This is a genomic window from Acinetobacter sp. ABJ_C4_1 (genome assembly GCF_044538495.1).
Taxonomy (GTDB): domain Bacteria; phylum Pseudomonadota; class Gammaproteobacteria; order Pseudomonadales; family Moraxellaceae; genus Acinetobacter; species Acinetobacter nosocomialis_A.
Window position 1 is genome coordinate 1 of record NZ_JBIUCQ010000002.1, and the last position, 461,373, is coordinate 461,373.

The following is a 461,373-nucleotide window of genomic DNA, read 5'->3' on the forward strand; positions in this document are numbered from 1 at the left end:
CTCCTCCTTCCCAACCTCTCAGAACATCGAGATCGCATAATGCAGATTGATGTTAAAAAGCCCCGTGAGACTCTGTAATTTTCTCACTGGGGCTTAGTAACATAATCTGGACATCACATTATACGAAGTATCGTATAAGTAAGCTTTTGATAACATTAAGCTTTTAGCTCTGGCGCTTTCTTTTCTTCTAGCTGTAACACCTTGCCATCACCAGCCGTACGGTAATAAACGTTGCCATCAACTGCTATCAATGACACAGGCAAATAAATATCTTTGTTCGTATAACACTTATAAAACTCTAATAAGTGTTGATGCTCTGGATCAACTTTGACTGGTTGCGAACAATCAACCATTTCTTCTAAACCACGGTCAAACTTCTGTGATTTAAAAATAAGACGCATATTAGGCTGACCAGTCTTAGGATCTGGCTTAACATCAATCTTGAGTAACTTGGCATTAAAAATAATTTGTGCTGACATGATAAAAATCCTTATGCGATGCGTAATTCACGCTGATTAAATGTAGAAATTGGTTCTTTAAAGTTCTCAGGTACTTGATTTTCGAAATTAATTTCGACAAGTTTAAGAAATGGAATAATGTTTGATTTAGATTCAACATGCAGATTCTGCAAGAATGCTTTCGAGTAACCAGCTGCAACTAAATCAGCAACATTTGCATAAAAACGCGTATCTGAATAACGCTTCTTTAAAACCTCAAAGCCATGTACTTCAAGATTCGTATAGAAAGTAAATAAATTACGGGCTTTAGTAAGCGAAACACGACCTAAAGCCGTTCGCTTAGCGTATACAGAACATAAATGATTAAAGACAGTATCGTGGTCAGTAGCTTTCATTGCAGTACCCTCAAGGGCTTTAAAAATTTCAGAATTAGCCTTGATCCATAGATCACGTAAAAAATTAGGATTAGCGCGTTGATAACGAATAAGTTGAAATAAATTAGTCGGAATACCGAGTTCTTTCATAACATAGGCTTTAATGCCTGTTTCAAACCGCAAAAGCCCTTTAGTAAAGGCCAATAAATCAGGATCAGACATAACTTTAACGACACGCTGAGCAGATTTATCATTCGCTTTTGCAAGCTTAATTTGTTCATCAAGTTGAGCCTGAAACTCACATGACTTACCGTAAACTTTACGAGCAAAACGCTTACCGCGTTCGGAACCAAAATAAACAGTGTTCTTATATACAACTTGCTTTTCTGATTTACGAATATGTCTTGAAGACATATTTCTCATAAAGTCAATAACTTGAGAAACTTGATTGTCATCACGTAAACGTGCTGAATAAGTTGCATCAAGTTGCTTAATTTCAGTTTCCCCAATGGCTAACATGCCGTAAAGCGTCGGATGTGATTCAGCAAGATACCCAAGCATTTCAAGCGCTCCCTGCTCTATCCAATCAGAACCGAAAACATTGTGACCTTGAAGAATCTTCGCAGGACTAGCTTTCAGTTCTACATATGGATAGTTCTTCCCTTCATGAAAAAACTTAAAAGCCATCTTCGTATAAGAAGTAGGCAATCTTGAATATGGATGATTTAAAACCTGACACTTAGTATTACCGTCTTCATCTTTAAAGACATCGTAAGAACCAAATTTCAAACCGATATCAAGCAAATCAAAACCGAAAACGCAATACCGACCTTCACTGTCAATATCGACAAGTGAAGCATCAACAGGTATGTGCATAACGATTTTATCTAACATTTGTTATTTGTCACAAATCACATTTAATGCGATTTATACAATATCACATGTGACAAATCAACATATTTTATTATTATTTGTCACTTATTACATTTAGCGGTGTTACAAATGGCTATATCACAGAGATTGAGAGAAGAAGAATCAGAAATGGTCGAAAAGAAGACCCTAGATATCATGATTGAAAAAAAAATGAAGATTAAAGAAAGTGATGTAATTCACGCTTTAATTCGAAAGCACATCAAGGAATTAACAGCCGCAGATGTGCTTGAATACAGAAGAAAATACTTGGGGAAAGATGATTAAAATTCCCAAATTCGGGAGTTAAGTCCACACTAGAGATGGTGGACTTTTTTACATCCGGATGCCCCTTCTCCGTGTTCTGCTCGGTTGGTCAGTCGTCGTCCCTCCTCCTTCCCAACCTCTCAGAACATCGAGATCGCATAATGCAGATTGATGTTAAAAAGCCCCGTGAGACTCTGTAATTTTCTCACTGGGGCTTAGTAACATAATCTGGACATCACATTATACGAATAGTTTTATAATTCACTATTAAGTCCTTGATTCTGTTGTTGTACGTTTAGCTATACTTGTTGCCTCTACAAAGAATTATTAATTATTTTAGATGCGTATATGAGGTTTATAAAAAAGACCTTTGTTAAGGTCTTTTTGCACAGCTAAATTAATTTAATAATTTTATTTTGAAGAATTCCAATAATTGACGTAATTCAACTGTTGAATCCCTCGTTCTACAAACTCAGCATTTTGCCATTGTTTTACATCAACATCGCGTTTTATCAGCTTGGCCTTTAATGCAGTCTTTACACCTTCTTGTAGATGCCCAAGATAATATTCATCCAAAAGTGGTGAAAAAACTGTTTTTAAGGCTTTGTCTTGTAGACTCAATGCATAGAGTTCTGTTGGTAATCCTGCATTTTTAGTGACAAGTTGAATGGCATTGTCGCGATTTTCAGGCTGTGAAACCCAATGTGCTGATTGTAAAACCGTATTTACTAAGGTTTGGACAATTTCAGGATGTTGTTTAATAAACTCACTACGACCCACCAAACCTGATTGAATTGTGCCAGCTCCATCTTGTCTCTGCCCAGTACTCAGCGGAACCTCTACAATTTTCTGCTGTTTGAGCGCTAGAATTGGCATTAAACCCCAGCTGGCATCAATTTGCTTAGCAGCAAGTGCTGCATTGGCCGCAGCAGGATCCAAATTAATAATGCGGAAATCTTTTTCAGTAAAGCCATATCGCTCGATATATTGATCAAACGATAATTGCATAGCAGTTCCTTGAAAAATTGCTATTCGTTTACCTTTTAACTGTTCGAGGCTGGTATATCCTTTATTTGGCAAAACACCCAAATAAGCATCTATGTGCCGTCCAGTTGCTACCAGTAACGTGGTATCGATTTGATTCGATTTACCAATAATGGCTGCTAAGTCACCTAAAAAAGCAAAATCTAATTGTTTATTAGCCAAGGCTTCATTGATTACTGGCCCTGCACCTTTAAAAAATTGCCATTCAACCTGAATATTTTTCTTTGCAAATTCTTTTTCAAGTAACTGATTTAAATATATATAATCAACTAATGGTGTGCCGCTACTATGTCTTTCACTACTGCTTAGATCAGGTACTGCAATTCTAATTTTTACAATGTTTTCAGTCTGATTCGTTGTTTTTGATGGTGCTGATGAAGATGGTTTGAAAATAAACAGAAGCAAAGCGACAAAAATAAATGCAGGAATAATCCAGATAAATCGATTACGTTTTGATAGTGTGGCCATATCGTTTTTCTCAACAACATATACAACGTCACTGCTTAACGACAGTGACGTTTTGCATGTTTAAAATAGTCTTTAGTTGGCATTTAAAACGGCGTGAAGCTTGGCTTTTTCGAGTTGTTCTGCTGATAAATCTTTGGGTAATATGGTTTTACCTTTTAAGCCATGTACACCAGTCGTTACTTCACCGGCAAGTGTAATTCGGCGTACAACGCGATGTTGATCACCATAATCGTTAACTGCATAGTGCTGTGTAGAGCGATTATCCCAAATCACCACATCTCCTTCCTGCCATTGCCAACGCACTGTATTTTCTGGTCGCGTTACTTTTTCTTGTAAAATATTAAATAAAAGCTGCGAATCACTTTGACTAAACCCCACAAGTCGTTTGAAAAAATGCCCAAGTAAGAGGCTTTTCTTGCCCGTTTCTGGATGTAATACGACTACTGGATGCTCTGTCTCATACTTGGTAGATACAAAAATTTTCTTCAGTCTTTCTAGTTGTTCAGGCTCGACATTTTGTTTTGGTCCACCATAGTCATATTCATTTGAATGTACAGCTACCAACTGCTCAGCAAATTGCTTTAAAAGCTCAGGAAGATCTTCATAAGCAGTTTCCGTATTTGCCCAAGTTGTATCACCACCTGTTTCAGGGATGATTAGGCTTCTCAAGATACTAATTTTAGGATAAGCATCCACAAAAGTGACATCAGTATGCCAAGAATTGGCGCGTGCACCTTTTTGTGAGTCAAGTTCAAAAATAAAATCTGTGCCATCCACCGCTGGTACTGTTGGATGTTTAACGGGTGAACCAAACAATTCTGCAAATTTCTCTTGTTCGGTGTCCCCCAAATGTTGCTGGCCACGAAAGAAGAGTACTTTATGCTCTAATAGCGCATCGTGTATAAACTGAACTGTGGATGAATCAAGCTTAGAGCTTAAATGAATGCCTGATATTTCAGCCCCAATTCGACCAGTTAATTTTTTAACGTGTAGTTGTTGTGCTGGTTTCTGAATAAATGTGGTCATGTTAATTTCCTGTCATAATATATGACTGAATTTTTATCAGAAACGGCGGCTTATTCTGTTATTTCAGAGACAATCCATCACGTAAAAAAATATTTTGATATTTAAATAATTAATAACACGCACATATGAAAATTAAATATGAAATTATATTTTTTTGAAATTTGAATAAATTTTAACTCTGATAAGCTGTTTAAAATCTTAGTTTATATCTCTGATTTATCATGAAAGCATCATCAATTATCGAGTTTAGGAATCCTATCTCAAAATATCAGAATGATTTTGACGGCGGACAATCTTCGGATCATCAAATTATAACCAATGAATTTATTCATAAAAGTATTCGTATTTTAGAAAACTATCAGGTTATCCAATCTTTATCTAATACAGAGAAATCTACGCTTATTCAGCATTTAAAAATAAGAAAGTATTATCATAATCAAACGATATACAATCAAAATGATCCGTGCACTGATATCAATATTTTGCTTGAAGGCGCACTTAAACTTGGCTGGAGCACATCTCAAGGTAAATATCACACCGATATTTTTGTGCCCTCAGGTACATTAATCAATATTGTTCCGATCGTAACGGGTCAACCCCTACTTCACGACCATATTGCACAAGGTAGAACGGTAATTGCCAATCTTCCTGGCCAATTGTTTATGGATGTCATCAGAAATAACGCAGATGCTTTATTCATGGTGTTGAAATTAATCTGTGTAAGAACACAACTAAATCGTGAACAAAATTTCATTTATTCAACTGAAACATTGCAAACACGTCTCGCTAAAAAACTAGTTTTTCTAGTGGATTATCATTCCTATCAGGATAAAGATAAAATTTTATTGAATCTCAAATTGAGTCAGGAAAATCTGGCAGAACTTTTGCAGACCTCAAGACAAAGCATTAATAAAGAACTAGCAGCGCTTTCGAACCAAAACATCATTGAGGTTAAATATAACCAAATCTTTATTTTGGACTTTGAAAAGCTAAGCGATATTGCACAGACTCATCAGTTCAACAGTACCACTAAGTTCCTTTGATATATCTGCTTTTGTCATAATGATATGATTTTATTAGGAGATAAATGTCAGAATAGAAACAGAATAAAAATTTGTCATATTTACACTAAGCATTTTAGTCGCTTTGTTGGATGAAACATGACAGATGTAAATATCAAAAATCAACCTAATATTTTATTAATTGTGGCAGATGATTTAGGTTTTTCAGATTTAGGTGCTTTTGGCGGAGAAATCAATACACCTCATTTGAATGAATTAGCATTAAACGGCTTAAGACTGACTAATTTTCATACGGCGTCAACCTGCTCCCCCACTCGTGCGATGCTACTTTCAGGCACTGACCATCATTTAGCTGGTTTAGGGACCATGGCAGAGGCCCTCACCCCAGAGCTCGAAGGTAAAGAAGGCTACGAAGGTGTATTAAATAACAAAGTTGCCGCATTACCAGAATTATTAAAAGATGCGGGTTACTACACCATTATGTCTGGAAAATGGCATTTGGGACTAAAACCAGAATATTTTCCAATTAAAAAAGGGTTTGAACGTTCTTTTGCATTATTACCAGGTGCAGCTAATCATTATCTATTTGAAGCGGATATTCCAGAAGACCAAATTCCACGCTTACTTAAGTCAACAAAAGGGCTCTATGCAGAAGATGATGAGTTTTCGGAAGAACTGCCTCAAGGGTTTTATTCATCAGATTATTTTACCACTCGCCTTCTAGACTTTTTACAAGATGATGAAGCACGCCAAGGACGTCCTTTTTTTGCATACTTGCCTTTCTCTGCACCACACTGGCCCTTACAGGCACCTCAGGAAGATATCGATCGCTATAAAGGACGTTATGCAGATGGCCCCGTTAAATTGCGTGAACAGCGCCTTGAGAAACTCAAGCAACTTCAATTGGTAGATGCGGAAACAACGATTCACCCTGTCCTCGCTAGAACTCCATTCTGGGAAAATCTTACTCAAGAGCAACGTGATAAGTCTTCAAGAATTATGGAAGTCTATGCGGCCATGGTAGATCGTATGGATCAAAACGTTGGACGTGTGGTGGAATACCTCAAAGATCGAGGGGAATTAGACAATACTATTGTTATTTTTCTATCAGACAATGGTGCAGAAGGTGCTCAACTTGAAGCTCTGCCCGTCTTTGGCGGCCAACTTAATGAAATTATCGAGCAATATTACGACAACAGTATTGATAATATTGGACGAGCAAACTCATATGTTTGGTACGGAGAACATTGGGCACAAGCAGCCACTGCCCCTGCTCGCCTATATAAAGCTCATACTAGCGAAGGTGGAATTAGAACAGTTTCGTTCATTCACTACGCAGGTTTTAAACGCCAAAATCAGATCAGTCACGAGTTTCTGACAGTCATGGATTTACTACCAACCCTGTTAGATTATTTAAATATTCAGCATCCTGGTCAGGTGTATAAAGGTCGTCAATTGGTACCACTGCGTGGTCGTTCTATCTTGCCATACTTGCAAGTACAACAAGATCACATTCACAGTGAAGATCATGTCACAGGCTGGGAGTTATTTGGTCAAAAGGCTCTGCGCAAAGGAGAATGGAAAGCGCTCTTTATCCCTGCGCCAAATGGCCCAAATCGCTGGCAGCTATATAACCTTAAAGATGATAAAGGCGAAACTCAGGATTTGGCAAAACAATATCCAGAAAAGCTCGATGAATTACTCAAAGAATGGGCAACTTATGTGAAAGAAAATGGTGTGATTGAAAATGTGCAACAACGAAGATTATTACAGAATGATCAGCTAGAACCATTTGAAGCATAAAGATAACGAAGAGATTAGTATTTAGATTGAACTAAGCCAGCACCTCATGCTGGCTTTTACATTTGCCACCTGAACAATATTTTAAAAGGCCTATATTTAAAAAATTACTATTAAATATAAAGATAAGATCATCAAAATATAAACTTAAGTTTGTACTGATAATGACAGTGTTCAATTACATAAAAATTAAAATCATCACAAAGAAAACACAAATGGAGTCATTAATGTCAGTTCAAAAGCACACCTTTCATTTCAAGAGAAAAAGATTAGTTTTAAATAAAATCACGCAAAGTCTGTTTATTTCACTTATAGGGTGTGCAGGATATTCATCTATTGTCTATGCCGAAGACATTCCCACTACTTCAGGTACAGCGGTAACGGAAGCCAGTACGTCAAATTCACAGTCAAACAGTAAAGCAGATGATGTCATTCAGCTTGCAGATGTTATTGTGACGACACGAAGACGTGAAGAAAAAGCACAAAATGTTCCAACACCCATTAGTATTTTAAGTGCCAAAACACTGGAAACACAAAAACTCAGTAAACTTGAAGATCTACAACAAGCCCTACCCAGCCTTAATGTTGCTTTCTTAAACCCACGTCAATCGAGTGTAGCAGTTCGAGGTTTGGGTAATAACCCAGCCAGTGATGGTTTGGAAGCGAGTGTTGGGGTCTATCTGGACAATGTTTACTTAGGTCGCCCGGGCATGGCTGTATTTGATTTATTAGATATTGCTCAACTCGAATTATTACGCGGGCCACAAGGGACCTTGTTTGGTAAAAATACTACGGCGGGCTTATTAAACATTAGCTCAAAACAGCCTACCTTCGACCCAGACCATTCTGCTGAAATTTCTTTTGGCTCACGCAATTATTTGCAAGCTAAAGGAACGTTTTCAGATGCACTATCCGAAAATGTGGCAGGCCGACTCTCTTTTTATAAAACGACTCAAGATGGTTTTATTCATAATACCTATAATGGTAAAGATTATAACAATACAGATCGCGAAGGTGTCCGCGGTCAAATTCTCTGGAAGCCGCAAGAGAATTTTAATTTACGTCTAATTGCAGATTACAATAAACAAGATGATGATCAAGGCGCGATGGTCGTGTACTACGCTGGGCCAACGTTTAACAGTACTGTATATGGAAATAACTACAATCGTTACTTAGAAAATGCCACACAGTCAGGTGCTAAAAATCTTTACACTAACTGGAAAGACAAACAGATTCATTCAGATGCCCCACAACACATGTCTGTTGAGCAAGGTGGTGGATCGGCAGAGGCCAATTGGTCGCTAGATAGCGGTAAAAAAATTACGTCGATTAGTGCATACCGCTTTTGGAACTTCACTCCAACCAACAGTGATTTTATTAGCTCAAATGCATTGACTAATGCTGGTGTTTCGGTTCGAGATAAACAGTACTCTCAAGAGCTACGCCTAACCTCTGCTGGAAATCAAAAAGTGGATTGGGTAACAGGTCTATATTACTTTCAGCAACAGTTAGACAATACGACTTTCTCTTTATATGGAGATACGGCTGACGCATTCTATCTTTATAACGTTCCGAGCGTAAGAACCTTAATTGCAAATGGTCAATCGAATATTTTGAATAATCGAGATTCGTATTCATATGGAACAACTGAGACAAAAAGCTCAGCAGTATTTGGTCAAAGTACATGGCATGCGACACCGAAGTTAGACATCACCACAGGTGCACGAGTCACCTATGAAGATAAATCTGCTAGTATCTATAGAACCGACCCTATTGGGGGTACACCAGTTTCGGGTTTAAGTGCGGCAGAGCGTAATTTACTAAATGCCCAGCTCGGAGCATACGACTCGGGTGAACTGAAGCAACATGGTTTAAGTTACTCTGGCTTACTGACTGGCAGCTATCGTTTAAATCCGAGTACACTGGCCTATGCAACGTATTCACACGGTGAGAAATCAGGTGGCTTTAACCTAAGCATTGGTTCTGCACCAACAGCTGGTGCTAACTCGTTAAAGGTTGATCCTGAAAAAGCAGATAACTATGAAATTGGATTAAAAAAAAATTTTCTTAATAATACCTTACAGCTCAATAGCAATATATTCTGGATTGATGTTTCTGACTATCAAACTACAAGCTATGAACAAGTCGGTAACTCTGTTGTGAGTGTATTGGCAAATGCAGGTAAAGTACGCAGCCGAGGGATCGAACTCGATGCAACCTATCAACCTATTCGTCGCCTTACACTTAACTTTAATGGTTCTCTTAACGATACTACCTATACAGAATATAAAAATGCCCCTGCTCCATCCAATATCAGCATTCCAACAGGCGTAAACACACAAGATCTGTCTGGAGAGCGTGTATATGGCGTACCGAAATGGATTGCAAATTTCAATTTCCGTTATGACTTAGCTGAGCATAATAACTGGCAGCCCTATGTTTCGGGTAGTTATGCTTGGCGAGATTGGTCATATGGCTCTTTAGATAATAACCCGTACAGTGTCATTAAAGCCTATGGATTAACAAATGCGAGTCTAGGTGCCCGACATCGTATTGGTGAAAATGAACTGGATGTTGCATTATGGGTAAAAAACCTCACCAATGAAACCTATGTAACTAATACATGGAACTCTTCTAATGGTATTGTTCTCGCTAGTTTAGGTCAGCCTCGTACCATTGGTGCAACCGTGAAACTTAGCTTTTAACAAATAAAATGCTCAATCATTGCAGCATTGGCTCCTTGAAAGCCATGCTGCAAATTTTGTATAGAGTTTTATGGCGTATTTAGAATAGCGTCAATCTGAGTCAACTCATCTGCACTAAACACAGTGTTTTGTAATGCTTTTAAGTTTTCGATGATCTGCTCTGGTCGACTAGCACCAATGATTGTTGATGTAATCCGTTCATCACGTAAAACCCATGATAATGACAATTGAGCCAATGTCTGGTCTCGACACTTTGCTATTTCATTTAACTGCTGTATTTGCTGTAGCTTCAATGAAACGAGATGCTCTGACTGTAAATAACGACTACCACGCCCAATACGTGAGTCTTCAGGTACACCATTCAGATATCGTCCAGCCAATAGGCCTTGGGCCAGTGGTGAGAACGTAATTACACCAAAACCCTCTTGTTTAGCGGTCTCTGTTAAACCTTGCTCAATCTGACGTTCAAAAAAATTGTAAATCGGTTGATGCAAAGTAAGTGGAACGTGATAGGTCTGAAGCAATTCTATCAACTGCAAAGTTAATTCTGGTGTATATCCAGAAGAAATCCCCACATAGAGAGCTTTACCTTGTTGCACAATATCGGCAAGTGTCTTGGCTGTTTCTTCAAGCGGTGTTTCTGGGTCATAACGATGTGAATAAAAAATATCGACATAATCAAGCCCCAGTCGCTGTAAGCTCTGATCAAGACTAGCCATCAGATATTTTCGGCTGCTACCACCTTGTCCATAAGGTCCAGGCCACATGTCCCAGCCTGCCTTTGTGGAAATAATAAGTTCATCTCGATATGGCTTGAAATCAGTTTTTAAAAAGTGCCCAATATTTTCCTCTGCACTTCCAAAGGGTGTTCCATAATTATTGGCTAGATCGAAATGATTAATTCCATGATCAAACGCCGTGTAAAGTACCGATTTTTGTTGCTGAATTGGAGTGTCATCTCCAAAGTTATGCCAGCAACCAAGTGATAATGGTGGTAATACCAAACCGCTATTTTTAATTTTTCGATATTTAAATGTTTGATATCGTTCTGAATTTGCGAGATACATACTTTGTCCTTCTATTCGGCATCAGCCAAGAGGCCGAGGTTTTGTCTTAATGTTTGACCTTCGTATTCTTTGCGGAATAAATTGCGCTGTTGAAGGATGGGAATAACTAGATCGACAAAGTCCCTAATTCCGTTTGATATGACGGCAGGCATAATGTTAAACCCATCTGCTGCATCACTAACGAACCACTCTTCAAGCTGGTCGGCGATATATTCTGGCGTTCCAACCAAACAAAAATGCCCCCGTCCCGATGCAATACGTTGATAGAGCTGTTTAATGGTTAGACCCTGCTCTTGCCCGAGTGCCTGAATTAATTGCTGGCGACTTTGCTGCCCCGTTTGGGTTTCAGATAAATCTAAGGAAGCTAAAGGCTGATTTATATCAACACCGCTTAAGTCAAAATTGCCCAACATTCTTCCTAAAAGCCCAAGGCCAATGTCATCATCAACGAGCTCATCTAAAAGCTGTTGCTGTTTCTTAGCCTCTTCATTCGTATGAGCAACAAGCACATAGACGCCAGGCATGACCACTAACTCATGTTCTTGGCGATCAAAGTCTTCAAGACGTTGCTTTACATCGCTATAAAATTGCTGTGCAGCGGCTAAGTTGGATTGCGCAGTAAAAATGACATCTGCCGTACGAGCTGCCAGATTTTTGCCTCGTTCTGAACTGCCTGCCTGAACTACCACAGGGTGAGACTGTGGGCTTGGGCTAATATTGAGTGGACCTTTTACCTGAAAAATATCACCGCAATGATTGAGCGTGTGTACCTTATCTGGATTAAAGAAAATACCTGTGGCTTTATCATGAATAGCTGCATCTTCATCCCAACTATTCCAAAGTCCTTTTACGACATCGTGAAATTCTTCAGCACGTGCATAGCGGTCTTGATGTTTGACATGTTCCTTTGTGCTGAAATTTTTCGCTTCAAGTGCAAAATCTGTAGTGACGAGGTTCCAGCCTGCACGTCCAGCAGAAATCTGGTCTAAAGAGGCAAACTTTCTTGCGAGATGATATGGCTCATTGTAGGTTGTTGTGGCTGTCCCAATGAGTCCAATATGACGGGTTTGTGTCGCGATTGCTGAAAGTAATGTAAGAGGCTCAATCTCGTTACCGCGAATTTTGCCTGATGTCGCAGTTGCTGGATCAACAGCTAGACTATCGGCAAAAAAAATGGCATCAAATTTCCCCTCTTCAGCTATTTTTGCTGCATTTAAGTAGCGCTCATAGGGGCTTAGGTTTAATTGACTCGCTGGATGTCTCCAACTGGCCAAATGATGGCCATAACCGTCTAAAAATAAATTAAGGTGAAGCTTTCTTGTAGACGAAGAATTACTCATTTTAATCAGTCCAATGGATGGGCGTACACCTCGAAAAAAACGAGGCGTACTAGACATACTTTTTAGAAATTTTTACGGAATGAAATGCCAAAATAGCGTTCATCATCTCTAGGGACTTGACGAGTAATACGGCTACCATTGGTGCTCAGTAAGGTTGCATATGATTTATCCGTTATATTTCGTACATTCAATGCCAATCGCCAGTCAGAAGCAGTATCAGCTAAAGCAATGCTCGCATTCAAAAGTCCATATGCACCCTGAATGGTGTTTTGGTTTTGGTCGAGACTGAACTGCACTTTGCTTTGCCACGCATATTGGGTTGAAAGTTCAATTTGTTTGTTATTTGCTAGAGTAAAATAGCGATCGAGCTGAGTATTAAATTTCCAATCTGGAGAAAATGGTAGCGGCTTACCATTTACATTTGGGCACGAAGTATCGGTAGCTGGACATTTGAAGTCATCAATTCGTGCATGTGTATAGGCACCTGAAAAGTTTAATGCCCAATTGGGATTAATCTTATATACCGAATCAATTTCAGCCCCATAGGTAGAGACACTTCCTGCATTAACCAAGCGGGTTATCGGGAAACCATTTGGATCGAGGGTTCTAAAATTTGCCTGATAGTTATCATAATCAGTGTTAAATAACGCCACATTGACACGCAGACGATTATTTAGCCATTGAGATTTGAGACCAAGTTCGTAAGAGTTAGCCGTTTCCGGATCAATGACAGGCGTATCATTTTGCTGCATATTAAAATAAACGTTATATGCAGGACCTTTATAACCTCTCGAATAGGTAAAATAGCCCAATATATTCGGTGTAAAGTCATATTGAGGTCCAATGCGGCCTGAAACTCCAGTTTCACTGGTCGATCCATCACTGCTAAATGAAGAACGAATGGCATTTCGGACACCTACACTGCTTGGAACAGTTGAAACTCGGCTGTGATCATAAGACAACTCATCTCGAGTAACACGTAAACCAGCAATCCATCTCAACCGATTTGTGAAATGAAAGGTACCTTCGCCAAATGCAGCATAGTTGGTGCTGTCTGTGTTATAGATTGCCTTACCAAAATCTACGACATAAGCATTAGAAGCATTGTTGTACCAAGTTGACTCGCGTTGATAAGTCTCATCGTTTTTGTTCTTTGAAAAATATAGACCCGCGACATAATCAAAAAAACCATGATCGAGCGGTTTAATTCTAATTTCTTGAGAAAATTGCTTACTGTTAACATGGCCTAAATCGGCAATTCCGGCAAAATTTGGTGTCGGAGCAGCAAGCTGATCACTGTCACCAATCTGTGTGTTTTTCCATTGGCGAAAGGCTGTAATGGATGATAATTGATGATTGGTTAATGTCCAGTCTGCGGTAAGCGCTACACCCTGATTGGTATCATCAGTCGACGCTTGAGTATTTTCAACTGTACTTCGATTGGTTGGAGATGCCACAACAGGCGATAATGCTGCTGCATAATTGGCATCGGTATTTTTAACCACAATACCTGTTGGGGCACTTCCTTTTTTATGCAGATAATCGGCAGTAAAGCCTAAAACTAAACTATCGGTAGGCGTATATTCAAATTTGGTTCTAAACCCATAATTTTTATAGCCATTAACATCTTGATTTGTTGTAAGGTTGTCTACATTGCCATCAAAATTACCTAATAGCGCCGAGACATTGGCAGTTAATTTTTCAGGAATTAATGTACCAGATGCTCCTAGTTTAATTCGTTGTTCACCATCGTTAGTGGCATAGGCATCAATATAACCAGAGGTTTCACTGGTCGGATTTTTGGTCACAATATTGACTACACCTGCCGATGCATTTTTACCAAAAAGTGTTCCTTGCGGACCACGAAGAACTTCAATACGATCCACATCTAACAAATCGAGTGTTGCTTGCCCCGGTCGGCTGTACACAACGCCATCTATCACTGTAGAGACGGAAGGTTCAACACCCGGTGAAGTGGTAACAGTTCCAATACCGCGAACAAATAAAGAAGTATCTTTATTGGAAGCTCCAGCCCGAAAGTTAACACTCGGTACTTGTGTTACTAATGTTTCAAGTGAGTTTCGCTGTTGCTTATCGAGTTCCTTTCCACTAATAACTGAAACGGCAACAGGTACTTTTTGAAGTGATTCTTCACGGCGTGTTGCTGTTACAACAACTGTTTCTAATTGAGCCACATCCTCAGAAGAACGTGTGGTATTTGAGACTGTTTCTGCATGAGCTTGCCCCCAAACTGACAAGATACTCAGCGAAAGCAGACTTAAATTTAAAATTTTTTGTTTAGTAGCTGACGTGAACGGATCACGCGCTACACTTTTCGAATATATCGACATTATTTACCCCATAATTAAGTTTTAAAAGACGGCGCTTATTTCACTGATTTCAAATATTCGTACTGCTGAGTTGGTTTCCAGTAGGTCTTTAAATTTGATTGTTCAAGTGCTTGATTTACAAATGACGGATTAATCCAGCTTTTGACGTCAATATTTTTGCGTATCAACCCTTGTTGCGTAGCCAAAGTAATTTTTTGCTGCAATTGTTGGGTGTAATAGCCATCAAATAACGGTGAATATAAAAACTTCAGATTTACACCATTGAGTTCTTGAGCATAGATGGATGCTGGATAGCCAGATTGGGTAAAAAAGAGTGCGACTTGTGGTACTCGATTTTGCTCATTTGAGAGCCAATTCAGCCCTTTTACAACCTGAGTCACAACCTGTTGTGTTTCATTTGGATGTTGTCGAATAAACGATTGACGACCTAAGAACACACCTTGAGTAGATCCTGCACCATTTAACTGACGACTACTTATAGGCAAGTTAACGATGTGTTTGTCACGTAACGCAAAAAATCGAGAAGGTCCCCATGACGCATCAATTTTTTTTGCGGCCAAAGCAGCGTTGACGGCGTTAAAGTCTAAATTGACCACTCGCACATCGCTGAGCTTTAAACCTTGGCTGTTCAATGCACTCACAAATGACAATTCATCTGCTGTCCCTCTTAACAAACCAACGCGTTTTCCTTTTAATTCAGCAAAATTTTTGATTGGAAGATCAGATCTTACCGCCAGATAATTGGTGATGCCGCGCGCCGTTGGAACAAGTAATTGGGTATCTAATCCATTGGCTTTACCAATGATTGGAGGTAAATCACCTAAAAAGGCGAAATCCAGTTGATTGTTGGCCAATGCTTCATTAATGGCTGGCCCAGCACCTTTAAAGAAATGCCATTCCACTTTGACATTGTTTTTTGCAAGTTCTTGCTCAAGCCATTTTTTGTTGTAAAGCACATCAACAACTCCACCACCCGCGTGTTTCTGACCAGCAGTCAAATCGGGAGAACCAATTCGGATTGTTTTAAGGCTTTCAGCATAACTGGCATGTCCACAAGCCAATAAGCTCAGCAAGATCAATTTTTTAAAAATTGATGGTTTCATTATATTTTCCACATTTTTATTGATAAATCAGCGTTGTATTGCTTAGACACTTAAGACGTAGAAGGCTTAATTTGCCTACTCGCTTTGCCATCGATATCAACAGGAACATCGCCTGCCAACGTAACGCGTCGCATAATACGCAAAGCATTACCATAATCATTGACGGCTAAATGCTGAGTGGCACGGTTGTCCCAAATAGCGACATCTCCGTCCTTCCACGTCCAGCGAATCGTGTTTTCTGGTTTGGTAATACGATCTTGAAAAATTTCAAATAGCTTGTTGGACTCTTTAGCAGTCAGACCTACAAAACGTTTAAAAAATTGGCCTAAAATTAAAGTTCGCTTGCCTGTTTCTGGGTGTATTCTGACCAATGGGTGTTCTGCCTCATAGACCGTTGAAGCAAAGATTTTTTGATGGCGTTTTACGACTTCATCACTTGCGGAAGGGCGAAAGCCACCATAATCAAAATCATTGGTGTGAATCGCACGGAGCTGATTGGCAAGGAGCTTTAATGGCTCAGGCAATTCATCATAGGCTGCTTCTGTATTTGCCCATGTGGTATCGCCTCCTCGATTGGGAGTAGTTACCGCTCTTAAAATGCTGATTTTTGGATAATTTGAAACAAAGGTGACATCGGTATGCCAAACGTCTGCACGACCGTCATGACGGGAATCAAGCTCAAATATATAAGTCGAACCCTCTGCCACTGGAACGGTAGGATGTGAAATAGGTTGCCCAAGTAATTCGGCAAATTTTTCCTGTTCTTGATCGGTTAAATGTTCCTGATTACGGAAAAAAATAACTTTATGTTCAAGCAATGATTGCCTGATTTGATTCAAGATCTCAGGGTTAAGGTTTGAAGATAATTCAACACCATTAATTTGTGCACCGATACGACCTGATAAAGGAATTACATCGATTAACTCACTCACTGGTTTTCTTATTAATAAATCTGCCATATCATCGTTCTCATCATTGATGATATGAGTTTAGAAATTACCCCCTTTAAATTCTGCAACAAAAATTACATAGCATTTCTGCATTTATGAAAAATTATTCATAATTCGTCATAATCTCTTTAGTGCAGTAAGGCTTTTAATTTATCGATGTCTTTTACGGAGATATGATTGTATTTTGTTTCTATAATGCCTTCTTCAACAAACCACTGAATTTCCTTTCTGATACTTTGTCTCGATATTTTTAAAAGCTCAGCTAAATTTTCTTGTGAGAGTTTTAATAAAACCTCGATGCCTTTTTGAGTTTGAGTCGAAAAAAATTCAATTAAATAGATGAGCTGTCGCGCAATTTGTACCTTTAAAGGTTGTGTAGATGTGTGATAGATATCATTGTCTAAAAGCCGTGTTCTTTGGCATACCAATTTTAAAACCTGATATAGCATGCGTGAATTGTGCTGTATGGTGTGCTTAAAGATATGCTCTGGAATGGTCGCAATCACAGTTGCTTCATGTGCAACATATTCATGTTCTAAGGCAGATTCAGAAATAAGATAGACAATATTTAATAGTGCGCCTGTAGGAATAAAACGATGAATAAGATATTTCCCGTCGTATGAATTCCAACCTAATTTGAGTACACCACTTAAAACAATAATGAGTTCACGACAGTTTTGATTTCTCGAATATAGTACTTGCCCCTGATAAAGATGTTTTATCTTAATTTCATTAAATAACTTCTGCTTTTCTTCAAGAGAACATGCGTCCATAAATTCACATTCTGAGAGCATTTGTTCAGCCAGTTTTTTATATTCAAAGGTAATGTTGAAATCTTGATAACGATTGATATGAGTTTGATCTAATAAATCTAAAAAATGATCATAGTTATTTCTTCTTTTATCGTTATAAACAAGTGTTGTCATTCGCCATCTCACCATCAAATTGAAGCTCTAAAATAGACCATACAACCTAATCGTGAAATTCAAGTTTAATATAAATTTAGATTAAACAATTATATAAAAATCAAGATCTCAAATTTGGATCTTGATTTTCTTTCGTCTTGTTTATTTTGATAGAACTTAAGACTTAGGTGATGTAATAACTGATAGTTTATCAACGCCTACTCGTTCTATGCTGGCCAGTAACTTGGCAACCGTACCATAAGGAACCGTCTCATCTGCATTGAGGTTCAGAGCCAGTTTAGGATTGGCCGCTTTACGCGTTTGAATGGCCTGTTCGAAGTGTTCAAGAGTGACTTTGTCTTTATCCAGATAAATTTCCCCTTTTGGATTAACACTAATGACTACTGCCTTGGTTTGATCTGTCACATGCGTTGGTGCAGCCTTGGGTAAGTTTACCTTAACAGTATTGGTCAGTAAGGGCGCCGTGACGATAAATACAATCAACAGAACTAACATTACGTCCACTAGAGGGGTAATGTTGATCTCGCTGACGACATCATCTTGTTCTGATGTTGAAATGGCCATTATGCATATACCTTTTCTTTATTGTGGGTATGGCTTAACTCGCTGGCGGGAGTGCTCGTATTTGTTATTTTTGCCTTGACTGTCTTAAGCTGAAAACCTGATTTTTGGTTTAGGCTGACAAAATCGGTCGCAAAGTCATCTAGTTCTGCACCGATAGTTTTTACTTTACGCACGAAATAGTTATATGCCAGTACCGCTGGAACAGCCACTGCAATCCCGATGCCTGTTGCAACTAGTGCTTCACCAATCGGCCCTGCAACGACATCCATACTGGCATTACCCGAATGTGCAATGGCCTGTAAAGCATGGATAATCCCAAAGACTGTGCCAAATAGCCCAATGAAAGGTGCATTATTACCAATTGATGCGAGCAAGGCAGAACCTTTTTCTAGCTGGCGGCGTTCAGACAAAATTTGTTTGCGTAAATGACGCTCGAGTAAATCTTGACGACTCCAGCTATGTTGTAAATCTTGATGAGTATCGTCATCTGCATCGGCAAGTGTTTTAAAACCAGTATTTGCAATGCGTGCCACTGGTCCTTGCCCTACTTCCGATTTTTGAATCGCATCTTGCAGATTTTTGGCACTCCAGAATTCTTCTGCAAAGGCTTTACTTTGGCGGTTGGCTTTTTGGGTTTGAACCAGTTTAATGACAATCAAACCCCATGTCACAATTGAAAAAGCAACCAATAACCAGATAGTCCCATCGTGGATCAGGGAGTTTATATCACTCATGTTAAAATTCCTTATAGATCAATATTAAGTTAAAAATTATTTTGGGAGCTGATAGTGGATAGGAACATCGACCCACCCTTCGACTGGTGTCTTCCCTTTTAACGCGGGTGAGAATTTCCATTGTTTTACGGTTCTCACTGCTGCACTATCGAGTATTTTTTTGCCGCTGCTCTGTTTGACTGTCACGCTATCAGGACTGCCATTTGGCAAGACTTTTACCCTTAAGATGACTGAACCTTCCCAACCTCGATCGAGAGCCTGTTCAGGATATTCAGGCGCTGGATTACTCAAATAACCTGCATAGCCTTTTGCTTCTGTAACAGGCAAGTTGTCATCAGCAGCTTTCGCAGGTGCTTCAGCGGGTTTTGAAACGGGTTGCTGAACAGGAGCCGCCACCACGTTTTTACTTAAGGGTTCCGCTACAGGCCGTGGTTGCTCTACTGCCTTATGCTGTTCAACAGGTTTAGGCTGCTCAACGTGTTTCTGTATTGGTTTTGGTGTCTCTATTTGCTTTTGTACAGGCTCAGGCTTTGGGCTAACAGGCGGTATCTTTGGCTTTTGCACCACTGGAGGGATTTTAGGTTCAATCACCTTAGGTGGTTCAGGCGGTTTGACAATCTCTATCACCACAGGATCAGGTGTTTTAACATCAAGCTGAGGTGTAGGAAGTTGTTTGGCGATATACCAGATTCCCAAATGTGCTGCAGCAACGGCGACAATCGCAATTGCCAAAGCATTCTTTTTTGGCCCAGCAGGATCATTTCCAACATCTACGTTATGGCTAAAAGGATCATTAACCGTCGTTGTATGGGTGACCTGATTGGATAATTGCTCAAATAAAAATGCTTTTCTAATCGAGCCTTGACTAAATTCATTCATCAATAACTCCTATTAATCAATTTTGTCTTCGGTCAAAATCCGAAAAATCTGTTCTTTTAATTGATGCAATTCAAAACTTGAACGATTTCGAGGACGCGGCAAGTTGACGGGAATAATCTGTTCAACACGACCAGGTTTAGGTTTTAAAATCACTACACGATCTGCCAGAGTTACGGCCTCTTCCACATCATGCGTAATAAAAACAGTGGTCATTTTTTGTTGGGATTGAATGCGTAACAATTCATTTTGCATTTGATGCCGTGTTAATGCATCTAATGCACCAAACGGTTCGTCTAACAGAAAAATACGTGGTTGCACCACAAGACTACGAGCAATAGCTACACGTTGAGACATCCCGCCAGATAGTTGGTGTGGGTAGGCCTTTTCAAAGCCATTTAAGCCAATCAACTCAATTGCTTTCTGGACCAGAATATCTTTATCACGTGAAGTTAACGCCTCATTTAATAAACCCAGCTCAATGTTTTGCTCAACGGTAAGCCAAGGAAATAAGCGATGTTCTTGAAAGACTACCGCTCGATCGCCACCAATCCCGCTTACATCGGCACCATCAATTAAAATCCGACCATCAAAATCTTGATCTAGTCCTGCCAAAAGACGTAAGAGCGTAGATTTACCGCAGCCACTGCTACCTACAATCGCAATAAACTCCCCTTCTTTAATTTCTAGATTAAAATCGTGAATAACTTTGACAGGTTGTTGATTAACGACAAAAGACTTGTGGACATGGTGAAATGCCACACGTGTTTGAGTATTAGCTTGAAAAGATTGGTGATGTTTTTCAGTATTTGTATTAAGGGTAATTGTCATGGTATGACCTCAATTTTTTCGCCAAGATGTTGCGTAGTTTTCAGTTATTTTGCCCAGCCATGCCAGAATCGCCCCTAAACCAGCGACCAAAACGGTTGCTGCTATCACACGCTCCATTTCAAAGTTTTGCTGTGCTGCCATCATGTAGCTACCTATGCCAATTCCAGAGCCCATCAAGTATTCAGCTCCAAAAGATGCCATCCACGAATAGAGCAATGCCAATCGAAACCCAGCAAACATTGAAGGTGCAATGCTCGGTAAAATCAAAAGCGTTAAGCGTTGAAGCAATGTCATTCTTAAAGTGCTTGAGACTTCAACAAGCTGCATTGGAATACTCGACATGCCTTTCCATGTCGCAATAAACATCGGAAAAAATGTCGCTATTGAAATGAAAACAATTTTTGATAAATCTTCGAGCCCAAACCAAGCTGTCAGTAGCGGAATCCAAGCAAAAATGGCAATTAGACGTAATGTATTGAGTGTAGGTGCCAACAGATTTTCAATAGGTTTAAATAGCCCTACCACAATTCCTACAGACGCCCCAATTAACCCGCCAATAGTCAAACCCAAAATTGCACGATAAAGGCTGTAATACATGGCGGTAGTGAGTGAGAAATCTTGAATGCCTGACCACAGTGCCTCTAATACTTTCCACGGCGCAGGCAAAATTTGACTCGAGATTAAGTTAAACCAACTGCTCACTGCCCAAAGCACCACTAAACTCAAAGGTAAAACCCACGATTTCAAAATATCTGTTCTGCTTTTTTTGTAAAAAGTATGAGCACTTAAAGCAGCATGTGGCCAGAACACAAACTTACGTTCAATTCGATGCAGGATAAAATCGAAAATAATTCCTACAGACGCAATAACAAAAATCGTGACAAAAACAATATCAAGCTGAAATAGCTGACGACCTGTCACCATTAAATATCCAATACCTTCCGATGAAGCCAACAACTCAACAGCAATTAAGCTCGTCCAGCCTGCTGCAACAGCTAGTCTTAAACCCGTAAAGAAATATGGAAGTGTGGCTGGCAGTACAAGTTTTGTGAGCAAGGTTAGCCGATTAAACTGTAAGATTGCTGCCATTTCTTTGAGTTTGGGTTGAATGTCACGTACCCCTGCCTGAGTATGTAAGGCAATCGGCACCATCGTAGCTTTAAAAATTATGAAAATTTTTAAACTATTTTCGATGCCGAGCCAGATCATGAGCAAAGGCAACCAAGCGAGTGTTGGGATAATGACCAGCGCATAAAACGTTGCAGAAAGGTATTGTTCCGCAATGCGGCTATAGCCAAGTAAAACACCTAGAAATACGCCACCTAACACACCTGATAATAGGCCAAGACCAAAGCGCTCAAGACTGATCGCAAGCTGTGACCATAGATCTTGAGATGCGATTTCAACGAAAGAATGCCATGTGTCTTTTGGGGTAGGTAAAATTTGGGCAGGCATCCACTGCTCGTTTGACGCTACCCACCACAGTAAGAATAAACAAAGAGGTACAATCCAATAGATCGCAAGCGAGTTAAAATACCCAACAGAAATGAACCATGGTTTCTTGGTACTTTTCCAGACAATCCCGGATGAGTTTTTTTGCGAAATTATTTCTTTCATATCTCGATATATATCCATACATTCTGCTGTTATAGATTTCTCAGAATGTTTAACTAAACGTATACCTGATGATCATTTATCCGTGTCATGTAGATCTAATATGAGACGTGTTGTGATCATCTTTGGTGTTATGCTCTGGATGAGTGTAAAGAGAGATGTTTTGTTTAACTGTCTACACAGGTACAAAGATCAGAAAATATTTATATTTATAAATAAGAGATAAAGATAAGAATTCTTGTATAGACCTTTCATAAAAGATCAAACGCGTATAAGGAACAAAATTTTAAAAAGCCCAACTAGCTTACTAATCAGGCTTATTTAGAACACTTAAACTTTAAAGCGCAATATCAAACTCTGGGCTAGCTACTGTAGGCTGTAATCGAGCACGTTGCTTTTTAAAGTGCGGAAGAACGTGTTCACCAAGACGATATGACTCTTCAAGATGTGGATAGCCTGCAAGGAAGAATAACTCTATGCCAATGCTATTGTATTCTTCAATACGCTCAATAATCTGTTGGTAGCTCCCTACCAAAGCAACACCAGGTGGCACTCCAATATATCCAAACCCTGACCAAACATTTGGATGAATAAAAAAGTCACTGACATTTTTACTGCCATCTTTTTCGGCATACTCTTTTTCGAAGCTTAATACGCGCGCTGAGCGTAAACCCGCATGGGCTGCTGCCGCGTGTAAACGTTGCTTTTCAGCAGCTTCATCGAGAAAGCGCTGAGCTTCTGCCAATGCTTCTTGTTCAGTACGGCGAGCAATGGTATCGATTGATAGACCAAATTTTATATTTTCACGACCATACTTTTTTGCACGAGCACGTACGTCTGCAATCAATGCGGCAATTTCTTCTGGTTTTTCAGCTCGCATTAAATAATAGTCGGCATGTTTGGCTCCAAACTCACGAGCAGCTTCCGAAGAACCTGCTGTGCAAATAATTGGAAGACTTGCTTTATTCAGTGGATATTTTAGACCACCGCCTTCTGCCGAATAGTACTTCCCTTTATAGTGAAATGAAGGATTATTCCAATATCCTTTTACAACATCTAGGAACTCAGTAGCACGTGCATAACGTTCATCGTGAGGTAAGTCATCGCCTACTTGACGTTGGATGACTTCAGAGCCGCCATTAATAATATTCCAAACCAGTCGATTACCCGTTGCACGCTGATAGGTTGCCGCAGTTTGTACAGCATTATATGGACTAAAATGATAAGCCTGAAATGCAGTCACAAAGTTAAGTTTTTTGGTTTCTCTTGCCAGCAATGAACATACTGTCCAAGGCTCTTCACCCGTTGGTGCATTCACCATGAGTGCACCAGCAAAACCATTAATTTCTGCTGCCCGTGCTACCTGACTTAAGTAATCAATATAGGTAAAGTCATCACCTACTTCATAGTTCGAAACCGCTCCGGTATTTTCGACATTTTCAATATTGGCCCAATCACCGCGATTACGTGGGTCACCGGGTAAAAATTCTGTTTCGCCATGAAGCGGTAAACGTGTAAAAAATTCAATTCCCATTATTTTCTCCGTAAAGCAAAGCTTAGAATTTTGCAGTGAGAGAAACACCAACTTGACGTGGGTTTCCATAGGTTAAGACATATTGTCCAGCAGGACCATTTGGTCGCCCATGAACTTGATATTCTTCGTCTAGCAAGTTTTTAACGTAAGCATTAACTTGGTATTTATTATTTGCGCTGATATACCCAACGTTCGCGTTCCATAAGGTGTACCCTTTTTGACTCAAGATTGGGTCAACAGAATAATCTTGACGATTGACTAAGAAAAACTCACGGTCACGATATTTTGCATCTGTGCCCACAATAACGCGTGCTCCACTATCAAGATTAAAGGTATATTCACCCCCTAAACCGATGGTGTATTTTGGAGAACGAACCAAGCTGTTACCTGTATTGTCAGCATTTACGACATTGGTTACTGGGTTTTTATCAACAAAGTCGGTGTATTCGCTGTCTAAATAAGCGCCTGCGAAACGTAGGCGTAAGTTATCGGTCGCTAAATAATCTAATTCTAATTCGGCACCTTTTACTTCTGCCTTAGGTCCATTTGCCAGAACTGAGGTAACTCCTCCACCTTGCCCTTCTGTTGCAACCAATAAATTTGTTTGAATATCTTTGTAGTCGTAATAGAAAATATTGGCATTAGCCGTTAAATTGCCTTGTAACAAGCTAGACTTCAAACCTAGCTCATAGCTATTTAAATATTCAGGGTTAACATCTGCAAGTTGCGTCAGGCTACTTGAAAGTCCGGTGTTAAAGCCGCCTGAACGGAAACCTCGAGCAAAACGGAAGTATGTGTTGATATCAGGAGTGATTTCATATTCTGGCGTAATATCGTAAGTCAGCTCATTCCATCTCTTTTTACGACTTGTTGAACCATTTGCATTCGGCGCTGGGTTATAAACCGCATTACTGTACCCGTCCTTTTGCCACCAACTGCCTTTGGTGTAATCGCCCGAGGTAATTTGAACAAGATCTAGATCAATATCTTTTTCTTCACTTGTCCAGCGTAGACCACCTGTTACTTTAAATTTATCGGTAAATTTATAGGTACTGTTACCAAACAAGGCAAAACTTTGTGTGGTCTGGTTATAGGTAATATCTCTGAAAGCTGGAGTGCCCGCCGTTTGAGCTGGAGCACCATTCGGTAATGTTTTATTTACTCGCGCACTTACGCCTGTTGAGTCTAAGTCTTCATTAAAGAAGTGAAAACCTGCGATCCAACTAAGTCTTTTTTCAGCATCAGAAGAAACACGAAACTCTTGGCTATATTGGCGCCACTCATTATCGCTATAGCTTCTTGCTACATCGTAAGGCGTATAGTCACCATCAGAAATAGATTTTTGAGTGGTTTTATCAAAAGCTGTAATGGATGTAAAAGTATGACCGCCGCCTAAATCTCCTGTTAATGTGAGTGAAGCGCCATCATGTTGGATTTTATTACTTTCAGGTAAATCTAAATTTGTATCACGGCCTTGTGGTCTTTCATAAACACCCCAGTATTTTCCAATACTTAAAGAGCCATTATTGCCAAGACCATTATAAGTTTGGCTATGTAGATTGACTAAAGCATTCCAATCATCATTAATTTTTCCTAATATTTGGAAGCGGAATGATTTTTTATCTACATCCCCGTAATTTTCACCATTGGCTAAATTTTTTGCATAGCCATCGCGATCTTCTGAATAGAATGCTCCTCGTACGGCAACGTTATCTGATATAGCCCCGTTCACGGCGCCTTCAAAAGTACGAAGATTATGGTCGCCTATTCCTATTGTTCCATAACCAGTCGGTTTATCTGTAAAAACAGGTTTTCGTGAAATGTAATTCACCGCACCAGCCGTGGTGTTTTTACCGTAAAGCGTGCCTTGTGGACCACGTAGAACCTCAATACGTTCTAAATCGAATAAATCTCCAGCACCAGCAACAGGCGCATTTAAATAAACCCCATCTGCATAAATACCGACTGGAAAAACTGTAGAGGCTGCAACATCGCCAGTTCCTAAACCACGAATATACCAACGTGGTCGGCTATCGCCATCTGGGTTTTCAGCTGCTGCATTGGGCGTATAAGTTAAAACATCGCCAATAAATGTTGAGCCTTTCGCAGCCAAATCTTTGCCTGAAACCGCTTTAATTGCAGTCGGAACTTTTTGAATGTTTTGTGCACGATATTGTGCAGTAACGATGACATCGCCTAATTTTTTTACATCTTTAGCATTTACCACTTGAGCTTGTTGCTCAGCAGGAATTGCATCAGCATCATCGTTCGCTAAAGCTAATGTCGAAACACTCGCCGTTACTCCCCACATAGCAGTTAAAATACTCTGCCTAATTTTTGTAACCTTAAACATGGTGACTCCATTTAAATAAATCTATTCTTATATTGGCAACTTCTATGCCATTTAATTTATTTAAATAATTTCAAATGCTTAGTAAAAAATTAAAAATAAAAATGACTTAATGCTGCTGATAGATAGACAGTCTGAAAGGTATTATTGTTGTTATTTCAACATTCACGATTTAACGTGTTTTATATCCCGTATTAATAATAAAGCCATACAGACGTATGGCTTTCTAAGATTCTTGGAAATGATTGATTGGTTTTAAAATTTATAACTAAATTGGCCTTGTACAGTCAGAGGTCGCATTGGTTGTAAAAACTCACTATTCGACCCTGCCAAACCATTCACAAAATTTCGTTCATTGGTTAAGTTAAGAATGTTAAGACCCACCGTCCACTGTGGCTGGCGATAATAAAGACCTAAGTCCAGATTATAGTTATTCGGTACTTTCACGGTTTGACTTAAGTTTGTGTACCAGTAGCTTGTCCACCATCCTGAAAGGTTGACGCCAAAACCAGACTGATGTTGGTAATCTACATAAGCACTTGCAGAGTATTTGGGAATTCCTGCTGCATCATAACGTCCAGCTTTACGTTGGTTTAAAGTATTATTGTCTCCCCAAACCGTAGCATTGTCCGCATGAAAGCCAAATGGTGAAAAACCAGCAGGTACAATAGAGCTGTATTCAGCATCTAAATAAGTGAAATTGCCCCCAATCGCTATATTTTTTTGAAGTTGCCATCTTAATGATGACTCAATACCTTTTATTTCAAAGCGAGCCATATTGCCGTTGGTATCAGGCGATAAATCTCGTTTTTGTTCAAATCCACTTAGGGTTAAAAATAACTGGTCAGTAATAGGTTCATATTTAAATCCTACTTCTTTTAGCTCACTTTGACTGTCAAAAGCTAAAGGATTAAGTTGATTTCCAGCGCCCCAAATCAAGAAAGGCCCAAATACTCCCGTATTTAATGCAGTGCTTTTATCATAGGTAAAATAAAGTGTGCTTTTCGCAGTAGGCTTAATAAACGTACTCAGTTGATAGCTCAATAGACTATATTTATCACTCGACGAACGGACATCTGTTGGGGTTAAAACAAGTGGGTTTTCAAGTTTTGCTCTTACAGAACTATGGTTAATTCCTAAATTGATACCGAATACATCGTTAAAGGTAAAGTTTTGTTGAGTGAACACACTCAACGTATCCCAGAAACCAGAGCCCGTATAGACAGCGCCTCCACCATTCGGTGGAAAGCCACCTTTTTCAGCATATAAACCATTTCCAATTGGGTACATGCGCGGCAAATTTAAATAGCCAAAATATTGAGAATATTGAGGCACTCCGGCTTGTCCAATCCAACCTCCTGTTGAACCGCTATTATTAATCAACCCTAGTAAATCACCAGGGTTCTTCTGCGATGGATCATTGGTTAAATCATAAGGATTAATATTAAAACTATTATTTGCAGCTAAAGACGTAAACTTCTCATGACGATATGTTCCCCCGGTACTGCTTTTATTATTAATTTTTACGCCACCTATTTCAAAATCATAGTCACCTAAAAATTCTAGTCGGTTATCAATTAACTCATGATCTAAATCTGTAAAGAAGCTTCCAACAGAGTCGCCTAAATCTTTGTTATTTTGATAGAGCGTACTGTTTGCAATAGACCAATGGTCATTTAAATCTTTAATTACTTTTAATTGAGTGCTAAATCGCTTGGCACTATTTTTATCTTCACTACGTCCTGAAACATTATCATCTAGCTTGACCAATTCATTACCAGGAATTGATGGATCATAGACCCAACCTTTAATGGTTCCTGCTTGATCCGCAGTTGAGTCCGGTAAAGGCGTGGTCTGAACTCCACCAACAGCAACATATTGGTTTTTATCGTTCTTCTGACGAGTTTGCCAACCAATGACTTTAGAATTTGCCGCACCTGATTCAAATACTGGAGACCAAAAAGTCGATCCGTTTTGAATAATAGGCGTAGCCCTACCTTTGTAATAAAGGCCATTATCAACCGATTGCTGCGATGCTCTATTCCAGCCATGCGTCACGTTAAAATCATAATAGTCATCGTAACTGATATTCCAATCTACCCTTAAACGATCATTTGGACGCCAAGCAAGTGCCCCATAAAATGCATTAAAGTTATTTTTCACATTGTCATAATAGTCATCTGTCTTTTGTGCTGTTGCACTCACGCGAAATGCTAATTCTTTTGAAATGGGTGCTGTATGATCAATACTGACAGAGAAATTAGGCTCTGCGCCTTTACCTGAGTAAATGGAACCTACAGTCCCAGAGATATTGGTTTCGGCTTTATTAAAATTAGGCTTTTTTGTCAGGTAGTTAATATATCCGCCAGAACCTGAAGTCGGCGCAAAAATTACACCTGTAGGTCCTGCCACAATATCGGCTCCTTCATAAGCATTGAGATTGGTCGGATGGCGAGTACTGTAAATGCGTTGACTATCTTGAAAAACTTCCGAGTTCTGTCCGCGAATTTGTGGAGCAAAGTTAGCATTTTGTCCCCCGCCTCGCGTAATACTCGGTGCATATTTGACGAGATCATCCGCACTGCGAATAACATCTTCTCTAAATTGTTGTTCTGATACTTGGGATACTACACGCGGGGTATCCAATACAGAGCTATCCGTTCCATAAATTGAGGTAACTTTGCGATTAGGAACAACGGTAGTTTTCTTGGTTGCTCCAGTAACGACTACATCGGGCAAAGTAATTACATCACTTTCAGAATCACCTGCTTGTTGTGGTGTTTCCTCGGCAAAAACATATAACGGTAAAGTCGCCCCTAATACGCTAAGCGCAATAACTAAAGGTTTTAATTGAAAAGGCTGTCTCATATCACACTCAGTAAAGTAAATTTACAATGCGTTACGCAAAGCCTATGCCAACCATTGAATCGCCAAATAATTCAATCTAACCATTTGATTAAATTGCTTTTAACTTCTGATTGTTTACTTATTAATTCTATTCATGTTTATTTTTTCAACAAAGCTGTTGAAATAGAGACAGTCACCAAAAACAATAATTATATAAATGATTGATAAATATATTAAAATTATATAAAAATATTGGCATTTATTCTGCAATACCTTAGAAGATGAAGATCTAATCAGGTATTTATAATGACAAATCAAACATTTCAGTTATCACGTCGAAAATTTTTAACACAAAGTCTCACGGCGCTAGGTGGCGTCTCTTTGTTGGGCAGTTTATCAGGTTGTGGCCCCTCTCCAGATAATAGTACCGAATCAAAAAGTGTCTCTTCAGCAACGCCAAAGCATGGAGGAGTTATACGCTTGGGGCTGATTGGAGGACAACAATCAGGCAGTCTAGATCCTCATCTTTCAGCATCAGGAAGTGGTATTACACGAGGTTTCGCTATTTATAATAAATTATGGGAATGGGATGAAAATATGCTGCCCCGACTTGCTTTAGCGGAGTTTGCCGAACCTAATCATAATGCAAGTGAATGGACCATCCGTTTACGCAAAGGCTTAGAATTTCATCACGGTAAAACCATTACGGCAGATGATGTGATCTTTTCAGTGAAACGTCTAACAGATCCTAAACTCGCTTCACCATTTCGCAATCTGGTGCAGTGGATTGACCGAGATCGTATTCAAAAACTAGATGAATATACCGTTCGTATTCCTTTTATTAGTACGATTCCCGGCTTTGTTGCATTGCCCGAAACTTGGGTAAACTTTGGAGGAATTGTACCAACTGACTTCGACCCTATTCATAATCCAGTCGGAGCTGGTCCATATAAAGTCAAAGAGTTTATTCCGGGGCAGCGTTCTGTTTTTACTCGTTTTAATAATTACTTTAAAGCAGACAAACCTTATGCAGATAGTTTTGAAGTGATTGATTTTAAAGATCAGGTTTCTCGATTAAATGCTTTATTGGCTGGACAAATTGATGTCGCAAATGCGATTTCACCCGAATATATTAAAATTTTGGAGCAAGCAAAACACATTCAAACTATACGCTCTGCGACCAATACGCATAATAGTTTTGACTTTAATACTCAACAAGCGCCGTTTAATGACCCTAGAGTGCGTCAGGCATTTCGTTTGATTGCAAACCGAGAGGAGTTGGTACAGCGAGGCTTAAATGGGCAAGGTCGGATCGCCAATGATCTTTATTCACCGCAAGACCCTGCCTTTCTCAATTTGCCGCAGCGCCAACAAAATATTACCGAGGCAAAAAATCTATTAGCCCAAGCAGGTTTTAAAGATGGTTTAAGTGTAGAGCTTGTTACCCCAGTGAGTAGTGCTCAACCTGCATTAATTTTTGCCGAGCAAGCAAAACAAGCCAATGTGAATATTCGAGTTAAACAAGTCGATTTTGCAACATTTAATGGCCCTGACCGCAGTAAGTGGCAGTTATCGAGTAATGCGACCAATGTCGGCACGCCATATTTATCGACGGCCGTTGTTAACGATGCTCCAATTTCCACCACCAACCGTGTGAACTTTAAAGACCCTGAATATAGTGAGTTATTTTTTAAAGCACTGGCAGAGCCTGATTTAGCCAAACGCAAAATCCATTTAGCGCAAGCACAAAAAATTCAACATGAACGTGGTGGAATGCTCATTTGGGGATTTAGCCATACGATTGACGCAGCAGCTAAAAATATTGGTGGTTTAGCTCCTGAACATACAATTTTTCCGACATGGCGCTTTGAAAAACTCTGGAAAGCTTAATACTCACCATATAAAAAAAGCTGCCGAAGCAGCTTTTTTTACGGGGGGAATTATTTAGGCACTGTAATCACAGAGAGCTTATCTACACCTACACGTTCAATACTTGCCAATAATTTTGCAACTGTTCCATACGGTACGGTCTCATCAGCATTTAAATTTAATGCTAATTTAGGGTTACTGCTTTTGCGTGACTTTATTTCTTGTTCAAAGTTCGCAAGTGTAACCTTATCTTTATCAAGGAATATTTCACCTTGTGGATTTACACTAATCACCACAGCTTTGTTTTGATCTGTCGATTGAGTTGGAGCCGCTTTTGGTAAGTTTACTTTCACCGTATTTGTTAACAAAGGAGCTGTCACAATGAATACAATAAGTAAGACCAACATGACATCGACTAGCGGCGTAATATTAATTTCACTGACGACATCGTCTTCTTGAGAGGTAGAAATTGCCATTATGCAAACACTCCTTTCTCTTTCACTTCTTTAGCAGAATTATCTTTAAGCGCCGTATTACCAGTCGTACCTTTTTTAGCAGTTGATAGTTGGAATCCTGCTTTTTGATTTAGACTCACGAAGTCCGTTGCAAAATCATCAAGATCTGCGCCAATAGTTTTTACTTTACGCACAAAGTAGTTATAGGCAAGCACCGCAGGTACAGCAACTGCAATACCAATACCTGTTGCCACCAGCGCCTCTCCAATTGGTCCAGCCACGACATCCATGCTTGCATTACCTGAATGAGCAATCGCTTGTAATGCATGGATAATCCCAAATACTGTACCGAACAGACCAATGAATGGGGCGTTATTTCCAATAGAAGCCAGTAAAGCGGAGCCTTTTTCTAATTGGCGGCGCTCAGTTAGAACTTGTTTACTTAAATGGCGCTCTAATAAGTCCTGACGGCTCCAACTGTTTTGTAAGTCTTGGTGCGTCTTTTCATCTGCTTCAATTAAAGTCTGAAAACCTGTGTTAGCCACTCGTGCTGCTGGGCCTTCACCCAGTTCAGACTTAGTTACTGCATCTGATAAGTTTTTTGCTTTCCAAAACTCTTCTACAAAAAGCTTACTTTGTTTTGTCGCTCGTTGTGTCTGGACCACTTTAACCACAATCAACACCCAAGTCACAATTGAGAAAGCAACTAATAACCAGATCGTGCCGTCATGGATCAATGAATTAATATCTGACATGAAAATATCCTCTTAATTTAAATTTTATTTCGGTAATTGATAATGAATTGGAACATCGACCCAGCCTTCTACAGGGGTTTTCCCTTTTAGCGCAGGTGAAAATTTCCATTGCTTTACTGTTCTTACGGCAGCACTGTCTAGAAGCTTTTTGCCACTACTTTGCTTGACACTGACTGTATCCGGGCTGCCATTTGCTAATACTTTGACCCGTAAAATGACTGAGCCTTCCCAACCACGTTCTAAAGCTTGTTCAGGATATTCAGGTGCAGGGTTACTGAGATATCCGGCATAACCTTTGGCTTCAGTCACAGGTAAATTGTCATCTGACGCTTTTACAGGCTCAGCCACTTTTTTAACCGGTTCTGTGACTACTTCTTTTGTGACCACAGGTTCTGCAACTTTTTGTGGAGTGGGTGCAGCTACCACTTTTGCAACTGGCTTAGGTTGCTCCACACTTTTTTGGACAGGTTTGGGCTGTTCAACCTGTTTAGGAATTGGCTTGGGTTTTTCCACCACAGGTGGAACTTTTGGTTTTTCAGTAATGGGTGGAATTTTGGGTTCAATCACTTTAGGTGGTTCAACCGGTTTTACGATTTCAATCACCACAGGTTCTGGTTTATGAATATCTAAAGCTGGTGTCGGCAATTGTTTTGCGACATACCAAATTCCAAGATGTGCTGAAGCAACCGCAATAATTGCGATTAAGACTTTATTCAACTTCACTGGAGCAGGTTGAATAAAGTCTTGATCATGCTTTGCAAATGGATCTGCAATTTCAGTTGTGGCTGCAACTGTCGCAAATTGCTCAAAGAGCAAAGCCCGCTTATGGGGATTAAAGATTTGATCACGCATAAAAATTTAAACTAAAAATAAAAGATTAAGTCGTAAATTGCACAAGCCATGCCAAAACTATAAGTTATTATTTTTTATTAATTTAATTTGTATTTTTCAAATGATTAATACAAAAGATGTTGGTTTTCAGACAGTGTTATGCTGTTCAAACAACAAGATCCCTTTGATATCGCAAAGGGATCTAAGTTTATTATTTTAATTTATATCCTACTAAGGGTAAGACTTCTTCAGCTACTCGATATGCTTCTTCTAAATGTGGGTTACTGGCTAAAATAAAATGTCCCACCCCAATATCAATATATTCTTGCAAACGTTCTGCGACTTGCTCATAACTCCCGACTAAAATACAGTTTGGGCCACCTCGTACATTTGACATTCCCGCCCAAACATTTGGACTCACAAATAGGTCTTCAAAACGGTTGCCCTGTGCTAAGGCTTGCTGGCGCTTCGCTCCAACAGATTCAGTGTCTTTGCGTTCAAAAGCATTACTATCGACAGTAATGGTTTCATACATTTGTTTAAGCTCTTGGAAGGCTTGTTCTTGGGTTGGTCGCGCTAAAATATCAATACGCATGCCAAATTTAACTTTTCGTTCCGGCGAATTCTGCTCAAAGAAATTTTGAGCCTGTTCGATTACTTTCTTCTGTTGGTCTACAGGTTCGCCCCAAGTTAAATGAATATCTGCATGACGGCCTGCGACTTGTAAAGCCGCATCGCTTGCACCTGCTAACCATAAGCGTGGAACTTCATATTGATTCATCGGGTATTTCAGGCCGCCCTGTTCAACATGGAAAAACTTTCCATCGTAATTGAAAGGTGCGTGGTGTGAATAACCTTTCACAAATTCTAAAAACTCATTGGTTCGTGCATAACGTTGATCATGTTCAATAAAATCCCCATACGCACGTTGTTGTGCACCACCTCCCCCTGAAATCACATTCCACTCTACTCGTCCCTGACTCAAGCGCTGCAAACTTGCAGCCATTTGGCTTGCATAAGCAGGATGAATAAACCAAGGTTGAATTGCGATGAGCAAACGAAGTCTTTTAGTTTCTCTGGCCAATGCAGACGCTAACACCCATGGTTCTTCAGTATGTGGAAAAGCAGGAATGAGTGCGCCATGGAAACCAACAATATCGGCTGCTTTCGCCACTTGCTCAACATAGTCATAGTAAGCAAATAACTGATCTTCATGTTGCGGTGCAACACGTTGTGGAGATTGAACTGCTGGAGTTAATTGATTCCATTCTCCGCGTGTGTGTAATTGATGTGCTCGACGACCATCCCCATGAACAGGGATTCTCCATAAAAACTCAACTGACATAATGAATCTCGATAATTTAAAGATTTGACGATATTTAATTCGTTAAAAGTCTTATGAGCAGGAATCATGCCGTTATTTTTTTAAATTAACTTTTAGCTATGCTGCTGTTTTATATGGATATTAAAAAATCGAGTTTAAAGGCTGTGTTGATATTTCAACACTTAAACGCTAAAGAGTGTCCCAATCACAACACAACGGCGGCATTTAACCTCAACAATAATTATAAAAAATTATAATTTATTGATTTATTTAAGATAATTTTATTGGCGTGGTTCTTGCTCAATACCCTTATATTTTTTAATTCTTATGATGATATGCGTATTTTTCCACGTTTAGTTTTAGGTTTTAGTTTTTTGGGTCTTGTTGCTTGTGGCGCACAAAAAACAGAAGATACCACCCCAAAACAGTCTGAACAGCAACAACTCCGAATTGCTGTCGTTGCCAATGGCACTTCGGGTAGTTTGGACTTTATTGGTGTGCCACAACTCATTTCACAAGATCAAATTTTTCTAAAAGCATTAAAGCAAAATCACATTGAATTGAAATGGGAACCGGTGACCACTGCTGCTGTAGCGACTTTGGTTAATGAAAGTTTTCTAAATAATAAAATCGATTTTGCTTTTTATGGGAACCTTCCGGCTGTAGTCCTGAATGCAACAGGCGTTAAAACACAAATTGTTGTACCTGGAGGTATCGGTAATAACGTTTACCTTATTGTTCCAGAAAATTCACCTATTAAATCTATTGAAGAATTAAAAGGTAAAAAAATTGCATTACATCGTGGCCGTCCGTGGGAAATTAACTTTGGGCAACTCATACAAAGTAAAGGATTAAGCCTAAAAGACTTTCAAATTGTGAATTTAAACCCGCAAGCTGGGGCTGCCGCTTTATCTGCCAAAAGTGTAGATGCCTTTTTTACCTTAAGTGATGCACTTACTTTACAAGATCGCCATTTGGGTAAAATTATTTGGTCGTCACAATCTTTGCCCGCAGATTGGAAAATGCGTGCCGAACTCTGGGGTAGCAAAAGTTATATTGAGCAACATCCAGATACCACACAATTACTTGCTGATGCGACAGTACGTGCAATGGATTGGATTGCGCACCATCAAGATGAGTTTCAGGAAAGTCAAACTAAGTTTGGCCAACCTCTTAGTGTGATTCAACGTGAAAGCCAGAACACGGCAAGCACATGGCAACAAGACTGGTCTCCAGACTATCAAGTCGACTTTCTGCAACAGCATTATTCAAAAGTCATTGATCATGCAGTGAAAAATCAGCTTATTCAAACTCCAATCAAAGCAGATGAACTGTTGAATCCGAAGTTTACCCGTCAAGCGATTCAAAATTTACAGACGAATCATGCTTCAAATAAGCAAGGAAACTAGACAATGAAAATACTAGTAAAGCCACTTATTGAGCAAAATAACGTTTTATTTAAAACCCCACTCCGTAAGACATTTTCTTCTAAAAAGGTGTATGGGCTGCTCTCTGTGATTTCACCCTTATTAGTATTACTCATTTGGCATTTGATTAGTTCTTTACAGATTTTCCCAACCCAAATTTTGGTGCCGCCTAAAACTGTCTGGAATACTTTCATTGCGTTGTTACAAAGTGGTGAACTTCAAATGCATCTCAAAGATAGTCTTTCTCGTCTGTTTTTGGGATTTTCTATTGCAGCAATCAGTGCAATTGCTTTTGGTGTTGCCTATGGGGCGAATACTTTATTTCGCAATTACACCTATATTTTATTTAACGTTTTTTATCAAATTCCGATCTTTGTCCTTATTCCTATTTTTATTTTAGTTTTTGGGATTGGTGAATTATTTAAAATTTTACTGATTATTAAAGCCTGCTTTTTTCCAATTGCATTAGCAACGGCCGATGCAGTCAAAAATATTCCCAAAAAATATATTGAACTAGGACAAATCTATCAGCTTAAAACACGAGCTTGGCTCAGGCTTATTATTCTTCCATCCATACTCCCGCCGTTAATTGGTGGACTACGAATTGCACTTGGTCGTGCATGGCTGATTTTAGTTGCCGTTGAACTACTGGCAGCTGGAACGGGTATTGGGCAAATGATGGAACTAGGACGTCAAATGTTGCGCTTAGATGTTGTGATGGTTGGTGTGTTTATCACAGGCGTGGTCGGGTTTGGTTTAGATAAAGTTTTACGTTTAGTGGAACAACGCTTTATCTCGCCTGCGCTCAGTTCGGGGGAGAAATAAATAATGTCTCAGCGTTCATTTACTTTAAAACAGACATGGCAACGGCCAATTATTTTAGTACAAGGCTTAGTACTGCCATTATTGTTATTAGGCTTATGGCAATACAACTCAAGCTTAGGTGCCAGTCATGCCTATGCATTTGTTCCTTTGCAAAACATTTATTTCGCATTTATTAAATTGCTTGAAACCGGTGAATTGTGGCTAAACACATGGGGAAGTCTTAAAAAAGCTGGAATAGGGTTTATCTTAGGTTCAATAAGCGGATTACTTTTAGGCACTTTGCTTGCTTATTCAAAGGTTTTAAATGCTTTAGTTTCTCCACTATTTAACAGTATTCGACAAGTTCCGTTACTGGGTTTAACACCTTTAATTGCCTTATGGTTTGGTAATGGAGAAGAAGCAAAAATCTTTATTATCGCGCTTGCTTCGTTTTTTCCATTAGTGATTAATACATTTCAGGGCCTTAGCCACAATGATGCAAAATACGATGAAATCGCACGTATTTATCAATTTTCATTCTGGCGAAAATTTAAAAAAATACACCTTCCTCAAGCCCTACCCCATATTTTAACTGGTCTAAATTTAGCCGTGCCCTTTACTTGGATCACCACTACAGCAAGTGAATTGCTATTCAATGCGGGTGCGGGACTCGGCAACTTAATGATGAAAGCCGAGATTAATGCCGAAATGGATATTCTGTTGGTTTGTGCCATTACGGTTACCCTTTGTGGGGCCTTTATGACGGCAGGTATTCATCTTATTTCAAAACGCCTGCTGCAATGGCGTACCTAATTTGTCTTTTTAAAAATATTGTTAGGAATTTATATGTCGTTCTCACTACTTTCTATTAAAAAACTCAATAAATCTTTTCAACGTGATCAAAATACTTTGACCGTTTTAGATGGTATTAACCTCAACATTGAGCAAGGCGAATTTATCTCGATTGTTGGCAGCAGTGGCTGTGGAAAATCAACACTATTACGTCTTATTGCTGGATTAGATCAAGATTATGACGGTGAAATTTTATTGAATCAAACCCAAATAAAAGGTACCGATTTAAAACGTGGTCTTATCTTTCAAGAACACCGATTACTTCCATGGCTTACTGTTTTTGAAAATATCCATTTAGCACTTGAAGAGACTCCACTCACCCGTGAAGAGCGAAATTTACGGGTAAATGAGCATATAGAAATTGTCGGGCTGAAGGGTTTTGAAAAGGCTTATCCACATGAGCTTTCGGGTGGCATGGCGCAACGTGTTGCAATTGCTCGTGGACTCGTCAATAAACCCGATATTTTACTTTTGGATGAGCCGTTTGGCGCTTTAGATGCCATCACACGGAGTCACTTACAAGCTGAGCTTCAGCGTATCTGGCAACACGAAAAAATCACCATGATTTTAGTCACCCACGATATTGAAGAAGCTGTCTATCTTGGAGACCGTGTAATTGTCATGTCAGCCCGACCAGGAAAAATTAAAGAAATTATTCAAGTTCCGTTGACACATCCTCGACATAAAGAAAGTGAACTTTTATTTGGTTTCCGCAATCAGGCACTTAATATGCTAGATCATACAGCATAATTAATTTGAATATTGATCGATATTAATATGATTTAGAAAGTAGATAATATCGTGATATTAATATTCTTTACATTTAATTAATATAGGATAGAGAAAATGGGTTTATCTATTTGGCATATTTTACTATTTGCAGTGATTGTTGTTTTATTATTTGGAACTTCAAAGTTAAAAAATCTAGGTAAAGACTTAGGTGGTGCAATTAAAGATTTTAAAGATTCAGTTAATTCTGATGATCAGAAGTTATTGCAAAACCAGCAATACAAAGATATTAGTCCAGTTGAATCGCATAATGAAAAACAAAATAAAATATGAGTGATTTATTATTATGTTTAATATCAGCTTTGGAGAGTTATTAGCTTTTGCAATTATTGCGCTTATTATTTTAGGACCTGAAAAACTTCCTCACACGTTAAGATCAGTCCTCCTCAAATACAGAGCAGTTAAAAACCAAATTAGTAAAATTCAAAATGATATTGAAAACGAACTTGACCTGATCGAACTTAAGAGAGTCATGCAAGAAGAGCTGCAAAAAATAAAACAAAATGAAGAGCAGCTCAAACAACAACTCGCTCTCATGCAACAAGAAATTGAAAACGTACAAACAACTGTTTCTATTGAACAAAAAAACAAAGTACAGCGCATCAATGACTATATCTATACCCGTTCACAAGATGAGTTAAAGACACCATTTTTAGCTCATTTTAAAACAGCCAATAAATTCAGTGAGGATCAAGCCGCATGACGGAACATATTGTCAGTGAAAGCCTCACTGAAATGAAATATAGCGAACATTTAAAAGAATTAAGAAAACGGCTGATCTATAGCATTGGTATTGTTTTAGCGATTTTTTTATTACTACTTCCGCTTGCTCAGAAGAACTACCATTTTCTTGCTCATCCTTTAATTTCATTACTTCCTAGCAATTCCACCATGATTGCAACAGATGTGATGAGTACATTTTTAGCACCATTTAAACTCAATATTTATTTTGCGATTTTATTAAGCATTCCCTTTATTCTTTATCAATTTTGGCAATTTGTTGCTCCAGCTCTTTATCAAAAAGAAAAAAGGTTCGGTATAGCACTAGTGCTTTCGAGTAACCTTCTATTTTATTTAGGAATTGTGTTTGCCTATACTTTAATTTTGCCTCTCGCTTTAAAGTTTTTCGTCTTGGCATCGCCTGATAATGTGTTACCTATGACGGATATCAATAGCTATCTAGATTTTTGTTTGAAGCTTTTTCTTGCTTTTGGTCTGGCATTTCAAATTCCAGTTTTAACTTATATTCTTATTTTTATTGGCCTTATTTCTATTCAACAGCTAGAAGCACATCGTAAGCACATCATTGTATTTTTCTTTTTTATTGCGATGTTTATTACCCCTCCTGATGTTTTTAGCATGCTTGCTCTTGCAGTCCCAATGTGGTTGTTATTTGAATTGGGTTTATGGGTCACAAAATTCACAACGCAAAAAAACATCCATTAAAAAATGGATGTTTTTTCTATGTAAAACCCTTAAGCAATTTCATTTTCATTCTTATTAGGTAGTAAGTTATATCTTGATAGAAGATTACGTAAAACATTACGCGATAGGCCTAGCATTTTTGCTGTCTTAACCTGATTATTCCAGCAACTTGAAAATGCAGTATTTACTATTTTATCTTCAATAATATGCCATGCTTCCCCATCATATTCTTGAAAAAGACGCTTCAATATACTTTCAAACTCTTGAATAAGATCATTATCTGGTAAAACCGCTGAACCCGTTTCCTCAGAAAATCTTAAATGCTCAAGATCAATTGTTTTACCGCCACTCACTAGCAAAGCATAGTGAATATTGTTTTCTAGCTCACGAATGTTGCCTGGCCAGCTATAGTTCAGCAGCGCATTTCTTGCTCTATCACTGATATTTGGCTTAGTCGTAATGAGCTTCTGAGAGTATGAACTTAAGAAGAAATCAACCAGAGGTAAAATATCTCCTTTACGTTCACGCAGTGGCAAAATATTAAGCACAACCACGTTCAAGCGATAATATAAATCGAGACGAAACTTATTTTCTGCTACCGCTTTACGTAGGTCAACGTGTGTCCCCGATAGAATACGGACATTAATTGGAATTGGTTTTCGACCACCCACGCGTACGACTTCTTTTTCTTGCAACACCCTTAACAGCTTAACTTGTAAGGATAGAGGCAACTCACCTACTTCATCTAAAAATAAAGTACCCCCATCGGCTGTTTCAAAAATACCAGCTCGAGTTTTGTTTGCACCCGTAAAAGCACCAGCTTCATAGCCAAACAGTTCAGACTCGGCAAGAGTCTCGACCAAAGCACCACAATTGACCGCAAGAAAAGGCTTATTTTTACGATCACTTTTCAAATGAATTTCGCGTGCAATTAACTCTTTACCTGTCCCAGACTCTCCTTGAATGATGACACTAGCAGAGCTTGGAGCAATCGTTTCAACTTGATTTAATAATTTACGGGAGTTCTGATCTGAAAAGATAATTGCTTTTGCTCTTATTGGTTTTACAGGAACACCATTATCAGGCAAAGTAATTACTTTATAATCATTATCTAAAAAGGTCTTCATAATTACCCCATAAAACTTATGATATAAGCATTCTAAAAGGCTATATTACATTTCAGTGTGTTTTTTAATAAATAACAAATAAATATATTTAATCCAAAATTCATCTAATTTATTCTGAAAATATTTTCTCTTATAAATTAAAAATAAACACAATTCTTTTTTTATGATATGTTGCTTCTCAAACACAATGTTGTGTTTTTGATTAAATCCAAATACTCTAAAAAATTATAATCCATTCCTATATTTGATTTATATAGGTATAAAGTTTGGCATTTATTTTGCTCATTCATTTAAAATCCACAAAATAGGTTTAATAATGAGCATCGAATTTGTAGGTATGGTTTTCCCTAACCAATGGTCTGAAACCAAAGGAACACGAATTGGCCATAAAATTGACCTTGAATATCTACGTTACCACGCACGGGCACATGAATATGCGGGTTTTGATAAAGTCTTAATTGCTAGCGGGCCAACCAGCCCAGACAGTGCACAAATCGCGGCATACCTTGCCCAACATACAGAACGTCTTGGATTTATGATTGCCCATCGTCCTGCACTCCTCACTCCAAATCTTGCTGCACGTTCTTTTGCTACGCTTGACCATACTACAGGTGGTGGAAGAATCCGATTACATGCAATTACGGGAATTACAGCGGAGCCTCAAGAAGGTGATTATATTGTTGATAAAGTTCAGCGCTATGAACGGACGGGTGAATATCTAGATATCATCCAGAAACTTTGGAAAAGCGATCAACCGATTAGTTATGAAGGTAAATACTTTAAGTTAGATAATGCTTTTTGCCCGTTAAAGCCTGTCAACGGTACAATCCCGATTTCATTCGGTGGTTCATCAGACATTGCTTATGATATTGCAGTCCGCCATGCAGATCTCTATTCACTATGGGGTGAACCACTGGCTGGAGTAAAAGAGCAAATTACTAAATTGAAGCTCGCAGCAGAAAAAGCCAATAAACCACAGCCTCCTGTTAGTTTATCTGTACGTCTTATTATTGGTGCAACCGAAGAACTTGCTTGGCAACGAGCAGAACAGATTCTTGCAGATATTCAAAATAATCCAACTTTTCAAAATAACGGCACATTGTCGGGACATAAAATCAAAGGCATCGGTTCACAGCGCTTATTAGCAGCAGCCCAGCAAGGCGATCGACATGACCGCGCATTATGGATGCCAACCGCAACTGCTGTAGGGGCTTATGGCGATACGACTGCCCTTGTTGGTACGCCAGACACCATTATTGCCTCATTACTCGATTATGTAGATTTAGGGGTAACGACTTTTTTAAATCGGGGCTACGATCCGATCTATGATACGGTCGATTATGGTCGTTATATTATCCCCGCTGTACGTGAAGAGGCAGCCAAAAAATTAAAACAAATCGCTTAAACATTTAAAGCAAAAAGCCGCTCATTCAATATCTTTGAAGAGCGGCTTTTTTTAATAAAGATTTTCTTCAGTGAGAAAATCTTTATTCCATTTTTTATTGCAAGTCAGGTTTACAAATAGCCTGAATTTTCTCTCCCGCAATCACCTTTTTAGCAAACGGAACTGAATCTTTTAATGAGGCATTCACAGTTTCGCTATGTCCTAAGCCATGATACAAATGACCTTCGACCACAGTACCTGCTTTACAAGCATCTGCCACCAGCTTCATTTGAGAACGAGCATCTGGAGTTCGGTCATTTGCCCCTGTCCCAATAAATAATGGATGACTGATTTTTAATGTAGGGTAATAACCATAATCATTTGACTGTTTCTCTTGCAGCTTTTTATAGCTTGCCGGCGGATTAGGTTTATATGCTTGTGCTGGCGAAAGCCCTGCGGTTTGAATATCTCCCATAAAACTTGTTAAGCAGGCATTTCTTGCTTGTTCAACTAAAGGCGCAGCTTCAGGCGTGAAAATATCGTCGGTTTTAATTTCTGGATATAAACTTTGTGTCACTAAAAAACTATAGATGCCATAAGCCAGTGATGGGCTGACTTCGTAAGGATTTAACTTTAACTGATTTTTTTCAGGCGTCGCTTCAGGATCTTGATAAATCACGCCTGTACCAATTGAACCCTTAATATTTAAGTCAGGTGCGTACGTTGCCGAATAGGAAGAAGCCGCAACAGCCCCAGCGCCTCCTTGTGATTGGCCAACAATCACAAACTTATTGGCAAGTGGCAACTTGGTTTTTAAAGCAGCTCTACCACTATCTAAAATACTATAAGCCAGCATTGGGTTATTAATTAACAAGTGTGGTCCTGCAACACCTAACCCTTCGTAATCTGTAGCAACGACCGCAAATCCTTCTTTAAGCCAACGGTTTAAATATTGTACATCTCGGTATGATCGTCCACTCCAAGACGGCGCACAAGCATCGGCTAAGCCTACAGTACCATGTGCCCATAACACCACTGGCCAACCTTCTTTAGGCGGCGTTCCTTTTGGTAAGTGAATACTTCCTGAAACCACAATAGGTGTTTTGCTATCTTTACCACTGGTAGAACTGTAGAGAATCCGAATAGCCTGACTGTCATTTGCCAAACGAATATAAGGATTATGAATCGCTTCTGTTTTTAATAATTTTCCTGCCTGTTCAGGAATAGCTGATTTCCATGTATAAAACTCGGAAACTCGGCCATCTCCATATTTATCTTCTGGCGCTGGAGCTTTTTGAGCGGTCGCCAAACAACTTGAAGTTAACATCGTTGTGATTAAAGAAAACTTGCATAAAGTTGATAAAAAAGTATGTTGCATTGTTATTTACCTTAAAAACTGTCTCATCATTTTTGATTTAAAATTCGTAACTTACGCGGCCATATAAATACGTTCCAAATGCTCCTTCAGGTGCATTAAAACTATATTTGACAATGGTGCCGACTGAAGAATCTTTGGCTTGATCAGGATGGCTATTAAATAAATTGATCGCCCCTAAATTGAATTTCAGGCCTTTCACAAATGCATCCGCTTTGTAGCCAATATCCAAATCTGCAATCCATTGAGGGTCAAAGGTTTGGTCTAGTGCAGTATTGGTATTATTTAAAGTGGTCCATTTATCGTAGCGACGGACAGCCGTATTCACGCTCCATGCCTGATTTGACCAAAATGCGCCAAGCGTTAGCTTTGTTTTCGGTGCAGCAGACTCAATGAGACTTTGTGTATTTCGTCCTGCAATACTTGAAACAGGAATTCGTTCACCTTTTGCGGTAATAGAATCTCTAGTTTCGGTAATTTCATTTTTGTTATATGCCAGACCTAGGTTCAGATTTAACTTGCCATATTGTTCAAGGTTTAAATCATGTTTAAGTGCGAGCTCTAAGCCTTGAGTACGTGTATCTAATAAATTATTAAAGAACGCCACATTGGCAATATTTGAATACGGTGTATTGGCAAAAGCATTGGTAATTACACTTCCAGTAATATTGTCTGAAAGCAAAATACGATTTTTAATATCGATTTGATAAAGGTCCAAAGTTGCCGATGTATTAACAAGTGGCTTCCAAACAAAACCTAAAGAATAATTCGTCGATTTCTCAGGTTTAAGAGAAGTTCCGCCAATGAGTAAAGCCGCCTCACTTCCTGCAACTAAAGTTCTTTGTTGAACATCTTGCCAACCTGAAGGGGTTTGCACTGTTTGTACGCTATAAGCCGAATAGCCCTGCTGTGCCAATGACGGCGCTCTATAGCCTGTATTGATTGAACCACGTACCGTAAATTTAGGCGATACATCATATTTAGCAAATAATTTTCCGTTTGTGGTCGAACCAAAGTCTGAATATTTTTCACTCCGGACTGCTGCTCCGACATTCAAGTCTTTAATAATATCTGCTTCTAAATCTAGATAGATACCATAAACATCACGACTAATTTTTCGTTCATCTTGGTTTGTAATTCCGGCATATATTCCCGGAACTCCAACGCCCAAAGTTGTGCTTGGATTAAAATATGGGCCGCGGGTATAGGCAATCGGATCACCTGCATTTTGTTTATATTGCTCCCAACGATATAAAACCCCTGTAGACAACGTGAGTGGGCTTGCTAACCAGTCAATTGCAATATCACGGCTATAATCTAGGCCTGTATTTAATTGCGAAAAAATATTTTCACCCAAGTCATAGTTTGAAGGAGAATTTGGCCCGTAGCTTGGGTTAATGCCATTGCCTTGTTCTGTGCTGACTTTATTTTGTCCATAGGTCGCATAAAGATCATATTTACCTGACTTCTGCTCTCCTTTTTTTACTCCAACTGTCGTTGCAAAATCATCTACAGTGACTAAGCTCAATGGCGAGCGTCCATCTGGATAACGTTCTTTAAAGTAGCTGGATTGATTCAGTACTGTTTTGGTTGTTGGTGGCTCATAAAAATTTTCCCCTATTGTTTTACGGTGTCCATAGCTACTAAAACCATAAAGTGCAACGTCATCTGTCAAAGGCAAATCTAGATTGGCAGTTACATTGATTTGATCTTTTTGTTCGGGGGAGCCAAATTTCCATTTTCTATAGGGCGTATTTTGTTCTGTATATTGAGCCTTGGTTGAACCATCATAAAAAGTTCGCGTATCAGGTGCCGTGTTACTTGCAGCTTCACGTTTGCCTAAATCTAATGCAACCGTCAAAGCACCATCATTAGGCAGTGCAAAACCTTTCCAAAGATTAACTTTATGTTGTTCACCATCTCCTTGAGTATAGCCACCCGTTTGATAGCTTACGCCACCTCCATGATCTCGTGATTTCAAAATAATATTAACGACACCGGCAATTGCATCTGACCCATATTGTGCCGCAGCACCATCTCGCAAGATTTCTATGCGTTCAATTGCGCTCACTGGAATTAAACTTAAGTCAGTTACCGCCGCGCCTCTTCCACCTGCATAGGCTTGGCGGGTGAAATAAGCGGATGTATGACGACGTTTTCCATTAATTAAAATTAGAGTTTGATCAGCAGATAATCCTCTAAGTGCAATACTTGGCGGAACCGATGCCCCAAACCCACCTGCAGGAGAACTCGGTAAAGTCACTGAAGGAGACAGCCGTGTTAATGCTGCTGCAAGATCAGTTGCACCAGTCTCTTGTAACTCTTTGGCAGTTAAAATATCAACGGGTGCAGGTGCATCCAGAGAATTACTAATTGCTCGTCTAGAGCCTGTAACAACTACAGATTGTAATGTGATGGCATCCTCTTTCTCTGGCAAATTCTTTTGATCATTTGCCAAAGTAATTGAGGCAGTGAGTGTACTCAGTGCAAAAATTGAGGAGTGAAGAATGAATTGAGAAAAATATGTACGCATATTGGCTTCCTTAACGATCTAGACCGATATAGCAAAGCCGATGCCAAATATTTTATTATTTATTATCAATATATTAAGGAGTTAAATAAAAGAATCATTGTTTAAATTTAAACAATGATTCAAAAAAATGTTTATAAAACTACAGTTGTTAAATTTGCAAATCGTTCAAACAAGTTGGTTTTGCAAATATGACTGATATAACTGAAAGTAAGCTGACTGCTGCTGTATTAACTGCTCATGTGAACCTTCTTCTACGACATGACCATTTTCAATCACGACAATTTTGTCGGCCTCACGAATGGTACTCAGCCGATGTGCAATGACAATACAGGTTCTATTTTGGCATAAGCGTCTGAGCGCATATTGTATTTTTTGCTCGGTATAAATATCGATTGCAGAGGTGGCTTCATCTAGAATTAATATTTTGGGGTTTGCCAAATAAGCTCGAACTAAACAAACAAGTTGCCTTTGTCCATGACTAAGATTTTTACCAAGCGCTCCCACTTCGGTGAAATAGCCTTGCGGCAGTTGTTGCAATATCTCATCCGCTCCCAAGTCTTCAATAACTTGGATAAGTTTCTGGTCTGTAGCATCAGGTAGAACTAGACGTAAGTTATCTAAAATAGATCCACTAAATAAAACATTATCTTGTAAAACGATACTCACATGCTGTCTTAAACTTGCAAGATGAATACTTTGTATTGGATAACGGTCTAGAAAAATTCCACCTTGCTGGGGTTCATAAAATCGCGTTAGTAACTGAACCATGGTACTTTTGCCATGTCCAGTTGGCCCTACAATCGCAATTATTTTTCCAGCTTCAATGTCCAAATTAAAGTTTTGTAAAACAGGTTTGTGGGTATAGGCAAAATCTACCGACTGAAAACGAATATGACCATTTAACTGTTCAAGCTTCACAGCATTCGGTTGTTCTTGAATCGTAGATTGAGTGTCTAAAAGTAGAAATATTCGCTGCGCACATGCTGCTCCATTGGCATAACGTTCAAATAAATCGGTCAGTTCCTGTAACGGCGCTAAGAATAAAAACACATAGAAAATACTTTCTGCAAACTGCCCTATACTAATCATGCCATCACTATAAGCATAACTACCAATCACAATAAATCCAGCAGTGGCTAGAGTGGAAAGTAAACCTGTAAAAGGAGCAAACCAACTGGTCCGCTTGCTGCCATAAATAATAGAGTTATTAAAGTCTTTTAATAATTCTTGATAACGAGATTGATTGGTTTCAGTGTAATTTAACTGCTGAATGATTTTTGCTCCATTTACTGTTTCAACCAAATGAGCAGTAAATCGACTGCGTTCCTCCGCAACTCGTCCCCAATGTTTTTGTGATGACTTTTTAAAAATAGCAGTCATTCCAAATAAAATGGGTAGTGTCGCAAATAAGCACCAAAAGAAAGGTGGATAGATATGCCAAAGCAGTACTGAAGCTAATCCACAACGCAAAATTGCCGAAAGTAACTCTGGTGGCCCTTGTATTAAAACAGGCTCTAGCGTTTCGACATCACGATCGGCCCGTGAAATAATCCTGCCAGCCTTGGTACGATCAAAATAGCCGATATTTAAACTTTGGATATGCTGAAATAACGAACGTCTTAAACCATTAATCACTTTCAAAGCTGCTCGGCCTGAAAGATATTTTGATACGCCAGCTAAAGCAAAACGAAAAATCCAACTTAAGGTTAAAATGCTAATCGCAATCAACAAAACAGGCTGATTCAATACCATTTTTCCAGCAATTTGTTGAAAGCCCGAATCTAAAATATATTTCACCACCCAAGGCCGGACAAAAACGCTCATCACTTGTAAAATTTCTACTGCAATTAAAGCAAGCAGCAAGTAACGAATGGGATAAACTAAAGGAATAAGTTTTTTTAGCATTCCTCTATGAATTGAGGTATTTGCCAAATTTTCTTCAATTTGTAGATCAGCTGATTTTGTAAATGGGCGGAAATTTTTAACACTGGTATTCATGCATCAATCTCCTGCTGCTCTAACTGAAACCCCATCAACTCTCGATAAAACAAACAGTCTTGAACCAATTCAGCATGCGAGCCTTGGGCAATAATATGACCCTGATCAAGCACAATAACGCGATCAGATAAAGCAATCGTGGTTTGTTTATTAGAGTTAATAATGATTGTTTTCTTAAAATGATTTCCATCATCAGAAAGTGCTGATAGACGCTGCAAAACTTGTTTTTCTGTAGTGGCATCTAAGGCACTGGTAGAATCATCTAGTGCTAAAATTGGCGAATTTTTTAAAATAGAACGGGCCAAAGCAAGTCGTTGTTTTTGTCCTCCAGACAAGGTAACGCCTTTGTCTCCAATCAACGTGTCTAAGCCATGATCAAGTCTTTGTAATAGTTCAGATGCAGAAGCTAAATGTAAAGCCTCTTTCATCTCTTGCTCCGTTGCATCTTGCTTAGCAACTCTTAAGTTATCTGCCAGTGTGCCACTAAAAAAGAAATTTTCTTGAGGAATGATCTGAACCAAATGTCGTAATTCAAATAGGCTCAAATCTTTAATATTAGTCCATCCCATTTGCTCAGAATCAATCAAAACTTGCCCTTCTGTTGGGTCAATAAACCGATTGAGTAAATTCATTAAAGTCGTTTTACCCGACCCCGTTTTACCGACAACAGTAACGATTTCACCTGCTCGAAATTCAACACTGCATTGCTTTAAAATATAATTTTTTGTTATTTTATCCTGAAAGCTGACATTTTCTAATTTAATGCTTAACTCATCACGCCATTGCAACCTTAGAGGATATTGTTGATCTTCAATTGCGGACTTCTCATCTAGCATTTGCCAGATTCTTGTTGCAGACGAGCGAGCATCAGCGAAAATATGTAAGACCTGACCAATACTTTCAATACGAAACACCAATAAATTTGCCATGAGAATGGCAGCTACAAATTGCCCTACTTGCAACTGATTTTGACCAATTAAATAAGCACCAAAAGCAATGACCCATAAGTAAGAACCCGCAATAATTACTTGGGGAATAGGTAACCGTTTTGCACTTGTCTTGATGGTCTGAATAGAATGATGAATAAATAGATTTACAGCATGGTTAAAACGTTGTAAAAGTTTCTCTTCGAGTTGAAAAGCTTTGACTACCCGAATTCCATTGACGCTTTCTGCCAAGGTATCGCTGACTTTTTCATATGCAGATGCAACTTGATGGTCCAGAACCACCAATTGATTGGTCAGTTTAAATAAAACCCAAAGCCCTAAAAAAATAAATAATAAGGGAACTAGGCCGAGCCAAGGATGATACCAACACAAGAGCCCAACGGTTACGGTAACAACCAAGCTTGACTCAAATACTTGACGCCAAAAATTGATAAGCGCTTCTTTTAATTTATCTGAATCACGTGTTGTACGAGATAATACTTCTCCTAAGCCATGTTTCCAGTGCCATGAAACATCTAAATGCTGTACTTGGCTAAAGATTCTTTCTCTTAAAATACTCAGTAGTTGCTGACCAATGGTTAAAGCACTTAACCCTGCCAGATACTGAATAACAGCTCTAATACTGGCAATACTCGCAAGTAGAATGAACCAAAACCAAGGATTTAAAGGATCAGTGATAGCATGCTGAAATAGTATTTCTCGTTCACTATGTTTTAAGGTATCAATCGCATGTCCGATTGAATATTGTTGAAGTGCTAACCCTATATTCGCAATAACAAATAAGGTCGCCGTTAATAAGAAACGAAATGGCATAAAACGATATAAAGCCAGACTTCGTAATAATGGATAATTTTTAAACATAAAAGATAGTAAAAATTTAAGATTCCGTTTTATTGCGAGATTCATGCCAAATTAATGGCCTTAAAAAATATTTTAAATTATTGTTTTATATTGTTTTTATATGGCGCTATTTATGGGGGTGTTGTTTTTAAAACACCAGCGTAATTCTTGTGTTGTAATCGCAACAAAATTTGATATATCAACATCACAAAAAAAGATATTAAAAATAATTTATAAATATCAATAAATTAATGAATGGCATCAATTTTGCTTTAAAGCATGAAAACCACAAAAGGATGTCACGATGACAACACTTCAAACTCAACCATTAAACACACTTTGGTATACACGCTGCCCCGTACCAACTGGTCTAGGCATTTCAATTCAAAAAGGTTGGCTCAAAGAAAAATTTAATGAGCAGCAGATTGAAATAAAATCAATTCGAGAATCAAACTCCAAAGATATTCGTAACTCCCATTTTAACCATACCCTTGCCAACTCTGTTCGACACGGAGGTAGTATTCCAGCTATCTGGGCATATTCATCGGGTCAAAAAACTAAAGTAATTGGCTTATCTTGGGCGGATGAAGTTCAATTGTTATTAACGCGCTACGATTCAAACATCAAAACTGTTGCAGACTTAAAAGGCAAACGTTTTGGTATTCCACTGAATCAAGATGCAATTATTGATTTCTCACGTGCACAGGCGATTCGTGGTTTAGAGAATGCTTTAAAAACGGTAAATTTAAAGGTGAGCGATCTTGAGTTGGTCGATTGTTTACGAGCAGATATTTTAGCAGCCCAACAACAACAGCCTGAAGAAAATGATTCTAGTTTTTATGGTAATCGCAACAAAATTAATGCAAGTGCAGAGATCGTGGCATTAATTAAAGGTGATGTTGATGCTATTTTTCTAAAAGGTGCACATGCTGCGCAAATTGCTCATGATTTCGCCCTGCATACCATTATTGATATTGGCTCACATCCAGACCCTATTCTACGCTCCAATAATGGAACACCAAGAACGCTCACTGTTGATGAGGATTTTCTAACACAATATCCAGAGCAAGCCCAATCGATTGTCGATGCTGTTTTACAAGCAGAACAATGGGCACATGCCCATGCCGATGAAACCCATCGTTATTTGGCAAAAGAATGTAATAGTAGTGAGCAATGGGTTCATGCGGCATACGGTGCAGATGCACATCTGAAACTGAACACTAACTTTGATGAAATCTCTATTATTGCTTTACAAGACTTGAGTGATTTTCTCTATCGGTGGAACTTTATTCCTGCACAAATTAATGTTCGTGAATGGCTGGCGCAGGATATTTCTATTCAAGCTCAAGTAGCTTAATACTTCAAAACAAAAAGGTTGTCTTGATGACAACCTTTTTGTTTTTAGCATCCAAATTCAAGTAACCGTAAACTATCGTAGTAGTTAGCATCGGTAATGTTAATCTCTTTAATAACAATTATTTTAACGGAGTCTTATCGAGTTTTATCCAATTTTAGGATTAGCTTTCAGGTGGAGTTACTTTGGTTTCGCCCAAAGTAACCAAAGGCATTGTCATCTGCAAAACCTGTTCTTTTCTTGGATTTATTAAAACCTCTCGTAGAAACAGTCTCTTGTTTAAACCATGCAGGTTGCAGATGACGTTTCCGAGTATCATATTTACTTTTGAACTCGGGTTATTTACTAAATTTAGTCACATTTTCCGCCTGTTTCTTCAGAAGCACTGAGTTGTATTCTCCTGGTGGAATATTATTTAAATAATAATTTCCAACATGATAGAGTCTCCAGCGAATTGGATCATGCGTGGTATGAGTTCGTGCATTACGCCAGAAGCGGTCTAGATTCCATTTCGATAAGGTTGAACTTGCCCCGAGTAATCCAAAAATTTCACTCGAAATTTTTAAAGATGCATGATCAGACTGACTACGGGTAGCAGCAACCGATAAAATCAGTTCAGTTTGTAAGTCTTCATCTTCTACATTTGCCAAATGCTGTTCAAAAATCTGTGCTGAACGATCTAACAATGCCTCAGCCGAACGGACCAAAACAGCAAACTCACCAATTTGTTTAATAATATGAGATTCATGTGTAGGTGAATCGACGCCACTTTCTACCCAAGGTCGGGCATGATGTTGTAAATAATCAATCCCGCCTTGTAATGCCCCTTTGGCAATTCCTGTGTCCATTGCAGCGTGTAAAATTTGAGGCCAAGTGAGTCCCGTACGTAGAACCGTACCTAGACCACCAGTATTCCGCTTAGCAACATAACGTTCATCAACAATCACATCTTTAAAATTAACAGTGCCACTGACACTATTATTTTGTCCCATTGCATCCCAGTCATCGAGCAACTCTACTCCCTGTGTATCTCGATGAATTAAAATTGAGACTGGTCCATCATCACTACCCGCAAATAAAGAAATCCATTCTGCGAGCAAAGAGCCCGTAGAATAAAACTTACTGCCATTTAAAATTAATTGTCCTTCTGCATTTCGTTCTACACGTGTTTTATGCTGAAATTTATCTTTGCCACCCACTTCTGCAAGTGCATTGCCCAAACGTTTTCCACTTAATACATCGGCAAGTAATTGATCACGAATTTCATCGTCATAGCCAGTTAAAATTCCTCGAAACATAGTGAAGTGAATTTGTAATAACTGCCCTACACCACCATCGGCAGATGAAATAATTTTCACCACATTGACCAAGGTTGAAATACTGGCACCTAAGCCTCCAAATTGCTTAGGCACAATAATCGCGGTTAAACCAGCTTCTGAAATTAAACGCGCCTGATCATAAGGGACAGTCTTGTTATAACTTGGATCTCGAGCAAATTGATTCAGTTGATCTGCCACCTCTTTTGCAATCTCAAGTGCTTCTTGCTCGCTTTGAATATGTCTTACGCTACCTAGTTCTAAAAAACTGCGTTGGTTAATATCGTTCATTTTTAACTCCAGAAAATCTGTTCTTTTTTATGCGCTAACCTCAAGCACGTTGTTTTTAAACAAGCTTGGCGCATGGGTAAGCAAAGTTTTGGTATATATATGTTGAGGATGACTAAGCACTTGGTCTGTTTCACCGTATTCAACAATATGTCCATTTTTTAATACGGCGACTCGATCTGCGATTGCACGAACAACCCCTAGGTTATGGGTCACAAATAGTAAGGTCACACCTTGCTGCTGAAGGTCTTGTAACAGTTTTAAAATAGATGCCTGAACTGAAACATCCAAAGCAGAGGTAATCTCATCACAAATCAAAACATCAGGTTGGCACAGCAAAGCTCGCGCGATCGCCACGCGTTGTCGCTCCCCACCCGATAAATCTCTAGGATAGAGTTCCTGAACTTGTATAGGTAGAGAGACTTGTTTAAGTACCTGTGTGACTTTTTCTATGGCTTCTTGTCGAGATGCTCCAAAGAAATGCTGCACAACTTTAATTAAGGTCTGACCAATCGTATGCGCTGGATTCAAGGCTTTATAAGGATTTTGAAAGATATATTGCAGTTTATGTCGTTGTCGTAAATGACGCTGTTGTCCACGCAATGACAAGACTTCATCTGCTAATGTAATTTGTCCATCTGCATTTTCATTCAGGCCAGCAATCACACGTGATAAAGTGGTTTTTCCTGAACCAGATTCACCAACTAATGCTAAACATTCGCCCTTTTTGAGTTGAAATGAGATATCAAAAAGAGCCTGTTGCTGCCCATACCATGCATTAATATGCTCAACTTTTAGCAGTGCTTCTCGATCAGTTCCTCGTTCAATAACCTGATGATCAATCTCTTTAAAATTAATCACACCAACATGATCCGAATGGTGACAAGCAACAAAATGCGGGTCAAACTCATCTTTTAATTGAGTTAATTCAGGTTGTTTTTGACGGCATATGTCTGTGGCGAAAGTACAACGTACTGCAAAAGCACATCCCACTGGACGCTCATTTGGTGAAGGTGCATGTCCTTCAATTGGAGATAAATATTTACGAATGGCCACATCGGGAATGGCGTTAAGTAAACCTTGCGTATAAGGGTGTTTAGGGGTTTCAAATAGTTGGGTCAATACCGCATCTTCAGCAATTCGCCCTGAATATAAAACAATCACCCGATCTGCAATGTCTTTTACAACCGTTAAATCATGCGATACATAAATAGCAGCAACATTATATTCACGGCATAATTTACGAATGATGTTCAATACCAAGGTCTGCGTCGTCACATCTAAGGCGGTGGTTGGCTCATCTAAAACAATCAAACGTGGCTGTAGCAAAAATGCTAAGGCCAATAAAATTCGTTGTTGCTGTCCACCTGAAAGTTGATGGGGATAACGCTTGAGAAATAGCTCATCATGAGGTAACCCCACTTCATCTAAAATTTTGGCTACTTTTTGGTATTTTTCAGCGTTCGATAGCTGTGCCTGATGGACTTCTAATAATTCAAATAAATGTTGACCAATACTTAATGCTGGGTTGAGTGCCGTTCCAGGATCTTGAGCGACATGACTAATTTTATAGCCACGAACCTGACGTAAAGCATGATCATCTAAACTGAGAATATCTTCATCATCCAGTTCAATTGTGCCTTGAATAATCTTGGCACCATGTCGTGCATAGCCTAATAAGGCACTCGATAATGTTGTTTTACCAGAACCACTCTCTCCGACCAGCCCTAAAACTTCACCTTCTCTCAAGCTAAATGAAATATTAGAAACGATATGATTGCCGGTGTTTACCAATGCCACGGTTAAGTCTGTTACGGTCAATACTGTATTTTTAAATGTATTTGCCATGTTTATTTTTCCTCAATCCGAGCTGCTGCACGTCCAACGCCCTCTGCCAATACATTCGTTCCGAGTGCAAACAAAGCAATTAAAATGACAGGAGCAAACACGGCCCATGGTTGAACTAATAAACCAGCGCGATTTTCATTAATCATGAGTCCCCAATCTGCTGCTGGAGGTGCCACGCCATAACCCAGAAAAGCCAAACCAGATAACATTCCCACTGCCCATGTCAGCATCACCCCAAGATGAATAAGTAAAGGCGTCAACATATTGGGTAAAATTTCGCGGAATAAAATATAAGTTTTTGAATAACCAAGAATTCGGGCAGCTTCGATATATTCCTGTTCCACTAAATTAAGTGCAACGCTTCGCGCAAGACGCACGACTCCTGGAATAAAAGCAATTGAAACCGTTAAAACAATGAGCCAAGGCTGTCGACCTAACATCGAAACAATAAGTAAGACCAAAATAAGATCAGGAAAGGCCATAAAAACATCAGTCAGCCAAGTTACGAACTGATCAATCTTATTTCGGGCAAAAGCAGCTAATATGCCTAAACTAGAACCAATAACTAATGCGACCAAACTGGCAGCTAGCGTCATCCAGATAATTGAAGCACCGCCAGCAAGAACACGTGACCAAACATCATGACCAATATAGTCATAACCTAAAAATGATTTTCCTTCGGGTGGTCCATAAGTCATGCCGACCAATGCCGTAGGTTCAAATGCAACAAATAACGGTCCAACCAATGCGAAAATCAAAACTAGGGCTGTGACTACAAATCCAAAACGTACTTGTCTTTCACGGATTAATGTTTGAAAAAAGTTTCTTTGGTACCAATGAAGTGAGCTCATTTCCCACCTCCTTGCTGAATATTCTTTAACGCATTGCGACGATCGACAGGTTTTACCGTAATTGGTCGGCCAGACTTCCATAAACGTAATGCCTGACGTCGCCCTGGTGAACGTGCTTTATGTCTTTTTGCAGTTCGTATTTTTGGTGTGAGTAAAGTCGTGATTAAATCTGCAATTAAATTAACAACGACCACACAAATGGTGAGCAATAAAACGATTGCTTGAATGGTCGGGATATCCCTCATTTCGATTGCTGCATTAAGTGCATTACCAATACCGGGGTAACTGAAAACCACCTCAATAATGAGAGCACCACTCAGCAAAACTCGTATGGTCAATGCTGTACCCTGCACCACAGGAATCAATGCATTTGGTAAAACATGTTTCCAAATAATCCGGCGCTCAGGAATACCACGCAGTCGTGCAGAGGTCACATATTCCGACTCTAGCGCATCAATCATTGAACCACGTACTAAACGCATCAGATATGGAATGAGTGATAAAGCTAAAGTTAAAATTGGTAAAATTAAAAACTCTAGTTGGCTATAAGGAGACTCATTAGGAATCAGTAACGAGGCCGCTGGTAATATATGTAAAACCGATGTTGAAAAAAACATCATTAACCAAATCGCAATAACAAACCCCGGCACCGCTTTAAACACAATAGAGCTAGAGACAATAATACGATCGAGTTTGCTATCGCGATGAAGCGAGAGCCACACACCTAACACGACTGAAATCGGTACAGTAACGACAATCACGAGGCTCGTGAGTGCAACTGTATTACCAAAATAATTCTGAATAATTTCTAAAACAGGCACATTGGAATCAATCGAGCGTCCAAAATTACCTTGTAACAATTGACTCAACCAATGCCAGTATTGAAGCAATATCGGATCATTTAATCCCAATTGTTCACGAAGTATTTGTACCGTTGCTTCAGGTGCTTCTGGTCCTAAAATGACACGAGCTGGGTCAGATGGAAGTGCTTGTGTCGCAATAAAAACAATGAGACTAATAACAAATACAACCAATACCCCTGACACCAAACGTGTCAAAAACCAAGGTAACCATGCAGGAAATTCAAATGACTTGGCAATTGTTGGTTGTTGAATAGATGCTTCTATTTTGCTGGATTGAATTGTCATATCGGTTACCCTCTACGCCAGAATTCATCTGTACGCCACGCAGCAAAGCCTGTGCGATCAGGCGTTACACCACCAATTTGGTTCGAATGTGCATCAAGGACATTATTAAAGCCCCAAATGAGTAAACCACCTTGCTCATGCTGAATATGCTGCGCCTCATGAACAAGAACTTTTCTTTTTTCCAAATCGGGTTGTTGCAATGCTGCATGTACTAGTTCCGTAAAGCGCTCATTCTTAAAACGAGTTTTATTATTTGCCGCACCCGGCCCATCAATTTGCAAAACTGTTAATAAGAAAGGACGTGAAACGTTCGAGCCTGTACTAAATGCCCAATCTTGTTTTACTGCATCCGCAAAAGTAGCAGCTTCAACCTGTTTAACATTAACAATGACACCTGCTTGAGCAGCATGTTGAGCAAAAACTAATGCAGCATTGCTATCTGGGCCTGTATATAAATCGACCGTTAGACTGTTATTAAAACCAGCTTCTTTGAGTAGCGCTTTTGCTTTATTTAAATCTTGCTTGCGCTGCGCAATACTGTGGTCATATACAGGATCACTAAACGAATAAAGGTCATTTGCAACTCGTCCTTGCCCAGCTAAAGCACGTTTGACCAAATCGTCTCTATTAGCAATCAATCTAAAAGCTTGTCGTACCCGAAGATCATTGAACGGCGCTTTAGCCGTATTCATATCAAATGATTGCCAAGCATCGGTTTCTGATGAAACAAGATTTAGCCGTTTATTAGATTGAATTAAAGAAATATGCTCAGCACTTACTCCAGATGCAATATCAATTTGACCAGATTGCAAAGCAGCAAGACGCCCTGTTTGATCTTTAAAATCAATAATTTCTATTGCATCGGCATAAGGTTGATTTTCTTTCCAGTAATTTTCAAAACGTACAAAACGTGAACGCTGGCCGGGTGTAAAACTTTCAAGCTTAAAGGGACCAGCACCAACTACATTTTTAACTGGGTCATAATCTGTAGGAACAATACCACCCCAGCTCATCCATGCTTCTGGTAAAGCAACCAATCCCTTTCCTTGAGAAAAAGGAATTTCAACGGTGTATTCATCGCGCTTTTTAATTGCATCTCTTTGCAAAGAATAAAGATAAGCTGCGAATGGCGAGGCAAGTTTTGGGTCGGTCAAACGGCGTAAAGAGAAAATAACATCATCAGCTGTAATGGTTTTACCGTGGTGAAATTCGAGTCCTTTTTTAAGGCGAATGGTCCATTTCGTTCCGTCATTATTAGGTTCAGCAAATTCAGCAAGGGCAAGTTTTGGCTGAATATCTCTGCCCCATTCCCATAACTTTGCATATAAAGGCCAGCCTCTAAACGCACTAGACATACCAATAGGTTTATGTGCATCTAAATTGCCTGCTTGGTTACCATTGATCACTCCAATTTTGATAACACCACCCTTTTTCGGCGTATCATTTTGGAGTGAAGCGGCAGTGGCGCTTTCAGAAGATGAAGAATCGGGCTTAGAACATCCTATAAGGCTTATTGCAGCCAAAGCACCAACACCTAATCCAGTCTGTTTAATGAGTTCTCTACGTGTAATTTTATTCATGCCTTCTCCCTTAAACCACGACTTCTTGATTCAAGAGGGAATCAATGGATGAATTTTTATTTAGCTTAGGTAACTCAAAACCATGATCTAGCTCTAATAATGGAAACAATAAGTCTGCTACCCGATAGGCTTCTCCAATTAAAGGAAAACCTGACAAGATAAAGGCTGATACACCATAGCTTTCGTATTCTTTAATCCGTTTGGCAATATTTTCAGCACTACCCACTAAGGCAGTTCCTGCGGCTGGGTTTAAAATATCGAAACCAAATAAAGATGGGCCAGTCCAAACATTAGGATAAATTTCAAAATCTTTAGCTTGAGGCAAAACACCTTGACGTAATTGTTCTAAGTTTTTTTGAATAGATGTGTTGTTACTTTGATAACTCTCAAAACTTTCAGTTGGAGGAAGCTGTCGTTTAACAGCTTCGATTGCATAATTTACATCAATCTTGTCAAGTAACGACTGAGCATATTGCCAAGCCTCTTCTTCTGTTTCCCGAACAATAATTTGTAATCGAGTCCCAAATTCTAAAGTTCGGCCAATTTTTGCTGCCTCAGCCGCAACCTTGCTAAACTTTTCTCCAAGTAACGGCGGTGTATTCGCAAAACTTAAATACACATCTAACAATTCAACAGAATGCTGAACGCCTTTGGCAGAAGTTCCTGCTCCCCACAAAGGAACACCTTGTTTTTGAGTTGGACCGCGCCATTTGGACATTGGAGATCCACCCTCTAAGCGTGGAGCAATTTTAATAAACTCACCCTCAAATCCAGAGGTATCACCTAAGTAGTTTTGTTGAAATGCATTCCAGTATTCTTTACTAAAGTCATAACGCTCATCATGAGTATAGTGAATGCCTAAAGCTGCCAAACCCTTATCATTTCCATTAACGACATTAAATAACAAACGCCCTTTAGAAAATGCATCAAACGTTTGCGCATATTTTGCCAAAACTGCTGGTTGGACTTCTCCGGGATGTTGAGCAACCAGAAACTTTAAACGTTCAGTAAATGGAATTAAACTTGCAGCAACAGCAAGTGTTTCATACTCACTTGTACCCATGAGTGAACCGTAAAAACCAAGTCGATCTGCGGTAATCGCAATCTGTTGCAAGTGTTCATAATCGGTATCCCACCGCCCAGATTCCAACCAAGGATATGGTCCATCTGGAGAAGTGAGATACCATAAAAGTTTTACAGCCATAGTATTCTCGATCTTTATTTTTAAATCTTTATCTAATTCAGAGGAAGTAAGCCCAGCGATTTTGCTTTTTCAGTCAATCCACTCATTTTCCATTGCTGATGTAAAACCCCTTGCCCGTATTCTCTGCTGCCACCGACTAATTCAGCGAGCAGCTGAATTTGAGCACCTTCTTCAAGCAATAAAATAAATTCAGCAGTTTCCTGTAGTCCTTGGCGTCCCCATACAGTTGCTCCGCCATTGGCTTCCAAAATGGCCCGATGTTCAATATCAACTTTGAGTTGATCTAAAATAAAATCCACTTCAGCTTGACGGCGATCAATATAAATCGGCAACTCTTTAAACAAATGAAAGCGTTGAACAGGCACATAACGAATCGGTAAAGTGCGATGGGTTTGAGCCCAAGCGCCTAAATTCGGCGCATGTACATGAGATATTGTGGTGACATCTGCATGCTCTTTAAAAAGCTTGTTATAGCGGCCACCTGCACTTTTTCTTCCCAATAAAACTTCACCATCAATTGTCTCCACCAATACTTTGCTTTTTTTATCTTTAGACCACGGTCCTGCATAGTTAAAAGTGACTAAGGTATTTTCAGGTCCACGTTCAACAAAATTAACTGTTCCATTTGCAGTAATTGTTCTTGTTTCACGGAAGACTTCAAAAGCAAATTCAGCTTTTTCACGGTTCAATTCGATAAAGTCATTGAGTTCACGAGATAATGGTGTTTGAATAAGTGTTGTCATGGTCAAATCCTCTTTAAAAATTTTTATTTTGACGGCGTTTTAAAACTTCGAGTAAAGGACGATGATCAACCCATGTTTCAATATCGACATCGCGCTCTAAGAAACCATGCAACCAAAGAAAATCTTTTTGTTGTTTTAATAGCTTTAAACGGTCTTCACTTAATGACGGATGTAAAGACTTATGAAAATTATTTCGATAGGCTGTTGCAACACTCTCTGCCCCTGCAATCGTTTCATCTTCTAGAATGACCAAAACTTCATCTAAGTGATCTTGTGCCCAATCTGCGGTATCAAACAATTCTTCAAGAAAATCGACTACCACATCAAAGTGATCTTCTAATAGATCTTCATGGACGGTAATTGGACGAGGTGTGCCGTTATTAACACGAGAAGTCACATCTTCAAATTTATCTAAATCAATTCCAACTTTAAGGCCGCGTTTAGTTGCAGCTTCAACAGCAGATGCTCCTTTTACATACACAGCATCAACTTCACCTGTAATTAATGCGTCTAGACCTGACCAATATGTGCTCGCATCACGATTCTCTTTAGATCCTGCACGCTCAGGTACTTCAATAAAATTCACATCTCTGAAAGTCAGACTGGCAAGTTGTAAAGCACCACGAATACCTTGCAATGACATGGCTCTAAAAATACTACCAGCACGTTTGTCAGCATATTCCGGTAAAGCAACTTTCGCATTTTTTAAATGCTCTGGCTGGCTAATATCAGAATCAGGTCGCACAATAATAACTTGCCACTCATCAATCCAAGTCAATCCAATGAGTCGGCTGGGTGCTCCTTCAGAGCGTGCAGCTAATGCAGGTACATTTCCACCTTCTCGGAACAGAGCTGGCAATTGGTGATCAAAATGATGGACTGATAAACCTTTACGCGCATCTTGCAAGACAGCAACATCAATGCCGTGCTTTTCAAACTTTTTAACCAAAGTACCGCGTTTTAATGAAATACCTGTTGCTGTAGGCACTGGACATCGAGTGACCCAAATTTCAGACAGGATGTTTTTTACAAATTCTTTAGAATTTTCTTTTTTATCTACTACAAGTGACATACGGATTCCTTAGGATAATTCCACTTTCATCAGTCACATTGAGCAGCTTTTATGCCAATTTAATTTGTTTTTTATTTTCAATTATTTATGCAAAAGCAGCAGAATTAGATATGTTTATATTTCATCATTTTTCAATACTAGTGTTGTTTTATCAACAATTATTTCAGACAAATATAACTTTCAATATATTTGTTATAACTAATTTTTTAATTCAATAATTTTTCAGGAGGCCAGAGCTCTATCTTCTAGATATAAGTAATAAAAGCAACTGCTACGGTATGTCTCAAAAATTATTATTGCGTAGATCAAATACGATGAAAATTTATTTAATAATACTAACTAGCTTTAGTTATTGTTTAAAATGTATTTAATATTATTTTTATTAATTAAAGCCTTTTATTTTAATTTATATAATTATCAAAAAACTTGGAGCTGAAATTATAATTATATAATTAACTTATGACAACAATATATTGTTATATTAAATAATATTAATTGTTAAATTGTTAAATTGTTAAATTGTTTCGGTTCACCCCTTTATTTTTATAAAAATTAAGAATATTTTAATTAAAGCATTTATTATCAGTAATTTAATTTTATAGCAACCAAGATTCATTATTGCTGTAAAAATGTGATTTGATTATCATTTTTAATAAAAGACCTGTAAAGTAATAACTATTTATATAAATAAAATAATTAATGAGATGTAGATCACATGTTATTTATTTATTTTTTATTAAAATGAATTTGCATATTGTTTTTAAATAAAAAGTATTGTATCTCTTATATTAACTATTTAATAAATAGGTATATATAAAATGAAAAATAATATATTTAAAATTGTAGTTTTAGCGGTACTTTCCACTTCCCCACTATTTTGTTATGCGAATAACACAATAATGATTAAAGGAAATATTGTTGAAGATACTTGTTCTACAATAAATGTTGAAAAAGAGTGTGCTCAAATCAATACTCTGAATACGACTATTGATACTCAATATTTAAGCAAAGATAATGTTTTTAACTTAGCAAGACATACTGAAAAAATGGATACGAGTATCGAAACCATAAGTGCTAATAAAAAGGTTGTTCTCGTTAACTATCATTGATAGCTCACATCAACTAAGTCTTATTTATCTTTAATAGATAGGTATAGTTCAAGAGCGAATTTCCGATTTTCATACGGCAATCTAGCCAAAATTAAAAATTCGCTCTTTTCTCCAAAAAAATGTTAAATTATTCACGTTTTTTAAACACAAAGATAAATAGTTCTATATAATCACTTCATTAAATTTTCCTTAAAATAATTTCCCTTAATTGTATTGCTTCTTTTACAGTTGTTTTTATAGCCAGCTATTATTTAATTTTTATATTAAAAACAGTAATTTATATTAAAAATAGTATTCATTATTGTAAATTAAATGATCAAAAATTTTTCTTATTACGGAAAAATAGTGTGATGAAGTTTGCATTTTGTTTAAAAAGTGTTAGTATCGCCGCATTACTTTTCAAGATGCCAACTTCTGGAAAAGTAACAGATTAAACTTTTATCCAGACTTTTGAGAAAACACTATGAAAAAACTTGCTTTGATCGCTGCTCTTTCAGTTGTAGGGATTGCGAACGCTCAAGCTGCTGATGGTACAATTACAATTAATGGTTTAGTAACAGACAAAACTTGTGACATCGTTACACCTGCAGGTAAAGACTTCACAGTTACTCTTCCAACTGTTTCTAAACAAACTTTAGCTGCTGCTGGTAACGTTGCTGGCCGTACTCCTTTCCAAATCAAATTAGCTAACTGTTCAGAAGGTAAAGTTGCGACTTACTTCGAACCAGGTGCAACGGTTGACTTCAATACTGGTCGTTTACTTAACCAAGACGCTACTGGTGCTAAAAACGTTAACGTTCAACTTTTAGGTAGCAACAACCAAGTAATCCCAGTTCTTGCTGCTGGTGCAAATGGCGCTCAAGCAAACTCTCAGTGGGTTGACGTTGCAGCAGCTGGTAGTGCAGACCTTAACTACTATGCTGAATACTATGCAACTGGCGCTTCTACTGCTGGTAAAGTGAACACTTCTGTTCAATACACAATTATCTATCAATAATTGATGGATGGTAGGGTTTCTATATTCCTATAGAGACCCTATTTTTGTGTAACGCTTTCCCGAACTTCCTTGGTTGAGACTCCTGAAATGAAATTGAACAGTTATAATTTTTTGTTAGGTTTGGCATTTGCTTCAGCGGTAGCCGCACCTGCCTCTCATGCAGAAATTGTAATTCATGGCACTCGTGTGATTTATCCTTCGGATGCTCGCGAAGTTACGCTACAAGTTAGCAATAACGGTTCAAAACCAGCTCTTGTCCAAGCTTGGATTGATGAAGGCGACCCAAAAAGTACTCCGGATCAATCAAAAGTTCCTTTTATGATTGCTCCTCCAATTTCTCGTGTTGAAGCAACAAAAAGTCAGACCTTTCGTATCACTGCTTTACCCACTGCTTCTCAGTTAAATCAGAAGCAAGAAACTGTTTTGTGGTTAAACGTTTTGGATATTCCTCCAAGACCAACTTCAAAAAGTTCAGATACGACACCTGATAATTTTCTGCAATTAGCCATTCGCTCACGTATTAAATTCTTCTATCGCCCAGCTTCGATTAAAGATGACGCGAACTTAGCAGCAGATAAGCTTCAATGGGTTAAATCTGGTCAAAACTTAACGGTAAAAAATCCAACACCTTTTCATATCACGATGACTTCTGTTTTTCAGAAAGTGGGTGATAAAAAAGTTGATTTATTACCTGAAGGGCTCATGGTTAAGCCTTTTTCTGATGCATCTGTTCAGCTTAAGAACGGCAATCTTCAGGATATGAGTTTTATTAATGTGAATGACTACGGTGGTCGAGTCGAACACTCAATAAAACTTCAATAATCAGATTTATATTTTTAATAAATTTTAAGCACCTATTATGTGAGTAGGCGGACTTAGCTATGCCAAAAAAACGGCAAGAATCTTATAAATTATTAAAACGCCATATTTGTTATTACTTGGCTTCTGGTGTTGTTACAATGACAATGCCTGTATTCGTGCACGCTGAAGAAACAGCTGCGAGTGCTCCTGTGGAAGCTGAGTTTGATTCTGCTTTTTTAATTGGCGATGCAAAAAAAGTTGATATTTCTCGCTTTAAATATGGCAACCCTGTTTTACCTGGCGAATACAACGTTGACGTATATGTAAATGGTCAATGGTTTGGTAAACGCCGTATGGTCTTTAAAGCTGTAGATCCAACGCAAAATGCGGTGACTTGCTTTACGGGAATGAATCTTCTTGAATACGGCGTAAAACAAGAGATTTTGACTAAGCATGCTCCCCTTCAAAAAGAAAATAATACTTGCTACAAAATTGAAGAATGGGTAGAAAACGCATTTTATGAGTTTGATAACTCTCGCTTACGTGTAGATATCTCAATTCCTCAAGTCGCATTACAAAAAAATGCGCAAGGTTATGTCGATCCAAGTGTATGGGATCGTGGTATTAATGCAGGCTTTTTATCTTATAGTGGTAGTGCTTATAAGACGTTTACTCATTCTAATGACAGAAGTGAAACTTCAAATGCATTTATGGGAATCACTGCCGGACTAAATTTAGGTGGCTGGCAATTACGTCATAACGGTCAGTGGCAGTGGCAAGATACCCCTGCGGAAAATCAGTCTAAATCAAGTTACGAAGAAACAAGTACTTACTTACAGAGAGCATTCCCGAAATATCGTGGTGTGTTAACACTTGGGGATAGCTTTACAAATGGCGAAGTATTTGACTCTTATGGCTATCGCGGTATCGATTTCTCAAGTGATGATCGAATGTTACCGAATAGTATGCTTGGCTATGCTCCACGTATTCGTGGTAATGCTAAAACCAATGCAAAAATTGAAGTTCGCCAGCAAGGTCAACTTATTTATCAAACAACAGTAGCACCAGGTAACTTTGAAATTAACGACCTATACCCTACTGGTTTTGGTGGTGAGATTGAAGTTACTGTTATTGAAGCAAATGGTGAGATTCAAAAATTTGCCGTGCCTTATGCATCTGTTGTACAGATGTTACGTCCTGGTATGAACCGTTATTCTTTAACTGTGGGTCAATTCCGTGACCGTGATATTGATCTTAATCCTTGGGTGGTTCAGGGTAAATATCAACAAGGTATTAACAACTATTTAACAGGTTATACCGGAATTCAGGCTTCTGAAAATTATACAGCTTTATTGCTAGGTGCCGCTTTTGCAACACCTATTGGTGCAATTGCATTTGACGTTACCCACTCTGAAGCTGACTTTGAAAAGCAAGCTTCCCAGTCAGGGCAAAGTTTCCGTTTAAGTTATAGTAAGTTAATTACTCCAACCAATACTAACTTAACACTTGCTGCTTATCGTTACTCAACTGAAAATTTCTATAGATTGCGTGATGCTCTTCTTATTCGTGATTTAGAAGATAAAGGCATAAATACCTATTCTGCTGGTCGTCAACGTAGTGAATTCCAAATTACCTTAAACCAAGGTCTTCCTGAGGGTTGGGGTAACTTCTACATGGTAGGTTCATGGGTTGATTATTGGAACCGTAGCGAAACGACTAAACAGTATCAAATTGGTTATAGCAACAATTACCATGGCTTAACTTATGGCTTGTCTGCGATTAACCGTCAAGTTGAATATGGTTCAAACACTCAATCACGTGATACTCAGTACTTAATGACATTGTCTTTCCCAATGAACTTCAAGAAGAACTCAGTCAATGTCAACATTACTGCATCTGAAGATAGTCGTACAGTAGGTGCAAGTGGTATGGTGGGTGATCGCTTTAGTTATGGTGCGTCAATGTCGCATCAAGACTATACAAACCCAACATTTAACGTAAATGGTCGTTATCGTACTAACTATACAACTGTTGGCGGTTCTTATAGCGTAGCTGACTCTTATCAGCAAGCAATGGTGAGCTTAAGCGGTAGTATTGTTGCTCACTCAGAAGGTGTGTTATTTGGCCCTGAACAAGGTCAAACAATGGTACTTGTACACGCACCTGATGCAGCTGGAGCAAAAGTAAATAATACGGTTGGTCTAAGTGTAAATAAAGCAGGTTATGCGGTAGTTCCTTATGTTACTCCATACCGTCTTAATGACATTACGCTTGACCCTCAAGAAATGTCTAGCAAAGTAGAACTTGAAGAAACGAGTCAACGTATTGCTCCATTTGCTGGCGCAATTGCTAAAGTAGACTTTGCAACCAAAACTGGTTATGCGGTTTATATTAAAAGTAAAACTGTAGATGGCAACAGTCTACCGTTTGCTGCACAAGTCTTTAACCAAAAAGACGAAGCTGTAGGTATTGTTGCACAAGGTAGTATGATTTACTTACGTACCCCGCAAGCTCAAGATCGCCTCTATGTAAAATGGGGTGATGAAAGCAATGAGCGTTGTTCGGTTGAGTACAATGTAAGTAACCAGCTGCAAAACAAGCAACAAAGCGTGGTAATGACGGAGGCTGTCTGCAAGTGAAAAGAATATTATTAACGGGTGCTCTATTTACTGCTGGCCTTGGTATATATGGCGAAGCTAATGCCGCGTGCTATATAGTTAATTATGAAGCAAATGATGTACTTATGGCGGTGGGACGTGTTGTTGTACGTCCTAGTGATCAAGTCGGTGCTATTTTAAGAAAAGCGACTTTTCCTATTACGCGCACTAGAACACAAGCGAATAATTGTGATAGTCGAGATGTTGCAGTCGCGGAATTAACGCAAGCTTATCCATTAAGTTCTTTAGGCAATAGTATCTATACCACCAATATTCCTGGTATTGGTATTCGTCTATATCGTGAAGCAGATAATAATACCAATTTTTCTGGTTATTACCCTTATCAGCGTGGTGGAATCTCAGGTAATCGTTACTTAGCAGATGGCTATTTTGTTGTGGAAATCATTAAGATTGCCTCACAAACAGGTTCAGGGACTTTAGTTCCTGGTAGATATAGTAGTTATTATATTCGCGGCTTTCCAGATAAACCTTTCTTAACAAGTACTGTTAATGCCAATGCGATTACCATTGCATCCTCTTCATGTGAAATACAAGGTAACATTAACAAGGTTGTACAGCTTCCTACAGTTACCAAAGCTGGTTTTAAAGGTGTGGGTTCAACTCAAGGTGAACAAACCTTTGATATGAATATTCTCTGTAATGGTGGTATTAACCCTACCGGCTATGAAGAGAAAAACCTTATTAGTTTGACCTATGACTTTACTCAAGATGGTACAAACAATCAGGTTTTAGCGAATACAGCTGCAGCTTCTGAAAAAGCAAATGGTGTTCGCGTACAGTTACTTTGGAATTATCAAAATAAAAATCAGGTTATCAAAAAAGGAGACAAGCTCGCTTTAGGTACATTGTCTTCTAACCAGACACTTCAATATAACGTACCAATGACTGCCCGCTACTATCAAACAGCAACGAATGTTACACCTGGTAAAGTTCGTGCTATGGCAACTGTAACTATTGAATATGATTAATCATATTCAATAGTTTATAAACTCAAAAATATCAGATATTTAAAAACTAATAATAACTTTTTATCAATACTTTCTAAGAACTTAATACTTAACTTTATAGGAACATCTATGAAAAAAATAGGTATCGTTGCAGTTAGTGCAATTACATTATGCTGGGCCATGTATGAAGTATCTTCTGATAAGACCAATACAACACTGCGTAATGAACCCGGCCAAAAAGTAACACCTAAAAAAGTTACAGCCAATACAAATAATGAAAAGCTGGCAACTCAAATGCTATTGGCTCAAACTAACTCCCTTAATTCTGCCCCAGTCTGCCAATATAATTTTGATGCAACTCAAGAAGATTATGATTTATGGAATAGTGAACATTCTGATGAATTACCAATGAAGAAGTTTCCACTTATTGAGGGACAAAAGTTCGGTTTTAAAATAAATCCGATTGCAGAAGATAATTACGATTACTTAGCGTATATAGCAAAAAGTAAAGCAAAATTGACTTCAAAAAGTGAGATGGGAGATTTCTTATTGCCTCAAACAGGCATAATTGCTTTAGAGATGGAGCTTAAGGTGCCAACAATAGCACCGGGTAGCTCATCATTTGGGAACTCGTCGTATATATCCCATATCACTTTTACAGGTACAACAAATAATAATTATACGATTAGTTCATTTTATAATTTTAATATTGGAACTTATGATCCTGATTTTGGTGAGAATCCCGCTAGTTTAAATTATTACTTAACATCTCGAGTTAGTGATAATAATGGTCCAACAAATATGTATTACAAAAATAAGAATATGGTAAATAATTCTAATGAGTATCAACGCTTAGGAATATATATTAACCAAGATACTAAAAAAGTTGGTTTTATCTTTAATGGGGTCGATGAAGGATATCAATTTACATTACCTTCTACACTTCAGAATGCGGGTTTTACACTTTATGAAAGTGTAGGAATCTTTTCTACGAACTTCTTTGGACAAGAGTTAACTGCTGAACTCATTACTGACCGTAATGCGCTACAGTTTAACTACCCTCAGGGTACAACTGACATATGTGGTAATGCCATTTAAAATGTAAAACTATTAAGCGTAAAAAGGGCTGAATCACAGCCCTTTTTTATTTCATTTAGAAATGAATGACTGTGCGAATTGATTTACCTTCGTGCATTAAATCAAAAGCGGTATTAATGTCTTGTAAAGGCATGGTATGAGTCACAAAAGGTTCGAGTTGAATTTCACCTTTCATAGCATCTTCGACCATTTTAGGAAGTTGTGAGCGGCCTTTTACCCCACCAAACGCAGTACCTAACCATTTACGGCCTGTAACTAGCTGGAACGGACGAGTTGAAATTTCTTGGCCTGCACCCGCTACACCAATAATGACAGATTGTCCCCAACCACGATGTGCACACTCTAGAGCCGAGCGCATAACATTGACGTTACCAATACATTCAAATGAGTGATCTACCCCCCAGCCTGTCATTTCTACAATGACTTGTTGAATAGGTTGATCATAATCTTTTGGATTTAAGAAATCTGTAGCACCAAACTGTTTAGCAAGTTCAAATTTATCTGGGTTAGTGTCTACTACAATAATACGTCCTGCTTTTGCCTGACGCGCACCTTGTACAACAGCTAAACCAATACCACCTAAGCCAAATACCGCAACTGAATCACCTTCTTGTACTTTAGCTGTGTTATGCACGGCGCCAATACCAGTCGTCACACCACAGCCCAGCAAGCATACTTGCTCGTGATTTGCCTCAGGATTGATCTTAGCTAAAGATACTTCGGCTACTACCGTATATTCACTAAAGGTTGAACAACCCATATAGTGGTAAATCGGCTCACCATTATATGAAAAACGTGTGGTGCCATCCGGCATAACGCCTTTACCTTGAGTGGCACGTACAGCAACACACAGGTTAGTTTTTCCAGATTTACAGAATAAGCATTCTTTACATTCTGCTGTATAAAGCGGAATAACATGATCACCCGGTTGAACACTCGTTACACCTTCACCGACTTCAACAACCACACCTGCACCTTCATGACCTAAAATTGCTGGGAAAACACCTTCAGGATCATCACCAGACAGTGTAAAAGCATCGGTATGACATACACCAGTATGGGTAATCTTGATTAAAACCTCTCCCGCTTTGGGTGGTGCAACATCAATTTCAACAATTTCTAAAGGTTTTCCTGGAGCAAAGGCGACAGCTGCACGAGATTTCATCTTTGGGTTTCCTTTATATCATTCGGTATTTATAGTCGAGCAAATTAGATAATGTAACGCTAATGCAAAAGCTTAATTTTGCTTGAATTAAAATTGGCTTTCATCGCAATCCATCACAGCATAGCCAGTCAGATACGTCTAAGCAAGCCCGTGTTTCAAAAAGAAGAAGCCTCTTATGTTAAGAAGCTTCTCTGATCAAATCATTTATATTAAACACTTTATATTTACTTATAGGTAAATATCCGGTGGATATGGTGTGTTATCGCTAATAGGTGTATAGAGCGTATTTTCAACAAAGAAGCCGTCTGGAGCTTGAGTAGTATCGATTGTAATCGAATCAAACATCACTTGCGGGTATGCCCAGATAAATTGCTTCATTAGCCCTAGAGACACATTGTTTTTCATATCCCCAAAAATCCGTTGCCAGATTGGTGTGCGATACGGTTTGTTTTTATCGAACCCGTAGATATAAGCAATAGATGCATCTGGTACGAAGCCTGATAAATAAGCCACTTTATTTACAGGATAGCCTAAATCTTGAGTTGGTATTTGTGAAACAGCCTGATGAGCTAAATCTAATTTAGCCTCTAAAAGCCAATCATAGGCTTCAGTCATGATGTAATCAAAATTTGGATAAGAATAGTGTTCACTTGGATAGTTGATATAAGTTGCAAGAGTTTGTATTGGAGAACGAATAGATGGGAAAAAGATTAATGGACACACTTGGGCATTTGCATATTTTGCTTTAATCGCTGTTCGGATATCTTGGCAGGTCTGCCCTAACTTATTTCTTAACCATGTTTTAAATTCATCATACGGTGTTCCTGTTTTATTCATCGCCTCATAGATTGTTCCTAAGTCTGGCGCATATAAGCCTGTATCTGCATTAAAAGCTAACTTAGTTGGATAGTCATAGACACATGGTAAGTTTGTATCAGTGTTATACCACCACCAAGGCTCACCAATTTGCATGTTGACATCACATCCACCCGTCACCATGGTATCTGCAAACTCAATAAAAACTTTATGTAAGTATGCCAAAGCATTTTGATCGCTTAAACTGAAGAAATAACTTGGAGGCTGGTAGCCTGTTTTACCCAAATTACTATTCCAGTCGCGCTGTGCCCAGAACTCATTTGCTCCTAGCGAATACATTTCAAAACTTACCCCAAAAACGGGTTGCATATTTGCATTATGCAGAGCTTGGGCATATTTCTCATGCCATTTACGGGTACATGGGTTAACAACATCTTGTCCGGTCACTAAGGTATCTGGAATCTGAAATCTATTAATATCACTTCTCCAGATCATTTCAGGATAGTGCGACATACCACAATAATGGTTAATAAAACCGTGATATCCCAAAGCAGCCATGTTATCGACGATTCGTTGTGGATTCAGATCGTAATGGTCGTCATAGCTGGTACACAAACCATAATTATGCTGAGGTACAACCACTCGGCTTAGATTTAATTTTGCATTTGCACCTGTCACGACTGAATTAGTAATGCGAATATAACCATCTTCCGCCTGACTTAAAGGCAATGACGAATGTGCGTTATAGCTACTTGTAAACGCTGAAAATGAAATTCGCTGAATATTGGTCACAGGAAAGCTATCTGTGGCCGAAAAACCTGCTTTGACTGTATCCCAATTAATATGAATATGGGCAGATCTTGAAGATGGACTATTCGCATAGTTGAACAAAACAATATACGCAATTTTATCTACCCCATTATCGTTATAGTAAACCGTTAAAGTTGGGGTTAATGACTCATTATTTAAAACAGGCATAGACGATGACAGCTCAATGTCAAAGTCCCAAATCACACCCGAATAGCTATACTTGGTTTCATAAGCTAGCAATTTATGATTTTTAGAGTCGTAAGAGTCCCAACTAATACCAGCTAAGTCTGTGGTCATGCGTGAGCGGAAAGATGCTTCAAAACCATTGCCATAATTGGTAATGGCAAAAGACATGCTTTGTGGGCCATCTATTCTCCAATAGCTTGGGCTGAACCGATCAATAAGTATATTTTGAGTAATGGGATAAGGTGAAACAGTAGAATTATTTTGTACATTTTCTGAATTATTTATCATGTCATATTGCTCTTAATGGTTTTAAGAAGCTTTATATTAAATAATAATTTTAATTATATTGTTCAGATAAGTAACAATTGAGTTTAATCTATTAACAGTAGATAATTCTTATTGTCTTTAAAATAATATGAAAATAACACATTATTTTAATTCTAAAGTGGACTTTGCAATAAGGAGCAATGAATGCCAAATTTTTCTCAGTTAAGGCACTTTAGAGTATTACTTATTTTTACTCCAGCGCTATCATTATTAAGTGGTTGCAGTGATAACGCATTTTATAAGAATACTAAACCTACTGTTATTTCTTCTAGTATTGCAAAATCTTACTCAGAGCCAGACACATATTTGGGTGAAAAACTTCAGCCAAATGAAAAGCTGACAGCACAACAAATATCGACAGTTATTGAAGAATCTATCCGAAAAGAATACTCATCAGGCCAAGCCTTAAGAGATGCACATCCTAAAGCACATGGCTGTGTTCGTGCCGAGTTTCATGTACTTAAAAATATTCCAACTCAACTCGCAAAAGGTGTATTTGTTCCCGATAAAAGCTATGAGGCATGGATTCGCTTTTCGAATGCTTCCAAGGATGCTTCTCAAGCGGATATTGAAAAAGATGCCCGTGGCATGGCTATAAAAGTTTTAGGTGTACCCGGCGAGAAAATTTTAGAAAGTGAAAAAGAAGCCACAACTCAAGATTTTATCATGATCAATCACCCAGTCTTTTTTGTGAATGATGGGCAAAGATATCTGTCTTTTATACATGATATTAATAGTGAAAGTACTTTTAGAAAGCTTCATATTCCGTTTGCTTTAGGACTTAAAGGAACAATGAATGCCTTAGGAGCGCGTAATTCTAAAATTTCTAATCCTTTATATGCACGTTACTGGTCTATGGTGCCCTATCAACTCGGTTTGGATAGTGACCGTCAAGCTGTTAAGTACTCTGTAAGAAATTGCTCAGCGGTGTCTACAGCTCTACCTGATCATCCAAACCATAATTTTTTAAGGGAAGCTTTAAAAGATAGCTTGCAGAAGCAAGAGGTTTGTATGGAATTTTTAATACAACCAAGAACTTCAACTCAAATGCAAGTTGAAGATGCAATGACAGAATGGAAAGAAAAAGAAGCTCCTTTTTATCAAGTGGCGACTATTCGTATTCCAAAGCAAGACTTTGATACGCCTGAACAAAATCAATTTTGTGAAAATCTTTCCTTTACGCCTTGGCATGCTTTACCTGAGCATAAACCTTTAGGTGCAATAAATAGAATGCGTAAAGTTATTTATGAAAATATAAGTAAAGTCAGACATGACATGAACTCTGCACCTCGACAAGAACCTTAGAAATCAAGTAGTCATCACTTAAATATAAAAAGAACTGCCGATAAGTAAGGCAGTTCTTTTTATATTTTTATTTATTAGAAATAGCTATATGGTTAAGGTCTACATATCAGTTTTTCAACAATAGAGCTGGGAATGGCTAACCTCTTTTTTATTGTGTAATCTCCTTTACTTGTATCGATAGTGATTCGATCAATGAAATCTGCTAACCATAAAATAAAATCTTCCTCACTTTTATAGTTGGGAAGCAAACTAATATCGAACCTAAAAGGTAGTTCCTCTTGAAAGTTAAGAAGAGAACCTCCGAAATCAAAAAAATTATATAAAAACTTCAACTCAGTACCCTTAATGGCTTTTTTTATTTCTATGATTAAATTATTTAAGTTTTTCAGATGATTGTTCGTGTGATCTTGTTTAATATTTTTAGAAATTTTTTCTGCTAATAGTAAGTATTTTGGCATTTCTATCTCCTTATTAATTTCTTATAAAATATGAGTATAAAATCAAAGTTATAAAAATAAGTTTTTAGTTTTTATTAAAATGTTATTTATTTTTAAATTTAATACAAAACTATGTAAGTTGAAACTATTTATTATTTTAAATTGTGATCTACTTTAATTTATATTCCAAGTAAATTAATAGGTTTTATATGAATCATAAATAAGCTCAATATTTTTTAATTATTGAGCTTATCTTTAATTTACTTAATATGATTAAAAGTATAATAATTTAATCTTAAGTCATTTTATGGGAATTCTTCATTTTATGAATTTTCCCACATTTCCTGCACTCTCTTACTTCATCATGTGAAATATCAAAGTTGTATTCCCAGATGTGCATACAGAAAAACTGTCTAAAATTATGGAGCATAGACACCTCCTTTTAAAAAACCAACACATATGAAAGTTCTTTAGGTTCGGAATACATCTAGACTAAACTGTCTACAAGAGAGCCTTTTACCCTATCTTTTTTGAAAAATACGAGAAAAGCTCGGGTTCAATGGAAAAAGAATGTATTTTAAAATTTTTATATCTCCTTCATGAGTGAAGATAATTAAAAACTAACATTGATTTCTGTATCTGTTTTTATAGCGAACAAGTAAGTTATGTTCACAGTGAAAACTTATGTGAATAGATCCATATCGACATAGATTGTTAAGATCAAAAAAACCGCCCCAGAAGGCGGTCGCTGAATTTTGACAGCGATACATAGAAGTGTGGTGGAAACACTTCTATATTCTTTAAGTTATTTTTCTTCGTTTATAATTTTCATGAACGCTTCTGATTTAAAGTAATTAATGATGAGCTCACCTTCATCATCTGTCTGGACGGCTAATGGCTGAGTCTTAGCGCTATCAAATTCACAGTTAAATTTAAAATCTGGAGGAATAAACTTTGAAATAGGAGGAAGTTGAGCCTCTCCACCTGTAGTCATTCTTTCTATAAATCCTGCTAACCATAAAATATATTCATCCTTATTTTTATGGCTAGGCATTAGGCTAATATCAATTTTAACAGTGCATTCATCTAGGGGCTTTGTCAGACATTCTTCGAAGTCAATAAAGTTATATTTCAGTTTAAATTTTGTACCTTTAATCTCTTTGCGGATTACGCCTATTAAGTTATTCAGGTGTTCCGTGGGACTATCCGAGAAAAGATCTTGTTCTTCAATTTTCTTATATACCTTTTCAGCAATCATTAAATATTGTGGCATTTCCTATCTCCTTTTCCTTCCTATTCTTGGGAGGTTGCTTACTCAGCTTTTTAAGGAAGTATGATAGAAATCATGTGTTTTAATGTAGTTGTTATTGAACTAATTGTAAGTAATGTGAATTTGTGCAGCTCGATTATTTATTAAAGCACAACTTATAAAAATAATGAGAATTACAACACTATTTTATCGATAAAACTCATAAATTATCGAAATAATTTCTTGCAGTAAAATGCAGCTCACATTGTCAAAATGATCATTGAATAGACCTGTTATTATGGTTTGAAAATATCATTTAAAACAATGTTTTATATAAATTTTAATTTTATGGTTTTTTTGAATACAACAAAATCATACAGTTATTGTGATTTTTGACATATAAATTGAATATAAGAATGCTCTGATAGGTCTAACTTGGATGCAAATTAAATGCTTACATGATCAATCAGCTATATCAGCAATATAGTAATATGGCCTTAAGTGCTTGGGGTTTTACTGATTTACCTTCTTATACAGATAGATATGATCCTAATGAGAAAGATATAGTGATAAAGACAAATAACTGGTTGAATGATGATGCAGCAGAAGAAAAAACGCGTCAGGGTCTTACCGCCTTTGTAGCCCTTGATGATGCATTTATGAGTATCGCCTCACGTATCTATTTAATTAGAAATGCCAAGGAAACGATAGATTTACAATATTACATTTGGACCAATGATTTTGTGGGTAACCTCATATTGCATGAATTGCTTAAGGCGGCAGATCGAGGTATTAAAGTTCGACTGTTAATTGATGATCAAAACGGCATAAAACTTGATGGCATATTAAGAAGTCTCTCACAGCATACCAATTTTGAAATTAGATTATTTAATCCTTATAAGTTTCGATATCTACGCATTTTTGACTATATTTTTCGCTTCAAAAAAGTAAATCACCGTATGCATAACAAGCTCATTATTGCAGATGCTTCGATTGCAGTAACAGGTGGTAGAAATATTAGTAGTGAATACTTTGAAGCAAGCAGTAAGTTTCAATTTACAGATATGGATATTTTGTTCTATGGAGACGCCGTAAGACATGGCCAAGCTGTATTTGCCGATTTTTGGGAAAGTACCTTAAGTGTAAATGCAACTACCATTATTGGAACTTGTGCTGAGCATCATTTAAAAGCTTTAAGAGAGCATTATGAACAATTACACCATGAAGACCATAGTCTCACTGAAGATAAGCTTTATGATGCGCAGAGCTATTTAAAAGAGCTTTTAGAGCATAACCCTATTCAGTGGTCTAAAGCACACTTTGTAGCAGACTCGCCCAAGAAGATTTTGGGTACTGCAACTGAACATGAAATGCTTTATGGGCAAGTCATGTCTATTATGGGTAAACCTAAGCAGCACTTAGAACTCGCTTCGGCTTATTTTGTACCGACACAACAAGGTACTTATTATTTAAAGCAACTGCGAGTTCAAGGAATCAAAGTTCGTGCTTTAACCAACTCTTTTGCTGCGAATGATGTTGCGATCGTACATGCTTTTTATAGCCAATACCGCGTAGAAATGCTTAAAAATGGCATTGAGCTTTACGAGTTTAAACCTGTGTTAGAACGGCGACGTAGAACTTGGTACGAAATTGTAACGGGTAGTGTTATACCAGCAAAAGGTAAAAACAAATCAAGTTTGCATGCTAAATTTTTTGATGTAGATGGCAAAGTATTTATTGGTTCTTTTAACTTTGACCCCCGCTCTACTTACTTAAATACCGAAGTTGGCTTAGTGATTGAGTCTAACCAATTACAAACCCAAATTTCCGTTATGTTAGATCGGCATTTGCCGCAAGTAGCCTATCAACTAAAACTAAATAGCCAAGGACAAATTATCTGGCTAGATTATCAGTCAAATGGGCAAGTTATTGAATATGATAAAGACCCAGGAACTAGTCGCTTTCAGAGAACAATGATTAAAGCTGTTTCTTACCTGCCCATTGAATGGATGATGTAATTTTGAATATTACAAGAATCCAATTTCACTAAAGAATTTTTGATACGCTTCTGCTTTCTTCTCAAGAGCTAATGGATATGCTCTAGAAGAGGATGGTAACCGATATAAATGAATATTACGGTCTGCAAAGTAAGTTGATGTCGATGTCCCAATTAAAGGTTTTTCAGTGTTTTCAGGTAAAACCGAAATTAAGGTATCAGTGGCTTTGTCACCTGTCGTCATAATCGTCTGACATAAAGGAATTTGCTGAAGTAAAGCAGCCAAATCTGTTGGAGTCACAATTTCCAGAAATTTATCGGAAGCATTACCTTTGAGGCGTTTAATTTGATAAGCCGTATCGAAAATGGCTATACCTGTTTCAGTTAAGAAATTTCGGATCCGTTCTTCATTAAATATTTTCTGATTTTCACTTAAAAAATAGGTTTTATCTTGGAAGAAGATTAAGCCAAAAATTCTCCACATGTCATTTTGAAAGTTTGGATAGTAAAAGTCCATCTTCCATTTATTACGGGGCGGCGGAAAACTCCCTAACATTAATAAGCGGGCATTTTCAGGTAAAAATGGTTGTAGTGGATGGGTTTCTATCTCAATTATCATAAAAAATCAGTATTTACTTTAAAAATCTATAAGTAACTTAACGCATTTTTAGGTTAATCACGAGTCAAGAAATGCAAATTCTGTTAACGAAAGCGTTAAGTTATTTCATTTCCCTCTTGTTGAGGAATGCTAATTTTAAAAATACTGTGTGAATTTTGGTTGATGTAATCAACCTGCCCTTTATGTGCAATCACCAGCGCTTGTACAACTGAAAGTCCTAAGCCAGTTCCGCCTAGCTCTTTATTTCTTGACTGCTCAAGCCGAAAAAAAGGATTAAATAATTCTTTATGGTGCTCAGCTGAAATACCTGGTCCTTCATCTTCTATTTCTAGCACCCAATCATGTTGATGATATTGGGTTGAAATTTTTAACTTGCCCGGATTTGCATATCGCGTGGCATTATCAAGTAAAGCAATTAAAACTTGTTCTATTCGTCTATGATCACATTTCACTTCTGGTACCTGAATATTGAAAGTTACTTTAAGTTGAGCAGTCTGTAGTTTTTCTTGAAACATGTGCACGACTTTATAGGCAGTCTCATTAAAATTAATCCTTTCAATATTAAGTCTGAGTTGCTGGTTTTCAAAAAGACTTAGAGTACGTAAGTCTTCCACAAGGTTCGATAATCCTTCAACTTGACTCAGTAAATTTTTAAATAAAGCCGGCTCGGGTTTAAAGACACCATCAATAATACCTTGTAGCCGTCCTTGTAAAATTGTGACAGGTGTTCTTAGCTCATGGGCAATGGCAGCATTCCAGACATGAGCGTTCTGTACAGAAGTTTCAAGCTTTTGAGCCATATCATTAAAATTATGCATCAGTTCAGCAATTTCGGAAGTATGATGCACAGGGCTGTCCACACGTGCAGATAAATCACCCTGACTAATTTTTTTTGCTGCATCTGCTAATAGATTAATCGGCACAATAAAACGTTGAGCAAGTTTGATACCCAAAATAATTGAAAATGCCGTACCAAACAAAAGCACGGCGAATAACCATACGCCGTCTAAATAGTGGAAAAATTCATCGCTTTCTTTTAATTTTTCCAGAGAAATAAGACCAACTTCGATCGCAACATAATAAGTACCATAACCTAATATGAGCGAACTCAACGTAACAATTAGACTGGTAAAGCTAAGTGCAATAATCAGTTGTTTGCTAATGCCGGTTTTATTTTTCATGCGGATTATCCAAACGGTAGCCTACCCCACGAACATTAATTAGCATGTTCTCTAAACCTAGCTCTTCCATTTTCTTTCTTAGTTTACTGACATGGCTATCAACAGTACGCTCAAGCGCATCACGATCTGGTAAGCAATGATTCATCAGTTCAGAACGAGTAAAAACTTTATGTGGATGAGGTAGCATCAATAGCAAAATCTTGTATTCAGTCAGGGTTAAATTAAGCGCTTGTTGCTTATTACCTAAATATATATAAGCAGTATGAATTTCGGTATTAACCTCAATATTTTTATAAATCAGATTGCGGTTAGACATTTGTTGGTTTTGTTGAGTACGTCGTAGTACTGCTTGTACACGTGCAACCACTTCATTGGGATTAAATGGTTTTACGACAAAGTCATCTGCCCCAATTCTTAGAGCCATGACTTTATCAATTTCTTGATCTAAAGCAGTCAGCATAATTACAGGTGTAGCTGCTTTTTGCCGAATTTTATTTAGAACTTCCCACCCACTTAATTCGGGCATTTTTATATCGAGTATGACCAAATCAATAGGCTGAGTTGCATGTATTTCAATGGCCTGTTTACCATTCATGGCACGTACGACACGCATGCCTTCGCGTTTTAAATAATGCTCAATAATATCGCCAATATCATAGTCATCTTCTACCACAAGAATAAGCTTATCCTGACAATTAAACGTAAAGGTTGACTCAAACATAGCAATAAAACGCGAGAAAAATTTGATTTATGATACGCGCATTTTTCTATAAATCTCCACACTTTTTCCACACATTAGTGATTTTTGTTACACACACATCAAAAATAATGCCAGCATCTAGAAATCCATTAGGTGTTACAAAAGTGCAGAAGCATTTTTTAGTTCCATTCATATTCTCAATTAGTCTTGTTTTACATGGCTGTGGTAAAGAACAAGCGACAGATCAAGCTCAAGCAACAGAAGCTAAAGTGACTGTTTTAGCAATTCAGCCGCAGTCTGTGAATTTTAGTGAAAACTTACCTGCGCGTGTTCAGGCTTTCCGTACAGCCGAAATTCGTCCTCAGGTAGGTGGTATTGTTGAAAAAGTTCTGTTTGCACAAGGTAGTGAAGTTAAGGCTGGACAACCTTTATATAAAATAAACTCGGAGATTTTTGAAGCTGATGTAAATAGTAATCGAGCTGGCCTAAACAAAGCTGAAGCAGAAGTTAATCGTTTAAAAATACAACTAGAACGCTACCAGCAACTCTTACCAAGTAATGCAATTAGTAAGCAAGAAGTAAGTAATGTTGAGGCGCAGTATCGACAAGCGATTGCAGATGTTGCTCAAATGAAAGCTTTGCTGGCTCGTCAAAATCTTAATTTACAGTACGCCACAGTGCGAGCACCAATTTCGGGTCGTATTGGTAAATCATTTGTGACCGAAGGTGCTCTAGTCAGCCAAGCTGATAGCAATACGATGGCTACCATTCAACAAATTGACCGAGTTTATGTCGACGTAAAACAGTCTATTGGTGAATATGAGCGCTTAAAGGCAGCCTTACAAAGTGGAGAATTATCTGCCAACAATCAAAAAGGTGTGCAAATTTTGAATAGTTTGGGACAACCTTATAATGTGTCGGCAAAAATGCTTTTTGAAGATATTAATGTTGATCCTGAAACGGGTGATGTCACCATCCGTATTGAAGTGACCAATCCTGAAAGAAAATTACTACCGGGCATGTATGTTCGCGTTAATATTGAACGCGCTTCTGTTCCACAGGCTTTACTTGTTCCGGAACAAGCTATTCAGCGCAATATGAACGGCGACCCACAAGTTTATGTTGTAAATGCCAAAGGTGGTGCAGATATACGCCCTGTAGAGCTGGGCCAACAATATCAACAATTTTATCTCATCAATAAGGGCTTGAAAGCTGGAGATAAAGTTGTCGTTGAAGGGATTGAGCGTATTCAGCCTAACCAAAAGCTAGCGATTTCAGCATGGAAAGTCGCCTCGGCAGAAAATACGGTGAAGCAAGGAGATGCTAAATGATGTCTCAATTCTTTATTCGCCGGCCTGTTTTTGCATGGGTAATTGCGATTTTTATTATTTTATTTGGTGTACTGAGTATTCCAAAGTTGCCTATTGCACGCTTTCCAAGTGTTGCACCTCCTCAGGTTAACATTACGGCAAGCTATCCTGGCGCTACTCCCAAAACGATTAATGATAGCGTGATTACGCTCATTGAACGGGAAATGTCGGGAGTAAAAAACTTACTCTACTATAGCGCGACAACCGATTCGTCAGGAACCGCTGAAATTACTGCAACGTTTAAACCCGGCACTGATGTCGATATGGCTCAGGTCGACGTACAAAACAAGATTAAAGCGGTTGAAGCTCGCTTACCGCAAGTTGTTCGTCAACAAGGTCTAGCAGTCGAAGCATCGTCTTCAGGCTTTTTAATGCTGGTCGGTTTAAACTCACCTAACCATCGTTATTCAGAAGTCGATTTAAGTGATTACTTAGTTCGTAATGTGGTCGAAGAGCTTAAACGTGTTGAGGGTGTCGGAAAAATTCAGTCTTTTGGTGCTGAAAAAGCAATGCGGATTTGGGTTGACCCCAATAAATTGATTTCTTATGGTCTATCGATTAGTGACGTAAACAATGCGATTCGCAGCAATAATATTGATATTGCACCAGGTCGGCTTGGTGACCGCCCTTTAGTTAACGGGCAGCTAATTACAGTGCCTTTATCTGCTCAAGGGCAACTCGAAACAGTTGAGCAGTTTAAAAACATTAGTTTAAAGAGCAATATTAGCGGTGCTCATATTAAGTTATCGGATGTAGCCGATGTAGAAATGGGCGCGCAATCGTATAGCTTTGCAATTTTAGAAAATGGTAAACCTGCAACGGCTGCGGCAATTCAGCTCAGTCCTGGTGCAAATGCAGTAAAAACAGCCGATGCGGTAAAGCAGAAACTCGATGAATTAAAAGTAAACTTACCCGAAGGAATGCAATTCAGTATTCCTTATGACACTGCACCTTTCGTTAAAATCTCGATAGAAAAAGTAGTTCATACCTTACTTGAAGCCATGGTGCTGGTTTTTATTGTGATGTATGTATTTCTTCATAATGTTCGCTATACCTTAATTCCTGCGATCGTGGCACCAATTGCCCTGCTCGGCACCTTTACCATCATGCTTTTGACAGGTTACTCAATTAATGTGTTGACCATGTTCGGTATGGTGCTTGCAATCGGGATTATTGTCGATGATGCGATTGTGGTGGTCGAGAATGTTGAACGGATTATGGCAACTGAAGGCTTATCGCCTAAGGAAGCAACCTCTAAAGCCATGACAGAGATTACCAGCCCAATTATTGGTATTACCTTGGTGTTAGCGGCTGTATTTTTACCAATGGCTTTGGCAAGTGGTTCGGTTGGTATTATCTATCGCCAATTTACGATTACCATGTCGGTTTCAATTCTATTCTCGGCATTTTTAGCTTTAACCTTAACTCCTGCACTTTGTGCAACCTTGCTAAAACCAATTAATGCACATCATCAAAAGAAAGGATTTTACGCATGGTTTGATCGAAGCTTTGATAAAGTCACAAAAAAATATGAAGTTATTCTTTTAAAAGTAGTTAAACATACGATTCCGACATTCATTATTTTTGTAGTGATTACAGGCTTAACTTTTGCCGGTATGAAATATTGGCCAACTGCCTTTATGCCTGAAGAAGATCAAGGCTGGTTTTTAACTTCGTTCCAATTGCCTTCTGATGCAACTGCAGAACGAACTCAAAAAATTGTCAAAGAGTTTGAAGGTCATCTAAATGAACAGTCCGATGTAAAAAGCAATATTTCAATTATGGGTTGGGGATTTAGTGGCGCTGGCCAAAACGTCGCGCTCGCTTTTACAACCTTAAAAGATTTTGGTGAACGTGATAAATCTACAACTGACTATACCAACTTTGTTAATGCAGAAATGGCGAAAAGTAAGGAAGGTACAACGATGTCTGTACTTCCTCCAGCCATTGATGAGTTAGGTACCTCTTCAGGCTTTAGCTTGCGTTTACAAGATAAGGCCAATTTAGGAATGCCGGCTTTAATTTCGGCGCAAAATAAACTCATGGAAATGGCCGCTCAAAACAAAAAGTTTTATATGGTTTATCCAGAAGGCTTGCCACAAGGTGACAATATTAGTTTGAAAATAGACCGTGAGAAGTTAAATACCTTAGGTGTTAGCTTTGCTTCTGTTTCAGATATTATTTCGACTTCTATGGGGTCTATGTATATCAATGACTTCCCAAATCAGGGTCGTATGCAGCAAGTTATTGTTCAAGCCAATGCACAATCGCGCATGCATTTAAAAGATATTTTGAACTTGAAGGTTGCAGGCGCAAATGGACAACTGGTGTCTTTATCTGAGGTGGTTACTCCACAGTGGAACAAGTTGCCGCAGCAATATAATCGATATAATGGCCGTCCTTCATTAAGTATTGCTGGGGTTCCTAATATTGGAGTTTCTTCAGGCGATGCAATGCGAGAAATGGAAAAATTGATTGCCAAACTTCCTCAAGGAATTGGCTATGAATGGACAGGTATTTCTTTGCAAGAAAAACAGTCTGAATCGCAAATGGCATTTCTAATTGCTTTATCGATGTTGGTCGTATTCTTAGTGTTAGCTGCACTTTATGAAAGTTGGTCAATTCCACTCTCCGTTATGTTGGTTGTTCCTTTAGGTATTTTTGGAGCTATTTTGGCCATTATGTTAAGAGGAATGCCAAACGATATTTTCTTCAAAATTGGACTGATTACCATTATTGGTTTATCTGCCAAAAACGCGATCTTAATTGTTGAGTTTGCAAAAATGCTTAAAGAAGAAGGTATGAGCTTAATTGAGGCGGCGGTTGCGGCAGCGAAGCTACGTTTACGTCCAATTTTAATGACTTCCCTTGCCTTTACTTGTGGTGTGATTCCGTTGGTAATTGCAAGTGGTGCGAGTTCAGAAACTCAGCATGCTCTAGGGACTGGTGTATTTGGAGGTATGATCTCTGCGACAATTCTGGCTATATTTTTCGTACCGGTCTTCTTTATTTTTGTGTTGGGAGCCGCAGAGAAACTATTTTTAAAGAAGAAAACTAATCCATAAAACTGATTGAGGCGAAACAGTTAAGTGTTTCGCCTCAATCATTTCTTTTATATTCATGCTAAAACCAAATTGTTTAAGAGTTTAAGACCTTAAAAACTTTACCTGTTCTTGGATGAGCAAAAGTATTGTCTTGATCTAAATTGATGACTTTGTCTGAAATCACAATCTTGGAAAGTGGTAACCAGTTTTGTTCTATTTCAGTTGAAGCCAAACTTTTTTCAAGTGCATTTTCAAAAATTTGCTCGACCACAATTTCCATACCACACATACTTTTTGCATTAACTTCTTTTAAAATATGACGTTTAGACATTTTAGTCTCCATTTTTTATTCTTAACGTTAAAAATAATAAAGGGTGTTTTGCTACAACATGTAAAATTTAGCATTTGAAGTGTTTTTTTTGTTTTAAACATATTTATTTAATAATTAAATGAATAGTGAAATAATTATGTAAAATAGGAATTATTATTAAAATAGCTTATAAAAAAGCTTCCTTATTTTAAGTAAATTTAATTTATAAGAGCATATTTAAAGGGTCCACGTATGAACCCCTTTATTTAACTTTAAACCTGTACAGCATTGTCGAGTGAATTATCATCTTTGTTTTTATTATTATCCTTACTAATCAATGAGTCAGTATCGCTATCGGTACTAAAGCTCTTACTGTTTTTTTGCTTCTTCTTGTACACGCACATGCCAATAGCAATACCTGTTCCTAGTACTAAAATTGATTTTAACATTTTGCACCTCTTCAGTTGACGGAGAAACTTTTGAGAAATCAACTTAAATTAATAGCACATTCTTTGTTATTTAAGGGCTTTGATTTGAACCGCTTTTGTAAGGTATTTAATTTTTATGTTAATTGAAGATTGTAATAGTTTCAAAAATAAATTTTGATACAAAGCAAAAAGCCTATTCTAAAAGTGGAATAGGCTTTCTACTGTATTTCAGGATTAAGCAGTATTATTAATTGCTTTAAGCAATCTTATTTATCTTTAAATACAATTCCAATGTATTTAATGCTGAACTTTTAGTCAAGATGGGAAAGGGATCATTTGCAATTAATTGGTCATTCTTGTGATGAGATTCACATTTTATAATTGAGCAATAAAAAACGCCCATTTCTACTTCTCATAAAGAAATGGGCGCACGTGAAAACCACTAAAGACCTGAAATACCAAATGTTCTTACATTTAGTAATATCGATTCTAATTAATTTACCGAATGGTTGACAATTAAACCATTTGTACTTTTTTTAGTCATTTCGGCCAATAAAAAATGCAAAATAATTCGCTATTTTCAATATGTTTAGCAATGAATTATTTACTTAGAATGCGATTTAGTACGGTTAACCAGTTAGAAAAACAAATTTTTTCTATAGTTTCATCTGAATAATGCCTTTTTTGCATTGCTTCAATGAGTAGGTGTAGCCCCCTCACATCTTCAATTTCATGGCTAATGAGTGCTCCATCAAAGTCGGAACCAAAACCGACATGATCTTCCCCCATTTGATCTATTAAATATTCAAGATGCTCTAAAAGTACATCAATGGGTGTGTTGGCATCACGTTGCCCGTCTTTACGTAAAAAAGCCACATCAAAATTTACCCCAACTATGCCTTTAGAGTCTCTGATCGCTTTGAGTTGGTCATCTGTTAGGTTTCTGGCTTGTGGGCATAAAGCATGGACATTAGAATGAGTCGCAACAATCGGCTGTTGAAGAATGTCAGCTGTATCCCAAAAAGCTTTTTCATTCATATGAGAAACATCAATCAGCATTTTTTTATCAGCACAGCGTTTTATAAATGCTTTACCATCGTGTGTAAGGCCAGCTCCCGTGTCAGGTGAATGGGGAAACTTAGCATTTAAACCATGTCCAAAACGACTAGGTCTATTCCAAAGCGGCCCGATACTACGAAGTCCAGCATCGTAAAATACATCGAGTAAATCTGGATTGTGCTGTAATGCTTCGGCGCCTTCCATATGCAATACAATGGCTAACTTTTGTTTTGCTAAGCAGTTCTGAATATCCTGAACAGTTGTGCAAATTTGAATATCGTTAGAATATTCAGCCAGTTGTTTTGCTAAATCGAGTTGTTCCAGACAAATTTGTTCAATTTGCTGTTGCGTGAAGTCAGATGAAGTTTGGTCAAAAAGCTTATTAGGATGGTGCTGCTGAACATAGGTAAAAGGTGGCAAGAAAATAGCAAACATTCCACCCACAAAACCCGCTTCTTGACAGCGTTTTAAATCGAGATGCCCTGCTAAACGTTCCTGAATAAAAGCTTGAGCAGGATTGCTATGATCGCTTAACCAAAGGCGCGTTAGTACATCATTATGACCATCAAAAACAGGAACTGAGCTATGGTTCATATTTACGTTCTCACCGCTATTCATCTGCAATATTTTGAACAGGAATGTTTTGCTGAACCGTAAATTGCTTTGAATTTTTAGTGTTACGGAACACCAGTTTTTCTAGAGAGGAATCGAGTTCACTCTCGGCACGTGCCTGTTCAATCAGCTGATGATATGGCGATTTACCACAGACAGGGTCTGCATTGCTTGCATCGCCTGTTAACATATAAGCTTGGCAACGACAGCCGCCAAAGTCGCGGTCTTTATCTGGACAACTACGACAGCCTTCTGGCATCCATGCATCGCCACGGAAGTGATTAAAACCTGTAGATTTATACCAAATATTGGAAAGGCTTTGCTCACGAACATTTGGGAAAGAAATAGGCAGTTGTCTAGCAGCGTGACAAGGTAAAGCCATACCATCTGGCGATACCGTAAAGAAAATTTTACCCCAGCCATTCATACAGGCTTTTGGTCTTTCTTCGTAATAGTCAGGCACCACAAAAATAAGTTTGCAAGGATGATTTTGCGCTTTTAACTTGTCGCGATATTCATTGGTAATACGTTCGGCACGTATGAGTTGTTCTTTTGTTGGTAATAAACCCTGACGGTTTAAAAATGCCCAACCATAAAACTGACAAATTGCTAGCTCGACTGTATCGGCATTAAGTTCTAGACAAAGCTCGATAATTTTATCAATTTGGTCAATGTTATGCCGATGGATCACAAAATTAAGAACCATCGGATAATCATATTTCTTAACAAGTCGGCACATTTCATACTTTTGTTCAAAAGCATGTTTCGAACCTGCCAAAGCATCATTAACGACTGGGTCACTTGCTTGAAAGCTAATTTGAATATGGTCTAGGCCAGCTTGTTTTAAATGGGAAATACGCTGTTCGGTAAGTCCCATACCAGAGGTAATTAGGTTGGTGTAGAACCCAAGTTGGTGCGCATGTGCCACAAGCTGTTCCAGATCTTGACGCACTAAAGGTTCACCACCCGAAAAACCGAGTTGTACAGCACCCATTTGACGTGCTTGATCGAAAACATCAAACCACTCTTGGGTGGTCAATTCATTTTTGTGCTGTGCGTAGTCTAAAGGGTTTGAACAATATGGACATTGTAGCGGACAACGATACGTTAGCTCCGCTAGTAGCCATAGGGGTAAACCAACACCATTGGTCATATAAAATCAATCCAGTGCTGTTGCTGGGCAACTAACATGTAATCAATAACATCGTTGTCAATTTCGGCTATATCGCCAAATTGTTGCTTGAGTTGGGCAATAATGGCAGAAACGTTATTTTTTCCATCAATATACTGTCCAATGGCCCCTGCACTTTCATTTAACTTGATCATGCCTTCAGGATATAAAATTACAAAGCCATTTTGAGCGGGTTCAAATTGGAAACGGTAACCTTGTCGCCATGTCGGCACAAGATTTAAATCAAATTGCTCTTTATTCATTTAAATAGTCCTTTGTGCCATACCCGTTCTTTGGTCACGCTATGATACGGTGCTTCATTATGTACATATGCTAGTGTTAAGGCATCTAAAATGCTCCATAAAATATCCAGTTTAAACTGTAATATTTCCAGCATTCTTTGTTGTTGCTCATGGGTGGTAAATGAATCAAGGGTGATTGTTAAACCATGTTCAACATCACGGCGTGCTTGACTTAAACGAGAGCGGAAATATTCATAGCCCTTGTCATCAATCCAAGGATAATGCTGTGGCCATGACTCAAGTCGTGACTGATGAATTTGAGGCGCAAATAATTCGGTTAAAGAGCTACTTGCTGCCTCACGCCATGATGCACGGCGCGCGAAATTTACATAGGCATCTACGGCAAAGCGTACACCCGGTAAAACCAATTCTTCGGAAATAATTTGTTCACGGCTCAAACCAACAGCTTCTGCTAAACGTAGCCAAGCCTCTCGGCCACCACCATCAGGATATTCACCATCCTGATCAATCATGCGTTGAATCCATTCCTGACGCACGCGCTGGTCTGGGCAATTTGCCATGATCGCGGCATCTTTGAGTGGAATATTGATCTGATAGTAGTAGCGGTTTGCAACCCAAGCCTGAATTTGTTGCTGGGTCGCTTTACCTTCATACATCATCACATGAAATGGATGATAGATATGATAATACTGACCTTTATCAATAATGGCTTGTTTAAATTGTTCGGTTGTTAAAGCTTCAGGTGTTTGTGTCATAGCGCACCTTAGAGTTCGATCTGCATGCCGTCATAGGCAACCTCTACACCATTTGCTTTTAGTTCGGCAAACTGAGCGGAGTCTTCATTTAAAATTGGATTAGTATTGTTAATATGGATCAGCACTTTTTTGGGTGTATTGAGTTGGTTCAAATAAGATAGAGAGCCACCTTCCCCACTAATATATAAATGCCCCATTTCACGACCAGTTTTTTTACCTACACCCGTTTGTTGCATTTCGTCATCGGTCCAGAGTGTACCGTCAATCATGACACAATCAGAACTTTGCATAATCTGCATGATTTGATCGTCAATCTTTCCAAGCCCTGGCGCATAAAACAACTGTTTTTGTGTTTTATGATCTTTGATGATTAAAGCAATATTGTCGCCCTCATGCGGGTCATGGCGATGTGGCGAGTATGGTGGTGCAGCGCTTTGAATAATTAAAGGTAAAAATTCTAAATTTTCGAAACCATCAATTTTAAAAGCTTGTTTAGGATTAATTTCATTGTATTGAAGACCGCCATTCCAATGCTTCAACATGTTAAAGACTGGAAAACCTGTGGTCAGGTCTTGATAGACCATTTCAGTACACCACACATTCATTGGACAGCCTTCGCGTAAAGTTAACAGTCCAGTGGTATGGTCAAGCTGGCTATCCATTAAAATAACGTTGGTAATGCCCGTGTCACGTAATTTACGCGCAGGTTGAGCTGCTTTAAAGTCAAATAATTGCTGGCGGATATCTGGTGATGCGTTTAATAAAATCCAGTCTACGCCATTTTCTGAAATCGCAATTGAAGATTGAGTACGTACTTTGGCATTAATCGTACCTGTACGCACACCATGACAATTAGGACAATTACAGTTCCACTGAGGGAAGCCGCCTCCAGCCGCTGAACCTAAAATATAAATATACATAAAATTAATATCTTATTAGAAAGACATAAGCCCTAGAACAAAACTAGGGCTTATGACAGATTTGAATAGAAATAATTAACGTGCTTCAAAGTACATTGTTACTTCAAAACCAATACGTAAATCAGTGAAAGCTGGTTTTGTCCATTGCATAAATTTTTCTCCAGTCAGGATTAATCTTGTGAAATGAATCACTTGATCAAATCTTATAAAGCAATTAAAAATTTATTCTAATTAAAAATGTCACGTTTGTAGATAAGCGTGGCACAAGATATTGTTCGATAATTGTGTTTTTTGTCCAAATTTTAATAACTCCTTATCAATTAAAGGTGATTAAAAGGCCATAGCAGATGTATATTCTGCTATGACGGATGTTTTACACGGCTGAGTTCATTAAGTGTTGCTGCGCAATATAAAGCTCTTGCCCCTCTTTAGGCTGACATTGCACCCAAGTTCCATCGGCTTGTAGCTCCCACGCTTGACGATTATCTTTTAGATAATTGTTTAGCCCATCTTCAATCACTTGTTTCTTTAATTTTTTACTTTCAATTGGGAAACAGGTTTCGATACGAGAGAACAAATTACGTTCCATCCAGTCTGCACTAGCGCAAAAAACTTTTGTATCACCATCATTATAAAAATAGTAAACCCGAGTATGTTCTAAATAGCGTCCAACAATTGAACGTACTCGAATATTATCGGACAACCCTGCAACTTGTGGTCTTAAACAGCAAATTGAGCGAATAATTAAATCAATTTGTACACCCGCTTGGGAAGCTTTATAAAGCGCGCTAATGAGCTGTGGTTCAGTAAGCGCATTCACTTTAATGATGATGTGTGCTTTTTTGCCAGCAAGGCTATTTTTAATTTCTTGTTCAATAAGCTCTAGCAACTGAGAGTGCAAGGTAAAAGGTGCATGAAAAAGTTTTTTAAGCTTCGCCATTTTGCCCATACCAGTCAGTTCTTGGAAAATCTTATGTACATCTTCACAAATTTCAGCATCACTGGTAAGCAGGCCAAAATCGGTATAAATTTTGGCATTCACCGCATGATAATTGCCTGTACCTAAGTGGACATATCTTTTCATTTTGTCTTGTTCACGGCGAACGACCAAAATCATTTTAGCGTGAGTTTTATAGCCAACAATGCCATACACCACAACCGCGCCCGCTTCTTGCAATACGTTGGCTACTTCAATATTGGACTCTTCGTCAAAACGTGCCCGTAACTCAATGACCGCAGTAACTTCTTTTCCATTACGCGCAGCTTCTGCAAGAAGTTGAACGATTTCCGAGTTGGCGCCACTCCGGTATAAGGTTTGTTTAATTGCCAAGACATTTGGATCTTGTGCAGCCTCACGAAGGAACTTGATAACAGGTGCAAAAGAGTCAAATGGATGATGAAGTAAAACATCGCCTGCTTTTAACACATCAAAAATTGGCTTTTTGCTATAGAGAAGTTTTGGTAAAACTTGTTGATACGGTTTATAGCGTAAATCTGGCAAATCAAAGTTTGAAATAAAACGGGCTAAGTTGACAGGACCATCGACGTAATAAAGATGTTCAGCATCTAAATCAAATTGTTCTAATAAATAGTTAGCAATTTCTTCAGGACATTTTTTTGCTACTTCCAAACGAACCGCTTGGCCAAAACGGCGTGAAGACAATTCACCCTTTAAAGCTGCAGCTAAGTCTTCTACATCTTCAGAAACTGTTAAATCGGCATTTCTGGTTACACGAAATTGGTGGCAGCCTGTCGCTTTCATGCCGGGGAATAAATCGGAAATGTGCTGATGAATAATAGCCGAGAGCAGAATGTAATGCTCTGCACCACCAGAAATATGTTCTGGAATTTTAACAAGTCTTGGTAACGAACGCGGTGCCGGTACAATAGCTAAATCAATTTGGCGTCCGAAAGCGTCTTTACCTTCCAAAGTCACAATAAAATTAAGACTTTTATTAACTAACCGCGGAAATGGATGCGCAGGGTCTAAACTAATTGGTGTGACTACAGGTTGTACTTCTTTAAAAAAGTATTCTTTAATCCAGTCTTTATGCTTTTCTAATATATCGCCGTGCTGAATAAAGTGAACGCCATAGCCTTGTAGCTGTGGCAACAACGTATAATTTAAAATGTTATATTGCTCTTCAACGGCTTCATGAGCATTTTTCGAAATTTGCTTTAATACTTCTGCTAATGGCAAACCTTCTGGTCCAGTTGCTTGACTCATTAAGCTAATTTTCTGGATTAAACTCGCCACACGGATTTCAAAAAACTCATCCAGATTACGCGAAAAAATTATTAAAAAATTTAAACGTTCAAGTAATGGGTGTTCAATATCTTTGGCCTGAGCAAGCACTCGCTTATGAAACTCTAATAAAGAGAGTTCTCTATTAATATATGTCTCTAAATTATGCTGGTTTGAGCTAGATAAAGTAGGTAATGATGTCATTCTTGACTCTTATAATTGATAAAAAGTGAACATGAATAAAAAAGATTAATTTAATAATGTATAACCGATTTTATTCACCGGACATTTTGTAACTGTTTTATTGCAAATTCATGAATTTTTTATGAAAACCTTAAAAATTACGATCTATTTTAGCGCCTTATCTATTTCCTTTTGATCTTGCTTATCTACCATCATCTTAGCATTATTTTTTTAAAGATCATCTGATTTTGATTAAGATTTAGTTTTCATCAAATATTCACACAGTATGCGTATTTTTTATGCATCTTAATTCACCAATTGATAAAAAATGACGACTTTAAATATATTATTTAAGACAACATCTTTATGTCTGGCGATGGCTTTACTAGCCGGTTGTAATGATAACAATGACAGTGATTCAAATACATCTGCACCACGAAGTAATCAGACTGTCGATATTTTAGCTTTTAATGACTTTCATGGAAATTTAGAACCACCTAAACGCTACGTTGATGCAGCTAACCCAAATGATGCATCTCAGACAGTACGTATTCCAGTTGGGGGTGTGAGTTACTTTGCAGACGCAATCAAGAAACTTAGAGCTCAAAATCCGAATAATGCTGTTGTTTCAGCGGGTGACTTAATTAGCGCTTCCCCACTGACTTCTTCACTATTTTTAGATGAACCTACCATTGATGTCATGAATGATATTCAAATTGACTTTAATGCTGTGGGTAACCATGAGTTTGACCGTGGTACAGATGAGTTACGCCGTTTGCAAAATGGTGGCTGTCAACAATATACAAGCACAGCACCCTGCCAAATTAATAAAAACTTTAGTGGTGCAAAATTTAATTTTCTAGCAGCAAACGTCGCAATGAAAAACGATGCAAGCAAAACGATTTTTCCAGCCTATAAGGTCAAAACTTATGGCGGAATTCCGGTTGCATTTATTGGTTTAACGCTTAAAGCGACTCCAAGTATTGTGTCTGCGGCTGGTATTAAAGACGTTGAGTTTCGTGATGAAGCCGATACGGTAAATGCCCTAATTCCTGAACTACAAAAACAAGGCATTCAGGCATTTGTGGTGGTAGTCCATGAAGGTGCAGCACCAAGTACTAAGCTTAATCAAAAAACATGTGATGGTTTAAGTGGGCCTATTTTAGGTATTTTAGATCGCTTAAATCCGGCAGTTGATATTGTTGTTTCAGGTCACACGCATCAATCTTATATTTGTGATTATGCAACTAAAAATCCAGCTAAACCGTTCTTACTTACTTCAGCTGGTCAATATGGCACACTGATTACCGATATTAAGATTGAGCTAGATGGTAAAACTGGCGACATCATTAAAAAAGATGCTAAACAAGTTCCGGTTCAAAGTGAGGCCTATACTTCAGGTACCACCACTGTAAACCTTACAGATCTTTATCAAAAATTTAGTAAGACACCAAGTATTGAAGCGATTTTAGATAAATACCGTCAAGCAGTAACGACTATTTCTGGGCGTGTGGTAGGAACATCTACTGCCGTTGTGAGCCGTACTCAAGTCGAAAGTGGTGAAAGCCCGTTAGGCGATATGATTGCTGATGCACAGCAAGCCTCTGCTCTTAAAGCAAGCGATCAGGGTTCGGACTTTACACTCATGAACCCAGGTGGTGTACGTGCCGACCTACTGATTAACAGCAGTAATCAAATTACCTTTGGTGATATTTTTGCGGTTCAACCTTTTGGTAATTCGATTGTGACGCTGAGCTTAACCGGTAAACAAATTCGAGATGTGCTTGAGCAGCAATGGACGGGTGGAAATGCAAGCTCACCTAAAATTTTACAGCCATCTAAAGAGTTAAGTTATCAATATTCAGCAAATACAACTGTTTCACCGAGAGCAAGCAATATTATGGTTGCAGGCTCCCCATTGGTTGACACCAAGGTATACCGTGTAACAGTCAATAGCTTCTTGGCAGATGGCGGTGACAATTTTACGGTGTTAAAGGATGGTCAGAACCGTGTTGGTGGCGGTCAAGATATTGATGCCTTTGAAAGCTATGTTGCTAAAAATTCGCCGTTAATTATTCCGGCTACGACCCGAATTAAAGTCATCAAATAATTTCATTTAATGACGTATAAAGGACAGTACGAAGCTGTCCTTTATTTTTATATGAAAATTTAAAAGAAATTTTTATTCAGTATAGAGGTTAAGTTCTACACTGCTGATGTCTGCTCCAGTATTTGCAAAAATAATATCTATAATTTCGTGCAGTAGTTCCTTCACTTTTTCATGTTCAAAGCTTGAAGTTTCGGCTGTTTTTAAGCAAATCAGATTACAACTCATTTTGTCTTTTCTGAGTTTATAAATACTTTTACTTTTTCCTAAAAACACTCTTTTGACGAGTTTACGATTTTCAAATTCAGATAAAATTCGGTAAATGGTGCCTAGCGTAATTTTATATTCATTTTTAAGTTGTGCATAAATACTATCTGCACTTAGGCCATGTGGGTTCTGATTTAAAATTTCAAAAACATGTATTCTCGATTTTTTTATCGGTAGTCCATTTAATAATGATTTTGATATTGTCGTCATGTTAATTAACCTTAAAGTTTAGAAATATAGAAAGTTTTAAAAATTATTTTGTCTATATTTACCTGAAAATTATGGATATTTACTCACTAAAAAGCTCAAAGCCTATTCCCCTATGAATAAGCTTTGAGTCTAGATTTAACTTAGAAACTATAAGTCGCTTTCACAAAGTAATTGCGGCCATAAAGTTTGGTATTAAAGGTTTTGTTTTTATCTTCCAAGTCAACATCGGTCAGGTTTTTTACACCGTAGTCCAGTGTTAAACGTGGCGTAATAGGAGATGTAAACGTGACGTCATAGGTCGTATAAGCTGGTAATTCTTTAGTCGCTGAGTACATTTGTTTGCCGACATAACTCACGCCTGCATTTACACGGAAATCTTGAACTGGTGCCCAAGAAATAGAGCCATTGGCAAGCCATTCTGGTCGTTCGGTTAAGTCTTTACCTGTAGTTTTATTTTTCGCGTCTAGATAAGTTGCGTTTGCCTTAACACCTAAATTATCAGTGAAATCATATCCACCTGTAAGCTCCACACCTTTGAGTTCTGCGCGGCTTACATTGGTCCAGATTTTTCTAAAATCACCTACTAAACGCGGGTCACTATCACTTAAGGTAATGGCTTCAATCAAGTTCTTTACATCGTTTTGGAAAACCGTAACGCCAGCATTCCAGTTTGGACGGGTCACAATTAAGGATGCTTCATAGTTGGTACTTTCTTCTGGCGCTAGGTTTGGATTACCTCGAATATGACAGCTGCCACCACATGAAATCATTGAGTAGTTAATATCTAGCTGAGCAGGTGCTGGTACCTTATAAGCTTGTCCCACACCACCTTTAAGTATGACTCCTTCAGCAAGTTGATATGCTAAATAGGCTTTACCAGTCGATTTACCATCAAAGTCATCAAAGTCGTCGTAACGGCCGCCTAAAGTTAAAGTCAGTGAATCACTAATATGGGTATCATTTTGAACAAATACACCGTAACTCTTCTGCTGGTTTTTTCCAGTGCCGATATAACTTACAACATCTGTAATTTTCTGATCTTTATAATCGAAACCAGCAGTCGTGTTATTCATGAGCCAGTCAAAGTTGGCAAAAGCACGGCCAATTAAATTTTCTTGTTTATAGTGACGGCTTTGAGGGGCATCGTATTCACTGTCATAGTCATAAATTTTGGCTGTTTCTTTACCAATATAAGCTTCTGTTTTACCCCAAGCCCATTTACCACGGTGAGCTATGCCTACATTGGTTCGTTTCATTTCTGATTCTTGAATGGATGTCGCTGCATCTTGTGTAAGCGGGCGCTTATCGTTGTTATAACCCAAATCTAGATCTAGAGTTTGCTGATCATTAATGTTCCAACTTAAAGTACCATTTACATTCTTGGTATCTTTTTCTACAAAATATGCACCATCAGGATCTGGTTGGCCTTTTCTATACCATGCATCACGGTTATAGGCGTCACCTGCCAGAGTAAAACTTAAGTTATCGGTTAAACCACCGTATAGGTTAAATCCATAACGGTACTGGTTTTTACCATCGCCTCGGTCAGCCCGGTTATATTGACCAAAAATAGAACCGTGTAATTGTCCATCTTCTGCTTTTTTAGTAATGATGTTAATGACACCGCCCATCGCATCTGCGCCATAGAGTGATGACATAGGCCCACGAATCACTTCAACACGCTCAATGCTATTTAAAGGAATTGCGCTCCAGTCAAAGTCATTGCCTCGCCACATAGCGCCATTAGATGACATGCGCTTACCATTTAAAAGAATTAAGGTGTAGTTCCCCGAAGTATTCAACATTCCTCTTATAACGATTTTATCTTGCCCACTGTTATAGTTATAAACCCCTGCTTGTTTTTGTAAAACGTCGGCAAGGCTAAGTGCTGCACTACGTTCAATATCTTCACTTGTGATTACACTAATTGATGCAGGTGCTTTATCTACATCTTGTTCTTTTAAAGCAGCAGAAACCACAATAGTTTTAAGTTTTTGAACAGGTTCATTTGTGCCCTGTTGCCCAATATCTATATTTGCTTGGACTGCGAATGGAAGCAGTGTTGAGAGAGCGACCACCAGCGCCTTTTTCGTTAATGTCATTTCTCGGTCCTTATACTTTATAACGATTACCATATGATAATTGTTATCATTTATGATGTGCCGAGCATGATAGCCCCATGACTTTTATTGTTCAAGATAAAAGTAATTATTATTTATATAATGATAATCATTATTGTTTGTTTGGTTTAAAAAAGTTAACATTGCAATTTGGTGTGCCTAAAAACCTATTGAAAACAAGCTTAAAGTAGACATAACAATGCTCTCTCGATTTTTTATTTATCACCCCATTTTTGTATCTGTCATTGCCATTACTATTCTTATTTTTGGTTTTTTCTCTATTCGGGCAATGCCAGTTGAACGTTATCCAAACCTTGCTCCTCCAAGCGTTAGAGTGATTGCTAACTACCGTGGCGCCTCGGCTGAAACAGTTGAAGAAAGCGTAACGCAGATTTTAGAACAGCAAATTAAAGGGTTAGATAACTTACTTTATTTCACTTCAAACAGTGAATCTTCGGGAACAGGTAGTATTGATATTCATTTTAAAATTGGCACCGATATCGATAAAGCACAATTACAAGTACAAAATCGCATTAACAGCGCATTAAACCGCTTACCCGAGCAAGTGCAACGGCAAGGGGTAAATATTTGGAAAACCACAGGTGATATGCTGTTAATTGTGGGGCTATACGATGAGACAGGTAAAGCCAGCAATATCGATTTATCAGACTATATGGTCAATCACTTTGAACAGCCGCTTTCACAATTGCAAGGAATTGGTGAAGTTGATGTATTTGGTTCAAGTTATGCCATGCGTATTTGGTTAAATCCAAATCAGCTTAGAAATTATCAACTTATGCCGAGTGATATTGAAAAGGCACTTGAAGACTACAATACCCAAATTGCCGCAGGTTCCATTGGTGCAATGCCTTCGGCTTCTGACCAGAATATTTATGCCAAAGTCACTGCGGGTTCTCGGCTAAAAACAGTCAACGATTTTAAATCGGTGGTGGTTAAAGCCAATGTAGATGGTAGTCTGGTTTATTTAAAAGATGTGGCGAGAGTCGAGTTAGGTGCCGAAAACTATGAAAGTATCAATACGCTAAATGGCTATCCTTCTGCTGGTTTGGGCATTTCACTCAGTCCCGATGCAAACGCAATTGAAACCTCTGCTCTAATTAAAGCAAAAATTGAACAGCTCAAGCAGCACCTACCCGCTGGATATAAAGTGGTTTATCCGCGGGACAATACGCCGTTTATTGAAGAGTCGATTAAACAAGTCATCATTACTTTGCTTGAGGCTGTAGTTTTAGTCGTCATTGTCATGTACCTCTTTTTGCAAAATTGGCGCGCTACGCTCATTCCCACCATTACTGTTCCTATTGTGATTTGCGGCACTTTTGTTGTGTTGTATTTGTCTGGAATGAGCATTAACACCCTTACCCTGTTTGCACTGGTTCTAGCAATTGGATTATTGGTTGATGACACGATTGTAGTGGTTGAAAATGTTGAACGGCTTATGCATGAGCAACAATTAAGTGTTCGGGATGCATGCTTAGCATCGATGCAAGAAATTAGCGGTGCATTGATGGGTATTACCTTGGTACTAACCGCCGTATTTATCCCGATGGCTTTTTTTAGTGGTTCAACGGGCATGATTTACCGCCAGTTTTCAATCACCCTAGCGGCTGCGATGTTGTTATCTTTATTGGTAGCCATGTTTATTACACCTGCTTTGTGTGCTGTTTTATTAAAAAAACAAACTCAAAAACCTAAATGGGGACAGAAACTTGAGACTTTGCTTGAAAAAATTAAAGTTGGTTTTAGTTTTTTAGCAACAAGTTTAATCAAATTTAAAGCACTTTCATGTCTTGTCGTGTTGGCTTTGGTCGCTGTTTTAATCATTATTTATCGTAGTTTACCGACGAGCTTTATTCCAAATGAAGATCAAGGTTTGTTGGCTGTGCCTTATAGTTTGCATAACAGTGCGTCTATGAGCCAAACACAAGAAGTAGGTAAACTGGTTAATAACTATTTCTTTGAGCATGAAGCCAAAAATATCAATACCGTACTTGTAGTCAATGGACAAAATTTTTCAGGTAGTGGTCCAAATTTAGGTATGGCGTTTGTTTCATTAAAACACTGGAATGAACGTAAAGGCGAAGCCAATACGGCAAGTGCTATACGTGAGCGTGCGCAAAGTTATTTGCAAAAAAATTTACCGGCTAAAGTCATGGTAGGTATGCCTGCAAGTGTTTCTGGTTTAGGTCAGTCTGATGCCTTAGAACTTTGGCTCAGAGATGTAAATGGTCAAGGACGCGATGAACTCATTAAACAATATAAAGCTTTAGAAAAAGAATCTCACAATTACTCTGCGTTTGAAAATTTAAGTCCGCTTGTAGATGAAAATAAGGCTGAAGTTTTTATTCAAATCGACCAGAATAAAGCCAAGATATTAGGGATTGATCAACAAGCAATACGTTCAACTTTATCGACTGCTTGGGGTGGAAACTATGTGGGAGATTTTGTTGAAAGAGGCAAAATTAAACGAATCATTATGCAAGGTGATGCTGAATTTCGCTCTAAACCTGAAGATTTAGCATATTGGCATGTCCGTAATAATACAGGTGGAATGCTTTCTCTTGCGCATTTTGGTCAAAGTGAGTGGACTGGTGGCCCAGAAACACTAACAAGATTTATGGGACTTGCTGCAATACAACTTGAAGCAAATGTTAGTTCTGGCTTTAGCTCAGGTCAGGCAATGCAACAGTTAAGTGATATGGTGAGTAAACAGTCTGGTGTAGATGTCGCATGGAGTGGCCTCTCGTTACAAGAGCAGCAATCGAGTCAGCAAGCCTTATTCTTATACATTATCTCTATTTTATTTATTTTCTTATGTTTAGCTGCTTTATATGAAAGCTGGAAAGTGCCTCTTATTATTTTGCTTGGGCTTCCGCTAGGAATTACCGGAACTATTGTATTTGCTCAAATTTTTAACTTACCAAACGATGTGTATTTCCAAATCGCATTACTAACGGGTATTGGTTTGTCTTGTAAAAACGCAATTTTAATTGTCGAGTTCGCAACTAAAGCCATAAAACAAGGTAAAGGCTATGTTACGGCCGCATGTGAGGCTTTAGCTCTGCGCTTACGCCCCATTTTAATGACGTCTTTAGCTTTTGGTGCGGGTGTTATTCCCCTTGTGGTTGCTACAGGTGCTGGTGCTGTGAGTCGCCATGAAATTGGTATGAGTGTATTTGGCAGTGTAGTTATAGGAACCTTACTAGTCACTGTATTTACGGTCTTTTTCTTTGTTTTTGTACATAGTTTACCGGCTTTGCAATGGTCACTTGGACGGGGTTGGTTTAGACGTGTATCTAAATATAGAAAAGATCATCCATCTTTATAGAACAAAAAAAGCAGATCAATGATCTGCTTTTTTATTATTTAATTTTAAGCGACTAGCTTATCAATCCAAACTTCTAGGGTTGGTTGTTCAGCTAAATCTTCAAAGCTTACCTGTGCACCATAAGCTTGCCATTTACCCACTAATGTCATGAGGCGTACCGAATCAAGTCCAAGCATGAGTAAATCATCATTTAACTGAATGTCTGATGCTGGAATCTGAAGTTGTTCACTCACTGCTAAAACAATACCTTCTTCAGTGAGTGGTGATGCAGCTTGTTCAAGCGCCCAAGCTCGTGTGACTTGCTGAGTTGTCATGACTTGCCCACAACGTGTACTTGCATATTTTAATGCCATGTCGTGTTCTTCTCGGCTAAAGTCAGCGAGTGCATCTCCACATAAAAATGGCTGTATGTTGAGCATAAAGGCTTCTGCTGCACTCATGAGGCAGCCAATATGGGCATAAACACCACAAATAATGAGCTGATCACGACCTGACTCACGCATAAGTTGTTCGAGTGGCGAAAATTTAAAAGCGCTATAACGCCATTTTGTTAAGACAGTATCATTTTTATCAGGCGTAATTTCCGGCAAAATTTGGGTAATATATGGATCATCTTTTAGACCTGTTCCCCAAAAGTCTGTTAATAACTGGCGATGTTCAGGTGTCTGGTTACCAGGCTGTGCAGTATAGACGACAGGGATATTAAACTTACGTGCAGTTTCAATCAGTTCTTTGGTATTTTTAATGAGCTCTGGAATAGGCGCTTGAGTTTGATCATAAAAATCTAAAAAATATTGCTGCATGTCATGGACCAATAACACGGCGCGATTGGTATGCAACTGCCAATGGGTTTTATTAGGTGTAAACTCATGCGCTTGTGGCATGCTGTAACTGGCAATTTTAGGAATACTCATCAAATTTTTCCTTTTTTATCTTTAAGCAAGAACATTGGTGTTAGTTTCAAATTGTTGACGTAATCTTTTTTTGTCGATTTTTCCAAAGGCTGTATATGGAAATTGCTCGATAAATTCGACTCGATCGGGAATTTTGTAGGTTGCCAGTCCATAATCTTTTAGATGTTGACGAACTGACATTGCAAGACGAATTGGGCTCGGATCATCGGTTTGTGCTTGCCATGCAATAAAGGCACAACTTTTTTCACCCATAATCTCATCAGGCATAGCAACCAATGCTGCTAGGCGAATTTGTGGATGAGTTAATAAAGCTTGCTCAACCTCTTCGGTAGCAATTTTTTCACCAGCGCGATTGATTTGTTCTTTTGAACGGCCTTCCACAACAATGCAGCCATCTTCGCGAATACGTACTAAATCGCCTGTTCGATAAAAACCATCCGGTGTAAAAGATCGTGCATTGTGCTCCGGTGCTTGGTAATAGCCGCGAATAGTATATGGACCGCGAGTGAGTAAATGCCCTACCTCTCCAGCTTCTACTGGCTGATCATTATCATCCAGCACTAAAATTTCATCATCTTGTGAAATTTTTAAACCTTGGGTATGGATAATTTGCTCTTTCGTCATGTCAAAACGGGTGTAATTCACCAGCCCTTCAGCCATGCCAAATACTTGTTGCAAATTAACCTTAAACTCATCAATTAAACGTGAGGCAACAGCATCGGGTAATCGTGCTCCTCCAACCTGTAGACAACGTAAAGTCGATAATATTGGATCTTGATCTTTGGCTGCTTTATCCATCCACGGTCGAACCAATGCAGGAACCAAACAAGCATCTGTCACACCATGTTTTTTAATAAGTGGAAATGCAGTTTCAGGGCTTGGATCTGTGCCTAAAACCACAGCCCCGCCCGAATAAAAAATGCCTAAAGAACCAGCCGAGCTCATTGAAAAGTTATGTGCTGCAGGTAAAACCATCAATAAACGTGAAGTCTGATTAAGACGGCAGATTTTTGCGCTCTCACGTACGCTATATAGATAGTCGTCATGGGTACGTGGAATCAGTTTAGGAACACCGGTACTTCCACCTGAAAGTTGTAAGAAAGCAACCTGATCCGCCGTAGTCGGTGCAATCGCCTCATCTGAAATATGGGTTTCTTTTAATAGATCTTGAATAGCTACATATTTGTCGGCATTTCCGAGGACAAATATATGTTGTAAGCAAAGAGCAGTTTGCTGAAGCTTTTCGGCAAGCTCTCGGTAGTCAAATTTTTGTGCACCAAAATCAGCACAGAAATAGGCTTTTGCTTGAGTTTGTTTGAAAAAACTACTGAGTTCTGCAAAGCGATGTGCAGGTAAAGACATCACAGGTAAAGCACCAAGCCGAATCAGTGCGAAAAATAGAACATAGAACTGATAGTGGTTTGGCATTTGCACAACTGCTTTGTCACCCGCTCTTAGTCCATGTTGATATAAGTGGCTTGTACAGTAATCAACTAAATGATCAAACTCAGCATAACTAACGGCTTTATCACCATCATATACCGCAATGTTTTGCGGGTATTTTTGAGCACTTTCACGCAAGAAATCACTCAAGTTTTGTCCAAGCCAATAACCTTTTTTACGGTAAATCTCAGCAAATTCTGCTGGATATGGCACGGCACCATCCAGATAAACCTGTGTTGTCATGTGTTTGGTCCTTGTATTGGCAATTGATTGGGTGAAATCTGGAATCCGTCCAGCACAGTGCGAAATTTAGCGGCAGTTTCTGCATGTTCAGCTTGTGGTCGAGAAGCTTCAACAATTCCTGCACCGGCAAATAAACGGGCAATGTTCTGATAAATTCGGGCACAGCGAACAGTCACCGACCATTCACCATTACCTTGTTCATCCGCCCAACCCATAGTTCCTGCAAATAATTCACGGTTAAATGGTTCAAGTTGCTGAATTAGTTCTTTCGCAATTGGACTAGGCTCCCCACAAATTGCAGGTGTTGGGTGCAAGCGTTCAATTAAGTCAAAAACATGTGTATCGGCTTTCTTAAGTTCGCCCGTAATATGTGATGCCAAGTGCCAAAGGCGTTTGGTACGAATGAGGGATGGTTGTTTAGGTACTTTTAACTGCTTACAGAAAGGTGTGAGCTCATCTGCAATCATTTCGATGACGAGTGCATGCTCATGTTGATCTTTTTGTGAAGCAAGTAATGCTCTGGCGTTATTTTGGTCTACGGTTGGATCGTCATCACGAGCCAATGTGCCAGCAACCGGTTTACTCCAAATTTTTGTATTTTGCTTTGCAATTAAAAGTTCGGGGCTTGCACCGACAAACCATCCTTCACTTTTAGGATGCCTCGCGACTGCATAGTTATAGCCTTCGGGATTATGCTTAGCTAAGTTATAAAATAGGTCCGAGACGGAAATATTTTGTTCAAATTCAAGCTGTAAAATACGAGCAAGTACGGCTTTATCGAGTTTTTTTGCTTGCATTTGCTGAACTAAATACTCAACTTGCTGTTGGTAATGTTCACCTAAAGGGAAATAATCCGCCTTTTCTAAAGATAAAGAACCAAAATCAATATCGGATTGTGCATAGAGTACTTTCTGATAGATTTTTGCATTTTGCATCAGCATTAAATTGACATCGGCTGCCGAGCAAAACGGTAGTCCACCCATAATTTTGACATCTTTATAACCGTCATTCATTGCAAGTTCTAATTGAGCTCGTGCTTCATCTAACCAATCTTTTAAAAGGCTATTTTTAGCGACTTGAATATCTCGTAATTTTTGATGACTATTGATGGTGTATTCTGGTGTTGTGAAAATAAAACCTGCGTCATTTCCACAATTTAAAATTTCTTGGGCTAATGCAACGCGGCTTTCAGTAAAATTTTCTCGTTGGATAAAATACGGATGCTGTGCCGACATCTCGCAACTCCTTATCAGTTATTTTGTTGTAATGAATGAATGTTTAAACGCCTAAAGTGGCTCCTCCATCGACCACAATTTCTTGCATGGTAATTTGTGCAGCTTGATCAGAAAGTAAAAAGCTGACTGTATTCGCAATATCTTCAGGCTGGGCTAATTTTCTTAAGGGAATGCCTGTACGGTATTGGCTTAAATCTCCATCGATTACCGCAGGCGGAGGTGAATTATCTGTCCAGAGCTGCTGCTGCATTTGAGTTAGCGTAGAGCCTGGTGAAACAATATTAAGCCTTACTTGGTGGGGTGCGATTTCAAGCGCAAGATTACGGCAGTAATGGCTCAGTGCAGCTTTACTCGTTGCATACATGCCAAGTTGTATACGTGGCATACGTGAACTGTTCGAGCTAATCGTGACAATACTTCCCTGCTTTTTTTCACAAAAGTGCTTGGCAAGTTGTTGACTTATTGCGATGGGTGCCATGACATTTACAGCGAAAAGTGTTTGCCAGTCTTCTGTTTTTGCCTCAAGCATAGAACGCATAATCAATACGCCCGCCGCATTTACTAAACCCGTTACGCTATGTTTGTTTAAAATATCTGTAATGAGCTTCGCTGTTGTTTCTTGATCAGTAATATCTTGCTGAAAGCCATGCCAACGCGATATTTCACTGCTTTCTATCTTTTGTGTGATTTCCCATTGTTCGGGATTTTCCTGTCGGTCGATGCCGATCACTTGATACCCTTGCTGCAATAATTTTTTTGTAATAGCAGCTCCAATACCTCTTGCAGCACCTGTGACTACGATGGTAGAGCTCATGTTTTACTCCAGTTTGACTCGAATAGTAAATTCCGCCACATAATTGCAAATAATTATCATTATTATCAAGTGCGATAAATATCAAACATAAGATTACAATCTAAATCAAGTTATTTATTAACCAAGAATTCGACCTATTTTATTGATTTTTAATAATTTTAATAAAACCTGTCTTTTTTTATTGATTATAATGATAATTGTTTTCATTTACTAATGAGAATCATTTTGTTAATTTGACCGCGCTTTCTTGTCGAGATGGACTCAAAATGAAGCCATTTTCTCATCCCTTACATCCCCTATTTCAACAACTCAATGTTGGGAGTGAGGTCTGGTGGAATACCGTTAAAAAAATAGGTAGTCCGCTAGTTAACCTACAAAAAAATAAAGCGCTCTGTACCTTTGTTTGGCGTGGTCCTGAGCCTAAAGAAAGTATCTTTGTCTATATTGATATTTATTCACAAAGCCCTTCTATCTATCAAAAGTGGAATCGTTTTAGCCATATAGCTGGAACAAATGTGTACTTCTTTGAAATAGAGCTGCCCCTAGCTTGGACTGGTAGTTATGTTGTAGTAACCGCTAATGAAGAAGCGCCAGAAGCAGATTGTTCGGCAACACGACGCTCATGGTGGCAAACACAGCTTAAACAAAATGCTCAAATTGACTCATTCAATCAACATCAGTTTTATACGGGACATCTGGCTCGATACATCAATCAAATTCAACTCGAAAACACAAAATCTTTCATAGACGATTGCCCAATTACAAAGACATTTAAATGGTCAAGTCGCTTATGCCAACAGGACTATTTGGTCGACATTTTTATTAGTCATCAATCGACTCAAGAAGTCTTATCTCTCGTTATATTGCTTGATGGCCAAATCTGGAGTCGAGAGCTTTCAATTCTGCCCGAAATTCAACATTTGACTGATTCAAATAAGATTCGTCCAGCAGTTTATGTTTTTGTTCATAGTTTAAATAGTCAACAACGCCAACAAGATTATGGTTGCCATGATGCATTTAGTCAGGCGTTGGTTGATGAACTCATTGAAACGCTTCTAAAAGAATATTCTTTTATTTCTAAAACAGACATTACGTTATGTGGTCAAAGTTTAGGTGGTTTATGTGCTTTACATAGTACTTTGTTGTTCCCGACCATTTTTAATTCCCTGATTTTGCAGTCTGGATCTTATTGGTGGTCAGATTTTTCAAACAGTATTTTAGGGCAAAAACACAAAGGTAATCTTTTAGAACTGCTTCAAAACTTATCTGATCAATTATCAAAAACAACTCGAATTTATATCAGTGCCGGCATGTATGAAACCGATATGCGGGACGATGCCCTTCAGCTTTATCAACAATTGCAATCATTCAATCAAGTGAGTTTTCACACTTTTCAGGGCGGACATGATGCCGTGAACTGGCGTACTGACTTGCTTAAGGCATTGCAAAAAACTCTTTCACTATAACCATTTGTTTCATCAAGGATAACAATATCATGAGCAACTTACAGGAAAACTATATTAATCCTTTCGATAACGAAAGTTTGTCTTTTCAGGTTTTAAAAAATCAACAAGGTGAGTTCAGTTTATGGCCTGCTCAACATCAGGTGCCGTCGGGGTGGGATATTCAGCATGGACCGGATACACGGGCTTCGTGTATCGCATACGTAGAAAAGCACTGGCTTGCAATTAACCCCTTTCAACAAGCGTAAAGGAGATTGTAATGAATCAGGCATTAAATAATGAATTTACTCCGGACCTTTCTCAACCCGCTCGTTTTGAATTGGCATCTACCCAGCTCGGCATTTTCCTTGCCGATCATTTAAGTTCAATTGAAGATTTATATACCATTGCACATTGTTTGGAATTACCAAAAACTGTCGATATCCCAACGTTTAAAAAAGCAATTCAGATCGGCTTAAATGAAGCCGACACAGTCATTGCTTCGTATTCATCTGACCCATCTCAACCGTTTATTGAGCTTAATAAGCAAGTTCAGTTTCAAATTGAAGAATTTGATTTTTGTCATTTAACGCCTAAAAAAGCTCAGCAACGTTTATGGGACTGGATGCCATCAGATCGTCAATGTGCTAAATCACTTAAAGCGGGTGAATCTCAACTGTTTCGTCAGGTGTTGTTTACAACGCATGACAAAGTGTATTGGTATCAACGTTATCACCACATCATGCTTGATGGCTTTAGCATGATTAACCTGACCAAACGTATTGTTGAACTCTATCAACAATTACAAGAAGAAAAAGACCTTTCAGCTTCTCCGTTCATTGGCGTCAATGATGTTATTTCTGAGCGTCAGGCTTATGAAAATAGCCATCAATTTAAAATAGACCAAACTTTCTGGAAGGCATATTGTGAAGATTTACCTAGTCCAGTTAGTTTAAGTACTCATCATTTAGCGGCAAAAACTACAGCGACATTTATTAAGCATCAGCTGCGTTTTTCAACAGGAATTTTAGAGCAGATTCAAGCTTTGGCTGCGCAATCTAAATTAGCTTTGAATGACATGATGATGTCATTGTCATTACATTATATTTACAAAATGACCGATAAAGCTGATTTGGTTAACGGTATTCCATTTATGCGCCGTTTAGGTTCAAAAGCGATTCGCTCAACCTTACCTACGGTAAATGTTCTACCTGTGAAGTTTAAAGTTGCTGAAAAAGACAGTTGGGTGAGCTTGGCTCAACACGTACAAGAGCAATTACGAGAAATTCGTCCGCATCAGAAATACGATGCAGAACAAATTTTAAGAGATTTAAATAGTATCGATATTCATGAACGAATGTACGGTCCTATTTTAAACTATAAAGCTTTTGATCAAGACTTGATGTTAGATGGTGAAAAGGTCAAAACACACCATATTTCTACAGGACCAATTGATGATTTTGAGTTTTCTTTTATTGTTCAAGATCATGAGCTGATTATCGAACTACGTGCAGATTCGCAACGTTATACACAAGATGAGCTATTTAACCACGGTCAACGCCTAACGTTATTGCTCGAACAAGCCTTGATTCGTCCAGAACAGGCATGTAGCAATTTTAATATTACGACACCACAAGAGCTTGCTGCCCTAACTCAAAGTGGTATTGGTCCACGTGTTAGCCATCCTGAACAATATAATAATGTTTTAGATATTTTTTATGAGCAAATTAAAAAGTATCCAGAACGTACCGCCATTGTGAGTGGCGAACGTCCAAGCCTTCAGCATCTTAGTTTTGCTGAACTTGCAGTACAAGTGAATCAACTCACTCGTTTTTTACAAGAAAATGGGGCCAAAAAGCAAACTGTCATTGCTGGAGCTATTCCTCGTTCGATTGACTCAGTTGTGGTGATGTTATCTGTACTCAATTCTGGGGCGAGCTTCTTACCTCTCGATTTAGATTACCCAATCGATCGTATGCAAATGATGTGTGAAGATGCAAATCCATTATTTGTATTAACCACACAAGCACTCGCACAGCAACTACCACAAAATATTCAGCAGTTATATCTCGATCAGGAAGATGTTCAAACACAAATTCGAAAGCAAGATGCGAGTGATATTCCTGCCGAAAATCGTAAATTTGATTTCCAAGATGTTGCTTATGTAATTTTTACCTCTGGAAGTACGGGTCGCCCTAAAGGGGTAATGAACACACATGGTTCTTTACTCAACCTCATTTTGTCACATAAACCAACCATTTACTGGCCTGTATTAGAAGCTGTAAATGAGCGTTTCCCTGAGCGTCCGTTACGTGCAGCACATACACACTCTTTCTCATTTGATTCATCTTGGTTGCAAGTTTTCTGGATGTTATGGGGCCAAGAGCTACATATTTTTGATGAAAACATGCGTCGAGATGCATTTGGTTTAGTGCAAGAAATTCAGCAACGACAAATCGATACACTTGATTTACCGCCATCTTTCTGTGCGCAAATGATGACGAATGGTTTATTTGCTGAAAATCAGCATCATCCAAGTCTTATTTTGATTGGTGGTGAAGCTGCACCGTTAGCTTTATGGCAACAGCTGAATGCTCAGCCAGCGCTTTTTGCTCATAATTTGTATGGCCCAACAGAATATACGGTTGATACTTTCCGAGCAGAATTAAAACAGACAGCTCGCCCTGTCATTGGTAACCCAATTGGTAATACACAGGCCTATGTACTAGATCGTCATTTACAACGATGCCCTACAGGCGTGATTGGTGAGCTTTATATTTCTGGCTTTGGCATTGCCAATGGTTATTTAGGTCGCGCTGACTTAAGTGCTACCCGCTTTGTAGCGAATCCATTTGAACATGGGCAGCGCATGTACCGTACGGGTGATTTAGTCCGCTGGAATAGCGCGGGTAAACTTGAATTTATGGGGCGCTGTGATGACCAGATTAAAATTCGTGGTTATCGAGTTGAGATTGGTGAAGTTGAAAATGCACTTTCGATTTTAGCCAATGTTGAAAGCGCAGTCGTGATTGCAGAACCGATTAATAACAGTCATCGTTTACTCGGTTATTGTGTGGTCAAAGACATTGAACTTGATGAAAAAACCAGTGAGCAATTAAGTCAGCAATATTTAAGTCAGTTACGTCAAAACTTACCTGAATATATGGTGCCATCTGCCCTGACTGTTATGTCCGAATTTCCACGAAATGTAAGTGGTAAAGTTGATAAAAAAGCACTGCCAAAACCTCAAATTCGTACACATAGCCGAATGGCTGAAACGCCTGAACAACAGCTTTTATGTCAAATTACTGCATCTGTTCTTAAGCTTGACGCAATTGGAATTGATGACGACTTCTTTATGACAGGTGGCGATAGTATTTCGGCCATTATGCTTTGTACTCAATTGCGCCAACGTGGTTACGGTTTAAGACCAAGTGATGTATTCCAATTTAAAACAGTCGCCGCTATGGCACCGCAACTCACCCGTTTAGATGCACAACAAGCGGCCGTTTCAAAACCTTTGTTTTCAGCAGACCTAGAACAAAAGGTTCAAGAAAAATATGGCAAAAACAGCACTATTTTACCTTTACTTCCTTTGCAAAAAGGCATGCTGTTCTTATCTCAAGTAGAAAATCAATCGAATTATAATGCCTTTACTCGTCTTAGTTTAAATGGAGACATTGATCCAGTACGTTTACAGCAAGCGTTGATTACCGTATTAAAACGTCACCCGCAACTAGGTGGGCATTTTGATAGTGAATTATCTGAAGAACCTGTTTTTATCTATTCATTACATCCTACTCAAGCTTGGCCAGTTCAGTTTTGCTCAGTCACTCCCGATCTGCTTGAGCAAACCATTCAAGAAGCATTGCAACAACCGATTCACCTCGACCAACCCTATGGCTTAATTCGGGCAACCTTAATTCAACATGCTCCAGAACATTCAGAATTATTGATTATGGTGCATCATCTGTTAACTGATGGTTGGTCAACTCCACTGTTTTTACAAGACTTTATTAAAGCCTATCAGCAAACTAATCAACAATTGCCTGTGCTTGAATATAGTTATGAAACAGTAATTAAAGCTTTATCTGCACGTGACCATGAAACATCAAAAGTAATTTGGCAACGTGATTTAGCAGATTTACAGCCACTTATTTTATTTAATCAACCACAGCAAGCTGTACAGGAAACTTCATATCGTTTAAGTGCCGAGTTGGGTGCAAAACTTCAACATAAATTACGCCAACAAGGCATCACGCTCAATGTTTTCATGCAAATGATTTGGGCAATGACTTTAAATATTTATGCTCATCGTGAAGATATTGTGTTTGGTACACCTGTTTCTGGGCGTTCAGCACCTATCAATGGTTTAGAGCAGCAGATTGGATTGTTTTTAAATACGATTCCGGTACGTGTAAAGCTCAACATGCAGCAAACACTTTGGGAACAATTGACTCAGTTACAGCAATTGCATGTTGAACATTTAGAACATGATGGTTTAGGTCTGGGTGCAATTCAGCAATTAGTGGGACAAGGCAATCTTTTCGATAGTTTGTTAGTCGTAGAAAACTACCCTGATAACCAGTATTTACAGCAAAAACTGGGGGATGCTGCTATTTCCAAACTCACAAATCGTGGTTATAGCCATTACCCGCTTGCTTTGTTAGTTATCCCTGATCATCAAATTGAGCTATTACTCGAACAGCGTGGTGTAATTGATCAACCAGAGCATTTCCTCGAGCGAATGGTTCAATTGATTGAAATTGCATTAAATGAACCAGAGACTTCTCTAGCTAACTATCGCTTACAACTGGCCGAAGAACGCGATTTAATCCAGAAAACAAATCAAACCCAATACTATGTTCGTCAGAGTACATTACAGCAATTACTCAGAGAACAAGCTCGAATTACGCCTGAACAAACGGCGTTATCTGATGAAAATCATCAGCTCAGTTTTAGTGAAGTGCGTTTGCAAGTTTGTGCTTTAGCACAGCAATTACAAAGCGCGGGCGTACAGGCTGGAGATATTGTTGCTATCGCCCTACCAAGATCAGTCAAACTAAGTATCGCTATTTTAGCGGTGATTGAAGCAGGTGCAGCTTATTTACCTATTGATTTACAACATCCGTCTGAACGCATCAAATTTATGTTGCAGGATGCCAAATCTAAACTTGTGATTGGTGAACAAAAAGATCTAGCTGCTATTGCCTCTCCATCAATAGCCATCTTTACTTTTAATGAATTGTTTGATGAAACAAAGGTTGATTTAAGCAGCTATAAAACGACAGTGATTACCCCACGGCATCCGGCCTATTTAATCTATACATCGGGTACAACAGGCCAGCCAAAAGGTGTTATGGTTTCTCACCAAGCCATTGTGAACCGTATTTTATGGATGCAATCAGAGTATCCACTATCAGCCAACGATACGATTTTGCAAAAAACGCCATGCACTTTTGATGTTTCAGTATGGGAGTTTTTCTGGTCATATTTAGTGGGAGCAAGATTGGTTATGGCTCCTGTGGATGCACACCGTGATCCATTGGCATTGTTAAGCCTGATTCAAAAATATCAGGTAACAACATTACATTTTGTACCTTCAATGTTGGCTGTTTTTGAAAATGCTGCTACCGAAATTTTGTCATCTGCTCAGCGTCAAAGTTTACCAATTCGCCGAGTGTTCTGTAGTGGTGAGGCATTACCAACAGCTTTAGCAAAATCATTTACCGAGCACTTTAGCTGTGAGCTACATAATTTATATGGCCCAACGGAAGCTGCGGTAGATGTGAGTTATATGAATGCAACACTGGGATTACACCCGGAAGAAAGTAGCGTTGCGATTGGATATCCAGTCTGGAATACCCAGCTTTATATTTTAGATCAATACTTACGCCCTGTTCCTGTTGGAGTGGACGGTGAGCTTTATTTGGCAGGCCATCAACTGGCCATGGGATATTTACATCGAGCAGACTTAACAGCAACTCGTTTTGTGGCAAATCTATTCGCAGCAGGTCAACGCATGTACCGTACTGGTGATATTACTCGATGGCATACAGATGGCAGTATTCAATATGTGGGCCGTGCTGATGACCAGTTAAAGATACGTGGGCAACGTATTGAACTGGGTGAAATTGAACAGCAATTACGCTTACTCAGTGGTCTTGATGTGGTTGTACACCCTATCGTTACTGAACAAAATAAAGCTGATGTTCAGTTGGTTGCTTACTTGCAAACAACAGCACCTGTGGACATTGAGCAGCTAAAGAAACAATTGGCGAAACAGCTTCCAACTTATATGGTGCCGACACATTATGTGTTAGTTGAGCAATTTCCATTAAGTCACAATGGTAAGCTTGACCGTAAAGCACTACCGCAACCACACCTCACTCCTTCAAATACAGAAAAACAGTACGCCACCACTGCTTTTGAACATGAACTGACACGTATTTTCCAGCAAGTTTTAAATACAGATCAAAATATTGGTGTGAACGAAGATTTCTTTGCTATTGGTGGGCATTCCATTTTGGTGATGAAGCTTGCAATTGAAATCCGAAAAGTATTTAAGCGGACCATTCCAATTGGCCAGTTAATGAGTCATGTCACAATTCAACGTTTAGCGGCTTTACTTCTTACACAAGAACGTTTGGCAGAAGTTGAACAAACTGGCATGCAGCCCATTTTACCGATCCGTTCCGGCTCTGGGCATCCATTGTTCTGTTTTTACCCAGGTTCTGGTTCCGCATGGCAATATACGGTATTGAACCGTTATCTACATCCTGATTTGCCTATTATCGGTTTGCAGTCTCCTCGACCAGATGGCCTATTGGCAAATAGTACTGATATGGACGAATTGGTTGAAAAACAACTTGAGATTATTCGTAGCCAACAACCAACTGGACCTTATACGTTACTAGGTTATTCACTTGGCGGCACTGTGGCTTATGCGGTTGCAGCGAAGTTAACTGAACAAGGTGAAACAGTTGATTATCTCGGTTTATTAGACACTTACCCTGCTGAAATTCATCAGTGGTTAGATTTGTCGGTAGAGGAAATGAATGCAGAAGCCGAACAAGAACAGCTTCAATTCTTCAATGATATTTTAGCCGATGCAGATACGGCATTAAATGAAGAAACCCGTCGTTTACAAGAGGATATTTTTGCAAACTATCGCGATGCCGTCCGTTTATTAAAACCGTATAAGATGCCGCACTTTGATGGTGAACTACACTTAGTTGTCGCTGAAAAAGACTTGCTGCCGTATATCCAACCAGAAAAACAATGGTCACCTTTAGTTAAAAAACTCAATATTGTTCGACTAAGCGAAGCTGACCATACCGATATATTGTCTCCAGAGCAGCTTGAAACACTTGGTCCGATTTTAAACCGCATGATTTGTCAGGCGCGCGGTTTAGAGGAGCATACGCCATGAGTTTCAAATCTTTATTGACCGATTTTAGTCTTTTAAAACGTAACGCTCATTTCCGACATGTATTTATTGCCCGTACATTGTCATTGTTAACCATTGGTATGTTGGTCGTGGCTATTCCAAAACAGGTCTATGACATTACGGGTAACTCGCTTAACGTTGCCGTCGCAATGGCTTTTGAAGGCATAGCCATGTTTATTGGCTTGTTACTTGGTGGTTTGCTGTCAGATCGCAAAGACCGAAAATGGCTAATTTTATTGGCACGTGGTGTCTGTGGTTTAGGCTTTGCTGGCCTTGCCATCAACGCCATGTTTGAGCACCCTTCGCTTTATGCCATTTACTTTCTTTCAGCATGGGATGGTTTCTTTGGTGCACTCGGTGTAACGGCAATGATGGCGATCATGCCTGTAATTGTAGGGCGGGAAAATATTGTACAAGCCCGTGCAATCAGTATGGTATCCGTACGTCTTGCAACCGTTATTTCACCAGCAATCGGCGGTATTTTAATTGCTGCTAGTGGTGTTGCAACCGTATATTGGGTCTCAACTGTGGGTACTTTACTTACTGTATTTTTATTGATGGGGCTGCCTGCGCTTAAACCGCAACATACATCAAATGGCGAAAGTCCTCTTCGCCAATTAGCTCAAGGCTTTAAGTTTGTTTTTAAAAATAAAGTAGTCGGTAGCACCATTTTAATTGGAACATTGCTGAGTTTTAGCAGTGCTATTCGTATTATTTTTCCGCAAATGGCAGATGAAATTTTTCACGGCGGCGCATTCGAACTCGGGCTTATGTATACGGCAGTACCTTTAGGCTCGACTTTAGGTGCTTTACTCAGTGGCTGGACAACACGTTTACTCAGACCTGGCTTGATCATGCTCTATACGTGTTTAGGTGTTTTTATTTGCATGATTATGATTGGACTTTCACCGTGGCTCATCGTGACTTTACCCATTTTATGTGTATTCGGATATTTGATGTCGATTGCTAACTTGCTCCAATACAGCATTGTACAAGGACATACACCTGATGAATATTTAGGGCGTATTAATTCAATCTGGCTCGCACAAGATGCATTAGGCGATTCGATTGCCACTACAACTTTAGGTCTTTTAACTCGTTTTTTACCAATATCAGGAAGTATCCTCTTCTTTGGCATACTAAGCTTTGCAGTAGGATTTATGTTCTTATTCAACTCTCAAGATATGCGTGAAACTGGATTCCAAGATCCCAAATTACAAGAAAATTAAACTCTAAATAAAAAGAAGGCAATTATTTGCCTTCTTTTGTTTTAAGCAGAATGATGTGCTTGAAAAACCCAAGTCATAATATGGTCTTGCTCTACAGTCCAACCACCTTGATATTGTTCTAAGAGTTGATAGCGCTGTTGAATTTCTGGCAAGAAAGTTAGCGTTATTTTTTGATTTTCAAAATTAATATCAACGATAGATGCTTCTAAGAAATCGATATATTGCTTTGCAGTGGGGTAAACCGCTTTATATAGACTTTCTTTTATAGAAAAAATTAAGCTCACATAATGGGCAAAATCAAAAAATTCAGCCGCTTTATTTTTCCATAAAGCAAACTCAGATGGCGTTAAAATAAGATGTGCGCTCTCTTGAGCAAATTCTGAGTTCACCCAGTGCTCGATATCAATTCCCAAATAAACCGCATTATTAGATAACGCAACAATTAACTTATTTTGTGAATGACTAATACTCCCCAAAACATGAGTTGGCCAGATGGGTAAATGTTCATGCATAGAGGTTATTGACTGATCTAAACCGAAATGATGATTTAAAACAGCTTGAGCTAAGACCCTGCCACATAAGTACTCATTTTTACGTTCGACATGCGCTTGAGCAATTTTTAGGGGATGCTCTAATTGTTGGTCTATATGCAAATGCGTTGTTTGTGATAAATCTAGCCCATAAAAAAATAGCTCTGATGTAAGAAAAATAGGACTCGAAATTTCATAAATTGATGTACTGATTTGTTCAGGAATATATAGATAATGACTCACTGGATTCGACTTCAAAATAAATATTTTTAATGAGTTATCTCCTATCTTAACTTACTCATCATGAATAGATAAATAATTATATTTATCATTTGATAATAATTATTATTTACTTATACTGTTGGGTAAATTTTGACTTTAATTTACTTATAAACATCGATTATGAAACTTATAGGACTTTTTTTGACCCTGTTGGGAGCGGTCAGTATTTATTGTAGTCATAGCAACCAAAATCTGTTGTCTCAACATCTTCCTACTTTCTTTAAGTATTTGGGTCTAGTGCTATTAGGCATTGGATTTATTGCGCTCTTTGCAAGCTTACCAAAAGTTGTTGCCGCTTTTTGTTGGTTCATGCTCATCATTTTTGCGTGGTCGTTTCTTCCCTTTATGGCACTTTTTAAACGGAAATTGGTTGCATGAAAGCTAAAATTCAGTCTCCGATTCAGCCAGACTGGTGGAGTAAAACTTTTGTAGGTGGTGTTTTTGGTCTAAGTCTTTCTATTGCGATTGGTAATTTGATTGTTTTATTAGGCCAACCTTATGTTGCCATGGATTTATTGGTGCAAGTGGGTATGTGGAGTGTTCCTTGGGTTTGGATGCCTATTATGTTTGGCAGTTATTTTTTTACGACTGGACGAAAAGCGCTTATCTATTTATTCATTGCTAATGCCCTAGCGTATAGCTGTATTTTTGTCTTACGGGGTTAAACATGAAAGTACGTTCAGACATCATGAAATTAGCAAAAAGCATGCATACTTGGGTGGGTGTATGTGCAGGGATTTTGCTTTTTATCTGTTTCTTTGCTGGCGGGCTCAGCATGTTTCAGCACCATATTAGTAAGTGGGCTACGCCAACACAGCAAGTTTTACCGAAAGTCTTACCCGACCAATATAATGAGCTTATTCAAAAAGTACAGACTGCCTATCCTGCTGCGCAAAAGAACTTCATACTCAATTTATCATCCAATGAATTTCACTATGCACCCATTACATGGAGCGAACATGAACGTGGCGATGGCTTTAATGCTGCTCAGACTACGTGGATGGCAAGTTTAGATAACAATGGCGAGTTAATCGTTGCCCAAGAAAACTTATCTAAAGCTGGCTGGTTAATCGAACAGTTGCATGAAACAGCAGGCATACCGGGCATGGCAGGCCACCACGGTTTAGGTCTCTATGTGATGGGTGTGGTTTCTATTTTATATTTTCTTGCCCTACTTTCAGGAGTGATTATTCTTTTACCGACCTTAGTAAAGGATTACTTTGTTATTCGCCCTGGTAAAAATAAAAAGCGCTTTTGGCTAGATGCGCATAATGTGATTGGAATTACCAGTTTACCGTTTCACATCATTATTAGTATTAGCGTTATTGTCTTTGCTTTTCATGACTTTTTTTATGATGCGATTGGACAACTTGCACTCAAAGGACAGCCTGTTTTTCAGCGTTCTCCCCCAGCGCTTATTCAACCTAAACAAACACAGATTGATGTGCAGCAAATATTAGCTCAAGCTAAAAAAGTAGCGCCTGAATATTCAGTTGACTATATCCAGTTCAGTGGTCTAGACAAACCTGAAAAAGCCAATGCACGAATTGCCCTGTATAGTTCAGATCAGATGTTGCGCGGTGCAAATCATGACTTTATGCGTATGAATCCATATGCTGTTGAGCACTTTAATCATAAAGGTATTAACACACAGACTGATGCTGGAAATAAGTTAATCAATGCCATGTTTAGCCTGCATTTTGGCAGTTTTGGTGGTACTGGCGTACGTTGGATTTATTTTGTTTTAGGTGTTGGTGGTGCCTTCTTATTTTATACGGGCAACATTCTTTGGGTTGAAACTCGAGCACGTAAGCAAAAGCGTGCTGAAGACCCTGTTCCTGTTCAACGTAAAGATGTGGTGTTCCTCGCGAACTTAACTATAGGCGCGTGCCTAGGGTGTGTTTTAGCTGTCGTAGGTACAATGTTGGCCAGTCGTTGGCTTTTCGCAGCGCTTAACATTGAAAGCATGAATCACCTCTTTATGTATGGTTATTATGCGATTTTCCTACTGAGTTTGATTTATACCTTTGTGATTGGCTATGCAAAAGCTTTACCACAACTGCTATTAACCTTGGTTTTGGTGTTATTTGCAATTCCGCTTACATCCCTTTTAGCCTACTTCATTCCCCAAAGTGGCCTATGGGTACATGGCGGAGAAATCTTAGTGGTTGATTTCTTAGCTATCATTTTTGCTTTTGCTTTCTGGCGTTTTTATCAACAAGCCCAAGATCGCCGAAAATCTGCTCCAACGGGCAGTTTATGGGCTAGCTAACAACCATGAATCAACATGACTGAAATAATGTGTGAAATATGAAAAATTATAAAACCCACATTGTTTCGGTCAGTTGTTTAATCTCTTGAATATCATGACTCACATAAATCATCGGAATTTTTATTTCTTCTTTTACTTTCTGGAAAAAAGGAATAATTTCAGCTTTATGATTCGCATCTAGCGCTGATAAAGGCTCATCAAGTAGCAACAGCTTAGGTGAATATAACAATGCTCGGCCCAGTGCCACGCGCTGTTTTTCACCACCTGAAAGTTTGATGGGCATACGTTCTAATAAGTGCCCTAACTTTAATAACTCAATAATATAATCTGCTTCAAAGTGACGTTCTTGTTGGGACAGGTGCTTAAGACCAAATAATAAGTTTTGCTTTACCGTTTTATGCGGAAAAAGCTGAGCATCTTGAAAAACCAGTCCAACGTGCCGCTTTTGCGTGCTCAAATTAATGTTTTGACCTGAATCAAACCATGTTTGATTCTGTATCTTAATGAACCCACTACATGGAGTGTTCAGCCCTGCAATGGCATGTAAAATTGATGTTTTACCTGACCCAGAGGCACCAAATAGCCCAATAACAGAAGCATCTGTCTCGAAACTAGGTTCAATATGAAATTGCCCCATTTGTAGCTGAAAACGGCAATCGATCAACATAGTCTTACCGCCCTAAGCGCTTCTTTTGATAACGATGAAACCACTGTGCAAACCATAAGGCTAAAAAAGCCACGCTTAACGATAAAACAATAAGCCGTTGAATAGCAGCCTCTGTATCGGGCTGTTGCATTAAGCTATACATAGCCAAAGGCAAAGTACGCGTTTCATTTGAAATATTACCCACAAAGGTAATGGTCGCACCAAACTCACCTAAACTACGGCAAAAACATAAAATAGCACCAATTAAAATACCACTGCTGGCAAGTGGCAACGTGACATGAAAAAAGGCTCCTAAAGATGAGGCACCTAGTGTCTTTGCTGCCATTTCTAAGCGCTGATCGACCAGTTCAATCGCTAGTCGAATCGATTGCACCAATAGCGGAAAACCCATCACTGCCGAAGCAAGAACGGCACCTTTCCAGTTAAATGCAAAATCAATTCCGAGAGGCGCCAAATATTGCCCAACAACACCGCGGCTCCCAAAAACTTGTAAAAGCAAATAACCAGGAACCACTGGTGGTAGCACTAAAGGTAAAAACACCAATGTTTCAATAAATGACTTACCCCAGAACTCTTTACGTGCCAAAAACCATCCCACACAAATTGCAGGAATAATGCTGACCACAAGACAACTTGCTGCAACCTTACAAGAAAGTTGAAGAACGCTGAGTTCTTCTGGGGTTAAAGAGAACATCATGGTTTAACTGGAGCTAGCACACTAAAGCCATATTTTTTAAAGACTGCTTTAGCTTGGTTGCTTTGTAAAAATTGATAGAACTTTGCTGAGTTTGAGTTCTTTTTAATCAACCCTACAGGATAAATAATTGGTGAATGTGCATTTTCTGGAAATATGCCAGCTACCTTCACATCTTTGCTAATTGCTGCATCGGTTGCATAGACAATCCCAACCTGACATTCACCACGCGCAACAAAATTTAATGCAGCTCGAACATCTTCTGTTTCAACTAACTTTGGCTCAATACGGCTCCACCAACCTAGGTTAGTAAAAGCTTGTTTAGCATATTTGCCTACAGGCACACTTTTGGTATCCCCTGTACAAATCTTGCCTGTAAATACTTTATTGGGATCGGTCGTTTTATCTAGTTTTATATTTAGTGACCGCCCTTTAGGGGTAATTAGAACCAGACGGTTGCCTAATAAATTTATACGGTCATTTGCTGCAACTCGTTTTTTATTTTGCAGATAATCCATCCACTGGGTATCAGCAGAGATAAATACATCGGCTGGTGCCCCAGCTTCAATTTGTTTCGCTAATGTCGATGAGCCTGCATATGAAGTTTTAACTTCTACTTTATTTTGTTTTTCATAAATTTTTTCTAAATCGTTAATTGCATTCGTTAAGCTCGCTGCTGCATAAACGGTAACCGATTCAGCTTTGGCTGGAACATTAAAGACTAATCCTATGCTGAGCACCGAACAGACTAAAGCCAACTTTTTTATCTTCGTATCACTTACCATTATGTTTTACCTTTTTGTCGTTTTTTGCAGCGATATATACCCAAGAATATAGCGATAACCATAGATGATGAAAAGTAGAAATTATTTATAAAGATGGATATTTTTTCTGAGCAACTGAAAACTATTGGTAGATAAAACTGATTCGCGCTTAAATTCTTTAATTTATAAAGTATTTCTCATCTTATTTCTTTAAATAGCTACTCATGATTTGATAGTCCTGTTCTAAGGCTTGTCGAGCATTGATTTCCATTTGTCGGTAATGCTCTAAGACTTTTTGGCCTATAGCTGTAACGGCTGCCCCACCTCCATGTGTTCCGCCTGTTTGAGTTTCAACTAAAGCTGTTTCAAAGCACTGGTTCATGGTGTCGACCAACTGCCATGCACGGCGGTAGCTCATATTCATAGATTTTGCGGCTTGTGAGATCGAACCAGTTTTCTCAATCGCTTCAAGTAAGTCTGCCTTACCCGGACCAAATGCAATGTTCTGCTCTAAAAGAATTCTAATTTGTAATTTTAAGTTTTGTTCTTTCATAGACTTAGTTCACAAAAGTTTATTTTATGCTCACTAACATTATAGGGAAGTTTAACAAGCTAAGACATATACAAATTTAAATCTCTACTCTTTCCTAAAAAGAGTTCAATTAAAAAAATCAAAACTGCACAAAGTGGATAAAGATCTGGAAAAAACGGATAGAGGCCAAAGCCTAATCGCGGTTCAATCAGTTAAAAGCTGAATGAATAGGATTGAGCAAATGACCTCATCTAATTTAAAACAATGGAATGATTTTGTAGATGGATGTATCGACTTCCGTCCTAACGATGGCGTGTTTCGTATTGCACGAAATATGTTTACTGAACCTGAACTATTTGACTTGGAAATGGAACTTATTTTTGAAAAGGTTTGGATTTATGCATGTCACGAAAGTGAGATTCCAAACAATCATGATTTCCTAACCGTTCAAATTGGTCGTCAACCGATTATTGTGAGCCGTGATGGTAAAGGTGAATTACACGCCATGGTCAATGCCTGTGAGCATCGCGGTGCGACTTTAACACGCGTTGCTAAAGGCAACCAATCTACATTTACTTGTCCATTCCACGCATGGTGCTATAAGTCAGATGGCCGCTTGGTGAAAGTCAAAGCACCAGGCGAATATTGTGAAGATTTTGATAAATCAAGCCGTGGCTTAAAACAAGGCCGTATTGCCAGCTACCGTGGCTTCGTATTTGTAAGCCTTGATACTCAAGCAACAGATTCTCTTGAAGACTTTTTGGGCGATGCAAAACTGTTTCTTGATTTAATGGTTAACCAGTCCCCAACAGATGAACTCGAAGTATTACAAGGCAAGTCATCTTATACCTTTGCAGGTAACTGGAAGCTACAAAATGAAAATGGCCTAGATGGTTACCATGTAAGTACTGTTCACTATAACTATGTTTCTACAGTCCAACATCGCCAGCAAGTCAATGCATCAAAAGGTGAAGAACTCGATACGCTTGACTACAGCAAGTTAGGTGCCGGTGACTCAGAAACCGACGATGGCTGGTTTAGTTTCAAAAATGGTCATAGCGTATTATTTAGTGACATGCCGAACCCAACTGTTCGTCCGGGCTACGGCACCGTTATGCCATATATGGTTGAAAAATATGGCGACAAATATGCTGAATGGGCAATGCACCGTTTAAGAAACTTGAACTTGTACCCTAGCCTATTCTTTATGGACCAGATTAGCTCACAGCTTCGTATTGTTCGTCCTGTGGCATGGAATAAAACCGAAGTCATTAGTCAATGTATTGGTGTTAAAGGTGAATCTGCTGAAGCGCGCCGTAACCGTATTCGCCAGTTTGAAGATTTCTTTAACGTATCAGGCCTTGGTACACCAGACGATTTAGTTGAATTCCGTGAACAGCAAAAAGGTTTCCAGGCACGACTTGAACGTTGGAGCGATATTTCTCGTGGCTGTCAGTCTTGGGAATATGGCGCGACCAAAAACTCACAAGATTTAGGCATTCAACCCGTTATTACTGGCCGTGAATTTACCCATGAAGGACTCTATGTAAACCAGCATGGACATTGGCAACGTCTAATGCTTGATGGCTTAAATAAGAAAGCATTGAAAATGCAGGATATTACTTTTGAAAACAATGCCGTAATGGATGAGGTGTAACCATGTCACAAGAACTACATTTTGCTGTATCTCAGTTTTTGTACAAAAAGGCAGAGCTTTGTGATGCTTATGACTGGGATGCCTACCTAGAGCTTTACGATGAAGATAGTGAATATCATATTCCACAGTGGATTGATGACCATAATTATGTTCAAGATCCAAATCAGGGCTTGTCTTATATTTATTATGCGGACCGTACAGGCCTTGAAGACCGTGTATTCCGTATTCGTACCGGAAAAGCAGCCTCTGCAACGCCATTACCACGTACTTTGCACAGCATAAACAACATCCGAGTTAAAACATTGGATGATGGATTAATTGAAGCAAAAGTTGCATGGCAAACGCTTTATAACCGTCAAGGTTTAGAAGGCTGTTTTTACGGACACGCTACTTATCTTTTACGCCAAACAGCAGATGGTTTCCGCATTCGTCGTCAGCACAGCATTTTGCTGAATGACAAAATTGATTCCGTTTTAGACTTCTATCACGTTTAAGGGGAATGAAAATGGGACATTCAGTTGCACTTAACTTTGCCGATGGCAAAACCTTTTTCATTTCGGTAAATAACGATGAATTGCTGCTTGATGCGGCAGTTCGCCAAGGAATTAACCTACCGTTAGACTGCCGCGAAGGTGTTTGTGGCACCTGTCAGGGACAGTGTGAAACCGGCATTTATGAACAAGAATATGTTGATGAAGATGCATTAAGTGAACGTGATTTGGCCGAGCGAAAAATGTTAGCTTGCCAGACCCGTGTAAAATCCGATGCAGCTTTTTATTTCGATCATGATTCTGCTATCTGTAACGCTGGTGATACCTTAAAAATTGAAACCAAAGTGACTGCGGTTGAGCTAGTTTCTGAAACGACAGCAATCTTACATCTTGATGCAAGCAGACACGCTGAACAACTTCAGTTTTTGCCGGGACAATATGCTCGTTTGCAAATACCGGATACTGAAGATTGGCGCTCATATTCTTTTGCAAATAGACCAAATGCGACCAATCAATTGCAATTCTTAATTCGTCTATTGCCAGACGGTGTGATGAGTAATTACCTGCGTGATCGTTGTCAGGTTGGACAAAGCTTACTTATTGAAGCACCGCTTGGTAGTTTCTATTTACGTGAAGTAGAGCGACCACTGGTTTTTGTGGCAGGTGGAACTGGTTTATCAGCTTTCTTGGGAATGCTTGATAACTTGGTTGATCAGCCTAACTCGCCTGCAGTTCAGTTGTACTATGGCGTAAATAGTGAAACCGACTTGTGTGAACAACAGCGTTTACAGGCCTATGCAGAACAGCTACCTAACTTTAGCTATCACCCGATTGTGACTAAGGCAACGGAAACTTGGCAAGGTAAAGCCGGTTATATCCATGAGCACTTAAATAAAGATCAACTGGCCGAGCAAGCTTTTGATATGTATTTATGTGGCCCACCGCCAATGATTGAAGCCGTTAAAAATTGGTTAGATGAGCAAGCTCTGCAAAACTACCGTATCTACAGCGAGAAATTTTTACAGAGCAATACCTCACGCTAAAAGTACAGATAGCTTCAGTACAAATAATTTAGAAACCACTCAAACCTGAAATGATTCAATATACTCTTATAAGGGGTATATTGAATTTTTGCATTTAAATTAAAAGCTTTTATATATCAATAATATAAAATAATGAATTCCGACAAAATAAATTGACCAGTTCGCTCGGATTTGCTATAAATTTTGATAGATCTCAAGGAATAAGATCATGATGAGATTAAGTTATAGCACCTTTTATATCCTCCTATTCTATTTCTCGAATGTATTAAATTGATGGACAAAATTCGACGTAACAATTTGAGAAAATCATATTAATTAGCGGTTAAATTGGTCTGTATTTTGCTTATATCTCATTGTAATTTGCGAGTAACTTAATTTTTTAAGTGCCGTATTTACTTGCTGTGCAGCGAAGTTTTAAAGCTCTTGCAATACAAGTAAATACAGGAGTGAGCCAAAAGGGATAAATATGAACCAAGCCAACTCCCCAGAACTCAGTGGGCGTCATTTTCAAAATGAGTCTATCTTTACCAATCATAATCTGGTGTTTGATCACCACGATTTAAGCGAAACTTGCCGAAATGTAGGCCAAATTTTTAAACCGCATGATCTTAAAATCTCTCAGCAGAAGCGAGATTTCAGTGCAACCATGCACCATGTTAAAACAGGCGCACTGTCTATTAGTCGCTTGGAATATGGCGCGGATGTCATTATTGAACCAGATCACCTTGATAACTTTTACTTAATTCAAATTCCAACTCAAGGCTACGCAGAAATCGAGTTTGGTTCTCAAAAGTTTATTTCTTATTCTCAAGTTGCTTCTATTATTTCTCCTCAGCAATCTTTACGTATGCGCTGGCATGCGAACTCACCACAGCTCATTCTAAAAGTTTCAAAGGATGATTTTACGTATCATTGTCGCCAACACATTGCTGATTCAGAAAATAACTTACTCGTTTTCGACCCAAAATTAGACTTTTCTACACAAAGTGGAGCCTATTTTTTACAGCTCGTTAGAACCTTGATGGATGCTTTGGCATGCGAGCAACACCCGCTTCATCATCCTTTAGCCTTTAAACAATTTGAGTCAAATTTGTTCAATGCACTCATTTATGGTCAACCCAACAATGCATTACATAAAATAGATCATTATAAAGAAAAAACCGTTTCTCCTTATTTCGTGAAACGTACAGAAGCCTATATTAAAGAACATTTACATGAGCCACTTAATGTCGAAATTTTAGCTGAACATGCGGGCGTGAGTGTGAGAACACTATTTACTGGCTTTAAAAACTATTTGGGGACTACCCCAATGTCTTATCTTAAAGAATTACGCTTTGAACAAGCTCATTTAGAGCTGATGCACAATGAAAATCTATCGGTCACAGACGTTGCATTTAAGTGGGGATTTACTCACTTAGGCCGTTTTTCTCAAGAATATAAACGCCGTTATGGTGAATTACCTTCTTCTACCCGCCGTTCTGGTCAAAGTGAAGGCTCAGGCTTAATTACTTCAATTTTTTCGTAAACTAAAATAGATAAAAGCCTTTTATATTTTAGATATAAAAGGCTTTTTTTATGACTTAAAAATGATGAACATAACGAACTTGTAGTCGCGTACCTTCTGGGCGGTTTTCAGCATCTTGCTCAAAATAAGCATTTGCGACCAAATGATCATTTTTAGAAAAACTATACATCGCACCGGGACCAATTGCCCAAACTTGTTCACGTCGGCCTTTAACTTTTTCACCATCGACTTCAGTATCAGTTACCTGTTTTAACCAATAGCCATTTAGTCCTAAGCGGAACTGTTCGGTAATGGCATAGTCTGTTGCAAAGTTTGCATGAATTGCTTGCCCAGCTTGCATATCATTTGCTCCAGCAAACGCATAGCTTGGGTCATCATTTTTAAAGTTATAGAGGTAATGGATACGCGTTGAAGCTGTCCACTTTGGATTGAACCAATATGTTGCTGCCCAATAAGGATCAAATGAAACAGCATTATTACTTGGGTTAATATCTTTTTGCTGGTCGTATTCCCCAGTAGGTAAATTGACCTGAAACTCAAAACGATGTACAAACTTCGGCCCTTGTGCACCCATGATTGGATCGAACTGAATAAATGGTCCAATCATAATGTCCCCAAAGCCGCTTTGGGCCTTAATGGCAGCATTATTCAAGCCATCATCCATGTCCATTTTACTGACAAAAGGAATTAAAAAATTCATACCTAGGCTGGCTTTATCTTTTACTCGGACATTCGATAAATAACTAATCTGCTCAACCAGTACTTGATAATTTAAATCTGTTTTAGGCAAACCTAATTTTTGTCCATTGGCATCGACCAGTTTATTACTATCGTAATTTTGGAAGTAGGTTTGAGCATACCAGCCGGGCCCTGCGGGTAATCCACCATCGAGAAAGCTGGTCATACCTAAGTTTACGGTCGGTAAATCATAGGCATGTGTAACCAACGGCAAACCCAACAATGTTCCTGCTAAAAATCCATGTTTAATTAATGTGCTTTTCATCTTCTTATTTCCTATAAAAAAATCACGACCGGATTGATCGTGATTGTGGTGAATTAATGTGCTAATTCTGGATGCTCTGCAGCAATCCGATACTTTCCTGCATGGAATACCAAAGGTTCACCTTGGCGTTGTTGGTATTGTTCAATCTGACCAATAAAAATCAGGTGATCTCCACCTTCATACTGATTTACATTGCGGCAAACCAAGGTTGCGAGTGCGTCGGACAAAATTGGAACGCCTGCATTGCATTGTTGATGCGCTACACCTGCAAATTTATCTTCAGCGCCTCGAGCGAAATGTCCAGAAAGTTGATGATGCTCTTGTGCCAACATGTGGATGGCAAAATATTCAGCTTCTACAAAATCAGACAAACTTGGCGCTGTTTTTGAAAGGCTCCACAAAATTAATGGTGGGTCTAAAGACAGCGATGAAAATGAATTGGCTGTCATGCCTATCTTCCGACCATCTTTACCACGGGTTGTAATCACGGTAACGCCAGTTGCAAACTGACCAAGTAAATTACGAATTTCTCTTGGGTTTTCTGCATTAATTGCTTGTAAAGCTAAAGTTTCAATTGTGTCCATTTTCATATCTCCCTTTGCTGTTTTGCCCTTAAGCCACTTTTGCTGCGGTTTTTGAGGCCATGAATGCTTGAGCTTGATCTGCATCAAACCACCAAGGAGCAAAGGCACGAGGGTCATCAAAGTTATTGGCCATAATGGAAGCAATGCTCTGGTTTTGGCTTGCGGCTGCTAATAGCTCAACAACATGAGGCTGTGGTGGCACTAATAGGCTATTGGTCCAAGCCACCACTTTTTCTGCATAAGCCCAATAACGTTCAAAAGTTTGAACCATCCATTGTTCGCTAAAGTTTTGATTATCATTGGCTAAAATGGCATCGAAATAGATTTTGCTACACTTAGCAGCGTTGTTTGACCCTTGACCAGTAATCGGGTCATTCACCACTAAGGCATCTGCCATACCAAAAATTTTCTTGCCAGACGGTAAGGTTAAAACCGGTTTACGTACTGTCGGTGGGAAACGTCCTGCTAAATATCCACCAGCATCGGTTAACTCAACATTCGCGCAGCGTTCATATTCCCAAGGCACAAATTTCTTGAGTAAATCCAAACTGCATTGCAGATGCTGTTCTGGTGTTTTGACATCTTGCCAGCAATCCATTGGCCCATTTGGAATACCTTCAAACACCATAATGTCGCAAGGACCATTTACTGTAAGTGCTGGAAATGAAAAGTATTCGCCCACTTCGGGAATAATGTTAAAAGTCACACGAGAGTATGGTGAAATTGGCTTCATGTTTTTGACATAGGTCAATGCCAAAGCGCGCTGCGGTTTATCAAAAACACTACGTGCATCATCACGCTCAAACTGTTTAACGACTTCACCTTTACCAGCCGCGAGTAATACAAGTTCGTAGTCGTTTGCGAGTTGTTCTAACTCTTCTATTCCCACATCCTGAATCACTAATCGGCCACCACGGCGTTCAAATTCTTCCATCCAATATGGCATTTTGACGCGTTGATCGACCGATTGAGCGTAACGCTCAAGACGAGCACTCCATTCAAATGCTTTACCACCATTTTCAGGATTAACTAAAGCCAGCCCGATGCCTTCTACCGCTGGACATTGTTCTTCCCAAAAATTTAGTCCCAAGTCACGTTCAGTTTGTAAAGCGGTATGAAACATACACTGGCTTGACATGACTTTACCTTGGCGGATTTCATCGGCAGTTCGGTTGGTGATCATGGTTACGTCATAGCCTGTATCTAATAAGCCTAAACCAAGCTGTAAACCAGACTGTCCTGCTCCAACAATTGCAATACGGCGCATAATATTCTCCATAATTTTCTAAATGTGCTTTAAAACGCTATGCTATTCGGCTAAACGTGGAATAGCGGGCTGTGATCCTTCAGGGCCCATCACTGAATATCCGCCATCGACCGCATAATCTGCTCCGGTGACAAAACTCGCAGCAGGTGACAATAAGAACAAAACAACATTGGCAACTTCTTCGGGATGACCCAATCGGCCTAGCAAGTGATAATCGGCTGCCACGCTATCGGCCTTTTCGCGGTTATTACCGCTGACTTCTGCAATGACACGAGACCATGTCCAACCCGGAGAAACGGAGTTGACGCGAATACCATCGGCAGCAAAGTCCATTGCCATGCTTTGTGTGAGTTGACGTATCGCGGCTTTAGACACTGGATATAACCAGCGCCCTGTTTGTGCCACTTTGGCCGAGATTGAAGTAAAATTAACGATTGAACCTTGCTGCTTTTTTAGGTCATTGTATAAAGCACGGCTCAGCTCAACGGTAGAGGCCAAATTAATATCGAGTGCTTGTAACCAGTCCTGACGGGAAGATTTAAAACCATCATCTAAGTAGGTACATGCCAGATTTACCAAGTAACTCACTTTACCTAAATGTTGGTGAATATCTGCCACAGCTTGTTGAATAGCCGCATCGCTGGTTAAATCGGTTTGAATAAACATCACATCATGGTTAAAGCTTTCTGCAATTGCTTTACCTTTGGCATCAATATCTAAAATAGCGACATGAGCACCTGCACTCGCCAAGGCTTGCACAACGGCTTTACCAATGAGTGTTGCGCCACCGCTCACCACAGCGACTTTTCCTTTTAAATCTATATTCATTACAATTCTCCTTAATTGACTGGCTTGCCTTCACTACTTGACCAAGACGGCATCAACGTATTTGAAGGAAGATCTTCATCAAGAAGTTTTCGTGCTGTCTCGACACCTGCAACGGGTAAGCCTGTTGGGTCTAATAAACCAATTTGAACAAGTACAGACGCTTGGTCCCAGTAAATATGCTCATGGCACAGCTTTGAACCTCTGAACTGAATTACACCTAACATTGGAATTTCGACATATTTACCAGTCGGTTTTATACCCGGTAATAGCCAGTCAATTTCAGCGTCATGGGTAAAGCTCATAATGAATTCGTCGACCACTTGCGTTGAGCCAACCGTACGAGAGATCGAGGTGATCTTCATATCTTTCGGGTTTTGGTGAACAAAATGATATTGATAAAAACGAGCAAGCTGGCTTTGGCCTACACCGCCAGTTAAGGTTGGAATATGGTTCACATAAGGTTCTGCAACCATCGTTGCCATGGTTGCTGGGACGTCACGCGTATCAAACTCATGACGAATATGCTCTTCCCATAGCGCGACTAGGTCATATTTCGGTCCAATCGTGTCATGTAGAGCTGTTACTGTACGCTCGTGGGCAAAACGTGCTGAAGGTTTGTGATAATGATTGCTTTTTGGGCGTGCAAAAGCATGATCAACCCCTTCATAAACATAAGCTTGTACATTTGAATATTGGTTGGCTGCATCGACAATCGCTTGTCTCGCATCTGGCGGTGTAAATTGGTCCAGTTCGGCAATATGTAAAACCAAGCGCCCTTTTACGTTGGCTAACTCATCTAACGCTTTTTCAATGCCTACACCATAATAACCTACAGCACATGCCACGTCAGAAAGTCGACAACCTGCAAGATACGCAAGCTTTCCACCCAAACAATACCCCACCACACCGAGGCCTATAGAGGTGTCACATTCTGGTCGAGTCTTTAAAAAAGATAGGCTGTCCTGAATATCTTCAATACCGAGGTTTTCATCATATTGCTGATAAAGCTCGAAAGCCTTTTGAAAATCTTCTGGTGTGTAACCCAGTTCGATATTAGGTGCTACACGCCAAAATAAATCAGGAACTAAAACGGTATAGCCTTCTTCTGCAAGAAATTCTGCTTTTTCTCGCATGGCTGCATTTACCCCAAAGATTTCCTGACAAAGCACCACTCCAGGTCCTTTTCCTGTTTCTGGCGTCGCTAGATATGCACTGAACTGCTTTCCAGATGCAGTTTTAATTTGAATGGTTTGACCAGCCATAGTGTCAACTCCTGACATTGTTATGGCTTTATCTTCTATCTGAAATTTTTTTTAGACTGTCCAAAAGCTGCAAGCATTATCCAATCTCTGCGCAATTATCAAAATCAATCAAACTGGATAAAAATTAAAAACAAATAAACATCTATATTTCAAAAACTTAAATTAAAAATGAAATTAATACTTTTTATCTAATTTGGAAAATATGGATGAAGATTAGGACTTATTGGATAGTGAAGAGTGGCTAAAAATAGTTCAATCAAAGATACAGGTTTTGTAACGAATACATTGAATTACTCAGGGAATTAAATAAATTTAAGAAGGAATACATATGAAAACGATAGATGCGAATACGATTATCAATCGCGAAAAACTGTCTCCCTTACAGTGGGTGGTTTTTATTCTAGGCTTTTTTGTCTTTTTCTGTGATGGTCTAGACACAGGAATTATTGGTTTTGTTGCTCCGGCATTACTAGATGACTGGGGAATTACCAAGCCTCAACTTGCACCAGTTTTAAGTGCTGCCTTAGTCGGCATGTCGATCGGTGCAATTATTTCGGGACCTTTAGCCGATAAGTTTGGCCGTAAAGGCGTTATTGTTTTTACCAGTCTTTTGTTTTCCATATTTACCATTTTGTGTGGCTTTGCTAATTCAACCCAAGACTTAATGATTTATCGCTTTATTACAGGTGTTGGTTTAGGGGCAGCTATGCCGAATATCAGTACTATTGTCTCAGAATATATGCCTGTAAAACGTAAAGCATTCCTTACAGGTCTTGCTGGCTGTGGATTTATGCTTGGTATTTCTTGTGGCGGTGTGTTGTCAGCTTATCTATTAGAAAGCTATGGCTGGGCTAAGGTGATTATTATTGGCGGGAGTATTCCCCTAATTTTAGTGGTTGCTTTATTACTTAAATTACCTGAATCAACGCAATACTTAATTACACGTCATCAACAAGATAAAGCACAGCGTATCTTAGAAAACATTCAAGGTCATTCTTTTCAAGAGCCTGTAAAACTTGTTTTAACTCAAGCAGAAAATACCTCAGATAAAAATCCGGTTAAAGTGGTTTTAGGAAAATATCTTTGGGGTTCAAGCATGCTTTGGCTCTGCTGTTTTACTAGTCTTTTGGTGTTCTATCTTTTAACAAGCTGGATGCCAACGATTTTAAAAACAGCAGGTTTCAGTACCCAACAGTTTAGTTTAATTGCTGCGATTTTCCCTTTTGGTGGTGTAATTGGCGCAACCATTATGGGATGGTACATGGATAAACTGAACCCAACTACAGTCATTAAATATTCATATCTGATTGCTTTCGTCCTATTCATTGTTGCAGGTTTGGTGAGCTCAAATATTTTCTTATTGGGTCTTACTATCTTCTTAATTGGTGTATTACTCGCTGGTGCACAGTCTTCATTACTGCCACTTGCAGCTATGTTCTATCCAGCAGTATGCCGCGCGGTTGGAGTTTCATGGATGCATGGCATCGGTCGTATCGGTGCAATTTTAGGCGCTTTCTTTGGTTCGCTCATTTTCACTTTCAACCTAAGCTTAAGCGGTATTTTCTTTATTCTAGCAATACCAACCTTCATCTCATTTATTGCACTTAGCCTAAAAGTAATTTATGAGAAATCTAAACACAAACAAGTGTTAAAGCTCGAAGAAAGCCTATAAATATTAATCGATAAATAAAAAACTGATTTAGTTGCCTAAATCAGTTTTTTATTTGGAAAATTAAATATCAGAAAATTTTGCCTTTGGTCTCACTTGGGTTTTCTCCAAATTCTTCACGATATTCTTGAGAAAAACGGCTTAAATGGTTAAAGCCCCAGTCATACGCAAGCTTTGAAATAGAAACCTTTTTATCTGCTCCTGTAGTGCTCAAGATTTTGTAAATTTGTTGAAGACGATATTTTTTCAAATACGACATTGGGCTGGTGCCGTAGTATTGTTGAAATTCATCATACAATTTTGATTTTGAAACCCCAGCCAAACGCTGCAAGTCTTCTGCACAGATTTCTTCGTGAGCATGTTCAATAATAAAATTACGAACCTTTCGAATATAAGCTGGCTCATCTTGATGTGAGAGTGACTTTAAAGCTTCAGAGTAGTTGTTTTCTTGAGATAATAGTAAGGCTTTAATTACAAAATTTTCATAATCTTCAGATAACATCTGCAAACCATAAAAATTACTATATTGTGATTTTAGCTGCAAAAAATTCTGAATATTCTTCCACCACGCTCCAATCAGTTGCTCAGAGTCTAAGTGCATTTCAGGGTTAAAAATGATAGGCGTTTCTATAGGTTTATTCAGTAAATCTGCAAGGACAATCTGCATACTCCGTTCAGGAATAACCACCTGAAATTTTCTGCAATCTTTATCGATAATCAAATCTTGCTGATCGTTATTTGAAACAATAAGGCCCCTGTTTTTATCAGATTGATAATGAGCGCCACGAATGTTGAGAGCTTGTCGACCTCGTATCGGCAAACTAATGCTATACGCTTTTAAATTTGAGATGTTAATGGCAACGTTTGCACCATAACTGATTGTACCGATTGCCATTTTTTTATTGGGCAAACGCATTCCGTCATAGTGAAAATCGAGAGTGTCTTTGTAAATTGTGTCTAGACGGTGTTCACCACAAATCGTGGACATCAAATTCTGCGCAAATTCAGCTTTGCGTGAATAATGATTGAGTTCCATCTGTTGGCTGAGTGATATCATATCCTTTTCACCTAGCTAAAACTTATTGCTAAAAAAGCAACTTGTATGCCAATTAATATCCTTTAATTGACGAGTTTTCCTGAAAATATCTAATCAGGAAATAACGTAAATATTACTTTCTCATACTCTATTAAATTTTAAAAATGGAAATAAGTTAAATACCTTTAAAGTATAAATTTATACCCTAACGAACTTATTTTTTTAGTTTTTTATAACAAGTTATAGTAGAGATAAAGCATTATTTTGAACAGTAGACGATCGTAAATTTTTAACGAATAAAAAACCGCTTATATAGAATAAGCGGCTTTTAAAACACTTAAATTATTGAGCTGTATAACCACCATCCATAACAACAGCCTGGCCTGTTACTCCACCTGCTTTATTACTCGCAAGGAAAATCGCATAGTCAGCAATTTCTTCAACAGACAACAAACGTTTTTGAGGAACCATGGCCAAAATTACGTCTTCAAGCGCACTGTCTAAACTCACATTACGGGTTTTAGCCAAATCTGCAATTTGCCCACGAACCAATGGCGTATCTACATAACCCGGACATAAAGCATTTACCGTAATACCGTCACGTGCACATTCCAATGCCGCAACTTTTGTTAGGCCAATCACGCCATGTTTAGCACTGTTATAACCTGCCTTTCCAGCAAAACCAATCAAGCCATTAATTGAAGCCATATTAATAATACGACCATATTTTTGAGCTTTCATGATTGGAAAAACGTGTTTAATACCAATAAATGCCCCTGTTAACATGACCTGAACTAGCTTTTGAAAAACAGCCGTTGGAAACTCTTCAATAGGCGCAACATGTTGAAAGCCAGCATTGTTAATTAAGATATCGACTGTACCAAAGGTCTTTTGAGTCAGCTCAATTGCTTGTTTATAAGCATCTTCATCAGTTACATCACATGGTGCAGACAGTGCATCAAAACCTTGCTCTTTAAGTGAGTTCGCCGTTTCTTGGCACTTTTCAGTATTCATATCAGAAATAACAACTTTGGCACCTTCTTGAGCAAATTTCTTGGCAATCTCTAGACCGATACCACTTGCAGAACCTGTAATAAAAGCAACTTTACCGTCTAAAAGTTTAGTCATTTATTTACTCCTTAATACTTATAACGTACTGATTTAAACAATACCTGTTACTGTAAAGACCGTAATCACCACAAATACTGCTAATGTTTTAATTACCGTAACTGCAAAAATATCTTTATACGATTGTTTATGGGTTAAACCTGTAACAGCGAGTAATGTAATTACAGCACCATTATGCGGAAGCGTATCCATACCACCCGACGCCATTGCAACCACACGGTGCATGACTTCTGGTGGAATACCTGCAGCTAAAATTGCGGCGTTATAATGTTCAGCCATCGCACTTAAAGCGATACTCATACCACCAGAAGCCGAACCAGTAATACCTGCTAATACTGTTGTGGTCACAGCCCCATTCACTAAAGGGTTTGTGAAGGTACTGCTCATTGCATGACTAATCATGGCAAAGCCTGGTAATGACGCAATAATTGCACCGAAACCATACTCAGAGGCCGTATTCATTACTGCTAAAAGTGAGCCACCAATACTGGCATTAATGCCCTCTTTAAAATTCGTCACGACACGTTGATAATCAAACAAAATTGCAGAAATAATCCCGACAATAAGTGCAAGGCCAACTGCCCAGATCGCACCAGTTTTTGCTACATCTACGGTGTAGTCAGCTAAACCGACAGTGGCAAAATCAAAGCCATTTGGATACCACTCTTTAATTGCTTTAGACAAATATTTGTTCATTACCGCAACAAGAATAAGGGGTACAAACGCTAAAAACTGACGAGCTGTACTTCCATTATTTTGCAGAGACATTTCGGCTTCAATTTCTTGAGGCTGCGTACCGTCTCCCCCAAAACCAGTGAATCCTTCACCAGCTTTTGCAGCAGCTCGGCGACGCCATTCTAAGTAGCTCAAACCCATGCATAGAACAAAAATTGCACCGATAATTCCTAGAAATGGTGCAGCATAAATATTGGTGCCAAAGAATGTAGTTGGAATTACGTTTTGAATTTGTGGCGTACCCGGCAATGCATCCATGGTAAATGTAAATGCACCCAGCGCAATGGTTCCCGGAATTAAACGTTTTGGAATATTGGCTTGTCTAAAAAGTTGGTTGGCAAAAGGATAAATTGCGAATACAGCAACAAAAAGACTAACGCCGCTATAGGTTAAAATTGCACCTAATAGTACAACGGTTAAAATTGCCTTTTTTGCCCCAATCCATCTTACAATGGTTCTAGCAATAGACTCAGCAATTCCTGACATTTCAACGACTTTACCGAAAATTGCCCCAAGTAAAAATACAAGAAAGTAATCTTTAATAAAGTTCACCATTTTGGGCATAAATACACCCGAATAAAATGGTAAGACATTGGCAGGGTTAATGAGAAGAACAGCGAGTAAGGCACAAATTGGTGCCATGAGAATGACTGAAAAGCCCTTGTAAGCTGTATACATTAACAGCCCAAGCGAAAGTAGAATTACAAATAATTCCCACATATATTCTTTCTCCCTAAAGAATAGATATTAGGTTCAATAAAATTACCAAAAGATATTTAGGTTATCCCAAACCGATAATGATAAAAATCACAATATCCATGTGTGGTAATAGGTAAATGAGCTTAAAAATAAAATATCACTAAAATATTTAAAAACAATGTAATTTATTGAAATTTTTAAATCACAATAAATTACAATGACTTATTTGACTCTCTTGGTAAAATTTAATTATAAAAAAATATTATTGTTTTATAAAACTTATTAATTATTGAGTAAATTAAATTAATATTTCTATATTATTTAATAAAACCAATTGAATAATATATTTTTTAAAATATTCTTTATCAAATAAAAAACAAAAGCCCCCTAATAAGGGCTTTTATCAAAGTATTAGTTTTATTAATTGTAAAGCATTTCACTTAAGAGCTTTACAGTAGCAAAGTCAGCTAGCATTGAACGTTCAGATTTACACTTATCAGTCTATATTATTAACAATTGGGTTATTTTGATTCTGCATAAATGTAATTCAATACTTATATCTGATTTATAATGGTAACAATCTAGGTCTACGATATGGACCAGAACTTATACGAAAAATATTTTTAACATTTGGTTTGATATTTTGTTTCTCAAAGGCAGGGTTAAAGCTTGATCCAGTACACAGTCCTTTTCCTTCAGGATCAGGTGCCACTGCCATACTCCATTGCCCTACTGGTAAATAAAATGTTGCTTTCTCACCTGTATCAAAACGTCCAATAGTTTCATTACGAAAGAGAACACTTAAGTAACAAGCGCTACCTAGAAAGCCAGTATCTCTAGTGATTTCAACTTCAGCATAACCATCTTTATTTTCTTGATAAGCAAATAAACGCTCTTTGGGTGATTGCTTTGCCATAGTTGTCGAAATAGGCGTTGTGGCACACCCAACCAAAGAAACGACAAAACCCAATAAAAGTATTTTTTTCATGACATTATCCACTTTAATAATGATTTAAATTTAACTGCTCAGAAAAATGAAAAAGCACCTGCGAGTATTTTTTATTTTCTTTTAATTAAAGTCAAAATTCTCACATTCAAACTTTGCACTTTCAATCGACTGTTTGGCTCCTTTAAGTGAGAATTCTGCTACCCCATATCCTTTGAAATTCACTGTTAAAATTTTTCCATTTTTCAGAGCATCATCTAGCTTATTTTCATGAACAACAATAAATAAAAATTCAGAACCTTTTTCTTCAATAAGATCTGCTTCAACACGTTTAAAGTAACCCGAATCAACCTGAATGTTTCCATAAATTGTACTTTGGCTATCTTCTTCTGAAGGTCTGTTAAGTTTGTATATAAACTCAACAGGAGCAAGCTTACACTTATTATGTGTTGGGTATGTTAATGCCAGTGAACTATTAGTTCTTTTATCTTCCGTGGCCGCTCTAGTTGCTTCAACGTTACCGAAGGTACTATTAGCGATTTTAAAATCGCTCCAATCGCCATTTTTCACATAATCTCTTACACCACTTTCTAAATCTTCAGCAAAAATTCCTTGGATACAGCAAGATAACAAACCTACTAAAAACAATTTTTTCATGAGTTAACCTATGAAATCTCAATATTTAATACCTAATTAAAAATAACTATTCAAATAGTAGCTTTTAATTTATATAGTCGCATCGGCTATTTGAATCTAATCTTAATACTGAGACCTTTTAATATATATTCCTTATTACATCTTAATATCTTTTAGGCGCAATCATTAAGCGCTTGCTTCATTTTCTTGGGAAGAATAGCCCAAGATGATGATGGAATATATCCTTTTACCTTGGTGATACTATTTTCATTTGCTATATATATAGTCACTCCCGCATATCCCATTTCCCCTTTAGCAAGTCTGAAACCATTTTTTGTCTCAGTCGTTGTAAGAGGCAAAAGCACAGATGTTTTTTCAAGAACACAATTTTTATATTCAGCTGTAGACTTTTGAGTTGTTAGCACTACATCAGGCTTATTTTCCTTTTGCTGTTCTATATTTTGGCAACCATTAATAAAAATAAAAAACAATCCTAAAAAAATAATTTTTTCCATAAATCACCTACTTTAACAATGACTGAAATTTAACATCTCATGCATTCAAAAACCACCCGAAGGTGGTTTAATCAATTTACAAATTATTATGAATCTCTACACTTCAGTTTTTAAAACAGGCATTGGTGGTAAAAACTCAGGTTTTATCAGTTGGTCTGTATCATGTAGCTCTAAACTCACGGGACCTAAGACATATGGAGCTAATTCGTAAAGCTGAAAATCAAATGTAATCCCGCCTGATTGATTAATATAGAAATTTTCACTTACTTTAAAGTCTTCCTTACTAATATAGGGTTCCATATCTTTTTCTTGACACCAATATTCGTATTGTTTCCACAGTTCGTCTTTAAGTGCATTCATTTTTCCAGTAACTACAATATCTTTTAATCTAATCCGTTTTTTACTTTTTAAGTCAAAAACATAATCTTCAAAAGTGGATATACCATGTGCTCCACCAGAATATTCCGAGCTAACTTTTGAAATTTGCACATATTGACCAAACTGTCCATTAAAGCGATAAACTACACTATCTGACCAATTATTAAGACCTTCAGCTTGGGTTTGATTTAATTGTTTTTGCTTTTCTGATGGAGGGGTAAGAGCATCTGCATAATCCTTTCGGATTTCTTTATCAATTATTTGATCAATCCAATTAATATTACTTTTAAGCGCAATAGCTTCTTTAGAAGTACATACAATCCCCTCAACATCTGGATTAGGCCCACAAATTTTGGGCTGTTCAAACTTTACAACAAAATTGCGCGCTATCATGGCAGGAATAGCATTCTCTTCTTTTGGAGGCAGTTCTTTCACCTTTGTGGTCGCTGTATTTTCTACTTTCTCTGTATTTTTTTCTTCTGTTTTTTTGACGCAACCACTCAATATAAATGGTATCAACACTAAGCCAAGAACATTTTTATTCATCAATTTTACCTTTGCACAATTTCATTTATCTTTTAAATTAAGTTCTAAAGAATTTAAACTTCACGAATATTTTAATTGAAATAAGGGCGACTTTATATGTAGATATATTTTTTGCACAGTAGTATGTATTTTATTTTTATAATTCAATAAAATGCCGACATAAATTTTTATAAGAAAATGAAAAACTATGTGGCTTAAATTTTTGTTGTATCCCATTGTTATGTTTTTACTGTGGCAAACTATTTTTGTAATCGAACAGGTTTCCTTAGAAAGCTTAAATACACCAAAATTACTTTTGACTATAATTACACTCATTATAAATTGGGGGATGCAAATTTTGATTGGATATAAAATTGCTCAATTAGCACCAAAACATAAATTGATAGTAAGTACGACCTATATTATCTTTTTCACGTTTATGATCACTATCTATTCTATAACTATATTATTAGAGGGTTTGAAAGTTGCTCCCCAAAAAATATGGATGGGCTGCTTATTTTTTCATGTAATTGGCATGTTCATATATTTTGCAAATCATAGGGATGACTTTTGTTGGGACAACTTACTAAAGTAGTTCAATATTTTTACACTCATTGCTTGTACTTTATTAAGTCAGGTAATGATCATTCTTTTTCATAATTTTTTCAAAAAACATCATATTAGGCAAATTTTCGTATAAATTACCCTTCTAGGTGAGCTGAGCAATCTAAAGGAATGAAATGACGCTTAAACAATTAAAAGCTTTTTTAGCACTTGCGCGTACACTCAACTATGCCAATGCATCTTTAGAGCTACATCTAAGCCAATCTGCCTTAAGTCTTACCATCAAAAGTTTAGAAGAAGAATTAGGCGGTAAATTATTTAACCGTAATACACGCCGTGTTGAGCTTACCCAAGAAGGTAAATCCCTCATTCCCTATGCAAAAAAACTACTCGCCAACTGGGATGAAATGGAGAACGATGTCAAACAACGTTTTAAACTCAATCGTGGAACCTTAAGTATTGCATCTATGCCCTTTGTGACTCATGCAATTTTGCCTGAAGTAATTCACCAGTTTTTAGCTGTTCACCCCAATCTTAATTTTTCAATTCACGATATTCCAAATGAGACCATTATAGAAAAAGTACAAGATGGTATTTTTGAGCTTGGTATTTGTTTTGAACCAGATCTCACAGAAGGCTTAGAATTTAAGCCCCTATTTGAAGAAGATTTCTTGGCTCTATTGCCAAAGACTCATCCACTTGCTCAATCATCTTCTATTACATGGCATGAGCTTTGTTCAAACCCATTTGTGACCTTACAAAAACCGTCAATTGTTCGTTATTTAGTTGAGCAAAATTGTTTGCGAAATAATATAACGCTCGATTTAAAAGTGGAATGTCACCAAATTTCATCACTTTCAAGTTTTGTGGCTTATGGTATTGGGGTAAGTGCAATTCCAAGACACTTCGCCAAACATATTGATAAAGAGCATAACGTGTTGATTGAGTTAAAGGATGAAGCTATTCATAAGACTGTGGGAATTGTTTATAAGAAGAATTTTGAAATTTCAAATATTTCTACTCAATTTATCGAGGCTTTGATTCAATATAAATTTTAAAAAATTAAAGACTGTCTTTTAAGATAAATTAAGCACACGTTTAAGATAAATTTATTAATTATTATAATTTTCAGTAGCTTGTGATTATTTTTTTACAATTTTTGCTCAGTGTAAAACTGATATTTTATTATAAATTTGATACCATTCATTGATTATACTTATTAATCCTTTAAAAAAATTAACTTCTATAACGCAAAATGTGATGCTAAAACTAAATTACTAAGGGATATAGGAAAACAACAGAATGAATAAAGTTTATGCCAATGCAGAGGCAGCACTGAAAGATGTAATTGCAGACAATCAAACACTTGCTGTTGGCGGTTTCGGTTTATGCGGAATTCCTGAAAAACTAATTGTTGCAGTTAAGCAAAGTGGTGTAACTGGTCTAACTTGTATTTCGAATAATGCAGGTGTAGATGATTTTGGTTTAGGTATTTTGCTTAAAACCAAACAAATCAAAAAAATGATTTCTTCTTATGTTGGTGAAAACAAAGAGTTTGAGCGCCAATATTTAAATGGTGAACTTGATGTAGAACTTACACCACAAGGTACTTTAGCTGAAAAGTTACGTGCTGGCGGTGCCGGGATTCCTGCATTTTATACTCAAACTGGCGTGGGTACTCTCATTGCTGAAGGTAAAGAAGAACGTACCTTTCATGGCAAAAACTACATTTTAGAAGAATCGTTAACAGCAGATGTGGCTCTTGTGAAAGCATATAAAGCTGACAAAGCAGGTAATTTAGTATTCCGTAAAACTGCTCAAAATTTTAACCCTGAATGTGCGATGGCTGGAAAAATTACAATCGCAGAAGTGGAACAAGTGGTTGAAATTGGTGAATTAGATCCGGATGAAATCCATTTGCCGGGTATCTATGTAAACCGCATTGTGCTTAATGCATCTCCAGAGAAACGTATTGAGCATAAAACTTTAAGCACGGAGGCAGTATAAAATGGCTTGGTCACGCAATGAAATGGCACAACGTGCTGCAAAAGAACTTGAAGACGGTTTTTATGTCAATTTAGGTATTGGCTTACCGACTCTAGTTGCCAACTATATTCCTGAAAATATTAATGTTTGGCTTCAATCTGAAAACGGTTTATTAGGTATTGGCGAGTTTCCAACTGAAGAAACTGTAGATGCTGATTTAATTAATGCTGGTAAACAAACAGTCACTGCTCGCCCTGGCGCTGCTTTTTTCTCAAGCTCAGAATCTTTTGCCATGATCCGGGGCGGTCATGTCAACATTGCAATTTTAGGTGCAATGGAGGTTTCTGAAAATGGTGACTTGGCTAACTGGATGATTCCGGGCAAGAAAGTCAAAGGTATGGGCGGTGCAATGGACTTGGTTGTTGGTGTCCAAAAAGTTGTCGTTCTTATGGAACACTGCGCAAAAGATGGTACGCCAAAAATTGTGAAAAACTGTAGTTTACCTTTAACAGGTAAAGGTGTGGTTCACCGCGTAATTACTGACTTAGGTGTAATGGATATTACTCCGCAAGGCATAGAGCTGATTGAACTTGCTAAAGATGTCACGCTTGAACAGATTCAAGCTGCTACAGGTGTCGAATTTTATAAAACCTTAGTCGCGTAAATTCTAAGATTTAGTTAGCTGTACAAGACTCAAGTTAGAAAGTGAGCTTGAGTCTTAGCCCTTTTAAGCACCGGATGTGCTGTTTATAAATAAGAACGAGAAGGATTTTTCAGCTATGGAAAAACAGCAAGGAATTTTTGAAAGATTTGCTCTTCGGATTAGTGACTGGTCTGAAAAATGGTTTCCTGATTCATATATTTTTGCATTACTCGGCGTCATTATTGTGTCTATTGCCGCTTTGGGTATTGGCGCCCCAATTCACGATGTGGCAACTTCTTTCGGTAATGGTTTCTGGAGTCTGATTCCATTTACCCTGCAAATGACTATGCTCATTATTGTAGGTTATGTCGTTTCTGTATCTAAGCCAGTCAAATATCTCATCCAAAAAATGGCACGTATTCCAAATTCTGGTCGTGGTGCTATTGTTTTGGTAGCAACCGTTAGTTTGCTAATTTCATTGGTCAATTGGGCTGTTAGCACAATTCTTACAGCGCTTTTGGTAATTGCTTTAGCAAAACGTAAAGAGCTGAATATGGATTACCGCGCAGCAGCTGCGGCAGCAATCATTGGTATGGGTGCAACTTGGGCTCTTGGAATCAGCTCTTCGGCAGCACAGCTTCAAGCCAATAAAAGTAGCTTACCTGAGTCAATTTACAATCTGACTGGTGTTATTCCATTTACCGAAACGATTTTCCTTTGGCAATCAATTGCGATGACCATTATTTTGGTGATTGTTTCAATCGCTATTGCATATTTTTCAGCCCCAAAAGGCAATAATGTTAAAACGATTGATAGTTTTGATGTTCAGTTTGAAGAAGACAAGCCACATGAGGAGAAATCTAATCGTCCGGGCGATTGGTTAGAAAACTCGCCTATTTTAACGATTATTGTAGTGGCATTAGGCTTAATCTGGATGTTTTTTGAATTTTCAAAAAGTAATCCAATCATTGCTATTTCAAGTTTAAACACATACAACTTTGTGTTTTTAATGCTTGGCTTAGCATTACATGGCACACCTCGAAACTTCTTAAATGCTGTTGCAAAGGCAGTTCCGGCTGTCTCAGGAATTTTAATTCAATTCCCTCTGTACGGAAGTATCGCCTTTATTATGACCCAAGCTTTAAACAGTCAGGATTTATCGCTGTCTCATTATGTTGCCGAGTTTTTTGTTTCAATCGCATCAAAAGAAACCTTTGCGATTGTGATGGGAGTTTACTCTGCTGTACTTGGATTCTTTGTACCGTCAGGTGGTGGAAAATGGATTATTGAAGCCCCATATGTTATGCAAGCAGCAAATGATTTGAAGGTTCATTTGGGCTGGTCTGTACAAATATATAATGCAGCCGAAGCTTTACCAAACTTAATCAATCCATTTTTTATGCTTCCAATGTTAGGCATTTTAAAGCTAAAAGCAAAAGATGTGATTGGGTTTACAGTGACTCAGCTCGTTGTGCATTTTCCATTAGTTTTATTCTTGCTGTGGTTCTTTGGAAGAACACTCAGTTACACCCCTCCAACTTTTTAATTTAGTGGCGCCTTTGGTTTAGGCTAAAGGCAAATTTAGCAAATACACCAATAAGAGATATTAAGATGAGTTCAATAGTTATAGTTTCAGGTAGCCGTACTGCAATGGGTGGTTTTCAGGGTAGTTTATCTTCTCTAACTGCACCAGAACTTGGTGCTGCTGTCATCCGTGAGTCGATCCAACGTGCAGGTGTTAAACCTGAACAAGTAGATGAAGTGATTTTCGGTTGCGTACTCAGTGCAGGTATTGGCCAAGGCCCTGCTCGCCAGGCGATGCGTAAAGCAGGTGTACCTGATCATGTCGGAGCTGTCACCATTAATAAACTTTGTGGCTCTGCAATGAAAGCTGTATTAATGGCATCAGATACTTTAAAAGCAGGCAGTGCCAATATCATTGTGGCGGGTGGTATGGAATCTATGACCAATGCACCGTATATTCTGCCGAAAGCTCGCGGTGGTTACCGTATGGGCCACGGCGAAATTAAGGACCATATGTTTTTAGATGGTCTTGAAGATGCTGAAACAGGCCGTTTAATGGGTTCATTTGCTCAAGATATGGCAAACACCAAAGGCTTTACTCGTGAGCAAATGGATAACTTTGCGATTTCTTCACTTAAAAAAGCGCAAACTGCCATTACAGAAGGTTACTTCAAAGAAGAGATCGTTCCCATTGAAGTAAAAACACGTAAAGGCGTGGAAGTTGTTGATCAAGATGAGCAACCATTAAAAGCAAATCTTGAGAAAATTCCGACCCTACGTCCCGCTTTTAGTAAGGACGGTACAATTACAGCTGCAAACTCAAGCTCAATTTCTGATGGTGCTGCTGCATTAGTACTGACTACTGAAGAATATGCACAGTCTCATGGTTTAAATACTTTAGCAAAAATTGTTGCAACTTCTACTCACTCACAGCATCCAAGCGAATTTACCATTGCTCCAATTAGTGCAATTCAAAAAGTGCTTGAGCGCGCTGGCTGGTCTGTTGACGAAGTAGATGCTTGGGAAATTAATGAAGCTTTTGCAATGGTGGCAATGGCACCAATTCACGAACTCGGCATTGATGAAGCAAAAGTTAACGTACATGGCGGTGCTTGTGCTTTAGGACACCCAATTGGTGCAACTGGCTCAAGAATTATTCTTTCTCTTATCTATGCTTTAAAACGTCTAGGTAAAAAGAAAGGTGTTGCTGCATTATGTATCGGTGGTGGTGAAGCAACTGCTGTTGCAATTGAAATCTAATTAAAAAATGAAAGAAGATGTAAGGACTTTCCTTGCATCTTCTTTTTATAAATAAAATTCTTAAGCTGTTTTAAATAGCTCATAGCAAGTTTGACGGAACCATTTATGGCTACTCTTATGGTGACAAGACATATGCCAATGTTGCTTAACGTCATAAGTTGGAAAATCAAGCGGTGCTGGTAAAATCTGTAAGTTCTCTCTAACCAATAAAACTTGGCTTAAATAATATGGAACAGTGGCAATCGCATCTGTTTCCTGAACAACTAAACCTACCCCTAAATAACTTGGTAAACGAATCAAAATGTTCCGATCCAACCCTTTATTTTGCAGCTCGTTTTTAATGTGATAATGCCCGATACCTGCATCAATATCGATATGATATTCGCGCATATAATCTTCTAAAGTAAAGTTATTCGGATCTAAACGCGGGTGGCTTTTTGAGCTAATCACGACATAGTGTTGACGGAAAAACTTCTGCTGATAAAAACCTTCTTCTAATTGTGGCAAGAAACCTATCGCCAAATCAATTTCACCATTTGCCATTTGATAGCTGGTTTCTGGCGTAATCGGTCTAATATTTAAACGAATAAGAGGGGCTTTTTCTTTTAAATAGTTGGTTAACTGTGGCAATAAAACCAAATGTGATACATCAGTCATTGCTATAGTAAACAGCTGATCTGAGGTCAATGGATCAAAGTTCACATTAAAGTTATTAATACTTTCAACCTTATCAATAACTTCACTAATAAGAGGGAAAATCTGCTTTGCAAGTTCGGTCGGAATCATTTCATTTCCAACTCGAATAAACAAAGGATCATTAAAATGTTGGCGAATTTTGTTTAGACCGTTACTTACACTCGGCTGTGTTAAACCAATAGCATCTGCAGCCATTGAAACACTTTTGAACCGATAAATATGATAAAAAATATTTAATAATCTACTGTCTAGATCAAACAAAATTGTCTCCGCTTGGACTCAATAATCCAGTGAAATAAGTTCAAAAACAGGCAGAAATAATAGAAAGATTTCTATACCCTACTTTTGACTTATTGAAATTTACTCTAAATTAGCAAAGAACTTAGACGAGGGGCAATGCTTTATCATGCCTTTCATCGTAAAGACCCAAGCATAATCTACTTATTTGATTAATTTATATATAAATATCGTGTACTTCATCTTGCGAATGAGTATGCGTTATTGTTCTTGCTGGGCTTTAAAACCATTCCATATTTGTTGTACCGATTTATTATCACTCAAATTATTTTTGAAGATATAAATATCTTGGGCAAGGCAATATTCTTGCTGATCTAAAATGACTAATTTTCCAGCTGCAAGGTCTTCTTCAACGTTAATTTTCGGAATCCATGCAACCCCTAAACCCTGCAAAACCAGTTCTTTTAAGTTAGTCGCATTGTCCGTTTCATATAACGTTTTATAAACAAGTTTACCTTCAATCAGTTGGTCTACCAGTTTTCTTAAGTAAGCATGTTTGCTATAGGCAAGCAAAGCAAAATTACTTTGTATTGTATGTTTAGGACTATGGTCAGGCTCAGTGGCAGAAACAGGAACAATAACTGTTTCAGCAATTTTAATACCACTTAAAATATCATCTCCAACTTTTCTAATATTGCTTTTATCTGCATAGCAAATCATGAAATCACAGGCACCTTCTTTTAACAAAGACAGGCCTTCTCCACTATTCGTTGCGACAATTTCAATTTTTAAATCACGAATAAGAGTAGGAAATTTCTTTAAAAATGTTGTTAAAAAACCTGAAGCTAATGAGTGAACAACACAGAAACGAATGGTAGATTCAGTTTCATTTTTAATATTTTTAATGAGTTTTGCGGTCTCCTCTACCTGCTTTTCAATGTTTTTAGACATGACTAACAAAATTCGTCCAATGTCGGTAAATTCGATATTGTTCTTGTTGTTTCTAATGATGACTTCCGCGCCAATCATTTCTTCAATTTGCTGAATTCTTCGAGTAAATGCAGACTGACTAATAAATCTTTTCTCTGCTGCTTTTGAGATTGAACGTTCACGTTCTAATGTGAGGAGATCCTCTACCCAACGCACTTCTAAATTCATCTTATCTATTCCCTTTTAGATTTATAATTTTATTAATTGATATTTTTGGGAAATAGCATGAATAAATGTAGTGATGAATAAAAATGGTAAAACATAGGGAGTACCTGCAAAAATGCGAGAAGAGAATGGACAAAGCCAAACTATGAAAATGAAGTATTTAATAATTCTGACATAGAAAAGAAAATAAGAAAATAATAGGTTTTGTTTTAACACGTTAAGAGATGAACATAAGTTCGACTCAACTAAAAAAATATTTGAAATCAATAAATAAAAAAATCATCATAAAAATAAATAAAGTATTTGAATAAGATAAGTTTTAGAAATAAGTATAGGTCTTTATTTAATCATTTCATGGATAAAAAAAGTCCGCACCTTGGGGAAGAATGCGGACTGTGAACTGTTTCAATAACCAATCCCTAGGTTATTGATTAAATTTTTTAGACTCTTAAATTAATATACTATTCCACTATAAAAAGTATTTAAAAAATCTAATCTTATATCTCGTCTACTCTGCCTAATCACAAAAACAAGAGAATTATTATTTACTCTTGCAATAAGACGGTAAGGTAATAATTGATGAGCAAATGATTACCTTACCTCATTTCAGGATTTAAGCAGTAATAATAATTAATTGTATTTCATACAATATTTAAGAAGAGTATAAGATAAAAAGACAATTCCGACTATTATACTAAAGTATCTATAGACTGACACATAGTGCATTAAGTCATCACTAAGAACGATGACTTATATTCGTGCTGATCTATAAAAGATGAACTAATATTCACCAATTAAGTAGTATAACTTTCTTGAAATTTCAACCATCATGTTTGAAGTATATTGACTGATTTCAAATATCTGTTTTTTCTGCGGGTTAAATACCATGTTGTCTTTTTCATCACTAAAAAAAACATAAGTTGTGTATTTATCCATGTGATGAATATGCTCTTTCAAGCTTAGTTTTTCACCAGAGTTAGGGTCATATGCAATAAACTTCATTCTCATGCATTTGTCTCTTTACAGCGCTTACATCTTAATAAAATTTCAGTCAAAAGATTATTTAATAGACAATAATCTTTATTGCCTCAGTTATTGATACGATGCAGCAGGGATATTTCGTTTTGCTTTTTGAATAGATAGTTCAGCATTCTTAATCGATTGCTGAGCTTCTTTAAGCATGTGTGAACTTTTGGTCTCAGTTTTTTCTTCATTTCCCAACAGGAGATAGCAAGCAAAACTTCCCAATATTAATAAAGCAGCAGTTACTTTTAACATAAACTTAATAAATCAAAATTTTCTGTATTATATGTATTTTTATGTGAAATGCATCACAATTTTATTAAAATTTATTAAACATGGCTCATTATTTGTTTATTAAAATTAATATTCACATGAAACTTCAATTAATTTAATGGTCTTTGTAAATAGAAATCATTGTTTATCTCGCTGCAGAATTTTTAATTTGTCTGATCTTTAGTGACTTACCCTTCATTAAAAAAACAATATAAATTATTGAATATATTTAATTTTATTAAAATTTTATTTTCTATAAGTTCTCAACTATTCCCTATTCATTTTAGTAAAGCTCAATTCTAATTATGCAAAAAATGCATAATTACTTTAATAAATGCATTAGAAGTGAAGCATTTCGAATTCTAAGATGAATCATCTTAACTAATTCGAAGTTTAATGATGAACGCTGATATTACTACCCGTATTGAGAAGGATCTTATTGGTCATCGAGAAATCAACAATGACCATTATTACGGAGTTCAAACATTACGTGCTTTAGAAAATTTCAACTTAACAAATAGCAAAGTTGGAAATTTCCCTAATTTAATTAAAGCATTAGCTATGGTTAAACTAGCTTGCGCTGAAGCAAACTATAATCTTAAAAGCTTAGATCAAACTAAATTTGAAGCGATTGAATACAGTTGTAATCAGCTTATTCGTGGTAATTTCCATGACCAGTTCCCAATCGACATGATGCAAGGCGGTGCGGGTACTTCAACTAATATGAATGCAAATGAAGTATTGGCAAACGTTGCTTTGGAATATATGGGCCATTCTAAAGGTCAATATCAATACTTGCATCCAAATAACGACATTAATATGTCGCAGTCAACAAATGACGTATACCCTACTGCAATTCGTTTAGGTTTGTTACTTAGCTTAGATGAATTAAATCTTCCATTTAACAATTTGATTCTTAGCTTCTTGAACAAGTCTCAAGAGTTTGCGCACATTTTAAAAATGGGCCGTACTCAGTTACAAGATGCTGTGCCTATGACATTAGGTCAAGAGTTTGGTGCTTTTGCGGTAACCTTACAAAAAGACCTTGAGCAAATTAATACGCTTATTCCAAATGTTTTAGCTTATATGAACCTTGGTGGTACGGCGATTGGTACGGGAATTACTACTGAATATAGTTACCGTGAACTTGCGATTCAAGCACTTGGAAAAATCTCTGGTAAGAAAATTAAGTCTGCTCCTGATCTAATCGAAGCAACTTCAGATATGGGTGACTTTGTTCTTTTATCTGGTTTATTAAAGCGTACTGCAACTAAACTTTCAAAAATTGCCAATGACTTGCGTTTACTTTCAAGTGGTCCACGTACCGGCATTAATGAAATTAACTTAGAAGCTCGTCAACCTGGTAGTTCAATCATGCCGGGTAAAGTAAACCCAGTTATTCCTGAAGCAATGAACCTTGCTTGCTTCCAGATTATTGCAAATGATTTGGCTGTAACTTTAGCTGCTGAAGCTGGTCAATTACAGTTAAATGCAATGGAACCACTTATTGCATTCAAACTGTTTGAATCGATGGACTTGCTTGGTAAAGCAATGGCGATGTTCCAAAGTAAATGTATTGATACGATTACGGCGAACCCTGAACACTGTAAAGCTTTAGTTGAAAACTCAATTGGTATTGTGACTGCACTTAACCCATACCTAGGTTATGAAACTACAACTCGTATTGCTAAAACTGCAAACGAAACTGGGCAAAGCGTATTGGCTTTAGTTCAAAATGAAGGTTTATTATCAGCACAAGTGCTTGATGAGATCTTGTCGATTAATAATATGGTTAAACCAAAAATGTCGGCTTAATTCCTGAAAGTAAAAAAGGAGCTTTTATAAGCTCCTTTTTTATTTGTTCTATATTTTAAAAACTGAAAGTTGTAGAGAATTGGGCTGTACGTGGATTACCCAAGAATAAATAGTCATCACCCATAAATGCGCCCACATCACGCCAATACTTCTTATTAAATAAGTTATCAATATTGAATCTGAATGTCGTGTCATGCCCAGCAAAATTTGTTTTATAGGCAGCGCCAATATTAAAGACACTATATCCGCCTACTTTTGCAGTTCCCTCTTTGTTTGCATATTTACTGCTACTATATTGCATACCACTGAGTAATCTTAATCCTTCAACAGACGGTACTTTATAAGATAACTGTGCTGTTGCACGTACCTTTGGTACATTTTGAGTTTGATGATCTTTATAGCTGTCAGTATCAATATCAACAAGACGAGATTTGGTATAGGTAACACCTGAACTTACATCGAGTGTATCGGTTAAGGCACCTGTTAAACCAAACTCAATACCTTGATTGTGTTGTTCACCTTGTTCAATAAAATCGAAAGTTCCATCTGCATTTACTTTACTGTATTGATTATCCTGTTTTAAATCAAAAATAGCTGCTGTTACTAAGAAGTTGCGTATTTGTTGTTTAACACCAATTTCATATTGTTCAGAGGTTTTCGGTGATAGAACTTCTAAAGCATTATTAGCAAACCATGGTGCTTCACTACCATCTGATAAACCTTTAGCATATGAAGCATACAGATTAGTCGTAGCAGTTGGGCTATACATGAGCGCTAATTGTGGCAAGAATTTGTTTAAATCCGTATCACGGCTTTGCTGCCCATCTGACTTATAGGCTTGCTCATCAAGATGAATAAGTTTCCCACCCAATAAAGTTGACCACTGATCGTTAAATTGAACTCGGTCAGATAGAGTAAATGCTGTCTGATCACTCTCTAGAGCTTTATAACGCTCACCTGGACTTTCTGATGATGGACTGTAGTCAATCGTATCTTCATAGATATTGCCTGTTCCTACCGCTACATTCAGTGGTGTATGGTGCTTTAAGGTTTTATAAGTACGTTGTAATTCGAAAGCGATTTGATGCTGAATGTTGCCAGTATTGAATTGACCATTTAACCCAGCTGCAAACTGATTGGTTATACGTGTATCATCTGGACTGCGAAAATCGTAAATATCATAATTACCGTGTTTATCAAAAGTATTGCCCAAGCCGGTAACTTCACAAATGCTGCTATAACATCCCCATGGGAAAGCACTATTATCATCAATCACAACACGGCTTTGAGACGCACTTAAGCTAGCATTCCATTGATCGTTAAATGCATATTGATATTTCAAACTCGCATTTAGACTATTATTTACAACAGGCTTACTCCAAGACTGGTAACCCAATAAACGGTCTTGATCTACATTTGTTGGTACTTCTTGCCCATCAAGTAGTTGATAACCCGGTACCGAACGTTGGCTTTGATGTTGCGCTTCAATATCAAACAGTAGCTTAGAGCGATCATTAATTTGCCAGTCTAAAGCAACTGAACCAAACTCTCGTTTACCATTTGCGTGATCAACATTTGGGTGGATACTTTCATGGGCCAAATTGATTCGATAACCAAAACTATCATTAACAAAGCCGCCTACATCTGTTGCCAGTGTATAGCCACCTTCTGAATTTGCATCGACCGTAATAGTTTTAACATCGGCAGGTCTTTTGGTGACATAGTTAACCACACCACCTGGTGTCGACATTCCACTTTGAATCGCAGAAATGCCTTTTAAAATCTCAACTTGTTCTTTATTTTCTAAAGCTACATTTTGCTCACCACGTATGGTATGGCCATTAATGAGATAACTGGAGCCTAAATCGAGTGCAAAACCCCGTGCTACAAAGTTTGGATAGTAACCAATAGCAGCGTAGCCATCGCCCAATGATGAATCATTTTTAATAACATCGGTCAGTGTTTTTGCGTGTTGATCTGCTATGCGCTCAGAGGTAATGGTGGTAATAGATGCAGGGACTTTCTTTACATCACCAGTTTGAAAACCAGATAAACTCACTTTTTTAGACGTATATAGCGCATCATTATTTTGTGTAGCGTTCACTGTAATGGTTGGGAGCTGTGAAACCTCCGCTTCATTTGCATAGACGACAGATGTTATGAGTGCAATAGATGAAGCCAATGCTGTTTTAGAGCATGTCATAAAGTGAAGATTTAACGAATGTCTTTCCATTGAATAACTACCTGCCATACCGTGCATAATTTGAAGCGCTAGAAATAAGTGCTGAGCCGATTTTTAGCCACGCAAGAATACAGCTACATATATTGAGAAACAACATATTCTGTATTTTTTCGATTAAGTGAATTTGAACTAACTTTTATAAGCTCATCATTATATCAATTTCATTTATTTTGATTAAAATTGAGGTTATAACTTTTTAAGTATTATCAAATATTCAAAATACACTTAAGCTCAAAATAGTACTCAAAAGGAGAAATAGAATAGGAAAATACCGTTATTAAATTAGCTTACTGATTTTAAAAACAATTAATTATTCAGTTAAATGAAAGGAAGTGTTCGATCATTGGTGAAAATCTCTTTAAATCGAACAAAAGGACGTAATCTCACTAGAATCGAATTTTAAAATTAGAAAAAATGAATGGTTAGGAATTTTAAGGAAGTGCTCAAGGTTGAGTGATTTTTAATAGTTCATTCTGTTTTTACGTAGCATACCTAAAAAATTCCTAGTTTTTGTCTACAAAACGATGGAAGAAATATGACATATACTCAGGAAGAAAAACGTAGCCGAATACGTGGGATTGTAGGCGCAGCCTCTGGTAATTTAGTTGAATGGTTCGACTTTTATATCTATGCAGTATTTGCTGCTTATTTTACTCAAGCCCTAACCGCACCTGATATGGATAGCACAACCAAGTCTATTTATGTTTGGGGTGTGTTTGCTGCAAGCTTCTTTATGCGTCCGATTGGTAGCTGGATATTTGGGCGCATTGCAGACCGACACGGTCGAAAAAAGTCGATGATTATCTCAATCTGTTTGATGGCTTTAAGCTCCTTTTTATTTGCAGCTTTGCCTACTTATGATCAAGTTGGTTTATTTGCCCCTTTTCTTTTACTTGTAGTGCGCTTACTTCAAGGCTTATCGGTTGGTGGTGAATATGGCGCCGTAGCAACATACATGAGTGAGTTAGGCTTAAAAGGCCAACGTGGTTTTTACTCGTCTTTTCAGTATGTCACCCTCTCTGGTGGTCAGTTACTCGCAAGCTTATTGGGCGTTATTTTGTTGGCATTTTTAAGTGAACAACAATTACATGATGGCGGTTGGCGTATTCCATTTGTTATTGGTGGTATTGCGGCAATTTTATCTTTGCTTGCTCGAAGTCGTTTAGAAGAAACGCTTTCACATCAAGACAGCGAACGAAAAGAGTCTGGTAGCTTAAGAGAACTCTTTAAAAAGCACTGGAAAACCTTTTTATTAGTGGTTGGATACACTTCTGCTGGTTCATTAACGTTTTATGTAGAGACTGTTTATTCAAAAACCTATTTAACCAACTTAGGGATGGACGGAAAAACAGTTGGTTATATCATGACCTTCGCCCTATTTGTCTATATGTGTGCTCAACCTGTATTTGGTGCAATTTCGGACCGTATTGGGCGACGCTCTTCAATGTTGGCATTTAGCTTATTGTCCGCCATTTTTATTTATCCCGTCATGGTGATCGGGATGCGTGCCTATATAGATTCTCCGATCATCATTACATTGCTACTCATCTTTATGATGATGTTACTCAGCTTCTATACTTCTATTAGTGGTTTGGTAAAAGCTGAAATGTTCCCACCTCATGTGCGAGCTTTAGGTGTAGGTTTCTCTTATGCAGTAGGTAATGCGCTGTTTGGTGGTTCTGCGCCTTCGGTTGCCTTACAGTTTAAAGCTGCTGGAATTGAAAATACCTTCTTTATATATGTGATTATCATGCTGGTTATCTGTTTCTTATGTAGCCTTGCGCTTCCGAAAAAACCAGATTATTTAGAACATGATCATTAATTAAATAAGATGCCTTCTGTCCCAAGCAGAAGGCATCTTTTAGCTCTTAGCAAATTCTTTTAAAAAAGCCCACGGAAAAATCCCTTTGTCATGCCCATCACTAAAGCAAATTTGGGCACCATAACCTTGATCAAACATAGCTGTCACTTCAACATTTTGATACTCTATTTTAATTTGTTTAATCCGCTTCGCTCGACAAAAGCCACATGGGCAAATTTCCCTTAAACTTTGATGACTCAAACATATGCTTGAGCCATCGGTCCATATAAAGTGAACCTGCTTATTTATAGTGTCGACACGGATATCAGGTCTGATTTGCATACTTCACCTCACCAATTTGATTTAATCCAATACGAATCGCTTTTCGTACTTCAGGATCTGGATCATTTTGATGTTGTTCCAATAACGTTTGAGCTTCTGATGTGCCAATTTCACCGAGTGCTAAAGCGACCTCTTTACGTAAATTGCTAATTTCATGCTTAAAGTTTTCAGTCAAATGAGCAACTGCCAGATATGATTTAATTAGTCCCAAGCTCCGTACTGCTGCAATACGTACTTGCCAATACAAATCTGATACAGCATGAATTAAAGGAGCTTCGAGCTGAACAATACGTAATTTTCCAATCGTAAGTGCAGCTTCCACTCTTAGTTGCCAACTTTCCGAAGTTAAAGAATGTTGAAGTGCTTGGATCACCTCAGCTGATATGCTCTGACTATAAGCCAAACCACCTGTTGCAATACGGCGGACCTCATCATCTATATCTGTTTCAGCTGTTTTTGCCAATATCGTAATCGCTTGGTCTTGCTGTAACCAACTTAATGCACTGACTGCCTCACGGCGCACAAGAACATCTTCATGATCTACCAAAGCAGATATCTCTGTGAATAATTGCTGTGGTCGTAAAGGTTTTAAAGCACGTAAAATTGCAGTAAGAGCAAAAGTATCCGTATGCTTTAAATAAGGCGCAAGGATCGGGGCTGATGCCGCATTTTTCACTTCACTTAAACTTTGACTAGCAGCTTGTCTAACATTCACATCTGTATCAAATAAGGCTTGAGCCAATACTTGTAAACTGGTTGGATCCTCCCAACTTTCTAACTTTTTTGCCGCCTCTTCACGAACTAAAGCTGAAGAGTCGTGTTGCAGTGCCGCATGTAACCAAGGAAGTAAATCCGGATTTTCTTCATCACCAATATTCATTAAAGCAACAAAGCGTATCTTTTCATCTTCGTGATTAAGCTGTGCAAGAAATTCCTGATTATATTCATCGAGGTTGTCTAAAGCTTGATAATAAAAACTCATTCGTATTCCTTAATTTGTGATTTCTTTCCAAGCCCTAATGGATTTAAACGGCTTAACTCTTCTTGTTGAGTAGCTTCTTTTAAAGTCTGGATGCAATGTTTTTTAATGGCGGTAAATTCACTACTTGTTACAAGCTCAACGTCTCGTGGACGTTCAAACTTAAGCGGAATTTCTTCAATAATTCGCCCCGGTCGATGGCTCATAATCAACACTCGGTCAGCTAAAAAAAGTGCCTCATCAATATCGTGGGTAATAAATAAAACCGACGTTTGGATTTCTTGCCAAATTTCGAGTAATAGCATTTGCATTTTTAAACGAGTTTGAGCATCTAAGGCACCAAAAGGCTCATCCATTAATAAAATGCGAGGTTGATTAATCAATACTCTCGCAATTTCAACTCGTTGCTGCATGCCACCAGAAAGTTCAGCTGGAAATTTATGTTCAAAACCTTTAAGTCCGACCAGATCAATCATTTTCTGAGCTTGCTCAATACGCTTTTGTTTGGCGATGCCTTTCATTTTTAAACCAAAGGCAATATTTTCAAGCACGCTTTTCCATGGAAATAAGGTATGTTGCTGGAACACTAAACCTCTGTCTGGATGCGGTTCGAGGATAGATTCATCATCGACCGTTAAAGACCCAGAACTAATCGGTAAATGCCCTGCCAAAGCACCTAATAATGTAGATTTACCGCAACCAGATGGGCCAAGTAGACATATAAACTCGCCCGGTTGTATTTCGAAATTAACCCGATCTAATGCCTGAAAACGATTTTTAGCTTGCCCTAAATGTAGCGATAGATTTTGAATACGTACATGGCCTTGTGTAACTGACATTTTAAGACTTCCTTAATTGATACCATGGAGTAAATCGGTTTCCAATCACACGCACCAATGTACTGCTAAACATACCTAACACTCCGATCAGCACCATGCCAACCACGATATTGCTATAGTTTTGCAAGGTGAAAGATTCCCATGTGAAGTATCCAATTCCATGTTGCCCCGAAATCATTTCGGCAGTCACTAAACAGAACCAACAAGTGCCCATTCCAATAGATAAACCCGTAATAATGTTCGGTAATGCGCCCGGAATAATGACTTCATGAATAATGGCAAGATCAGAAGCACCCAGACTTTTCGCTGACGCAACGAGCCTTGGGTCAACTGCACCAACGCCATGTACGGTGTTTAATAAAATTGGAAATAAAGCCCCAATAAAGGTAATAAAAATCATAGACGCTTCTGAGGATGGAAAAATCAGAATTGCTAAAGGAATCCATGCAACTGCTGGTATTGGACGTAATACTTCTAATGGTGGCATTAGAAAGGCAGCCAGTTTTTGGTAACGTCCTGCCAACAAACCAATACCTACACCAATTAGAGCCGCAAGCACAAAACCAATCACTACACGAAACACGCTGGATTCAACATGTTCAAACGCAGTGCTAAGTTGAAAGAAAGCCCATAATGCATGAATGACATCTAAAGGTGTTGGTACATTGCTAAAGTTCACAAAGCCTAAATTTATTTTAAACTGAGCAAGTCCTTGCCAAATGACTATCCAAAAAGCTATAGATGTGAAAGCAATCACATGGCTTTTTAAACGCGCTGGATATGATCTCAACTGCTGAAAAAATTTAGTCAAAAATGTACTTTGGTTTTTAGGTTTTGTTTGGACCAAACTACTCATTCGTCACCTCCTGCTCATTAGGTAAGACAACACATCAGCTCTGTTTTACAAGCTGAATAGCTTTAAAGTCATATACTTTTCCACCCTGTTGTTTAGCCCATTTTTCAGCATCATCTTTTAATAAAAAGGCTTGAATTTGTCCTGCTTTGTCTGTGGCATACCATGCTAAATTAGCAAGTAACTTAATGTCGGACTGATGATCTTGGCTATAAACCACACGCACCGTTTTTCCATCGGCTTGTATTTTCTTTAAATCAGAAAAAGCATGCTCAGGCGTTTCGTAGCTACGAACTTTTTCTTCACCCGTTACCCAAATTTGAGTCACCCGATCAAATGTTTTGATGGGTTGGCCAGTTAAAGCGTCATTGGCAACCAAAGGTGATTTTGTATAGTCAGCCAATTGCTGGCTGTAATTAAGTCCAGATGCTTGAAATGCGTCCTTAATATATTGGTCATCAATAAATTTATTTACATCAAGCGTACCGTCGTTTTTTCCTAAAACTTTTAAGGTATCTATCGCAATTTGAGTCGCTTTTCGATATTCAGGTTTCCACGTTAAGTCACGAGTTTGCAGACCTAAAGGGCCATGAAATAGATAAACAACTTCGGCAGGAATACCTGTTTTTTCAGCAATAAGTTCACTATATTTTTCTGGCTGTTCCTGAATCAGACGATTCGCTTCAATAGTTGCTTGTAAATAGGCTTTTATAACTTCTGGATGCTGCTGTGCATAATCCTTGCTCGCAAGTGATCCATGAAATGTAGGTGATTTTGCTTGTGAACCATCATAGATTTTTTTAGCAAAACCTTGGTAAGCAAATAACTCTCCAAATGGTACGAAGTCAGCATGCGCAGCAATCTTATGACTTTTTAACGCAGGCCCTGCCACCTCTGGCGCCTGAGCAATTACTTTAATATCTTTATCAAGTTGCCAGCCTTCAGCTTGAATCGCTCGTAGCAACAGTCCATGAGCAGTTGAGGCAAAAGGTACGGAAATGGTTTGTCCTTTTAGTTCTTTCAGTGAGGTCACTTTTGAGTCAATTGGAACAACAATCGCATTACCGCTACCATTAACACTGCCTGACAATGGCGCTAAAAATATGCTTTCTTTCCCAGCTTTTTTAAATGCCGCTAAATTATTAACCGCAGGAAAGTCGGCCATTGCTCCCAAATCTAAACGCCCAGCCACCATCTCACTGGTAAGTGGTGCACCAGAGGTAAAGTTTTTCCATTGAATGTCATATTTAACGTGTTTGTATTTACCATCTTTAGGCAAATATTTTGGTAATAAATTTAATTCACGAATCAGCAACCCACCTGTTGCACAGTTAATGGTCGTGTCTTGTGTACCAATGGCTATACGCACAGTTTCTGTTTTACTGCCGCACCCCAAAGTGCCGAGTACCATGGCACCAATTAAGCTACTGAGTAATAGTTTTTTATTGATCAATTTATTTTGTCTCATGTTACGTATTCCAAATTAATTATTTGAGTAGGTATGGGATATTTACTTTGACTGCATCTGTTGGGCAGTCCTTTTCACAAGGCATGCAATACCAACATTCATCAAATTGCATATAAGCTTTTTGGGTTATTGGATCGATTGCCAATAAATCCATTGGACAAACATCTACACAGACTGTGCATCCTTTATCAGCAATACATTTATCTTCATCGATAATGACGGGTGCGACAGTACGGTGCTGTACTTCTTTAAAAATAAAAGCCATGATTTGAGTTCCTGATTTATTTAGTCTGCTAGAGCAACATCTTTTTGAATACGTAAACGGTCATACGACACAGCTTCATCTTGATTAATCGGAACCACATAAGGCTCGATTGGCTTTTTGAAACTGACCATGTTGCCGTGTTCATCTTTTTTCAAATGCGCGTGACAGAACCAATCCGAGTTATTCTTTTGAGGGAAATCTGCTCTATAATGGTACAGTCCCCAGCGGCTTTCTTCTCTAAACAATGAAGCTCTAGCTGCCATTTCCGCACAATCTCGAATAAAAGAAACTTCAGCGGCACGCATCAGCTCATGTGGGTTTCTGGCAGAAATTCGCTTAATATCCTGTTTAATTTCTTCAAAGCGCTTGAGCCCAATTTGCATTTTTTGGCGAGTTTTAGGAGGCTGCAAATAGTCATTTACAAAACGGCGCAGCTTATATTCCACTTGTTCTGGAGGTAAACCTTCTGAGCAATCCAGTGGCGCAAATATTCGAGCTTTTTCTGCTTCTATTTCGCTTTGGTTTAATTCACTATCTTCAACTGCATTCACGTATTGCGCGGCATTTACACCTGCAAACCATCCGTAGGTAAATGCACCAAGCATATAATTGTGAGGTACAGCAGCCATATCGCCAGCACTATATAATCCTTTAACTGAAGTCTCAGCTTTTTCATTGACCCATACGCCAGAAGCGCTGTGCCCGCTACAGAAACCAATTTCTGAAATATGCATTTCCACCATATCTTGACGGTAATTGGTTCCTCGGCCCTCATGAAAACGTCCACGGCTTGGGCGCTCATTGGTATGCAAGATTTCTTCGATGGTTTGAATGGTTTCTTCGGCCAGATGATCTACTTTTAAATAAACAGGACCATTACCACTTTCCAGTTCTTGGTAAAACTCCCACATCATTTGACCACTCCAGTAGTCACATTCAATGAAACGTTCACCTTTACTGTTGGCGGTATAACCTCCTAAAGGACCAGTCACATAGGCACAAGCTGGGCCGTTATAGTCTTTAATCAATGGATTAATCTGGAAGCATTCTAAGTTGGCAAGCTCAGCACCTGCATGGTATGCCATTGCATAGCCGTCACCTGCATTGGTTGGGTTTTCATAAGTACCCATTAAATAGCCGGAAGCTGGCAAACCTAAACGTCCTGCGGCACCACAACATAAAATGGCAGCTTTCGTTTTAATGATATAGAAATCGCCACTACGACAATCAAAACCGACTACACCATTGATTGCACCTTGCTCATTTTTTAAAAGTTTTGTGGTGACAATCCGATTATTAATTTTGACTTGAGCACGCTTTAATTGACGGTATAAAACTTTTTTAACGTCATGACCTTCAGGCATAGGTAAAACATATGCCCCCATGTGATGTACTTTTTTTACTGCAAATTCACCCGTCTCATCTTTTTCAAACTTAATACCCCATTGATCGAGCTGTTGAATGGTTGTAAAACTATGCTTTGCATATGCATATACAGTGGTTTGGTTAACTACCCCATCATTAGCAATGGTAATTTCTTTGGTGTATTGCTCAGGTGTTGCATAGCCCGGAATGACAGCATTATTCAGCCCATCCATTCCCATTGAAATCGCCCCACTGCGCTTTACATTCGCTTTTTCAATGAGCAAGACTTTTAAATTCGGGTTTTCTTGCTTGGCTTTAATCGCAGCCATTGGCCCTGCAGTTCCACCACCAATCACCACAATATCGAACTCAAGATATTTATTTTCCATTGAATATTCCTTATTTTTATTTGAGTGATTAACGATGAATACGTAAACGGTACTGGAAGGTATCGCCCGAGAAATAGAGATATTCATAGTCAATCGGTTGACCATTTGCATCATGAGTCAAACGTTCGACCCGTAATACCGGAGTTCCGATTTCGACTTGCAACAAAGCCGCTAATTCTTCATCCGCTACCGTGGCATCAATGCTTAAATCCGCATGTCCCAAAGGAATATCGCACTCTTGTTCTAATGCCTTGAAAATATCGGTTGTACGTAAATCAATCGCTTTCTCTTTAAGCTTCAAACCAATATGTTCAGGCAAATAAGTCAACTCATACGACACTGGCTGACGGTTGAGTAAACGGACACGTTGAATTTCATACACATTGGCTTTAACAGGTAACTTTAATTTGGGCACAACGTGCATCGGGATCTGCTTAAGCTCGGCGGAGATGACACGGTTTAAAATTTCGTGACCAGCAGATGACATTGCTTCTGCAAAACCTTGCAAACTTGAGATGTTCTGGAACGTTTTTGGCTTGCTTACAAAGGTCCCTTTACCTGGCACCTTAAAAATATAGCCTTCCAACTGTAATTGGTTGAGCGCTTGCCGAACTGTAATTCGACTTACACCAAATTGTTCAGCAAACTCGTTTTCAGATGGAATTTGGCTCAGTACGGCATATTCACCATTTACAATTTTGTTAAGGATGAGTTCCCTTAATTGATCGTAAAGAGGCTTGTGATTTTTGGGATCTTGGGGTAGCTGGCTCACGGCTCACAACCTGTTATAACAACTTGAGCAAATAATGTTTAAAATGTTTCAGCTTTGGAAATAATTTAAAGCGATAACTTTAGTTAAAAAAATAATTTCATTGATTATCAATAAATTAATAAATAGTTATCTATAAAAGTTGAATGGTTATCATAAAAAATACATTTGTGTTTGTTATGCTATAAAACATACTCCGTTATGCCATAAACGTAAAAATTAATATTATTTTTTAGGGGATAATATGCAACAAAAACAATTAAATACCCCTGATGATTCAGTGGAACAAGTCACCTTCTGGCAAGCCTTCTTATTTTGGCTCAAGCTTGGTTTTATTAGCTTTGGGGGACCAGCTGGACAAATCGCTGTGATGCATCAGGAACTGGTTGAACAAAAGCGCTGGATATCAGAAAAAAGATTTTTACATGCACTGAACTACTGCATGTTGTTACCCGGTCCTGAAGCGCAGCAGTTAGCAACCTACATTGGTTGGCTTATGCATAGAACTGTGGGAGGATTGGTTGCAGGTATTCTATTTGTATTGCCCTCCTTATTTATTTTAATTGGACTATCTTGGGTTTATATAAAATTTGGAGATGTGCCTGTTATTGCAGGTATCTTTTACGGGATAAAGCCTGCTGTCACTGCAATTGTCTTTCATGCAACTTACCGCATAGGCAGTCGTTCGCTTAAAAATAAGTTTTTATGGGTCGTCGCAATTGCAGCGTTTTTTGCCATTTTTGTCTTAAAGCTTCCTTTCCCGCTTATCGTTTTATCAGCAGGTATTGCTGGCTATTTAGCGAGTAAAAAGTACCCAGAACTATTTTCCTCTGCGGGTGGGCATAAAGCTAGTCAAAAAGATTATGGTCCGGCATATATTGATGATGATACCCCAACACCAGAGCACGCTAAATTCCATTGGTCACGGTTAGCCAGACTTATTTTTGTGGCAATCGCTTTATGGTTATTACCAATTTTAGCTTTAGGCGCATATTTTGGATGGCATCATTCCTATACCCAAATGGCTTGGTTTTTCACTAAAGCTGCGCTGCTTACGTTTGGGGGCGCTTACGCGGTTTTACCTTATGTCTATCAAGGGGCTGTCAATCATTTTGGTTGGCTTTCACCTACACAAATGATTGATGGATTGGCACTTGGTGAAACTACACCCGGTCCACTAATTATGGTCGTTGCCTTTGTTGGTTTTTTAGGAGGCGTTAATCATTCATTACTAGGCTCTGAGCATTTATTTTTTGCTGGAGCACTCGGTGCTGTTATTGTGACTTGGTTTACCTTTCTATTTTCATTTGTCTTTATTTTTGCGGGTGCACCGATTATTGAATCTACACATAACGAAATTAAATTTACTGCACCCCTCACTGCAATTACCGCGGCTGTGGTCGGTGTCATTTTAAATTTAGCACTATTTTTTAGTTATCACGTGTTATGGCCACAGGGTTTTTCAGGCCATTTTGATATTGTCGCGGCCCTCATTACTGTAGCTGCATTTATTGCTTTATTCCGATTTAACATTAACGTGCTGTATGTCATTTTTGCTTCGGCACTGGTTGGGCTCGCAGTCACTTTCTTTTAGTTATTTACTGATTGAATTGATTTTTCAAAATCATAATCTCAATAAGGCCGAACAGTTCCTTTACTGTTCGGCTATTTATATTTTTAACCCGCTAACTGGGCAATTTGCGCTGCTGCATTATCTAAGGCAGCTTGACGTGCTTCTGGTCCGAAAGCGATTCCTTCGGCGCGCACAAAAGTGATATCAGTCACCCCAATAAAATTGAAAAACGCTTTGATATAAGTTTCTTGATAGTCTAAAGCTTCGGCTGGTGAACCTTCTGAATACACACCACCACGCGAAGAAGCAATAATGACACGTTTCCCCTCTACTAAACCTTGAGGACCGTTTTCCGTGTAACGGAATGTTTTACCAGCAACAGATAGACGGTCAAGCCACGCTTTTAACTGTGATGGGAAGCTAAAGTTATACATAGGTGCGCCAATTACAACGATATCTGAAGATAAGAACTCATCCAAATATTGGGTGTTTCTTGCAACACGTTGTTGCGCTGTTTCATTATTAGGTTCAACACCTTGCCATGCTAAAAACTCAGCATCAGACAAATGAGGAATTGGCTCTAAAGCAAAATCGTGATGAATAATTTCTGCATCTGGATAAGCTGTGCTGAGCTGACGAATAACAGATGAGGTGAGTTGGCGGCTAACAGACTGCTCACCTAAAATACTTGTGTCAATTTGAAGTAGTTTCATCGCTTATACCTACAGTATAAAATTGTTACTTGAGCTAATTATGTTACTACTATTATTCTTATGCACAAGAAGGCACATTTAGGGAACCAAGTAATATGACTGTAACCATACCTCATGATATTCAGAGTTCAGATTGCCAAAGAGTCAGTCAAGTGTTGGCTAGAGTTGGAGAGAAATGGAGTATACTCATTGTAATGACACTTGCATCACATCCTCATCGCTTTTCTGAAATAAAGAGACGTATCAATGGAATATCGCAGCGTATGCTTACCTTATGTTTGCGTGGTTTAGAACGAGATGGGTTGGTTAAACGTACGGTTTATCCTGTAGTTCCACCTCATGTTGAATATGAATTAACTCCATTGGGCCATTCACTTACAGAGCCTGTAATTGCTTTAGGCCAATGGGCTCAGCAGCATATTGCAGATATTGATGCGGCAAGAGCTGCATTTGACGCAGCTCAGGAGAAACCAATTACATTAGACACTTAACGTAACTGCGAAGGACTTATGCCATAAAATTGTTTAAAGCGATGACTTAAATGGCTTGCTGAACTAAACCCACATACTAGGGCAATATCTTGCAAAGAAAGCTGAGATGACTGAATTAGTCCTTTGGCCTTAGTTAAGCGTCTTTGCATGACATATTGGTGAGGCGCCATATTCATGGACTGTTTAAACATATGAGCAAAATGGTATTCGCTTAAATTCACAACATTCGCCAAATCAGACAAAGTGAGTGCCTGATCTAGATGATCTTCAATCCATTCCTGAATATATTTGAGTTTATGGGGTGCCAGTCCGCCCTTGATAGTAGGCTGTTGCCATTGAACACTGCTATATTTTCGAATTAAGTGATTCAACAATAAACTTGCCGTTGTACTCATTTGCAAATGATTTGAAGAATCTTGCCAATCGCAATCTAACAAGAAGAATTGATATAACGCCCGAATCCGTTCATCATCATTAAATACAACTTCGTTTAGTTCAATTTGATTCGGCTCTTTGTCCCATATTTTTTCAGCAACATCACGCAAATGTTGGTCGGTGTAGTACAAGTGGACAAATTTAAGCCCACCACGTATGTCCCAAGTTGACTCCTGATGTTCGGGCAATAGGCAAAAACGTCCCGGCCCACCACCATTTTTCCAGCCCGCAGGTGTTTTTTGATAGCTTTCATAACCATCTTGAATATAAAGACTTAAAGTGTGGTGATCGCTACAGACACTTACACGATCTTGCTGATTAGACCAAAATGCAAGTTGCATATTTTCATCAAGCACCACAGTTTCGTGAAGCTTGGCTTTAGACTGCTGCAGCTGTTCTAAAGTTTGATAAGCCATGCAAAATTAAAACAAATATGATTGATCTTAAGTTAACCATATTCAGCAAAATTCAGCTAGTTTAGATCTATAAAAAACGCAAGATCTTGCATGTAGAACACAAGAATATATACGTGAAAAATGAAGCATTCCTAGATACTTAAGTTTGGTAATCGAGGATGAAGTTATGAATATTTTACTCTATGTTGCGGTGGTGTTGATTTGGGGAACAACATGGATTGGAATTGCCGTTCAAAGCCATTATGCAACACCCGTTGTCGCAATTTTATGGCGCTTTGCTATTTCAGCCTTATTACTTTGGGTTGTTTTACTATTTTCAGGAAAATTACAGCGAATTGCTTTAAAAGATCATTTGTTCTGTATGCTGCAAGGACTTTGTGTTTTTGGTCTAAACTTTATTTGTTTTTATACCGCCGTTAAATATGTAAATAGCGGTTTAGAGTCTGTCATTTTTTCGATGGCCGTTTTCTTTAATGCCATTAATGCGCTTATCTTTTTTAAGCAGAAACCTTCCCCAAACTTTGCACCAGCTGCACTTTTGGGCCTAAGTGGTATTGTTTTACTGTTTTGGCATGACCTGATTAATAGCCAGTTTAATGCGCAGTTATTAATGGGTATTGGGCTATGTGCAATAGGCACTTACGGTTTTTCTTTAGGGAACATGATTAGTGTTAGACACCAAAAACGTGGTCTAAATATCTTTTCAACAAACTGTTATGCCATGACTTATGGCGCATTGGTGATGTTAATTCTGGCATTATTTACAGGACAAGATTTAATGCCGCCGATGAATTTCCCATTTTTAAGCTCGGTACTATACTTGGCTGTATTCGGTACGGTTATTGGGTTTTCAGCTTATTTTTCTCTGGTCGGACGAATTGGTGCAGCCAAAGCAGCCTATAGCACGTTGCTCTTTCCTTTAGTTGCTCTAACAGTTTCTACTTTCTTTGAAGGATATGAGTGGACTTTAAATGCTGTATTTGGAATTTTACTCATCTTACTTGGTAACTACTTAATGTTTAGTAAGTTTGAAATTGGAAAGAAGTTATTTAGCAGTCAAAAAAGTTGTGAGAAGCAGGCATAAAAGCCTGCTTTTTTTATAAATCATAATTAATTTTAGCAGCCCGTTTTAAGCATCAACTCAAAATCTTTTAAAGCCGCGGCTGCTGTGGCTAATGGCGCAGATGCCCCTCCACTGACAACAAATTCCCCCATTTCTTGCGTTAACACCCGAATACATTTATTAGAACCTTGCAGATGAGCAAACGGATGATTTGCTGGGACTAACCTTAATTCAACACCTGTTTGAATTTGCTGATTTTTAATATGGATAAAACCAACCAGACGAGGAATTATATTTTCTTTTTTCCAATCACGAATATGTTCAGTCGTAACATGGCTGATTCCTTGTCGTGGAATATCCTGAATTTTTACATCAGCTCCTAAAACAGTATTGGCTAGTATCGTAATTTTTGCAGCAGTATCCCACCCATCTACATCGAAAGAACTGTCAGGTTCCGCAATACCTTTTGCTTGAGCTTTTTCAAGAGATTCTGTAAATGCGCATTCATGTTGCAACATATCATTCAAAATAAAATTCGTGGTGCCTGTAAGCACACCTTCTATTTCTAAAATTTGGCAGCCCGCCAAGTTATATTCAAACAAATCAACCGTCGGTAAAGCTGCAGCAGTTGCACCGCTAAAAAATAGTTTTTTATTCTGCTGATGTGCCAAGTTAATTAATTTTTTACCATCTACGACTAACGCGCCTTTAGATACTGCTATCGCATTCATACTATGTGTTAAAGCATAATTTAAATAAAATAGGCCTTTCCCACCTGTCATATAGTCACTTGGCCCTGTCTCAATAATGACATCTGCTTGAACCTGTTCTAAAAACTTTTGCTCAGTTAGGCCTGTTTGATACTGTGTTTTATCTAGCCACTTTACAGCTTGTAAACCTTCTTGATCAATTAAGCCTGATGATGAGTTACAGACACCCACTAAACGGGCATCAATTTGATATTTTTGTTTATAGTAGGTCGATCGATTTAAAAGAAGCTCTGCAATTTGTTGCCCAATCCGTCCGAAACCACAAATTGCCACATTAATTCGCTTCATTTCACTTTCTCAAAATTTAAATGGTTTAAATCAATTTTCCAAAGATAATTTTAATATCTCATCTTGGAAAAATTGCTACTTATAGAGAAGGTTAAAATACTATATCGCTCAGATATTTGTTAGATTAACAATCTTAATAACCATATAAATTGCGACAGCAAAAACCATTAAAGCAAAGACCTTTTGTACAATTGCAGACGGAATAAACCGAATAGCTCGGCGTCCTAATAACATACCGAATGCACATGCGAGTGCAAACGCACTAGTGATTGCTACTGGATAGTGAAAGCCCTCTGCAATATGCATCACAATACTCATGCCACTAATCAGGAAAATAATCATAAGTGAGGTTGCAACAATGCTATGCATATCCAAATTTGTGACTTTTCTAAGCGCGGGTACAATTACAAAACCGCCTCCAACCCCTAACATCCCCGTTAAAAGCCCAGCAATAATCCCGATGCTTGCAAGCACACCACCAGTTTTAAAATTCCAGATAAAGCGTCCCGTACTTGGGTTGACCTGACACGGCGGGTTATGAAAATCTGAAACTCGGTTACTGATAAGTCGATAGCCCACTGTAAACATGACCAAGCTAAACATTAACATGAGCCAAATAGGTGAAATCGCGTTGGCTATTAAAATGCCGATATGTGCCATAGGAGCACCAATTAAGGCAATCCAGATTGCAGCACGATAACGAACTATCTTTTTAAATAAGCCTTCAATAGTTCCAATGAGTGTAGATAGCGCAACTGCCAATAACCCAATTGGCGCAGCTTGCGCCACGCTCCAGCCTTGACTGGTCATAAGCGCGGGTACAGCAAGAATGCCACCACCCGCACCAGTAAGACCAAGTAAAAAGCCAATCACAATGCCTTCAACGACAAGTAATAACATATTAAAAGCCTAAAATTGCATATACATCGTTTGCAGTAGACTGCTGGTTAATGAGTGAATAGATCTCGTCTTCTTGCGAAGCTTTAGCCGCTTCTCAGGGCAAAGCGTTGCTTTGCTAAACCTCTTCCACTCGAGCACAGCTCTCGTCTTCTTGCGAAGCTTTAGTCGCTTCTCAGGATAAAGCGTTGCTTTGTTTACCCTCTTAACTCGAGCACAGCTCTCGTCTTGCGCTCGTACAAAGCGTTGCTTTGCTTAACCTCGCTCAGGTTTGACCATCCACTCACGGCCCTTGAGCATGCCTTGCCAGTAAATTGGCGGTAAAATCTGCTCTTTAAGCAGCCAAGCCAAACGAGATGGTTTTTGCCCATCAATTACCCATTTTGGAAAACTTGGAAGTAATTTGCCGCCGTAGCCAAACTCAGCCAGAACGATTTTTCCACGCTCTACTGTGAGTGGACATGAGCCATAGCCGTTGTACTCGCAGAAGTTTTGCTCACCTTTGAGCTGGGCTATAACATTAACCGCAACGATCGGAGCTTGTGCCCGTGCCGCAGCAGCAGTTTTGGCATTAGGTGCATTCATCACATCACCTAAAGCAAAAATATTGGCGTGCTGTGTGTGTTGTAGGGTTTGAGGATTCACACTCACCCAGCCGGCTTCATCAGTAAGAGTACTTGCACGAATAAAATCAGGCGCTTGTTGCGGTGGAACAACATGCAACATATCGAAATCTGTTTCGACCAATGCTGCATTTTCATCATTCACCACTTTGAACCATGCTTTCTTTGCAGACCCGTCTACTTTGACAAGTTGATGGTTAAAATGCAGTTCAGTGCCATATTTTTCGACATATTGCATTAGTGCAGGTACATATTCCTTCACACCAAATAAAACAGCACCAGTGTTATAAAAATGGATAGAGATATCTTTAAGTTTGCCTTGCTTTAACCAGTAGTCGGCTGAAAGGTACATCGCTTTTTGAGGAGCACCGGCACATTTAATCGGTATAGGCGGTTGGGTAAAGATTGCTTTTCCACCATTTAGCTGTTGCACCAATTCCCATGTATACGGCGCTAAATCATAACGATAGTTAGACGTCACCCCATTTTTCCCTAAGGTTTCGACTAAGCCTTCAATTCCATGCCAATTCAGTTTTAAACCAGGACAGACGACTAAGGCTTTATATTGAATAGGTTGGCATCCTTCCAAAATAACCTGATTATGCTCAGGGTCGAATCCAGCAACCGCAGCTTTCATCCATTTTACTTTTGAAGGTATCACACTTGTCATTGAGCGTGCGGTTACTTGTGGTTTGAAAATACCGCCGCCAACCATGGTCCAGCCCGGTTGATAATAATGTGTATCTGCGGGATCAATAATGACAATATCTAAATGAGGTTCACGACATAAAAGACTCGAAGCTACAGAAATTCCTGCTGCCCCAGCGCCAACAATCACAACGCTATAACAAGGAATTGTGGCTGGTTCATGATCACGTTTTAAAATACGTGGCACCAAGCTTTTTAAGTTAAACCCAAGCTTATTACCCGACTCAACTAACAGTGCTGCATCTTGTGGAGCAACTTCAGCCAAAGCCCACAAACTGATTGCACGCATACCAGAGCGACAATATGCTAAAACGGGCTTCTGAGCATTCTGATAAAGCTGCTTAAACTCGGTAACTTGTTGATCGGTAATTTTGCCACTGGTCACAGGCTGATAGATTACGTTTAGGCTATGCCGCTGAGCTGCTTCTTCAATTTCAATCACATTGGGTTGATCTGCACCTTCTCCATCTGGTCGGTTACATATCAGTGTTTTTATTCCTTGGTCTGCAATTTTTGCAATATCGTTGGCAGTAATCTGGCCAGCAACATAAAAATCTTGATTAACTCGTTTAAGTTCCATATTGCCACCTTATAATTGTGAAATTGAGCCGCAAGCCTGATTGGCAGGAAGTGCTTTATCGATTTGTTTTGGGTATGGCAGATTTAAGTTATTCATTAATTCAATAAAATCTTCTCGTGAGCGATTCTGACCTAAACGTGAATTTTTTAAACGTTCATAACCAATTGTTGAAGACAAACGACCTTTATAATCGTGTCCCGGATATACAATAGTGTTGTCAGGTAAGCTGAAAAGTTGTTTATGAATACTGTCATAAAGTGTGCCTGCATTACCTTGTTGGAAATCGGTTCGACCGCATCCATCAATTAATAATGCATCACCAGTGAAAACCATGTTTTCAACCAAGTAACTCGTACAAGCATTGGTATGGCCTGGTGTATAGCGTGCTTCAATACTGAGGTTGCCAACTTTAAGCATGCAACCATCAGTAATTAAAATATCTCCGCAATTTACTTCTGAGTTTCTGTGTAAAACCGATTTGCAATGGAAACGTTCACGAAGTAAATTTGCAGCGGTAATATGGTCTGCATGAACATGAGTATCTAAGGTATAGATGAGTGTAAATTGATGCTGCTCTAATTCTTTTGCATAAATCTCAATATCTGATGCGACTGGATCAATTAAAACAGCCTCTCGTGTTTCTTCACACCCAAGCATATATGTATAAGTCGAACTTTCTTTTTCAAAAAACTGCTTAAAGAACATGATTTATACCCTAATAGTTTATTTCTTTCCTATATTTTGCAAATAAGATGCCAATTATTTGAAATTAAATAATAAATATAAAAATCAAATATTTAAAACAATAAGTTGAATTAAATTTAGAAAAAAACTCAGCTTGATGTTCCTTTGAAACTCAAGTATGTTTCAATGAAACGATTGTGAAACAAAGATAATGGCAAAGTTAAATTTTGAGTTAGAACAGGATTTTTATATTTTATTTGAGCAGCTTAAAGCTCTATTCCCAAATGCGAGTCTGTTTTTAGCAGACACAACGACTCAAGCAATTCACTATAAATTTAATACAGACGATATTTCTGTAGAGAACATAGCAGCGCTTACTCAAGACCATCACAATCAATATCTTGAGATCAATACTCCTAAAATGAGAAAGCGATTTATCTATCAAGAACATGATATTTACATCGCAGAGCATCGAATTATCGGGAAATTGCATATTCTACAGCCCGTTAGCATAGAGAATGATATTGTTGATGAAGTAGAGCTAACAGAACAATTGCAAGACTTGGCTAAAGTTTTCAATAGTTGTTCACCAGAAATGACTCGTATGTTTTCAATTATTCAAAGAGTGGCAATTACTGAGTTTCCAGTGCTCGTACGCGGTGAATCTGGTAGCGGTAAAGAACTTGTGGCAAAAGCAATTCATGATTATAGCCAGCGTAAAAATAAGATCTTTGTTGCCATTAACTGTGCAGCTTTAAATTCTAATATTTTAGAAAGTGAACTCTTTGGGCATGTGAAAGGTGCTTTTACGGGAGCAATTCGTGACCATAAAGGTGTGTTTGAACGTGCCGCTGGTGGAACGCTGTTTCTGGATGAAATTGCCGAGATTCCTTTAGAGCTTCAAGCTAAATTATTACGGGTGTTAGAAACAGGTGAATTTACTCCTGTAGGTGGTGAAAAACCAATTCAGGCTAATATCCGCATTATTACAGCAACACATAAAGCTTTACGCGAAGAGGCTAAGGCTGGGCGTTTCCGTCATGATCTACTCTACCGTCTACGCGTAATTCCAATTTTCATACCACCACTCAGAGAGAGAAAAGTCGATATTCCTCTTATTGTCGATCAGATTTTAAAAGAGAGCTCAACCCAACTCGATACAATGCCTCGCCATGTTAATCAAAAAGCCATGCAAGTTTTATTGAATTATGACTGGCCGGGAAATGTTCGTGAGCTTAAAAACACCCTTCTTTATGCTTTAACCATGGCAAATGGTAAGGATGAAATTGAAGTCGAAGACTTACCAAATGAACTCTTAAATGCAGATGATTACGTTAAATTACCCGAGACAAATGCAGAGCTTAGTCCAGAAAATGTGCAAGCAGCTTTAGAAAAATATAACCATAACCTGAATATGGTAGCGAATATTTTTGGAATTAGCCGCACTACTCTTTGGCGATACAGACAAAAGCATAAGCTTTAGCTAGGTATTTAGCTCATCTAAGGCGTATCATATTGCACTTGGTTAGGTTCGTTAGTTCAAAGGCTTTATATGATTGTTCGTGATAAAAGCAATGTATTTAAACTCTTATTTGCTTGGAAAGGAACAATTTTGCCGAAGGTTTTGCCTGCACTGAGTTTTGTTGTACTTATTTCAGCCTGTGTGGTCTGGCTCTCTTATTATCATTGGATTCAAATTCCTACCGTACCCGCGATCGGATTTACCATCTTTGGCGTGATTCTTTCGATTTGTACAGGCTTTAGAAATAACGCATGTTATGACCGTTGGTGGGAAGGCCGCAAGCTCTGGGGTGCTTTAATTGCCAATGCCAGACATATTGTTAGAGATAGCCATGTTTTATCTAATGAACAACGTGAACATTTAATTCATCAGGTCTTAATTTTTAGTAATTTATTGCGTGATCGTTTACGTCAACAAACAGTCGAACCCACAAAATTTCTTGAGCATGCCTATTTAAATAACTCTTCACTTAATTATTTAAATGAGCATATTAATGCACCTCAATTTGTACTCGAAAATATTCAAAAAGATTTAGTCAAAGCTCTAAAAGACGGCGAAATTAGTGACATTATCTATGGCACTCTGACACGCCATATTGTTGAGCTCGGCAATATCCAAGCAGGTTGTGACCGAATTGCTGGGACACCTTTACCCTACTCATATTCAGTACTTTTGCACCGTGCTGTTTATTGTTTCTGCTTCATCTTACCTTTTAGCCTTGAAGCTGCTTTAGGCATTTGGACACCGCTTATTGTCGGCTTAATCGCTTATATGTTTTTAGGACTAGATGCCTTAAGTGCTCAAATTGAAGAACCTTTTGGCTTGCAAGAAAATGATTTACCGCTCGATTCTATTGTGCGTTTAATTGAACGAGAGTCTCTAAGCTCTTTAGGGCAGCCATTACCGCCTATTATTGAAGCCCAAAACAACAATTTACTTTAATAAAAAAGAGCGAATCATCGCTCTTTTTTATAGGTTTAAGTGTCTGTTTATGGATGTACAATAATCTTAACGGCTGACTCATTGTTATGAATTAAGGTTTCAAAACCTTGTGAAATCAAATCATCAAGTTGAATGCGCTGGGTAATAAAAGGTTCCAGATTTATTTTACCTTCTTCGACCAGTTTAATGGTTTCTTGATGGTCATTTACGTAGGCAATTGTGCCTCTTACATCGAGCTCTTTCATTACAACACTGTGCACATTAATTGATGCTGGGTGGCTCCAAATCGAAACAATAACTATAACGCCTGTTGGTTTCACTGCCGCGACCAAAGTATCTAACACCTTGTTAACGCTACTACATTCAAACGCAACATCAACACCATCGCCATTAGTAATTTTCATGACCTCAGAAACAACATCAACTTCTGACGGGTCTAAAATATAATCTGCAACACCCGACTCTTTGGCTTTTTCTTTACGTTTGGCACTTAGTTCGGTAATGATGACCTTAAGCCCTTTTGCTTTTAAAATTGCCGAAAGCAACAAACCAATTGGCCCCGCACCGCCAACCAGTGCAATATCACCGGCCTTTGCACCACTACGTACGAAAGCATGATGACCCACCGATAACGGTTCAATTAAGGCTGCCTGATCCAGTGGAATTTTATTAGAAATTGGATGCACCCAACGGCGTTTAACCGCAATTTTTTCCGATAAACCACCACCACGACCACCTAAACCAATAAAGTTCATATTTTTGGAAAGATGATAATTATCGCCCGATCCAGTCGGTACATCATCTGCCACAATATAAGGCTCTACGACTACATGCTGGCCAATTTCAATATCATCAACACCTTCACCTACGGCATAGACTACACCTGAAAATTCATGTCCCATGGTAATCGGTGCAGATTCACCTGAAATAGGATGCGGATGTCCACAAGGTGGAATAAAAATTGGTCCTTCCATAAATTCGTGCAAATCTGTACCACAGATTCCACACCAAGCTACCTTAATGCCTACAGTGCCGGGAGTGACTTCTGGTTCAGGGATATCTTCAATACGAATATCGCCTCTGTCATAAAAACGTGCTGCTTTCATTATTATCTCCCTCAAATCAGGATGTTGTTTTAGCGATAGACAATGCCGCCGTCCGTTAAAATGGATTGACCCGTAATATAGTCCGAATCTTCACTTGCCAGAAAAGCAACTAATGCGGCTACATCGTCTGGTGTTTGGGCTCTACCTAAAGCAATACCTTCCACATACTTTTTATAAGTTTCACCAATTGCAGCACCTGTAATTTCAGCAAAACGTTTATCGATTTCAACCCACATATCCGTTCCGACAATTCCGGGGCAATATCCATTTACCGTAATACCATGACTGGCATATTCTTTTGCCGCAGCTTGGGTAAGTGCTCGTACCGCAAATTTAGTTGCCGAGTAAATACCGAGTAAAGCAAACCCATCGTGGCCTGCAATTGAACAGGCATTAATGATTTTACCTTTATGTTGGCGTTGCTTAAATTTTGCAGCAGCAGCCTGTATTCCCCACAGCACGCCACCAATATTAATATCAACAATTTTTTGAAACTCATCCGGTGTGATATCCGCAATCGCTTGAACTTGTGCAATTCCAGCATTATTAATCATGACATCAAACCCACCAAGGGTCTGCTCAGCATGATTTATAGCAGCATACACTTGCTCGCGGTCACTTACGTCAGCAATAAATGTGCTCGCATTTACACCTAAAGCCTGAATTTCCTGCTGCACATCGTTCAGTCGATCTTGTTTCATATCAACTAATGCAATATGTGCCCCTTCTTGCGCCAAGCGCAGGGCAATCCCACGGCCAATGCCTTGGGCTGCCCCAGTCACTAAAGCGACTTTATTTTGTAATCCCTTAACCATGTTCAACTCCTGTAAATGTAGAATTTCTACATATGAATCGCTCGTTGCATTGAAGCCAAAATGGATTCATGCATGGCTTCTGATAATGTTGGATGCGGGAAAATCACTTGAGCTAAACTTTCATCAGTTGCTTCTAGATATTTCGCAATGGCAAATCCTTGGATATGTTCGGTCACTTCATGGCCCACCATATGTGCACCAAGTAATTCACCCGTTTCTGCATGTACCACCGTTTTAACGAAACCTGACGCATCTCCAATTGCCAAAGCTTTACCATTTGCAGTTAAAGAAAACTTACCAATACGTATAGGTAGATTCTTAGCTTTTGCTGCATTTTCCGTTAAACCAATACTCGCCACTTGTGGATGTGTAAAAATACAACCGGGTATCTGGCTACGGTCGAGTGAATGGACGTTTGCCACACCAGCGATTTTCTCGACACATATTATGGCTTCATGGCTTGCTTTATGAGCGAGACAAGGTGCTCCAGCAACATCACCAATGGCATAAAGCCCTGCTACGTTGGTTTTACAATAGTCATCAATTGCCACAAAACCTTGTGGATTGAGTTCTACACCTAAACGTTCTAGTCCTAGCCCTGTGGTATTCGGCTGTACACCAATTGCCGAAAGCACGCGATCAAAATCAAGCGTTTGAACATCATTTGCCGTTTCAACCACACAGTGGACTTGCTCATTTTCAATTTGAATACTTTGAACGACAGCAGCGGTTAAGACTTTCATACCTTTTTGTTCAAATTGTTTTCTAACAAATTGAGCAACTTCTGCATCTTCGGTCGGTAAAATTTGTTTAGCCAAATCAATAAGGGTCACCTGACATCCCAAATCTTGATAAAGACTGGCAAACTCACTACCAATTGCACCTGAACCTACAACCAGTAAACTTTTTGGTAACTGCTCTGGAACAAGCGCTTCTTTATAGCTCCAGACATATGTTCCATCGACAGGAAGTTGAGGAACATGTCGGGCTTTAGCGCCAGTTGCCAAAATGATATGTGGTGCACTCAAAGCCTGACTATTACCTTGAGCATCGGTCACTTCAATTTTTTCTTTCGCTGTAAGTTGAGCGCGACCACTAAAAACAGTGACCTGATTCTTTTTCAACAAGTAATCGATGCCTTGTACTAATTGAGCTGAAACTTGTCGGCTATGCTGCACAAGCTTTTGGATATCAAAATCGAGTTGGGATACCTGAAAACCAAACTGTCCGGCATGTTTAAACTGGGTTGCGAGCTCTGCCCCTGCAAGCAAAGCTTTGGTTGGAATACAGCCCCAATTTAGACAAATTCCGCCTAAATGTCGCTCTTCTACAATTGCGGTTTTTAACCCGAGCTGGGCTGCACGAATTGCAGCCACATACCCACCCGGTCCCGCGCCAATCACAATTAAATCAAATTGAGCTTCTGACATGCGGGTTCTCCTACACCAAAATTAAAGCAGGGTTTTCAACAAACTGCTTAAAGCTGGCCAAGAATTTTGCCCCAACTGCGCCATCAATAACTCGGTGATCGCATGACAACGTCGCTGTGACAATCTCACGAACCACTACATTGCCATTTTCGACAACAGCGCGAGATTCCGAAGCACCTAATGCCATAATTGCACCTTGCGGCGGGTTAATAATGGCATCGAACTGTTTAATGCCTAACATTCCTAAATTTGAAATGCTAAAGCTGCCTCCCTGAAACTCGTCAGGTTGTAACTTGCCAGTCTTAGCACGCGTTGCCAAATCACGCATGTCATCGGAAATTTGTGCTAAAGACTTCTGATTTGCTGCTTTTACAATGGGTGTAATTAAACCGTTTGGAATCGCTACGGCCACCGAAATATCCGCTTGAGAGAACTGTAAAATTGATTGAGTCGCCTCATCAAATTGAACATTCACCTCAGGCACTTTAATTAGCGCCGCTGCCGCTGCCTTAATTAGCATGTCATTAATCGAAAGTTTGACTTGTGGAACGGTCTCATTAATCTGTTTACGTAAATTTTGCAAAGCCTCTACGTTTAGATCGACCACTAAGCGGAAATGCGGTGCATTACGTTTTGCAGCCTGTAACCGTGAAGCAATCGCTTTACGCATACCATTCATCGCCACAGTCGTAATTGTCGATTGTGGTTGAGCAACAGAACATTGAGTCGATTGTACATTTACTGACGTTGGGTTATTACGATAGTAAACTGCCTCAACATCTTCTTTACAGACACGGCCACGAGTACCTGAAACACGGCAGTCATTTAGGTTAATGCCCCACTGCTTTGCTAAACGGCGTGCTACAGGCGTCGCTAAAACTTGGCTATCATCGGCCGTAGATTTAACCACTTTAGCTTGAGTTTGCTGCTTAACATCAGGCCATTGACCACCAGCAGCCTGTACAGCCTTCTGGATGTCTTGAACACTAATACGTCCTTCACGACCAGAACCTGTGACTTTTGCCAAGTTTACATTGTGTTTTTCTGCAACCTTCAAGGCATGCGGCGTTGCAAACAACTCATTAGATGTTTGATAACCTTGTAATGACTCTGGTACAGCGTAGTCATCTTTCGCTACCTTTACAGGAGCTGAAGCACTAACTGCTACAGTCTGTGGTTGTTCTGCTTTTTCAGCAACAGGTGCAGATGTTTCCGCTTTAATTTGTTCCGAAGGTGCTTCGGGTGCTTGAGCTGCTGAACCACCTAGTGATGCGATAAACTTTTCAATTTCTGCATCAGAAACTTCACTATCAGCACATACGGCAATAAGACCACCAACAGGTAAAGTATCACCATCTTTCGCTAAAATTTTACGGAGCGTTCCAGCAAAAGGCGCTTCTAACACATTGACGATTTTTGTGGTTTCAATTTCACAAATTTCATCGCCCTTATTAAAGCTATCACCCTCTTTAATCAACCATTGGGCGATCGTGCCTTCTTCCATGGATAATCCCCATTTCGGGATCTCCAGCGTTTTAATTTCGCTCATCCTAAGCCTCCAATGTTTTTCGCACAGCTTGCTCAATACGCTCTACACTTGGAATCCATTCTTTTTCTAAAACTGGAGAGAATGGAACAGGCGTATGTGGTGGCGTTACGAGTTCAACAGGTGCTTTCAAATAGTGGAAACCTTTTTGCGCGATCAGTGCAGCAACATCGTGACCAAAACCACAGCGTGCCGCTGATTCATCCACAATAACCACACGCCCAGTCGATGCAACAGACTCTAAAATTCCTTCTTCATCCAGAGGTGAAATTGTGCGAGGGTCGACCACTTCAACCGAAATGCCATCTTTTGCCAGTTTGTCTGCCACTTCATTAGCGCGATGTACCATCAAACCTAAAGCAATAATGGTCACGTCTGTCCCTTCACGGGTGTAATTTGCTACACCAAAAGGAATGGTATATACATCATCTGGAACTTCGCCTTTAATGTCATAAAGCATTTTATGTTCACAGAACACTACAGGGTCGTCATCTCGAATAGCCTGAATTAAAAGCCCTTTCACATCATATGGGCTAGATGGGACCACAACTTTTAAGCCGGGAACCGCGGCAAATACGTTATATGGCGACTGAGAATGCTGAGCTGCCGCAGAAAAACCTGCACCGATCATGCCACGTACAACCATTGGCGCTTTTGCTTTTCCACCGAACATATAACGGAATTTAGCGGCTTGGTTATAGAGCATGTCATGACACACGCCGTAGAAATCCATAAACATTAAATCGGCAACAGGACGTAAACCTGTTGCTGCAGCACCAGCAGCCATACCGATAATTGCAGACTCGGTAATTGGCGTATCAATAACACGTTCCGAACCAAATTCTGTCCATAAACCTTTGGTTACGCCCAATACACCACCGAAACCTTCTAATTGGTTTTCTTCAGTGTTTTTACCGCCGTGCCCACCGCGAACATCTTCACCAACAACAAATACGGTTGGATCACGGCGCATTTCTGATTCAATGGCTTCTTTAATTGCATTACGAAAACTTTTATTTGGCATCTTTACTATTCCTTTAGTAAGAGACATAGACGTCAGTAAGGAGTTGTTCTGGTTTCGGATATGCCGCAGCACGGGCTTTAGCAACGGCATCATCAACATTTGCCTTTGAAGCTGCATCAATCTCGTCTAGTTTGGCTTCATCAATTTTGCCTTTGACTTTCTCGCGGAAAATTTTTAAAGGATCTTTATTTTCTTTGATGAACTCGACTTCTTCTTTAGAACGAATCAAGCCAGGATCACCTTCGAAGTGGCCATAAAAACGGTTTGTGATGGTTTCAATCACGCTTGGACCTTCACCACGGCGCGCGCGTTCAATGGCAGTTTGAGCGGCTTCATAGACGGCAAAGAAGTCTGTACCATCAACTTTAACTGCCGGTAAACCAAAGCCTGCTGCACGACCAGCAATGTCTTTGCTTCCTACAGCGTAATCATGACCAGTCCCCTCACCAAAACCGTTATTTTCAAAAACGAAAATCACAGGAAGTTTAAGAACAACAGCCATGTTCATCGCTTCAAAAGTAAGGCCTTGGTTTGAACCACCATCACCTGTAAAAGACAGTCCGACGCCGCCAGTCTTTAAGGTTTTCGCTGTCAACGCTGCACCAATTGCTAAAGGAGGCCCACCACCCACAATCCCGTTGGCACCGAGCATACCTTTATCTAAATCGGCAATATGCATAGAACCGCCTTTTCCACGGCATAGTCCGTCATCTTTACCGAAAATTTCCAGCATCATGGCGTGAATATCACAGCCTTTTGCAATACAGTGCCCATGTCCACGGTGTGTTGAAGTGATATAGTCTTTGTCGGTTAAGTTTTCGCAAATCCCGACTGCTACAGCTTCTTCTCCGCTATATAAGTGAATAAAGCCTGGAATATCACCATTGGTATTTTCTTCATGAAGTCGATCTTCAAATTCACGAATATCACGCATGCGTTTATATGCTGCGAGTAATTGCTCTTCCGTTAATTGCATATCCTTTTCCTTTATTATCTTGATTATTAAAAATCAACCAAGTTTCAGCGAGAGTTATATATTTCGCTATAAATAATAAAGCTCAATTTAATTTAATATGCTATTAGACTAAAAAGTTTTAAATGGTTTTTATGGCTATTATTTTTTATTTTTCAAAAACTTGCACAGAAAAAAATAAAATTAAAAAATTTTAATACATTTCATTGGTTTGCGAAACAAACCTTTAACCAACCTTTATTAATTTATAATATTAGCTGTGTACTATGCTCATTAATAAACTCCATATCCTTTATTTAAATTATAAGGATTTTTATTATATAGAGTCTAGTTGAAAATTATTTAATTAAAATGGAATTTTATATATGGACTTAAAAAGGCAAATAGAAACTGGTATTAAATTAAGAGGAGCGGATAAAGTTGCTCGCATTCCAATTAAAATTTTACCTACAGAAGAGTTACCGACTAAACCTGACTGGATTAGAGCAAAAATAACCGATTTTGAAGAAATTAAACGTATCAAAAATTTATTACGCCAACAAAAGCTACATAGTGTTTGTGAAGAAGCCGCATGTCCAAATTTACCGGAATGTTTTGGTGGAGGTACGGCAACATTTATGATTATGGGCGATATCTGCACTCGTCGCTGCCCATTTTGTGATGTCGCTCATGGTCGTCCAAAACCGCTAGATGAAAATGAACCTAAGCATTTGGCAGAAACAGTCGCAAATCTAAACTTAAAGTATGTCGTGATTACCTCTGTAGACCGCGATGATCTACATGATGGCGGCGCTGCACATTTTGTAAAGTGTATTGAAGAAATTAGAAAACGTTGTCCAGAAACATTGATTGAGATTTTAGTACCAGATTTTCGCGGTCGTTTAGAGACAGCGCTTTCAACTTTAAGCTTATCTCCTCCAGATGTGTTTAATCATAATATTGAGACAGTACCACGTTTGTATAAAGCGATGCGCCCTGGTTCGGACTATCAGCATTCGTTAAATTTATTAAAACGTTTTAAGAAATACTGTCCAGATATTAAAACCAAATGTGGCCTGATGGTTGGATTAGGAGAAATTGAGGCTGAAGTGCTTGCTCTACTCAATGATTTAAAAGATCACGATGTAGATTTAGTGACTATTGGGCAATATCTACAGCCCTCAAAGTCACATGCCCCTATTCATCGTTTTGTCCATTTAAAAGAATTTGAAAGATACACTCAGCATGGAAAGCGTTTAGGCTTTAAAAATATTTGGAGTGCACCAATGGTACGTTCTAGCTATTTTGCCGATCGGCAATATTTCGGAGAAGAAGTGCCAAAGCCTTTCAGCCGACAAGATGTCTTATCTTAATGATTAGGCTATTAACAAAACTTATCCAATAGGATAATGGTCAAGACTTATAAAATTATTTAAGGTAAGGAGATAATTAGGAAATAGTCACAATAAGAAAGTTATAACTGTTGAGCGGCTACGGATACGCCATTTCAATGATAAAGGAATTTCGATATGGATATGTCAGAACAATTATCATCGCCTTTAATAGACACTACTCCGTCCTTATTTCGGCCAGAGTCCTCATCTCATTCTAAACAATTAGGAAAAAAACCATCACTTGACCTTGAAGCAGCGCCTTTATTTGATCTGGGTGAAGAATGGCAACATTCCTTATTTGGTCGTTCAATCCAAGAGTGTCATAGAAATTTGATGCACATTGCTGAAGATGCAGATATGGCAATTGGGGTAACTGACCCTCACGGTACTTTACTCTGGACATGGAGTAGTACACCTATGCGTTCATCTGCTGAACAAGTTCATTTTGTTGAAGGTGGGCAATGGTCCACTCAAGCGGTTGGTCAAAATGCAATTGGTCTTGCACTTAATACACATTCAGCAAGCTGTGTTTATTCGCATGAAAATCAGATGAACAGCGTTAGAGACTGGGTATGTTATGCAGCCCCGATTACCGATGCAAACACAGGCCAGTTTTATGGCATTATGAACTTATCAACTAAATATCAAAAGCATAACTCACTTGGAATTTTAGCTGTTGAACGCTGTGCCGATATTGTAAAACAGGCCATTCAACTTCATCAAAAAAACATTTTATATATTAAGGCGCTAGGCACACCTAAAGTTCAATATAACCAACATGGACTAACACTTACACAGCGCCAAATCGAAATTTTATGTATTCTTGCGTTGTGCCCAGAAGGTATAAACTTAGAAGAACTACACTACGCCTTATATGGCGATCGACCAGTGAGTACCACTACACTAAAAGCCGAGCTTTCACAGCTTCGAAACCTGATTCCCGATGTGATCGAGTCACGACCATATAGACTTAACTGTGAAATTCAATGTGACTTTCTCATGGCTGAGCAAGCACTAAACTTAGGTTTTACTGCAACCACTTTAACACTTTATAGAGGTAGTTTTTTAGCCAAGTCAGAAAGTCCATTTTTGTGTGCTTGGAGAGATTGCTTTGATGCGCGCTTGAGTCATGTGATTTATCAAATTGATGATGTAGACCAACTGTTACGTGTGGTTAGCCGTGTACCTGACCGTGTGGATGCCGTTGAACGCCTACTTGAATTATTACCCGAAGAAACACCTTATCGGGCAAGACTTTTAAAATTACTTGAATAAAATAAAAGGGAGAATATTTAACAATATTCTCCCTTTTTAAATGAGATCAAGCAGAGGCTTTAAGCTGTACTCTATAGCAATCATCTAAAGCCAGCTCGTAATAACGTAATCCTTCTTCGGCAGCATGAAATGCTTTTTGCTGCCAATCTGGCCGGTCATTCGACAAACGTTTAATCAACTCCATGGCTTCATAAGGATGTAAGTCATCATAATGAGCATGAGCACGTAACCAAGCTAAAGAACGCTTATCAATCGTGACGTCAGGGTGGTCTGTATAAGCATGAATACCTTTATAGACCTGAATAGACCAGTCGCCTGTCGCCCATTCAATTGCTAAATTGGTCGCAGCTAAACATTCAGCTAAATTACCACGATGACTCATATTCCATAAAAAGTGATTCACCGCATTCATTGCAGCTGGGGGCCGCACGCTATCAAGCTGGTCTACAGTTAACCCAAAACCCTTCGCCCAATCACGATACCACTGTAAATGGCGTTCTTCGACTTTAATATTTTGAATTAACCAATCTCGTGTTTCTGTTACACCCGGTTCAGCAAAAGCAGTCGCCTTAGCTAATGCACCAGCCATATATGACGGGAAATGTGCAACCAGTGGATAGAAATTAAGTAAAGCATAACGGAAACTTTCTAGGCTCAATCCCCCATTGGCCATTTCAGTAAAAAACGGATGTTTACTCACCCGCTCCTTAACCGGTAAAAGATCATCCCAAAACCGCTGAGACCATTCATTATGCGCTGTAATTTCTAAACTCATTCCATATTGATTTAAAGCAGTCATTGCTAATTTTCCTATTTATATGACAGCAATCATCTGTACTTCACGGCTATAAGTCTATCCGAAAATGATAAAGATACAATCTTTAATCGACCATTAGTAATTTTTTCTCAAAGGTTTTGAATCTTTAGATAATTGTGACGCTAATCATTGAAATGTCGTGATTTTTATCACAATAAGGGCCTATAAAAATCATTACTTTTTTAAAAAATCTGTATTATTATTTTGAATAAACCACACAATATATAACCAATATTTTTAGATGGAACTTTAATAAAACAAGTCGCATTTTATGCCAACTTCCAATATAGAGAGCATTAATTATGAAGTTGCAAGGTTCCAATATATTGGGACAGGAACAAATAGATTTATTAACCACACGCGGATTAAATTTCGTATGGTTTCCAAAGCAACTTGAAACGATCTATCGTTTTCAATATCAAAATGGTGCGGCCTATGAGTTTCGCTATAGAGCACCTATTATTTTAATATTATATTTATTTTTAAGCTTTGGTATATACCAAGTCTTACCAACCGACCAAGTTTTATCCTGGTTAAGCTATTATTCTTGGGTAGGTATAATTGTTTTAATTGCGTGGATTTTATCGTTTATTAAAAAATTAAATCAGTGGTTTGATTATTATGTCGGAATTGGCTCTGCTTCCGCTGTCGCTATCACCTTTATTTTAATTAACGTTTTAGAAAATGGCCAAGATAATGTACTTTTTCATGCAGCAATGATGTATGCGATAGTGATTATCTATGGTGCGGTAGGTATGCGCTTTTATACTGCGATCATTGCAGGATGGGTCGGTGGTTTAGTTGGTATTTTAGTCAGTACTTATGTGAAAGGCGACATAGATTGGACCTTTTTGAATCGCACATATACGTTTAGTAGTTTCTTAGGAATGACGCTTGCGTATGCTACAGACCGTCAACACCGAGAAAACTATTTACAAAACTGTATGATTGAGCTCAACCGTATTGAACTCATGCAACAAGCGCAGCAGTTGTCTTTGCTTTCACAGCAAGATGCTTTAACTGGGCTTGCTAACCGACGTTATCTTGATGAAACACTAGACAATGAATGGCGTCGTGCACTGCGCCATGAAACACCACTTACTATTATGATGGTGGATATCGACTTCTTTAAACCCTATAACGATACCTTAGGACACCTTAAAGGCGATCAGTGCTTAAAAGATATTGCTACAGCAATTTCTTCAATTGCTGCTCGTAGTGGAGATTTAGTTGCCCGTTATGGTGGTGAAGAATTTTTACTTCTCTTCCCCATGACCAATGCTCAGCAAGCTCAAATTCAAGTCGAAAGATTAATGAACGCAATTAAAAAAATTGCCATTGTTCATCCATGTAGTAGCGTTTCACCATACGTAACCATTAGTGTGGGTGTGGCAACCACAATTCCACGTTTAAATGATTCAATTTCTGCCTTTGTTAGCCGTGCAGATCATGCACTCTATCAAGCAAAAACAAATGGTCGCAATCAGTATCAAATTGCTGTAAATCAAGAACAAATTGTAGATTTAACTTAATTATTCATAGGTCTTCTAATTAAAAAATTGCGCTCAATAACAATAAAAAAGCCACATACTTTGAGTTATGTGGCTTTTTTACGTCAACCAAGTCTCTATGGTTCAATTGGTGCAAATGGAGGAACAACATCTGCATTTTGAGCACGATTTCGCAAGAAATGGTCCATTAAAACTATTGCTAACATTGCTTCAGCAATTGGAGTTGCTCGAACGCCCACGCACGGGTCATGACGGCCTTTAGTTAACACCTCAGTATCTTCACGATTTAAATTAATCGTTTTACCTGGAGTTGTAATACTTGCAGTCGGTTTTAGTGCAATCGCCACACGAATAATCTGGCCACTTGAGATACCACCCAAAATACCACCAGCATGATTCGCCAAGAAGCCATGACTCGTCAATTCATCACGTGTTTCATGGCCAAACTGACCTGCTACAGCAAAACCATCACCAATTTCAACACCTTTAACCGCATTAATACTCATCATGGCATGTGCAATATCAGCATCTAAACGGTCAAAAACAGGCTCGCCCCAGCCTACAGGAACTTTCTCAGCTAAAATTTCTAGCTTAGCGCCACAGCTTGTACCTTGTTCACGTAAAGACGTCACCAATGCTTCAAAACGAGGAACAGCATCTACATCGCCACAGAAAAACGGATTATTTGGAACTTCATTCCAATCTAGTTTTTCAGCAACTTCGTTACCAATTTGAGTGACATGACCACGAATCAAGACACCAAATTTTTCTGCTAAATATTTCTTCGCAATAGCACCAGCTGCAACACGCATAGCAGTTTCACGAGCACTTGAACGGCCACCACCACGATAATCACGGAAACCATACTTTTGTGTATAAGTATAATCTGCGTGACCCGGTCTAAAGGTTTGCGCAATATTCCCATAATCTTTCGATTTTTGGTCAGTATTACGAATGAGTAAACCAATTGGTGTACCTGTGGTTTTACCCTCAAATACCCCTGAAATGATTTCAACTTGATCAGGTTCTTTACGCTGGGTAGCAAATTTCGATGTACCAGGCTTACGGCGGTCCAAATCTATTTGCAGATCTTCTTCTGTTAATGCAAGGCCTGGTGGCACTCCATCAACAATTGCCATTAAACCAACACCATGCGATTCACCGCATGTGGTTACACGAAAGAGTTGTCCAATAGTGTTCCCTGCCATACGTACAACTCCTTAAGCTTGTTCTGCAAATAATTTTTTATAACGACGACATTGTTCAGCAGTCAAAGCAAAAATACCTGAACCACCTTTTTGGAAAGTAAGCCAGTTAAACTCAACAGTATTGAAGTTCTGACGCATAGCCCATTCAGAGTTACCGACTTCAATTACAATTAAACCATCTTCTGTTAAATAATCTGCCGCTTGAGCTAACATTTTACGAACTAAGTCTAAACCATCTTGTCCTGCTGCCAATGCAAGTTCAGGCTCATGCAAAAACTCTTCTGGTAAATCAGCCATATCTTCGGCATCAACGTACGGCGGGTTACTTACGATTAAATCGTACTGGTTTTCAGCTGGAATCTTGGCGAACAAGTCAGATTCAAGTAATGCAACTTGATATTGCTTATTGTGATGTTCAACATTAATCGATGCTACTTCTAAAGCTTCTTTAGAAATATCTGTTGCATCTACTTCTGCGTCTGGATAAGCATAAGCTAAAGCCACTGCAATACAGCCAGAACCTGTACACATATCTAAAATACGTTGTGGTGTCTTAGGCTTGGTATTTTCTGGTAGGTTGTTGAGTGCTTCACGCATTTGACCATTTTCATCTAAACAATACGGCGCAAAACGTTGCTCAATTAATTCTGCAATTGGTGAACGTGGAATAAGTACACGCTCATCTACATAAAATGGCTTATTGAAGAAGTAAGCTAAATTTAATAAATAAGATGTCGGAATACGATCATTAATACGACGCTCCAACAAACTTAAAAATTCTGCTTTTTCACTTGGTAAAAGCTTAGCATCTAAAATTTCTGCGTCTGCTGACCATTCAAGAGATAAGGTTTGTAAAACTAATGCAGAGCTTTCTGCAAAATAATCTTCAGTACCTTGTCCTAAATGTGCATCATGTTGACGTAATGCTGATACCCCAAAACGAATTAAATCTCGAATTGTTGATAAATTTTCAGCAGCTTCCTGTAAATGTTCAGGGCTAATCGTCGGTCGCTCCACTTAGGCGTCTCCAAAGGCAAATTTTGCAAAGTGACTATTCTACTGAGTGAGACAAAGCAACGCAACGCTTTGCCTTGTGAACCAGTGTTTTACATATCAATCTATGACAATCACACGTTAAAATCAGAATACTTTGTTTTAATTAAGAAATAATGAACTTTATAAGTAACGCTAAAGATAGTCTTTGAAACAAAAAAGCGGCCTTTAAATACTGACCGCTTATTAACTCTAGTTGTCTTAAAGCTTAAGCTTTTCTGCAACATAGTCAGAATCTTTATCTCCACGACCCGACAGATTCACCACAATCATGGTTTCTTTCGGTAGCTTTGGTGCTTCGCGAATTGCCCAAGCCACAGCGTGTGAGCTTTCAAGCGCAGGAACAATCCCCTCAACACGCGATAATGTCATAAAAGCATCTAAACATTCTTGATCAGTTGCAGTGCTATATTCCACACGTCCTAAATCTTTTAAGAAACTATGCTGTGGTCCAACCCCTGGATAGTCCAATCCTGAAGCAATAGAATGCACCGGTAAAGGTTCACCAGCCTCATTTTCAAGTACATAACATGCCATGCCATGAATTTGACTTGGTTTACCTAATGTTAGGGTTGCTGAGTGCATAGTAGTATCTAACCCATGTCCAGCGGGTTCCACCCCAACCAGTTTTACATCCGAATCATTTAAAAATGCCGTAAAGGCACCAATCGCATTTGAACCGCCACCAACACATGCCACAACATAATCCGGATTTTTTCCAAAGCGCTGATGCGTCTGTTCTTTAATTTCATTACCAATAATTGATTGGAAATCTCGAACCATTTTAGGAAATGGATGAGGACCAACCACAGAACCAATGGCATAAATAAAGTTTTTAGGGTCTTTTAAATATTCTTCAAACGCGCTATCTACCGCATCTTTTAAGGTTGCTGTACCACGAGTGACTGAAACTAAATGAGCACCCAAAATTTTCATTTTGACCACATTAGGGTGTTCTTTTTCAATATCAACTTGGCCCATATGAATTTCACACGGAATACCCACTAAAGCACACGCTGTTGCCAAAGCAACTCCATGTTGACCTGCTCCAGTTTCAGCAATGACTTTCTTTTTACCCATATACTTAGCAAGTAAAGCTTCGCCTAAGCAGTGATTGATTTTATGGGCACCGGTATGATTTAAGTCTTCACGCTTTAAATAAATTTGTGCGCCGCCTAACTGTTCTGAAAGGCGTTTTGCATGAAATAAAGGACTTGGACGTCCTACATAATTTGCAAAGAGGTCTGATAATTCATTTTGAAATTCTGGTGTGTGGCGAATTTCTTCGTAAGCAGCATTAATTTCATCCATTGCTTCTTTTAAATGTGGAGGAATAAATTGACCTCCATACTCACCAAAAAAATCCTTGTTCATTTGGCAAAGCAATACCATTTATTTGATGTTGCATATCATCCCTCTTTTTAAATTATTAAAGTTATCAAGTTTATCGAGAAAGGTAACGCGTCAAATCCTCAATGCCTTTTAGGGTCATTGGATACATATGGTTTTCAAAAATCTCTTTAATCCAACCAATCGTTTGAGTGTAATGCCAATACCCTTCTGTTTCAGGGTTTAACCATGCTGTTTTATCAAAATGCTGACGTAGGCGACGTAACCAAACTTCACCTGCTTCATCATTCATATATTCAACCGAGCCACCTACCGATTTCAGCTCATACGGTGCCATACTGGCATCACCTACGACAATTACACGATAGTCGCGTCCATAAGTATGGAACAAGTCCCATGTGTTCATGCGAGTAGCTGTTCTTCGATAGTTATCTTTCCAAACATAGTCATAAAGACAATTATGGAAATAAAAGTATTCAAGCGTTTTAAATTCTGTTTTAGCTGCGCTGAATAACTTTTCACATTGGGCAATGTGCGCATCCATCGAACCGCCAACATCAAACAACATCAGTACTTTGATTCGATTGCGACGCTCTGGCACCATCTGAACATCCAAGATACCTTGCTTGGCTGTTTCCCGAATCGTTCCGTCAACATCTAACTCTTCAGCTGCACCTTGACGAGCAAATTTGCGTAAACGTCGTAAAGCAATTTGCATTTGGCGAGTTCCAAGGACTTGGTCATCATCTAGGTTTTGGTATTTACGCTGTTCCCAGACTTTAACCGCCGAACGCTTACGACCCGGCCCACCAATTCTGACGCCTTCTGGATGGTCACCAAAAGCGCCAAAGGGTGAAGTTCCACCTGTGCCAACCATACGGTTACCACCTTGGTGTTTTTTATGCTGCTCGCGTAGACGTTCCTCTAGCATTTTCATCAGTTCTTCTAAAGAACCTGCTTTTTGAAGTTCAGCTCTTTGCTCTGGTGTTAAATGCTTTTCGAGAAGTTCTAAATCGAACCAGTCTTTTGGAAGTTTATGGACTTGCTTGAGCAACTCATCAATATCAAAGGTTTCTATGCCATCAAAGTAATCTTTCATGGCACGATCAAACTTATCAAAAAAGCGTTCATCTTTAACTAAAATGGTTTTAGCAAGTTGATAGAACTCTTCCTGATCGGCAAAAACTAAGCCTTCACTCACCGCACGATTTAAATCAATGAGTTCACGAGTTGTAACTGGAACACCATATTTTCGTAAGGTGTAAAATAACCGCACAAACATGGGTTATTCCCTCCTTTAACGTCGCGACATGAAAGCCAAACGTTCAAGCAATTGTACATCTTGCTCGTTTTTAATAAGTGCGCCATACAAAGGTGGAATAGCTTTTGATGTATCTCTATTACGTAGTACATCTTCAGGCATATCATCAGCCATAAGCAGACTCAACCAATCGATCAGTTCAGATGTAGATGGGGGTTTCTTTAAATTAGGAATTTCACGGAGTTTGAAGAAAACTTGAAGCGCTTCATTTACCAAAGTCGCAGAGATATTTGGGAAATGTACCGAGATAATTTCACGCATAGTTGCTTCGTCTGGAAACTCAATGTAGTGGAAGAAGCAACGACGCAGGAACGCATCTGGTAATTCTTTTTCATTATTTGAAGTAATAATTACGATTGGACGTTGAGTAGCCGTAATCGTTTCGCCTGTTTCATAAACATAAAAAGACATCTTATCAAGTTCATGTAACAAGTCATTTGGAAACTCGATGTCCGCCTTATCAATTTCATCAATTAAAAGCACACAACGCTCTTCACTGGTGAAGGCTTCCCACAGTTTACCGGGCTTAATATAGTTCTTAATATCGTAAACACGATCGTCACCCAATTGACTATCACGCAAGCGAGACACAGCATCGTATTCATATAAGCCTTGCTGTGCCTTAGTTGTTGACTTAATGTGCCAAGTGATGAGTTTTAAACCAAGACTTTCTGCCACTTGCTCAGCAAGTAAAGTTTTACCTGTACCCGGCTCACCTTTAACCAATAAAGGCTTTTGCAAGGCACGAGCTGCTTTTACAGCAAGTTTAAGACTATCAGTCGCGATATATTGATCTGTACCGGTAAAATGTTGGGTATCAGCAGACATGTAGAGACCTTATTTTTCTATTTCAATGGTTAGATGGAACGCATGCTTTTGTTTGTTGTATATTTTGACCAACAATAGCCAATAACCAAACCTAGACCGATTACAAATAGAATTAAGGATAAATTTGACCAGATTAAAGGACTGTCTTTCGTTAAAACACCAAACAGTAGTCCAAAAATAGCTGGTGCTACAGATGCATTCGGCCCTTCCGAAACGGTTGGCGTCACCAAAATAGCAAAAACAACTAACCAGCTTATTGCGCCAAAAGTAGCAGGTAAGCGGCGCATTAAACGCCACCAACACCACAAGGCAATAATAGCGCCAACGCCATAAGCTGTTAAAGCAATGATCTCTTCAGGAATTGCATCGAGAGAAGAAAGTAATTGATTTAAAACTCCAGCTTGATCTTCACGCACCACGTAAGCCCTCTGGTTCAACTGCATTTGGGTTAATTAACCCTTCTGGCGGCATCTGAATAAAGAAACCTTTTGTTTGTAATGAGTCTAGAACATGTAAAACATTTACACGCGCTAATTTACGTGTTGGAGCCAATTCTAAATGCATGACAAACGTTGCACGACCAAATGCTTGTAAAACAGCTTCTGGAACTTTTTCAAACGGATCGGTTTGCTCCGTATCATCAGGATAGTTTGGACGAGCAATATAAATGTACATTTCATCTTTTTTGCTCGATCTATAAATATCACAGTGCATTTCAAATCAACTCTTGAACTAAGGACAGCATACATGAAAAAAAACAACAGACACACGCAGGTTTGTTTACGCATCAGTCGTTTTTTCTTTTCTTGCGAAATATTAACCCACAACAATCATCAAGGTCGATAAATAACTTTTAATTTTCTAAAGTTTTAAATTTTTCAACCTTTATTAAGCTGTTAATTTTACATAAAAAATCTTTTTATTTACTTTTATAAAATGAAAAAATTACATTTTAAAAACAATAAAACTCAGCCCAAAACAGATTGTACTCAGCTTAATTTATTGAAAATAATAAATTTAATTTAACTAAAATTTAAAATAAGTTCTAAATAAAATTCAACTTATGCATACAGGATAAGACATTATTTAACCGATTTTAAATTCAGATGTGTTTCAATAATAGAAGATCTTAAAACAAAATATGGAGGTCTATGCTATGTCTCGTGGCGATAAATCATCTTATACAGCAAAGCAAAAACGGCAGGCTAAACATATTGTTGAGAGTGAAGTAGATAGAGGTCATTCTCAAGAAGAAGCTGAACGTATTGCATGGTCTACCGTCAATAAACAAGATGGCGGTGGCAAGAAAAAATCACATTAAATTACCACTGGATACTTCTTTGGTTAACTTGATGACTAAAGAAGTATCCTACTAATAAGCTAAACAAAGATTTTAAAAGACTCTTGAGCTCTGCATATAGTCATTACTCACCTGATTTAACGCATTCAAAATTATGCTGTCATCTTGAGTAAGTAAGGCTTTATTTAAATGACTCATGTAATTCATTAACGTTTCTTTAGAAGCTTGCGCAAACTCGGTAGTCACAGCTTCATCTTCATATAAGATTACATAACTACGAGCAAACCCATAAATGAGATAAGTTGCTGCTTTTTCATTTAAGTCTGAAGATTGCTTGAGATACTGCTCACACGCATTTTTTAAGTTTTTAAATGCATCTGTACCAGTAGATTGATTTTTGAAAGATGAAAGTATTGTTTGGAAGTTCATATCCATATTCCACTCAAAAAGTAAAGCTACAGAAGAAGCATAAAGCTGTCAAACAATATATTGATTTTTATAAATTTAGATTGTAAAAAATTATAAGAAACGCCCTAAAGTATGGGCGTTTGATTGAACAAAAGTTTAGAAACTAACTTCAATATTGACCGTTGTACCAGACTGTTCAATATTGGTTGAAACATTGAAACCTCGCGTCTTTAGCTCTTCCTCTACCTGTGTAATATGTTCAGGATGCAAAGCATCTATTGGAAATTGAAACACTGCTCGACGTTTACCTTCTTTCGAGATTTCCTCAGTTCCAGATAAGATTTTTTCCAACAATATTGCTTGATCTATTTTGACATCTTTAGCATTTTTCCTTGCCTGTTCAGCATTAAAATTATTAGTCATGTTTATCTCTCTAGTTATTAGTAACTTTCATTTATAGCATAAAAAATTAATCTCAATATTAACTTATTATTGATTTTAAAAACTTTTTACGGCTGTACAAATAAAATTAGAGGCCTCCTCTCCCCGAGAAGGCCTCTATATTTCTGCACCGAAACAAACTTATAGTTATATATTGTTTATTTTGAAATTGTTTTTCTTGCTGCCAAGAATATACAGACCTGTATATATACGCAATTGAATTTTTCTCACGAATAAAGTTAATTTAATTCAGCATAATCATATGAAATTAAGATTAACTCATATTTATAGTATTTAAACTTTAAAAAAACCTAAGAATATAAAGTGCAACTAAATAAAAGATTAAATTTATAAAGATTACCTTATAAAAGAGGTTTATTTTAAATTAAAATTAACCACTATTATTTGAACAAATATTAATCAAATAAGTTATTTTTAAATACAAAGTGCTCATCCGAACTGAAAACACATTGGTAAATTTAAAATAACAGAGTTGCTTTCTCTTCTGTAAATAGTTGGATAAGTGGTTTGGTGAGTAATTCGTAGCGCCAACCCAACAAGTAATCGGGCAAATCTTGTTCATCACCTTTAGAAAGTACATGCTGATGAATTGCATTTAACCATTTCTTACGCAGTAAAACTTCTTTCGGAATGGAGGTTTGCTCTATAGCATTTGCAATTAACGCGTCCATTTTATCTAGAGTTTCTTTTGACGTAATTTTAAAAGGTTTAGCAATTTTAGCTGGCCATTGCCCTTCTACTGGTAAATCCTTTAAAAGATCCAGAATAATCTTGCCATATTCACGAACAACATTTGGACGGATATCTCTTACTTGAGATAATTGAAAATTATTACGTGGATTTTTTTCGACCAAATCAATCATTGTCGAGTTTCTAAGGATAAAACTACGTGGCTGATTGGTTGCTTTAACTATATGTTCGCGCCATTCACTTAAATTCTGCAATTGCATTAATTGACGGCGTGAATGTCGATAGTTGCCTACATCTGTATAGAGTAATGACGTTGGTGTTTCACTAATAATTTCTTTGGTTAGACTACTACAGTCTTCAAGAACATATTCATAAAGCCCTTTTTGCTTAAGCTGATCCTTAATATGGTTAGCCAACTGCATAAGGTATAAAACATCATTTGCTGCGTAGCATAACTGTTGAGGAGACAAAGGTCTTGCTAACCAGTCAGATCGAGTTTGGTCTTTTTCAATGTCAATCTCTAAACAAAGCTTTAAAGCACCTTGATAGCTTACTTGTAAACCATGTCCTAAAAAGGAAAGTCCAACTTGAGTATCAAAAACATTTAATAGGTTTTGTTCATCAGCATAGTGATAGATTAAATCGATATCTTCACCACATGCGTGAAAAATATTTTGTTGAGCAACAAAGATTTTTTTCCAAAACTCACTTAAGTCTAGCGATACGCCATCCAGCAAATATACGTTTCCGTTGACATTGACTTGACATACTCCAAGTTTAGGCCAAAGGGTATCAACCTTAATAAATTCTGTATCAAGTCCATATGTTGAACATTGATCCATTTGTTGAAGAACATCAACCAATTCGGTTTGCTGTTGGATAAACTGAAACATGCTTTCTCAAGTAAATGCAAAGAGTGCTTTAAACTCTGGTATATATAACATAGCAATAGAAAAATGCTACTGAATCCATGATGAATAATCTATTTTTGAACAATTTTCCAAAAAAGAGATAATTTTTTGATCATTATTTTAAATTTTTCAATTTAAGATCCTTATAAAAATTTATTTTTTACAAAAAGCTTTTTTAATTTATATATTCATTAAGTCATTTTTAAAAATATGTTTTTGTCTTTTAAAAAGATTTTTTTAATAATAAAACTTATATTTTAAAAAAATCTTTGAAATAAGCACCGAGGTACTTATTTCATACGCATACGGTTATGCACCGCTTGACTTAATGTATGACTATCAACATATTCAAGCTCACCACCTTGTGGTACACCTTGAGCAATACGTGTCATGTGAATAGGTAAATGCTTCGTCGCTTCAACCAAATAATGCGCTGTCGCCTGACCTTCTACAGTAGCGTTAGTTGCCAAAATGACTTCTTCGATAGTACCTTGGCTTAAACGCTGGATTAGGTAAGGAATACCTATTTCCTCTGGCCCAATTCCATCTAATGGAGAAAGATGCCCACCCAACACATGGTATTTACCACGGAAACTACCACTTTGCTCAATTGCCATCACATCTGCCGGAGATTCAACCACACAGAGCAGTTGATCATCTCTTTCTGTTGAAGCACAAATATCACAAATTTCGTGCTCAGTTAAAGAGTGACAAACACTACATTCGTGGATATAACTTGATGCTTCATGTAGAGCATGCGCTAAAGCAAATGCACCTTCACGATTTTTCATCAACAGATGTAAAGCCATACGTTGAGCCGACTTCGGGCCAACGCTAGGCAAAATACGTAAAGCTTGAACGAGTTGTTCAAATCTATCACTAAACACTGAATTTCCTTAGAACATGCCCGCTAAGCCAGGAGGTAAACCCATGCCAGAGTTAGCTTTTTGCATTTTTTCTTCAGAAACTACTTCTGCTTGACGCACAGCATCATTAACAGCAGCTGCGATTAAGTCTTCAATCATGTCTGGTTCATCTTGAAGCAATTCTGGACTAATTTCGATACGTTTTACGATATAACGACCAGTCATGGTTACTTTAACTAAACCACCACCCGCTTCAGCGTGTACTTCAGTTTGAGCAAGCTCTTCTTTGGCCTTTTTTATATTTGATTCCATATCTTTTTGCATGCGCTGCGCTTGCTGCATGAGCATATTGATATTCATAAACCTAACTCCGTATCTCTACCAAATATAATTGATAGTCACATAACACTTCAGAACTTAAACTCTTTTAGTCCCTCAACCCATCATAAAGAGCATTGAGGTCATTACGTTTAAATCAAAATTAATCTGTAATTCTGACACAATAAATTAATGTTTTCTATTGGTATCTATGAAACTATTTTCGCTAACTCATAAGTTTAAAGCTTTCTGTGTAAAACTTTTCACTCTTAGAACCAGTTCTAAAATTTAAGTGCAACTATTGTGAGGCTTGAAGGTTTTTATTATCCGGTTTGTATTCATTTAAAGGCATTTTCTGAAAAGAGGCATTTGCCTTTTCTATGGAATGATCTGCATCTTCAACTGATTTGTTCGCATCATTAATTAACAATACAGTTTCGCTAATCTGAGTCGGTTCGTCTTTTTGGGCAAATACTCTGTATCCAACCAAACCAATTGCCCCTATAGCGACTAATATAATTATAGGTTTAAGCATGGTTCAAAAACTCACTTTGTTATTTTTATTAAATTTAGAACTTTTATACGTTGTGATTTTAGAGTCATTTATAACAAAATGTAGTCTTTTTATTTCTTTCGTTGTATGTGAGTAACAGCATCATTAATAAAAAACCACACTAAAATAAGTGTGGTTTAATCTTAAATATATAAATTAATTAAATTAAATCCAATCCAAGTGAGATATCACCAATAATATCGTTAATATCTTCTAAACCAACTGAAACACGGATTAAACCTTCTTGAATTCCTGCTGCTTGTTTGGCTTCAGCAGAAAGTTTGCCGTGTGTTGTTGTCGCAGGATGGGTAATTGTTGACTTCACATCACCTAAATTACCAGTAATTGAAATAAATTTGGTGTTATCAATCACCTTCCAAGCACCTTCACGTTCGCCTTTAACAACGAAAGAAACAATCCCACCAAAACCATTTTGCTGTTTTGCAGCAAGTTCGTGTCCTTCATGAGTTGGTAGGCCTGCGTAGTAAACTTTTTCTACTTTGTCATGGGTAGATAACCATTCGGCAAGAATTTGAGCACTCTCACAGTGTGCTTTCATACGTAAGCGTAAAGTTTCTAGACCTTTTAAGAAAACCCATGCATTAAACGGACTCATTGATGGCCCAAGTGTACGGACGACACCAAAAACTTCTTCTAACAACTGATGATTACCGACAACAGCACCGCCTAATGCTCGCCCTTGTCCATCTAAATATTTAGTTGCCGAGTAAATTACAAGGTCTGCCCCAAATTTTAAGGGTTGCTGCAAAACAGGTGTACAGAAACTGTTATCAACCGCAAGTAATGCGCCATTCGTATGTGCAATATCTGCAAGTGCTTGAATATCTGCAATCTCAGCTAAAGGATTCGATGGTGACTCAACAAATAAAAGTTTAGTTTCTGGACGTACTGCGTTTTTCCAATCGTCCAAATCACATAAATCGACAAATGTAATATCTACACCAAACTTGGCAATATATTTCTCAAACAAAGCTACAACTGAACCAAAAACTGCTCTTGAGCAAATAACATGATCACCCGCTTTTAAATATGCCATAGCAACTGACAAAATCGCGCCCATTCCAGAACTCGTCGCAACAGCACGTTCAGCACCATCTAAAGCGGCTAAGCGTTTTTCGAACATTGATACAGTCGGATTGGTAAAACGTGAATAGATATTTCCTTGAACTTGACCAGAAAATTTTGCAGCCGCTTCAGCAGCGTTTTCATACACAAAAGATGAAGTCAAAAAAATCGGTTCGCCGTGCTCACCTTCAAAACTACGAGTATGTCCGGTACGAATGGCTAAAGTATCAAGTTGGTATTCTAAATCATCAGACTGGTTCATTAAATGTTCGCCTTTACTGGTCATGTACTAAAAAACTATCATCATTTTGAGTGTCTAAGGTATTTAAGGTCAAGGTAAACCTGAAAATTATCGCTTAGACTTTATTTAATTTTAGTAAATAGTTGGCAAAGTAAGATGAAACGCTTAAAGTCCATTGCCTCTGAGCAAAGTCAAATCAAACACCTCTCTACTCGACTATTTCAACCAGAAAAATTGGTGTTGTCACAAAGCACACCTTATGAAGTTATCGGTCAATTTAATGAAACTCGTATTCGTTACTATGCGGCTGCTCAAAAGCGTTTTAAAGAACCATTAGTATTTGTTGCACCTCTAGCAATTAATATGGCGATCTATGATTTATATCCTTATCGTTCTCTTATTAAGCATTTCCAAAATGCAGGATTTGACGTGTACCTTGTCGATTGGGGCCGTTTAGGGTTTAAAGATAGGCATCTTAACTTTTTATCATTTATTGAAGATTTTATTCCTAAAGCTATAGAGCTTGTCCGCACTCATTCAGGAAGTGATCAAATTTCTCTACATGGGTGGAGTATGGCAGGTATATTCGTTACTTTATATACAGCGCATAATCATCCAAATTATGTCAAAAACCTTATAGTGTTAGGCAGTCCAATCGATAGCTATGCTTCTGGCTATATTGGAAAACTCTACCGAACCATAAATAATGTTATTGGTCGTAATAAAAAATTTCAGGCACGTATCTACTCAGGTTTACCGAAGCGTTTGATTCATACTCCAGGTATTTTAAATTCTCTAGGATTTAAAATTCTTGACCCTAAAGGCTGGTTCGAGGGTCATATTCAATTACTTAAAAACCTTGATGATCTGCAGTTTGTACAAGAACATGCCACATTAAGTAGTTTTTTAAACAATATGATTGATTATCCTGGGGGGATTAATCAGGACATGTTATTCAATGTATGGCTACAAAATCCGTTGAAGCAAGGTTCTATTCTATTAAAAGATAAAAAAATCGAGTTAAAAAATATCGATTGTTCTCTTTTAGTTGGCGCTGGTCGTAGCGATCAATTGGTTACGGCGGATGCTGCTCAACCATTAAGCGAATTAACCAGCAGCAAAGATGTGACGTTTACGCTTATCCCTGGCGGACATTTGGGCCTCATGTCAAGCCAAGCAAGTGCTCAGGAATTCTGGCCAAAGCTAGCAGCATGGCTAAGCGATCGTTCAACAAAAATTTAAATATAGATATGAAAAGCCCTTCAAGTAAGGGCTTCTATTTAACGCTTTCTATGAAATTCACTTCATGAGATGAAGCACAAATGACAATTTCATCGCCAAGAGACCACTCAGCAGCTCGGGCCGCCATTGCTGCAGGTACTTCTTCTGAGCCGGGTCCTGCGGGTACATTATAAGTTGCATGTGCATCATGAGGTAAAAGCACCCCATAACCTAACTCTAGTGCAGCACGAGCAGTAGCCGCTACACACATTTCGGATAGTACCCCACAAATTGCAAAGGTTTGTACTCTGCTTTCATTTAGAATTTGCTGAAGTGGCTTACCATCAAACCCATTGTCATTGACTTTTCTTAATACAATTTCACCTTCTTGAGGAGGAAAAAATAGTTCCCATCCCCATTGAAATGGTTCATCTACAGTATCTAAAGCGCCGTCATTTTGCAGAAAAATGACAGGTGCTCGAGCTAAGCGCGCTTTCGAAAGTAAAATATTAATTGAAGAAAGAAGTTGCTCTGCGGCTGGAACAGCCTCATTGCCTAATACAAAAGCCTTTTGTACATCTACTACAATTAATGCATTAACCAAATTATTCTGGATTAAAATCTTTATCTCCTATCGACTTCAATAGCCAATTTCACATAACTTTTATAATGATATGAGCATTTTATTTCATAGGCCTCAAAGTTTTAAAACTTTTTCGTATTTCATAACTCTCAAGCTAAAATTAAACTAGAAGGGTATCTTTTTAAATACAAAGTACCCTACCTTACTTTCGAAACTTCCGTCTTTTTGAATATTAAAATATTTTTTGACTACATCTGATGCATTCTCTTGTAGATACTTAAGCGTTTTTATCTGATCTTCAGGAGTTTTCATACGCTGTACCCAACTATCAAAATCTAGCATGAGTGATTGTTTATCTAAGGCAGTTAATTCAAAACCAGCATCTTCTATAAAGTAAACCCATTCTTTAATACTGTAATTTCTTACATGACTTGGGTCCCGAATCACCTCTATAGTCTGTAAAAACGTGTCTAAAATGGGAAAACTTGAGCTGATAATATCAACAAAAATAACAGTACCATTTGGTTTTAAAACACGGTTTATTTCTTTCATGGCCGTTGGTACATGCTGCCAGTGATGAGCAGAATATCGGCTAATCACTACATCAAACTGTTCATCAGTAAAAGGCATATCTTCAGCTATGCCCTGTTGTACGAAAACATTTTTTATTTTCCGAGCATTGGCAGCTTTTGAAACAGTATCAAGCATTTCATGAGATAAATCATAAGCAAAAACCAGATCGGCATGGTGAGCAACGTTATAAGCCACATGACCACCACCACAGCCTAAATCTAAAACAACCGCATTTGAATATTTCTCAATCTCTTTAATAAACTTATCAAACTCAACTCCTTCAGAGTGAGCTGTGCTATTCAAATAACTTAAAGATTTATTTTGGTACTGTTTTAAATTTATCTCATGTTGATTCAACATGGTTTATTCCTCTTCTTCGATGGGTTAACCATAAAAGAAAAAGTAGATAAAAAATAATGATTAGTTTTTAAATAATTAATAAAATAAAGTTATAGCTTGGTCACTTATGCAGTTACAGAAATGACATAATGAGGTTTAAAATTTTTTCTATATATTTGTTATTTATAATTTTATTTGTAGAAAACCACCTCTCGGTGGTTTTCTACAAATAAAAGGCGAAGTTCATATTTAAAATTTACTTTGCCATAAATTTGATGTTGAACTTTCTTACCTGTTTTCTTACATCAGGATTAGAAGGTAAAACAAAAGGACTTGCACGCCATATTGCTTTTTCAATACTCGATTTAAACTTTGGGTCTTCTTTATCTAGAAAAATAATTTGCTCAATCTCACCACTATCATTTAAAAAGACTTTAACACTGGCGCTCATGCCTACTGAAGACGGAGGAATATCCCAAATTTTAAATATCTTTTTTTGATATTGTTGCTTATATTTTTCAGCCTCTAAAATAATTTTATCATCGCTACTTTTAGTCGGTGATAATGTCTTTGAGTTAATTGCACACCCAGTTAATAACAATATAGAAGTTAAAATAATGACTCTTTTCATTTATAAAACCAATTTTTTCAATGATTAAAATTTAACATTTTATCGTTTTAAAAACCACCTGACCGGTGGTTTTATACTTAATAGCTATTACTAAATGCAATTTTAGTAAATTTTACATTTCTGCTAATTTACTGGATTATTTAGTTTAACTATTCAATTTTAATTTTAAGTATTGACTTAAAATGATATTTTATAACGTGAATTGATATTTGAATGCTCAGGCATATCAGCAATATCCTGCTCAGTAAAAATTCCATGCTCAAGTACTTTCGTACCATTAAATGCAGTATTGACTGGGGTAATTGGTGACTTGCTAATATAATTTTCATCAGCTTTTTCCGTCAGTGACGCACAACCTTCTAGCCCAAACCCAGCAATAACGACAAATAATAATTTCTTCATTTAGCTCACCTGTTGTTATAAAAATCAAACAATCTAACAAATTATGCTTTAATTGTCACATATTTAAAACGATTAATCTCAGGTCGAACCTTTAACAAATCTTAATGAAATGTAAACTAATTTGCATAAAATGTTAAATTGTGTAAAATACCTAAATAATTTAACGATATGTTTTAACTCATGGTCTTTCTACTTTTTTTATTTTTATTATTTACATTCGTGCTTCTTTTAAATGTTCATTACAAACAATAGGAGCATCGATTAGCTTTTCAGCTATGGTGTCCAACTATTAAAAAAATAAGCTTTTACAGTCACAATAAATTAATTCCCGTAATCTATAATTTTATAAAAATAAAAAGCCCGCTTTGTAAGCAGGCTTTACCCTTTTGATTTTTTGCGCTGATCATTCAGGACTTTTTGCTGTTTGTGACAGCGCTCGGATATTACACTTATACTTAAAGATTAAAAAGGCTAATCTTTTTTAAACTGATGTACTTACTCATCAAGTTCTATAGGATCACCATCTTCTGGACGAATATGTCGTGTGCCATCATCGGCGGGGTCAACACTAGATCCATCCTTAGTGATCGAGTTATACATTTCATCCTCTTTTTTATCATCTGTGAATTCTTCATCTTCAAAATCAAGAGGCTCGTCATCATCTTCAAAATTTAAAGGCTTTTCTTCATCTATCATGTGAACCATCCTTTTTAAGTTATGTGATTTTATGCTCAATTAAATGTCAGATATATTCAACAGTGAACACACATCATTTATGTAACGAACACTTAAGAAGTATTAAAAGATATAAAATTTAAAGAATGTTATTCGAAGTACTTTAAGAATTCCTTAATAACAGGCAAATGGTCAAAACTTTTATGAGCGTTCGCTAACACCACCCATTCATGTTTTGACTCTATACAAAAATTAAGCTTTAAGTCCGGATTAAATGATTGTTCCAAAAGCCCTAATGGTATCCATATATAGTTTGTACCATTAATTTTATTAGGTACTGGCGAACCACACTGATTACAAAATGACGAGGTAAAACCAGTCTCCTTTTTATAGGTAGCGACATATTCACTTCCAGCCAACCAGTTAAATTGGCTTTCTTTCACCAAAGTAGCCGCATTCGCTCCTGTACCCGTTTGTTTTCGGCATAAACTGCAATGACAGTGATAAACCGTTTTTATTTCACGGGATATAGAAAACTTTACTTGATTACATAAACAAGAACCGATGTTACTCATATAATGTATTTAATTCATCACTATGAAAATTCAATAATGACGTTAAATATTTATTATGTATATATTTTTATTGTTTAATATAAAATAAGACCTAAGTATTTGATTTAAAATAAATTTAAAAAAAGATATTGATATGTAAAGCTTTTTTGTATTATAAGATCAAATATGATTTTTAATAACACTTGAGTAATTAATAGTCATTGAAATATTGGGAATAAACCTTATATTGAGTACAGGTTCATACCTTTAACTGAGGAAAAGCTCATGAATAAATTATTAGTTGCAGTATTCACTGGAATGGTAACCCTTGCCGGTTTCAGTGCTCAAGCTGCAACACCTGAGCAAGAATGTCAAAAATTGCAAGATGATTACAATTTGATTTATGCATCAAAAGGCTTTTGTTTTAAAGACCAAGATGCTAAAGAAAAATATGGTAATGAAAACTGTCATACGACTAAGCCAAAATTCTCTGATAAAGAGCAGCAACGTCTAGACGCAATTAAAGAACGTCAAAAAGAATTGAAGTGTAAATAGTATTTAAAGGAATAATACATGGCATATGATGATCAAAATATCTTCGCAAAAATTTTACGTGGTGAACTTCCAGCGATAAAACTCTATGAAGATGATCAAGTTCTAGCTTTTATGGATATTATGCCCCAAGCCGATGGTCATGCATTAGTTATTCCAAAAACTCCTGCAGTAACTTTACTTGATTTACCGCCTGAAGCGGCAGCCTATACCATTCAGATCGTGCAAAAAATTGCGAAAGCAATGGAAACTGCGCTGAATCTTGATGGAATTGTACTCATGCAATTATCAGGTGCCGCTGCTGGACAAACTGTCCCTCATGTTCATTTTCACCTAATTCCGACAAATGTTCACCAACTTGGTAAACATGCTGCACAATTAGGTGATCAAGATAAAATCAAGGCTTTAGCTGAAAAAATTAAAGCAGCTCTTTGATTTAACGACTTAAAAGCGGAGCTTCGGCTCCGCTTTTTTATTTAAAAAGTGTAATAAAATCAAAAGAAAATAAAATATTTCTAATTTTTAATTGTCATAAAACTGTCATTTCCTCTTCACTCCACTGTCACAAAGTTTACAGATACTTCTTAGCAAGTTGGTGAGCTTCTGTAACTTTTTGTACACAAGTCAACTACAAAATAATTAGTTAACAGGCATGTGCCATTTTTAAAATACTTTTTGGAGAAATCTCAATGAAGAAATTGCTACTCGCTGCCGCAGTTGCAACTTTGAGCGTAAACGCGGTGCAAGCAGCGCCAACTTTGTATGGCAAACTGAATGTTTCTATTAACCAAGTTGACAATAAAAATTTCGATGGGAAAAGTGACGTTACTGAAATTAACTCAAACGCTTCTCGCATTGGGGTGAAAGGCGAAGAAAAATTAACTGACAAGCTATCTGCTGTTTATTTAGCTGAGTGGGCAATCTCTACTGATGGTTCAGGTTCTGATAGTGATCTTAGCGCTCGTAACCGTTATATCGGTTTAAAAACTGACGGTGTAGGTACATTAAAAGTAGGTAAATATGATTCTTACTTTAAAACTGCTGCTGGTAACAACCAAGATATCTTTAATGACGATACACGTTTAGATATTACTAATATCATGTATGGTGAAAACCGTTTAGATAACGTAATTGGTTTTGAATTAGATCCTAAATTATTAGCTGGTATAACTTTCAACATCATGGCTCAAACTGGTGAAAGTACTACTGATAATAAACCAGGTGAAACTGGTAAAGACAGCAAAAATAATAGTTTTGATTCTGTATCAACTGCGCTTGGTTATGAAAACAAAGACCTTGGCTTAGCAATTGCTGCTGCAGGTGACTTTGGTATTAAAGGTAAATATGCGGCTTACGGTCTGAAAGATATTTATACAGATGCTTACCGCGTAACAGGCTCTTATGACATCGCAAAAACAGGTCTAGTAATTGGCGCTTTATGGCAACATGCTGAACCTACGGATGAGTTGACTGCATATGGTCAAACATACAAAGCAGATGGATCAGTTGACAAGGCTGGTAAAGCTTACCGTGATTTACAAGAAGAAGCTTATTCAATCACAGCTGCTTATAAAATCCCGAATACTAAACTTAAAGTGAAAGCAGAATATTCTTCTGCTGAAACACAAGTAAGTGGTTTAGCAGATCGTAAAATTGACTTGTACGGTGTAGGTCTTGATTACCAAATCAACAAACAAGCTCGCTTCTACGGTATTGTTGCTCAACAAAAACGTGATTGGTTGAGTGATAATGACAAACAAACGGTTGTTGGTACTGGTATCGAATATAATTTCTAATCAGTTACATTCAATTCAGATAAAATAAAAGGGCTTCTGCCCTTTTATTTTATTGTGCTGACTAAAAAAGTCGATATGAAAATTATCGGCTTTTTTAAAATTTATATCTTATTTTAAGAAACCACTTACTAGATTCATCACATTTTGAATGTCTTGATTAGCTTCCTGGTGGTCTGTACTGTCACCCTGAGGTGTTAAAGAATCAATAACCTGCGGTAAGACAGAAGCAATCGCACCATAAACTTGTTCTTTTGGCGCTTGAGCCTGCTGGGCAACTTGTTCAATATCTGCTGGGTTAAATAAGTTTTGTAATTGTTGAGTTGGAACTTCACTATTACTTTGATTTGGGTCAACCCAACTTTGAACTTGACTGCCTAAACCAGCTCCTTTTAACTTTTCTAAAGCAGCCTGTAAACCACCTTGTTGCTGCACCCAACCTAAGATTAAAGGTACAACTGCAATTAATAAACTTTGTACGCCGCCACCTGCTTGAGGCGCATTATTGTTACCAGTCACTTGTCCCAATACAGAACCTAATACTCCACCCAGACCGCCTTGAGTACCAGAAGAAGCATTACCACCCATTTGTCCTAATACAGAACCTAAAATACCCCCTAAACCACCTTGACCTGATGCTTGCTGGTTCCCACCTAAAGCTTGTTGAGCTAAAACTTCTACAATGTTGCTTAAATTTGTCATGTGTAACTCTTATGTATGGTTTATACATGAGCATACGCGTTTTTCTGTTAAGACAGCAAAAGCGAAATTGTTAAATTTTGAAAGAGATTTAGTGGCCCTTTACCAGCGGAATTTATTCCAATTTTCCGGGTTTGCCCAAAACTTTGAGTTAAACCAGTCTGGAACATGTTTATAGGTCAAAATGTTAAATTGCCATAAAGCAAAATCACTATCATGTGAAGTTTTATCAATGAGTTGCGTGAAACCTAAAGAACGTAATAACTGTTCATCACTGCGTTTGCTGACTACAACAATTCGTTTTGCTAATAAATCTCTTAACTTTACTAATAATTGTGATTTTTGCACATCGCCAATGTTTTGCATTTCATCTGTATCAAACAATACAAAACCCAAATCATAACGCTGAGTAAAAGGCAGACTTAAAAGCTCAGTTACGGTAAAATACTGCCATTGAATTGCGTTATTCTGGTCAATTTTCTGGCCAATACAAAGTGCAGTATGAATGGGCTGTTCGTTTGATAAATCGTCTAGCATAGAAGTGATGACATTTTGTTCAGCCATAACTGCAACCCTTAATTGAAAGATGTGAGTTTAAACTTTATGGAACTACAAGGCATTTGCCATAAAATGCATGCAGGCCTAAAAGATGCTAGTGTAACTGATCAACAGACAACCAAGGCAAATGTTGAATACAAATTTGTATTAGACCGTTCAGAAATTGATCTTCCTTTTAATTTAGGACAAGAACTAGAAATCGAATGGACAGGTAATATTTATTGCACATCTTGTGGCACCAAAACACCGAAGTCTTATTCTCAAGGTCACTGCTTTAAATGTTTTAAAACAAAAGCTGAATGTGACCTTTGCATTATGAAACCTGAAACATGCCACTACCACTTAGGTACATGTCGTGAAGATGACTTTGCCCATAATGTGTGTTTCCAACCTCATATTGTATATTTGGCAAACTCAAGTGCTCTAAAAGTAGGTATTACTCGTGTTAGTCATATGCCAAGTCGTTGGTTAGATCAGGGTGCAACTCAAGCCTTACCTATTTTAAAGGTTGGATCACGCCGTTTATCTGGTCAGCTTGAAACCATGTTTGGTTCTTTAATTGCTGATAAAACTGACTGGCGTAAACTCCTAAAGGGTGAAGCTGAACCTTTAAATATGGTTGAACAACGTGATCAGTTAATTGAAGAATTTGCACCTAAAATTCAATCTATTCGTGAAGAATTTAGTCAAAACCTTGAATTTAACGAAACGGTTGAACTACTAGAAAATGAATTGCCACGTGAGTTTGTTTATCCAGTTGAACAATATCCTGAAAAAATTAAGTCTTTAAACCTAGATAAAACACCAAAAATTCGTGGTGTATTACAAGGCATTAAAGGTCAATATCTAATTTTTGATATTGGTGTTATCAATATCCGTAAATATACGGGTTACGAGCTGATCGTACGTGCATAAGTGAAATTTTAAAGCCCCTAATATGGGGCTTTTTAATCAATATACCTAAGATAATCTATTTCTAAATAGCCAAGCTGCCAAAGGCAAAGTGACTATTCCCAGTATAATCATTGGAATAAAGTTGAACTTAACTTGTGCAAAACTTGCACCTTCCAAATAAACTCGTTGTACCAAGTTAATTCCAAACCTTAAAGGATTTGCATAAGTTGCTATTTGTAGTGCTTTTGGCATGTTTTCTACAGGAGTCAATAAGCCTGAAAGTAGCATCAAAGGCATAATGAGTAAAAACGTGAACAACATAGCTTGTTGCATATTTAAAGATAATGCCGAAATTGATAAGCCCACACCAACTACAGCCACATTAAAACTCAATAAACCAAAATAAAGCAGCCCAATAGAGCCATTCATGGGAATTTTAAACCAGAACAAAATAATCAATAAAATAATGGTTGATTGCATCAGCCCTACAAAAATTGGCGGTAAGGCTTTACCAATCATAATTTGTAATGGTGTATACGGTGTCACTAATAACTGATCAAATGTACCTTGCTCACGTTCACGCGCGACCGATAAAGCGGATAAAAGTAATGTTTGCATCATACTTAAGGCCGCAATTAATGAAGGCATGAGGCTCCATCGCGACTCTTGATTTGGGTTGTACCATGTTCTTGTTTCAAGGCTAATCGGCAAAGCTGAGTTAAATTTTTGCTGATTAAACTGACCAACAATTTTATTTAGATATGAACCAGCTACAACAGCAGTTGATGAGTTCCTGCCATCAACAATCACCTGTATAGATGAAATTTGGTTGTTATTTAATTTGTCTTCAAAGTCGGATGGTATCGTAATTACAACCAGTGCCTGACGATTATCAATAACTTGTTTGATTTGATCGGTATATTCAAGTGTTGCAACACGCTTAAAAATACCAGAGCCATCTAATTTTGAGATGAGTTCATGTGAGACCTGCCTATTGCTCTGATCTAAAATTGCATAATCCACATGGTTAACATCATAAGTTGCAGCATAACCGAATAAAAGTGCCTGCATGAGGGCTGGTACAAATAGAATGACTCTATTTGCAGGGTCACTAAAAATGGTTAAGAATTCTTTTTTAACTAAAAAACTTAAATGTTTTAGCCAAGCAATTAGTTGCTGCCACATATCTTTATCTCAACCGTTTTTTCAGTGAAACGTTCACAGCACATATCAAAACAACGATATATCCCAACAGAAAACCGCACTCTTTAAACCATAACTTCCAATCATCACCTCCCATAAATAAGGTTTTAATTAAAATCATAAAATGTGTAGCCGGTAGTAACTGGCTAATAATTTGCACCACTAAAGGTAAATTACGCGTATCAAAAACAAATCCGGAAAGCATCAGTGCGGGCATAAAACTTGCCAATAAGGCAATTTGACTTGCCTGAAACTGACTTTGGGCAAAGCCAGATATAGTTAGACCAAGTAATAACGAGACAATTAAATATAAAAATGAAGCAGATAAAATTGAGAATAATGAACCGCGCATAGGCACTTCAAAAATAAAATATGCAGCAACAAGACAGATCATGATATCAATCATGCCGACCACCACATAGGGAATGAGTTTTGCTAATACAATTTCAAATGGCCGTACAGGCGTAACAAATAAAGCTTCTAGAGTTCCCCGTTCTCTTTCACGGGCAATGAGCAGCCCTGTTAAAAATGCGCCAATTAAAGTTAAAATGAGCACCATTAAGCCAGGGACTAAAAACCACGTACTGTTACCAGATTCGTTAAACCATATTCGTTGTTCAATATTAACGGCGCTTGACGTTGCTAATATTTGCCCACGGTCAACTTGTATAGACGGCGCGGTAGCTAAAGCACCTGCAACATAACCTTCTAAGGCTATTGCTATGGTGGTGGATGTACCATTTAATAATAATTGAACCTTTGCATTACCTTGCTGTGCCTGAGTGGCGAAATCTGAAGGAAAATGCAAAATGGCATCAATTTCCCCATCTCGAATGGCCTGCTCTGCTTCAGGCAAATTATGAAACTCTTGACTGGTTAAATATCGTGAGCCATTTAAACCAGCTAAAGCCTGACTGATTTGTGGTGAGGACTGATCAACGACAACGCCGACTCGGGCCTGATTTAAGTCAAAAGAAAGTCCATAACCAAACAGTAGAATTAAAATAACAGGCAAAACCAGTCCAATCCCGAGGCTGCTTTTATCACGAATGAGCTGCTTAGTTTCTTTACGAACTAACGCTGTCAATCGATTCCAAAATCCAAAGCTCATTGTAGACCTCCTAACCAACGTGCCTTAACGCGCGTGCTTGTTCCACAATTGCTATAAAAGCCTCATTCATGTCAGCAATAGGTTTATCTTTACTTGCCAATTTACGGACTTGTTGGGGAGACCCTAAGGCCAATAACTTTCCAGCATCTTGTATGGCAATGCGGTCGCAATATTCTGCCTCCTCCATAAAATGCGTCGTAATAATGATGGTAATGCCCTGATTTGCCAGTTCACCAATGCTGTACCAAAATGATCGCCGTGCAAGCGGGTCAATTCCACTCGTAGGTTCATCTAAAAATAAAATTTCTGGTTCATGTAATAGAGCTGCAGCCATAGATAGGCGTTGTTTATACCCACCCGGTAAATCACCACTTTTACTATGCGGTTTTAAATCGTATTGCCGTAAGGCTTTATCAATTTGTTGATTTAGTTTTTTGCCAGATAAACCATAGGCTCCACCAAAAAACTTCAAGTTTTCCAAGACAGTTAAATTGCTATACAGTGCAAATTTTTGAGAGACATACCCCACTTTGGCTCTTGCCTCAGCACGAGCTGTCCGTAAATTTTTACCAGCAACTTCCAAATACCCGCTACTTGCTGGTAGCAATCCACATAACATTCGAAATGTTGTGGTTTTACCCGCGCCATTGGGTCCAAGTAATCCAAATATTTCGCCACGTTGTACAGTAAATGAAGTATTGGCAACAGCAGTAAAATCTCCAAAAGTTCGGACTAAATCTTTAACTACAATGATAGGTTGCTCTGATTTTAAATTATTGTTTTGTTCTAATTGAAAAGCTTGATCAGAAATAGGTATATGTTTTGGTTGCTTTTGAGCCTGCTGCAACAGCATCATAAACGCATCTTCAAGTTCAGGTGGTCGTGTATTGGCTTTTAGCCCTTCAGGTAAAGTATCGGCTGATAGCTCTTTTTGACAACTAATAAAGTTGACTTGTTCACCCTTTGGAACAGCATCGATAATCTCTATATGGTTATCAAGTAACTGGGCTTGTAAGGCCCGAGCTTTAATTTGTTCTGAAGGTTTTATATTCCATGTTTGTCCATGTGCTATTTCTTTTAATTGTTCAGGTGAACCTTGTTTTAAAATTTTGCCTTCGTGCATGATATACACGTAAGCACATTTTTCTGCTTCATCCATATAAGCAGTACTTATAATTACGCTTAAGTTTTCTTCTTGAACAAGCTGTTCAATAATGATCCATAAATCCCGTCTTGATAAAGGGTCCACCCCAACACTAGGCTCGTCAAGTAAGAGCAACTCTGGGGAACGGACTAAAGTACATGCCAGCCCTAGTTTTTGTTTCATCCCACCAGAAAGTTGGCCTGCTAGACGTTGAGTAAATTGAGTAAGATCCGTTATTTCCAATAAACGTTTAAATCTTTGGCTACGTACATCCTTTGGAACGCCATGTAAGTCGGCATATAGATCTAAATTCTCTTGTACACTTAAGTCTTCATAGAGTCCAAAGCGTTGTGGCATATAACTAATACGGTCTTGTACAGCTTGCGGATTTTTACTCACGTCAATTCCAAGTACATTTAATGAACCAGAAGTGGCTTTATATAGTCCTGCAATTAATCTTAATAAAGTTGTTTTCCCCGAACCATCTGGACCTACCAAAGCAGTAAGCTCTCCTTTGTTAATTTGCATATTCAAATCAACAATTGCCGTAATTTCTGTTGTCTTTTTACTCTCAGCCTTAAAAGTCATGAACAAATTTTTAACTTGAACCACTGCTTTTTCATCAGTCATGAGCTTTCTCACCTGAAGCAAGTGGCACTTTTACAGTCACAGGTTGCCCCATTTTCAATTGATCATGCGGATCATTTACATAGACCCTAACCTCATAAACCAGTGTTGTTCTAATCTCTTCAGTTTGTACTGTTTTTGGCGTGAACTCAGCTACTGAAGATATATAGCCAATTTTTCCATTGATAGGTTGATTGGGATCAGAATCACGAATAACTTGGGCCGTACCGCCCATCTTGATAGAACTTAAATCTTGTTCGTTTACATACACACGAATCCATTTGGGATCGGTCAAAGCCAATGTATAAACGGCCTTTTGCGCAGTTGTCATATCGCCAACTTCTTGTAACCGAGCTCGTACCACTGCATTTACAGGAGACTTTAGTTCAGCTTGAGTAAGGTTATAGTTAATTAGATCTAAATTAGCTTTGGTTACTTCATACTGTGCTTTGGTCGCTTCACGATCTTCTTTTCTAGCACCTTTAATGATCAATTCTAAATTAGCTTGTCTTTCACGGACCGCTGCCTCGGCACTATCTTTATTACTTTTGGCATAGTCTAACTCTTGTTGGCTAATGGCCCGACCATCCGTACTGCTCACCAATATTTGTAACCTTTGCAAGTTTTTGTTGGTTTTATCAAGTTCAGCTTGGGCAGATGCAAGTTGTGCTTTTGCTTGAGTAATTTCTTCAGGACGAGCTCCTACGTCTTGTTTAACAATTGCCTCTTGTTGAGCTTTAAGTCGTGCTTGAGCTTGCTTTGCCTGAATATGTAGTGCATTGGTATTAAGAGTCGCTAGTACTTGCCCAGCTTTAACTTTATCACCTTCTTGAACTAACAGTTTCTCTATACGGCCAGATTGTTCAAATGCAAGTGAAACTTGGCGAATATCAACATTCCCATATAATGTTAATACATTATCTTTTTGATTCTTATTATTATATTTCCATGCCCAAAAGCCGACGATAACCACAGCTATAACAACCAAGACGATGGCAATTACTTTTTTATTCATCTTATTGGCCTTCTTATTAAATTCAAATTTTCTTAGTTTAAATTCAATTTAAATTTAAATTTAAATTACTCCAATCTTTGAATAAAAGATATACTTTTATGGTGAATAAAAATTAGGTTTAAATATGTCCAGATCTAGACGAAGTGATGGTGACTTAACCAAGTCCAAAATTATTGAGGCAGCAGGACCTTTAATTGCCCAATATGGTTTTGCAAAGACAGCGAACAAAACAATTGCTAATGCTGCGAATGTCGATTTGGCTGCCATTAATTATCACTTTGATGGTCGAGATGGGCTATATCAAGCCGTTTTAGTGGAAGCTCACGCTCACTATCTAGATGAAAAATATTTATTAGAACTTGTTGAAAGCACTCACTCACCAGAAGAAAAGCTGAGCTTATTACTTGAAACTTTGCTGCATAAGTTAACTGAAAAAGATGTCTGGCATGGCAAAGTCTTTATTCGTGAGTTGTTCTCACCTTCTGAACATTTATTAAGTTTTATTGAACTTGCAGGTATGAGGAAATTTTTTCTTATTCGTAAGCTCATTAGTCAAGTTGCTGGTTTAGATGAAAATAATCCAGCTGTTTTGCCTTGTATTTTAAGTGTGATGACACCTTGCATGATGCTCATTATTGCCGGACCAAATGCTCAAGCACCTGAGCCACTTAAAAATATTGCTCAGATGCCATTACATGATTTAGTTGAACATTTTAAAAAATTTTCATTGGCAGGATTAAAAGCAATTAGCCAATCAAATCTTAAAAATTAGCGATTTAAACATTGCAAAATGGCTTGTACCGGATCTTCTGTATTTCCAGAAATAAGCTGTTTATGCATAGTTAAATGTTGCATTACCTGAATTTGAGCCGTCTCAACATTCATTAGTTTTTCTATTTCAGCTGCTAAATTTTCCGGTGTGGCATCCGCCTGAATCAGCTCTTCAATGACTTTCTTACCCGCAATAATATTCGGTAAAGAATAATAAGGAATTTTCACCAAAAGCTTAGCAATTAAATAAGTTAACCAATGCAATTTATAGAAAGTGACCATTGGTCTATGCATGAGCATGGCTTCTAGTGTCGCCGTCCCAGAAGCTAAAGCAATGATATCACTTGCATTCATGACCATACGGCCAATTTTAGATTCACTATCAGTATTTTCTAAAATATGAATGCAGGCCTTTAAATGAGGTGCTAATTGTTCAACACCCTGCTCAATCTGTTGCTTACGGGCATCATTAATTGCTGGAATTAAAAATTGGATGTCTGGATATTTTGTATGCAAAATATTAGCAGCACCCAGCAGCATAGGAAGGAGTCGCTCTACTTCACCTTTTCGACTACCTGGTAACAAAGCAATATGCTTCTGATTTTCATTAAGACCTAATTGCTGCTTAGCAATTTGAATTGGGTTCTCAAGTGGCAATTGTTTAGCTAGCGGATGTCCTACAAATGCTGCTGGAACTTCGTATCGTTCATAGAAAACTTTTTCAAAAGGAAATAAGCAAAGTACTAAATCTATGCTCTGCTTAATGCCATGAACACGCCCTTGGCGCCACGCCCAAACAGACGGACTGACATATTGAACTGTTTTTATTGGAAGACTCTTTTCTTTAATACTTTTCGAAAGTCTAAGATTAAAATCTGGTGCATCAATACCAATAAATATATCAACTGGATGCTGAGTCCATTGGTTAATTAAACCATCTCGAACGGCGAATAGCTTTTTTAAGTCTTTTAAAACCTCAACAATCCCCATCACAGACAGAGTTTCCATTGAGTAATAACTGTTAAAACCTTCAGCAATCATTTGGGGTCCACCGATTCCCTCAAATTCAGCATCGATTCCGTGCTCCCGGAAGCTACGCATGAGTTTCACACCCAGTGTATCTCCAGAAACTTCCCCAACTACAATGCCTATTTTAAGTTTTCGATTTGCCAAGGCGAGTTACCCAAAAATTTGAAATAATGCATTCTAGCATAGAGGCTTATTAATCTTGAACTTGCTAAATACATGTGGCTAAAGCCAGTGAATGCACACCACAATCTAAAATTACATTCATGCCCTATCTTTTAATCTAAATTAACAATGTGATTTGAATTGTAGCTTACTTTTACAAACAATAAAATAAATGAGAATTATTTACATTATCTTTACTATTATGACCTTTCCACCTCGACCATTTAAACTTTCTGTAATCGCCTGCGCGATTTGTTATGTAAATCTCACTTATGCTCAAGACGCAGATATACAAGCTTTGCAGACGATTCAAGTTAAAGCGACAAGTACAGAACAATCTTCTGAACAAACCAAAGCATATAATGTTAAAAACTCGAGTAGCGCAACCAAGCTTAATATTGAGGCTAAAGAAACTCCTCAAACTATTAATGTCGTTACTCGTCAACAAATTGAAGACTTTGGTCTTACTAGCACCCGAGATGTTCTAAACAATACACCCGGAGTCACAGTAACCAATCAGGAAACAGAGCGAACTACTTATATGGCTCGCGGTTTTGAGATTTCAAATATATTGACTGACGGCGTAGGTTTCCCCCTCTCAGGTTATAACTATAACAATACCAATCCTGATACTTATTTTTATGATCGTGTAGAAGTCGTTAAAGGTGCTGACTCTTTAACGAACGCATTTGGTGACCCAAGTGCAACAATCAATAATATTAGAAAGCGTCCAACTCAAGAATTTCAAGCAAGCGGCGGTATAAGTTATGGGTCTTGGGATACTCAGCGTTATGAAGCAGATGTATCTGGCTCAATTCTACCGAGTGGAAAAGTCCGTGGCCGTATTATGGGCTATGAGCAAACTGGTGATTCTTACCTTGACCGATATTCTTCAGAGAAAAATGGTTTCGCTGGTATTGTGGAAGCTGATTTAACAGATACCACGTTACTTACCGTAGGTTATAGCCAAGAAAAAAATAAACCGAATGCAAACAACTGGGGTGCTCTACCCTTACTGGGTGCTAACGGCAAACAAATTTCATATGACCGCTCATATAACCCAAACCCTGACTGGGCACATTGGGATAATGAAACACAAAATGCTTTTGTTGAATTAAAACAGAAAATTAATGATCAATGGGCAGCTAAGCTGACTTATAACTATCTTGATAGTAAACATAATAGTCGCCTTCTTTATTATTATGGTTATCCAAAAGCTGATGGTTCAGGAGTGTCTTTGACACCATGGGGTGGTCAAGAGCATCAAGAACAACATGCTGTAGATTTTAACCTTGAGGGAACTTATAAGCTCTTTAACCAAGAGCATGAAGCAACTTTAGGCTATAACTATGTACGTAGTCGTCAGCACGATAAACAATCTACAGGAACAATTAACGACAGTAATGTTATCAATTCGACCACTACAAACTGGGCCAGCTGGACGCCTCAATCTATAACGTGGTCAGATTTCACGGAAGCCGCGAACTATACGCAAAATATAGATTCAGTCTATGCTGCTACACGTTTACATCTTAATGAAGATTTAAAACTTTTACTTGGTGCAAACTATGTGAGAGCCGAGAGTAAGGGCGAAAGCTATGGTTCACCCATGGTATATAGTGAGAGTAAAGTTTCACCCTATGCTGGCTTAACCTATAACTTTACGCCTGAATATACAGGTTATATGAGTTATACCTCAATTTTCCGTCCACAAACTGGTATTGATCAAGATACCAACCAGGCTTTAAAACCTGTTGAGGGTAAAAGCTATGAAATGGGCGTAAAAAGCTCGTGGTTAGATGACCGTTTAACCGGCACCCTTTCAGTATTTAAAACCGAACAAAACAATTACCCACTACGTAACTCGGACGGAAATCCACTTAATCGAAAAGTACCAACCAGTGATTTAGAGTCACAAGGTGTAGAAGTCGGCTTATCTGGTCAAATCACTGATAACGTCAATCTTGCTTTTGGTTATGCTCAATTTAGTATTAAAGATATTAAAAATGGTGGTGAAGCGAGAACGTATAATCCGAACCAAACCCTTAACTTGCTGACGACCTATACACCATCAGTTTTACCTAAGCTAAAAGTTGGTGCAGGCTTACAATGGCAAGACGCCGTGAAACTGTATGACTCGACAGCAAACAGCACCATTAAACAAGATTCTTATGCTTTGGTGAATTTAATGGCGAGCTATGAAGTGAATGACCACATTACGCTTCAAGCCAACGGTAATAATATTTTCGATAAGAAATATTTATATAGTTTCCCTAATGGTCAAGGCTTTTATGGACCCTCAGCTAACTATACAGTTGCTGTAAAGTTTAAATATTAATCGCACAGCCAACTCCAGTTTAGGCGTTGGCTTTCTTTTTATTTTTTTATGTGCCAGTAAAGATGTCCAAAACTTTAAACCTCCCTATGTCATATCGCATAAAAGTTTTCTATCGATTCTTAGTCGTTTTCGGTATGGGTTATGCCTGTATGGCTTATTTAAGTCTTGGTCTTACTGGCATTTTTCATTTGACTCTAGACAAACCTGAAGCCATTTATTTGGCAGCATTTATCTCTATTTTGTTTTATGTACTTTTCGTGCTTTTAGGTTTCTGCATCCAATCATTATGGAAATTGACTGGACTATCAATTGCGCTATGCGCCCTTTTCTTTTTTGTGACACGGATGGTGAGTTATGCATAAAGGTATACGCCAATCTATGGCATGGCTCCACTCATGGACTGGCTTAATATTTGGATGGCTCGTATTTACTATTTTTTTAATGGGTAGTTTGTCGTATTACCGCCATGAAGTTAATTTGTGGATGCAACCACAACTTGCACAATATGAAATAAAACAAGATGTAGCAATTAAAACGGCATATCAATACTTACAGAAACACGCTCCAGATGCCAAATCTTGGTATTTAACTGTTGCTACCGTAGAAAGCCCCGTTAACACCATGTATTGGGAAAAATCTGACGGTGGTTATGGAAATGCCACACTCGATGCAAACACAGGTCAACAACTAAAACTTTCGGCAACCGAAGGTGGTGACTTCTTTTATCGTTTCCACTATCAACTTTTTGGTGTTCCGATATTAATTGGACGGCTAGTTGTATCTTTAGCAGCTTTTATTATGTTGATCGCCTTAGTCTCGGGCATTATTACCCATAAAAAAATCTTTACCGATTTTTTTACCTTACGCACCTTTAAGTCTCAGCGTTCATGGCTAGATTTTCACAATGTATCATCTGTTCTTGCATTACCATTCTTTTTGACTATTACTTTTACAGGCTTAGCTATTTTCTTTTATTTATATCTACCTTGGGGAATGCAAAAACTCTATCCAGAGAATCCATATCAATATTTTACAGAAATTCGCACAAAGACTGTCTCTGAGAACCAATCGATTCAACCTGCTCAAAACTTAGCGATTGAGAAGTTATTGAGTCAAGTTCAGCAACGTTGGGGAAATCAAACTTTAGAAACTATGAGTGTTAAAAACCCAAATACTAATCAGGCTCAAATTACGTTTATTCAGCAAGAAGATCGCTCTATTACCCGTAATCAAGCACAAATCACCCTAGACGCTACAACCGCTAAAGTCTTAAGTGATACGCGTAATCATAGTGCCGTTGCCACACTTTATGCGGGAGTATATGGTTTGCACATGGCAACTTTTGCTCAACCTTTACTTCGCTTAGGATTGTTTTTTTCTGGCATTTTAGGTTGTGTGATGATTGCGTCTGGCTTATTACTTTGGAGCCTTAAACGCCAACTTCAAAATAAAAATACTAAGTTTCATTTCGGGCATTATTTAGTTGACCGTTTAAATGTTGCCACATTTGTAGGCTTGCCTTGTGCAACCATTGCTTATTTATATGCAAATCGATTATTTACCATCACCACAACTACAATCAATTATGAAATTTATAGCTTCTTTTTAGTGTGGCTGATGAGCTTAGTTATTGCCTTAATCACTAAAAAGCAGCATTTGTGGCGAACTCAACTGAGTATTTTTATTGTGCTTTGTATTGTACTTCCAATCTTAAATCTAAGCTATTTACTCAAATATGATTACATTCGAAGCCTCAGCGACTATTGGAACTTTGCTCGTGTAGACGTTTTTTTCTGGTTATTTGCAGCTTTAGCACTCTTCATATTCTGCAAAATTAGACCTATTCAGTATAAAGCTGTAGAAAAAATTCAAAAAAAGCTGAATAAGTTAAATATTGAGGTGAATTCATGATGATTTTTGTTTTTGTCCTGACTTTGCTGGGTATGTATTTATTATTCATATCTAGCGAGAAATATCGATCACCGAAATCAACGGGTCATTTCAAATCGTTGGCTCAAAAATATTATTCATTTTTGAGGATATCGGCCTTTTTACTATTTGCGTTGAGCGGGTTTATTCTCATCAAAAAATATGGTTTTTCAATTGGTTTTGTCAGCTGGTGGATCTTTGCAACACCCCTTACTTTTTTACTCATACTTTGGCTTAACCCATTGAGAGCTTTGAAATCATCATCCAAGTCATGAATTTGAATAAAACTTCATCAAAATAGGCATATTTTTGATTGCTTAGCGTTTTTTTGCATAAGTAAATCATTATTCATGACAACTGTTTATCTCTAAAAGGAATAAGATATCTGCGTTTCGTGATAAGTGGCGATAAAGATGTCTGGTGCTTTTGAATTTATCTTAGCGGGTATGTTAGTTGGTTTCTGTGTAGGGATTACAGGAGTTGGTGGTGGGTCATTAATGACACCAATTTTAATTGGTCTTTTTAGAATTGAACCTCATATCGCAATTGGTACCGATTTACTTTATGCCGCAATTTCAAAGTTCTGTGGATCAATGGTTCACGCAAAAAAACTCAATATTGTGTGGCCTATCGTTTTATGGCTAGCAGTCGGTAGTATTCCTGCATCTTTCGGTACTGCTTGGGTATTGGAACATTATTTAAGTCAGTCAACACACTATAAAGCCGTTTTAACAATGGTTTTAGGCTTTATGCTGACCTTGACTGGTGTTTCTATTATTTTCCGTTCTCGTATTGAAAAGTTCTTCAGTAAATTCCGAAATAAAGAAATTACTCATGCTGAAAATGAGCAATTAGCTGTTCAAAACAAGCGTACCTATATTGTCATTATGGGCATCATTTTAGGTGTATTCGTAACCTTATCGTCTGTTGGTGCTGGTGCCTTTGGTATTATGGCACTTGTGATTATGTTCCCGAACTTACCAATGATTCGAATTATTGGGTCAGATGTAGTACATGCCGTATTACTTACCCTAGTTGCTGGTCTTGGACATATGAGTGCGGGTAACGTCGACTTTATGCTACTTATGTGGTTATTGGTGGGTTCTATTCCGGCAATTATTATTGGGACATTAATTAGCTCTCGTATGCCGGAACGCTTAATCCGAAAAATTCTAGGGATTACCCTATTTGCCCTCGGTGTTAACTTTATGGTTCACCCAGTCAAAGCCAAACCAAAAGCAGCTGTGGTACAACAACAAGCAGTAGTTGCTGAAAAAACAAGCAACTCGACTGAAAGATAGTAAAATCAATAGGATTTTTCCAAACTGAAATACCATGAGATGTAGCATTTTCATAATTATTTCATGGTATATTCAGTACACAAAACAACCTTTAGTATGATCAAACCAGTGACAGCAATGACTACACATTCAAATTCCGTTTCCAAGCCAGATATCGACGACGTTAATATTAAAAGCATCCAAACTCTTGTAACACCTGCCGAGCTTAAGTCAGAACTTCCTTTATCTGATGTTGCTTCACAAACTGTTCTAAAAGGTCGCGAAACTATTCGTAATATTTTAGATGGTTCAGATAAACGTTTATTTGTCGTTATTGGTCCTTGCTCTATTCATGATCCAAAAGCTGCTCACGAATATGCTGACCGCTTAAAAGCGTTAAGCGAAAAGGTTAAAGATACTTTATATCTAGTTATGCGTGTTTATTTTGAAAAACCACGTACAACAATTGGTTGGAAAGGTCTAATCAATGACCCAGATATGAATGACTCATTTAACATCGAAAAAGGTTTACGTATTGGTCGTAAGCTTTTGCTTGAGTTAAATGAAAAAGGTTTACCTTGTGCAACTGAAGCACTTGACCCTAACTCTCCACAGTACTACCAAGATTTAATTTCATGGTCTGCTATTGGTGCACGTACAACCGAGAGCCAAACTCACCGTGAAATGTCTTCTGGCTTATCATCACCAGTAGGTTTTAAAAATGGTACAGACGGCGGTTTAACTGTCGCAACCAATGCCATGCAGTCTGTTAAATATGGCCATAGTTTCTTAGGCTTAAATGAAGACGGTCAGGTTTCAATTATTAATACAAATGGTAATCCTTATGCACACGTAGTATTACGTGGCGGTAATGGTAAGCCAAACTACGATGCTGGCTCTGTTGCAGAAGCAGAAAATGCTTTAGCAAAAGCAAAAGTTAGCAACAAAATCATGATCGATGCGAGTCATGCTAACTCAAATAAAGACCCGTACTTACAACCACTTGTTCTTAAGAACATTACTGAACAGATTTTAGATGGCAATAAGTCAATCGTAGGTATTATGGTTGAAAGTCACCTAAAAGGCGGCCGCCAAGATATTCCTGAAAATCTTTGCGACCTTGAATATGGTAAATCAGTAACTGATGGTTGTATTGATTGGGAAACTACTGAAAAGACATTGCTTGAAATGCATGAAGCTTTAAAAGAAGTTTTACCAAACCGTTAATTCATGCTTTTAAGATGAAAATTAAGCCCTCAAAAATGAGGGCTTTTTTTATTTTGTTTGGGCGGAGTTCAATATCAAACTAAATAAAAATAACTTACGCCAAAAGTAAACAGCAGTACAGTTTCACTAATCTCAATCGCTGCACCGATGGTATCCCCTGTAATACCACCTATTCGTTTTATAAACAGATATCTTAAATAAATCAGGCTTATTAAAAAACCAATAATGGCAATAAGCCCTTGCAACTCCCAATACAAAGGTAGCAGCAGAACAAACCCAGTTATTATCCATGAAGCAGTTTTGGGCAAATGGTCTGTCAAAGAACGGCCTAAGCCTTTTTCGCGAACATATGGTGTAGTTAAAAACAAAATAGATGGCACCACACGTCCAAATGCAGGAACAAATACTAAGAATAGCGTTTGATGTTGTTCAATCAACACATAAATCAGTGCAAATTTGAGTAAACAAATAATAACTAAGCCAAGTACTCCAATTGGACCACAACTTGGATCCTTCATGATTTGTAAAGTACGTTGTTTATCTCCAAAACCACCTACCCACGCATCAGCAGTATCGGCCAGTCCATCTAAATGCAGTCCACCTGTTAGCCAAATCCATAAAGTGAGTATGATTGCCGAAAGTAAAACAATCGGGAGTTTGGCTAAAAGACAAGCGGCAATAAAAAGAATGCCACCAATAACCAGCCCAACCAGCGGATAGAACAAAATAGCTCGACCATTTTGTTGCGCCGTCGGTATAGTTTTTAACTCAATAGGCAGAACAGTTAAAAATTGCAATGCTATCCAAAAAGGTGTCATATCCAAGTCTCTAACTGATCTATATTTAAAAGCAAATTGGATTATGAAGAAATAAAAATAGGAATAGCAATCCCTATTCCCATTAAGGACTCCAAAAACTGAAAATCTATTGCATTTGATAGCACTGTTTCAATTTGATGTAGTCGTAGTAAAAACTGGTTGGTGTATAACGTGCATAGTTACATGCAGATTTGAACAAAGTTTCTTTTTCGTTATAAAGCATTTTAACCAAAGTAGTCCCTTGGCTATTTTGGTAAATATCCCACTGTACATTAGCGGCCATAGGTGAAACCACTTCACCACGCCATGTGCTTGTTGAATAGTTATAAGTCTGGCGTAGTGGTAAAGGCTGCATCATATTATGCAAATCTAAGCTGGTTGCTAGAGGAATAATAATTTCAGCATGAGCAAAGCGTAAAACTGCTTTATATGGTTGAGCTTTATTTACAACCGCATCAACTTGTTGGAACAGGTCCTGTTTAAGCCCTTGAGCAATTTCACTTGTAACTTGGTTTGACTCTGCGAAACTTGGGCCTTTTTCATAAAAATCATTGGCATCATTAAATTCAGCATAAAATTTTGCAGCGTCTAAAGGCATATATTTATCAAAATCAATACCTTTCAATTCATCTTTCATACCACCAGAAATTGAATAAAGCTCATAAATATAAGCTGCTGCATCTACTGCACTAGCAATTGTATTTTTGCCCTTACCTTTTTCTGTAACTTGGTCACCTTTTGGTGAAGTTACTGTAAAAGATCCATTATTACTAAAGCTATAACCTGTTGTACCGAGTTTTTTAATAAAGTCTGCTTTAAAAATCGGATTAAGTACAATTTGGGCAATTTTTTCTGCCTGAGTATTTTTTGATAACTCACTCAACTTTTGGGCTAAATCTTTATTATTTGCTTCGAAATCTTGATAAGCCTGACTCGCATCATAAATTTTTTGTTGGCTAGCACTCAATGGCTGAGTCAAATCTTCAGTCGCATTTAGACTATGAAAATAAAGTTTAAAACGGTCAACACCACCATCTACAACACTTGGAACACTTGAACTCGATAAACTGGTATAAGTCACAGGAACAATTTTATCTTTAAGCTGGGGTTGTTGTTTAATCAATTCAGCAGTGAAGAATTTAGCACTATCCACCGCACGATCTACCCCAGAACTTTGTACCAATATAGATGTTTGAGAGTTTACAAGTGTTGGTAAGCGTTGTAATAATCGGTCAGCAATGCCACGGTGTTCTAAAATACCAGTCATGGTTTCATTTCCGTAACCATACTGGCGAATACCTTCCACACCATAACCTAACAGGATATTGGCTTTCATCATTGCTTCTAAGTCAGCACCTAACTGCTCACCTAACGGCGTTAAAGCATTTTCTGCTTTGGCCTGTTTCCATAAATTATAAAGTGCTAAATCATATTTCAGACTTGATAAACCTCTTGAACCGTGACGTGCCACTAATTCTGTAAAAACTGGTTGGAACCCATTTGGTGCTTGTTCATAGCTTTTTAGGTCTTGTTGCGGTTGATAAGGTGTTTTGGTTTGATAATATTTCGATGAGTTTGTAGGTGTAGTCTGAACTTCTTGCTCATCATTATTATTACAGGCTACAAGCAATATGGTTGTGGCAAGCAAGGTCGTTTTAAATAAAATATTCATAAGTCAAATAGGCTATTAATAAGGAATAGTAATAGCTTAATTTTTAGCAATGACAGTACGATTACATGATTTTAAATATCTTTATAAAAATAATAACTTACAAGTGTATAAAAATATAAAACTACTCTCTCAACATGAAAGTTAATTGACCATTTGTTTGAGAAAACTCTAAAGAATATAACTTCCCAAGCTCGGCCGGCATTTTAAGTAAATCATCTAAAGGTTGTTGTCTGGCTAAACAAGCCAATAGCTTAATCACCCCACCATGTGTAACAACCAATGCATGTTGCCAATTCTGGTTTTGCATACCTACGAGTAAATCTTGAAAACCATTTAAAACTCTCTCTTGAAACTGCATTAACGTTTCTGCGCGAGGTGGACAATATTGACTTGGTTTTTGCCAAAAGTTTGCAAGTAGTTCGGGTGAAGTTTCGTAAATTTGCTGAGTTGAGACACCTTCCCACTCACCAAAATACATTTCCTTTAAGTCATGATTTACAAGTAAAGGCAGCTGAGTTGTCTTCGACAACTGCTCAGCAAAACAAGCACAACGTTTTAATGAAGAACTTACAATGACATCCCATGTCTGGTTTGAAACTTGCTCAATGGTTGACTGCATTTGCTGCCAACCTTTTGCTGTTAACTCATCATCTAAATGCCCACGTAAAGTATGGCTATACTGACTTTCACCATGTCTGAGCAAATCGATCCTAAATTTACCCAATTTTATCCCCGCTTACAGCAGCTTGAGCAAAGGTAGCCATTTGGTTGTGTAATACACATGCCATTTTAACTAATGCTAAGGCAGTACCAGCACCACTACCTTCACCTAAACGCAAGTTCATTTTTAAAATCGGGTCAGCATTGAGCTCTTGTAAAATACGGCGATGTCCATATTCAGCCGATTGATGACCAAACAACATCCAGTCACGTACTTTAGGGTTAATCCGCACAGCGCATAAAGCGGCTACAGAACTAATAAAACCATCTACAATCACAGGTAAACCTACTTGTGCACATCGAATATAAGCACCTGTAATTGCCGCAATTTCCAAACCACCTACAGCACAAAGTGTTTTGAAGACATCACCAATGACATGTTTGTGATGAAGCTCAATTGCTTTTTCAATTACTTCAATTTTATGTCTTAACTGATCGGCACCAATTCCTGTACCAACTCCCGTTAATTGCTCAGCAGTATCATTTAGTAAAAGACAAGCCAAGGCAGAAGCTGAACAAGTGTTCCCGATTCCCATTTCACCTGCAATATAAATATCTGCGCCATCGGCCTTAGCTGTATCTACACTCTTTTTTCCCAACTCTAAAGCAGCACGACATTCGTCAGCATTCATTGCGGCTTGTTTGGCAAAATTTGCTGTGCCAGCACGAATACAATGACGCTCAACACCTGCATATTCATATGCTTCACCCACTGTGCCACAGTCAATAACTTGTAAATGAGCTTCATGATATTTAGCAAGTACACTAATTGCTGCGCCACCCGTTGTGAAGTTTTGCAACATTTGACGGGTAACAGCTTGAGGATATGCAGAGATATTTTCTTCAACTACGCCATGATCACCTGCAAAAATTGTGATCCATGGATGGTTAACTTGTGGATGTGCATTTGACTGTAAACTGGCAAGTGTAATTGCAATCTGCTCTAGGTCACCTAAGGCACCTGTAGGTTTGGTAAGTTGGAGTTGATGTTGCTCAGCTTGTTGTTTTGCATCTAAATTAGGTTGCTGTACAGATTCTAACCACCAGTTCATTTTTATTTCTCACCTTTTAAAATCATTGGAAAACCAGCCACACAAAACACAACTTTATCTGCAATTTGTCCTAAAGCCTGATGTAGCCTTCCTGCTTCATCGACAAAACGGCGGCTAATTTCACCAAGTGGCACAACGCCTAAACCCGTTTCATTACTTACTAAAATAATTTCTGACTCGAGTGTGGGTAAAACTCTTAACAGCTGCTCACACTCAAATTGTTGAATATTTTGATCTTCTAAAAGTAACAAATTGGTTAGCCAAAGTGTTAAACAATCCACCAGAATAATTTGGTTAGGTCGATCAATTTCTTGCAGAGTTTTTGCTAAAAATAATGGTTCTTCAACCAAAGACCAGTGAGCAGGACGCTGATTTTGATGATGGACAATACGGCTTTGCATTTCTGGATCAAGCGCTTGTGCCGTAGCCACATAAGTGACAGCTAATTGCATAGATATGGCCGTTTGTTCAGCCAATCGGCTTTTGCCAGAACGGGCACCACCTAAAATCAATTGCAACATGAATCACCTAAAAACGAATACTGATACGGATACAGCTGACCTTGTAAAGTTTGAGCCTGATAATAGCCAAAGGTTAAATACTCTACTTTAAGATCAAATTCAGCGTATTTGTATTGTACAGGTAATTGAGAAATTTTTTGCAAAATCAAATCACTACTATAGATATTTTTATATAACCCTAGCGTGATGTGCGGACAGTAACTTAAAGCTGCAATTTCATTAGAAACTAAACCTAACTTTTGACGTATGAGAGATAAGACATTTTCTGTGTCTCGTATTTCTACAAATAAAGCACTACTAAAACTATCAACCGAACCAATTTTTAATCGAAATGGTGCAATATCTTCTTTTCTTAAAATTTCCCTTTGCTGTGTAAACTCACTAAAACTAAAGTCGTCACTATGAACTTTAATTTCATGGCTTAAGAACCCACATATAAATAGCGTGACATGATATTGCCGGTGATTAGGTTTTAATAGAAATTCTGAAAAATGCGCACGCAAGGTATCTAAATAATCAACTAATTTTTGATCATTAATTTCTAGATACCATAAAGCGTAATTTTGACGCCCACAGTGCCATTCAGGATAATCCCGTATAGGTGTCGGCACCATGAGTGTTGAGGGTTTTAACAGCACAGTTTTAATTCAAAATCATTCAAGTTCTGTATTAAAACATGTTTGCTTTTAAATTGTAGAGCCTTAATTTATTAAGCGAATTTAAACATATTGAGTACCTGTAGTTTTGGCGTTGGTAATACTCATGTTCAAGGGTTGTTTGTCTTGTTCAGAAAACAAATATTGAATAAGTTGAACCAACTCAACTTCAAGTTGTCTTCTTTGAGATGTACTCAGGTCTAAGGTCTGAATTTGCTGTTGCAAATGTTCAACCGCTTTAGTCTCTTCAATTTCTAAAAATTGAATTGCATAGGCATAACCTAAAGCAGCACCTTTTAATAAATTTTTATAAGGCAAATCATGACGAATATTCACTTCAATTGATGCCATAACACGTTCATTATGATTGAGTTTGCGTAATGGATCTCTAGCTACGCGTTGGCAAGGATCTTTAAATGCATATTCACATGAGTCTAAAAAACTTTGCGCTATTCGATCCAGATCTTTTGCATAGTTAGGTAATGCAATTGCAAGCCCTTGCTTCACTTCTGTAATTAAGTGCTCTGCAAATGCTTTAACGGAATGATCGCCCATGGCAACACCGATAGATTCATAACCCATTAAAGAGGCATACCAAGCAAGCATCGCATGTACGCCATTCCATAGACGGTTTTTAATGAGTTGAATATCTGTAATTTGGTCAACCAATACCACCTGACGCAACTTTTCAAGTAAAGGACTGCCTTTCTCTACATATATTGGCATATCGGTTTCACTATGGAACAGAATTAAATCCATGCTTTGTAATATATGCCCCGGCTGGAAATTACGACGCATGTTATCAACATAGATAGAAGCCTGATTTTGCTGATCTTGAGTCAGTTTATTGCAGTCTTCAATTTCGGTTTGTTCTTCTTGCTCCACATCTTCTAAATGCTGTTCAAGAAAATTATGCTTAATACGGAGCTGACGATATAAACTCTGATTAGAAAGTTTTGAAACCATACGATTAACTACGGTGTCGCAAAAGTAATGCTCTTTTAAAATATGCTCCGTTACATCTTCATCGTTGGTTAACTCTAGTAGAGCTTCTCTCAGATGCTTCATCACTAAATATTTCGCACCGACTTTATTTAAAATAATTAGAAAGGTTAGCGGTTCTATACATGTTTCAAGTGGTGAGTTAAAACGTGCATATAACCCTTTTGCAATTATTTTTGCTTCAGCTTTGATGGCTTGTTCGGGTAAACAAAGTGCAATTAAACTTGAATGGATATACATCTCTAACATTTGTTGTTCATTGTCAGAATCAACAATGGTCATATTCTCAATACGTTCATCATAAGAAAATTGCCCATAACGAATACTGTAAGCTCCAAACGCATTTACAGCTTCGCGGAAAAGACTATTTCTTGTTGACGCAATAATACGTTTTGGTTTCGTATAACCATCCCAATGCGACAAGATTTGTGCTACATAACCACCGCCAATTGCTCCAAAACCATGTATCCCAACATTAAGCTGATTCAGACTTTGCGGAAAAGGTTCCAGCATCTCTGGCATATCCATAACAGGAATAAATTGGTCAAGATCTGTTAAGAAGTCATACATCTGATCATAATAAAAATGCGCTTTATCTAACATTTCATCATTTGGTTCTTTAATATCTTTTAATAAAATCGTTAAACCTTTCGATGTATGCGCTGAAGTTAAACCATTTTCCGAATCTTCAAACATAAGACACTGGTTAGCGTCTAAATGAAGTTGACTAGCCGCTTTTAAAAAGATTTCTGGATGTGGCTTCCCTTGTTCTACTTCATCTCCACAAGTAATCACATCAAAAAACTTATAAACATTCGCATTAATCAAATATTCTTCGGCAATTGCTCTACGGCTTGAAGTCGCAACAGCCATTCTTAAACCCGATTTTCGTAAACGTTCTAAAACTTGAACTAATCCCTTTTTAATAGGCACACCATGTTTACGAATATGTTCAAGCTCCATCTCATCAGCTCTTTTTCGTATTTCTCTATATGGCACATCTACTCCATATAAACGTTGTGCAAGCTTTTCCGCCGTTGTTGCACTTAAACCCAAACATTGCATTAAATATTCGTGAGAAAACTCCTGCCCAATGAGTTCTTGAGATGCCTGTTGCAATGTTTGAAACCGTAAACGCTCAGTATCAAACATTGTTCCATCCATATCAAAGATAGCTCCATGAACAGGTTTTCCATGAAAAATAAGCACGTTTTTACCTCTTTTTTGATCATGTTTTATTCAGGGTATACAAAAAATCACTAAAAAAGGTAGGATGATAATAAATGAAACATTAGTGGTTATTTTTTAATCAAAAATATAAGTATTCTGTTACTGAGCTAAGTTAAAAGCTCAAAAAAGTTGAATAATAAAAATAATCCTGAAACTGAGTTTAAGTACAAAAGTAGCAAGCCATCCTCGCTTGCTACCTTTGCTTATTCTTTTTATTGCGCTGATAATGTTTATTTTTCTTAGGTCCATTTACTGCTAAATAAACCTGCATTCTTTTTATTATGTCTTGCAGGTATACCAATACCAGAAGCGTTTATAACTCTTGTTATTTTCTGGTAGAACCAAACACCACTTAATAATGATAATCATTTTCATTTAAGATGTCAACTTGTAATACCCTACTTTTAATTAATCCAGTACATCTACAAATTGCGCCGTTAATATCTGTGCTAGATCTTTAGGGTTTAAACCAATATCTAAACCTCTTTTACCACCACTTACATAAATTTTGCTGAGCTCTTGTGCAGATGCATCAATCACAGTTTTCAAACGTTTCTTTTGGCCTAATGGACTAATTCCCCCCACTAAGTACCCTGTCAAACGTTCGGCATCTTTTGGATTTGCCATCTGCAATTTTTTACACCCAACCGCCGTTGCAATCTTTTTTAAACTGAGCTGATGATTAACAGGTATGATTGCGACAAAATAATTTTTTTCATCGGTAACAAGAAGTGTTTTAAACACCTCATTTACATCAAGGTTTAATTTTTCTGCGGCTTCTAAGCCAAAACTTTTAGCACTTGCGTCATGTTCATATTGATGAACAGAAAATTCAATTTTATTACTTTTTAACAGTCTACATGCAGGTGTCATAGGATTTTAGATTTTAATGAAATGAGGTTGATTATATTTATTTTAAAGAAAAGTTTAAAATTTGCTTAGGCTATTTACATCATTTACATGAAAAATCAAACAGACACTGAACAAAAAACAATCTGAACTTGATATTGAGTGGATGACTCCAATATATTTAACTGAGATTTAAAGTCTGAACTGGCAAATTTATGAGTTATAAACACAACAATCTGATGGCAATGCGTCACCGTTTTTGGGATGAGTCGTCAGATCATGTATTAAATGAAAAGCAATTTTTACAGCAGACCTTAATCGAACAAGGCATTTTTAATAATGCGACTTTTGAGGATGTTAAGTATTTTTTCTATACATTGCCTAGCATTATCATTGTAAAGGCTCATGCACTTGGTTTTATGCATGATTCTGTCAAGCAATTGGTTATTCAACATATTCAAGCTAATCGTATCCACTTAATGCAAAAGGCTGAATTAAAAATTCAGTTTAAAATGTGAGTTAGCGGTTAATACCTAACGGCTTTTTAATCTAGCTTCTCTTTCTGAAAGACTTGTATTTTAATTTTCATTATACCACTTAGGCTATTTACAGAAAATTAAGATACAAAATGAGACTTTCAACTCACCATTCAGTCTGAGGGAACTATTTTAATACGTTCAAAACATGTAATATTCGTTACAATTTTAGATCACCAGCGTTTGGCTGCATGATGCGCATAGGATTCTATTTTCATGTCAAATCAGAACGATAAGCTTAAGAGTTTAAAAACTTCTTCCATGGATCGACGCTTATCAATCGCGAAAGCTTCTTTACTGGCAGGAACACGTTGGGCTACTGCGAGTGCCTCTACCCTCTTTTCTAGTGAAGAAGAAAAAGAGAAGAAGCGTAAAAAGGCAATGAGCGAGCAAGCTAATTATCTTGTTTCTGAAATTGGCAAACTTAAGGGTTCTATTGTTAAGATTGGCCAAATGATGGCGCTTTATGGTGAACATTTTTTACCAGAAGAAATTACTCAGGCATTAAATACGTTAAACAACCAAACCGTTGCTTTAGACTGGCCTGCAATTAAGCCGCATTTACAAGAACAACTCGGTTCAAAATTAAACGACTTAACGATTGATCATGAACCTATTGGTACAGCGTCTCTTGCACAAGTTCATCGCGCTATTCGCAAATCAGATGGCTTAGAGTTAGTTTTAAAAATTCAATATCCTGGCGTGGCAAGTGCAATTGACTCAGACATGAGTTTATTTAAAAACATGCTTAAGCTTACACGTATGGTGCCACAAACCCGTGAGTTTGATCAGTGGTTTGATGAAGTACGTGAAATGATGCATCGTGAAGTCAATTATGATGTAGAAGCAGCAACCACTCGCCGCTTTGGTGAGCGCTTGAAAGATGATGAGCGCTATATTGTTCCTACAATTGTAGATGAATACTGTACCGATCAAGTCTTATGTATGACATTTGAACGCGGCGTACCTATTAATAGTCCGGTAATGCTCTCTCTTCCACAAGAACGTCGTAATCAACTTGGTGAAGCATCATTAGAGATTGCAGTTCGTGAGATATTTGAATGGGGCGAAATGCAAACTGACCCTAACTTTGGTAACTACCTTGTTCGTTTAGGTAATGGCCAAGATGTTCAGGACAAAATTGTACTATTAGATTTTGGTGCGATCCGTCAGTTCGATGAACACTTACTCTCAGTTGCGCGCAATCTCATACAAGCGGGTTATCAGCATGATAAACATGCGATGGTCCAAGCAATGACTGGATATGAGTTTTTTGATGCAATGCCTGAAAGTATTAAACCTGGCATGGCCGATGTCTTTTTACTTGCGACCGAAGCATTCAGTACCCCTGCAAATAATCCAGATATGCCAGCTGGCCTGATGGATGAACATGAACGTTATGACTGGAAAAAAAGCCAGTTGCATAGTCGTGTTATGCAACAAGCAAGCAAATCAATGGCGTCGCGCTATTTCTCAGTCCCTCCAAAAGAGTTTATGTTTATTAGCCGTAAGTTTATTGGTGCATATACATTTATGACTGTTATTGATGCCAAAACAAATGTACGTCGTATGATTCGTAACTTTGCTTAATTTATCAAGACTAGAATGGCTCTATGTCATTCTAGTCAATCCAAACAAAATGATTCTTTTTAAAAATTAATTTTCATTTATAAAATCAAACACATAGAATCAAGTTTATTTTACTCTTACCATTTATCTACTCATTTTTTGAATGTCAGTAACGACATAGTTTTTTCTTATATAGCGTGTCAGCATAAAACAATAACAATGTGTTAGGACACCATAATCATGACAAATATGATCAATAAAGCCCAAGGGTTGGGTTTATCGCTGATCACAAAACTAGCTGGAAGCGATGTACTTGATCAACTCAAACTCCGTAAATTTCTTGAAAAGTCTCTTTATCAAGGTTCAAAAGCTGGTTTTAGAGCATTAAGCCAAACTCAGAAAGCATTTAAACCAAAACAAATTTCACAACAACGCCTACCTCAACAGAAGAAAAACCTATTTGATTTAAGCCTGACTGAAGAACAACAAATGACTTCTGATGCAATGTCTCAATTTGCTCAAGAAGTTTTACTAGGATTAGCTCATGATGCCGATCAATCAGCACAATTTCCAGAAAGCCTTTGGCAATATGTTGAAGATTTAGGGCTAAATTATTATGCCCTACCAGAAGCACTAGGTGGCGTTGCTGCCGAACAAAATATAGTCAGCAACTTATTGATTGCTGAAAAACTAGCTGAAGGTGATTTTAGTCTTACAGCGGGATTACTCAGTACATTTAGCGTTATTAATGCAATCACACGTTGGGGTTCGACTGAGGTTCAGTCAATGTATTTGCCTTGCTTTGCTGAAGACTCAGACATTACCGCAACCTTTGCAGTACAAGAGGCAACTCCAGCATTTAACCCTTATGTTTTAAAAACCAAAGCTTCTCTTGAAAATGATCAATATTTTATAGATGGTGAAAAAACTTTAGTCATTTTAGGTGACCTGGCTGATGTGTTCTTGGTGAGTGCTGACTTTAATGGCAAGTCGGATGTATTTGTAGTGCAAGTGGGTGACACCATTTCCATTAAGAACACTCCAGCAATGGGCCTCAAAGCAACAGAAACAGCTACTTTAAAATTCAGTCATACACCTGCTCTACGACTAGGTACAACAGATTTTGATTACACCGCCTTTTTAGATTTAGGCAACTTAATGTGGTGTGCAATGGCTGTAGGAACCTGTGAAGCTGTAAAAGCCTATTGTATTAAATATGCCAATGAGCGAACTGCTTTCGGAGAACCAATTTCACATCGTCAAAGTGTCGCATTCATGATTGCAGATATGGCAATTGAAATTGATGCTATGCGTATGCTGATTCTAAATGCCGCAAGTCTTGCCGAAGCAGGTAAACCTTTCCATCGTGAAGCATATTTAGCTCGACTTCTTTGCGCAGAAAAATCCATGAAAATAGGAACAGATGGCGTACAAATTCTGGGTGGTCATGGTTTCACAAAAGAGCACCCAGTTGAACGTTGGTATCGTGATTTACGTGCAACCGCAATTTTACATTCTGGCCTACATGCTTAAGATCAATCAGAGGATATTTTCATGAATTTACAAAATCCAAAAAAATTCAAAATGATGATTGATCAAGCACATGATGTTGCGATCAATGTTTTACGCCCTATTTCTCGTAAATATGATAAAGCAGAACATGCTTATCCAAAAGAACTTGATATGCTCGCTTCACTCATTGATGGCATGAATGAAGGTGGTGAAGGAATTAATGCAGGTGCTGCCGGTGCAGGTAAACGTGGTGAAACTGATAATGAAGGTGTCCGTAATGGCACCAACATGTCGACAGCACTTGGCATCATTGAAATGTGTTATGGCGATACGGGTTTATTGCTCAGCATGCCACGTCAAGGTTTAGGGAATTCTGCAATTGCTGCAGTTGCAAATGATGAGCAACTAGAACGTTTTAAAGGTACTTGGGCTGCTATGGCCATTACTGAACCCGGCTGTGGTTCAGACTCTGCTGCTATCCGCACTACAGCAACTAAAGATGGCAATGACTATATTTTAAATGGTGAAAAGATTTTCGTAACCTCTGGTGAACGTGCAGACTCTGTGGTCGTGTGGGCTACCCTCGACCGAAAACTTGGACGTGCAGCAATCAAGTCATTTGTCGTACCTAAAGGCACACCTGGAATGAAGGTTGAGCGCCTTGAACACAAATTGGGAATTAAAGCTTCTGATACAGCAGTTATTAGTTTTACTGACTGTCGTGTGCCAGCTGAAAATCTTTTAGGTAATGCTGAAGTAGACGTTGCTAAAGGTTTCGCAGGTGTAATGGAAACTTTTGATAATACACGCCCACTGGTCGCTGCTATGGCCATCGGCTGTGCAAAGGCTTCTTTAGAACGTATTAAAGAAATTTTTAAAGACCAGTTAGATCCAGATTACTCAACTCCATATTTGCAGACCTCTAATCTTGCGGCACAAATTTACCGTATGGAAGCCGAATGGGAAGCAGCACGGTTACTTATGCTGAAAGCAACATGGATGGCTGACAACAAGAAACCGAACTCAAAAGAAGCTTCCATCGCCAAAGCAAAAGCAGGTCGTGTAGGTAATGAAATCACTTTGAAGTGTGTCGAGTTAGCAGCAAGTGTTGGCTATAACGAGGATGAATTACTTGAAAAATGGGCACGTGACTCAAAAATTCTCGATATTTTTGAAGGTACTCAACAAATCCAGCAACTTATTATTGCTCGACGCGAGCTTGGTAAATCTTCAAGTGAATTAAAATAAGAGCATTGCAAGGGAGTTTAAATTCCCTTGCTGTTTAGTACTACCATCTATATGCAAAATAAAAACCCTCTAATCACCTGATTAGAGGGTTTGGTATTTCAGGAATATATTTTTTATTTATTTAGCTGGTGTAACTTCTAATGACTTATCAACTACTCCGAATTTTTTAAAGATTTTTGCACGACGCTTTGGTGAAATATTTGCTTTATTTAAATCACCTTTGTAGTGATCAAATACACGCTTGTCCATCATTTTAAACCACAGTGAAGGAATCAGTGCTGGTAGCAACATACTTGCATAACCACTTGGTAACTCAGGTGCTTCATCAAAATGACGCAGTGCCTGGAATGGACGAGTTGGATAAGCATGATGGTCTGAGTGACGTTGTAACTGATATAAGAACAAGTTTGTCACTACGTTGTTATTATTCCAGCTATGCTCTGGCATTGTACGTTCATATTGACCATTTTCTTTTTTCTGGCGCAATAAACCATAATGCTCAATGTAGTTAATAATTTCGAATAGACTAATACCGTAAAATGCTTGTGTTGCTAAATAAGGAATTGTGCCTTTACCAAAAATGCCGACCATAGAAGCATGGAAAGCAGCACTCATACCCCAGCCTTGCAACAACTCGTTATCAAGTGACCAGAACTCTTTACCTTTACGTTTTAGACGGTTTTTCTCAATTTCAATTGCTGACTTGAAAGAACCAATCACTGTACGTGGCCAAAATTCATAGAATGTTTCACCCATACGTGAAGATGCTGGGTCTTCAGGCGTTGCCGCACGTTTATGGTGACCATATGGATGCTCAATACGGAAATGGTTATAACCAGTAGGTACTAAAGCAAGATGAGATAAAATATGGTCGATACGATCATGTTTATGGCTTAATTCATGGGCTGTATTAATTGCAATACCATTAATTGCACCCATTGAAATACCAAGCAAAATTTTATCAATAAATGAAGTAGTTTTACGGCTTGTTAAATAACATGCATAAACATTTGCTGCATATTGTAATGGGATAAAGCTCTTCACCAAACGTGAATAATACGGGTCTTTTTCAAGAAGTTTAATTTCTTCATCGGTTGGATTACGTGCATCTTTACCAATGATCGTATCAATTGCAGGAATCACAACGTGTAATAAAAGTGGGCCACCTAAAGCAAATACTTTCTTTAATGGGCGTGGACCAAAATGGTAACCAGCTAAAATACCTAAACCAATTACAGGTAGAGCCGGACTAATCATCCATAAATAGCGCTTACGATCTATCTCACGCATAGACGCTGGCACTGGCATAAGTTCTTGCTGAACATTTACTGGTGCATTCATAGTCATATTTCCTTTTTCTATATATCTATATAGTTAAAGAAATACCATTTGCTTAACAGTTGTAACCGTCCAAAAAACCTATTTCAAAGTCTTTGGCATTTTCTTCCACTTTTTTGTCCTAAAAACACATGTTGATCTATTCTTATAGCTCACTATAATTTTATTAAAATAATGATTGATCACGTAAATATGGATGCACTAAGTAAATTTTTTGATGATATCCACTTAAATAAGTCTGAATATATCTATATAAAAGCACAAGGTGAATGGGCCTTTAAAACACAAGATCAATCTGCTTTACTTGCTTATATCGTTTTAACGGGTTCTGTATATATTCACATAAATGCTTCAGAAAAAATAACAGCAACAGCTGGAGATATTATTTTAATACCCTCTGGAAAAGCTCACCATGCTACAGACTCAAAAGCTACTGCGAGTAAACTTGTAGATCCTGTCGATATTACTCCGTTATTTAATGGGCATCGTCATGATCCAATTGAACTAGGTTCATCAGCATCTGAAAATACATTATTGCTCTGCCTACGCTGTCAAGTTGATACGTATATGGCTGGGCCACTTATTAATGCATTACCCTCTATTATGCATATTCAGCATGTGAACCAAACGACTCCACCTGAATGGTTGCAAATAGGACTTTATTTTCTTGCTGTCGAAACACAAAAAATTCAACCCGGTCATGACAAAATTATTGATCACTTAGTTAGTATTCTTTTAATTGAATGTATTCGAGATCATATTCAACAAATGTCTGACCAACAAAACTGGTTAGGAGCATTAACTCATCCTGAGTTAAGTAATGCACTATCTGCAATTCATAGCCAACCTGAAGCAAGCTGGACTGTTGAATCATTAGCTGAACAATGCTGCATGTCACGTTCTAAGTTTGCCAATCTTTTTAATAGTATTATTGGGGAACCTCCCCTTACTTATTTACAGCATTATCGCTTTCGTTTAGCGAGCCAATATCTACGTACAAGTAATTTATCAATTCAACAAATCTCAAATAAAGTGGGCTATTCGTCAGAAACAGCATTTAGTCAGGCATTTAAAAGAGTATTTGATTTATCGCCTAAACAATATAGACAAAATTATATTGGCAGTAATCTTGATCAGTAATAAAAAAAGCGCCGAAGCGCTTTTTTTATTACATAAGTTTTATTTAATTTTAGCGTGTGACTTTAAGTATTCGCTGTAATCTTCGAGTATTTGCTGACCGCGAGATTGGCGATAAAGCTGTTGTAATTGCTTCAACTGATCGGCTGGCATAGCGTTTACGGCAGCTGAATTTACATTAGAAACAGCAACAACGACTAATTCATTTGGTAAGTTCGCTGTTGTAACAGACCACATACCTGGTTTTGGCGTAGGAACACTAAATGCTGCACGCTCAATTGCACGTTTCAAACCTTGTGAACGAGTAAAGACACCAGCAGATTCAAAAGGCACATTATTTTTCGCAACAACTTGTTCAGCTGGCTGAGTTTTGAATTCAGTCAACATTGTTGCAATTTTAGCTTGAGCTGCTTTACGTGCTTTTTCATCGATCACTTTAGCTTTTGCTTCATTCATCGCTTGAGCAATTGGTTTAACACCAGCAGCATGATAATCACGTACTTTAATCCAAACTGTATCACCATTCGCTAATTGAATATTTGATGAAGCATTACGATCGCCATTTTTCACATCATCATTAAACAATTTAATTTTTACGTTTGGATCACTTAGTTGTGGATTTTGAGTCGCTAAAGTTACACCATTTAATGATTCAATTTTAGTCCCTTTAACTTGCTGTACAACTGCATCTAAAGAGTCATTACCAACAATTGTTTCATTCAAACTATTTACAGTATCTGAATAAACAGTAGCAACTTTATTCTTTTCAACTTCAGCAGTTAAACGCGCCTTCTCAGCTTCAAATGAAGGAATTTGAGTCGCTGGGGTTTCTGCTTCAATAATATGATAGCCATATTGTGTTTTTACTGGCTGTGAAACTTGACCATTTTTCAAACTTAAAACAGTTTTATCAAATGCATCAGAGAAAACGCCAGGTGCATAAGCCTCAACTAAACCGCCTTTCGCTTTTGAAGTTGGATCTTCTGAGAACTGAGCTGCTGCTTGAGCAAATGAAAGACCGCCTTGAATTTTTGCGTATACATCTTTAGCGAGCTTTTGAGCTGCTGCATCATCACGAGCATCTGTCGTAATAAGAATATGCTTCACTACACGTTTAGCATCTTTTTGCTGAGTTTCTACAAACTTCGCATAAGCTTGTTTAAGCTCAGCATCTGTTGCAGGCGCAGGTTTCGCCATTAAAGACGGAGATAAAACAACATAATCTACATCAACAGAAGCAGGCTGTTTAAACTCATTTTGATGTTTGTTGTAGTAGTCAGTAGCTTCTTGATTAGAGGCTGTTAAACCAGTTTTATAAGTGTCTAATTTAATACTAGCTAAATGTAATGTACGTTGTTCAGTTTGCAAATTCGCAATTTGCATTAAATCAACTTTACTTACTAAAGAATAATCTGAAAAAGTTGAAGTCAACATTTTTAAAGCGTGATCTTGACGCAAGCTCGCAATTAAAGCTTGGCTTGTCATACCAATCGAACGCAAATAATTTTCATATAATTTTTGTGAAAACTGGCCATTTTCTTGCAAACTTGGCTGCTGAGCTAACATTTGCTCGATTTGAGCATCGCTCAAAGAAATACCCAGTTTTTCAGCTTGCTGAATAAGTAAATTACGAGATACCAATATATCAAGTGCTTTTGCTTGAATTACCGGTAAATTCAATAAACTTTCATCACCCTTTACAGCAGCTAAATATTGTTCTTTATACCTTTGCGTTAAAGTTTCAAGGTCTTTTTTTGATATGTCCTGTCCATTTACAGTTTTTGCGACATCTGCCTTGTTTCCCCTATTAAAATATCCATTAATACCTACAAGCGCTAAAGGGGTCAAAAACAAAATTAAAAGGACTTTGCCGAGCCAACCCTTAATGACTGTACGAAACGATTCCATAAGTATTCCAATATTTTATTTCGAGGAGAATTTTAACTGAAAAACCACAATGAATGAATGAGCAATATTGGTCAATTCAGATATTTAATAAAAAACGCGCCTATATCGGCGCGTTTAATCATCTTAAAAGATTAAGCAACTGAATCTTTAAGACCTTTACCAGCTTTAAAGCTAGGTACTTTTGTTGCTTTAATTTGAAGCTCTTCGCCAGTTTTAGGGTTACGACCAGTACGTGCAGCACGTTCTTTAACACTGAAAGTACCAAAACCAACTAAAGTTACTGTGTCACCTTTTTTAAGTGCTTCAGTAATTGACGCAATTGTCGCATCGAGTGCCTTGCCTGCATCAGTCTTAGATACTCCCCCTTTTTCAGCAATTGCATCGATTAATTCTGATTTATTCATGAATAAAACATCCTCTTAATATCGTTTGTTTAAGGTCCAAGGCTATAGTTTAAAAGGCCATGACGCCTTTATAGCAATGCTTTGGGGGAAAACGCAATACTAGAGCAGAGCTTTTAGCAAAAATAAATGCTAAAAAACTGTTATATATTTGCTAAATCCCTACATTTTTTTACTTTTCATTCAATTTTGCCTTCAATTTCTGATTTTCTTCAATTAAAGCATCTACCTTTATATGTAGTTGAACTAGGAGTTGTTCAATGTGCTGCAAGTCCTTAGGAGTAACCAAACCAATTCGATTTAAAGAGTGGTTTACACTCGTATCTAAAATTTTTTCGACCTTGTCTTTTGTATCAGACACTGACTCTTTCGCTTTTTCGGTTACTTTACCAACAGTTGTATCGGCTAAATCACCAGTTTTAGACTCGAGCTCTTCACCTACTTTGACTAGAGAGTCAAATAGTTTATTGCCTTCTTCTTCTGCACGAGAAAAAGCACCTAAACCCGCTAACCAGATTTGTTTGGTATACTTCCTAAAATCTAATGCAGATTTCCTAGAACTTTTTGATTTTAATTTATTTTTTTCTCCTTGATCTTCTGCTTGTGTTTCTATATTTGCATTATCCATTGATCTAAGCTCCTGATCGGATGAGACAGACGAAGTCTTATTTAACCACAAAATATTCTTATAATAACAAAGTCAAGACTTGATACATTTATGAAACTGTTCTACAAAACAATCATGTCATGTAAATATATTTAACAGGACATTGTGTTAAGTTTGAGATAGGATGTCTCATTCTCTCAATTAATCTCTAATATTTAAGGATAAACTTTTATGAGTGAAACGCAACAAAGACAAAAACATCCACGTCTGTTGCTGAATATTGTTCTAATTATTTTAGAAACTTTTTTCTCATTTATTCTCACCCACGATGGTGTTCTTCGCTTGCAAGCGAAAAAATTTATCGCCAACAAAATAACAATCCGTATTAATAGCTATTTGCCATTTTTTGACTTTTATGTGCAATTTACGGAAAAAGGACTGCTATTTGATATTCATTCATATGATCGTCGTATTGATCTAGAAATCAATAGTACCCTCATCGATCTTATCAAAATTTTTGCCTTCTCAAATCAACGCAGTTTAAACAACATGCGAATTGATGGTGATGCAGAAACTAAAAAAGAACTTATCGATTTAATTTCACATCTTACTTTACCTAAGCTTCTTGCAGATTGGAAACAATGGTTCAACAAACCGGATGATGAAGCCGAAGCCCTTGCTTCACGCAAAAGAATTGCCCCATTACTTGAAAAAATCGATCAACAACGTTCAGAGATAAATTCGTTGCATGTCGAAATTAAACAATATCAAAATCGAATTGCACGTTTACAACAGCGTCAACGCAACATTAACTTGTGCTTTGGTATAATTAGCCTAATATTTATTGCTTATTTCATATATAATTTGTGGGTGGCCTAACTTATTTTTTCTATCTTGATCCTGCACTTGAATTAAAAATAAAAAAACTTGACTATTTTAGTCGGGATTCATAAAATCCTATTATCTAGTCTTAACATGTGTATCGAATCATGCGCCTTACAACTCGCGGTCGCTACGCAGTGACTGCTCTACTTGATTTAGCTTTGCAGCCAACTGAACAAACGATCACGCTCGCCGAAATTGCCGCACGTCAATCTATTTCAGTTGCTTATTTAGAGCAGTTGTTCGCAAAACTTAAGCGTCATGGGTTAGTTTCTAGTGTTCGCGGTGCAAATGGTGGTTACCATTTGGCTCGAAACGCTGATGAAATTACTGTGTTAGAAATCATTGAAGCCGTAAATGAAACTGTTGACGCAACACGTTGTGACCACAAAGGCAACTGCCAAAATGGTGCAATGTGTCTTACTCACGATTTATGGCAAGAACTCTCTCATCATATTGCCGACTATTTAGCCAAAATCACACTTGCCGACCTCATTAGCCGAGACAACGTTCAAACTGTTGCACTACGCCAAAATGTGACTGGCATAGATTCAGCTCTTTTATCGGGTACAGGTATTTGATATGAAACGTCCAATTTATCTTGATTACGCAGCAACCACTCCAGTAGATCCGCAAGTTGCAGAACGTATGATGGAGTGTTTAACTTTCGACGGTACCTTTGGTAATGCTGCATCTCGTTCCCACGCTTACGGCTGGCAGGCAGAAGAAAAAGTTGAATATGCACGTGAGCAAGTCGCAAATTTAATTAAAGCTGATCCACGTGAAATCGTTTGGACTTCTGGTGCAACTGAGTCAGACAACCTTGCTCTTAAAGGTGTAGCTCAATTCTATGCATCTAAAGGCAAACACATCATTACAAGTAAAATTGAACATAAAGCCGTTCTAGATCCTTGTCGTGAATTAGAAGAACAAGGTTTTGAAATTACTTACCTAGAGCCAGAGCCACAAACAGGTTTAATTACTCCTGAGATGGTTAAGGCTGCCCTTCGCCCAGATACTATTCTTGTTTCCCTTATGATGGTAAACAATGAAATTGGTACAGTTACAGATGTAGCGGCGATTGGTGAATTAACACGTGCCAACAAAACATTTTTCCATGTAGATGCAGCGCAAGCAGCTGGTAAAGTTGATATCGACTTATCTACTATGAAAATTGATCTTATGAGTTTCTCTGCTCATAAAATTTATGGTCCAAAAGGCATCGGCGCATTATATGTACGTCGTAGTCCACGTGTTCGCTTAAAAGCACAAATTCATGGTGGTGGTCATGAGCGTGGTATGCGTTCTGGTACTTTGGCAACTCATCAAATCGTTGGTATGGGTGAAGCTTTTGAAATTGCAGGCAAAACAATGCATGCAGAACAAGAGCGTATTCGTAAACTTCGTGACAAACTTTGGAACGGCTTACAAGACCTTGAACAAGTGTTCCTAAATGGTCACCCTACTCAAAACGTTGCTAACTATTTAAATGTCAGCTTTAACTTTGTTGAAGGTGAATCTTTAATGATGTCGCTTAAAGATGCTGCTGTATCAAGTGGTTCAGCTTGTACTTCTGCAACTTTAGAGCCTTCATATGTTCTTCGCGCATTAGGTTTATCTGATGAGCTAGCACATAGCTCAATTCGCTTTAGTTTTGGTAAATACACCACTGAAGAAGACATTGACCACGTGCTTACAATTACCAAAGCCGCTGTTGAGAAATTACGTGAACTTTCTCCGCTTTGGGACATGTACAAAGAAGGTATCGATCTTTCTACAGTTGAATGGGCAGAACACTAATTATTGAAATTAGTGTTTTAACCCTCATATTAATATTAGGCTGACCCCGAGGTTTGGAGAAGCGAAATGGCTTATAGCGAAAAGGTAATTGATCATTACGAAAATCCACGTAATGTTGGTGTTTTAGATAAAAACTCTGAAAATGTTGGTACAGGTATGGTGGGTGCACCTGCATGTGGCGACGTGATGCGTTTACAGATTCAAGTAAATGACAGTGGCGTAATCGAAGAAGCACGCTTTAAAACTTACGGTTGTGGTTCTGCAATCGCATCAAGTTCCCTTGTAACTGAATGGTTAAAAGGCAAAACTCTTGATGAAGCTCAAGCAATCAAAAACATTGATATTGCAACTGAGTTAGCTCTTCCACCAGTAAAAGTTCACTGTTCTGTTTTAGCTGAAGATGCAATTAAAGCTGCGATTGAAGATTATCGTAGTAAAAAGTCAAAAGCTTAATTTGTTACCATTATAAACGTTGGAGTTTTCATGATTCATTTAACTGAAAATGCTGCGACTCATATTAGCAATTACCTTAAAAACCGAGGTAAGGGTGAAGGCATTCGCGTTGGTGTGAAAACTTCTGGTTGTTCTGGGTTGGCTTATGTTCTCGAATTTGTAGACGATATCGATGAGCATGATCAAGTTTTCGAACAATTCGGCGTTAAGGTTTTTGTAGATCCTAAAAGCTTAGTTTACTTAGAAGGCTTAGAAATGGACTATGTTAAAAATGGCCTTAATGAAGGGTTCGAATTTAACAATCCTAATAAAAAGGGTGAATGTGGTTGTGGTGAGTCTTTCACTGTTTAACCCTCTCCTTTCCTTTTTCTCATTAAAACAGTGTCTTTCAAAAGCACTGTTTTAATGTATTTAATTAACGTGGACCCCATTTCTAATGAATCATTTTGAGTTGTTCAATTTACCTGTGGCACTCGATATCGATTTGGCAAGCTTAAAATCAAATTTCTTGAGTTTGCAACAACAATATCATCCAGATAAAGCCGCAGATAAAGATCAAGCATTGATCAAATCAAGTGAAATCAATCAAGCTTTTAAAACGCTTTCACAAGTTGATAGTCGTGCTGCCTACCTTTTAGCACTTAAAAAGCAAGATCATCATCTTGACCAATCTATTAGTGATTTTGAATTTCTACAATCTGCATTAGAACTTCGTGAACAACTTGATGAAGCCACAACACCTGAACATTTACGTACTTTAAGATTAGAAGTACAACAATGGATTGATGGCTTAGTTCGTGAATTCAAAATTGATTACAGCGAAGAAGATTGGGCTGAAGCACGTGATACCGTACGTAAGTTGCGTTTCTTTCAACGTGTTTTAAACGATATTGATAAAGCAGAAGATCAACTGTTAGATGAAGAAGACAGCTTTGATTTAGACGATGATTTTTAATTTTGCTTTCTCTACTTTATTTTCAAGGGATTTAACTCATGGCACTTTTGCAAATTGCTGAACCGGGTCAATCCAGTGCCCCACACCAACATCGCATTGCGATTGGTATTGACCTAGGAACAACACACTCATTAGTTGCGACAGTGTTATCAGGCAAACCTAAAGTACTCAATGATGTCCAAAATAGAAGATTACTTCCTTCTATCGTTCATTATGGGGAAAATACAACTCATTATGGTGAAGAAGCCAAACCATTTATTATTGCAGATCCCAAAAATACAATTGTATCTGTTAAACGATTTATGGGTCGCTCAAAAGCAGATATTAAGTTTCAGCATCCTTATGAATTAGTAGGCTCAGAAAATGAAATGCCTGCTTTTGAAACACGTGCTGGGCGCAAAACACCAGTAGAAATTTCAGCTGAAATTTTAAAACAATTAAAAGATCGTGCTGAAGACAGCTTACAAAATCCTGTTAATGGTGCTGTAATTACCGTTCCTGCTTATTTTGATGAAGCTCAGCGTCAAGCAACTCGCGATGCAGCTCAACTTGCTGGTTTAAACGTATTACGTTTATTAAATGAACCTACAGCTGCTGCTGTCGCTTATGGATTAGATCAAGAAAGTAATTTAGAGACCGACCGTAATTATGTAATTTACGATTTGGGCGGTGGTACTTTTGATGTATCAATCCTACGTTTTTCACAAGGCGTATTTGAAGTTTTAGCGACTGGCGGTCATACAGCTTTAGGTGGTGATGACTTAGACCGTCTAATTGTAAAATGGGCAAAAAAACAGCTTAATATTGATGTATTAAGTAATGAAGACTATGCCGTGTTTATAGTTGCAGCACGTCAAGCTAAAGAGCAATTATCGACTCAAGATGCTGTTGAATTAAAACTGCTTGATGCAACTCTTACTCTAGACCGACCTACATTTGAAAGCATTATTCAAGTTGCGTTAGATAAAACGATCAGTGTTTGTAAGCGTGTACTGCGTGATGCAAAGCTCGAGTTAAGTGACATTCAAAATGTAGTTTTAGTAGGTGGTTCTACCCGCTCTTATGCAGTTCAAAAAGCTGTACGTGAAGTTTTTGACCAAGAACCTCTCTGCACAATCAACCCAGATGAAGTTGTGGCAATCGGTGCTTCAATTACAGCAAACCAGTTAATTGGTAATAGCCAAGATGGCTCACTTCTTCTAGACGTAACTCCTCTTTCTCTTGGTTTAGAGACAATGGGTGGCCTGGTTGAACGTCTCATCTCTCGTAATACAGCTATTCCTGTTGCACGTCGTCAAGAGTTCACGACCTACCAAGATGGTCAAACTGCCATGTTAATTCATGTGGTTCAAGGTGAACGTGATTTAGTTGAACATTGCCGCTCGTTAGGTAGATTTGTACTCCATGGCATTCCGCCAATGACTGCAGGTCAAGCACGTATTGAAGTCACTTTCCAAGTTGATGCCGATGGCTTACTCACCGTTTCTGCTCGTGAAGCAACTTCTGGTGTACAAGCTCATATCGATATCAAACCATCTTATGGTTTATCTGAAGCAGATACAGAACGCTTATTAATTGAAGGTTTCCAACATGCTGAAGAAGACAAAAATCTTCGTCATTTAAAGGAAACTAAAGTTGAAGCAGAACGTGAACTTGAAGCTCTAGAGCAAGCATTAAAAGTAGATGCAGATTTACTTGATGAAACGCAGCTTGCAGAACTCAATTCTGCAAAAGAATCATTAAAAGCTCAACTTGAAGGTAGTGATATCCAAGCGATTGAGCAAGCTGTTCAACAGCTTAAAGTACATAGTGACGCTTTTGCAGCATTACGAATGAATCGACATATTGACCATGCCTTAAAGGGCACGAAGCTCGACGATTGGTCAAAATCAAACTAAAAGGTATAGGTGATCAATATGCCACGTATTAAAGTACTTCCTCATGCTCAGATTTGCCCTGAAGGCGCAGAATTTGAGGTTGAACAAAATGCCAATCTTTGCCAAAGTCTGCTCAATAAAGGTATCAAAATTGAGCACGCGTGTGATATGTCTTGTGCATGTACAACTTGCCACGTGATTGTTCGCAAAGGTTTTGATAGCTTAGAAGAAATGAATGATGTTGAAGCCGATCTTTTAGACCGTGCTTGGGGATTAGAACCTGACTCTCGTCTTTCATGTCAGGTTAAAATTGTAGATGAAGATCTTGAAATTGAGATTCCGAAATATACAATTAACCATGCTTCAGAAAATCATTAAGATTTAATGGTAAAAAAAGCTGCTTAAGCAGCTTTTTTTATTTATATGATTTATACCGAATCTTGCTCTTGATCAATATTTATTGGCTTAACTTCATCTTCGAGTCTAAGCTGAGCAACACCTTGAGTATTAATTAAAGTTTGTTGAACTTTAATGCGTTGAATCATTTTTTCAAGCACTTCAACCAACTCAGGATATTCATAGTTTTGTACTTCTTCTAAGTTTAATACTAAATGGAAACCTTTATATTCATAATCAAACCATTGCTGATGATCTGACTTGTTCCCTGTATATTTTTCCATGACTTGCCATGTTTTTACTGCACCTTGAATACCTTTTAAATAAATTGGTGTTTTAGGTGCACATAGAAAATCACTTTTAATGAGTTGATAAGTATCATCAGAAATAAGTATTTCATCGATTTCAGCAGCATATTGTAAACGTGCTGCCAAATTTACATCACGACCTACAATCGTATAGGCCATACGATGTGTTGCCCCATAGTTCCCAACGTGGCAATAACCTGTACTAATACCCATACGGATATGTAAGGCTGAATATCCCATCTTTTTCCAACGTTCGCGTAGCAGCTTCATTTGCTGACGCATCGCAATTGCCATTTCCACACAAGATTTAGCATCTTGTTCAACACCTTGCGAATTTGGATCTCCAAAAAATATGAGAATGGCATCTCCCATAAATTTATCGACAGTCGCCTCGTATTGCTTCGCAATTTCAGTCATATGACTTAAATAGTCATTAAGCAAGAAAGCTAAGTCATCTGGAATTAAGGTTTCCGACAATTCAGTAAAACCCTGAATATCAGAAAAGAATACGGTCATTTTTTTACGTTTATATTCGATTTTTGCTTCAGCCTCACCACGCATAATTGACTGCCATAGCTGTAATGGTGCATAACGGCTTAACTGATTAGCAAAAGCGATATAACGTGTCATTTGGTCATAATAATGCTGACGTTGCTGACTAATTTTTTTAACCCAGCGATGTTGGTAATAATTTCCAATGGTTATAAACATCACTAAGCCAAGTAAAGTAATTACCGTTAATTCTTGGCTTGTTGCTTCAAAATATGGATGAAAACCAAATAGGAAAAAAGTGCTTAAATAAAAAATAATCGCACCAAGTAAACTCGTTAAACAAATCACTGCAAACGAAATACGACTATTAATTGCTGAGTAAAATAATGCAAAAAGCGCAATAAATGTAGGAACAAGATTGAGATGTACGCCCGCTAGAGTAACCGCCACCACAATTGCATCTATCGCAAAGAAAACACTTTTTTGGGTTTTCTTATCAAACTGGTATTGTAACCAATGCTCTAATTTAGAACTAACAAAAAGTAAAAAGAGGAAGAAAGGAGGAATATAGATTTGATAATTAGTATCTGGTGAGGTAAAGGCATAGATCACTAAAATTAATGACAGAATTGAATACCCCATCAAACGATGAAAATATGCAAACTGCTTAGGTTCCCGATCTATAAACCTCTCTAATTGCACCCTATCCTCCACATTTCAATGTTGCCACACTCACATGTGGCATGACATTGATTTAATCCATACGCCAATCAAAAGGCATATCACCTTGACCACGTAAAGCAAGCATAAGGGTCTGACGCATGTGAGCCAGAACATCACTTGTGTATGGCACGGCTGGTGTACCCCACACTGGTTTAGGCCAAGCTACGTCATTTTGATAACGGACTACATGGTGAAAATGTAATTGAGGAACCATATTACCTAAAGCAGCAACATTCATTTTATCAGCACGAAAAACGCGAGCTAACTGGCTAGATAACCAACTTGATTCACGTAAAAACTGTTCTTGGTCAGCTTGACTTAATTCGTATAATTCCGTGATCCCTGGTACGCGTGGTACTAAAATCAACCAAGGAAATTGCATATCATTCATTAAACGACATGTTGAAAGCGGAAAATCGCCTACAAAAAAAGTATCTTGAGCAAGTTGTGGATGCAAACTAAACATATCTTTTATAAATGACAATAAACAATAATGGCTAATACTATCACATCAGTTTTGATGTGAATATTATTAGTAGCCCGTTTGCTTACAAATAACAATGATTTTATGCACTTATTCATATCTCAAGGTATAAAAAAGTGCATAAAATCCAATCACAACAAAACAAATGTTCCAATCAACTACCGCTTATTAAAAAAACAGAACTCAGGCATGTAATTCACTCATCAATTTTTGTAGTAAATCATTGATAAATTGAATTCGTTTTTCATAATCTTCAAGCTGTACCATCACTTTTAAGCGCTGTCCACCTTCCATACGATAATAGGTCGGGTTCTTTTGCATGAGTTGAATAATACTAATCGCCTGAACAGGAGTATCTGGTGAAAATTCAATGTTGCCGCCTTGAGTATTAATATCAATTTTTGTAATACCCAAATGCTCCGCTTTTAAGCGGATCTGATGCACGCTAAACAAATGTTTAACTGATTGCGGTGAAACACCAAAACGATCAATAAGCTCCATGCGGATATTATCCAGTTTTTCTTGAGTATCTGTATTACTAATGCGTTTATAGAATAATAAACGTTGATGAACATCACCTAAGTAATCATCAGGAATAAGTGCAGGAATATGTAAGTTAATTTCGGCAGTTAACGACAATGGTGCATCGAAATTCGGTGTTTTACCCTGTTGAATTGCTTTGGTCGCTTTCTCAAGCATTTCCATATACAAACTATATCCGATCGCCTGCATTGAACCACTTTGTTGCTCACCCAACAATTCACCAGCACCACGAATTTCTAAATCTTCCGTGGCGAGCATAAAACCTGCGCCTAATGTGGAAGCACGTTGAATTGCATCGAGACGTTTTTCAGCATCACCTTTCAAGTGTTTGATTGAAGGCACCAATAAGTAAGCATAAGCTTGATGATGCGAACGACCTACACGGCCACGCAACTGGTGCAATTGTGCTAAGCCAAGCTTATCTGCACGCTCAATTAAAATTGTATTGGCATTTGGAACATCAATACCCGTTTCAATAATGGTTGAACACACCAGCACATTATATTCTTTGTGGTAGAACTGCTGCATAACTTGCTCAAGTTCACGTTCACGCATTTGTCCATGTGCTACTGCCACGCGTGCTTCAGGAACAAGCATGCGAATACTTTCAGCCGCTCGCTCAATGGTATCTACTTCATTATGTAAGAAGTAAACTTGTCCACCACGTAATAACTCACGCAAAATCGCCTCTTTGATTGAAGCATCTGTATGTTCTTGTACAAAGGTTTTTACTGCTAAACGACGTGCTGGTGGAGTGGCAATAATCGACAAATCACGCATTCCCGAAAAAGCCATATTAAGCGTACGAGGAATTGGGGTTGCGGTAAGAGTCAACATATCGACATCGGCACGCAAAGCTTTAATTCGCTCTTTGTCACGCACGCCAAAGCGATGTTCTTCGTCTACAACCATTAAGCCTAAATCTTTAAACTGAACATTTTCTTGTAATAGTTTATGTGTACCTACCACAATATCGACTTTACCATCTGCCAAGTCTTCAATATTTTTTACATGAGTTTTGTTTGAACCGAAACGTGATAACACTTCAATACGTACTGGCCAATCAGCAAAACGGTCTTTAAAAGACTCATAATGCTGTTGAGCAAGTAATGTGGTAGGAACTAAAACTGCAACTTGTTTACCATTTTGCACTGCAACAAACGCTGCACGCATGGCCACTTCGGTTTTACCAAAACCTACATCACCACACACCAATCTATCCATTGGTTTTGCTTGCTGCATATCATACAGCGTGGCTTCAATTGCATTGGCCTGATCAAGTGTCTCTTCATAGGCAAAGCCGCTCGCAAATTGCATATAAAGCGACTGATCCAATTCAAAAGCAAAGCCGGGTTTTGACTGACGACGTGCCTGAATATGTAAAAGCTCGGCTGCAACATCATGAATTTGCTCCAATGCCTTACGCTTTGCTTTACTCCAAGCATCTGTACCAATTTTATGTAACGGTGCTAAATCTGGATCGCCGCCACTATAACGGCTAATCAGATGCAAGTTGGTTACTGGGACATACACTTTTGCATCTTCAGCATAATCCAGTTGCAAGAACTCATAGTCTTGCCCTTCGATAGCCAGTGTAATTAAGCCAGCATAACGCCCCACACCATGATCAATATGTACAACAGGAGCACCAATACTTAGTTCAGTTAAGCTTCGAATTAGAAACTCTTCCGAAACTTCTTGTTGACGCTTACGACGACGCTGTACAACTCGGTGTTCGTAAAGCTGATTTTCTGAAATAACTGTTAATTGATCAGTTATAAGTAAACCACGGTCTAAAGGTGCATTGGTAATCGCAATTGCAAATTGACTGGTTTTGAATTGCTCAAAATTCTCTACATTCGGAATTTCACCCAAACTTGAACGCAATGCATCTTTTAAACTTTCTCGGCGTCCTGCACTTTCCGCAACTAGTAGAACAGGATGGTTTGCTTCATCAATATATTTTTTTACAGCTGCAAATGGTTTTTCTTTTTTTGGATCGACCGGTAATTTAGGTGGTTGCTCAGTTTTAAGATTAAGTGCACCAGCTTTTTCTTCAATCGTTTCTGCACTCACAAGCATTCGTGGAAACTGATTTAAAGCACTCAGCAAATTATTTGGAGAAATAAATAGCTCTTCAGGTGCAAGAAGAGGTTGATCAATATTATGACGTCGATCTTCATAACGACGCATAACTTCTTTCCAGAAGTTAGTTAAATCGGTATCAACATCATTAGTTGTAATTACAATGCAATTCCTTGGTAAGTACATTGTAAACATACTTTGCGATTGCATTTGTTCTTTATCAAAAAATAACGGTAAATAAAACTCAATCCCTGGAGATGCTATGCCATCTAAGACATCTTGATAAATTGGATTTTTCTTAGGATTTGCTGTCGGGAAAAACTCAGAATAACGATCTCGAAAAACTGACCGTGCTTCTTTTAATGGAAACTCTTTAGCTGGTAGAACAGTAAAACTTTTTAGTGTTGTGGTTGTTCTTTGGGTTTCAGGGTCAAAGAATTTTAAAGAATCAATTTCGTCATCAAATAGGTCTATGCGGATAGGAGCTTCTTGCCCAGATGCAAAAATATCCATAATACTACCGCGTACCGCAAATTCTCCATGATCATACACTGTATCTACCAAGTGGTAGCCAGCCTGAACCAGTCTTAACTTTTGCTGTTCTAAATCAAATTTTTGTCCCACTCTTATGTCAAAGTGCTTACCTAAAACCCATGAATAAGGTGCAACTCGTTGAGCCAAAGTACTTGCTGAAATGAGTAATACGCCTTGCTGCGGCATATTCGATAAAATCGCAAGACGCTCTGAGACAATATCCTGATGCGGAGATAATCGATCATAAGGCAAGATTTCCCAATCGGGGAAAATTGTCGGTTTTATTCCATAAAACTCAAGTTCACTTTCTAATTGTGCAACATGCTGGTTATTTCGAGCGACTAAAACTAATAAAGAAGAATGCTGAGTCGCAATTTCTTTAAGCAATAAAGCGGCTGATGAACCTAATAATGACCCCACCCAACGCTTTTCACCGGCCTTGAGCTGTTGCAAATTCAATTGAGAGATTTCTTGTTGAAACATGTATATGGCTTTTATGAGCTAAAAAGATATGAGGTTAATAGTAGCATGATGTTTTTATTGAATTGAGTTATTTTTCTGAAATCAAGCTACTACTTTACGATACTTATTTATAGTTTTTAAACAAATGTTTGAACTTATTTATCACGTAGAAACATCACATAATATTGGTTCAATATTTGTATGATTGCTTTAAGTTCAAGTAACTTTTCTTGAGTATTACCCAACCTTTCGACATAGCGTTGGTTTGCAATCTCTAAGTCAATTTTTTCATTAATTTGTGGCGTAATTTGAAATAACTTACGTAAATCATCAAAGTTCTGTAATTTTCGATTTGAAAAATACTCCATATGCTCTGACCATCTTTCATTAATCACAACATTTTTAATTACGGGTCCACGTTCAGAATCAAAACTAAGTTGATTCTCTTGTAAATAATATAGCTGCTCTGGTGACTCTTTCGAGCCTTGAAAAAGCTGGCTTAACTTTTTAAACATTTCATCACATCGTATTAGTTTCAATATAAATAATGGAAGCAACCTACTCACCTCCACTATTTATATCTAATTATTTTTTCGCGACTATTCGTCACCCAAATCATCGAGAAAATCTACAGTCGGTACGAAAAATAAAGTACCTGTTTGGGCAGTACTAAAGTCAAGTAAACGGTCAAGATGGCCTTGCTCATTTCCTAGGAACATATTTTCAAGCATTTGACGTGTCGTACTAAATTTACGGGAATAACCAATAAAAAAAGTGCCGTATTCATTTTTTGATGGGTTCGAGAAAGGCATATTGGCACGCATAATTTTTAACTCATTACCCTCAGCATCATGCGCTTTACTTACCACATTATGGGCTGTTAAAGGCTTTTCATCATCACCGAGTTCAATATCATTAAACTTTTTGCGACCTATCACTTTTTCTTGTTCTTCATCGCTTAAAGCACGCCATTTTTCCATGTCATGGGTATATTTTTGAATAAATGCATAACTTCCCCCAATAAATTCGGGATCTTCACTACCTACTAGCGCCCATTGTGCAGCAATTACAGGTTCAGGGTTTTCTGTTCCATCCACAAAGCCAATAATCGCTCGACCATCGAAATAACGAAAACCGTGTACTTCATCAATTGGGTAAGTCACTTTACCCAACTGTTCATTGATTATACTTCCCAATTCATAGCAGAGAGCTTGTCGATCAGCACGAATATGAAAGAATAAATCACCAGGTGTTGAAACAGCTGTGTACTTTGGACCTTTTATTTCTTGAAATGTTTCTAATTCTTGAGGCTTTGCTTGCTCTGGAAATAAAACATCCCAGGCATTTGAGCTAAAACCGAATGTGGCATTAAATTTACTTTCTGGATAACGATTAGACAAACTTCGTGTTAACGCTGAAAAATTAGCAGCAAAATTTTTTACTTTTTCTACAACAGAATCACCTTGAGCTAACCCCAATACAATAAATAATGCATTTTCTCCAGGATGACTCGTTACAGGCTGAATTCTCATACATTCCATAAAACAGGCCTTATTTTGGTAATTTACGGTAGTAATTTAGCATATTCATTTTTTTATCGTACGATTTCTTATTGTTCTCATGTCTTAAAAAGAGACTGAATTTACTCAATCTCTTTTAACTTTTCTAACTTATCTTAGCTGCCATACTGCTTTTTTAAGTATTTTACAATTTGAGCAGATTCAAACATTTTCACTCCCGTATTTGGGTCGACTAGATAAGGTACTTGCATTTTACCTTGCATAATCGGCAACAACTTTTCTCTTTTTCCATCTTTTAAGGGTATATATTTACCCGGTTTTAAACGAAGAATAGCAGGTCCCATATCTTGCCATCGTTCTTTTGCCACATTGTACAAAATATAAGGAATTTCAAGCTCACATAGTAGACTTCTTACTACTCTCGAATATGGGCTTGCTTCAAAACTCCATAGTTCAAGTTTTTGCTCAGGCGCAGCTCTATTTACTATTTTTTTATTAATCCATACTCCACGAGCACCGTTTAACAACGTTCCAGCAAATGCCAGATATGGTCTTTTTGGATAATTTGAAAACTTCTGAGGCGTTTGTCCTGTATTACCATAGTGTTTAAATAAGTGATGAATAATATCTTGCGATTCGTATAATTTATCACCTGTATTTTCATCAATTAAAAAAGGAAACTGTAACTTGCCGCCCGTTTCTTTGACAATAGAACGGTATTTCAATCCACCTTTGGGACATGGATAAATTTCAACATCCAAATTTAATAGTGTAATCACTTCACGAACACGTCGACAAAATGGCGAACCTTCAAATTCATAAAGTTTTAGAGCTTTAACAGGCTGATTAGGAAATGCTGTACCTGTAACCCCTCTACCACCTTGAGCAATTGCAGATGCTACTGCTTGCAGCACCTTAATTTGATGATTCACCATTACACGTTCCTTTATATTGTGGAGCTAAACTAATTTTTCCTTAGCAATCACAATTCCATTGTTATCTGCATAAATAAAATCACCAGATTGAATTGTGACTCCACCAAAATACAAAGGAATATCAACTTCACCAATGCCCTTACGATTACTTTTTTGTGGAATTGCAGCCAATGCATGTACACCTAAATCTAGAGTTGCAAGTGCATCAACATCGCGTACACAGCCATAAATAACCACACCATTCCAGTTATTTTTAACCGCCGATTCAGCAATCATATCTCCCATCAGTGCGCAGCGCATTGAAGCACCACCATCCACAACCAACACCTTCCCTGTACCATCTGTTGCTAATAACTCTTTTACACGTGAGTTATCTTCAAAGCACTTTACAGTTACAACCTGTCCGCCAAAGGTTTGACGCGCACCATAACTTTTAAAGTACTTACCATCCATTGAGGGTATGACCACTTGTAAATCTTTTTCTGGGTTATCATCCAATAAATCACATGTCACAAATGGTACTGTAGACACTTGTATTCTCCCTTATCGAGTTTGTTGTATGCTGAGATTATCATATCGTTTAAATGCTTCAATTTGCGTTAGCGCCGCTACGACCATCGTATGAGCCAATTGCTCAGCTGTAACGGGTTTATATTTGAATGGTTTATTCCATTTATTTTCAATGAATTTAAAAAGACTTTGCCCCAAATCTTCCATAAAACGCACATCGCTACGCTTACCAATCAATAAAGATGGTCTGAAAATAGATAGTTTTTCGATACCTAAACTCTCAATATAGTCTTCTAACTGCCCTTTGACCTTATTGTAGAAAATTGGTGAATTTGCATTTGCTCCAAGTGCACTCACAATTAAAAAATGAATATGTTTATCTTGAACTAAGTCTGCAAAGTGAGCATTTATCTCGTAGTCCACTGCATAGAAACCTTGTTTTGAACCTGCTATTTTTAAAGTTGTACCTAAGCAGCTAAATGCGTGAGTATGATCATTTACGTCTTCATCATTGAGCAATAAAAAATCCTCAATCACCAACTGAGTAACTTTTTTATATGTATTAAGTAGTTGTGATTCTTTTCTAACAACAACCGTAATTGCTTCAAATTCTGGTGTTTGTTCAAGCTCTTCAACTAGAGCTAATCCAACGAGTCCTGTAGCACCTACTACAATTGCTTTTTTCGTGCTTATAGTCATTTTTTATTCAACCCTCTTTAAGTTTGTATCAAATTTAACCTTTTCTTACGGTTTTAGCAGCCCCTAAAACGGCTTAAAATGCTCGCAAGGCTTGACTTCACGGTATTGATTCATCACAATATGGCACTTGTTTACGGGCTGGTGATGGTTACACCAGTTTACTGGATTGACCACAGCCCGCCCAGACCAACTTATTTTCAAGGAGTGCAAGAGTGGCAAACTCTGCTCAAGCTAAAAAACGTGCGCGCCAAAACGTAACAGCGCGTAAACACAACGCAAGCTTGCGTTCTATGGTTCGTACTTACATCAAGCGTACTTTAAGTGCAATCGCTGGTGGTGATTATGCAGTTGCTACAGAAGCTTATAAAAAAGCTGTTCCTGTAATCGACCGCATGGCTGATAAAGGCATCATCCACAAAAATAAAGCTGCTCGTCATAAGAGCCGTTTAAATGCTCAAGTTAAAGCGTTAGCTAACTAATTTGAAGTATGTAAAAAAAGCCCAACAGGGCTTTTTTTATTACCTATAATTTTATAATTACTCTACTTTATGAAATTTAGATACATCTAACTCGTAAGCTTCGCCTCTCCAAATCCATTTCAATTTACAATTTGGAAATTCATCCCCTTCAAACCATACAAATAGACCTTCCATCATTTCTGGCCAATCTGCCTTTTGTATTTGATTATTACCTGAAATTACGGCAACTATGGCTGCAATAATCGTGTCGTGACTTACAGCTAAACTTAGCCCACTTTTTGTTTTAGGATGAGTTCGATAAATCAGTTCTAATACATCTAAAACACCAGTAATTGGATGTTTCATGCCTGGCAAAGCATTATTCACAAAACTATTAATAAACCCGAGTGCCCCTTGTTTACGAAAATAAGGAGCAGCCTGCTGAATATCGAGTACAAAACTTCCCGGCTCTACCAATAAGCCTTGCTCAACAATTTCAATCGTATGCGTATTAGGTTCAGGACTTACACCGTCTGCACCCTCAATCATAAGTGCAGCCGTATCGACACAACGTTGAATTGGACTAGAAATACAGTGTTGAATCACACGATCCGTATTTTTAATTAAGTAGCTACCCCATGCTTGTGCAAGCTCACGGCCTTGAGGAGTAAGTTGAAGGTCGTATCCCGCCAAGCCTTGCCCATCAACCAGCTCTCTTAAAGAGTGACGTGTAAAAAGGGTTACAGGGGTTGAAGCATCAGGCAATAAATCAATTGCTTCAAACATGCTTTTAGGCAATAAATCGAGTGCCATTTTGATCGTGTCATCTTTTCTCAATATTTTGCCACTATAGCATGTCTACAATAACTCTCAATCCAAAACACCCGATTGAGCTAAAGCTTCAAATGCTATTTTTTTGCTTTCCTGATCACGAAATGCGATAAAGCCTCCGTTTAATACAGTATCACGCTGATTATATTCAAAGGGTTTACCTTTTAGGGTGAGTAAACCTCCACCAATACTTTCTAATAATCCCTGACCTGAACTGGTATCCCATTCAGATGTAGGATGAAATCTAGGGTAAATATCAATCTCACCCTCTAACATCATACAAAACTTATAAGCGCTGCCCGCTTCACGTCGAATTACGGTACGTTTTTTTTCAATAGGTTCAATAAATTTATGATATTTCGGATTTTTACTACTATGACTTAAACCAATTTGTACAGGTGCTTGTGTTGAATAAGACTCTTTTTGGTATTGGTACCATTGTTTTTGGCTAAAGCTATATTTAAAAGGCAAATCTTTTAAATAACCTAAATAAACAACCTGTTCACAAGGCACAACGATCACAGAAAATACTGTTTCGCGTCCCTCAATCAAGCTCAAGTTTATCGTGAACTCATCCCGTTCATGTATAAACTCTTTGGTACCATCAAGCGGATCAAGCATCCAGCAAGAAGACCAGTCATGGCGAGCGCTATAGTCACTTTCTTCCGATAAAACTGGTAACTCCGGTGTGATTTCTGCAAGATGCTTTAATAAAAATTGATTTACCTTTAAATCTGCTTGAGTTACAGGCGAATCATCATGTTTTTCTTGAATATTAAACTCATATCCTGCTGAATAGTTTTGATATTCTTGTAATAAGATCTGACTAGCCTCTTCCAAAATTGGTAGCAGCTGTTCAATTAAGGCATCATTGGGACGAGTTGTTGTTATAAACATAAATAAGCTCTATTTACTTTCCTTTTCATTATAAGTGAATTATGACAAATTCAGTATTCACCAACAGTCTAGTATCCTTATAAAAATGCTTTATCTTTAATTAAGAACACCGTTATTTCTTCAAAAGCTCAGTCTTTATATTTTAACTGGGTAAGATGCTTATAATTCAAGAGAAAGTAACGTTAAATTTTGTATAAAAAATATGCTATAACTTATGAAAAATAAACAACTTAATGTGAAACCAACCATTTTCTTTTCACACTTTTCTTGCTATGTTCATTAATACAATAACAAAATGGAAGACTAAATAATGATGCTATATGGATATCACTTCTCAACAATTGAAAATAACTGGGAAGACTTAACCCCATTAAATGAGTTTTTACAAACATTTGCAGATGATGATGGTGATGTCTCTCAAAGAGACAAAGAATCGCTTAAAGAAATTATTGCTAAATCAGATACGGCTTTGGCTTTAGCCAAAGAAATGGGTTGGGACGGCAGCTATACAGGTTGCCCTTATTTATTTTGGTTACCGAGTAAAAATACGCAATCATTTGAATATGGCTTTGTTTTTAAACAAACCTCAGATAACTCAACTTTTGTGATTTCACCCATTGAATTGGCTTATCTAGCACAAGATAATCAGGTACAAACTTTAAGTAAGAATATTGACTAAGTATAAAGGGTTATTGACTTAACAATTAAGCCAATAACCTAGCCCCACTATTGCTATTCAAACATACTTAATTGAGGTGTAGGTTTTATAATTTTCTCTTTAGGAACATGTAAACACTCAAACTCCTCAACAGGGAAACCTTCAATAAAGCTTGAAATATCTGGGGTTTCTAAACTTAACCATTCATCTAAACGGTCATGTGGAATCACAATGACTGATCTTTTGACATCGCCCGGTTCGTGGAAGTCTTTCATCATGGGATGATCGATCGCATCCATGGTTAACATACTTGCAGAACGAACAATCGTTTCATTCATTTTGCAAATTTCATAAATTGCTGCAATGAAAAAAGCCTGTCCATCTTTACGGCGTACAGCCCATCGCTCAGGTTTATCATTTATATATTTACTTTCATAAAACTCGGTCACAGGGATTACACCGAACTTGCATTTAAGAGCAGCTTCTTGAAAACTCGGTTTTTGGAAAATTGTTTCGTGACGAGCATTATAAGTATGTTTTGCTATGTTTGTATCTTCCGCCCATTTGGGAACCAATCCAAACATGACTTCACGCCATTCAAGACCTTGCGGTGATTTAAATAATAATGGCGTTGTTCCAGCAGGATAAACCTCATCGGCATAGCTAAAGCCAACCACAGGCAACTGAAGTTGCTGTAATTGGGCAAGAGTTAAAGGTTTAAAGTTGGCACACATAGCAAGAATAAAATACTGTACTTTTACTTCTCTTATTTTATAAGTATTTATTCTATAAACCAAATAAAAAGGCACTCGAAAGTGCCTTGAACGACGTAACTTTACGCTTATGAAACGTGTTGAATGCCTTGGGGAATCGCCTGCAATAGACGTTTAGTGTATTCATGTTGAGGATGTGCATAGAGCTCGTCTGAGTTAGCGATTTCAACAACCTCACCATGATTCATGACCATGACCTGATCAGAAATATATTTCACAACCGATAAATCATGTGAAATAAAGATATAACTTAGTCCAAACTCATCTTGTAAGTCCTGTAATAAGTTAAGTACTTGTGCCTGAACTGAAACATCAAGTGCAGAAACGGATTCATCACATATCAAAATTTCAGGCTTTAGCGTTAAACAACGTGCAATCGCAATACGTTGGCGTTGACCACCCGAGAACTCGTGTGGGTATCGATAATAAGCTTGTTCAGGTAAATTGACTCGTTCAAGTAACCCAAGTGCGATTTGTTTACGCTCAGCATCATCTTTACCAATGCCATGAATTTGCATAGGTTCTAATAAAATCTGCCCAATCGTAAAGCGTGGGTTAAGCGAAGCATATGGGTTCTGAAAGATAATCTGAATCTTTCGTTGATATTTAGCAAACTCTTTTTCAGTTAATGAAAGAATATCTTTACCTTCAATTAAGGCTTCCCCACCTGTTGCTTCGTGTAAACGCATAAGCAACAAGCCCACAGTGGTTTTACCTGAGCCTGACTCTCCCACTAAACCAAGCGTTTTCCCTTTAGCCAGTTTAAAAGAAACGCCTTTTACCGCCTGAAACTCTTCTTTGCCAAATAATCCTTTACGACTATAAAAGCTTTTTTTCAGATCTTTTACTTCTAAAATAATTTGCTCATTGCCATTTAAACCGCGTTTACGCTGTGGAATTTCTGAAACATTAAAGCTTTGCTCTACCAATACATTGTCTTCTTGACGCATAAAGTCGCTGGTCACAGGCAAACGATAAGGTCGCTGTGACATTTGAGGACGACAGTAAAGTAAAGCTCGGGTATATACATCTTTAGGTTGCTCTAGAACTTGTTCTGCAAGTCCCTGCTCTCTAATTTCACCATGACGCATCACAATCACTTGATCTGCAATTTCACCCACCAAAGCCAAATCATGCGTAATAAAGAGCATCGACATTTGACGGCGCTGACGCAACGATTCGAGTAAATCAATAATTTGCTTTTGAATGGTGACATCAAGCGCTGTAGTCGGTTCATCAGCTATCAGTAGTTTAGGCTCACAAGCAATCGCCATTGCAATCATGACACGTTGCTGCTGACCACCGGAAAGCTGGTTAGGATAAGCATCAATTTTTGTTTCCGGTGAAGGTATCCCGACCTCTTTGAGTAACTCTAAAACACGTTGACGGGCTTGTTTACGGCTCATGCCCATATGTATGCACAATACTTCTGCAATTTGATTGCCAACTGTAAAAACCGGATTTAATGATGACATCGGTTCCTGAAAAATCATGGCAATGTCTTTACCACAGATTTTTCGCATATCTTTCCGGGATAAGCTGAGTAAATCTTGACCTTCAAAAACAATCTTACTTTTTTCATCAATTTTACTTTGGCCTACAGGTAGTAATCCCATAGTTGCCAAAGAAGTAACTGACTTGCCGCTACCCGACTCACCAACTAAAGCAACAGTGGTATTTGCCGGAATATCAAAGGAGATTCCTTTAACAGTCTCGATATACTGCTTGTCTTCACCTTTAAAGCTTACACGTAAGTTTTCAATGTGGAGTAAAGGGACACTTTTTTGTTGTTCTGACATTAGGTTTTCCTCTTATTTTAGTTTTGGATCTAATGCATCACGCAGTGCATCAGTAAACATTGAAAATGCCGTAACCAAAACAGCCATTGCGACAGAGGCTGCGACAAGCTGCCACCATTTTCCTAAAAGAAGTTCACTTTGTGCTTCATTTAACATACTGCCCCAAGACACTACGCCTACTGGCACACCAAAACCCAAGAAACTCAAAATAACTTCTGATTTAATAAAAGAAACCACCAAAATCGACATTTGAACCAAAGCAATATGGCTGACATTAGGAAAAATATGAATGAACATACGGCGGAAATGCCCAACACCAATTGCCTTGGCAGCCAGAACATATTCACGTGCGGTATGTTTCATATACTCAGCACGAATTAAACGGTAAACACCTGTCCAGCCCGTTAAACCTAAAATCAGAACAATAGATAAAATTCCCTTTTGTTGCAGTACGGCAGCTATCGCAAGAACTAATAATAAATATGGAATGGAAGTAAAAATGTTATAAAACCAGTTAAGGATGTCATCTACCCAACCACCAAAGTAGCCTGAAATTGCACCTAATAATGTGCCTAAGGTCACTGCGAGCAATGCTGAAACTAGCCCTACAATAATTGAGGTTTCAGCACCTTTAATGGTCTTTTTAAGAACATCTTGTCCCCATTTGTCAGCTCCAAATATAAGTGTGCTTTTAAGTTCACTTTGCTGATCGAGTAAATGTCCACCGAGTTGCTGATCAATTGCTTTCATATCATCCGCTAACGGATCAACTACACCATAATAATCAATTGCACTTCCAGAGCTCTTTTCTTGTTTAATTTCAGCCTTGAGTTGGTGAATGACATCTTTTAAAGGATCGACTGGATTTTCTGGTAATTCCTCATCTACAGCGGCTGTCTTTTGCAAAGCTTCCGTTGTTTTATCTGCACCTATAAATGTAGGGGGTGCATAACTGACCGCAACTTCTTTGTTCCAGTCCGATGCAATCAGTCCCGTAAATGATAGTAGCAATACGACCAAATAGAACAGCACAACAATGAGCGATGCGATTGCAATTTTATCAGCCCGAAGACGGCGCATTGCAAGGCGCCATAAACCCGCTGAAGCTGGAGCTGTCTGGGTTTGTAATTTTCTTTTTGATAGAACACTTAGCATAACCCACCTACTTCAACTGTACACGTGGATCAACCACTTTGTAGACTAAATCGGCAATCAAGTTAAAAATCATGGTTGCAGCTGCAATATAAACTGTAATTGCTTTAATCACAGGAAAATCACTTCGCTCAACCGCAATAATTACTTCTCGACCAATACCGGGAATACCAAAAAAACGTTCAATTAAAAATGCACCTATGAGCAACGCAGGCAAAGTCGCCATCACATCGGTAATAATAGGAATTGAGGCATTACGTAAAACATGCACACCTAAAATTCGGCTTTCACCTACACCTTTAGCACGTGCCGTTCTAACGTAATCTTGGTTAATCTCATCCAGCACAAAACTACGGTATAACCTTAAAGTAGGTGCAATACTCACCACCAACATAATTAAAATTGGAAGCAAGGAGAACTTAAATACATTATCGGTAAAGTTATCGCTCCAGCCCTGTACTGGAAACCAACTTAACTGATAAGCCAGAACATATTGAAAAACAATAATATAAACCAAGATACTAATCGACATACCAATGGTACATAACATCATGACCATACGATCTGTTAAAGTGCCACGTACTGCCGATACAGCCAAAGCTAAGCCAATTGAAATAACGGTTTGTAAAATAGTAAGTGGAATTAACAGCGTTAGCGAAGGCCCCAAGCGAGTTAAAATAATTTGTGAAACAGGTTCCCCCGTACTCCAACTTGCACCATAGTCAAAAGTGAGAATCTGCTTAATAAAAATCCAGAGCTGAACGTAATAAGGCTGATCGACACCTAGTTGTTTACGAATGTTCTCAATCTGCTCAGGATTAGACATCTTACCTGCCAGAATATAGGCCGGATCTCCACCCACCCAGTTAAAAAGAATAAAGATAAACAGTACTACTCCCAACATGGTTGGAATCATCTGCCATAAACGCCGAATAACATATGCCAGCATAGTGATAATTCCTTATTTAACCCGTTGTCCGGTAATTTCATTAAAGAATGCTTTATTGTCAGGATCACGACCAAGGAAATCTTTAACCAATTCAGCTGCCGGTTTTTGGCTACCCTGAGATAAAATCGTTTGACGGTAACGTTGTCCGACTTGTGGGTTATTAAGGTTTTCACCATAAGCAGAAAGCATATCTAGAGCTAAAACTTCAGACCACATATAACCGTAGTAACCTGCTTGATAGCCACCCATTAAGTGTCCAAACTGTCCAGGAAACTCTGTTGTTGGTACATATCCCAAGGCTGTAGCTGCTTCCATTTTTTGCCAAGTTTCTAAAGGCTTTACTTTTAAGGCATCGGCCGTATGAAGCGCCATATCGTACTGTGCATAAAGCGTCTGACGTGCATAACGTAAACCGCGCCCATAGTTATGTACTGCTTTTAAACGGGCAATTAATTCGTCATCAACACGTGGGCATACTGGATCACAGTAATCAGCCACTTTAGATAAGGTTTCTTTACGTCGTGCCCACTCTTCATACATTTGAGATGGTGCTTCTACAAAGTCACGCTCTACAGATGTTCCAGACTGACTTGCATAGCGGGTATTAGATAAAATGCCATGCAAGGCATGACCAAATTCATGCACAAAAGTTTCGAGCTCATCACTATTTAAACCTTTACGGTTAAAGTTTGTGACGAGTGCTGAAACCGGTAAGCGGTTGGTTAAAGTGCTACCACCATATACTCCCCAAACAGCGGCATGGCCATATTTCCCTTCTCGAGGGAATTTATCCATATATAAGCCACCAAGGAGTTTTCCTGTCTTTTTATCGACTACATCGTAATATTCAACTTCGCTCTGCCATGCTTTCACTTTGACAGGTTTAAAATCAATACCATAAAGGTCAGATGAAATAGCAAATAACCATTTTTGTGCCGCTAAAGTCGGGAAATAATCACGAAGCTTTTCCTGATCAATTTGATATTTGCTCTTACGAAGTTTTTCACTCCAGTAAGCTTCACTCCAACGTGCGATCTCGGTTTTATCTAATGGTGTTTTTAAAGTTTGTGCTTTAAATGCTCGGAGCTCTTCTACTTCTTTGCGCTCAAGTGGTGCGACCGTTTTCTGTACTTCTGCCAAAAACTGATTTACAGCTTCGGGCGTTTTTGCCATACGGTCTTTTAACACCCAATCTGCATAACTTGCTTTTCCAAATAACTGCGCAAGCTCATAACGTAAATCTACTGCCTGTTTGAGTAGTTTTAAGTTTTGTTCAGTACCACGTCGTGTAAAGGCAATCTGGTATCTTTTTCTGGCATCATCATTATCTGCCAGTTCCATAAATGGACGATATTCCGGATACTCAAAACCTAAAAGATAGTTACCTTTGGCATTTTTCTTTAACCCTGAAATATAACTTTCCGGTAGTCCTTTCATCTCTTCAGGAGTAAATTCAAGTTTTTCAGGGTTATCACGAATATTGCGGTTATATTCCTGTTCGAGTTTAGTCAACTCATCCAGAATGGCTTTCATTCTTGCACGTTTTGCTGGTTCTAATTGAACCCCCGTGTCTTCAAACTGATCGAGAATATCCTGACGGTATTTTTTATCTATTGGATCAGTTGCTTTTGTATTTTTAATTACGTTATATAGTTTTGAATTTTGGAATATATCAGTATGAAACTGATTAATTTTAATTTCGCAGTCTTCGGCTGCCTTACGTAATTTCGCATCCGGATCTACGTTACTATATAAACCTATGGGTCCTGAAAAATCTTCAAGATGAGCAAAAATTTTATCCCACTTGGCTAATATCGGAGCGGCAGCAGCATCGGTTTTAACAGGTATTTTTTCAAAACTTGAAATCTCTTGCTGGATTTTTTTTAAATTAGAATCGCACCATGTGGGAAGTTGCTCTGCTTTAAGTAATGGTAACGTCGCACGTGTCGCCTCTGCCGATGCAAACTGACTTATACCTATGGTCAACATACATAAACTAGTCATTTTCAGTGTGTTATTTTTCATCATATCTCCAATTTTTTTCATTTAATGATTAGATTTCGTATTTGTATCAATATCGAAGTACATCCATTCAGCATGTAAAATCGGATGCTTCTTATATCCAATGATTCTTGGTTGAGCCAACATATTTCTATAACGTGCATACAACACTTGCACTGGCATATACACTTCTAACAAACGTGTCATTTTTCGATAAATCACATCTCGTTCTGGGCCAGGCTTAATCTGTTGAGACTGACGGTATAATTGATCAAACTCTGGTATTGAACCGCAAGACCAGTTGGTCATATGGGTGTTCGGGCCATAAAAATTCTGCATAAAATTATCGCCATCTGGATAATCGGCAATCCATGCAGAAGAACCAAACATTCCGTCACACTGTTTTTGTGCCCGAATGAGGTCTGAAAAGAGCATAGGCTTGTAAACCATACGGATATTCAAACTGTCAAAGTTCTTTTTCCAAAGCTCAGCACTTTGCTGACCAATACTGTCATTACGTGCCATATATTCAATGACCAGAGGCTTGCCATCTGGCTGTGTACGCCATCCTGAAGCATCTTTTTTATAGTTATATTTATCTAATAATAGATTTGCTGCTTTTACCGAATATGGGGTACTGCTTCTATATTGCGGATCAGAACCCACCACACCTGGCGGTACTGGAAAATGTAGACGCTCAGCATCACTATTACGTACTAATTTAATTTCTTGATCTATTGAACGAGACATTGCAATTGCACGGCGTAAAGCAATTTTTTCTTTACTCATTCCTCCAACAACAGGATTCTTAAGATTCCAATAGTTGTAACTAATTTCCGGATCAACAATACGAGATAAATGCACACCATCTTTTGCAAGTTCAGGTCTTAACTTGCCGTCTTTAATGGCTTTCGAGACTAATTGCCCTTCTAGTTGAATAATATCAACTTCACCACGCTGGAATGCCAACCATCGTGACTGGTTTTCTTCCATTACCTGAATATCAATTGTGCCGATTTGAGGCATTTGTTTACCTTTGAGGCGTTTCACAATTGCTTGGTCCTCAGCGCTACTGGCTACAAAGTTCCAAGTAAAACCGCGATAATCAGGATTCGCTTTTAAAACAATACGCGAAGCAGGCACCCACTTACTGAGCATATAAGGTCCTGTTCCTACTGGATGCCCCATAACAAAGCCAGATTTATCTTTATATTTTTCGATAACTTCACGCGCTACAGCCCCTGTAGGGTCATGTGCCAGTAATAAAGGAAAGTTATAATCAGGCTTCACTAACCGAATAACCAAGGTGTACTTATCAGGTGTTTGTAAACCGCTCACACTTTGATCGTAGTTAAACTTTCCTGTTTTACTGGCTGATTGTACTAAAGCATCCATACCTTCAATTTTGTTCTCCAACAACCAACTATTTGGCGAACGTAAATTTGGGTCTAATAAACGCTTAAAAGAGTACGCATAATCGTAAGCCGTTAACTCTCTAGGTTTACCTTTAAAAACAGGGTCCGGTGTAAAATAAATACCTTTTTTAATGTGAATCGTATAAGTCAGACCATCTGCACTCACTTCTGGCATAGCGGTTGCGATTTGGGGAATAAGCTTTGCTGGCCTTGCTAAATAGTCATAGGTATATAAAGTTTCAAATATCGAAGTGGTTACATGTGCTGAATATAAGTCATGGATATAAGCTGGGTCGAAACCTGTTTCAGCTGTTGGGAACGTATAATGTAAAACTTTATTCGGATCGGCTGGACTTTTTGCAAAAATAGTCGTGGTACCCGTTAATGCCATACTGGCAAATAATAGACCTACACTACAGTGCTTGAGCTTTTGTTTTAAATTTTCAGTCATGATGATCTTTATCTAAAATTATTTTTTAATAGGGGTAATATCAAGATATTGCCAGTTTGTATTCATCATCGGGTGAGGTTTAAAACCCTGAACTTGTGGTCGTATCAACCAATTACGAATTCGAGTTACATGAATAATCCAAGGATTGTCAGCTTCAATCTGGCGATTAAGCTTTTCATAATATGGTAGACGTTGTTGCGGTGGTAAATGAATGGCCTGAGTATAAAGAGCATCATATGTTTTAGACTGATAACAGGCATGGTTTCCCTGCCCAGCATTTGGTCCATATAGTAATTGTGCAAAATTATCTCCTTCGGGATAGTCAGCAATCCATGCCCCGCTCCACATCATATATTTACATTGAGTTGCGGCTTTTAAGTTATCTGCAAAATTACTTACTTTAAAGTCAGCACGAATGCCAATCGCGTCTAGATTTTTTTTCCAGAGTTCAGAATGAATAACTGATGCTGAGCTATTTTCATTATTAATTTTTAAAATTAAAGGTTTGCCATTTGGTAAGGTCCGATAGCCATCAGCCCCTTTTTTATAACCATAATAATCAAGCAGTTTATTTGCTAGCCGCGGATTATATCCTACGCTACTTTTATACTTCGGGTTATATCCGTTTACACCTTCAGGTATAAACATTTCTGCTCTCACTGCCTGACCTTTATATGCCTGTTTTATGCTTTCTTTTTGGTCATAGGCCAAAGTAATTGCTCGACGAAGCGCAATTTTTTCTGGACTAAAACCACCAATAACCGGATCACGCATATTCATCATGGTATAGGTCATTTCAGGTTCTTTATATGGAAAATGTTTAATGCCTCTTTTTTGAAAAGAAGCTTTAAGTTGATTTCCATCTAACGCTTGAGGAACGGCATCTGCTGTAAGTTTGTCAAAATCTAATTGACCCGATTGAAAAGCTAACCATCTTGATTGTTGTTCTTCAATGATACTGACCACCACCTTGCCAACTTGTGGCATTTTCTTTCCAGACATTTCTTTAACAAGTTGGTTATCCCACGGTGTTCCTGTTGACTTAAAATTCCAGACAAAACCACGATAATCAGGATTGGCAACCAACTCGACCTTACTTCTTGGAACATATTTACTTAACATGTACGGTCCGGTACCTACTGGATGCATACCGATACGATCACCGTAATAATCAACAACCTCTTTAGCAACGCTACCAAAAGCAATATAGGCAAGAATATAAGGAAAATTATAGTCTTGGCGAGTTAAGGTAAACTGTAGGGTATATCGGTCAGTCGCTTTAAGTCCTGCAATTGGCGTAGCATAATCAAACTTTCCAGTTTTCTTTGCTTGAGCTACAACTGCATCGGCACCCACTAATTTTCCATCCAAAAAAGAAACGGAAGGTGCTCTATTTTTAGGGTCTAAAATACGTTTAATTGAATAAACATAGTCTTCTGCCACCAATTCACGGCGTTTGCCTTTAAAGGCAGGATCATCCGTAAAATAAATACCTGGCTTAATTTTAAATATATAAACTTTACCATCTTGCTCAACCTTCGGCATGCTTTCAGCCGTATAAGGAACCAGTTGTAGTGGACGTGCTAAATAATCGTATTTGAGTAGTGGTTCAAAAATAGCTTCTGCAATACTTGCACTATAGAAATTGGTGGTTTTAACCATGTCAAAACCGTCATCAGGTGCTTCATAGGCAACATGCAAAATCTTGTTTGGTTGTGCTGGCGTAATTGCATAAGCACATGGAATTGATGTAATAGCCAAACTTAAAATGGCGAGCTTAAAAAATTTTAATTTCAAGTTCATATCCACATAACTAATTTTTTTAAAAGATATTAACCTTTTGAGTAACATCTAAATCCGCATAAGAAAAGTTCTTTTTTCAGCAGATAGGCCTATTTGGGATTTGGAATTCACTTTCCTTTATCATCTTTTTATTTGATCAAATGGAAAAATAAATTCAAGTACCCAGTGTTTTGTAACTACTGAATATAAAGCGAATTTCATGCCATCTATGAGTATTCATAATAAAATATTTAAGAATATTAGAAATTCATATTTTTATTAGGTACTTAAATCCGTTTGAACTATATAAATAAAAGTTACTTTTTGCCAAATATTATATTTGTATATGTTAATCATTTAACATCTTAAATGCACAAAAAAAATACATTGATGATTCATTATGCATCATATTATTCCATTTACACTTAAGTAAAAATATCAACTTAATATACTGATATTTAAATAAAATTATATAAAAAAACATTACAACAAATAGTATAACATTACATATAATAAAGTTCTAAAACGATACATTTTTATTTATTAAGTATGTGAAGTGTCCATTAATGTATATTTTTTATACAAATAAATTTGAAACTTTTAGCCAATACAAAAAAATTTGCCAAACGGAAAATTTATTTAACTTCAAAAGAAACAGAAACACTGCCCTCAAACATAATAAAATCAATATTTATCAATATTTTGCATAAACTAAAAAAAGAAAAATATATAGTTGGCACTTGCTTTGCTTAAAAACATTCCAGCAATATCGCTAACTACAACAAAAAGGGATCACGTCCACGATGAAAAAAAAATACAATGTTCGATCTCAGGTAACCCCCAAGATCGGCAAGACAATACTTAAATTAAGTACCCTTAGTTTAAGCATGATGTGTCTTACCATGGCACAAGCAGCAGAAACCGAACAAACAAGTAATGATGATAAACCAGCAAAAGTTGTGAAAGTTGCAGTTACAGGTTCTTCAATCAAAGGCGTTGCTGCTCAAAGTGCTTCACCAATTACTGTTGTAAAAGTTGATGAAATTTTAAAACAAGGGGTAACATCAACTGAAGAAGCCTTAGCCAAGATTAGTGCAAACCAATCAAACTTCGTAACTGCTAGCAATGTGGGCGCTAGTAAAACTGTGGGGTCAGCAGCAAACTTGAGAGCTTTAGGTGCTAACAAGACACTTATTTTGCTGAATGGTCGTAGATTAGCTGCTAATGCATATGATAGTGGGGTGACAAACTTAAATATTATTCCACTCGCCATGTTAGACCGTATTGAAGTTTTACGTGATGGTGCTTCTTCCATTTATGGAACAGATGCAATCGGTGGGGTTATCAACTTCATTACTAAAAAGCAGTTTACGGGTCTTAACCTAACCGCTGGATATCAAAAACCAGAAGAAAAAGGTGGAGATCAACAAGACTATAGCATTTTCGGCGGTTTTGGTGACTTAGAGGAAAATGGCTATAACGTTTTTGGAGTTGTCGATTACCGAAAAGGTGATGATGTCATGGCCCAAGATCGTAAAGTCAGTCGACGCGGAGGCATATTACCTGAATTAGGTGTAAATAAAACCAGTAGTGGTTCATTCCCTGCCAATGTTCCAGGTTTAGGCAATCCTTATGCATCTATAGGTTGTAGTGATAACCCTTTAGTCAGCAGTCCTGATGGCAAAACTTGTAGATATAACAGCCAAGCGGTTATTGGAATTGTTCCAAAAACAGAAGACATTTCTGTAATGGGCCGTGCGACTTTTAAACTCAACGATAATTTTAATGCAATTGCCGAATATTTATATGCAAGAAATGAGGTCACCACTTCAGTCGCACCAGACGTATTTTTTGATTTAAGTCTAGACCCTAACAGTAAATATTACCCAGGAAATGGGATAACCCCTGCTCTTGCTGGAGCATCGGGTCCTATCGATCTTTATTTACGTTCACAAGCTGGTAATCGTGTAAGTAATAGTATTAATCAATCACACCGGATATTTGCGGGTATTGAAGGTGAAACACATGGTTGGGATATCAATTCAGGGGTGACCTATGCACATAGCAGTGCCTCCGATGCAATCTTGAGTGGCTATTTAAACTATGACAAAACTCAAGAAGCTTTAAACAATGGCACCTTAAATCCATTCGGACCTCAGAACGCTGAAGATGCTGGTGTATGGGATCAACTCGGTGTTAAGGGCAAATATTTAAAAGCCAACCTAGACACAACCACAGTTGATTTCACTGCAAGTCGACCTATTTTCAAACTACCAGCTGGTGATGTTGGGTTCGCTGTTGGGGCAAGCTATCGTTATGAAGATTGGACTTCAAAAGTAGTTGCGGATGTTGCTCGACTAGCTCCTAGTACGGGTACTGATCCAGACGAACCGGAAAATAAAGGTGATCGTAATATCAAATCGGTATTTACCGAATTTCATATTCCACTGCACAAAACTTTAGAAGCTCAAATTGCTGCTCGATATGATGACTACAATGACTTTGGTGATACGTTCAATCCAAAATTTGCACTTCGTTGGGAGCCGATTAAACAGTTAATGTTCCGTACCACTTATAGTACAGGTTTCAGAGCTCCTACACTTTGGGAGGTTAATGGCCCGAACTCTGTCACAAATACTGGTGCAACATATGACGACCCAGCACTTTGTCCTGGAGGAGTTGTACAACCTGGTGGTAAACAAGAACGCGACTGTAATATGCAGTTCAAACGTCAAAACGGTGGGAATAAGAGTTTAAATCCAGAAGAATCTAAATCTTTTACAGCAGGTTTAGTATTTGAACCTGTTAAAAATTTAGCCTTCACTCTTGATTACTTCAATATAGAAGTAGATAAACAAATTGCCACACTATCCGAAGCAGCTATATTTGCAGATCCTGTGAAATATGGAGACAAATTTGTACGTAATGCTGACGGTTCACTAAATTATATTATTACTACACAACAAAATTTAGGTGGTATTAAAACATCTGGTTTTGATGTGGGCTTAAGTTGGGTTTCACCAATGACTGCCACAGGCCGATTTGGTTTCAATATTGATGGTACATATATCACTGACTACAAATATCAAGCAGAACCAGATGGTGACTGGAAAGGTGTTGCAGGGTCATATAGCGGCTTAGATTATCAATCGATTATTCTACGCTGGAAACATACCGCCAACCTGAACTGGAACTATGAGAACTGGGCTTTAAATCTGCAACAAAACTTCTCACGCGGTTATCAAGATCAAAACGCGAATGATCAAAACCATAGAGTAAGTGACTATACAACCTACAATATTTCAGGGACTTACAAAGGCTTTAAAAACCTAGAGTTAACAGCAGGCATTAAAAATATATTTGATGAAGATCCACCTGCTTCTAACGTAATTGATAACTTCCAAATGGGATATGACCCACGTTACGCAGATCCTTTAGGACGTACTTACTTTGTACGAGGTACATATAAGTTCTAAATGGTTGTTCTGCAAATATAACCCTCAAAAAGTTAGTTTGCAGAACAAATACTCATTCTTAGCCAAACAGTCATTTTAAAAAATTGTTTGTCTACAGTTTCAGGAGTAACTATGGGCATGACTTTTACAGACATAGAAAATAAATCTGCCAAACGCCTTATTGGTATTGCTGCAGTGCTTTTTCTGCATCTTCTTGTTGCCTATATTCTGATGTCAGGTTTAGCAAACAATATTCAAAAACCAGCAGAAAAACCTGTGGAATTACAAATTATTCAGGATATTAAACCACCTCCTCCACCAAAACCGGAGGAGCCAAAACCTAAGGAAAAACCACCAGAGCCACCAAAAATGGTCGAAAAGGTTGCCAAGGTTCCTGAGCCGCCTAAACAGGTTGAGAAAGTAGCGACACCGGTACAAAAAACCAATCCGGTAGCTCAGCCAACTAAAGTTGCGACTCCTGCTCCAGCCGCGCCGGCTGCACCTAGTGCACCATCGCCAAGTCCAGTTGCAGCACCTGCTCCAGCGGCAGCCGCACCAGCGCCTAAACCAGCTGGCGTGACTCGTGGCGTTTCAGAAGGTTCCGCAGGTTGTGAAAAACCGGAATATCCACGTGAAGCACTGATGAATGAAGAACAAGGTACGGTGCGCATACGTGTTTTAGTTGATACTTCCGGCAAAGTTATTGATGCCAAAGTGAAAAAATCGAGTGGTAGCAAAACCTTAGATAAAGCGGCAACTAAAGCTTACAGCTTATGTACGTTCAAACCAGCAATGAAAGATGGCGTGCCTCAGCAGGACTGGTATGAAATTGAATATCCATTCGTAATTGAATAAACAATTGAATTAGTAAGAAATTAAAAATATTGGAGATAATATGATGAAAAAATCAACTCAATCACTCGTACGTTTCGCTTCTGCAAGTTTAATCGCAGCATGCTCACTGCTCCCATTAAGTACAGCTTTTGCAGAAGAAACGAGCAATACTCCTGTTGCAACCGCAACTACAGAAGCAACTTCAAATGCAAATACACCAACTCCACCTCCAAAGCCTGCAAGCAGTGAAACTGTTAAAAATCCATATGGTCTAGAAGCTCTTTGGCGTGAAGGCGATTTAGTTGCTAAGTCTACCCTATTTATACTCGTACTGATGTCTATTGGTACGTGGTACATCATTGTCTCTAAATTCTTACAACAAGCAAAAGTAAAACGCCAAGGTAAAGAAGCAGAAAAAAGTTTTTGGGAAGCTACTTCTTTAGATAATGCTGCTGATGGTCTAGAACAAAGTAGTGCATATCGTTTTATTGCAGAAAAAGGTATTAACTCAACTAAGTCACACGGCGGTTCTTTACTAGAACGTATTGACTTCAATACTTGGGTGAGCATTTCAATACAACGTGCAATTGAAAAAGTACAAAACCATTTAGGTGGCGGTTTAGCCTTTTTAGCAACTGTAGGTTCTACGGCACCTTTCGTGGGCCTATTCGGAACAGTCTGGGGAATCTATCACGCGTTAACAGCTATCGGGATTTCAGGTCAGGCGTCTATTGATAAAGTTGCCGGACCTGTCGGTGAAGCACTCATTATGACAGCTATTGGTCTTGCAGTCGCAGTACCGGCTGTACTTGGTTACAACTGGTTGACTCGTCGCAATAAAGCAGTAATGGAAAACGTCCGTTCATTTGGTTCAGATTTACATGCAGTTTTATTAAGCGGTGAAATTAATACCAATAATTCAGTTAACCGCAGCATCAAATAATCAGGAGCAAACATTATGGGTATGAGTGTTGGTTCTGAAGATGATGACGAAATGATTGGAACAATTAACACGACGCCTCTAGTTGATGTCATGTTGGTTCTACTTATTATTTTTCTGATTACTATTCCGGTAGTTACTCATACAGTTCCGGTGAAACTGCCAGAAGAAAAAAATACGCCGTACGCAACTACACCTGAAAATATTCAACTTTCAGTAAATAAGAAAGGAGATATTTTCTGGAACGAAAGTTATGTACCTAATAAAGAAATATTGTTAGCAAAATTACAGGCTGTAGCGCAAAAAAGACCGCAGCCAGAGGTACATATTCGGGGAGATCAGCTTACTCATTTTGAAGCGATAGATCAGGTCATTAGTACGACCAAACAAGCTGGTATTGGCAAAATTGCCTTTGTTACTACCCCTCCAGCCTCCCCGTAACTATTTTAAGGAGAATCTTATGGGTATGAATGTCGGTTCAAATAATGATGATGATGTGATGTTAGAAGTCAACATGACACCTCTTATTGATGTCATGTTGGTGCTCATTATCATGTTTATTATTACCATACCTGCACCAAACAACGCGATTAATATTAATTTGCCAAATGGCACACCGCCACCAACAAATGAAAAGCCACCAGAAGTGATTGATGTAAGAATTGATGCAGCAGGCAAAGTATTTTGGAATAACCAAGAGGTTTCTGACCGCAAGGCTCTAGAGACTTTATTTCAAGGTGTTGTTGCAAAAAAAGATCAAGACCAGATCAAACTCAAACCAGACCAGTTGGCTGAATATAAAAATGTAGCGATGGTCATGGCTACAGCACAGCGTTTAGGTGTCACTAAAATTGGAATTGTGAGCAGTAACTAATATTGCTTTTAATCTATTTAACTCTATTAACTCCTGCGCTAACTTGAATCTTCAGTTAGCGTTTTTTTTGAAGCGAAATATTCAAGTCTCAGCAATAGAATATACATTTGGTGCAACATAGTCCTTTTGAGATTCATCCAACGACAACTTTGCACATTGAATCCAATTCTCACGATTAAGATTTTTTAAGTTAATCAATATCAAAACCTTTTAACTATAAGTCTGTACTTTATAAGCATAAAATATACCGAAAATAAAAAAGCCTCCGTAGAGGCTTTTTTATAACAGGTTAAAATTAGTCACCTGTATAACCTTTTAACTTCAAACGAGCAGCGTGTAATAACGGTTCAGTATAACCTGAAGGCTGTTCACAACCTTTAAAAATAAGGTCAGAAGCTGCTTGGAAAGCAATATTTGTTTCAAAGTTAGCTGCCATTGGTTTATACAATGGGTCATTCGCATTTTGCTCATCAACAATTTTTGCCATGCGTTTAAGCACTTCTTCAACTTGTTCACGAGTCACAATACCGTGACGTAGCCAGTTCGCAACGTGTTGAGAAGAAATACGTAATGTCGCACGGTCTTCCATTAAGCCCACATTGTTAATATCAGGAACTTTTGAACAACCTACACCTAAGTCAACCCAACGAACAACGTAACCTAAAATACCTTGGCAGTTATTTTCAAGTTCATTGTTGATCTCTTCCGCTGACCAGTTTGTATCAGGTGCAAATGGAGGTGTTAATAGGTCATCTAATGACAACATTTCTTCAGCTTTCAACTGATCTTGACGTGCTTTTACATTTACTTGATGGTAATGCATCGCATGAAGTACAGCACCAGTTGGTGATGGTACCCAAGCACATGAAGCACCAGCATTTGGATGAGCAGCTTTAGTTGCCAACATATCTTTCATGCTATCTGGTTTTGGCCACATGCCTTTACCAATTTGAGCTTTACCTTGTAAACCACATTTCAAGCCAATTGCAACGTTACGGTTTTCGTAAGCAGCAATCCATTTTTGTGTTTTAACCGCTTCTTTGCGAACAACTGGTGCAGCTTCCATAGAAGTATGGATTTCATCACCTGTACGGTCCATGAAACCAGTGTTAATAAAGATAGTGCGATCTTTAGCAGCAGCAATACAGTTTTTCAAGTTTACAGATGTACGGCGTTCTTCATCCATAATACCGATTTTTAAAGATTTCGCTGGTAAACCTAGTGCTTGCTCAGCGCGTTCAAATAATTCAACAGCAAAAGCAACTTCTTCTGGACCATGCATTTTTGGCTTAACAATATACATAGACCCTTTACGAGAGTTTTTATTTTCGTTTGTACTACGGATATCAGCAACTGATAACAATGGTGTTACCAATGCATCCATAATACCTTCGAAAATTTCTTCACCATCTACCAAAATAGCTGGGTTAGTCATCAAGTGACCTACGTTACGAAGTAACATAAGTGAACGACCATGAAGCTTTGTTGTTCCACCAATTAAATTTTTAATTTCGCGGTCTTTGCTTAACGCACGAACAATTGTTTTACCATTCTTTTCGATAGATTCTTGAAGTGTACCCTTCATTAAACCTAACCAGTTACGGTAACCTTCAACTTTTTCTTCTGCATCTACAGCTGCAACAGAGTCTTCCAAATCTTGAATTGTGGTTACCGCAGCTTCAAGTGTTAAATCTTTAACACCTGCTAAATCAGTTTGACCAATTGGGCTATTCGCATCAATTTCAATAATGACATGCAAGCCATTACTTAAAAGTACAACCTCTGAAGGATTTGCTTCTTCACCATTGAAACCAACAAATTGAGCTTCATGAGCTAAACCTGTTTTTGAACCATCTTTTAAAGTTACAACAAGTTTATTTTGTTCAATTGCATATTTAGTTGCATCTGCATGTGAGCCTTGAGCAAGCGGGAAAACTTCATTTAAGAAATTCTTAGCGAACTCAATTACCTTAGCACCGCGAACAGGGTTATACCCTTTTCCTTTTTCAGCACCGCCTTCTTCAGAAATTACATCGAAGCCGTAAAGTGCATCGTACAAAGAACCCCAACGTGCGTTTGCTGCATTTAAGCAATAACGTGCATTACGTACAGGCACTACTAACTGCGGACCTGCCAATAATGCAATTTCTTCGTCTACGTTTTCAGTTGTGATCTGGAAATCTTCAACTTCTGGTAATAAATAACCAATTTCAGTTAAAAACGCTTTATAAGCACCTAATTCAAATTTGTTATTACGGTGCCATTCATCAATTTTTGCTTGTAATTCATCACGCTTAGCCAATAATGCTTTATTTTTTGGGCTAAGATCGACAACAACTTGCTCAAAGTTCTTCCAGTAAGTTTCACTATCTAAACCAGAACCTGGTAAAGCTTCATTTTCGATAAAATCGTAAAGTTCTTTAGCAATCGCTAACTTGCCTTTTTGAATACGTGCAGTCATTGTCTTTCCTGAAGTTGCTACTTTTTATACCAAGAGAAACCTAGTATACCGATTTAAATTAAGCTGAATACTAATATCACATTCCTAAATAGTAAGCATTTTCCCTTGCAAAACTATTGACAAAGATAAATTTTTCTATATAGGAAAATATTAAAATTCTAACTAGGTTTCCCAACAATTTATTCAATATTAAAAGATACTGAAACTAGACTTTTTGTTAACATACAAAAAGTTTCACTATCTTATTTTTTCTAAAGCGTATTTAGTTATATCAAACTTTGCACAATGAAAAAGTATTATTTAGCTAAATTTATCTATTTTTGTTGTAAAAAAAGCGCCCTATTTAGAGCGCTCTTTTATATCTCATTTCTTAAGAAGTTTTAGTAGCATCAATATGACGATGCTCAGAATGCAAATACTCATCTGATTGCATTTCTAACAAACGAGAACGAGTACGTTCAATTTCAAAAGCCAATTTCTCGCCTTGATAGATATCAATAATACTGTCTTGAGAAGTTAAGAGTAACTTCACGCCACGATCATAAAATTCATCGACTAAGTAGATAAAACGACGTGTACCTTCTGACAAGAAGTCAGTTAAGTGCGGAACATTACTCACCAGAACCGTATTATAAATATTGGCAATTTCAATAAAGTCTGCAGGACTACGCGGCTTTAAACAAAGTTCAGAGAACTCACACCATAGAACATCTTCTGTGTGACCTAGCGTTTCAACAACACGGTTATTGATCACAATCGGTTCATGAGAATTCGTTTGAGTATGAGTTAAAGCTGTATAACGCTCTGATATCCAGTTTTGAGCTTCATTGCCCAGTGGTGATTTAAACAATTGAGCTTGTTTTAAAACACGTAAACGGTAATCCACACCCGCATCTACATTTAAAACGACACAGTTCTTTTTAACCATTTCAATTGTAGGAATAAAGCGATCACGGTGAATCCCGTTTTTATACAACCCGTCTGGTGCAATGTTTGAAGTTGCAATGAGCGTCACACCGCGAACAAATAACTTCTGGAATAAATCACTCAAGATCATTGCATCTGTTACGTTTGAAACGAAGAACTCATCGAAACAAATAACAACAGCATCTTTATAGATTTGATCAGCCACGATATCGAGTGGATTACGTTGACCAGAAAGTTTATTTAATTCTTTATGAACATGTTGCATAAAGTGATGGAAATGCATACGTGTTTTACGGCGAAACGGTACAGATTCGTAAAATTGATCCATAAGCCAAGTTTTGCCACGTCCTACACCGCCCCACATATATACACCCTTTGGTGAGGTTTGACGGCGAAAACGACGGAAAGCTTTTTTAGAAGCCTTATAACGATTTAAAAGTTCTTTCCATACACGATCTAATTCTTGCACTGCCTGTGCTTGTGCTTCATCTGCCATAAACTGGCCTGAAGCCAATGCCTCAGCATAGCGCTCTGCTGGGGAAGAAGGGGTAAATGCAGTACTATGAGAAGATTTTAAATTTAACATATCATTTTATTTCAATTTTAACTGAAGAGAGTATAGCGAACATTTTGTCCGACCACATTAGCTTTTAGCATCAAGAGTTACGCTCAGTAAAACTCCTTTCCATATTGCCGAGGGCTCTGCCCAAACCATCTTTTAAATGCATGATTAAAAGCTGCAGGTTCAGAATAGCCAAGCGATTCAGCAATAACCTCTATTGAATATTCTTTATATTCCATAAGTTTAAGCGCCTTATTCTTAATAATCTGTTCACGAATTTGTTTATAACTCGTATTAAGCTGCTGCAATTGATGCCTTAATGTCCTTTCAGGCATTTTTAAAGCAAAAGCGGTTTCCGCCATGCTCGGGATAATTCCTTGTTGTAGCTCTAGATAATCTTGCACATATTGAATAATGGGTGGTATTTGATGATCTTGCTCATTTAATCGTTTTATTTCTTTAATACATTTAGCTTCATAGATACGATGAGTAATGATATCTGCTGTAGGAATTTTTATTCCAAGCACATTCTTACTTAGGCTAAATGCTGCATGTGTAGAATTAAAATGCAGATCATCTCCATAATATGAGAAATATTGAGCAACGGTATCTATATTATTTGGTTTGGGAAACGGTACATCTATACGCATATGAGGCATGGTTAAGCCCATCATGGTATAAATATCCTGAATAAACTTGTAAGTCCCCGAAATTTCACATTGGGCACGAAGTAAACCGTTTTCTGTTTTTAAATCGACAGGTAAATAGTTCAAAATAATATGATTTTCAGTTTCTTGTAAGCTCAAAGTACCAAATAAATGAGTAAGTTTTTGATACTTTATGCCTTTTTCTAAGGCGGTTTGTATATCTTGACTTGTTACAAGTAGCATTAACAAAGGGCAATAACCTGCTAATGCATAGTGCTGTCCAATAAATAATCCTTTTTCAGGATCAACATTTTCACTAATAATTTGTTGAATATCCCATTCTAAACTGTCATGAATTGTTGAACTGGGGTCCAAGGAATCTACTTTAATACCGATATCTGCCAAACGTGAGTCGACATCAATGCCCGCATTGCGCATTCCTTGAATTAAATAGATTAAACCAAGTGCCGATCGTTTCATTCTTCAATCAATTTCTCTAGACTGAAATGTTTTACTATAAAGAAGTAATAAAATTAATTGCCGAATCTATCAATTTTCACGTCGATACAATCATGTTTAAACTGATCAAAAAACGTTAGGCTTGCCTACAATCCTCTTTACAGCATATGCAGGGTTTACAATGCTCAGTGCAAAACAAAACGCTATTCAAAAAACTAAAATCGCAATTATTGGTGCTGGATTCGGTGGCCTTGCAATGGCTATTCGTCTATTACAGAATCAACAAACAGATTTTCTTATTTTAGAAAAATCTAATGATGTTGGTGGAACATGGCGAGAAAATCGATATCCGGGAGCTGCATGTGACGTCCAGTCACATATGTATTCTTTATCTTTTGCACCTAAAACTGACTGGTCAAAACGTTATGCGGAAGCACCGGAAATTTTTGATTATATTCAAGATGTAACCAAAAAATATCAAATTAAAAACTACTGTAAATTTAATCATGAAGTTAATCATGTTCAGTATGATGAAACGCGCCATGTATGGACGTTAGACTTTACAAACCAACCTTCTCTAGAAGCACAATTTGTAGTATTTGCCTCTGGCCCCTTACATATTCCACAAATCCCTCATATTCGTGGCATCGAAAAGTTTAAAGGTAAAGTCTTTCACTCATCACAGTGGGAACATGACTATGACTTAAACGGAAAGTCAGTCGCATCTATTGGTACAGGTGGTAGCGCAATTCAATATATTCCTGAAATAGCTAAAGATGTTAAACAACTATATGTCTTTCAAAGAACAGCCGCATGGGTTATTCCACGAGATGAACGTAAATACTCCAGTTTGAGTAAAACTCTATTTAAAACATCTAATCTTTACAGAAAAATTCATCGCAGCCGCCTTTATTGGAGTAACGAATCACGTGTTGTTCCTATAGTTCAGCCGCAAATTATGAAATATGGGCAAAAATTAGCTGAGGCTTTTATACGTTTCCAAGTCAAAGATAAAGAATTAGCTAAGAAACTCACACCAGACTTTGTGATGGGTTGTAAACGTATTCTCATTTCAAATAAATACTTCCCGACATTTAACCGTAAAAATGTTGAATTAGTGACGGATGGTATTCAAGAAATTAAAGAGCACAGCATTATCACAAAAGATGGAAAAGAAAGACCTATTGATTGTCTGATTTATGGAACTGGCTTTATTACAGATCCACGCATTTACTTAAAACACTTTACTTGTGTTGGTCTTAATCAAATTGAATTAAAACAGGCTTGGAAAGATGGTGCAGAAAGTTATTATGGAATTATGACCAAGAATTTTCCTAACCTATTCCAACTCGTCGGACCAAATACTGTTTTAGGTCATAACTCAGTTATTTTTATGATCGAGTCACAAGTTAATTATATTTTACAACTGATTGAACTTGTCGATAAATCTGGTCAACATGCGATAGAAATTAAACCGGAAGTCCAAGATAGCTTCAATGAAAGAATACAGAAACAACTTCAAGGTACTGTATGGCAAGCAGGTGGCTGTAATAGTTGGTATCAGGCTGCTGATGGGAAGAACTTCTCTTTATGGCCAACTTATACTTGGAAATATTGGTTAGAAACCCGTAAAGTGAATCCCAAAGATTATTTGCTATTAAATAAATGCTCTAAGAGCTATGCAGCATAATATGTTCGATACATAATAGATAGGTTGATAACAATCTATCTATTATTATATGCAATCTGTTAGCCTCATTATTCAAATTTTTCTTGTATTAGCATTTGGTTATTTTCTAGGTCCTAAACTTTCATTAAATATTCGACAGTTTATTTTTAAAATTCTGCCTTATTTCTCTTATATTTTATTAGCAAGTGTCGCTTTAGAATTAACACTTGCACTTGATCAAATTGAGAATCCTTCTACTATACTACCACCTGCTCTATTAATTGCACTTACCACCTCTCTCGGTTCTTTTTTTACTTGTTTAATCGCCTATACAATATTTGATAAAGAAAGTGTTAAAGGAAAAATTTCACTTCAGCTTTTTATAAATGCTCTAAAAAATATTGCCAAGGCATTTCTAGCTTTAACTGTCGGCGTAATTTTAGGTGTTCTTTTTACTCGGTTAAATGTCCATATTCCATTTAATAGCTGGTATTTACTCTTACTTTTTATTTTTTTAATCGGAATCGAACTTGCTTTTACTCATTTCAACCGTACATGGTTAAGCTGGAAAATTCTTATTGTACCATTGGCTGCCTTTATAGGTTCATGCATAGCTGGTTTTCTTAACTATTTCTTACTAGGCAATCACTTTACACTTAATGAAATGCTGGCTTTAGCCCAAGGCTATGGTTGGTATTCAATGTCAGGTATTTTATTTACACAATTACATTCAGCTGAGTTAGGTGGAATTGCCTTACTCACAGACCTATTTAGAGAAATAGTGGCAATATTGTTGATGTACACAATGGGATGGCGTTTTCCACGTCCAGCAATTTCAAGCGCTGGCGCTACCTCGATGGATGTAACATTAGCTATGGTGAAACAGTCATGTGGCACACATTATGTACCACATGCCATGATGAGTGGCTTACTTCTAAGCCTGCTCGCTCCACTTTTAATTACTGTGTTTTTAAGCTTTTAAGCAATTGAAGCAAGAATTGATTTCAACATTTGAGTTGGGTCTTCTGCTTTAGTAATCGGGCGACCAATAACTAAATGAGTAGAACCATCAAGCATTGCTTGTTTTGGAGTTACAATACGTTTTTGGTCATCTGCATTGCTACCCTCTGGACGTATTCCAGGAGTAACTAAAGAGAAATCTTGCCCAATTAATTCACGGAGAATTTTAGCTTCTTGAGCAGAACAAACTACACCATCTAAACCACTATCTTTAGTCAGTTTAGCTAATCTTTTAACTTGCTCTACAGGTTCAATATCTAACCCAATATCTTTTAAGTCTTCACGACCCATTGAAGTTAAAACTGTTACTGCAATTAACTGAGTTTGATAATTACCGGCCTTTAAACGCTCTACACAGGTCTCCATCATTTTACGGCCACCTGATGCATGTACGTTCACCATCCATACACCCAAATCTGCCGCAGCACATACAGCTTGAGCAGTTGTATTAGGAATATCATGGAATTTTAAATCTAGGAAAACTTCGAAATTTTCTTCTTGAAGTTTTTTTACAACAGATGGGCCTTCATGAGTAAAAAGCTCTTTACCTACTTTTACGCGACATAACGTAGGATCAAGTTGTTCAACAATTTTTAAAGCGTCATATTGGCTTTTAGCATCCAACGCAACAATGATACTCAAGAGACTTTCTTCCATCATATAAAATCAGGGCTATTATAATAGACAAGTCAGCTACTAATAAAGAAATCTATTGAGACAAGTTTTTGAATAAGAAAATATTGATTTTAAATTTGATAGATAATGAGGAAATATAGGAAGCAAAATACTACTCTTTATACCTAGATAAAGAGTAGTACCAAGAATAATTATAACGGAGTAGAGTTTTTATCTTGGGGATAAATATCTACCACAGTTTTTTCATGTCTTACATTTGCAGCTGCTTCTGCTGCTGCCAATTGAGCACTTTGAATTTGTTCTTTTCTCAAATGATCAATATCTTTTCTAAGGCGCTTAATTTCCCAACCTTTTTGAAAAACGCGGAAAACTTGTACACCCAATAAAAGTCCAACTACAATTCCAAGCGCCAAGGTAAGCAGCAATAATAAACCTAAACGCATTGCAGGAACTTGAGTAAATAATAAATCAACAGGAAGTTCTGTTGGGTTCTGCAAAACAAGTGCTAAAGAATAGCCAAATACAATAATGAGTAATGCAATTAGAATATAACGCATAGGCACCCCACTTATGAGTTTTATTTATTTTCCAGATTCATTCACTGCATCACGGAGTGCTTTACCTGGTTTAAAATGTGGAACAGCCTTCGCTGCAACATCTACTGACTTACCTGTTTTTGGGTTGCGACCAACTCTAGGTTCACGGTGGTGTAAAGCAAAGCTACCAAAACCACGGATTTCAATACGATTGTCAGTCGAAAGAGCTTCGATCATTTGATCAATCATGATTTTAACCGCTTCTTCCACTAATGGTTCAGCCAAGTGTGGATTTTTTAGCGCAATGCGTTCAATCAAATCAGACTTATTAAGAGCTTCAGTAGTCATCTACGACCTCGTTATTTATTACTACTCTAAGTCGTTTGATAATAACCTGTTTAAATACAAAACGGTAGCGCAGTATGTTGAATACTACGCTACCGTTTACAGTAATTTGTATAAAAAGTACAATTTCGTTACATGAAACTGTACTTTGTTACCTTATTACTTCATTTGTGCTTTGATCAAGTCACCAATAGTCTTAGGACCATTTTCTTGAGAAGCTGATGCTGTACGTAAGTTAGCAACTGCTTCTTTCTCTTCAGCTTCGTCTTTCGCTTTGATAGACAAGTTGATAGAGCGAGATTTACGATCAACGTTGATGATTTTCGCTTCAACTTCTTGACCAACTTCTAAGAATTTAGTCGCATCTTCAACGCGGTCACGGTTGATTTCAGAAGCTTTAAGAGTAGCTTCTACTTCGTCAGCTAACTTAACAGTTGCGCCACGAGCATCAACTGCAGTCACAGTACCTTTAACTAAAGCACCACGTTCGTTAGCAGCTAAGAAATCATTGAACGGATCGCTGTTCAATTGCTTGATACCAAGGCTGATACGGTTACCTTCAGCGTCTACAGACAAGATAACTGCTTCAACAGTGTCACCTTTCTTGTAACGACGGATAGCTTCTTCGCCTTGTTCGTTCCAAGAAATATCAGACAAGTGAACTAGACCGTCGATACCGCCATTTAAACCAATGAAGATACCAAAGTCAGTGATAGACTTGATTGTGCCAGAAACTTTTTCGCCTTTCTCATGAGACTTAGCAAACTCTTCCCATGGGTTAGCACGAGTTTGTTTGATACCAAGGCTGATACGACGACGTTCTTCGTCAACTTCAAGAACCATAACATCAACTTCGTCACCGATCTGAACAACTTTAGATGGGTGGATGTTTTTGTTAGTGTGGTCCATTTCAGAAACGTGTACTAAACCTTCAACACCTTCAGCGATTTCAGCGAAACAACCGTAGTCAGTTAAGTTAGTAACACGTGCTTTAACGATAGAACCTTTAGGGTAACGGCTCATGATCGCTAACCATGGATCTTCGCCTAATTGTTTAAGGCCTAAAGATACGCGGTTACGCTCACGGTCAAATTTAAGTACTTTAACAGTAACTTCTTGACCAACTTCAACAACTTCTGAAGGGTGCTTGATACGCTTCCAAGCCATATCTGTGATATGAAGAAGACCATCAATACCGCCAAGATCAACGAATGCACCGTAATCAGTAAGGTTCTTGATAGTACCTGTAACTGTTTGACCTTCTTCAAGTTGAGCAAGTAATGCTTCACGGTCAGCAGAAGATTCAGCTTCCATAACAGCACGACGAGATACAACAACGTTGTTACGTTTAGCATCAAGTTTGATTACTTTAAACTCTAACTCTTTACCTTCAAGGTGAGTAGTGTCACGGATAGGACGAGTGTCAACTAATGAACCTGGTAAGAACGCACGAACAGGACCGATGTCAACAGTGAAACCGCCTTTAACTTTACCAGAGATAACACCAGTAACGATTTCGCCATCTTCAAAGATTTTTTCAAGTTTAGTCCAAGTTTCAGCACGTTTAGCTTTTTCACGTGATAAAACTGTTTGACCCATACCGTTGTCAAGAGCTTCAACAACTACGTCAACAGTATCGCCAACCTGAACTTCAAGTTCACGTTGTTCATTTAAAAATTCAGCACGATCAACAATGCCTTCTGATTTAAGGCCAGTGTCAACAGTAACCCAGTCGCTATCGATGTTTACAACAACACCTTGGATGACTGCACCCTTTTCAACGTTGAGGTTTAATTCACTTTCTTCAAAGAGGGCTGCAAAAGATTCGGTCATGATATACCTGATAAATTCAGCGGTCTTGGATCAGACAAGGCCGGTTTAGTTAAGTATCAACATAGTCTTTATAGACTGATCAAGCTATGCGTCAACTGATAATCTTAGTTGCTAACAGTACGGCTATTGACATAATCAACCATTAACTTAAATACTTGATCGATCGTTAATTCCGAACTATCAATAATATAAGCATCTGCGGCTGGCTTGAGAGGAGCAACTTCTCGCTCCATATCTCTTTTGTCACGCGCTTGTATATTAGCTAAAATGTCGTTTATTTTAGCATCTAGCCCCATGCCCTGCAACTGTTTTACTCTTCGCTCAGCACGAGACTCAGCCGAAGCTGTTAGGTAAATTTTTGCATTGGCTTCCGGGAAAATTGATGTTGCCATATCTCGGCCATCTGCAACTAAACCTGGAGTTTGTGCAAATGCTCTTTGACGATCAAAGAGTGCTTGTCTTAGCTCAGGGATTGCAGCAACTTTAGATGCATATTCACCAACTCGCTCTGTGCGAATGGTTTGCGATACATCTTCTCCATCAAGGAAAACCAATGTTCCCTCTGCTGAAGTTTCAAACTTGATATTAAGCTGACGAGCATAGTTCACACACTCATCTAAATGGCTATCTAATTTTTCCAATAAATCATGTTTATGTAATGACAACCCTAACAAACGATACAAGGCGCCAGAGTCAAGTAAATGAAATTGATAATATGCAGCAAGTTTTGCCGCTAATGTTCCTTTACCCGAACCACTCGGACCATCAATAGTAATAATTTGAACTGTCATTGAACTCTCACTAAGAAGCAAATGCTTTAGCTAATCTCGAAAAGCCTAGTGTAATCGCTAGTTTTAGCTGTGCAAGAATTAATTTACTTACAACGGGGGCTTTTGCCGTTAATTCGATACGATAAGTAACCAAAGTAATATAAGGGGTAATTTCAGAAAACTCGATACGACCTAAATGGTGTTTAACTAAAGGATTATCAATCAATTTATATTCAATACGCTTGTTTTCTTCGAGATGAGTGATTTCTTCTTTAAGCGGTTTAATCGCACCAAACCCCATACGACGAACAGATCCCACTCCATCTGGTCTTTCAGGATCTGCCGAGTCTTTCACACGTACAACTTGTAGTGGAGCAAATGCCTTGTTGTAAGTTGCATGTTTAGAAAACAGGTTAAATACATCACTAAGAGGAGCATTAAATTCTTTTTGTATAGTAATTACATTACGCATGAAAGTTCCTTATTTAAATAAATCATGTCAATGAAACGGCGCTAGTTTGCCATAACCCTATGACATTTTTTAATCATTTAAGGACGTTTTTTTGTTGCTTCTCTTGTTTCTTTTGTTCACGTCTTTGCTTAAAAAAAAGACTTAACTGTTGAGCACATTTTTCATGTAAACATCCATGCTCAAAAGTAAATTTATGGTTGTAATAACCATGTTCTAATAATTGACGTGCACTCACGAGTGAACCAGCTTTAGGCTCTGTTGTCCCAAATACAACGTGTTTAATCCTTGCATGCACTAAAGCACCTACACACATCGTGCAGGGTTCAAGCGTAACATATAAAGTCGCATCTTCGGGTAAACGATAATTTTTCAATGATTCACAAGCCGAACGAATAGCTTGAATTTCCGCATGGGCAGTAGGGTCAGACAAACCAATCGGAGCATTAAAACCAGCTCCAATTAATTTATTTTGACTTACGATTACAGCCCCAACAGGAATTTCACCCTGCTTGGCTGCCAATTCAGCTTGCTCGTAAGCAAGCTGCATCCAGTACTCATCACTAAATTTAGACATTTATTTATTATGAAACTACGCCATATTGTCTAAGTAAAGCATTCCAACTATCAATAGTCGTTATTGGCGGATCATCAGCCAAAATACCTCTTAATGTAAGGTCTTCACATGCTTTCCATTCTGGTGATAGATCTTTATCAACTAAGCGAGCACGTACACCTTCCACAAAATCAGGATGACGAATTTTCCATTCAGAAATTTGCGCTTCTAGATCAAAAACTTCGTCCCAAGAATGTACTTGTTTACCCCATTGCCATAATAGCCAAGTAATAGCCGCTGTGCTCGGTGAACCCTTTTGTAAGTTTTCACTGGCTTGACGCAACCAATCACTGCTTGCATCACGTAAGCTTACGATGGCTTGATAGTCTTGTTCAAAACTTGAACCACGACAAACGCTATGAATAACATCTAATGAATTTTGCAAAGGTCCAGCTGCAACTGGGCGGTGCAAACTATTTAAAGTATCATCAATCGCACGGAAATCACCTGCAGGATAGTGAGCCCAATTAATATTGAGTACTTTTTGCAGAACATTATCACGTTGTGCTTCACAAATATGTGTCGCCCAACCAATACTATATGCCCCAGCAGCCGTCATAATAGAACCTGTCAAACCAGTAAATAAACCAATTTGACCACGGTCAGCAAGGAAACGGCTGGCTCCAACATCCGGATACAGACCAATGTTAATTTCAGGCATTGCTAAACGCGAGTATGGCGTAACCAAACGGAATGGTGCTGCCATGAACAAGCCTAGCCCACCACCCATTACATAACCTTCGCCCCATACAACAACAGGTTTAGCATAGTTATGCAAAAGTAAATCCAAAGCATATTCTTGCTGGAAAAACTTATTTGCTGCTTCTACTTCTTGATTAATGACCAGCTGACGTAATTTACGTACATCTCCGCCTGCACAAAAAGCTTTTGGTGTTGTCGAATCCAACCAAATTGCTTTTACTCGCTCATCATCACGGAAGTCTTCAAATACTCGTAATAAAGCCGTTACGATTGATTCATCTAAAGCATGTAATGATTTAGGTCGATTCAAACGTACGATACGCCAACCATTTTTCGCTTCTTCTACTACCAAATCCGGATGATAGCTATTTACATTGGGAGAGTTCATCATGCGTCCAATTGCCAGTCTATGGGCTCAATGCCATGTTGTTTCAAATATTGATTTGTTTTTGAAAACACTTTACATCCAAAGAAACCACCACGATTAGCCGCAAGTGGTGATGGATGTGCAGCAGTTAAAACTAAGTGTTTTTCTCTATTTATACGTTGTCCTTTACGTTGTGCATAAGCACCCCATAAAATAAAAACTATGTGTTCGCGTTGTTCATTTAAAACATCAATTACTGCGTCAGTAAACTCTTCCCAACCTTGTTTTTGATGTGATGTGGGCTGCCCTGCTTCTACAGTAAGTACACTGTTTAATAAAAGTACACCTTGCTCGGCCCATTTGGTTAAATCACCATGGCGTGAAACTGGTACACCTAAATCTGTATTTAACTCATGAAAAATATTACGCAAAGATGGAGGTAATGCAACACCTCTTTGCACAGAAAAACTTAAGCCATTTGCCTGATTAGGTCCATGATATGGATCTTGACCTAAAATAACGACTTTCACATGGTCTAACGGCGTAATATTTAAAGCACTAAAAATTTGTTTGCTTGGTGGATATATTGTTTTCTGAGCTTGCTTCTCCTGGAAGAGGAAGTCTCGCAAACTATCCATATAAGGACTCAGCAAAAATGGAGTTAATGATCTTTTCCAGCTTTCTTCTAATTGAACTTTACTGAGTTTGTCTTGCTGTTGCTCAGTTAATTGCATTAATGTCATCCTAGATCAAATTTCATTTCTAAAACAAAAGTAAGTTAACTTACACTTCTACTTGTAAGTTAACATGTGGATTCTGAAACTTAATCCCTTGTTTTAAATTTTCATACATTTGTGGATCAGTCCATTCAGATTGAACTTGTTCTGAAAAAACAATTCCTTCAAGGTTTAATAACCCCATTTGTTCATTTTGAATATCTTCAAGGAAACTTTGGGCATATCCCGTATCGGTTTCATGAACAATCACTGAATAAACTTCAACATCGCCTTCCCCGTTTTGGGTGACGGTTGATTTTAATACTTGCTGAGCTAGGTAGAAGAAGATACGAGAAAATTGCTCGGCTGATGGCGACACCGGTAAAGAAATCCAACGTGCACTAAAAGTTTTACAAGCATCGATATATTGCGGATCATCTTTTTCCCAGAAACAAATCGCATGATCAAAACTATCAAAAAGGTCCTTAATGACACCTTTTAATAGTCCAAAATCATATACCATTTGTCCATGATCTAATTTCGAAGCTTTAAGTAATAACTCGACTTTATAACTATGCCCATGAATCGATCGCTTACAACGATCCGATGTACAGTTACGTACTATATGTGCATTTTCAAACTTAAATAACTTACGAATTAACATGTGCCAAATCGATCATTCCTTCTAAGAACATTATTATAAAGCAAAAGATAAAAACTTCGCACCACTTTTCAAATAGAAACAATTAGCAAAAAGTATGATAAGAGATGTGAAGGAATTTTGAAGATATTGATTTTTACTTTAAATACTGCCTATACAGAAATATGACCCCATCCCTTTTATTAATAAGTTTCAAGTATTACAGACTCAAAAAAAATATCAATAAATTTATTTAGTTAAATGGAGCCAAACTTCTTGAATAGACATATACTTGCTTATCTTTTCGCATCAATGCGCTAGTAAACTGACGCTTTCTATTGTTTAGAACAACTTCAATTTGAGCTTGAAAGAAGTTGGATTTAACATCAATAAGACCACTTGCCTGCTTTTTCTTTTGGCTATCAACCGCTGAAAAAGCACTCAATTGCCATAATTCATCAACATTTTGGAAGAACTTCAAATTTTGCTGTCGTGCCTGCAATTCTTTTTCGATCGCCCCAACATCTAATTTTTCATCAATACTTGCTAAAACCAATGGTGAAGCAGTATTAATATTTAACTTTGTATTTTCTGGTAAAGCAGAAATATATGGGGCGATCAGATCATATTTTTTCCCATCAAAGCCTCTAACTAGTTTTAACTCTTCAATACGATGAAATTTAGCATTTGAAGCCATATAGCTTGAATCTAAACCTTGATAATAACTACTTTCTGCCCCCATTGGTCCAGCCGGTTCATCATTTGGATCTTGCCAGTCAATCACAGCTTGACTTAACTCAGCAGGTAAACCCACTCTTACGAGCAACCGCTCGAACCAACTTTTAGCGTCTTCATTTACAGTGCCTTCCCCGTTGGTCAAATTATTTAAATTAAATTTACCCGATTCATCAAGTAAACGCCCAGAGACAGAACCATCTTCTACTGGAAACGGCGGCATAGGTTGAGCCCATGTCTCCTTTAAATGATCCACCCCACCTGCATTATTTGCATCTTGAATTAATAATTCCGAGAAAAAAGCTTCTGCACTTTTCGCATAGAGTAGAGACTGATTTTGGCGCATTAAGTAAGCAGTATTTTCCATAGTATTATTTTGATGCTTGGCAATTGAAGCCGCTAAAATTGTAGCTAAGGCGACCATAATAAGTATTGTCAATAAAGCAACACCTCGCTGGTGTTTATAAATAGCCATTATGAACCACCTTGCTGAGAAAGGGCCAAGTTGCTTTGATTTAAGCTATAGATCCATTCATAACTTACTCCCGCTACTGTAAGTTGGATTTTTATTCCTTTCGGTAATTTTTTTAACTCGTTAGGTTTTGTTGGATCAATATTAACCTCGGGCCATTTTGTTACTTCTTGCGGAGTCAAAACCATAATTTGGTATTGGTCAACTTGACTTAACAAGGTACTCGATAAAGGCTGTTCCCTATTCGAAGTATTTAAATTGGTATATTTCAGACGATATAGTTTTTTTTGTTCCGCATCATAACGATACTCAATTCGTTCAAACGGTGATAGTCCTTGTTTTAAAGGATCAGTGACCCCTGCTTTGCTAAAACGCAAAACTTGATTATCGATTTCTAAAGCTGGATGAAGTTGCCCACCTTGATTTGCAGATAAAGGAATAATTTGCAGAGTATCACGAAGAATTTGTTGATAAGCATCTTGTAATTCAAATAAATGCACTTCATGTAGGGCGTTGCGATCACGAACCTTGAGCAGATAATCGAAAATTTTCCACCCTAATAAAGATAAAATCGCAAAGATAGCTATAGCAACCAACAATTCAACCAACGTAAATCCTGAGCGAGGATTAACAAAGCGAAGCTTTGTCTGAGCGTAAGGCGAAGAGCTATGCTCTGAGTAGTCAGTCGTTACAACTTCTGATCCAGTTGCACGACGAGAAACCATGTTTCGAGTGCTAGGGTCTTTAAAGCTACGCTTTGTCCGAGCGTAAGACGAAGAGCTATGCTCTGAATAGCCAGTCGACACAACTCCTGATCGTGCCGCGAGATGCGTAGCTGTGCTACGATAGTGAAAATATTTATTTTTTATCATTATTTTGCTTTCACTGGATAATTAAAAAAGACCATATGAGTAATACCGTTTTGTACTTTCCCCTTATCCGGATCATATAAGCTAATTTGTACATCAATTTTTTGAACATTAGGGCTAACAGTCGATTCAGCTGATTTATCAATCTGCCAAGTCTCACCTTGAGAGGTTACTTGCTTACTTTGAGTGCCCTGCAACCATTCTTGATTAATCTCCATCATAGCAATTTCATTCATTGCCACAAATTGAGCTTTGGTTCGTAAAATCGCATTAGAAGTAGACTGAGTGTACTGCATGGCCACTTTAGTTAAAGCGACAGCTGCTACTGCAAAGATTGCCAAAGCAACCATAACTTCTAAGAGGGTAAAGCCTTTAGATTTCATTTATTTTACCCAAGTGATCTATTTGTATTTCTGAACCAATCGGTTTTTGTTCTAGATAAAATTGTATTTTAACGGTCTTGGCTTCACCATTGCCAAACCAAATGAGTTGAGGTGTTTGCCCCCCCACTAAATCGGTATTTTTAGCTTTAGAATAATTCTGCCCATCTAGTGGTTGTACAGAAAAAGATACATGCGTAGGAAGTTGTCGTGTTTTAAATTCATTGTATTTCTGCCATTGGTTTTTTATATCTTGTACTTGCAAGGTACTTTGATCGTGATATTCATATAATTCATAAGAAAATGGTGAGACATCTGTCTCACCATGAGTTTCTAAAGCTAATACACGTGATTGATCTAGTGATTCTTTATTAATTTTTTGCAAATCAAGTAGAAATAACTCTCTTGCCTGCATTGCCTTCTTTTGGTCTATACCACCGATATTCAAGACAACAAGTGAGGTCATAATTGTCATAATCACAATGACCACCATCACTTCTATAAGAGTAAAGCCTTTTTGTGATTGAAATGATTTCGATTTCATATCGACCTATTAAGCGTATTGCTCAACTGCTTGTTTCGGTAAGGCCAATGCCTGATCAATATAAGCTACTCTTAAAGTATCTCTTGAACCCAAATAACGTTGGTAAAAACTTGAATTCAGAATTGCAGCAGCTCCATGTGTGAGCGACCAGATTGAAGCCAAGTAATCTCGTGTAGTCATATGACTCTGGATTGACTCTAAATAATGGTCTGTCATACGAATAATAATACGTAAGCGCTGCTTTCTCACTTGATAGAGTTCATTAAAAAGATGGTGTACACCTTGAGCAGTAATCGAAAGCTTTTCTTCAATTTGATGAAACAATACTGTTCGTTCTGGATGGTGCAAATGGTGCAACATAAAGAAAGCCAAATGTTCTGGAAAAGCCTTTTCAGTGTCTTGAACCATTTCAAGTAACATGCGCTCATTACGAATGATTAAGAGCATGTACAATTCATCTTTACTTTGAAAATGTTTGTACAAGGTGCCTTTTGCCAAATCAAGCTCAGCAGCCAGCACATCAAGTGTCATTCCGGCTTCGCCATTTTCTAACAACAACTGTTCCGCAACTTGAAATATTAACGCTTCTCTTGCTCGGAACTGAGCTTGACGGTCCATCTTCACGCAATTACTCTCTTTATATAGTTTCTATAAGTTAAATCGCTTTGAGTAAATTTTCGAAATTTTGCGAGGTGATTCTTGCAATTTCCTCAACCGATTTATCATATACCTCACTAAGTGCTTTCGCTACATAGGGTACGTATTTTGGTTCATTTGTTTTACCACGATATGGCACTGGAGCCAAATAAGGACTATCTGTTTCAATTAAGAGTCGATCTAAAGGTACTTGCTTGGCAACATCACGTAAATCTTGAGCATTTTTAAATGAAACAATCCCTGAAAAGGAAATATAGTAACCGCAGTCCAATACGGCTTTTGCTGTTTCCCAGTCTTCAGTAAAACAATGCAAAATACCATGCGAAGATTGTTCAGCTCGAATAATATCTACCGTATCATGTTTTGCTGAACGTGTATGAACAACTACTGGCTTTTTGACATTTTTAGAGGCTTGAATATGCCGAGCAAAACAAGCCTTTTGCTCATTAATAAAGTCAGTGCTGTGGTAATAATCTAAACCTGTTTCGCCTAAAGCCCACACTTTTTCTGATTGAGCTAACTTAGTCAAATACTCAGTGGTTGCTCGAGCCATAGTATCTACATCCTCACAAGGATGCACACCCACCGTATACCCAACATCTTCATGACGCTTTGCGATTTCAGCTAAAGCAACATGATCATCAAGGTCAACTGAAATTGCCATAAACTTAGAGACACCTTCTGCTCGTGCAGCAGCAAGTGCAAGATCTAAATCACCGTTATAAGGCGTTAAATCTAACATTGTTAAATGGCAATGGGTATCAACAAACACTGTACTTTCCTATCTGCTTACATGGTATAACTTGGACGATCTAAAGACATACTACCAGCTAAAATCCGCTCAGCTTCAGCTTTATAGTAAATTCCTTTATCACCACTCAATTGAATTGCGAAACCTTGCGGTTTAAATCCACTTTGCTTATGTGAAATCCACACTACTTTACCAGTTAAAGGAATTTTTTGTGATTGTTCTGGTAACGTAGCTAAAATAAAAATTTCTTGGCCCATCTTCACTTTTTGCTTCGATGGCACAAATAAGCCCCCACCTTGCACATACCCCATATAGCTTGCTTGTAAGGTTGCTCTATCAGGAATATTGACCTGAATAATTCCACCCATTTGTGGTTGCATTATAGTTTCCCCTTAAACGTTCATTAATTTTATAAAAAGTTGATCTGTGATGAGTTGTGTTTGTACATTTTGTTCAACCAATCTTTTAGATTGCTGTAATTCCTCATAAAGACTGAATAAGCTTTCTAAATTATAGTTTTGTGCCAATTGATCAAATTGTAAATCAATATTTTTCTGTGGTTGGTTCAGCTTGACACAAATTAAATCCCCTAACAAGTATTCAAGAAGCATCATAAAATCGCTAAAGTTGAGCTCTTTCTGCCACTTAGCTGAATAAAATAAAGGCATATTTTTTTGGTTAACTACCTTAGTCCAGTCTTCTAAAAATGTTTGTCTTTTCGCAAACCAATCACTAGTAGCAATTTCGACTGCTTGCAAAGGCATATCATTAGAAAGACCTAACAATAATTCAGGTGGTACTGCCGCGATTTCAGCCAAATGTTCATTTAGATAAGATGTTGCCTGCTCATATGAAATACGGTCTAAAGCAAAATGCTGTAAGCGACTTCGAATGGTAGCTGGTAATTTCAAATAGTGATCAGCCAACAAAATTAAAACAACGCGCTCACCGGGTTCTTCTAAAGTTTTTAACAGTGCATTTGATGATGCAAGATTTAAAGCTTCAGCTGGTTCAATGACAATAACACGCCATCCTTCACCAGTTTGCTGTACAAATGGCAATAAATCTCGAATTTTTTCTATTTTAATTTTTGCATTCTGTTTTTTATTTTCTTCATCAGTCGTGATATGAACATAGTTCGGGTGCGTGTCTGATTTTAACCATTGACAGCTACTACATTCTCCACAAGCCCCCTGAGGCTGCTTATTTAAACAAAGTACCCATGCTAAAAAATGCTTGGCAAAAGCATGCTTACCACAACCTTGTTTACCATAAAATAATAAGCCATGCCCAATATTGGGAAAACGTGTTGTTAACGTTTCCCACATTGTCTGTTGCCACGGATAAACCTTAGAAGTCACATTCTGATTCATTAAATTAACACTTACTCAAAAGACTCAACAGGCATATTATTTAGACGGTCAAGATCTGCTTGGGTGTCAACACCTGGTGGTAAATTCGCTTCTGCTATAGCAATAGCAATACAATGCCCGTTTTCTAAAACACGTAATTGCTCAAGACTCTCTAGCTTTTCAAGTTTACCCATGTCCCATGTAACATATTCTTGTAACAAGTTCACACGATAAGCATATAAACCTAAATGACGAAATGCTTGGCTATGTAAAGTTGGTTCAGCTTGTTTAGCACCATCTCGATCATAAGGAATAGTTGCACGACTAAAGTACAAAGCTTCATTTTGATTAGACATAACCACTTTCACAATGCTATCACGCTGAAACTCATCTAAAGCATGAATAGGCTCACATAATGTGGACATTGAGCAATTTGGTTTTTCAACTAGAAGCTTCGCAACCTGCTGAACAAGTTGAGCTGGCAATAAAGGCTCATCACCTTGTACATTTACAATAATGTCATCCGCATCCCACCCCTTAATACGAGCAACTTCACTTAAACGGTCTGTTCCCGATGGATGATCAGCACTTGTTAAAACAACATCAACACCCTCTGCACGGCATATTCCAGCAATACGTTCATCGTCGGTTGCTACACACAGATCATCGAAACCTTCAACTTTCTTTGCCTGATCTACTACGCGTAAAATCATAGGACGATCATGAATAAGTAACAATGGCTTACCTGGCAAACGCGAACTTGAGAAGCGTGCTGGAATAACGATGTGTTTCATTTTTTCTTCCTAAGATATGTGAATATCAAGCTTTTGCAATTGCTGATTTAAAACCTGATAGCACTCTTCAGACAAAACAGCTTTAACAGGTACGGCCCAAATAGGCCCTTTAAATTCTGGATGCTTTTCAAGTAAAGGCAACAACTTAACTGCATCTTTTTCAGTCGTAATGATAGGCTGGTCATCATTAAATACAAGGTCATCAATAACGTAATCATGATGATCACGAAAAGCATGCTCTTGAAATTGGTTTATACCTAACCCCTTAAGTGTTTGGTAAAAGCGCTGAGGAAAACCAATACCCACTACTGCATGGTAATTATTTTGAGTATTGAATGATAATTCAGTTGCTGAAGAAGGATTCAACAAGTAAGGTTGCCCCGCATCTAGATGCATATGCATTGTTGTTAATGGGGCAAATGCATGCTCGATTACTGTACCCGTTTTTAAACGTTCAGCAGGTTCACGCAAATAACCTTCTGGTAATAACTTTCTATTTCCAAGGCCACGATTTTGATCAAGCACGATCCATTCTATTTGACGACCTAATGCCCAATGTTGCAATCCATCATCACTAATAATTAAATCTAGTTTTGTCGATGCTAATAATAATTCGATTGCAGCTTGTCTATTGGGTCCTACAGCCATAGGTACGCCAGTTGACTGTACAATCAAAGCAGGTTCATCTCCTGCTTCAGCTGCCTGACTGGCCGATGTTACCAACATAGGAAAAGGACCAGCTCCACCATAGCCCCGACTAATTACACCTACTTTTACGTTATGTTGTTTTAGATAGTTAACCAGTTCTATTAATAATGGGGTTTTGCCACTACCACCCACTGTAATATTTCCAATCACCATAACCGGTACAGGTGCGTCATAGACCTTTTTAAAACCTAAATTATAAAAATGACGATTCAGTAAAAACCCAGCACGATACAAACATGATAATGGACGCAAAACAACTAACCAATTTGATTGTTTATTCCATGCATTTTGTATCAGCTGGGCTAAAGACATGCTTAGTTGTCCTCAAAATTGCGCTGATGTAATTGATAATAAGCACCATGCTTAGCAAGTAATTCTTGATGAGTACCTTGTTCAACAATTTGTCCACAATCTAATACGACAATACGGTCTGCATTTTCAATTGTAGATAAACGATGAGCAATCACAATCGTTGTCCGGTCTTGCATCGCCTCATCAAATGCTTGCTGAATAAAATGCTCAGATTCATTATCAAGCGCACTTGTAGCTTCATCTAAAACAAGAATAGGCGCATTTTTCAAAATTGCACGGGCGATTGCAATACGTTGACGTTGACCACCAGAGAGATTTAGCCCTTGAGCACCTAGGACAGTGTCGTACCCATTTGGTAAGTTCATAATAAAGTCATGAGCATAAGCAGCCTTTGCCGCCGCGATAACTTCTTCATCACTCGCATCATGTAGCTGACCATAAGCGATATTTTCACGTACAGTTCGGTTAAACAAAACAACTTGCTGATTTACCATCGCAATTTGTGTACGCAAACTTGAAAGCTCAATATCACGTATTGGTAAATCATCTAAATAAATTTGACCACTTGAGACTTCTTGGAAACGTACTAACATGTTCACTAAAGAGGTTTTACCAGCACCAGAGCGCCCTACCAATGCAACAGTTTCACCTGGGCGAATATCTAAAGAAAAGTCCTTAATCGCCTGAGTGCCATCAGCATAGTTAAGTACAACATGGTCAAAACGAATTGCACCTTGCAACTGAGGTTTAAGCTGACCACTATTTTCTTCTTCAGGTAAATCTAATAATTCAAAAACTGAATGTGCTGCCGCTAAACCACGCTGCAACTTCTCATTAATATCAGTTAAGTTTTTAACAGGTTTAGAAAGAAGACCAGCTGCCGTAATATATGCAACAAACTCACCCGCACTTGTATTACCTAAAATTTGTGGTCTTAAGGCTAACCATACAATAAGAGCCATTGCACAAGCCATGACCACTTGAACAACTGGGCTATTTAGGTTTTGCACAATCACCATTTTTAAGCCGCGTTTTAAGTTCTCTTCAGATGACTTATAAAAACGCTCTTGTTCTGACTCTTCACCAGCGAAACTTTTAACAACTGCACTACCACTAATACTTTCTTGCACTACATGGTTAACATCACCCATAGTGTCCTGAACTTGCAGTGAAAGTTTACGCATTCTTTTTGAAGCTCTACGCACCAAAACACCAATAATAGGTAAGAACACCATAATACAAAGGGTCAAGCGCCAATTTGTATAAAACAAATAACCTAACAATCCCAGCGTAATCATGCCATCTCGAACGATGGTTTTTAATGACTCCGATGAAGCAGCTGTCAGTTGCTCGACGTTATACATAATTTTGGCTGTGATATGTCCCGAAGAGTTATCGAGATAATATTGAGCTGGTAGTCTTAAAAGTTTTGCATAAACTTCTTGGCGAATGCTAAAAACTAAACTACGTGAGATAACAGCAGTATAGTAGCCACCCATAAATAGGCCTAGGCCACGGAAAAATACCAATAAAATGATTAATAAAGGGAACCAATCCAGATCCGCTCTACTCGCATTTTGAATTGCATCAATAATAAATTTAATGAGCTTAGCAACAGAAACCTCTGTTGCTGAGTTCATACCGAATCCGATAAGAACTAATAAGGCCACGCCCCAATAAGGTTTTAAATAAGATATGAGACGCAAATAAACCTTAAAATCTTGATTCACTCAGAAAAACCTCTAGAAGGAACTTTGGTACTAATATTGATGTTAACAAAACCGAGTTGTCCTGCTACATCCATAACACGAATAACATCCTGATGAGACGCTTTTGCATCAGCAGCGATGATAAACATAAAATCACGGCGCTCTTGAGCAATTTGCTTAATTGCAGTGCTCAAATCAGCCACATCTTTGCTAGATAATGCCTGACCGTTGACAGCGTAATGACCGCTAGAGTCTACCACGACTTCAATTTTATGATCGTACTGTTTTGGTGGGACACCTTGGGCATCTGGTAAAGTTAAATTGATGCGACTTGGCTGATTAAAAGTGGTAGATAACAATAAAAACACCAGAATGAACAGTAAACAATCAATCATAGGCGTTAGATTGATATGAATGTCTTCAACTTGAGAACGTTTAAACTTCATATTTGTTCCCTACCCATCAACCAACACGGCGATGTTCTTGTGTAACTGAAGAACGTTTGTAAAACAACGATGCATGGAAGAGTGTAGATTGCTGTTCTAACTCCGCAATGTAATTTTGCACCACTCTTTGAAAATAGCGATATGAAATAAGAGCAGGAATTGCAATAAGCATTCCAACCGCTGTCGTGATCAAGGCTTTTGAAATACCAGGAATCATTAAGCTTGGGCTACCTGCCGAACCAAAATCAATCACAAGAAAAGACTCAATAATCCCTACAACCGTTCCAAGTAACCCAAGTAAAGGTGCAATAGCACTTAAAGTTCCCAAGAAGTTAATATTTTTTTCTAAATAAGAAATTTCTTGAGAAGCCATTGCTTCCATTTGAGCCCGAGCAAATTGCTCTCCATGCTCCTGATGCTCAAAACCAGCTTTTAGAATATTTCCTAATGCTGTGCTTGGGGCATCAGTATCTTGCTCTAAATTCGTGATGATATGAGAAATATCTGCACTACCATCACTCATCAGTGCTTTAGGCAAAACTTGTGAACGTCTTAAACGTATAAAACGCTCAATACTAATAGCGACTGTTAAAATTGAACACAAAATTAAAGGCAGCATTAACCAGCCGCCCGCTTTCACAAGTTCCCACATATTTTCTTCCCCAAGAATATAAATTAGAAATATATGACCTAACTTAGAATTAATCTGGTAAACAAATATTCAAAATACCATCTAACTCATCGAGTGAATGATAATGAATAACAAGTTTACCTTTACCTTTCTGGTTATGATCAATTTTAACATTGGCACCAAATCGTTCAGAGAGTTTCTGTGTCAATTGCTCGATATCTGGTGCAACAGGAGTTTTTTCCTTTTCCTGTTTAGGTTCGTTCCAATCACGAACCAACTGCTCAGTCTGACGAACAGATAATCCTTTTTCGATAACAATGTTGGCAACTTCAAGTTGCTCTTTACCTTTTAAGGTCAGGATCGCACGAGCATGGCCCATATCAAGCTGACCTTGTTGCATAAATTCTTTAATGTCATCAGCCAAACTCAATAGACGCAACAAGTTACTGACCGTTGTTCTCGCCTTACCTACAGTATCGGCAATTTCCTGATGACTTAAACCAAACTCATCATGAAAACGTTGCAATGCCAAGGCTTGATCAATTGGGTTTAAATCTTGACGTTGGATATTCTCAATAAGCGCTAAAGCAATCGCGACTTGGTCATTTAAATCACGAACAATTGCTGGAATTTCAGTTAAACCAGCAATTTGTGCTGCACGCCAACGACGCTCACCTGCAATAATTTCGTAAGGATGAGCTTCATCATCTACAGGACGAATAACGATTGGTTGCATCACCCCATGTTTTTCAATAGAAGATGCCAACTCTTGCAAATCATGCTCATGAATAAAACGACGTGGCTGATATTCACCTCGTTTCAACAAATTCACATCAATTTGCTTTAACTGCCCGTGATCAAGTGCTTGAGCTTCTAGTTGTAATTTTTCTTTTTGAATTGAACCAAGTAATGCATCTAAACCACGCCCTTTCGCCAATCCGCGTTTTTTGATGCTCATACTTTACTTCCTTTCTTCACTTTACTTTTCTTTAACATCTCAGCTGCAAGATTTAAGTATGCAACTGCACCCTTTGAACTCTTTTCAAAATAAATAACTGGCAAACCGTGTGCAGGCGCTTCAGCCAATCGAACGTTACGAGGAATCACGGTGTCATAAAGCTTTTTACCAAAATACTGTTCTAACTCAGCTGATACATCGCGAGTTAAAGCATTACGTGCGTCGTACATCGTACGTAAAACACCAATAATTTCTAAATCAGGATTTAATGCTTTTTGAATACGATCGATAGTTTGGGTTAAATCAGCCAAACCTTCTAATGCATAGTACTCACATTGCATAGGAATGATTACACTATCTACGGCAGCTAAGGCATTTACCGTAATTAAACTTAAGCTAGGTGCACAGTCAACAATAATGTAGTCAAAAGAATTTCTAACTTCGTTCAGAGCATTCTTTAAAATGAATTCACGGCCTTCTTGTTCGGCAATTGCCAGTTCAACACCTGAAAGCTCACGATTTGAACCCAAAACTTTATATCCAACCTCTGCCTTTTGAATTGCAGTTTCAATTGGCACTTCACCCAATAAAACATCAGTGATTGAGTAAAGTAGATCATTCTTTTGAATACCAGACCCCATCGTGGCATTACCTTGTGAATCTATATCAACAAGTAACACACGTTTTTTCAATACAGCAAGTGATGCTGCAAGATTTACTGCAGTCGTTGTTTTACCAACACCACCCTTTTGGTTTGCAATCGCAATAATTTGAGCCATGGTAACCCTAATACTTTTTATTTAAATTCGTTGAAGTAAAAGTAAATGACGTTGTTCATCAAGTCTTGGTACATGCAGTTCAATCACTTTACATGAAAATTCCTGCTTAAGCTCTTCCATTTCTTCAACTGGAATCAGTCCTTTCATCGCAGCAATTATACTCTGCTCATGCAAATATGGACGCGCAGCATCAACAAAATCAGTTAACGATGCAAATGCACGACTTGTAATCACATCAAATTGGCCAAGCTCATCAATTGTATCTTGATTTTCAACGCGTGTTTGCACGGCTACTACGTTTTTAAGCTTAAGGTCAGCAATAAACTGTTTCAAAAAACGAATTTTCTTACCATTTGAATCAAGCAATACACATGAGCGTTCCGGCTGACATAATGCAATGATCATGCCTGGCATACCGCCACCTGTACCTACATCGAGTAAACGGCCTGCTGGCAAATCTTTCAAAATACTTAGGCTATCTAACAAATGCTTCACTAACATTTCTTTCGGATCACGAATCGCTGTTAGATTATAAGCTTTGTTCCAAAGTACCAACGCATCTTGATACTTCAACAATAATGTCAAAGCTTCATCGCTAAGCGACAAACCTAATTTCTGACTACCCTGTTGTAACTCTTGAAAAAATGGATGCATAAACAGATAACATCTAAGTAAAATTTAAAACAAAGTATACCCATTTATGCATCGTGGAACACTATTTAACGATTAGCGATTACGCAGTTAATCGTAGAAGCCTTCACGAATTTGCAAATCTAGCTCCATTAAGCGCTCTGGCGTCCCCACATCTACCCATGCACCCTTAAGCTTTTGAGCAGATACCTTTTGATTTTGCATCGCTTGCTTTAATAGTGGAGCTAAAGGACGTTTACCATGTTCCAATCCATCAAAAAGCTTAGGATGGATAACAGATACACCACTAAAAGTAAGGTTCTCACCCTTCACATCTTGATCGAATGCAAAAGCGCGCCCATCCAATAATGTAAAGTCGCCGTCAGGATGTTGTTTAGGATTATCAACTAACACAAGATGAACCAAATCATCATTTAGCTTAATATCGCGTAGAGCTTCAAAATCCATTGTGGTCCATACATCTCCATTCACTAGAATAAAAGGATCTGTTCCAAGCAGTGGCAAAGCATTAATAATTCCGCCAGCTGTTTCTAGTCCTTCTTCTTCTCGTGTCCAACGGATGTCTACACCAAATTGAGAGCCATCTCCCAAGCTACTGATGAGTTTGTCGGCTAACCACGCAGAATTGATGACGATTTCGGTCACACCCATATTCTTAAGTTTTTCAATATGCCACACAATAAGTGGCTTACCTCCCACCTCAAGCAGAGGCTTTGGTGTATATAGCGTGAGTGGACGCATACGATTGCCCAAGCCAGCAGCAAGAATCATTGCTTTCATTATGCGGCTACCTCATAGGGACCATATTTCTCGATAAATTTAGGCATTACTATGTTATTTATAAATACCATAAACTCGTCAAGTTCAGCGTAACCACGGCTCTCTTCAAGTAAATACCACATGACTCGCGGCAAGTCTTTTAAGTATCCAGATTTACCATCTCGCTCAAACAAACGGACAAAAATACCCAAAATTTTGATATGGCGTTGAATTGCCATTAAATCGGCATCACGCTTAAATTGCTCAAAAGTTCGGTTTTGTTTAGCAGATGCTGGTAAAAGCTCATAGAAAACTTTAAACCATTGATAAACACGCTCAGCGTTCCACTGCACATATGCATCACGTGTAATCGAGATTAAATCATAAGTATCGGCGCCAATAACCGCGTCTTGGAAGTCGATTACTCCCAATTCCTCTTCATTGGTAATTTTCATTAAATTACGACTATGAAAATCACGATGCACAATAACTTGAGGCTGAGTCAATGCAGCATGAGCTAAGAAATCAAATGCATCATCAATATTTTTCTTTTGCTCAGCCGTTGGATGAATCCCAAGTGATGGCAACATCCAATCTGTTAGCAGCTGCATTTCAGATACAAGCTTTTCATAAGAATAAACCGGGAAATGATCAGTACCATTAATCGATTGCAAATGAGTGAGCTGCTTAAAGCTTTGTTCATAATATTGATCAACTGTTGCATCATTCAATAATGTCGACAACAGTACATCACCAAAGTCTTCTAACAACAGAAAACCTTGAGTTAAATCTTTTGCAACAATCTGAGGTACTCGAACCCCATGACCCGCAAAAAACTCGTCAATCGTTACAAACGGAACACAGTCTTCTTTTTCAGGAGGCGCATCCATAAGCATATACGTTTTATTTTGTAACTGGATGCGAGCATAACGACGAAAGCTGGCATCCCCTGCTAAATAAGCGATCTGAAATTGATCATTTTCAAGAACAGATGTAAGCCATGTATGTATCAATTGTTCACGTTGTGTATTCATTTGCAATAAAATCTAAAACAAGCTGAGATTTTTGAAGGGTTAAGTGTAGCCACTTATAAACTTTTTCTCTATGATGCGACAATAATTAATTGTGAATTAGCATACTTGGTTAATGAGACAATGAAGCATCAGTTTAAATTTAATCCTTTAGCGACCGCTATTTTTACGCTCTTATGTGGCTCCATACAATCAAGTTATGCTGAGTCAGCTGGTGTTGTCTCCAACATAGACAATAATCAACTTAAGGCGAGTATTAAGGAAGCCTATCCAGGGCAGGAATTCTTTCAACAATATTATGTTGATAAATCTGCACCTGAGGCACAGTTGCGCAATAATAAATATTTGAGTTCGGCATTTTGTCAAGGAACTTGGATTACACCAATCAATCCTGAAACTAAAGCATTAGATGCAGATAAGGCTACATCGGTTGTAACTGCCGATTACGGTCATTACAACCCTGCTGGCGACTCTGAGCTAGAAGGAAACGTAGTAATAGACCAAGAAGGTCGTACTGTTCGTGCCGATAAAGTTACCATCGATAAAACTCAAACATTTGCTCATGCACAAGGTCGAGTTCAGTTAGCCCAAGGCGGCTTACTCTCTCAAAGTGATGAAATTAATTACAATTTAAAGACTCAAACTGGCGATTTAAATAATAGTTTTTATATTTCTGAACAGCAGCATGCACATGGTCACGCTGGAAAAATCGAAAGAACATCTCCAAATGTAATGGTTCTTAATGATGCAAGCTATACCACTTGTCCACCAGGTCAAAAACCTGCTTGGAAAATTCAGGCTAATAAAATTGAGCTGAATCAGGAAACTGGTCGAGGCGTCACTCGCAATGCAAAGATCTATGTTAAAGATGTTCCAGTTATAGCAGTCCCATACTTTAACTTCCCAATTGATGACCGTCGAACTACAGGTATTCTTAACCCTCAGTTTGGTTTCTCGGGTTTCTCAAATAGTGGTGGTGGCGGTGAACTTTCTGTTCCAATTTATTTAAATCTTGCACCTAATTATGATGCAACGATTACTCCACGATATCTATCAGAACGTGGAGCTATGCTCAAAGGTGAATTTCGCTATTTAACGGATGGATTTGGTGCAGGGGTAATATCAGGCGGTATTCTTCCATCTGATAAAGAATATAACGATAAAGACCGTAAAGATTTTAATTTCCTCCACAATTGGAATATTAATGATCAATGGTCTACCAACCTTGAATATCACTATGCATCTGATAAAGATTATTTTGCAGACTTAGACAGCAGTCCGAACTCTAAAACTGATGTAAATCTTCGTAGAGCTTGGGAGCTAAACTACCAGCATGGCATTCCAGGTTTAAAAGCTCAGCTTAAAGTTGAGGACTTCCAGACACTAGACCCTTCAGTTCTGGATGCAAACAAACCTTATGCCCGTTTACCACAGTTTTTATTAAACTATGTCACAGGTAACCCACAAGGTTTACAATACGAATTTAATAACGATACGGCATACTTCAAAAAATCAATTAATGATGGTTCTGCTCAGGAAAGTAGTGGTACGCGTATTTATAACCAGTTCGCAACACGTTATAACTATCGTACACCAGCGGCTTTCGTTATCCCTGAAGTGTCTGTACGTTCTATTCAGACTTTCTATGACAAAGACAGTATTGCCTCACAAGACTTAGATGCTAGTTCAGAATCCAAATCAGTTGTTGTACCCCAGTTTACTTTAGATACAGGTCTGACATTTGAGCGCGATGGTAAATATCTCCAAACCATTACACCTCGTGCTTTTTACGCTTATGCTCCTTATAAAAATCAGAACAGTTATCCAAACTTTGACTCAACTTCAGCATCGGTTAATTACGATCAATTATTTAACCCTTACCGCTTCTATGGACATGACCGCCTTGAAGACAACAATTTCTTATCATTGGGTGTAAGTTATAGTTTATTTGATACGGTGGGCTTAGAACGTTTACGTGCAAGTGTAGGCCAAAGCTATTATTTTGAAGATCGACGTGTAACTCTACAAAATCAACCCGATGCATTTGATACTGAGCGCAATACAGGACCAGTTGTAAGCTTAACAAGCCAACTCAACCAGAACTTTACGATTGCAGCAAATTCAGCATGGATGTCAAACGGTGATAACGCTCAGCGAGACTTCCAAGTTTACTATACAGGTGACAAAGGCAACCTATACAACTTAGGTTACTTCTATCGCAAAAATATTCCTGGTCGTCAAGAAACTTATGATCAAGTTGTTGCATCCTTTATACAACCAATTAAAGACAACTGGCGTATTATGGGTCTTGTTCAATATGACATGGACAATGATGTGGCTCGTGAGCTGTTATTAGGTGTTAACTATGAATCATGTTGCTGGGGTATCTCAGTCTATGGCCGTTCTTACTATAACGACCTTGATGATCCAAAATCTCCTAATGTTAACGAGAAACGCGCGATTATGGCTGAAATTACGCTTAAAGGTTTAGGTGGTTTAAACAATAAACTCGCGTCTATACTTGAAAATCGCGTTTTAGGTTTTAACAAAATTAATCAATCTTGGACACAACGTTAATGAAGGCAAAGCATCTTAAACAGTTTTTTAAAGCAACAACCCTTGCTGTATTAATATCTTCATCAATGCATAGTTTTGCCCAACCCACTGATGAAGTTGTGGCAATTGTGGACAATAGCGTAATTTTAAAAAGTGACCTTGAACAAGGAATGGCTGAAGCTGCTCACGAATTGCAAGCACAAAAAAAAGAAGTACCCCCTCAACAATACCTACAATTTCAGGTTTTAGATCAACTCATCTTACGTCAAGCTCAACTTGAACAAGTAAAACGTTATGGCATTAAACCTGATGAGAAAAGTCTAAACGAGGCAGTACTAAAAGTAGCAAGTCAATCTGGCAGTAAAAGTCTAGAAGCCTTTCAACAAAAGTTAGATGCAATTGCTCCAGGAACATATGAAAACTTACGAGGCCGTATTGCTGAAGATTTAGCAATTAATCGTCTGCGTCAGCAACAAGTGATGTCTCGTATTAAAATTAGTGACCAAGATGTCGACAATTTTTTAAAGTCTCCACAAGGACAAGCTGCTCTAGGTAATCAGGCTCACGTGATTCATATGCGAATTGCTGGAGACAACTCTCAAGAAGTTCAGAATGTAGCTAAGGAAGTCCGTTCAAAGCTTGCTCAAAGCAATGACATAAATGCTCTCAAAAAGCTTTCCACTGCGACTGTAAAAGTTGAAGGTGCAGATATGGGATTCCGCCCTCTTTCTGATATTCCAGCAGAGCTTGCTGCTCGTATTACTCCACTGCAAGATGGTCAAACAACTGATTTAATCTCTGTACGTGATGGTGTACATGTTCTAAAACTCTTAGAACGCAAGCAAAATGAACAAAAAGCATTAGTACCGCAATATCAAACTCGCCATATTCTTATTCAGCCATCTGAAGTGGTAAGTCCTGAAAATGCGAAACAAATTATTGACAGCATTTACAAGCGATTAAAGGCGGGACAAGATTTCGCTACGCTTGCTGCAACCTATTCAAATGATACAGGTTCAGCACGTGATGGCGGTAGTTTAGGTTGGGTTACACCAGGTATGATGGTTCCTGAGTTTGACAAAAAAATGCAGGAAATTCCTGTAGGTCAAATTAGTGAGCCTTTCCAAACTCAATTTGGCTGGCATATTCTACAAGTGACAGATAAACGCGAAAAAGATATGACTCATGAATATCAAGAGCGTATGGCACGTCAAATTTTAGGTGAGCGTCAATTCAATACCGAAGTTGATAGCTGGTTACGAGAAGTACGTGCTAATGCATATGTAGAAATTAAAGACCCTAGCCTCGACAAAAAGAACTTACAAAAGTAAGTCTTTTGCTGCTATTAAAACCTGTGTTATCACAGGTTTTTTTATGAATAAAATCTGGCGAATAAAAAACCGGTTATTTACATAACCGGTTTATATAAATCAAACCCTAACGGGAATTATTTATAACGATCAACCATTTTCTCTAAAGAAATTGGACGGATCTTGTCAGCATTTCCAGCTGTACCAAATGCTTCATAACGATCAATACAAATTTGCTTCATTGAATCTACAGTTTTAGCAAAGTATTTACGTGGATCAAATTCAGCTGGGTTTTCAGCCATAAACTGACGAATTGCGCCAGTAGATGCTAAACGTAAGTCTGTATCGATATTGATCTTACGTACACCATGTTTAATTGCCTCTACAAGCTGTTCAACAGGTACACCATAAGTCTCTTTAATATCACCACCGAACTCATTGATTACTTTCAACCATTCTTGTGGTACAGAGCTTGAACCATGCATAACAAGGTGAGTATTTGGTAATGCCGCATGAATTTCTTTAATACGGTCAATTGCCAGGATATCGCCTGTAGGTGGACGAGTGAATTTGTAAGCACCATGTGAAGTACCCACAGCAATCGCTAATGCATCTACATTGGTATCAGCAACAAATTGAGTCGCTTCTTCGACAGAAGTAAGAAGTTGTGAGTGATCAAGTACACCTTCCGCACCAACACCATCTTCTTCGCCAGCCATACCAGTTTCAAGGCTACCTAAACAGCCAATCTCACCTTCAACAGAAACACCACATGCATGTGCCAAAGCAACAACATTACGAGTTACATCAACGTTGTATTCGTAAGATGTAGGTGTTTTACCATCTGTACCTAATGAACCGTCCATCATTACAGAGCTAAAGCCAAGCTGAATTGAACGTTGACAGATATCAGGGCTTGTACCATGGTCTTGGTGCATTACCACTGGAATGTGCGGCCATTCTTCAATTGCAGCCAAAATAAGATGGCGCAAGAATGGAGCGCCTGCATATTTGCGAGCTCCAGCTGATGCCTGAACAATTACAGGTGAATTGGTTGCATCCGCGGCAAGCATAATTGCACGCATTTGTTCTAAGTTATTTACGTTAAATGCTGGTACGCCGTAGTTATGTTCTGCAGCGTGATCCAAGAGCTGGCGCATTGAAATGAGTGCCATAATATCCTCCCAGGTAGTGCGGCTTATTCTACCTTGTCATTTATTTCAATTCAGCAACAAATCACAGTATTTCAAAAAAAATCCCTGCATTTGCAGGGACTTTTTAACAAAATACAACAAATTAATGAGTTTCTGAAGCAGCCGGCTCGCTAGACGCGCCACCTTCAACCACATCGGTATTCTTTTCATCTAAAACTGGCTTATCAAGCGAATCAATTGTAGCTTGCTGTTCAGGAGTTACTTTATCAGCAACTGCTGTAGAAGCAGCATCTTGCCCTGCTTTAGAAGACTCCTCTTTTTTAGCACAAGCAGTCAACATCACTGGAACAATTAACAAAGCAGCTAAGGTAAGTTTTAAATTCATCACTATTTTCCACAATTGGTGATTTAGTGCTCATTATTTTATTTCAGAAATATGACAATTTAATGACTTATCCATGAAAAAGGGGTTGAACCCAACCCCTTCTTATTTTTACATATATGTATTATGCACGTTCTAATAAAACTGCAACTGCCGGCAAAGTTTTACCTTCAACAAACTCAAGGAATGCACCACCACCAGTTGAAATATAGCCAATTTGGTCAGCAACATTATATTTATCAATCGCAGCTAGAGTATCGCCACCGCCAGCAATTGAGAATGCGTCAGATTGAGCAACTGCAAGAGAAAGTGCTTTAGTACCTTCACCAAATTGATCAACTTCAAATACGCCAACAGGACCATTCCAAAGAATCGTTTTTGATGTTGTTAAAATATTTGCAAATGCTTTAGCTGTTTCAGGACCCACATCTAAAATCATGTCATTTGCTGTTACATCTTCAACTTTTTTAACAACTGCTTGTGCTGCTGCTAAAGAACCTAAGAAATCTTCAAAATTAATTTGAGATGCATCAGCAACAACAACATCTGTAGGAAGTGGAACACTTACTTTAGCAGCGATTTGTTTTGCCGTTTCAATCAAGTCAGCTTCGTATAAAGATTTACCAACGTTATAACCTGCAGCTGCTAGGAAAGTATTTGCAATACCACCACCAACAATAAGTTGATCGCAAATAGTAGACAATGAATTTAAAACATCAAGTTTTGTTGAAACTTTAGAGCCAGCAACAATAGCCACCATTGGTTTTTCAGGTGTTTGCATTGCACGGCCAAGTGCATCTAATTCAGCAGCTAATAATGGACCAGCAGCTGCAATAGGAGCAAAACGTGCTACGCCTTCTGTAGAAGCTTCTGCACGGTGAGCAGTACCGAATGCATCCATCACAAATACATCACATAAAGCAGCATACTTTTGTGCAAGCTCCGGATTATTTTTCTTTTCACCCGCGTTAAAACGAACATTTTCAAGCAAAACTACTTGGCCAGCTTGAACTTCTACGCCATCAAGATAGTCAGTAAATAATTTAACTTCTTGGCCTAGTGCTTCAGTTAAATATGCTGCAACTGGTGCAAGCGATTGCTCAGGCTTTGGTTCACCTTCAACAGGACGACCTAAATGCGAAAATACCATTACAGCCGCGCCTTTTTCTAAAGCAGCTTTTATTGTTGGAAGTGCTGCACGTAAACGAGCATCGCTGGTAATCACACCATTTTTAACAGGAACGTTTAAATCTTCACGAATAAGTACACGTTTACCTGCTAAGTTAAGGTCAGTCATACGCTGAAAATTCATGTAAAGCTCTCTTTATGATTTTAAAAACGCGCCAATTTTAAATGATTACATCAAAAAAGGTTAGTTTTTTTGCATAAAAGCTGTAGAAAGCCAAAGTTTTGATTATGATAGAGGTAGTAATTTAATATTTCATCCATTATGTCTATTCATCCAGATCCACAAATCAATCGTTTAAATGTTTTAGGTGAACCTTTAGCAAGCTGCTGTTTTGACCCTATTACGGGTTATTTTCGAAATGGTTTTTGCCATACAGCTGTAACAGATCTTGGGCAACATACCGTATGTGCTCAAATGACGTCTGAGTTTTTAAATTTTTCGCAAAAAGTTGGCAACGATCTCATTACGCCTCTACCTGAAGCTGGTTTTCCAGGTCTACAACCAGGTGACTTCTGGTGCATTTGCGTAACTCGTTGGGTAGAAGCATATCAAGCTGGTCAAGCACCACCTGTCAAACTTCATGCCTGCCATCAAGCAGTATTAAGCTATGTCCCATTAGATGTATTGATGGAATATGCAGTGTAATGAAACACCCCCAAATTATTTTGGCATCGAGTAGTCAAACACGTAAGGATTTGATGAATCGTTTGGGAATCGAATATATCTGTATTAGTCCAGATATTGATGAGACTCCTCGTGGCGAGACTCATGCTGATGATTTAGCGAAAAGACTAGCATTTACTAAAGCTCAGGTGATTGCTCAGAATAATCCTCAAGCGATTGTAATTGGATCAGATCAAGTCGCATGGCGAGAACATGCACCTCATGATTTTATTGGCAAACCATTAACGATTGAAAATGCTAAAGCCCAGTTAGCAGCAAACTCAGCCAGAACAGTTTTTTTTAGTACAGCCTTAAGCGTCCAATGTCTTGAAAAAAACTTTGAACATACTCTAGTTGAACATTATCAAGTTAAATTTCGCAATTTAACTCAGCTTGAAATCGAGAGATATGTCGATTTAGACCAACCCCTTCATTGTGCTGGAAGTTTTAAGTGCGAAAGTCTTGGCATTAGTTTATTCGAGAAAATGATAGGCCAAGATCAAACCACCCTAATGGGTTTATCCATGATTCAGCTTTGCCAGATTTTAAGACAGCTTGAACTTCAAATTCCTTAATATTTTTTAGCTTAACTTATAGGTTATCTCCATGACAGAACCTTTAACCGTTCTAGGCGGCATTACTGCTGAACAGTTTTTAACAGAATATTGGCAGAAAAAACCATTACTTGTGCGTAATGCCATGCCTGAAATCATTGGCATGTTGGAGCCAAATGATGTGAGAGAATTCGCTTTAGAAGATCATGTTAGTGCGCGTCTTATCCGTCAGAAAGACAAAAATCCAAATGAATGGCATGTAAAGTCGTCTCCTCTAACCAAAGGTGACTTTCAAAAATTACCAAAGTTATGGACACTCTTGGTACAAGCGGTTGATCATTATTCATTTGATTTAGCTGGTTTATGGAAGAAATTTCCTTTCATTCCCCAATGGCGTCGTGATGACATCATGGTTTCTTATGCTCCTAAAGGTGGTTCAGTTGGAAAACATTTTGACTTTTATGATGTATTTCTTGTTCAAGGACATGGACACCGTCGTTGGCAATTAGGCCAAATGTGTGATGCAAGCACTGAACTTGTTCCTAATCAACCATTAAAGCTATTGCCAGAAATCGATGTTCATTTTGAGGAAGTTTTAGCACCTGGTGACTTATTATATGTCCCACCAGGATTATCACATTATGGCGTTGCCGAAGATGATTGTTTAACGTTCTCATTTGGTTTCCGTATGCCTAATGTTTCAGGCATGATCGATAGAATTAGCGATCAATTTGCGACTGATGAATTACTACAGAATCCAGTTGTAGATATTGCTAGAAAGAACCTTCCTCAAGTTGGTGAAATTAATAAAGAAGAATTGGCTTATTTAAGAGAGTTAGTTTTAGCTCAGTTGCAAAACTCATCAGTACTTGATGCTGCCATCATGGCGTATATGACTGAGCCTAAATATCCAGATAACATTCCTGAACCAGACGAAATCGAAATTGAAGATCTCAATGCTATTTTGTCAGAAGGTTATGAACTATTGCTTGAACCAGCTTCTCGTCTACTTTATACAGAACAAAATGGCACTTTAAAGTTTTGGGGTAATGGAGAAGATTTACCAATAGTGGAATCTTTTGCCACTCAACTCAAAGCAATTGCAGATGGAGAAAGCATCCCTTTCAACGACGAGCTGAGCAGTTTAGATATTTTAGAGAATATTGTTCAATTATTGAATGATTCAATTCTTATGTTACTGCCACCTGCAGAATAATATCGCTTAAATACGTTAAAAGGAGGAATTTATAAAATTTCTCCTTTTTTCTTTTATAAATACATGTTTAAATATACCATTCTTTAAATCTATTTTATGGCTGTATGTCTATGGTATAAATTTATTTTTCTACATCAAAAAATTATCTAGTTAATACGTCTGATTAAGACATAGAAATTTTTTCAATAAATATAAAATTCATACTTAGAGCATTATGCTTTGAAGTTCTATTGCTTTTAAAAAACCCATTTTTTTCTATCAATAACAATCAATACAATGTAAAATTGTGCGTTCGTGCTTTTTATTTATACACTCGACCATTTAGGCTAAGAGCATTTTTTTGTGTGAGGCTACTAAAATATGTCAAAAAAAGATGACATCATTACCACTGCTTTAAGACTTTTTAACTCATATAGTTATAACTCTATAGGGGTTGATCGTATCATCAGTGAGTCTGGTGTAGCAAAAATGACATTTTATAAATACTTCCCTTCAAAAGAGAAACTTATTGAAGAGTGTTTATTATTAAGAAACTCACTTTTACAGAATTCTCTGACTGCTGCTATATCTAAAGAAGATGAAAACGACCCATTGAGTCGTATCAAAGCAATTTTCTTATGGTATTCAGATTGGTTTAATAGCGAAGACTTTAATGGCTGTATGTTTCAAAAAGCTTTAGAAGAAGTATTAAAACAATACCCTTCAACACATCAACCAGCGACTTTATATAAAATATGGTTAACGCAACTCATGCAAGACCTTCTTGTCCAGCATGAAATTGAAGAGTCTCGTCCTCTGGCATTGTTATTAGTCAATATATTAGAAGGCATGACCATTCAAGCTCAGGTCGAACATGGCTCAGTAAAAATTTATGATTATTGGAAGCGTGTAGAGAAACTTATTGAGTTTGAAAAAGTTGCACACTAAAAAATAAAGCGTGATATTATTCTTCTTATATTGTTGAATCTTCTTCTTATTCATCACGCTGCGTCTGAAAGTCATTCTAGTCTAGAGTTAGACGTTTTTTTTGGACTATACATCCCAAACTAGAATATACAGACCTGTCTGTACAGGATCGATTATATCCTTAAAAAGTAAAAACTCAATCTTTTTTTATTCCCCTTTTAAACATAAATCAGAATTAACTATTGATGGAGCAAAAAAGAGGATTTATTTTCTTTGACATTGTTTCATTTATACTTAACAATTACGCTTCTCACACAATGCAACACTTTTGACACAAAACAACTACAAATTATTGTTATACCTTAATAATGCTATATATTTATCAATTACACTTATAAACCTTTTCAACAAAAACAATTGGATTGATTAGTTTTGCTACATTCATTTTCATAAGATCAATCTATACTATGCCGGCCATATTGATATAGGTATAAAGTATGAAAGATGGACTCCAAATTGAAGAAATGAAAAATGCGGCTGATTCAGTCGTAGGAACATTAAAGTCTTTAGCTAACACTGACCGTTTATTAATTTTATGTCACTTAGCTCATGAGGAGTTGAATGTCTCTCAAATCGAAGAGAAAACGCAAATCACCCAACCCACCCTTTCACAACAATTGATGATGCTACGTAAAAGTGATGTCGTTTCAACACGTCGTGATGGCAAACAAATTTTCTACTCCATAAAGGATGATAAGATGTACTCCATTTTAAATACGCTTTATCAGTTATACTGTATAGAATAACTGCGCTGAACTTATAAAATTATAATAATATTAATGTATTCCTGAAATATGCGATTTTTCAACTTGGTAGCTGGTAATGATCCAAGCAAAGAGGACTGAAAATTCGCGTAGTTTTTCTAGCATTCAAATCTATTGAAAACAAAAATAATCTCCCTATTTCTTTTTATATCTCCCTTAACTCGACTTAAACCTCAATAATTAAGTCTATTTATTTCCATTATTGTCTGTAATATAGACAAAACATCATTTTAATTACTTTGATATTCCTATTTTACTATTTTAAAAACAAATACTTAATATTACCATTTTTTATAAAACTGATTAGTTGGTATAAAAAAGCTTAAGATTCACATCACTTAAGTATAAAATACTCCGCTTGTTCAACCTTTAGCCACGAATAGGTTAATAAGGCCTTTATATGCTTGAATTCTTTTCTCGATTAAGCTTAGTCACCAAAATTATTATTGCCATTATTTTAGGGATAGGCGTTGCACTCTTATTTCCAAACGTTACGCCCTACCTAAGCTTGTTTGGTGAACTGTTCATTAAAGCATTGAAATCGGTTGCTCCTATTTTAGTTTTTGTACTGGTTCTTTCTTCAATTGCTAATTTCCAGATGGGTCATAATGCAAATCTTCGCCCAGTCTTGTTGTTATATGTTGTAGGTATGCTATTGGCGGCTTTTACAGCTGTGGTAGCGAGCTTATCTTTTCCAAGCACGTTATATCTCAACACTGTTTCTCATAACAACTTACAAGCACCAGGTAGTCTCGCTGATATATTAAAAAATTTGCTTTTAAGCTTTATTGCCAATCCAGTACAAGCGATTAGCGAAGCAAACTTTATTGGTATTCTTGCATGGGCGATTGGTCTCGGTTTAGCAATGCGTCACAGTTCTGATACCACTAAACAGGTTATGCATGATGTTTCACATGCGGTGAGCGCGATTATTCATAAAGTGATTGCATTTGCTCCGGTGGGTATTTTTGGTTTGGTTGCAGTGACATTTGCTAGCGCAGGTCTCGCGACACTTGAAAGCTATATACAATTATTAGCTGTACTACTAGGTACAATGTTCTTTGTTGCCCTAGTGATTAACCCAATTCTAGTGGGTTTAACAATTCGTGGTAACCCATACCCACTCGTTTTAAAATGCCTAAAAGAAAGTGGTATTACAGCATTCTTTACTCGTAGTTCGGCAGCTAATATTCCCGTTAACCTTGATTTAGCTGAACGCTTAGGTGTTAATCCATCTACTGCAAGTGTGTCTATTCCTTTAGGCGCAACGATTAATATGGCAGGTGCAGCAGTTACAATTACTGTGCTTACTTTGGCAACTGTACACACTTTAGGAATTCATGTTGATTTAGCAACTATGATTATTTTATCAGTAGTCGCTACAGTTTCAGCATGTGGAGCATCGGGAGTTGCTGGCGGTTCATTACTTTTAATTCCTGTCGCTTGTAGTTTATTTGGTATTTCATCAGAAATTGCGATGCAAGTTGTTGCAGTTGGTATGATTATTAGTGTATTACAAGATTCAACGGAAACGGCTCTTAACTCATCTACTGATGTTTTATTTACAGCCGCAGTTGATATTCGCTCAAAACAAAACTCTTAGAGAACATGCCATTTCAACGTTTACCAAACTGGTTCCAAGTTGGTGCCTTTTTACTGGCTATAAATGCCGGAATGATTAATGTATTAGGGCTAATCACCCTTTTACATCAGTCAGTTTCGCATATGACAGGTAATGTCAGCATGCTAGCGATGAGTTTGGTAAACTGGCAATTTAAACACATCATATATTTAGTACTTGTTATACTGTGTTATGTATGTGGATCATTTTATAGTGGCTTTATTTTAGGTAACAGCCATTTTAAATTAGGCCGTCGATATGGCCTTCCTTTAAGCCTAGTTGCCCTCTTTATTTTTCTTTGCTGGTTATTACTGCCTTATTTTCCCAAATATGGATTATTATGGGCCTGCGTCGCTATGGGGTTACAAAATGCGATGGTGAGCCATTATAAAGGAACCATTATCAGAACCACTCATTTATCGGGTGTCTTAACAGACCTTGGTCTTGCGCTTGGTTATATGGCAAGGGGTTTAAAAGTAGAAAACCGTCGTATTATTTTACATCTACTTATTTTTTCAGGTTTTCTTATTGGTGGTATAATTGCTGCTTCAGTTCACCCCTACTTAAAATTGCAATCATTTTTGCTTCCAGCAATTTTAAGCTTAACTCTCAGTATTTCGTATTGGGCTGTTTATTTTCATAGTTCCTCCTCTTCAGATTCGGATTAAGTCATGGTTAAAAATGCCTTACAAGCTCAGTTACTCAAAGCCGGTTTAGTTGACAATAAAAAAGCAAAAAAACTCACCAAGCAAGCTCAGCATGAACAGCGTACTGGTCAAAGTAATGAAGCAGAAATCAAAGCAAATATTGAAAAAGCTCAAAAAGAGAAGCAAGCAAAAGACCAAGCTTTGAATCTAGAAAAGCAGCAGCAACTTGAAGAAAAAGCATTAAAGGCTTCAATCATTCAAATGATTAAGCAACATAAAATTGCAGATTTTGCTGGAGATGTGGCATATCAATTTATTGATGAAAATAAAATTAAAAAGGTATACCTATCTCAGCAAGTCTACAACGCACTTGTAACAGGTAGTTTAGTCATTGCTAAAGATCAAGATCAATACGCATATCTTCCAAAGGCTTTGGCTGAAAAAATTGATCAAAAAATGCAAGGCTTTATTTTAATTAATAATGCAGAGAAAAATGAACAAACTACCGATGAAGAAGATCCATATGCAGCATATGTGATTCCAGATGACTTAATGTGGTAATTATTATGAGAGCCTTTATCAATATTGAGATAAAGGCTCATGCTGCATAGAGTAAATATCAATATTTTATCATTTATTAAAAAATCTTATAAAAATTACATTCTGGCCAAATTCATTCACCACTTCATCTATTATTATCGATATAATGAATGAAACATTTTTTGTCTTTACCATGCCTTTTAGGCTTTTCCCGATTCCAAATTTATGTCTTGTCTAAATCATGTCAGTTTTAGCCAAAGATATACAACATAGACTTTGACGTGTATCCACACACCCAACAGATCAACATCTTTATCGAGTTTGATCTAACTGACTTTATTGCAAATTAAATTGCGAAATTTTAATAAAGTAGCTGATGTATAAAGGTAGTCATTCATGCTGAAGTGGTTTGAAAAACTTGTAAATCCTTATCCAACCAAAGGTCTGGATGAGCCCTTACCAACTCGCTTTTTCCCATTTGTTTGGCAAGCTACTGAGGGTGTACGCCCATACTTATTATTACTGATTATTTGTACAGCTGGTGCGGCTAGCTTTGAAGCCTTACTTTTTTCAAAAATTGGACAATTAGTAGATTGGCTTAGTAATAGCCAGCCTGAAAGTTTTTTAAGCCAGCATGCGTCAAATATCCTTATTTTAATTAGTGTTTTATTCGCCAATATTTTATTTGTTAATATTCAATCTGTTATAAAACACCAAATTTTATATAGTACTTTCCCAATGCGCTTACGCTGGCGCTTCCACAACCTTTTATTAAAGCAAAGCCTAGACTTTTTCCATAATGATTTTGCGGGACGCCTTTCAGCAAAGGTCATGCAAACAGCATTAGCTATACGCGAGTTTTGGATAATTTTGGGTGATATGTTGGCTTACGTCAGCATTTACTTTATTACCGTTAGTATTGTTTTGGGTGCGATTTCACCCACTTTACTTATTCCCCTTATGGTTTGGTTAGGACTATTTTTATTAAGTGCCTGGTTCTTTATTCCACGTTTAAGCAAAGTTTCACAGCAACAAGCTGACGCTCGTGCCGTGATGACTGGTCGTGTAACTGATGCTTATACAAATATTCAAACAGTTAAATTATTTGCACATGCTGGTCGTGAAAGCCAGTATGCAAAAGCATCAATGAAAGAGTTTATGTCAACAGTCTATGCGCAAATGCGTTTAGGTACTCTTTTTGAAGTCAGCATTAATTTACTCTCTGCTGTTTTATTTGTAGGTGTAATTGGTACTGCAGTCTGGCTATGGACACAAGGCTTAGCAGCATTAGGTGTAATTGCGGCGACTACCGCCATGATTTTAAAACTGAATAGCATGGCTGAGTTTATGATGTGGCATATGTCAGCTTTATTTGAGAATGTTGGGACCATTCAAGATGGTATGCAAACTCTTGGTAAGAAAATTAATATTCAAGATAAACCAGATGCAAAACCACTTACAGTAAAGCAAGGTGAAATCGTATTTAAAGATGTTACCTTTGCCTATAACAATAAAAATGTTATTGATCACTTTAACCTACACATTAAAGCGGGTGAAAAGATTGGTATCGTTGGCCGTTCAGGTGCAGGAAAATCTACCCTCATTCAATTACTTTTACACTTTTACCATCTTAAAGAAGGTGCAATTTTAATTGATGGGCAAAACATTGAAGATGTTACACAAGATAGTTTGAGAGCAAATATTGCTTTAGTTACTCAAGATACTTCTCTACTACATCGTTCAGTTGCCGAAAATATTAAATATGGCCGTCCAGATGCAACTGATCAAGATATGCAAAGTGCCGTGCATAAGGCAAAAGCAGCTGAATTTATTCCTCAACTTGTCGACTTAAAAGGACGTTCAGGTTATGAAGCACAAGTGGGTGAACGTGGTGTCAAACTGTCAGGTGGTCAAAGACAACGTATCGCTATTGCGCGTGTTTTCTTAAAAGATGCACCAATTTTAATATTAGATGAAGCAACAAGTGCATTAGACTCAGAAGTTGAAGCAGCTATTCAGTCTAGTTTAAATGACCTGATGGTAGATAAAACAGTTATTGCAATTGCTCACCGTTTGTCTACCATTGCTCAAATGGACCGTTTAATTGTTCTTGATGAAGGTAAAATTGCAGAGCAAGGTACTCATGAAGAATTAATTGCTAAAAATGGTATATATGCACAATTATGGAAACGTCAAACTGGCGGTTTTCTTATTGAGCAAAAAGCAGTACAGGGTCAAGATTAATGCTTTATTTAGAAGATTTAAAAATTGGTGATCGTTTTATCAGTCGTGAATATGAAATTACACTAGATGAAATCAAACAATTTGCAAGCCACTATGACCCTCAGCCTTTCCATACAGATGAAGAGCTAGCCAAAGAAGATCCCATTTTTAAAGGTATTGCTGCCAGTGGGTGGCACACCTCTGCAATTACGATGCGCTTATGGACTGAATGTATGCCAATTCATGGTGGACTAGTGGGTTCGGAGTCTAGTCTACGTTGGCCTCGCCCAACCCGCCCAGGTGACCGCATTCATGTTGAAGCTGAAATTTCCGCGATTACACCATCCAAAACAAAATTGGATCGTGGTATTGTAAGTTACGTTACGCAAGCCTTAAATCAGCATGGGGATGTTTTACTTATTTCAACGACAAAAATCGTTGTCTTTAAAAAGAATGTTTAACGAATCGTTGATATGATTGTCTAACAGTTTTTATAAACTCAAATTATATTTCATGACAAGATGTGTAAGAAATGCACGTAGAAAATTGATGAGAGCAACGGAACGCATATGAAAATTACCTCAGCTCGTCAAGATCAAGGTATTCCAGGAGTCTATGGCTTATTGCTATTAGATGTTGTTTCACGTTGGGGATACAACGATGAAACATTATTTGCCCCTTTTCATCTTACGAGTGAGCAATTAGCCGATCCTGAATATCGTATTTCAACACCTGTAGCAAATGAGCTAGTTAAACATGCCTTAAATCTCACTGGTGAAAGTACATTGGGTTTCCATATTGGCACTCAAATGCGTATTTCAATTCATGGGTTTATTGGCTACGCGATAATGACAGCAAAAGATATTACCGAAGCAATTGCTCTTGCTGCTCGTTTTATCCAGTTACGCTTACCCTTTTTACAACTTTATTTTTCTACATTCGGACCCAAAGCCACATTACAATTACAGTGTGATATTGAGTTAGAACCACTTCGTACCGAAATTGTTTTAGGCTTAACCATTGGCATCATGACAATGGCAAAAGCAATGACAGGTATCGAAGATTTAGCAGGCGATGTCGACCTAGATTTTCCAGAACCAGCAGGTTTTGATAAATATAAGAACAAACTCAGCAGTACTATTCGCTTTAATCAACCTCATTTAATTTCCAGTTTTGATAAAAAATATTTAGGTCTTAAATTAATTAATTCAGACCCAATCGCCAGTCAAATTGCCATTAACCAATGTGAAGCTGAACTATCTGCTTTGGGCGAACGCCGCCGTTTGGCAATGCGCGTACGTGATATTTTAAGTAATTCTGAACAACATTACTTAAGCATAGAAAATGTAGCAGAATACCTACATATGTCAGATCGTACTTTAAAACGACAGTTGGCAGCTGAAGGGACTTCATTTTCAACATTAGTAGATGAAGTCCGATATCGTCATGCGACGTCACTACTTTCACGGACAGATTATAGCCTTGAACAAATTGCAGATGAACTTGGTTACTCCGATGTCGCAAATTTCAGCCGTGCATTCAAACGCTGGAGTGGCCGTAGTCCGAGTAACTGGCGCAAAGACCCCTATTTATAATGTTATTAAGATATTGGACACAAGCTTAAGGAGTTGTCATGAACCACCCTTCAGAATTGAAGTATGCACGTACACATGAGTGGGTAAAAATTGAAGGTGATCTTGTTATTACAGGAATTACCGACCATGCACAAGATGAACTTGGAGACTTGGTCTATGTTGAGACTCCTGAAGTTGGCAGCAAAGTAACAGCTGGGGAACAAGCTGGAGTAGTTGAATCAGTTAAGACTGCTTCTGATATCCACGCTCCTGTTTCTGGTACTGTAGTGGAAGTAAATACAGACCTTGAAGATGATCCAGATTTTGTAAATGAAGATCCATACGGGAAAGGCTGGATTTATAAAATCAAGCCAGACAACATGGCAGATGTTGAAAAACTTTTAACAAATGCAGAATATGAAGCAGGCTTATAAAAGATAGCATCGCTTTCAGTATTTGATAAAAACCAGTTTACTTTTAAACTGGTTTTTTTATATATGTATAAATCAGCTATAAAAACCAGATGAATAGGATCACTGACATGACAAGACTTGTTGTATTTTCTGGTGCAGGCATGAGTGCAGAAAGTGGAATTAGTACTTTTCGTGACAGTAATGGCCTATGGGAAAATTATGATATACAACAAGTTGCAACTCCAGAAGCTTGGAACAAAGACCCTGCCTTAGTCCAACGGTTTTATAACGAACGCCGTAAAAATATTTTAGAAGCTCAGCCAAATGAAGCTCATCAGTACATTGCCAAACTACAAGATCATTTCGATGTACAGGTTATTACGCAAAATATTGATGATTTACATGAGCGCGCTGGTAACCGCAATGTCTTGCATCTACATGGCAATATTCGACTAGCAAAAAGCTCGGGACCAGATGCACAATATACAACTGAATTTTATGAAATTAATGGTTGGAAGTTAGACTTAGAACATGACTTTTGCCCCAATGGCTATCCACTTCGTCCTCATGTAGTTTGGTTTGGTGAAGCAGTTCCCGCATTTGAAGAAGCCATAAAGCACGTACAGGAAGCCGATATTTTCATTGTTATTGGTTCAACCTTAAGTGTTTATCCTGTTGCTGCTTTAGTTCATGAAATTCCAAATTACACTGAAGCCTACTATATAGATCCCCAAGCAGATCATTTTCGTGTTCCATCTCAATATAAACTATTAAATATGACAGCCACAGAAGGTATGAAAGAGCTATTTCATCAGTTGACCAGCTAATATTTCTTTCATTTTTATCGCAGATTTCATCTCTAAAGTTGTCTTTTCACATGAAATTGATGTGAAAACACTCAACTCATATCAAATTTTTTCTTGAGACATATATTGTCATTGCTAATTTTGTAACCAAACATGCTGATCTATTTTCCAAATTTACTATTTTTATAATTTTCTAAAGAAAAAATGAATTATTTAACTCATATAAATCATTGATTAAAATAAATTTAATTTAAAATGTAACTACAATTACATTGTTTTACATAAAAATACACAAAATACATCACAAAGATAACAGAGCAAAAAATTTCTTTTGTGGTTGAATCTCAACCTCTTGAAATGCCGTACAAGAAAACAGCGACCTGGATTAGGTTACAATCACGGATTATGGATATAAGGACACACATCCATTATGAGTTATTTTGATCCCACCCTCATCATGTTTATGGTGTACATCGTAGCAATGGTACTTATTGGCTTATTCGCCTACCGTGCTACAAGCGACTTCTCTGATTATATTCTTGGTGGTCGTAGTTTAGGCAGTTTCGTTACTGCATTATCCGCAGGCGCATCAGACATGAGTGGTTGGTTACTCATGGGCCTACCAGGAGCGATTTATCTTTCTGGTTTATCTGAAGCGTGGATTGCAATTGGTCTAATTATCGGTGCTTGGCTTAACTGGTTACTGGTTGCTGGTCGATTACGCGTTCATACTGAAATCCAAAATAATGCACTCACTCTGCCCGACTATTTTACAAGTCGATTTGATGACCAGAAAAAGATTCTTCGTATTTTCTCTGCCGTTATTATCTTGGTTTTCTTCGCAATTTACTGTGCCTCAGGTATGGTAGCTGGCGCTCGTTTATTTGAAAATTTATTCGGTATGTCATATACCACCGCAATCTGGTTAAGTGCTATTGCAACAATCAGTTATGTTTGTATTGGTGGATTCTTGGCAATTAGCTGGACTGATACTTTCCAAGCTGGCTTAATGATTTTTGCCCTTTTACTCACCCCAATCGTAACTTACCTTGCAATTGGCGACACAACTCAGTTTGTAACGCTTATTGAAACTGCTCGTCCACATGCATTTAACATCGTTTCAGATTTAAGTGTGGTAGCCGTTTTATCTTCAATGGCTTGGGGTTTAGGCTATTTTGGCCAACCGCACATCCTTGTACGTTTCATGGCTGCTGACTCTGTAAAATCAATTCCTGCTGCTCGCCGTATTGGTATGACTTGGATGATTTTATGTTTAGTTGGTGCAGTCGGTGCTGGTTTCTTTGGTATTGCTTACTTCCAGCAACACCCTGAACTTGCAACAGTTGTAAGTAAGAACCCTGAAACTGTATTTATGGAATTGACTAAAATTTTATTCAATCCATGGCTTGTGGGTATCATTCTAGCTGCTATCTTGGCTGCTGTTATGAGTACATTAAGCTGTCAGCTTTTAGTATGTTCAAGTGCACTAACTGAAGATTTATACAAAGGTTTCATCCGTAAAAACGCATCTCAAAAAGAACTTGTATGGGTTGGCCGTATCATGGTTCTTGCAATTGCAGTTCTTGCAATTGTGCTTGCAGGTAATCCTGACAGTAAAGTTCTTGGTCTTGTTGCTTACGCATGGGCTGGCTTTGGAGCTGCATTTGGTCCACTCATCATCTTGTCATTGTTCTGGAAACGTATGACTTTAGAAGGTGCTTTAGCGGGCATGATCGTAGGTGCTGTTGTTGTGATTGGTTGGAAAAATCTTTTCGCAGGCACTGGGGTTTACGAGATTATTCCTGGCTTTATCTGTGCGTTTATCAGCATCATTGTAGTGAGCTTAATTTCAAAAGCGCCAAACTCTGATGTGACTGATCGTTTTGAACAAGGCGACAAACTCTACAAAGAAAGTGTATAAAAATGAATAAAATAAAAAGGGGCTTCGGCCCCTTTTTATTTATTTTTCGTTTTGATTTTAATTTTTGAAGTATCTTTTACAACTTGCATCACAGGGTAGCTACGGGTTTCTTTCACACCAGGTAATTGCCATAGTACCTGCCCAGCAATACGTCTAAACTCCTCCATACTGCCACTTCGTAATTTAATTAAAAAATCAAATCCTCCACTGACCATATGGCATTCAACGATTTCTGGATAATGCACAACTGCATCAATAAACTCGTCTAAAACGTTAGGCGTTGTTTTATCAAGCAAGACCTCTACAAACACTAAAAAATTTGCATTCAGTTTGATTGGATTCAATTTTGCTTCATAGCCCAAGATAAATTCATCTTTTGTTAGCTTCTGCACTCGAGCCATAACAGCGGTTGGAGATAAATTTACCATTTCGGCCAATTTGCTATTAGAAATTCGCCCATCTGTTTGAAGAATATCCAAAATTTTTAAATCAGTGCGATCAAGGCTTAATAATGGGCCATTCATCTGAATTTTCCTCTAAAAAATAGGCTAAATATAGTGAGTTATTCGGTGTTTCTTCTGTAATCATAAATTATCTAAACCTCTCTACTCAAGATGAGTTTATGAGAGTTGGTTGTCGGAAATAGATATGAACACAATGGATACTTTTCATCAAATGGATAAATCTCACCAAGGCTATATCACCGAATTCAACGATAAAAGTGAGTTTGAACAGCGCATTAATACAGCTTGGCGACGTGCCGAACCTGAAGCTGTAGAAGAGTTATTACAAGCTGCTGCGGTATCTGATGATTTAGATCATAAAATTTATGACCTTGCATTTAACCTTGCACATAATTTACGTGAACGTAAGACCTCTTCTGGGAAAGCAGGTATTGTTCAAGGGTTATTACAAGAGTTCTCTCTGTCTTCACAAGAAGGTGTGGCTTTAATGTGCCTTGCCGAAGCTTTGCTTCGTATTCCAGACACAGCAACACGTGACTTACTGATTCGAGATAAAATCAACCAAGGTAACTGGAAAGAACACGTTGGCCAAAGCAGTTTAATGTTTGTCAATGCTGCAGCATGGGGCCTCATGTTAACTGGTAAGCTTATGGAAACACCAAAGCAAACCAGTCTTTCAAGTGTACTTACTGGCCTTTTAGCACGTAGTGGACGTGGCATTATTCGTAAAGCAGTTGATGTTGCAATGCGTATGATGGGTGAACAGTTTGTAACTGGGGAAACCATTGAAGAAGCAGTAGACCATGCGAAAGTACTTGAAGATAAGGGATTTCGTTATTCTTATGACATGTTAGGTGAAGCAGCTTTAACTGACCATGACGCTGAACGCTACTTTAACGATTATACGCAAGCTATCCATGCAATTGGTAAAGCGTCTAATGGTAAAGGCGTTTATGATGGCCCGGGTATTTCAATTAAGCTTTCTGCCTTACACCCTCGTTATCAACGTGCGCAAATTGAACGTGTTCATCAAGAACTTTACGGCAAAGTATTTGAACTCGCTCGTTTAGCCAAACACTACAATATTGGTTTAAATATCGATGCTGAAGAGTCAGAGCGTTTAGAAATTTCGCTGGAGTTACTCGAACGTCTTTGTTTCGAGCCGGAACTAGCGGACTGGAAAGGTATTGGGTTCGTTATTCAAGCTTACCAAAAACGCTGTTTCTTTGTAGTTGATTATATTATTGACCTTGCTAAACGCAGCCAAAAACGCCTCATGATTCGTCTTGTAAAAGGTGCATATTGGGATAGCGAAATCAAGAAAGCACAAATCGAAGGTATGGATGACTACCCTGTCTTCACGCGTAAAGTACATACAGATTTATCTTATATTGCTTGTGCTAAAAAATTACTTGCAGCGCCAGAATATATCTATCCACAATTTGCGACTCATAACGCTCAAACATTGGCAACAATTTATCATTTGGCTGACCCAAGCAAATATTATGCTGGTCAATATGAGTTCCAATGCTTACATGGTATGGGTGAACCACTTTATGAACAAGTTGTTGGTCCACGCGAGCAAAATAAATTAGGTGTGCCATGCCGTATTTATGCTCCAGTTGGTAACCATGAAACTTTGTTAGCTTATCTGGTTCGTCGTTTACTTGAAAATGGTGCAAATACTTCATTTGTTAACCGTATTGCCGATAAAACACTTAAAGTTGAAGACCTCATTCAGTCTCCAATTTACGATATACGCAATGCAGCTAAACTTGAAGGTTCAATTGGTTTAAAACACCCATCAATTCCTCTTCCTTTAGATATGTACGGCACACTCCGTAAAAACTCTAAAGGATATGACTTAGCAAACGACACTCCGCTTGAAGCTTTAGATAGCACAGCTCAACAACTACGTAATCGTGTTTGGCAAAGCCATCCATTACTAGGAAATAACGCTTCAACAGAACAACGCCATTCTGTTGCAATTACAAACCCTGCACAAAATGATGAAATTGTTGGGTATGTACAAGAAGCTGATCTTAATGATGTAGAAATTGCATTGAATGCAGCTGAACAGATACAAATTGAATGGGCAAATACACCTAAAGATCAACGCGCACAATATTTAAAACGTGCAGCTGACCTTATGGAAAGTCGTATTCAAGAGTTAATGGTATTACTTTGCCGTGAAAGTGGTAAAACTTATGCCAATGCAATTGCAGAAGTTCGTGAAGCTGTAGATTTCTTACGTTACTACGCAACTCAAGTTGAGAATCTTCCTGCAAATACAACTATTCAGCCACTTGGTACTGTACTTTGTATTAGTCCATGGAACTTCCCTCTTGCAATTTTCTCTGGTCAAATTGCTGCAGCATTAGTCAGTGGTAACTGTGTTATTGCAAAACCTGCCGAACAAACACCTTTAATCGCGGCTCAAGCAGTGCAAATTTTATGGGAAGCTGGTATTCCACATGGCGCTGTACAATTATTACCTGGCCGTGGTGAAACAGTAGGTGCTCAGCTTAGCCAAGATCGACGCATTGATGGCATCATGTTTACTGGCTCAACTGAAGTTGCAAAGATTTTGCAGAAAACAGTTGCAAAACGTTTGGCTGCTAATGGCCAATCCATTCCTCTCATTGCAGAAACAGGTGGCCAGAATGCAATGATTGTGGATTCATCTGCATTAACTGAACAAGTTGTACTTGATGTTGTAAGTTCTGCATTTGATAGCGCAGGTCAACGCTGCTCTGCTTTACGTATTTTATGTGTACAAGAAGATAGTGCGGCAAGCGTTATTAAAATGCTTAAAGGTGCAATGCAGCAGTTAATCGTAGGTAATCCTGCTATTTTAAAAACGGATATTGGTCCTGTTATTGATGAAGAAGCAAAAAAGACAATTGATCAGCATATCCAAAAAATGAAGTCTAAGGGCTATCCAGTACATCAATTAATGTTTGGTGGAACTAGTCAAAATGAATTGAACAAGGGAACTTTTGTTGTACCAACAGCAATTGAGTTACCTAACCTCGATGACTTACAACGCGAAGTTTTTGGTCCTGTTTTACACATCATTACCTATAAATACGGCGAACTTGAACAACTCATCTCACGTATTAATGCCAAAGGTTATGGTTTAACAATGGGTCTGCATACCCGTATTGATGAAACCATCCAAACCGTTATTCAACATGCTGAAGTGGGTAACCTTTATATCAACCGTAATATTGTCGGTGCTGTTGTTGGTGTTCAACCATTTGGTGGTGAAGGTTTATCGGGTACAGGTCCGAAAGCTGGTGGTCCGCTTTACATGTATCGCTTAATGCAAAATTGTTCAAATAAAGTATTGGCAACACCATTTGCTATGAAAAATGAACAAACTGCATATGAAGGCTTTAACCGAGAGGTTTATCAGAGCTTACAAAACTGGGCAAAACAGCATTTACCACAAGCAAATCATGATATTGAACCATTTGGTGTAGGCAAGTTTTATGAGTTACAAGGCCCTACTGGGGAAAGTAACAAATATATTATTTTGCCGCGTCACCGTGTGCTTTCAATTGCAGATACTGAACAAAATCAATTGCATCAATTGCTCGCAATTTTTGCAGTGGGTAGCCAAGCTGCGGTAATGCCAAATAGTCCGTTGTTGGCAAAACATAAACAAACGTTGCCAAAAGATGTTCTTGATGCAATTACTACAGTTAAAAACATCACATCAGATAATTTTGATGCTGTTTTACACCATGGTAGTCGTGAAGAGGTTCTTTCATTACAACAAGAAATTGCTAGCCGCTCTGGCGCAATTGTTGGCATTACACATGTTGAATCAAACGAATCGATTCCACTTGAACGTTTAGTGATTGAACGTGCAATTAGTGTGAATACAGCTGCTGCTGGTGGCAATGCAAGCTTAATGACTATGTCTGACTAACACATAAATTTATCTAAAAAGCCCAAATCTCAGTATTTGGGCTTTTTTCTTTAATCGAGTAATCTATTTTAAATATATAAATGTTATCGATTAGAGAATTTCATAATGATCTTTTTAGAACCACAACAATATCAAAAAAATTGTGTTCAGCTTTTTAACTCATATCAAAAGGATATTTCCACCCTTCTCCCATTTGCCAAAATTGAGCATATTGGTTCATCAGCAGTACCGAATGCAATTTCAAAAGGTGATCTAGATATTTATATTGAAGTTATGCCTGAGCAATTTGAATTTGCAATAGAGCAATTAAAAACACTTAATTTTATAGAGAAGCAAAATACTTTAAGAACAGATGAGCTTTGCATGCTCCAATCACTCAACAACGATGATGTTGCATTTCAAATTGTAGTAACTGATTCAGTATTCACATTTTTCTTAACATTTAGAAATAAGCTTATAGACTCACCAAGGTTGGTGAAAGAATATAATCAATTAAAATTGGAGTGTAGCCATTTAGACCATGATCAATATAGAACAATAAAATCAGATTTTATTAACCGCGTCTTAAATCATCTCTAATTTAAGTGCCCTATTTCTTTATGAATATCTGACTAAAATTGGCTCCTGCAAGCGCGATTTTTTTGGTACCATTCACTATTTGATTCTGTTTAAATTTTCTTTGTCTATGACCTCTTCTTATCGTCAACAACTTCAAGCTAAAATTGATCGCATTACTACTCAATTTTCTGAATTTACACCGCCTACATTAGAAGTGTTTGAATCACCTGAACAACATTTCCGTATGCGTGCTGAGTTTCGGATCTGGCATACAGAAAATGATATGTTTTATGCCATGTTTGAACGTAACGATGAAGACAAGCAAAAAACAGTTGTTCGCATAGACGAGTTTCCTATTGCAGACAAAAGCATTAATGATTTAATGCCTCGCCTTTTAGCAGAGCTCAAAGCAGAACCTTTACTTTCACAGCGTTTATTTGAAGTTGATTTTCTCGCAACACTTAGTGGAGAAATGCTAGTTACCCTGATTTATCATCGTAAACTTAATCAGGAATGGGAACAAGCAGCTAAAGCACTTGCTGAAAAACTAAATATTAAAATTATGGGCCGTAGCCGTGGCCAAAAAATTGTGATTGGCGATGACTTTGTTGTAGAAGAGTTTGAACTTTTAAACCGTACATTCAAATACAAACAAATTGAAAGCAGTTTTACCCAGCCGAATGCTCAAGTTTGCAAAAAAATGCTGCAATGGGCATGTGATGCAGCTGAGGGTTCGAAAAAACACTTACTAGAACTTTATTGTGGTAACGGTAACTTTACCCTTCCATTATCGCTAAAATTCGAACGCGTACTTGCTACCGAACTTGCTAAATCATCAGTTTATGCGGCTCAATGGAATATTGAACAAAACCAGATCGATAATATTCAAGTTGCACGTCTATCGGCTGAAGAGTTTACTCAAGCCTATCAGGGTGAGCGTGAGTTCCGTCGTCTGCAAGAAGCAAATATTGATATTCAGAGCTATGACTTTGACACGGTATTTGTAGACCCTCCGCGTGCAGGAATTGATGATGAAACTTTAAAACTTTTACAAGGTTTTGAGCGTATCATCTACATTTCATGTAATCCTGACACTTTATATGAAAATTTAAAAACGCTGACAAAAACTCATCGAGTGACTAAGTTTGCTTTATTCGATCAGTTCCCTTATACGCATCATGTTGAGTCAGGTGTATTACTTGAGAAGATTTAAACAAAATTTTTCAATGTAACACTATTTTATAAGGAGATTAAATATCTCCTTATTTTTCAACATTTTTTAATTAAGTATTTAAATTTTAAAAAAATATCAAGTCATCTATTCGTCATAATTTCGTTTAACTCAACCATTACTATCGAAAATTCTCTAGTTCAACTGGTGGATTTATCACTTATAGAGGCTTGTATTTTAATTTAAATTGGCTATATTTCGATCTATGTTAGGTTGTATATGAAGGCTCTATGAGTTTTTGGCAAAAGCTGTTCTTAGCAGATCAACAGCATAACGAGCATAAGAATCAAACTGCTTGTGTTGAAAATGACTGCTCATGTAAAACTAATGAACAACTTCTAAGTGCGCTCGCACAAGCAACAGATGAAGATGTCATTATGGGAATAAAAAAAGTTCTTATTTCCCGTGGGTATAGCCGAAAAGAGTTAAATGAACTCATTCAAAAACCATCTATTCATTAATTATAAAGCCAGTCCTGTACTGGCTTTTTTGCATTTTATTTGACTGCACAATTTGCATGACTGACTAAACCAATAATGGGTCCCATATAAAATTTTCTATCATTACGGCTATTCTTTTGCAAATAGAGACTAGAGATAGAACCATCAAGATAAAGAGCTTGTTCTACTTTTAAATTCTTTTGGAAAAATTCAGCGAAATTATAAAAATTCACTTTATTTTTAGATATCACAAAATATAGCTTATTATTTTTTATACCTACTCCATTACGTATTTTCTTTGAATCGCTATTTGCTAGAAATAAGGGATTTATTTTCCCATTCATTACTAACATAGGACCAGATTGTGTCGCATAATCGGGTTGAAAAGCCTTTGCTTTATATTGTTCAGTTGTCCATATAACAGCTTGTCTTTTATTCCATGCTAAAACCCCATTAGGCTGCAAAAAAAAGTTTCCCCATCCTTTGTCTTCATTTAATGCTTGAATAACGCTCCCTTGTTCAATGTACAACCCTACCGGAGAAAAGCCAGAATGAAACATTCCTGCATTCATTGCAAAAGTAAGCTGTTCACATGATTTGAGCTGGTGCTGAATATTATCAAAGCTTTTATAATATTGATTATTTTGTGGATTCTTCAAAAACAGGCGTAGTTGATTTAAATTAGAAATTTCAATGACTTCAAATTGATCATCGGCAGCATTTTCAATTTGTCGATACTCTACTGCTAAAGCAGATTGCACAAAGACTATAAAGTTCATAATACACAGTATTAATATTTTCATTAATGACAAACCTCATATGTCATTTTCTGTTCATAAGAACACTTTATTAAGTAAAAATGCTTTTATGTGATGTATACCCGAAAGTCGCCTATTCCACCTAATCAATACACTAGAACACAACTATATTCGTTATAATAGTGAACAGCTTTTAATAAAAGTGATCAAAACTTTATTGGATCAGCGTGAATATGCAACAAACAAATAAACGCTACCCTTTAGGGGCTCATCTTATTGTAAAACATCTCGGCTATAGCCATCATGGTATCTACGCTGGGAGAGGTCGAGTTATTCATTATTCGGGCCTAGCACATTTCATCAAAAAACGTCCCATTGAAATCACATCAATAGATGCCTTTTCCCATGGCAAAAAAATTCATGTACGTTCTTATGATGCTCCACGTTACAAAGGAAAAGTTGTTGTACGGCGTATGCGCTCACGCATGCACGAAAATCATTATCATCTGATCATTAATAATTGCGAACATTTATGTAGTTGGGCAATTACGGGTATAGAAAGCAGTACCCAAGTTGAACGTATGATGCATCGTCTAACTACAATAGGCTATGTAAGTTCAATTATGAGCTATATGAATGGCATGATGTTGACCGTTGCAACGACCTGCTTTGCTCTTGTTCTTTATATTAAAAAGAAATTACGTGATCAGGCAAAAATGAAAGTACCAACTTATCAATTTTTAAGAGAAAAAGCCGAAAAAAGAAATGTAGATCCTTCTCAACCTTTAGTTTTTATAGAACCAGATAAAAAAGAACCAATCTAATAAAAAAGTCCTCATTATTGAGGACTTTTTTTAGAAAACTTACAACTTATTTTTTAGCTGCACTAGCTGCCGTTGCTTCAGTCGTAATGTTTACAGTGATCTTATCACCTACATTCGGTACATAGCTGCCTAGACCGAACTCAGAACGATTGAATGAAGTTGTCGCGTTGAAACCAATTGCTGGAACTTTTGCCATTGGGTGTTCACCCTGTTTGTTTAAAACAGCGTCAAGTACAACTGGTTTAGTTACACCTTTAACAGTTAAGTCACCAGTAATTTTAAAGTGCTTTTTGTCTTTGGTTTCTACTTTCGTACTTTTAAAAGTGATATTTGGGTATTTAGCTGCATTAAACCAAGCTTCTTGTTGGAATTCTTTATCTAAAGCAGGTACGTTTGTATTTACGCTGCTTAAAGGAATTGTCACATTTACAGAAGAGTTTGCTGGTTTAGCATTATCAACTTTAATTACACCTTGGATGTCCGAGAAGTTAGCGCTTGGTGTTGAAAAACCAAAGTGATTCCATGAGAAAACAGTCGCCGTATGCGTTGGATCAATTTTATAGTCCACTGGTGCAGCTAATGTAACTGTACTTGCCAATGCCACTGCCAAACCGAAGCTTAATGTCTTAAGATGCATTTTTCGTATCCTTTATTGATATAGTCGTTAGTGTATACATCAAGTAATTAAATTCACTATTCTTTATAAAACGATATGTTTCATCCATGCAACAATAAAAGCGTTACAGTTGTTATTCAAAACCCATATTATAAAGTATAGATATTTTTCTATTCGAAACCTTCAGATTTATTGGTTTTTACTTCGATTTTATTGATAAATAACAAGGTAAAACATGGTTAACACTGTTCAAGCACAAAGCACTTCTACTCCTTACCGAGTAACACTTACCGATTCATCTGGTCATCAATGGTTTGGAGATGAACCAACTGATAAAGGTGGACAAGATACAGCTCCAAATCCAGTTCAGCTTTTACTATCAGCTTTAGGTGCTTGTACCACCATTACTTTAGAAATGTATGCAAGTCACAAAGGGATTAAGCTTGAGCATGTACAAGTCGATTTAGCCTTAAATCCAAATGGTGATCCTGAAGCAGGTCAAAATAATATTGAACGTAAAATTACGCTAAAAGGCGAATTTACCGAAGATCAACATAAACGTCTTTTAAAAGTTGCTGAAAGCTGCCCGATTCATAAGCTTTTAACTTCGAATATCTCAATTCAAACTGAGCTTAATATTTAAGATTTATAAAAAAAGCGCCCTATTTAGGGCGCTTTTTTCTTCTACTGAGTTAAATCATTAAGCAGTTAATTCTTTTACCGCAGCTACTACAGCTTCAGTTGTAATACCAAAGAATTGGAATAAGTCTTTCGCTGGTGCTGACTCACCATAAGTTGACATACCAATTACTTTGCCATCAAGACCAACAAACTTCCACCAGTAGTCAACATGAGCTGCTTCAACTGCAACACGTGCACGGATATGAGCTGGCAATACAGCCTCACGGTATGCAGCATCTTGTTTCATGAACTCTTCAGCACATGGCATAGAAACAACACGAACACCTTCAAGTTGAGCATAAGCTTCCATTGCTAAAGAAACTTCAGAACCAGTAGCAATAATAATTGCCTTCAACTCACCTTTCTCTTGAGCAAGAACATAACCACCTTTTGCTGCATTCTGAATTTGTTCTTCAGTACGCGTTTGGAAAGGCAAGTTTTGACGAGAGAAAATAAGTGCTGTAGGACCGTCTTTACGCTCTAAAGCAGATTTCCATGCAATTGCTGTTTCAACAGTGTCAGCAGGACGCCAAGTATTTAGGTTTGGTGTACCACGTAAAGAAGCAATTTGTTCAATTGGTTGATGTGTTGGACCATCTTCACCTAAACCGATTGAGTCATGTGTATAAACATGAATCACGCGTTGTTTCATCAATGCAGACATACGCACTGCGTTACGTGCATATTCCATAAACATTAAGAATGTTGCAACGTAAGGAATGAAGCCGCCATGTAATGCAACACCATTCGCGATTGCAGTCATACCGAACTCACGTACACCATAGTACACGTAGTTACCAGCTGGGTTTTCTTGAACACCTTGGCAACCTTTCCAAAGTGTTAAGTTAGAACCAGCTAAGTCCGCAGAACCACCCAATAATTCAGGTAATAAAGGACCAAATGCTTGTAATGTGTTTTGGCTTGCTTTACGAGTTGCTACAGTCTCAGCTTTAGCATTTGTTTCACTAATAAATGCATCTGCTTGAGCTGAAAACTCTGCTGGTAAATCACCGCTAATACGACGAAGTAACTCAGCTGCTTCTGTTGGATATTTTGCTTGGTATTGAGCGAATACTTCATTCCAAGCTGCTTCAGCTTCATTACCTTTTGCTTTAGCATCCCATGCAGCATATACATCAGCAGGAATAACAAATGCTTCTTCAGTCCAGCCTAAAGCTTCACGAGTCAAGGTAATTTCATCTTTACCTAATGGCGCGCCGTGACAGTCTTCTTTGCCTTGTTTGTTTGGAGAACCTAAGCCAATAATTGTTTTACAAATAATGATCGTTGGTTTTTGAGTTTCTGCTTTAGCTTCAACTGTTGCTTGACGAATAGCATCAGCATCATGGCCATCTACACGAAGAACTTGCCAGCCATAAGCTTTGAAACGCTCTTCAGTGTCATCACTGAACCAACCTTCTACTTCACCATCAATCGAAATGCCGTTGTCATCATAATAAGCAATCAATTTACCAAGCTGTAAAGTACCTGCCAATGAACATACTTCGTGAGAAATACCTTCCATTAGACAGCCATCACCCAAGAAACAATAAGTGAAGTGATCAACTACTTTTAAGTCATCTTTATTGAACTGAGCAGCTAAAGTCTTTTCTGCCAACGCAAAACCAACAGCGTTTGCAATACCTTGACCTAAAGGACCAGTCGTTGTTTCAATGCCTGGTGCATAACCATATTCAGGGTGACCAGGAGTTTTTGAGTGCAATTGACGGAATTGTTTTAAATCTTCAATTGAAAGATCATAACCTGTTAAATGAAGCAAAGCATATTGCAACATTGAGCCATGGCCATTTGACAAAACAAAACGGTCACGGTTTGCCCATTGTGGATTAGTTGGGTTGTGATTTAAAAACTCGCGCCAGACGACATCAGCAATATCTGCCATCCCCATTGGAGCACCTGGATGCCCTGAGTTTGCCTGTTGCACAGCATCCATTGCCAATACACGAATTGCGTTTGCAATACGACGTTCGTTTAAAGGGGTCGTCATAGATCAGAATCCAATTTTAATAGATTGATGAAAAGAAGAAGATGAATAACCATTCAATGCCGCTATATTGTCTTAAAAAAACGTCTAGGGGTAAACCCCAACACTGTATATTTCTTTATTTTTAACCATTTCTTGGTTACTCAAAAAACATTTAGATTCTTAAGTTGCATAAAACAATGCGTTTTATCGCTATTCTTTAATGAACTGTTGTAGGCATTTGATGTTTATAAAAAGCATATAAATATGAATTTATCTTTCTTATTTGTACTATTTCACTTCACAGTCTAAATTTTGTTGATTAATTTTTCGCAAAATCAAATGCTTAAAATTTATGCGTCATGAGCATCGTCTTTTATAAAAATAATTAATTATCAGATGACTATATCAATTTCACTGATACACTTATCAATTAAAACATAGTAGAAATGAAATAAATTCATGCTTTTTAGTCAGTATGAACTGGTCCTCAAGCTCAAGTCGATGTAACATATTATGTCTTTTTGAAATAACCAAGATAGGACTTTCATGCGCGAGTACGCTGTTTTTACCTCGGAATCTGTAAGCGAAGGTCATCCCGATAAAATGGCCGACCAAATTAGCGACGCTATTTTGGATGCAATCTTAAAAGAAGACCCATACGCACGTGTTGCTTGTGAAACACTGGTAAAAACAGGCGCTGTTGTACTTGCAGGTGAAATCACAACAACTGCGAATATTGATGTAGAAGCTGTTGTTCGCCAAACTGTTAACGGTATCGGCTATCACCATTCAGATCTAGGCTTTGATGGTTCAACTTGTGCAGTCATCAACATGATTGGTAAACAATCACCAGAGATTGCTCAAGGTGTAGATCGCCAAAAACCTGAAGATCAAGGTGCCGGTGACCAAGGTTTAATGTTTGGTTACGCAAGTCGTGAAACTGACGTGCTTATGCCAGCTCCTATTTCTTACGCTCACCGTTTAATGGAGCGTCAAGCTGAACTTCGTCGTTCAGGTGCATTACCATGGTTACGTCCAGATGCAAAAAGTCAGGTAACTTTTGCTTATGAAAATGGCAAACCTGTACGTTTAGATGCAGTAGTACTTTCTACTCAACACGATCCTGAAATTAGTCAAACTCAGCTCAAAGAAGCTGTAATTGAAGAAATTATCAAACCGATCATTCCTGCTGAAATGTTCCATGCTGCTACTAAATTCCACATTAACCCGACTGGTATGTTTGTTATCGGTGGTCCAGTTGGTGACTGTGGTTTAACAGGACGTAAAATCATCGTTGATACTTACGGTGGTATGGCTCGTCACGGCGGTGGTGCATTCTCTGGTAAAGATCCATCTAAAGTAGACCGTTCAGCTGCATATGCTGGTCGTTATGTTGCTAAAAATATTGTTGCGGCTGGTCTTGCTGACAAATGTGAAATTCAGGTGAGTTATGCAATTGGTGTTGCAGAACCAACTTCTATTTCAATTAATACTTTCGGTACTGCAAAAGTTTCTGATGAGTTAATTATCCAATTAGTGCGTGAACATTTTGATTTACGTCCATTTGGTATTACTCGTATGCTTAACTTAATTCAACCAATGTATAAGCAAACAGCTGCTTATGGTCACTTTGGTCGTGAAGGTACAGATTCTGCATTTACATGGGAAAAAACTGACAAAGTTGAAGTACTTAAAGATGCTGCGGGCCTCTAAGTCCCATATATTAAAAGCCCGCTTAATGCGGGCTTTTTTATTATTTTTTATATATTGTCAAAATTAAGCAATAAGTTAACCAACACACATTATTTAATAAGTATGTAACAAATTAAGCACTACTACTGTTTCGTAGTTTTATCACCCTCATTTAGTACATCCAACAAAGTCGATTGCGTAGGCGTATCTTGATGATTCTGGATATAAACATGGACAACTTTGAATACAACGACTACTGCTAGACAAGCCATCACACAAAACATCCATAACCCATACGGGCTTCGAATATGGTGTGAACCACAATACGGACATGATTTATCTGTTGATGCCACGACTTTGTCACAACATGCACAATGATATTGATATAGCATAGGTAACCCTCCTTCCCTCACTTCAACCGTTGTTGTTTTAATAGGTTTGCTACAATTTTTAATTTATACATCCTTTATATTTATCCTATGTGAAATGAAAAGAGAATTCAATCTGAATGAACAATGCGTTCATTTTTAAAAAATTTAAATTATACAAAGAGATAAATTAAATATTATTTTTTCTGTACTATTTTTCTTATTTTGATATTTTGCTGAATTTGCTAAAATACATGAATAGTTTATTTTCTAGGCCAATCTATGTCACACACACAGCTCATTAATAAAGGTGGCTTTCGTGAAAGAGCCAATAGAAACCGGAAATATCAACAGTCTGAAAACAAGCAAGCAAGTCTGCCTTCAAACAAGTATCAACCCCAAACCAAGTCAGAAGAAAATCAAACTGTAGCAGCTCCAGCTGACATGGATACTCCTAAAACTTCAGATGAATAACGCATATAACATTAAAAAAGGCCTAAACATTTAAGATTTAGGCCTTTTATCTTTTATATAAGGAAATAATTAATCCTTATTTTTATGTTCAATTTTCTTGTGGTCTGGGGTGACTTCTCGTGCTTCACCATCAATAATGCTTGAATCGCCACGGTATTGACCGCCACCTTGTTGACCTTGCATGTCCTGCATTTGACGCATTAAATCAGCAAATGGATTTTGACCAGCGCCAGCACCGCCCATGCCACCCATCATTTTTTCCATCATGGCTTGCTGACGCTTTGCAAGTGTTCTCATTGCGATATTACGGAACGCAGTTTGTACGCCCGGAATTAGAATTAAGAGCGCTAAAACATCCGATACCAATCCAGGCACCATCAATAAAAAACCTGCAAAAGCATATGCTAGTTTTTTAGTCACAGCTGGATCACTGCCTAATTGCCCAGTCATCTGCATTTGTTGTAATTGCGGCATAATACCAGCCGTACTTTTACGAATAAGCGTTAGACCAATAAAGAAAGCAAGAATGAACCAGAAAAACACATACCATCCACTGATGAACTGTGCTACGCCAATCCATACGGCAATTTCAACAATCGCGCCCAGAACCACAATAAGAAGTAAATTCATGTAAAACTTTATCTATCTCAAAAAGAAAATTCATTGCAGGTGTCACCATCTAATCCATAAGCCATTTTCAGTTGAAAATAGGATTAAAAAGGCTGTAAAGCTTAGACAATGTTTTCTTGTAACTTCAAATCACCGCTAAACCAACATTCTGCAATACTATCAATAAGACTGATTCTAAATTAATAAAATAGCCATACTTTATTATTAATGAGTGCTATAACGACTTTATCAAGTGTTTTTTCTACAAGATTGCATTTTTTTCAAAAATTAGTCGTTTTTTTAACTATTATCGACATTTTTCTAAAATCTAACTTACATTTTTGATATCTAATATTTGATCCACTCAAGTTACATTAATTAGCTAAACTTTAAATTTAATTTTATAAATCGTATGAATATTAAAACTATCTTATTGGTAACAAGCACTCTTCTTATTTCTGCCTGCTCGCCTTATATAGTGACAGCAAATCCAAATAACAGTGCTTTAAAAACAGATGAAAAAGCACAGAAAATTAAAGACATCTTTGAAGAAGCACATACAACTGGTGTTTTAGTTATTCAACAAGGTCAAACACAACAAAGCTATGGTAACGATCTTACTCGAGCTTCAACAGAGTACGTACCAGCTTCAACCTTTAAAATGCTTAATGCTTTAATCGGCCTTGAGCACCATAAGGTAACCACAACAGAAATATTCAAATGGGATGGAAAAAAGCGACTCTTTCCCGAATGGGAAAAGGATATGACACTAGGCGATGCTATGAAGGCTTCTGCTATTCCAGTTTATCAAGATTTAGCTCGTCGTATTGGACTTGAGCTCATGTCTGCTGAGGTAAAACGTGTAGATTATGGTAATACTAATATTGGCACCCAAGTCGATAATTTTTGGCTTGTAGGCCCTTTAAAAATTACGCCTCAACAAGAAGCACAATTTGCCTATAGGTTAGCTAACAAAACCCTTCCATTTAGTCAAAATGTACAAGAACAAGTTCAATCCATGCTTTTCATAGAAGAAAAAAATGGAAATAAAATATACGCAAAAAGTGGCTGGGGATGGGATGTAGACCCACAAGTAGGTTGGTTAACTGGTTGGGTGGTCCAACCTAAAGGGAATATTGTAGCGTTCTCTCTCAATTTAGAAATGAAAAAAGGAATACCTAGCTCTGTTCGAAAAGAGATTACTTATAAAAGCTTAGAACAATTAGGTATTTTATAAACCTGCGCTAGGACCCAGTTCAGTTTTTCTTATATTGAACTGGGCCATTGTCTAATAAAAAATTTGATAATTTACCCATCAACAGGTTCAAATGGTGTATTTAAAATTAACTGATAAAAAGCAGCATCTAACCATTGTCCAAACTTAAAACCTACCTGTTTAAACGTACCAGCATGTGTGAATCCCATTTTTTCATGGAGGCCTATACTGGCTTGATTTGTCGCATCGATACAACCAATCAGTACATGAAGCTGGGCTTCTTGAGCTCGCTCAATTAACGCTTGCATTAAAACTTTACTCAAACCACAGCCACGATGTTCATGATGAATATAGATACTATGCTCAACTGTATACTTATAAGCTGGAAAAGCCCTGAAAGTTCCCCAACTGGCAAATCCTAATAATTTACCCGATTCATTTATAACCCCAATGATAGGGAAATCATTTTCTCTCTTTACAGAAAACCACGTTTTCATTGAAGCAAGCGAACGCGGTACATAGTCATATAGAGCAGTAGAGTTAATAATTGCCTCATTTAGAATCTCTAATATTGCTGCTGCATGTTCTGTCTCATTACAGTCAATTAAGCGAAAATTAGAATCGAGGGAATAGTTCATAAAGATTCCTTAAGAGCAGATACGAGTTGATTAGAGACGACTAAAATATAGCGAGCGACTTGTGATGAATTATTGCTGTATATAACCGGTTGATCTAATTGCATAGCCAAGCAATCCCCTTGACCTAATGCGTAAGAATTTTCACCTAACTGAATATCAATTTGCCCTTCAACTAACCAAAGTTGCTGTTGTACTACTTTAGAACTTTCACTCATTTCATACGTAATTCGAGAATGAGGCGGGAATTCAATTTCAACAATTTGAAATGGTAGTTTTAAATTCGGTGGTGATACGGTACGGCGAACATACCCAGTTTCCGGATCTCGCCACTCAGCTTGTTCATTTCGGTGAATAAATGGTTGAGGAGATGGACTAGTTGCTTCATTCGTAAAAATTTGAGTTAAAGGCACTTCAAGTCCATTGGCTAGTTTTTCAAGCACGACTGCTGTTGGACTCGCTTCCCCTCTTTCAATTAAAGAAATTGCCGAACGACTGACTTGGCATCGGGCTGCAAGTACGTCTAAAGTATACCCACGTGCTAAACGTAACTCTCGTATACGATGTGCAATTCGTATATTAATATCGTCCATTCATCAGACTCAATTCCACAATTATAGATAAGTATTCCACTAAAATAGAATTACATCAAATGATTTTAAAAATATAAATTGGTACGATAAAAACCGAAAAATAACCGTTCATCACAGCATTCTTTAAATTACGCATGCAGAACCGTTTTGGCTATGTAACAATACTCTCTAAACTATTTATACAAGTCTTCATATGGCATTGATTATTGGAATTGACCCAGGTTCACGCTTAACAGGTTATGGAATCATTGAAAAAGATGGTAGTAAACTGCGTTTTGTCGATGCCGGTACAATCCGAACAGAAACTCAAGAAATGCCAGAGCGCTTAAAGCGTATTTTCGCTGGCGTTGAGCGAATTGTGAAATTTCATGGTCCAACTGAAGCTGCGGTTGAACAAGTTTTTATGGCCCAAAACCCAGACTCTGCCTTAAAACTAGGACAAGCCCGTGGTGCTGCCATCGCCGCATTAGTTAATTTAGATTTACAAGTTGCAGAATATACTGCCCGTCAAATTAAACAATCTGTAGTGGGTTATGGCGCAGCAGATAAAGAACAAGTACAAATGATGGTTATGCGATTACTTAATCTGACCATTAAACCTCAATCCGATGCAGCCGATGCCCTTGCGGCTGCCATTTGCCATGCTCATGCATCGGGAAGTATGAGTAAGCTTTCGGTCTTAAATGCTTTAGGTGGTATGGCACGTGGACGAAGCCGCTCGAGTAGCCGTAGACGTTAAAGCCTTATTGATTCACGACTTGAGTAATTGCCTGATTCATTTCATAAGCTTGCAAACCACGCATGCCATGTTTTGCAAGTTCATCACCTGCCTGAGCATGCAGAGTAACTATCTCATGTAATGTAATATCTTTGTGGAACTGAGCTTTTAAGCTCGCGATCATACCTGCTAATACATCCCCCATTCCACCAGTTCCCATACCAGCATTACCTTGGGTACAAATATACAAGTTGTCCTCTAAAATTAAGCTACCTGCCCCTTTAAGTACCCACTGACCCGCATATTTATGTTGCAAGGCATAAATTGCAGCAATTCGGTCATTTTCAATTTGGGCTGTAGAAGAACCCAGTAAGGTAGCAACTTCTCCTGGATGAGGCGTCGCATAAACATGTGCACCCAATTTTTCAGGCTGCTTGGCAAGAAACCATAAAGCATCTGCATCTAATACAACTTCCAAATGAGAGGCGTGATTTAGGAAATTAAACCATTGTTGATAAATTTGCTGCGCCCAGTCATCACGGCCTAATCCCATTCCAAAACATACTGCATCGACTTGAGACAAAATATCTTTGATGACTTTTTCATCGAACTCATTAATATCACGGAGCATAATATTAGGAGCTCGTGACAAAATGGCCTGATGGTGGTTACGATGACAAATCACGGTCACTTTACCTGCACCCGCATGAAAAGCAGCTTCAGCAGCCATAATGACAGCGCCACCCATTTGCTCATGCCCACCGATCACCAAAACATGTCCATAACTTCCTTTATGTCCAAAAGCCATACGTTTAGGAAGTTTAATACTTATAGGTGTTAAATAAGCTAAAGGTTTTAGCTCTTGATCTACCGGAATCAAATTAATTAAATGAACTTGCCCTGCGTACTCTTTACCTTGCCCAGTAAATAATCCTGCCTTAAGACCTAAAACAGTAAAAGTATGGTCAGCTTTTATTGCTGAAGGTAAGACGCGTCCTGTATTTGCGTGCAAACCACTGGGTATATCAATCGAGATTTTTAATCCAACTTGTTCATTAAATTGTTGAATAGTATTTTGCCAATAACCACTTAACTGACGGTTTAAACCAATCCCAAATAATGCGTCAATATGGCAATCAAAGATTTTACTCATCTCAAAACTTAGGTGAACCTGAACATCATTTTCTTTCGCAAAATCGACAGCATGGTGTAAATCAGTTGAGCCGCCCAACTCAGCCGCAAATATCTCTACATGAAATCCAGCTTGTTTCAAATAACACGCTATAAAATAGCCATCACCTGCGTTATTCCCCTGTCCGCACCAGACGGCAATATTCTTAAGATTTTGGTTTTCAAAAAGTACGTTGAGCTGTTGAGTGATTAACCAAGCTGCTTGTTGCATTAAGCCTAATGATGAGTTTTGCGCAGCAAACCAGCGCTGCTCCCATGCTCGAATATCATCGCTATGGTAAACTACCGACTGCATATTATTATCCTCTTGCATTTTGGTTTATGACATCTTCCGACACATCACGCATTGCAGTGCAACAAATTGATCCACATGAATTAAAAGCATGGATCAAAGCTCAAGCATTAGACTTGGGTTTTGCTGATTGTGTCATCGCAAAACCAGATGCTCAAGAGCAAATGCCACGTTTTTTAGAGTATCTTGAACGTGGTTATCATGCAGATATGACTTATTTAGAAGAAAATCTAGAAAAGCGAGCAGACCCGACCTTATTAGTTCCGGGCACAAAAAGTATTATTTGCGTACGTATGAATTATTTGGTGGAATCGCCAAAGCCACGATATGTACCGCTTGAACCGAACTCAGCCATTATCGCGCGTTATGCACGTGGCCGTGATTACCATAAGGTGATGCGTGGTAGATTGAAAACTTTAGCAACACGAATTCGTGAAAAAGTAGGAGATTTTGAGTCACGCCCTTTTGCTGACTCGGCGCCTATATTTGAAAAATCACTGGCTGAAAGTGCTGGAATGGGTTGGACGGGTAAACATACTTTGCTCATTCATAAAAAGTCGGGTTCTTTTTTTGTATTAGGCGAGCTATTTACATCACTCGACCTACCTTTTGACGAACCTGCAACAGCACATTGTGGTTCTTGTAGTGCATGTATTGATATTTGCCCAACGCAGGCAATTGTCGAACCTTATATGCTCGATGCTAGACGTTGTATTGCATACTTAACTATCGAATATAAAGGAATTATTGCTGAAGAACTGCGTGCAGGCATTGGTAACCGAATTTTTGGTTGTGATGACTGTCAATTAATTTGCCCATGGAATAGCTTTGCAAAAACAGCTTCTATTACTGATTTCAACCCTAGACATGGTTTAGACAATATTAGTCTGCTGGATATCTGGCAGTGGGACGAAGCCACTTTTTTAGCCAATACAGAAGGCAGTCCAATACGCCGTACAGGTTACCAATCATTTAAACGCAATATCGCCATTGGTTTAGGTAATGCACCTTACTCCAAAGAGATTGTAGATCAACTACACAAAGGCAAAAATTTACATGACGAAATCGTCAATGTGCATATTGATTGGGCAATTGAGCAGCAACTTAATCAACTTCAGCTATCAAATTAAAAAAATGATGTTTTTTGCCCTATAGCTTTAATACGAATTCTGTATGATTATGTACAGTGAATTAATGCCATCATCATGGATATGACAATGACTCTACGTAATGATTGGACTCGTGAAGAAATCCAAGCTCTATATGAACAACCTTTTTTGGATTTAGTTTTTAAGGCTCAACAAGTACACCGTGAGCACTTCACTGCCAATACAATTCAGGTCAGCACCCTTTTATCGATTAAAACGGGTAAATGTCCTGAAGATTGCAAATATTGCTCTCAATCTGCACATTACGATTCAAAATTAGAAGCAGAAAAACGTATTGCTGTTGAAAAAGTAATTAGCGAAGCAAAAGCTGCAAAAGATTCAGGTTCTTCTCGTTTTTGTATGGGTGCTGCTTGGCGTAACCCACATGAACGCGATATGCCGTATGTTTTAGAAATGGTACGTGAAGTTAAAGCATTAGGTATGGAAACCTGTATGACTTTAGGTATGCTTAACCAATCACAAGCAGAACGCCTAAAAAATGCAGGTTTAGATTATTACAACCATAACCTTGATACTTCACGTGAGTACTATTCTCACATTATTAGTACTCGTACTTTTGATGACCGTTTAAATACTTTGGACTATGTGCGTCAAGCAGGTATGAAAGTATGTAGTGGTGGTATTGTTGGTTTAGGTGAAAGCCGTGAAGATCGTATCGGCCTATTACATGAACTAGCGACTCTACCTATTCATCCAGAATCTGTGCCAATTAACATGCTAGTTCCAATTGAAGGTACACCACTAGCTGATGTTGAAAAACTAGATGTCATTGAGTGGATTCGTACAATTGCTGTAGCACGTATTGTTATGCCACATAGCTATATCCGTTTATCAGCAGGTCGTGAATCTTTAAGTGATTCAGATCAAGCGTTAGCATTTATGGCAGGAGCGAACTCTCTGTTCTCGGGTGATAAATTGCTTACCACTCCAAATGCAGGTGAAGGTAAAGACCAAGCATTATTTAACAAACTTGGTTTAACTGCTGAAAAGCCAAAACCAACTGTTTCTGACCTATCAGTAGATGCAATGAGTGCTTAACAGCATCAAGAATAGAAAAGCCCTGATCATTCAGGGCTTTTTCATTTATACAGAAGTGACTAATATTCCATAAGTAGCATTCAGGAAGGTTCCAACTCGAATAATATCCCTACCTGCCGCATGTGTAACCGATAATTCTTGGCTCAATACATCAAACTGAAAAGATTCAAAAACATCTTGATGGTTTAAAAGCCATAGAATGGTATCTGAAATATTTTCATCCGCGATATAAGTCAAAGCTTTATAGTCTTTGCTCATGAATAACTCTAATAAAAAAACCAAGTAAATTTTATAGGAGATATTCAGAGCTTAAAAGAAATTTCCTTAGGCAGCTTTAGGGTTTACCAATGAGTGACCTGACAACAAGCTAGTTAATGCCTTAGGTGAAAACTCTAAAGAAAGTACATGACTCTTTAAGTTGATCGAGTGTCTACTAATCAGTGGTAACAGCCCTTCTTCAGTTTCTAGAACATACTCATCAACAATATTTAAAATGCCTTCTAAATTCGTTGTACTAGATGCCAAGTCATGGCTAAAGACATCATAAATTGTCTGTAAGTTAAACGTCGTATTCTGTTCTGTAGGATGTTTAAGTAAATAGTCTTTTAAAAATAAGACTAATTTATGAGCAAAGAAAAAATAATTTGGTTTATAACTGTATTTCATGCTGTTCATGGAAACAAACTCCAGACGATCTTTTATTGAATTACAACTAAAACACTAGGAATTAAACCTTAAAAAATTCTTAAAAAAATAAATATCTTTAAGCAATATAAACAAAACAATTTTATCATTAAAAAACAATCACTTAAATAAAGAAGAGAATATATATTTTATATTTCTTTTTAAAGAAAAACTTAAATTAATTAAATTCAACAACTTAAATTAAACTCATTATCAATTTATTTTAAATAAAATAAATTTAATGTATTTTACCAGATGATAAAAATTAGAATTAAAACCCAATTATTAATTAAAAAATAACCAATCAAAATACATAAAAATATAATGTTATTCTTGTTTTTTAATTGAAAGGTGCTATATTTCCACCGCACTACTTGATCAGAATAAAAGCACTGAAAAGTAAGCAATCTATACTTATAGGATATTTCGGGGATTTTATGAAAAAATTTATTTTTATAGCGACAGCTACGCTTTTTAATATTACAGCAGCACAAGCAGCGGACGGTACAATTACTATTAATGGTTTAGTAACTGATAATACTTGTACAATCGATACAGGTGATAAAAACCTTACTGTGAATTTACCTACAGTATCATCTCAATCTTTAAAAAATGCAGGTGATGTTGCTGGTCGCACTCCTTTTCAAATTAATTTAACCAATTGTGCTTCAGCTGGAAAAGTTGCAACTTATTTTGAACCAGGTGCAACGGTTGATTTTAATACTGGCCGCTTATTAAACCAAGCTACCTCTGGTGCAGCTGCTAATGTCAATATTCAACTATTAGGAAGCAATAATGCAGTAATTCCTGTACTTGCTAAAGGGATTTCAGGCGCACAGGATAACTCTCAATGGGTAAATGTTTCTGCTGGTGGTAATGCCGATCTTAATTATTATGCTGAATATTATGCGACTGGTGCATCTACTGCTGGTACTGTAACTTCACAAGTGAAATACACGATTATTTATCAATAAATTAAAACCAGCTTCTATTATTAAATAGAAGCTATATCTCATCTATTATTTGTTATTGAGAATATGACTCATGCTTTTTCGTGGTCGTAAATTTTTTTGGGGAATGGCTTGTCTTCAAGCCGTAATTGCTAATACAGGACATGCTGAAATAGTACTTCATGGTACACGCGTAATATACCCATCGGACGCCCGAGAAGTCAGCTTACAGCTCAGCAATAATGGTACAGCTCCTTCTCTTGTTCAAGCTTGGATTGATGACGGAAATGCAAAATCGACTCCCGATGAGTCGAATGTACCCTTTATTATTACACCTCCTATTTCACGAATCGAACCATCTAAAGGTCAAACCTTACGAATTACTGCATTACCAAATGCATCTCAATTAAACCAAAATAAAGAAAGTGTTTTCTGGCTTAATGTATTAGATATTCCCCCAAGACCAGAAGGAAAAAAACAAGAAAATAATGAAGTATTACCTAATAATTTTCTTCAATTAGCGATTCGTTCACGAATTAAATTCTTTTATCGACCAGTAAATTTAAAAGAAAATATTGATACATTTAGTGAAAAAATCCAGTGGGTAAAAAACGGGGAAACATTGCTTATTAAAAACCCTACTCCCTTTTACATTACAATAAGCTCAATTTTTCAAGAAGTGAATCATCAAAAAACAGACTTATTAAAACAAGGTTTGATGATTGCTCCATTTTCAGAAGATCAAATAAAACTTAAAAATAGCAATATAACGAATATGAGCTTTGTTTATATAAATGATTACGGCGGGCGAATTGAAAAAACAATAAAGTTCTAAACCTATCTATCTTTTTAAAAACTTAAACACCTATTTATGAATAGGCATAAAGACTATGTCAGAATGGTTCATGCTCAGCACATGCTTTAAAAAGCGCACTAGTTATTATCTAGTATTAAGCATAGCGATTAATGTGCCCTTAGTCGCATATGCATCAGACAATATGAGTGGGCAAAATATACTAAAAGCAGACTTTGATACTAACTTTTTGGTAGGAAATGCACAGAAAATCGACATTGGCCGATTTAAATATGGCAATCCTATTTTACCGGGTGAATATAGTCTTGATGTATATATTAATGGACAATGGTTAGGTAAAAGAAAGTTTGTTTTTAAAACTACAAGTTCTAATGAAAATGCAAAAACCTGTTTTACCGCAGATATGCTTTTAGAATATGGGGTTAAATCAGAAATTCTTCATCGGGAAGCAAATAATTTACCTACCTGTAGTGATTTAGAAAAATGGGTCAACGATGCTTTTTATCAATTTGATACTTCTCGTCTAAGACTTGATATTTCGATCCCTCAAGTTGCTTTACAAAAAAATGCTCAAGGATACGTCGACCCACGTTTATGGGATCGGGGTATAAATGCTGCTTTTTTTGCATACAATGCTTCTGCCTATCGTATTGTAAGTAATGACCATGAAACAAGTCATGCTTTTATGGGTACAAATGTCGGGATAAATCTCTATGACTGGCAATTACGCCATACTGGTCAGTGGAAATGGCAAGATCATAACGAAATCTCAGAAAAGACTTCTTCCTATACATCAAATAATACTTATGCCCAAAAAGCATTTCCTAAGCTCAATAGTGTCGTTACTTTAGGTGATTACTTTACCAATAGTAATTTTTTTGATGCCCTACCTTATCGTGGAATTAACATATCAAGTGATGACCGCATGCTACCTAACAGTATGCTTGGATATGCTCCACAAATTCGGGGTTATGCAAAAACCAATGCGAAAGTTGAAGTACGCCAACAGGGAAATTTAATTTATCAAACTACTGTTACACCCGGAAGTTTTGAAATTAACGATCTTTACCCGACAGGTTTTGGTGGTGAACTACAAGTTTCTATATACGAGACCAATGGAGAAATTCAAAAGTTCTCCATTCCCTACGCTTCTGTAGTAGAGATGCTACGCCCAAAGATGAGCCGTTATTCTTTTACTCTGGGACAGTTTAGAGATGCCACTATCAATTTAAATCCATGGCTGGTACAAGGGAAATATCAAAGAGGCTTTAATAACTATTTAACAAGTTATGCAGGGTTTCAGGCAACCGAGCACTACCAGTCTTTTCTCATAGGTAGCGCATTTGCAACTCCAATTGGTGCAATTGCATTTGATGCAACTCAATCGAATGCTGATTTTGACCAAAAGCCTACACTTAAAGGGCAAAGTTACCGTTTAAGTTATAATCGATTATTTACGCCAACGAATACAAATTTAACTTTGGCAACCTACAGATACTCAACCGAAAATTATTTGAAATTAAGAGACTCAATTTTAATTCAAGATTTACAACAAAGAAATATCGATAGTTTTTCTGTGGGGAAGCAAAAAAGCGAATTTCAGGTCACATTAAATCAAAGTCTTCCAAATCAATGGGGCAATTTTTATTTGGTCGGTTCATGGATTAGTTACTGGAATCAACCTCATCGTAATCAACAATTTCAATTTGGATACAGCAATCAATTTAAAGATTTAACCTACAGTATTTCCGCAATGACTCATGAGTTAGACCTAGAAAATCAACGGTCAGATCATGAAACGCAATATTTATTGTCCTTATCTTTTCCACTTAAAATTAAGAAAAACACAATTAACTTTAATAGTTCTATTTCAGAAGATAGTAAGACTTTAGGGATGAGCGGTTATATCGGAAACCGTTTTGAATATGGCTCATCCGTTTCATATCAAGATCAAGGGCAAACCAGCGCAAATATTAATGGTACCTACCGGACCAACTACACAACTGTAGGTGCGTCATTTAGTCAATCAGACGCATATCAACAGGAAATGGTCAATTTAAACGGAAGTGTAGTTGCCCATTCGAAAGGTCTTTTATTTGGACCAGATCAAGTGCAAACCATGGTATTGGTCTATGCGCCTGAAGCCACAGGTGCTCGAGTCGGCAACACGTCTGGTCTAAGCATTAATAAACAAGGTTATGCAGTTATTCCTTATGTTACCCCGTATCGTTTGAATGACATTAGTCTTGACCCTCAAGGAATGCCATCAAATGTTGAACTTTCAGAAACAAGTCACCGTATTGCACCTTATGCAGGATCAATAACCAAAGTCGATTTCTCAACAAAAACGGGGTATGCACTCTTTATTAATACCCAAACGCCTAATGGTGGTCATCTGCCATTCGCTGCACAAGTTTTTAACCAGAATAATGAAGTGGTTGGAATGGTAGCTCAAGGTAGTCGCATATATTTACGTACTCCTCTGACCCATGATCATCTTTATGTGAAATGGGGAGAAAGTAATACCGAACAATGTCAACTTGAATATGACATTCAATCAAAAATCTCACAGGAAAAACAATCAATTATTATGACAGAGGCAATCTGCAAATGAAAAAAATGCTTATACAGAGTGGCTTATTAATCACGAGTTTCTTTATTTATAACCAAGCCTATGCAAACTGTACTTTAAGTAAAGGTTTTACCACAGTGGATATTCCAATAACGATTGGTACTATTGTAGTTCGTCCGACCGATCCAATCGGGACAGTTCTACAAAAGAATACTTTTACCATTTCACCCAATAATTCTACTGCAACGTGTAACCGCCCCAGTGACCAAATTACAGCAGCTCTACCTCTAAATTATCCAATTAGTTCAATAGGCAATAATGTTTATGCTACAAACATACCAGGTATAGGCATTCGAATTTATCGTGAAGTAACAGACTCTTCAAACGCTTCTGGCTATTACCCTTATAAACTTACATTGACGCCTCACACAACATACACACTTTCTCCAGGTTATATTGTCTTAGAAGTAATTAAAACTGCTGCCACTACAGGCTCTGGAGCATTGGTAGCTGGTCGTTATAGTACTTACTATGTAACAGGTCAACAGAATCGCCCCTTCTTAACAACCACAGTATTAGGAAGTGCACCTATTCTCATTGCATCATCATCTTGTGAAATCCAAAATGGCGTAGATACGGTTGTCGAACTTCCCACTGTGACAAAATCAGGCTTTAGAGCTATCGGATCAACTCAAGGCGAGAAAAACTTTAACCTATCCATTCTGTGTAATGGTGGCGAGAATAACTCTGGTGTACCTACAAGTAACACATTGAGTTTAAGCTTTGACTATAATTCTGACACTTCAAACAGTCAGGTTATTAACAACAGCGCTGCTGAATCGACTAAAGCGAACGGCGTTGGTGTAGAGCTTCTATGGAATATGAATGGTGCAAACAACACGATTCAAAAAGGAAATAAACTAGGGATTGGTACTGTAGGCTCTAACCAAACGGTTCAATATGATGTCCCCTTAACTGCGCGTTACTACCAGACTGCTACCAATGTCACCGCTGGAGAAGTCAAAGCTAATGCCACAGTCACGATTCAATATGATTAGAATAGTTTTGGTACATTCTAAGTACTGACTCTGAACAGAACATAGTTAGATATATTGAATGAAAAAATTATATGATTAATTTTTAATTAATACTAAAAAAGTTAACTTTTAATGTGAATTATTTTTTAAATTTTACTAATAAATAAGCTAAAAAAATGCTCATAAGCGAATAAAGCTCATGAGCATTAGTGATAACCACTTAACCTGAAATACAAATTGTGGGAAATAGATCACAATTTGCATGACTATAATTTCAAAATTCAGCTTAAATATCAAGTCTTTTTTTTAACAAAAGTTTGATAAAACTATTTAACTGGTTAATTTTAAACACAAATTAATTAAAAATAAAATTCAGTCTTCTTATTCTACAGGCTTTCTAAAGAATTATCATTCTATTAATTAAGAAAATATGAATTTTATAGAGACTAATGTGCAATATAATTAAAAAGTCTCTCAAATAGAATGTTTGAGATAAAACTAGAACTTCATAGTGTGTAACTCCATAAATTATAAAGTTTTACATAACCTATAAGAAAAAAAACATAAACAAATCTGGAAATATTCTTCAATTACAGCCTAACTTCAAGTTTTTACTATAAAACCGCATGCTTATTTTTTGGAAAATCTTTTGTATTTTATTATTAAGTTTAGGGGCTTTCGGAATTGGTATAGGTATTAGTCATTTAGATTTTTTCTTATTTTTTATTGGATTACTTTTTCTACTATGCTTTTTTCTAGCTTTAAAACAAGCACGAGAAGATGCAGGAATTTTTCCCGACGAATAAAAAATCTTTTAATTTAATAGGTACATCAGGAAAAACAGAGTTAAAGAAAATTTAAAATTAAACTCTAAATGGTTCAAAACAATTTAAAAGAAAATCCATCACTACTCTTACCACCGGACTACTTCGTAAATCTTCGTGTATGACCAACCAAATTTCAGCGCTCATCGGGTCATTATCTGGTAATTTTACCAAATTGCCTTGTTGACCTAAAAAGTCAGGTAATACGGCTAAACCTACTCCCCCACATGCAGCTCTCCATTGCAACTCAGGATGATTAGTAACCATGAGCGGGTCTTTATTATTCAATTTCTCTTTTAATTTTTGTTGTTTCTGTCCATGTACACCACCGACCTCTACACTAATCCACTCATAATTTTCTTGGTTCGTTGAAGCTAAATAACTTGGGGTAGCATATATTCCAAAAGGGATTTCTCCGACTTTACGAGCCACTAAATATTCATCTTTAGGTCGCCCAAACCTTACTGCAATATCAGCCTCTCTATGCTGCAAAGATACATAATGAACATCTCCAAGTACACGCAGTTTTAATTGAGGATAATGATGATAAAACTTTCCGAGATGAGGCATGATTAGATGAGCAGCCGTTAATGGAGGCATACTAATAGAAATAGTCCCCGTAACCTCCTGCTGTCCAGCCAGAGCAAGCCGCTCAATAGAAAACGTCTCTTCCATCATACGTGCCACTACTTGGGCAAGCCGCTCGCCTTCCGATGTTAAAACGTAAGTGCGAGGTCTACGATCGACTAATTTTAATTTTAAATTCTGTTCTAACTGAGCGATTCTTCTTGCAACAGTGGCATGGTCAACCCCTAACTTTCTTGCCGCAGCTGAAAGTGATTTTTCTTCAGAAAAAACTGAAAAGTAATGTAAATTTTCCCAATCTATCATTGTGCAAATTTTCACATCAGAGATGAATTAATATGGAATTGTACACCTTTAAGTGATTACTCAGAATAGAGACATTCTTTTTCGGAGCCCTATCATGAATAAAACGATGGTTTATGCCTACACAGGTGTTGTAATAACGATGCTTTTTTGGGGCTCAGCATTTAATGCGATGTCTTATATTATCCAATCGATGCCTCCTCTTTCAGCAGCAGCTGAACGTTTTACGCTTGCAAGCCTTGGCCTATTTATTGTTTTTGCGGCCATGGGAAAATTGCGTTGGACCGTTTTACGGCAGAATTTATTTATCTATCTTCTTATTGGAATTATAGGCATTGCTGGTTTTAATATAGGCTGTTTCTATGGCTTACAGACAACATCAGCAGTCAACGGTGCTTTAATCATGGCAACTACTCCATTGATTACTCTACTGTTAGCAATTTTGCTTGATGGAGAAAAATTAACACTTCCTAAATCTATCGGTGTTGTATTTGGTTTAAGTGGTGTGCTTTTCGTTATTAGCCATGGACATATTTCAACGCTACTTCATTTAAAAATAGCAATCGGTGACTTATTCATCTTACTCGGTGGTATCAGCTTTTGTTTAGCCAACGTGTTATCACGCCGTTATGTAAGAAATGCTACGCCTTTAGAAACTACCACTTTCTCTATGTTGTTCGGTGCTTTGACTTTAATCATATTAAGTCTAATTTTCGAACATCCATTTAAAGCAGTTGTTATAGCACCTATTACTGCACACTTGGCAATGGGTTACGTCATTATCTGCTCTACCATGATTGCTTATTTATTTTGGTTTAATGGTATTCAAAAACTAGGTGCAGGTCGAGCATCAATCTTTTTTAACTTTGTTCCAGTTTTTAGTATGTTGGTGGCACTATTGGCTGGCCAAGCACTTAATATCTGGCAACTTATAGGGACTGCTTTAGTCATGCTAGGTGTTCTAAGTAGTGGAGGATTTATTCAAATCAAGCGTCCAACACTTATGGCTAAGCCTTGTACGAAATAATGATCACACAAATTCATCTTAATTATTGCGTTGTAACAAAGAATGTATGTTTCTTTAAAACTTAACAATTGGTTGCCATATATAGTTTTAAAAACACAACAAGGAGAAATTAAGATGAATTTGGATTTTACAACAATCGAAAAACAGGCCAAATTGCTAAAAGAAGAGCAAGAGAAACTAGAACAGCAAGATCATGATTTTCAGTTAGCTTTAGATAAGCACAGAGAATCATTAAAAGACTTATTTAAAGAATTATTTCACGATCGAGAAATTAGAACAGAAAAAGGAGGTCAGTTTTGTGTCGTATTTGGTGATTTTAAAATCTCTTTACTGATTGAAACTGCCAAATTTGAAAATGGTGTACCCGTTAAATTAAACTCTGTGAACCCAATTATCGTTAAATTTAAGAAAGATAAACCCGTTGCAAAAGCTCAATTTTCTGATGCAACGCAATATCTCGATAGCGCTTTTGAAACGCCCCACTATCAATACTATTATAAGCACGATGATAAAACTCAATTAGTTCAATTTTCAGAGCTACCTGTATTTTTTCAGGCCATTCTTGATGCAGAAGTCTGATGATCTGCCCTCATTAGAGGGCTTTTTTATAAGCTTAATTTACAGATTAAATCTTTTCATATTTATAAAATCAGTCACAACACCAGTTGAATTTTCACAGCACATCTAAATTTATGAGCCCACAAATTTTATAGCAATGATTTAAATAAACCCATTGCTTCTTTTTTAAATAACTTGTATATACATGTTTGTATTTGTTTATACAAAATGGATTCTAATAAAAGAAAAGCTCTTAAAGGATAAGGAGAGTGTTATGGACTCATCAACTGGAACATCGAAAAGTGGATTTGTTGAAAACCGAAGTATTGACTTTATTCCTGAAAATGAAAGGCATGGCAGTATATTCGCCCAATTTACGCTTTGGTTTGGTGCCAATTTACAGATTACAGCTATTGTCACGGGTGCATTAGCCGTCGTATTAGGTGGCGATGTATTTTGGTCAATCATTGGCCTATTTATCGGACAATGCTTTGGTGCTGCTGTCATGGCTTTGCATGCAGCTCAGGGACCAAAACTTGGCCTTCCCCAAATGATTTCCAGTCGGGTTCAATTTGGAGTGTATGGTGCATGTATTCCCATTATTCTGGTTTGCCTAATGTATATTGGCTTTACCGCAACTGGTGAAGTACTGGCAGGTAAAGCAATTGCGCACCTTGCACAAGTCAGTAATACGACAGGTATTTTAATTTATGCTTGTTTTATTATTGTATTTGCAACTATTGGCTATCGCTTAATTCACTGGGTAGGAAAAGTCGCAAGCGTTATCGGTTTAATTGCTTTTATTATTATCCTTACTCAAATTTTGGCTCTTTCGAATATTTCAGAATTGCTTGCTGTACGCCATTTTAGCTGGTCATCATTTTTATTAGCAGTTTCTCTTTCTGCTTCTTGGCAAATTTCGTTTGGGCCTTATGTTGCCGATTACTCTCGTTATTTACCTACAAAAACCTCTTCAAATCGGGTGTTTTGGGCGGTTGGACTCGGGTCTTTAGTCGGTTCACAAATTTCTATGACACTTGGTGTATTGATTGCTCAAATATCGAATGGTGGTTTTGTCGGTAATGAGGTTCAGTATGTTGTAGGCATGAACCCAATCACTCTTGTGATTACTTTCTTATATTTTAGTATTGCATTTGGAAAGGTCACTTTATCGACACTCAATGCTTATGGCAGTTTTATGTGTATAGCGACCATTTGGAACAGCTTTAAACCAACTGGACAAATTTCAAAATTGAGCCGACTTATCATTGTTCTTGCAATGGTTCTGATCTCGACATTTATTGCTGTTGTAGGTGAACATACCTTCTTAAGTGCATTCAAAGCTTTTATTTTATTTCTTCTGACATTTTTCATTCCTTGGAGTGCAATTAATTTAGTTGATTATTATTTTATTTCTAAAGAAGAATGTGATGTAGACGCACTATATGATCCAAATGGTAAATATGGACGCTGGAACACCATTGGTATTGCTTGTTATTTTATTGGCATATTACTTCAACTACCCTTTATCGATAGCAAATTTTACAAAGGACAAATTGCCGAAATGTTAGGTGGAGTTGATTTATCCTGGTTAGTTGGATTGTTATCAACTGCGCTTTTATATTATGTGTTAGCAAAAAGAGCTCAAATAAAGGTTTCAAAAAATCTTAAGCTTGAACAAATCAAATAATTTCAGATGAGATATCAAAGTTAAAAGAACAATACTTTGATATCTCTTTTAAAGTTTTCCTCTACTATTGAACAGTCTCTACCTGTGCAGAAGCAGGTAATCCAAATAATTTATCGAACGTCCAGTTAAATATAAATGTATAAATTGGAATGATGATAATAAAGGCAACATCTAGCCAGAATGCGGCAACGAGAGAAATATTCATCCACCATGCAATCAGCGGAATTAAGAACATCACTAAAGTGATTTGAAAACCGATCGCATGCGCGATTCTACGTTTAACTGTACGTGACTTATTCTCTTGGCGAGCTTCCCATTTTTCGTAAAGAATGTTGTAAATAAAGTTCCATGTTACCGCAATGGTCGTAATCATGACTGAGAGCGGACCAGTATGCTCTACACTATCGCCAGCGAGAAGAGCTAAACCAACCGATGAAATCACCATTCCAATAATTTCATATGAGGACACATAAACAATACGACGCTTTAAACCTTGCATAACCAATCATCTTTTCTTACTTCTTTTTATTTTAGTTTCAGTTAAAATCACACATAAAGTTAACAGCTTTCAGTTCTACTGATATCAAAATGAATTTTAATAGCGAAAATATAGAGCTTTTCTTAACTGTATTAGATACAGGATCTTTCTCGGCAGCGGCACGTAAGTTAAATCGAGTACCATCAGCAGTGAGCATGGCTGTTGCCAATATCGAGGCAGAACTTGGTTACCCTCTGTTTGAGCGTACTCACCGTAAAGTTATTCCTACTTCAGCAGCTTTAGCATTAGAACCTCAAGCAAGAATTATTGCTGAGCAACTTAGGCTATTAGGCACCCATGCATATGAACTTTCATTAGGGCTTGAAAGTAAACTAAAAATTGGGGTTGTTTCAGATGCGAATACCGATTTACTTTTTAAAGCCATAAAGAAACTGGCTGACAAATTTCCCTTACTTAACATAGAGATTATTACAGCTCCACAAGACGATATTCTAAATTTGCTCTATACAGAAAATATTAGTCTTTGCCTTGCAGGTTCAGATCTCAATATAAAAATGCGTGAAAGTTTGCAATTGGTGATGAATGAAACTCTAGTCGCCACAATTTCTGCTCATCATCCACTTTTAAAACAAAAGAATAAGTTAATCTCTATTGAAGACTTGATTAATGTTCGGCAAATTGTGGTTGCAAGTAGTGAATTAAATATGCAGGACTCACGTTCCATCGTTGGGGCCATGTATTGGAAAACCAACAGTTTACAAACTGCCATTCATATGGTCGAGGCTGGTTTGGGATGGGGAAATTTTCCTTTATCTTTAATAAAAGAAAAAATTGAGCAAGGACATTTAATTCAACTAGATTTTAAAAATACAAAAAATCATTTACCGCTCTCTATCTATCTCATCTGGCTCCAAGATAAACCCTTATCAAAAGCAGCAAGAGAGCTTGTACAAATTATTCAAGCAAACTTATCTAATGCTGCTCATTAAAAACCGCCATATAGGCGGTTTTTAATGCTTATTTAGATTTATCAGCTTCAGCTTTATCATTCTTATGCTTATAACAATAGCCAAACATTGCACCTGCGCTGAAGAAAAACATTGCTTTTAACATGATGACACTCCTATGCCTCGTTTAGTGAAAATTAAACTTAGCATTTAGGTATGTTTCACTTTGACTACTATTTAAATCAGTTTTGTTCATAATGAAAATTTACGTGTCAATTTTTTTCAATTTATTAAAAAACACCTAAAAACTATTTATTTGATTTTATTAGATTAATTTTTTAAGAGATTTAGACTTGAGTTATCATTTAAAAACAAAGCAAAAAGCCTATTCATTATGAATAGGCTTCTTACTGTATTTCAGGACTAAGCAATAATAATAATTATCAAAAATACTCCACTACTGTATAAATTCCAAGTGTTTTAATCAAGTATAAAATTCATCAATTACAAATAGTTGTAGGAAGTGTGAAAGAATAATCATTCTGTGTTTTACTGACAAAACTTACTATAAACTTACACTAATTTTAGAAGAGGAAGTATTCTCATTTTTAGTTTAGAAAGTTCAAAATTTTTATAGATGGGTAGTGATAGGTTTAATAAATTCATCTCTATATGTGCCAAGAACAACTTGTTCTACCCTATTCATTCTATTGCGCATATCGTGAGCCACATTGATAGATTCTGACATTTTCTCTTTCTCATCTGCCTTTCTAATAAATAGGGGTTTATCACTTAAGTGATCTACAACAAAATTAAATGTTCTACGTAAATCTTGAAAAGTAAAAGAGATATTACACTGCTCTTCTATTTTTTTTCGAAATTTTGAAATATTAACAATATGACCAGTTTTAGACTTCGCAGATGGGAACACCCATTCTTCCCTAATTTTCATTTTACGTTTTTTCATTAAATGCCAAAGGAAATCACCCATATAAAGTTTATAGCGCTCATTATTATAAGTATTTATAAAAGAGAGGCTTCCTTCGTCCAAGTCTAGATCTGCCCAACGTAAACTTTCACACTCATTTCTAAAAAGCCCTGTTAAAACAAGTGTTAATAAAAAGTCCTTATTTGTTTCATTTTCTTGGCCCCGACCTTGATATTCAATAATTGCATGGACCCATTTTGTTAAATTTTCTCTATCAATATAATTATTTCGAGGTGGAACTGCTTGCCAAAGTTGTTTCGAATTTAAAAAAGTAACTGGGTTCATCATAGGTATGACTGTTTCTTTATTTTTATCTTGATAATATTTAACTGAAAAACAATAAACAGCTCTCAATACCCGCATAGATAGATTCGCTTTTGCATAACTACTTTTAGATAATTGGATATATTTATCTTCAATCATCTGTTCAGTAATATGAATTAGTTTAAGCTCCCCCCAGTCTATTAAGTATTTTTCTATGACTTCTTTATAGTCAACTAATGTCCTTTCTTTTAGCTTATGGTGATTTATATAAGTCTGGAAAGCTTCATTTAAGTCGGGTTGATAATTTTTCTTATCTAAATTATTTTTTAATATTTTATTATTTTTTATAGTTGAAGGTTTGGGCTCAGATAAATCTTTTAACTTTTGCTGGGCAAGTATACGTGCTTCTTCAAGAGTAATGTTTTCGTAGTCTCCTAATTTACAACGTATTGACCTACCTTTTACTTTCTTCTCTACAATGTACGTTTTATAGGAATTATTTACACGAATAGCAAAGCCAATAATCTCACTGTCGCGATAAATTGCTGGAATGAGTTTAAGTTGATCGATAAATGGCTTAGTTAGCTTTACTCGTGAAGCGCTCATAAGCTAGAATCCCTATCGCTTGTGATAATTAACAATATAGCAAAATATTTTTCAGGTCTACTGCGCCTACTTTTGAAAAATACTTGTGTTTAATAAAAAAATTGATTAGTATTGCAAGCACTGAAAAGCCTTGAGATTAAAAGCTTTTCTTACTTATAGGGCCTATAGCTCAGTTGGTTAGAGCAGCGGACTCATAATCCGTTGGTCCACAGTTCAAGTCTGTGTGGGCCCACCAAATACAAACCCCAAAAACCTACAGTTTTTGGGGTTCTTTAATTTTAAGATGCTTAAAATACGGCCGAATATCACTACATTATTCAAAAATTGGTCGCTTAAACTTTAAGAGATCTTTTCCTATTTCCATATTTTTAAACATTCCTTTTAGTATTTATGATTGTTATAAATTATTGAGTTAATTATTTGATATATTCTTAAGCCAGATTCTGTTTAGGAATTGATTTCGAGTTTTCCATTTGAACATCCCAAAACTTTTCCCATAAATCACAATATTCAAGACATAAGTTTTCTAAATGAACATAGTCTTCTTCTGTACAAGCTTGCATCAAAATAAACCATAAATCTTCTTCATGATCATCATCTGCTGCCTCAGCAGTTTCATCTTCGGATACACCATGAACATGGTAATACCCACCACCCTCAACCTCTATACCGACAGCACTGGTTGCTCTTCGCAAAGGTGGACTATATAAAATAACTTCTTCTTCGGCTACTGCCAGTAAAGCGGAAACAGCTTTATAGTCGTTATAGGAGTTTTCTAAAAATTCTCTTACTTGATGTGCAATGCTAGTCGGTTTATAACTTCGGCGCTCTTCCTCAGTTACTCCAAAATCATTAAGCACATCTTCGAATAATGGATAATGAGCATATTCAGGGTTTCCCTGATAGTAACCATCTCGGTCAGCTCCGGGTCTAAATCCAAACTCATCAAATATATTTAGACTTAAAAGAAAACGTGGGAACATTTTTGCCCCTGCATGCAATCTAGGCTCTAACTGCTTAGTTTGATACTGAGCCATTAATAAAGCATCTGTGAATGTTTGTACGATTGCATGGCGATATTCCAAATGAATGCGCTTTAAATTTTCTTTATTAATCTCTCCGTTATTTAGAGTTTCAATTGCAGGATGATGAGATACCGGATGCTTCGCAATCTTCGCTCTTAATTGAGTTAAAAAGTTAAGATTTTTATCCCAAAGTTCAGCTGAAATGCTTTGTTTCATCCCTGCGAGTGCCTTTTTCCTAGGATTATTAAAGTTCTCAAATTTTTTAGGCATAATCCACGCTCGTTAAACTTATTAAAGTTCTTTGGTTTTCCATATTTTATTTTAAAAACAAAGAGTTATACCAAAAATAAAACTCCTTTTATCAAAAATCCATATTAGAATTAAAATCATACGAAATCAAATAGAATATTTAAAAAAAGTTAAAAATAATGCTTATTATTTTTATAATATTAACTTGAATCAAATTATGTTTTTGATTATGATCAATTTGATTAAAAATTTAAAATCTATGTAAAGTAATAATTAGTTTTAACTATATGGAACAGTAATGTCAAAAAAAGAAGATATTATAAATACTGCTTTAGATCTTTTTAACCAAATCGGTTATAACGCTACAGGCGTAGATAAAATTATTGCTGAATCAAACGTCGCGAAGATGACTTTCTATAAATACTTTCCTTCCAAAGAAAGTTTAATCATGGAATGTCTACATCATCGAAATATTAATATACAAAATTCAATTTATGAAAAATTAAATTTACATCCAGATGCTGAGCCGCTTGAAAAAATACATCTTATTTTTAACTGGTATATTGACTGGATTAATAGCGAAAACTTTAATGGTTGCTTGTTTAAGAAGGCATTTATTGAAGTATCTAAACAATACACCTCAATTCGTGAACCATTTCAAGAATATACAAATTGGCTTATCAATTTACTCAATAGTTTATTAGTAGAGTTAGATATTAAAGACCCTACTCCACTTACTCATATCATCATCTCGATTATTGATGGGATTATTATTGATGGAACCATTGATAAAGAATTGATTGATCCTGTAAAAAAATGGAGATATATCGAGTATTTAATTAAAACAGAGAATTCATAGTATTTTTAATATATAAAAGATTACTTTAAATTGATTTATTATATATTTTTCTATTGGAGAGTTAAAATATAATATTAATAAATATAAATTTTATTAAATATTTCAATTTAAAAATTAAAATAAATAAAGTTTAACATGTTGATAATTTTCTACCTTTTTAGACCAACTCATATTAGAATTCCGCAACCTTATTGTCTCCCACGTCTCTATGAAAAAGTTTTTAGGCAATTCTATCTTCAAAGCAGTTGGTTGGACCTATGATGTAGATCCTACAATTCTTGAGAAAAAACAAGTTATTATTGGGTTCGAGCATACTTCTAACCTAGATGCGATCTTATCAATTGCTATGTTTCAAATATTAGATTTAAAAATTCATACGCTAATTAAAAAAGAGCTTTTTAAAGGGCCAATGAAGCCCATACTTGAGAAACTAGGTGGCATTCCTGTAGACCGCAAAGCAAGCAAAGATATTGTTTCTCAAATGGTCGAAAAATTTCAAAGTAATGATACTTTCAATCTAGTCATTGCCCCCGAAGCAACTCGTGCAAAAGATGGATCTGAGCGTAAACCTATTCGTACAGGTTTCTGGCATATTGCAAAAGCTGCGAATGTTCCAATTCTACTGATGTATGCAAATGCAAGAACAAAGAAAGGTGGTATTTTAGGTAAGATTTACCCTTCCGATTTGCAAAAAGATCTTGAAACCATTAAAGAACTTTACGCGCAATATGATATTGATGTGAAGATTAACTAATTTGTTCTGTAACAACTTTAGGGACTATTTTTTTACTTAAATTTAGGGCCTCTAAGCTTACTTAATTGGTTAACAAAACATAGGACAACAGTTTTCAAGAAAACCATGCCTATGATAATATTCTGTCACTTTTGCATTTTTTAATTTTTGGAGTTCACTTCCATGGCGGGTCATTCTAAATGGGCCAATATTAAGCATCGTAAAGCTAAACAAGATGCAAGTCGCGGTAAAGTTTTTACTAAATATATTCGTGAAATTGTGACTGCTGCCAGACTTGGTGGTGGAGATGCTGCTAGCAACCCTCGCCTTCGTGCTGTTGTCGAAAAAGCACTTTCTGTCAACATGACACGTGACACCATTAACCGTGCAATCCAACGCGGTGTTGGTGGTGAAGACAATGACGATTTAAAAGAAGTAACTTACGAAGGTTATGGTGTTGGTGGTGTTGCTGTCCTTATTGAAACAATGACAGATAACCTTAACCGTACAGTTCCAGATGTACGTCACTGTTTCAGTAAAACCAATGGTAACTTAGGAACTGCGGGTTCTGTATCTTACCTATTTACTAAACGTGGCGAAATTACTTTTGAAGATGTGTCTTTAGAAGACAAAATCATGGAAGTTGCTTTGGAAGCAGGTGCAGAAGATATTGAAGTTTCAGAAGATGAAATTTTAGTTATCACCTCACCAGAAACTTTTGGTGAAGTTCAAGATGCTCTTGCTGCTGCAGGTTTAAAATCTGATAACGCAGAAGTTGTGATGAGCCCATCAACAAAAGCTGAAATTACAGATATTGACCAAGCAAAACAAATTCTTAAAATGATCGATATGTTTGAAGATCTTGATGATGTACAAAACGTTTATACAAACGTTGAATTCTCAGATGAAGTTTTAGCTCAATTAGATGCTTAAACCAAACATTGAAATTAAAAAACGCACCGATTGGTGCGTTTTTTTATAGCTTATTTAATAAGTTATAACAGTTAAATACATTATACTCTTTAATGACAAAACTCGAATGTAGAGCGACTACATTGTCAATTTTACCAATACGTCTTAATAAAATTTCGCTGTAGTCATCCATATTACGTGCAACCAATTCAAGAATAAAATCGGCACTTTGACCAGTAACCAAAAATGCATTTGTAACTTCAGGAATCGCTTCAATTTCAGAAAGAAATTTATCGAAGGTCTCACTATCATGTTTACTTAAAGAGACTTGTAGCAAAATATGCAAGGTAAACCCCAATTTGCTAAAGTTAATTTCTCTTTTAAGCTGCCCCATGATATTAGCTTCAATCAAATGCTTAATGCGGCGATGAACAGAGCTAACTGAAAGATTAATCCGTTCTGAGAGCTCATTCAAATTCAGGTCTTCATGAGACAAAATTTCCAGAATTTGTTTATCAAAACGGTCTAACTCCATTCTTTTCTCCAATGAGCTCTTTTTAGGTTAACAGTATATCCTAAAGCTAAGTCTACTTTAAAAATCAAACTCAATTAAAAAAGAATTAAGCTTTACTTCAATATCTTGACTCAACACTGTGCCTGTTAACTGTGCAGTGGTATGACGTTTATAGCGCATTTGCAATCGTTCATCGCCTTATATCTCTTCAACATTTCCCTTACTGCATCAACGAAAGACTATCTTATTTCCAAAATTTCAGAGTTTATTTAATAGAATCAACAACTTTTTATAATTTTAAAAAGTTGGCACTGTTTTTGTTATGCACATACGGGAAAACTTTATCCGATGTGGGGAATGCTTGTGAAAAAAATCAAAACTTTAGTTCTTGCGATGAGTACTGTCAGCCTAACAGGTGTAGTTATGCCTGCTCATGCTGCTACTGATGCAGAAGTTAATGCTTTACGTGATGAAGTAAAGGAGTTGAAACAACTCGTCCAGAAACTATCTGATCAACAAAAAACAGTTTTATCTGTTAGTGCTCCAGCAACAACTCTCGTAGCACCAGCTACTCCTCCTGTATCAAAACCAGGTTGGATGGCAATGACGGATGGGCAAACCCAAGTTAAGCTTTATGGTAGTGTCCGTGCAGATGCAACCTATGATTTTAAAGGTTCAAATGGTAGCATTTCAAATGGTGCCAACTATCCATTAAATAAAGATGATCCGAAACAAGATTCACTAAATGTATCTGCTGCAACTTCAAGAATTGGTCTGGATATTACTCGACCTACCCAATACGGAGATTTAACCGGTAAAATTGAAGCCGATTTCATGGGTGGAAATGGTGATAATGGTAATGGTACCTTCCGCGTTCGCCATGCTTATATGTCTTTAGGAAAATGGTTAGCTGGTCAAACAACTTCACCTTTTGTAAATACAGATACATCACCAGAAACAGTAGATTTTAATGGCGCTATTGGTACAGGAACAACGCGTACTGTACAAGTCCGTTATACTCAGCCGATTGATGCACAACAAAAAATATTAGTTGCCTTAGAAGGCGGCGATGTTGAAAAAGCTGGTAACGCTGCTGGTGGAAGCCGCTTTCCTGCTTTAACAGCACGATATGATTTTAAAACTACAGATAATAAAGGCCTATTACAGTTACATGGTCTTGCCCATGAAAACCGTGTAGCTCCCAAAGATAGCACTTCTGAAGAAAAATTTGGTTGGGGTGTCGGCATAGGTGGTAAATATGATTTAACGCCTCAAGATAGCTTGGTTGCTAATTATTATCATGTTAAAGGAGATGGCCGCTATTTACTTTATAGCAACTCAGCTTATGCCTATGACACAACAACTCAGGATATTAATTTAGCTGAATTTGATAGTGCAGTTATCGGCTATCAACGTAAATGGAGCCCTATCCTCCGCTCTACTTTTGCAATAGGCGGTATTCAATATAAAGATGATAGCATCTATGCAAATAGCAATTTAATCAGCACCAGCTATAACAAAGAAATTTATAATGCACTGGTTAACCTAATTTGGAACCCTGTTAAGAACATTGACTTAGGTGCAGAATATACTTATGGCCAGCGCAAAACATTTGCAGATGATAAAGGCGATTACTCTCGCATAAATTTATTAGCAAAATATAGTTTCTAAAATTTGGATATAAAAAAAGAGCCTTTTGAAAGGCTCTTTTTTTTATTAATGGTATTAGTGCATTGCTTGAATTTTCTGCAAGAAAAGTTTAGCGCGCTCATGACGAGCCTCTAAATTATCAAAAAATTCATTGGTTGGACAATCTTCAAGAATTTTACCTTCATCCATGAAAATTAAGCGGTTAGAGACGCGTTTAGCAAAGCCCATTTCATGGGTAACACACATCATGGTCATACCTTCATGAGCAAGTTGCACCATAACTTCAAGAACTTCACCTACCATTTCAGGGTCGAGTGCCGAAGTAGGTTCATCAAACAACATACAGACTGGGTCCATCGATAATCCGCGAGCAATTGCAACACGTTGCTGCTGCCCACCAGAGAGTTGACCTGGAAATTTATCTTTATGAGCAAGTAACCCAACGCGTTCTAAATACTTAAGTCCCTTTTCACGCGCTTCAGCAACTGAACGTTTTAACACCTTCACTTGAGCAATGGTTAAATTTTCCAAAACAGTCATGTGCGGAAAAAGTTCAAAATGCTGGAACACCATTCCTACACGAGAACGGAATTTCGCCAGATCAGTTTTTGGATCTTTTAATGAAACCCCATCAACAATAATGTCACCTTGCTGAAATGGTTCTAAAGCATTTACAGTTTTAATGAGTGTTGATTTTCCTGAACCAGATGGTCCACAAACAACAACGACATCACCTTTTTCAATACTCGTCGTGCAATCTGTTAAAACCTGAAAATCACCATACCATTTAGAGATATGTTGGATGTCTATCATTGGCATTTAAAATCTCCAATTAGCGAATGATGGCAATTTTTTTCTGTAAACGTTTGACTAATTGCGATAGCACAAACGAGCTACAGAAATACACCACAGCGACGATTAAGTAGAATGTTGCTTTCGTTTCAGGACCATAGGTATTAGCCAATGTATCTGCACGACCTAAGAAGTCTGGTGCACTAATCACATAAACTAATGACACGTCCTGAAAGAGAATAATAGTTTGAGTGAGTAATACTGGGAGCATATTACGGAAGGCTTGTGGTAAAACCACATAACGCATAGATTGCCCATAGGTAAACCCTAAAGCGTAGCCTGCATTGACCTGACCTTTTGAAATAGACTGAATACCGGAACGTACAATTTCCGAGAAAAATGCAGCTTCAAAAATAGCAAAGGTCACTACACTCGAAAATAATGGCCCCCAATAAGTATCAGATTGAAACTCAAATATTTTCGGCAACAAAAAGTAGAAAATAAAGATCACCTGAATCAGTGGAATACCACGAAACAGATCGACATAAAATTTTGCGAAATTACTTGCGATGGCATTGTTTGATAAACGCATCATTGCCAATGGAGTTCCGATTAGGATACCGCCCATCATTGCCAATACAGTCACGGTCAGGGTAAAAATGAAACCTTCTTTGAGTGCCGCGATCACATCAGGGTTATGTAATAAAGAAAAATCCATAATTACTTCCCTCCTGAGCCTAAGCCAGGCACAGCCATTCGTTTCTCAATCCATGCCATGATAAATTTAATACTATAAGTAATAATTAAATAAACAGGTGTAGAGAGAATAAGAATAATAATGTCCTGAGAAGTTTCTTCCCGCATGGTTTTTGTATAAGCGAAGAAGTTCAAAACACTTAATGCATATAGAACTGCCGAGTTCTTGAAGACGTTCATGGCTTCTGAAGTAATGGTTGGCCATACCGTACGGTATGCAACTGGTAAAATCACATAACGATAACTTTGCGCTGTTGTAAAACCCATTGCAGAAGCTGCAAATTTTTGTCCTCGAGAAACCGTGTTAATCCCCGCTCTTACATGCTCAGAAACACGTGCTGCGGTATATAGACCCAAAGCAAAAACACCAATAACAGCAGGATGATGATTTAAAATATTTTTCCACCAACCACCTGCTACGACATCCCCACTTCCGGCACTTAAACTATCTGGTAAGAACTCTGGGAATACAAAAGCCCAGAAGAATAACTGTACAATTAAAGGAATATTACGGAATATTTCGACATAACAGTTGCCGATAAAAGCAAGCGGTTTATTGGGTAAAGTACGAATTACCCCGAGGAGAGAACCTAATAAAAATGCGATAAGAAAGGCTACAACGGCAGTCCATACCATAGTAAAGACACCAGAACCTAACATTTGTAACCATGTGGGCGCCTCAGAATAGGCATTGTAGCTAGAACTACCAATGACTTTACAAACTGATTCTGCCCATGCGGCTTTATCGACACCATATTCATTAGACTCCGCACAGAATATAGTCCAGTTTAGCGAGCCGACTGACATGTTTGCCCCTTAAATGAATATCTTAGAAAATAGACCACTTGTGCAAATGAAGTTTTACACTTGCACAAGTAAATTTAGGACAAAAGGATCTGGTTAGATTCCTGCATCTGTTGGGTGAGCTTTAAGTTTTTTGTAAGATGAACTTGGTTGCATGTTCAAATTAGTATTTTTTGGTGGGATTGGCGATAAGAACCATTTCTTATATAAAGCGTCCATTTGACCAGTTTTCCATAAATTATTTACGGTACGGTCAGCAATTGCTTTAAATTTTGGGTCATCTTTTGCAATCATGATGCCATAAGGTTCTGATGAAAGTACTGGCCCTACAATTGCGAATGCTTTTGGTGTAGATGACTTGGCAATTAGACCAGCTAAGATATTGTCATCCATTACAAATGCTGCGGCACGACCAGATGCCATCATGGCAAATGAGTCAGAATGGTCTTTACCATAAATGTTTTGTACATTCAGTGACTGACCTTTTTCATTCATTTTAATGTACTTGTCTGATGTTGTACCTTGAGTCGTTACAACTGCTTTACCATTTAAATCAGCTAGACTCTTAATACCAGAGTTGGCTTTAACAGCCATACGCACTTCTGTTGCATAGTAGTTCGTTGAAAAACCAACTTGCTGCTGACGCTGTTTAGAGTTTGTAGTGGTACCACATTCCATATCAATATTGCCGGCTAAAAGCTCAGGAATACGTGTTGATGAAGTGACTGCCTTGTATTCAACTTTTAAACCAGGCATTTTCAATTCTTTTTTAATATCATTTGCGAACTGGTTACAAATGTCGACTGCATAACCTACCGGTTTACCTCCAACAACGTATGAAATTGGGTCGGATGATTCTCGGTGACCAATAACGATTTTTCCAGTACTTTTAATTTTAGCTAATGTATCTGCTGCCTGAATTTGAGAAGTAGCACCAACCGTACAAAGCATAACTGTTGAAACAATGAGAGAGGTTGCAGAACGTTTCATAAGAACTCCTTGATGATCATTCTCTCTATTTGTCTACAGAATCATTCTTATAGAGAAATAGAGCGATTTATTATTAAATTGCAATTATCGAGCCAACTTTTCCAAGCAGGACTCCATCCATTTGCTTCACTTATTATTCATCTGTTTCGCAGAATTAATACCTTTAAAACTGCTCACATGTTTCTACTTTAATCTAAGTTTTAATCTTCTGTCTATTATTAAGCTCATCTATTTACACTTAAATGTGGCAATTATTGATTACAATGTAAACACATGCACAATAAAGTGGCTTAAATTTTACTAAAAACTGTCTTTAGAAAAAGATTACTATTTTGATAAAAAGAAAAATTAAACTTATTAAACAGTTAGGTTGAAGCAGATTATTTTTATAAAAAAGAAGATAAAACATCAAAATAATATTTATAAATGTTTTAATGAAATCCATTTATAAAATTGATAGTAATATTTTTACAATTAAAATGTTTTTAGAAATATGACAAAAAAGGCCCGATTTATTTCGAGCCTTTTTATAAAATCTATAAATTAAATGCCTCGCCAATCAACTCGTGCATTCCTTTCAGTTTGATAAATTCTTAAAACATATTGTCCAAGCGGCAAATCAAGTAAACTTTTTTGATAATTGCTCCACTCTGGCGACACCTCTTCATCCTCTTCGGGTTCCCATGGCGTCCCTTTTATTTCTAATAAAGGTGCAAGCATAGAACACACCGAAATATCAGCGAGACTCAAGCGGTCTCCAACCATATAACGTGCTTGGTTTTCAATGAGGTACTGATTCAGCTCACTAATGAGTTCATCCATACGCTCTTTTGACTGGCTCACCACTTCCCCTTCAAGCTTATAGTTCTTCTTTACTAAAGTCTTGAGGAAAGGTTTTGATATTTTTTCAAACTGGCGCAAGTAACCTTGTTCGCCCATCATAATCTCTAGAGCATGGTCGCCGTGGGCTAAAGTATGGGCAAGTGCCCAACGACGTACATGTACACCCAGTTCATCTGCCAAACTATCTATCTTGAGTGTTTGCTGTCTAAGTTGCTCATCACGGCGTAAAAGTGCATGTTCTGGATAGGTATCATCCAGATAAAGCGCAATTTTAGTTGATTCAGCAATCCAGCGATGGTCATCTTTCAAAATTGGCAATAAATTTTGCCCTGTTTTGAGTTGTGCAAAAGCACGATGAAAGCCAGGAATCAAATTATGTGCAACGTAATCAAGTTCTTTATGGTCTAACAACCAGCGAGCTTTTTCACAATAATGAGATAAAGGAAACTGATACAAAACCCGCATAAAATCTCCACGTTTATTTTTATTTGACTATTCGTACAAAAATCGTCTTCGGTAAATAGATACTTTAGAAGCTATTTTTAATGAAAACAATGGATATTGTGCTCATTTTTCACTGACAGTTAGGTCTATATTTTTTATATCTTTTTTTACCGTACTTATAGCTCTTTTTCATATTAAAACTACTTTAGTAATTCATTTTGCAAACAAAAAGCATAATTATTTGATTTTTAATACATTTCTATATCTATATTTATCTATTAAAAATCAAAAAAAGTGCTTTGCATTTTTATTCATAAGCTGAGCATAAGTCCTCGTTTAGTGGAAAAATATTTCTTTTGTAAGGTAATGACAGCAATACAAGGTGTCATTATGTCTAATTCTCTATCTAAAACGACGGGATACGTCCAAGTCATTCAAAATGATCAACAAGCGATTAATGCCGCTTACCAAGTGGCTGATTTTGCTTTAGAGGGTCGTAATACACGTGATCAACAACGCTTATTACCGCATGAGCAAATCGAAAGCTTTAGCCAAAAAGGTTTAGGCGGAATTCGCATTGCAAAAAAATATGGCGGTGCTTTTGTTTCCAATAAAACTTTGGCTCAAGTTTTCCGTATTTTAAGTAAAGGCGATGCCAATGTTGGTCAAATTCCACAAAATCAGATTAGCCTGTTAAACCTCATCGAAATCTTGGGTACAGAACAACAAAAACAATTTATCTTTTCAGAAATATTAGCAGGCAAACGTCTTGCTAACGGCGGTCCAGAGCGTAATACACATGACTCAAAAACACTAAAAACAACGCTTACCATTGAAAATGGTAAATACATTTTAAACGGTGAAAAATTTTATTCGACTGGAACAAGTTTTGCGCATTGGCTCGCAATTAAAGCGGTTCATCCCGAAGGTCATGTGGTTTTAGTCATTGTTAACCGGGAGGCTCAAGGTATTGAAGTCATTAATGACTGGAATGGTTTTGGTCAGCGTACGACAGCTAGCGGCACAGTTAAATTAAATCATGTTGAAGTTAACCCTGATCTTATTTTTGATGAACGTTTATTGACACAAACCCCTACTTATCGCGGTGCTTATTCTCAGTTATTACAAGTTGCCATTGATGTGGGGATTGCAGAAGCTGCATTTGACGATACTTTATCGACTATTCATAAAGCACGCCCAATTATTGATGCAAATGTTGAAAAAGCCAGCTTTGAACATTACACCTTACAAGAAGTGGGTAAGTTAAATATTTTGCTCGATGCTGCAATCTTACTGCTTGATGAAGCTGCTGAATATTTAGATGAACTTGACCAACTTCAAACTGTGACTGATGAACAAGTAGCTAAAGCTTCAATTTTGGTTGCTGAAGCAAAGGTCTACGCCAATGATGCGGCTCTACAAATCTCTGAAAAATTATTAGAACTGGGCGGTAGCCGTTCAAGTTTAAGCCAACATAATTTAGATCAACATTGGCGAAATGCCCGTGTACATACCTTACACGACCCTGTTCGCTGGAAATTACATGCCATTGGCAATTATTACCTTAATGGTCATTTCCCTGCCCGCCATGCCTGGATTTAAGGAGAAATTGTCATGACTTCATATCAATCGGTTCAAACTAAACAAACATCGGCATCTGGCCAAGCGCACATTATTCAAAATGATGCTGAAGCATTAGAAATTGCCAAACAGTTTGCTGAGCAATTTAAAAAAACCGCAGTTGAGCGAGACTCTAAACGAATTTTACCCTATACCGAAATCGATGCATTGAGCCAATCTGGTCTTTGGGCAATTACAGTACCAAAGCAATATGGCGGTGCCGAAGTTTCAAGCCATACCGTTGCTAAAGTGATTGCACTTTTAAGCGGTGCAGATGGTTCAATCGGACAAATTCCACAAAACCATTTCTATGCATTAGAAGTATTACGCAATACAGGCACAGAAGCTCAAAAACAACGTTTATATGGCGAAGTGTTAAATGGCACTCGCTTCGGTAATGCACTTGCTGAGTTTAAAACTAAAACTTCAACCCATAAACAAACCAATATCCGTCCTCACGAAAATGGATATCTCATTCAAGGTGAAAAGTTTTACTGCACAGGAAGTTTATTTGCTCACCGTATTCCAACCTTAGTTTTAGACGATGCAGGCCGAGAATATCTAGCCTTTGTAAAAAGTGGTTCACAAGGATTGAAACTAGTTGATGACTGGTCTGGTTTTGGACAGAAAACCACAGGTAGCGGTACGGTTAAATTTGATCAGGTTTTTGTAGATGCAGATGATGTTATTCCTTTTGATACTGCATTTTTACAACCAACCTTAGTGGGCCCTTTTGCCCAAATTATGCATGCATCGATTGAGGTAGGTATTGCACGTGCAGCCTTTGAAGAAAGCTTGCAAAGAGTGCATCAGGCCCGCCCATGGATTGATTCAAATGTAGAAATGGCAAACCAAGATCCTTTAACGATTTATGAATTAGGACGCATTGCTGTCGATGTACGAGCTAGTGAAGGGTTATTAAAACAAGCTGCTCAATCAATTGATGCCGCAAAAATTGAAACCACACCTGAAAGCATTGCAAAAGCTTCAATTGATGTTGCCAAAGTGCGTGCTCATAGTACTGATATCGCACTCAAAGCATCGTCTAAGCTGATTGAACTTGCAGGAAGCCGTGGTAGTCAATCACAAGATGGTCTAGACCGTTTCTGGCGCAATGCGCGAGTACATACCTTACATGATGCCGCACGATGGAAATATTACTTTATTGGGAACTATGTTCTTAACGGTGTTCTACCACCTCGTCGGGGGACATTGTAATGGCAGATTTTAAAGCGAAAGAAATTTTACTCAATGCTTTTGATATGAACTGTGTTGGACATATCAATCATGGCTTATGGACACATCCACGTGATGAATCACACCGCTTTAATGAACTGAGCTATTGGACAGAACAAGCCAAAACCTTAGAAAGTGGTTTATTTGATGGTTTATTTATTGCGGACATTACTGGTGTGTATGACGTCTATCAAAATGGTATTGATCTGACTTTAAAAGAGTCCATTCAGCTTCCGAGCCATGACCCATCTACACTCATTTCAGCTATGGCGGCAGTCACTCAAAACTTAAGTTTTGGGGTCACTGTGAACTTAAGCTATGAGCATCCATATCAATTTGCTCGCCGCTTTGCAAGTCTCGACCATTTAACTCAAGGTCGTATTGGCTGGAATATTGTTACAGGTTATCTAGATAGTGCGGAACGCTTAATTGGTCAAAAGAGTTTAAAAGACCACGATGCCCGCTATGAGCAAGCTGAAGAGTTTTTAGAACTTTGCTATAAATATTGGGAAGGTTCATGGGAAAACGACGCAGTTAAAAAAGATAAAGCACGGCGTGTTTTTACAGACCCATCTAAGGTGCATACCATTCACCACCATGGAAAGTATTACCAGAGTGAAGGCGTGTTTCAGGTATCTCCTTCTGTACAACGCACTCCAACCCTATTTCAAGCAGGTGCTTCACCTAAAGGTATGCAGTTTGCAACACGTCATGCTGAATGTGTATTTATTGGCGGGGATAAACCCGAAAAGATACGCGAACAAGTGAAAAAGATTCGTACTCTTGCCGAACAGCAAGGACGCTCAGCGAATGATATTAAAGTGTTTGTCGGCATAACTGTTGTTGTGGCCGAAACACATGATCTGGCTGTACAAAAACTTAATGAATATCGTCAATATGCGAGCCCTGAAGCAGGCTTAGCGCATTATGCGAGTTCAACAGGCATTGACTTAAGTAAGTTTGCTGATGATGAAGCGATTCCTTACCAAAAAAGTAACAGTATTGTTTCGATTACCGAAAAATTTAAAGAGCAACAAATCACAAAAAATGACTTAAAAGCTCAGCATGTTTTAGGTGGTCGTTATCCCCTCATCGTGGGTAGTGGCGAAGAAGTTGCTGAATACTTAATTCATCTTTTAGATGAGACAGATATTGATGGCTTTAATTTGACACGTACAGTTGCACCTGAGTCTCACCACGACTTTATTCGCTTGGTTATTCCTGAGCTACAACAACGTGGTCGCTATAAAACTGCATATAAAACGGGTTCACTACGGAACAAAATTTTTAATCGGGGTGATCAATTACCAGAACAGCACCCTGTTCAAGCGTTCCGATGTAGTCCCTATAACAACAGCAAAAACCTAACAAAAATTGAAGAAATAACCGCTTAAATTTGGAGATAGACATGGCTCAAACAGCCTCTAAAAAATGGCTAGGCGTAGGCTTAGTCGTTGTAGTCCTTTTTGTTGCTTTATTCTTATGGAATAAACATCGTCAAAGTGGCTCAAATGAACTTGTGATTGGTATTAGCCCACCATTTGCAAAACCTTTACAAGCTGCTGCCGATGAAGCAAAGAAACAAGGTTTAAATGTAAAACTGGTTGAGTTTTCTGACTGGAACACACCAAACATTACCTTAAATCATGGGGATATTGATGCGAACTTTTTCCAGCATCAACCTTTCTTAGACAATGCAATTAAAGAAACAGGCTTTAAATTAAAGGCATTTGCAGTGGGTGCAGCCTCACATGTGGGACTGTATTCAAAAAAGTATAAAAGCTTAGATGAATTGCCACAAAACGCACGTGTAGTCATTCCAAATGATCCAGTGAATCAAGGTCGTGCCCTACTACTTTTACAACAAGCTAAATTAATTACGCTTAAAGATTCAAACAATCATTTATCTGCACTTAAAGATGTTGTTTCAAACCCTAAAAACTTGCAATTCATTGAGGTTGAAGGACCACAGACTGCCCGTGCAATTGATGATGTTGACTTGGCTTTTGGCTATCCACATTACTTACGCTTAGCAAAAACAGCTGACCCTAATAGTGCGCTTTTACTGGATGACAATACCAATAAACGTTATGCCATTTTGTTTGTAGTACGTGACGACTATCAAGATAAGGGCGACAAATTAAAGAAATTTGTTGAGATCTATCAAAACTCGCCAAAAGTTAAAGCTGTGTTAGATGCTGAAATTGGGCCAAAACTTTGGTTCCCTGGCTGGAAGTAATAACGGAAAGATTATGGCGATTCAGTTCAAACAGCATAAGTCTTGGTTACTCGGAATTACGATTTTAATCGTAGTTCTGGGCCTTGTCGGTTACCGTTATATTAAAAATAAACAAGCCGATGATGTTTTAACGATTGGCATTAGCCCGCCTTATGCTGAACTATTACAAAGCGTTGCCAATGAAGTAGAAAAGCAAGGCGTTCATGTCAAACTCGTTGAATTTTCTGATTGGCGAGCACCAAATGTTGCCGTACAAAACGGCGATATTGATGCAAACTTTTTTCAGCAAAGCGTATTTCTACGTAATGCTGTTAAAGAAACGGGTTATGACTTACATGCATTTGCCGTGGGCTCAGGAAGTCATGTGGGTTTATATTCAAAAAAATATAAATCACTTAAAGACTTACCTTCAAATGCACGTGTTGCTATCCCAAACGATCCCGTCAATTTAGCTCGCGCTTTAATTTTATTGCACCGTGCAGGTTTAATTCAGCTTAAAGACATTAATAATGAACTTTCAACCACTCAAGACATTATTGCTAATCCTAAACAGCTAAGCTTTGTTGAGGTTGAAGGCCCTCAAACCGCACATGCATATAACGATGTCGATTTAATTTTCGGTTTTCCTCACTACTTAAAAATGGCAAAGGTAACCGACCCACATAGCGCATTATTTTTAGATCCAATCGATAAAAAATATGCAATTTTGTTTGTGACCCGTCGCGATTACCAAGATAAAAACCAAAAACTTGCAACCTTTGTTAAAGCATTCCAGAACTCAAAACAAGCACAAGATATTCTGGATAAAGACTTTGGCCAAGGTATGTGGTTTCAAGGCTGGAAATAAGGAGAATGACCATGGTGAGTTTTGGATCACAAGTTGATTTTTCTCTACCCCATATCAAAATTCGTGGTTTAAATAAGTTTTACCAATCGCAGGGTCAAAAACTGCATGCTTTAAAAGAGATTAACCTTGATATTCCTCAAGGTAAGATTTTAGGCATTATTGGTAAAAGTGGTGCTGGAAAATCATCCCTACTCCGCACATTAAATGGCTTAGAACAAGTAAATACTGGCAGCATTCATATTCATCAACAAAATATTGCTGAATTGAGTCATGCCGAGCTTATTCAAACTCGCCAACGCATTGGAATGATTTTTCAACATTTCAATTTAATGTCTGCAAAAACAGTTTGGGAAAATGTGGCATTGCCCTTAAAAGTTTCCAATTACGACAAAGCAGATATTGATGAGCGTGTAAATGAAGTTCTGGCACTGGTAGGTCTTGCAGATAAGTCTGGCTACTACCCATCGCAACTTTCAGGCGGACAAAAGCAACGTGTCGGTATTGCACGTGCACTTGTTCACCACCCAGAAATTTTACTTTGTGATGAAGCAACCTCAGCACTTGACCCTGAAAGTACTGCCACTATTTTGGCTTTACTTAAAAAGATTAATCAGGAACTTGGCCTAACGATTGTACTCATCACTCATGAAATGCAAGTCATTCGAGAAATTTGTGATCAAGTCGTGGTGATTGACCAAGGTGAAATTGTAGAGGCTGGGCAAGTCTGGTCCGTATTTTCACGACCAGAGCAACAAATTACTCAAGAATTATTGAACCTTGAGCAGATCACTCTGCCTTTTAAAATCAGTCCTCTACCCGATGAAGATTCGACTCATATTATTGTAAAACTGAAATATGAGGCTGAAGCACATCAGGTTCCAGATATTCAAGAACTACTTGCTAGATTTAAAGCACCGGTCAATTTATATCAAAGTCAAGTCGATACCATTCAAGGGCATATTATTGGTTCACTTTTAGTGGGTATTCCTAACGTAGAAATTGATCTTTCATCTATACGACAAGACGCATCAACTGCAATTGCACAATTTGAGGTACTTGGCTATGCACGACCAGCTCATTGATTTATTAATTACTGGAACTGTAGATACCTTACTCATGGTAGGTGCATCTGCGTTGATTGCTTTTTTAATTGGCTTACCTATTGCTGTTGTTTTGGTTAGCACTTCTGAGCATGGCATTCATCCGTCGCAAAAGATTAATCAGGCTTTGGGTTGGGTCATCAACATTACTCGCTCCGTCCCCTTTCTTATTTTAATGGTTGCACTGATTCCGCTTACTCGCTGGATTGTAGGTACAAGTTATGGCGTTTGGGCAGCCGTTGTTCCATTGACGATTGCGGCAATTCCCTTTTTTGCACGTATTGCAGAAGTCAGCTTACGCGAAGTCGATCAGGGCTTAATTGAAGCTGCACAGGCCATGGGTTGTAACCGTAAACAAATTATTTGGCATGTGCTTTTACCAGAGGCTTTACCGGGTATTGTGGCAGGCTTTACCGTGACTATTGTGACTATGATTAACTCCTCTGCGATTGCTGGTGCTATTGGTGCAGGTGGTCTAGGAGACATTGCTTATCGTTATGGCTATCAACGTTTTGATATGCAAATTATGTTGGCTGTAATTTTTGTGCTCATTGTTTTAGTCATGTTAGTACAAGCGACTGGCGATGCATTAGCCCAGCAACTTGATAAACGTAAAGTTTAAAAGCAATACAACCCCGCTCTAGCCATGACTTTGTCATGGCTTTCATGTAAAATCAGCGACAATTTTTAATTTACACATTTGTGAGTGGTTTTCATGGGTTTTAATTGCGGTATTGTTGGTCTGCCAAACGTAGGGAAATCTACCCTTTTCAATGCATTAACGAAAGCAGCGATTGCAGCGGAAAACTTCCCTTTCTGTACCATTGAACCAAACACAGGTATTGTTCCTGTACCAGATCCACGTTTAGACAAACTTGCTGCGATTGTTAAACCACAGCGTATTTTGCCAACTACAATGGAATTTGTGGACATTGCAGGTCTTGTTGCTGGTGCGTCAAAAGGTGAAGGTTTAGGTAACCAATTCCTTGCTAACATTCGTGAGACTGATGCAATCGCTCATGTTGTACGTTGTTTCGAAGACGAAAACGTAATTCACGTAAATGGTAAAATTGATCCATTAGACGACATCGCAACTATTAATACTGAACTTGCGCTTGCAGACCTTGAAACTGTTGCTAAAGCAATTTTACGTTTAACTAAAGTTGCTAAAGGCGGTGACAAAGAAGCTGTAGCAACTAAAGCAGTTTTAGAAAAAATCCAACCTTTACTTGACGAAGGTAAACCAGCTCGTGCGGCTGATTTGTCTGATGACGAACGTAAATTAGTTCGTGGTTTTGGTTTAATGACTTTAAAACCAACCATGTATATTGCAAACGTTGCAGAAGATGGTTTTGAAAACAACCCACACTTAGACGCAGTTAAAAAACTTGCGGCTGAAGAAAACGCAATTGTTGTTCCTCTTTGCAACCAAATCGAAGCTGAAATTTCATTATTAGAAGATGAAGATCGTGCTGAGTTCTTAGAAGCAATGGGTATGGAAGAACCAGGCTTAAACGTGGTTATTCGTGCAGGTTATGCACTTTTAGGTTTACAAACTTATTTCACTGCCGGTGTACAAGAAGTACGTGCTTGGACAGTAAAAGTTGGTGCAACTGCTCCTCAAGCGGCTGGTGTAATTCATACTGACTTCGAAAAAGGCTTTATCCGTGCTGAAGTTGTTGCATATGATGACTTCGTACAATACAACGGTGAAAACGGCGCTAAAGAAGCTGGTAAATGGCGTTTAGAAGGTAAAACTTACGTTGTTCAAGACGGCGATGTTATGCACTTCCGTTTTAACGTATAAGTTAAAGCTCAAAAAAAGCCCCATCATATTGGGGCTTTTTTTATGTTTAATGACTTAAATCCATCGCCTCTCGTTTACTACGCGCCTCTTGTAAAATACGCGCATGCAAAGGCTTTCTAAAACCCAGCATAAATATAAATTCTGCCAATACAAATAATGGCCCTATGGCAAGTCCAATCACATCATCAACAAAAGCAGGTTTTTTCTTTTCAAAATAATGCCCAACAAACTGAAAGACCCAACCCACCACAAAGAATCCAATACTTGCAGCTAACCATTGTCCTAAAGAAAACTCGGCAATTTGGCTTGCGAATGGATACGCAGCGACTAAAATAATCAGCATGAGTAAACCAAAAACTTTATCCAAAATGAAATAATAGATCGTACTAGCTGCAATCAACACTATAGCTAAAGTCAGTTTAAAACTGCCAATATCGACTCCAGCTCTCGCAGTTAAACATAAAATTGAAAACACGATGAGCGGAATACCGATAAAATGCGTCAAAATATTTTGATGGTTTAAATGATAAGCCGCATATTTGCTAAGCTGTCGCTCCAAATTTGACATGAGTTGTTCCCTATTCATCTATCTATAGTCATACTGTACAAATAAGGAAAACTTAAAGTTGTCAGCTATTTGACAAAGTAATGATTTTTTTCATGGATGGGCTGATATTGGATCTTATTTATATTAATCGATTAAGAGAAAACACGTGGTTTAGTTTGCTTCCAGAAGCATTCCAAAACTTTATTCTAGAGCATGGTAAGCAAAGAACCTTTGAAAAAAACAATTATGTGTTCCGTGCCCAAGATGTGTTTGATGGCATTTATACTGTGCTTGAAGGCTCAATTAGCTTGGGGTATGTCGATGTAAACGGGAATGAAGCCCTTTCTGCAATTGCTGAGCCAATTATGTGGTTTGGTGAAATATCCCTGATTGACCATGAACCGCGTTCACACGATGCGATTGCTTTGAAAAAAAGTATCGTTCTACATATTCCTGCAAAACCATTAAATGAGCTACTCAAGGACAATCCGTATTATTGGTACTACTTCGCGCGCTTAACCAGTCAAAAGCTCAGATATGTTTTTTTAGAACAGATCGCTATCCAAACACGCAGTATTTCTCAAAGACTTGCTCAACGTCTGTTGTTTATTTTAGAGGGTTATGGCAATCACATTTTTATCCAAGAAAAGCAAATTCACATTTCTCAAGAGCAATTAGCTAATATGCTAACTACTTCAAGACAGACCATTAATCACGAATTAAACTTGTTAGAAAAACAAAATATTATTAAAATTGCCTTTAGAAAAATTGAAATTTTAGATATCAAAAAATTAAGTTTAATTGCAAAATCTAATACTTAAAGGCTCTATATAATAAAAACTTAAAATTAAATTAAAAAATCAGATAACACTGCAAAATAAAACATTGTTCAAACTCTATTTCACAAAATAAGTATTCCAAAACAGAAATTTTCATTTTACACTCAGACTGAGCAATAATACTCAAAAACTCAACAAGGCGCTGATTAACATGAAAAAATTATCAACAATTCTTACAGCTGGCGTATTGGCAATGTTAAGTGTTTCGGCATTTGCATGTCCAAAGGGAACTCAACTCCAAGGAGGAACTGGACCACATCATAAAGGCGGTAAATGTGTTGCTGTAAGCGGCAAACCTACTGCTCAAAAAGCAAAAAAAGAAGCTGAAAAAACAAAACAAGATGTTAAAAAAGATATGAATGAGCAAAAACATGCTGCAATGACTAGCGCAACTCACGCTAAACAAGAAGCAAATCAAGCTACTCACCAAATGAAACAAGATGCTGTAAAAACTGCGAACAATGCTAAAACTACGACAAAACCATAATTAATATTGATTAATTTATAAGTTAAAAAAAGCGAGATTCAAAATCTCGCTTTTTTATATGCAATGACTTTATTTTGGAGATGTATTTCCTAAATTTGGATTTGCAATTGCATCCTTACACTGCTGTTTATCTCGCTCGTAATCAGCCTGTTTTTGAGCAACAGAATTTGAATTTTCCACAGTTTCTCTTGCCCACACATCTAGACTTGTTAAGGCTTTGCGGCAAAGTGCATATTTTCCTTCAGTTACCGAATCTGTCATTTTTACATTAATACGCCAATCTGTACTGAGCTGACGTAAGGGTTTACGAACCTTATCATTTATCTGACTAAGCTGTTTCCCATAGACTAAAGGATCAACCGTGTTAATTAATGTCCATGCCTTATTTGCATAGACCGTTGCATCATTCGTTAATTTCGGCGCTGGTTTAATTTCAACTTTTTTATCCGTGCTCTGATTCCCATTATCACAGCCTTGCAATATAAATACGCTCGCACTCAGGATGGCGATATAAACTAAACGAGTCTTTGATTTGAACATATCAAACTGCCGAATTAAACATTTCGGCACTATGCTATTAAATTCAGCTACAATACTCAATCTTTCAAGTTTTTATAATTGGTTTACTGCCAAGGTGTTTTGTGTCAAATCAACAACAGATGGCTGCTCAAACAGCAACTTTTTGGCAAGGTGCCAAAGATAGTCAAGCCATCGTACTTACCTATTTACCCGTTTCTTTTGCTTTTGGCGTTTCTGCATCTCAATTTGGTTTTAGTCCGTGGGAAGCATTTTTTCTTTCTTGCTCGATGTATGCCGGAGCTAGTCAATTTCTGGTTGTGGCACTTTTAGCTAGTGGTTCATCTATTTGGTTAACTGCCCTAACGGTTATTGCACTTGATATTCGCCATGTCCTTTATGGCCCAGCGCTCTATAACCTAATTCCGAATAAACTGAACTTAAAAAAGACGGCTGTTTGGGCTTGGGGTCTTACAGATGAAGTTTTTGCGAGTGGAATGATTCAGCTTTCACAGCGCAAGCAACAATGGTCTGAATCTTGGATGTTAGGTTTAAGTCTGTTCAGCTGGATGTCGTGGGCAAGTGGTTCGTTGTTAGGTGGACTCTTTGCAGATCAAGTCGCTCATCTTCCAAAATTTTTACAAGCAGCTCTAGACTTTTTACTACCCGCTTTATTTTTAAGTTTTTTACTCGCGGCTTTTGAACGTAAACATACTTTGGTTGTCGCTGTATCTTTAGTGGTTTCAGCCTTAGCCTGTTATTGGATTAACTTATCTGCTGCTATTTTTATTGGTATTTTTTCAGGCATTTTAGCGGGTCTATTTAAACATTATGTGCTGAAACAGTTTGATGAGGTTGAAGCCTAATATGAACTTAGAAATTATTTTGGTCGGTATTATTGTTGGTATTGCCAATTTTGCTTCACGCTTTGGGCCATTCTTTGTTATACAAAAACTACAAGGTACTCATCAAAAACGTGGTTCTGTCTGGATAAAAATTGCATTGGGAAGTATTGGTATATCTGCAATTAGCGCCATGCTTGTGGTTGCCACCCTTCCACCACTTCTTAAAAATCCAGATAAAAGTTTAGCAATGCTCATCGGCTTTCTGGTTTTAGCAGGTCTTTATTTTAAATTTAAGAAAATTGTTCCAGCAACGTTAACTGCTGCGCTCGTTTATGGCTTGATCTACACTTATTTACCTTTATAAATAGATAAACTTATCAACCTTATATAATATATAAATACTAGAAGTGATTAAAAATAATGACTTCTTAGTATGAAAACTCATTTTTGAAATTTATTAAAAGATAACACCATCTAGCGATTAGAGATAAAAATGTCACAAGTTAAAATTTATGCAAATGAACAAACCATCATGCAATATCGAGAAATGCTTTCTCATGCAGTTCATCAAGCGCTGATTGAAGAATTGAAATACCCAATAGAGAAAAAATTTCAAAGGTTTATTAGCCTTAAACCGGAAAACTTTATCTATCCATCAGATCGAAGCCAGCACTACGTTATTATTGAACTTTCAATGTTTACTGGCCGAAGTACCGAAGCCAAGAAAAGATTAATCCAAACTTTATTTCGTAATATTGAACAGTATTGCCGAATTGCCCCACAAGACATTGAAATCACTATTTTTGAAACCCCTAAAGAAAATTGGGGCATCCGTGGTCAAAACGCAGATGAATTACGGTTAAATTATCAAGTTAACGTTTAAAAATGACTTACCGCATTGTCTGACAAAATTCATCTTTTTATGCGTTATAAGGCTTAACTCCACCATAAGTTCTGCTATGCTTAAAAAAATAATTTTGTCAGGATGATTCGCATGAGCGTGACACTCGGTACCCCACTTCAATCTTCTGCATTTAAAGTTTTATTGTTAGGTTCAGGAGAGCTTGGCAAAGAAGTTGTAATTTCTTTACAACGCCTTGGTGTTGAAGTACATGCAGCCGACCGTTATGATCACGCACCAGCCATGCAAGTTGCACACTTTTCTTATGTGTTAAATATGGCTGATCCTGCTCAATTAAAACAGCTCATTGAAAAAGTTAAACCGAATTTAATTGTTCCAGAAATTGAAGCAATTGCGACAGAAGTTTTGCTTGAGATTGAAGCTAACCAAACAGCAACTGTTATTCCTTCTGCTAAAGCTGTAAACCTCACCATGAACCGTGAAGGTATTCGTCGCCTTGCGGCTGAAGAGCTTGGTTTACCTACTTCTGCTTATCGTTTTGCTGACTCTTTAGAAAGTTTCCGCGCTGCTTGTGATGATATTGGTTATCCTAACTTTGTAAAACCAGTCATGTCATCTTCAGGTAAAGGTCAGTCTCGTGTAAAAAGTTTCGATGAAGTCGATGCGGCTTGGGAATATGCAATGCAAGGTGGCCGTGTTAATCAAGGCACTGTCATTATTGAATCTCAAATTGATTTTGATTTTGAAATTACCTTACTTACTGTTCGTGCTAAAAACCCTGAAACCGGTGAAATTGAAACTCACTACTGTGACCCAATTGGCCACCGCCAAGATGCAGGCGATTATGTAGAAAGCTGGCAACCTCAACCCATGACCCCTGCTGCACTTGAAGAAGCAAAACGTATTGCAAATAAAGTGACAACAGCACTTGGTGGCTGTGGTATTTTTGGTGTAGAACTGTTTATTAAGGGCGATAAAGTTTGGTTCAGTGAAGTTTCACCTCGTCCACACGACACAGGACTTGTAACTTTAGCGTCTCAGTATCAAAGTGAATTTGAACTGCATGCACGTGCCATTTTAGGTTTACCTGTAAACACAGCACGCCACAGTGTGGCCGCCAGTGCCGTAATTTATGCAGGTGTAGATGCTAACAATTTAAGTTATAGCAATCTGAATGTAGCTTTAGCTCATCCAGATACCGACTTACGTTTGTTTGGTAAACCGGAAGGTTTCAAACGTCGTCGTATGGGTGTTGCAACTGCTCGTGCTGAAAATACTGATCTTGCTCGTACTTTAGCGAAAGAAACCGCTGATCAAGTAAGTGTTCAAACAAACTCTTAATTTTTACTTATTGGTAGACCCATTTTCATGATCAATACATCGCCATTGTTGAACTATGTCTCAAGTCATCATGATATTAAAGCCATTAATCAGTGGCGAACGGATGTAGAAAAGCAATTGCAAGATTCATATGAAAATGGGCAATCTATTCGTGAAATTATTAAAGCCCGTTCAGATCTAGTTGATGAGGCACTGATCTTTTTATGGAAACATGCTGAACTTGATCAGGCTGAATTGGGTCTTTTTGCTGTAGGTGGCTATGGGCGCCGTGAAATGCTACCCTACTCTGACGTCGATATCATGATTTTGTCAGAACATGAAATCAGTGAAGAAAATGAAAAACGTATCTCTACTTTTATTTCTTCATTATGGGACGTTGGAAACTTTAAACCCGGCATTAGCGTTCGTACCATTCAAAGTTGTGTTGAGCAGGCTGCTACCGATTTAACCGTTGCAACAACACTCATTGAAGCGCGTTTAATTACAGGTAATACTCAACTTGCGAGATGGCCTCGCCGCATTGTTTCGCAGACGTGGACAGATAAAACCTTTTATGACGCAAAAATGGCAGAACAAGCTAAGCGTTACCACCAACACAACAATACTGAAAGTAATTTAGAACCTGACATTAAAAATGCACCCGGCGGTATTCGCGATATTAACCAGATTGGTTGGATTGCCAAACGCCACTTCCGTGTAAACCGTATTTATGACTTAGTACATTTAGGCTTTATTTCAGAATTTGAGTTGGGTGTTTTAGAAGAAGCTGAAAGTTTTCTTTGGGAAATTCGTCACCACTTACACCGTTTAGCGAAACGTGACGAAAACCGTTTGCTTTTTGACCATCAAAGAGAAATCGCCGCAAAATTTGGCTATGTTCGTCAAGAAGGTCAACCTGTAAATTACGGCGTTGAGCAGTTCATGAAACGCTACTACCGTACGGCGCAGCAAGTTTCGACACTGAATGAAATGCTACTGGCGTATTTTAGCGAATCGGTGATTACCCCTCGACTCCCCAACTACGAACGCAAAATTGAAGTTGTTAACGATCACTTTAAAATTGTCGATAATAAACTTGCCGTACAGCATCATAAAATATTTGCAGAACATCCAAGTGCGATTTTAGAGTTGTTCTATATTTTAGCGAATAGACCAGATATCGAAGGTATTCGTGCTCGTACTTTGCGTTTATTGATTCTTGCAGCGAAAAGAATTAACCAAAATTACCGTAATAACCCAGAAAACCAAGCATTGTTTATGTCGATTATTCGCTCACCATATCGTCTATACGATACCTTGGTTGCGATGAAACGTTATGGTGTTTTAGGAAACTATATTCCTGCTTTTGGTCAAATTATGGGTCTTATGCAATATGACCTATTCCATATCTATACAGTCGATGCTCATACTTTATTATTACTGCGCAATTTAAATCGTTTTAGAGAACCTGAATTTGCTAAAGAGTTCCCTGTTGTAAGTTCAGTTTTCCAACGTCTTGCGCGTCAAGATATTGTATTTATTGCTGCTTTATTCCATGACATCGCAAAAGGTCGTGGTGGTGACCATAGCGAACTCGGTGCCGAAGATGCGATTGAGTTTGGGCGTGCACATGGCTTTACAGAACGTGAATGCAAATTAATTGCTTGGTTGATTCAAAACCATTTGCTCATGTCACTCACTGCTCAGAAAAAAGATATTTCCGATCCAGATGTCGTCAAAGACTTTGCAGAAAAACTTGGCGATATGGAGCATCTCGATTATCTATACACCTTAACGGTTGCCGATATTAATGCGACAAATCCAAAACTTTGGAACACATGGCGTGCCTCGCTTATGCGTCAGCTTTATACGCATGCCCGTGATGTAATCCGTACCGGTTTAGGCCGTCCTGTTGACTATCAAATGCTGATTGAAGACACCAAATTTGCAGCAAGTGAATTACTCGTGAATAACTTCGCATTAGCAGATGTCGAAAAAGTATGGCAAGAACTGGGTGATGAATACTTCATTAAAGAATCGGCAGATGAAATTGCATGGCACACACAAGCAATTTTAAAACATGGTGATAACCCAGAGCCATTAGTCCTCTTGCGTGCTCACCGTAAAGCAGCTCAAGATGCGGTACAAATCTTTATTTATACACGCGATCAACCTAACCTGTTTGCTACAACCGTTGCCGTTTTAGACCGAATGAACCTAGACGTTCAGGACGCAAAAATTATCACGGCAAGTACAGCATTTAGCTTAGACACCTATGTTGTACTGGATCGTTTCGGTACATTGCTTACCGACCCAGAACGCGAAGAAACTGTTAAAAATGCATTGGTGAAGGCGCTTAGTCAGCCAGACCAATATCCGGGACTCATGCAACGCCGTATTCCACGTCAATTACGTCACTTTGACATTGAAAATACAGTCGACGTTACATTGAATGAAGCTTTACAGCAAAACATGGTCGAAATTTCAACACTTGACCATCCTGGCCTACTTGCACGTGTAGGTGGTTTATTTATGATGCAAGGTTTAGACATCCATTCAGCCCGAATTGCAACTTTAGGTGAACGTGCCGAAGATATTTTCTTTGTCACCAAAAAAGATGGGAAACCGCTGAATCACGAAGAGGTTAAACTCTTCTCGGAAAAACTGAAAGCTGCATTAGATGAAGCATCTAATCAAATTTGTCAGCACTGAAACTCAACTACTTGGTAACTGTTTAATGAACTCTAGCTTGTCGTTATTACATCCGTATCCATTTGAAAAGTTAAACCAACTTTTTAAGGATATTACCCCAGCTAACCTTCCCTTGATTCCTCTATCAATTGGCGAACCGAAGCACCCAGCACCAGAGTTTGTTAAACAGGCTATTATTGATAACTTTAACCATCTATCCACTTACCCAAACAGTAAAGGCTTACCTGAGCTTCGCCAAAGTATTGCAGACTGGCTAACTAAGCGTTTTAAACTGAATAGTATTAGTGCTGAAAACCACATTTTGCCAGTGTCTGGTACGCGTGAAGGAATTTTCTCTTTTGTTCAAGCATTAATTAACCGTGAAGATGCACCGTATGTGGTAATGCCGAATCCGTTTTATCAAATTTATGAAGGTGCAGCATTACTTGCCGGCGCAAAGCCATATTTCATTAATTGTACAGAAGAAAACGGATACTTAGGTGATTTTGATGCAGTGCCAGCTGAAGTATGGGAAAAAACAGCCCTTCTTTTTGTATGTACACCGGGGAACCCAACAGGTACTGTGCTTTCTAAAGAACAATTTAAAAAGCTGATTGCCTTATCTGATCGATATAATTTTGTTATTGCTTCTGATGAATGTTATTCAGAACTTTGGTTCGACCAAGCCCCTACAGGTTTATTAGAAGTTTGTGCTGAACTTGGACGTGATGACTACAAAAACTGTATCGTCTTCCATTCACTTTCAAAACGTTCAAACTTACCGGGTATGCGCTCAGGTTTTGTAGCAGGTGATGCTGATTTATTAAAACCATATTTGCAATACCGTACCTATCACGGTGCAGCAATGCCTGTTCAACATCAACTTGCATCAATTGCGGCATGGAATGATGAAGATCATGTTGAAGAAAACCGTAAGCAATATCGTGCAAAATTTGACTTATTCCAATCTGAACTAGGCCATTTACTGCCATTACAAAAACCTGATGCTGGTTTTTACTATTGGCTAAAAGTTGATAATGATGAAACTTTTGCCAAGATGCTCATGGAAAAAGCACACATTAAAGTTTTACCGGGTCGTTATCTATCTCGTGATACGGAACAAGGTAACCCTGGAGCCAACCATGTACGTATGGCTTTAGTGGCAGACTTGGCACAATGTGAAGAAGTAGTTATGCGTTTAAAAGCAGTTCTTTAAGTCTCTTCTTGGCAGTTGTACAGCCTTTTACTCAGGTTGTACAACTGGGCTATAACACTATTTATAGGTAATCAAAAGCACAGCAAAAATAATAAAAGCAATACTAGAACAATAGTATAAACCTGTCGCAGAGCGCTTAATTTTGTCTAAAACCCGCCCCTGAGTAAGTAATCCAATCAGTAGAATATTCCAACCAAGAACAACTCCAACCATCCATACACTCATGAGCAGTTTTTGAATTAAGCTGAACTTATATTGTATAAGCAGCATCAAACTACTATAAAACATAATATTTTTAGGATTTAGAAGACTAGACTGCACACCTAACATTAAACTTTTAATTTTGTTTTTCTTAAGGTTGGCTTGATCACTTAAATTATTGTCTTCAGTTGAAAAAGATAAAACACTAGATCTGGCTGCCTTAAAGCAAAGAACACTCAAATAAACTAAATAAGCTGCACTAAGCCATTTCAATAATGTAAGAATGCTACTGCTCAAATCTCCAAGCAGCATAAAACCAAACAAACATGCAGCTAAAATTAAAGCATTTCCGAAAGTAATGCCCAAAACAACACCATAGGTATAACCGCGTCCTTTTTGCAGAAGACTAGTGAGAATTAAAAAGAAATCTGGACCCGGAGATAACAATGCTAAGAAATGAGTAAATACGAGAACTAAAAAAATTTCCATAACAGCTTCATCTATAAAACAGTCTGGAAAATCTTAAAAATAGAAGCGAATCATTTCTTGTAAATTATTGCGCGGCTGCAAGTTGAAACTGTCGAGGAGTAACTCCAGTATGGGCTTTAAATGCTTTATGAAAATGACTTTGATCACTAAAGCCTAAATTGACAGCCAGCTCTGCGAGTGAAATTCCTTGTTTAAGGAGTTCTCGAGCTTGGTTAATCTTTAAATTTATTTGAAAGGCATGTGGTGTTAAACCAACATTGGCTTTAAATAGCCGTATGATTGCCTATCTGCTCAAACCAACCTGCTGGGCAAGTTCCTCTAAAGAAATAAAATTCTCAGAAGAAGTAATCACATCGACCAAATTTAGAAAATCTTTATATAAATATTGAGGTTTTTGTATTTCTTCTAAAATAAAATGAGGCAATAACAAATGTATAAGACAATGAAGAAGCGCCTGTTCCTTTTCAAGAATTAGCTTTTGCGTATCAAAAAGTGTCTTATTCATTTCAGTAAGAGCTTTGTATAAAGTTTCATCTTTTATAATGATCGGCTTATGCTGTGGCAGATGCAAATCAAAACCTTGCTGTTGAAACTCTGAATATAACTGGCTTAACCAAGTCAGATCTAAATGCAACATTTGGTAACTCCAAGCCATATTTGGCTTAGGATTACAAGAATGCTCAATATGGGCGGGTACAATAACTAAAGTACCCGCGGAGATCTCTTGCGCAGTGCTAAAAGAACTTTTAAAAATACTATTCCCTTCGTCTACAGCACCAATTGAAAATGTTGGATGGCTATGAGACTTATAACATGTTCGGCTAAAACACGACCTTCGAGTTTCAACATATGGCATTCGCCGATCTTGCCAAAACTCGAAAGGTTGAGGAATAGCGTTCATTGAATCGATTAGCCCGCTAATGCTTTTTCAATATCGGCTTCCAATGCCTCTGGTTTAGTTGTAGGTGCATAACGATTTAAAACTGAACCATCTTTGCCAACCAAAAACTTGGTAAAGTTCCATTTAATACTACTACTTCCCAAAATTCCTTTTGCTTCACGTGTTAAATATCTAAAAATCACATGAGCTTCAGGGCCTTTTACATCTACTTTGGCAAACATAGGGAACTTCACCCCATAATTTCGCTGGCAGAATGCTCCGATTTCTTTATTATTTCCTGGATCTTGCCCACCAAACTGATTGCAGGGAAAACCTAAAACTTCTAAACCTTGATCTTTATATTTTTCATAAAGTTTTTCGAGACCCGCAAATTGTGGAGTAAAACCACATTTGCTGGCAGTATTTACAATTAATAAAACTTTACCTTTGTAATCAGCAAATTGCTTAATATCACCTTCTAACAATTCAGCTTCAAACTGATAAATGTTACTCATGGATAAGTTTCCTCGTCATTTTTTTCTTGTGTTTTAAGTTGTAATGATGCCGAGTTCACACAGTAGCGCAAACCAGTCGGCTGTGGTCCATCTTCAAAAACATGCCCAAGATGAGCTTCGCAATCATGACAAACAATTTCTGTTCTGACCATACCATGCGTTAAATCTTCATGTTCTTCAATGACCGTTCCATTTACTGGACGAAAGAAACTTGGCCAGCCGCAACCGCTATCGTATTTCGCATCTGATGAGAACAATTCCGCGCCACAACAACGACAAACATAAGTACCGTGTTGCTTAGTGTTCCAGTATTGCCCCGTAAAAGCTGGTTCAGTGCCCTTTTGTCGCGTTATCCGATATTCTTCTGGTGATAACTCTCTTTGCCATTCCCGGTCTGTTTTATTAACTTTTCCCATGAGCTGCACCTTTTATTCTGATGTAAACATAAATTGATAATCGTATTTTATATTTACGCCATTCATCAAAAAAACACTAGTCTCTGAACGTAAAATTTGTTGGAATTTAATCATCTAAGTAATGGAAAGCAAAAGGTAAGCAAATTATAAAAACAAAAGTAAGCAGATTTATGCTTTATTTTCTTTCAAGGAAGCAAAGATGGTGCTATTCTTGTTTGGCACGGTTGTATAGGACAAAACATGTCTCAGAAAAAAAGTGTGCTTTTCCAGCAACTATTACCAGTTATCAAACAGTATCAGCAATCGGGCTTTACCCATGAAAAAATTGTTGAATTACTAAAAGATCAACACGATCTGAATTTGGTGACAGTTAAAACATTTAAAAGTTATTTATACCGATATGCAAAAGTGAATCCAGCTATGTCTAAAAATACTGCTACTCTCCAATCCATGCCAACTTCTCGGGAAATTAAGAAATCATCGAAGCTTGAGCATGTTTGCTATGACATTCGCGGACCTGTATTACGAGCCGCCAATGAAATGGAAGAGCAAGGACATAAAATCATTAAGCTAAATATCGGCAACCCTGCTCCATTTGGTTTTGAAGCACCACAAGAAATTATTAATGACGTTGCTTTAAACCTGCCAAATGCAATTGGCTATGTTGACTCAAAAGGTATCTTTCCAGCACGTAAAGCGATCTGCCAGTATTACCAGCAAAAAGGCATCCTAAATATGCACGTGAATGACGTGTATATCGGTAACGGCGTGTCTGAACTTATTGTCATGGCTATGCAAGGTCTACTTGATGATGGCGATGAAATGCTCATTCCAATGCCGGACTATCCACTTTGGACAGCAGCCGTTAATCTTTCAGGTGGTACTGCCATTCACTATAAATGTGATGAAGAAAACAGTTGGTATCCAGATATTGCCGATATTGAAAGTAAAATTACTTCAAATACGCGCGGTATTGTGATTATTAACCCAAACAATCCAACTGGTTCGGTATATCCACGCCACGTGCTTGAACAAATTGTGGCACTTGCCAAGAAATACGACCTCATTCTATTTGCTGACGAAATTTACGACAAAATTGTTTATGACGGAATTGAGCACGTTTCAGTTGCCTCTTTAGCCGGCGATCAGCTATGTATTTCGTTCAATGGCTTATCAAAAGCTTATCGTATTGCTGGTTTCCGTTCAGGTTGGATGGCAATCACAGGCGATAGAAGTCGTGCATTAGATTATATTGAAGGCCTAGACATGTTGGCTTCTATGCGTTTATGTGCAAACGTACAAGCTCAATATGCAATTCAAACTGCACTTGGTGGCTATCAATCTATTAATGACTTAATCCGCCCGGGAGGTCGTTTATATGAACAGCGCAATATCGCATGGGAAATGTTAAATGAGATTCCTGGGGTAAGCTGTGTTAAACCAGAAGGTGCAATGTATTGTTTCCCACGACTTGATCCTAACATTTACCCAATCGAAGACGATGAAAAATTAATGTTAGATTTACTTCGTGCCGAAAAAGTACTTTTAGTACAAGGAACGGGATTTAACTGGCCAACACCAGACCATTTCCGCGTTGTTTTCTTACCAGCAGAAAATGAATTACGTGAAGCAATTGGTCGTTTAGGTCGTTTCTTAGCAAATCGCCGTTAAAAAATGCATAATAAAAAAGGCATCTTAAATTAGATGCCTTTTTTGTTTTTTATATCATCTATATATGCATTTAAAATTTATTCGCTTCTATTTAAAAAATTAATAAATTAAATTAATATATTGATTCATATATTTTTTTAATAAATTTAATTCACTACACTCGTTCCCTAAAAAGAAACTAAGATTTTTTACCATTCGATTAAATTATTATATTTTTCCTTTATTTGCTTTTTAGCAATTATGCAAAAAATGCATGAGTTGATATTTTTTTGCATTTCACACTGCTTCAAAATCGAGCAACAATCCCTTTCCATAACAACATCACCATATTCGATTCGGTTAACACTGATGCAGATTTAGGAAGATGAAATCAGTTAAAGGACCGAACTGAAGTTACAAGGAAAGCTTTTCAATCATCTCTAGCCCATCTAAAAGATGATTGAACCCAAAGGATAGAGGTTCATATGAAGCAAAAGAAATTGCTCAAGTATATTGTGGTTGCTATTTTATTAGGAGTATTGACGGGTTGGATCTGTCACCACTTCTTTAACGAAGGTGAGCAACTGAAGCAAATCGCTTCTTATTTTAATATCGTCACAGATATCTTTTTACGTCTCATCAAAATGATTATTGCACCATTGGTATTTGCCACAATTGTGTCTGGCATTGTATCTATGGGTAAATCAACTTCTATTGGTAGTATCACGCTTAAGTCAATGACTTGGTTTATTACTGCGTCGTTTGTATCGCTTGCAATCGGTATGGGCTTAGTCAACTTTTTCCAGCCTGGCGCAGCATTAAATTTAGTATTACCAACAGCTCAAGAACTCAGTAGCGCCACTCTCCCAGCGACTACTGGCTTTACACTACAGTCATTCTTAAGCCATGTATTCCCGCGCAGTATTGCAGAAGCAATGGCAAATAATGATATTTTACAAGTGCTTGTCTTTGCCATCTTCTTTGGTTCAGCACTTGCTTATGTAAATCAGGGTAAAGAAAAAGACTCCGTTATTATTCGTCTAACGGATGAACTCAGTAAAATCATGTTCCGTATTACTGATTACGTCATGAAATTTGCACCTGTAGCAGTGTTTGCAGCGATTGCATCTGCAATTACCGTACAAGGCCTAGGCTTAATTGTTGACTACGGTATTTTAATTGCAGAGTTCTACTTCGGTCTTTTATTACTTTGGATCATTTTGTTCTCTGTTGGTGCAATCGTACTTAAAAAAGATATCTTCCGTTTAGGTAAGTTAATTCGAGAACCTGTAACACTTGCTTTTGCTACAGCTTCGAGCGAATCGGCTTATCCTAAAGTTATGGATGCCTTAAATAAGTTCGGTGTGCCTAAAAAAGTGACCAGTTTCGTTTTACCTTTGGGTTATTCATTTAACCTAGATGGTTCAATGATGTACACCACATTTGCAGTACTCTTTATTGCGCAGGCTTACCATATTGATTTGAGCTTCACCCAACAAATCTTGATTTTGTTAACGCTTATGGTGACAAGTAAAGGTATTGCAGGTGTTTCGAGAGCTTCTATTGTGGTGATTTCAGCAACCCTGACGATGTTCCATTTACCTGAAGCTGGCATTTTATTATTGCTCGGAATTGACCAATTCCTAGATATGGGTCGCACCGCTACAAATGTGGTTGGTAATAGTATTGCTACCGCAGTCGTCGCAAAACTTGAAGGTGACAAAGTTGCTGATATTGAAGAGTCACCAGAACCTGTATTAATTAAAACAACACAAGAACAAACGATCGCTTAAGTTTCTCTTTTCTCCCACTCTCCCAACTAAAGAGCAATTTTATATGACCAATAAAATTGCTCTTTTTTTATTCTAAAATTAAACAATAAAAATTTACGGATATTTTTATATTAAATGATAGCCTAAAAAATAGATTTTAACTCCTATTAAATTTATCAAACCCAAACCTTAAAAAAAGAATAAAAACCAAACAATCAAAATTTATATTTTTAAAAATACAGATGAATTGCTTACTTTTTAATTCAATTTATTGCTTATTATTTATATTAAATAACTGAAATTATTATTGAGTTTAACTATATGAATTTTAATATTATTTATAATTTTAACTATAACATTAAAAATCAACAATATAAAATTATCACATGGTAAATAAAACTTCAAAACCACCTATTATTTTTTATTTTTATAATAATAAAAAAGTCATTTGTAATCTTTATATAAAAAAGTAAAAAAAGAGAGATAAATTAGAAAAACTTAATAGATTTTTTATTTTTTTCATGATATTTATTAGCGCTGAATAAGAGCAATGACTAAATGATTGTTGTCGAAACAAAATGATATTCAGGGATGCTTCTTATTCAGACAAGTTGCGAATATGTTTTATATGGTATGTATTTTGCTTAGGAAAAGCAGGCGTATTCAGCAAACTTCTACTTCGTCACTTCATAAGGATATTTTCGATGTTGACTAAAACTGTTAAATCTTTCGGTTTAGCTATGGGCTTATTGGCCTGCTCTCTCCCACTTTACGCAAAAAACAATGTTGTTGTCGTTGCTACTGGCGGTACAATCGCTGGTGCTGGCGCAAGCTCAGCAAATAGTGCAACTTACACAGCAGCAAAAGTTCCAGTTGATGCTTTAATCAATGCAGTGCCACAAATCAAAGATTTGGCAAATGTAAGCGGCATTCAAGCATTACAGGTTGCTTCTGAAAGTATTACTGACAAGGAATTATTACAAATTGCTCGTCAAGTAAACGACCTTGTTAAGAAGCCATCTGTGAATGGTGTCGTAATTACTCATGGTACAGATACTTTAGAAGAAACAGCATTTTTCTTAAATCTTGTTGTTCATACTGACAAACCAATTGTTGTTGTTGGTTCAATGCGTCCTTCAACTGCACTTTCAGCAGATGGACCACTTAACCTTTATAGCGCAGTTGCTTTAGCAGCTTCTGATGAAGCAAAAAATAAAGGCGTTATGGTTCTCATGAACGACTCTATTTTTGCTGCACGTGATGTAACTAAAGGCATTAACATTCATACAAATGCTTTTGTTAGCCAATGGGGTGCTTTAGGTACATTAGTTGAAGGTAAACCATACTGGTTCAGACAGTCTGTTAAACGTTTTGCAAATGCTTCAGAATTTAATATTGAAAATATTAAAGGTGATGCACTTCCACTCGTACAAATCGTTTACGGTTCAGACTCTATGCTTCCTGATGCTTATGAAGCATATGCAAAAGCTGGCGCTAAAGCGATTATCCATGCGGGTACAGGTAACGGTTCTGTTGCGAACTATATCGTTCCAACTTTACAAAAACTTCATGATAAAGACGGTATTCAAATTATCCGTTCATCACGTGTACCACAAGGTTTCGTATTACGTAATGCTGAACAACCTGATGATAAATATGGTTGGGTAGCTGCTCATGACTTAAACCCACAAAAAGCACGTCTTCTTGCAGCTTTAGCTCTTACTAAGACTAATGATGCTAAAGAAATTCAACGTATGTTCTGGCAGTACTAAGTTTTTCAACCAGCCCAAACTGATTTGGGCTGGTTCTTTTCTCCTTAATTCTCTCCTTGAAAATACACTCCATCTTTGGTCAATCCTCCACTTTCGTGTTCTCAACATTCTGTTTAAATACTAAAATCCATAACAGTTGCCAAAATATTAAGCATTTCGTTTGAACTTTGCGTGTTAAACTATGCTTCGGTCGCATTAAGGATTGGTTTATGCAGTTTGTTCATCTCGGTATTTACACAGAATTTTCGATTACAGAGTCGATTGTTCGCATACCCGACTTGGTCAAGGCTGCTGTAAAGGATGAAATGCCTGCGCTGGCACTTACCGACTTATCCAACCTGCATGCTGCTGTAAAGTTTTATAACTCTTGTCTAAAAAAGGGTATTAAACCTATTTTAGGTAGCACCATCCGTCTTAACGATGCCCAGCATCGTGCAACGTTACTTGCAATGAGTGAGGTTGGATGGAAAGGTATGACTGAAATTGTTTCGCGTGGCTTCATTGAAGGTCAACAACTCAGTATCCCTTGCGTACAAAAAGAATGGGTTCTAGAACAACACCAAGATATTATTGTTTTACTGGGTCAGCACAGCGATGTTGGGCAAATGCTTTGCTCATCTAACCCACAAAAAGCTGAACCTTTACTCGAAGAATGGATCGAAAAGTTTGGCGATCGTGTTTATCTTGCTTTAACACGTACTGATCGTCCGGGCGAAGAAGACTTTATTCAAGAAGCTGCCAAACTTGCAGCTAAATACAAAATTGGTGTAGTTGCACATAACGATGTGCACTTTGTTGAAAAAGAAGACTTCGAAGCACACGAAGCACGTGTATGTATTGCAGATGGTTATGTTTTAGCAGATGACCGACGTCCACGTTTATATAGCCCGGAACAGCATTTCAAAACCTCAGATGAAATGATCGAGCTATTTTCAGACATCCCGAGTGCTATTGAAAACACATATCATATTGCTAAACGCTGTAATGTCAGCTTAAAACTCGGCACTTACTTCTTACCTGAGTACCCAATTCCTGATGGTTTTACCATCGACAGCTATTTTGAGCACTTATCAAAAGAAGGTTTGGAAGAGCGTTTAAACTATCTTTACCCAGTTGAAAAACGTGGTGAAGACTGGCCAGAAATTCGTAAGCCATATGATGAGCGAATTGATTATGAAGTCGGAATCATTCTTAAAATGGGATTCCCCGGCTACTTCCTTATCGTCATGGACTTCATTCAATGGGCAAAAAATAATGGTGTCCCTGTAGGCCCGGGCCGTGGTTCTGGTGCTGGTTCATTGGTTGCATATAGCTTAAAAATTACCGACCTTGACCCTCTTCGTTACGATCTACTCTTTGAACGTTTCTTAAACCCAGAACGTGTATCGATGCCCGACTTTGACGTCGACTTCTGTATCGCAGGTCGTGACCGTGTTATTGACTATGTATCACGTACTTATGGCCGTGAAGCGGTTTCCCAGATTGCCACGTTCGGTACCATGGCTGCAAAAGGTGCGATTCGTGACGTTGCCCGTGTTTTAGGTAAATCTTATGGTCTAGCTGACCGTATTTCAAAAATGGTTCCAACTAAACCACTCGGTGTAGATTTGGCAACTGCGATTGAGATGGAACCTCAGCTTAAAGATATCGTCACTAATCCTTCAAACCCAGATAATGATGATGCCAGTGAAATTTGGGAAATGGCATTAAAGTTAGAAGGCATTACCCGAAATACCGGTAAACATGCCGGTGGTGTTGTTATTGCACCCGGTAAAATTACCGATTTCTCTGCGGTACTTTGTGACGCCGACGGTACTAACCGTGTAGCTCAATACGATAAAGATGACGTAGAAGCTGCAGGTCTCGTAAAATTCGACTTCTTGGGCTTACGTAACTTAACAGTTATTGAAGATGCTATTCAAAATATTAATAAAAATCGTGGCAATGACCCTTTAAACATTTCTCACGTCCCTCTTGACGATCCTAAAGCTTATTCTGTCTTTGCCGATGCAAATACAACCGCGGTATTCCAGTTTGAATCCGTCGGTATGAAACGAATGCTGAAAGAGGCACGTCCAAGTAAATTCGAAGAAATTATTGCGTTCGTGTCTTTGTATCGTCCGGGCCCGATGGACCTGATTCCTGACTTTATTCACCGTATGCATGGTGGAGATTTTGAATATCTTCATCCTTTGCTTGAAGGCGTATTAGAGCCAACCTACGGGATTATGGTTTACCAAGAACAGGTAATGCAAACTGCACAGATTTGTGCGGGTTATACGCTCGGTGGCGCTGACTTACTTCGCCGTGCAATGGGTAAAAAGAAACCTGAAGAAATGGTGAAACAACGCCAAATCTTCCTTGAAGGTGCTGGACAAAAAGGTATTGATGAAAGCACAGCGAACCATATCTTTGACTATATGGAAAAGTTCGCAGGCTATGGTTTCAACAAATCACACGCAGCTGCTTATGCGCTTGTTGCATATCATACAGCATGGTTAAAAGCACATTATCCTGCCGAGTTTATGGCAGCAGTAATGTCATCGGAAATGCAGAACACTGACAGTGTCGTATTTTTGATTGATGACTGTCGAAATAACGGACTCGAGGTCTTACCTCCATCGGTTAACATGTCGACTTATCATTTCCATGCCAGTGATGATAAAACCATTGTTTATGGTTTAGGTGCAATTAAAGGCGTTGGTGAACAGGCCATGCAGTCTGTTATTGACTCCCGTCGTCAACAAGGGCCTTATACCGACCTATTCGACTTCTGCCACCGTATTGATTTGAAAAAAATCAATAAACGAACTTTAGAGGCACTTATCCGTGCTGGTGCGCTAGATTGTTTAGGTATTGAACGTTCGAGTTTAATGGCTCAATTGCCTGAAGCCGTACAAGCTGCTGAACAAGCCCGAAGTAACCGTGAAAGCGGCATTATGGACTTATTTGGTGAAGTTGAAGAAGTTCAACGTAAACCCGCTAAGCCAGTTAAGCCGTGGAGCGATGAAGTTCGTCTTAAGGGTGAAAAAGACACACTTGGTTTGTATTTAACAGGTCACCCTATTGATGTTTACCGTCAAGAACTCAAAGCCTTTATTCCTGCAAAACTTAATGAAATTACCGCAACTCGTCGTGGCGTAACGACTGTTTATGCAGGTCTTGTTCTTGATGTAGCCAACTTCCCAAACCGTGTTGTTATCGTACTCGACGATGGAACAGCACGTATTGAAGTAAGCTGTAACCATGAGCGTTTCCAACGCTTTAAAGATATCATTCAAGTTGAACGTGTAGTCGTCTTTGAAGGCGAAATTTATGAGCGTGAAGGCTTTGATCGTCCAATGGGGCGATTAACCAAAGCATTTAACTTAAATGAAATCAGACAAAAACGTGCCAATAGTATTCAAATCAAATTAACCCATGATTTAATGCAACCAAGTTTGGCTAAAGATCTACAAAATATATTATTGCCTTATTGTAACGTCGATATGCATCAGCATATTGCAATACAACTACAGATTGACCAACCATATGCGCAAGCTGAGCTTCAGCTTGGTCCGCAATGGAAAGTCGCTCCTTTAGATGAACTTCTTGCCAAACTGAGAGATTACTTTGGCAAAGATAATATTCATATTGAATATCAGGTAAAATCTAAGGCAGCTAAAGCAGCAGAACCTGTTCGTCCACAACCTGTTGCCTCACCTCCTGTGGACATGACTATTGATGATGCGTTGGATTCATACCAAAGCGAAGTTTCTCAATATTCGTAATTTCTGGAAATCTTATGAGTTTGTTTGACGACACCGCTGTGTCAAAACAATTAGCACAAGTGCGTATTGTCATGGTCAATACCACTTTGCCTGCTAATATTGGCAGTGCTTTACGCGCAATGAAAACAATGGGCTTGAGTAAGTTGGTTCTGGTTTCACCAAAGACCTATCCACATCCAGATATTCAGGCGCTTGCTGCTGGTGCACAAGATTTATTAGAACAAGTTGAAATTGTTGAAACACTCGAAGACGCGATTAAAGATTGCCATTTAGTTTTTGGAACAAGTGCGCGTAGTCGTACTATTCCATGGCCTTTGCTTGATGTACGCCCTGCTTCCAAAGAAGCAATTAAGGCAGCTTCACAAGGTCAACAGATTGCGATCGTTTTCGGACGTGAAGACCGCGGCTTAACCAACGAAGAATTAGCTTTAGCAAACTATCACCTTACTATTCCTGTAAACTCGGACTATGGTGTACTTAACGTTGCTCAAGCGATTCAAGTCGTATGTTACGAACTTCGCATGTCGGTATTAGAGCAAAAAGAGTCTGTTTCTGATGATGGACAAATGCCACTTGCCCAAGGCCAAAGCATGCAATGGGATGAGCCTTTAGTCACTCAGCAACAAATGGAAGAGTTTTACCCTCACTTGGAAAAAATGCTCACTGAAATTGAATTTTTAGATCCAGAAAATCCTCGTTTATTACCTTTACGCTTGCGTCGTTTATTTGGTCGTATACAATTAGATCGTATGGAATATCATTTACTTCGCGGTATTTTTAGTCGAGTTCAAGCTCTGACTAGCGGCAAATGGAAAAAAGCATCATCGGATAAGGAGGATCAATCCAATGCTTAAACAGCTTAAAGAAGATATACAGGCTGTATTCGCGCGAGATCCTGCTGCACGAAATACATTTGAAGTACTCACCACTTATCCTGGTATTCATGCCTTGCTCTTGCACAGACTTGCACATGAGCTTTGGAAAAAAGATTGCAAAGGGACTGCCCGCTTTGTTTCATCATTTAGCCGTTTTGCAACAGGTATTGAAATCCATCCTGGTGCCAAAATTGGTAAACGCTTCTTTATCGATCATGGTATGGGCGTTGTAATTGGTGAAACTGCTGAAATTGGTGACGATGTAACGCTTTATCATGGTGTTACCTTAGGTGGTACCACATGGAAAACTGGCAAACGCCATCCAACGCTAGAAGATGGTGTGGTTGTAGGGGCTGGTGCAAAAATCTTAGGCCCATTTACAGTAGGTAAAGGTGCTAAAGTTGGTTCAAATGCTGTTGTGACAAAAGCGGTTCCTGCTGGTGTAACAGCAGTTGGAAACCCTGCTCGCTATATTTATAAAGATGCCGACAAAACTAAAGATAAAGATGAAGAACGTCGCCGTGATTATGCACAGAGTATTGGTTTTGCTCCGTATGCGACTACTGCTGATCAATCTGACCCAATTTTAGAAGGAATGCGAGTTTTACTTGACCGTATTCAACATAATGAAACACGTATGAATAGTTTGTGCCAACGCTTATCTGAACTTGACCCCACTTTCAAAAAAGAAAGCCAAGATGAACAGCCTTTTAGTGATGAAGAGCTAAAAATTCTTGAAGAAGTTCGTCGTGAATGCGGTGCACAAAATAAGACATCAAAAACGTAATATTCTTGATTCATAATGTAACACGCTTACCCTTGCATGTGGGTTTAGCTTTTCCTAGACTTAGCTGTACCAAATCTGACTTTACTAAAATGAACGGAAGATCCTATGAATTTTAAGCCATTGGCGTATTTAATCCTTGCAACTTCTAGTTTAACAGCGTGTACAATGGCACCTGTAAAAGAACAAAAAATTGAACCTTTTGTTTTCAAGGAACCAGAGCTTACTCCTCCATTTTATGCGTTAAATCCATTTAATTATGATGCTCCACCTGCGTTTGAAGTCGCTTTAAAAGAAGCTGCAGCACAGCCTGTAACTAAAATGGTGGTAACTCGTCAGGACGATCCAACTAAATCCCTTACATTAGATACAAATAAACTGATTGTACCTACTATCAATAATTCACAACGTTCAATGAAATACGCAGTTTTAGCGGGCGATAATGAAATTGATGTGACTGAAATTGATGACTTCTTACAACTTGTTGAAGGTAAAGCTCGTCACTACCCACCTCGCTTTACTGACCGTCAAGAACGTAAAGGTTTTGAAAGCAAACTTAAAGAAGTCACTCAGCGCTTAGATACATTAGCTGCTAATCCAAATGCGTCATTTGATATTCTTATTCGTGCTTTTAAAGCAAGCGTACTTGCCCGTAACCTTGATTTAGGTACTGCGCATACAACTAGATCTCTAGAATATGCACAAAGACTTTTAAAAATTAACCCAGACGATGCAGAAACGAATTTCTGGTTTGGTTTTGGTTTGTCTGAGGGTGGTGGTCAACGTGAAGCTATTCCATACTTAGACAAAGCCATTAAAGGTGATGTTCAAGAAGCATATTTAGCCGCTGCAAACAACTATATTGCAATGGAACAAAAGAAAAATGCGATTCAGACTTTGAAAAATTACAAGGTTAAATACCCTGACGAAGCTGAAGTTGCAGATCGTTTAATTCAAGAAATTGAAAAACAAGGTCGTTGGAATGTATGGCAAGTTTTAACAAACCCTGCTATGGCACCAGCTACTCCAACTACTGCACCTGCAAAAAAGTAAGAGTATAGGCTTATTAAAAAGGGCTGATTTGACAGCCCTTTTTTATATTTGATCAATTGAAAAATACTTTAAAATTTGTATGATCAGCATATTACTGATCCACATATTTGACCATAATGTTTGTTAGAAAAAAAAACTCAGCGCTCTTCACGGTCATACTCCTCGGTTCAATTCTGAGTGGATGTCAGGTGGTCAATGTTAAGCAACAAGCTCTCAACGTTACTATTGCAAATGAACGTAATAGTATTCTTACTCAAGATAAACTGAGTGAAGCAAGTCTTAACGTTTTGTCTATGTCAGGACAAGAGGCCAAAACCTGTACAGATTCCCCTGACACCTGTGTTAATCAGCTTAAAAATCTTCCACAAATTTTAGACGAACAGCTTTTATCTGCTGCGAGCGAAATGTATCTGGCAAAAGCAATGGCTTTATCAGATTCTTCCGAGTGTAAAATTAGTCGATTCACTAAACACAAAGCGTCTGATGAACAAAAAGCGATTCAGAATAAATATGACGATTGCTTAGACCAGCAATTGAACTTACTCGACAAGAGCATCCGTTATAGTTATGCCTATTTGTTTTCAACCAAACGTCAGCCGACCGACCGTATTTTTGATAATAGACAAGTTCAAATACGCGACTTTTATAATCAAGCCATTGCCAAAATGGTGAGTGTTTATGATTTAAGATACCCGAAAAAAAATGTGGTAGAACCACAAATCCATATTGGTAAGAGTATTTATTCAATAGACTTTGAGTTTCATAGACAATTAACTGGCCAAAAGTTAGAGAAATTAATTTCGAGCTATAACTTAAATTTCTCTGGTTTAAGAACAATCAATCGTCGTGATGGTTTCGGTTCTGAATTTGTGGCTGTTTTTCCGAGTTCTGGAAAAGAAGACATTAATGAATATATTTTAGATCCACTCAATTACAGCTATAAAAATGGTGTGAATCCGAATATTCACCATGCCCGTTATTTAGCTGCAACGATTGTGGCTGAGCCTAAAAATGCCAAAACTGTTCAAGATATTCTAAATAACCCAGAATTTGTGATTCGAGTTTATGACCCTTATCGCACCGACAATATTAATGTAGCAGGCAAGCAATATCCGCTAGCTGCGAACTTCTCTGCACCTTATGGCTTATGGCTAGCTGAAAATAACTTAGGTGTAGCGGCTTATTTAAGTCTGATTGATCGTGATCAGCATTTAACTATGCCGCATTTATATATGCTCGAACCTTATAATCCAAACAAAAAAATTATTGTGTTGGTACATGGTTTGGCAAGTAGCCCCGAGGCATGGATTGCGCTCACTAACGATGTCATGGGCGATACTGTTTTAAGAGATAACTATCAGGTTTGGCAAGTTTTCTACTCGACCAACATGCCAATTTTGGAAAGTCGCTTCCAAATTTATGCACTGCTTAAACAAGCGTTTGGTTCGCTAAACCCAAGTGACCCTGCTGCACATGATGCTGTGCTTGTAGGTCATAGTATGGGCGGTATTATTAGCCGTTTACTAGTCAGTGATGGTGATATTACTCAACCAGCTTTGAAGTTGATGACCGTTCGGCAACAAAATCGTTTCAAGAAACATCCTATGGTTACCGAGCGATTGCAAATGCATTCAATTGCTAACTTTGATCGTGCAATTTTCTTGGCATCGCCTCACAGAGGTACAGATTATGCAGATCGATGGTTTACGTTAGCTGCTCGTAAAATTATTCGTTTGCCGGGTGCTTTTTTATCTGCTGTAGCAACATCACTCACCACTGAAAACCTAGATGTTAAAGATTTCTTGAATAACATTGATAATGGTCTGATTCAAAATGGACCAAGTGACTTAAGCCATCAATCTAAATTTATGGAACTCACTGAAAATATTAACCCACACCAAGGATTAGTCTTCCACTCAATTATGGGTAACATTACCAAGAGCGATGATCCAAATGTGATTACCGATGGTATTGTTCCCTATAAGAGCGCTCACCTAGAAGGCGCAAAATCTGAGAAAGTTCTTCCGGGTGGTCATTCAATTCAGCTCACACCACAAGCGGTATTAGAGCTACGTCGTATTTTACGAGAGCATTTAGTCGAACACGGTTTGTATAAACCATAAAAAATAAAAAGAGCCAAAGGATATCCTTTGGCTCTTTTGTTTTAGACTAGATTTTACTGCCCAGAACGGATGATGTAATCAAACGCAGAGAGCGATGCTTTAGCGCCTTCACCTGTAGCAATAATGATTTGCTTGTAAGGTACAGTGGTACAGTCACCCGCAGCAAATACACCTTGAACATTGGTTTCGTTGCGGTCATTCACAATAATCTCTCCACGGTTGGTTAACTCAACTTCACTGTCTTTTAAGAAGTCAGTGTTCGGTAATAAACCAATCTGTACAAAGATCCCTGCAAGCTCTACCACATGCTCTTCATCAGTCGCACGGTCTTTATATTTAAGACCAGTTACTTGTGAGCCGTCACCTAACACTTCTGTACTTAAGGCATTCATAATCACAGTTGTGTTTGGCAAGCTATGCAGTTTGTTTTGCAAGACTTGGTCAGCACGAAGTTTAGTGTCGAACTCAACCAGAGTTACATGCTCAACAATCCCTGCAAGGTCAATTGCAGCTTCAACACCTGAGTTACCACCACCAATCACGGCAACACGTTTACCTTTGAACAATGGACCATCACAGTGTGGGCAGTACGCAACACCACGGGTACGGTATTCTTGCTCACCCGGTACATTCATTTCTCTCCAACGTGCTCCTGTAGAAAGGATTACTGTTTTCGATTCAAGTTTTGCACCGTTTTCAAGTTCAACTGCAACCAGACCATTTGCAGTTTGGTTGGCACCTGTGATTTTGCTGACACGTTGCAGGTTCATGATATCGACATCATATTCACGAACATGTGCTTCCATCTCAGCAGCAAACTTAGGACCTTGAGTCTTTTGCACAGACGTGAAGTTTTCAATGTCCATGGTATCCATGACCTGACCACCGAAGCGTTCAGCTACGATACCTGTGTTAATGCCTTTACGTGCTGCATAGATTGCAGCTGTTGCACCTGCAGGTCCACCACCAATCACTAACACATCAAAAGCATCTTTGGCATTGAGTACTGCTGCATCTTTTTCAGCCGAGTTGGTATCAAGTTTTGCCACAATCTCTTCAAGGGTCATACGGCCTTGGCCAATGTGCTCATTGTCTTGGAATACCATCGGTACAGCCATGATTTTGCGTTGTTCCACTTCGTCTTGGAAGAATGAACCATCAATCATGGTTGCTGTGGTGTTCGGGTTGTAAATCGCGATCAGATTCAGCGCCTGTACCACATCCGGACAGTTATGACAGCTTAGCGATACAAACACATCAAAGTTAGCTTTGAGGTTTAAGCCTTTAATCTGATTAAGCACTCCATTTGACACTTTAGGTGCATAGCCAGACACTTGTAACAGAGCCAAGATCAAAGATGTAAACTCATGACCCATTGGTAAGCCAGCAAAGAACACACGCGGTTGATCACCTGCTTTAGCTACACCAAAGCTTGGACGACGTGTATTGTTGCCATCAAAACGGGCAGTCACTTTGTCAGAAAGCTCAGCGATTTCTGTCACTAATTCTTTAATTTGAGCAGCTTTATCTGACTCATCTAAAGCAACCACTAATTCGATTGGACTTTCTAAACGTTCTAAGTAAGCTTTTAATTGAGTTTTAATGTTTTGATCTAACATCTGTTTTTACTCCAATGCATCCAAATTCTTTCAATAGATGCATAGTACGTGAAAACACAGAATAGGTGAAACAGTATGTTTTTATAGATTTGATCGGTTTTTTAGATTTTATTCTTTTCATTCAAAAAAGCCAACCTGAACTTATCCCAGCGCAGGTCGGCAAACTGGTTAAACTAGAGTAAGACCACACCAAATACCGCCCCAGCAATCAAGACATGTAAAGGATGAACCTTTTTAATTAAAGATAATAAAGTTGCAATGACTACCATAATAATGAGTAGAGTATTTATTGCCGCCGCCTCAGAAATAATCCACGCACTGGCAAGTACAGTTCCCACAGTGACAGGTTGTAAAGCAAGTTGTAAAACACGGCGCCATTTCTTATCTTTAAATTTTGACCAGCCTCTCATCACAAATACAGTAATAAAAGATGAAGGTAAAAATTTAGCAGTAGACGTTACAAGTAGACCTGACAACCCTGCTACATGCCACCCTACCAACGGTACAATCATCATGTTTGGCCCAGGTGCAGCTTGTGCCATGGCAAACAGAGCACTAAATTCTTGTGCCGTCATCCAATGATGAATATCAACCACTTGACGTTGCATTTCGGGCAAAATTGTATTCCCGCCACCAAATGCAATAAGAGACAACTGAGTAAAAATGATTGCTAAAGTAAGTAGTACGGCACCCATTACACACGTCTCCAAATGATGGCTGAATAAAACGCAAGTAAAATCAGCATAGTCAAAAGTAAAGGAATTTTTAGAAAAGCAATGCTGACAATTGCCGCTACCACAACACAGATTGCTAATGGATTACGTAATAAAGGCTTAAGCATTTTCAGACCTGTGGCAACCAGAAGCCCTGCTGCTGCTGCTCCTAAACCTTCAAAAAGGTGTTTAACCATTAAGTTGTCTTGGAACTGCTCATAGACATAATGTAAAAGTACAACAATTACGGTAGGTGCGAAGATTAAACCAATCAGTGAGCTCACTGCTCCACGGACACCGCGAAACTCCATGCCAATCGCAACCGATAAATTAATAATATTGCCGCCCGGTAAAAATTGGCACAGACCAAGTAACTCAGTGAATTTTTCAGGGCTTAACCAATGCCTTTGCTCTACAATAACTTTACGGGCTAAAGGCAGCACACCACCAAATCCAATTAAACCTAATGTTAAAAAACCTAAAAATAACTCTGTGCAAGTAGGAACGGTATCCTTCTGCACGGCAATCTCAACATGGTTCATTTTCGTTACTTTTCACTTTATCTGACCAAGATAGAATGATACTTTTATGATATATCTACAAATGCTTTTATTTTCATTAACCATACCCTAAAGGTATTCCTATGCTCGATTTATATAAGCTTCATGCCTTTGTAGTAGTGGTTGAAGAAAGAAATATTACTCACGCGGCAAACCGTTTGTTTATTCAACAGCCACCTTTAACGCGTTTACTTAAAAAACTTGAACAAGAACTCGGTACACAGTTACTTATTCGTCAACCGCGCGGGATTGAACCGACGGAAGCGGGTTTAGCATTATTTAAAGAAGCACAACTTTTATTAGAACATGCCCGCCATATTCCTAAATTGGTCCAAGATGTTAGCCAAGGTAAAACTGGACAACTCAATATTGGCTTTACAAGTTCCGCAGGTTTGCATCCGCTCATTTCACTCGTATTACGTTCATATCGAGAAATGTACCCTGCTGTGCAAACCAAACTTGAAGAAGCAGGCAGTCAAAAGCAACTGGACTGGTTAATTTCAGAAAAACTTGATATTGCCTTTTTAAGAGCGCCGATTAGCCGAGATATTGGTTTGAAGCATCTTCATATATTAGACGAGCCAATGGTGGTGGCCTTACCTATCGGCCATCCGCTTACACAGAAGAAAAAAATTAGTTTAAGTAACTTGTCAGAGGAAAATTTTGTTTTATACCGTCGCTCTTCAGGGCAAGGCTTATATGACAATATTTTATATAGCTGCTATCAGGCAGGTTTTAGTCCGCGTATTATTCAAGAAGCGCCACGCCCTACTGCGACCCTCAATTTAGTGGCTGCCGGTATTGGAATTAGTATTGTGCCCGCTTCAATGCATAACTTTTGGGACCATGAAATCGTCTATCGCGAGTTTGATGATTCGATAAAACTAAATGCGCCTATTTACTTAATTACACGAGAAAATGAAAACTCAGCTAAAGTGTCAAACTTCATTGAACTCATGCAAAAACTATTACCAACGATGACTTGAATGTAAGTAACGAGACAATAAAAAAAGTGCCTATATAAAGGCACTTTAATAAAACTTTGATCAAATAAATTTTGTTATATTTCTTAAGCGTAATACTTTTTCTTTAACCAAAGCGAAACTGGAACATGACTGAATTAGTGAAGATTTACCATAACCCTGCATGTGGCACATCACGCAATACTTTGGCGCTTATTCGTCATGCAGGTATTGAACCTATCGTTATTGAATATTTGCAAACACCACCAAGTAAAGATGAATTGATTCAACTCATTAAGGATTCAAACCGAACTGTACGTGAAGCCATTCGTAAAAATGTTGATCCATATAAAGATTTAGAATTGGAACAAGCCGATTGGACCGACGAGCAGTTAATCGATTTTATGGTTCAGTACCCAATTTTAATTAATCGCCCATTTGTGGTTACACCAAAAGGCACACGACTTTGCCGCCCTTCTGAAGTGGTGCTCGACATTTTAGATTCAAAAAACTTAGGCTATTTTGCAAAAGAAGATGGTGAAGTAATTATTGATGAACAAGGCCGTCGTATAAAGTAATTGAAGATACTTATTAATATAAAAAGCTAAATGGCATGACACCATTTAGCTTTTTCTGAATGAAACGGATTAAAAATAGGATTTGATAAAAGGAAGAAGTTGCTCTCCTATTACCATTCCTAATAAACCGACTAATGCAACAAGAGGTGGAGCTGGTGACTTCACATTTAAGACGTAATATAAGACACCAACGAGCAACCCTACAGCCAAAGATAACAAGTACATTTTCATCGTACATACCTTAGGGAAGCAAGCCATTTAATGAGGCAGGTTCCCATACTGTTTTATTTAAAATGCAAAACACGAGCACCCAAGTGCGCCCCAGAAAGATTTTTTGTCCTTATCATTTACAGGAACATCAAGCATCCAAGCGTGGCTGTGTCCATGCATTCCACAGCTGCTAGCACATTCACACAATGCACTTTGTGACTGTAATGATTGATTCGATGGTGCATTACGATTTTCAGATAAACGCCACTGACCACCAAAACGTTTTACTGGCGACCATGTTGGAGATGCTGGCGGTAATGGCGGATCATCCTGCTTGAATTCTGCTCCTGCATAGACCACTTTTCCACCTAAAACAGTCAGTACAGACTCAATCCACTGGATATCTTCTGCTTCAACTTTGAAGTAGTCATCAGATAGTACGACCAAGTCAGCAAGTTCCCCTGCTGTGAGTGAACCCTTAATATCTTTTTCACCCGAAAACCATGCCGAACCTTTAGTCCAGAGTTTGAGGGCGGTTTGACGGTCTAATAGATTTTTTTCATCATACAAAGGTAATCCACCTACTGTTTTACCTGTAGTCAGCCAATACAAACACACCCAAGGGTTATAAGACGCAACACGAGTCGCATCTGTTCCCGCACCCACAGGTACACCGAGTTCTAACATTTTCTTGACTGGTGGCGTTGCTTGAGCAGCCTCGGCACCATAGCGTTTTACGAAAATTTCACCTTGATATGCCATACGGTGTTGAATGGCGATACCACCGCCCAATGCACCAATACGTTCAATATTACGCTCAGATACGGTTTCGGCGTGGTCAATAATAAATCGAGTTGCGAATGGCTGTTTTGAATTGACGCGCTCAAATACATTGAGCAAACGATTAATACTTTCATCGTAAGTTGCATGAATACGGAATGGCCATTTCTTTTCAGCCAAGTGCTCTACAATGGCTTCGAGTTCACCTTCCATTTTTTCTGGTAAATCTGGACGTGGTTCATAGAAATCTTCAAAGTCACCTGCCGACCAAGTCAGGTTCTCACCTGCTCCATTCATTCTAAATAGCTCATCACCATCGCCCGGAAATGTCATTTCTGTCCAACGGCGATAATCATCAAGCTCTTGGCCTGCCTTCTGAGCAAATAGGTTATAAGCGATTCGCACTGTCATTTGATTTTGATCGTGCAATTGCTTAATCACATCATAATCTTCAGGATAGTTTTGACCACCGCCACCCGCATCAATTGCTGAAGTAATACCTAATCGGTTCAACTCACGCATGAAATGACGAGTTGAATTGACTTGATCTTCAACTGGCAATTTCGGCGCTTTCCCTAGAGTCGAATATAAAATCATAGCGGATGGAGTTGCGAGCAATAGACCTGTTGGCTCACCCTTTTCATCTCTTACAATCTTGCCACCCGGTGGGTCTGGCGTGTCTTTGTTAAAGCCTAATACATCAAGCGCAGCTCGGTTCAACAAAGCACTGGCATATAAATGTAAAACGAATACAGGAGTATCTGGCGCAGCTTTATTAATTTCTTCTAAAGTCGGTAAACGCTTTTCGGCAAACTGGAACTCAGTCCAACCACCTACTACACGGACCCATTGTGGAGCTGGCGTATTATCTGCTTGTTCTTTGAGTAAGCGTAATGCATCTGCAACGGATGGCACACCTTCCCAGCGCAGTTCCATATTGTAATTTAGACCACCACGAATAATATGCAGATGACTGTCATTTAGACCCGGTATAACGCGACGACCATTTAAGTCTACAACTTTGCTTGTTGATATTGCGAGTTTCATAACCTCATCATTTGTACCCGTACGCACGACTTTACCATCTGCAATCGCTATTGCTTGTACTTCGGGGTTCTGAGGATCTAGTGTTGTGATTTTACCGTTTATGAGTATGAGGTTTATTTCGGTCATTCTGAACTCCATTCTTGTGAATTATCGTTCTAAAAAATAAAGGTATAGCAACATATATATTTCATTATTCTTTTTGATTTTACACGACGGAGTCTGACCGTTTTACATTCAATAAGAGGAGTTAATTCTGTTACTTTTCTTTCGGGAAAAGTAACAAAACCTGAGCTGCCATTAAGGCAGCGCAAGATCTGCAAAACTCGTTCAATTATAATCTTTTCAGATTTTTTCCTGCCTCGAACAGTTGCAGATGGCTTTTCCACTTATCCAATATAGTCAAAAATCGAATAAATCAACTTAAATATCGAAATACCCTTAACTCAACTATTTCTTATTTTGCAGGAACTGGTGCAAGTACTTCGTGTTTTGATGTTGTACGTTCAGGCGCCTTATGTACCATCGTATAGGCATAGTCCACACCCATACCATAAGCACCAGAATGCTCGCGTACAATTGCCATAACTGCATCATACGTATCACGATGTGCCCAATCACGTTGCCATTCGAGTAAGACTTGTTGCCAAGTTACTGGAACAACACCTGCTTGAATCATGCGCTGCATGGCATAGTCATGTGCTTCTTTTGATGTACCACCAGAAGCATCTGCAACCATATAAATTTCATAATCGCCTTCAAGCATGGCGCCAAAAGCAAAGGTGTTATTACACACTTCAGTCCACAAACCTGAAACAATCACTTTTTTACGATTATTTTTTGCAAGCGAATCACGTACTTTTTGGTCATCCCACGAATTCATTGAAGTACGTTCTAGTAATGGAGCATCTGGAAATACATCTAAAAGTTCTGGATAGGTATGACCAGAGAAGCTTTCAGTTTCAACCGTTGTAATGGTGACAGGAATATTGAATGTTTTAGCTGCTTTTGCTAAGCCTACAGTATTATTCTTTAATACTTGGCGATCTATTGACTGTACCCCAAAAGCCATTTGTGGCTGATGATCAATAAAAATAACCTGACAATTTGTTGGTGAAAGTTGTTCTAAAAGTGACTTATTCATGGGTAAACTCCATTATTCCTTATGAGTAATGCATTAAAATTGCTTACTGGTCATTATCAAAACAGATAAAAATGTAAAAGCATAGACAGCAAATCAGCACGAATCTGTATGCTGTACGAATACAATAAAATCAATGATTGCTTTTTAATTTTTATAGTTTAATCATTGATATATATTTTTTAACTTTTGCTTATCCATGGATCGATTAGACTGTATTTCCACTTTTGTAAGTGTCGTAGAACATGGGAATTTTAGTAGCGCAGCCAGAGCACTCGACATCTCTCGTGACTTAGTGGCCAAACGTGTGTGCTACCTTGAAAATGACCTAAAAACCACACTGTTAACCCGAACCACAAGACAGATGAACCTCACCTCTTGTGGAGAAAAGTTTTATCAGCATAGCAAAGTCATCTTAAGTGAGTTTGAATGGGCTGCCTACGAAATTAGCTATAATCAGCAGTATCCTGAAGGCGAACTCAAGCTCAATACACCAATGTCTTTTAGCAATATTTTTCTTCAAAATATCATTTCAGACTTTATTGAGAAATATCCCAGCATCAAAATTGATTTATTCATGACTGATCAACTACTAGACATGAATAATAATAAATTTGATTTAACCATTCGCGTAGATGGCTCTCCTCCAAACTTAGCAAATAGTAAAATATTAAATACCTATCAGCGCTATCTATATGCGACACCTGAGTATTTTAATCAGCATGGATTACCAGACTCATTAGAAGAACTTAAAGAACATAAATTTCTGATTTATTATCAGGATAGTCGACATAAGAAATTGATTTTCCAAAAAGATCAAAAAGAAGTGTCCTTTAATTGCTTCCCTGTGATGACCTGTAATAATGGTGAATTATTATTAGATATGTGCTTGAAAGATCACGGTATTGTTTTTCTTCCAGAGTTTATTGCAGAGCCTTACTACAAAGAAGGTAAATTACAGAAGTGTTTGGAGGACTACACCAGTCAGCCACTTCACTTATATGTCACATGGCCAAACCGTAAGATTTTATCGAAGAAAGTAAAACTATTTATTGATTTTTTAACGCATCAAATCCTTCCTATAAAATAACCAATCTGGGCCTTTTCCATAGGAAATGGCCCATTATTTTTAGTTAGTTTGAATGGTTTCAATTTTCTTATTTTTAAATAAATTTAATAAATTTTGCTCTGCTGTTGCTGTGCTGTCTTGTTCAACAAATGTCGTCGCGTAGTGTTCTAAATGCTCTTCCATCAATTGAGTTGCTCGCTTTTCATCGCCTTGCTCAATGGCATTTAAAATTGCACGATGTTCATCTGCCGAACAATTATTATGTTTGGGAATTTCATATAACCCAATCAATAACGAAGTCCTTGCAATAAGCGTCTGCAAATAACTGGTCATAATCGTATTTTGATTTGCTTCGATCAGCTTTAAATGAAATTGCCCTGATAGCTTAATCCACTCGGCCCAATTACCAGCTAAACGCTCATGAGACTCTTGATCGACTAAGCCTCGAAGCTCAGTAAAATCTAGGCTATGTGACTTTTGAGCTAGCTTTTTTACAGTAGCGATTTCAAGCATGCTACGTGCTTCAAAGACCTCTTTTGTTTCATGAGCACTATGTTTTGCGATGAGTGCTCCACGATTGGGCTGAATTTCGATGACCTTATCATGTGCAAGTTTGACGAAAACACGTCTTAACACTCCTCGCGTTACACCGAATGCTTCACACAAAGGTGCTTCAACTAAACGTGCGCCAGGGGCAAGTTGTCGATTTAAAATAGCATCTACAATAGCGTTATATATATGGTCATCAATTTCATCATTGCTCATTTCTACGGCTTTTTTTGGTGCATTCGATGGCATTGATTTCTCCATTTTTATTAACGCCTCCTCTTTTTAAAACTTTATCTAATGACAATAGTGTAAGTTTAACTTAAGCGTTTTGGAATATTGCTCTCATTCCCACAACAAATATACTGAACCAAATAATTCAATATTAAATCTCTAAAGATCCACTTATACACCTAAATTTACTTACTTTTTATAAAAAAATTAAACACTTCTCATTTTATAAATCTGTCTCTGCACATCCAAAATTCATATCAGTTTAAATGACTCATAAGCGCTACTTCGTAAATTTGGCATAACTTTTGCTCAATTAAGATTGTGCACAATTTAAATATCACATTGTACACAATTTTAATTTCATTCTTTTAGACAGAAAAACAATGCTGCTGAAAGTGCCTCCATCTTAAGGAAGTGAGTGTTCAAGATGAATAATACCGAAGCAATAATTAAACCTTCTTATGATGCAAAACTGACAAATCAAGACTTAGCTCCTTTAAAAAAGCAAACATGGGGCGCTTATAATATTTTTGCTTTCTGGATGTCTGATGTTCATAGTGTCGGCGGTTATGTTATGGCTGGGAGCCTTTTTGCACTTGGGCTCAATAGCTGGCAGGTACTTTTATCTTTACTCATCGGCATTGCCATAGTTCAGTTTTTTACAAACCTGATTGCCAAGTCTAGCCAACAAACTGGTACGCCCTATCCTGTTATTTGCCGCGCAACCTTCGGTGTACTTGGTGCAAATATTCCTGCTGTTATTCGTGGTCTTATTGCTGTCGCATGGTATGGCATTCAAACCTATTTGGCATCAAGTGCTTTCTTATTGGTCATTTTAAACTTCTTTCCAGAATGGTCGGTCTATGCCGATGTTTCAACTTATGGCTTTCTTGGACTTTCCTATTTAGGATGGGTTGGCTTTATGCTGCTTTGGCTACTGCAAGCGATTGTTTTCTGGTCTGGCATGGACAGCATTCGTAAATTCATTGACTGGGCAGGTCCAGCTGTCTACGTTGTAATGTTTGCCATGGCAGTTTGGCTGATCTGGAAAGCTGGCTGGCAAAATATTGATTTAAACTTGAGCGGTGTTCAATACGACGGTTTTGCGGTTGTACCAGTCATGATTGGTGCTATTGCGCTTGTTGTTTCATATTTTTCAGGCCCGATGCTGAACTTTGGTGACTTCTCTCGTTATGGCAAAAGCTTTAATGCCATTAAAATGGGGAACTTTCTTGGACTACCGATTAATTTCTTAGGCTTTTCTTTACTTACTGTGGTGTGTATTGCGGCAACGCTTCCAGTCTACGGCAAGCTCATTACAGACCCTGTCGAGATGGTTGGAAAACTTGATAATACCTTTGTGGTTATTTTAGGCAGCTTGACCTTAATGATTGCCACCATCGGAATTAATATTGTCGCTAACTTTGTTTCACCTGCCTTTGATTTTTCTAATGTTTCACCGAGCAAAATTAGCTGGCGCATGGGTGGAATGATTGCAGCAGTTGGTTCAATTTTCATTACCCCATGGAATTTATTTAATAATCCTCAAGTAATCCATTACACCATTGATATTTTAGGTGCATTTATCGGTCCGCTTTTTGGCGTATTGATAGCCGATTTTTACCTCGTTAAAAAACAAAAAATCGAAGTAGATGATTTATATACCTTAGATACCAAAGGTTTGTATTGGTACAAAAATGGTTATAACCACTCTGCCTTTTATGCCTTAATTCCAGCTTCATTAATTCCTATTCTCTGCGTACTTTTACCACAATTATCTGCTCTTGCTAATTTCACATGGTTTATTGGGATGGGATTCGGTTTTGTGATCTACCGATTTCTTAACCAACCGCTTGCCCATGCTAAATCGGCAATGACGAAGGTGAAAGTACAATGAAAATTAAAATTATTAATCCCAATACTACTCAAAGCATGACAGACAAAATTGCGGCATCAGCAAATATAGTTGCAGGTTCTGGTACTCAAATTATTGCAGTGAGTCCTCAAATGGGTCCTGCAACAATTGAAAGTTATTATGATGAAGCTCTAAGTGCCGTAGGTGTCTTAGAAGAAATACGCCAAGGTGAATTTCTAGGTGTAAATGCTTATGTTATTGCCTGTTTTGGCGACCCTGCGCTTTATGCTGCCCGTGAAATGACTTCAGCGCCTGTGATTGGGATTGCCGAAGCAGCTATGCGAACTGCAAGTTATGTCAGTAATGGTTTTAGTGTGGTCACAACCTTACAACGCACAGTGAATATGAGTTGGCATCTGGCTCATCGCTATGGGGCTACACCATTTTGCAAAAATGTTCGAGCTTGTGACATTGCAGTTGAAGAATTGGAGCTTCCTGACTCAGATGCTTATCGAACCATACGAGATGAGTGCAAAAAAGCACTAGTAGAAGATAAAAGCGATGCGATTGTTTTGGGCTGTGCAGGTATGAGTGATTTGTGCCTAAAACTACAAAACGAGTTGGGAGTGATTGTTATTGACGGCGTTGCAGCAGCAGTTAAACAAGCTGAAATGTTAGTTCAGTTAAATTTAAAAACCAGCAAAGTTGGTGATTGGGCCTCACCTCCTGTAAAAAATTACACAGGCATATTGTCAGGATTTGGAATGCGCTAAAGGGTTATTGTTTCAATTCCAACTCAAAACGCTGCGTTGGAATTGAAACGGCTCAAAACCAAAGAATTAAACTTCGGCTAACTCTGGCTGTTGTTCATTTTTATAAAATGGCACATCACCGTTAATAGTTGCACGGTGCATGATGCGATGAGCATCGCCATAATCAAATAATGCTTTATGTTGCGTACAACGGTTATCCCAAATCGCGATATCACCATCTTGCCACTTCCAACGCAAATGAAATTGCTCTTGGGTCGCATGTTCAAACAAGAAATTAAGTAATTGCTCACTTTCTTGTTCAGGTAACTCATTAATTCGAGTGGTAAAGCCCTCACTTACAAACAACAAAGGCTCACCTGTAACAGGATGGGTACGCACCACTGGGTGAATCACTGGTGGGTTACGCTTAAATGTTTGCAAAAGCTTTTCACGTTCTACTTCGTTATGGGCAAAACGTTCAAGTGGAAAAGACTTACGAATATCGTGTGTTGCAGTTAAGCCACGTAATTTTTGCTGTAAATCAAGCGGAAGCCCTTTAAAAGCTGCTGTATTACTCGACCATAAAGTGTCACCGCCTACAGGTGGAATTTTAATGGCTTGCAACACACAACCTAAAGGTGGATTTTTACTAAAAGTCACATCTGTGTGCCAAAGTTCATTGTCACGCAAATCTTGTTTCCAGCTATCAAGCACCATCACTTCAGGTACATCTTCAATTGAAGGATAAATCGGGTGCACATGTAAGCTACCAAAACTGCGTGCCAAGTCTGCTTGTGCTTGCGGCGCTAATTGTTGCTTTCGAAAAAAAATGACCTGATGATCAAGCAAAGCCTGCTGGATTTGTTGCGTTGTCTGTTCATTTAACGCATTCAAATCAATATCGTGAATAATTGCGCCAATGGTAGGCTTGATCACTTCAATATTTAAGTTTGCTACTTCTGTATTCATCTTCTTTACTACAACTGCTGACCATACCAAGGAGAAAACTGTTTTTGTAACCAACGTAAAAACAGCTCAAAACTAACTGCGACAATGGCAATCACAATAATGCCCAGAATTACCGTATCGGTAATTAAGAACTGTGCTGCCGATTGCACCATAAAACCAATACCGCGGTCCGCTGCAACCAACTCTGCTGCAACTAATGTTGACCAACCCACCCCAAGACCAATACGAATACCGGTAATAATATGAGGCAAAGCTGTTGGTAAAATGACATGCCAAAAGACTTGTGACTGACTTGCCCCTAATGACAATGCCGCACGTTCACGATTTAACTGATGGCTTAACACACCATGCGCACTACTAATAATGACAGGCGCCAAAATCGAGAAGAAAATCAAAAGTACTTTTGTGGTTTCACCAATACCGAACCAAATAACAAGTAACGGCAAATACGCTAACGGCGGAATTGGACGTAATAATTCAACCAAAGGATCTAGAACAGCACGAACCCATTTGTTCAGCCCCATCCACAAACCCAGCGGAACACCAATCACCACGGCAGCAATCAAAGCCAAAAACACACGAGAGATACTAGCGGCCAAGTGTTGCCACAAAGTAGCCTTCATAAAACCTTCTTGGCTGACCGATATAAATTTTTGCCAGACTGCCTGTGGGCTCGGTAAAAACAGTTCAGGTACGATATGCAAAGCAGTAATGAGAAACCAGAGTGCGACCACACTTCCCACACTAATTATGCTAACTGCCAAAGTGCGATGCTTCTCAAAAAATGACGATAGAAATGAAGCATTTTCTGTTTGCACATCTGGCTTAAGTTTTAGCCCTGCTTTGTCATATTCATAGACGTTATCTTTAGTACTCATGTGGTTAACGCCTCCTTACCGCTTTGTTTTTGTGCTCTTAAACTTTCAAACAGCTGCTCTCTGAGCTGAATAAATTGTGGGTCCGATTTAATTGAGCGAATAGACTCGCCCTGACGATATCGATTAGCAAAATCGAGATGTAGAGTTTCTACAATTTTGCCTGGATGCGCTGTCATCAGAACTAACTGATTGCTGAGCAATAATGCTTCTTCAATGTCATGAGTAATTAAAAAGAAACTTTTATTTTGTTGAATCCATAAATCGAGCACTAACTGCTGCATGTTTTCACGTGTAAAAGCATCTAATGCGGCAAAAGGTTCATCTAATAAAATAAACGGCGCATGACTAATCAAAGCTCTAGCAATACCAACACGTTGTTTCATACCACCGGAAAGTTCCCAAATATTGGCTTTTTCAACGTGGCTTAAACCTACAATTTTTAAAATTGCGTTCACTTGTGCTTCGATATCGGCGCGCTTTAAACCTTTTAACTGCAAAGCGAAGCCAACATTATCTGCAACATTCAACCAAGGAAGTAATGCATGATCCTGAAACACGACAGCGCGGGTTACATCTGGTCCATTTACTACTTCATGATTTACAAGCACATCACCTGAACTCGGCTTTTGAAACCCTGCCAAGATATTAAGCAAAGTTGTTTTGCCACAACCTGACTCGCCCAAAATCACGGTTAAAGAACCTTCTTCAATCGTTAGGTTAATGTCTTGTAAAACTGGCTTTTGCTGTTTAGGAAAAGTCAGATGAATATGTTTGGCTTCTAGTACACTCATGACAACTCCTTAAGGCTGCAAAAATGAAGAATTCACGTTGCCTTTATAATCGGCTTTCAGTTGATCGACTTTGCCCTGACCTTTTAAGAACTTCGCTGTATCAAAAATATTTTGCGCAAATTCACCATCTAACGTTTGTTTTTGCTGAGCGTGGTCTAGGTAAATGTTTCCACTTAATAAAAGCGGGATATCTTTTGGATCAGAACCTGTGAGCTGCGCAATTTTTTGCACGTTATCGGCATCTTTAACGTAAGCGGCTGGATCTTGATTATATTTTTCAAGCTGCTCAAGCGTAGTTTTAGCAAAAGCTTTTAAGAAATCAGGATTTTTCTCTGCAAAATCTTTACGCACAACCCATAAGTCATAAGTTGGAGCGCCCCATTCACCCACTTGTTTTGAGTCGGTTAAAACCGTACCAGATGCTTTGGCTTTACTTAAAGCAGGTTCCCACACATATGCTGCATCAATATCACCACGTTCCCAAGCAGCTGAAATTTCAGGTGGACGCAAGTTAATAATTTTGACTTTGTCTTCTGGAATGTTCCAATGTTTAAGTGCCGACAAAAGGCTGTAATGGGTTGTTGAAACAAACGGTACAGCAATGGTTTTGCCAATTAAATCTTGAGGCGTTTTAATGCCTGATTTATTACTTACCACTAATGCTTCAGATCCACCAAGTTTTGATGTAATTAAGAATACTTCAATCGGTAAATCACGGCTTGCCGCAGCAGCAAGTGGACTTGAACCAATATTGCCAAGTACGACATCGCCTGAAGCAAGTGCATTTACAACGTCTGAACCCGCATCAAATTTTTTCCATTGAATATTACGTTGGCTATGTTTTTCATATTCCCCATTGGCCTGCGCAACTTTGCTTGGGTCCACCCCTGTTTGATAGGCAATCACGACAGGTTTGCTGTCGCGAACTGAAGCACTTGTATTATTGTCTTTCTTATTTTGCCATACGATAAATGCAACAATTGCTACAACCACAATTGCCGTGATAATCAACGGTTTGGTCTTTGTGCTCATAATTTCATGATCTTTCAATAATATAAGCTCATGGTATGCAGCTGGCTTTATAATGAAAAATAAAAAAATATGAGTTGCTTATCTATTTTTGATAAATAACTTTTTCATATAAGTTTTTATCTTTTGGTAAAAAGCAAATATCAACCAAACTTACAGATTAGCCATAAAATTAAAATACTTATATATCAATAATTAAAAAGGATATTCAAAAAATACATGATGAGAAAAACCTGACATACCTACTCTAATTATTTTATCCTACTCATTTCGTCATTTTTATTTTTTGCTTATCGCATCCAGAGTTTTGCATCTAATTAATTTTCATTTTTTTATATAAAGTTCAGATTTTATTATCTTTTTATCTTAAAACTTCTGCAAATATTAAGATTTGGACAAATCTTTTTCTGGTTTATACATGACGCAAATTTAATTTTTATTTTTAAGAGGAGAAAAATTCTTTTGTTTAAACATTCTCAATTTTTGAAAAAAACATTAATTACAGCGTCTTTAATTACATTTAGCCTTTCAAGTCATGCGGCTCTCACCTTTGGTAATGCTGAAGAAGGTCAACTTAAAGTGAGTGGTACTGTTCGAGCTAAATATGTTTATGATTTTGACTCTGATCCCACTACCAGTAAATTTTCCTTTAATGACGCGGTACTATGGCTAGATTACAACTCCCCGAAATGGATAGGCCGTCTAGATTATCGGGTTTATGAATATTACGGGCGTTTAGGCGATGCCAATTGGCTTACCGATGCATGGTTGGGTTATAAAATTAATGACAACAGTAAAATTATTGCGGGCTTAAACCCAGTTCCTTTTGGCTTGGGTCGCTTTTGGGGAAATACTTATTATTTAGGCATTGCCAATAGTGCAGGTTGGGAAGATGTACATAACCTTGGCGTAAAATATGATTTCAATGATGGAATCAATGAAGCACAACTCGCCTTTTATCCTACCGATGGTGGCACTTATAGAGGTAAAAGCAAAGACTCGAGTCGATTTAGTATCAACCCTGTCAATGCGGATGACTCTGTACCACAAGGTACCAATACTAAAGAAAAGAACTCCATTGTTGTTCGCGGTGCTCATACCTTTAAAAATGTCTTAGGCCAAGAAAATTTCTCTACCCAACTGGGCGCCTCTGCATGGTATTCCACCATTGAAAATAAGCGTTCAGGGCAAAATGGCGATCGCCAAGTCTATTCAGTTTTTAGCAATACCAATTATAACCAATGGAATTTACAGCTTTTGGCTGGTTATCAAGACATTGATAATGCGGACACTGAATATAAAGATCATCTGACTTTGGGCGGCTTCGATTATTCATTTAACTCGGCAACCAAAGGCCAGATTTATTCAGCCGAACTGAGCTATTTATTTCCTCAGCAGTTTGGCCCAATTACCTCTGTTCGCCCCTACCTAAACTATAGTTCTTATCGAAAAGAGCAAGATGGCTTTAAAGATTCAACCCGTTTTATTCCCGGCATTGCCTTTAACTATCAAAAATTGACAGTACAAGCCGAGTTACTCATTGGTAAACATGATCCATATCTAGGAGACAGTGAAGGACTTGCGGCTGGTGGAACCAATGATAAATGGAACAAAAAAGCATTTGTAATTTTTGCTTATTACTTCTAACTCGAAAAACAAAGGCCAACAGATGTTGGCCTTTGTTTTTATCTAGATATTTATTTTTACTCTAGTCGATTACTGGTGAATTATTGAGAGGAAGTTCTGTTTTATCTTCATCGATAACATCGACATCTTGGGCGGTAGGCTCAAACTTAATCAGCAGCCCAATCACAATTAAAGGAATAAAGGCAAAGATAGAAATAATCAGGTAAACATCAGTTTTATATCCCGCCATCCAGATCGGTAAAACAAACAAAGCAATTGCTTGAGCAACACCCGTTACTGCACGGTTAAAGCCGACCCCAACGCCACGAATTGAAGCAGGATAAGCCATGGTTGGATAAACCATCATTTGTGCACCTGGCCCAAAACCTTCAGCAAAAAGCCATAAACCTAGCATGCCAATTGCAGTATAGAGTAAAAAGCTATTACCGGGTTCACCAATGAGTGCTAAGGCAATAAGGGCTATAAACTGGAGTAAAAAGCCTGTAAGCAACACATGACGAGATTTAAATCTGCTAGCAACAAATACGCCTAACAGCCCGCCCGTAAATGCAAACAGCAAATTGAGTCCGAGTGTTGTAGTAATGGTCGTCAAGACATCGGTATGAAAGAAACGCGTTAAAATAGAAGGTAAAAAGAAGGCAATGGTCGTGTACTGAAATGCCACCGAAATGTGAATCACAATGGCTACAATCGTTCTTGGTAAATAGGTTTTATTAAATAAAACTGCAAAACCCTCACGCTTTTTCTTTTCAGCAGTTCTTTCTACTTTTTCAACTGTAGCGACTGCATTAATTGCATAGGACTCTTGTAGAACTTGAGCTGCACCTTTTAAATCGCCTTGGTTTGCAAGCCAGATTGGTGATTCAGTTAAATATTTACCGCGAATAAAAATAATGAGTAACGCTGGCACTGCTCCAAAAATTAAAGATGCTCGCCATAACCAGTTGCTATGCTCAGGAGGTAAAAGAAAATAAAGCGCCAGAACTAGACCAAAACATACCGAAGAAGCGGCATACCACATTGGGCACCATGCAGCTAAACGCGCTGCCTTGTTGCTACTACCGTTAAATTTGGAAAACTCAGATAAGTATGACATTGCGACAGGCAAATCAATACCAACACTAATTCCCATAATAAATCTGGCTAAAATCAAAACCCAAACATTTGGTGCAAAGCCTGCGACAATTGCCGCAATGACAAAGAGCACCATGTCCGCCATGAAGACCCGATAACGGCCGATTTTATCTGTCAGCCAACCACCAATCAGGTTACCAACAATAGTTCCACAGACAATTGCTGAAGCCACCACACCAGTCATCACAGGGCTTAAAGAAAACTCTGAGATAACTTGCTCAATACCAAAGGACAGCGTTGTTAAATCATAGGCATCAATAAATACCCCAATCAGTGCCAACCAAATAACTTTATTAGATTTACCCTTCCCTGCAAATTTGGAAATTAATTGTGAAACATCATCGGGAGATTTAATTTCATAACGATGGTTATGATCGAGTTCTTGTGTGCTCACTTAATAATTCCTAAACTTTAATAACAGGAACAAAATAATGATTATTCACATAATACAAAAGCAAATTAATCTGATGTTTTAATCTAATTTATAGAATTATCTTTTCATTATTAACTCAGCAGTAAAACCGATATAAAAAGACAAAATAAAAGCTGGTATTTAACCAGCTATTTATTTAAAGGCTTCCTAAAATATTAACTCGCCTCAGCAAGTTTTAACTCTTTTAGATTACGATATTTTGCACCGCGGTGATTTTCAGGCAAATATGGCCCAGCACCAAATAATTTTTCTCTTAATGTTCCTTGTGCATATGAGGTTTGATATACCCCACGTTTTTGCAACTCTGGCACAATAAATTCGACCACATCGGCAAAGGTTTGATGAGCCAAAATATAGGCCAAGTTAAAGCCATCAATATCGGTATCTTCAACCCATTGCTGTAGAGCATCCGAAACGGTTTCTGCCGAACCCACTAACACAGGTCCATTACCACCTAAACTGTTCCAGTTTGCAATTTCCTCAATGGTCCAAACACGCTCTGGGTCTGCATTTACATAAGAATCTAATAAAGATTGAATCGCGTTGGTTTGAATATATTCAACTTTATCGGTGGGTTGATATTGTGAAAAATCTACACCTGACCAGCCAGACAGCAATGTTAACGCCCCATCGTAGCTTCCATAGCTTTGATATTCTTTAAACTTAGCCTGAGCTTTTGCATCGGTTTCATCAGTGACAATCGATAAAAGTGCATAAATTTTAACTGAGTACGGATCGCGGCCTTCTTGAGCCAATTTCTGGCGAATACCCTGTACCACTTTTTTAGTGGCAATTTTAGACGGCGCTGCAATAAATACACACTCGGCATTTTGACTAGCAAACTTCTGCCCACGTGAAGACGCGCCTGCTTGGTAGAGTACTGGTGTTCGCTGCGGTGATGGCTCACAAATATGGATGCCCGGTACAGTAAAGTATTTACCCTCGTGCTGAATTGGATGCACTTTTTTATGGTCAGCAAAGATACCGCTTTCACGATCGCGCAGTACCGAACCTTCTTCCCAAGACCCTTCCCAAAGTTTGTAAAGAACTTCTAAGTATTCATCAGCAATATCATAACGATTGTCATGATTAACCTGAGTTTTTAGACCCAAGTTTTTCGAACCACTTTCTAAATAAGACGTCACGATATTCCAACCAACTCGCCCTTTGGTTAAATGGTCTAACGTGCTAATACGTCTAGCAAAAGGATAAGGGTGTTCAAAGGAAATAGAGGTCGTGACACCAAAGCCCAAATGCTTTGTGACTGCTGCCATTGCTGGCACAATCTGTAGTGGATCATTGACCGGAACTTGTACCGCACCTGTTAAGGCATGTTCAGCACTTTGATGATAAACGTCATAAATACCAAGCACATCTGCAATAAAAATACCGTCAAAAAAACCACGCTCAAGAATTTGCGCTAAATCTGTCCAATATTCTAAATCTTTATATTCAACAGATCGGTCTTGAGGATGTCGCCATAATCCAGGAGATTGGTGGGCAATACAATTCATTTCAAAAGCATTAAAACTAATTTTCTTAGTCATAAAATATTCGCCAGCATTTTATTTATTTTTATACTAAAGCAATTTTTATGTTTTCTTTATAATATAAACCCCAAACAAAATATGATTTTATTCTAATAGATTTTTATATTTTATTAAAAAAACAAAAATAATATTAAGCCGCTAAAAATAGCAGCTTAATATCTAAAACTATAATTTATTGTTTAGCAACATTCCCTATTCGCCATTGATAAGGAGGTAATGTGCCGTTTACACTAAAATCACCGATAATTCGATTTTTAAATACTCTCGGGTTATGTGAAGATAAAGTTCGTACATTACGCCAGTATCGATCTAGGCCTAAATCTTTGTCTGTTGCAGAAGCACCTAAAGCATCAAATAAAATCGTAGAAGCATTTAAAATTAGATCGGTAATGACCGTTTGAGACTGCGCACTTTCAAGTTCGGCAAGCGCATTTTGCTCCTCTTCAAGTTGCTCATTATTTTGAAATGCTGCCAAGTAAGCACGCTGTAAGCTTTGTGCGACTTTTTCAACAATCGCCCCTGCACTGTAAGCCGCACCACGGATTTGTCCTACGACTTGTAAAATTTGCGGATCCTGTTTTACAAATTGGGCATTCGCATGCGTGTAGTTTCGGGTACGTTTAGCAACAGCTTGAGAAACATCATAGGTTGCAGCACGTCCTAGACCTGTAATGATTGCCAGTTGAACCAGTTGATAGTAAGCCGCTGAATATTTAAAACGGTCATCATCAGGTAAAATTTCAGTTTCATCGACCAATACATCATGGAAATATGCTGTACCACTCGCGGTAAGTTGCTGACCGAAGCCATTCCAGTCATCAACAATTTCGACACCTTCATCTTCACGGCGAACAACGACCGAGCCAGACTCACCCTTTAAGTCAGTTACACCAACATCCACCCAGTCTGCATATAAACTTCCAGTGGTGTAATATTTTTTCCCTTTAACGCGAATTTTTCCGTCACTGTCTCGATACAAATGTGTTTCGAACTGATCAATTGACTCCTTCCCACCTTCAGACCATGCACTACCCACCGTTTCACCATTGGCAATTCGGCTAAGCCAACGCTGTTGAAACGCTTTGTCTTTACTTACCAACACATCTTCAGTGAAACCAAAGTGCACACGCAAAGCTTGCGGTAAGTTTGAGTCCGCTTCTGCAAGTTCAATGAGCAATGCAAATAATTCAGGAATGGTTGCATCAAAGCCACCATGAGCTTTGGGAAGTCTTAAGCGCGTAAAACCAACATCTTTGAGCCACTGAAGTTGTTCATAAGGCAAAATATGCTGCTGCTCACGGATTAAAGCCCCTTCTTTAATACGGGCAAAAGTTGGTCTGAAATTTTTTGCCAATTCATCATAACGTTCTGAAGGCCCTTCACCCCACACGCGAGAAATGATTGAAGCCTGACTAAGTGCTGCATGCGTTAGTGAACCGAGATGATGCTCAAAATTTAAATTTGTCATGTAAGTAAAACCAATATTGCTTTGCTTTTACCATAAAATATTTATTTCACATGAAAACGATTATTTTTTTATAACTGTATTCATTCTTTATATAACGCAAAACAAAAGCCTGAAAGCACTAAGCAATCTCTTTCTTGTTAAGACTATGCTGAGTTTGCAATAAGGTTTGCATATATTCTGAATAAACAGATAGTTTCTCGAAAATATGCTCTGAATAAAACATATCATCAATTAAGTGCGTCATTTGACTGGCGGTAAAGGTATCGCACAAACCGACCAATGCTGCGTTCATTTGAGCAAAGCGTGCACATAACTGTACATATGCTTCATCTTTATTTTTAAATAATAATTTACGCATATCTAGCTGATCTAAGCCTTTTAGTCCCTCATCTTTTACGACTTTTACCCAATGAATTTTTATTTTTAAGAACTGTTCAAGTTGCTTTAATGCCTCTAAATCCAGCTCTAAATGGGTGATTAAAAAAACTGTAGAGATATCACTTCGACATAATGCCTTGATTAATTTTAAATAGAGAAAGTCTATCTCTTGTATATTTGTTAGCTCTAAATCGAGATATATTTTTAGACTTTCTAAAACGTCATCTACTTTAAACACGACCTTCTTGTCTGCTTGATAATATTTATTAAGAATAGAAAGCACAGGCGCAGTTGCAGATGTTGTATAAATAGCTGCTTTGTTTAAGTTAGCAAAAATAAATGGCGAGAACAGATAAGCCAAACTGCTTTGCTGTGGCTCAATATGAGACTGAATTAAATAAACCGTTTGAGTTTTAGAAAAGTCTCTGAGTACTTTCGCTCTAAGTAAGGTTGCTTCAAGGTTCACATAAGTCTGTTCTAACTGATCTACTACCAATGTAGAAATAGACTGATTTTTAATAATTTTATGTAGAACATTTAGTTGAGAAGTAATAAACATTTTTTAACATCCAAGCTATTTTAGAAGCGCTACACTTACACTTAGGTCTTTAAGAAACACGCAGCAACCGGACCCTACACAAAACAACAATGGAAATAGAAAAGAAGAACATAATCATGTGCTTAAAAAAATCTAAAACAGCGTTCACATTGAGTCTTGAAGGTTGGTTTAGGTTGGCGGTAAATCCTGTTCATTTTTATTGTGAACTTTGAAGGAATGAATATATAGCTACAGATGATTGAAAAAAAACTATAGCACACCCTTGAAACCACACTGAACTGTTATAGTTTTATAAAAAATTTCTGTATCTACATATACAAATAGAGCGAGTGCATGATTAAGAAAACTTCTTAAGGTAGGTAGTTTTCATGAGACGATCTATTGCATATCGCCAGATATTTCATCAATGTTTCAATGCAACATGCATTTTTACAAATGCAACATCAAGCATAAACTTTGTTAACAGATTAAAAACAATCAATCGCTCTATTCTATTGAAATATCAAGCAATTATGTTGCTTTACCCTGTTGGCATTTTACTTGCTAAGAACATTTACCACAGAAGTAAGTTTAATTGCCAGAGTACTTTTTTGCCTAAAAATAAGTATTTAACTCATTTAATCATCATCAGCTAGTTCACAGGGGGAAAGTTTATGAGCCTCGGTCTAACCGCTCTAGAATTAGCGCGAATACAATTTGCTTTCACAGTATCCTTCCATATTATTTTTCCGGCCACTTCCATCGGTCTTGCCTGTTTTTTAGCAGTTTTAGAATGGAAATGGTTAAGAACGCAAAACCCAATTTATAAAGATCTATTTAAATACTGGATTAAGATCTTTGCCGTTGCGTTTGGTATGGGAGTTGTTTCAGGTGTCGTAATGAGCTACCAGTTTGGTACCAACTGGAGTGAATTTTCACGCGTCGCCGGAAGTATTACTGGTCCTTTACTTACCTATGAAGTCTTGAGTGCATTCTTCTTAGAAGCAGGTTTCTTAGGCATTATGTTATTTGGTTGGGGACGTGTTGGTCCTCGAGCCCATTTCTTCGCAACACTTATGGTGGCCATCGGAACATGTATTTCCATGTTCTGGATTTTATCTTCTAATAGCTGGATGCAGACACCTCAAGGCTTTGCCATCGAAAATGGCATTATTGTGCCAAAAGACTGGTTTGCAATTGTCTTTAACCCATCCTTCCCTTACCGCTTTGCCCACATGGGTGCAGCCGCCTTCTTAGTTTCATCATTATTGGTCGTCGGAACATCTGCATGGCATTTAGTAAAAGGCCGTCGTGATGAATTGGTGAAAAAATCGTTCTCGATGGGTCTCTGGATGGTGCTTGTGACATCTTGTTTGCAAGTGGTGATTGGCGATAACCATGGTTTAAACACCCGTGAACATCAACCAGCCAAACTTGCGGCAATGGAAGGTCACTGGGAAACCAATCACAATGAACCGATGCCATTATTGCTATTTGCAATTCCAGATATGAAAGAAGAACGTAACCACTTCGAAGTGGGTGTTCCTTATTTGGGTAGTTTAATTTTAACGCATAGCTTAGATGGCCAAGTGACAGGTTTAAAAGATTTCGCACCTGAAGACCGTCCAAATTCAACCATCGTTTTCTGGAGCTTCCGTGTGATGGTGGGTCTTGGTGTGCTCATGGTCACTCTGTCTTTAATTGCGCTTTGGTTACGTAAGCGTGGAAAACTCTATGAAACATCATGGTTTCATAAATTTGCTGTAGTGATGGGGCCTGCGGGTTATGTGGCAATGCTGGCTGGCTGGATTACTACGGAAGTAGGTCGTCAACCGTGGGTTGTATACGGGATTATGCGCACTAAAGACGGGCTTTCACATACGGTTTCCGCAGATCAGGTGGGCCTGAGTCTCTTTATTTTTGTGGTGGTATACACCATCGTTTTTGGTAGCGGTATTTACTACACCTTAAAACTCATTAATAAAGGCCCTGTATTTATCGATACTCCAACTATTGAATCTGGTGGTGTTGGACACTTTAAAACACCAATGCGTCCACTCAGTGCTGTCGATGAAAACATTGACGATAATCAAAAATCTGGGGAGAAACATCATGATTGATCTTTCTTTAATATGGGTCGGTATTATTGGTTTAGGTGTTTTAATTTATGTGGTCATGGATGGTTTTGACTTAGGAATCGGAATAATGTTCCCTTTCATTAAGAATAGCCAAGAACGTGACGTCATGATGAATACCGTCGCTCCTGTCTGGGATGGTAACGAAACGTGGATGGTTCTCGGTGGTGCTGGTCTATACGCAGCCTTCCCGCTGGTTTATTCAACAGTTTTATCAGCACTCTACCTGCCTATCATTTTTATGGTGATCGCCTTGATTTTCCGTGGAGTTGCTTTTGAATTCCGTTTTAAAGCTCATCGAACCAAACACCTTTGGGACTTGGCTTTCATTTGGGGTTCAGTTTTAACGAGCTTCCTTCAAGGGATTATTTTGGGTGCTTATATTCAAGGAATCAAAACCGAAAATGGTATTTTTGCTGGTGGGTCTTTTGATTGGCTTTCCCCGTTTACGATCTTTACTGGTATTGGCGTAGTTGCCATGTATGCCACTTTAGGCTGTGGATGGCTGATTTTAAAAACCGAAAAAGGTTTGCAGCAACGTATGTATGAGCTTATGCCAAAGCTGATTATTGCACTGCTCATTATTTTTGGTGGCGTGAGTTTATATACGCCGTTGACGCATCCTGAAATTGCAGATCGCTGGTTCTCTTTACCAAATCTGTTCTATTTTAGCCCTGTACCTATTTTGGTCTTATTATTTGTTGGTCTGATTTTATCAGCATGTAAAAAGCAGGATCATGACCTTAAACCATTTGCATATACATTAGCGCTCGTTTTCCTTGCATTTACTGGTTTTGTGATTAGTTTATGGCCCTATATTATTCCGCCATCAGTCACCATTTGGCAGGCAGCAGCGCCTCATTCAAGCCAGATGTTTGCTTTGGTCGGTGCACTTATTTTGATTCCAATCATTATTGCTTACACCATTGTGTCTTACTGGGTATTTAGAGACAAAGTCCGTGTAGGTGATGAAGGCTATCATTAAGTATGGAGGGTTTTATGAAAAAGTCATCCGTTAAACTCAATCAAACCCAATGGTTTATTCTGCTATGGCTTGGTGGTTTTTTAGCCTTAGCTGTGATTGCGGGATTGTTTAAAGTGATATTGATTTATGCAGCCCCTTACTTAAAGTAATTCCATCCTTATAGACAAATGCCGTTTGTAGATTCTGCAAACGGCATTTATTATTGATTCAGTGCATCCTTTTTTATTTCGTGCAGCTTATACATGTATAAATCAGAACAACTCGCTCATAGCATTCGCCAACTCATTGAAAGTGGTACTTTAAGTGCACATGAGAAATTACCTTCATTAAGAGATCAGGTACAACGCTCTGGTTTTAGTTTAATGACCGTAATGAATGCTTATCAGGAGCTTGAATCACAAGGTCTGATTTATTCAAAAGAAAAATCGGGATACTTCGTTGCCGAGCAAATTGCACTTAAGCCACTCGAGCAATATTCTGTTGTTTCATTAAATTCTAAAATCGAAATTAACTCATTAGTTTTTAAATATCTTAAATCGATTCAACATGAATCTGTTGTACCTTTTGGTTCAGCTTTTCCAGATAGTCAGCTTTTAGCTGCCCCCAAACTCATTCAAATTATGGGGCAACTTGCGCGTCAAAGACAAAGCTATGACCAAACAGCAAGTCTACCTCCCGGTAATTTAGCTTTAAGGAAACTGATTGCTCAGCGCTACTGTATGCAAGGCATACAGACAGACCCAGATGACATTGTCATTACATCGGGAGGTTTAGATGCACTGAACCTTTCCCTACAAGCAGTCGCTAAACCGGGTGACTATATTCTATTGCAACAAACCGTGTTTTACGGCGCTTGGCAAGCTGCCGAGCGTTTAGGGCTTAAAGTCATTACCATTCCTGAACATCCTCAATATGGTTTTGACCTAGAAGCTTTTGAACAGGTTATTCAAACCTATCCTATCAAAGTGTGTTGGCTCATGCTGAATGCACATAACCCGATTGGTTTTACCGTCAGTGATGACATTAAATATAAAATTGCCAAACTACTTCATGAGTATCAAATTTATTTAATTGAAGATGATGTCTATGAAGAGCTTTTTTATGGCGGTCAAAAACCACTTTCAATGAAGTATTTTGACCAACAAAATCTGGTGCTTCACTGCTCGTCTTTTTCTAAAACATTAGGTGCAGGTTTTCGGGTTGGTTGGGTCTATGCGGGTAAATTTTCAGACCATATTCAACACTTGCAGCTTATGAGTACCATTTCAGTAAATGCACTTATTCAAAATGCATTGGTTGAGTTTTTGTCTCATCATCATTATGAAAAACACTTACGCACACTTAGACTTTCACTTGAACGTTATAAAAAGCAGTTTTACCACTATTTGAAGCAACATCTGCCCGCGACCTGCGAGATTTATTATTACCCAAGCGGTTATTTTCTATGGGTTAAATTGCCTCATAAACTCGATAGCATGCAAATTTATGAAGAACTCATCCAACAAGATATTGGTGTTGCGCCAAGCCCACTCTTTAGTGTTTTACCCGCACAGCAACATTATTTAAGAATCAATTGTTCTTTTGAGTGGAACGAAAAAATTCAAGCTGCTTTAGATCAAGTCATCAAAACTATTCAACAAAGGGTCAAAGCAAGCCTGTAAAGTGATGCTTCGACCTAAGCACAATTTTAAAGTATTTAATTTATGATAGTTTCATCTTAAAGCGCGATTTTAAGGGTAAGAATATCTGGATGTTAATATGGAAATTGATGAAGAACTCACCCTTAAAAAAATACAGATTTTTTTGGCTTTCATGCGCTGTGGAAATTTGTCTAAAACAGCCACTGAAATGCAGCTGAGTAATGTCAGTGTTCATAAAGCCTTACACTCTTTAGAAAGCGCTTTACGTTGTCCTCTTTTTAAAAATGAAGGCCGTAACCTCATTCCGTTAAAAAGTGCTTATGTCTTTGAGGAACGGGCACAAAAAATAGTACAAGACATTTTTATCACCGTAAATAAAACCAGAGAAGCTGCTGGTTTTGCGGCTAAGGTTTTACATTTAGGGTCTCTTTATTCTTTGACGGTAAACACCATTCCAAATGTGATTAGCGGTCTTAAACTCAGACGTAGTGAGCTTGATATTCAATTGTTGCTGAGTTCAAATCAAGACTTGGTGAAAAAGCTTAAAGCAACTGAGCTTGATGCGATTATCGTGGCTTTAAATGAAACCACTCAAGATGATGACTTTGAAATTTTGCCGATGTTTTCAGACGATATCTTTCTGGCAGTCAATAAAGATTCAAAATATGCCGATTTTAAAGACATTGATTTAAGCCTTTTAAAAGAAGAAACTTTTTTAACTTTAACTAAGGGTTTTGCAACTCATAACGACAGCGACATCATTTTTAAAAAAGCTGGTTTTTCACCAAAAGTTGCTTTACAGGTCAATGATATTTTTACCTTAATTAGTATGGTCAGCTCAGGTGTCGGTTTTGCTCTACTACCCGGACGTATTTCTGCAGTTTATGAAAGTTCAGTAAAACTTATTCCACTAAAACAGCAATATCACATGCAACAAGAAATTGGATTGGTCTTTCTAAAGAGTAAAGAGCGTGACCCAAACTTACTTGCTCTGATTGCAGAATGTCGAATGTTTGCCTCTAATTTCAAAAATAAAAAAGACCGCTGTTAGTAGCAACGGCCTTTTTGACTGAATATTAAATACTGATTAACCGACTAAAGCTTTAACCGCGAAGAACAAAACAGTCGGTCCCATTAAGCAACCAAGACCTGTATGAAACGTTGCAGTAAGCGCACCGTAAGGCACTAAACGACGATCTGTCGCTGCTAAACCAGCCGACACACCACTTACAGTTCCAGCTAAACCACCAAAAATCATGGCAGAACGTGGATTGTCTAATCCCATAAATTTTGCGGTAAGCGGTGTTGAAACCATTACACAAATCGCTTTTACCAGCCCCGTTGCAATTGACAGGGCCATGACCTCAGAACTCGCGCCAATTGCAGCTCCAGTCACTGGTCCCACAATGTAGGTCACTGCACCTGCGCCAATTGTGGTAATACTCACCGCATCACGATAGCCAAAAATCCATGCAAACATACAACCGACAATAAATGGCAAAATGGTTCCGAGAAATAAAGAGAAGGCACCAATAAACCCAGCTTTTTTCGCCTCAGTCGCTTGTACCTCAAATGCAGTTGCGACAATGGTAAAGTCACGAAGCATTGCACCGCCCATAAGCCCGACACCAGTAAAGAGTGCAAGATCTGTAATCCCTTTTTCACCGCCTGTCATTTTTCCGCCAAACCATGCCAAAATTAAACCAATTACAATCGCAATTGCTGAAGCATGCACTCGTCCCTTGGTTAAATATTTAGATAGCTTAGTCGACAACCACATAATTAAAGCAATTAAGGCGAAAGCTGTAATTAAACCTAAATGGGTTAAGTCCTTTAATAATAATTCAACCATGAACTTTGCCTCCAATGCGGTTTAATGTGGTGTCTTCTTCCTTCGGTAAAGGGCTTGCCTTGTTATAGCGGCTTAAGCCTGCAATGGTCAGTGTACAAACGATAACCGAAACTACCGCAGCGAAGAGTGCCATATGTCCACTAGATAATGCTGTAACCACATTTTGTTGTGCTGCCATAGCAACAACAACAGGAATATACATAGTGCCCCAGAATGAAACGCCTTTTTCGGTTTCAACTGTCATAACACCACGTTTTTCCATCCATAACCGTATACAAATGAGTAAAATCATGGCGATACCCACGCCACCAACATTGGACTTTACACCCAATAAAACGCCCAACAAGTCGCCAACAATAACACCCACCAAGGTGCAAAGTGCGAGTAAACCAACTCCATATATAATCATGACAATCCCTCATATCCTTGGATCATTTATGCTTTTGTAAAATCTGACTCAAAAAGAAAAACTATTTGCCTGTTCTTTTTGCATTGCCATCTGAATAGTGTCTATGCGTGTCCCTTGAAATGACAACACGGTTCCTTCTTTAAATGTTCGGCGTGCAAGTGTAGTAAGCACCGTTCCCGGCAAAGCTTCGATCTGTAACCTCACACCTCGCTCCCATGCAGCTTGGATGGTACTTTCCCAATCTACAGTTCGACTCATATTAAAAGCCAAGTCATCACCAATCTGTTCTGGCCTGCTAAGCGTACGAGCCGTTGTACCACTTAAATAACGTATTTTAGGCTGCTTTAAAGTCACTCCCTCCATAGACGCTGCAAGTTGCTTTGCTTGCTGACTTAATAATTCACAGTGCGATGGCACCGATACATCTAATTTTTTTGCCACCACGCCTTGTTGCTTTGCCAAAACAGCAACTTGAGTCATGGCTTCAAAGCTTCCTGAAATAACAATCTGGTTATGTGCATTAATATTTGCGACAAACACCTCTGGCGTTATTTCATAAATTTGTTTGACCCATGTTTCAACAGCTGCACGGTCTGTACCAATCAGGGCCGTCATGCCATATCCAGTGGGGTAAGCGTTTTGCATGAGTTCACCTCGATAGGCAACCAAACGAACAGCATCTTCATAGGCTAAAACTTCTGCTACAACTGCAGCCGACCATGCACCAATTGATAGACCTGCTACATAATCAGGTTTTAAGTTTTCAGCCCTTAATAGAGCTGAACTCACCACACCTGAAATAAGCAAACACAGCTGTACTGCACGCGTTGACTTTAATGCTGCCGAACTGTCCAGCGTCAAGACATCTTCTTTGAGTGCATCCGATGCACGCTCAAGGTATTCTTTAACCAGTGCGGTTTGAGGTAAATCGTGCAACATATTGCTTCTTTGCACACCTTGTCCCGGATATACCCAAATTGAAGCCATGATATCTATTCCCTAATTCCATGGGTTTTCTAATAAGACAGCACCATCAGGACGTTTTAATAGAACTTTTCTGCTATTCCTTGCCCATTCTTTTAATGCCAAACCGCCTTGTGAAAGTTGAAGCTGTATATCCACATTCAGCCCTGCTTGCTGAAAACTTTCGAGTAGCTCAATCGCCTGCTTTTTAACAAAAGGTTGTTCAGCTCGAATCAACAAATCTATGTCACTTTGCTGAGTTACTGTTTTAATGCCCGTTGCCAGTTCAAAGCCGAAACTTCCTGTATATCCCCAACATCCTGAAAAGTTTTTCATGATGCTAGAAATGCTCTGTAAACGTTCTGCCAAGTGTTTAAAGTGACTTGGATTTACTTCAGCTAGTGCTTCGGGTTTAAGCTGTCTGCTAATAGCATTTCTTGGCATTTGCGCTGCATATCGTTGATAGCGAAATTGTCCTCTTATACCTACGGCCACCTGATCTTCAGGAGTAATTTCCCGTCGAACTACAACAGGATCACCACGTTGCAATACCTCTCTCACCCAATGCGGAGCATCATCAGCCAAGCAATCGACCGTCATACCCCACAACAAATCATGGGCTTCGAGCTTAAGTTTCATGACCATTGCTCACGCAATAATTCACGGACCTTTTTAGACATTTGACGGTTTTGGCCATGCAGTCTTTGTTCCAGTCCTCTCGATTGCTCAGCATTAATTTCTTTAAACGCTTGAGCAATTGCTTGTTTCGCTAACAAAAGATCATCGTTTGTCGGTTGTTCAGGGTTTTCAACAGATAACAGTTCAGATAACAAACCAAGCGTGGCATAACTTTCAATGTCATAAGCCATTGGCGGAATGCTTGATGCCAATTGCTCTAACTCATCAACCGACCGTAAAGTAACGCGTGCAGCAGATTCCTTACCCATTGCATGCACCATAACACCTGAATCTTTTAAGGCAATAATACGATTGGCTTGGTATCCATGCGCCAAGAAAGCACCAGACATCGACTTACCAACCAATAAACTCACAATTGGATGACCTGCTAATCTAGCTCTAGCATAGCTATCTACTGCACCCGCTAAAGCTTGATGAATACCTAATAATTCTTCGCGGCGCCCATAGGCCTGACTTGGAACATCAACCAGACATAAAATACCGCGTTTAGTTTCAGCCTGTGCATCGGCTTGAATCACCTCATCGACTGCTTTTGCCAAGCCCCAGCCTTCCAAGAGTCCAACTTCTCCTTGTTTTGCCCGTGGGAACAGATTATCGCTGTCTTGCACAACTGCAATCATACGCACTGCTTGCTGATCAATCTGACCATCAGCCACCCAAATCGAAGCTGGAAAACCTTCAACTGTTTTAAAGCCCTGCGTAAGTGCTTTAAACCAATGTGCACCACGAGTAGATGTTTTTAATGTATCAACGGCGATATTCATGCTTGCTCTCCTTGATACAAAGCTTGAACTTGTGCTGGGGTAATCTGCTCAGCAGTATCAACTTGTTGCAGCTTTTCTAAATAGAATGTGTAATTTGAACTACGATGCTGATGAGGCACGCCTTGAGTTAAATAATCGATGACTCGCTGACGAATTTTCTGGCGATCATCGTCTACATAAGCATCTGCCAAACCACTAGCAAACCGTTGGTTCCCGCCAGTAATACTCCATATAAATGGACGATCTTTGGCGTTATATTCTTGTACACCAGCTTCTTGTTCTATCACTTGTGGGCCATTTAAACCTAAACGTCCTTCTTGTGTCATTACAATATAGCTACATAGTCCAGCTGCAATTGACATACCGCCAAAACACCCTACACTACCAGCAACCACGGCAATCACGGGTTGATACTGACGTAAATTCACAATTGCAGCTTGAATCTCAGCAATTGCAGCCAAGCCCAGATTTGCTTCTTGTAAACGAACGCCACCCGTTTCCAACAATAAAATTGCAGCTGTTGGAATGCCTTTTAGATTGTCTTCAACCGCAAGTTCTAAGGCTCCCGCAATTTTGGCACCGCCCACCTCACCTAAACTGCCACCTTGAAATAAGCCTTCAATAGAAATTAAAACCACTGGGCGTTCTTGAATAGATCCTTTTGCAATCACCACGCCATCATCGGCTTGCGGCACAATATTCTGTTTAACGAGCCAAGGCGACATAACACGGGCAAATGGGTCGAGCAACTCTCGAAAAGTCCCTTCATCTAATAATGCTTTAGCACGCTCTCTCGCACTCAGCTCAATAAAATCTTGTTTATTTAACAAACTCTGAATATCAGTCATGAGCAATCTCCTCCAATGCTTGTTCCAGTCGTAAGCGAACGACACCGGGAGTTGCACCAAAGTCATGAATATCAATATTGACCGCTGGCGGTATTTGAGCAGTAAAAATCCGTTCAAAAAGATTGTGCCAACGTGCTGCACTGCCATCTACCGAAGTCACTACCTGAATAGAGGTCTTTCCCTTTTCACCGGGTTCCATCAAAATTTCTAAATCGCCAGAGCCTACACATCCTACTAGTGCTTTTTTTACAGGTGGCTCTGTGGCCACAAATTCAAAATGAAGTGTTTCCATAATCAAAATCCCTTTTTATTTTTCACAGATGACTGCTCAACACGATCTATAAACAAGGTTGCTGCCAACAAATCTGCGGCACCACCAGCAGACGCCTTCATCCGAAGCAGGTCAATCTCTAAAAGATGCAAAGCACGTCGACCTTCTAAGCTTGAACTGCCACCCAAATCCAGTATTTGCTGAGCACCTTGTTGCATACGCTTTAAACCAGATGTGCCAGAGCGATAAAGCACACAGGTATCGGTCAAATCTGTCATCATGGCAAGTAAGGCATCTAAGCGAGCAAACTCTTCTTTCATGGGTTTACTACGACTTTGATAAAGTTGCTTTAACCCAAAATTCACAATAGTTGGAAAGCCTTGTTGTGCCTGTTCCTTGGCACCTAAGATGCCTAACTTCTTTTGTACTTGCTGACCATGACTCAAAGCCTGCTTTGGAATAAAGCGATCTTCAAACTGAGCAATCTGGCCTGCTAACTGGCATAGCTCAACAGCAGAAAAGTACTGTTGATTCGTGTGCGCTAATGCTGCTGCGGTAACCATTAACCCTAATGCCCAAATTGCACCGCGATGTGTGTTGACACCATTTGTCGCCAACATCATGGTCTTTTCACCTTGGCGGCCAATTTCTCCAATGTCTTCGCGTAAGGCCAGACAAACTTTTCCGTGATGCTTCGCAGCTTGAGCCATCGCTTCAAACATGGGTCCTAAACTTTTCGCAGAGCGCTCCATTAACTCCAAAGTCAGGTCATTGTGTGCACCACTGCCACGACGATCAACCAATGCTGGTTTCGGTGTCAGATTAACTTCATCAATTAACGCTTCGACTGCCATATCTGCCAAAAGCTGACTACCGCTGAACGTTTGATATTGAACTTGTGCCATCATTACCAACTCCTAAACTTTGCAGGGGGTTGATATAGACCATCTGACCATGTCACCAAGTCGGCAATATTTTTTGCAGCTAAAAGTTCACGTGTTGCATCGGTGCGACGAATACCTAAATCTTCAGGGAATACCACCAGACCTTCACGTCTTAAACGTGCTGTTGTTTTCGGGTCTTGGGTTAAACCAATACTGGTCACACCTGCCACCGCAGCAATCATGGCTTGACGTTCTTCTTGGCTGCTTGCTTTATATAGATAAGCAATACCTTCTTCAGTCAGTAAATGGGTGACATCATCGCCATAAATCATGATCGGCGCTAAAGGTAAGCCTGCCGTTTTAGCAACATCAATCGCATCAAGACGATCTACAAAAGTTGGCTTGCCACCCTCTTGGAAGGTTTCCACCATTTGAACAACGAGTTTTTTACCACGTGCCAAATAGGTTTCAGTTTCACTGGCACCTTGTAAACGCATATCTAGCCATGCTGGCGTATCATGACGACGGCCACGCGGATCATGCCCCATGTTTGGTGCACCACCGAAACCAGCCAAACGACCTTTGGTGACAGTCGAAGAATGCCCCATGCCATCAACTTGCAACGTTGCACCAATAAATAGATCAACGGCGTACTGACCTGCAAGCTGACACATCATGCGGTTAGAACGTAGCGCACCATCCCGACCTGTAAAGAAAACATCTGGACGAGCTGCAACATATTTTTCCATACCGAGTTCGGTACCAAAACAATGCACGCTTTCAACCCAACCTGTTTCAATAGCAGGAATTAAGGTTGGATGCGGATTCAGTGTCCAATTTCGGCAAATTTTTCCTTTTAATCCTAAAGACTCACCATAGGTCGGTAAAATCAGTTCAATTGCCGCAGTGTTAAAACCAATACCATGGTTTAAGGATTGCACATTATGTTTTTCATAAATTCCACGAATTGCCATCATGGCCATGAGCACATGCACAGGTTTAATGTGTTTTGGGTCACGAGTAAATAACGGTTCGATATAAAATGGCTGATCTGCGACTACTACAAAATCAACCCAAGAAGCCGGAATATCAACACGCGGTAAATCTGAAACATCATCAACCAGTTCATTGACCTGAACAATCACAATACCATCACTAAAAGCCGCGGGTTCAATAAGTGCTGGAGAATCTTCGGTACTAGGACCTGTATAAATATTGCCTTGACGGTCTGCCATAAAACCAGCTGAGAGCACCACATTTGGAATGAGATCGACCACCAAACGTGAATACAACTCGATATATGTATGAATGGCACCAATCTCTAATAGTCCATCTTCAATTAACTGACTAATACGTAAACTTTGCGGGCCAGCAAAAGAAAAATCGAGCTTACGCGCAATGCCTTTTTCAAACAGATCGAGATGTTCCGAACGCCCAACGCTCGGCATAATCATATGTAAATCATGCAAAACATCTGGATTGGTTTGAGCCAAAGAACGCGAAAGGAAATCTGCCTGCTTTTGGTTATTTCCTTCAAGTACAACCTTGTCACCCGGAGTAATTAAGGTTTCTAAAACTTTAATAATGTCCTGAGTTGGAATCACCACACCATCGGTATATTGGTTTGCCATCTCTAGTTTTAATTGTTTGGCATGACGCCGCTTTGTCCATAACCGTTCTTTATTCTGAACTGATCCTTCCATGTGCTTACCTATAGATCGCAGTTTTGTTCTGAATCTATAAAAACGCTTTATGGAGTTTCGATCAATCAACCTACATCATTAGTTATTAACCTCAGGTTAATGATTTAAGTATGGCTTAATCCCGTGGTTATTAATTGCCCTATGTTCATCATGATTAAACAAAAAATAAGCTTTCGCTTTATGCAGAGTTTATTTTTCTATTTCTAATAAATGATCTTTACTAAAATTTGGCGCACTTTGATTAAACATTGTCGCCATTCGATTTGGATAAATATCGTTCAAATTCCTATGATGTCTCTATCGAAAAGCAAGTTCCTTAAAACTTTAGTTGAGAGACAGAATATGAACACAGTTAAAGAAAAAATCGTTCTCATCACAGGCGCATCATCTGGTATGGGAAAAGCATTTACCAAAGCATTACTCAAAGAAGGTGCAACTGTTTATGCCGTTGCTCGTCGCGTTGATGCTATGCAAGAACTAAAAGCACTTGGTGCTCATACATTAAAAATGGATATTACCAATCAGGATGATATCGACCAAGTTGTGAAAACTATTGAAAAAGAAACCCAGGGTGTTGATATTTTAGTTAACTGCGCAGGCTTTGGTATGTATGGTGCTATGGAGGATACTACCCTTGCCGATGCACGCTATCAATTTGAAGTGAATCTGTTTGGTATGGCCTATTTAACCCAAAAGGTTCTGCCTAGTATGCGTAAAAAAATGCAGGGTCGAATTATCAATATTTCATCAATGGGTGGGAAAATTTATACCCCACTTGGTAGTTGGTATCATGCGAGTAAACATGCAGTTGAAGGCTGGTCTGACTGTCTACGTTTAGAGTTAAAATCATTTAATATTGATGTTGTTGTCATTGAACCGGGTGCTATCGCAACTGAATTTGCAGATGTAATGGTCCAACCTATGCTTGAACGTTCAGGGCAAAGTGCGTATAGCCATATGGCAGCCGCAGTTGCTAACTCAACACATACCTCTGTTGAAAAAGGTGAACTTTCAGACGTGCAAGTTGTCGTTGATATGCTGATGAAAGCTGTTCATGCATCCTCACCTAAAACACGTTATGTGGGTGGCAAATATGCCAAACTGATGATATTTGTACGTAAATGGTTTGGCGACCGTGTGTTTGATCGTATGGTGATGTCAGTTATTAAATAAATGAAGTGACCCATATAAGTTTAATGTTGAGATGCTCAAATGAAATATGCTTCAAATTTTGCCCTAAATACCAACTGGAAGTTATTACTGAATGACCTAGGCATAAATCTTGAAGATGCATTACGTTTGGCATCTCTACCGCTTGATTTATTCAACCGTAAAGATGCAAGCCTTACGCCTGTTCAATATTTCAATTTTTGGCACGCAATTGAACAACTTGCTGGAATAAATGACTTACCTTTAAAAATTGGTCAAATGATTACAGTTGAACTGTTTGATCCAGCGATTTTTGCTTGTATTTGTAGTCCCAACTTCAATATTGCGATACAGCGTCTATCTGAATTTAAAAGACTCGTTGGGCCAATGCAGTTACAAGTCGCAATTGATAACGACACAACAACGCTAGAACTCAAATTCTATAATGTATCTACGCCAACGCCCCAAAGCCTTGCTATGTCAGAACTGGTCTTCTTTGCTCAATTAGCAAGAATATGTACAAGGCATCAGGTTATACCTTTGAAAGTTACACTGCCCGATTTACCTAATAATCTGGCAGAGTACAAAACATTTTTTGGCGTACTTCCACAAAAAAGTGAACACATTTCAATTGTCTTTTCACGCCAAGATGCTGAACGTCCTTTTTTAACAGCCAACCCGACCATGTGGTCTTTTTTCGAGCCAAACTTGCAACGTAGTCTTATACAGCTTGATGAAGATGCAACAGTTAGCGAAAAAGTTAAAGCAATACTTTTAGAAAACTTGCCTGCTGGACTATGTACAATAGAAGATGTTGCTCAACGACTCGCGATGAGCAAACGTACGCTACAACGGCTACTTTTAGAAGAGCAAACTAATTTTAAAACGCTTTTGGATGCGACTCGTCAATCTCTTGCCCAACATTATTTAGAAAAATCATCAATGAGCACGGGTGAAATTTCATTTCTATTGGGCTTTCAAGAGCACAACTCTTTTAGCAGAGCATTTAAAAACTGGACAGGTAATACTCCGCAAGAATATAGACTTATGCATTAATTCCTAACGCGGTTTGTTCAACATCCATTCCAGATTTTGGCGAACCGCAGGCCACTCATGTTTCAAAATGCTATAAACATGGGTGTCCCGCAAAATATCATCTTTCACAATTTGATGACTTCTGAGTACACCGTCCAACTTTGCACCCAAACGAAGAATTGCAGTTTGGCTTTGAACATTTAAAGAAGATGTGCGTAACTCAACCGCAATACAGTTTAAAGTCTCAAATGCGTGGGCCAGCAATAGCTTTTTACACTCAGTATTTACAGGTGAACGCTGTGCAGATTTTCTGTACCACGTCGAACCAATTTCTACACGGCGATGTGCTTCTTCAATATGCATTAGCGTCGTCATGCCAAGCGCTCGCCCCGTTTTTCGGTCTTCAATATAAAATGGCAACATAGAGCCGGATTTTTGTAAACCGAGACGTCTTTCAATTTCAGCAGTCATCTGTTCAGGTCTTGGCACACGGGTATACCAAAGATTATAGAGTTCCCCATCACAAACGGCCTCTTTGAGCGCTTCAGCTTGAGTTACATTTAGCGGCTTTAAAATAACGTGTTCACCCAATAACTCAACAGGTGTAGTCAAAGACATCTTTATCTCCTCAATTGATATTAAGCTTTTATATTTTCAAAATTATTTATTTAACTCAGCCACACTGTACATGGCATTCGCTATAGTTTGATGACCAGATTTCGATAGGCCATCTGCCGCGCCCAAAATGTCTCGACGTTCTTTGTTTTGCCCAAGTTTTGATTTGCCTCGCAGCTTGGTAATTTCAATCTCAATACCTACAATGGCTTTTAACATCGGTTCAAGATAGTCCTTTGGTGCATCGGACATTTTCCATGGTTCAGGTTGAGATGCTTCGTGGGTACGAGTTAAACGAGCCACAACACCACGGACGTAACGTTCATCATCTCGAATGGTTACTTTGCCATAAGCATGCACAACCCTATAGTTCCATGTCGGTACTTGTCTGTGCTGTTCATGTTTGGATGGGTACCAGTTTGGTGAAATATAAGCATCACCCGCTTGAAATACGACTAGTACCTCATCTCCATTTTTAATGTCCTGCCAGACAGGATTAACTCTAGACACATGCGCATGTAGTACACCCAATCCCCCTTCGCTTGCCTGTAATTCGAATGGAAGATGATTTGCATCTAACCCATTACTTCCATGCGTAAAAAGCACGCCAAACGGATATTCGGTAATAAGAGAATGCAATACATCCAAACGGTTTTCTGCATAATCATCGGGGATATACATGGCTCAAAACCTCACTGTAAATATCAGGGTTATTTATATTTTGTGTTGTAAATTTTCTGGTTTATGTGGTTTATTAAAAAGAACCACTTTGTATTTTTTTAAGTAGACCAGAATTATGGCAAGAATGGCAAAAGTTGTGGAACTTCCGTCTATTGCAAAGATTGATAAAAGCAAAGGAAAGATAAGTGCTCAACTGACTCAAGCTTTACGTGAAGCTGTACAAAGTGGTGATTTACAACCCGGCGATCCATTGCCTTCTTCTCGTGAACTAGCTTTAACCCTAGGTGTCGCTCGCGGAACCATTATTGAAGCTTATGATCAGCTTTTAGCTGAAGGTGTGTTTGACTCTCAACCACGAACTGGCACTTATGTGTCTCATGCTTTGATTAAAACATCTGTAATACAACACTCATCAAAAGAAAATAAACCTAACTCGATATCTTTGACCAAATCGGCACGTTCTTATGCCAAAGTGCTTGATGAATTTAAGCCACTTCCCCATGTTCCTTTTGCAGTATCTGTCCCCGTCGGTCGTACTCAACCAAGTGATATCTGGCGTAAATTTGGTAATAAATATAGATCACGGGGTGCAGGTGTTCCTTCAGGATATGGTGAACCTCAAGGTGTATTATCACTAAGAATTGCTATAGCAGACTATGTACGACGGTCACGTTCTGTCCACTGCGAACCTGAACAAATTGTGATTACGCCCGGCATTCAACAATCACTTTATATTTGCAGCCAAATTTTATTTGAGGCGAAAGATGAAGTTTGGGTTGAAGATCCTGCTTATCGCGGTACAACAGCCATTTTTGAGCATACTGTACAAAACATTCGAATGGTGCGTGTTCCTGTTGATGAAGAAGGCATTCAGGTTGAAACCGGAATTAAACTTTCTAAACATGCGCGTGCTGCTTTTGTAACACCCTCTCACCAATATCCACTTGGTATGCCGATGAGTCTAGCAAGACGTACAGCTTTATTAGCTTGGGCAAAACAACAAAATGCATGGATCATTGAAGATGATTATGACAGTGAACTTCGTTACAACGGTCAGCCCTTCCCATCTTTGCAAGGCATGGCACCTGACCAAGTCATTTATCTTGGGACTTTCAGCAAAGTCTTATTTCCATCGCTTAGGCTTGGCTATGCAGTGTTGCCTAAAGAACTGGTAGCTCCTTTTTGTGGGCTTAGAGTCTTAATTGATCGGCACCCGCCTGCTGCTGACCAACACGTTTTGGCTGCGTTTATTCAAGAGGGTTATTTAGAGCGGCATATACGACGTACTCGAAATGTTTATGCAGAAGTTCGAGAATACATTATTGGTCTGATTGAAAAATACATACCTCAAGAACTGGCTTGGTTACAGCCGGGCGATCAAGGCATGCATATGGTGTTATGGCTTGCTCAACATATTAATGATATTGACGTTGCAAGCTCGGCAGTCGATGCAGGTATTGCCATCAAAGCAATTTCACCGACATTTTCAAAAGAGCGGCGACGTTCGGGTTTAATTGTCGGCTTAGGCGATTTTGAACCTGAACTGATGAGACAAGCCATCAAAAAACTATCAAAGATTATTCAACAACATGACAAGCCGACTTAGACATGGCCTACAATAGCAACCATAGATGAATCGCAAATGGCCCAATCAGCACCATTAAAATACCTGCAATGACCATGGTTAAACTGGCAATTACACCTTCTTCACTATTGCGCTGCTGTGCTCTAACTGTACCAAAACCATGCGCTGCATTGCCAAAGGCTGCCCCATTTGCCACATTAGAACGGATTTTAGTAATCGCTAAGATCGCATCGCCGCAAATCATACCAACCAAACCAGTAATGACTGTAAATAGTGAAACCAAAGCTGCCGAACCGTGAATATCTTCCGCTAAAATCATGGCAAATGGTGTGGAAATAGAACGTGCCATCAAACTATTGGTGACTTCAGGGCTAAAGTGAAACCACTGCGCCATTTCATAAGCAGACATCACACCTACACTCATGCCCACAATAATCGCAATCGAAAGGACCCCAAGGTTTTTACGTATCGTTTCCCGATAGCGATAAATCGGTACAGCAAACGCAACCGTTGCTGGCCCTAATAAATTAACAATCCACTGCGTATCTTCAGCATAAGTTTGATATGAAATTCCAAAAATCGTCATCAAAATAATGGTGAGTACAGGCACACTAATCGCGGGTGACAACCAAAGTTTTGGATTTTTCTGATAGATTCGCTTTGCCACAACATAGGCTGCCAAAGTCCAGATCAGACAAAGAATTGACCAAATATTCATGTCGTTTTGCTCTTTAGATATGCTTATGTTGAAGACGTTTTCGAGCCTGTAAATAAGCTTTCAAACGATTGTAATAGTGAATCGTCAGACATGTACTGAGCATGACCGAAATGGTCCCAACCGCAATGCTCAAAACAATTTGCCATCCTTCGGTCATAAACAAGGTTTTATACTGCACTACAGCGACCACAACGGGCACGAAAAACAGCAACAGTTCACCTAAAACAACGGTTGCTCCCATTGCTACCTGATCCATTTTGATAATTTTAAAGAACAGGCATAAAAGCAATAAAAACATACCTAAAATACCTGCCGAGACAGGTACGCCAAGTTTTTGATGTAAGAGATATCCGACGCACCAAAATCCAGCCAAAATCAAAATTTGTTTAACTAAAACTAAAAGTGAAGGTTGTGTGGGTGTGCCAGAAGCAGATTCAGTACTCATTTTGCGAAATTAAATGGTTAACTACACCATTATGCTATCTTGGTTAAAGCTGCTAAATATGAATTATTCATGTTAATATTATTCCAAAATGGAATAATTTATTCTTTATTATGATTTCTCTAAAATCACTTCAGTGCTTCGTTACACTGGTAAAAACTAAAAGTTTTACACGTACTGCTGAAGAGTTGTATCTGACTCAACCGACTATTAGTAAAATATTACAGCAGCTTGAAGAGCAGCTTCAGGTACAGCTTTTGGTTAAACCTGATCACGGCCGTAAAAGACAAATTGAACTAACTGAAATTGGAGAGCGCATTTATCAACATGCAGTCGAGCTTCTTCAAGCAGAACAAAACATCTTTCTTGAAATTGAAAACTACCAACAATTAAAAACAGGAACTTTAAAACTTGGCGTTCCGCCTTTAGGCTCGCAGCTCTTAACGACTGCCCTGTTTGATTATCATCAGCAATTACCAGATATTGAATTGGCTTTTATGGAGGTTGGTTCACGCGGTATTGAGCAAGCTTTGCTTAACAATGAGTTGGACGTGGGCGTTTTATTGCAGCCCTTTGATGAGCAAATCTTTAATAGCATTGAGCTATGTAACTACCCTTTAATGGTTCTTTTACGTCGTGATGCCACTTGGGCAACCCGTAAAAAAATAAATCTAGAAGAGCTACAACACCAATCGTTTTTAATGTTTCCAGAAAATTTCTCTTTAAACAGTATTATTCTCGATGCCTGTAAGCAGCATGGTTTCTACCCAACCATTGCTTGCCGGACCAGCCAATGGCACCTTTTGGCAGACATGGTGTTACAGCGAATGGGGATTGCACTTCTCCCGCAGTATTATACCGACATGCTTGACCCTAATTTATTTGCAGCAGTACCGCTTGAAAAACCAAATATTCAATGGCACTTAGTCATGGCTTGGAAAAAGAATCTTCCTGTCTCACCAGCAGTACAGGCGTGGCTGAACATTGTTCGTCAACATTTTCAGCACATTAAGCCCTAACCTTGAACACTGAAATGGCTTAATTCAAAAACCGATAAAGCTTTTCCACAAAAAAGCTACCCAATCTTGGATCAGCTCACTTAGACTAGATCCGATTGTTTTATGACATGGACAATAACAATGAATAATGAACATTTTAAGCTGTACACAGATTCACAATTTCTAAGCCCCTACGCGTTTACAGTTTTTGTAGGGCTACATGAAAAACAAATTCCATTTGAAATAGCGACCATCAACTTAGGCCAGCAAGGCCAGTTAGAAAAATCTTATGTAGCAAAGTCATTAACTGCCAAAGTGCCTGTACTTGAGCATAACGATTTTGCCTTATCAGAATCTTCTGCCATTTTGGAATATTTAGAAGAGCTTTATCCAAACACATCTATTTATCCAAAAGATATTCAAGCACGCGCAAGAGCAAGACAAATTCAGGCATGGCTCCGATCAGACTTAGTGGCACTAAGAACTGAACGTCCAACCGATGTTATTTTTATTCAGCCCACGTCCACTCCACTTTCAGAAGAAGGCAAAAAAGCAGCCGAGAAACTTTTCTTTGTTGCAGAAAAACTTCTCGCGCCTGATGCCGAATTTCTTTTTGGGTCATGGAGCATTGTGGATGCTGAACTTGCCCTGATGTTGCAACGCCTTATTCAAAATGGTGATGCTGTACCAGAACGCTTAAAAAACTATGTATTACAGCAATGGCAACGCCCGACTGTACAAAAATGGCTTGCCTTGCGACATAAATAAATCCTTATATTTACACCAAACATGAGATAAAAAATGAGTGATTCAAACTATATTCCTCCACAAGTTTGGCAATGGACTGGAGAAAAAACCGATTTAAACCAACCTACCTCAGGTGCGCGTTACGAGCATACACTTCCAGTAGGGAAACATCCGCTCCAGCTCTATTCTTTAGCAACGCCTAATGGGCAAAAAGTCACTATTTTGCTAGAAGAGCTTTTAGCGCTAGGACACCAAGATGCTGAATATGATGCATGGCTCATTAAAATCGGTGAAGGACAGCAATTTGGCAGTGGCTTTGTCGAAATTAATCCCAACTCTAAAATTCCAGCATTGGTTGACCATAGCCAAAACCCACCATTAAGAGTGTTTGAATCTGGCTCAATTTTGCTTTACTTGGCTGAAAAATTTAAAGCTTTCATTCCAACTGATATTGCTGCACGTACTGAATGCCTTAATTGGTTATTCTGGCAAATGGGCAGCGCGCCTTACCTAGGTGGCGGTTTTGGGCATTTTTATGCTTATGCACCCGTTAAAGTTGAATATGCAATTAACCGCTTTGCCTTGGAAACAAAACGCTTACTTGATGTATTAGATCAGCATCTGGCAAAAAACGAATATTTGGCGGGTTCTGAATATAGCATCGCTGATATTGCAGCATTCCCTTGGTATGGCGGTCTTGTTAAAAACTGGGTATATAACGGCGCGGAGTTTTTAGGTGTCGATCAATATAAAAATGTTCAACGTTGGGCAGATGCGATTTTAGCGCGCCCTGCGGTACAACGTGGCCGTATGGTCAACCGTACTTTTGGTGATTTAGCTACACAGTTGCATGAACGCCATGATGCCAGCGATTTTGAGACCAAGACTCAAGATAAATTGCAGAATCAGTCTTAAAAATATCATTCAGTTTTTGACTCACCCGCAAGATATTTCATTTTTGCGGGTATTCAAAGTTGGCAAAATAACTCGTATATAACTCACTCAGCCAAGCGACAAAAACTCGTACGCGTGGCGAGAGCTGCCGATGCTGCGGATATAAAGCAGAAACTGACATCTTCGGGATTTCCCACTCAGATAAAACCTCAACCAGTTGTCCGTCTTTTAACTCATTTGCCACATGGTAGCGCGGGACCTGAATTAAACCTGCCCCACGTAAAGCAGATAATACATAGTTTTCAGCATCATTTACCGCGATCCAGCTTTTCAAAAAATAATCTTGTTTTTTGCCATTCACCATTAATTCAAATGGATAATTTCGCCCGCCTGATGTCGAGAAGAAATTAACACAATAATGTGATAACAAATCTTCTGGTTGCTGAGGCGTTCCATGTTTATTTAAATAGTCAGGACTTGCACAAATGAGTTGTGGCATATCGACCAAATGCCTAGCAATTAAAGTGGAATCATCCAAACGCCCCGCTCTCACCACACAGTCTATCCCTTCCCTAATCAGATCAACCAAGCGATCACCCATACTAATTACGAGTTCAATGTCGGGGTATAACTCGTGAAATTGATCGATATTGGGTAAAACAATTTTAGTCGCATGAGCGCCTGATAAATCGACACGTAATAAACCACGGGGCTGAGCAATTACATTGCGTAAAGATGATTCGGCATCATCGAGTTCCGATAATATTTGTGTACAACGTTCATAAAATGCTTGTCCATCTAGTGATGGTCTTACATGCCGAGTCGTCCGTTCTAGCAAACGGCACTGTAAATTACTCTCTAACTCCTTAATGGCATTACTTGCTGTAGCACGTGGGATATTTAGCTGATCGGCTGCCTGACTAAAACTACCCAGCTCTACGATACGGGTAAAAGTTGCAAGGTATCAAATTTATCCATAGTGCTCGCTTTTAACCCTATCTATTATTAATGAATATGGAATTATCTTATCCAATTAGGAAGATTTATCCCATATTTCTATATTATTAAAATAAGCCATACCGACTCAAACAGGCAATCTAAAAATGAATATTTCAAGAAAAACAGCTCTGGTTACTGGCGCATCACGTGGTATTGGCCGTGCTATTGCAGAACGTTTAGCTCAAGATGGTTTTTATGTGATTGTTAACTATGCGGGCAATAAAGTGCATGCCCAAGCAACTGTAGATCATATTATTGAGCAAGGTGGTCAAGCCTCAGCTATTCAAGCGGACGTTGCAAATGAACATGAGGTGAGCCGTTTGTTTCAAGAAGCTAAAGCGATTAACGGGCAATTAGACGTTGTGGTTCATAGTGCTGGTATTATGCCTATGGCAAAAATTACACCTGAAAGCCTGCCAGATTTCGATAAAGTGATTCATACCAATTTACGTGGCGCGTTTTTAATATTGGCGCATGCGGCCGAAACGGTGCCAGATGGTGGCCGGATTATTGCGCTTTCAACCAGTGTAATTGCTAAATCTTTTCCGGCATATGGTCCCTATATTGCGTCAAAAGCAGGTGTAGAAGGTTTGGTCCATGTGTTAGCAAATGAGTTACGCGGCCGAAATATTACTGTGAATGCCGTTGCGCCCGGCCCGACAGGTACTGACCTTTTTTACAATGGAAAAACTGATGAGCAAGTAGCAGCAATTGCAAAACTCGCTCCATTGGAAAGAATCGGAACACCTGAAGAAATTGCCAGTGTAGTTGCCATGCTAGCTGGCCCAGATGGACGTTGGGTAAATTCACAAGTTATTCGAGTAAATGGTGGATTTTCTTAATGTTTAAAACCATATGGATTATTTTAATCCATATGGTTTTTACCAAATATTAAAATCCATTAAACATATTATTACAAGAACTTTATAAGATTAATTAATACTGTTTTATATAAAATATTTAGCTTGCTTATTTATTAAAAAAATATATATAAATAGATATTACTTATTTTTGCTTATATTTAAAAACGCGTAAATTGAACAATAACAATCTGAATCGAAGATAAGGAATTATTTAAATGAATGCCAAATTAAATACAGAAAACCCATCTGGTTTTATCTCTTCGAGTTCTAATACATCTTTGTCAAAAGACACTATTCTGAGTAAAGCACAGCAATACGCACAGGACCATGAACTTAATTTTAGTGGCAGTTTATCACCTACTGATGCATGGCAGCTCGTACAACAAGGCGAAGCTGTTTTAGTTGATGTGCGTACCAATGAAGAACGTAAATTTGTGGGTTATGTCCCTGAAAGTGTTCATGTCGCTTGGGCAACAGGCACATCGTTTAACCGTAATCCACGCTTTTTAAAAGAACTCGAATCAAAAGTTGGCAAAGACAAAACCATTCTTTTGTTATGCCGTAGTGGCAACCGTTCAGCACAAGCTGCCGAGGCCGCATTTAATGCTGGTTTTGAGCATATTTATAACGTTCTTGAAGGCTTCGAAGGCGATCTAAATGATCAGCAACAGCGTAATCAGAAAAATGGCTGGCGCATCCATCAACTTCCTTGGCAACAAGACTAATATTTTAATCAATTTTCAGTGAATCAAGGAAAGCTTGTGACTCAATGGAACATTAATGCTGTTGTACAAGGTTTGCAACAAGCAAGGCATGACTGGCGTCAGCAGCAACACAGGACCAAAGAATTTGGGGGCCGTGAACTTCCATCTAAAGAAGCGTTAAAAGCCATTTTAGATGACTTGTGCGGAATTTTATTTCCAATGCGTTTAGGCCCTGCTGACTTACGTCAAGAAACTGAAGATTCTTATATTGCCTATACTTTAAATCGGGTACTCACAGCCTTACATGCTCAAGTACAACTGGCTTTGAACTATGAAGCAAAACGTCATTTGAGTCATTCGAACACAGTCCAACAACCAGACGAACTTGCTCAAAATATTGTGCAGGATTTTGCCAACACCTTGCCCTCTATACGACGTCTTTTAGACGGCGATGTGCGTGCTGCTTATGAAGGCGATCCGGCGGCGCATAGTGTGGATGAGGTATTACTTTGCTATCCGGGCATATTTGCGATTATTCATCATCGAATAGCGCATCAACTGTATACCCAAGTGCCTTTATTGTCTCGCATTATTTCCGAGTTGGCGCATTCTGCAACAGGTATTGATATTCATCCGGGTGCAAAAATCGGTAAAGGATTTTTCATCGATCATGGTACAGGTGTGGTGATTGGTGAAACTAGCGTTATTGGGGAACGTGTCCGTATTTATCAGGCAGTAACCCTTGGAGCGAAACGATTTGAAACGAATGATGATGGTGGTTTGAAAAAAGACTATACACGCCATCCAATTGTTGAAGATGACGTGGTGATCTATGCAGGTGCCACTATTTTAGGTCGTATTACGATTGGTCGAGGGTCCATTATTGGGGGAAATGTCTGGCTTACACATAGTATTCCCGCAGGAAGCCAGATTTTACAGTCACCACTGGAGTCTTATCAAAAAAATCCAGAATTTAAATAAATCGTATTCAAAATTTTATATATAAGAGTTTTAACCAATATATTAAAAACATGAATTTGGTATATATAAATCAGTTTATTACTTATTTATATTAAATTTTCATAAACATATGCTTATTCATAATAAGTGAACTGTGTTCATTTATTTATACCTTATTCATATTTTGAAAATCGAATATTTAATTCTAATCTGTTAACACGATAATTTAAAAATTTAACATTTTATAACCAAGCCACTGTAATAAGGAAAAATGATTCATGGCGAAAAATACTGACAAAGCCCAACTTGCGCTGGGGGACCACGCAGCCCGTCAACTGGCCAATGCAACCAAAACTGCTCCCCAACTTTCTACAATTACTCCCAGATGGCTGACTCACTTACTTCAATGGCTTCCTGTTGAAGCAGGTATCTACCGCTTAAACCGTGTAAATAATACCGATGATATTCAAGTCGCTTGCACACAACGTGATGAAGCAACTTTACCTCAAACTTTTGTTGATTATGATCCAGAACCACGCGAATACTTTTTAAATGGTGTATCTACTGTTTTAGATGTACATACACGTGTTGCTGACCTTTACAGCAGCCCACACGACCAAATTAAAGAACAGCTTCGTTTAACAATTGAAACCATTAAAGAACGTCAAGAAAGTGAGCTTATCAATAACCCCGAATACGGTTTACTGGCAAGTGTGACAGATGACCAACGTATTTCGACCTTAAATGGTCCACCTACTCCAGATGATCTTGATGATTTGCTACGTAAAGTCTGGAAAGAACCGGGATTTTTCCTAGCACACCCTGATGCGATTGCAGCATTTGGACGTGAATGTACACGCCGTGGTGTACCGCCTCCAACGGTTAGCTTATTTGGTTCGCAATTCATTACATGGCGCGGTATTCCACTCATTCCATCAAATAAAATTCCTGTAGAAGATGGCAAAACTAAAATCTTGCTTCTTCGTGTAGGTGAAAAGCGTCAAGGGATTGTTGGTTTGTTCCAACCAGGTCTTGCTGGTGAACAGTCACCAGGGCTTTCAGTACGCTTTATGGGAATCAACCGTAACGCGATTGCGTCGTATCTAATCTCGTTATATTGCTCACTTGCAGTACTCACTGATGATGCATTGGCAGTATTAGATGATGTGGAGGTGGACAAATATCATGACTACCCAGTTAACTACAAGTAATCTGCAAGGTAGTCCAACGGGGCCTGAAGTGACTGGTGTTAACCCACCAGCCAACTTCCCTGATGAGTCCACCATTGCTCGACTTGCTAATGAGTTTTTTTCAGCATTACCAAGCTCAAGCAGTTCAGCTTCTCCATCGGGCCTTAACTTGGACTTACCTGTCGGAGCGCCACCTCACCCACCGCAACCGGGTGAACCATTCTCTGCTCTCAGTGGTCGTGCGCCCAATATCGCCTTTCAGAAAAGTCTCAATCCGGAATTTCCTGAGCATATTCCAAATTTGCCAGACTACCCTGAACGTCGAATTGTAGCGTCTGCGCCTGTGGTTGGTGGAGCTAATTTGCCACGCCCACCATTTGAACCACATTTGCCACAAAGTGCTCATAGTGAACCCAATGTGCCACGCATTGAACCAAGCTTACCCACTGGTGCAGGTGAATCACCTTATTATTTTTTAAATGATTTTTCTGCTCCAAATGCAGCAGAGCCATCTGTTAAAGGTGTTGAGGATAATTATTCGGTTGCGCAGTCTTTTCAGTTGCCACATGGTGACCAGCTGAAATCATTGCTAACTGAAGATCGTTTTGCAACGAACACTCCGCCCCAAAGTTCGGCAAGCTCTGCATTTTATTTTTTAGACTTGCCTCAAAGTGGACAAAGTTATAGTCACTATCAACCATCGCAACCTACCTTTGTAGCAAGTAGTGCTCAACCACTCGATGTACATGCTATACGTCGCGATTTCCCAATTTTACAGGAACGCGTAAATGGTCGTCCTCTGGTCTGGTTGGATAATGCTGCGACCACACAAAAACCGCAGCGCGTGATTGATCGAATTGCTTATTTTTATCAGCATGAAAATTCAAATATTCACCGTGCTGCACATGAGTTAGCGGCTCGTGCAACCGATGCCTATGAGCATGCAAGAAATGTAGTTGCCCGATTTATTGGTGCACCCTCTTCTAAAGAAATTATCTTTGTTCGAGGAACAACCGAAGGCATTAACCTGATTGCAAAAACATGGGGTGAGCAAAATATTGGTGAAGGTGATGAAATTATCGTTTCTCACTTGGAACACCATGCCAATATTGTGCCTTGGTATCAACTTACTAAAAAAACTGGAGCAAAATTAAGAGTCATTCCTGTGGATGACACGGGCCAGATTATTTTAGAAGAGTTGCCAAAACTGATTAATGAACGCACTAAAATGCTGTCGATTACTCAAGTTTCGAATGCTTTAGGAACAGTCACACCTGTTGCTGAAGTCATTAAAATTGCGCATGCCAAAGGTGTACGTGTTTTAGTTGACGGTGCTCAATCTGTTTCGCACATCCCTACCGATGTACAAGCCCTTGATGCAGACTTTTTTGTGTTTTCTGGACATAAAGTGTTTGGGCCGACGGGTATTGGTGCGGTCTATGCAAAACCAGAGTTGCTAGAAAGCATGCCTGTTTGGGAAGGCGGCGGTAACATGATTCATGATGTGACCTTCGAACAAGTAGTTTACCAACCTGCACCAAACAAGTTTGAAGCTGGAACTGGAAACATTGCCGATGCTGTCGGATTAGGCGCTGCGCTTGAATATGTCGAGAGTCTAGGCATTCATAACATTGCTCGCTATGAACATGATCTGCTCGAATATGGTCAAAATGCTCTGAGCAGTGTGTCTGGTTTACGCTTGATCGGAACGGCACATCATAAAGCCAGTGTGATGTCCTTTACTTTACAAGGCTATTCAACTGAACAAGTGGGTAAAGCTTTAAATCAACATGGCATTGCCGTACGTTCTGGCCATCACTGTGCACAGCCAATTTTACGTCGTTTTGGTGTAGAACAAACCGTGCGTCCGTCTTTGGCTTTTTATAATACAACTGAAGAAATTGATTTATTGGTGTCGGTTTTACATCAACTAACGCGTAATAGGCGTAGCAATTAAATCTATTTCTAGACTAGAAAAGACTGCTTTTGAGCGGTCTTTTTTATGGATTATTTATTAAAACTACTTGAGCTCAAAAGTTATATATGAAGTAACAAGTCAAAGTAGTTATCACGGCGGAGTCTTATTATTTTAATTTCGATTCCTAGATTAAGCTTCGGCTCGAGCTAAGAGTTATTAATACTCTAGACAATTTAAAGTAATTATCACGGTGAAGTCTTACCGTTTTATCTCCAAAGAAAGTAGCTAATTCTGTTACTTTTTTTAAAAGTAACCAAAAACTTTCTCATCCACAGAACCTGTTCTCTGTTTTCATTTTTTAAAAAATATTGCAAATACATTATCTTTATAAATTATGGGCAGGCTGTGGATGAAATTTAGCACGAGCAAATACTGGTATGAACGCCGTAAAAACTATATACAATCTAAAATCGTACTTCTGCACCCCCATTAAATACTCACGGCAATTAAACAAACAATCCCCAAATCAATCTCAATGCAATCCCAATTAATAAAACTCCCATCACCCGCTCAAAGTAAACGCCGAACTCCAAAAACCTTTTACGTACAATAGGCTGTGCAAACAGTACACTCACCACCATAAACCAGATGGCATTGACCATACACATCCAGACCCCATAAATGATCTGAACTTTCATTGGTGTGGTCGTACTCACAATCGTCGTAAAAATTGCCAGAAAAAAGATAGTAGCTTTTGGATTTAACGCATTGGTAAGAAAACCCATTGTAAACGCTTTAAATAAACTCGGCGTGTCACTGTCTGCTTGGCCATTAATCTCAATATTGGTATTCGGCTGGCTACTTAAACACTGCCATCCTAAATACACTAAGTAAGCTGCCCCCGCTGTTCTGATAAGAGACATGAGCCATTCACTTTGCTGAATCAAAAAGCCAATACCAACCAGTGTATAAAAAACATGCACTGAAATTCCGACACCAATACCAATTGCGGTTAGACATCCAATCAAATAGCCATAACGAACACTTTGCCTTACCGTAATCACAAAATCTGGTCCTGGTAAAATCACCGCCATAAAGTGAATAAGAGCTAGTGTTAAAAACTCATGTCCATACAACTGCCACATAACAATTTAGTTTCCTGAAAATCACCTAAAAGATTGTATTGCGATTTTTTAGACGCGATAATCCAATCAAAATCCAAATAACTTTTGCCTCATGAGCACAAATCAAAGTCTGGTTCTGTTAAATGAAATGGCGACTTTTGTTAAGGTTGTCGAGTCGGAAAGTTTTTCTGAAACGGCCCGCCAGCTTGGTACAACACCTTCCGCTGTTAGTCGTGCAATTGCTCGTTTAGAACGTGCTTTAGGTACCCGCTTACTCTATCGGACCACACGGAAACTTCGTTTAAGTGAAAGTGGACAACAGGTTTATCAACGTTGTTTAGACATGGTGAATGCGGCACAAGCAGTCATGGAAAGTTCAGGTCAATTTCATGTCGAGCCAGAAGGTATTATTCGTATGAGTGTTCCCAAAGCTGTGGGACATTTTATGATTCATCCGCATTTACCTGAATTTTTAGAACGCTACCCGAAAATTGATATTCAAATGCTTTTAGAAGATCGTTATGTAGACCTGATTGATGATGGCGTCGATTTAGCACTTCGAATTACAGAGCAACCACCGGGTGGCCTTATGGGTCGAAAGCTCATTGATATTGATCACTTGGTTTGTGCTACGCCTGAATATTTGGCCAAGCATGGCACACCGAACCACCCTCATGATTTAAAGCAGCATGAATGTATTTACTTGGGCGAACAAGCCAGTGACTCAAAATGGAAATTTCAACAAGGAAATAAATCGATAAGTGTGGCTGTACGTGGCCGTTATGCAGCAAACCATACAGGTGTGCGTTTGAGTGCCGCATTACAGCATTTTGGTATTGCGAGCTTGCCGTACTTCGTTGCACGCCATGCTCTACAACAAGGTACCTTAGTTCAGGTTTTACCCGACTGGTATTTTAAGACCTATTATAGCGGTGGGCTGTGGTTACTCTACCCACCGACACGGCATGTCCCACCTAAATTGAGTGTCTTGATTCAATATTTGGCAGATAAATTAGCAGCAGAGCCGACTTTATTTAAGTTAAAGTAATATAGAGTCAAGGAATTAGCACGATGGAATCCTACCTTTTAACCTCTAAAGCAAGCAGCTAATTCTGTTACTTTTTTTGAAAAAAGTAACCAAAAAACTTTCTCATCTACAGAACCTGACCACTGTTTATATCTATAGAAAATATTGCAAAAACATTATCTTTATAAATTATGGGCAGGCTGTAGATGAATCTTAGCTCGAGTAAATACTATCTAGAGTTCTAATCATTAGAGGTTATTAGCACGATTACTCAACCAATAAATCTTTTGGATTAATCGTATCGCCATACACTGGTTTTAACGTTTTTTCATAAGCTTGATGAATCACGCCTTCTTTAGCCAGTTTCTCTAAATCTTGGTTCAACCAGTCCAATAACTCTTTATCGCCTTTTTTCACTGCTGGTGCAATTAAGTCCTGCTCACCTAAATTGGTAATGCCAACAGTGTAATTTGGATTTTCTTTAGCCCAAGCTAAAACCAGCAAGTTATCATGTGCAAGCGCAGCACCACGACCATCTTTTAAAGCATCAAAAGTTTCAGTGTTTTGCTCATACTTTTGTAGTTTAATTTCAGGATGAGTCTTGGTGAAGAATGAATCAGCCGTTGTACCTTTGTTTACCAACAAAGTTTTGTCTTTCAGTTGAGCAACATCAGTAATTGGATGGCTTTTAGGAGAAACTACACCGAGCGCCACTTTTAAATAAGGTTTAGCAAAATCGACCACTTCTTTACGCTCTGGCGTAACGGTAAAGTTGGCAAAAATAATATCCACTTTATTGGCTTTTAAATATTCAACACGGTTAGCTGCTTCAGTTAAAACAAACTCAACTTTGTTTTCATCACCGAGCAGATCTTTAGCGACATGCTTAGCAATTTCTACATCAAAGCCCTGATTTTTACCTTGAGCATCTAAATATCCAAACGGCGGTTTATCACTAAATACGCCAATTCGTACCACGCCATTCTTTTTGATCTGTTCAATACTCGACGTAGTTTGTGTGGTATCTGCCGTTTTTTCAGTAGACTGAGTTCCTTTGTCACATGCAACTAAACCTAAACTCAGTAAAGACGCAGCTAAAATATGCTTCACGTTTTGCAATGTTAATGTTGTCATTATTTCACCCTATCGTTCTTGTAAAAGTCTTATTTAAAACAGCAGCGCCTCTTGGTAGACACTACTGCTCTAGCGATATCGAAAATTATTGGCCTACATCTAAAAACACATTCGGATTGACCGAGTCACCGTAAATTGGTTTCAAGGTTTCATCATAAATTTTATTAATTTCACCACTTGTTCTGAGTTGCTTAATTTCAGTATTGAGCCAATTCAATAATTGGGTATTGCCCTTTTTAACTGCTGGTGCAATAAACTCTTGATCACCAATAGACTGAATACCTGCCACATAACTTGGGTTCTTCGCGGCCCATGCCAAAGCATAGGTACTATCTTGTGAAATCGCGTCACCACGACCATCAGTTAATGCTTTGAAAGCATCCGAATTTCGTTCAAACTTCAGTAAATTTACTTTCGGATAATGCTTGGTAAAGTAGGTATCTGAACTTGTGCCTTTATTGACAATTAAGGTTTTACCTTCTAATTGGGCAATGTCGGTAATCGGCTTAGCTTTAGGCGAGACAATACCAAAAGCACCTTTTAAATAAGGCTCAGCAAAATCGACAACCTCTTTACGTTCTGGCGTTACTGTAAACGTCGCAAATACAACATCAGCGCGATTCGATTTTAAAAACTCCACCCGATTTGAAGCTTCAGTCACAATAAACTCAACTTTCTTTTCATCACCGAGCAAATCTTTAGTCACCCGTTTTGCTAAAGCCACATCAAAGCCCTGATTATTCCCCGCACTATCTACATAACCAAACGGCGGATCATCTGCAAAAACGGCAACTCGTAGAACTCCATTTTTTTTGACTTGCTCTAAAGAATGGTCTGCTTGAGCATTGCTTGCCTGTTCAGTGGATGGCGTTTTACTACATGCAGTTAACAACACCCCAGCAACAGCAAGACTGCTTAATATTTTTATTGAATTACGTTTAAACATTCACTTCCTCATGATTCAAATAATAAAAATTTAGTACGACAAAATATTTAAGAATGCTTTCGCTCGTTCTGTTTTCG

424 protein-coding genes, 1 tRNA gene and 6 pseudogenes (1 of these 431 only partly in view) are annotated in these 461,373 nt (G+C 38.1%); 179 read left to right on the plus strand and 252 right to left on the minus strand.

Annotated elements, in window-relative coordinates; translation table 11 throughout:
• Window positions 1-155: 155 nt before the first annotated feature.
• Window positions 156-479 carry a hypothetical protein gene (locus ACIF8R_RS02980; protein WP_396478990.1) on the minus strand — a complete coding sequence of 108 codons (324 nt, stop codon included), beginning with the start codon at window positions 477-479 and terminating at the stop codon, window positions 156-158.
• 11 nt (window positions 480-490) lie between these two features.
• Complete coding sequence (locus tag ACIF8R_RS02985; RefSeq protein WP_396478992.1) at window positions 491-1,726, minus strand: phage/plasmid replication protein, II/X family; 1,236 nt, start codon at window positions 1,724-1,726, stop codon at window positions 491-493.
• 108 nt (window positions 1,727-1,834) lie between these two features.
• On the opposite strand from ACIF8R_RS02985, the gene ACIF8R_RS02990 reads away from it, so the two are divergent.
• Complete coding sequence (locus tag ACIF8R_RS02990) at window positions 1,835-2,029, plus strand: hypothetical protein (protein ID WP_031996160.1); 195 nt, start codon at window positions 1,835-1,837, stop codon at window positions 2,027-2,029.
• A 390-nt stretch (window positions 2,030-2,419) separates the two neighbouring features.
• Here ACIF8R_RS02990 and ACIF8R_RS02995 read toward each other — a convergent pair whose 3' ends face one another.
• Both ACIF8R_RS02995 and ACIF8R_RS03000 read right to left on the minus strand, forming a co-directional pair.
• A complete protein-coding gene (locus tag ACIF8R_RS02995) occupies window positions 2,420-3,520 on the minus strand; it encodes an ABC transporter substrate-binding protein (protein WP_396478994.1) in 1,101 nt (366 codons plus the stop codon).
• A 72-nt stretch (window positions 3,521-3,592) separates the two neighbouring features.
• Window positions 3,593-4,546 (minus strand): TauD/TfdA dioxygenase family protein, encoded by a 954-nt coding sequence (locus tag ACIF8R_RS03000; protein ID WP_396478996.1) that lies wholly within the window; start codon window positions 4,544-4,546, stop codon window positions 3,593-3,595.
• A gap of 221 nt (window positions 4,547-4,767) precedes the next feature.
• Between ACIF8R_RS03000 and ACIF8R_RS03005 the strand changes: the two genes are divergently transcribed.
• The 3 genes from ACIF8R_RS03005 to ACIF8R_RS03015 all read left to right on the plus strand — a co-directional run bounded on the left by ACIF8R_RS03005 (window position 4,768) and on the right by ACIF8R_RS03015 (window position 10,073).
• The gene (locus ACIF8R_RS03005) at window positions 4,768-5,589 is read left to right on the plus strand and encodes a Crp/Fnr family transcriptional regulator (RefSeq protein ID WP_004701544.1); all 822 of its coding nucleotides are present in this window, start codon (window positions 4,768-4,770) and stop codon (window positions 5,587-5,589) included.
• A gap of 117 nt (window positions 5,590-5,706) precedes the next feature.
• Entirely contained in the window at window positions 5,707-7,371 is a 1,665-nt protein-coding gene (locus ACIF8R_RS03010; RefSeq protein ID WP_212284004.1) for an arylsulfatase, read from the plus strand.
• 212 nt (window positions 7,372-7,583) lie between these two features.
• Window positions 7,584-10,073 (plus strand): TonB-dependent receptor, encoded by a 2,490-nt coding sequence (locus ACIF8R_RS03015; protein WP_396478999.1) that lies wholly within the window; start codon window positions 7,584-7,586, stop codon window positions 10,071-10,073.
• A 68-nt stretch (window positions 10,074-10,141) separates the two neighbouring features.
• Here ACIF8R_RS03015 and mgrA read toward each other — a convergent pair whose 3' ends face one another.
• The 14 genes from mgrA to ACIF8R_RS03085 form a co-directional block, all read right to left on the minus strand.
• Window positions 10,142-11,140, minus strand: a complete 999-nt coding sequence (gene mgrA, locus ACIF8R_RS03020; protein WP_396479001.1) for an L-glyceraldehyde 3-phosphate reductase — start codon at window positions 11,138-11,140, stop codon at window positions 10,142-10,144.
• Window positions 11,141-11,151: 11 nt separating this feature from the next.
• Entirely contained in the window at window positions 11,152-12,480 is a 1,329-nt protein-coding gene (locus tag ACIF8R_RS03025) for an LLM class flavin-dependent oxidoreductase (protein WP_162283734.1), read from the minus strand.
• 62 nt (window positions 12,481-12,542) lie between these two features.
• The gene (locus ACIF8R_RS03030; protein WP_213702677.1) at window positions 12,543-14,738 is read right to left on the minus strand and encodes a TonB-dependent receptor; all 2,196 of its coding nucleotides are present in this window, start codon (window positions 14,736-14,738) and stop codon (window positions 12,543-12,545) included.
• Between the two features lie 128 nt (window positions 14,739-14,866).
• A complete protein-coding gene (locus ACIF8R_RS03035) occupies window positions 14,867-15,934 on the minus strand; it encodes an ABC transporter substrate-binding protein (RefSeq protein ID WP_199938834.1) in 1,068 nt (355 codons plus the stop codon).
• Between the two features lie 50 nt (window positions 15,935-15,984).
• The gene (locus ACIF8R_RS03040; protein WP_396479004.1) at window positions 15,985-16,893 is read right to left on the minus strand and encodes a TauD/TfdA dioxygenase family protein; all 909 of its coding nucleotides are present in this window, start codon (window positions 16,891-16,893) and stop codon (window positions 15,985-15,987) included.
• A 119-nt stretch (window positions 16,894-17,012) separates the two neighbouring features.
• Window positions 17,013-17,810 carry a Crp/Fnr family transcriptional regulator gene (locus ACIF8R_RS03045; RefSeq protein ID WP_013197882.1) on the minus strand — a complete coding sequence of 266 codons (798 nt, stop codon included), beginning with the start codon at window positions 17,808-17,810 and terminating at the stop codon, window positions 17,013-17,015.
• A gap of 156 nt (window positions 17,811-17,966) precedes the next feature.
• Entirely contained in the window at window positions 17,967-18,374 is a 408-nt protein-coding gene (locus ACIF8R_RS03050; protein ID WP_133238150.1) for a biopolymer transporter ExbD, read from the minus strand.
• Complete coding sequence (locus ACIF8R_RS03055; RefSeq protein WP_396479006.1) at window positions 18,374-19,108, minus strand: MotA/TolQ/ExbB proton channel family protein; 735 nt, start codon at window positions 19,106-19,108, stop codon at window positions 18,374-18,376. Before ACIF8R_RS03055 ends, ACIF8R_RS03050 begins: the two co-directional genes overlap by 1 nt.
• A 36-nt stretch (window positions 19,109-19,144) precedes the next feature.
• Window positions 19,145-19,987 carry a TonB family protein gene (locus ACIF8R_RS03060; protein ID WP_396479008.1) on the minus strand — a complete coding sequence of 281 codons (843 nt, stop codon included), beginning with the start codon at window positions 19,985-19,987 and terminating at the stop codon, window positions 19,145-19,147.
• Window positions 19,988-19,999: 12 nt separating this feature from the next.
• The gene (locus ACIF8R_RS03065) at window positions 20,000-20,815 is read right to left on the minus strand and encodes an ABC transporter ATP-binding protein (RefSeq protein ID WP_396479010.1); all 816 of its coding nucleotides are present in this window, start codon (window positions 20,813-20,815) and stop codon (window positions 20,000-20,002) included.
• Between the two features lie 9 nt (window positions 20,816-20,824).
• Window positions 20,825-22,450 carry an ABC transporter permease gene (locus ACIF8R_RS03070; RefSeq protein WP_396479012.1) on the minus strand — a complete coding sequence of 542 codons (1,626 nt, stop codon included), beginning with the start codon at window positions 22,448-22,450 and terminating at the stop codon, window positions 20,825-20,827.
• Window positions 22,451-22,766: 316 nt separating this feature from the next.
• The gene (locus ACIF8R_RS03075) at window positions 22,767-23,963 is read right to left on the minus strand and encodes an LLM class flavin-dependent oxidoreductase (protein WP_013197887.1); all 1,197 of its coding nucleotides are present in this window, start codon (window positions 23,961-23,963) and stop codon (window positions 22,767-22,769) included.
• 22 nt (window positions 23,964-23,985) lie between these two features.
• Window positions 23,986-26,316 carry a TonB-dependent receptor gene (locus tag ACIF8R_RS03080; protein WP_396479015.1) on the minus strand — a complete coding sequence of 777 codons (2,331 nt, stop codon included), beginning with the start codon at window positions 26,314-26,316 and terminating at the stop codon, window positions 23,986-23,988.
• A 252-nt stretch (window positions 26,317-26,568) separates the two neighbouring features.
• Complete coding sequence (locus ACIF8R_RS03085) at window positions 26,569-29,181, minus strand: TonB-dependent receptor (protein ID WP_396479017.1); 2,613 nt, start codon at window positions 29,179-29,181, stop codon at window positions 26,569-26,571.
• A 285-nt stretch (window positions 29,182-29,466) separates the two neighbouring features.
• On the opposite strand from ACIF8R_RS03085, the gene ACIF8R_RS03090 reads away from it, so the two are divergent.
• A complete protein-coding gene (locus ACIF8R_RS03090; RefSeq protein ID WP_396479018.1) occupies window positions 29,467-31,050 on the plus strand; it encodes an ABC transporter substrate-binding protein in 1,584 nt (527 codons plus the stop codon).
• Between the two features lie 50 nt (window positions 31,051-31,100).
• Here the strand turns inward: ACIF8R_RS03090 and ACIF8R_RS03095 are convergent, their stop codons facing one another.
• The 4 genes from ACIF8R_RS03095 to ACIF8R_RS03110 form a co-directional block, all read right to left on the minus strand.
• Window positions 31,101-31,505, minus strand: a complete 405-nt coding sequence (locus ACIF8R_RS03095; protein WP_001018517.1) for a biopolymer transporter ExbD — start codon at window positions 31,503-31,505, stop codon at window positions 31,101-31,103.
• Window positions 31,505-32,239: a MotA/TolQ/ExbB proton channel family protein gene (locus ACIF8R_RS03100; RefSeq protein WP_174746288.1), complete on the minus strand. Its 735-nt coding sequence runs from the start codon at window positions 32,237-32,239 to the stop codon at window positions 31,505-31,507. Before ACIF8R_RS03100 ends, ACIF8R_RS03095 begins: the two co-directional genes overlap by 1 nt.
• Before the next feature lie 24 nt (window positions 32,240-32,263).
• A complete protein-coding gene (locus tag ACIF8R_RS03105) occupies window positions 32,264-33,091 on the minus strand; it encodes a TonB family protein (protein WP_396479020.1) in 828 nt (275 codons plus the stop codon).
• Window positions 33,092-33,281: 190 nt separating this feature from the next.
• Complete coding sequence (locus ACIF8R_RS03110) at window positions 33,282-34,415, minus strand: LLM class flavin-dependent oxidoreductase (RefSeq protein WP_312321353.1); 1,134 nt, start codon at window positions 34,413-34,415, stop codon at window positions 33,282-33,284.
• A 314-nt stretch (window positions 34,416-34,729) separates the two neighbouring features.
• Between ACIF8R_RS03110 and ACIF8R_RS03115 the strand changes: the two genes are divergently transcribed.
• The 7 genes from ACIF8R_RS03115 to tatC all read left to right on the plus strand — a co-directional run bounded on the left by ACIF8R_RS03115 (window position 34,730) and on the right by tatC (window position 39,712).
• Window positions 34,730-35,803, plus strand: coding sequence for an ABC transporter substrate-binding protein (locus ACIF8R_RS03115; protein WP_396479023.1), 1,074 nt, complete (start codon window positions 34,730-34,732; stop codon window positions 35,801-35,803).
• A 3-nt stretch (window positions 35,804-35,806) separates the two neighbouring features.
• Complete coding sequence (locus ACIF8R_RS03120) at window positions 35,807-36,646, plus strand: ABC transporter permease (protein ID WP_396479025.1); 840 nt, start codon at window positions 35,807-35,809, stop codon at window positions 36,644-36,646.
• Window positions 36,647-36,649: 3 nt separating this feature from the next.
• On the plus strand, window positions 36,650-37,438 hold the full coding sequence (locus tag ACIF8R_RS03125; RefSeq protein WP_396479027.1) for an ABC transporter permease: 789 nt from the start codon (window positions 36,650-36,652) through the stop codon (window positions 37,436-37,438).
• Window positions 37,439-37,456: 18 nt separating this feature from the next.
• On the plus strand, window positions 37,457-38,227 hold the full coding sequence (locus ACIF8R_RS03130) for an ABC transporter ATP-binding protein (RefSeq protein WP_014206755.1): 771 nt from the start codon (window positions 37,457-37,459) through the stop codon (window positions 38,225-38,227).
• 96 nt (window positions 38,228-38,323) lie between these two features.
• A complete protein-coding gene (locus ACIF8R_RS03135; RefSeq protein WP_004701592.1) occupies window positions 38,324-38,539 on the plus strand; it encodes a Sec-independent protein translocase subunit TatA in 216 nt (71 codons plus the stop codon).
• 13 nt (window positions 38,540-38,552) lie between these two features.
• Window positions 38,553-38,969: a Sec-independent protein translocase protein TatB gene (tatB, locus tag ACIF8R_RS03140; RefSeq protein WP_396479030.1), complete on the plus strand. Its 417-nt coding sequence runs from the start codon at window positions 38,553-38,555 to the stop codon at window positions 38,967-38,969.
• Window positions 38,966-39,712, plus strand: coding sequence for a twin-arginine translocase subunit TatC (gene tatC / locus ACIF8R_RS03145; protein ID WP_151768519.1), 747 nt, complete (start codon window positions 38,966-38,968; stop codon window positions 39,710-39,712). The genes tatB and tatC overlap by 4 nt, the downstream gene beginning before the upstream one ends.
• A 29-nt stretch (window positions 39,713-39,741) precedes the next feature.
• On the opposite strand, the gene ACIF8R_RS03150 is transcribed toward tatC, so the two are convergent.
• Window positions 39,742-40,818: a sigma-54-dependent Fis family transcriptional regulator gene (locus ACIF8R_RS03150; RefSeq protein ID WP_000846949.1), complete on the minus strand. Its 1,077-nt coding sequence runs from the start codon at window positions 40,816-40,818 to the stop codon at window positions 39,742-39,744.
• Between the two features lie 316 nt (window positions 40,819-41,134).
• Between ACIF8R_RS03150 and ACIF8R_RS03155 the strand changes: the two genes are divergently transcribed.
• Window positions 41,135-42,223 carry an LLM class flavin-dependent oxidoreductase gene (locus ACIF8R_RS03155; RefSeq protein WP_199996752.1) on the plus strand — a complete coding sequence of 363 codons (1,089 nt, stop codon included), beginning with the start codon at window positions 41,135-41,137 and terminating at the stop codon, window positions 42,221-42,223.
• A 94-nt stretch (window positions 42,224-42,317) separates the two neighbouring features.
• On the opposite strand, the gene ACIF8R_RS03160 is transcribed toward ACIF8R_RS03155, so the two are convergent.
• The 4 genes from ACIF8R_RS03160 to ACIF8R_RS03175 all read right to left on the minus strand — a co-directional run bounded on the left by ACIF8R_RS03160 (window position 42,318) and on the right by ACIF8R_RS03175 (window position 49,916).
• On the minus strand, window positions 42,318-43,529 hold the full coding sequence (locus tag ACIF8R_RS03160) for a lipase family protein (protein WP_396479513.1): 1,212 nt from the start codon (window positions 43,527-43,529) through the stop codon (window positions 42,318-42,320).
• An 88-nt stretch (window positions 43,530-43,617) separates the two neighbouring features.
• On the minus strand, window positions 43,618-46,110 hold the full coding sequence (locus ACIF8R_RS03165; RefSeq protein WP_396479032.1) for a TonB-dependent receptor plug domain-containing protein: 2,493 nt from the start codon (window positions 46,108-46,110) through the stop codon (window positions 43,618-43,620).
• A gap of 165 nt (window positions 46,111-46,275) precedes the next feature.
• Window positions 46,276-48,108 (minus strand): ABC transporter ATP-binding protein, encoded by a 1,833-nt coding sequence (locus ACIF8R_RS03170; protein ID WP_396479034.1) that lies wholly within the window; start codon window positions 48,106-48,108, stop codon window positions 46,276-46,278.
• Complete coding sequence (locus ACIF8R_RS03175; RefSeq protein ID WP_396479036.1) at window positions 48,105-49,916, minus strand: ABC transporter ATP-binding protein; 1,812 nt, start codon at window positions 49,914-49,916, stop codon at window positions 48,105-48,107. Before ACIF8R_RS03175 ends, ACIF8R_RS03170 begins: the two co-directional genes overlap by 4 nt.
• 283 nt (window positions 49,917-50,199) lie before the next feature.
• Between ACIF8R_RS03175 and ACIF8R_RS03180 the strand changes: the two genes are divergently transcribed.
• Window positions 50,200-51,252, plus strand: a complete 1,053-nt coding sequence (locus ACIF8R_RS03180) for an ABC transporter substrate-binding protein (protein WP_282496729.1) — start codon at window positions 50,200-50,202, stop codon at window positions 51,250-51,252.
• Window positions 51,253-51,587: 335 nt separating this feature from the next.
• Here ACIF8R_RS03180 and ACIF8R_RS03185 read toward each other — a convergent pair whose 3' ends face one another.
• From ACIF8R_RS03185 to ACIF8R_RS03220, 8 genes are read right to left on the minus strand one after another with little or no spacing between them, the layout of a single operon-like run.
• Entirely contained in the window at window positions 51,588-52,856 is a 1,269-nt protein-coding gene (locus ACIF8R_RS03185; RefSeq protein WP_107879943.1) for an acyl-CoA dehydrogenase family protein, read from the minus strand.
• A gap of 27 nt (window positions 52,857-52,883) precedes the next feature.
• Window positions 52,884-54,701, minus strand: coding sequence for a dipeptide ABC transporter ATP-binding protein (locus ACIF8R_RS03190; RefSeq protein WP_396479039.1), 1,818 nt, complete (start codon window positions 54,699-54,701; stop codon window positions 52,884-52,886).
• 2 nt (window positions 54,702-54,703) lie between these two features.
• Window positions 54,704-55,552 carry an ABC transporter permease gene (locus ACIF8R_RS03195; RefSeq protein WP_000096369.1) on the minus strand — a complete coding sequence of 283 codons (849 nt, stop codon included), beginning with the start codon at window positions 55,550-55,552 and terminating at the stop codon, window positions 54,704-54,706.
• Window positions 55,549-56,700, minus strand: coding sequence for an ABC transporter permease (locus ACIF8R_RS03200; protein ID WP_396479041.1), 1,152 nt, complete (start codon window positions 56,698-56,700; stop codon window positions 55,549-55,551). The genes ACIF8R_RS03195 and ACIF8R_RS03200 overlap by 4 nt, the downstream gene beginning before the upstream one ends.
• Before the next feature lie 5 nt (window positions 56,701-56,705).
• Entirely contained in the window at window positions 56,706-58,280 is a 1,575-nt protein-coding gene (locus ACIF8R_RS03205; RefSeq protein ID WP_396479043.1) for an ABC transporter substrate-binding protein, read from the minus strand.
• 10 nt (window positions 58,281-58,290) lie between these two features.
• Window positions 58,291-59,484: an LLM class flavin-dependent oxidoreductase gene (locus ACIF8R_RS03210; protein WP_396479045.1), complete on the minus strand. Its 1,194-nt coding sequence runs from the start codon at window positions 59,482-59,484 to the stop codon at window positions 58,291-58,293.
• Between the two features lie 32 nt (window positions 59,485-59,516).
• On the minus strand, window positions 59,517-60,227 hold the full coding sequence (locus ACIF8R_RS03215; protein WP_000209266.1) for a class II aldolase/adducin family protein: 711 nt from the start codon (window positions 60,225-60,227) through the stop codon (window positions 59,517-59,519).
• Between the two features lie 13 nt (window positions 60,228-60,240).
• Window positions 60,241-61,299 carry an ABC transporter substrate-binding protein gene (locus tag ACIF8R_RS03220; protein ID WP_396479047.1) on the minus strand — a complete coding sequence of 353 codons (1,059 nt, stop codon included), beginning with the start codon at window positions 61,297-61,299 and terminating at the stop codon, window positions 60,241-60,243.
• An 818-nt stretch (window positions 61,300-62,117) separates the two neighbouring features.
• On the opposite strand from ACIF8R_RS03220, the gene ACIF8R_RS03225 reads away from it, so the two are divergent.
• The 6 genes from ACIF8R_RS03225 (at window position 62,118) to ACIF8R_RS03250 (ending at window position 68,929) form a co-directional block, all read left to right on the plus strand.
• The gene (locus ACIF8R_RS03225) at window positions 62,118-62,408 is read left to right on the plus strand and encodes a hypothetical protein (RefSeq protein ID WP_263613741.1); all 291 of its coding nucleotides are present in this window, start codon (window positions 62,118-62,120) and stop codon (window positions 62,406-62,408) included.
• Window positions 62,409-62,871: 463 nt separating this feature from the next.
• Window positions 62,872-63,405: a fimbrial protein gene (locus ACIF8R_RS03230; RefSeq protein WP_004708758.1), complete on the plus strand. Its 534-nt coding sequence runs from the start codon at window positions 62,872-62,874 to the stop codon at window positions 63,403-63,405.
• A gap of 87 nt (window positions 63,406-63,492) precedes the next feature.
• Window positions 63,493-64,227: a molecular chaperone gene (locus ACIF8R_RS03235; RefSeq protein WP_263613740.1), complete on the plus strand. Its 735-nt coding sequence runs from the start codon at window positions 63,493-63,495 to the stop codon at window positions 64,225-64,227.
• A gap of 59 nt (window positions 64,228-64,286) precedes the next feature.
• Window positions 64,287-66,845, plus strand: a complete 2,559-nt coding sequence (locus tag ACIF8R_RS03240; RefSeq protein ID WP_311087606.1) for a fimbria/pilus outer membrane usher protein — start codon at window positions 64,287-64,289, stop codon at window positions 66,843-66,845.
• The gene (locus ACIF8R_RS03245; RefSeq protein ID WP_396479049.1) at window positions 66,842-67,852 is read left to right on the plus strand and encodes a fimbrial protein; all 1,011 of its coding nucleotides are present in this window, start codon (window positions 66,842-66,844) and stop codon (window positions 67,850-67,852) included. The genes ACIF8R_RS03240 and ACIF8R_RS03245 overlap by 4 nt, the downstream gene beginning before the upstream one ends.
• A 108-nt stretch (window positions 67,853-67,960) precedes the next feature.
• A complete protein-coding gene (locus ACIF8R_RS03250; RefSeq protein ID WP_311071049.1) occupies window positions 67,961-68,929 on the plus strand; it encodes a DUF4882 family protein in 969 nt (322 codons plus the stop codon).
• Between the two features lie 55 nt (window positions 68,930-68,984).
• On the opposite strand, the gene ACIF8R_RS03255 is transcribed toward ACIF8R_RS03250, so the two are convergent.
• Both ACIF8R_RS03255 and ACIF8R_RS03260 read right to left on the minus strand, forming a co-directional pair.
• Complete coding sequence (locus ACIF8R_RS03255; RefSeq protein WP_311071050.1) at window positions 68,985-70,094, minus strand: S-(hydroxymethyl)glutathione dehydrogenase/class III alcohol dehydrogenase; 1,110 nt, start codon at window positions 70,092-70,094, stop codon at window positions 68,985-68,987.
• Between the two features lie 228 nt (window positions 70,095-70,322).
• Window positions 70,323-72,194, minus strand: coding sequence for a phage capsid protein (locus ACIF8R_RS03260; RefSeq protein ID WP_396479052.1), 1,872 nt, complete (start codon window positions 72,192-72,194; stop codon window positions 70,323-70,325).
• A gap of 183 nt (window positions 72,195-72,377) precedes the next feature.
• On the opposite strand from ACIF8R_RS03260, the gene ACIF8R_RS03265 reads away from it, so the two are divergent.
• Window positions 72,378-73,538 carry a catalase family protein gene (locus tag ACIF8R_RS03265; RefSeq protein WP_396479054.1) on the plus strand — a complete coding sequence of 387 codons (1,161 nt, stop codon included), beginning with the start codon at window positions 72,378-72,380 and terminating at the stop codon, window positions 73,536-73,538.
• Between the two features lie 92 nt (window positions 73,539-73,630).
• On the opposite strand, the gene ACIF8R_RS03270 is transcribed toward ACIF8R_RS03265, so the two are convergent.
• Window positions 73,631-73,996 (minus strand): hypothetical protein, encoded by a 366-nt coding sequence (locus ACIF8R_RS03270; protein ID WP_396479056.1) that lies wholly within the window; start codon window positions 73,994-73,996, stop codon window positions 73,631-73,633.
• A 784-nt stretch (window positions 73,997-74,780) separates the two neighbouring features.
• Window positions 74,781-75,248, minus strand: coding sequence for a hypothetical protein (locus ACIF8R_RS03275; protein WP_396479058.1), 468 nt, complete (start codon window positions 75,246-75,248; stop codon window positions 74,781-74,783).
• A 434-nt stretch (window positions 75,249-75,682) separates the two neighbouring features.
• Here ACIF8R_RS03275 and ACIF8R_RS03280 point away from each other — a divergent pair, with 434 nt between their 5' ends.
• Window positions 75,683-77,242, plus strand: a complete 1,560-nt coding sequence (locus ACIF8R_RS03280; protein ID WP_396479060.1) for a phospholipase D family protein — start codon at window positions 75,683-75,685, stop codon at window positions 77,240-77,242.
• A 9-nt stretch (window positions 77,243-77,251) separates the two neighbouring features.
• Here the strand turns inward: ACIF8R_RS03280 and ACIF8R_RS03285 are convergent, their stop codons facing one another.
• From ACIF8R_RS03285 to adeR, 3 genes are all read right to left on the minus strand, one after another.
• Window positions 77,252-77,839: a uracil-DNA glycosylase family protein gene (locus tag ACIF8R_RS03285; protein ID WP_396479062.1), complete on the minus strand. Its 588-nt coding sequence runs from the start codon at window positions 77,837-77,839 to the stop codon at window positions 77,252-77,254.
• A 95-nt stretch (window positions 77,840-77,934) separates the two neighbouring features.
• Window positions 77,935-79,020 (minus strand): two-component sensor histidine kinase AdeS, encoded by a 1,086-nt coding sequence (gene adeS, locus ACIF8R_RS03290; protein WP_396479064.1) that lies wholly within the window; start codon window positions 79,018-79,020, stop codon window positions 77,935-77,937.
• Window positions 79,010-79,741, minus strand: coding sequence for an efflux system response regulator transcription factor AdeR (adeR, locus tag ACIF8R_RS03295; RefSeq protein ID WP_311087617.1), 732 nt, complete (start codon window positions 79,739-79,741; stop codon window positions 79,010-79,012). The genes adeS and adeR overlap by 11 nt, the downstream gene beginning before the upstream one ends.
• 143 nt (window positions 79,742-79,884) lie before the next feature.
• Here adeR and ACIF8R_RS03300 point away from each other — a divergent pair, with 143 nt between their 5' ends.
• Both ACIF8R_RS03300 and ACIF8R_RS03305 read left to right on the plus strand, forming a co-directional pair.
• Window positions 79,885-81,051, plus strand: a complete 1,167-nt coding sequence (locus ACIF8R_RS03300) for an efflux RND transporter periplasmic adaptor subunit (RefSeq protein ID WP_396479066.1) — start codon at window positions 79,885-79,887, stop codon at window positions 81,049-81,051.
• On the plus strand, window positions 81,048-84,155 hold the full coding sequence (locus ACIF8R_RS03305) for an AdeB/AdeJ family multidrug efflux RND transporter permease subunit (protein WP_396479068.1): 3,108 nt from the start codon (window positions 81,048-81,050) through the stop codon (window positions 84,153-84,155). The genes ACIF8R_RS03300 and ACIF8R_RS03305 overlap by 4 nt, the downstream gene beginning before the upstream one ends.
• A gap of 73 nt (window positions 84,156-84,228) precedes the next feature.
• On the opposite strand, the gene ACIF8R_RS03310 is transcribed toward ACIF8R_RS03305, so the two are convergent.
• From ACIF8R_RS03310 to ppk1, 9 genes are all read right to left on the minus strand, one after another.
• Window positions 84,229-84,465: a hypothetical protein gene (locus ACIF8R_RS03310; RefSeq protein WP_396479070.1), complete on the minus strand. Its 237-nt coding sequence runs from the start codon at window positions 84,463-84,465 to the stop codon at window positions 84,229-84,231.
• Window positions 84,466-84,716: 251 nt separating this feature from the next.
• On the minus strand, window positions 84,717-84,893 hold the full coding sequence (locus ACIF8R_RS03315) for a hypothetical protein (protein ID WP_396479072.1): 177 nt from the start codon (window positions 84,891-84,893) through the stop codon (window positions 84,717-84,719).
• 579 nt (window positions 84,894-85,472) lie between these two features.
• The gene (locus ACIF8R_RS03320) at window positions 85,473-86,525 is read right to left on the minus strand and encodes a dipeptidase (RefSeq protein ID WP_396479074.1); all 1,053 of its coding nucleotides are present in this window, start codon (window positions 86,523-86,525) and stop codon (window positions 85,473-85,475) included.
• Between the two features lie 16 nt (window positions 86,526-86,541).
• Entirely contained in the window at window positions 86,542-87,696 is a 1,155-nt protein-coding gene (gene pqqE / locus ACIF8R_RS03325) for a pyrroloquinoline quinone biosynthesis protein PqqE (protein ID WP_396479076.1), read from the minus strand.
• Window positions 87,693-87,977, minus strand: a complete 285-nt coding sequence (gene pqqD, locus ACIF8R_RS03330) for a pyrroloquinoline quinone biosynthesis peptide chaperone PqqD (protein ID WP_396479078.1) — start codon at window positions 87,975-87,977, stop codon at window positions 87,693-87,695. Before pqqD ends, pqqE begins: the two co-directional genes overlap by 4 nt.
• Window positions 87,974-88,732: a pyrroloquinoline-quinone synthase PqqC gene (gene pqqC, locus ACIF8R_RS03335; RefSeq protein ID WP_396479080.1), complete on the minus strand. Its 759-nt coding sequence runs from the start codon at window positions 88,730-88,732 to the stop codon at window positions 87,974-87,976. The genes pqqD and pqqC overlap by 4 nt, the downstream gene beginning before the upstream one ends.
• Window positions 88,733-88,740: 8 nt before the next feature.
• Complete coding sequence (gene pqqB / locus ACIF8R_RS03340) at window positions 88,741-89,652, minus strand: pyrroloquinoline quinone biosynthesis protein PqqB (protein WP_263613723.1); 912 nt, start codon at window positions 89,650-89,652, stop codon at window positions 88,741-88,743.
• Between the two features lie 75 nt (window positions 89,653-89,727).
• Window positions 89,728-89,802, minus strand: coding sequence for a pyrroloquinoline quinone precursor peptide PqqA (pqqA, locus tag ACIF8R_RS03345; RefSeq protein WP_001982218.1), 75 nt, complete (start codon window positions 89,800-89,802; stop codon window positions 89,728-89,730).
• A gap of 223 nt (window positions 89,803-90,025) precedes the next feature.
• Window positions 90,026-92,101 carry a polyphosphate kinase 1 gene (gene ppk1, locus ACIF8R_RS03350; protein WP_396479082.1) on the minus strand — a complete coding sequence of 692 codons (2,076 nt, stop codon included), beginning with the start codon at window positions 92,099-92,101 and terminating at the stop codon, window positions 90,026-90,028.
• A gap of 307 nt (window positions 92,102-92,408) precedes the next feature.
• On the opposite strand from ppk1, the gene ACIF8R_RS03355 reads away from it, so the two are divergent.
• Window positions 92,409-94,190, plus strand: coding sequence for a bifunctional metallophosphatase/5'-nucleotidase (locus ACIF8R_RS03355; RefSeq protein WP_396479084.1), 1,782 nt, complete (start codon window positions 92,409-92,411; stop codon window positions 94,188-94,190).
• 72 nt (window positions 94,191-94,262) lie between these two features.
• On the opposite strand, the gene ACIF8R_RS03360 is transcribed toward ACIF8R_RS03355, so the two are convergent.
• Together ACIF8R_RS03360 and ACIF8R_RS03365 are read right to left on the minus strand one after the other, a co-directional pair.
• The gene (locus ACIF8R_RS03360) at window positions 94,263-94,664 is read right to left on the minus strand and encodes a Fur family transcriptional regulator (RefSeq protein ID WP_396479086.1); all 402 of its coding nucleotides are present in this window, start codon (window positions 94,662-94,664) and stop codon (window positions 94,263-94,265) included.
• 140 nt (window positions 94,665-94,804) lie between these two features.
• Window positions 94,805-96,766: a TonB-dependent receptor plug domain-containing protein gene (locus ACIF8R_RS03365; RefSeq protein ID WP_396479088.1), complete on the minus strand. Its 1,962-nt coding sequence runs from the start codon at window positions 96,764-96,766 to the stop codon at window positions 94,805-94,807.
• A 217-nt stretch (window positions 96,767-96,983) separates the two neighbouring features.
• On the opposite strand from ACIF8R_RS03365, the gene ACIF8R_RS03370 reads away from it, so the two are divergent.
• A complete protein-coding gene (locus tag ACIF8R_RS03370) occupies window positions 96,984-100,133 on the plus strand; it encodes a multidrug efflux RND transporter permease subunit (protein ID WP_396479090.1) in 3,150 nt (1,049 codons plus the stop codon).
• A gap of 44 nt (window positions 100,134-100,177) precedes the next feature.
• Here ACIF8R_RS03370 and ACIF8R_RS03375 read toward each other — a convergent pair whose 3' ends face one another.
• From ACIF8R_RS03375 to ACIF8R_RS03395, 5 genes and pseudogenes are all read right to left on the minus strand, one after another.
• Window positions 100,178-100,366, minus strand: coding sequence for a phosphopantetheine-binding protein (locus ACIF8R_RS03375; protein ID WP_235823111.1), 189 nt, complete (start codon window positions 100,364-100,366; stop codon window positions 100,178-100,180).
• A gap of 30 nt (window positions 100,367-100,396) precedes the next feature.
• A pseudogene (locus tag ACIF8R_RS03380) lies at window positions 100,397-101,047 on the minus strand (isochorismatase family protein); the annotation flags it as partial.
• 21 nt (window positions 101,048-101,068) lie between these two features.
• Window positions 101,069-102,733: a (2,3-dihydroxybenzoyl)adenylate synthase gene (locus tag ACIF8R_RS03385; RefSeq protein WP_396479092.1), complete on the minus strand. Its 1,665-nt coding sequence runs from the start codon at window positions 102,731-102,733 to the stop codon at window positions 101,069-101,071.
• Window positions 102,730-103,968 carry an isochorismate synthase MenF gene (locus ACIF8R_RS03390; protein ID WP_396479094.1) on the minus strand — a complete coding sequence of 413 codons (1,239 nt, stop codon included), beginning with the start codon at window positions 103,966-103,968 and terminating at the stop codon, window positions 102,730-102,732. Before ACIF8R_RS03390 ends, ACIF8R_RS03385 begins: the two co-directional genes overlap by 4 nt.
• A gap of 43 nt (window positions 103,969-104,011) precedes the next feature.
• Window positions 104,012-104,782, minus strand: a complete 771-nt coding sequence (locus ACIF8R_RS03395) for an SDR family oxidoreductase (RefSeq protein ID WP_174764941.1) — start codon at window positions 104,780-104,782, stop codon at window positions 104,012-104,014.
• A 266-nt stretch (window positions 104,783-105,048) separates the two neighbouring features.
• Here ACIF8R_RS03395 and fes point away from each other — a divergent pair, with 266 nt between their 5' ends.
• The 4 genes from fes to entS are packed head-to-tail and all read left to right on the plus strand — an operon-like array spanning window position 105,049 to window position 114,903.
• Window positions 105,049-106,248 (plus strand): enterochelin esterase, encoded by a 1,200-nt coding sequence (gene fes, locus ACIF8R_RS03400; protein WP_396479096.1) that lies wholly within the window; start codon window positions 105,049-105,051, stop codon window positions 106,246-106,248.
• Window positions 106,249-106,277: 29 nt separating this feature from the next.
• Window positions 106,278-106,493 (plus strand): MbtH family protein, encoded by a 216-nt coding sequence (locus ACIF8R_RS03405; protein WP_005305165.1) that lies wholly within the window; start codon window positions 106,278-106,280, stop codon window positions 106,491-106,493.
• Between the two features lie 11 nt (window positions 106,494-106,504).
• A complete protein-coding gene (locus tag ACIF8R_RS03410; protein ID WP_396479097.1) occupies window positions 106,505-113,656 on the plus strand; it encodes an amino acid adenylation domain-containing protein in 7,152 nt (2,383 codons plus the stop codon).
• Entirely contained in the window at window positions 113,653-114,903 is a 1,251-nt protein-coding gene (entS, locus tag ACIF8R_RS03415; protein WP_396479099.1) for an enterobactin transporter EntS, read from the plus strand. The genes ACIF8R_RS03410 and entS overlap by 4 nt, the downstream gene beginning before the upstream one ends.
• Window positions 114,904-114,944: 41 nt before the next feature.
• Here the strand turns inward: entS and ACIF8R_RS03420 are convergent, their stop codons facing one another.
• On the minus strand, window positions 114,945-115,676 hold the full coding sequence (locus ACIF8R_RS03420) for a 4'-phosphopantetheinyl transferase (protein WP_396479100.1): 732 nt from the start codon (window positions 115,674-115,676) through the stop codon (window positions 114,945-114,947).
• A gap of 413 nt (window positions 115,677-116,089) precedes the next feature.
• Here ACIF8R_RS03420 and ACIF8R_RS03425 point away from each other — a divergent pair, with 413 nt between their 5' ends.
• Both ACIF8R_RS03425 and ACIF8R_RS03430 read left to right on the plus strand, forming a co-directional pair.
• Window positions 116,090-116,380 carry a hypothetical protein gene (locus tag ACIF8R_RS03425; RefSeq protein WP_396479102.1) on the plus strand — a complete coding sequence of 97 codons (291 nt, stop codon included), beginning with the start codon at window positions 116,090-116,092 and terminating at the stop codon, window positions 116,378-116,380.
• A gap of 2 nt (window positions 116,381-116,382) precedes the next feature.
• Complete coding sequence (locus ACIF8R_RS03430; protein WP_396479104.1) at window positions 116,383-117,987, plus strand: PepSY-associated TM helix domain-containing protein; 1,605 nt, start codon at window positions 116,383-116,385, stop codon at window positions 117,985-117,987.
• Window positions 117,988-118,033: 46 nt separating this feature from the next.
• Here the strand turns inward: ACIF8R_RS03430 and ACIF8R_RS03435 are convergent, their stop codons facing one another.
• The 4 genes from ACIF8R_RS03435 to ACIF8R_RS03450 form a co-directional block, all read right to left on the minus strand.
• Complete coding sequence (locus ACIF8R_RS03435; RefSeq protein WP_396479105.1) at window positions 118,034-118,654, minus strand: ATP-binding cassette domain-containing protein; 621 nt, start codon at window positions 118,652-118,654, stop codon at window positions 118,034-118,036.
• A 4-nt stretch (window positions 118,655-118,658) separates the two neighbouring features.
• Window positions 118,659-119,351: a molybdate ABC transporter permease subunit gene (modB, locus tag ACIF8R_RS03440; RefSeq protein ID WP_000971591.1), complete on the minus strand. Its 693-nt coding sequence runs from the start codon at window positions 119,349-119,351 to the stop codon at window positions 118,659-118,661.
• Window positions 119,348-120,133 (minus strand): molybdate ABC transporter substrate-binding protein, encoded by a 786-nt coding sequence (modA, locus tag ACIF8R_RS03445; RefSeq protein ID WP_396479108.1) that lies wholly within the window; start codon window positions 120,131-120,133, stop codon window positions 119,348-119,350. Before modA ends, modB begins: the two co-directional genes overlap by 4 nt.
• A gap of 181 nt (window positions 120,134-120,314) precedes the next feature.
• The gene (locus tag ACIF8R_RS03450; RefSeq protein ID WP_192836975.1) at window positions 120,315-120,665 is read right to left on the minus strand and encodes a winged helix-turn-helix domain-containing protein; all 351 of its coding nucleotides are present in this window, start codon (window positions 120,663-120,665) and stop codon (window positions 120,315-120,317) included.
• A 220-nt stretch (window positions 120,666-120,885) separates the two neighbouring features.
• Here ACIF8R_RS03450 and antA point away from each other — a divergent pair, with 220 nt between their 5' ends.
• From antA to ACIF8R_RS03470, 4 genes are all read left to right on the plus strand, one after another.
• Window positions 120,886-122,301: an anthranilate 1,2-dioxygenase large subunit gene (gene antA, locus ACIF8R_RS03455; RefSeq protein ID WP_396479111.1), complete on the plus strand. Its 1,416-nt coding sequence runs from the start codon at window positions 120,886-120,888 to the stop codon at window positions 122,299-122,301.
• A gap of 2 nt (window positions 122,302-122,303) precedes the next feature.
• Window positions 122,304-122,795, plus strand: a complete 492-nt coding sequence (gene antB, locus ACIF8R_RS03460; RefSeq protein ID WP_000076809.1) for an anthranilate 1,2-dioxygenase small subunit — start codon at window positions 122,304-122,306, stop codon at window positions 122,793-122,795.
• Between the two features lie 5 nt (window positions 122,796-122,800).
• Complete coding sequence (gene antC, locus ACIF8R_RS03465; protein WP_396479113.1) at window positions 122,801-123,835, plus strand: anthranilate 1,2-dioxygenase electron transfer component AntC; 1,035 nt, start codon at window positions 122,801-122,803, stop codon at window positions 123,833-123,835.
• Window positions 123,836-124,301: 466 nt separating this feature from the next.
• Window positions 124,302-125,360 carry an AraC family transcriptional regulator gene (locus tag ACIF8R_RS03470; RefSeq protein WP_396479115.1) on the plus strand — a complete coding sequence of 353 codons (1,059 nt, stop codon included), beginning with the start codon at window positions 124,302-124,304 and terminating at the stop codon, window positions 125,358-125,360.
• A gap of 55 nt (window positions 125,361-125,415) precedes the next feature.
• Here the strand turns inward: ACIF8R_RS03470 and ACIF8R_RS03475 are convergent, their stop codons facing one another.
• The 5 genes from ACIF8R_RS03475 to ACIF8R_RS03495 are packed head-to-tail and all read right to left on the minus strand — an operon-like array spanning window position 125,416 to window position 130,304.
• Window positions 125,416-126,363, minus strand: coding sequence for a transporter (locus tag ACIF8R_RS03475; protein WP_174732014.1), 948 nt, complete (start codon window positions 126,361-126,363; stop codon window positions 125,416-125,418).
• A gap of 53 nt (window positions 126,364-126,416) precedes the next feature.
• A complete protein-coding gene (locus ACIF8R_RS03480; protein WP_174741113.1) occupies window positions 126,417-126,947 on the minus strand; it encodes a flavin reductase family protein in 531 nt (176 codons plus the stop codon).
• A gap of 28 nt (window positions 126,948-126,975) precedes the next feature.
• Window positions 126,976-128,214 (minus strand): styrene monooxygenase/indole monooxygenase family protein, encoded by a 1,239-nt coding sequence (locus tag ACIF8R_RS03485; RefSeq protein WP_396479117.1) that lies wholly within the window; start codon window positions 128,212-128,214, stop codon window positions 126,976-126,978.
• A gap of 42 nt (window positions 128,215-128,256) precedes the next feature.
• The gene (locus tag ACIF8R_RS03490) at window positions 128,257-129,042 is read right to left on the minus strand and encodes an SDR family oxidoreductase (RefSeq protein ID WP_396479119.1); all 786 of its coding nucleotides are present in this window, start codon (window positions 129,040-129,042) and stop codon (window positions 128,257-128,259) included.
• A gap of 11 nt (window positions 129,043-129,053) precedes the next feature.
• Window positions 129,054-130,304 (minus strand): dienelactone hydrolase family protein, encoded by a 1,251-nt coding sequence (locus ACIF8R_RS03495; protein WP_396479121.1) that lies wholly within the window; start codon window positions 130,302-130,304, stop codon window positions 129,054-129,056.
• Window positions 130,305-130,632: 328 nt separating this feature from the next.
• Here ACIF8R_RS03495 and ACIF8R_RS03500 point away from each other — a divergent pair, with 328 nt between their 5' ends.
• Window positions 130,633-131,976 carry an MFS transporter gene (locus ACIF8R_RS03500; protein ID WP_396479123.1) on the plus strand — a complete coding sequence of 448 codons (1,344 nt, stop codon included), beginning with the start codon at window positions 130,633-130,635 and terminating at the stop codon, window positions 131,974-131,976.
• A gap of 67 nt (window positions 131,977-132,043) precedes the next feature.
• On the opposite strand, the gene ACIF8R_RS03505 is transcribed toward ACIF8R_RS03500, so the two are convergent.
• The 7 genes from ACIF8R_RS03505 to ACIF8R_RS03535 form a co-directional block, all read right to left on the minus strand.
• The gene (locus tag ACIF8R_RS03505) at window positions 132,044-133,030 is read right to left on the minus strand and encodes an AraC family transcriptional regulator (protein ID WP_396479125.1); all 987 of its coding nucleotides are present in this window, start codon (window positions 133,028-133,030) and stop codon (window positions 132,044-132,046) included.
• Between the two features lie 321 nt (window positions 133,031-133,351).
• Entirely contained in the window at window positions 133,352-134,137 is a 786-nt protein-coding gene (locus ACIF8R_RS03510) for a 3-hydroxybutyrate dehydrogenase (RefSeq protein WP_288421538.1), read from the minus strand.
• Between the two features lie 33 nt (window positions 134,138-134,170).
• Window positions 134,171-135,592, minus strand: coding sequence for a GntP family permease (locus tag ACIF8R_RS03515; protein WP_396479127.1), 1,422 nt, complete (start codon window positions 135,590-135,592; stop codon window positions 134,171-134,173).
• A 544-nt stretch (window positions 135,593-136,136) separates the two neighbouring features.
• The gene (locus ACIF8R_RS03520; protein ID WP_396479129.1) at window positions 136,137-136,559 is read right to left on the minus strand and encodes a hypothetical protein; all 423 of its coding nucleotides are present in this window, start codon (window positions 136,557-136,559) and stop codon (window positions 136,137-136,139) included.
• 81 nt (window positions 136,560-136,640) lie between these two features.
• Window positions 136,641-137,174 carry a hypothetical protein gene (locus ACIF8R_RS03525; protein WP_396479131.1) on the minus strand — a complete coding sequence of 178 codons (534 nt, stop codon included), beginning with the start codon at window positions 137,172-137,174 and terminating at the stop codon, window positions 136,641-136,643.
• 152 nt (window positions 137,175-137,326) lie between these two features.
• The gene (locus ACIF8R_RS03530) at window positions 137,327-137,668 is read right to left on the minus strand and encodes a hypothetical protein (RefSeq protein ID WP_396479133.1); all 342 of its coding nucleotides are present in this window, start codon (window positions 137,666-137,668) and stop codon (window positions 137,327-137,329) included.
• A gap of 96 nt (window positions 137,669-137,764) precedes the next feature.
• Entirely contained in the window at window positions 137,765-138,592 is an 828-nt protein-coding gene (locus tag ACIF8R_RS03535) for an RsiV family protein (protein ID WP_396479135.1), read from the minus strand.
• Window positions 138,593-138,779: 187 nt separating this feature from the next.
• On the opposite strand from ACIF8R_RS03535, the gene ACIF8R_RS03540 reads away from it, so the two are divergent.
• The 6 genes from ACIF8R_RS03540 to ACIF8R_RS03565 all read left to right on the plus strand — a co-directional run bounded on the left by ACIF8R_RS03540 (window position 138,780) and on the right by ACIF8R_RS03565 (window position 144,548).
• A complete protein-coding gene (locus tag ACIF8R_RS03540) occupies window positions 138,780-139,166 on the plus strand; it encodes a hypothetical protein (RefSeq protein WP_396479136.1) in 387 nt (128 codons plus the stop codon).
• Window positions 139,167-139,311: 145 nt separating this feature from the next.
• On the plus strand, window positions 139,312-140,193 hold the full coding sequence (locus ACIF8R_RS03545; protein WP_049065395.1) for a LysR family transcriptional regulator: 882 nt from the start codon (window positions 139,312-139,314) through the stop codon (window positions 140,191-140,193).
• Between the two features lie 244 nt (window positions 140,194-140,437).
• Window positions 140,438-141,142 (plus strand): CoA transferase subunit A, encoded by a 705-nt coding sequence (locus ACIF8R_RS03550; protein ID WP_019459101.1) that lies wholly within the window; start codon window positions 140,438-140,440, stop codon window positions 141,140-141,142.
• Between the two features lies 1 nt (window position 141,143).
• On the plus strand, window positions 141,144-141,785 hold the full coding sequence (locus tag ACIF8R_RS03555; protein ID WP_069140430.1) for a 3-oxoacid CoA-transferase subunit B: 642 nt from the start codon (window positions 141,144-141,146) through the stop codon (window positions 141,783-141,785).
• 115 nt (window positions 141,786-141,900) lie between these two features.
• On the plus strand, window positions 141,901-143,310 hold the full coding sequence (locus ACIF8R_RS03560) for a short-chain fatty acid transporter (protein ID WP_396479138.1): 1,410 nt from the start codon (window positions 141,901-141,903) through the stop codon (window positions 143,308-143,310).
• A 65-nt stretch (window positions 143,311-143,375) separates the two neighbouring features.
• Window positions 143,376-144,548, plus strand: a complete 1,173-nt coding sequence (locus tag ACIF8R_RS03565) for a thiolase family protein (RefSeq protein ID WP_396479140.1) — start codon at window positions 143,376-143,378, stop codon at window positions 144,546-144,548.
• A gap of 60 nt (window positions 144,549-144,608) precedes the next feature.
• Here ACIF8R_RS03565 and ACIF8R_RS03570 read toward each other — a convergent pair whose 3' ends face one another.
• The 4 genes from ACIF8R_RS03570 to ACIF8R_RS03585 form a co-directional block, all read right to left on the minus strand.
• Complete coding sequence (locus ACIF8R_RS03570) at window positions 144,609-145,505, minus strand: LysR family transcriptional regulator (protein WP_004887299.1); 897 nt, start codon at window positions 145,503-145,505, stop codon at window positions 144,609-144,611.
• A 237-nt stretch (window positions 145,506-145,742) separates the two neighbouring features.
• Window positions 145,743-146,639, minus strand: a complete 897-nt coding sequence (locus tag ACIF8R_RS03575; protein WP_019459097.1) for a LysR substrate-binding domain-containing protein — start codon at window positions 146,637-146,639, stop codon at window positions 145,743-145,745.
• Window positions 146,640-147,416: 777 nt separating this feature from the next.
• Entirely contained in the window at window positions 147,417-147,638 is a 222-nt protein-coding gene (locus tag ACIF8R_RS03580) for a hypothetical protein (protein WP_000668585.1), read from the minus strand.
• Window positions 147,639-147,728: 90 nt separating this feature from the next.
• Entirely contained in the window at window positions 147,729-147,914 is a 186-nt protein-coding gene (locus tag ACIF8R_RS03585) for a hypothetical protein (protein WP_396479142.1), read from the minus strand.
• Window positions 147,915-148,328: 414 nt separating this feature from the next.
• Between ACIF8R_RS03585 and ACIF8R_RS03590 the strand changes: the two genes are divergently transcribed.
• On the plus strand, window positions 148,329-149,747 hold the full coding sequence (locus tag ACIF8R_RS03590) for an aspartate ammonia-lyase (protein WP_263613684.1): 1,419 nt from the start codon (window positions 148,329-148,331) through the stop codon (window positions 149,745-149,747).
• A 55-nt stretch (window positions 149,748-149,802) separates the two neighbouring features.
• Here ACIF8R_RS03590 and ACIF8R_RS03595 read toward each other — a convergent pair whose 3' ends face one another.
• Entirely contained in the window at window positions 149,803-152,007 is a 2,205-nt protein-coding gene (locus ACIF8R_RS03595; RefSeq protein ID WP_396479144.1) for a TonB-dependent siderophore receptor, read from the minus strand.
• Window positions 152,008-152,524: 517 nt separating this feature from the next.
• Between ACIF8R_RS03595 and ACIF8R_RS03600 the strand changes: the two genes are divergently transcribed.
• The gene (locus ACIF8R_RS03600; protein ID WP_396479146.1) at window positions 152,525-153,811 is read left to right on the plus strand and encodes an MFS transporter; all 1,287 of its coding nucleotides are present in this window, start codon (window positions 152,525-152,527) and stop codon (window positions 153,809-153,811) included.
• Window positions 153,812-153,850: 39 nt separating this feature from the next.
• On the opposite strand, the gene ACIF8R_RS03605 is transcribed toward ACIF8R_RS03600, so the two are convergent.
• Genes ACIF8R_RS03605 through ACIF8R_RS03640 form a run of 8 tightly spaced genes read right to left on the minus strand, consistent with a single transcriptional unit; the run spans window position 153,851 to window position 161,062 of the window.
• A complete protein-coding gene (locus ACIF8R_RS03605) occupies window positions 153,851-154,132 on the minus strand; it encodes a gamma-butyrobetaine hydroxylase-like domain-containing protein (RefSeq protein WP_001167096.1) in 282 nt (93 codons plus the stop codon).
• Window positions 154,116-155,114 (minus strand): HEAT repeat domain-containing protein, encoded by a 999-nt coding sequence (locus ACIF8R_RS03610; RefSeq protein WP_396479148.1) that lies wholly within the window; start codon window positions 155,112-155,114, stop codon window positions 154,116-154,118. Before ACIF8R_RS03610 ends, ACIF8R_RS03605 begins: the two co-directional genes overlap by 17 nt.
• Window positions 155,111-155,950: an ABC transporter ATP-binding protein gene (locus tag ACIF8R_RS03615; RefSeq protein ID WP_396479150.1), complete on the minus strand. Its 840-nt coding sequence runs from the start codon at window positions 155,948-155,950 to the stop codon at window positions 155,111-155,113. Before ACIF8R_RS03615 ends, ACIF8R_RS03610 begins: the two co-directional genes overlap by 4 nt.
• A gap of 1 nt (window position 155,951) precedes the next feature.
• Window positions 155,952-156,806: an ABC transporter permease gene (locus ACIF8R_RS03620; RefSeq protein ID WP_272326301.1), complete on the minus strand. Its 855-nt coding sequence runs from the start codon at window positions 156,804-156,806 to the stop codon at window positions 155,952-155,954.
• A gap of 34 nt (window positions 156,807-156,840) precedes the next feature.
• The gene (locus ACIF8R_RS03625) at window positions 156,841-158,271 is read right to left on the minus strand and encodes an ABC transporter substrate-binding protein (RefSeq protein ID WP_396479152.1); all 1,431 of its coding nucleotides are present in this window, start codon (window positions 158,269-158,271) and stop codon (window positions 156,841-156,843) included.
• Between the two features lie 19 nt (window positions 158,272-158,290).
• A complete protein-coding gene (locus ACIF8R_RS03630) occupies window positions 158,291-158,536 on the minus strand; it encodes a ferredoxin family protein (protein WP_004739001.1) in 246 nt (81 codons plus the stop codon).
• 20 nt (window positions 158,537-158,556) lie between these two features.
• The gene (locus ACIF8R_RS03635) at window positions 158,557-160,290 is read right to left on the minus strand and encodes a fumarate reductase/succinate dehydrogenase flavoprotein subunit (protein ID WP_396479154.1); all 1,734 of its coding nucleotides are present in this window, start codon (window positions 160,288-160,290) and stop codon (window positions 158,557-158,559) included.
• Between the two features lie 28 nt (window positions 160,291-160,318).
• On the minus strand, window positions 160,319-161,062 hold the full coding sequence (locus tag ACIF8R_RS03640) for a GntR family transcriptional regulator (protein WP_000080816.1): 744 nt from the start codon (window positions 161,060-161,062) through the stop codon (window positions 160,319-160,321).
• A 241-nt stretch (window positions 161,063-161,303) separates the two neighbouring features.
• On the opposite strand from ACIF8R_RS03640, the gene chrA reads away from it, so the two are divergent.
• On the plus strand, window positions 161,304-162,653 hold the full coding sequence (gene chrA / locus ACIF8R_RS03645; protein ID WP_001186397.1) for a chromate efflux transporter: 1,350 nt from the start codon (window positions 161,304-161,306) through the stop codon (window positions 162,651-162,653).
• Window positions 162,654-162,736: 83 nt separating this feature from the next.
• Here the strand turns inward: chrA and ACIF8R_RS03650 are convergent, their stop codons facing one another.
• On the minus strand, window positions 162,737-163,345 hold the full coding sequence (locus ACIF8R_RS03650; RefSeq protein ID WP_000771649.1) for an FMN-dependent NADH-azoreductase: 609 nt from the start codon (window positions 163,343-163,345) through the stop codon (window positions 162,737-162,739).
• A 95-nt stretch (window positions 163,346-163,440) separates the two neighbouring features.
• Here ACIF8R_RS03650 and ACIF8R_RS03655 point away from each other — a divergent pair, with 95 nt between their 5' ends.
• Entirely contained in the window at window positions 163,441-163,836 is a 396-nt protein-coding gene (locus ACIF8R_RS03655) for a helix-turn-helix domain-containing protein (protein WP_001983845.1), read from the plus strand.
• Here ACIF8R_RS03655 and ACIF8R_RS03660 read toward each other — a convergent pair.
• Window positions 163,833-164,687: a helix-turn-helix domain-containing protein gene (locus ACIF8R_RS03660; RefSeq protein ID WP_000331399.1), complete on the minus strand. Its 855-nt coding sequence runs from the start codon at window positions 164,685-164,687 to the stop codon at window positions 163,833-163,835. The two genes, ACIF8R_RS03655 and ACIF8R_RS03660, sit on opposite strands and share 4 nt — an antisense overlap.
• Window positions 164,688-164,853: 166 nt before the next feature.
• Between ACIF8R_RS03660 and ACIF8R_RS03665 the strand changes: the two genes are divergently transcribed.
• A complete protein-coding gene (locus tag ACIF8R_RS03665) occupies window positions 164,854-165,771 on the plus strand; it encodes a DMT family transporter (protein ID WP_001023745.1) in 918 nt (305 codons plus the stop codon).
• 32 nt (window positions 165,772-165,803) lie between these two features.
• Here ACIF8R_RS03665 and ACIF8R_RS03670 read toward each other — a convergent pair whose 3' ends face one another.
• The 4 genes from ACIF8R_RS03670 to ACIF8R_RS03685 form a co-directional block, all read right to left on the minus strand.
• Window positions 165,804-166,808 carry a homoserine dehydrogenase gene (locus tag ACIF8R_RS03670; RefSeq protein WP_396479158.1) on the minus strand — a complete coding sequence of 335 codons (1,005 nt, stop codon included), beginning with the start codon at window positions 166,806-166,808 and terminating at the stop codon, window positions 165,804-165,806.
• A gap of 108 nt (window positions 166,809-166,916) precedes the next feature.
• The gene (locus tag ACIF8R_RS03675; protein ID WP_396479160.1) at window positions 166,917-167,708 is read right to left on the minus strand and encodes a sulfite exporter TauE/SafE family protein; all 792 of its coding nucleotides are present in this window, start codon (window positions 167,706-167,708) and stop codon (window positions 166,917-166,919) included.
• Window positions 167,709-167,960: 252 nt separating this feature from the next.
• On the minus strand, window positions 167,961-169,616 hold the full coding sequence (locus tag ACIF8R_RS03680; RefSeq protein WP_396479162.1) for a TIGR01244 family sulfur transferase: 1,656 nt from the start codon (window positions 169,614-169,616) through the stop codon (window positions 167,961-167,963).
• A gap of 9 nt (window positions 169,617-169,625) precedes the next feature.
• Window positions 169,626-170,321, minus strand: coding sequence for an MBL fold metallo-hydrolase (locus ACIF8R_RS03685; RefSeq protein ID WP_396479164.1), 696 nt, complete (start codon window positions 170,319-170,321; stop codon window positions 169,626-169,628).
• Between the two features lie 190 nt (window positions 170,322-170,511).
• Between ACIF8R_RS03685 and ACIF8R_RS03690 the strand changes: the two genes are divergently transcribed.
• The gene (locus ACIF8R_RS03690; RefSeq protein ID WP_005139120.1) at window positions 170,512-171,783 is read left to right on the plus strand and encodes a sigma-54-dependent Fis family transcriptional regulator; all 1,272 of its coding nucleotides are present in this window, start codon (window positions 170,512-170,514) and stop codon (window positions 171,781-171,783) included.
• A gap of 69 nt (window positions 171,784-171,852) precedes the next feature.
• Entirely contained in the window at window positions 171,853-172,764 is a 912-nt protein-coding gene (locus ACIF8R_RS03695) for a bestrophin family protein (RefSeq protein WP_000637003.1), read from the plus strand.
• 47 nt (window positions 172,765-172,811) lie between these two features.
• On the opposite strand, the gene ACIF8R_RS03700 is transcribed toward ACIF8R_RS03695, so the two are convergent.
• Genes ACIF8R_RS03700 through ACIF8R_RS03725 form a run of 6 tightly spaced genes read right to left on the minus strand, consistent with a single transcriptional unit; the run spans window position 172,812 to window position 179,661 of the window.
• On the minus strand, window positions 172,812-173,870 hold the full coding sequence (locus ACIF8R_RS03700) for a 2,3-butanediol dehydrogenase (RefSeq protein WP_396479166.1): 1,059 nt from the start codon (window positions 173,868-173,870) through the stop codon (window positions 172,812-172,814).
• Window positions 173,871-173,899: 29 nt separating this feature from the next.
• Window positions 173,900-174,685: an acetoin reductase gene (locus ACIF8R_RS03705; RefSeq protein ID WP_000238449.1), complete on the minus strand. Its 786-nt coding sequence runs from the start codon at window positions 174,683-174,685 to the stop codon at window positions 173,900-173,902.
• Between the two features lie 26 nt (window positions 174,686-174,711).
• Window positions 174,712-176,115, minus strand: a complete 1,404-nt coding sequence (gene lpdA / locus ACIF8R_RS03710) for a dihydrolipoyl dehydrogenase (protein WP_396479168.1) — start codon at window positions 176,113-176,115, stop codon at window positions 174,712-174,714.
• A 10-nt stretch (window positions 176,116-176,125) separates the two neighbouring features.
• A complete protein-coding gene (locus ACIF8R_RS03715; protein WP_396479170.1) occupies window positions 176,126-177,664 on the minus strand; it encodes a 2-oxo acid dehydrogenase subunit E2 in 1,539 nt (512 codons plus the stop codon).
• A gap of 1 nt (window position 177,665) precedes the next feature.
• A complete protein-coding gene (locus ACIF8R_RS03720; RefSeq protein ID WP_104918891.1) occupies window positions 177,666-178,685 on the minus strand; it encodes an alpha-ketoacid dehydrogenase subunit beta in 1,020 nt (339 codons plus the stop codon).
• 13 nt (window positions 178,686-178,698) lie between these two features.
• Window positions 178,699-179,661: a thiamine pyrophosphate-dependent dehydrogenase E1 component subunit alpha gene (locus ACIF8R_RS03725; RefSeq protein ID WP_001177517.1), complete on the minus strand. Its 963-nt coding sequence runs from the start codon at window positions 179,659-179,661 to the stop codon at window positions 178,699-178,701.
• Window positions 179,662-180,023: 362 nt separating this feature from the next.
• On the opposite strand from ACIF8R_RS03725, the gene lipA reads away from it, so the two are divergent.
• Together lipA and ACIF8R_RS03735 are read left to right on the plus strand one after the other, a co-directional pair.
• Complete coding sequence (gene lipA, locus ACIF8R_RS03730; protein WP_396479172.1) at window positions 180,024-181,010, plus strand: lipoyl synthase; 987 nt, start codon at window positions 180,024-180,026, stop codon at window positions 181,008-181,010.
• A gap of 156 nt (window positions 181,011-181,166) precedes the next feature.
• Window positions 181,167-182,306: a transcriptional regulator gene (locus tag ACIF8R_RS03735; RefSeq protein ID WP_396479174.1), complete on the plus strand. Its 1,140-nt coding sequence runs from the start codon at window positions 181,167-181,169 to the stop codon at window positions 182,304-182,306.
• 46 nt (window positions 182,307-182,352) lie between these two features.
• Here the strand turns inward: ACIF8R_RS03735 and ACIF8R_RS03740 are convergent, their stop codons facing one another.
• Window positions 182,353-183,105 carry a TenA family transcriptional regulator gene (locus ACIF8R_RS03740; protein WP_263613663.1) on the minus strand — a complete coding sequence of 251 codons (753 nt, stop codon included), beginning with the start codon at window positions 183,103-183,105 and terminating at the stop codon, window positions 182,353-182,355.
• A 320-nt stretch (window positions 183,106-183,425) separates the two neighbouring features.
• Here ACIF8R_RS03740 and ACIF8R_RS03745 point away from each other — a divergent pair, with 320 nt between their 5' ends.
• Window positions 183,426-184,655: a GGDEF domain-containing protein gene (locus ACIF8R_RS03745; RefSeq protein WP_004887345.1), complete on the plus strand. Its 1,230-nt coding sequence runs from the start codon at window positions 183,426-183,428 to the stop codon at window positions 184,653-184,655.
• A 95-nt stretch (window positions 184,656-184,750) separates the two neighbouring features.
• Here ACIF8R_RS03745 and aroC read toward each other — a convergent pair whose 3' ends face one another.
• The 7 genes and pseudogenes from aroC to ACIF8R_RS03780 all read right to left on the minus strand — a co-directional run bounded on the left by aroC (window position 184,751) and on the right by ACIF8R_RS03780 (window position 191,108).
• Window positions 184,751-185,842 (minus strand): chorismate synthase, encoded by a 1,092-nt coding sequence (aroC, locus tag ACIF8R_RS03750; protein WP_396479176.1) that lies wholly within the window; start codon window positions 185,840-185,842, stop codon window positions 184,751-184,753.
• A 12-nt stretch (window positions 185,843-185,854) separates the two neighbouring features.
• Entirely contained in the window at window positions 185,855-186,859 is a 1,005-nt protein-coding gene (prmB, locus tag ACIF8R_RS03755) for a 50S ribosomal protein L3 N(5)-glutamine methyltransferase (RefSeq protein WP_396479178.1), read from the minus strand.
• Between the two features lie 237 nt (window positions 186,860-187,096).
• A pseudogene (gene trpB, locus ACIF8R_RS03760) lies at window positions 187,097-188,303 on the minus strand (tryptophan synthase subunit beta).
• A 36-nt stretch (window positions 188,304-188,339) separates the two neighbouring features.
• Window positions 188,340-189,527: a VWA domain-containing protein gene (locus tag ACIF8R_RS03765; RefSeq protein WP_000498059.1), complete on the minus strand. Its 1,188-nt coding sequence runs from the start codon at window positions 189,525-189,527 to the stop codon at window positions 188,340-188,342.
• A 15-nt stretch (window positions 189,528-189,542) separates the two neighbouring features.
• Window positions 189,543-190,394, minus strand: coding sequence for a MoxR family ATPase (locus ACIF8R_RS03770; RefSeq protein WP_001271636.1), 852 nt, complete (start codon window positions 190,392-190,394; stop codon window positions 189,543-189,545).
• Window positions 190,395-190,423: 29 nt separating this feature from the next.
• Window positions 190,424-190,810 carry a hypothetical protein gene (locus ACIF8R_RS03775; protein ID WP_249668227.1) on the minus strand — a complete coding sequence of 129 codons (387 nt, stop codon included), beginning with the start codon at window positions 190,808-190,810 and terminating at the stop codon, window positions 190,424-190,426.
• The gene (locus ACIF8R_RS03780) at window positions 190,803-191,108 is read right to left on the minus strand and encodes a YcgL domain-containing protein (protein ID WP_004701812.1); all 306 of its coding nucleotides are present in this window, start codon (window positions 191,106-191,108) and stop codon (window positions 190,803-190,805) included. Before ACIF8R_RS03780 ends, ACIF8R_RS03775 begins: the two co-directional genes overlap by 8 nt.
• A 442-nt stretch (window positions 191,109-191,550) precedes the next feature.
• Between ACIF8R_RS03780 and ACIF8R_RS03785 the strand changes: the two genes are divergently transcribed.
• On the plus strand, window positions 191,551-191,715 hold the full coding sequence (locus tag ACIF8R_RS03785; protein ID WP_000086293.1) for a hypothetical protein: 165 nt from the start codon (window positions 191,551-191,553) through the stop codon (window positions 191,713-191,715).
• Window positions 191,716-191,787: 72 nt separating this feature from the next.
• Here the strand turns inward: ACIF8R_RS03785 and ACIF8R_RS03790 are convergent, their stop codons facing one another.
• From ACIF8R_RS03790 to ACIF8R_RS03820, 7 genes are all read right to left on the minus strand, one after another.
• Window positions 191,788-192,123, minus strand: coding sequence for a hypothetical protein (locus ACIF8R_RS03790; protein WP_396479180.1), 336 nt, complete (start codon window positions 192,121-192,123; stop codon window positions 191,788-191,790).
• A gap of 135 nt (window positions 192,124-192,258) precedes the next feature.
• On the minus strand, window positions 192,259-192,525 hold the full coding sequence (locus ACIF8R_RS03795) for a hypothetical protein (RefSeq protein ID WP_396479182.1): 267 nt from the start codon (window positions 192,523-192,525) through the stop codon (window positions 192,259-192,261).
• A gap of 497 nt (window positions 192,526-193,022) precedes the next feature.
• Window positions 193,023-194,147 (minus strand): HRDC domain-containing protein, encoded by a 1,125-nt coding sequence (locus tag ACIF8R_RS03800; protein WP_304590878.1) that lies wholly within the window; start codon window positions 194,145-194,147, stop codon window positions 193,023-193,025.
• A 308-nt stretch (window positions 194,148-194,455) separates the two neighbouring features.
• A complete protein-coding gene (gene recR / locus ACIF8R_RS03805) occupies window positions 194,456-195,052 on the minus strand; it encodes a recombination mediator RecR (protein ID WP_000490551.1) in 597 nt (198 codons plus the stop codon).
• Between the two features lie 9 nt (window positions 195,053-195,061).
• Entirely contained in the window at window positions 195,062-195,391 is a 330-nt protein-coding gene (locus ACIF8R_RS03810) for a YbaB/EbfC family nucleoid-associated protein (protein ID WP_396479184.1), read from the minus strand.
• A gap of 256 nt (window positions 195,392-195,647) precedes the next feature.
• Entirely contained in the window at window positions 195,648-195,884 is a 237-nt protein-coding gene (locus tag ACIF8R_RS03815) for a hypothetical protein (RefSeq protein ID WP_004887361.1), read from the minus strand.
• 178 nt (window positions 195,885-196,062) lie between these two features.
• Complete coding sequence (locus ACIF8R_RS03820; protein WP_396479185.1) at window positions 196,063-197,250, minus strand: O-succinylhomoserine sulfhydrylase; 1,188 nt, start codon at window positions 197,248-197,250, stop codon at window positions 196,063-196,065.
• Window positions 197,251-197,385: 135 nt separating this feature from the next.
• Here ACIF8R_RS03820 and ACIF8R_RS03825 point away from each other — a divergent pair, with 135 nt between their 5' ends.
• Complete coding sequence (locus ACIF8R_RS03825) at window positions 197,386-198,471, plus strand: alpha/beta fold hydrolase (RefSeq protein ID WP_396479187.1); 1,086 nt, start codon at window positions 197,386-197,388, stop codon at window positions 198,469-198,471.
• A 34-nt stretch (window positions 198,472-198,505) separates the two neighbouring features.
• Here ACIF8R_RS03825 and ACIF8R_RS03830 read toward each other — a convergent pair whose 3' ends face one another.
• From ACIF8R_RS03830 to ACIF8R_RS03855, 6 genes are all read right to left on the minus strand, one after another.
• A complete protein-coding gene (locus tag ACIF8R_RS03830; protein WP_396479189.1) occupies window positions 198,506-199,054 on the minus strand; it encodes an isochorismatase family protein in 549 nt (182 codons plus the stop codon).
• Window positions 199,055-199,198: 144 nt separating this feature from the next.
• Window positions 199,199-199,966, minus strand: coding sequence for a class I SAM-dependent methyltransferase (locus ACIF8R_RS03835; RefSeq protein ID WP_396479191.1), 768 nt, complete (start codon window positions 199,964-199,966; stop codon window positions 199,199-199,201).
• A gap of 235 nt (window positions 199,967-200,201) precedes the next feature.
• The gene (locus tag ACIF8R_RS03840; protein ID WP_263613651.1) at window positions 200,202-200,576 is read right to left on the minus strand and encodes a TonB C-terminal domain-containing protein; all 375 of its coding nucleotides are present in this window, start codon (window positions 200,574-200,576) and stop codon (window positions 200,202-200,204) included.
• Window positions 200,577-200,753: 177 nt separating this feature from the next.
• Window positions 200,754-200,978, minus strand: a complete 225-nt coding sequence (locus tag ACIF8R_RS03845; protein WP_348887710.1) for a hypothetical protein — start codon at window positions 200,976-200,978, stop codon at window positions 200,754-200,756.
• 495 nt (window positions 200,979-201,473) lie between these two features.
• Window positions 201,474-201,674, minus strand: a complete 201-nt coding sequence (locus ACIF8R_RS03850; protein WP_002049802.1) for a hypothetical protein — start codon at window positions 201,672-201,674, stop codon at window positions 201,474-201,476.
• 128 nt (window positions 201,675-201,802) lie between these two features.
• Window positions 201,803-202,228 carry a GFA family protein gene (locus ACIF8R_RS03855; protein WP_396479193.1) on the minus strand — a complete coding sequence of 142 codons (426 nt, stop codon included), beginning with the start codon at window positions 202,226-202,228 and terminating at the stop codon, window positions 201,803-201,805.
• A gap of 264 nt (window positions 202,229-202,492) precedes the next feature.
• Here ACIF8R_RS03855 and ACIF8R_RS03860 point away from each other — a divergent pair, with 264 nt between their 5' ends.
• From ACIF8R_RS03860 to ACIF8R_RS03870, 3 genes are all read left to right on the plus strand, one after another.
• Window positions 202,493-202,762 (plus strand): YARHG domain-containing protein, encoded by a 270-nt coding sequence (locus ACIF8R_RS03860; protein ID WP_002049864.1) that lies wholly within the window; start codon window positions 202,493-202,495, stop codon window positions 202,760-202,762.
• 18 nt (window positions 202,763-202,780) lie between these two features.
• Window positions 202,781-203,194 carry an HIT family protein gene (locus tag ACIF8R_RS03865; RefSeq protein ID WP_000312749.1) on the plus strand — a complete coding sequence of 138 codons (414 nt, stop codon included), beginning with the start codon at window positions 202,781-202,783 and terminating at the stop codon, window positions 203,192-203,194.
• 254 nt (window positions 203,195-203,448) lie between these two features.
• Window positions 203,449-204,555 (plus strand): porin, encoded by a 1,107-nt coding sequence (locus ACIF8R_RS03870; protein ID WP_263613648.1) that lies wholly within the window; start codon window positions 203,449-203,451, stop codon window positions 204,553-204,555.
• A gap of 108 nt (window positions 204,556-204,663) precedes the next feature.
• Here the strand turns inward: ACIF8R_RS03870 and ACIF8R_RS03875 are convergent, their stop codons facing one another.
• Together ACIF8R_RS03875 and ACIF8R_RS03880 are read right to left on the minus strand one after the other, a co-directional pair.
• A complete protein-coding gene (locus ACIF8R_RS03875) occupies window positions 204,664-205,254 on the minus strand; it encodes a YidB family protein (RefSeq protein ID WP_396479196.1) in 591 nt (196 codons plus the stop codon).
• 99 nt (window positions 205,255-205,353) lie between these two features.
• Complete coding sequence (locus ACIF8R_RS03880) at window positions 205,354-205,815, minus strand: DUF6231 family protein (protein WP_396479198.1); 462 nt, start codon at window positions 205,813-205,815, stop codon at window positions 205,354-205,356.
• Between the two features lie 39 nt (window positions 205,816-205,854).
• On the opposite strand from ACIF8R_RS03880, the gene ACIF8R_RS03885 reads away from it, so the two are divergent.
• The gene (locus ACIF8R_RS03885) at window positions 205,855-206,724 is read left to right on the plus strand and encodes a DUF2797 domain-containing protein (RefSeq protein ID WP_396463235.1); all 870 of its coding nucleotides are present in this window, start codon (window positions 205,855-205,857) and stop codon (window positions 206,722-206,724) included.
• Between the two features lie 45 nt (window positions 206,725-206,769).
• On the opposite strand, the gene ACIF8R_RS03890 is transcribed toward ACIF8R_RS03885, so the two are convergent.
• Genes ACIF8R_RS03890 through ACIF8R_RS03905 form a run of 4 tightly spaced genes read right to left on the minus strand, consistent with a single transcriptional unit; the run spans window position 206,770 to window position 211,803 of the window.
• On the minus strand, window positions 206,770-207,888 hold the full coding sequence (locus ACIF8R_RS03890) for an ABC transporter permease (protein ID WP_396479200.1): 1,119 nt from the start codon (window positions 207,886-207,888) through the stop codon (window positions 206,770-206,772).
• A 4-nt stretch (window positions 207,889-207,892) separates the two neighbouring features.
• Complete coding sequence (locus tag ACIF8R_RS03895) at window positions 207,893-209,017, minus strand: ABC transporter permease (RefSeq protein WP_396479202.1); 1,125 nt, start codon at window positions 209,015-209,017, stop codon at window positions 207,893-207,895.
• 10 nt (window positions 209,018-209,027) lie between these two features.
• A complete protein-coding gene (locus ACIF8R_RS03900) occupies window positions 209,028-210,791 on the minus strand; it encodes an ATP-binding cassette domain-containing protein (RefSeq protein WP_396479204.1) in 1,764 nt (587 codons plus the stop codon).
• Complete coding sequence (locus tag ACIF8R_RS03905) at window positions 210,784-211,803, minus strand: HlyD family efflux transporter periplasmic adaptor subunit (protein WP_396479206.1); 1,020 nt, start codon at window positions 211,801-211,803, stop codon at window positions 210,784-210,786. The genes ACIF8R_RS03900 and ACIF8R_RS03905 overlap by 8 nt, the downstream gene beginning before the upstream one ends.
• Window positions 211,804-211,927: 124 nt before the next feature.
• Here ACIF8R_RS03905 and ACIF8R_RS03910 point away from each other — a divergent pair, with 124 nt between their 5' ends.
• The gene (locus tag ACIF8R_RS03910; protein ID WP_209048040.1) at window positions 211,928-212,575 is read left to right on the plus strand and encodes a CerR family C-terminal domain-containing protein; all 648 of its coding nucleotides are present in this window, start codon (window positions 211,928-211,930) and stop codon (window positions 212,573-212,575) included.
• On the opposite strand, the gene lpxB is transcribed toward ACIF8R_RS03910, so the two are convergent.
• A complete protein-coding gene (gene lpxB, locus ACIF8R_RS03915; protein ID WP_396479208.1) occupies window positions 212,572-213,747 on the minus strand; it encodes a lipid-A-disaccharide synthase in 1,176 nt (391 codons plus the stop codon). The genes ACIF8R_RS03910 and lpxB overlap by 4 nt on opposite strands.
• 220 nt (window positions 213,748-213,967) lie before the next feature.
• Here lpxB and ACIF8R_RS03920 point away from each other — a divergent pair, with 220 nt between their 5' ends.
• The 6 genes from ACIF8R_RS03920 to ACIF8R_RS03945 all read left to right on the plus strand — a co-directional run bounded on the left by ACIF8R_RS03920 (window position 213,968) and on the right by ACIF8R_RS03945 (window position 220,539).
• Window positions 213,968-216,103 carry a TonB-dependent siderophore receptor gene (locus tag ACIF8R_RS03920; protein ID WP_396479210.1) on the plus strand — a complete coding sequence of 712 codons (2,136 nt, stop codon included), beginning with the start codon at window positions 213,968-213,970 and terminating at the stop codon, window positions 216,101-216,103.
• 62 nt (window positions 216,104-216,165) lie between these two features.
• On the plus strand, window positions 216,166-216,465 hold the full coding sequence (locus ACIF8R_RS03925) for a hypothetical protein (RefSeq protein WP_311087742.1): 300 nt from the start codon (window positions 216,166-216,168) through the stop codon (window positions 216,463-216,465).
• Window positions 216,458-218,014 carry a PepSY-associated TM helix domain-containing protein gene (locus tag ACIF8R_RS03930; protein ID WP_396479212.1) on the plus strand — a complete coding sequence of 519 codons (1,557 nt, stop codon included), beginning with the start codon at window positions 216,458-216,460 and terminating at the stop codon, window positions 218,012-218,014. Before ACIF8R_RS03925 ends, ACIF8R_RS03930 begins: the two co-directional genes overlap by 8 nt.
• On the plus strand, window positions 218,011-218,307 hold the full coding sequence (locus ACIF8R_RS03935; protein WP_396463227.1) for a DUF1634 domain-containing protein: 297 nt from the start codon (window positions 218,011-218,013) through the stop codon (window positions 218,305-218,307). The genes ACIF8R_RS03930 and ACIF8R_RS03935 overlap by 4 nt, the downstream gene beginning before the upstream one ends.
• A gap of 138 nt (window positions 218,308-218,445) precedes the next feature.
• The gene (locus tag ACIF8R_RS03940) at window positions 218,446-219,333 is read left to right on the plus strand and encodes a sulfite exporter TauE/SafE family protein (RefSeq protein WP_396463226.1); all 888 of its coding nucleotides are present in this window, start codon (window positions 218,446-218,448) and stop codon (window positions 219,331-219,333) included.
• 96 nt (window positions 219,334-219,429) lie between these two features.
• A complete protein-coding gene (locus ACIF8R_RS03945; RefSeq protein WP_396479214.1) occupies window positions 219,430-220,539 on the plus strand; it encodes a 3-deoxy-7-phosphoheptulonate synthase in 1,110 nt (369 codons plus the stop codon).
• Window positions 220,540-220,613: 74 nt separating this feature from the next.
• Here the strand turns inward: ACIF8R_RS03945 and ACIF8R_RS03950 are convergent, their stop codons facing one another.
• The 8 genes from ACIF8R_RS03950 to ybaK form a co-directional block, all read right to left on the minus strand.
• A complete protein-coding gene (locus tag ACIF8R_RS03950) occupies window positions 220,614-221,357 on the minus strand; it encodes an adenosylcobinamide-GDP ribazoletransferase (RefSeq protein ID WP_396479216.1) in 744 nt (247 codons plus the stop codon).
• A 106-nt stretch (window positions 221,358-221,463) separates the two neighbouring features.
• Window positions 221,464-223,029, minus strand: a complete 1,566-nt coding sequence (locus ACIF8R_RS03955; protein ID WP_396479218.1) for a histidine-type phosphatase — start codon at window positions 223,027-223,029, stop codon at window positions 221,464-221,466.
• A 121-nt stretch (window positions 223,030-223,150) separates the two neighbouring features.
• The gene (locus ACIF8R_RS03960) at window positions 223,151-223,753 is read right to left on the minus strand and encodes a histidine phosphatase family protein (protein ID WP_396479220.1); all 603 of its coding nucleotides are present in this window, start codon (window positions 223,751-223,753) and stop codon (window positions 223,151-223,153) included.
• On the minus strand, window positions 223,746-224,801 hold the full coding sequence (gene cobT / locus ACIF8R_RS03965; RefSeq protein WP_396479222.1) for a nicotinate-nucleotide--dimethylbenzimidazole phosphoribosyltransferase: 1,056 nt from the start codon (window positions 224,799-224,801) through the stop codon (window positions 223,746-223,748). The genes ACIF8R_RS03960 and cobT overlap by 8 nt, the downstream gene beginning before the upstream one ends.
• A 2-nt stretch (window positions 224,802-224,803) precedes the next feature.
• Complete coding sequence (gene cobU / locus ACIF8R_RS03970; RefSeq protein ID WP_000939712.1) at window positions 224,804-225,322, minus strand: bifunctional adenosylcobinamide kinase/adenosylcobinamide-phosphate guanylyltransferase; 519 nt, start codon at window positions 225,320-225,322, stop codon at window positions 224,804-224,806.
• On the minus strand, window positions 225,310-225,936 hold the full coding sequence (locus ACIF8R_RS03975) for a 2'-5' RNA ligase family protein (RefSeq protein WP_396479515.1): 627 nt from the start codon (window positions 225,934-225,936) through the stop codon (window positions 225,310-225,312). Before ACIF8R_RS03975 ends, cobU begins: the two co-directional genes overlap by 13 nt.
• Window positions 225,937-226,041: 105 nt before the next feature.
• Window positions 226,042-228,189: a bifunctional mannitol-1-phosphate dehydrogenase/phosphatase gene (gene mtlD, locus ACIF8R_RS03980; RefSeq protein ID WP_396479224.1), complete on the minus strand. Its 2,148-nt coding sequence runs from the start codon at window positions 228,187-228,189 to the stop codon at window positions 226,042-226,044.
• Between the two features lie 429 nt (window positions 228,190-228,618).
• Window positions 228,619-229,083 carry a Cys-tRNA(Pro) deacylase gene (gene ybaK / locus ACIF8R_RS03985; protein WP_396479226.1) on the minus strand — a complete coding sequence of 155 codons (465 nt, stop codon included), beginning with the start codon at window positions 229,081-229,083 and terminating at the stop codon, window positions 228,619-228,621.
• A gap of 191 nt (window positions 229,084-229,274) precedes the next feature.
• Between ybaK and ACIF8R_RS03990 the strand changes: the two genes are divergently transcribed.
• The 4 genes from ACIF8R_RS03990 (at window position 229,275) to ACIF8R_RS04005 (ending at window position 233,924) form a co-directional block, all read left to right on the plus strand.
• On the plus strand, window positions 229,275-229,577 hold the full coding sequence (locus tag ACIF8R_RS03990; RefSeq protein ID WP_396479228.1) for a hypothetical protein: 303 nt from the start codon (window positions 229,275-229,277) through the stop codon (window positions 229,575-229,577).
• A gap of 234 nt (window positions 229,578-229,811) precedes the next feature.
• Window positions 229,812-231,185 carry an AarF/ABC1/UbiB kinase family protein gene (locus ACIF8R_RS03995; RefSeq protein ID WP_288421022.1) on the plus strand — a complete coding sequence of 458 codons (1,374 nt, stop codon included), beginning with the start codon at window positions 229,812-229,814 and terminating at the stop codon, window positions 231,183-231,185.
• A 228-nt stretch (window positions 231,186-231,413) separates the two neighbouring features.
• The gene (locus tag ACIF8R_RS04000; RefSeq protein ID WP_396479517.1) at window positions 231,414-232,697 is read left to right on the plus strand and encodes an acyl-CoA dehydrogenase family protein; all 1,284 of its coding nucleotides are present in this window, start codon (window positions 231,414-231,416) and stop codon (window positions 232,695-232,697) included.
• Window positions 232,698-232,718: 21 nt separating this feature from the next.
• Entirely contained in the window at window positions 232,719-233,924 is a 1,206-nt protein-coding gene (locus tag ACIF8R_RS04005; protein WP_001053241.1) for an acyl-CoA dehydrogenase family protein, read from the plus strand.
• 117 nt (window positions 233,925-234,041) lie between these two features.
• Here ACIF8R_RS04005 and ACIF8R_RS04010 read toward each other — a convergent pair whose 3' ends face one another.
• Window positions 234,042-235,265 carry an alkane 1-monooxygenase gene (locus tag ACIF8R_RS04010; protein WP_396479230.1) on the minus strand — a complete coding sequence of 408 codons (1,224 nt, stop codon included), beginning with the start codon at window positions 235,263-235,265 and terminating at the stop codon, window positions 234,042-234,044.
• 171 nt (window positions 235,266-235,436) lie between these two features.
• On the opposite strand from ACIF8R_RS04010, the gene ACIF8R_RS04015 reads away from it, so the two are divergent.
• Window positions 235,437-236,402 carry an AraC family transcriptional regulator gene (locus ACIF8R_RS04015; RefSeq protein ID WP_396479232.1) on the plus strand — a complete coding sequence of 322 codons (966 nt, stop codon included), beginning with the start codon at window positions 235,437-235,439 and terminating at the stop codon, window positions 236,400-236,402.
• 39 nt (window positions 236,403-236,441) lie between these two features.
• Here the strand turns inward: ACIF8R_RS04015 and ACIF8R_RS04020 are convergent, their stop codons facing one another.
• The 3 genes from ACIF8R_RS04020 to ACIF8R_RS04030 all read right to left on the minus strand — a co-directional run bounded on the left by ACIF8R_RS04020 (window position 236,442) and on the right by ACIF8R_RS04030 (window position 239,336).
• Entirely contained in the window at window positions 236,442-238,307 is a 1,866-nt protein-coding gene (locus ACIF8R_RS04020) for a SurA N-terminal domain-containing protein (RefSeq protein WP_396479233.1), read from the minus strand.
• A gap of 131 nt (window positions 238,308-238,438) precedes the next feature.
• Window positions 238,439-238,711, minus strand: coding sequence for an HU family DNA-binding protein (locus ACIF8R_RS04025; RefSeq protein ID WP_001043034.1), 273 nt, complete (start codon window positions 238,709-238,711; stop codon window positions 238,439-238,441).
• 169 nt (window positions 238,712-238,880) lie between these two features.
• Entirely contained in the window at window positions 238,881-239,336 is a 456-nt protein-coding gene (locus ACIF8R_RS04030; protein WP_304400635.1) for a phasin family protein, read from the minus strand.
• Window positions 239,337-239,546: 210 nt separating this feature from the next.
• Here ACIF8R_RS04030 and ACIF8R_RS04035 point away from each other — a divergent pair, with 210 nt between their 5' ends.
• The 8 genes from ACIF8R_RS04035 to fdx all read left to right on the plus strand — a co-directional run bounded on the left by ACIF8R_RS04035 (window position 239,547) and on the right by fdx (window position 245,660).
• Window positions 239,547-240,194, plus strand: a complete 648-nt coding sequence (locus ACIF8R_RS04035; protein ID WP_396479235.1) for a hypothetical protein — start codon at window positions 239,547-239,549, stop codon at window positions 240,192-240,194.
• Window positions 240,195-240,304: 110 nt separating this feature from the next.
• The gene (locus ACIF8R_RS04040) at window positions 240,305-240,778 is read left to right on the plus strand and encodes an Rrf2 family transcriptional regulator (RefSeq protein WP_004701912.1); all 474 of its coding nucleotides are present in this window, start codon (window positions 240,305-240,307) and stop codon (window positions 240,776-240,778) included.
• 1 nt (window position 240,779) lies between these two features.
• On the plus strand, window positions 240,780-241,997 hold the full coding sequence (locus ACIF8R_RS04045; protein WP_002050229.1) for an IscS subfamily cysteine desulfurase: 1,218 nt from the start codon (window positions 240,780-240,782) through the stop codon (window positions 241,995-241,997).
• A 66-nt stretch (window positions 241,998-242,063) separates the two neighbouring features.
• Window positions 242,064-242,450, plus strand: a complete 387-nt coding sequence (iscU, locus tag ACIF8R_RS04050; RefSeq protein ID WP_002049835.1) for a Fe-S cluster assembly scaffold IscU — start codon at window positions 242,064-242,066, stop codon at window positions 242,448-242,450.
• 30 nt (window positions 242,451-242,480) lie between these two features.
• On the plus strand, window positions 242,481-242,801 hold the full coding sequence (gene iscA, locus ACIF8R_RS04055; RefSeq protein ID WP_002050042.1) for an iron-sulfur cluster assembly protein IscA: 321 nt from the start codon (window positions 242,481-242,483) through the stop codon (window positions 242,799-242,801).
• Window positions 242,802-242,886: 85 nt separating this feature from the next.
• Window positions 242,887-243,405 carry a Fe-S protein assembly co-chaperone HscB gene (gene hscB / locus ACIF8R_RS04060; RefSeq protein WP_151793645.1) on the plus strand — a complete coding sequence of 173 codons (519 nt, stop codon included), beginning with the start codon at window positions 242,887-242,889 and terminating at the stop codon, window positions 243,403-243,405.
• A gap of 38 nt (window positions 243,406-243,443) precedes the next feature.
• Entirely contained in the window at window positions 243,444-245,303 is a 1,860-nt protein-coding gene (gene hscA / locus ACIF8R_RS04065; RefSeq protein WP_396479237.1) for a Fe-S protein assembly chaperone HscA, read from the plus strand.
• Between the two features lie 18 nt (window positions 245,304-245,321).
• Complete coding sequence (fdx, locus tag ACIF8R_RS04070) at window positions 245,322-245,660, plus strand: ISC system 2Fe-2S type ferredoxin (RefSeq protein ID WP_002049779.1); 339 nt, start codon at window positions 245,322-245,324, stop codon at window positions 245,658-245,660.
• A 50-nt stretch (window positions 245,661-245,710) separates the two neighbouring features.
• On the opposite strand, the gene ACIF8R_RS04075 is transcribed toward fdx, so the two are convergent.
• The 8 genes from ACIF8R_RS04075 to ACIF8R_RS04110 all read right to left on the minus strand — a co-directional run bounded on the left by ACIF8R_RS04075 (window position 245,711) and on the right by ACIF8R_RS04110 (window position 254,973).
• A complete protein-coding gene (locus ACIF8R_RS04075) occupies window positions 245,711-247,180 on the minus strand; it encodes an adenylate/guanylate cyclase domain-containing protein (RefSeq protein ID WP_396463214.1) in 1,470 nt (489 codons plus the stop codon).
• A gap of 52 nt (window positions 247,181-247,232) precedes the next feature.
• Window positions 247,233-247,667 carry an HIT domain-containing protein gene (locus ACIF8R_RS04080; RefSeq protein WP_004701924.1) on the minus strand — a complete coding sequence of 145 codons (435 nt, stop codon included), beginning with the start codon at window positions 247,665-247,667 and terminating at the stop codon, window positions 247,233-247,235.
• A gap of 201 nt (window positions 247,668-247,868) precedes the next feature.
• Window positions 247,869-251,330, minus strand: a complete 3,462-nt coding sequence (mfd, locus tag ACIF8R_RS04085; RefSeq protein ID WP_396479238.1) for a transcription-repair coupling factor — start codon at window positions 251,328-251,330, stop codon at window positions 247,869-247,871.
• A 134-nt stretch (window positions 251,331-251,464) separates the two neighbouring features.
• Entirely contained in the window at window positions 251,465-251,824 is a 360-nt protein-coding gene (locus ACIF8R_RS04090) for a hypothetical protein (protein ID WP_396479240.1), read from the minus strand.
• Window positions 251,825-251,908: 84 nt separating this feature from the next.
• Entirely contained in the window at window positions 251,909-252,841 is a 933-nt protein-coding gene (locus tag ACIF8R_RS04095; protein WP_396479242.1) for a Dyp-type peroxidase, read from the minus strand.
• Window positions 252,842-252,984: 143 nt separating this feature from the next.
• Complete coding sequence (locus ACIF8R_RS04100) at window positions 252,985-253,764, minus strand: glutathione S-transferase N-terminal domain-containing protein (RefSeq protein WP_396479244.1); 780 nt, start codon at window positions 253,762-253,764, stop codon at window positions 252,985-252,987.
• 24 nt (window positions 253,765-253,788) lie between these two features.
• Entirely contained in the window at window positions 253,789-254,295 is a 507-nt protein-coding gene (gene rraA / locus ACIF8R_RS04105; protein ID WP_396479246.1) for a ribonuclease E activity regulator RraA, read from the minus strand.
• Window positions 254,296-254,307: 12 nt separating this feature from the next.
• The gene (locus tag ACIF8R_RS04110) at window positions 254,308-254,973 is read right to left on the minus strand and encodes an NAD(P)H-binding protein (RefSeq protein ID WP_335862167.1); all 666 of its coding nucleotides are present in this window, start codon (window positions 254,971-254,973) and stop codon (window positions 254,308-254,310) included.
• Between the two features lie 212 nt (window positions 254,974-255,185).
• Between ACIF8R_RS04110 and rpsT the strand changes: the two genes are divergently transcribed.
• A complete protein-coding gene (gene rpsT, locus ACIF8R_RS04115; protein WP_002117906.1) occupies window positions 255,186-255,452 on the plus strand; it encodes a 30S ribosomal protein S20 in 267 nt (88 codons plus the stop codon).
• A 57-nt stretch (window positions 255,453-255,509) separates the two neighbouring features.
• Here the strand turns inward: rpsT and ACIF8R_RS04120 are convergent, their stop codons facing one another.
• Both ACIF8R_RS04120 and ACIF8R_RS04125 read right to left on the minus strand, forming a co-directional pair.
• On the minus strand, window positions 255,510-256,244 hold the full coding sequence (locus tag ACIF8R_RS04120; RefSeq protein WP_311071295.1) for a phosphoglycerate mutase family protein: 735 nt from the start codon (window positions 256,242-256,244) through the stop codon (window positions 255,510-255,512).
• 57 nt (window positions 256,245-256,301) lie between these two features.
• Window positions 256,302-257,159, minus strand: a complete 858-nt coding sequence (locus tag ACIF8R_RS04125) for a 3'(2'),5'-bisphosphate nucleotidase CysQ (RefSeq protein WP_396479248.1) — start codon at window positions 257,157-257,159, stop codon at window positions 256,302-256,304.
• 310 nt (window positions 257,160-257,469) lie between these two features.
• Between ACIF8R_RS04125 and ACIF8R_RS04130 the strand changes: the two genes are divergently transcribed.
• On the plus strand, window positions 257,470-257,838 hold the full coding sequence (locus tag ACIF8R_RS04130) for a hypothetical protein (protein WP_311087757.1): 369 nt from the start codon (window positions 257,470-257,472) through the stop codon (window positions 257,836-257,838).
• 53 nt (window positions 257,839-257,891) lie between these two features.
• On the opposite strand, the gene ACIF8R_RS04135 is transcribed toward ACIF8R_RS04130, so the two are convergent.
• From ACIF8R_RS04135 to ACIF8R_RS04165, 7 genes are all read right to left on the minus strand, one after another.
• Window positions 257,892-258,551: an SOS response-associated peptidase family protein gene (locus ACIF8R_RS04135; RefSeq protein ID WP_396479519.1), complete on the minus strand. Its 660-nt coding sequence runs from the start codon at window positions 258,549-258,551 to the stop codon at window positions 257,892-257,894.
• A gap of 107 nt (window positions 258,552-258,658) precedes the next feature.
• Entirely contained in the window at window positions 258,659-260,389 is a 1,731-nt protein-coding gene (locus ACIF8R_RS04140) for an ABC transporter ATP-binding protein (RefSeq protein ID WP_396479250.1), read from the minus strand.
• A 12-nt stretch (window positions 260,390-260,401) separates the two neighbouring features.
• Window positions 260,402-261,544, minus strand: a complete 1,143-nt coding sequence (locus ACIF8R_RS04145) for an ABC transporter permease (RefSeq protein ID WP_396479252.1) — start codon at window positions 261,542-261,544, stop codon at window positions 260,402-260,404.
• A gap of 7 nt (window positions 261,545-261,551) precedes the next feature.
• The gene (locus ACIF8R_RS04150) at window positions 261,552-262,490 is read right to left on the minus strand and encodes an ABC transporter permease (protein WP_396479254.1); all 939 of its coding nucleotides are present in this window, start codon (window positions 262,488-262,490) and stop codon (window positions 261,552-261,554) included.
• A gap of 12 nt (window positions 262,491-262,502) precedes the next feature.
• Window positions 262,503-264,536 carry a M3 family metallopeptidase gene (locus ACIF8R_RS04155; protein WP_396479256.1) on the minus strand — a complete coding sequence of 678 codons (2,034 nt, stop codon included), beginning with the start codon at window positions 264,534-264,536 and terminating at the stop codon, window positions 262,503-262,505.
• Window positions 264,537-266,360 carry an ABC transporter substrate-binding protein gene (locus tag ACIF8R_RS04160; protein WP_396479521.1) on the minus strand — a complete coding sequence of 608 codons (1,824 nt, stop codon included), beginning with the start codon at window positions 266,358-266,360 and terminating at the stop codon, window positions 264,537-264,539.
• 15 nt (window positions 266,361-266,375) lie between these two features.
• The gene (locus tag ACIF8R_RS04165) at window positions 266,376-268,166 is read right to left on the minus strand and encodes an ABC transporter substrate-binding protein (RefSeq protein ID WP_396479258.1); all 1,791 of its coding nucleotides are present in this window, start codon (window positions 268,164-268,166) and stop codon (window positions 266,376-266,378) included.
• A gap of 142 nt (window positions 268,167-268,308) precedes the next feature.
• Here ACIF8R_RS04165 and ACIF8R_RS04170 point away from each other — a divergent pair, with 142 nt between their 5' ends.
• From ACIF8R_RS04170 to ACIF8R_RS04195, 6 genes are all read left to right on the plus strand, one after another.
• The gene (locus ACIF8R_RS04170) at window positions 268,309-268,422 is read left to right on the plus strand and encodes a hypothetical protein (protein WP_139344670.1); all 114 of its coding nucleotides are present in this window, start codon (window positions 268,309-268,311) and stop codon (window positions 268,420-268,422) included.
• 520 nt (window positions 268,423-268,942) lie between these two features.
• The gene (locus ACIF8R_RS04175; protein ID WP_311071308.1) at window positions 268,943-271,615 is read left to right on the plus strand and encodes a TonB-dependent receptor; all 2,673 of its coding nucleotides are present in this window, start codon (window positions 268,943-268,945) and stop codon (window positions 271,613-271,615) included.
• A 111-nt stretch (window positions 271,616-271,726) separates the two neighbouring features.
• Window positions 271,727-272,449, plus strand: coding sequence for an energy transducer TonB (locus ACIF8R_RS04180; RefSeq protein WP_396479260.1), 723 nt, complete (start codon window positions 271,727-271,729; stop codon window positions 272,447-272,449).
• A gap of 40 nt (window positions 272,450-272,489) precedes the next feature.
• The gene (locus ACIF8R_RS04185) at window positions 272,490-273,371 is read left to right on the plus strand and encodes a MotA/TolQ/ExbB proton channel family protein (RefSeq protein WP_396479262.1); all 882 of its coding nucleotides are present in this window, start codon (window positions 272,490-272,492) and stop codon (window positions 273,369-273,371) included.
• A gap of 15 nt (window positions 273,372-273,386) precedes the next feature.
• Window positions 273,387-273,809 carry a biopolymer transporter ExbD gene (locus ACIF8R_RS04190; protein WP_000525862.1) on the plus strand — a complete coding sequence of 141 codons (423 nt, stop codon included), beginning with the start codon at window positions 273,387-273,389 and terminating at the stop codon, window positions 273,807-273,809.
• 19 nt (window positions 273,810-273,828) lie between these two features.
• Entirely contained in the window at window positions 273,829-274,242 is a 414-nt protein-coding gene (locus ACIF8R_RS04195) for an ExbD/TolR family protein (RefSeq protein ID WP_396479264.1), read from the plus strand.
• Between the two features lie 84 nt (window positions 274,243-274,326).
• Here ACIF8R_RS04195 and ACIF8R_RS04200 read toward each other — a convergent pair.
• The 4 genes and pseudogenes from ACIF8R_RS04200 to ACIF8R_RS04215 all read right to left on the minus strand — a co-directional run.
• Window positions 274,327-274,440 (minus strand): annotated as a pseudogene (locus tag ACIF8R_RS04200) (GNAT family N-acetyltransferase); the annotation flags it as partial.
• A 97-nt stretch (window positions 274,441-274,537) separates the two neighbouring features.
• Window positions 274,538-276,703: a malate synthase G gene (locus ACIF8R_RS04205; protein ID WP_151789523.1), complete on the minus strand. Its 2,166-nt coding sequence runs from the start codon at window positions 276,701-276,703 to the stop codon at window positions 274,538-274,540.
• Between the two features lie 370 nt (window positions 276,704-277,073).
• Window positions 277,074-278,216, minus strand: coding sequence for a cell division protein ZapE (gene zapE, locus ACIF8R_RS04210; protein WP_151789524.1), 1,143 nt, complete (start codon window positions 278,214-278,216; stop codon window positions 277,074-277,076).
• An 83-nt stretch (window positions 278,217-278,299) separates the two neighbouring features.
• Entirely contained in the window at window positions 278,300-279,319 is a 1,020-nt protein-coding gene (locus tag ACIF8R_RS04215; RefSeq protein WP_396479266.1) for a helix-turn-helix domain-containing protein, read from the minus strand.
• A 121-nt stretch (window positions 279,320-279,440) separates the two neighbouring features.
• Here ACIF8R_RS04215 and ACIF8R_RS04220 point away from each other — a divergent pair, with 121 nt between their 5' ends.
• Both ACIF8R_RS04220 and ACIF8R_RS04225 read left to right on the plus strand, forming a co-directional pair.
• Window positions 279,441-280,988 (plus strand): flavin-containing monooxygenase, encoded by a 1,548-nt coding sequence (locus tag ACIF8R_RS04220; RefSeq protein ID WP_396479268.1) that lies wholly within the window; start codon window positions 279,441-279,443, stop codon window positions 280,986-280,988.
• A gap of 49 nt (window positions 280,989-281,037) precedes the next feature.
• Window positions 281,038-281,949 carry a lysine exporter LysO family protein gene (locus tag ACIF8R_RS04225; protein WP_396479269.1) on the plus strand — a complete coding sequence of 304 codons (912 nt, stop codon included), beginning with the start codon at window positions 281,038-281,040 and terminating at the stop codon, window positions 281,947-281,949.
• Here the strand turns inward: ACIF8R_RS04225 and pyrF are convergent.
• The 28 genes and pseudogenes from pyrF to ACIF8R_RS04365 form a co-directional block, all read right to left on the minus strand.
• Window positions 281,946-282,644: an orotidine-5'-phosphate decarboxylase gene (gene pyrF / locus ACIF8R_RS04230; RefSeq protein ID WP_263614967.1), complete on the minus strand. Its 699-nt coding sequence runs from the start codon at window positions 282,642-282,644 to the stop codon at window positions 281,946-281,948. The genes ACIF8R_RS04225 and pyrF overlap by 4 nt on opposite strands.
• Window positions 282,645-282,814: 170 nt before the next feature.
• Window positions 282,815-283,180: a lipopolysaccharide assembly protein LapA domain-containing protein gene (locus ACIF8R_RS04235; protein ID WP_263613598.1), complete on the minus strand. Its 366-nt coding sequence runs from the start codon at window positions 283,178-283,180 to the stop codon at window positions 282,815-282,817.
• A gap of 24 nt (window positions 283,181-283,204) precedes the next feature.
• Window positions 283,205-283,507, minus strand: coding sequence for an integration host factor subunit beta (locus ACIF8R_RS04240; RefSeq protein WP_002050043.1), 303 nt, complete (start codon window positions 283,505-283,507; stop codon window positions 283,205-283,207).
• A gap of 156 nt (window positions 283,508-283,663) precedes the next feature.
• Complete coding sequence (gene rpsA, locus ACIF8R_RS04245; RefSeq protein WP_002050239.1) at window positions 283,664-285,337, minus strand: 30S ribosomal protein S1; 1,674 nt, start codon at window positions 285,335-285,337, stop codon at window positions 283,664-283,666.
• Between the two features lie 104 nt (window positions 285,338-285,441).
• Window positions 285,442-286,128, minus strand: coding sequence for a (d)CMP kinase (gene cmk, locus ACIF8R_RS04250; RefSeq protein WP_284083715.1), 687 nt, complete (start codon window positions 286,126-286,128; stop codon window positions 285,442-285,444).
• A 10-nt stretch (window positions 286,129-286,138) separates the two neighbouring features.
• Window positions 286,139-286,579: an SRPBCC family protein gene (locus ACIF8R_RS04255; protein WP_396479271.1), complete on the minus strand. Its 441-nt coding sequence runs from the start codon at window positions 286,577-286,579 to the stop codon at window positions 286,139-286,141.
• A 69-nt stretch (window positions 286,580-286,648) separates the two neighbouring features.
• Window positions 286,649-287,153, minus strand: a pseudogene (gene tadA / locus ACIF8R_RS04260) (tRNA adenosine(34) deaminase TadA).
• A 7-nt stretch (window positions 287,154-287,160) separates the two neighbouring features.
• A complete protein-coding gene (locus ACIF8R_RS04265) occupies window positions 287,161-288,285 on the minus strand; it encodes an enoyl-CoA hydratase/isomerase family protein (protein WP_151739649.1) in 1,125 nt (374 codons plus the stop codon).
• Entirely contained in the window at window positions 288,282-288,995 is a 714-nt protein-coding gene (gene ung, locus ACIF8R_RS04270) for a uracil-DNA glycosylase (protein WP_396479272.1), read from the minus strand. The genes ACIF8R_RS04265 and ung overlap by 4 nt, the downstream gene beginning before the upstream one ends.
• 49 nt (window positions 288,996-289,044) lie before the next feature.
• On the minus strand, window positions 289,045-289,641 hold the full coding sequence (locus tag ACIF8R_RS04275) for a 6-carboxytetrahydropterin synthase (protein WP_263613594.1): 597 nt from the start codon (window positions 289,639-289,641) through the stop codon (window positions 289,045-289,047).
• 229 nt (window positions 289,642-289,870) lie between these two features.
• A complete protein-coding gene (gene gspK, locus ACIF8R_RS04280) occupies window positions 289,871-290,827 on the minus strand; it encodes a type II secretion system minor pseudopilin GspK (protein ID WP_396479274.1) in 957 nt (318 codons plus the stop codon).
• Entirely contained in the window at window positions 290,827-291,696 is an 870-nt protein-coding gene (gene gspJ / locus ACIF8R_RS04285) for a type II secretion system minor pseudopilin GspJ (RefSeq protein ID WP_396479276.1), read from the minus strand. Before gspJ ends, gspK begins: the two co-directional genes overlap by 1 nt.
• A complete protein-coding gene (gspI, locus tag ACIF8R_RS04290) occupies window positions 291,696-292,076 on the minus strand; it encodes a type II secretion system minor pseudopilin GspI (RefSeq protein ID WP_019458993.1) in 381 nt (126 codons plus the stop codon). Before gspI ends, gspJ begins: the two co-directional genes overlap by 1 nt.
• Window positions 292,066-292,617, minus strand: coding sequence for a type II secretion system protein (locus tag ACIF8R_RS04295; RefSeq protein ID WP_396479278.1), 552 nt, complete (start codon window positions 292,615-292,617; stop codon window positions 292,066-292,068). Before ACIF8R_RS04295 ends, gspI begins: the two co-directional genes overlap by 11 nt.
• Before the next feature lie 9 nt (window positions 292,618-292,626).
• Window positions 292,627-293,235 carry a TetR/AcrR family transcriptional regulator gene (locus ACIF8R_RS04300; RefSeq protein ID WP_000375838.1) on the minus strand — a complete coding sequence of 203 codons (609 nt, stop codon included), beginning with the start codon at window positions 293,233-293,235 and terminating at the stop codon, window positions 292,627-292,629.
• Between the two features lie 37 nt (window positions 293,236-293,272).
• The gene (locus ACIF8R_RS04305; protein WP_396479280.1) at window positions 293,273-294,046 is read right to left on the minus strand and encodes a TatD family hydrolase; all 774 of its coding nucleotides are present in this window, start codon (window positions 294,044-294,046) and stop codon (window positions 293,273-293,275) included.
• Window positions 294,047-294,063: 17 nt separating this feature from the next.
• Window positions 294,064-294,405: a PilZ domain-containing protein gene (locus ACIF8R_RS04310; protein ID WP_001183024.1), complete on the minus strand. Its 342-nt coding sequence runs from the start codon at window positions 294,403-294,405 to the stop codon at window positions 294,064-294,066.
• A gap of 12 nt (window positions 294,406-294,417) precedes the next feature.
• Complete coding sequence (locus tag ACIF8R_RS04315) at window positions 294,418-295,398, minus strand: DNA polymerase III subunit delta' (protein WP_396479282.1); 981 nt, start codon at window positions 295,396-295,398, stop codon at window positions 294,418-294,420.
• 11 nt (window positions 295,399-295,409) lie between these two features.
• On the minus strand, window positions 295,410-296,171 hold the full coding sequence (kdsB, locus tag ACIF8R_RS04320; protein WP_396479284.1) for a 3-deoxy-manno-octulosonate cytidylyltransferase: 762 nt from the start codon (window positions 296,169-296,171) through the stop codon (window positions 295,410-295,412).
• Window positions 296,172-296,180: 9 nt separating this feature from the next.
• Window positions 296,181-297,191: a tetraacyldisaccharide 4'-kinase gene (gene lpxK, locus ACIF8R_RS04325; protein ID WP_396479286.1), complete on the minus strand. Its 1,011-nt coding sequence runs from the start codon at window positions 297,189-297,191 to the stop codon at window positions 296,181-296,183.
• 2 nt (window positions 297,192-297,193) lie between these two features.
• The gene (gene msbA / locus ACIF8R_RS04330) at window positions 297,194-298,921 is read right to left on the minus strand and encodes a lipid A export permease/ATP-binding protein MsbA (protein ID WP_396479288.1); all 1,728 of its coding nucleotides are present in this window, start codon (window positions 298,919-298,921) and stop codon (window positions 297,194-297,196) included.
• Window positions 298,918-299,346, minus strand: coding sequence for a biopolymer transporter ExbD (locus ACIF8R_RS04335; RefSeq protein ID WP_000669682.1), 429 nt, complete (start codon window positions 299,344-299,346; stop codon window positions 298,918-298,920). The genes msbA and ACIF8R_RS04335 overlap by 4 nt, the downstream gene beginning before the upstream one ends.
• A gap of 16 nt (window positions 299,347-299,362) precedes the next feature.
• On the minus strand, window positions 299,363-299,998 hold the full coding sequence (locus tag ACIF8R_RS04340) for a MotA/TolQ/ExbB proton channel family protein (protein WP_263613586.1): 636 nt from the start codon (window positions 299,996-299,998) through the stop codon (window positions 299,363-299,365).
• 49 nt (window positions 299,999-300,047) lie between these two features.
• Complete coding sequence (locus ACIF8R_RS04345) at window positions 300,048-300,935, minus strand: ParB/RepB/Spo0J family partition protein (RefSeq protein ID WP_263613585.1); 888 nt, start codon at window positions 300,933-300,935, stop codon at window positions 300,048-300,050.
• Entirely contained in the window at window positions 300,932-301,714 is a 783-nt protein-coding gene (locus tag ACIF8R_RS04350) for a ParA family protein (RefSeq protein WP_263613584.1), read from the minus strand. Before ACIF8R_RS04350 ends, ACIF8R_RS04345 begins: the two co-directional genes overlap by 4 nt.
• A gap of 21 nt (window positions 301,715-301,735) precedes the next feature.
• Window positions 301,736-302,368, minus strand: coding sequence for a 16S rRNA (guanine(527)-N(7))-methyltransferase RsmG (rsmG, locus tag ACIF8R_RS04355; RefSeq protein WP_032007248.1), 633 nt, complete (start codon window positions 302,366-302,368; stop codon window positions 301,736-301,738).
• Between the two features lie 87 nt (window positions 302,369-302,455).
• Window positions 302,456-303,145 carry an N-acetylmuramate alpha-1-phosphate uridylyltransferase MurU gene (gene murU / locus ACIF8R_RS04360; RefSeq protein ID WP_396479292.1) on the minus strand — a complete coding sequence of 230 codons (690 nt, stop codon included), beginning with the start codon at window positions 303,143-303,145 and terminating at the stop codon, window positions 302,456-302,458.
• Window positions 303,145-304,158 (minus strand): aminoglycoside phosphotransferase family protein, encoded by a 1,014-nt coding sequence (locus tag ACIF8R_RS04365; protein WP_396479294.1) that lies wholly within the window; start codon window positions 304,156-304,158, stop codon window positions 303,145-303,147. Before ACIF8R_RS04365 ends, murU begins: the two co-directional genes overlap by 1 nt.
• A gap of 120 nt (window positions 304,159-304,278) precedes the next feature.
• Between ACIF8R_RS04365 and ACIF8R_RS04370 the strand changes: the two genes are divergently transcribed.
• Window positions 304,279-306,732, plus strand: a complete 2,454-nt coding sequence (locus ACIF8R_RS04370; protein WP_396479296.1) for an LPS-assembly protein LptD — start codon at window positions 304,279-304,281, stop codon at window positions 306,730-306,732.
• On the plus strand, window positions 306,732-308,042 hold the full coding sequence (locus ACIF8R_RS04375; RefSeq protein WP_396479298.1) for a peptidylprolyl isomerase: 1,311 nt from the start codon (window positions 306,732-306,734) through the stop codon (window positions 308,040-308,042). The genes ACIF8R_RS04370 and ACIF8R_RS04375 overlap by 1 nt, the downstream gene beginning before the upstream one ends.
• 116 nt (window positions 308,043-308,158) lie before the next feature.
• Here ACIF8R_RS04375 and fba read toward each other — a convergent pair whose 3' ends face one another.
• From fba to ACIF8R_RS04390, 3 genes are all read right to left on the minus strand, one after another.
• The gene (gene fba / locus ACIF8R_RS04380) at window positions 308,159-309,196 is read right to left on the minus strand and encodes a class II fructose-bisphosphate aldolase (RefSeq protein WP_002121428.1); all 1,038 of its coding nucleotides are present in this window, start codon (window positions 309,194-309,196) and stop codon (window positions 308,159-308,161) included.
• A 121-nt stretch (window positions 309,197-309,317) separates the two neighbouring features.
• A complete protein-coding gene (locus ACIF8R_RS04385) occupies window positions 309,318-309,560 on the minus strand; it encodes a hypothetical protein (protein WP_263613579.1) in 243 nt (80 codons plus the stop codon).
• Window positions 309,561-309,681: 121 nt separating this feature from the next.
• Window positions 309,682-310,869 (minus strand): phosphoglycerate kinase, encoded by a 1,188-nt coding sequence (locus ACIF8R_RS04390; RefSeq protein ID WP_396479300.1) that lies wholly within the window; start codon window positions 310,867-310,869, stop codon window positions 309,682-309,684.
• Between the two features lie 138 nt (window positions 310,870-311,007).
• On the opposite strand from ACIF8R_RS04390, the gene ACIF8R_RS04395 reads away from it, so the two are divergent.
• From ACIF8R_RS04395 to putP, 14 genes are all read left to right on the plus strand, one after another.
• Complete coding sequence (locus tag ACIF8R_RS04395; protein ID WP_209833207.1) at window positions 311,008-311,391, plus strand: DUF2237 family protein; 384 nt, start codon at window positions 311,008-311,010, stop codon at window positions 311,389-311,391.
• Window positions 311,391-311,984 carry a Maf family protein gene (locus tag ACIF8R_RS04400; protein WP_396479302.1) on the plus strand — a complete coding sequence of 198 codons (594 nt, stop codon included), beginning with the start codon at window positions 311,391-311,393 and terminating at the stop codon, window positions 311,982-311,984. The genes ACIF8R_RS04395 and ACIF8R_RS04400 overlap by 1 nt, the downstream gene beginning before the upstream one ends.
• Window positions 311,985-312,015: 31 nt before the next feature.
• Window positions 312,016-313,179: a JmjC domain-containing protein gene (locus tag ACIF8R_RS04405; protein WP_396479304.1), complete on the plus strand. Its 1,164-nt coding sequence runs from the start codon at window positions 312,016-312,018 to the stop codon at window positions 313,177-313,179.
• A gap of 360 nt (window positions 313,180-313,539) precedes the next feature.
• Window positions 313,540-314,106 carry a TetR/AcrR family transcriptional regulator gene (locus tag ACIF8R_RS04410; protein WP_263613575.1) on the plus strand — a complete coding sequence of 189 codons (567 nt, stop codon included), beginning with the start codon at window positions 313,540-313,542 and terminating at the stop codon, window positions 314,104-314,106.
• Window positions 314,107-314,582: 476 nt separating this feature from the next.
• The gene (locus ACIF8R_RS04415) at window positions 314,583-314,891 is read left to right on the plus strand and encodes a metalloregulator ArsR/SmtB family transcription factor (protein WP_396479306.1); all 309 of its coding nucleotides are present in this window, start codon (window positions 314,583-314,585) and stop codon (window positions 314,889-314,891) included.
• Between the two features lie 418 nt (window positions 314,892-315,309).
• Window positions 315,310-316,512 (plus strand): serine/threonine transporter SstT, encoded by a 1,203-nt coding sequence (gene sstT / locus ACIF8R_RS04420; RefSeq protein WP_396479308.1) that lies wholly within the window; start codon window positions 315,310-315,312, stop codon window positions 316,510-316,512.
• A 5-nt stretch (window positions 316,513-316,517) separates the two neighbouring features.
• A complete protein-coding gene (locus ACIF8R_RS04425; RefSeq protein WP_396479310.1) occupies window positions 316,518-317,198 on the plus strand; it encodes a YoaK family protein in 681 nt (226 codons plus the stop codon).
• Window positions 317,199-317,201: 3 nt separating this feature from the next.
• Window positions 317,202-317,738: a DUF2058 domain-containing protein gene (locus ACIF8R_RS04430; RefSeq protein WP_263613572.1), complete on the plus strand. Its 537-nt coding sequence runs from the start codon at window positions 317,202-317,204 to the stop codon at window positions 317,736-317,738.
• A 375-nt stretch (window positions 317,739-318,113) separates the two neighbouring features.
• Window positions 318,114-319,961: an ABC transporter ATP-binding protein gene (locus tag ACIF8R_RS04435; RefSeq protein ID WP_396479312.1), complete on the plus strand. Its 1,848-nt coding sequence runs from the start codon at window positions 318,114-318,116 to the stop codon at window positions 319,959-319,961.
• A complete protein-coding gene (locus ACIF8R_RS04440; protein WP_000966086.1) occupies window positions 319,961-320,401 on the plus strand; it encodes a MaoC family dehydratase in 441 nt (146 codons plus the stop codon). Before ACIF8R_RS04435 ends, ACIF8R_RS04440 begins: the two co-directional genes overlap by 1 nt.
• Window positions 320,402-320,509: 108 nt before the next feature.
• A complete protein-coding gene (locus tag ACIF8R_RS04445; RefSeq protein WP_263613570.1) occupies window positions 320,510-321,535 on the plus strand; it encodes an AraC family transcriptional regulator in 1,026 nt (341 codons plus the stop codon).
• A gap of 38 nt (window positions 321,536-321,573) precedes the next feature.
• Window positions 321,574-321,948, plus strand: a complete 375-nt coding sequence (gcvH, locus tag ACIF8R_RS04450) for a glycine cleavage system protein GcvH (RefSeq protein WP_077164031.1) — start codon at window positions 321,574-321,576, stop codon at window positions 321,946-321,948.
• Window positions 321,949-322,046: 98 nt separating this feature from the next.
• The gene (locus tag ACIF8R_RS04455) at window positions 322,047-322,754 is read left to right on the plus strand and encodes an SIR2 family NAD-dependent protein deacylase (protein WP_396479523.1); all 708 of its coding nucleotides are present in this window, start codon (window positions 322,047-322,049) and stop codon (window positions 322,752-322,754) included.
• 409 nt (window positions 322,755-323,163) lie between these two features.
• On the plus strand, window positions 323,164-324,654 hold the full coding sequence (gene putP / locus ACIF8R_RS04460; protein WP_134261611.1) for a sodium/proline symporter PutP: 1,491 nt from the start codon (window positions 323,164-323,166) through the stop codon (window positions 324,652-324,654).
• Window positions 324,655-324,689: 35 nt separating this feature from the next.
• On the opposite strand, the gene ACIF8R_RS04465 is transcribed toward putP, so the two are convergent.
• Complete coding sequence (locus ACIF8R_RS04465) at window positions 324,690-325,178, minus strand: Lrp/AsnC ligand binding domain-containing protein (RefSeq protein WP_019458967.1); 489 nt, start codon at window positions 325,176-325,178, stop codon at window positions 324,690-324,692.
• 124 nt (window positions 325,179-325,302) lie between these two features.
• On the opposite strand from ACIF8R_RS04465, the gene putA reads away from it, so the two are divergent.
• From putA to ACIF8R_RS04485, 4 genes are all read left to right on the plus strand, one after another.
• Entirely contained in the window at window positions 325,303-329,055 is a 3,753-nt protein-coding gene (gene putA, locus ACIF8R_RS04470) for a trifunctional transcriptional regulator/proline dehydrogenase/L-glutamate gamma-semialdehyde dehydrogenase (protein WP_396479315.1), read from the plus strand.
• Window positions 329,056-329,160: 105 nt separating this feature from the next.
• Window positions 329,161-329,634 carry a GrpB family protein gene (locus ACIF8R_RS04475; protein ID WP_396479317.1) on the plus strand — a complete coding sequence of 158 codons (474 nt, stop codon included), beginning with the start codon at window positions 329,161-329,163 and terminating at the stop codon, window positions 329,632-329,634.
• Between the two features lie 106 nt (window positions 329,635-329,740).
• Entirely contained in the window at window positions 329,741-330,826 is a 1,086-nt protein-coding gene (trmA, locus tag ACIF8R_RS04480) for a tRNA (uridine(54)-C5)-methyltransferase TrmA (protein ID WP_396479319.1), read from the plus strand.
• Between the two features lie 248 nt (window positions 330,827-331,074).
• Complete coding sequence (locus tag ACIF8R_RS04485) at window positions 331,075-331,305, plus strand: hypothetical protein (RefSeq protein ID WP_002050077.1); 231 nt, start codon at window positions 331,075-331,077, stop codon at window positions 331,303-331,305.
• A 35-nt stretch (window positions 331,306-331,340) separates the two neighbouring features.
• Here ACIF8R_RS04485 and ACIF8R_RS04490 read toward each other — a convergent pair whose 3' ends face one another.
• Complete coding sequence (locus ACIF8R_RS04490) at window positions 331,341-332,087, minus strand: phosphodiester glycosidase family protein (RefSeq protein WP_396479321.1); 747 nt, start codon at window positions 332,085-332,087, stop codon at window positions 331,341-331,343.
• A 188-nt stretch (window positions 332,088-332,275) separates the two neighbouring features.
• Here ACIF8R_RS04490 and ACIF8R_RS04495 point away from each other — a divergent pair, with 188 nt between their 5' ends.
• The gene (locus ACIF8R_RS04495) at window positions 332,276-332,866 is read left to right on the plus strand and encodes a lecithin retinol acyltransferase family protein (RefSeq protein WP_087605546.1); all 591 of its coding nucleotides are present in this window, start codon (window positions 332,276-332,278) and stop codon (window positions 332,864-332,866) included.
• A 46-nt stretch (window positions 332,867-332,912) separates the two neighbouring features.
• Here the strand turns inward: ACIF8R_RS04495 and ACIF8R_RS04500 are convergent, their stop codons facing one another.
• Window positions 332,913-333,503, minus strand: coding sequence for a YceI family protein (locus ACIF8R_RS04500; protein ID WP_087605545.1), 591 nt, complete (start codon window positions 333,501-333,503; stop codon window positions 332,913-332,915).
• A 214-nt stretch (window positions 333,504-333,717) separates the two neighbouring features.
• On the opposite strand from ACIF8R_RS04500, the gene ACIF8R_RS04505 reads away from it, so the two are divergent.
• A complete protein-coding gene (locus ACIF8R_RS04505; protein ID WP_396479323.1) occupies window positions 333,718-334,125 on the plus strand; it encodes an OsmC family protein in 408 nt (135 codons plus the stop codon).
• A 57-nt stretch (window positions 334,126-334,182) separates the two neighbouring features.
• On the opposite strand, the gene tkt is transcribed toward ACIF8R_RS04505, so the two are convergent.
• The gene (gene tkt / locus ACIF8R_RS04510) at window positions 334,183-336,171 is read right to left on the minus strand and encodes a transketolase (RefSeq protein ID WP_396479325.1); all 1,989 of its coding nucleotides are present in this window, start codon (window positions 336,169-336,171) and stop codon (window positions 334,183-334,185) included.
• A gap of 525 nt (window positions 336,172-336,696) precedes the next feature.
• Here tkt and metK point away from each other — a divergent pair.
• On the plus strand, window positions 336,697-337,863 hold the full coding sequence (gene metK, locus ACIF8R_RS04515) for a methionine adenosyltransferase (protein WP_396479327.1): 1,167 nt from the start codon (window positions 336,697-336,699) through the stop codon (window positions 337,861-337,863).
• A gap of 122 nt (window positions 337,864-337,985) precedes the next feature.
• Here the strand turns inward: metK and ACIF8R_RS04520 are convergent, their stop codons facing one another.
• Window positions 337,986-338,234, minus strand: a complete 249-nt coding sequence (locus tag ACIF8R_RS04520; RefSeq protein WP_263613561.1) for a hypothetical protein — start codon at window positions 338,232-338,234, stop codon at window positions 337,986-337,988.
• Window positions 338,235-338,492: 258 nt separating this feature from the next.
• On the opposite strand from ACIF8R_RS04520, the gene ACIF8R_RS04525 reads away from it, so the two are divergent.
• Window positions 338,493-338,684, plus strand: coding sequence for a hypothetical protein (locus ACIF8R_RS04525; protein ID WP_396479329.1), 192 nt, complete (start codon window positions 338,493-338,495; stop codon window positions 338,682-338,684).
• A gap of 69 nt (window positions 338,685-338,753) precedes the next feature.
• Here the strand turns inward: ACIF8R_RS04525 and ACIF8R_RS04530 are convergent, their stop codons facing one another.
• The gene (locus tag ACIF8R_RS04530) at window positions 338,754-339,314 is read right to left on the minus strand and encodes an FxsA family protein (protein WP_396479331.1); all 561 of its coding nucleotides are present in this window, start codon (window positions 339,312-339,314) and stop codon (window positions 338,754-338,756) included.
• Window positions 339,315-339,705: 391 nt separating this feature from the next.
• Here ACIF8R_RS04530 and blaOXA point away from each other — a divergent pair, with 391 nt between their 5' ends.
• Window positions 339,706-340,530 (plus strand): OXA-51 family carbapenem-hydrolyzing class D beta-lactamase, encoded by an 825-nt coding sequence (gene blaOXA / locus ACIF8R_RS04535; protein WP_396479333.1) that lies wholly within the window; start codon window positions 339,706-339,708, stop codon window positions 340,528-340,530.
• Window positions 340,531-340,601: 71 nt separating this feature from the next.
• Here the strand turns inward: blaOXA and ACIF8R_RS04540 are convergent, their stop codons facing one another.
• Complete coding sequence (locus ACIF8R_RS04540; protein WP_263613557.1) at window positions 340,602-341,147, minus strand: GNAT family N-acetyltransferase; 546 nt, start codon at window positions 341,145-341,147, stop codon at window positions 340,602-340,604.
• Window positions 341,144-341,737 (minus strand): helix-turn-helix domain-containing protein, encoded by a 594-nt coding sequence (locus ACIF8R_RS04545; protein WP_396479335.1) that lies wholly within the window; start codon window positions 341,735-341,737, stop codon window positions 341,144-341,146. The genes ACIF8R_RS04540 and ACIF8R_RS04545 overlap by 4 nt, the downstream gene beginning before the upstream one ends.
• 193 nt (window positions 341,738-341,930) lie before the next feature.
• Here ACIF8R_RS04545 and ruvC point away from each other — a divergent pair, with 193 nt between their 5' ends.
• The gene (gene ruvC, locus ACIF8R_RS04550; protein WP_002121356.1) at window positions 341,931-342,476 is read left to right on the plus strand and encodes a crossover junction endodeoxyribonuclease RuvC; all 546 of its coding nucleotides are present in this window, start codon (window positions 341,931-341,933) and stop codon (window positions 342,474-342,476) included.
• Between the two features lie 4 nt (window positions 342,477-342,480).
• On the opposite strand, the gene ACIF8R_RS04555 is transcribed toward ruvC, so the two are convergent.
• On the minus strand, window positions 342,481-343,941 hold the full coding sequence (locus ACIF8R_RS04555) for an NAD(P)H-hydrate dehydratase (protein WP_396479337.1): 1,461 nt from the start codon (window positions 343,939-343,941) through the stop codon (window positions 342,481-342,483).
• A gap of 26 nt (window positions 343,942-343,967) precedes the next feature.
• Here ACIF8R_RS04555 and queG point away from each other — a divergent pair, with 26 nt between their 5' ends.
• The gene (queG, locus tag ACIF8R_RS04560; protein ID WP_396462963.1) at window positions 343,968-345,068 is read left to right on the plus strand and encodes a tRNA epoxyqueuosine(34) reductase QueG; all 1,101 of its coding nucleotides are present in this window, start codon (window positions 343,968-343,970) and stop codon (window positions 345,066-345,068) included.
• A gap of 87 nt (window positions 345,069-345,155) precedes the next feature.
• A complete protein-coding gene (gene bioB, locus ACIF8R_RS04565; RefSeq protein ID WP_396479339.1) occupies window positions 345,156-346,145 on the plus strand; it encodes a biotin synthase BioB in 990 nt (329 codons plus the stop codon).
• Window positions 346,146-346,190: 45 nt separating this feature from the next.
• Here bioB and ACIF8R_RS04570 read toward each other — a convergent pair whose 3' ends face one another.
• Window positions 346,191-346,403, minus strand: coding sequence for a hypothetical protein (locus ACIF8R_RS04570; protein WP_002050123.1), 213 nt, complete (start codon window positions 346,401-346,403; stop codon window positions 346,191-346,193).
• A gap of 66 nt (window positions 346,404-346,469) precedes the next feature.
• A complete protein-coding gene (locus ACIF8R_RS04575) occupies window positions 346,470-346,820 on the minus strand; it encodes a hypothetical protein (RefSeq protein ID WP_263613554.1) in 351 nt (116 codons plus the stop codon).
• Between the two features lie 446 nt (window positions 346,821-347,266).
• Between ACIF8R_RS04575 and ACIF8R_RS04580 the strand changes: the two genes are divergently transcribed.
• The 5 genes from ACIF8R_RS04580 to ACIF8R_RS04600 all read left to right on the plus strand — a co-directional run bounded on the left by ACIF8R_RS04580 (window position 347,267) and on the right by ACIF8R_RS04600 (window position 353,008).
• Window positions 347,267-347,803, plus strand: a complete 537-nt coding sequence (locus tag ACIF8R_RS04580; protein ID WP_311071398.1) for a fimbrial protein — start codon at window positions 347,267-347,269, stop codon at window positions 347,801-347,803.
• A 70-nt stretch (window positions 347,804-347,873) separates the two neighbouring features.
• Window positions 347,874-348,614, plus strand: coding sequence for a molecular chaperone (locus tag ACIF8R_RS04585; protein WP_396479341.1), 741 nt, complete (start codon window positions 347,874-347,876; stop codon window positions 348,612-348,614).
• Window positions 348,615-348,669: 55 nt separating this feature from the next.
• Window positions 348,670-351,207: a fimbria/pilus outer membrane usher protein gene (locus ACIF8R_RS04590; RefSeq protein ID WP_396479343.1), complete on the plus strand. Its 2,538-nt coding sequence runs from the start codon at window positions 348,670-348,672 to the stop codon at window positions 351,205-351,207.
• The gene (locus tag ACIF8R_RS04595) at window positions 351,204-352,223 is read left to right on the plus strand and encodes a fimbrial protein (protein ID WP_396479345.1); all 1,020 of its coding nucleotides are present in this window, start codon (window positions 351,204-351,206) and stop codon (window positions 352,221-352,223) included. The genes ACIF8R_RS04590 and ACIF8R_RS04595 overlap by 4 nt, the downstream gene beginning before the upstream one ends.
• A 605-nt stretch (window positions 352,224-352,828) precedes the next feature.
• Window positions 352,829-353,008, plus strand: a complete 180-nt coding sequence (locus ACIF8R_RS04600; protein ID WP_263613549.1) for a hypothetical protein — start codon at window positions 352,829-352,831, stop codon at window positions 353,006-353,008.
• Between the two features lie 57 nt (window positions 353,009-353,065).
• On the opposite strand, the gene ACIF8R_RS04605 is transcribed toward ACIF8R_RS04600, so the two are convergent.
• On the minus strand, window positions 353,066-353,917 hold the full coding sequence (locus ACIF8R_RS04605; protein ID WP_396479348.1) for a LysR family transcriptional regulator: 852 nt from the start codon (window positions 353,915-353,917) through the stop codon (window positions 353,066-353,068).
• Between the two features lie 94 nt (window positions 353,918-354,011).
• Here ACIF8R_RS04605 and ACIF8R_RS04610 point away from each other — a divergent pair, with 94 nt between their 5' ends.
• The 3 genes from ACIF8R_RS04610 to ACIF8R_RS04620 all read left to right on the plus strand — a co-directional run bounded on the left by ACIF8R_RS04610 (window position 354,012) and on the right by ACIF8R_RS04620 (window position 357,189).
• Window positions 354,012-354,941 (plus strand): DMT family transporter, encoded by a 930-nt coding sequence (locus ACIF8R_RS04610; protein ID WP_396479350.1) that lies wholly within the window; start codon window positions 354,012-354,014, stop codon window positions 354,939-354,941.
• Between the two features lie 114 nt (window positions 354,942-355,055).
• Window positions 355,056-355,520, plus strand: a complete 465-nt coding sequence (locus tag ACIF8R_RS04615; RefSeq protein ID WP_396479525.1) for a hypothetical protein — start codon at window positions 355,056-355,058, stop codon at window positions 355,518-355,520.
• A 253-nt stretch (window positions 355,521-355,773) separates the two neighbouring features.
• Window positions 355,774-357,189 (plus strand): purine-cytosine permease family protein, encoded by a 1,416-nt coding sequence (locus tag ACIF8R_RS04620; RefSeq protein WP_396479352.1) that lies wholly within the window; start codon window positions 355,774-355,776, stop codon window positions 357,187-357,189.
• A gap of 64 nt (window positions 357,190-357,253) precedes the next feature.
• On the opposite strand, the gene ACIF8R_RS04625 is transcribed toward ACIF8R_RS04620, so the two are convergent.
• Window positions 357,254-357,688 (minus strand): PACE efflux transporter, encoded by a 435-nt coding sequence (locus ACIF8R_RS04625; RefSeq protein WP_396479353.1) that lies wholly within the window; start codon window positions 357,686-357,688, stop codon window positions 357,254-357,256.
• 89 nt (window positions 357,689-357,777) lie between these two features.
• Here ACIF8R_RS04625 and ACIF8R_RS04630 point away from each other — a divergent pair, with 89 nt between their 5' ends.
• Window positions 357,778-358,677: a LysR family transcriptional regulator gene (locus ACIF8R_RS04630; protein ID WP_396479355.1), complete on the plus strand. Its 900-nt coding sequence runs from the start codon at window positions 357,778-357,780 to the stop codon at window positions 358,675-358,677.
• 589 nt (window positions 358,678-359,266) lie between these two features.
• Here ACIF8R_RS04630 and ACIF8R_RS04635 read toward each other — a convergent pair.
• Window positions 359,267-360,493: a tyrosine-type recombinase/integrase gene (locus tag ACIF8R_RS04635; protein WP_396479357.1), complete on the minus strand. Its 1,227-nt coding sequence runs from the start codon at window positions 360,491-360,493 to the stop codon at window positions 359,267-359,269.
• A gap of 158 nt (window positions 360,494-360,651) precedes the next feature.
• Between ACIF8R_RS04635 and ACIF8R_RS04640 the strand changes: the two genes are divergently transcribed.
• Window positions 360,652-360,728 (plus strand) — tRNA-Ile (locus tag ACIF8R_RS04640).
• 196 nt (window positions 360,729-360,924) lie between these two features.
• On the opposite strand, the gene ACIF8R_RS04645 is transcribed toward ACIF8R_RS04640, so the two are convergent.
• Entirely contained in the window at window positions 360,925-361,788 is an 864-nt protein-coding gene (locus ACIF8R_RS04645; protein WP_396479359.1) for a hypothetical protein, read from the minus strand.
• 277 nt (window positions 361,789-362,065) lie between these two features.
• Here ACIF8R_RS04645 and ACIF8R_RS04650 point away from each other — a divergent pair, with 277 nt between their 5' ends.
• The 3 genes from ACIF8R_RS04650 (at window position 362,066) to ACIF8R_RS04660 (ending at window position 364,292) form a co-directional block, all read left to right on the plus strand.
• A complete protein-coding gene (locus ACIF8R_RS04650) occupies window positions 362,066-362,626 on the plus strand; it encodes a TetR/AcrR family transcriptional regulator (protein ID WP_263613540.1) in 561 nt (186 codons plus the stop codon).
• A 208-nt stretch (window positions 362,627-362,834) separates the two neighbouring features.
• Window positions 362,835-363,380 (plus strand): 1-acyl-sn-glycerol-3-phosphate acyltransferase, encoded by a 546-nt coding sequence (locus ACIF8R_RS04655; protein ID WP_396479361.1) that lies wholly within the window; start codon window positions 362,835-362,837, stop codon window positions 363,378-363,380.
• Between the two features lie 162 nt (window positions 363,381-363,542).
• Complete coding sequence (locus tag ACIF8R_RS04660) at window positions 363,543-364,292, plus strand: YebC/PmpR family DNA-binding transcriptional regulator (RefSeq protein ID WP_263613538.1); 750 nt, start codon at window positions 363,543-363,545, stop codon at window positions 364,290-364,292.
• 43 nt (window positions 364,293-364,335) lie between these two features.
• Here the strand turns inward: ACIF8R_RS04660 and ACIF8R_RS04665 are convergent, their stop codons facing one another.
• Window positions 364,336-364,806, minus strand: a complete 471-nt coding sequence (locus ACIF8R_RS04665) for an Lrp/AsnC family transcriptional regulator (protein WP_002050132.1) — start codon at window positions 364,804-364,806, stop codon at window positions 364,336-364,338.
• A 342-nt stretch (window positions 364,807-365,148) separates the two neighbouring features.
• On the opposite strand from ACIF8R_RS04665, the gene ACIF8R_RS04670 reads away from it, so the two are divergent.
• A complete protein-coding gene (locus ACIF8R_RS04670) occupies window positions 365,149-366,456 on the plus strand; it encodes a DcaP family trimeric outer membrane transporter (RefSeq protein ID WP_396479364.1) in 1,308 nt (435 codons plus the stop codon).
• Between the two features lie 54 nt (window positions 366,457-366,510).
• Here the strand turns inward: ACIF8R_RS04670 and ACIF8R_RS04675 are convergent, their stop codons facing one another.
• From ACIF8R_RS04675 to ACIF8R_RS04695, 5 genes are all read right to left on the minus strand, one after another.
• Window positions 366,511-367,254 (minus strand): amino acid ABC transporter ATP-binding protein, encoded by a 744-nt coding sequence (locus ACIF8R_RS04675; RefSeq protein ID WP_002049786.1) that lies wholly within the window; start codon window positions 367,252-367,254, stop codon window positions 366,511-366,513.
• Between the two features lie 13 nt (window positions 367,255-367,267).
• Window positions 367,268-367,945 carry an amino acid ABC transporter permease gene (locus tag ACIF8R_RS04680; protein WP_396479366.1) on the minus strand — a complete coding sequence of 226 codons (678 nt, stop codon included), beginning with the start codon at window positions 367,943-367,945 and terminating at the stop codon, window positions 367,268-367,270.
• Between the two features lie 2 nt (window positions 367,946-367,947).
• Entirely contained in the window at window positions 367,948-368,790 is an 843-nt protein-coding gene (locus tag ACIF8R_RS04685) for an amino acid ABC transporter permease (protein ID WP_396479368.1), read from the minus strand.
• A gap of 93 nt (window positions 368,791-368,883) precedes the next feature.
• A complete protein-coding gene (locus ACIF8R_RS04690) occupies window positions 368,884-369,777 on the minus strand; it encodes an amino acid ABC transporter substrate-binding protein (RefSeq protein WP_002049815.1) in 894 nt (297 codons plus the stop codon).
• 543 nt (window positions 369,778-370,320) lie between these two features.
• The gene (locus ACIF8R_RS04695; protein WP_002050156.1) at window positions 370,321-371,085 is read right to left on the minus strand and encodes a glutathione S-transferase family protein; all 765 of its coding nucleotides are present in this window, start codon (window positions 371,083-371,085) and stop codon (window positions 370,321-370,323) included.
• Window positions 371,086-371,430: 345 nt separating this feature from the next.
• Between ACIF8R_RS04695 and ACIF8R_RS04700 the strand changes: the two genes are divergently transcribed.
• From ACIF8R_RS04700 to ychF, 8 genes are all read left to right on the plus strand, one after another.
• Window positions 371,431-372,666, plus strand: coding sequence for an SfnB family sulfur acquisition oxidoreductase (locus ACIF8R_RS04700; RefSeq protein WP_396479370.1), 1,236 nt, complete (start codon window positions 371,431-371,433; stop codon window positions 372,664-372,666).
• A gap of 12 nt (window positions 372,667-372,678) precedes the next feature.
• Window positions 372,679-373,902: an SfnB family sulfur acquisition oxidoreductase gene (locus tag ACIF8R_RS04705; RefSeq protein WP_396479372.1), complete on the plus strand. Its 1,224-nt coding sequence runs from the start codon at window positions 372,679-372,681 to the stop codon at window positions 373,900-373,902.
• Window positions 373,902-375,314 carry an LLM class flavin-dependent oxidoreductase gene (locus tag ACIF8R_RS04710; protein ID WP_396479374.1) on the plus strand — a complete coding sequence of 471 codons (1,413 nt, stop codon included), beginning with the start codon at window positions 373,902-373,904 and terminating at the stop codon, window positions 375,312-375,314. The genes ACIF8R_RS04705 and ACIF8R_RS04710 overlap by 1 nt, the downstream gene beginning before the upstream one ends.
• A 14-nt stretch (window positions 375,315-375,328) precedes the next feature.
• Window positions 375,329-376,159, plus strand: coding sequence for a MetQ/NlpA family ABC transporter substrate-binding protein (locus ACIF8R_RS04715; RefSeq protein WP_077164057.1), 831 nt, complete (start codon window positions 375,329-375,331; stop codon window positions 376,157-376,159).
• Between the two features lie 13 nt (window positions 376,160-376,172).
• The gene (locus tag ACIF8R_RS04720) at window positions 376,173-377,006 is read left to right on the plus strand and encodes a MetQ/NlpA family ABC transporter substrate-binding protein (RefSeq protein ID WP_396479527.1); all 834 of its coding nucleotides are present in this window, start codon (window positions 376,173-376,175) and stop codon (window positions 377,004-377,006) included.
• Between the two features lie 5 nt (window positions 377,007-377,011).
• A complete protein-coding gene (locus ACIF8R_RS04725) occupies window positions 377,012-378,088 on the plus strand; it encodes a methionine ABC transporter ATP-binding protein (RefSeq protein WP_396479376.1) in 1,077 nt (358 codons plus the stop codon).
• Window positions 378,069-378,728: a methionine ABC transporter permease gene (locus tag ACIF8R_RS04730; RefSeq protein ID WP_174758611.1), complete on the plus strand. Its 660-nt coding sequence runs from the start codon at window positions 378,069-378,071 to the stop codon at window positions 378,726-378,728. Before ACIF8R_RS04725 ends, ACIF8R_RS04730 begins: the two co-directional genes overlap by 20 nt.
• A gap of 93 nt (window positions 378,729-378,821) precedes the next feature.
• Complete coding sequence (gene ychF / locus ACIF8R_RS04735) at window positions 378,822-379,913, plus strand: redox-regulated ATPase YchF (protein ID WP_004642544.1); 1,092 nt, start codon at window positions 378,822-378,824, stop codon at window positions 379,911-379,913.
• A gap of 46 nt (window positions 379,914-379,959) precedes the next feature.
• Here the strand turns inward: ychF and ACIF8R_RS04740 are convergent, their stop codons facing one another.
• Window positions 379,960-380,481, minus strand: coding sequence for a DUF962 domain-containing protein (locus ACIF8R_RS04740; protein ID WP_396479379.1), 522 nt, complete (start codon window positions 380,479-380,481; stop codon window positions 379,960-379,962).
• 92 nt (window positions 380,482-380,573) lie between these two features.
• Between ACIF8R_RS04740 and ACIF8R_RS04745 the strand changes: the two genes are divergently transcribed.
• Together ACIF8R_RS04745 and ACIF8R_RS04750 are read left to right on the plus strand one after the other, a co-directional pair.
• Window positions 380,574-381,281 carry a Crp/Fnr family transcriptional regulator gene (locus tag ACIF8R_RS04745; protein WP_396479381.1) on the plus strand — a complete coding sequence of 236 codons (708 nt, stop codon included), beginning with the start codon at window positions 380,574-380,576 and terminating at the stop codon, window positions 381,279-381,281.
• 169 nt (window positions 381,282-381,450) lie between these two features.
• Window positions 381,451-381,786 carry a hypothetical protein gene (locus tag ACIF8R_RS04750; RefSeq protein ID WP_396479383.1) on the plus strand — a complete coding sequence of 112 codons (336 nt, stop codon included), beginning with the start codon at window positions 381,451-381,453 and terminating at the stop codon, window positions 381,784-381,786.
• Between the two features lie 69 nt (window positions 381,787-381,855).
• Here ACIF8R_RS04750 and ACIF8R_RS04755 read toward each other — a convergent pair whose 3' ends face one another.
• Window positions 381,856-382,326: a hypothetical protein gene (locus ACIF8R_RS04755; RefSeq protein WP_396479385.1), complete on the minus strand. Its 471-nt coding sequence runs from the start codon at window positions 382,324-382,326 to the stop codon at window positions 381,856-381,858.
• Window positions 382,327-382,445: 119 nt separating this feature from the next.
• Between ACIF8R_RS04755 and ACIF8R_RS04760 the strand changes: the two genes are divergently transcribed.
• The 6 genes from ACIF8R_RS04760 (at window position 382,446) to dapC (ending at window position 389,236) form a co-directional block, all read left to right on the plus strand.
• Window positions 382,446-383,168 (plus strand): AzlC family ABC transporter permease, encoded by a 723-nt coding sequence (locus ACIF8R_RS04760; protein ID WP_396479529.1) that lies wholly within the window; start codon window positions 382,446-382,448, stop codon window positions 383,166-383,168.
• 1 nt (window position 383,169) lies between these two features.
• The gene (gene ygaH, locus ACIF8R_RS04765) at window positions 383,170-383,511 is read left to right on the plus strand and encodes an L-valine transporter subunit YgaH (RefSeq protein ID WP_396479387.1); all 342 of its coding nucleotides are present in this window, start codon (window positions 383,170-383,172) and stop codon (window positions 383,509-383,511) included.
• 129 nt (window positions 383,512-383,640) lie between these two features.
• Complete coding sequence (locus ACIF8R_RS04770) at window positions 383,641-384,030, plus strand: tautomerase family protein (RefSeq protein ID WP_263613526.1); 390 nt, start codon at window positions 383,641-383,643, stop codon at window positions 384,028-384,030.
• Window positions 384,031-384,132: 102 nt separating this feature from the next.
• On the plus strand, window positions 384,133-385,350 hold the full coding sequence (purT, locus tag ACIF8R_RS04775; RefSeq protein ID WP_311071455.1) for a formate-dependent phosphoribosylglycinamide formyltransferase: 1,218 nt from the start codon (window positions 384,133-384,135) through the stop codon (window positions 385,348-385,350).
• A gap of 27 nt (window positions 385,351-385,377) precedes the next feature.
• The gene (gene glnD / locus ACIF8R_RS04780) at window positions 385,378-388,041 is read left to right on the plus strand and encodes a [protein-PII] uridylyltransferase (RefSeq protein WP_396479390.1); all 2,664 of its coding nucleotides are present in this window, start codon (window positions 385,378-385,380) and stop codon (window positions 388,039-388,041) included.
• A 25-nt stretch (window positions 388,042-388,066) separates the two neighbouring features.
• A complete protein-coding gene (gene dapC / locus ACIF8R_RS04785; protein WP_396479531.1) occupies window positions 388,067-389,236 on the plus strand; it encodes a succinyldiaminopimelate transaminase in 1,170 nt (389 codons plus the stop codon).
• 57 nt (window positions 389,237-389,293) lie between these two features.
• Here the strand turns inward: dapC and ACIF8R_RS04790 are convergent, their stop codons facing one another.
• The 4 genes and pseudogenes from ACIF8R_RS04790 to msrB all read right to left on the minus strand — a co-directional run bounded on the left by ACIF8R_RS04790 (window position 389,294) and on the right by msrB (window position 391,737).
• Window positions 389,294-389,926, minus strand: coding sequence for a LysE family translocator (locus tag ACIF8R_RS04790; protein WP_396479392.1), 633 nt, complete (start codon window positions 389,924-389,926; stop codon window positions 389,294-389,296).
• 64 nt (window positions 389,927-389,990) lie between these two features.
• Window positions 389,991-390,836, minus strand: a pseudogene (locus ACIF8R_RS04795) (AraC family transcriptional regulator).
• Window positions 390,836-391,321 (minus strand): glutathione peroxidase, encoded by a 486-nt coding sequence (locus ACIF8R_RS04800; RefSeq protein WP_002050111.1) that lies wholly within the window; start codon window positions 391,319-391,321, stop codon window positions 390,836-390,838. The pseudogene ACIF8R_RS04795 and the gene ACIF8R_RS04800 overlap by 1 nt, the downstream one beginning before the upstream one ends.
• Entirely contained in the window at window positions 391,318-391,737 is a 420-nt protein-coding gene (msrB, locus tag ACIF8R_RS04805; RefSeq protein ID WP_004702186.1) for a peptide-methionine (R)-S-oxide reductase MsrB, read from the minus strand. The genes ACIF8R_RS04800 and msrB overlap by 4 nt, the downstream gene beginning before the upstream one ends.
• A gap of 240 nt (window positions 391,738-391,977) precedes the next feature.
• Here msrB and ACIF8R_RS04810 point away from each other — a divergent pair, with 240 nt between their 5' ends.
• From ACIF8R_RS04810 to ACIF8R_RS04845, 8 genes are all read left to right on the plus strand, one after another.
• Window positions 391,978-393,408, plus strand: coding sequence for a pyridoxal phosphate-dependent aminotransferase (locus ACIF8R_RS04810; RefSeq protein ID WP_263613522.1), 1,431 nt, complete (start codon window positions 391,978-391,980; stop codon window positions 393,406-393,408).
• Between the two features lie 464 nt (window positions 393,409-393,872).
• Complete coding sequence (locus ACIF8R_RS04815) at window positions 393,873-395,180, plus strand: dicarboxylate/amino acid:cation symporter (protein ID WP_263613521.1); 1,308 nt, start codon at window positions 393,873-393,875, stop codon at window positions 395,178-395,180.
• A gap of 683 nt (window positions 395,181-395,863) precedes the next feature.
• Window positions 395,864-396,931, plus strand: coding sequence for a type II asparaginase (locus ACIF8R_RS04820; RefSeq protein ID WP_022574713.1), 1,068 nt, complete (start codon window positions 395,864-395,866; stop codon window positions 396,929-396,931).
• A 209-nt stretch (window positions 396,932-397,140) separates the two neighbouring features.
• Complete coding sequence (dnaE, locus tag ACIF8R_RS04825; RefSeq protein ID WP_087606492.1) at window positions 397,141-400,701, plus strand: DNA polymerase III subunit alpha; 3,561 nt, start codon at window positions 397,141-397,143, stop codon at window positions 400,699-400,701.
• 14 nt (window positions 400,702-400,715) lie between these two features.
• The gene (locus ACIF8R_RS04830; RefSeq protein ID WP_004887591.1) at window positions 400,716-401,555 is read left to right on the plus strand and encodes an RNA methyltransferase; all 840 of its coding nucleotides are present in this window, start codon (window positions 400,716-400,718) and stop codon (window positions 401,553-401,555) included.
• Complete coding sequence (gene cysE, locus ACIF8R_RS04835) at window positions 401,548-402,363, plus strand: serine O-acetyltransferase (protein ID WP_311071465.1); 816 nt, start codon at window positions 401,548-401,550, stop codon at window positions 402,361-402,363. The genes ACIF8R_RS04830 and cysE overlap by 8 nt, the downstream gene beginning before the upstream one ends.
• A 105-nt stretch (window positions 402,364-402,468) precedes the next feature.
• The gene (locus ACIF8R_RS04840) at window positions 402,469-403,413 is read left to right on the plus strand and encodes an ABUW_2363 family tetratricopeptide repeat lipoprotein (RefSeq protein ID WP_396479395.1); all 945 of its coding nucleotides are present in this window, start codon (window positions 402,469-402,471) and stop codon (window positions 403,411-403,413) included.
• 116 nt (window positions 403,414-403,529) lie between these two features.
• Window positions 403,530-405,536 (plus strand): esterase/lipase family protein, encoded by a 2,007-nt coding sequence (locus ACIF8R_RS04845; RefSeq protein WP_396479397.1) that lies wholly within the window; start codon window positions 403,530-403,532, stop codon window positions 405,534-405,536.
• Between the two features lie 53 nt (window positions 405,537-405,589).
• Here ACIF8R_RS04845 and ahpF read toward each other — a convergent pair whose 3' ends face one another.
• The 3 genes from ahpF to ACIF8R_RS04860 form a co-directional block, all read right to left on the minus strand.
• Window positions 405,590-407,155 carry an alkyl hydroperoxide reductase subunit F gene (gene ahpF / locus ACIF8R_RS04850; RefSeq protein ID WP_396479399.1) on the minus strand — a complete coding sequence of 522 codons (1,566 nt, stop codon included), beginning with the start codon at window positions 407,153-407,155 and terminating at the stop codon, window positions 405,590-405,592.
• 173 nt (window positions 407,156-407,328) lie between these two features.
• A complete protein-coding gene (locus tag ACIF8R_RS04855) occupies window positions 407,329-407,850 on the minus strand; it encodes a chromate transporter (RefSeq protein ID WP_396479401.1) in 522 nt (173 codons plus the stop codon).
• Complete coding sequence (locus ACIF8R_RS04860) at window positions 407,850-408,410, minus strand: chromate transporter (protein WP_001017021.1); 561 nt, start codon at window positions 408,408-408,410, stop codon at window positions 407,850-407,852. Before ACIF8R_RS04860 ends, ACIF8R_RS04855 begins: the two co-directional genes overlap by 1 nt.
• 101 nt (window positions 408,411-408,511) lie before the next feature.
• On the opposite strand from ACIF8R_RS04860, the gene ACIF8R_RS04865 reads away from it, so the two are divergent.
• Together ACIF8R_RS04865 and arsC are read left to right on the plus strand one after the other, a co-directional pair.
• Window positions 408,512-409,414: a LysR family transcriptional regulator gene (locus ACIF8R_RS04865; protein WP_000886379.1), complete on the plus strand. Its 903-nt coding sequence runs from the start codon at window positions 408,512-408,514 to the stop codon at window positions 409,412-409,414.
• 125 nt (window positions 409,415-409,539) lie between these two features.
• The gene (arsC, locus tag ACIF8R_RS04870; protein WP_396479403.1) at window positions 409,540-409,968 is read left to right on the plus strand and encodes an arsenate reductase (glutaredoxin); all 429 of its coding nucleotides are present in this window, start codon (window positions 409,540-409,542) and stop codon (window positions 409,966-409,968) included.
• Between the two features lie 69 nt (window positions 409,969-410,037).
• Here arsC and ACIF8R_RS04875 read toward each other — a convergent pair whose 3' ends face one another.
• The 3 genes from ACIF8R_RS04875 to ACIF8R_RS04885 form a co-directional block, all read right to left on the minus strand.
• Window positions 410,038-410,199 (minus strand): DUF1427 family protein, encoded by a 162-nt coding sequence (locus ACIF8R_RS04875; RefSeq protein ID WP_000784879.1) that lies wholly within the window; start codon window positions 410,197-410,199, stop codon window positions 410,038-410,040.
• Window positions 410,200-410,256: 57 nt separating this feature from the next.
• A complete protein-coding gene (locus ACIF8R_RS04880; RefSeq protein ID WP_396479405.1) occupies window positions 410,257-412,131 on the minus strand; it encodes an amidohydrolase in 1,875 nt (624 codons plus the stop codon).
• Window positions 412,132-412,459: 328 nt separating this feature from the next.
• Entirely contained in the window at window positions 412,460-413,146 is a 687-nt protein-coding gene (locus ACIF8R_RS04885; RefSeq protein WP_001043290.1) for a hydrolase, read from the minus strand.
• Between the two features lie 196 nt (window positions 413,147-413,342).
• Here ACIF8R_RS04885 and ACIF8R_RS04890 point away from each other — a divergent pair, with 196 nt between their 5' ends.
• Complete coding sequence (locus ACIF8R_RS04890) at window positions 413,343-414,233, plus strand: LysR substrate-binding domain-containing protein (RefSeq protein ID WP_396479407.1); 891 nt, start codon at window positions 413,343-413,345, stop codon at window positions 414,231-414,233.
• Between the two features lie 39 nt (window positions 414,234-414,272).
• Here ACIF8R_RS04890 and ACIF8R_RS04895 read toward each other — a convergent pair whose 3' ends face one another.
• The gene (locus ACIF8R_RS04895; RefSeq protein WP_396479409.1) at window positions 414,273-415,022 is read right to left on the minus strand and encodes a GntR family transcriptional regulator; all 750 of its coding nucleotides are present in this window, start codon (window positions 415,020-415,022) and stop codon (window positions 414,273-414,275) included.
• Window positions 415,023-415,419: 397 nt separating this feature from the next.
• On the opposite strand from ACIF8R_RS04895, the gene ACIF8R_RS04900 reads away from it, so the two are divergent.
• Both ACIF8R_RS04900 and ACIF8R_RS04905 read left to right on the plus strand, forming a co-directional pair.
• Window positions 415,420-416,889, plus strand: coding sequence for an NCS1 family nucleobase:cation symporter-1 (locus ACIF8R_RS04900; protein WP_396479411.1), 1,470 nt, complete (start codon window positions 415,420-415,422; stop codon window positions 416,887-416,889).
• Window positions 416,886-417,620 (plus strand): aspartate/glutamate racemase family protein, encoded by a 735-nt coding sequence (locus tag ACIF8R_RS04905; protein ID WP_396479413.1) that lies wholly within the window; start codon window positions 416,886-416,888, stop codon window positions 417,618-417,620. The genes ACIF8R_RS04900 and ACIF8R_RS04905 overlap by 4 nt, the downstream gene beginning before the upstream one ends.
• Before the next feature lie 66 nt (window positions 417,621-417,686).
• Here ACIF8R_RS04905 and tauD read toward each other — a convergent pair whose 3' ends face one another.
• The 4 genes from tauD to tauA are packed head-to-tail and all read right to left on the minus strand — an operon-like array spanning window position 417,687 to window position 421,287.
• On the minus strand, window positions 417,687-418,568 hold the full coding sequence (tauD, locus tag ACIF8R_RS04910) for a taurine dioxygenase (RefSeq protein ID WP_396479415.1): 882 nt from the start codon (window positions 418,566-418,568) through the stop codon (window positions 417,687-417,689).
• An 8-nt stretch (window positions 418,569-418,576) separates the two neighbouring features.
• Window positions 418,577-419,446: a taurine ABC transporter permease TauC gene (tauC, locus tag ACIF8R_RS04915; protein WP_022574940.1), complete on the minus strand. Its 870-nt coding sequence runs from the start codon at window positions 419,444-419,446 to the stop codon at window positions 418,577-418,579.
• A complete protein-coding gene (locus ACIF8R_RS04920; RefSeq protein ID WP_086497183.1) occupies window positions 419,443-420,237 on the minus strand; it encodes a taurine ABC transporter ATP-binding protein in 795 nt (264 codons plus the stop codon). Before ACIF8R_RS04920 ends, tauC begins: the two co-directional genes overlap by 4 nt.
• A gap of 9 nt (window positions 420,238-420,246) precedes the next feature.
• Window positions 420,247-421,287 carry a taurine ABC transporter substrate-binding protein gene (tauA, locus tag ACIF8R_RS04925; RefSeq protein WP_396479417.1) on the minus strand — a complete coding sequence of 347 codons (1,041 nt, stop codon included), beginning with the start codon at window positions 421,285-421,287 and terminating at the stop codon, window positions 420,247-420,249.
• A gap of 441 nt (window positions 421,288-421,728) precedes the next feature.
• Between tauA and ACIF8R_RS04930 the strand changes: the two genes are divergently transcribed.
• The gene (locus ACIF8R_RS04930) at window positions 421,729-422,913 is read left to right on the plus strand and encodes a hypothetical protein (RefSeq protein WP_396479419.1); all 1,185 of its coding nucleotides are present in this window, start codon (window positions 421,729-421,731) and stop codon (window positions 422,911-422,913) included.
• A 61-nt stretch (window positions 422,914-422,974) separates the two neighbouring features.
• Here the strand turns inward: ACIF8R_RS04930 and ACIF8R_RS04935 are convergent, their stop codons facing one another.
• The 4 genes from ACIF8R_RS04935 to ACIF8R_RS04950 form a co-directional block, all read right to left on the minus strand.
• Window positions 422,975-424,441: an MFS transporter gene (locus ACIF8R_RS04935; RefSeq protein ID WP_016138473.1), complete on the minus strand. Its 1,467-nt coding sequence runs from the start codon at window positions 424,439-424,441 to the stop codon at window positions 422,975-422,977.
• Window positions 424,442-424,635: 194 nt separating this feature from the next.
• Window positions 424,636-426,027 (minus strand): LLM class flavin-dependent oxidoreductase, encoded by a 1,392-nt coding sequence (locus ACIF8R_RS04940; RefSeq protein WP_004642499.1) that lies wholly within the window; start codon window positions 426,025-426,027, stop codon window positions 424,636-424,638.
• 175 nt (window positions 426,028-426,202) lie between these two features.
• A complete protein-coding gene (locus tag ACIF8R_RS04945; protein ID WP_396479422.1) occupies window positions 426,203-427,498 on the minus strand; it encodes an acyl-CoA dehydrogenase family protein in 1,296 nt (431 codons plus the stop codon).
• 118 nt (window positions 427,499-427,616) lie between these two features.
• Window positions 427,617-428,435, minus strand: a complete 819-nt coding sequence (locus ACIF8R_RS04950) for a hypothetical protein (protein WP_396479424.1) — start codon at window positions 428,433-428,435, stop codon at window positions 427,617-427,619.
• Between the two features lie 653 nt (window positions 428,436-429,088).
• Here ACIF8R_RS04950 and ACIF8R_RS04955 point away from each other — a divergent pair.
• The 5 genes from ACIF8R_RS04955 to ACIF8R_RS04975 all read left to right on the plus strand — a co-directional run bounded on the left by ACIF8R_RS04955 (window position 429,089) and on the right by ACIF8R_RS04975 (window position 434,225).
• A complete protein-coding gene (locus ACIF8R_RS04955) occupies window positions 429,089-430,534 on the plus strand; it encodes a cytochrome ubiquinol oxidase subunit I (RefSeq protein WP_017386136.1) in 1,446 nt (481 codons plus the stop codon).
• On the plus strand, window positions 430,527-431,534 hold the full coding sequence (gene cydB, locus ACIF8R_RS04960) for a cytochrome d ubiquinol oxidase subunit II (protein WP_005076463.1): 1,008 nt from the start codon (window positions 430,527-430,529) through the stop codon (window positions 431,532-431,534). The genes ACIF8R_RS04955 and cydB overlap by 8 nt, the downstream gene beginning before the upstream one ends.
• A gap of 14 nt (window positions 431,535-431,548) precedes the next feature.
• Entirely contained in the window at window positions 431,549-431,683 is a 135-nt protein-coding gene (locus ACIF8R_RS04965) for a hypothetical protein (RefSeq protein WP_000749813.1), read from the plus strand.
• Window positions 431,684-431,776: 93 nt separating this feature from the next.
• Window positions 431,777-433,195: a PLP-dependent aminotransferase family protein gene (locus ACIF8R_RS04970; protein ID WP_396479427.1), complete on the plus strand. Its 1,419-nt coding sequence runs from the start codon at window positions 431,777-431,779 to the stop codon at window positions 433,193-433,195.
• Between the two features lie 97 nt (window positions 433,196-433,292).
• Complete coding sequence (locus ACIF8R_RS04975) at window positions 433,293-434,225, plus strand: LysR family transcriptional regulator (RefSeq protein ID WP_005132240.1); 933 nt, start codon at window positions 433,293-433,295, stop codon at window positions 434,223-434,225.
• Window positions 434,226-434,261: 36 nt separating this feature from the next.
• On the opposite strand, the gene madM is transcribed toward ACIF8R_RS04975, so the two are convergent.
• The 9 genes from madM to mdcA are packed head-to-tail and all read right to left on the minus strand — an operon-like array spanning window position 434,262 to window position 441,567.
• Entirely contained in the window at window positions 434,262-435,026 is a 765-nt protein-coding gene (gene madM, locus ACIF8R_RS04980) for a malonate transporter subunit MadM (RefSeq protein ID WP_005132241.1), read from the minus strand.
• On the minus strand, window positions 435,019-435,435 hold the full coding sequence (gene madL / locus ACIF8R_RS04985) for a malonate transporter subunit MadL (protein ID WP_005132242.1): 417 nt from the start codon (window positions 435,433-435,435) through the stop codon (window positions 435,019-435,021). Before madL ends, madM begins: the two co-directional genes overlap by 8 nt.
• 48 nt (window positions 435,436-435,483) lie before the next feature.
• Window positions 435,484-436,422, minus strand: a complete 939-nt coding sequence (gene mdcH, locus ACIF8R_RS04990) for a malonate decarboxylase subunit epsilon (protein WP_396479430.1) — start codon at window positions 436,420-436,422, stop codon at window positions 435,484-435,486.
• Between the two features lie 12 nt (window positions 436,423-436,434).
• Window positions 436,435-437,043, minus strand: a complete 609-nt coding sequence (locus ACIF8R_RS04995; RefSeq protein WP_396479432.1) for a malonate decarboxylase holo-ACP synthase — start codon at window positions 437,041-437,043, stop codon at window positions 436,435-436,437.
• On the minus strand, window positions 437,034-437,861 hold the full coding sequence (gene mdcE / locus ACIF8R_RS05000; RefSeq protein WP_396479434.1) for a biotin-independent malonate decarboxylase subunit gamma: 828 nt from the start codon (window positions 437,859-437,861) through the stop codon (window positions 437,034-437,036). Before mdcE ends, ACIF8R_RS04995 begins: the two co-directional genes overlap by 10 nt.
• Window positions 437,858-438,709 (minus strand): biotin-independent malonate decarboxylase subunit beta, encoded by an 852-nt coding sequence (locus tag ACIF8R_RS05005; protein WP_396479436.1) that lies wholly within the window; start codon window positions 438,707-438,709, stop codon window positions 437,858-437,860. Before ACIF8R_RS05005 ends, mdcE begins: the two co-directional genes overlap by 4 nt.
• On the minus strand, window positions 438,702-439,001 hold the full coding sequence (locus ACIF8R_RS05010; RefSeq protein ID WP_000448953.1) for a malonate decarboxylase subunit delta: 300 nt from the start codon (window positions 438,999-439,001) through the stop codon (window positions 438,702-438,704). The genes ACIF8R_RS05005 and ACIF8R_RS05010 overlap by 8 nt, the downstream gene beginning before the upstream one ends.
• A gap of 2 nt (window positions 439,002-439,003) precedes the next feature.
• On the minus strand, window positions 439,004-439,888 hold the full coding sequence (locus ACIF8R_RS05015; RefSeq protein WP_396479438.1) for a triphosphoribosyl-dephospho-CoA synthase: 885 nt from the start codon (window positions 439,886-439,888) through the stop codon (window positions 439,004-439,006).
• The gene (gene mdcA / locus ACIF8R_RS05020) at window positions 439,888-441,567 is read right to left on the minus strand and encodes a malonate decarboxylase subunit alpha (protein ID WP_272305346.1); all 1,680 of its coding nucleotides are present in this window, start codon (window positions 441,565-441,567) and stop codon (window positions 439,888-439,890) included. Before mdcA ends, ACIF8R_RS05015 begins: the two co-directional genes overlap by 1 nt.
• Window positions 441,568-441,909: 342 nt before the next feature.
• Between mdcA and ACIF8R_RS05025 the strand changes: the two genes are divergently transcribed.
• Complete coding sequence (locus tag ACIF8R_RS05025; RefSeq protein ID WP_002045697.1) at window positions 441,910-442,740, plus strand: oxidoreductase; 831 nt, start codon at window positions 441,910-441,912, stop codon at window positions 442,738-442,740.
• 39 nt (window positions 442,741-442,779) lie between these two features.
• The gene (locus ACIF8R_RS05030) at window positions 442,780-443,772 is read left to right on the plus strand and encodes an AraC family transcriptional regulator (RefSeq protein WP_111853692.1); all 993 of its coding nucleotides are present in this window, start codon (window positions 442,780-442,782) and stop codon (window positions 443,770-443,772) included.
• 3 nt (window positions 443,773-443,775) lie between these two features.
• On the opposite strand, the gene ACIF8R_RS05035 is transcribed toward ACIF8R_RS05030, so the two are convergent.
• Both ACIF8R_RS05035 and ACIF8R_RS05040 read right to left on the minus strand, forming a co-directional pair.
• Entirely contained in the window at window positions 443,776-444,369 is a 594-nt protein-coding gene (locus tag ACIF8R_RS05035; RefSeq protein ID WP_396479441.1) for a GNAT family N-acetyltransferase, read from the minus strand.
• 42 nt (window positions 444,370-444,411) lie between these two features.
• Complete coding sequence (locus ACIF8R_RS05040) at window positions 444,412-445,047, minus strand: FMN-binding negative transcriptional regulator (protein WP_396479443.1); 636 nt, start codon at window positions 445,045-445,047, stop codon at window positions 444,412-444,414.
• A gap of 115 nt (window positions 445,048-445,162) precedes the next feature.
• On the opposite strand from ACIF8R_RS05040, the gene ACIF8R_RS05045 reads away from it, so the two are divergent.
• Window positions 445,163-446,653, plus strand: a complete 1,491-nt coding sequence (locus ACIF8R_RS05045; RefSeq protein ID WP_396479445.1) for a PLP-dependent aminotransferase family protein — start codon at window positions 445,163-445,165, stop codon at window positions 446,651-446,653.
• A gap of 7 nt (window positions 446,654-446,660) precedes the next feature.
• On the opposite strand, the gene ACIF8R_RS05050 is transcribed toward ACIF8R_RS05045, so the two are convergent.
• Both ACIF8R_RS05050 and ACIF8R_RS05055 read right to left on the minus strand, forming a co-directional pair.
• Window positions 446,661-447,350: an LrgB family protein gene (locus tag ACIF8R_RS05050; RefSeq protein ID WP_002157453.1), complete on the minus strand. Its 690-nt coding sequence runs from the start codon at window positions 447,348-447,350 to the stop codon at window positions 446,661-446,663.
• A 13-nt stretch (window positions 447,351-447,363) separates the two neighbouring features.
• Entirely contained in the window at window positions 447,364-447,795 is a 432-nt protein-coding gene (locus ACIF8R_RS05055; RefSeq protein ID WP_202732552.1) for a CidA/LrgA family protein, read from the minus strand.
• 110 nt (window positions 447,796-447,905) lie between these two features.
• Between ACIF8R_RS05055 and ACIF8R_RS05060 the strand changes: the two genes are divergently transcribed.
• The 3 genes from ACIF8R_RS05060 to yghU all read left to right on the plus strand — a co-directional run bounded on the left by ACIF8R_RS05060 (window position 447,906) and on the right by yghU (window position 450,452).
• Entirely contained in the window at window positions 447,906-448,811 is a 906-nt protein-coding gene (locus ACIF8R_RS05060; RefSeq protein WP_396479448.1) for a LysR family transcriptional regulator, read from the plus strand.
• A gap of 120 nt (window positions 448,812-448,931) precedes the next feature.
• Window positions 448,932-449,558: a glutathione transferase gene (yfcF, locus tag ACIF8R_RS05065; RefSeq protein WP_396479449.1), complete on the plus strand. Its 627-nt coding sequence runs from the start codon at window positions 448,932-448,934 to the stop codon at window positions 449,556-449,558.
• A gap of 33 nt (window positions 449,559-449,591) precedes the next feature.
• Window positions 449,592-450,452 carry a glutathione-dependent disulfide-bond oxidoreductase gene (gene yghU, locus ACIF8R_RS05070; protein WP_068564226.1) on the plus strand — a complete coding sequence of 287 codons (861 nt, stop codon included), beginning with the start codon at window positions 449,592-449,594 and terminating at the stop codon, window positions 450,450-450,452.
• A 37-nt stretch (window positions 450,453-450,489) separates the two neighbouring features.
• Here the strand turns inward: yghU and ACIF8R_RS05075 are convergent.
• Window positions 450,490-451,409 (minus strand): annotated as a pseudogene (locus ACIF8R_RS05075) (LysR substrate-binding domain-containing protein).
• Window positions 451,410-451,534: 125 nt separating this feature from the next.
• Between ACIF8R_RS05075 and ACIF8R_RS05080 the strand changes: the two are divergent.
• From ACIF8R_RS05080 to ACIF8R_RS05100, 5 genes are all read left to right on the plus strand, one after another.
• Window positions 451,535-452,272, plus strand: coding sequence for an SDR family oxidoreductase (locus ACIF8R_RS05080; RefSeq protein WP_396479452.1), 738 nt, complete (start codon window positions 451,535-451,537; stop codon window positions 452,270-452,272).
• Between the two features lie 236 nt (window positions 452,273-452,508).
• Window positions 452,509-453,018 (plus strand): rhodanese-like domain-containing protein, encoded by a 510-nt coding sequence (locus ACIF8R_RS05085; RefSeq protein WP_005304325.1) that lies wholly within the window; start codon window positions 452,509-452,511, stop codon window positions 453,016-453,018.
• 18 nt (window positions 453,019-453,036) lie between these two features.
• Window positions 453,037-453,978, plus strand: a complete 942-nt coding sequence (gene epsC / locus ACIF8R_RS05090) for a serine O-acetyltransferase EpsC (RefSeq protein ID WP_279985947.1) — start codon at window positions 453,037-453,039, stop codon at window positions 453,976-453,978.
• Between the two features lie 257 nt (window positions 453,979-454,235).
• Window positions 454,236-455,168: a family 2A encapsulin nanocompartment shell protein gene (locus ACIF8R_RS05095; RefSeq protein WP_001107602.1), complete on the plus strand. Its 933-nt coding sequence runs from the start codon at window positions 454,236-454,238 to the stop codon at window positions 455,166-455,168.
• Entirely contained in the window at window positions 455,143-457,104 is a 1,962-nt protein-coding gene (locus ACIF8R_RS05100) for a family 2A encapsulin nanocompartment cargo protein cysteine desulfurase (RefSeq protein WP_396479455.1), read from the plus strand. Before ACIF8R_RS05095 ends, ACIF8R_RS05100 begins: the two co-directional genes overlap by 26 nt.
• 467 nt (window positions 457,105-457,571) lie before the next feature.
• Here the strand turns inward: ACIF8R_RS05100 and ACIF8R_RS05105 are convergent, their stop codons facing one another.
• Window positions 457,572-458,210, minus strand: coding sequence for a LysE family translocator (locus ACIF8R_RS05105; protein WP_396479457.1), 639 nt, complete (start codon window positions 458,208-458,210; stop codon window positions 457,572-457,574).
• Between the two features lie 91 nt (window positions 458,211-458,301).
• Here ACIF8R_RS05105 and ACIF8R_RS05110 point away from each other — a divergent pair, with 91 nt between their 5' ends.
• Entirely contained in the window at window positions 458,302-459,237 is a 936-nt protein-coding gene (locus ACIF8R_RS05110) for a LysR family transcriptional regulator (protein ID WP_024434132.1), read from the plus strand.
• A 76-nt stretch (window positions 459,238-459,313) separates the two neighbouring features.
• The gene (locus ACIF8R_RS05115) at window positions 459,314-459,433 is read left to right on the plus strand and encodes a hypothetical protein (protein WP_227061300.1); all 120 of its coding nucleotides are present in this window, start codon (window positions 459,314-459,316) and stop codon (window positions 459,431-459,433) included.
• A 50-nt stretch (window positions 459,434-459,483) separates the two neighbouring features.
• On the opposite strand, the gene ACIF8R_RS05120 is transcribed toward ACIF8R_RS05115, so the two are convergent.
• The 3 genes from ACIF8R_RS05120 to ACIF8R_RS05130 form a co-directional block, all read right to left on the minus strand.
• Complete coding sequence (locus ACIF8R_RS05120; protein ID WP_396479460.1) at window positions 459,484-460,350, minus strand: cysteine ABC transporter substrate-binding protein; 867 nt, start codon at window positions 460,348-460,350, stop codon at window positions 459,484-459,486.
• An 85-nt stretch (window positions 460,351-460,435) separates the two neighbouring features.
• Window positions 460,436-461,296, minus strand: coding sequence for a transporter substrate-binding domain-containing protein (locus tag ACIF8R_RS05125; protein WP_111853677.1), 861 nt, complete (start codon window positions 461,294-461,296; stop codon window positions 460,436-460,438).
• Between the two features lie 30 nt (window positions 461,297-461,326).
• On the minus strand, window positions 461,327-461,373 hold the 3' end of the coding sequence (locus ACIF8R_RS05130) for an amino acid ABC transporter ATP-binding protein (RefSeq protein ID WP_372551080.1). It continues 685 nt past the right edge of the window; 47 of the gene's 732 nt are visible here — the last part of the coding sequence; the start codon falls outside the window, past its right edge — the gene reads right to left on this strand; the stop codon is at window positions 461,327-461,329.

Bases quoted from the DNA above. Each gene is read 5' to 3' on its own strand.
- ACIF8R_RS02980 (WP_396478990.1), bottom strand. From the start codon at position 479: ATGTCAGCACAAATTATTTTTAATGCCAAGTTACTCAAGATTGATGTT.
- ACIF8R_RS02985 (WP_396478992.1), bottom strand. From the start codon at position 1,726: ATGTTAGATAAAATCGTTATGCACATACCTGTTGATGCTTCACTTGTC.
- ACIF8R_RS02990 (WP_031996160.1), top strand. From the start codon at position 1,835: ATGGCTATATCACAGAGATTGAGAGAAGAAGAATCAGAAATGGTCGAA.
- ACIF8R_RS02995 (WP_396478994.1), bottom strand. From the start codon at position 3,520: ATGGCCACACTATCAAAACGTAATCGATTTATCTGGATTATTCCTGCA.
- ACIF8R_RS03000 (WP_396478996.1), bottom strand. From the start codon at position 4,546: ATGACCACATTTATTCAGAAACCAGCACAACAACTACACGTTAAAAAA.
- ACIF8R_RS03005 (WP_004701544.1), top strand. From the start codon at position 4,768: ATGAAAGCATCATCAATTATCGAGTTTAGGAATCCTATCTCAAAATAT.
- ACIF8R_RS03010 (WP_212284004.1), top strand. From the start codon at position 5,707: ATGACAGATGTAAATATCAAAAATCAACCTAATATTTTATTAATTGTG.
- ACIF8R_RS03015 (WP_396478999.1), top strand. From the start codon at position 7,584: ATGGAGTCATTAATGTCAGTTCAAAAGCACACCTTTCATTTCAAGAGA.
- mgrA (WP_396479001.1), bottom strand. From the start codon at position 11,140: ATGTATCTCGCAAATTCAGAACGATATCAAACATTTAAATATCGAAAA.
- ACIF8R_RS03025 (WP_162283734.1), bottom strand. From the start codon at position 12,480: ATGAGTAATTCTTCGTCTACAAGAAAGCTTCACCTTAATTTATTTTTA.
- ACIF8R_RS03035 (WP_199938834.1), bottom strand. From the start codon at position 15,934: ATGAAACCATCAATTTTTAAAAAATTGATCTTGCTGAGCTTATTGGCT.
- ACIF8R_RS03040 (WP_396479004.1), bottom strand. From the start codon at position 16,893: ATGGCAGATTTATTAATAAGAAAACCAGTGAGTGAGTTAATCGATGTA.
- ACIF8R_RS03045 (WP_013197882.1), bottom strand. From the start codon at position 17,810: ATGACAACACTTGTTTATAACGATAAAAGAAGAAATAACTATGATCAT.
- ACIF8R_RS03050 (WP_133238150.1), bottom strand. From the start codon at position 18,374: ATGGCCATTTCAACATCAGAACAAGATGATGTCGTCAGCGAGATCAAC.
- ACIF8R_RS03055 (WP_396479006.1), bottom strand. From the start codon at position 19,108: ATGAGTGATATAAACTCCCTGATCCACGATGGGACTATCTGGTTATTG.
- ACIF8R_RS03060 (WP_396479008.1), bottom strand. From the start codon at position 19,987: ATGAATGAATTTAGTCAAGGCTCGATTAGAAAAGCATTTTTATTTGAG.
- ACIF8R_RS03065 (WP_396479010.1), bottom strand. From the start codon at position 20,815: ATGACAATTACCCTTAATACAAATACTGAAAAACATCACCAATCTTTT.
- ACIF8R_RS03070 (WP_396479012.1), bottom strand. From the start codon at position 22,450: ATGGATATATATCGAGATATGAAAGAAATAATTTCGCAAAAAAACTCA.
- ACIF8R_RS03075 (WP_013197887.1), bottom strand. From the start codon at position 23,963: ATGGGAATTGAATTTTTTACACGTTTACCGCTTCATGGCGAAACAGAA.
- ACIF8R_RS03080 (WP_396479015.1), bottom strand. From the start codon at position 26,316: ATGTTTAAGGTTACAAAAATTAGGCAGAGTATTTTAACTGCTATGTGG.
- ACIF8R_RS03085 (WP_396479017.1), bottom strand. From the start codon at position 29,181: ATGAGACAGCCTTTTCAATTAAAACCTTTAGTTATTGCGCTTAGCGTA.
- ACIF8R_RS03090 (WP_396479018.1), top strand. From the start codon at position 29,467: ATGACAAATCAAACATTTCAGTTATCACGTCGAAAATTTTTAACACAA.
- ACIF8R_RS03095 (WP_001018517.1), bottom strand. From the start codon at position 31,505: ATGGCAATTTCTACCTCTCAAGAAGACGATGTCGTCAGTGAAATTAAT.
- ACIF8R_RS03100 (WP_174746288.1), bottom strand. From the start codon at position 32,239: ATGTCAGATATTAATTCATTGATCCATGACGGCACGATCTGGTTATTA.
- ACIF8R_RS03105 (WP_396479020.1), bottom strand. From the start codon at position 33,091: ATGCGTGATCAAATCTTTAATCCCCATAAGCGGGCTTTGCTCTTTGAG.
- ACIF8R_RS03110 (WP_312321353.1), bottom strand. From the start codon at position 34,415: ATGTCAGTTGAGTTTTTATGGAGAATCCCTGTTCATGGGGATGGTCGT.
- ACIF8R_RS03115 (WP_396479023.1), top strand. From the start codon at position 34,730: ATGCGTATTTTTCCACGTTTAGTTTTAGGTTTTAGTTTTTTGGGTCTT.
- ACIF8R_RS03120 (WP_396479025.1), top strand. From the start codon at position 35,807: ATGAAAATACTAGTAAAGCCACTTATTGAGCAAAATAACGTTTTATTT.
- ACIF8R_RS03125 (WP_396479027.1), top strand. From the start codon at position 36,650: ATGTCTCAGCGTTCATTTACTTTAAAACAGACATGGCAACGGCCAATT.
- ACIF8R_RS03135 (WP_004701592.1), top strand. From the start codon at position 38,324: ATGGGTTTATCTATTTGGCATATTTTACTATTTGCAGTGATTGTTGTT.
- tatB (WP_396479030.1), top strand. From the start codon at position 38,553: ATGTTTAATATCAGCTTTGGAGAGTTATTAGCTTTTGCAATTATTGCG.
- tatC (WP_151768519.1), top strand. From the start codon at position 38,966: ATGACGGAACATATTGTCAGTGAAAGCCTCACTGAAATGAAATATAGC.
- ACIF8R_RS03150 (WP_000846949.1), bottom strand. From the start codon at position 40,818: ATGAAGACCTTTTTAGATAATGATTATAAAGTAATTACTTTGCCTGAT.
- ACIF8R_RS03155 (WP_199996752.1), top strand. From the start codon at position 41,135: ATGAGCATCGAATTTGTAGGTATGGTTTTCCCTAACCAATGGTCTGAA.
- ACIF8R_RS03160 (WP_396479513.1), bottom strand. From the start codon at position 43,529: ATGTTAACTTCAAGTTGTTTGGCGACCGCTCAAAAAGCTCCAGCGCCA.
- ACIF8R_RS03165 (WP_396479032.1), bottom strand. From the start codon at position 46,110: ATGCGTACATATTTTTCTCAATTCATTCTTCACTCCTCAATTTTTGCA.
- ACIF8R_RS03170 (WP_396479034.1), bottom strand. From the start codon at position 48,108: ATGAATACCAGTGTTAAAAATTTCCGCCCATTTACAAAATCAGCTGAT.
- ACIF8R_RS03175 (WP_396479036.1), bottom strand. From the start codon at position 49,916: ATGTTTAAAAATTATCCATTATTACGAAGTCTGGCTTTATATCGTTTT.
- ACIF8R_RS03180 (WP_282496729.1), top strand. From the start codon at position 50,200: ATGACAACACTTCAAACTCAACCATTAAACACACTTTGGTATACACGC.
- ACIF8R_RS03185 (WP_107879943.1), bottom strand. From the start codon at position 52,856: ATGAACGATATTAACCAACGCAGTTTTTTAGAACTAGGTAGCGTAAGA.
- ACIF8R_RS03190 (WP_396479039.1), bottom strand. From the start codon at position 54,701: ATGGCAAATACATTTAAAAATACAGTATTGACCGTAACAGACTTAACC.
- ACIF8R_RS03195 (WP_000096369.1), bottom strand. From the start codon at position 55,552: ATGAGCTCACTTCATTGGTACCAAAGAAACTTTTTTCAAACATTAATC.
- ACIF8R_RS03200 (WP_396479041.1), bottom strand. From the start codon at position 56,700: ATGACAATTCAATCCAGCAAAATAGAAGCATCTATTCAACAACCAACA.
- ACIF8R_RS03205 (WP_396479043.1), bottom strand. From the start codon at position 58,280: ATGAATAAAATTACACGTAGAGAACTCATTAAACAGACTGGATTAGGT.
- ACIF8R_RS03210 (WP_396479045.1), bottom strand. From the start codon at position 59,484: ATGGCTGTAAAACTTTTATGGTATCTCACTTCTCCAGATGGACCATAT.
- ACIF8R_RS03215 (WP_000209266.1), bottom strand. From the start codon at position 60,227: ATGACAACACTTATTCAAACACCATTATCTCGTGAACTCAATGACTTT.
- ACIF8R_RS03220 (WP_396479047.1), bottom strand. From the start codon at position 61,299: ATGTCACTTGTAGTAGATAAAAAAGAAAATTCTAAAGAATTTGTAAAA.
- ACIF8R_RS03225 (WP_263613741.1), top strand. From the start codon at position 62,118: ATGAAAAATAATATATTTAAAATTGTAGTTTTAGCGGTACTTTCCACT.
- ACIF8R_RS03230 (WP_004708758.1), top strand. From the start codon at position 62,872: ATGAAAAAACTTGCTTTGATCGCTGCTCTTTCAGTTGTAGGGATTGCG.
- ACIF8R_RS03235 (WP_263613740.1), top strand. From the start codon at position 63,493: ATGAAATTGAACAGTTATAATTTTTTGTTAGGTTTGGCATTTGCTTCA.
- ACIF8R_RS03240 (WP_311087606.1), top strand. From the start codon at position 64,287: ATGCCAAAAAAACGGCAAGAATCTTATAAATTATTAAAACGCCATATT.
- ACIF8R_RS03250 (WP_311071049.1), top strand. From the start codon at position 67,961: ATGAAAAAAATAGGTATCGTTGCAGTTAGTGCAATTACATTATGCTGG.
- ACIF8R_RS03255 (WP_311071050.1), bottom strand. From the start codon at position 70,094: ATGAAATCTCGTGCAGCTGTCGCCTTTGCTCCAGGAAAACCTTTAGAA.
- ACIF8R_RS03260 (WP_396479052.1), bottom strand. From the start codon at position 72,194: ATGATAAATAATTCAGAAAATGTACAAAATAATTCTACTGTTTCACCT.
- ACIF8R_RS03265 (WP_396479054.1), top strand. From the start codon at position 72,378: ATGCCAAATTTTTCTCAGTTAAGGCACTTTAGAGTATTACTTATTTTT.
- ACIF8R_RS03270 (WP_396479056.1), bottom strand. From the start codon at position 73,996: ATGCCAAAATACTTACTATTAGCAGAAAAAATTTCTAAAAATATTAAA.
- ACIF8R_RS03275 (WP_396479058.1), bottom strand. From the start codon at position 75,248: ATGCCACAATATTTAATGATTGCTGAAAAGGTATATAAGAAAATTGAA.
- ACIF8R_RS03280 (WP_396479060.1), top strand. From the start codon at position 75,683: ATGATCAATCAGCTATATCAGCAATATAGTAATATGGCCTTAAGTGCT.
- ACIF8R_RS03285 (WP_396479062.1), bottom strand. From the start codon at position 77,839: ATGATAATTGAGATAGAAACCCATCCACTACAACCATTTTTACCTGAA.
- adeS (WP_396479064.1), bottom strand. From the start codon at position 79,020: ATGAAAAATAAAACCGGCATTAGCAAACAACTGATTATTGCACTTAGC.
- adeR (WP_311087617.1), bottom strand. From the start codon at position 79,741: ATGTTTGAGTCAACCTTTACGTTTAATTGTCAGGATAAGCTTATTCTT.
- ACIF8R_RS03305 (WP_396479068.1), top strand. From the start codon at position 81,048: ATGATGTCTCAATTCTTTATTCGCCGGCCTGTTTTTGCATGGGTAATT.
- ACIF8R_RS03310 (WP_396479070.1), bottom strand. From the start codon at position 84,465: ATGTCTAAACGTCATATTTTAAAAGAAGTTAATGCAAAAAGTATGTGT.
- ACIF8R_RS03315 (WP_396479072.1), bottom strand. From the start codon at position 84,893: ATGTTAAAATCAATTTTAGTACTAGGAACAGGTATTGCTATTGGCATG.
- ACIF8R_RS03320 (WP_396479074.1), bottom strand. From the start codon at position 86,525: ATGAACCATAGCTCAGTTCCTGTTTTTGATGGTCATAATGATGTACTA.
- pqqE (WP_396479076.1), bottom strand. From the start codon at position 87,696: ATGACCAATGGTGTTGGTTTACCCCTATGGCTACTAGCGGAGCTAACG.
- pqqD (WP_396479078.1), bottom strand. From the start codon at position 87,977: ATGAATAAAGAGCAATTTGATTTAAATCTTGTGCCGACATGGCGACAA.
- pqqC (WP_396479080.1), bottom strand. From the start codon at position 88,732: ATGACACAAACACCTGAAGCTTTAACAACCGAACAATTTAAACAAGCC.
- pqqB (WP_263613723.1), bottom strand. From the start codon at position 89,652: ATGTATATTTATATTTTAGGTTCAGCGGCTGGAGGCGGCTTCCCTCAG.
- ppk1 (WP_396479082.1), bottom strand. From the start codon at position 92,101: ATGACATCATTACCTACTTTATCTAGCTCAAACCAGCATAATTTAGAG.
- ACIF8R_RS03355 (WP_396479084.1), top strand. From the start codon at position 92,409: ATGACGACTTTAAATATATTATTTAAGACAACATCTTTATGTCTGGCG.
- ACIF8R_RS03360 (WP_396479086.1), bottom strand. From the start codon at position 94,664: ATGACGACAATATCAAAATCATTATTAAATGGACTACCGATAAAAAAA.
- ACIF8R_RS03365 (WP_396479088.1), bottom strand. From the start codon at position 96,766: ATGACATTAACGAAAAAGGCGCTGGTGGTCGCTCTCTCAACACTGCTT.
- ACIF8R_RS03370 (WP_396479090.1), top strand. From the start codon at position 96,984: ATGCTCTCTCGATTTTTTATTTATCACCCCATTTTTGTATCTGTCATT.
- ACIF8R_RS03385 (WP_396479092.1), bottom strand. From the start codon at position 102,733: ATGACAACACAGGTTTATCTGGATGGTGCCGTGCCATATCCAGCAGAA.
- ACIF8R_RS03390 (WP_396479094.1), bottom strand. From the start codon at position 103,968: ATGTCGGCACAGCATCCGTATTTTATCCAACGAGAAAATTTTACTGAA.
- ACIF8R_RS03395 (WP_174764941.1), bottom strand. From the start codon at position 104,782: ATGAGCTCTACCATCGTAGTCACAGGTGCTGCAAGAGGTATTGGAGCT.
- fes (WP_396479096.1), top strand. From the start codon at position 105,049: ATGAAGCCATTTTCTCATCCCTTACATCCCCTATTTCAACAACTCAAT.
- ACIF8R_RS03405 (WP_005305165.1), top strand. From the start codon at position 106,278: ATGAGCAACTTACAGGAAAACTATATTAATCCTTTCGATAACGAAAGT.
- ACIF8R_RS03410 (WP_396479097.1), top strand. From the start codon at position 106,505: ATGAATCAGGCATTAAATAATGAATTTACTCCGGACCTTTCTCAACCC.
- entS (WP_396479099.1), top strand. From the start codon at position 113,653: ATGAGTTTCAAATCTTTATTGACCGATTTTAGTCTTTTAAAACGTAAC.
- ACIF8R_RS03425 (WP_396479102.1), top strand. From the start codon at position 116,090: ATGAAAGCTAAAATTCAGTCTCCGATTCAGCCAGACTGGTGGAGTAAA.
- ACIF8R_RS03430 (WP_396479104.1), top strand. From the start codon at position 116,383: ATGAAAGTACGTTCAGACATCATGAAATTAGCAAAAAGCATGCATACT.
- ACIF8R_RS03435 (WP_396479105.1), bottom strand. From the start codon at position 118,654: ATGTTGATCGATTGCCGTTTTCAGCTACAAATGGGGCAATTTCATATT.
- modB (WP_000971591.1), bottom strand. From the start codon at position 119,351: ATGATGTTCTCTTTAACCCCAGAAGAACTCAGCGTTCTTCAACTTTCT.
- modA (WP_396479108.1), bottom strand. From the start codon at position 120,133: ATGGTAAGTGATACGAAGATAAAAAAGTTGGCTTTAGTCTGTTCGGTG.
- ACIF8R_RS03450 (WP_192836975.1), bottom strand. From the start codon at position 120,665: ATGAAAGAACAAAACTTAAAATTACAAATTAGAATTCTTTTAGAGCAG.
- antA (WP_396479111.1), top strand. From the start codon at position 120,886: ATGACCTCATCTAATTTAAAACAATGGAATGATTTTGTAGATGGATGT.
- antB (WP_000076809.1), top strand. From the start codon at position 122,304: ATGTCACAAGAACTACATTTTGCTGTATCTCAGTTTTTGTACAAAAAG.
- antC (WP_396479113.1), top strand. From the start codon at position 122,801: ATGAAAATGGGACATTCAGTTGCACTTAACTTTGCCGATGGCAAAACC.
- ACIF8R_RS03470 (WP_396479115.1), top strand. From the start codon at position 124,302: ATGAACCAAGCCAACTCCCCAGAACTCAGTGGGCGTCATTTTCAAAAT.
- ACIF8R_RS03475 (WP_174732014.1), bottom strand. From the start codon at position 126,363: ATGAAAAGCACATTAATTAAACATGGATTTTTAGCAGGAACATTGTTG.
- ACIF8R_RS03480 (WP_174741113.1), bottom strand. From the start codon at position 126,947: ATGGACACAATTGAAACTTTAGCTTTACAAGCAATTAATGCAGAAAAC.
- ACIF8R_RS03485 (WP_396479117.1), bottom strand. From the start codon at position 128,214: ATGCGCCGTATTGCAATTGTTGGAGCAGGACAGTCTGGTTTACAGCTT.
- ACIF8R_RS03490 (WP_396479119.1), bottom strand. From the start codon at position 129,042: ATGAATATAGATTTAAAAGGAAAAGTCGCTGTGGTGAGCGGTGGCGCA.
- ACIF8R_RS03495 (WP_396479121.1), bottom strand. From the start codon at position 130,304: ATGGCTGGTCAAACCATTCAAATTAAAACTGCATCTGGAAAGCAGTTC.
- ACIF8R_RS03500 (WP_396479123.1), top strand. From the start codon at position 130,633: ATGAAAACGATAGATGCGAATACGATTATCAATCGCGAAAAACTGTCT.
- ACIF8R_RS03505 (WP_396479125.1), bottom strand. From the start codon at position 133,030: ATGATATCACTCAGCCAACAGATGGAACTCAATCATTATTCACGCAAA.
- ACIF8R_RS03510 (WP_288421538.1), bottom strand. From the start codon at position 134,137: ATGACTAAACTTTTAGACGGTAAAGTTGCTTTTATTACAGGTTCTGCA.
- ACIF8R_RS03515 (WP_396479127.1), bottom strand. From the start codon at position 135,592: ATGTGGGAATTATTTGTAATTCTACTTTCGCTTGGGCTGTTAATGTAT.
- ACIF8R_RS03520 (WP_396479129.1), bottom strand. From the start codon at position 136,559: ATGAAAAAAATACTTTTATTGGGTTTTGTCGTTTCTTTGGTTGGGTGT.
- ACIF8R_RS03525 (WP_396479131.1), bottom strand. From the start codon at position 137,174: ATGAAAAAATTGTTTTTAGTAGGTTTGTTATCTTGCTGTATCCAAGGA.
- ACIF8R_RS03530 (WP_396479133.1), bottom strand. From the start codon at position 137,668: ATGGAAAAAATTATTTTTTTAGGATTGTTTTTTATTTTTATTAATGGT.
- ACIF8R_RS03535 (WP_396479135.1), bottom strand. From the start codon at position 138,592: ATGAATAAAAATGTTCTTGGCTTAGTGTTGATACCATTTATATTGAGT.
- ACIF8R_RS03540 (WP_396479136.1), top strand. From the start codon at position 138,780: ATGTGGCTTAAATTTTTGTTGTATCCCATTGTTATGTTTTTACTGTGG.
- ACIF8R_RS03545 (WP_049065395.1), top strand. From the start codon at position 139,312: ATGACGCTTAAACAATTAAAAGCTTTTTTAGCACTTGCGCGTACACTC.
- ACIF8R_RS03550 (WP_019459101.1), top strand. From the start codon at position 140,438: ATGAATAAAGTTTATGCCAATGCAGAGGCAGCACTGAAAGATGTAATT.
- ACIF8R_RS03555 (WP_069140430.1), top strand. From the start codon at position 141,144: ATGGCTTGGTCACGCAATGAAATGGCACAACGTGCTGCAAAAGAACTT.
- ACIF8R_RS03560 (WP_396479138.1), top strand. From the start codon at position 141,901: ATGGAAAAACAGCAAGGAATTTTTGAAAGATTTGCTCTTCGGATTAGT.
- ACIF8R_RS03565 (WP_396479140.1), top strand. From the start codon at position 143,376: ATGAGTTCAATAGTTATAGTTTCAGGTAGCCGTACTGCAATGGGTGGT.
- ACIF8R_RS03575 (WP_019459097.1), bottom strand. From the start codon at position 146,639: ATGAATTTAGAAGTGCGTTGGGTAGAGGATCTCCTCACATTAGAACGT.
- ACIF8R_RS03580 (WP_000668585.1), bottom strand. From the start codon at position 147,638: ATGAAGTTTATTGCATATGACCCTAACTCTGGTGAAAAACTAAGCTTG.
- ACIF8R_RS03585 (WP_396479142.1), bottom strand. From the start codon at position 147,914: ATGTTAAAAGTAACTGCTGCTTTATTAATATTGGGAAGTTTTGCTTGC.
- ACIF8R_RS03590 (WP_263613684.1), top strand. From the start codon at position 148,329: ATGATGAACGCTGATATTACTACCCGTATTGAGAAGGATCTTATTGGT.
- ACIF8R_RS03595 (WP_396479144.1), bottom strand. From the start codon at position 152,007: ATGCACGGTATGGCAGGTAGTTATTCAATGGAAAGACATTCGTTAAAT.
- ACIF8R_RS03600 (WP_396479146.1), top strand. From the start codon at position 152,525: ATGACATATACTCAGGAAGAAAAACGTAGCCGAATACGTGGGATTGTA.
- ACIF8R_RS03605 (WP_001167096.1), bottom strand. From the start codon at position 154,132: ATGCAAATCAGACCTGATATCCGTGTCGACACTATAAATAAGCAGGTT.
- ACIF8R_RS03610 (WP_396479148.1), bottom strand. From the start codon at position 155,114: ATGAGTTTTTATTATCAAGCTTTAGACAACCTCGATGAATATAATCAG.
- ACIF8R_RS03615 (WP_396479150.1), bottom strand. From the start codon at position 155,950: ATGTCAGTTACACAAGGCCATGTACGTATTCAAAATCTATCGCTACAT.
- ACIF8R_RS03620 (WP_272326301.1), bottom strand. From the start codon at position 156,806: ATGAGTAGTTTGGTCCAAACAAAACCTAAAAACCAAAGTACATTTTTG.
- ACIF8R_RS03625 (WP_396479152.1), bottom strand. From the start codon at position 158,271: ATGAGACAAAATAAATTGATCAATAAAAAACTATTACTCAGTAGCTTA.
- ACIF8R_RS03630 (WP_004739001.1), bottom strand. From the start codon at position 158,536: ATGGCTTTTATTTTTAAAGAAGTACAGCACCGTACTGTCGCACCCGTC.
- ACIF8R_RS03635 (WP_396479154.1), bottom strand. From the start codon at position 160,290: ATGGAAAATAAATATCTTGAGTTCGATATTGTGGTGATTGGTGGTGGA.
- chrA (WP_001186397.1), top strand. From the start codon at position 161,304: ATGCAACAAAAACAATTAAATACCCCTGATGATTCAGTGGAACAAGTC.
- ACIF8R_RS03650 (WP_000771649.1), bottom strand. From the start codon at position 163,345: ATGAAACTACTTCAAATTGACACAAGTATTTTAGGTGAGCAGTCTGTT.
- ACIF8R_RS03655 (WP_001983845.1), top strand. From the start codon at position 163,441: ATGACTGTAACCATACCTCATGATATTCAGAGTTCAGATTGCCAAAGA.
- ACIF8R_RS03660 (WP_000331399.1), bottom strand. From the start codon at position 164,687: ATGGCTTATCAAACTTTAGAACAGCTGCAGCAGTCTAAAGCCAAGCTT.
- ACIF8R_RS03665 (WP_001023745.1), top strand. From the start codon at position 164,854: ATGAATATTTTACTCTATGTTGCGGTGGTGTTGATTTGGGGAACAACA.
- ACIF8R_RS03670 (WP_396479158.1), bottom strand. From the start codon at position 166,808: ATGAAGCGAATTAATGTGGCAATTTGTGGTTTCGGACGGATTGGGCAA.
- ACIF8R_RS03675 (WP_396479160.1), bottom strand. From the start codon at position 167,708: ATGTTATTACTTGTCGTTGAAGGCATTGTGATTGGCTTTTTACTTGGT.
- ACIF8R_RS03680 (WP_396479162.1), bottom strand. From the start codon at position 169,616: ATGGAACTTAAACGAGTTAATCAAGATTTTTATGTTGCTGGCCAGATT.
- ACIF8R_RS03685 (WP_396479164.1), bottom strand. From the start codon at position 170,321: ATGTTCTTTAAGCAGTTTTTTGAAAAAGAAAGTTCGACTTATACATAT.
- ACIF8R_RS03690 (WP_005139120.1), top strand. From the start codon at position 170,512: ATGGCAAAGTTAAATTTTGAGTTAGAACAGGATTTTTATATTTTATTT.
- ACIF8R_RS03695 (WP_000637003.1), top strand. From the start codon at position 171,853: ATGATTGTTCGTGATAAAAGCAATGTATTTAAACTCTTATTTGCTTGG.
- ACIF8R_RS03700 (WP_396479166.1), bottom strand. From the start codon at position 173,870: ATGAAAGCAGCACGTTTTTATGACAGAGGCGATATTCGTATTGAAGAT.
- ACIF8R_RS03705 (WP_000238449.1), bottom strand. From the start codon at position 174,685: ATGGTTAAGGGATTACAAAATAAAGTCGCTTTAGTGACTGGGGCAGCC.
- lpdA (WP_396479168.1), bottom strand. From the start codon at position 176,115: ATGTCAGAAGCTCAATTTGATTTAATTGTGATTGGCGCGGGACCGGGT.
- ACIF8R_RS03715 (WP_396479170.1), bottom strand. From the start codon at position 177,664: ATGAGCGAAATTAAAACGCTGGAGATCCCGAAATGGGGATTATCCATG.
- ACIF8R_RS03720 (WP_104918891.1), bottom strand. From the start codon at position 178,685: ATGCCAAATAAAAGTTTTCGTAATGCAATTAAAGAAGCCATTGAATCA.
- ACIF8R_RS03725 (WP_001177517.1), bottom strand. From the start codon at position 179,661: ATGCAATTAACGGAAGAGCAATTACTCGCAGCATATAAACGCATGCGT.
- lipA (WP_396479172.1), top strand. From the start codon at position 180,024: ATGGACTTAAAAAGGCAAATAGAAACTGGTATTAAATTAAGAGGAGCG.
- ACIF8R_RS03735 (WP_396479174.1), top strand. From the start codon at position 181,167: ATGGATATGTCAGAACAATTATCATCGCCTTTAATAGACACTACTCCG.
- ACIF8R_RS03740 (WP_263613663.1), bottom strand. From the start codon at position 183,105: ATGACTGCTTTAAATCAATATGGAATGAGTTTAGAAATTACAGCGCAT.
- ACIF8R_RS03745 (WP_004887345.1), top strand. From the start codon at position 183,426: ATGAAGTTGCAAGGTTCCAATATATTGGGACAGGAACAAATAGATTTA.
- aroC (WP_396479176.1), bottom strand. From the start codon at position 185,842: ATGGCAGGGAACACTATTGGACAACTCTTTCGTGTAACCACATGCGGT.
- ACIF8R_RS03765 (WP_000498059.1), bottom strand. From the start codon at position 189,527: ATGTTTGTGCGGTTATTTTACACCTTACGAAAATATGGTGTTCCAGTT.
- ACIF8R_RS03770 (WP_001271636.1), bottom strand. From the start codon at position 190,394: ATGTCTGCTGATACCCAACATTTTACCGGTACAGATCAATATATCGCG.
- ACIF8R_RS03780 (WP_004701812.1), bottom strand. From the start codon at position 191,108: ATGCACTGTGATATTTATAGATCGAGCAAAAAAGATGAAATGTACATT.
- ACIF8R_RS03785 (WP_000086293.1), top strand. From the start codon at position 191,551: ATGTCTCGTGGCGATAAATCATCTTATACAGCAAAGCAAAAACGGCAG.
- ACIF8R_RS03790 (WP_396479180.1), bottom strand. From the start codon at position 192,123: ATGAACTTCCAAACAATACTTTCATCTTTCAAAAATCAATCTACTGGT.
- ACIF8R_RS03795 (WP_396479182.1), bottom strand. From the start codon at position 192,525: ATGACTAATAATTTTAATGCTGAACAGGCAAGGAAAAATGCTAAAGAT.
- ACIF8R_RS03800 (WP_304590878.1), bottom strand. From the start codon at position 194,147: ATGTTTCAGTTTATCCAACAGCAAACCGAATTGGTTGATGTTCTTCAA.
- ACIF8R_RS03810 (WP_396479184.1), bottom strand. From the start codon at position 195,391: ATGAATATCAATATGCTCATGCAGCAAGCGCAGCGCATGCAAAAAGAT.
- ACIF8R_RS03815 (WP_004887361.1), bottom strand. From the start codon at position 195,884: ATGCTTAAACCTATAATTATATTAGTCGCTATAGGGGCAATTGGTTTG.
- ACIF8R_RS03820 (WP_396479185.1), bottom strand. From the start codon at position 197,250: ATGAACCAGTCTGATGATTTAGAATACCAACTTGATACTTTAGCCATT.
- ACIF8R_RS03825 (WP_396479187.1), top strand. From the start codon at position 197,386: ATGAAACGCTTAAAGTCCATTGCCTCTGAGCAAAGTCAAATCAAACAC.
- ACIF8R_RS03835 (WP_396479191.1), bottom strand. From the start codon at position 199,966: ATGTTGAATCAACATGAGATAAATTTAAAACAGTACCAAAATAAATCT.
- ACIF8R_RS03840 (WP_263613651.1), bottom strand. From the start codon at position 200,576: ATGAAAAGAGTCATTATTTTAACTTCTATATTGTTATTAACTGGGTGT.
- ACIF8R_RS03845 (WP_348887710.1), bottom strand. From the start codon at position 200,978: ATGAAGAAATTATTATTTGTCGTTATTGCTGGGTTTGGGCTAGAAGGT.
- ACIF8R_RS03850 (WP_002049802.1), bottom strand. From the start codon at position 201,674: ATGATAGATGAAGAAAAGCCTTTAAATTTTGAAGATGATGACGAGCCT.
- ACIF8R_RS03855 (WP_396479193.1), bottom strand. From the start codon at position 202,228: ATGAGTAACATCGGTTCTTGTTTATGTAATCAAGTAAAGTTTTCTATA.
- ACIF8R_RS03860 (WP_002049864.1), top strand. From the start codon at position 202,493: ATGAATAAATTATTAGTTGCAGTATTCACTGGAATGGTAACCCTTGCC.
- ACIF8R_RS03865 (WP_000312749.1), top strand. From the start codon at position 202,781: ATGGCATATGATGATCAAAATATCTTCGCAAAAATTTTACGTGGTGAA.
- ACIF8R_RS03870 (WP_263613648.1), top strand. From the start codon at position 203,449: ATGAAGAAATTGCTACTCGCTGCCGCAGTTGCAACTTTGAGCGTAAAC.
- ACIF8R_RS03875 (WP_396479196.1), bottom strand. From the start codon at position 205,254: ATGACAAATTTAAGCAACATTGTAGAAGTTTTAGCTCAACAAGCTTTA.
- ACIF8R_RS03880 (WP_396479198.1), bottom strand. From the start codon at position 205,815: ATGGCTGAACAAAATGTCATCACTTCTATGCTAGACGATTTATCAAAC.
- ACIF8R_RS03885 (WP_396463235.1), top strand. From the start codon at position 205,855: ATGGAACTACAAGGCATTTGCCATAAAATGCATGCAGGCCTAAAAGAT.
- ACIF8R_RS03890 (WP_396479200.1), bottom strand. From the start codon at position 207,888: ATGTGGCAGCAACTAATTGCTTGGCTAAAACATTTAAGTTTTTTAGTT.
- ACIF8R_RS03895 (WP_396479202.1), bottom strand. From the start codon at position 209,017: ATGAGCTTTGGATTTTGGAATCGATTGACAGCGTTAGTTCGTAAAGAA.
- ACIF8R_RS03900 (WP_396479204.1), bottom strand. From the start codon at position 210,791: ATGACTGATGAAAAAGCAGTGGTTCAAGTTAAAAATTTGTTCATGACT.
- ACIF8R_RS03905 (WP_396479206.1), bottom strand. From the start codon at position 211,803: ATGAATAAAAAAGTAATTGCCATCGTCTTGGTTGTTATAGCTGTGGTT.
- ACIF8R_RS03910 (WP_209048040.1), top strand. From the start codon at position 211,928: ATGTCCAGATCTAGACGAAGTGATGGTGACTTAACCAAGTCCAAAATT.
- ACIF8R_RS03920 (WP_396479210.1), top strand. From the start codon at position 213,968: ATGACCTTTCCACCTCGACCATTTAAACTTTCTGTAATCGCCTGCGCG.
- ACIF8R_RS03925 (WP_311087742.1), top strand. From the start codon at position 216,166: ATGTCCAAAACTTTAAACCTCCCTATGTCATATCGCATAAAAGTTTTC.
- ACIF8R_RS03930 (WP_396479212.1), top strand. From the start codon at position 216,458: ATGCATAAAGGTATACGCCAATCTATGGCATGGCTCCACTCATGGACT.
- ACIF8R_RS03935 (WP_396463227.1), top strand. From the start codon at position 218,011: ATGATGATTTTTGTTTTTGTCCTGACTTTGCTGGGTATGTATTTATTA.
- ACIF8R_RS03940 (WP_396463226.1), top strand. From the start codon at position 218,446: ATGTCTGGTGCTTTTGAATTTATCTTAGCGGGTATGTTAGTTGGTTTC.
- ACIF8R_RS03945 (WP_396479214.1), top strand. From the start codon at position 219,430: ATGATCAAACCAGTGACAGCAATGACTACACATTCAAATTCCGTTTCC.
- ACIF8R_RS03950 (WP_396479216.1), bottom strand. From the start codon at position 221,357: ATGACACCTTTTTGGATAGCATTGCAATTTTTAACTGTTCTGCCTATT.
- ACIF8R_RS03955 (WP_396479218.1), bottom strand. From the start codon at position 223,029: ATGAATATTTTATTTAAAACGACCTTGCTTGCCACAACCATATTGCTT.
- cobT (WP_396479222.1), bottom strand. From the start codon at position 224,801: ATGAACTGGTGGTTAGAATCTGTACAGCAACCTAATTTAGATGCAAAA.
- cobU (WP_000939712.1), bottom strand. From the start codon at position 225,322: ATGTTGCAATTGATTTTAGGTGGTGCCCGTTCTGGCAAAAGCCGATTG.
- ACIF8R_RS03975 (WP_396479515.1), bottom strand. From the start codon at position 225,936: ATGGTGCCGACACCTATACGGGATTATCCTGAATGGCACTGTGGGCGT.
- ybaK (WP_396479226.1), bottom strand. From the start codon at position 229,083: ATGACACCTGCATGTAGACTGTTAAAAAGTAATAAAATTGAATTTTCT.
- ACIF8R_RS03990 (WP_396479228.1), top strand. From the start codon at position 229,275: ATGAGTTATAAACACAACAATCTGATGGCAATGCGTCACCGTTTTTGG.
- ACIF8R_RS03995 (WP_288421022.1), top strand. From the start codon at position 229,812: ATGTCAAATCAGAACGATAAGCTTAAGAGTTTAAAAACTTCTTCCATG.
- ACIF8R_RS04000 (WP_396479517.1), top strand. From the start codon at position 231,414: ATGATCAATAAAGCCCAAGGGTTGGGTTTATCGCTGATCACAAAACTA.
- ACIF8R_RS04005 (WP_001053241.1), top strand. From the start codon at position 232,719: ATGAATTTACAAAATCCAAAAAAATTCAAAATGATGATTGATCAAGCA.
- ACIF8R_RS04010 (WP_396479230.1), bottom strand. From the start codon at position 235,265: ATGAATGCACCAGTAAATGTTCAGCAAGAACTTATGCCAGTGCCAGCG.
- ACIF8R_RS04015 (WP_396479232.1), top strand. From the start codon at position 235,437: ATGATTGATCACGTAAATATGGATGCACTAAGTAAATTTTTTGATGAT.
- ACIF8R_RS04020 (WP_396479233.1), bottom strand. From the start codon at position 238,307: ATGGAATCGTTTCGTACAGTCATTAAGGGTTGGCTCGGCAAAGTCCTT.
- ACIF8R_RS04025 (WP_001043034.1), bottom strand. From the start codon at position 238,711: ATGAATAAATCAGAATTAATCGATGCAATTGCTGAAAAAGGGGGAGTA.
- ACIF8R_RS04030 (WP_304400635.1), bottom strand. From the start codon at position 239,336: ATGGATAATGCAAATATAGAAACACAAGCAGAAGATCAAGGAGAAAAA.
- ACIF8R_RS04035 (WP_396479235.1), top strand. From the start codon at position 239,547: ATGAGTGAAACGCAACAAAGACAAAAACATCCACGTCTGTTGCTGAAT.
- ACIF8R_RS04040 (WP_004701912.1), top strand. From the start codon at position 240,305: ATGCGCCTTACAACTCGCGGTCGCTACGCAGTGACTGCTCTACTTGAT.
- ACIF8R_RS04045 (WP_002050229.1), top strand. From the start codon at position 240,780: ATGAAACGTCCAATTTATCTTGATTACGCAGCAACCACTCCAGTAGAT.
- iscU (WP_002049835.1), top strand. From the start codon at position 242,064: ATGGCTTATAGCGAAAAGGTAATTGATCATTACGAAAATCCACGTAAT.
- iscA (WP_002050042.1), top strand. From the start codon at position 242,481: ATGATTCATTTAACTGAAAATGCTGCGACTCATATTAGCAATTACCTT.
- hscB (WP_151793645.1), top strand. From the start codon at position 242,887: ATGAATCATTTTGAGTTGTTCAATTTACCTGTGGCACTCGATATCGAT.
- hscA (WP_396479237.1), top strand. From the start codon at position 243,444: ATGGCACTTTTGCAAATTGCTGAACCGGGTCAATCCAGTGCCCCACAC.
- fdx (WP_002049779.1), top strand. From the start codon at position 245,322: ATGCCACGTATTAAAGTACTTCCTCATGCTCAGATTTGCCCTGAAGGC.
- ACIF8R_RS04080 (WP_004701924.1), bottom strand. From the start codon at position 247,667: ATGTTTAGTTTGCATCCACAACTTGCTCAAGATACTTTTTTTGTAGGC.
- mfd (WP_396479238.1), bottom strand. From the start codon at position 251,330: ATGTTTCAACAAGAAATCTCTCAATTGAATTTGCAACAGCTCAAGGCC.
- ACIF8R_RS04090 (WP_396479240.1), bottom strand. From the start codon at position 251,824: ATGTTTAAAAAGTTAAGCCAGCTTTTTCAAGGCTCGAAAGAGTCACCA.
- ACIF8R_RS04095 (WP_396479242.1), bottom strand. From the start codon at position 252,841: ATGAGAATTCAGCCTGTAACGAGTCATCCTGGAGAAAATGCATTATTT.
- ACIF8R_RS04100 (WP_396479244.1), bottom strand. From the start codon at position 253,764: ATGGTGAATCATCAAATTAAGGTGCTGCAAGCAGTAGCATCTGCAATT.
- ACIF8R_RS04110 (WP_335862167.1), bottom strand. From the start codon at position 254,973: ATGACTATAAGCACGAAAAAAGCAATTGTAGTAGGTGCTACAGGACTC.
- ACIF8R_RS04120 (WP_311071295.1), bottom strand. From the start codon at position 256,244: ATGGCACTCGATTTATTGCCTAAAAGCATGTTTGAAGCAATTGATTTA.
- ACIF8R_RS04125 (WP_396479248.1), bottom strand. From the start codon at position 257,159: ATGTTTATAACAACAACTCGTCCCAATGATGCCTTAATTGAACAGCTG.
- ACIF8R_RS04130 (WP_311087757.1), top strand. From the start codon at position 257,470: ATGATGCTATATGGATATCACTTCTCAACAATTGAAAATAACTGGGAA.
- ACIF8R_RS04135 (WP_396479519.1), bottom strand. From the start codon at position 258,551: ATGTGTGCCAACTTTAAACCTTTAACTCTTGCCCAATTACAGCAACTT.
- ACIF8R_RS04140 (WP_396479250.1), bottom strand. From the start codon at position 260,389: ATGTCAGAACAACAAAAAAGTGTCCCTTTACTCCACATTGAAAACTTA.
- ACIF8R_RS04145 (WP_396479252.1), bottom strand. From the start codon at position 261,544: ATGCTAAGTGTTCTATCAAAAAGAAAATTACAAACCCAGACAGCTCCA.
- ACIF8R_RS04150 (WP_396479254.1), bottom strand. From the start codon at position 262,490: ATGCTGGCATATGTTATTCGGCGTTTATGGCAGATGATTCCAACCATG.
- ACIF8R_RS04155 (WP_396479256.1), bottom strand. From the start codon at position 264,536: ATGAAAAAAATTGGAGATATGATGAAAAATAACACACTGAAAATGACT.
- ACIF8R_RS04175 (WP_311071308.1), top strand. From the start codon at position 268,943: ATGAAAAAAAAATACAATGTTCGATCTCAGGTAACCCCCAAGATCGGC.
- ACIF8R_RS04180 (WP_396479260.1), top strand. From the start codon at position 271,727: ATGGGCATGACTTTTACAGACATAGAAAATAAATCTGCCAAACGCCTT.
- ACIF8R_RS04185 (WP_396479262.1), top strand. From the start codon at position 272,490: ATGATGAAAAAATCAACTCAATCACTCGTACGTTTCGCTTCTGCAAGT.
- ACIF8R_RS04190 (WP_000525862.1), top strand. From the start codon at position 273,387: ATGGGTATGAGTGTTGGTTCTGAAGATGATGACGAAATGATTGGAACA.
- ACIF8R_RS04195 (WP_396479264.1), top strand. From the start codon at position 273,829: ATGGGTATGAATGTCGGTTCAAATAATGATGATGATGTGATGTTAGAA.
- ACIF8R_RS04205 (WP_151789523.1), bottom strand. From the start codon at position 276,703: ATGACTGCACGTATTCAAAAAGGCAAGTTAGCGATTGCTAAAGAACTT.
- zapE (WP_151789524.1), bottom strand. From the start codon at position 278,216: ATGTTAAATTTAAAATCTTCTCATAGTACTGCATTTACCCCTTCTTCC.
- ACIF8R_RS04215 (WP_396479266.1), bottom strand. From the start codon at position 279,319: ATGAAACGATCGGCACTTGGTTTAATCTATTTAATTCAAGGAATGCGC.
- ACIF8R_RS04225 (WP_396479269.1), top strand. From the start codon at position 281,038: ATGCAATCTGTTAGCCTCATTATTCAAATTTTTCTTGTATTAGCATTT.
- pyrF (WP_263614967.1), bottom strand. From the start codon at position 282,644: ATGGAAGAAAGTCTCTTGAGTATCATTGTTGCGTTGGATGCTAAAAGC.
- ACIF8R_RS04235 (WP_263613598.1), bottom strand. From the start codon at position 283,180: ATGCGTTATATTCTAATTGCATTACTCATTATTGTATTTGGCTATTCT.
- ACIF8R_RS04240 (WP_002050043.1), bottom strand. From the start codon at position 283,507: ATGACTACTGAAGCTCTTAATAAGTCTGATTTGATTGAACGCATTGCG.
- rpsA (WP_002050239.1), bottom strand. From the start codon at position 285,337: ATGACCGAATCTTTTGCAGCCCTCTTTGAAGAAAGTGAATTAAACCTC.
- cmk (WP_284083715.1), bottom strand. From the start codon at position 286,128: ATGACAGTTCAAATTATTACTATTGATGGTCCGAGTGGTTCGGGTAAA.
- ACIF8R_RS04255 (WP_396479271.1), bottom strand. From the start codon at position 286,579: ATGCGTAATGTAATTACTATACAAAAAGAATTTAATGCTCCTCTTAGT.
- ACIF8R_RS04265 (WP_151739649.1), bottom strand. From the start codon at position 288,285: ATGATGAACTCTCCCAATGTAAATAGCTATCATCCGGATTTGGTAGTA.
- ung (WP_396479272.1), bottom strand. From the start codon at position 288,995: ATGCAATTAACTGAGCAACAGCAAGACAAACTCAGTAAAGTTCAATTA.
- ACIF8R_RS04275 (WP_263613594.1), bottom strand. From the start codon at position 289,641: ATGTTAATTCGTAAGTTATTTAAGTTTGAAAATGCACATATAGTACGT.
- gspK (WP_396479274.1), bottom strand. From the start codon at position 290,827: ATGGCTATTTATAAACACCAGCGAGGTGTTGCTTTATTGACAATACTT.
- gspJ (WP_396479276.1), bottom strand. From the start codon at position 291,696: ATGATAAAAAATAAATATTTTCACTATCGTAGCACAGCTACGCATCTC.
- gspI (WP_019458993.1), bottom strand. From the start codon at position 292,076: ATGAAATCTAAAGGCTTTACCCTCTTAGAAGTTATGGTTGCTTTGGCA.
- ACIF8R_RS04295 (WP_396479278.1), bottom strand. From the start codon at position 292,617: ATGAAATCGAAATCATTTCAATCACAAAAAGGCTTTACTCTTATAGAA.
- ACIF8R_RS04300 (WP_000375838.1), bottom strand. From the start codon at position 293,235: ATGGACCGTCAAGCTCAGTTCCGAGCAAGAGAAGCGTTAATATTTCAA.
- ACIF8R_RS04310 (WP_001183024.1), bottom strand. From the start codon at position 294,405: ATGCAACCACAAATGGGTGGAATTATTCAGGTCAATATTCCTGATAGA.
- ACIF8R_RS04315 (WP_396479282.1), bottom strand. From the start codon at position 295,398: ATGAATCAGAATGTGACTTCTAAGGTTTATCCGTGGCAACAGACAATG.
- kdsB (WP_396479284.1), bottom strand. From the start codon at position 296,171: ATGAAACACATCGTTATTCCAGCACGCTTCTCAAGTTCGCGTTTGCCA.
- lpxK (WP_396479286.1), bottom strand. From the start codon at position 297,191: ATGTCTTTAGCCCAGCTGATACAAAATGCATGGAATAAACAATCAAAT.
- ACIF8R_RS04335 (WP_000669682.1), bottom strand. From the start codon at position 299,346: ATGAAGTTTAAACGTTCTCAAGTTGAAGACATTCATATCAATCTAACG.
- ACIF8R_RS04340 (WP_263613586.1), bottom strand. From the start codon at position 299,998: ATGTGGGAACTTGTGAAAGCGGGCGGCTGGTTAATGCTGCCTTTAATT.
- ACIF8R_RS04345 (WP_263613585.1), bottom strand. From the start codon at position 300,935: ATGAGCATCAAAAAACGCGGATTGGCGAAAGGGCGTGGTTTAGATGCA.
- ACIF8R_RS04350 (WP_263613584.1), bottom strand. From the start codon at position 301,714: ATGGCTCAAATTATTGCGATTGCAAACCAAAAGGGTGGTGTTGGTAAA.
- rsmG (WP_032007248.1), bottom strand. From the start codon at position 302,368: ATGCATCCATTTTTTCAAGAGTTACAACAGGGTAGTCAGAAATTAGGT.
- murU (WP_396479292.1), bottom strand. From the start codon at position 303,145: ATGAAAGCAATGATTCTTGCTGCTGGCTTGGGCAATCGTATGCGTCCA.
- ACIF8R_RS04365 (WP_396479294.1), bottom strand. From the start codon at position 304,158: ATGAATACACAACGTGAACAATTGATACATACATGGCTTACATCTGTT.
- ACIF8R_RS04370 (WP_396479296.1), top strand. From the start codon at position 304,279: ATGAAGCATCAGTTTAAATTTAATCCTTTAGCGACCGCTATTTTTACG.
- ACIF8R_RS04375 (WP_396479298.1), top strand. From the start codon at position 306,732: ATGAAGGCAAAGCATCTTAAACAGTTTTTTAAAGCAACAACCCTTGCT.
- fba (WP_002121428.1), bottom strand. From the start codon at position 309,196: ATGGCACTCATTTCAATGCGCCAGCTCTTGGATCACGCTGCAGAACAT.
- ACIF8R_RS04385 (WP_263613579.1), bottom strand. From the start codon at position 309,560: ATGAATTTAAAACTTACCTTAGCTGCTTTGTTAATTGTTCCAGTGATG.
- ACIF8R_RS04390 (WP_396479300.1), bottom strand. From the start codon at position 310,869: ATGAATTTTCAGCGTATGACTGACCTTAACTTAGCAGGTAAACGTGTA.
- ACIF8R_RS04395 (WP_209833207.1), top strand. From the start codon at position 311,008: ATGTCTATTCATCCAGATCCACAAATCAATCGTTTAAATGTTTTAGGT.
- ACIF8R_RS04400 (WP_396479302.1), top strand. From the start codon at position 311,391: ATGAAACACCCCCAAATTATTTTGGCATCGAGTAGTCAAACACGTAAG.
- ACIF8R_RS04405 (WP_396479304.1), top strand. From the start codon at position 312,016: ATGACAGAACCTTTAACCGTTCTAGGCGGCATTACTGCTGAACAGTTT.
- ACIF8R_RS04410 (WP_263613575.1), top strand. From the start codon at position 313,540: ATGTCAAAAAAAGATGACATCATTACCACTGCTTTAAGACTTTTTAAC.
- ACIF8R_RS04415 (WP_396479306.1), top strand. From the start codon at position 314,583: ATGAAAGATGGACTCCAAATTGAAGAAATGAAAAATGCGGCTGATTCA.
- sstT (WP_396479308.1), top strand. From the start codon at position 315,310: ATGCTTGAATTCTTTTCTCGATTAAGCTTAGTCACCAAAATTATTATT.
- ACIF8R_RS04425 (WP_396479310.1), top strand. From the start codon at position 316,518: ATGCCATTTCAACGTTTACCAAACTGGTTCCAAGTTGGTGCCTTTTTA.
- ACIF8R_RS04430 (WP_263613572.1), top strand. From the start codon at position 317,202: ATGGTTAAAAATGCCTTACAAGCTCAGTTACTCAAAGCCGGTTTAGTT.
- ACIF8R_RS04435 (WP_396479312.1), top strand. From the start codon at position 318,114: ATGCTGAAGTGGTTTGAAAAACTTGTAAATCCTTATCCAACCAAAGGT.
- ACIF8R_RS04440 (WP_000966086.1), top strand. From the start codon at position 319,961: ATGCTTTATTTAGAAGATTTAAAAATTGGTGATCGTTTTATCAGTCGT.
- ACIF8R_RS04445 (WP_263613570.1), top strand. From the start codon at position 320,510: ATGAAAATTACCTCAGCTCGTCAAGATCAAGGTATTCCAGGAGTCTAT.
- gcvH (WP_077164031.1), top strand. From the start codon at position 321,574: ATGAACCACCCTTCAGAATTGAAGTATGCACGTACACATGAGTGGGTA.
- putP (WP_134261611.1), top strand. From the start codon at position 323,164: ATGAGTTATTTTGATCCCACCCTCATCATGTTTATGGTGTACATCGTA.
- ACIF8R_RS04465 (WP_019458967.1), bottom strand. From the start codon at position 325,178: ATGAATGGCCCATTATTAAGCCTTGATCGCACTGATTTAAAAATTTTG.
- putA (WP_396479315.1), top strand. From the start codon at position 325,303: ATGAACACAATGGATACTTTTCATCAAATGGATAAATCTCACCAAGGC.
- ACIF8R_RS04475 (WP_396479317.1), top strand. From the start codon at position 329,161: ATGATCTTTTTAGAACCACAACAATATCAAAAAAATTGTGTTCAGCTT.
- trmA (WP_396479319.1), top strand. From the start codon at position 329,741: ATGACCTCTTCTTATCGTCAACAACTTCAAGCTAAAATTGATCGCATT.
- ACIF8R_RS04485 (WP_002050077.1), top strand. From the start codon at position 331,075: ATGAGTTTTTGGCAAAAGCTGTTCTTAGCAGATCAACAGCATAACGAG.
- ACIF8R_RS04490 (WP_396479321.1), bottom strand. From the start codon at position 332,087: ATGAAAATATTAATACTGTGTATTATGAACTTTATAGTCTTTGTGCAA.
- ACIF8R_RS04495 (WP_087605546.1), top strand. From the start codon at position 332,276: ATGCAACAAACAAATAAACGCTACCCTTTAGGGGCTCATCTTATTGTA.
- ACIF8R_RS04500 (WP_087605545.1), bottom strand. From the start codon at position 333,503: ATGCATCTTAAGACATTAAGCTTCGGTTTGGCAGTGGCATTGGCAAGT.
- ACIF8R_RS04505 (WP_396479323.1), top strand. From the start codon at position 333,718: ATGGTTAACACTGTTCAAGCACAAAGCACTTCTACTCCTTACCGAGTA.
- tkt (WP_396479325.1), bottom strand. From the start codon at position 336,171: ATGACGACCCCTTTAAACGAACGTCGTATTGCAAACGCAATTCGTGTA.
- metK (WP_396479327.1), top strand. From the start codon at position 336,697: ATGCGCGAGTACGCTGTTTTTACCTCGGAATCTGTAAGCGAAGGTCAT.
- ACIF8R_RS04520 (WP_263613561.1), bottom strand. From the start codon at position 338,234: ATGCTATATCAATATCATTGTGCATGTTGTGACAAAGTCGTGGCATCA.
- ACIF8R_RS04525 (WP_396479329.1), top strand. From the start codon at position 338,493: ATGTCACACACACAGCTCATTAATAAAGGTGGCTTTCGTGAAAGAGCC.
- ACIF8R_RS04530 (WP_396479331.1), bottom strand. From the start codon at position 339,314: ATGAATTTACTTCTTATTGTGGTTCTGGGCGCGATTGTTGAAATTGCC.
- blaOXA (WP_396479333.1), top strand. From the start codon at position 339,706: ATGAATATTAAAACTATCTTATTGGTAACAAGCACTCTTCTTATTTCT.
- ACIF8R_RS04540 (WP_263613557.1), bottom strand. From the start codon at position 341,147: ATGAACTATTCCCTCGATTCTAATTTTCGCTTAATTGACTGTAATGAG.
- ACIF8R_RS04545 (WP_396479335.1), bottom strand. From the start codon at position 341,737: ATGGACGATATTAATATACGAATTGCACATCGTATACGAGAGTTACGT.
- ruvC (WP_002121356.1), top strand. From the start codon at position 341,931: ATGGCATTGATTATTGGAATTGACCCAGGTTCACGCTTAACAGGTTAT.
- ACIF8R_RS04555 (WP_396479337.1), bottom strand. From the start codon at position 343,941: ATGCAGTCGGTAGTTTACCATAGCGATGATATTCGAGCATGGGAGCAG.
- queG (WP_396462963.1), top strand. From the start codon at position 343,968: ATGACATCTTCCGACACATCACGCATTGCAGTGCAACAAATTGATCCA.
- bioB (WP_396479339.1), top strand. From the start codon at position 345,156: ATGACTCTACGTAATGATTGGACTCGTGAAGAAATCCAAGCTCTATAT.
- ACIF8R_RS04570 (WP_002050123.1), bottom strand. From the start codon at position 346,403: ATGAGCAAAGACTATAAAGCTTTGACTTATATCGCGGATGAAAATATT.
- ACIF8R_RS04575 (WP_263613554.1), bottom strand. From the start codon at position 346,820: ATGAACAGCATGAAATACAGTTATAAACCAAATTATTTTTTCTTTGCT.
- ACIF8R_RS04580 (WP_311071398.1), top strand. From the start codon at position 347,267: ATGAAAAAATTTATTTTTATAGCGACAGCTACGCTTTTTAATATTACA.
- ACIF8R_RS04585 (WP_396479341.1), top strand. From the start codon at position 347,874: ATGCTTTTTCGTGGTCGTAAATTTTTTTGGGGAATGGCTTGTCTTCAA.
- ACIF8R_RS04590 (WP_396479343.1), top strand. From the start codon at position 348,670: ATGTCAGAATGGTTCATGCTCAGCACATGCTTTAAAAAGCGCACTAGT.
- ACIF8R_RS04595 (WP_396479345.1), top strand. From the start codon at position 351,204: ATGAAAAAAATGCTTATACAGAGTGGCTTATTAATCACGAGTTTCTTT.
- ACIF8R_RS04600 (WP_263613549.1), top strand. From the start codon at position 352,829: ATGCTTATTTTTTGGAAAATCTTTTGTATTTTATTATTAAGTTTAGGG.
- ACIF8R_RS04605 (WP_396479348.1), bottom strand. From the start codon at position 353,917: ATGATAGATTGGGAAAATTTACATTACTTTTCAGTTTTTTCTGAAGAA.
- ACIF8R_RS04610 (WP_396479350.1), top strand. From the start codon at position 354,012: ATGAATAAAACGATGGTTTATGCCTACACAGGTGTTGTAATAACGATG.
- ACIF8R_RS04615 (WP_396479525.1), top strand. From the start codon at position 355,056: ATGAATTTGGATTTTACAACAATCGAAAAACAGGCCAAATTGCTAAAA.
- ACIF8R_RS04620 (WP_396479352.1), top strand. From the start codon at position 355,774: ATGGACTCATCAACTGGAACATCGAAAAGTGGATTTGTTGAAAACCGA.
- ACIF8R_RS04625 (WP_396479353.1), bottom strand. From the start codon at position 357,688: ATGCAAGGTTTAAAGCGTCGTATTGTTTATGTGTCCTCATATGAAATT.
- ACIF8R_RS04630 (WP_396479355.1), top strand. From the start codon at position 357,778: ATGAATTTTAATAGCGAAAATATAGAGCTTTTCTTAACTGTATTAGAT.
- ACIF8R_RS04635 (WP_396479357.1), bottom strand. From the start codon at position 360,493: ATGAGCGCTTCACGAGTAAAGCTAACTAAGCCATTTATCGATCAACTT.
- ACIF8R_RS04645 (WP_396479359.1), bottom strand. From the start codon at position 361,788: ATGCCTAAAAAATTTGAGAACTTTAATAATCCTAGGAAAAAGGCACTC.
- ACIF8R_RS04650 (WP_263613540.1), top strand. From the start codon at position 362,066: ATGTCAAAAAAAGAAGATATTATAAATACTGCTTTAGATCTTTTTAAC.
- ACIF8R_RS04655 (WP_396479361.1), top strand. From the start codon at position 362,835: ATGAAAAAGTTTTTAGGCAATTCTATCTTCAAAGCAGTTGGTTGGACC.
- ACIF8R_RS04660 (WP_263613538.1), top strand. From the start codon at position 363,543: ATGGCGGGTCATTCTAAATGGGCCAATATTAAGCATCGTAAAGCTAAA.
- ACIF8R_RS04665 (WP_002050132.1), bottom strand. From the start codon at position 364,806: ATGGAGTTAGACCGTTTTGATAAACAAATTCTGGAAATTTTGTCTCAT.
- ACIF8R_RS04675 (WP_002049786.1), bottom strand. From the start codon at position 367,254: ATGCCAATGATAGACATCCAACATATCTCTAAATGGTATGGTGATTTT.
- ACIF8R_RS04680 (WP_396479366.1), bottom strand. From the start codon at position 367,945: ATGGATTTTTCTTTATTACATAACCCTGATGTGATCGCGGCACTCAAA.
- ACIF8R_RS04685 (WP_396479368.1), bottom strand. From the start codon at position 368,790: ATGTCAGTCGGCTCGCTAAACTGGACTATATTCTGTGCGGAGTCTAAT.
- ACIF8R_RS04690 (WP_002049815.1), bottom strand. From the start codon at position 369,777: ATGAAACGTTCTGCAACCTCTCTCATTGTTTCAACAGTTATGCTTTGT.
- ACIF8R_RS04695 (WP_002050156.1), bottom strand. From the start codon at position 371,085: ATGCGGGTTTTGTATCAGTTTCCTTTATCTCATTATTGTGAAAAAGCT.
- ACIF8R_RS04700 (WP_396479370.1), top strand. From the start codon at position 371,431: ATGACAGCAATACAAGGTGTCATTATGTCTAATTCTCTATCTAAAACG.
- ACIF8R_RS04705 (WP_396479372.1), top strand. From the start codon at position 372,679: ATGACTTCATATCAATCGGTTCAAACTAAACAAACATCGGCATCTGGC.
- ACIF8R_RS04710 (WP_396479374.1), top strand. From the start codon at position 373,902: ATGGCAGATTTTAAAGCGAAAGAAATTTTACTCAATGCTTTTGATATG.
- ACIF8R_RS04715 (WP_077164057.1), top strand. From the start codon at position 375,329: ATGGCTCAAACAGCCTCTAAAAAATGGCTAGGCGTAGGCTTAGTCGTT.
- ACIF8R_RS04720 (WP_396479527.1), top strand. From the start codon at position 376,173: ATGGCGATTCAGTTCAAACAGCATAAGTCTTGGTTACTCGGAATTACG.
- ACIF8R_RS04725 (WP_396479376.1), top strand. From the start codon at position 377,012: ATGACCATGGTGAGTTTTGGATCACAAGTTGATTTTTCTCTACCCCAT.
- ACIF8R_RS04730 (WP_174758611.1), top strand. From the start codon at position 378,069: ATGCACGACCAGCTCATTGATTTATTAATTACTGGAACTGTAGATACC.
- ychF (WP_004642544.1), top strand. From the start codon at position 378,822: ATGGGTTTTAATTGCGGTATTGTTGGTCTGCCAAACGTAGGGAAATCT.
- ACIF8R_RS04740 (WP_396479379.1), bottom strand. From the start codon at position 380,481: ATGTCAAATTTGGAGCGACAGCTTAGCAAATATGCGGCTTATCATTTA.
- ACIF8R_RS04745 (WP_396479381.1), top strand. From the start codon at position 380,574: ATGGATGGGCTGATATTGGATCTTATTTATATTAATCGATTAAGAGAA.
- ACIF8R_RS04750 (WP_396479383.1), top strand. From the start codon at position 381,451: ATGAAAAAATTATCAACAATTCTTACAGCTGGCGTATTGGCAATGTTA.
- ACIF8R_RS04755 (WP_396479385.1), bottom strand. From the start codon at position 382,326: ATGTTCAAATCAAAGACTCGTTTAGTTTATATCGCCATCCTGAGTGCG.
- ACIF8R_RS04760 (WP_396479529.1), top strand. From the start codon at position 382,446: ATGGCTGCTCAAACAGCAACTTTTTGGCAAGGTGCCAAAGATAGTCAA.
- ygaH (WP_396479387.1), top strand. From the start codon at position 383,170: ATGAACTTAGAAATTATTTTGGTCGGTATTATTGTTGGTATTGCCAAT.
- ACIF8R_RS04770 (WP_263613526.1), top strand. From the start codon at position 383,641: ATGTCACAAGTTAAAATTTATGCAAATGAACAAACCATCATGCAATAT.
- purT (WP_311071455.1), top strand. From the start codon at position 384,133: ATGATTCGCATGAGCGTGACACTCGGTACCCCACTTCAATCTTCTGCA.
- glnD (WP_396479390.1), top strand. From the start codon at position 385,378: ATGATCAATACATCGCCATTGTTGAACTATGTCTCAAGTCATCATGAT.
- dapC (WP_396479531.1), top strand. From the start codon at position 388,067: ATGAACTCTAGCTTGTCGTTATTACATCCGTATCCATTTGAAAAGTTA.
- ACIF8R_RS04790 (WP_396479392.1), bottom strand. From the start codon at position 389,926: ATGGAAATTTTTTTAGTTCTCGTATTTACTCATTTCTTAGCATTGTTA.
- ACIF8R_RS04800 (WP_002050111.1), bottom strand. From the start codon at position 391,321: ATGAGTAACATTTATCAGTTTGAAGCTGAATTGTTAGAAGGTGATATT.
- msrB (WP_004702186.1), bottom strand. From the start codon at position 391,737: ATGGGAAAAGTTAATAAAACAGACCGGGAATGGCAAAGAGAGTTATCA.
- ACIF8R_RS04810 (WP_263613522.1), top strand. From the start codon at position 391,978: ATGTCTCAGAAAAAAAGTGTGCTTTTCCAGCAACTATTACCAGTTATC.
- ACIF8R_RS04815 (WP_263613521.1), top strand. From the start codon at position 393,873: ATGAAGCAAAAGAAATTGCTCAAGTATATTGTGGTTGCTATTTTATTA.
- ACIF8R_RS04820 (WP_022574713.1), top strand. From the start codon at position 395,864: ATGTTGACTAAAACTGTTAAATCTTTCGGTTTAGCTATGGGCTTATTG.
- dnaE (WP_087606492.1), top strand. From the start codon at position 397,141: ATGCAGTTTGTTCATCTCGGTATTTACACAGAATTTTCGATTACAGAG.
- ACIF8R_RS04830 (WP_004887591.1), top strand. From the start codon at position 400,716: ATGAGTTTGTTTGACGACACCGCTGTGTCAAAACAATTAGCACAAGTG.
- cysE (WP_311071465.1), top strand. From the start codon at position 401,548: ATGCTTAAACAGCTTAAAGAAGATATACAGGCTGTATTCGCGCGAGAT.
- ACIF8R_RS04840 (WP_396479395.1), top strand. From the start codon at position 402,469: ATGAATTTTAAGCCATTGGCGTATTTAATCCTTGCAACTTCTAGTTTA.
- ACIF8R_RS04845 (WP_396479397.1), top strand. From the start codon at position 403,530: ATGTTTGTTAGAAAAAAAAACTCAGCGCTCTTCACGGTCATACTCCTC.
- ahpF (WP_396479399.1), bottom strand. From the start codon at position 407,155: ATGTTAGATCAAAACATTAAAACTCAATTAAAAGCTTACTTAGAACGT.
- ACIF8R_RS04855 (WP_396479401.1), bottom strand. From the start codon at position 407,850: ATGGGTGCCGTACTACTTACTTTAGCAATCATTTTTACTCAGTTGTCT.
- ACIF8R_RS04860 (WP_001017021.1), bottom strand. From the start codon at position 408,410: ATGAACCATGTTGAGATTGCCGTGCAGAAGGATACCGTTCCTACTTGC.
- ACIF8R_RS04865 (WP_000886379.1), top strand. From the start codon at position 408,512: ATGCTCGATTTATATAAGCTTCATGCCTTTGTAGTAGTGGTTGAAGAA.
- arsC (WP_396479403.1), top strand. From the start codon at position 409,540: ATGACTGAATTAGTGAAGATTTACCATAACCCTGCATGTGGCACATCA.
- ACIF8R_RS04875 (WP_000784879.1), bottom strand. From the start codon at position 410,199: ATGAAAATGTACTTGTTATCTTTGGCTGTAGGGTTGCTCGTTGGTGTC.
- ACIF8R_RS04880 (WP_396479405.1), bottom strand. From the start codon at position 412,131: ATGACCGAAATAAACCTCATACTCATAAACGGTAAAATCACAACACTA.
- ACIF8R_RS04885 (WP_001043290.1), bottom strand. From the start codon at position 413,146: ATGAATAAGTCACTTTTAGAACAACTTTCACCAACAAATTGTCAGGTT.
- ACIF8R_RS04890 (WP_396479407.1), top strand. From the start codon at position 413,343: ATGGATCGATTAGACTGTATTTCCACTTTTGTAAGTGTCGTAGAACAT.
- ACIF8R_RS04895 (WP_396479409.1), bottom strand. From the start codon at position 415,022: ATGGAGAAATCAATGCCATCGAATGCACCAAAAAAAGCCGTAGAAATG.
- ACIF8R_RS04900 (WP_396479411.1), top strand. From the start codon at position 415,420: ATGAATAATACCGAAGCAATAATTAAACCTTCTTATGATGCAAAACTG.
- ACIF8R_RS04905 (WP_396479413.1), top strand. From the start codon at position 416,886: ATGAAAATTAAAATTATTAATCCCAATACTACTCAAAGCATGACAGAC.
- tauD (WP_396479415.1), bottom strand. From the start codon at position 418,568: ATGAATACAGAAGTAGCAAACTTAAATATTGAAGTGATCAAGCCTACC.
- tauC (WP_022574940.1), bottom strand. From the start codon at position 419,446: ATGAGTACTAAAGATAACGTCTATGAATATGACAAAGCAGGGCTAAAA.
- ACIF8R_RS04920 (WP_086497183.1), bottom strand. From the start codon at position 420,237: ATGAGTGTACTAGAAGCCAAACATATTCATCTGACTTTTCCTAAACAG.
- ACIF8R_RS04940 (WP_004642499.1), bottom strand. From the start codon at position 426,027: ATGACTAAGAAAATTAGTTTTAATGCTTTTGAAATGAATTGTATTGCC.
- ACIF8R_RS04945 (WP_396479422.1), bottom strand. From the start codon at position 427,498: ATGACAAATTTAAATTTTGAGCATCATCTCGGTTCACTAACGCATGCA.
- ACIF8R_RS04950 (WP_396479424.1), bottom strand. From the start codon at position 428,435: ATGTTTATTACTTCTCAACTAAATGTTCTACATAAAATTATTAAAAAT.
- ACIF8R_RS04955 (WP_017386136.1), top strand. From the start codon at position 429,089: ATGAGCCTCGGTCTAACCGCTCTAGAATTAGCGCGAATACAATTTGCT.
- cydB (WP_005076463.1), top strand. From the start codon at position 430,527: ATGATTGATCTTTCTTTAATATGGGTCGGTATTATTGGTTTAGGTGTT.
- ACIF8R_RS04965 (WP_000749813.1), top strand. From the start codon at position 431,549: ATGAAAAAGTCATCCGTTAAACTCAATCAAACCCAATGGTTTATTCTG.
- ACIF8R_RS04970 (WP_396479427.1), top strand. From the start codon at position 431,777: ATGTATAAATCAGAACAACTCGCTCATAGCATTCGCCAACTCATTGAA.
- ACIF8R_RS04975 (WP_005132240.1), top strand. From the start codon at position 433,293: ATGGAAATTGATGAAGAACTCACCCTTAAAAAAATACAGATTTTTTTG.
- madM (WP_005132241.1), bottom strand. From the start codon at position 435,026: ATGGTTGAATTATTATTAAAGGACTTAACCCATTTAGGTTTAATTACA.
- madL (WP_005132242.1), bottom strand. From the start codon at position 435,435: ATGATTATATATGGAGTTGGTTTACTCGCACTTTGCACCTTGGTGGGT.
- mdcH (WP_396479430.1), bottom strand. From the start codon at position 436,422: ATGGCTTCAATTTGGGTATATCCGGGACAAGGTGTGCAAAGAAGCAAT.
- ACIF8R_RS04995 (WP_396479432.1), bottom strand. From the start codon at position 437,043: ATGGTCATGAAACTTAAGCTCGAAGCCCATGATTTGTTGTGGGGTATG.
- mdcE (WP_396479434.1), bottom strand. From the start codon at position 437,861: ATGAATATCGCCGTTGATACATTAAAAACATCTACTCGTGGTGCACAT.
- ACIF8R_RS05005 (WP_396479436.1), bottom strand. From the start codon at position 438,709: ATGACTGATATTCAGAGTTTGTTAAATAAACAAGATTTTATTGAGCTG.
- ACIF8R_RS05010 (WP_000448953.1), bottom strand. From the start codon at position 439,001: ATGGAAACACTTCATTTTGAATTTGTGGCCACAGAGCCACCTGTAAAA.
- ACIF8R_RS05015 (WP_396479438.1), bottom strand. From the start codon at position 439,888: ATGATGGCACAAGTTCAATATCAAACGTTCAGCGGTAGTCAGCTTTTG.
- mdcA (WP_272305346.1), bottom strand. From the start codon at position 441,567: ATGGAAGGATCAGTTCAGAATAAAGAACGGTTATGGACAAAGCGGCGT.
- ACIF8R_RS05025 (WP_002045697.1), top strand. From the start codon at position 441,910: ATGAACACAGTTAAAGAAAAAATCGTTCTCATCACAGGCGCATCATCT.
- ACIF8R_RS05030 (WP_111853692.1), top strand. From the start codon at position 442,780: ATGAAATATGCTTCAAATTTTGCCCTAAATACCAACTGGAAGTTATTA.
- ACIF8R_RS05035 (WP_396479441.1), bottom strand. From the start codon at position 444,369: ATGTCTTTGACTACACCTGTTGAGTTATTGGGTGAACACGTTATTTTA.
- ACIF8R_RS05040 (WP_396479443.1), bottom strand. From the start codon at position 445,047: ATGTATATCCCCGATGATTATGCAGAAAACCGTTTGGATGTATTGCAT.
- ACIF8R_RS05045 (WP_396479445.1), top strand. From the start codon at position 445,163: ATGGCAAGAATGGCAAAAGTTGTGGAACTTCCGTCTATTGCAAAGATT.
- ACIF8R_RS05050 (WP_002157453.1), bottom strand. From the start codon at position 447,350: ATGAATATTTGGTCAATTCTTTGTCTGATCTGGACTTTGGCAGCCTAT.
- ACIF8R_RS05055 (WP_202732552.1), bottom strand. From the start codon at position 447,795: ATGAGTACTGAATCTGCTTCTGGCACACCCACACAACCTTCACTTTTA.
- ACIF8R_RS05060 (WP_396479448.1), top strand. From the start codon at position 447,906: ATGATTTCTCTAAAATCACTTCAGTGCTTCGTTACACTGGTAAAAACT.
- yfcF (WP_396479449.1), top strand. From the start codon at position 448,932: ATGAATAATGAACATTTTAAGCTGTACACAGATTCACAATTTCTAAGC.
- yghU (WP_068564226.1), top strand. From the start codon at position 449,592: ATGAGTGATTCAAACTATATTCCTCCACAAGTTTGGCAATGGACTGGA.
- ACIF8R_RS05080 (WP_396479452.1), top strand. From the start codon at position 451,535: ATGAATATTTCAAGAAAAACAGCTCTGGTTACTGGCGCATCACGTGGT.
- ACIF8R_RS05085 (WP_005304325.1), top strand. From the start codon at position 452,509: ATGAATGCCAAATTAAATACAGAAAACCCATCTGGTTTTATCTCTTCG.
- ACIF8R_RS05095 (WP_001107602.1), top strand. From the start codon at position 454,236: ATGGCGAAAAATACTGACAAAGCCCAACTTGCGCTGGGGGACCACGCA.
- ACIF8R_RS05100 (WP_396479455.1), top strand. From the start codon at position 455,143: ATGACTACCCAGTTAACTACAAGTAATCTGCAAGGTAGTCCAACGGGG.
- ACIF8R_RS05105 (WP_396479457.1), bottom strand. From the start codon at position 458,210: ATGTGGCAGTTGTATGGACATGAGTTTTTAACACTAGCTCTTATTCAC.
- ACIF8R_RS05110 (WP_024434132.1), top strand. From the start codon at position 458,302: ATGAGCACAAATCAAAGTCTGGTTCTGTTAAATGAAATGGCGACTTTT.
- ACIF8R_RS05120 (WP_396479460.1), bottom strand. From the start codon at position 460,350: ATGACAACATTAACATTGCAAAACGTGAAGCATATTTTAGCTGCGTCT.
- ACIF8R_RS05125 (WP_111853677.1), bottom strand. From the start codon at position 461,296: ATGTTTAAACGTAATTCAATAAAAATATTAAGCAGTCTTGCTGTTGCT.